Source organism: Nocardiopsis sp. iso_25, assembly GCF_056173305.1.
Window position 1 is genome coordinate 4115622 of the sequence record NZ_CM149667.1, and the last position, 461373, is coordinate 4576994.

General features: G+C 73.0%; 383 protein-coding genes, 1 tRNA gene, 3 rRNA genes, 1 other RNA gene, 1 pseudogene and 1 riboswitch (1 of these 390 cut by a window edge). Of the genes and pseudogenes, 143 read left to right on the forward strand and 246 right to left on the reverse strand.

Going from position 1 to position 461373, the window contains the following annotated elements:
* Both AC0VX6_RS17715 and AC0VX6_RS17720 read right to left on the reverse strand, forming a co-directional pair.
* Positions 1–1512, reverse strand: partial view of a DEAD/DEAH box helicase gene (locus AC0VX6_RS17715; protein WP_274973797.1) — the start only. Its footprint begins 1521 nt before the window's first position; the window shows 1512 of its 3033 coding nt (coding positions 1–1512); the start codon lies at positions 1510–1512; its stop codon lies beyond the left edge, outside the window.
* Positions 1513–1641: 129 nt separating this feature from the next.
* Positions 1642–7857 carry a protein kinase domain-containing protein gene (locus AC0VX6_RS17720; RefSeq protein ID WP_475465304.1) on the reverse strand — a complete coding sequence of 2072 codons (6216 nt, stop codon included), beginning with the start codon at positions 7855–7857 and terminating at the stop codon, positions 1642–1644.
* Between the two features lie 522 nt (positions 7858–8379).
* On the opposite strand from AC0VX6_RS17720, the gene AC0VX6_RS17725 reads away from it, so the two are divergent.
* The 4 genes from AC0VX6_RS17725 to AC0VX6_RS17740 all read left to right on the forward strand — a co-directional run bounded on the left by AC0VX6_RS17725 (position 8380) and on the right by AC0VX6_RS17740 (position 16033).
* Positions 8380–10065, forward strand: a complete 1686-nt coding sequence (locus AC0VX6_RS17725) for an HsdM family class I SAM-dependent methyltransferase (protein ID WP_475465305.1) — start codon at positions 8380–8382, stop codon at positions 10063–10065.
* Between the two features lie 319 nt (positions 10066–10384).
* Positions 10385–11317, forward strand: coding sequence for a serine/threonine-protein kinase (locus AC0VX6_RS17730; RefSeq protein ID WP_274973800.1), 933 nt, complete (start codon positions 10385–10387; stop codon positions 11315–11317).
* 291 nt (positions 11318–11608) lie between these two features.
* Positions 11609–13717, forward strand: coding sequence for a UvrD-helicase domain-containing protein (locus AC0VX6_RS17735; RefSeq protein ID WP_274973801.1), 2109 nt, complete (start codon positions 11609–11611; stop codon positions 13715–13717).
* Positions 13718–13759: 42 nt separating this feature from the next.
* Positions 13760–16033, forward strand: coding sequence for a GmrSD restriction endonuclease domain-containing protein (locus AC0VX6_RS17740; protein ID WP_274973802.1), 2274 nt, complete (start codon positions 13760–13762; stop codon positions 16031–16033).
* A 167-nt stretch (positions 16034–16200) separates the two neighbouring features.
* On the opposite strand, the gene AC0VX6_RS17745 is transcribed toward AC0VX6_RS17740, so the two are convergent.
* Entirely contained in the window at positions 16201–17745 is a 1545-nt protein-coding gene (locus AC0VX6_RS17745) for a DUF4241 domain-containing protein (protein ID WP_475465307.1), read from the reverse strand.
* Positions 17746–17907: 162 nt separating this feature from the next.
* On the opposite strand from AC0VX6_RS17745, the gene AC0VX6_RS17750 reads away from it, so the two are divergent.
* Positions 17908–18777 (forward strand): alpha/beta hydrolase, encoded by an 870-nt coding sequence (locus AC0VX6_RS17750; protein ID WP_274973804.1) that lies wholly within the window; start codon positions 17908–17910, stop codon positions 18775–18777.
* 220 nt (positions 18778–18997) lie between these two features.
* Positions 18998–19483, forward strand: a complete 486-nt coding sequence (locus AC0VX6_RS17755; protein WP_475465309.1) for a hypothetical protein — start codon at positions 18998–19000, stop codon at positions 19481–19483.
* A gap of 25 nt (positions 19484–19508) precedes the next feature.
* Here the strand turns inward: AC0VX6_RS17755 and AC0VX6_RS17760 are convergent, their stop codons facing one another.
* Together AC0VX6_RS17760 and AC0VX6_RS17765 are read right to left on the reverse strand one after the other, a co-directional pair.
* Positions 19509–19763 (reverse strand): hypothetical protein, encoded by a 255-nt coding sequence (locus AC0VX6_RS17760; protein WP_274973806.1) that lies wholly within the window; start codon positions 19761–19763, stop codon positions 19509–19511.
* A gap of 414 nt (positions 19764–20177) precedes the next feature.
* Positions 20178–21164 carry a bile acid:sodium symporter family protein gene (locus AC0VX6_RS17765; protein ID WP_274973807.1) on the reverse strand — a complete coding sequence of 329 codons (987 nt, stop codon included), beginning with the start codon at positions 21162–21164 and terminating at the stop codon, positions 20178–20180.
* Positions 21165–21695: 531 nt separating this feature from the next.
* Here AC0VX6_RS17765 and AC0VX6_RS17770 point away from each other — a divergent pair.
* Together AC0VX6_RS17770 and AC0VX6_RS17775 are read left to right on the forward strand one after the other, a co-directional pair.
* The gene (locus AC0VX6_RS17770) at positions 21696–22502 is read left to right on the forward strand and encodes a hypothetical protein (protein WP_475465311.1); all 807 of its coding nucleotides are present in this window, start codon (positions 21696–21698) and stop codon (positions 22500–22502) included.
* 200 nt (positions 22503–22702) lie between these two features.
* Positions 22703–23371, forward strand: a complete 669-nt coding sequence (locus tag AC0VX6_RS17775; protein WP_274973809.1) for a restriction endonuclease — start codon at positions 22703–22705, stop codon at positions 23369–23371.
* Between the two features lie 85 nt (positions 23372–23456).
* On the opposite strand, the gene AC0VX6_RS17780 is transcribed toward AC0VX6_RS17775, so the two are convergent.
* On the reverse strand, positions 23457–24422 hold the full coding sequence (locus tag AC0VX6_RS17780; protein WP_475465313.1) for a TIGR03557 family F420-dependent LLM class oxidoreductase: 966 nt from the start codon (positions 24420–24422) through the stop codon (positions 23457–23459).
* A 547-nt stretch (positions 24423–24969) separates the two neighbouring features.
* Between AC0VX6_RS17780 and rox the strand changes: the two genes are divergently transcribed.
* From rox to AC0VX6_RS17805, 5 genes are all read left to right on the forward strand, one after another.
* Positions 24970–26412 carry a rifampin monooxygenase gene (gene rox, locus AC0VX6_RS17785; RefSeq protein ID WP_475465314.1) on the forward strand — a complete coding sequence of 481 codons (1443 nt, stop codon included), beginning with the start codon at positions 24970–24972 and terminating at the stop codon, positions 26410–26412.
* Positions 26413–26564: 152 nt separating this feature from the next.
* On the forward strand, positions 26565–28265 hold the full coding sequence (locus AC0VX6_RS17790; protein ID WP_274973812.1) for an ATP-binding cassette domain-containing protein: 1701 nt from the start codon (positions 26565–26567) through the stop codon (positions 28263–28265).
* A 69-nt stretch (positions 28266–28334) separates the two neighbouring features.
* A complete protein-coding gene (locus AC0VX6_RS17795; RefSeq protein WP_274973813.1) occupies positions 28335–29078 on the forward strand; it encodes a hypothetical protein in 744 nt (247 codons plus the stop codon).
* On the forward strand, positions 29075–30397 hold the full coding sequence (locus tag AC0VX6_RS17800; protein ID WP_475465316.1) for a hypothetical protein: 1323 nt from the start codon (positions 29075–29077) through the stop codon (positions 30395–30397). The genes AC0VX6_RS17795 and AC0VX6_RS17800 overlap by 4 nt, the downstream gene beginning before the upstream one ends.
* A gap of 3 nt (positions 30398–30400) precedes the next feature.
* Entirely contained in the window at positions 30401–31570 is a 1170-nt protein-coding gene (locus AC0VX6_RS17805; RefSeq protein ID WP_475465317.1) for a hypothetical protein, read from the forward strand.
* A 102-nt stretch (positions 31571–31672) separates the two neighbouring features.
* On the opposite strand, the gene AC0VX6_RS17810 is transcribed toward AC0VX6_RS17805, so the two are convergent.
* The 7 genes from AC0VX6_RS17810 to AC0VX6_RS17840 form a co-directional block, all read right to left on the reverse strand.
* Entirely contained in the window at positions 31673–32617 is a 945-nt protein-coding gene (locus AC0VX6_RS17810) for a hypothetical protein (RefSeq protein WP_475465318.1), read from the reverse strand.
* Positions 32618–32900: 283 nt separating this feature from the next.
* Positions 32901–34151 carry a cytochrome P450 family protein gene (locus AC0VX6_RS17815; protein ID WP_274973817.1) on the reverse strand — a complete coding sequence of 417 codons (1251 nt, stop codon included), beginning with the start codon at positions 34149–34151 and terminating at the stop codon, positions 32901–32903.
* Complete coding sequence (locus tag AC0VX6_RS17820) at positions 34151–35365, reverse strand: cytochrome P450 (protein ID WP_475465320.1); 1215 nt, start codon at positions 35363–35365, stop codon at positions 34151–34153. Before AC0VX6_RS17820 ends, AC0VX6_RS17815 begins: the two co-directional genes overlap by 1 nt.
* 106 nt (positions 35366–35471) lie before the next feature.
* On the reverse strand, positions 35472–36128 hold the full coding sequence (locus tag AC0VX6_RS17825) for a GTP-binding protein (RefSeq protein WP_274973819.1): 657 nt from the start codon (positions 36126–36128) through the stop codon (positions 35472–35474).
* Positions 36109–36468: a DUF742 domain-containing protein gene (locus AC0VX6_RS17830; protein WP_274973820.1), complete on the reverse strand. Its 360-nt coding sequence runs from the start codon at positions 36466–36468 to the stop codon at positions 36109–36111. Before AC0VX6_RS17830 ends, AC0VX6_RS17825 begins: the two co-directional genes overlap by 20 nt.
* Positions 36465–36869 (reverse strand): roadblock/LC7 domain-containing protein, encoded by a 405-nt coding sequence (locus AC0VX6_RS17835; protein WP_013153774.1) that lies wholly within the window; start codon positions 36867–36869, stop codon positions 36465–36467. Before AC0VX6_RS17835 ends, AC0VX6_RS17830 begins: the two co-directional genes overlap by 4 nt.
* Positions 36869–38230 carry an ATP-binding protein gene (locus tag AC0VX6_RS17840; protein WP_475465321.1) on the reverse strand — a complete coding sequence of 454 codons (1362 nt, stop codon included), beginning with the start codon at positions 38228–38230 and terminating at the stop codon, positions 36869–36871. Before AC0VX6_RS17840 ends, AC0VX6_RS17835 begins: the two co-directional genes overlap by 1 nt.
* Positions 38231–39277: 1047 nt before the next feature.
* On the opposite strand from AC0VX6_RS17840, the gene AC0VX6_RS17845 reads away from it, so the two are divergent.
* A complete protein-coding gene (locus AC0VX6_RS17845) occupies positions 39278–39661 on the forward strand; it encodes an RNA polymerase-binding protein RbpA (protein ID WP_274973822.1) in 384 nt (127 codons plus the stop codon).
* Between the two features lie 216 nt (positions 39662–39877).
* On the opposite strand, the gene AC0VX6_RS17850 is transcribed toward AC0VX6_RS17845, so the two are convergent.
* From AC0VX6_RS17850 to AC0VX6_RS17865, 4 genes are all read right to left on the reverse strand, one after another.
* A complete protein-coding gene (locus AC0VX6_RS17850) occupies positions 39878–40669 on the reverse strand; it encodes an HAD-IIA family hydrolase (protein ID WP_235432201.1) in 792 nt (263 codons plus the stop codon).
* 351 nt (positions 40670–41020) lie between these two features.
* Entirely contained in the window at positions 41021–41773 is a 753-nt protein-coding gene (locus AC0VX6_RS17855) for an SCO1664 family protein (RefSeq protein ID WP_475465323.1), read from the reverse strand.
* Positions 41774–41831: 58 nt separating this feature from the next.
* Positions 41832–42413 (reverse strand): DUF3090 domain-containing protein, encoded by a 582-nt coding sequence (locus tag AC0VX6_RS17860; protein WP_274973824.1) that lies wholly within the window; start codon positions 42411–42413, stop codon positions 41832–41834.
* Positions 42414–42688: 275 nt separating this feature from the next.
* A complete protein-coding gene (locus AC0VX6_RS17865; RefSeq protein WP_475465325.1) occupies positions 42689–43483 on the reverse strand; it encodes an MSMEG_4193 family putative phosphomutase in 795 nt (264 codons plus the stop codon).
* A gap of 232 nt (positions 43484–43715) precedes the next feature.
* On the opposite strand from AC0VX6_RS17865, the gene AC0VX6_RS17870 reads away from it, so the two are divergent.
* Complete coding sequence (locus tag AC0VX6_RS17870; RefSeq protein ID WP_475465326.1) at positions 43716–44669, forward strand: aldo/keto reductase; 954 nt, start codon at positions 43716–43718, stop codon at positions 44667–44669.
* 408 nt (positions 44670–45077) lie between these two features.
* Here AC0VX6_RS17870 and AC0VX6_RS17875 read toward each other — a convergent pair whose 3' ends face one another.
* Positions 45078–47354: an LLM class flavin-dependent oxidoreductase gene (locus AC0VX6_RS17875; protein ID WP_475465328.1), complete on the reverse strand. Its 2277-nt coding sequence runs from the start codon at positions 47352–47354 to the stop codon at positions 45078–45080.
* Between the two features lie 100 nt (positions 47355–47454).
* Here AC0VX6_RS17875 and AC0VX6_RS17880 point away from each other — a divergent pair, with 100 nt between their 5' ends.
* Positions 47455–48120, forward strand: coding sequence for a MarR family winged helix-turn-helix transcriptional regulator (locus AC0VX6_RS17880; protein ID WP_475465330.1), 666 nt, complete (start codon positions 47455–47457; stop codon positions 48118–48120).
* A 387-nt stretch (positions 48121–48507) separates the two neighbouring features.
* A complete protein-coding gene (locus AC0VX6_RS17885) occupies positions 48508–50592 on the forward strand; it encodes a helix-hairpin-helix domain-containing protein (protein ID WP_475465332.1) in 2085 nt (694 codons plus the stop codon).
* Between the two features lie 329 nt (positions 50593–50921).
* Here AC0VX6_RS17885 and AC0VX6_RS17890 read toward each other — a convergent pair whose 3' ends face one another.
* From AC0VX6_RS17890 to AC0VX6_RS17905, 4 genes are all read right to left on the reverse strand, one after another.
* Positions 50922–51128 carry a hypothetical protein gene (locus AC0VX6_RS17890; protein ID WP_212643791.1) on the reverse strand — a complete coding sequence of 69 codons (207 nt, stop codon included), beginning with the start codon at positions 51126–51128 and terminating at the stop codon, positions 50922–50924.
* Between the two features lie 138 nt (positions 51129–51266).
* Positions 51267–51437, reverse strand: coding sequence for a DUF397 domain-containing protein (locus AC0VX6_RS17895; RefSeq protein WP_212643790.1), 171 nt, complete (start codon positions 51435–51437; stop codon positions 51267–51269).
* 3 nt (positions 51438–51440) lie between these two features.
* Positions 51441–51617, reverse strand: a complete 177-nt coding sequence (locus AC0VX6_RS17900) for a DUF397 domain-containing protein (protein ID WP_130394115.1) — start codon at positions 51615–51617, stop codon at positions 51441–51443.
* Positions 51614–52375, reverse strand: coding sequence for a Scr1 family TA system antitoxin-like transcriptional regulator (locus tag AC0VX6_RS17905; protein WP_475465334.1), 762 nt, complete (start codon positions 52373–52375; stop codon positions 51614–51616). The genes AC0VX6_RS17900 and AC0VX6_RS17905 overlap by 4 nt, the downstream gene beginning before the upstream one ends.
* A gap of 229 nt (positions 52376–52604) precedes the next feature.
* Here AC0VX6_RS17905 and AC0VX6_RS17910 point away from each other — a divergent pair, with 229 nt between their 5' ends.
* Both AC0VX6_RS17910 and AC0VX6_RS17915 read left to right on the forward strand, forming a co-directional pair.
* The gene (locus tag AC0VX6_RS17910; RefSeq protein WP_475465335.1) at positions 52605–53054 is read left to right on the forward strand and encodes an ATP-binding protein; all 450 of its coding nucleotides are present in this window, start codon (positions 52605–52607) and stop codon (positions 53052–53054) included.
* Between the two features lie 205 nt (positions 53055–53259).
* Positions 53260–53472 (forward strand): helix-turn-helix domain-containing protein, encoded by a 213-nt coding sequence (locus AC0VX6_RS17915; protein WP_019608368.1) that lies wholly within the window; start codon positions 53260–53262, stop codon positions 53470–53472.
* Positions 53473–53625: 153 nt separating this feature from the next.
* Here the strand turns inward: AC0VX6_RS17915 and AC0VX6_RS17920 are convergent, their stop codons facing one another.
* Entirely contained in the window at positions 53626–54252 is a 627-nt protein-coding gene (locus AC0VX6_RS17920; RefSeq protein ID WP_475465337.1) for a TetR/AcrR family transcriptional regulator, read from the reverse strand.
* Positions 54253–54315: 63 nt separating this feature from the next.
* Between AC0VX6_RS17920 and AC0VX6_RS17925 the strand changes: the two genes are divergently transcribed.
* Positions 54316–55734 (forward strand): serine hydrolase domain-containing protein, encoded by a 1419-nt coding sequence (locus AC0VX6_RS17925; RefSeq protein WP_475465339.1) that lies wholly within the window; start codon positions 54316–54318, stop codon positions 55732–55734.
* A gap of 112 nt (positions 55735–55846) precedes the next feature.
* On the opposite strand, the gene AC0VX6_RS17930 is transcribed toward AC0VX6_RS17925, so the two are convergent.
* From AC0VX6_RS17930 to AC0VX6_RS17965, 8 genes are all read right to left on the reverse strand, one after another.
* Positions 55847–56716, reverse strand: coding sequence for a carbohydrate ABC transporter permease (locus AC0VX6_RS17930; protein ID WP_274973837.1), 870 nt, complete (start codon positions 56714–56716; stop codon positions 55847–55849).
* Positions 56713–57708, reverse strand: coding sequence for a carbohydrate ABC transporter permease (locus tag AC0VX6_RS17935; RefSeq protein WP_274973838.1), 996 nt, complete (start codon positions 57706–57708; stop codon positions 56713–56715). The genes AC0VX6_RS17930 and AC0VX6_RS17935 overlap by 4 nt, the downstream gene beginning before the upstream one ends.
* Positions 57705–58964: an ABC transporter substrate-binding protein gene (locus AC0VX6_RS17940; protein ID WP_274978174.1), complete on the reverse strand. Its 1260-nt coding sequence runs from the start codon at positions 58962–58964 to the stop codon at positions 57705–57707. The genes AC0VX6_RS17935 and AC0VX6_RS17940 overlap by 4 nt, the downstream gene beginning before the upstream one ends.
* A gap of 253 nt (positions 58965–59217) precedes the next feature.
* Complete coding sequence (locus tag AC0VX6_RS17945) at positions 59218–59979, reverse strand: SDR family NAD(P)-dependent oxidoreductase (protein WP_475465340.1); 762 nt, start codon at positions 59977–59979, stop codon at positions 59218–59220.
* A gap of 202 nt (positions 59980–60181) precedes the next feature.
* Positions 60182–60946, reverse strand: coding sequence for an enoyl-ACP reductase FabI (gene fabI / locus AC0VX6_RS17950; protein WP_274973840.1), 765 nt, complete (start codon positions 60944–60946; stop codon positions 60182–60184).
* An 87-nt stretch (positions 60947–61033) separates the two neighbouring features.
* The gene (gene fabG, locus AC0VX6_RS17955) at positions 61034–61738 is read right to left on the reverse strand and encodes a 3-oxoacyl-ACP reductase FabG (protein ID WP_475465341.1); all 705 of its coding nucleotides are present in this window, start codon (positions 61736–61738) and stop codon (positions 61034–61036) included.
* Between the two features lie 828 nt (positions 61739–62566).
* Entirely contained in the window at positions 62567–63226 is a 660-nt protein-coding gene (locus AC0VX6_RS17960; protein WP_212643781.1) for a response regulator, read from the reverse strand.
* Entirely contained in the window at positions 63201–64493 is a 1293-nt protein-coding gene (locus AC0VX6_RS17965; RefSeq protein ID WP_475465342.1) for a sensor histidine kinase, read from the reverse strand. Before AC0VX6_RS17965 ends, AC0VX6_RS17960 begins: the two co-directional genes overlap by 26 nt.
* Positions 64494–64827: 334 nt before the next feature.
* Between AC0VX6_RS17965 and AC0VX6_RS17970 the strand changes: the two genes are divergently transcribed.
* Positions 64828–65595, forward strand: a complete 768-nt coding sequence (locus AC0VX6_RS17970; protein ID WP_475465343.1) for an ABC transporter ATP-binding protein — start codon at positions 64828–64830, stop codon at positions 65593–65595.
* A 5-nt stretch (positions 65596–65600) separates the two neighbouring features.
* Positions 65601–68330, forward strand: a complete 2730-nt coding sequence (locus tag AC0VX6_RS17975; RefSeq protein ID WP_475465345.1) for an ABC transporter permease — start codon at positions 65601–65603, stop codon at positions 68328–68330.
* A 209-nt stretch (positions 68331–68539) separates the two neighbouring features.
* On the opposite strand, the gene AC0VX6_RS17980 is transcribed toward AC0VX6_RS17975, so the two are convergent.
* From AC0VX6_RS17980 to AC0VX6_RS17995, 4 genes are all read right to left on the reverse strand, one after another.
* A complete protein-coding gene (locus AC0VX6_RS17980; protein WP_368045842.1) occupies positions 68540–68971 on the reverse strand; it encodes a hypothetical protein in 432 nt (143 codons plus the stop codon).
* Positions 68972–69102: 131 nt separating this feature from the next.
* Positions 69103–69921, reverse strand: a complete 819-nt coding sequence (locus tag AC0VX6_RS17985) for a polyprenol monophosphomannose synthase (RefSeq protein ID WP_475465347.1) — start codon at positions 69919–69921, stop codon at positions 69103–69105.
* A 128-nt stretch (positions 69922–70049) separates the two neighbouring features.
* Positions 70050–70856 carry a DeoR/GlpR family DNA-binding transcription regulator gene (locus tag AC0VX6_RS17990; protein ID WP_274973848.1) on the reverse strand — a complete coding sequence of 269 codons (807 nt, stop codon included), beginning with the start codon at positions 70854–70856 and terminating at the stop codon, positions 70050–70052.
* Positions 70857–70908: 52 nt separating this feature from the next.
* Entirely contained in the window at positions 70909–71136 is a 228-nt protein-coding gene (locus tag AC0VX6_RS17995) for a hypothetical protein (RefSeq protein ID WP_274973849.1), read from the reverse strand.
* Positions 71137–71230: 94 nt separating this feature from the next.
* On the opposite strand from AC0VX6_RS17995, the gene AC0VX6_RS18000 reads away from it, so the two are divergent.
* Positions 71231–72055, forward strand: coding sequence for a 4'-phosphopantetheinyl transferase family protein (locus AC0VX6_RS18000; protein ID WP_475465348.1), 825 nt, complete (start codon positions 71231–71233; stop codon positions 72053–72055).
* A 35-nt stretch (positions 72056–72090) separates the two neighbouring features.
* Here AC0VX6_RS18000 and AC0VX6_RS18005 read toward each other — a convergent pair whose 3' ends face one another.
* Complete coding sequence (locus AC0VX6_RS18005; protein ID WP_475465349.1) at positions 72091–73248, reverse strand: acyl-CoA dehydrogenase family protein; 1158 nt, start codon at positions 73246–73248, stop codon at positions 72091–72093.
* 220 nt (positions 73249–73468) lie between these two features.
* Here AC0VX6_RS18005 and AC0VX6_RS18010 point away from each other — a divergent pair, with 220 nt between their 5' ends.
* Together AC0VX6_RS18010 and AC0VX6_RS18015 are read left to right on the forward strand one after the other, a co-directional pair.
* Positions 73469–74479: a LysR family transcriptional regulator gene (locus AC0VX6_RS18010; protein ID WP_475465350.1), complete on the forward strand. Its 1011-nt coding sequence runs from the start codon at positions 73469–73471 to the stop codon at positions 74477–74479.
* Between the two features lie 213 nt (positions 74480–74692).
* A complete protein-coding gene (locus tag AC0VX6_RS18015; RefSeq protein WP_475465351.1) occupies positions 74693–76003 on the forward strand; it encodes an ABC transporter substrate-binding protein in 1311 nt (436 codons plus the stop codon).
* A 105-nt stretch (positions 76004–76108) separates the two neighbouring features.
* Here the strand turns inward: AC0VX6_RS18015 and AC0VX6_RS18020 are convergent, their stop codons facing one another.
* From AC0VX6_RS18020 to AC0VX6_RS18070, 11 genes are all read right to left on the reverse strand, one after another.
* Positions 76109–76765 (reverse strand): TVP38/TMEM64 family protein, encoded by a 657-nt coding sequence (locus tag AC0VX6_RS18020; protein ID WP_274973854.1) that lies wholly within the window; start codon positions 76763–76765, stop codon positions 76109–76111.
* 78 nt (positions 76766–76843) lie between these two features.
* Positions 76844–78253: a sensor histidine kinase gene (locus AC0VX6_RS18025; RefSeq protein WP_475469391.1), complete on the reverse strand. Its 1410-nt coding sequence runs from the start codon at positions 78251–78253 to the stop codon at positions 76844–76846.
* Positions 78254–78355: 102 nt separating this feature from the next.
* Positions 78356–79123 (reverse strand): TIGR03943 family putative permease subunit, encoded by a 768-nt coding sequence (locus AC0VX6_RS18030; RefSeq protein ID WP_475465352.1) that lies wholly within the window; start codon positions 79121–79123, stop codon positions 78356–78358.
* Positions 79120–80211 carry a permease gene (locus tag AC0VX6_RS18035; protein ID WP_274973856.1) on the reverse strand — a complete coding sequence of 364 codons (1092 nt, stop codon included), beginning with the start codon at positions 80209–80211 and terminating at the stop codon, positions 79120–79122. The genes AC0VX6_RS18030 and AC0VX6_RS18035 overlap by 4 nt, the downstream gene beginning before the upstream one ends.
* A gap of 156 nt (positions 80212–80367) precedes the next feature.
* Positions 80368–82029, reverse strand: a complete 1662-nt coding sequence (locus tag AC0VX6_RS18040; protein ID WP_274973857.1) for an amino acid carrier protein — start codon at positions 82027–82029, stop codon at positions 80368–80370.
* A 784-nt stretch (positions 82030–82813) separates the two neighbouring features.
* Positions 82814–84415, reverse strand: a complete 1602-nt coding sequence (locus tag AC0VX6_RS18045; RefSeq protein ID WP_475465354.1) for a DEAD/DEAH box helicase — start codon at positions 84413–84415, stop codon at positions 82814–82816.
* Positions 84416–84846: 431 nt separating this feature from the next.
* Positions 84847–85686 carry an enoyl-CoA hydratase/isomerase family protein gene (locus tag AC0VX6_RS18050; protein ID WP_274973859.1) on the reverse strand — a complete coding sequence of 280 codons (840 nt, stop codon included), beginning with the start codon at positions 85684–85686 and terminating at the stop codon, positions 84847–84849.
* Positions 85687–85769: 83 nt separating this feature from the next.
* Positions 85770–85976, reverse strand: a complete 207-nt coding sequence (locus AC0VX6_RS18055) for a helix-turn-helix domain-containing protein (RefSeq protein WP_274973860.1) — start codon at positions 85974–85976, stop codon at positions 85770–85772.
* Positions 85977–86186: 210 nt separating this feature from the next.
* Complete coding sequence (locus AC0VX6_RS18060) at positions 86187–87785, reverse strand: ABC-F family ATP-binding cassette domain-containing protein (RefSeq protein WP_047868313.1); 1599 nt, start codon at positions 87783–87785, stop codon at positions 86187–86189.
* A 274-nt stretch (positions 87786–88059) separates the two neighbouring features.
* Positions 88060–89382, reverse strand: a complete 1323-nt coding sequence (locus AC0VX6_RS18065; protein ID WP_475465356.1) for an AI-2E family transporter — start codon at positions 89380–89382, stop codon at positions 88060–88062.
* 127 nt (positions 89383–89509) lie between these two features.
* Positions 89510–89917, reverse strand: coding sequence for a YccF domain-containing protein (locus AC0VX6_RS18070; protein ID WP_047868315.1), 408 nt, complete (start codon positions 89915–89917; stop codon positions 89510–89512).
* Positions 89918–90720: 803 nt separating this feature from the next.
* Here AC0VX6_RS18070 and AC0VX6_RS18075 point away from each other — a divergent pair.
* Positions 90721–91020, forward strand: coding sequence for a WhiB family transcriptional regulator (locus AC0VX6_RS18075; RefSeq protein ID WP_013153824.1), 300 nt, complete (start codon positions 90721–90723; stop codon positions 91018–91020).
* A gap of 180 nt (positions 91021–91200) precedes the next feature.
* On the opposite strand, the gene AC0VX6_RS18080 is transcribed toward AC0VX6_RS18075, so the two are convergent.
* Together AC0VX6_RS18080 and AC0VX6_RS18085 are read right to left on the reverse strand one after the other, a co-directional pair.
* A complete protein-coding gene (locus tag AC0VX6_RS18080) occupies positions 91201–92556 on the reverse strand; it encodes a phosphoribosyltransferase family protein (protein ID WP_274973862.1) in 1356 nt (451 codons plus the stop codon).
* Between the two features lie 130 nt (positions 92557–92686).
* On the reverse strand, positions 92687–93247 hold the full coding sequence (locus tag AC0VX6_RS18085) for a GNAT family N-acetyltransferase (protein WP_212643762.1): 561 nt from the start codon (positions 93245–93247) through the stop codon (positions 92687–92689).
* Positions 93248–93693: 446 nt separating this feature from the next.
* Between AC0VX6_RS18085 and AC0VX6_RS18090 the strand changes: the two genes are divergently transcribed.
* Positions 93694–94890 (forward strand): MFS transporter, encoded by a 1197-nt coding sequence (locus AC0VX6_RS18090; protein ID WP_274973863.1) that lies wholly within the window; start codon positions 93694–93696, stop codon positions 94888–94890.
* Between the two features lie 136 nt (positions 94891–95026).
* Here AC0VX6_RS18090 and AC0VX6_RS18095 read toward each other — a convergent pair whose 3' ends face one another.
* The 5 genes from AC0VX6_RS18095 to AC0VX6_RS18115 all read right to left on the reverse strand — a co-directional run bounded on the left by AC0VX6_RS18095 (position 95027) and on the right by AC0VX6_RS18115 (position 100121).
* Complete coding sequence (locus tag AC0VX6_RS18095; RefSeq protein WP_475465358.1) at positions 95027–95824, reverse strand: hypothetical protein; 798 nt, start codon at positions 95822–95824, stop codon at positions 95027–95029.
* 30 nt (positions 95825–95854) lie between these two features.
* Positions 95855–97333, reverse strand: a complete 1479-nt coding sequence (locus tag AC0VX6_RS18100) for a hypothetical protein (RefSeq protein WP_475465360.1) — start codon at positions 97331–97333, stop codon at positions 95855–95857.
* Between the two features lie 393 nt (positions 97334–97726).
* Positions 97727–98500 carry a hypothetical protein gene (locus tag AC0VX6_RS18105; RefSeq protein ID WP_475465361.1) on the reverse strand — a complete coding sequence of 258 codons (774 nt, stop codon included), beginning with the start codon at positions 98498–98500 and terminating at the stop codon, positions 97727–97729.
* Positions 98497–98970, reverse strand: coding sequence for a hypothetical protein (locus AC0VX6_RS18110; protein WP_274973867.1), 474 nt, complete (start codon positions 98968–98970; stop codon positions 98497–98499). Before AC0VX6_RS18110 ends, AC0VX6_RS18105 begins: the two co-directional genes overlap by 4 nt.
* 140 nt (positions 98971–99110) lie before the next feature.
* Positions 99111–100121 carry a YihY/virulence factor BrkB family protein gene (locus AC0VX6_RS18115; protein ID WP_475465363.1) on the reverse strand — a complete coding sequence of 337 codons (1011 nt, stop codon included), beginning with the start codon at positions 100119–100121 and terminating at the stop codon, positions 99111–99113.
* Between the two features lie 128 nt (positions 100122–100249).
* Here AC0VX6_RS18115 and AC0VX6_RS18120 point away from each other — a divergent pair, with 128 nt between their 5' ends.
* From AC0VX6_RS18120 to AC0VX6_RS18165, 10 genes are all read left to right on the forward strand, one after another.
* Complete coding sequence (locus tag AC0VX6_RS18120) at positions 100250–100339, forward strand: putative leader peptide (protein ID WP_017564358.1); 90 nt, start codon at positions 100250–100252, stop codon at positions 100337–100339.
* A 179-nt stretch (positions 100340–100518) separates the two neighbouring features.
* Positions 100519–102216: a nitrite/sulfite reductase gene (locus AC0VX6_RS18125; RefSeq protein WP_274973869.1), complete on the forward strand. Its 1698-nt coding sequence runs from the start codon at positions 100519–100521 to the stop codon at positions 102214–102216.
* Between the two features lie 122 nt (positions 102217–102338).
* The gene (locus tag AC0VX6_RS18130) at positions 102339–102545 is read left to right on the forward strand and encodes a hypothetical protein (RefSeq protein ID WP_013153834.1); all 207 of its coding nucleotides are present in this window, start codon (positions 102339–102341) and stop codon (positions 102543–102545) included.
* Positions 102542–103246 carry a phosphoadenylyl-sulfate reductase gene (locus tag AC0VX6_RS18135; RefSeq protein ID WP_274973870.1) on the forward strand — a complete coding sequence of 235 codons (705 nt, stop codon included), beginning with the start codon at positions 102542–102544 and terminating at the stop codon, positions 103244–103246. Before AC0VX6_RS18130 ends, AC0VX6_RS18135 begins: the two co-directional genes overlap by 4 nt.
* A 100-nt stretch (positions 103247–103346) precedes the next feature.
* On the forward strand, positions 103347–104138 hold the full coding sequence (locus AC0VX6_RS18140) for a sirohydrochlorin chelatase (RefSeq protein ID WP_475465364.1): 792 nt from the start codon (positions 103347–103349) through the stop codon (positions 104136–104138).
* Between the two features lie 411 nt (positions 104139–104549).
* Entirely contained in the window at positions 104550–105239 is a 690-nt protein-coding gene (locus AC0VX6_RS18145; protein WP_475465365.1) for a pyridoxine/pyridoxamine 5'-phosphate oxidase, read from the forward strand.
* Between the two features lie 361 nt (positions 105240–105600).
* On the forward strand, positions 105601–107232 hold the full coding sequence (locus AC0VX6_RS18150) for an acyl-CoA dehydrogenase family protein (protein ID WP_475465366.1): 1632 nt from the start codon (positions 105601–105603) through the stop codon (positions 107230–107232).
* 436 nt (positions 107233–107668) lie between these two features.
* Positions 107669–109831: a glycogen debranching protein GlgX gene (gene glgX, locus AC0VX6_RS18155; protein ID WP_274973874.1), complete on the forward strand. Its 2163-nt coding sequence runs from the start codon at positions 107669–107671 to the stop codon at positions 109829–109831.
* 289 nt (positions 109832–110120) lie between these two features.
* Positions 110121–110930 (forward strand): dihydrofolate reductase family protein, encoded by an 810-nt coding sequence (locus AC0VX6_RS18160; RefSeq protein ID WP_475465367.1) that lies wholly within the window; start codon positions 110121–110123, stop codon positions 110928–110930.
* A gap of 174 nt (positions 110931–111104) precedes the next feature.
* Positions 111105–111890, forward strand: coding sequence for a GntR family transcriptional regulator (locus tag AC0VX6_RS18165; protein WP_274973876.1), 786 nt, complete (start codon positions 111105–111107; stop codon positions 111888–111890).
* A gap of 109 nt (positions 111891–111999) precedes the next feature.
* On the opposite strand, the gene AC0VX6_RS18170 is transcribed toward AC0VX6_RS18165, so the two are convergent.
* Entirely contained in the window at positions 112000–112431 is a 432-nt protein-coding gene (locus tag AC0VX6_RS18170; RefSeq protein ID WP_268742141.1) for a hypothetical protein, read from the reverse strand.
* Between the two features lie 205 nt (positions 112432–112636).
* Here AC0VX6_RS18170 and msrB point away from each other — a divergent pair, with 205 nt between their 5' ends.
* The 3 genes from msrB to AC0VX6_RS18185 all read left to right on the forward strand — a co-directional run bounded on the left by msrB (position 112637) and on the right by AC0VX6_RS18185 (position 114800).
* Complete coding sequence (gene msrB / locus AC0VX6_RS18175; RefSeq protein WP_248771118.1) at positions 112637–113080, forward strand: peptide-methionine (R)-S-oxide reductase MsrB; 444 nt, start codon at positions 112637–112639, stop codon at positions 113078–113080.
* A gap of 261 nt (positions 113081–113341) precedes the next feature.
* On the forward strand, positions 113342–114010 hold the full coding sequence (locus AC0VX6_RS18180; protein WP_274973877.1) for a phosphatidylserine decarboxylase: 669 nt from the start codon (positions 113342–113344) through the stop codon (positions 114008–114010).
* The gene (locus tag AC0VX6_RS18185) at positions 113997–114800 is read left to right on the forward strand and encodes a CDP-alcohol phosphatidyltransferase family protein (protein WP_248771119.1); all 804 of its coding nucleotides are present in this window, start codon (positions 113997–113999) and stop codon (positions 114798–114800) included. Before AC0VX6_RS18180 ends, AC0VX6_RS18185 begins: the two co-directional genes overlap by 14 nt.
* Positions 114801–115112: 312 nt before the next feature.
* Here AC0VX6_RS18185 and hemQ read toward each other — a convergent pair whose 3' ends face one another.
* Both hemQ and hemG read right to left on the reverse strand, forming a co-directional pair.
* Positions 115113–115823: a hydrogen peroxide-dependent heme synthase gene (gene hemQ, locus AC0VX6_RS18190; RefSeq protein WP_274973878.1), complete on the reverse strand. Its 711-nt coding sequence runs from the start codon at positions 115821–115823 to the stop codon at positions 115113–115115.
* Positions 115820–117286: a protoporphyrinogen oxidase gene (hemG, locus tag AC0VX6_RS18195; RefSeq protein ID WP_274973879.1), complete on the reverse strand. Its 1467-nt coding sequence runs from the start codon at positions 117284–117286 to the stop codon at positions 115820–115822. Before hemG ends, hemQ begins: the two co-directional genes overlap by 4 nt.
* 194 nt (positions 117287–117480) lie before the next feature.
* Between hemG and AC0VX6_RS18200 the strand changes: the two genes are divergently transcribed.
* The gene (locus AC0VX6_RS18200; protein ID WP_475465371.1) at positions 117481–118605 is read left to right on the forward strand and encodes a DUF4349 domain-containing protein; all 1125 of its coding nucleotides are present in this window, start codon (positions 117481–117483) and stop codon (positions 118603–118605) included.
* Between the two features lie 382 nt (positions 118606–118987).
* Here AC0VX6_RS18200 and hemE read toward each other — a convergent pair whose 3' ends face one another.
* On the reverse strand, positions 118988–120013 hold the full coding sequence (hemE, locus tag AC0VX6_RS18205) for a uroporphyrinogen decarboxylase (RefSeq protein ID WP_268742687.1): 1026 nt from the start codon (positions 120011–120013) through the stop codon (positions 118988–118990).
* A gap of 307 nt (positions 120014–120320) precedes the next feature.
* Here hemE and AC0VX6_RS18210 point away from each other — a divergent pair, with 307 nt between their 5' ends.
* From AC0VX6_RS18210 to AC0VX6_RS18220, 3 genes are all read left to right on the forward strand, one after another.
* Positions 120321–120896 carry a DUF3000 domain-containing protein gene (locus tag AC0VX6_RS18210; protein WP_047868339.1) on the forward strand — a complete coding sequence of 192 codons (576 nt, stop codon included), beginning with the start codon at positions 120321–120323 and terminating at the stop codon, positions 120894–120896.
* 89 nt (positions 120897–120985) lie between these two features.
* The gene (locus AC0VX6_RS18215; RefSeq protein WP_274978177.1) at positions 120986–122239 is read left to right on the forward strand and encodes a ribonuclease D; all 1254 of its coding nucleotides are present in this window, start codon (positions 120986–120988) and stop codon (positions 122237–122239) included.
* Between the two features lie 200 nt (positions 122240–122439).
* Positions 122440–123477 carry a tetratricopeptide repeat protein gene (locus tag AC0VX6_RS18220; protein WP_475469392.1) on the forward strand — a complete coding sequence of 346 codons (1038 nt, stop codon included), beginning with the start codon at positions 122440–122442 and terminating at the stop codon, positions 123475–123477.
* 193 nt (positions 123478–123670) lie between these two features.
* Here AC0VX6_RS18220 and AC0VX6_RS18225 read toward each other — a convergent pair whose 3' ends face one another.
* Positions 123671–125443 carry an ABC transporter ATP-binding protein gene (locus AC0VX6_RS18225; protein ID WP_475465372.1) on the reverse strand — a complete coding sequence of 591 codons (1773 nt, stop codon included), beginning with the start codon at positions 125441–125443 and terminating at the stop codon, positions 123671–123673.
* Between the two features lie 259 nt (positions 125444–125702).
* On the opposite strand from AC0VX6_RS18225, the gene AC0VX6_RS18230 reads away from it, so the two are divergent.
* Positions 125703–126902 (forward strand): thiolase family protein, encoded by a 1200-nt coding sequence (locus tag AC0VX6_RS18230; protein ID WP_475465373.1) that lies wholly within the window; start codon positions 125703–125705, stop codon positions 126900–126902.
* Positions 126899–128992, forward strand: a complete 2094-nt coding sequence (locus AC0VX6_RS18235; RefSeq protein WP_274973883.1) for a 3-hydroxyacyl-CoA dehydrogenase NAD-binding domain-containing protein — start codon at positions 126899–126901, stop codon at positions 128990–128992. The genes AC0VX6_RS18230 and AC0VX6_RS18235 overlap by 4 nt, the downstream gene beginning before the upstream one ends.
* Before the next feature lie 88 nt (positions 128993–129080).
* Here AC0VX6_RS18235 and AC0VX6_RS18240 read toward each other — a convergent pair whose 3' ends face one another.
* The gene (locus AC0VX6_RS18240; protein WP_019608311.1) at positions 129081–129380 is read right to left on the reverse strand and encodes a YrhK family protein; all 300 of its coding nucleotides are present in this window, start codon (positions 129378–129380) and stop codon (positions 129081–129083) included.
* Between the two features lie 128 nt (positions 129381–129508).
* Here AC0VX6_RS18240 and AC0VX6_RS18245 point away from each other — a divergent pair, with 128 nt between their 5' ends.
* Together AC0VX6_RS18245 and AC0VX6_RS18250 are read left to right on the forward strand one after the other, a co-directional pair.
* Positions 129509–130381: a hypothetical protein gene (locus AC0VX6_RS18245; protein WP_475465375.1), complete on the forward strand. Its 873-nt coding sequence runs from the start codon at positions 129509–129511 to the stop codon at positions 130379–130381.
* The gene (locus tag AC0VX6_RS18250; protein ID WP_475465376.1) at positions 130381–130596 is read left to right on the forward strand and encodes a hypothetical protein; all 216 of its coding nucleotides are present in this window, start codon (positions 130381–130383) and stop codon (positions 130594–130596) included. Before AC0VX6_RS18245 ends, AC0VX6_RS18250 begins: the two co-directional genes overlap by 1 nt.
* A gap of 110 nt (positions 130597–130706) precedes the next feature.
* Here the strand turns inward: AC0VX6_RS18250 and AC0VX6_RS18255 are convergent, their stop codons facing one another.
* Positions 130707–132923, reverse strand: coding sequence for an MMPL family transporter (locus tag AC0VX6_RS18255; RefSeq protein WP_274973886.1), 2217 nt, complete (start codon positions 132921–132923; stop codon positions 130707–130709).
* Between the two features lie 149 nt (positions 132924–133072).
* On the opposite strand from AC0VX6_RS18255, the gene AC0VX6_RS18260 reads away from it, so the two are divergent.
* Positions 133073–133855 carry a TetR/AcrR family transcriptional regulator gene (locus AC0VX6_RS18260; protein WP_274973887.1) on the forward strand — a complete coding sequence of 261 codons (783 nt, stop codon included), beginning with the start codon at positions 133073–133075 and terminating at the stop codon, positions 133853–133855.
* Positions 133856–133951: 96 nt separating this feature from the next.
* A complete protein-coding gene (locus tag AC0VX6_RS18265; protein ID WP_475465377.1) occupies positions 133952–135415 on the forward strand; it encodes a neutral zinc metallopeptidase in 1464 nt (487 codons plus the stop codon).
* Positions 135416–135442: 27 nt separating this feature from the next.
* Here AC0VX6_RS18265 and AC0VX6_RS18270 read toward each other — a convergent pair whose 3' ends face one another.
* The 8 genes from AC0VX6_RS18270 to AC0VX6_RS18305 all read right to left on the reverse strand — a co-directional run bounded on the left by AC0VX6_RS18270 (position 135443) and on the right by AC0VX6_RS18305 (position 145379).
* Entirely contained in the window at positions 135443–136843 is a 1401-nt protein-coding gene (locus tag AC0VX6_RS18270) for an FAD-dependent oxidoreductase (RefSeq protein ID WP_475465379.1), read from the reverse strand.
* A gap of 54 nt (positions 136844–136897) precedes the next feature.
* Positions 136898–138826: a 1-deoxy-D-xylulose-5-phosphate synthase gene (gene dxs / locus AC0VX6_RS18275; RefSeq protein ID WP_274973890.1), complete on the reverse strand. Its 1929-nt coding sequence runs from the start codon at positions 138824–138826 to the stop codon at positions 136898–136900.
* Positions 138827–139048: 222 nt separating this feature from the next.
* Positions 139049–139834 carry a TSUP family transporter gene (locus tag AC0VX6_RS18280; protein ID WP_416026503.1) on the reverse strand — a complete coding sequence of 262 codons (786 nt, stop codon included), beginning with the start codon at positions 139832–139834 and terminating at the stop codon, positions 139049–139051.
* 37 nt (positions 139835–139871) lie between these two features.
* Positions 139872–140279: a styrene monooxygenase/indole monooxygenase family protein gene (locus tag AC0VX6_RS18285; protein WP_475465380.1), complete on the reverse strand. Its 408-nt coding sequence runs from the start codon at positions 140277–140279 to the stop codon at positions 139872–139874.
* 202 nt (positions 140280–140481) lie between these two features.
* Complete coding sequence (locus tag AC0VX6_RS18290) at positions 140482–141762, reverse strand: sugar ABC transporter permease (protein ID WP_274973892.1); 1281 nt, start codon at positions 141760–141762, stop codon at positions 140482–140484.
* The gene (locus AC0VX6_RS18295) at positions 141762–142559 is read right to left on the reverse strand and encodes an ATP-binding cassette domain-containing protein (protein WP_061083475.1); all 798 of its coding nucleotides are present in this window, start codon (positions 142557–142559) and stop codon (positions 141762–141764) included. The genes AC0VX6_RS18290 and AC0VX6_RS18295 overlap by 1 nt, the downstream gene beginning before the upstream one ends.
* Positions 142560–142647: 88 nt before the next feature.
* A complete protein-coding gene (locus AC0VX6_RS18300) occupies positions 142648–143790 on the reverse strand; it encodes an ABC transporter substrate-binding protein (RefSeq protein WP_475465382.1) in 1143 nt (380 codons plus the stop codon).
* 413 nt (positions 143791–144203) lie between these two features.
* Positions 144204–145379 (reverse strand): ROK family transcriptional regulator, encoded by a 1176-nt coding sequence (locus AC0VX6_RS18305; protein ID WP_274973894.1) that lies wholly within the window; start codon positions 145377–145379, stop codon positions 144204–144206.
* A 110-nt stretch (positions 145380–145489) separates the two neighbouring features.
* Between AC0VX6_RS18305 and AC0VX6_RS18310 the strand changes: the two genes are divergently transcribed.
* Positions 145490–146098, forward strand: a complete 609-nt coding sequence (locus tag AC0VX6_RS18310; RefSeq protein ID WP_475465383.1) for a uridine kinase family protein — start codon at positions 145490–145492, stop codon at positions 146096–146098.
* 15 nt (positions 146099–146113) lie between these two features.
* Here the strand turns inward: AC0VX6_RS18310 and AC0VX6_RS18315 are convergent, their stop codons facing one another.
* The 4 genes from AC0VX6_RS18315 to AC0VX6_RS18330 all read right to left on the reverse strand — a co-directional run bounded on the left by AC0VX6_RS18315 (position 146114) and on the right by AC0VX6_RS18330 (position 152748).
* A complete protein-coding gene (locus AC0VX6_RS18315) occupies positions 146114–146530 on the reverse strand; it encodes a potassium channel family protein (RefSeq protein WP_475469394.1) in 417 nt (138 codons plus the stop codon).
* A gap of 307 nt (positions 146531–146837) precedes the next feature.
* Positions 146838–149189, reverse strand: a complete 2352-nt coding sequence (locus AC0VX6_RS18320; protein WP_274973897.1) for a serine/threonine protein kinase — start codon at positions 149187–149189, stop codon at positions 146838–146840.
* Positions 149190–149393: 204 nt separating this feature from the next.
* Positions 149394–150755, reverse strand: a complete 1362-nt coding sequence (locus AC0VX6_RS18325) for a hypothetical protein (protein ID WP_274973898.1) — start codon at positions 150753–150755, stop codon at positions 149394–149396.
* Entirely contained in the window at positions 150745–152748 is a 2004-nt protein-coding gene (locus tag AC0VX6_RS18330; RefSeq protein WP_274973899.1) for a hypothetical protein, read from the reverse strand. The genes AC0VX6_RS18325 and AC0VX6_RS18330 overlap by 11 nt, the downstream gene beginning before the upstream one ends.
* Positions 152749–153095: 347 nt before the next feature.
* On the opposite strand from AC0VX6_RS18330, the gene AC0VX6_RS18335 reads away from it, so the two are divergent.
* Both AC0VX6_RS18335 and AC0VX6_RS18340 read left to right on the forward strand, forming a co-directional pair.
* A complete protein-coding gene (locus AC0VX6_RS18335) occupies positions 153096–153347 on the forward strand; it encodes a hypothetical protein (RefSeq protein ID WP_248771146.1) in 252 nt (83 codons plus the stop codon).
* Between the two features lie 625 nt (positions 153348–153972).
* A complete protein-coding gene (locus AC0VX6_RS18340) occupies positions 153973–154236 on the forward strand; it encodes a hypothetical protein (RefSeq protein WP_274978179.1) in 264 nt (87 codons plus the stop codon).
* 170 nt (positions 154237–154406) lie between these two features.
* Here the strand turns inward: AC0VX6_RS18340 and AC0VX6_RS18345 are convergent, their stop codons facing one another.
* From AC0VX6_RS18345 to AC0VX6_RS18355, 3 genes are all read right to left on the reverse strand, one after another.
* Positions 154407–154838, reverse strand: a complete 432-nt coding sequence (locus AC0VX6_RS18345) for an SRPBCC family protein (protein WP_013153883.1) — start codon at positions 154836–154838, stop codon at positions 154407–154409.
* A gap of 210 nt (positions 154839–155048) precedes the next feature.
* A complete protein-coding gene (gene acnA, locus AC0VX6_RS18350) occupies positions 155049–157772 on the reverse strand; it encodes an aconitate hydratase AcnA (RefSeq protein WP_274973900.1) in 2724 nt (907 codons plus the stop codon).
* A 419-nt stretch (positions 157773–158191) separates the two neighbouring features.
* Positions 158192–159127, reverse strand: coding sequence for an LLM class F420-dependent oxidoreductase (locus AC0VX6_RS18355; protein WP_475465386.1), 936 nt, complete (start codon positions 159125–159127; stop codon positions 158192–158194).
* A gap of 112 nt (positions 159128–159239) precedes the next feature.
* Here AC0VX6_RS18355 and AC0VX6_RS18360 point away from each other — a divergent pair, with 112 nt between their 5' ends.
* From AC0VX6_RS18360 to AC0VX6_RS18370, 3 genes are all read left to right on the forward strand, one after another.
* The gene (locus tag AC0VX6_RS18360) at positions 159240–159815 is read left to right on the forward strand and encodes an RNA polymerase sigma factor (protein WP_475465387.1); all 576 of its coding nucleotides are present in this window, start codon (positions 159240–159242) and stop codon (positions 159813–159815) included.
* A gap of 898 nt (positions 159816–160713) precedes the next feature.
* A complete protein-coding gene (locus tag AC0VX6_RS18365; protein WP_475465388.1) occupies positions 160714–161136 on the forward strand; it encodes a hypothetical protein in 423 nt (140 codons plus the stop codon).
* Positions 161137–161240: 104 nt separating this feature from the next.
* On the forward strand, positions 161241–163598 hold the full coding sequence (locus tag AC0VX6_RS18370; protein ID WP_475465390.1) for a M64 family metallopeptidase: 2358 nt from the start codon (positions 161241–161243) through the stop codon (positions 163596–163598).
* Positions 163599–163743: 145 nt separating this feature from the next.
* On the opposite strand, the gene AC0VX6_RS18375 is transcribed toward AC0VX6_RS18370, so the two are convergent.
* Complete coding sequence (locus AC0VX6_RS18375) at positions 163744–165030, reverse strand: class I SAM-dependent RNA methyltransferase (protein WP_475465391.1); 1287 nt, start codon at positions 165028–165030, stop codon at positions 163744–163746.
* A 217-nt stretch (positions 165031–165247) separates the two neighbouring features.
* Here AC0VX6_RS18375 and AC0VX6_RS18380 point away from each other — a divergent pair, with 217 nt between their 5' ends.
* Together AC0VX6_RS18380 and AC0VX6_RS18385 are read left to right on the forward strand one after the other, a co-directional pair.
* Positions 165248–165919: a potassium channel family protein gene (locus AC0VX6_RS18380; protein WP_274978180.1), complete on the forward strand. Its 672-nt coding sequence runs from the start codon at positions 165248–165250 to the stop codon at positions 165917–165919.
* Entirely contained in the window at positions 165912–166601 is a 690-nt protein-coding gene (locus AC0VX6_RS18385; protein WP_274973907.1) for a potassium channel family protein, read from the forward strand. The genes AC0VX6_RS18380 and AC0VX6_RS18385 overlap by 8 nt, the downstream gene beginning before the upstream one ends.
* A gap of 48 nt (positions 166602–166649) precedes the next feature.
* On the opposite strand, the gene AC0VX6_RS18390 is transcribed toward AC0VX6_RS18385, so the two are convergent.
* Positions 166650–167489, reverse strand: coding sequence for a DUF3159 domain-containing protein (locus tag AC0VX6_RS18390; protein WP_274973908.1), 840 nt, complete (start codon positions 167487–167489; stop codon positions 166650–166652).
* 271 nt (positions 167490–167760) lie between these two features.
* Here AC0VX6_RS18390 and AC0VX6_RS18395 point away from each other — a divergent pair, with 271 nt between their 5' ends.
* A complete protein-coding gene (locus tag AC0VX6_RS18395) occupies positions 167761–168864 on the forward strand; it encodes a serpin family protein (RefSeq protein ID WP_475465393.1) in 1104 nt (367 codons plus the stop codon).
* Positions 168865–168907: 43 nt separating this feature from the next.
* Here AC0VX6_RS18395 and AC0VX6_RS18400 read toward each other — a convergent pair whose 3' ends face one another.
* From AC0VX6_RS18400 to valS, 4 genes are all read right to left on the reverse strand, one after another.
* Positions 168908–169648 carry a PIG-L deacetylase family protein gene (locus AC0VX6_RS18400; protein WP_274973910.1) on the reverse strand — a complete coding sequence of 247 codons (741 nt, stop codon included), beginning with the start codon at positions 169646–169648 and terminating at the stop codon, positions 168908–168910.
* A gap of 81 nt (positions 169649–169729) precedes the next feature.
* Complete coding sequence (locus AC0VX6_RS18405; protein WP_274973911.1) at positions 169730–170593, reverse strand: DUF3710 domain-containing protein; 864 nt, start codon at positions 170591–170593, stop codon at positions 169730–169732.
* Positions 170594–170649: 56 nt separating this feature from the next.
* Positions 170650–171126 carry a dUTP diphosphatase gene (dut, locus tag AC0VX6_RS18410; protein ID WP_475465395.1) on the reverse strand — a complete coding sequence of 159 codons (477 nt, stop codon included), beginning with the start codon at positions 171124–171126 and terminating at the stop codon, positions 170650–170652.
* A 109-nt stretch (positions 171127–171235) separates the two neighbouring features.
* Positions 171236–173812 (reverse strand): valine--tRNA ligase, encoded by a 2577-nt coding sequence (gene valS, locus AC0VX6_RS18415; protein WP_475465397.1) that lies wholly within the window; start codon positions 173810–173812, stop codon positions 171236–171238.
* Between the two features lie 203 nt (positions 173813–174015).
* Here valS and AC0VX6_RS18420 point away from each other — a divergent pair, with 203 nt between their 5' ends.
* Positions 174016–174294: a DUF4235 domain-containing protein gene (locus AC0VX6_RS18420; RefSeq protein WP_047869069.1), complete on the forward strand. Its 279-nt coding sequence runs from the start codon at positions 174016–174018 to the stop codon at positions 174292–174294.
* 183 nt (positions 174295–174477) lie between these two features.
* On the opposite strand, the gene AC0VX6_RS18425 is transcribed toward AC0VX6_RS18420, so the two are convergent.
* From AC0VX6_RS18425 to AC0VX6_RS18435, 3 genes are all read right to left on the reverse strand, one after another.
* Complete coding sequence (locus AC0VX6_RS18425; protein ID WP_013153901.1) at positions 174478–174774, reverse strand: DUF4193 domain-containing protein; 297 nt, start codon at positions 174772–174774, stop codon at positions 174478–174480.
* Positions 174775–175235: 461 nt separating this feature from the next.
* Positions 175236–176486 carry a sensor histidine kinase gene (locus AC0VX6_RS18430; protein WP_274973913.1) on the reverse strand — a complete coding sequence of 417 codons (1251 nt, stop codon included), beginning with the start codon at positions 176484–176486 and terminating at the stop codon, positions 175236–175238.
* On the reverse strand, positions 176483–177136 hold the full coding sequence (locus AC0VX6_RS18435; protein WP_026338173.1) for a response regulator transcription factor: 654 nt from the start codon (positions 177134–177136) through the stop codon (positions 176483–176485). Before AC0VX6_RS18435 ends, AC0VX6_RS18430 begins: the two co-directional genes overlap by 4 nt.
* Before the next feature lie 685 nt (positions 177137–177821).
* On the opposite strand from AC0VX6_RS18435, the gene AC0VX6_RS18440 reads away from it, so the two are divergent.
* Positions 177822–177986 carry a hypothetical protein gene (locus AC0VX6_RS18440; protein WP_200904074.1) on the forward strand — a complete coding sequence of 55 codons (165 nt, stop codon included), beginning with the start codon at positions 177822–177824 and terminating at the stop codon, positions 177984–177986.
* A 106-nt stretch (positions 177987–178092) separates the two neighbouring features.
* Here AC0VX6_RS18440 and AC0VX6_RS18445 read toward each other — a convergent pair whose 3' ends face one another.
* The 3 genes from AC0VX6_RS18445 to AC0VX6_RS18455 all read right to left on the reverse strand — a co-directional run bounded on the left by AC0VX6_RS18445 (position 178093) and on the right by AC0VX6_RS18455 (position 182366).
* A complete protein-coding gene (locus AC0VX6_RS18445; protein ID WP_274973914.1) occupies positions 178093–178905 on the reverse strand; it encodes an inositol monophosphatase family protein in 813 nt (270 codons plus the stop codon).
* A gap of 97 nt (positions 178906–179002) precedes the next feature.
* Entirely contained in the window at positions 179003–181039 is a 2037-nt protein-coding gene (locus tag AC0VX6_RS18450; RefSeq protein WP_274973915.1) for a S9 family peptidase, read from the reverse strand.
* A 307-nt stretch (positions 181040–181346) separates the two neighbouring features.
* On the reverse strand, positions 181347–182366 hold the full coding sequence (locus tag AC0VX6_RS18455) for a ferrochelatase (protein WP_274973916.1): 1020 nt from the start codon (positions 182364–182366) through the stop codon (positions 181347–181349).
* Between the two features lie 157 nt (positions 182367–182523).
* Between AC0VX6_RS18455 and AC0VX6_RS18460 the strand changes: the two genes are divergently transcribed.
* Both AC0VX6_RS18460 and sigJ read left to right on the forward strand, forming a co-directional pair.
* Entirely contained in the window at positions 182524–183810 is a 1287-nt protein-coding gene (locus AC0VX6_RS18460) for a D-arabinono-1,4-lactone oxidase (protein WP_475469396.1), read from the forward strand.
* A 143-nt stretch (positions 183811–183953) separates the two neighbouring features.
* On the forward strand, positions 183954–184838 hold the full coding sequence (gene sigJ, locus AC0VX6_RS18465; RefSeq protein ID WP_274973918.1) for an RNA polymerase sigma factor SigJ: 885 nt from the start codon (positions 183954–183956) through the stop codon (positions 184836–184838).
* Between the two features lie 23 nt (positions 184839–184861).
* On the opposite strand, the gene AC0VX6_RS18470 is transcribed toward sigJ, so the two are convergent.
* Complete coding sequence (locus tag AC0VX6_RS18470; RefSeq protein WP_475465398.1) at positions 184862–185983, reverse strand: hypothetical protein; 1122 nt, start codon at positions 185981–185983, stop codon at positions 184862–184864.
* Between the two features lie 572 nt (positions 185984–186555).
* On the opposite strand from AC0VX6_RS18470, the gene sepH reads away from it, so the two are divergent.
* Positions 186556–187995: a septation protein SepH gene (gene sepH / locus AC0VX6_RS18475; protein WP_475465400.1), complete on the forward strand. Its 1440-nt coding sequence runs from the start codon at positions 186556–186558 to the stop codon at positions 187993–187995.
* A gap of 55 nt (positions 187996–188050) precedes the next feature.
* Here sepH and AC0VX6_RS18480 read toward each other — a convergent pair whose 3' ends face one another.
* Entirely contained in the window at positions 188051–190006 is a 1956-nt protein-coding gene (locus tag AC0VX6_RS18480) for a PH domain-containing protein (protein WP_475465402.1), read from the reverse strand.
* Positions 190006–190578 (reverse strand): PH domain-containing protein, encoded by a 573-nt coding sequence (locus AC0VX6_RS18485; RefSeq protein ID WP_475465403.1) that lies wholly within the window; start codon positions 190576–190578, stop codon positions 190006–190008. The genes AC0VX6_RS18480 and AC0VX6_RS18485 overlap by 1 nt, the downstream gene beginning before the upstream one ends.
* A 227-nt stretch (positions 190579–190805) precedes the next feature.
* Between AC0VX6_RS18485 and AC0VX6_RS18490 the strand changes: the two genes are divergently transcribed.
* A complete protein-coding gene (locus AC0VX6_RS18490; RefSeq protein ID WP_248771170.1) occupies positions 190806–191780 on the forward strand; it encodes an ATP-binding cassette domain-containing protein in 975 nt (324 codons plus the stop codon).
* Positions 191777–192607 (forward strand): ABC transporter permease, encoded by an 831-nt coding sequence (locus AC0VX6_RS18495; RefSeq protein WP_475465405.1) that lies wholly within the window; start codon positions 191777–191779, stop codon positions 192605–192607. Before AC0VX6_RS18490 ends, AC0VX6_RS18495 begins: the two co-directional genes overlap by 4 nt.
* Before the next feature lie 175 nt (positions 192608–192782).
* Here AC0VX6_RS18495 and AC0VX6_RS18500 read toward each other — a convergent pair whose 3' ends face one another.
* Entirely contained in the window at positions 192783–196058 is a 3276-nt protein-coding gene (locus tag AC0VX6_RS18500; protein WP_475465406.1) for an AfsR/SARP family transcriptional regulator, read from the reverse strand.
* 351 nt (positions 196059–196409) lie between these two features.
* On the opposite strand from AC0VX6_RS18500, the gene AC0VX6_RS18505 reads away from it, so the two are divergent.
* From AC0VX6_RS18505 to AC0VX6_RS18515, 3 genes are all read left to right on the forward strand, one after another.
* Entirely contained in the window at positions 196410–197066 is a 657-nt protein-coding gene (locus tag AC0VX6_RS18505) for a YbhB/YbcL family Raf kinase inhibitor-like protein (RefSeq protein ID WP_274973924.1), read from the forward strand.
* 353 nt (positions 197067–197419) lie between these two features.
* A complete protein-coding gene (locus AC0VX6_RS18510) occupies positions 197420–199711 on the forward strand; it encodes a hypothetical protein (RefSeq protein ID WP_475465408.1) in 2292 nt (763 codons plus the stop codon).
* A gap of 340 nt (positions 199712–200051) precedes the next feature.
* A complete protein-coding gene (locus AC0VX6_RS18515; protein WP_475465410.1) occupies positions 200052–202418 on the forward strand; it encodes a SulP family inorganic anion transporter in 2367 nt (788 codons plus the stop codon).
* On the opposite strand, the gene AC0VX6_RS18520 is transcribed toward AC0VX6_RS18515, so the two are convergent.
* The 6 genes from AC0VX6_RS18520 to AC0VX6_RS18545 all read right to left on the reverse strand — a co-directional run bounded on the left by AC0VX6_RS18520 (position 202367) and on the right by AC0VX6_RS18545 (position 206720).
* On the reverse strand, positions 202367–202516 hold the full coding sequence (locus AC0VX6_RS18520) for a hypothetical protein (RefSeq protein ID WP_013153920.1): 150 nt from the start codon (positions 202514–202516) through the stop codon (positions 202367–202369). The genes AC0VX6_RS18515 and AC0VX6_RS18520 overlap by 52 nt on opposite strands.
* Positions 202517–202887: 371 nt before the next feature.
* An RNA gene (rnpB, locus tag AC0VX6_RS18525) (RNase P RNA component class A) lies at positions 202888–203273 on the reverse strand.
* A 52-nt stretch (positions 203274–203325) separates the two neighbouring features.
* Positions 203326–203967, reverse strand: a complete 642-nt coding sequence (locus AC0VX6_RS18530; protein WP_274973927.1) for a histidine phosphatase family protein — start codon at positions 203965–203967, stop codon at positions 203326–203328.
* Positions 203964–204725 (reverse strand): zinc ribbon domain-containing protein, encoded by a 762-nt coding sequence (locus AC0VX6_RS18535; RefSeq protein WP_274973928.1) that lies wholly within the window; start codon positions 204723–204725, stop codon positions 203964–203966. The genes AC0VX6_RS18530 and AC0VX6_RS18535 overlap by 4 nt, the downstream gene beginning before the upstream one ends.
* A 98-nt stretch (positions 204726–204823) precedes the next feature.
* Entirely contained in the window at positions 204824–205687 is an 864-nt protein-coding gene (locus AC0VX6_RS18540; protein ID WP_475465411.1) for a Nif3-like dinuclear metal center hexameric protein, read from the reverse strand.
* 70 nt (positions 205688–205757) lie between these two features.
* Positions 205758–206720, reverse strand: coding sequence for a helix-turn-helix transcriptional regulator (locus tag AC0VX6_RS18545; RefSeq protein ID WP_274973930.1), 963 nt, complete (start codon positions 206718–206720; stop codon positions 205758–205760).
* 62 nt (positions 206721–206782) lie between these two features.
* Here AC0VX6_RS18545 and AC0VX6_RS18550 point away from each other — a divergent pair, with 62 nt between their 5' ends.
* Together AC0VX6_RS18550 and AC0VX6_RS18555 are read left to right on the forward strand one after the other, a co-directional pair.
* Positions 206783–208186: an FAD-binding oxidoreductase gene (locus AC0VX6_RS18550; protein ID WP_475465413.1), complete on the forward strand. Its 1404-nt coding sequence runs from the start codon at positions 206783–206785 to the stop codon at positions 208184–208186.
* A 237-nt stretch (positions 208187–208423) separates the two neighbouring features.
* On the forward strand, positions 208424–209287 hold the full coding sequence (locus AC0VX6_RS18555) for a deoxyribonuclease IV (RefSeq protein WP_475465415.1): 864 nt from the start codon (positions 208424–208426) through the stop codon (positions 209285–209287).
* Positions 209288–209306: 19 nt separating this feature from the next.
* Here AC0VX6_RS18555 and AC0VX6_RS18560 read toward each other — a convergent pair whose 3' ends face one another.
* A complete protein-coding gene (locus AC0VX6_RS18560) occupies positions 209307–209969 on the reverse strand; it encodes a winged helix-turn-helix domain-containing protein (protein WP_274973933.1) in 663 nt (220 codons plus the stop codon).
* Between the two features lie 99 nt (positions 209970–210068).
* Positions 210069–211370, reverse strand: a complete 1302-nt coding sequence (locus tag AC0VX6_RS18565; protein WP_274973934.1) for an MFS transporter — start codon at positions 211368–211370, stop codon at positions 210069–210071.
* 230 nt (positions 211371–211600) lie between these two features.
* Here AC0VX6_RS18565 and AC0VX6_RS18570 point away from each other — a divergent pair, with 230 nt between their 5' ends.
* Together AC0VX6_RS18570 and AC0VX6_RS18575 are read left to right on the forward strand one after the other, a co-directional pair.
* Positions 211601–211951: a hypothetical protein gene (locus AC0VX6_RS18570; RefSeq protein WP_475465416.1), complete on the forward strand. Its 351-nt coding sequence runs from the start codon at positions 211601–211603 to the stop codon at positions 211949–211951.
* Positions 211952–212351: 400 nt separating this feature from the next.
* The gene (locus AC0VX6_RS18575) at positions 212352–214751 is read left to right on the forward strand and encodes a Tex family protein (protein WP_475465417.1); all 2400 of its coding nucleotides are present in this window, start codon (positions 212352–212354) and stop codon (positions 214749–214751) included.
* Between the two features lie 72 nt (positions 214752–214823).
* Here the strand turns inward: AC0VX6_RS18575 and AC0VX6_RS18580 are convergent, their stop codons facing one another.
* From AC0VX6_RS18580 to AC0VX6_RS18590, 3 genes are all read right to left on the reverse strand, one after another.
* Positions 214824–216857, reverse strand: a complete 2034-nt coding sequence (locus tag AC0VX6_RS18580) for a CocE/NonD family hydrolase (RefSeq protein WP_475465419.1) — start codon at positions 216855–216857, stop codon at positions 214824–214826.
* Positions 216854–218155, reverse strand: coding sequence for an ATP-grasp domain-containing protein (locus AC0VX6_RS18585; protein ID WP_475465420.1), 1302 nt, complete (start codon positions 218153–218155; stop codon positions 216854–216856). Before AC0VX6_RS18585 ends, AC0VX6_RS18580 begins: the two co-directional genes overlap by 4 nt.
* Positions 218156–218354: 199 nt before the next feature.
* Complete coding sequence (locus AC0VX6_RS18590; protein ID WP_475465421.1) at positions 218355–219860, reverse strand: carboxylesterase/lipase family protein; 1506 nt, start codon at positions 219858–219860, stop codon at positions 218355–218357.
* A gap of 198 nt (positions 219861–220058) precedes the next feature.
* Between AC0VX6_RS18590 and AC0VX6_RS18595 the strand changes: the two genes are divergently transcribed.
* A complete protein-coding gene (locus AC0VX6_RS18595; RefSeq protein ID WP_475465422.1) occupies positions 220059–221015 on the forward strand; it encodes a quinone oxidoreductase family protein in 957 nt (318 codons plus the stop codon).
* A 167-nt stretch (positions 221016–221182) separates the two neighbouring features.
* Here the strand turns inward: AC0VX6_RS18595 and AC0VX6_RS18600 are convergent, their stop codons facing one another.
* Positions 221183–221476: a GNAT family N-acetyltransferase gene (locus AC0VX6_RS18600; RefSeq protein WP_274973941.1), complete on the reverse strand. Its 294-nt coding sequence runs from the start codon at positions 221474–221476 to the stop codon at positions 221183–221185.
* 150 nt (positions 221477–221626) lie between these two features.
* On the opposite strand from AC0VX6_RS18600, the gene AC0VX6_RS18605 reads away from it, so the two are divergent.
* The 4 genes from AC0VX6_RS18605 to AC0VX6_RS18620 are packed head-to-tail and all read left to right on the forward strand — an operon-like array spanning position 221627 to position 225396.
* Positions 221627–222382 (forward strand): SDR family oxidoreductase, encoded by a 756-nt coding sequence (locus tag AC0VX6_RS18605; RefSeq protein WP_274973942.1) that lies wholly within the window; start codon positions 221627–221629, stop codon positions 222380–222382.
* Between the two features lies 1 nt (position 222383).
* Positions 222384–223160 (forward strand): SDR family oxidoreductase, encoded by a 777-nt coding sequence (locus AC0VX6_RS18610; protein ID WP_274973943.1) that lies wholly within the window; start codon positions 222384–222386, stop codon positions 223158–223160.
* The gene (locus AC0VX6_RS18615; RefSeq protein WP_274973944.1) at positions 223157–224182 is read left to right on the forward strand and encodes a phosphotransferase family protein; all 1026 of its coding nucleotides are present in this window, start codon (positions 223157–223159) and stop codon (positions 224180–224182) included. The genes AC0VX6_RS18610 and AC0VX6_RS18615 overlap by 4 nt, the downstream gene beginning before the upstream one ends.
* A gap of 2 nt (positions 224183–224184) precedes the next feature.
* Complete coding sequence (locus AC0VX6_RS18620) at positions 224185–225396, forward strand: acyl-CoA dehydrogenase family protein (protein ID WP_274973945.1); 1212 nt, start codon at positions 224185–224187, stop codon at positions 225394–225396.
* Between the two features lie 95 nt (positions 225397–225491).
* Here AC0VX6_RS18620 and AC0VX6_RS18625 read toward each other — a convergent pair whose 3' ends face one another.
* The 3 genes from AC0VX6_RS18625 to AC0VX6_RS18635 all read right to left on the reverse strand — a co-directional run bounded on the left by AC0VX6_RS18625 (position 225492) and on the right by AC0VX6_RS18635 (position 227445).
* Positions 225492–226106 (reverse strand): TetR/AcrR family transcriptional regulator, encoded by a 615-nt coding sequence (locus AC0VX6_RS18625; RefSeq protein WP_274973946.1) that lies wholly within the window; start codon positions 226104–226106, stop codon positions 225492–225494.
* Between the two features lie 98 nt (positions 226107–226204).
* A complete protein-coding gene (locus AC0VX6_RS18630; RefSeq protein WP_475465425.1) occupies positions 226205–226960 on the reverse strand; it encodes an HD domain-containing protein in 756 nt (251 codons plus the stop codon).
* A 68-nt stretch (positions 226961–227028) separates the two neighbouring features.
* The gene (locus AC0VX6_RS18635) at positions 227029–227445 is read right to left on the reverse strand and encodes a VOC family protein (RefSeq protein WP_274973947.1); all 417 of its coding nucleotides are present in this window, start codon (positions 227443–227445) and stop codon (positions 227029–227031) included.
* A gap of 81 nt (positions 227446–227526) precedes the next feature.
* Between AC0VX6_RS18635 and AC0VX6_RS18640 the strand changes: the two genes are divergently transcribed.
* Positions 227527–228123 carry a TetR/AcrR family transcriptional regulator gene (locus tag AC0VX6_RS18640; RefSeq protein WP_475465426.1) on the forward strand — a complete coding sequence of 199 codons (597 nt, stop codon included), beginning with the start codon at positions 227527–227529 and terminating at the stop codon, positions 228121–228123.
* Positions 228124–228225: 102 nt separating this feature from the next.
* Positions 228226–228717, forward strand: a complete 492-nt coding sequence (locus AC0VX6_RS18645; protein WP_274973949.1) for a GbsR/MarR family transcriptional regulator — start codon at positions 228226–228228, stop codon at positions 228715–228717.
* Between the two features lie 63 nt (positions 228718–228780).
* Here AC0VX6_RS18645 and AC0VX6_RS18650 read toward each other — a convergent pair whose 3' ends face one another.
* The 4 genes from AC0VX6_RS18650 to AC0VX6_RS18665 are packed head-to-tail and all read right to left on the reverse strand — an operon-like array spanning position 228781 to position 232748.
* The gene (locus tag AC0VX6_RS18650; protein ID WP_274973950.1) at positions 228781–229584 is read right to left on the reverse strand and encodes an ABC transporter ATP-binding protein; all 804 of its coding nucleotides are present in this window, start codon (positions 229582–229584) and stop codon (positions 228781–228783) included.
* Entirely contained in the window at positions 229581–230687 is a 1107-nt protein-coding gene (locus tag AC0VX6_RS18655) for a FecCD family ABC transporter permease (RefSeq protein WP_475465428.1), read from the reverse strand. The genes AC0VX6_RS18650 and AC0VX6_RS18655 overlap by 4 nt, the downstream gene beginning before the upstream one ends.
* Complete coding sequence (locus tag AC0VX6_RS18660) at positions 230684–231709, reverse strand: FecCD family ABC transporter permease (protein ID WP_274973951.1); 1026 nt, start codon at positions 231707–231709, stop codon at positions 230684–230686. The genes AC0VX6_RS18655 and AC0VX6_RS18660 overlap by 4 nt, the downstream gene beginning before the upstream one ends.
* A gap of 7 nt (positions 231710–231716) precedes the next feature.
* On the reverse strand, positions 231717–232748 hold the full coding sequence (locus AC0VX6_RS18665) for an iron-siderophore ABC transporter substrate-binding protein (protein WP_475465430.1): 1032 nt from the start codon (positions 232746–232748) through the stop codon (positions 231717–231719).
* A gap of 292 nt (positions 232749–233040) precedes the next feature.
* Between AC0VX6_RS18665 and AC0VX6_RS18670 the strand changes: the two genes are divergently transcribed.
* A complete protein-coding gene (locus tag AC0VX6_RS18670) occupies positions 233041–233262 on the forward strand; it encodes a hypothetical protein (RefSeq protein WP_274973953.1) in 222 nt (73 codons plus the stop codon).
* Between the two features lie 309 nt (positions 233263–233571).
* Here AC0VX6_RS18670 and AC0VX6_RS18675 read toward each other — a convergent pair whose 3' ends face one another.
* Complete coding sequence (locus tag AC0VX6_RS18675; protein WP_274973954.1) at positions 233572–233706, reverse strand: hypothetical protein; 135 nt, start codon at positions 233704–233706, stop codon at positions 233572–233574.
* Between the two features lie 128 nt (positions 233707–233834).
* On the opposite strand from AC0VX6_RS18675, the gene AC0VX6_RS18680 reads away from it, so the two are divergent.
* The gene (locus AC0VX6_RS18680; RefSeq protein ID WP_274973955.1) at positions 233835–234641 is read left to right on the forward strand and encodes a cyclase family protein; all 807 of its coding nucleotides are present in this window, start codon (positions 233835–233837) and stop codon (positions 234639–234641) included.
* A 60-nt stretch (positions 234642–234701) separates the two neighbouring features.
* Here AC0VX6_RS18680 and AC0VX6_RS18685 read toward each other — a convergent pair whose 3' ends face one another.
* Complete coding sequence (locus tag AC0VX6_RS18685) at positions 234702–235922, reverse strand: PP2C family protein-serine/threonine phosphatase (protein WP_274973956.1); 1221 nt, start codon at positions 235920–235922, stop codon at positions 234702–234704.
* A 95-nt stretch (positions 235923–236017) separates the two neighbouring features.
* Complete coding sequence (clpX, locus tag AC0VX6_RS18690; protein WP_475465431.1) at positions 236018–237304, reverse strand: ATP-dependent Clp protease ATP-binding subunit ClpX; 1287 nt, start codon at positions 237302–237304, stop codon at positions 236018–236020.
* A gap of 323 nt (positions 237305–237627) precedes the next feature.
* Between clpX and AC0VX6_RS18695 the strand changes: the two are divergent.
* The 4 genes and pseudogenes from AC0VX6_RS18695 to AC0VX6_RS18710 all read left to right on the forward strand — a co-directional run.
* Positions 237628–238011, forward strand: a pseudogene (locus AC0VX6_RS18695) (AAA family ATPase); the annotation flags it as partial.
* Positions 238012–238406: 395 nt separating this feature from the next.
* On the forward strand, positions 238407–238712 hold the full coding sequence (locus tag AC0VX6_RS18700) for a hypothetical protein (RefSeq protein ID WP_475483696.1): 306 nt from the start codon (positions 238407–238409) through the stop codon (positions 238710–238712).
* A complete protein-coding gene (locus tag AC0VX6_RS18705) occupies positions 238709–240133 on the forward strand; it encodes a vWA domain-containing protein (protein ID WP_475465434.1) in 1425 nt (474 codons plus the stop codon). Before AC0VX6_RS18700 ends, AC0VX6_RS18705 begins: the two co-directional genes overlap by 4 nt.
* Positions 240130–240969: a hypothetical protein gene (locus tag AC0VX6_RS18710; RefSeq protein WP_475465435.1), complete on the forward strand. Its 840-nt coding sequence runs from the start codon at positions 240130–240132 to the stop codon at positions 240967–240969. The genes AC0VX6_RS18705 and AC0VX6_RS18710 overlap by 4 nt, the downstream gene beginning before the upstream one ends.
* Positions 240970–241123: 154 nt before the next feature.
* Here the strand turns inward: AC0VX6_RS18710 and AC0VX6_RS18715 are convergent, their stop codons facing one another.
* The 3 genes from AC0VX6_RS18715 to AC0VX6_RS18725 all read right to left on the reverse strand — a co-directional run bounded on the left by AC0VX6_RS18715 (position 241124) and on the right by AC0VX6_RS18725 (position 243910).
* Positions 241124–242206: a TetR/AcrR family transcriptional regulator gene (locus tag AC0VX6_RS18715; RefSeq protein WP_274978184.1), complete on the reverse strand. Its 1083-nt coding sequence runs from the start codon at positions 242204–242206 to the stop codon at positions 241124–241126.
* 189 nt (positions 242207–242395) lie between these two features.
* Complete coding sequence (locus tag AC0VX6_RS18720; RefSeq protein WP_274973961.1) at positions 242396–242914, reverse strand: 3'-5' exoribonuclease; 519 nt, start codon at positions 242912–242914, stop codon at positions 242396–242398.
* Positions 242915–243169: 255 nt separating this feature from the next.
* Positions 243170–243910: a TetR/AcrR family transcriptional regulator gene (locus AC0VX6_RS18725; protein ID WP_475465438.1), complete on the reverse strand. Its 741-nt coding sequence runs from the start codon at positions 243908–243910 to the stop codon at positions 243170–243172.
* Between the two features lie 90 nt (positions 243911–244000).
* On the opposite strand from AC0VX6_RS18725, the gene AC0VX6_RS18730 reads away from it, so the two are divergent.
* A complete protein-coding gene (locus AC0VX6_RS18730) occupies positions 244001–244957 on the forward strand; it encodes an ATP-binding cassette domain-containing protein (RefSeq protein ID WP_475465439.1) in 957 nt (318 codons plus the stop codon).
* Entirely contained in the window at positions 244954–245826 is an 873-nt protein-coding gene (locus AC0VX6_RS18735; protein ID WP_475465441.1) for an ABC transporter permease, read from the forward strand. The genes AC0VX6_RS18730 and AC0VX6_RS18735 overlap by 4 nt, the downstream gene beginning before the upstream one ends.
* 135 nt (positions 245827–245961) lie before the next feature.
* On the opposite strand, the gene AC0VX6_RS18740 is transcribed toward AC0VX6_RS18735, so the two are convergent.
* A complete protein-coding gene (locus AC0VX6_RS18740; protein WP_475465442.1) occupies positions 245962–247518 on the reverse strand; it encodes a pectate lyase family protein in 1557 nt (518 codons plus the stop codon).
* 758 nt (positions 247519–248276) lie between these two features.
* Between AC0VX6_RS18740 and AC0VX6_RS18745 the strand changes: the two genes are divergently transcribed.
* Complete coding sequence (locus AC0VX6_RS18745) at positions 248277–249701, forward strand: non-reducing end alpha-L-arabinofuranosidase family hydrolase (protein WP_274978186.1); 1425 nt, start codon at positions 248277–248279, stop codon at positions 249699–249701.
* A 236-nt stretch (positions 249702–249937) separates the two neighbouring features.
* Here the strand turns inward: AC0VX6_RS18745 and AC0VX6_RS18750 are convergent.
* From AC0VX6_RS18750 to AC0VX6_RS18765, 4 genes are all read right to left on the reverse strand, one after another.
* A tRNA-Val gene (locus tag AC0VX6_RS18750) sits at positions 249938–250011 on the reverse strand.
* Between the two features lie 50 nt (positions 250012–250061).
* Positions 250062–250514 carry a peroxiredoxin gene (locus AC0VX6_RS18755; protein ID WP_248771214.1) on the reverse strand — a complete coding sequence of 151 codons (453 nt, stop codon included), beginning with the start codon at positions 250512–250514 and terminating at the stop codon, positions 250062–250064.
* A 93-nt stretch (positions 250515–250607) separates the two neighbouring features.
* Positions 250608–251033, reverse strand: a complete 426-nt coding sequence (locus AC0VX6_RS18760; RefSeq protein ID WP_013153961.1) for a DUF3052 domain-containing protein — start codon at positions 251031–251033, stop codon at positions 250608–250610.
* A gap of 169 nt (positions 251034–251202) precedes the next feature.
* Positions 251203–251610 carry a secondary thiamine-phosphate synthase enzyme YjbQ gene (locus AC0VX6_RS18765; protein WP_212643656.1) on the reverse strand — a complete coding sequence of 136 codons (408 nt, stop codon included), beginning with the start codon at positions 251608–251610 and terminating at the stop codon, positions 251203–251205.
* A 128-nt stretch (positions 251611–251738) separates the two neighbouring features.
* Here AC0VX6_RS18765 and AC0VX6_RS18770 point away from each other — a divergent pair, with 128 nt between their 5' ends.
* On the forward strand, positions 251739–253391 hold the full coding sequence (locus AC0VX6_RS18770) for an alkaline phosphatase D family protein (RefSeq protein ID WP_274973965.1): 1653 nt from the start codon (positions 251739–251741) through the stop codon (positions 253389–253391).
* 115 nt (positions 253392–253506) lie between these two features.
* Here the strand turns inward: AC0VX6_RS18770 and AC0VX6_RS18775 are convergent, their stop codons facing one another.
* Both AC0VX6_RS18775 and AC0VX6_RS18780 read right to left on the reverse strand, forming a co-directional pair.
* Positions 253507–254550: a hypothetical protein gene (locus AC0VX6_RS18775; RefSeq protein WP_475465444.1), complete on the reverse strand. Its 1044-nt coding sequence runs from the start codon at positions 254548–254550 to the stop codon at positions 253507–253509.
* A gap of 329 nt (positions 254551–254879) precedes the next feature.
* Complete coding sequence (locus tag AC0VX6_RS18780) at positions 254880–256142, reverse strand: PucR family transcriptional regulator (RefSeq protein ID WP_475465445.1); 1263 nt, start codon at positions 256140–256142, stop codon at positions 254880–254882.
* 242 nt (positions 256143–256384) lie between these two features.
* On the opposite strand from AC0VX6_RS18780, the gene AC0VX6_RS18785 reads away from it, so the two are divergent.
* The 5 genes from AC0VX6_RS18785 to AC0VX6_RS18805 all read left to right on the forward strand — a co-directional run bounded on the left by AC0VX6_RS18785 (position 256385) and on the right by AC0VX6_RS18805 (position 261517).
* Positions 256385–257362, forward strand: coding sequence for an ACP S-malonyltransferase (locus AC0VX6_RS18785; RefSeq protein ID WP_212643652.1), 978 nt, complete (start codon positions 256385–256387; stop codon positions 257360–257362).
* Positions 257363–257364: 2 nt separating this feature from the next.
* Positions 257365–258321, forward strand: coding sequence for a beta-ketoacyl-ACP synthase III (locus AC0VX6_RS18790; protein WP_274973968.1), 957 nt, complete (start codon positions 257365–257367; stop codon positions 258319–258321).
* A 107-nt stretch (positions 258322–258428) separates the two neighbouring features.
* The gene (locus AC0VX6_RS18795; protein WP_047871741.1) at positions 258429–258686 is read left to right on the forward strand and encodes an acyl carrier protein; all 258 of its coding nucleotides are present in this window, start codon (positions 258429–258431) and stop codon (positions 258684–258686) included.
* Between the two features lie 125 nt (positions 258687–258811).
* A complete protein-coding gene (gene fabF, locus AC0VX6_RS18800; protein WP_274973969.1) occupies positions 258812–260050 on the forward strand; it encodes a beta-ketoacyl-ACP synthase II in 1239 nt (412 codons plus the stop codon).
* Positions 260051–260335: 285 nt separating this feature from the next.
* Positions 260336–261517, forward strand: coding sequence for an EAL domain-containing protein (locus AC0VX6_RS18805; RefSeq protein WP_475465448.1), 1182 nt, complete (start codon positions 260336–260338; stop codon positions 261515–261517).
* Positions 261518–261581: 64 nt separating this feature from the next.
* Here the strand turns inward: AC0VX6_RS18805 and AC0VX6_RS18810 are convergent, their stop codons facing one another.
* Positions 261582–262472, reverse strand: coding sequence for an SGNH/GDSL hydrolase family protein (locus tag AC0VX6_RS18810; protein WP_475465450.1), 891 nt, complete (start codon positions 262470–262472; stop codon positions 261582–261584).
* A gap of 748 nt (positions 262473–263220) precedes the next feature.
* Here AC0VX6_RS18810 and AC0VX6_RS18815 point away from each other — a divergent pair.
* Together AC0VX6_RS18815 and AC0VX6_RS18820 are read left to right on the forward strand one after the other, a co-directional pair.
* Complete coding sequence (locus tag AC0VX6_RS18815) at positions 263221–265545, forward strand: hypothetical protein (RefSeq protein WP_274973972.1); 2325 nt, start codon at positions 263221–263223, stop codon at positions 265543–265545.
* Between the two features lie 252 nt (positions 265546–265797).
* A complete protein-coding gene (locus tag AC0VX6_RS18820) occupies positions 265798–266172 on the forward strand; it encodes a hypothetical protein (protein ID WP_274973973.1) in 375 nt (124 codons plus the stop codon).
* 206 nt (positions 266173–266378) lie between these two features.
* On the opposite strand, the gene AC0VX6_RS18825 is transcribed toward AC0VX6_RS18820, so the two are convergent.
* Genes AC0VX6_RS18825 through AC0VX6_RS18860 form a run of 8 tightly spaced genes read right to left on the reverse strand, consistent with a single transcriptional unit; the run spans position 266379 to position 273016 of the window.
* Positions 266379–266747: a metal-sulfur cluster assembly factor gene (locus AC0VX6_RS18825; RefSeq protein WP_212643647.1), complete on the reverse strand. Its 369-nt coding sequence runs from the start codon at positions 266745–266747 to the stop codon at positions 266379–266381.
* Positions 266747–267223 (reverse strand): Fe-S cluster assembly sulfur transfer protein SufU, encoded by a 477-nt coding sequence (sufU, locus tag AC0VX6_RS18830; protein ID WP_013153975.1) that lies wholly within the window; start codon positions 267221–267223, stop codon positions 266747–266749. The genes AC0VX6_RS18825 and sufU overlap by 1 nt, the downstream gene beginning before the upstream one ends.
* A 19-nt stretch (positions 267224–267242) precedes the next feature.
* The gene (locus tag AC0VX6_RS18835) at positions 267243–268544 is read right to left on the reverse strand and encodes a cysteine desulfurase (RefSeq protein ID WP_274973974.1); all 1302 of its coding nucleotides are present in this window, start codon (positions 268542–268544) and stop codon (positions 267243–267245) included.
* A 3-nt stretch (positions 268545–268547) separates the two neighbouring features.
* Positions 268548–269309 (reverse strand): Fe-S cluster assembly ATPase SufC, encoded by a 762-nt coding sequence (gene sufC / locus AC0VX6_RS18840; protein WP_013153977.1) that lies wholly within the window; start codon positions 269307–269309, stop codon positions 268548–268550.
* 8 nt (positions 269310–269317) lie between these two features.
* Positions 269318–269653 (reverse strand): non-heme iron oxygenase ferredoxin subunit, encoded by a 336-nt coding sequence (locus tag AC0VX6_RS18845; protein WP_274973975.1) that lies wholly within the window; start codon positions 269651–269653, stop codon positions 269318–269320.
* Positions 269646–270806, reverse strand: a complete 1161-nt coding sequence (gene sufD / locus AC0VX6_RS18850; RefSeq protein ID WP_047869920.1) for a Fe-S cluster assembly protein SufD — start codon at positions 270804–270806, stop codon at positions 269646–269648. The genes AC0VX6_RS18845 and sufD overlap by 8 nt, the downstream gene beginning before the upstream one ends.
* Before the next feature lies 1 nt (position 270807).
* Positions 270808–272220: a Fe-S cluster assembly protein SufB gene (gene sufB, locus AC0VX6_RS18855; RefSeq protein WP_013153980.1), complete on the reverse strand. Its 1413-nt coding sequence runs from the start codon at positions 272218–272220 to the stop codon at positions 270808–270810.
* Between the two features lie 19 nt (positions 272221–272239).
* Positions 272240–273016 (reverse strand): helix-turn-helix transcriptional regulator, encoded by a 777-nt coding sequence (locus AC0VX6_RS18860; RefSeq protein WP_274973976.1) that lies wholly within the window; start codon positions 273014–273016, stop codon positions 272240–272242.
* Positions 273017–273322: 306 nt separating this feature from the next.
* On the opposite strand from AC0VX6_RS18860, the gene AC0VX6_RS18865 reads away from it, so the two are divergent.
* Together AC0VX6_RS18865 and AC0VX6_RS18870 are read left to right on the forward strand one after the other, a co-directional pair.
* Complete coding sequence (locus AC0VX6_RS18865; RefSeq protein WP_475465452.1) at positions 273323–274264, forward strand: ABC transporter ATP-binding protein; 942 nt, start codon at positions 273323–273325, stop codon at positions 274262–274264.
* Complete coding sequence (locus tag AC0VX6_RS18870) at positions 274264–275103, forward strand: ABC transporter permease (RefSeq protein WP_274973978.1); 840 nt, start codon at positions 274264–274266, stop codon at positions 275101–275103. The genes AC0VX6_RS18865 and AC0VX6_RS18870 overlap by 1 nt, the downstream gene beginning before the upstream one ends.
* Before the next feature lie 18 nt (positions 275104–275121).
* Here the strand turns inward: AC0VX6_RS18870 and AC0VX6_RS18875 are convergent, their stop codons facing one another.
* Positions 275122–275814, reverse strand: a complete 693-nt coding sequence (locus tag AC0VX6_RS18875) for an RICIN domain-containing protein (protein ID WP_274973979.1) — start codon at positions 275812–275814, stop codon at positions 275122–275124.
* Positions 275815–275938: 124 nt separating this feature from the next.
* On the opposite strand from AC0VX6_RS18875, the gene AC0VX6_RS18880 reads away from it, so the two are divergent.
* The 4 genes from AC0VX6_RS18880 (at position 275939) to AC0VX6_RS18895 (ending at position 278990) form a co-directional block, all read left to right on the forward strand.
* Positions 275939–276340 carry a hypothetical protein gene (locus AC0VX6_RS18880; protein WP_475465454.1) on the forward strand — a complete coding sequence of 134 codons (402 nt, stop codon included), beginning with the start codon at positions 275939–275941 and terminating at the stop codon, positions 276338–276340.
* Positions 276341–276346: 6 nt separating this feature from the next.
* Positions 276347–277297: an EamA family transporter gene (locus tag AC0VX6_RS18885; RefSeq protein WP_274973981.1), complete on the forward strand. Its 951-nt coding sequence runs from the start codon at positions 276347–276349 to the stop codon at positions 277295–277297.
* Between the two features lie 169 nt (positions 277298–277466).
* Positions 277467–277661, forward strand: a complete 195-nt coding sequence (locus AC0VX6_RS18890; protein WP_274973982.1) for a hypothetical protein — start codon at positions 277467–277469, stop codon at positions 277659–277661.
* A 216-nt stretch (positions 277662–277877) separates the two neighbouring features.
* A complete protein-coding gene (locus tag AC0VX6_RS18895; RefSeq protein ID WP_274973983.1) occupies positions 277878–278990 on the forward strand; it encodes a COX15/CtaA family protein in 1113 nt (370 codons plus the stop codon).
* On the opposite strand, the gene AC0VX6_RS18900 is transcribed toward AC0VX6_RS18895, so the two are convergent.
* Both AC0VX6_RS18900 and AC0VX6_RS18905 read right to left on the reverse strand, forming a co-directional pair.
* Entirely contained in the window at positions 278926–280212 is a 1287-nt protein-coding gene (locus tag AC0VX6_RS18900; protein WP_274973984.1) for a PrsW family intramembrane metalloprotease, read from the reverse strand. The two genes, AC0VX6_RS18895 and AC0VX6_RS18900, sit on opposite strands and share 65 nt — an antisense overlap.
* A 148-nt stretch (positions 280213–280360) precedes the next feature.
* Complete coding sequence (locus AC0VX6_RS18905; RefSeq protein WP_274973985.1) at positions 280361–281326, reverse strand: heme o synthase; 966 nt, start codon at positions 281324–281326, stop codon at positions 280361–280363.
* A 669-nt stretch (positions 281327–281995) separates the two neighbouring features.
* Here AC0VX6_RS18905 and tkt point away from each other — a divergent pair.
* The 5 genes from tkt (at position 281996) to pgl (ending at position 288681) form a co-directional block, all read left to right on the forward strand.
* Positions 281996–284089: a transketolase gene (gene tkt, locus AC0VX6_RS18910; RefSeq protein ID WP_274973986.1), complete on the forward strand. Its 2094-nt coding sequence runs from the start codon at positions 281996–281998 to the stop codon at positions 284087–284089.
* 98 nt (positions 284090–284187) lie between these two features.
* Positions 284188–285294, forward strand: a complete 1107-nt coding sequence (tal, locus tag AC0VX6_RS18915) for a transaldolase (protein ID WP_274973987.1) — start codon at positions 284188–284190, stop codon at positions 285292–285294.
* A 135-nt stretch (positions 285295–285429) separates the two neighbouring features.
* Positions 285430–286983 (forward strand): glucose-6-phosphate dehydrogenase, encoded by a 1554-nt coding sequence (gene zwf / locus AC0VX6_RS18920; protein ID WP_274973988.1) that lies wholly within the window; start codon positions 285430–285432, stop codon positions 286981–286983.
* 28 nt (positions 286984–287011) lie between these two features.
* Positions 287012–287938, forward strand: coding sequence for a glucose-6-phosphate dehydrogenase assembly protein OpcA (locus tag AC0VX6_RS18925; protein ID WP_274973989.1), 927 nt, complete (start codon positions 287012–287014; stop codon positions 287936–287938).
* Complete coding sequence (pgl, locus tag AC0VX6_RS18930; protein ID WP_274973990.1) at positions 287935–288681, forward strand: 6-phosphogluconolactonase; 747 nt, start codon at positions 287935–287937, stop codon at positions 288679–288681. Before AC0VX6_RS18925 ends, pgl begins: the two co-directional genes overlap by 4 nt.
* A gap of 118 nt (positions 288682–288799) precedes the next feature.
* Here pgl and AC0VX6_RS18935 read toward each other — a convergent pair whose 3' ends face one another.
* Positions 288800–290413, reverse strand: a complete 1614-nt coding sequence (locus tag AC0VX6_RS18935) for an alpha/beta hydrolase (RefSeq protein ID WP_274973991.1) — start codon at positions 290411–290413, stop codon at positions 288800–288802.
* A gap of 176 nt (positions 290414–290589) precedes the next feature.
* Positions 290590–292842, reverse strand: a complete 2253-nt coding sequence (locus AC0VX6_RS18940) for a CRISPR-associated protein (RefSeq protein ID WP_475465457.1) — start codon at positions 292840–292842, stop codon at positions 290590–290592.
* A 201-nt stretch (positions 292843–293043) separates the two neighbouring features.
* On the opposite strand from AC0VX6_RS18940, the gene AC0VX6_RS18945 reads away from it, so the two are divergent.
* On the forward strand, positions 293044–293958 hold the full coding sequence (locus AC0VX6_RS18945; RefSeq protein ID WP_475465459.1) for an IS982 family transposase: 915 nt from the start codon (positions 293044–293046) through the stop codon (positions 293956–293958).
* Between the two features lie 18 nt (positions 293959–293976).
* On the opposite strand, the gene AC0VX6_RS18950 is transcribed toward AC0VX6_RS18945, so the two are convergent.
* Positions 293977–294369 (reverse strand): hypothetical protein, encoded by a 393-nt coding sequence (locus AC0VX6_RS18950; RefSeq protein WP_475465461.1) that lies wholly within the window; start codon positions 294367–294369, stop codon positions 293977–293979.
* A 358-nt stretch (positions 294370–294727) separates the two neighbouring features.
* Between AC0VX6_RS18950 and AC0VX6_RS18955 the strand changes: the two genes are divergently transcribed.
* Positions 294728–295876, forward strand: coding sequence for a hypothetical protein (locus AC0VX6_RS18955; RefSeq protein ID WP_475465463.1), 1149 nt, complete (start codon positions 294728–294730; stop codon positions 295874–295876).
* 74 nt (positions 295877–295950) lie between these two features.
* On the opposite strand, the gene AC0VX6_RS18960 is transcribed toward AC0VX6_RS18955, so the two are convergent.
* The 6 genes from AC0VX6_RS18960 to AC0VX6_RS18985 form a co-directional block, all read right to left on the reverse strand.
* On the reverse strand, positions 295951–298164 hold the full coding sequence (locus AC0VX6_RS18960) for a TIGR03986 family type III CRISPR-associated RAMP protein (RefSeq protein WP_475465464.1): 2214 nt from the start codon (positions 298162–298164) through the stop codon (positions 295951–295953).
* Complete coding sequence (locus AC0VX6_RS18965; RefSeq protein WP_475465466.1) at positions 298158–298913, reverse strand: hypothetical protein; 756 nt, start codon at positions 298911–298913, stop codon at positions 298158–298160. Before AC0VX6_RS18965 ends, AC0VX6_RS18960 begins: the two co-directional genes overlap by 7 nt.
* Positions 298910–300535: an RAMP superfamily CRISPR-associated protein gene (locus tag AC0VX6_RS18970; RefSeq protein ID WP_274973997.1), complete on the reverse strand. Its 1626-nt coding sequence runs from the start codon at positions 300533–300535 to the stop codon at positions 298910–298912. The genes AC0VX6_RS18965 and AC0VX6_RS18970 overlap by 4 nt, the downstream gene beginning before the upstream one ends.
* Positions 300532–302316 (reverse strand): hypothetical protein, encoded by a 1785-nt coding sequence (locus tag AC0VX6_RS18975; RefSeq protein ID WP_475465468.1) that lies wholly within the window; start codon positions 302314–302316, stop codon positions 300532–300534. The genes AC0VX6_RS18970 and AC0VX6_RS18975 overlap by 4 nt, the downstream gene beginning before the upstream one ends.
* Positions 302317–302452: 136 nt before the next feature.
* Positions 302453–303136, reverse strand: a complete 684-nt coding sequence (locus AC0VX6_RS18980; RefSeq protein WP_274973999.1) for a hypothetical protein — start codon at positions 303134–303136, stop codon at positions 302453–302455.
* A complete protein-coding gene (locus AC0VX6_RS18985) occupies positions 303133–305079 on the reverse strand; it encodes a hypothetical protein (protein WP_475465469.1) in 1947 nt (648 codons plus the stop codon). Before AC0VX6_RS18985 ends, AC0VX6_RS18980 begins: the two co-directional genes overlap by 4 nt.
* A 294-nt stretch (positions 305080–305373) precedes the next feature.
* Between AC0VX6_RS18985 and AC0VX6_RS18990 the strand changes: the two genes are divergently transcribed.
* Positions 305374–305553, forward strand: a complete 180-nt coding sequence (locus AC0VX6_RS18990) for a hypothetical protein (RefSeq protein ID WP_274974001.1) — start codon at positions 305374–305376, stop codon at positions 305551–305553.
* A 106-nt stretch (positions 305554–305659) separates the two neighbouring features.
* Here AC0VX6_RS18990 and AC0VX6_RS18995 read toward each other — a convergent pair whose 3' ends face one another.
* Both AC0VX6_RS18995 and AC0VX6_RS19000 read right to left on the reverse strand, forming a co-directional pair.
* Positions 305660–306595, reverse strand: a complete 936-nt coding sequence (locus AC0VX6_RS18995) for a CRISPR system precrRNA processing endoribonuclease RAMP protein Cas6 (RefSeq protein ID WP_274978187.1) — start codon at positions 306593–306595, stop codon at positions 305660–305662.
* Between the two features lie 257 nt (positions 306596–306852).
* On the reverse strand, positions 306853–307392 hold the full coding sequence (locus AC0VX6_RS19000) for a DUF1697 domain-containing protein (RefSeq protein WP_274974002.1): 540 nt from the start codon (positions 307390–307392) through the stop codon (positions 306853–306855).
* A gap of 231 nt (positions 307393–307623) precedes the next feature.
* Between AC0VX6_RS19000 and AC0VX6_RS19005 the strand changes: the two genes are divergently transcribed.
* On the forward strand, positions 307624–308640 hold the full coding sequence (locus AC0VX6_RS19005; protein ID WP_475465472.1) for a hypothetical protein: 1017 nt from the start codon (positions 307624–307626) through the stop codon (positions 308638–308640).
* A 42-nt stretch (positions 308641–308682) separates the two neighbouring features.
* Here AC0VX6_RS19005 and AC0VX6_RS19010 read toward each other — a convergent pair whose 3' ends face one another.
* The gene (locus AC0VX6_RS19010) at positions 308683–310527 is read right to left on the reverse strand and encodes a solute symporter family protein (protein ID WP_274974004.1); all 1845 of its coding nucleotides are present in this window, start codon (positions 310525–310527) and stop codon (positions 308683–308685) included.
* Positions 310524–310970 (reverse strand): DUF485 domain-containing protein, encoded by a 447-nt coding sequence (locus tag AC0VX6_RS19015; protein ID WP_274974005.1) that lies wholly within the window; start codon positions 310968–310970, stop codon positions 310524–310526. The genes AC0VX6_RS19010 and AC0VX6_RS19015 overlap by 4 nt, the downstream gene beginning before the upstream one ends.
* Before the next feature lie 520 nt (positions 310971–311490).
* Between AC0VX6_RS19015 and AC0VX6_RS19020 the strand changes: the two genes are divergently transcribed.
* A complete protein-coding gene (locus AC0VX6_RS19020) occupies positions 311491–311766 on the forward strand; it encodes an Lsr2 family protein (protein ID WP_013154013.1) in 276 nt (91 codons plus the stop codon).
* 360 nt (positions 311767–312126) lie between these two features.
* On the opposite strand, the gene hutI is transcribed toward AC0VX6_RS19020, so the two are convergent.
* The 6 genes from hutI to AC0VX6_RS19050 all read right to left on the reverse strand — a co-directional run bounded on the left by hutI (position 312127) and on the right by AC0VX6_RS19050 (position 319753).
* On the reverse strand, positions 312127–313332 hold the full coding sequence (hutI, locus tag AC0VX6_RS19025) for an imidazolonepropionase (protein WP_274974006.1): 1206 nt from the start codon (positions 313330–313332) through the stop codon (positions 312127–312129).
* On the reverse strand, positions 313329–314807 hold the full coding sequence (locus AC0VX6_RS19030; protein WP_475465474.1) for a formimidoylglutamate deiminase: 1479 nt from the start codon (positions 314805–314807) through the stop codon (positions 313329–313331). The genes hutI and AC0VX6_RS19030 overlap by 4 nt, the downstream gene beginning before the upstream one ends.
* Positions 314804–316090, reverse strand: coding sequence for an allantoate amidohydrolase (locus AC0VX6_RS19035; protein ID WP_475465475.1), 1287 nt, complete (start codon positions 316088–316090; stop codon positions 314804–314806). The genes AC0VX6_RS19030 and AC0VX6_RS19035 overlap by 4 nt, the downstream gene beginning before the upstream one ends.
* A 74-nt stretch (positions 316091–316164) precedes the next feature.
* Entirely contained in the window at positions 316165–317841 is a 1677-nt protein-coding gene (gene hutU / locus AC0VX6_RS19040; protein ID WP_274974009.1) for a urocanate hydratase, read from the reverse strand.
* 28 nt (positions 317842–317869) lie between these two features.
* Positions 317870–319417: a histidine ammonia-lyase gene (hutH, locus tag AC0VX6_RS19045; RefSeq protein WP_274974010.1), complete on the reverse strand. Its 1548-nt coding sequence runs from the start codon at positions 319415–319417 to the stop codon at positions 317870–317872.
* Positions 319418–319489: 72 nt separating this feature from the next.
* The gene (locus AC0VX6_RS19050; protein WP_475465476.1) at positions 319490–319753 is read right to left on the reverse strand and encodes a hypothetical protein; all 264 of its coding nucleotides are present in this window, start codon (positions 319751–319753) and stop codon (positions 319490–319492) included.
* A 170-nt stretch (positions 319754–319923) separates the two neighbouring features.
* Between AC0VX6_RS19050 and AC0VX6_RS19055 the strand changes: the two genes are divergently transcribed.
* The gene (locus AC0VX6_RS19055; protein ID WP_274974011.1) at positions 319924–320685 is read left to right on the forward strand and encodes an IclR family transcriptional regulator; all 762 of its coding nucleotides are present in this window, start codon (positions 319924–319926) and stop codon (positions 320683–320685) included.
* On the opposite strand, the gene AC0VX6_RS19060 is transcribed toward AC0VX6_RS19055, so the two are convergent.
* Positions 320677–321357, reverse strand: coding sequence for a hypothetical protein (locus AC0VX6_RS19060; protein ID WP_475465478.1), 681 nt, complete (start codon positions 321355–321357; stop codon positions 320677–320679). The two genes, AC0VX6_RS19055 and AC0VX6_RS19060, sit on opposite strands and share 9 nt — an antisense overlap.
* Positions 321358–321471: 114 nt before the next feature.
* Between AC0VX6_RS19060 and AC0VX6_RS19065 the strand changes: the two genes are divergently transcribed.
* Complete coding sequence (locus AC0VX6_RS19065) at positions 321472–321729, forward strand: hypothetical protein (protein ID WP_212643607.1); 258 nt, start codon at positions 321472–321474, stop codon at positions 321727–321729.
* Positions 321730–322013: 284 nt separating this feature from the next.
* On the opposite strand, the gene AC0VX6_RS19070 is transcribed toward AC0VX6_RS19065, so the two are convergent.
* The 9 genes from AC0VX6_RS19070 to uvrC all read right to left on the reverse strand — a co-directional run bounded on the left by AC0VX6_RS19070 (position 322014) and on the right by uvrC (position 331796).
* Positions 322014–322385, reverse strand: a complete 372-nt coding sequence (locus tag AC0VX6_RS19070; protein WP_013154023.1) for an RNA polymerase-binding protein RbpA — start codon at positions 322383–322385, stop codon at positions 322014–322016.
* A 79-nt stretch (positions 322386–322464) separates the two neighbouring features.
* On the reverse strand, positions 322465–322701 hold the full coding sequence (gene secG / locus AC0VX6_RS19075) for a preprotein translocase subunit SecG (RefSeq protein WP_013154024.1): 237 nt from the start codon (positions 322699–322701) through the stop codon (positions 322465–322467).
* 273 nt (positions 322702–322974) lie between these two features.
* Positions 322975–323751 carry a triose-phosphate isomerase gene (tpiA, locus tag AC0VX6_RS19080; RefSeq protein WP_274974013.1) on the reverse strand — a complete coding sequence of 259 codons (777 nt, stop codon included), beginning with the start codon at positions 323749–323751 and terminating at the stop codon, positions 322975–322977.
* Between the two features lie 176 nt (positions 323752–323927).
* Positions 323928–325112 carry a phosphoglycerate kinase gene (locus AC0VX6_RS19085; RefSeq protein ID WP_475465480.1) on the reverse strand — a complete coding sequence of 395 codons (1185 nt, stop codon included), beginning with the start codon at positions 325110–325112 and terminating at the stop codon, positions 323928–323930.
* A gap of 141 nt (positions 325113–325253) precedes the next feature.
* Positions 325254–326258, reverse strand: coding sequence for a type I glyceraldehyde-3-phosphate dehydrogenase (gene gap / locus AC0VX6_RS19090; protein WP_013154027.1), 1005 nt, complete (start codon positions 326256–326258; stop codon positions 325254–325256).
* 327 nt (positions 326259–326585) lie between these two features.
* Complete coding sequence (gene whiA / locus AC0VX6_RS19095; RefSeq protein WP_017567643.1) at positions 326586–327566, reverse strand: DNA-binding protein WhiA; 981 nt, start codon at positions 327564–327566, stop codon at positions 326586–326588.
* 247 nt (positions 327567–327813) lie between these two features.
* On the reverse strand, positions 327814–328788 hold the full coding sequence (locus AC0VX6_RS19100) for a gluconeogenesis factor YvcK family protein (protein ID WP_274974015.1): 975 nt from the start codon (positions 328786–328788) through the stop codon (positions 327814–327816).
* A 99-nt stretch (positions 328789–328887) separates the two neighbouring features.
* The gene (rapZ, locus tag AC0VX6_RS19105; protein WP_047871627.1) at positions 328888–329772 is read right to left on the reverse strand and encodes an RNase adapter RapZ; all 885 of its coding nucleotides are present in this window, start codon (positions 329770–329772) and stop codon (positions 328888–328890) included.
* Entirely contained in the window at positions 329769–331796 is a 2028-nt protein-coding gene (gene uvrC / locus AC0VX6_RS19110) for an excinuclease ABC subunit UvrC (protein ID WP_274974016.1), read from the reverse strand. The genes rapZ and uvrC overlap by 4 nt, the downstream gene beginning before the upstream one ends.
* Before the next feature lie 240 nt (positions 331797–332036).
* Here uvrC and AC0VX6_RS19115 point away from each other — a divergent pair, with 240 nt between their 5' ends.
* Positions 332037–333176, forward strand: coding sequence for a mechanosensitive ion channel family protein (locus AC0VX6_RS19115; protein ID WP_274974017.1), 1140 nt, complete (start codon positions 332037–332039; stop codon positions 333174–333176).
* A gap of 114 nt (positions 333177–333290) precedes the next feature.
* Here AC0VX6_RS19115 and AC0VX6_RS19120 read toward each other — a convergent pair whose 3' ends face one another.
* From AC0VX6_RS19120 to AC0VX6_RS19185, 14 genes are all read right to left on the reverse strand, one after another.
* Complete coding sequence (locus tag AC0VX6_RS19120; RefSeq protein WP_041552787.1) at positions 333291–333689, reverse strand: Rieske (2Fe-2S) protein; 399 nt, start codon at positions 333687–333689, stop codon at positions 333291–333293.
* Positions 333690–333810: 121 nt separating this feature from the next.
* The gene (locus tag AC0VX6_RS19125) at positions 333811–334524 is read right to left on the reverse strand and encodes an RDD family protein (RefSeq protein ID WP_274974018.1); all 714 of its coding nucleotides are present in this window, start codon (positions 334522–334524) and stop codon (positions 333811–333813) included.
* Between the two features lie 179 nt (positions 334525–334703).
* Positions 334704–337538: an excinuclease ABC subunit UvrA gene (gene uvrA, locus AC0VX6_RS19130; RefSeq protein WP_475465483.1), complete on the reverse strand. Its 2835-nt coding sequence runs from the start codon at positions 337536–337538 to the stop codon at positions 334704–334706.
* A gap of 329 nt (positions 337539–337867) precedes the next feature.
* Complete coding sequence (locus tag AC0VX6_RS19135; protein WP_274974020.1) at positions 337868–338899, reverse strand: TerC family protein; 1032 nt, start codon at positions 338897–338899, stop codon at positions 337868–337870.
* 340 nt (positions 338900–339239) lie between these two features.
* Positions 339240–340322 (reverse strand): glycosyltransferase family 4 protein, encoded by a 1083-nt coding sequence (locus AC0VX6_RS19140; protein ID WP_274974021.1) that lies wholly within the window; start codon positions 340320–340322, stop codon positions 339240–339242.
* Positions 340319–341941, reverse strand: a complete 1623-nt coding sequence (murJ, locus tag AC0VX6_RS19145; RefSeq protein WP_274974022.1) for a murein biosynthesis integral membrane protein MurJ — start codon at positions 341939–341941, stop codon at positions 340319–340321. Before murJ ends, AC0VX6_RS19140 begins: the two co-directional genes overlap by 4 nt.
* A 10-nt stretch (positions 341942–341951) precedes the next feature.
* Entirely contained in the window at positions 341952–342671 is a 720-nt protein-coding gene (locus AC0VX6_RS19150; protein ID WP_475469398.1) for a hypothetical protein, read from the reverse strand.
* Between the two features lie 359 nt (positions 342672–343030).
* Positions 343031–344152, reverse strand: a complete 1122-nt coding sequence (locus AC0VX6_RS19155) for a copper transporter (protein WP_274974023.1) — start codon at positions 344150–344152, stop codon at positions 343031–343033.
* Positions 344149–345321, reverse strand: a complete 1173-nt coding sequence (steA, locus tag AC0VX6_RS19160; protein ID WP_274978189.1) for a putative cytokinetic ring protein SteA — start codon at positions 345319–345321, stop codon at positions 344149–344151. Before steA ends, AC0VX6_RS19155 begins: the two co-directional genes overlap by 4 nt.
* 211 nt (positions 345322–345532) lie before the next feature.
* On the reverse strand, positions 345533–347242 hold the full coding sequence (gene recN / locus AC0VX6_RS19165) for a DNA repair protein RecN (protein ID WP_274974024.1): 1710 nt from the start codon (positions 347240–347242) through the stop codon (positions 345533–345535).
* A 68-nt stretch (positions 347243–347310) separates the two neighbouring features.
* Positions 347311–348237 carry an NAD kinase gene (locus AC0VX6_RS19170; RefSeq protein WP_013154043.1) on the reverse strand — a complete coding sequence of 309 codons (927 nt, stop codon included), beginning with the start codon at positions 348235–348237 and terminating at the stop codon, positions 347311–347313.
* Between the two features lie 112 nt (positions 348238–348349).
* Entirely contained in the window at positions 348350–349150 is an 801-nt protein-coding gene (locus tag AC0VX6_RS19175; RefSeq protein WP_475465484.1) for a TlyA family RNA methyltransferase, read from the reverse strand.
* A gap of 2 nt (positions 349151–349152) precedes the next feature.
* Positions 349153–349350 carry a hypothetical protein gene (locus tag AC0VX6_RS19180; RefSeq protein WP_274974026.1) on the reverse strand — a complete coding sequence of 66 codons (198 nt, stop codon included), beginning with the start codon at positions 349348–349350 and terminating at the stop codon, positions 349153–349155.
* A gap of 30 nt (positions 349351–349380) precedes the next feature.
* Complete coding sequence (locus AC0VX6_RS19185) at positions 349381–350121, reverse strand: coiled-coil domain-containing protein (RefSeq protein ID WP_475465485.1); 741 nt, start codon at positions 350119–350121, stop codon at positions 349381–349383.
* 194 nt (positions 350122–350315) lie between these two features.
* Between AC0VX6_RS19185 and AC0VX6_RS19190 the strand changes: the two genes are divergently transcribed.
* The gene (locus tag AC0VX6_RS19190) at positions 350316–350666 is read left to right on the forward strand and encodes an SCP2 sterol-binding domain-containing protein (RefSeq protein WP_274974028.1); all 351 of its coding nucleotides are present in this window, start codon (positions 350316–350318) and stop codon (positions 350664–350666) included.
* 39 nt (positions 350667–350705) lie between these two features.
* Positions 350706–351983, forward strand: coding sequence for a DUF1015 domain-containing protein (locus AC0VX6_RS19195; protein ID WP_274974029.1), 1278 nt, complete (start codon positions 350706–350708; stop codon positions 351981–351983).
* On the opposite strand, the gene AC0VX6_RS19200 is transcribed toward AC0VX6_RS19195, so the two are convergent.
* Complete coding sequence (locus AC0VX6_RS19200; protein ID WP_475465486.1) at positions 351964–353478, reverse strand: serine hydrolase domain-containing protein; 1515 nt, start codon at positions 353476–353478, stop codon at positions 351964–351966. The genes AC0VX6_RS19195 and AC0VX6_RS19200 overlap by 20 nt on opposite strands.
* Before the next feature lie 196 nt (positions 353479–353674).
* On the opposite strand from AC0VX6_RS19200, the gene AC0VX6_RS19205 reads away from it, so the two are divergent.
* Positions 353675–354481: an AAC(3) family N-acetyltransferase gene (locus tag AC0VX6_RS19205; protein ID WP_475465487.1), complete on the forward strand. Its 807-nt coding sequence runs from the start codon at positions 353675–353677 to the stop codon at positions 354479–354481.
* A 152-nt stretch (positions 354482–354633) separates the two neighbouring features.
* Positions 354634–355641: an HAD-IIA family hydrolase gene (locus AC0VX6_RS19210; protein ID WP_274974032.1), complete on the forward strand. Its 1008-nt coding sequence runs from the start codon at positions 354634–354636 to the stop codon at positions 355639–355641.
* Between the two features lie 17 nt (positions 355642–355658).
* Here the strand turns inward: AC0VX6_RS19210 and AC0VX6_RS19215 are convergent, their stop codons facing one another.
* Complete coding sequence (locus AC0VX6_RS19215; RefSeq protein WP_274974033.1) at positions 355659–356087, reverse strand: single-stranded DNA-binding protein; 429 nt, start codon at positions 356085–356087, stop codon at positions 355659–355661.
* A 324-nt stretch (positions 356088–356411) separates the two neighbouring features.
* Here AC0VX6_RS19215 and AC0VX6_RS19220 point away from each other — a divergent pair, with 324 nt between their 5' ends.
* Positions 356412–357410: an MBL fold metallo-hydrolase gene (locus tag AC0VX6_RS19220; RefSeq protein WP_274978190.1), complete on the forward strand. Its 999-nt coding sequence runs from the start codon at positions 356412–356414 to the stop codon at positions 357408–357410.
* Positions 357411–357565: 155 nt separating this feature from the next.
* The gene (locus tag AC0VX6_RS19225) at positions 357566–358501 is read left to right on the forward strand and encodes a GNAT family N-acetyltransferase (protein WP_274974034.1); all 936 of its coding nucleotides are present in this window, start codon (positions 357566–357568) and stop codon (positions 358499–358501) included.
* Here the strand turns inward: AC0VX6_RS19225 and AC0VX6_RS19230 are convergent.
* Together AC0VX6_RS19230 and AC0VX6_RS19235 are read right to left on the reverse strand one after the other, a co-directional pair.
* Positions 358491–358913 (reverse strand): NUDIX hydrolase, encoded by a 423-nt coding sequence (locus tag AC0VX6_RS19230; protein ID WP_475465489.1) that lies wholly within the window; start codon positions 358911–358913, stop codon positions 358491–358493. The two genes, AC0VX6_RS19225 and AC0VX6_RS19230, sit on opposite strands and share 11 nt — an antisense overlap.
* A 65-nt stretch (positions 358914–358978) precedes the next feature.
* Positions 358979–359662, reverse strand: coding sequence for a hypothetical protein (locus AC0VX6_RS19235; RefSeq protein WP_475465491.1), 684 nt, complete (start codon positions 359660–359662; stop codon positions 358979–358981).
* 15 nt (positions 359663–359677) lie between these two features.
* Between AC0VX6_RS19235 and AC0VX6_RS19240 the strand changes: the two genes are divergently transcribed.
* Positions 359678–360628 carry a hypothetical protein gene (locus AC0VX6_RS19240; protein WP_475465492.1) on the forward strand — a complete coding sequence of 317 codons (951 nt, stop codon included), beginning with the start codon at positions 359678–359680 and terminating at the stop codon, positions 360626–360628.
* Positions 360629–360966: 338 nt separating this feature from the next.
* On the opposite strand, the gene rrf is transcribed toward AC0VX6_RS19240, so the two are convergent.
* The 4 genes from rrf to tyrS all read right to left on the reverse strand — a co-directional run bounded on the left by rrf (position 360967) and on the right by tyrS (position 368206).
* A 5S ribosomal RNA gene (rrf, locus tag AC0VX6_RS19245) occupies positions 360967–361082 on the reverse strand.
* A gap of 104 nt (positions 361083–361186) precedes the next feature.
* Positions 361187–364284: ribosomal RNA gene (locus AC0VX6_RS19250) — 23S ribosomal RNA — on the reverse strand.
* A gap of 333 nt (positions 364285–364617) precedes the next feature.
* A 16S ribosomal RNA gene (locus tag AC0VX6_RS19255) occupies positions 364618–366150 on the reverse strand.
* The 16S, 23S and 5S rRNA genes sit together here, the layout of an rRNA operon.
* 757 nt (positions 366151–366907) lie before the next feature.
* Positions 366908–368206 carry a tyrosine--tRNA ligase gene (gene tyrS, locus AC0VX6_RS19260; protein ID WP_274974038.1) on the reverse strand — a complete coding sequence of 433 codons (1299 nt, stop codon included), beginning with the start codon at positions 368204–368206 and terminating at the stop codon, positions 366908–366910.
* A 255-nt stretch (positions 368207–368461) separates the two neighbouring features.
* Here tyrS and AC0VX6_RS19265 point away from each other — a divergent pair, with 255 nt between their 5' ends.
* The 3 genes from AC0VX6_RS19265 to AC0VX6_RS19275 all read left to right on the forward strand — a co-directional run bounded on the left by AC0VX6_RS19265 (position 368462) and on the right by AC0VX6_RS19275 (position 370946).
* Positions 368462–369271: an alpha/beta fold hydrolase gene (locus AC0VX6_RS19265; RefSeq protein ID WP_475465494.1), complete on the forward strand. Its 810-nt coding sequence runs from the start codon at positions 368462–368464 to the stop codon at positions 369269–369271.
* Positions 369264–369872, forward strand: coding sequence for a TetR/AcrR family transcriptional regulator (locus tag AC0VX6_RS19270; protein ID WP_475465496.1), 609 nt, complete (start codon positions 369264–369266; stop codon positions 369870–369872). Before AC0VX6_RS19265 ends, AC0VX6_RS19270 begins: the two co-directional genes overlap by 8 nt.
* 366 nt (positions 369873–370238) lie before the next feature.
* Positions 370239–370946 (forward strand): GmrSD restriction endonuclease domain-containing protein, encoded by a 708-nt coding sequence (locus tag AC0VX6_RS19275; protein ID WP_274974042.1) that lies wholly within the window; start codon positions 370239–370241, stop codon positions 370944–370946.
* Positions 370947–370953: 7 nt separating this feature from the next.
* On the opposite strand, the gene AC0VX6_RS19280 is transcribed toward AC0VX6_RS19275, so the two are convergent.
* From AC0VX6_RS19280 to AC0VX6_RS19445, 34 genes are all read right to left on the reverse strand, one after another.
* Positions 370954–371361 carry a hypothetical protein gene (locus AC0VX6_RS19280; protein ID WP_368045843.1) on the reverse strand — a complete coding sequence of 136 codons (408 nt, stop codon included), beginning with the start codon at positions 371359–371361 and terminating at the stop codon, positions 370954–370956.
* Between the two features lie 243 nt (positions 371362–371604).
* Complete coding sequence (lhgO, locus tag AC0VX6_RS19285) at positions 371605–372816, reverse strand: L-2-hydroxyglutarate oxidase (protein WP_248771286.1); 1212 nt, start codon at positions 372814–372816, stop codon at positions 371605–371607.
* 48 nt (positions 372817–372864) lie between these two features.
* On the reverse strand, positions 372865–373320 hold the full coding sequence (locus tag AC0VX6_RS19290; protein WP_274974044.1) for a DUF742 domain-containing protein: 456 nt from the start codon (positions 373318–373320) through the stop codon (positions 372865–372867).
* Complete coding sequence (locus AC0VX6_RS19295; RefSeq protein WP_274974045.1) at positions 373310–376021, reverse strand: nitrate- and nitrite sensing domain-containing protein; 2712 nt, start codon at positions 376019–376021, stop codon at positions 373310–373312. The genes AC0VX6_RS19290 and AC0VX6_RS19295 overlap by 11 nt, the downstream gene beginning before the upstream one ends.
* 322 nt (positions 376022–376343) lie before the next feature.
* Positions 376344–377261, reverse strand: coding sequence for a sirohydrochlorin chelatase (locus AC0VX6_RS19300; protein WP_274974046.1), 918 nt, complete (start codon positions 377259–377261; stop codon positions 376344–376346).
* Positions 377262–377417: 156 nt separating this feature from the next.
* Positions 377418–378014 (reverse strand): GTP-binding protein, encoded by a 597-nt coding sequence (locus AC0VX6_RS19305; protein ID WP_248771289.1) that lies wholly within the window; start codon positions 378012–378014, stop codon positions 377418–377420.
* Positions 377995–378489 (reverse strand): DUF742 domain-containing protein, encoded by a 495-nt coding sequence (locus tag AC0VX6_RS19310; RefSeq protein WP_248771290.1) that lies wholly within the window; start codon positions 378487–378489, stop codon positions 377995–377997. Before AC0VX6_RS19310 ends, AC0VX6_RS19305 begins: the two co-directional genes overlap by 20 nt.
* Positions 378486–378920 carry a roadblock/LC7 domain-containing protein gene (locus AC0VX6_RS19315; RefSeq protein ID WP_212643572.1) on the reverse strand — a complete coding sequence of 145 codons (435 nt, stop codon included), beginning with the start codon at positions 378918–378920 and terminating at the stop codon, positions 378486–378488. Before AC0VX6_RS19315 ends, AC0VX6_RS19310 begins: the two co-directional genes overlap by 4 nt.
* Position 378921: 1 nt before the next feature.
* Complete coding sequence (locus AC0VX6_RS19320; RefSeq protein WP_274974047.1) at positions 378922–381423, reverse strand: sensor histidine kinase; 2502 nt, start codon at positions 381421–381423, stop codon at positions 378922–378924.
* A 304-nt stretch (positions 381424–381727) separates the two neighbouring features.
* The gene (gene argH / locus AC0VX6_RS19325; RefSeq protein ID WP_274974048.1) at positions 381728–383146 is read right to left on the reverse strand and encodes an argininosuccinate lyase; all 1419 of its coding nucleotides are present in this window, start codon (positions 383144–383146) and stop codon (positions 381728–381730) included.
* Between the two features lie 131 nt (positions 383147–383277).
* Entirely contained in the window at positions 383278–383811 is a 534-nt protein-coding gene (locus tag AC0VX6_RS19330) for an arginine repressor (RefSeq protein ID WP_248771294.1), read from the reverse strand.
* Complete coding sequence (gene argF, locus AC0VX6_RS19335) at positions 383808–384755, reverse strand: ornithine carbamoyltransferase (RefSeq protein WP_274974049.1); 948 nt, start codon at positions 384753–384755, stop codon at positions 383808–383810. The genes AC0VX6_RS19330 and argF overlap by 4 nt, the downstream gene beginning before the upstream one ends.
* Before the next feature lie 2 nt (positions 384756–384757).
* Entirely contained in the window at positions 384758–385966 is a 1209-nt protein-coding gene (locus tag AC0VX6_RS19340) for an acetylornithine transaminase (protein WP_274974050.1), read from the reverse strand.
* Complete coding sequence (argB, locus tag AC0VX6_RS19345; protein ID WP_274974051.1) at positions 385963–386964, reverse strand: acetylglutamate kinase; 1002 nt, start codon at positions 386962–386964, stop codon at positions 385963–385965. The genes AC0VX6_RS19340 and argB overlap by 4 nt, the downstream gene beginning before the upstream one ends.
* A complete protein-coding gene (locus AC0VX6_RS19350) occupies positions 386961–387731 on the reverse strand; it encodes a bifunctional ornithine acetyltransferase/N-acetylglutamate synthase (protein WP_475465501.1) in 771 nt (256 codons plus the stop codon). The genes argB and AC0VX6_RS19350 overlap by 4 nt, the downstream gene beginning before the upstream one ends.
* A complete protein-coding gene (gene argC / locus AC0VX6_RS19355) occupies positions 387728–388756 on the reverse strand; it encodes an N-acetyl-gamma-glutamyl-phosphate reductase (RefSeq protein ID WP_475465503.1) in 1029 nt (342 codons plus the stop codon). Before argC ends, AC0VX6_RS19350 begins: the two co-directional genes overlap by 4 nt.
* Before the next feature lie 108 nt (positions 388757–388864).
* The gene (locus AC0VX6_RS19360) at positions 388865–389218 is read right to left on the reverse strand and encodes a hypothetical protein (protein WP_475465505.1); all 354 of its coding nucleotides are present in this window, start codon (positions 389216–389218) and stop codon (positions 388865–388867) included.
* Complete coding sequence (locus tag AC0VX6_RS19365; RefSeq protein WP_475465507.1) at positions 389208–389702, reverse strand: hypothetical protein; 495 nt, start codon at positions 389700–389702, stop codon at positions 389208–389210. Before AC0VX6_RS19365 ends, AC0VX6_RS19360 begins: the two co-directional genes overlap by 11 nt.
* 54 nt (positions 389703–389756) lie before the next feature.
* On the reverse strand, positions 389757–391178 hold the full coding sequence (locus AC0VX6_RS19370) for an NAD(P)/FAD-dependent oxidoreductase (RefSeq protein ID WP_274974056.1): 1422 nt from the start codon (positions 391176–391178) through the stop codon (positions 389757–389759).
* 197 nt (positions 391179–391375) lie between these two features.
* On the reverse strand, positions 391376–391882 hold the full coding sequence (locus AC0VX6_RS19375) for a MarR family winged helix-turn-helix transcriptional regulator (protein WP_475465509.1): 507 nt from the start codon (positions 391880–391882) through the stop codon (positions 391376–391378).
* Positions 391883–392128: 246 nt separating this feature from the next.
* On the reverse strand, positions 392129–393355 hold the full coding sequence (locus AC0VX6_RS19380; protein ID WP_248771304.1) for an aminotransferase family protein: 1227 nt from the start codon (positions 393353–393355) through the stop codon (positions 392129–392131).
* Between the two features lie 511 nt (positions 393356–393866).
* The gene (pheT, locus tag AC0VX6_RS19385) at positions 393867–396353 is read right to left on the reverse strand and encodes a phenylalanine--tRNA ligase subunit beta (protein ID WP_274974058.1); all 2487 of its coding nucleotides are present in this window, start codon (positions 396351–396353) and stop codon (positions 393867–393869) included.
* Positions 396353–397471, reverse strand: coding sequence for a phenylalanine--tRNA ligase subunit alpha (gene pheS / locus AC0VX6_RS19390; protein ID WP_248771305.1), 1119 nt, complete (start codon positions 397469–397471; stop codon positions 396353–396355). The genes pheT and pheS overlap by 1 nt, the downstream gene beginning before the upstream one ends.
* Before the next feature lie 186 nt (positions 397472–397657).
* Positions 397658–398881: a sensor histidine kinase gene (locus AC0VX6_RS19395; RefSeq protein WP_274974060.1), complete on the reverse strand. Its 1224-nt coding sequence runs from the start codon at positions 398879–398881 to the stop codon at positions 397658–397660.
* 536 nt (positions 398882–399417) lie between these two features.
* A complete protein-coding gene (locus tag AC0VX6_RS19400; RefSeq protein ID WP_212643557.1) occupies positions 399418–400269 on the reverse strand; it encodes a TrmH family RNA methyltransferase in 852 nt (283 codons plus the stop codon).
* Between the two features lie 10 nt (positions 400270–400279).
* Positions 400280–400651 carry a 50S ribosomal protein L20 gene (gene rplT / locus AC0VX6_RS19405; protein ID WP_274974061.1) on the reverse strand — a complete coding sequence of 124 codons (372 nt, stop codon included), beginning with the start codon at positions 400649–400651 and terminating at the stop codon, positions 400280–400282.
* 162 nt (positions 400652–400813) lie between these two features.
* Positions 400814–401008 carry a 50S ribosomal protein L35 gene (gene rpmI, locus AC0VX6_RS19410; RefSeq protein WP_013154086.1) on the reverse strand — a complete coding sequence of 65 codons (195 nt, stop codon included), beginning with the start codon at positions 401006–401008 and terminating at the stop codon, positions 400814–400816.
* A gap of 180 nt (positions 401009–401188) precedes the next feature.
* Complete coding sequence (gene infC / locus AC0VX6_RS19415) at positions 401189–401773, reverse strand: translation initiation factor IF-3 (protein ID WP_082166842.1); 585 nt, start codon at positions 401771–401773, stop codon at positions 401189–401191.
* A gap of 402 nt (positions 401774–402175) precedes the next feature.
* Entirely contained in the window at positions 402176–403012 is an 837-nt protein-coding gene (locus AC0VX6_RS19420; RefSeq protein ID WP_274974062.1) for a shikimate dehydrogenase, read from the reverse strand.
* 12 nt (positions 403013–403024) lie between these two features.
* Positions 403025–405544, reverse strand: a complete 2520-nt coding sequence (mltG, locus tag AC0VX6_RS19425) for an endolytic transglycosylase MltG (RefSeq protein WP_475465512.1) — start codon at positions 405542–405544, stop codon at positions 403025–403027.
* Positions 405544–406029 carry a Holliday junction resolvase RuvX gene (ruvX, locus tag AC0VX6_RS19430; protein ID WP_274974064.1) on the reverse strand — a complete coding sequence of 162 codons (486 nt, stop codon included), beginning with the start codon at positions 406027–406029 and terminating at the stop codon, positions 405544–405546. Before ruvX ends, mltG begins: the two co-directional genes overlap by 1 nt.
* Positions 406030–406620: 591 nt before the next feature.
* Complete coding sequence (gene alaS, locus AC0VX6_RS19435; RefSeq protein WP_274974065.1) at positions 406621–409287, reverse strand: alanine--tRNA ligase; 2667 nt, start codon at positions 409285–409287, stop codon at positions 406621–406623.
* A gap of 260 nt (positions 409288–409547) precedes the next feature.
* Positions 409548–409826: a hypothetical protein gene (locus AC0VX6_RS19440; RefSeq protein ID WP_475465515.1), complete on the reverse strand. Its 279-nt coding sequence runs from the start codon at positions 409824–409826 to the stop codon at positions 409548–409550.
* Complete coding sequence (locus AC0VX6_RS19445) at positions 409823–410215, reverse strand: DUF948 domain-containing protein (RefSeq protein WP_013154102.1); 393 nt, start codon at positions 410213–410215, stop codon at positions 409823–409825. Before AC0VX6_RS19445 ends, AC0VX6_RS19440 begins: the two co-directional genes overlap by 4 nt.
* 384 nt (positions 410216–410599) lie before the next feature.
* On the opposite strand from AC0VX6_RS19445, the gene AC0VX6_RS19450 reads away from it, so the two are divergent.
* Positions 410600–412183, forward strand: a complete 1584-nt coding sequence (locus tag AC0VX6_RS19450) for a serine/threonine-protein kinase (protein WP_475465517.1) — start codon at positions 410600–410602, stop codon at positions 412181–412183.
* A 105-nt stretch (positions 412184–412288) separates the two neighbouring features.
* Here the strand turns inward: AC0VX6_RS19450 and AC0VX6_RS19455 are convergent, their stop codons facing one another.
* From AC0VX6_RS19455 to AC0VX6_RS19470, 4 genes are all read right to left on the reverse strand, one after another.
* Entirely contained in the window at positions 412289–413632 is a 1344-nt protein-coding gene (locus tag AC0VX6_RS19455; RefSeq protein ID WP_019610761.1) for a replication-associated recombination protein A, read from the reverse strand.
* Between the two features lie 30 nt (positions 413633–413662).
* Entirely contained in the window at positions 413663–415693 is a 2031-nt protein-coding gene (locus AC0VX6_RS19460) for a SpoIIE family protein phosphatase (RefSeq protein WP_274974069.1), read from the reverse strand.
* A gap of 679 nt (positions 415694–416372) precedes the next feature.
* Positions 416373–418127 (reverse strand): aspartate--tRNA ligase, encoded by a 1755-nt coding sequence (aspS, locus tag AC0VX6_RS19465; RefSeq protein ID WP_475465519.1) that lies wholly within the window; start codon positions 418125–418127, stop codon positions 416373–416375.
* Between the two features lie 277 nt (positions 418128–418404).
* A complete protein-coding gene (locus AC0VX6_RS19470) occupies positions 418405–419082 on the reverse strand; it encodes an MBL fold metallo-hydrolase (RefSeq protein WP_274974070.1) in 678 nt (225 codons plus the stop codon).
* A 453-nt stretch (positions 419083–419535) separates the two neighbouring features.
* Between AC0VX6_RS19470 and AC0VX6_RS19475 the strand changes: the two genes are divergently transcribed.
* On the forward strand, positions 419536–420768 hold the full coding sequence (locus AC0VX6_RS19475) for a DUF349 domain-containing protein (protein WP_274974071.1): 1233 nt from the start codon (positions 419536–419538) through the stop codon (positions 420766–420768).
* A gap of 56 nt (positions 420769–420824) precedes the next feature.
* Here the strand turns inward: AC0VX6_RS19475 and AC0VX6_RS19480 are convergent, their stop codons facing one another.
* From AC0VX6_RS19480 to pyrR, 14 genes are all read right to left on the reverse strand, one after another.
* A complete protein-coding gene (locus AC0VX6_RS19480) occupies positions 420825–421808 on the reverse strand; it encodes a hypothetical protein (RefSeq protein ID WP_475465521.1) in 984 nt (327 codons plus the stop codon).
* A 178-nt stretch (positions 421809–421986) separates the two neighbouring features.
* Positions 421987–423180, reverse strand: a complete 1194-nt coding sequence (gene metK / locus AC0VX6_RS19485; protein WP_274974073.1) for a methionine adenosyltransferase — start codon at positions 423178–423180, stop codon at positions 421987–421989.
* Positions 423181–423436: 256 nt separating this feature from the next.
* Entirely contained in the window at positions 423437–424630 is a 1194-nt protein-coding gene (gene coaBC / locus AC0VX6_RS19490) for a bifunctional phosphopantothenoylcysteine decarboxylase/phosphopantothenate--cysteine ligase CoaBC (RefSeq protein WP_475469400.1), read from the reverse strand.
* Between the two features lie 125 nt (positions 424631–424755).
* The gene (gene rpoZ / locus AC0VX6_RS19495) at positions 424756–425022 is read right to left on the reverse strand and encodes a DNA-directed RNA polymerase subunit omega (RefSeq protein ID WP_013154112.1); all 267 of its coding nucleotides are present in this window, start codon (positions 425020–425022) and stop codon (positions 424756–424758) included.
* Between the two features lie 122 nt (positions 425023–425144).
* Complete coding sequence (gene gmk, locus AC0VX6_RS19500) at positions 425145–425732, reverse strand: guanylate kinase (RefSeq protein WP_047869676.1); 588 nt, start codon at positions 425730–425732, stop codon at positions 425145–425147.
* A gap of 664 nt (positions 425733–426396) precedes the next feature.
* On the reverse strand, positions 426397–426720 hold the full coding sequence (gene mihF, locus AC0VX6_RS19505) for an integration host factor, actinobacterial type (protein WP_017565056.1): 324 nt from the start codon (positions 426718–426720) through the stop codon (positions 426397–426399).
* A gap of 409 nt (positions 426721–427129) precedes the next feature.
* Positions 427130–427846: an orotidine-5'-phosphate decarboxylase gene (pyrF, locus tag AC0VX6_RS19510; protein WP_274974074.1), complete on the reverse strand. Its 717-nt coding sequence runs from the start codon at positions 427844–427846 to the stop codon at positions 427130–427132.
* Between the two features lie 317 nt (positions 427847–428163).
* A complete protein-coding gene (locus AC0VX6_RS19515; protein ID WP_248771318.1) occupies positions 428164–429105 on the reverse strand; it encodes a dihydroorotate dehydrogenase in 942 nt (313 codons plus the stop codon).
* A 53-nt stretch (positions 429106–429158) separates the two neighbouring features.
* Entirely contained in the window at positions 429159–430058 is a 900-nt protein-coding gene (locus tag AC0VX6_RS19520) for a dihydroorotate dehydrogenase electron transfer subunit (protein ID WP_212643541.1), read from the reverse strand.
* Between the two features lie 388 nt (positions 430059–430446).
* The gene (gene carB, locus AC0VX6_RS19525; RefSeq protein WP_475465523.1) at positions 430447–433749 is read right to left on the reverse strand and encodes a carbamoyl-phosphate synthase large subunit; all 3303 of its coding nucleotides are present in this window, start codon (positions 433747–433749) and stop codon (positions 430447–430449) included.
* Positions 433750–433765: 16 nt separating this feature from the next.
* Positions 433766–434902, reverse strand: a complete 1137-nt coding sequence (gene carA, locus AC0VX6_RS19530; protein WP_274978192.1) for a glutamine-hydrolyzing carbamoyl-phosphate synthase small subunit — start codon at positions 434900–434902, stop codon at positions 433766–433768.
* A gap of 53 nt (positions 434903–434955) precedes the next feature.
* Positions 434956–436257: a dihydroorotase gene (locus AC0VX6_RS19535; protein ID WP_274974076.1), complete on the reverse strand. Its 1302-nt coding sequence runs from the start codon at positions 436255–436257 to the stop codon at positions 434956–434958.
* A 149-nt stretch (positions 436258–436406) separates the two neighbouring features.
* Positions 436407–437315 carry an aspartate carbamoyltransferase catalytic subunit gene (locus AC0VX6_RS19540; protein WP_274974077.1) on the reverse strand — a complete coding sequence of 303 codons (909 nt, stop codon included), beginning with the start codon at positions 437313–437315 and terminating at the stop codon, positions 436407–436409.
* The gene (gene pyrR / locus AC0VX6_RS19545) at positions 437315–437944 is read right to left on the reverse strand and encodes a bifunctional pyr operon transcriptional regulator/uracil phosphoribosyltransferase PyrR (protein WP_274974078.1); all 630 of its coding nucleotides are present in this window, start codon (positions 437942–437944) and stop codon (positions 437315–437317) included. Before pyrR ends, AC0VX6_RS19540 begins: the two co-directional genes overlap by 1 nt.
* 499 nt (positions 437945–438443) lie before the next feature.
* On the opposite strand from pyrR, the gene bldD reads away from it, so the two are divergent.
* On the forward strand, positions 438444–438938 hold the full coding sequence (gene bldD / locus AC0VX6_RS19550; protein ID WP_013154123.1) for a transcriptional regulator BldD: 495 nt from the start codon (positions 438444–438446) through the stop codon (positions 438936–438938).
* Between the two features lie 341 nt (positions 438939–439279).
* Complete coding sequence (locus AC0VX6_RS19555; protein WP_274974079.1) at positions 439280–439894, forward strand: GNAT family N-acetyltransferase; 615 nt, start codon at positions 439280–439282, stop codon at positions 439892–439894.
* Here AC0VX6_RS19555 and metF read toward each other — a convergent pair.
* Positions 439806–440735 (reverse strand): methylenetetrahydrofolate reductase [NAD(P)H], encoded by a 930-nt coding sequence (metF, locus tag AC0VX6_RS19560; RefSeq protein ID WP_274978193.1) that lies wholly within the window; start codon positions 440733–440735, stop codon positions 439806–439808. The genes AC0VX6_RS19555 and metF overlap by 89 nt on opposite strands.
* 129 nt (positions 440736–440864) lie before the next feature.
* Here metF and AC0VX6_RS19565 point away from each other — a divergent pair, with 129 nt between their 5' ends.
* The 5 genes from AC0VX6_RS19565 (at position 440865) to AC0VX6_RS19585 (ending at position 446402) form a co-directional block, all read left to right on the forward strand.
* A complete protein-coding gene (locus AC0VX6_RS19565; RefSeq protein ID WP_475465525.1) occupies positions 440865–441704 on the forward strand; it encodes a DUF817 domain-containing protein in 840 nt (279 codons plus the stop codon).
* 10 nt (positions 441705–441714) lie between these two features.
* Positions 441715–442797 (forward strand): polyprenyl synthetase family protein, encoded by a 1083-nt coding sequence (locus AC0VX6_RS19570; protein WP_274974081.1) that lies wholly within the window; start codon positions 441715–441717, stop codon positions 442795–442797.
* Positions 442798–442912: 115 nt separating this feature from the next.
* Complete coding sequence (locus AC0VX6_RS19575; protein ID WP_475465527.1) at positions 442913–444241, forward strand: DUF418 domain-containing protein; 1329 nt, start codon at positions 442913–442915, stop codon at positions 444239–444241.
* 115 nt (positions 444242–444356) lie between these two features.
* A complete protein-coding gene (locus AC0VX6_RS19580; protein WP_274974083.1) occupies positions 444357–445247 on the forward strand; it encodes an SDR family oxidoreductase in 891 nt (296 codons plus the stop codon).
* Positions 445248–445397: 150 nt separating this feature from the next.
* Positions 445398–446402: a zinc-binding dehydrogenase gene (locus AC0VX6_RS19585; RefSeq protein WP_475465529.1), complete on the forward strand. Its 1005-nt coding sequence runs from the start codon at positions 445398–445400 to the stop codon at positions 446400–446402.
* A 50-nt stretch (positions 446403–446452) separates the two neighbouring features.
* On the opposite strand, the gene thiE is transcribed toward AC0VX6_RS19585, so the two are convergent.
* Positions 446453–447121, reverse strand: a complete 669-nt coding sequence (gene thiE / locus AC0VX6_RS19590) for a thiamine phosphate synthase (RefSeq protein WP_274974085.1) — start codon at positions 447119–447121, stop codon at positions 446453–446455.
* A gap of 107 nt (positions 447122–447228) precedes the next feature.
* Positions 447229–447582 carry an Rv2175c family DNA-binding protein gene (locus tag AC0VX6_RS19595; protein ID WP_019610781.1) on the reverse strand — a complete coding sequence of 118 codons (354 nt, stop codon included), beginning with the start codon at positions 447580–447582 and terminating at the stop codon, positions 447229–447231.
* Between the two features lie 82 nt (positions 447583–447664).
* Positions 447665–447776, forward strand: a riboswitch (TPP riboswitch).
* Here AC0VX6_RS19595 and thiO point away from each other — a divergent pair.
* The 7 genes from thiO (at position 447745) to thiI (ending at position 456026) form a co-directional block, all read left to right on the forward strand.
* On the forward strand, positions 447745–448941 hold the full coding sequence (gene thiO / locus AC0VX6_RS19600; protein ID WP_475465531.1) for a glycine oxidase ThiO: 1197 nt from the start codon (positions 447745–447747) through the stop codon (positions 448939–448941). (Overlaps the previous riboswitch by 32 nt.)
* 5 nt (positions 448942–448946) lie before the next feature.
* Positions 448947–449153: a sulfur carrier protein ThiS gene (gene thiS / locus AC0VX6_RS19605; protein ID WP_274974087.1), complete on the forward strand. Its 207-nt coding sequence runs from the start codon at positions 448947–448949 to the stop codon at positions 449151–449153.
* A gap of 2 nt (positions 449154–449155) precedes the next feature.
* The gene (locus tag AC0VX6_RS19610) at positions 449156–449914 is read left to right on the forward strand and encodes a thiazole synthase (RefSeq protein ID WP_274974088.1); all 759 of its coding nucleotides are present in this window, start codon (positions 449156–449158) and stop codon (positions 449912–449914) included.
* A 443-nt stretch (positions 449915–450357) separates the two neighbouring features.
* The gene (gene pknB, locus AC0VX6_RS19615; protein ID WP_475465533.1) at positions 450358–452400 is read left to right on the forward strand and encodes a Stk1 family PASTA domain-containing Ser/Thr kinase; all 2043 of its coding nucleotides are present in this window, start codon (positions 450358–450360) and stop codon (positions 452398–452400) included.
* Between the two features lie 195 nt (positions 452401–452595).
* Entirely contained in the window at positions 452596–453252 is a 657-nt protein-coding gene (locus AC0VX6_RS19620) for a response regulator (protein ID WP_274974090.1), read from the forward strand.
* A gap of 153 nt (positions 453253–453405) precedes the next feature.
* Complete coding sequence (locus tag AC0VX6_RS19625; protein WP_013154137.1) at positions 453406–454431, forward strand: 6-phosphofructokinase; 1026 nt, start codon at positions 453406–453408, stop codon at positions 454429–454431.
* 305 nt (positions 454432–454736) lie between these two features.
* Positions 454737–456026 carry a tRNA uracil 4-sulfurtransferase ThiI gene (thiI, locus tag AC0VX6_RS19630; protein ID WP_274974091.1) on the forward strand — a complete coding sequence of 430 codons (1290 nt, stop codon included), beginning with the start codon at positions 454737–454739 and terminating at the stop codon, positions 456024–456026.
* Positions 456027–456102: 76 nt separating this feature from the next.
* On the opposite strand, the gene aroF is transcribed toward thiI, so the two are convergent.
* Complete coding sequence (gene aroF / locus AC0VX6_RS19635; protein ID WP_274974092.1) at positions 456103–457149, reverse strand: 3-deoxy-7-phosphoheptulonate synthase; 1047 nt, start codon at positions 457147–457149, stop codon at positions 456103–456105.
* Positions 457150–457546: 397 nt separating this feature from the next.
* On the opposite strand from aroF, the gene AC0VX6_RS19640 reads away from it, so the two are divergent.
* The gene (locus AC0VX6_RS19640) at positions 457547–458140 is read left to right on the forward strand and encodes a molybdopterin-dependent oxidoreductase (RefSeq protein ID WP_274978194.1); all 594 of its coding nucleotides are present in this window, start codon (positions 457547–457549) and stop codon (positions 458138–458140) included.
* Positions 458141–458154: 14 nt separating this feature from the next.
* Here the strand turns inward: AC0VX6_RS19640 and macS are convergent, their stop codons facing one another.
* From macS to AC0VX6_RS19655, 3 genes are read right to left on the reverse strand one after another with little or no spacing between them, the layout of a single operon-like run.
* Positions 458155–459339 carry a MacS family sensor histidine kinase gene (macS, locus tag AC0VX6_RS19645; protein WP_302475404.1) on the reverse strand — a complete coding sequence of 395 codons (1185 nt, stop codon included), beginning with the start codon at positions 459337–459339 and terminating at the stop codon, positions 458155–458157.
* Positions 459340–459342: 3 nt separating this feature from the next.
* Positions 459343–460260 carry a hypothetical protein gene (locus tag AC0VX6_RS19650; protein ID WP_475465534.1) on the reverse strand — a complete coding sequence of 306 codons (918 nt, stop codon included), beginning with the start codon at positions 460258–460260 and terminating at the stop codon, positions 459343–459345.
* Positions 460257–461054, reverse strand: coding sequence for an alpha/beta hydrolase (locus AC0VX6_RS19655; RefSeq protein WP_475465536.1), 798 nt, complete (start codon positions 461052–461054; stop codon positions 460257–460259). Before AC0VX6_RS19655 ends, AC0VX6_RS19650 begins: the two co-directional genes overlap by 4 nt.
* Positions 461055–461373: the final 319 nt, after the last annotated feature.

A 461373-nucleotide genomic window follows, 5' to 3' on the forward strand; every position in this document is an offset into this window, starting at 1 on the left:
CTCGGCCACGTACTCGGCGGTGTCGATGTAGTGGCAGAACACGATGGGGTCGTAGCCTTCGGCCAGCAGGCCCTTGAGGTGTGTGACCAGGGCCTTGAGCTTGGTGTCCTTGACCGGACCCTCCAGCTCACGGGCCCGCTCGGCCAGGCGCAGCAGCGGGTGCCCGTCGCGCTCCTCGTCGGCCTTGGCGCCGGGGGCGGTGTCGATGCCCTCCAGCTGGTCGGAGTCGACGGCGTCGCGGGCCAGCGGCGCACCCAGTTCGTCGGCCTCCTCGGCGGACCTGGCCAGGGCGGTGGCCGAGCGGGTGGTGAGGGTCTTGGCGGCGGCGCGCGGCGAGGAGACCAGGGAGCGCAGCATGGCGATCGCCGACCACCAGGCCACCCGGTGCTCGCGCCCGCCTGGGGCGCCCGCCTGCTCCACGCGCTCTCCCGCGTAGGCGATGGCGTCGTCGAGCAGGGAGCGGTACTCGGGGGTGAGCTTGTACTTCTCGTCGCGGAAGAGACGGTCGGAGGGGAAGGCGGTGCGCTCCGCGAGGGAGTCGTCGGCCAGCCCGTCCTCGCTGGTCAGGTACTGGCGCACGTCGGCGCGCTTGCGCTGCACGAAGTGGCGGGCCAGCAGTTCGCGCCCGACCCTCGTGTCGAAGTCGGCGGTGGCCAGTTCGGGATTGACCAGGCCCAGCAGGTTGCGGAAGGCCGACTCCTTGCCGCTGTGCGGGGTGGCGGTGACCAGCAGCAGGTGGCGTTCGGTGTCCTTGGCGACCTTCTGGAGCAGTTCGTAGCGCAGCTGGCTCTGGTGGTTCCTGGCCTCGTCCGCGGACACGCAGGTGTGCGCCTCGTCGACGATGACCAGGTCCGGGCAGTGGCGGACGAAGTCGTCGCGGTGGCGGGTGGACTTGATGAAGTCGGTGGAGACGATGACGTGCTTGTGCTTGTCGAACAGCGACTGGCCCAGGTCCAGGCCGCGCTCCAGGCGGGAGACGGTGGAGGCCAGCACCAGTTCGGCGTCGATGTTGAACTTGGTGCGCAGTTCCTCCTGCCACTGCTCGGCCAGCGCCGGGGAGCACAGGACCGCCAGGCCGGTGGCGTCGCCCTGGGCGAGGAGTTCGGAGGCGACCAGCCCGGCCTCGACGGTCTTGCCGATGCCGACGTCGTCGCTGATGAGCATGCGCACGGTGGGCTGGCGCAGCGCCATGAGCAGCGGCACGAGCTGGTAGGCGCGCGGCTGCACGGCGATCCCGGCCAGGGAGCGGAAGGGGCCCGCACCGGCGCGGAAGCCGATGCGCAGGGCCGAGCGCAGCAGTCCGGCGGCCTCGGCGTTGCCCAGGTCGGTGGGGTCGGGCGGGTCGAAGGTGGCCGCGCGGACCTCCTCGAAGCCGGGGAAGAGGGCGGCCACGTCGTCGTCGCTGCCGCCCAGGGGGCGCAGCACCAGCATGTCGTCGGCGCTCTCGGGGAGCACCACCCATTCGCGGCCCCGGGCCGAGACCAGGGAACCGGGGGCGTACGCGGTGGTCATGTGGAGGAGTTCCTCACGTCGTGTCGTGGGGGGCGGTGAGAAGCTTGTCGCGGTCTTGCTTCGATGATCCCGCTCCCAGTGTCACCGTCGGCAGGCGGGAGCGGCACCGGGGGGCGGGATCACCGGGGGTCAGCGGCGGGATCCGGGGCCGAAGACGTACTCGTGCCGGGACACGGCCGTCTTCCAGTCGGCGTCGTGGGCGATGCGCACGACCTCCCATCCGGCGTCGTCGAGGCGTTCCTCGGCTTCCTCGTCGCGCTGGGCCACGTGCGGATCAGCGTGTACGGGGCCGTCGACGAACACCGCGATCTGGGCGCCGGGGAGCCGGTAGACGAAGTCGGGGCGTGCAGAGGCCTCCTTGATGAGGACCTGGGCCTGGTCGGGCATACGGTAGCCGTTCTCCTTGAGGAAGGAGACGAAGCGGCGTTCCAGTTCGGTCTGGGAGGAGAACGAGAGCGCCGTCATCTGGTCGGTGCGCGAGACACCCTGGCCGGTGGGAAGTGTCTGGGAGTCGGCCAGGCGCAACAACAGGTCGCGGATGCGGCGGCGGTCGATGTCGCGGTGGTCGAACTGGTTGCGATAGGTGAGCAGGCAGTCGTAGCAGCCGCGGGTGCAGGCCTTGTCGGTGTCGGCCCCGGTCTCGGGGTCGATGTGGCAGATGGCAAGAGCGGCTTTGGCGGCTCTTGCCACGCTCTCGGGCTCGGCCTGTAGTTGGCGCAGCACGCCAGCACCGCCCTCAGCGGCCTCGGTGAAGAGGATCCGGTCGCGGTCTCCGTGGTCGGGCGGCAGGAGTTCGCTGTCGAGTTCGACGTCCTCCAGCTCAAAGGCTGCCTCGATGCCGCGCTCCAGGGCGTACATCAGGCTGAGAGCGGTCTCCTTGGGCACCGCCTGGTCCAGGTGCAGTACGGCGATGTTACGGCGGTCGGCGACGTAGGGGATGACGAGCTTGCGCGTGCCGCGTTCGCGGCCGTCGTCTTCTACCAGGGGCAGTTCCATCTGGTCGCCCACCGCGTTCTTGGCCTGTTGCTGGTTGAGCCACTTGCCGGTGACCGGGTCGATCCAGAATCCGTCGGGTTCGTCGGGCTTGGCACGCAGACGCCCGAGGTTGATCCGGTGGACGTCGGCGGAGTCCCCGTAGTGCAGACGCGCGATGGCGCCGTCCCCGTCCTGGACCAACGCGTCCTGGCGGCCCATGCGGTCGCCCAGGTCCTGGAAGCGGTAGGAGGTGATGATGCGGAAGCCGGAGCGGCGTCGTTCCTCCTCGTCGGAGGAGATCTTCTCCCGTTTGGTCGTGTAGATGGTGTGCAGGTGCAGCAACCCGGTGATGGCGCCGCCGAGGGGGTGGTCGCACAGTTCGCAGCGGTCGGCGTTGCGCCGGGGCGGGTGGTGGTATCCGCAGTTCTGGCAGCGCACCTCCTTGCCGGTGGTGAGCTCTCCGCCGGCGTCTGGGGGCAGTTGCACCCGGGTGACCTGGTAGCGGGAGCCCTCGTGGTAGATGAGGGCTCCGGGGCCGAACTCGCGCACCGCCACGAAACGGGGTCGTTGGAGGAAGTCTCCCTCGTGGGAACGGCTGCGCCGTGTGGGGATGTAGGCGGACAGAGGAAGACGCGGGAAGGAGTAGCCGGGCAGGAAGCCCTGACTGGCCAGGTAGCGGTAGGGGTTGAAGTCGCTCATCACGGACCGGTTGTCCTGGCTCTCGTTCTTGAGCAGCAGGATCTGGGTCTCGGCCTCACGGCGGCGGTTGGTGGCCTGGGCCCGGTCGCGTTCGCTCAGGCTGTGGTCGAGCACCCGTCGGTTCTGTTCGGCCTGGTCGATTAGGGCCGCGCGGAAGAGTCCGCGCCAGCGGGAGAAGGCGGCGTCGAACCGTCGGGGAGCGCTGTGGATGACGCGTTCCAGCCAGTCCTCGTCCCACCAGGGCATCTCACTCAGCAGGGGCATGACGTCGCGGAAGACCGCGCGGGCCGCGACGATGGCCCTGTTCTGGGCTGCCTCGGCCGAGATGGCCGTATCGACGTGCTCGTGCAGGGGGAGGTCCGGGGCGGGGACCCGGTGCTCCTCGTCATAGCCGATGTCGATGACCTCGGGTACGGCTTGGCCCAGCAGCAGGTCGGTCTCGGCCAGCCAGATGGCCTGGAGGTGGGCGATGGCCAGGTCTTCGTTGGTCAGGTCCAGACGTGGAGCCTGTACCACGCCGGAGACCATCAGCTGGGAGCGGCGGAAGTAGTACTGGTCGTGGCTGTTACCGGTGGCGCAGTAGGTGACGACCAGAGCGGGTTGTCCACCGCGGCCTGCGCGACCACTGCGCTGGGCGTAGTTGGCCGGGGTGGGAGGCACGTTGCGCATCATCACCGCGTTGAGGTCCTTGATGTCCACCCCCAGTTCCATGGTCGGCGAGCAGTAGAGGAGTTTGAGTTCGGCGTCACGGAACTGTCGCTCGCGCTCCTGGCGGTCTTCGGGGATGACCTGAGCGGTGTGCTCCCGGGCGAACAGCCCGCTGAGGGTGTGGGACGTCCCTCGGTACAGGTCGCGGAAGAAACCGTTGACCTTGGCCCCTTCGCCCTTGGTGTAGGTCATGCGCACCGGGTCGGGCGCGCCCTGGCGGCCGTCTCCGGCACGCCAGATGATGCAGCCGGCGTCCACCTGATATCCGGTCTCGGCCTTGGTGTCACGGCGAAAGCGCGGCCCGCGGGGGGTTTCGGTGACCTCGTTGACCAGGCCGGCCTTGGTGAGCACCTTGAGCATGTCGGCGATGGCCTTCTCCAGGTCCGGCGGTTTCAGACCCTGGAACTCGGAGTGCCTGCGGGCGAGGTACTTGGCGTAGTTGCACCGCCCGGACAGGAACAGACCGTACCGGGAACCCCGCGAAGGACGGGGATAGGCGATCGTGTTCCCGGGGCGATCGTTCTTGGACAGCTGCCACCCCTCGACCAGCCTGCCCTCGCTGGCGGTCTGAAGGGACTCGAACACCTCGTCATGGAAGAGCGGGGTGTCGATGGCCAAGGACCAGCGCATCTCGTCCAGGAGGACCCGCAGGATCTCCTCCCGGGTGGTGGGCGAGGCGGCGCGGAGCTCGGGGGTGGCGCCGGTCCACAGGTGCTCCTGCCCGGCGACCCAGTCCAGATCGGCGTAACCCACGCGCAACAACCCGGCCTGTTCGAGGTTGGGCATGGTGACGCGCCAGCCGCGTTGCAGGTCCAGGAAGAGGCGGAAGGCGATCATCTCGCGCAGCGTGGTCGCGGCCAGTTTGGCCAGGCGAGGCGGAAGATCGGCGCCGTTCCTGGCGTAGTCCGCCGGTCGCAGCTCCATGGCGAGGGCGACCTCGGAGGCCAGGGACTCGTGGCTCAACCCTTCGCTGCCAGCCTCCGCCAAGGCCCGGTACAGACCACCACGCAACTGCACGACCTGCACGAAGTCGTTGAAGTGACCGGCCTGGAGCGAGGCGTCCTGCCGGTTGTCGACGAAGGTGAGGAGTTTACGGGCGTATTCGGACAGGGAATGGGCCGGAACCGCCTTGAGGGCACGGACGATGGTGCCCGAGATCAAAGAGGTGGCCGAGGACCTGCCCTCCTGACTGAGGCTCGCCAGCTGGGTGAAGTCCTTGGATCCGCGCTTGGTCTCGTAGCTGACCCCGCAGTGCAGGCAGAAGTAGAAGGCGCCGGGAACGAAAGCGGCGCTCAGCCCCCCTCGTCCCTCCACTCCGTGAACGTCGACGGTGATCGATCGCGGCACCCGGCCACGCCGGTTCTCACGCACCTGAGGCTGGTGGTGCTCGTCCGACTGGACCCAGGAGTCGGGCAGACGCCCCTCCTCCAGGACCTCCTCCAGAGTGCGGGGCCAGGGTTTGTCCTGGGAGACGAACAGGTAACCGGGCGTGGCCCTGTCCGCCCAGCTGTCGGTGTCGCGACGGGCCCGGTACACGACTCCATCCGGCTCCTCCTCACGCCACACGGTCATGTACTCCTGACCACAGTCCCGGCAGAAGGCCAGCGGCAGCAGGACGTGACCGTCATGGCCGGGCCGGTCGATCTGGTACTCCCGGGTCAGGTACCGGGTCTCAGGGTCCTCCAAGGTGGCGTGCATGGTGTCGCCCTTGGACAGGAACTGGTGCAGCCGGAAGGCGAAGAGCGGGCGTCCGTGTCCCGGGTGCTTGGCTTCCGCGCCAGCCTCCAGGGTGCGTCGGATCGTCTCGGCGCACCGGTCGGCGGGCACATCGGTGGCGCGGGCCAGCTCATCGGCGGCCGCCTCCACCGTGGTCGGACGTTGGCGGACCAGGCGACCGTCAGCGTCGGTGGTCAACCCGAACTTGGACTCGATCCAGCGGGCCAGGGGGTCCCGGTACAGGTCGTGATAGGCACGGGGTGCGTCCTGGCCGTGCAGGCGTTCGGCGGAGACGGTGGCCTCACCACCAGCGGTGGCGCGGACCAGCGTCTCGGTGATGACGTTGTCCGGGCTCACCGGGGTGCCGAAGAACTTGGTGGCGACGCGGGCGACGGTGTTGCGCTGGTCTTCGGCAGTGCCTTCGGAGGACATGGTGGCGGAGGTACCCACACATTGCAGATCCGGGGCCTTACAGGCCTCGCGGACGCGGCGGATGAGCATGGCCACGTCGGCGCCCTGGCGTCCCCGGTAGGTGTGCAGTTCATCGAAGACCAGGAAGTCCAGGCCGGTGGCCATCGTGATCAGTTCCTGGCGCTCGACCGGGCGGGTGAGCATCAGTTCCAGCATCACGTAGTTGGTGAGCAGGATGTCCGGGGGGTTTTCACGGATCCGACGACGTTCCTCGTCCCCCTCCTGACCGGTGTAGCGCTCGAAAGTCACCGGTTCGCGGCCCTTACCGTAACCGTGCACCAAGAACTTCTTTAGCTCTTCGAGCTGGCTGTTGGCCAGGGCGTTCATCGGGTAGACGATGATGGCTCGCACGCGCTTGCCGCTGCGGCCCTCGGCCTTCTCACGGTCACGTTCGCGCAGGACGCGATCAACGATCGGCACGATGTAGGACAGCGACTTACCGGAACCGGTGCCCGTGGTGAGCACGTACGACTGGCCAGTGCGTGCTCTTTCGATAGCCTCGCGCTGGTGGCGGTGGAAGGTCAGCCGCTCGCCCTGGCAGACGGTGCTCTCCTCGCCCTTGCCCTTCTGGAAGATGTGGGCGGTCTCAGGGTGGAGAAGGCCCTCGTGGACGAGTTCGTTGACCCCGCCGCCGGAATCGAAAAAGGGGTTGAGGGACAACCACGGGGCGGGCCACTGGACTTTGTCGTCCAAGTCCTCACGGAGGCGATCGGTGATCCTGTCATCGCGGATGACGACGCCGCCCTCGGTGAAGGCGCGGTATTCCGTGATGAGCTGGTCGTGCAGGGAGAACACATCCATGACGCCCAACGGAGCACCCTGGGGGCGCTGAACGGCGGTGTCCTCCAGCAGGGGGGCGGGTGTGAAGACCGGCAGTTTCGAGCGAGGGTCGAAGTCGTCCCAGCCGGAGACCTTACCCTCAACAGTGACCAAGGACATCAGGCTCTGGCGTACTTCGGCGGCGTTGGCCGGGCGTGCTTCGGGCTTCTTTTTCAGGAGCTGTTCGACGAGGCGGTTGAGTTCGGCGGGGATGTCATCGCGCAGTAGGGCCAGTGGCGGAATCTCCTGGTTGTTGTGCTTCTCCCCCAAAGCGAAGAAAGTGGCGCCTTCGAAGGGCGGGCCGCCGGTGAGAAGCTCATATAGGACACAACCCAGGGCGTACAGGTCGGCCGCACGCGTGACCTTGGCCCCCTCGAACTGTTCGGGAGCCATGTAGCGAGCAGTGCCGACGATGGTGTCAGTGCTGGTGAGTTTGGTGAGATGAGGGTCGTCCACGATCAGGCCCATGCCGAAGTCCAGGACCTTGACCAGGCCGCCGCGGGTGATCATCACGTTGGCGGGCTTGAGGTCGCGGTGAATGACGCCCTCGGCGTGCGCGGCGTAGAGCCCGTCGGCGATCTGGGCTCCGATCGCGGCCACCCAGGAGACCGGCAGTTGCGGGACGTCCTCACCGAGGCTGAGCAGGGTGTGGCCGTCCAGGTACTCCATCGCCAGGTAGGGCAGATGGTCGCCATCGGTGGTGTCGACCCCGCCGTCGACCACCCGGGGGATGCGCGGGTGGTCGAGGCGGCGCATGATCGCGACCTCTCGGGCGAAGCGGCGGACCGATTTGTCCTGGGGATCGACCGGAGCACCGGAGCGGCGGCGCAGGATGAGTTTGAGGGCGAGCTCATGTCCGGGCGCCTCGATGTCCTCCGCCCGGTGGACCTCCCCCATGTTGCCGCGGCCGATGGGACCCGTGATCCGGAACCGTCCCGCCACAATCTGCCGTTCCATCGCACTGCCCCCGCGCTCCGCTGTTCGCCGCCGTGCTCCTCCGTGTGTCCCGCCCACATGGCGAAGCGTCAACACCGAGTACACAGGTGTCGCCTTATCACACACTCAGACACTGTTTACAGAGCAAACATACAATCATGCGCAGACGAACGGCAACCCCACCCGCGACAGCCAGAGACACCGGTCGGCACAGCGGCCAGGGGGAGACGCACAGCTGAGAACCCCTACAGCCTCCCCGAGACAAGGACGCTCCGTCCAGGAAAAAGGATGACATCGAAGACCCGTTCCAGACGGAACCGAGCCCTGTTCCCTGCCGCAAGCGCTCCCACACGTGCCCTTGGCCCCGCGAAACCAGCCTCCCCGGCCCTGGAAGCCCGCGGCCGCGAACACGGCTGGCAGGGCAGTGGAAAACGCGCTCTGGACTCAGACACCCACGGCACGCACCGGCGGACACCGAACACCGTTAACGGGGCCAACAACCCCTACCCGGGGCCTGTGTACCACCCCGTGTACTGTGACCACATGGATTCCCGCGAGCAGGCCCCCGCAGAGGAACAGCAGGTCACCGCCGCCGACATCGCGCGCCTGGCCGGTGTGACCCGGGCCGCCGTCTCCAACTGGCGGCGGCGCCACGAGGACTTCCCCGCCCCCAGCGGCGGCACCGCCTCCAGTCCCCTGTTCGAACTGGCCGGGGTCCGCGGCTGGCTCGAACGCCAGAACAAGGTGGCCGAGGAGTCCCCGGAGGTGCGGCTGTGGCGCGCCCTGCGCGGCGACTACCCCGGAAGGATGCTCCAGGGCCTCGCCGACACCGCCGAGTACCTACGGGACGGGCGGCCGGGAGCGCTCAGCGCGACCGCGAGGGAACTGGCGGACGCGCTGTCGGGCGAGACCTCGCCCGGCCAGGTCAGCGCGGCCCTGGCGGCACGGTTCCTCGACTCCGGTGAGAGGTCGGGGACCCCCTTCGCCTCCACCGCCAGGCTGGTACGCGCGGTCTCCTCCCTGACCTCACGCGAGGCCGCCACCGTCTTCGACCCCGCCTGCGGCACCGGCGCACTGCTGCTGGCGGTGGGAGCTCCGGACGCCGGACGCACAGGCCAGGACGCGGATCCGGACGCGGCGCGCCTGTCACACGCACGGGCGGCCCTGGAACGGGGGAAACAGGCCGAGGTGCGCGTCGGCGACTCCCTGCGCTCGGACCGGTGGCCCGATCACCAGGCCGAACTGGTGGTGTGCGACCCACCGCCCGCCACGGCCGACTGGGGGCGCGAGGAACTGCTGATGGACCCCCGTTGGGAACTGGCCCTGCCGCCCAGGGCCGAGGGCGAACTGGCCTGGCTCCAGCACGCCTACGCCCACACCGCGCCCGGGGGACAGACCGCGGTGGTGCTCTCCACCTCCTGCGCCTACCGGCGCACCGGCAGGCGCATCCGCGCCGAACTCGTGCGCAGGGGCCTGCTCACCGATGTCGTGGCCCTGCCCGCGGGGCTGGCTGCCACGCATTCCCAGCCCGTCCATCTGTGGCTGTTGCGCCGCCCCCTGAAGGGGTCGGACAACGCATCCTCGGTGCGGATGTGGGACCTGACCTCGACGGACCCGGACGGCCCGTGGGTGCTGACGGAGGAGGCGGGCGCCGAGGTCCCCCTGATCAACCTGCTCGACGAGGAGGTCAACCTGAACCCGGCGCGGCACGTGGGCCCTGACCTCAGCGAGCTTCCCGAGGCCTTCGCGCGGACCCGAGCCGAACTGGAGCGCCTGGCCGAGGAGATGCGTGACGTCCTGCCCGCACTCGACGCCGGATCCGCGGAACCGATCGACGCCCGGGTGCGGGTCTCCGACCTTCTCGACGCGGGGATGGCGGAGGTGGACGGGGACACCCTGAGGTCGTCCAGTGAGCAGGTGGACACCGACTTCCTCAACGGGTTCCTGCGCAGCCCGTCCAACAACCGCCGCTCCACCAGCTCCAGCGGAACCTTCCGCACCGACGCACGTGCCGCGCGGGTGCCCAAGATGGGCGTGGGGGACCAGCGCCGCTACGGCGCGGCGTTCCGGGCCGTGGCCGGGTTCGAGCAACGGGCCAGGGAATTCGCCGCGCTCGCCGCCAAGGCCGCCGAACTCGCCCGGGAAGGGCTGACCAGCGGAGCGTTGAAACCCGAGACAACCGTGCCGGACGGCACGAGCGCCAGCGAGGCGGCCTCTCCGCACAGCTGACCCACGCCCCGCGCCCGCAACAATCCGACCGCGCACCGTCGGCGGACGCCGGGTTCAGGACACGTCTGCCCGGTCGGTGCCGGACCGGGCCCGCACCATTCCGGTGCGGACCACGGCCGCTTCCCTTCGGCACACACAACCTCCAACAGTTCCTGGCGCAGAGGGGAGCGGCACAAACACCCTGGGTTTCCTGGAGGATCTGCTCACCACCCGAGGGCTGAGCGCCGACCGTCTCCCGCCTCTGCCTCCGGATCGCCGCCCTGGAGCGGAGTGCGGTAGCGTCGGGCGAAAACCCCGGCGGGCGGGAGAGCTTGGAAGTATGACCGGCGCGGAACGCCTCCTGGACGGGCGCTACAGGCTGGGTCCGGCACCGCTCGCACGCGGCGGAATGGGCCAGGTCTGGGTGGGCCATGACACCCGCCTGGAGCGAGAGGTCGCGGTCAAGTTCCTCCACTTCCCCGACGGCGTCGAGGATGCCGACATGGTGCGCCGCTTCCGCCGGGAGGCGCGCATCACCGCCGGACTCCAGCACCCGGGGGTGCCCGCGGTGTTCGACACCGGCACCGAGGACGGACTGCCCTACCTGGTGATGCAGCGCGTCCACGGCATCGGCGTGCACGACCTGGTGGCCGAGCAGGAACGGCTCTCCGTGGGCTGGGCGGCGTGCGTGGCCGCGCAGGTGTGCTCGGTGCTCAGCGTCGCCCACCGGGCCCGCCTGGTGCACCGCGACCTCAAGCCCGCCAACCTGATCCTGGAGCCCGACGGCGGCGTCAAGGTGCTCGACTTCGGGCTGGCCGTGGCGCTGGGGCGTCCCGACATGTCGCAGATCACCCGGACCGGGCACACCCCCGGCACGCCCGCGTACATGGCTCCCGAGCAGCTGCTGGACGGGGAGAGCACGGCGCACAGCGACCTGTACGCGTTGGGGTGCGTGCTGTACGAGATGCTCACCGGACAGCGGCTCTTCTCCGCCTCCACCTCCTTCGGTCTGGCGTCCAAGCAGGTCAACGAAACGCCCCGCGACGTGCGATCGCTACGTCCGGACGTACCGCAGGAGGTCTGCGACGTCGTCACGGCGCTGCTGGAGAAGAAGCCGGAGGACCGTCCGCGCGACGCCACCGAGGTGTACGGGCGCCTGATCGGCTTCGTCACCGGCCTCGAACCGCTGCCCGGAGTCCTGCACCCGCCGTCGCTGCCCAGTCCACACCGGATGTACGGCACCGCGTTGGGACGCGTCTTCGGTCAGCCGTGACAACAGCTCTCCGATTCGGTGGGACCTGCCGATCCGTGTAACGACTGGACAACCGGAACTCGTGCCCACGCGTCTTCCGATGCGGGGGAAACTAGCGTAGGAAGCGCACAGCCCCAGCCCCTCCGCCCGTCCCGAGGATGTGCCGCCCCCGTGCACCGTTCCACCGCGACGCCACCGCCCGCTGCGGGCCGGGTGTGTCGGATGTGTGTGCCCGCGAGGTCTCCAGCATCCTCGAAGGCGGGCTCGTGACCCTCCCCGACCACACCCCCTGACGATGCTAGGAAAGCAGCAGTGGCACGACTCGCCCTCCACCGGGACTTCCTGCAGGAGTTCGCCGGACTCGAGAAGCCGGTCCGCGAACGCGTGGGGGAGGTGTTCGGCAAGTTCGAGAACGCCACCCACGCGGGTCTGCACCTGGAGAAGATCACCGGAGCCCGCGACGACCGTTTCCGCACCATCCGCATCGACCAGTTCTGGCGCGGGGTGGTGCTGGCACCGGAGAAGGGCGACACCTACACCCTTCTGCGCGTCCTCGGCCATGACGAGGCCTATGACTGGGCCAAGCGCCGCAAGGCGTCGGTGAACATGGCCACGGGCGGCATCGAGATCCGCGACGTGGCGGCGCTCGACGCCAGCATCCCGCACATGAAGCGCATGGCCGCGTCCGTGCCCGAGCGCCTCTTCGACCACGTCGGGGACGCCGACCTGCGCCGCCTGGGCATCGACGAGCACACCCTGCCCCTGGCGCGCGTGCTCACGGCCCCCTTCCAGCTCGACGCCGCCCGGGGCCTGCTTCCGCCGGTGCAGTGGGACGTGCTGTACGGCCTGGCGGCGGGGATGTCCCCCGAGGAGGTGTGGGCGGAGCTGGGCTCGGCGATCTCCGAGGAGATCGACCCCGACGACCTGGACGCGGCGGTCCGGCGCAGCTCCGACCGGGTGCTCCTGGTCGAGGGCCCGGACGAGCTGATGGCCGCCCTGGAGCACCCGTTCGACCTGTGGCGGATCTACCTGCACCCGGCGCAGCGGGCTGTGGTGGAGGCCTCGCACCGCGGACCGGCCAGGGTCAGCGGCGGCCCGGGCACGGGCAAGACCGTGGTGGCCCTGCACCGGGCGCACCGGCTGGCCCGCGGCGGGGGCCGGGTGCTGCTGACCACCTTCACCTCCACTCTGGCCGACTCGCTGGAGGGCTCCCTGCGGCTGCTCGCGGAGACCGACGGTACGGGAGACGCACCGACCGTGCTGGAGCGGGTGCGGGTGGAGCACGTGGACCGTCTGGCCAACCGTGTCTTCCGGGAAGAGCACGGCCTGCCCGAACTGCTGAGTCCACAGCGGGAGCGGCGGTTGTGGGAACAGGTGCTCGACGGTCTGGGTCTGGACCTGCCGCCCGCCTTCCTGGCCGAGGAGTGGCGGCAGGTGGTGCTGGCCCGCCGGGTGGAGACGGCCTCGGAGTACCTGGCGGCCAAGCGCACCGGGCGGGGCCGCGGGCTCTCGGCGGCGAAGAAGGCCCAGGTGTGGCAGGCGGTACAGGCCTTCCGGGAGCAGTTGGCCGCCCAGGGCCTGTGGACCTACGAGACGGTCGTCGAGGAGGCGGCTCGGCTGCTGGAACAGCGCGTGGACAAGCCCTTCGACCACGTGGTGGTGGACGAGGCCCAGGACCTCTACCCGGGGCAGTGGCGCCTGCTGCGCGCCTCGGCGGCGGAGGGGTCCGACGACCTGTTCATCGCCGGCGACACCCACCAGCGCATCTACGGCCCGCAGGTCAGCCTCGCCGAGGTCGGCGTCAACGTACGTGGACGGTCATCGAAACTGCGCGTCAACTACCGCACCACGGCCCAGATCCTCGGCTGGAGCCTGGGATTGATGCACGGGCAGGCCGTGGACGACATGGACGGCGGTCTGGACTCGGTGGCCGGTTGCCGTTCGGAGATGCGCGGCGCCGACCCCGTCCTCTCCGGCTTCGCGACGTGGGAGCGGGAGCTCCAGCACGTGGTGGAGGCCGTGCGCTCCTGGACCGAGGCAGGGGTCCTGCCCTCGGAGATCGGGGTGGCCGCCCGCTCCAACCGAAGCGTGGAGCAGGCCGTGGCGGCCCTGGCCGAGGCCGGTGTCACGGCACGCGCGCTGTCCAAGAACAGCAAGGCGGGTGACGCGGTCGCCGTGGGCACCATGCACCGGATGAAGGGGCTGGAGTTCCGCTGCCTGTCGGTGGTGGGCGTGGGCGGCGACCAGCTTCCGCTCATCAAGCACGTGACACCCGCGGAGGAGGACCCCGGGGCGCACGCCCGCGACCTGCTCCGCGAGCGCAGTCTGCTGTTCGTGGCGTGCACGCGCGCCAGGGAGCAGCTGCACGTGAGCTGGCACGGGACGCCCAGCCCCTTCGTCGAGGCACTCCTCACCCCCTGATTCCCGTTCCCCAGACCCCAGAGACGAGAAAGACGACCCTCCATGGCGAAACTGTCCACGCTCCTCGACCAGATCGACAACGGGACGATCCTGCTTCCGGAGTTCCAGCGCGGCTACGTGTGGAACCGCGACCAGGTACGCGGGCTGATGCGCTCGGTCTACCTCGGCCATCCGGTGGGCAGCCTGCTGATGTGGGAGACCACCAACGCCGAGGAGGCGGTGCAGGGTGTGGTGAACGGCGCCGGGGCCCACCTGCTGCTGTTGGACGGCCAGCAGCGGATGACCACCCTGTACGGCGTGACCAGGGGCAAGGCGCCGGCGTTCTTCCAGGGCAACACGCAGGCGTTCACGGACCTGTACTTCAACCTGGAGAGCCAGGCGTTCGAGTTCTACATGCCGAACAAGATGAAGAACGATCCGCTGTGGGTGGACGTCACCGGGCTGTTCCAGCAGGGCCTGGTGCCCTATCTGACGCGCTTCACCAGTGATCCGGAGAAGGCCAACCGGTACCTTCCCCGACTCAACGCGTTGAGCCAGATCGTGGACCGGGACTTCCACTACGAGAGCATCACCGACGCCAACCAGACGATCGACGACGTGGTGGAGATCTTCAACCGCGTGAACTCGGGCGGCACCAAGCTGTCCAAGGGCGACCTGGCACTGGCCCGGAGGTGCGCGGTACAGCCCGGTATCCGCGCGACCATGCGCCAGAGCATCACGGACTGGGAGGAGGCGGGGTTCTCTTTCAGCATGGACTGGCTGCTGCGCAACGCCACGGCGGTGGCCACCGGACGCGCGCTGTTCACCTCGCTGGAGAACGTGGAGCCCGACCGGTTCGCCACGGCGCTGAAGAGCTCGGTCGACCACGTGGGCACCTTCCTGGACGCGGTGTCGGGGCGGCTCGGGCTGGACCACGACCGGGTGCTCATGGGCCGGTACGCGGCACCGGTGGTCTCTCGGCTGCTGGAGCTCAACGGCGGCAGGTTCAGTGACGCGGCGCACCGCGACAAGGTGCTCTACTGGTACGTGCACAGCGCTCTGTGGGGCCGCTACGCCGGTTCGACGGAGACCTTCCTCCAACTCGACTACGACGCGGTGAACGAGTCGGGCGTGGAGGGCCTGTTGCAGCGCATGTCCCGGTGGCGCGGCGGGAACCTGGACGTGCGCCCGCACGACTTCGAGGGCGCAACCCGGGGATCGCGGTTCTATCCCCTGCTGTACATGCTCACCCGCGTGCACGGCGCCCGTGACTTCGGCAGCGGCCTGGAGCTGAAGGCGGAGATGCTGGGCAAGCTGTCCTCCCTCCAGGTGCACCACGTATTCCCCAAGAAGGTGCTGCGGGAGGCCCGCTACGACAACCGGCAGGTCAACGCCATCGCCAACTTCTGCTTCCTGACGCAGGACACGAACCTGGAGATCTCCGCGCGCACTCCGGAGGAGTACTTCCCCGAGGTGGAGGAGCGCCACCCCGGAGCGTTGGCCTCGCAGTGGATCCCGATGGACCCGGACCTGTGGAAGGTGGAGAACTACTCCGACTTCCTGGCGGCGCGGCGGGAGCTGTTGGCCGGGGCGGCTCAGGACTTCCTGGCGGGGCTGGCCTCGGGCACGGCGACGGCCGGGCCGGACGCGGGTCCGCTGCGGCCCATGACGGTGCTCAGCGCCGAACCCGACGACGCGCGGTCGGTTCAGGTGCAGGAGATGGTGGACGAGCTGCGGCGCCTGGGGTTCGCGGAGCCGGAGCTGGACGCGGTGATCAGCGACCCCGAGCGGGGCAGGGTGATCGCCGAGGCGGAGGCGTTCTGGCCGGACGGTCTCCAGCACGGGGTCGGCAAACCCGCGGTACTGGAGCTGGACCCCGACCAGGCCGACCTGCCGAGGTTGCAGGAGCTCGGCTACGAGGTGTTCACGTCGGCGGAGGCGCTGTTGGGCTTCGTGGACCGGCTCGGACAGGACGCGGCTGGGGAGAGCGATGAGGAACCGGTGGAGGAGGTTCCCGCTTCCGACCCGGTGACCGCCGACTTCGGCCGGGCGATGCTGTCGGTCTACGAACGGGCCAAGACCGAGGCCGACTACACCGCGGCCTTCTTCCTGGGCATGCTCTCGGAACTGGGCCCGCTGGGCACCGCGCGCAAGCTGCTCAACGCCCCGGCGGTCTCGGACGGGTTCGCGAATCTGTGGGAGCGGGGGCGCCTGGACCTGACGGTGGAGGCGCTGGTGCTGCGCCCGGAGTTCTCGCTGCTGTTCACCGATGAGGAGCTGACCCGGGCCCGGGCCCGGCTGGAGCAGTTCGGGTACCGCTTCCTCGACGCGGTCTGAGCCGGTCGGCACCGCGTGGAGACGACGGGTGCGCCGGACGGGAGGTTCCGTCCGACGCACCCGGTCGGTGCCCGTGCGCGGACCGTCGGCCCCGGTGAGGTCGCGGGAGACCGTAGCGGGCGGGGCGCGCCCGTGTCGGGGCACCTCCTCCTCGGTACTGACGGAGCTCACGGCGTGGTGGGTTCCCCGTCCGTGACCGGCTCGGCGCTCTCCAGGACGAGCATGTCGACCACCAGGGAGCGGACTCGGCCGTCCTCGGTGCGGCCGATCCAGACCGGATAGCTGCCGTCTCCCCAGCCGCTCGGGACGACGGTCAGGTCGCCTCCGGTCTTCGGGTCGGGGAGCCGCCGGGACCACGGGCTGGTGTCCCGCGCCTGCTGGACGGGGTCGTCGAGCGCCGCGAGGTCGGGGTCGGTGCTGTTGGCCACCGCGTGGGCCAGCCGGAGCAGATTGTGGTTACTCCGGTACTGGTCATAGCGCTCATCGTCGGGAGACAGGCCGATCGCCTCCATGAAGGCGTCGCGCACGGCGGGGCGGAACTCAGGCCGGGCGATCAGCGCACGCGCGGTCTCCTGCCACAGCCGCTCCCTGTCCCTGATCGCCTGGAGTTCCTCCTCGTGCAGCCCGTGGAAGATGCGCTCGTAGGCTCGGAAGTCGTCGAAGAGGCCGGTGAAGTAGGGCAGGCAGGCCGCGTCGGTGATACCGATCTGCCCACCGTCCACGCCGACGCCGTAGAAGTGGTCCTCGTCCAGGTCGTGCGGGTCCTGACCCGGACGCAGGGCCATCTCCCAGGAGGCGACCGGGAATGCTTCGAGGCTCCGGACGTCCACGCGCAGGGCCATGACGCACGTGGTCTCCTCGTCGCCGTCCTCCCCCAGGTGGAGCAGGGACAGGCGCGTCGGGTGCTCCCCCGGCGGGAGGGGCACGGTGAAGGCCTCGGTGTCCTTGGCGAAGGACAGGGAGCCGGGGTCGTAGACCATAACGCGCCCGGTGGGCAGGTTCACGGTGCCGATGTCGCGGACGGCCACCGTTCCCGTCCCGGGGTACCAGGAGCTCGTGAACCGGTTTCCGGGACGGAAGAGGTCGTCGACGCGCCGGGGTGCGAGGGGACGCGGCGGTGTCCAGGGGGCCGCCACGGGAGCGCCGCCCGGTTCCACCGCGGCCTCGCTGAGCCGGAGTTCCTCCTCGGCGAGGACGGGGTGCGCCCGTAGGAGGGCGACCCAGTCCCCGAACGGCGGGGCGGGCAGCGTGACCACGCGGGCCAGTTCCGGGTCCGGGGCGCGGTTGACCGACATCAGGCCGCCGCCGTGCTGCGTCTGGTACCGGTAGAGGCCGCGCTCGCGGTTGAGCGTCTCGACCTTGACGGTCCAGCCGTCGCGCCGGTCCGGCATCGCTCCCCGTGGGGGCTGGTTCCACTGGAAGCCGTGCGAGAGGAGGAGTTCTCCGTCTCCCTCCGCGCGGGTGTAGCGGTGGTGGGCGTGGCAGCGGCCCTCGGCGTCGAACAGCCAGATCCCGCAGTGCCGGTCGGCCCAGGAGATCTCCAGGAGGACGAGCGGTGCCGCGTCGGGGATGCGGACCAGGACGGCGTACTGTTCACCGGCCCCGTCCCGGGCGCGTGCCGTCGCCGTGTCCAGGAGGCCGACCGGCGCGGTGGTGGCGGGGTCCCAGCCCTCGCAGTAGACGACTTCGAGCGGGGTGGGGGTGGTCGGCATGGGGGCGTTCCTCGTGTTCGGGGGATGTGCACGAAGAACGTAACGGACACGGATGACGTTCTCTGCACATCTCATCCGCACCTGAACCCGGGCCGATGGGTTCTGTCACTCCGGACGGTCACTATGGGCAGGAGACGACAGCGTTCTCGGAGAGGACACCTGATGACAGAGACTAAGACGCACACCCTGGACGTGCCGGGCGCCGTTCTGCGCTACGACGTTCGGAGCGGCTCGTCAGCCGGATCGCCCGTCCTGCTGCTGATCGGCTCTCCGATGGACGCCAGCGGGTTCACCACCCTGGCCCGGCACTTCACCGACCGCACGGTCGTGACCTACGATCCCCGCGGGGTCGGGCGCAGTGAGCGCGCCGACGGCGGAGCCGGGGGCACACCCGAGGAGCACGCGGACGACCTGCACCGGCTGGTCTCGGCCCTCGGCGCCGGGCCGGTGGACCTCTTCGCCAGCAGCGGCGGCGCCGTCAACGCCCTGGCCCTGGTGGCCCGGTATCCGGAGCAGGTACGCACTCTCGTGGCGCACGAACCGCCCGCCGTCCAGGTGCTGCCGGACCGGGAACAGGCGCTGGCCGCGAGCGTGGACATCCGCCGAACGTACGAACGCGACGGCCTGGGACCCGCGATGGCGAAGTTCCTCGCGCTCATCAACCACAAGGGGCCGATTCCGGGCGACTTCACCGACCGGCCCGCTCCGAACCCCGCCGATTTCGGACTGCCCGCCGAGGACGACGGTTCCCGCGACGACCCGATGCTCGGGCAGCTCATCCCGTGCACCCACTTCCAGCACGACGTCGACCGGCTGCGCGCGGCGTCGACGCGCATCGTCGTCGGCGCCGGGGCCGAGAGCGGGGGTGAGCTGTGCAACCGGGCGGCCGAGGCCGTGGCCGAACGGCTCGGAACGGCGGTCGTCACCTTCCCCAGCCACCACGGCGGTTTCCTCGGCGGCGAGTTCGGCATGAAGGGTGACCCCGACGCCTTCGCCGCCGTCCTGCGCCGTGTCCTGACGGAGGGCGCCTGAGGCCCGGCGCCGGATCCGGTCCGGCGCGGGGCGGGGCGGCGTCGGGCCGTGCGGCGCGGGCGGAGAAGCCCTGCGGCGCGGGCGAACCCGCTGCCCGCCCCGCGCGTCCGAAGGGGTGGCCGTGTCCCGGCGGAGCGGAGGCGGCGGGGAGGGGCGCATGGGCTGGCGGAGGGCTTGGTCGGGAGACATCGGACTTCTGTCACCGGGGAAGGCGTTCGTCGTGTTCCTGGCCAGCGCGGCGCTGGCCTGCGCGTTGATCCCGGTGTCGGTGCGGTTCTCGGGTCATGAGCTGCGGGCTCTGGGAGCCGCCTACGGCTGGACCGGGCAGGAGGGCGTCCTTGAGGTCACCGAGTCGGTGCCCCTCTCGGATGGGGGCTCGCTGTGCCTGGGTGTCTTCCGTTCCGCGGACGACGGTCCCGGGCGGACCGGTGTCCACCTGTACCTGTCGGGGCCTTGTGAGCCCGGCCGTCTGGAGGCGGCCCGTCTCGTCCCCGGCGAGCCGTCCTGGATGGTGACCACGGAGCCGGACCGCGCCTACGCGGACGCGGGGTTCGGGAGCGGTGTCACCACGTCGATCCTCGGGTTCGTCCTCGTCAACCTCTTCTGCCTCGGATTCGGTCTGGTGTTCGCCCAGGCCGCGTTGGGCCTGGGCACCGCGCTCCTGAGGAGGGCGTGGTTGCGCCGGAGCGCGCCCCCGGAACCGTGAGGCCCCTGAGAAAGGGGCGCGTGCGTCAGTCGTAGGAGCAGCGGGGGTGCGGGATGATCCCGCGTTCGGGCCTGCGGGGGTGTGGGCAGCGGCCGCGCACACGGTCGCGGAGGGCCTTGCGGCGCGGGTCGGCCTCCGCGGCGGGTGCGGTGACGGGCGTGGTGTGCGCGGGAGGGGCGCACGGCGCGAGGAGGACGTGGGGGTTTCCCAGCGCGGCGGTGAGGGCGAGCGCGAGGAGTCCGGAGCAGGGGAGCAGGAACCGACGGTGTCGCTCGGGCATGGGCACCAGCCTGGCATCCGTCGCCTTGCGTGGTGTGATGATCACGTGAAGAGAGGTGTCCGGTTCAGGCCAGGGACTGCACGTGTGAACCGTGTTGTGCCCGGGTAACCGGTTCGGTCGGTGAGGTGGGGACACGCGTTCCGGGAACGAACCCGGGCGCCGCCCGCCGCGTCCCGCAGCGTGGCCGTTTCCCCCAGCGTGCCCGCGCCCGGAGCGGACGGCTGGAACGGGTGCGAGCGGCTGGAGCGGGTGCGGGTGGCAAGGGCCCGGGCGGCGAGGAGAACGGTACGGGCGGGAAGGGGCCCCGGCCGGGGGCTGGCGGCGACCCGTCCACCGGGATGGCGGCCCCGGCGCGAGGCGGCGTCCTCGGGCCGGGGCGGAAACAGGCGGAGCGGGAGCGGACGGGGTGCGGGGTCACGCCCCGGACGGGCCCTCCGTGCCGCTCCCGGCCGGCGCGGACTCGGCCGGGGCCTCCGCGGGCGGGCGGCGGGCCCAGTAGGTGGCCACGAGCGCGCCGGAGATGTTGTGCCAGACCGAGAACAGGGCGCCGGGCAGGGCGGCGAGCGGCGCGAAGTGGGCGGTCGCCAGGGCCGCGGCCAGACCGGAGTTCTGCATCCCCACCTCGACGCTGACCGCGCGGCGGGCGGCCTCGGGCAGCTTGGTGACCACGCCGACCAGATAGCCGAGGCCCAGGCCCAGGGAGTTGTGCAGCACCACGGCCAGGGCGACCAGGAGGCCGGAGGAGAGCACGGCGCCGGCGTTGGCTCCCACCACCGCGGCGACCACGACGACGATGCCGAGGACGGACACCAGCGGCAGGACGGGCAGGATCCTCTCCACGAACCGGCGCGCGGCCATGCGCAGCAGCAGTCCGGCCAGGACCGGGACCAGGACGACCTGGAGGATGGAGACGAACAGGTCGCCGGCGGCGACGGGCAGGGTGGAACCGGCCAGGGCCAGGACCAGGAGCGGGGTCAGCAGCGGGGCGAGCAGGGTGGAGATCGAGGTCATCGCCACCGACAGGGCCACGTCGCCGCGGGCGAGGTAGACGATGACGTTGGAGGCGGTGCCGCCGGGGGCGGATCCGACCAGGACCATGCCCACCACGAGCAGCGGCGGCAGACCGAGGGCCTGGGCGATCCCCCAGCCCAGGAGCGGCATGACCGTGTACTGGGCCAGGACGCCGAGGACGACGGCCTTGGGATGTCTGGCCACGATCGCGAAGTCCACGGGGCGCATGGTGAGCCCCATCCCGAACATGATCACCCCTAGCAGCAGGGAGATGTAGGGGGCGAGGAGGGCGGCCTGCCCGGGGGCGGCCAGGCCCACGATCCCTCCGGCGAGGACCAGCAGGGCGAACCACCTGCCGACGAGGTCGGCGACGCGCGTGAGAACTGACATCGAAGGACTACTTCCCGTGGGTACCCCGGGGCGGCGGGACACCGCTCCCCGGGCGGTCGCCGCCGCGAGGGTCGGCCGCCGCGCGGCCATGGTAGTCCCCGTGTCCCGGGCGGCTTCCGGCCGGGGAGCGGCGCGCCGCACCTCAGACCCCACCAAGACCGTTGGAAGGCGCGGCCGGAAGGGCGCGCACGGAAGCGGAGCCCTTCCCCGGCCCTGCTTGAGGCAGGGCCGGACCATGCCCGGGCGCGCGGCCAACCAAGCGGATATATCGGTCATCTAACCACAAAAGGCACATACAATCTTTTGACACCTTCCTGAGAAGTTTTTTTCACGCACCACAAGCATGAAAAAAGAATTCCATTCGCAAACAAACAGCTTATTGAATCGCTACAACCGCCCCCAGTGTTCACTCCGGCATTGATGTTGTGGCAGGATTTCCCCAACCACCACAGCTCACAACCCGGAGCAGCGATGCAAAGACGCTTCGTCTTCTCTCCCCTCTCCCTCACTCTGGGGACTCTGGGGCTGGTAGTGCTCCTGGGCACGGCCTTCTCTTCCCTGGTGTTCAGCGGACCCGAGTTCGCCAACCTGGTGAGTGGGTTCTTCGGTCTGGTTCTCGCAGCCCTCGGTACGTACGGCACTTTCTTCCAGAAGGCCGAACGACCTTCTCCGCCGGAAGGGGAACCCGAAAACGATTCGGGTGCACCCGAGGACACGCGATCGGACAGCCACGTGAACAACCACAGAAACAGCGCCGTAAGCACCAACAACAACTCACACAACACCACCAACTCCCACAACAACAACGGCAAGAACTCCGGCGGCGTGATTCTCGGAGCAGTGGCGATGGTGGCCATCGTGGCGATCATCGTCGCCTTGGTCCTGGTCTTCTCCGGGGTATTTCCCCTACCGGTCGAGGACGAGGCGACGGCGGACACCGACGAGGCCGTGGCGGCGAACACGGAGCAGTCCGCCTGCGACGCGCCGGTCCCTTTGGGCCCGGATCCACTGGAACTGCGGTCAGCGACCGTCGTCTACACCGAAGGGCTTGGGGTGAAGGCGCGCTGCGGCCCCCATGTCACCTACCCGGCGAGCGACCAGCAGAACCTGTTCGACCACGTGCACGTGAACGTCGTCTGCCAGATCCGCAACGGCTACCCCGTGAAGGATCCCCGGAACGAGGAGTTCCCCGCCGGATATCCGCGGGAGTCGACCGTGTGGGACCTGCTCCACGACGGCCGGTGGGTGTCCGACCTGTACGTGGACACGCCGAAGGTGGAGGGGAGTGACCCGCCGGACGGGTACGAGTCCTGCGACGGTCTCGTACGACCGGTGTAGACACGCGGGGGGAGGGCCGCACCCAGTACTGGGTGCGGCCCTCCCCCATGCATTCGGCTCCCGCTCCGGAGCCCCGTGTCCCGGGCGAGTGGTGGTCAGGGCGGGTCCCGGACCGGAAACGGCTCCGCGCCGTGGCGTTCCCCACAGGGCACCGGCGTCGGGGCGGGTGACGAACCGCCCGGACGGGGAAGGGGCAGTCCATGACCGACATCTCCCCGGACGAAGCGGCCGAAGACAGGACGTACCCCGACAGGACGTACCCCGGCGAGGGCCGGACCGGTCCCCGGGAGTGGCGGTTCGTGTGGCGCCACCGGTACGGCCTCTTCCTCGGTCTGGTCGTGGCGTTGATGCTCGGGGCGTGGGTCGTGCAGAGTTCGGCCCGGCCTCTGCTGTGGGTCGTGGCGGCGCTTGGCGCGGCGGCCCTGGTGTGGTGGTGCCGCATGCGGCTGCGCCTGGCCCGGGAGAAGCGGGCGGTCGCGCGCGTCGACCTGTCGGAGGTCGACCGGATGACCGGTGTGGAGTTCGAGGAGCACGTCGCTGGGCTGATGCGCACGCACGGCTACACCGCCGTGACGGTGGTCGGCGGGGCCGACGACGGAGGGGTGGACGTGCTGGGCCGGGCGCCGGACGGGCAGGCCGTGGTGGTGCAGTGCAAGCGGTGGAACAGTCCGGTGCCCCCGAACGAGGTCCGCGCCTTCCTCGGTGTCCTCGCCACCGGTTACGAGGGGTACCGGGGGGTGTTCGTGGCCTCGAACGGCTTCACCGAGGCCGCCGTCCGTGAGGGCGGGGATTACATGACCCTGGTGGACCGGGAGCGGCTGGCGCGGTGGATGGGCGGTTCGGGCGCGCCCGAACCGCCCCCGGCGTGAGTGCCCCCGGCCCGTTCCGGCCGACCGGTCGGGCGGCGCGGACGGGCCGGTAGGGCGAACCGGTCAGGTGGGCCGAGCGGACCGGTCAGGTGGCGAGGGCGCGCAGGGGTCCGTCCAGTTCGCGCCGGTAGAAGTCGACGAACCCGTCGGGGTCCGGCCCGGCGTTCTGCATGACCAGGCGGTCGAAGCCCGCGTCGACGTACTTGCGGACGGCCTCGACGTAGCGTTCGGGGTCGGGTCCGCAGGCGAAGTGCCCCAGCACGTCCTCCTCCCGGACCGTGGTGGTGGCGGCCGCGAAGTTGACCGGGTTGGGCAGCTCGCTCATGACCTTCCAGCCGGTCAGGGCCCAGCGGGAGGTCTCCAGGGCCGCCCGTGCGGCGGTGTGCTCGTCCTCGGCCCAGGCCATGGGCACCTCGGCGTAGCGGGGGCCGTCTCCACCGGCGTCGCGGTAGTCCCGCACGATCGCGGACTTGGGCTCGGTGGCGAACAGCCCGTCGCCGAGTTCGGCGGCGAGCTTGGCCGACTGCCCGCCGCTGGCGGCGACGGCGATCAGCGGCGCCTCCTCGGGCAGGTCGAACACCCGGGCGTCCTCCAGCCGCAGGTACTCGCCCTCGTAGGACTGGTAGCCGCCGCCCCACAGGAGGCGGATGATCTCCAGGGCCTCGCGCAGCATGTGGTGGCGCACCTGGACCGCGTCGGGGAACTCCTGGCCGACGACGTGTTCGTTGAGCCGCTCCCCGGAGCCGACGCCGAGGACGAAGCGGCCCTTCGAGAGCAGGGCCAGGGTCGCGGCGGCCTGGGCGATGATCGCCGGGTGGTAGCGCACGGTCGGGCAGGTCACCCCGGTGGCCAGGCCGATCCGCTCGGTCCTGGTCGCGATGGCGCCGAGCACGGTCCAGGCGAAGGGCGAGTGGCCCTGGTTGTCCAGCCAGGGGTGGTAGTGGTCGCTGATCTCCACGAAGTCGAACCCGGCGCGCTCGGCCAGCTCCGCCTGGCGGACGAGTTCCTCCGGGCCGAAGGCCTCGGCCGCCAGTTTGTACCCGATCTGCATGCGTCTCCCCCGTTCGGTGGTGTCGGGCGCCGACCCGCGCGCACCGGCGGGGCCCGCCCCCGGCCGGACCGGCGGGACAAGGCGGGCCCCGGACACCACTCACCGTTCACTCAGGGCACCCATACAACTACCGTTCGGGTTCGCCGGGAGGTTGCGACACACGCCCGCCGCCGGATCGGGGCTGCGCGACCAGGACCCCGGGCCGGGGCTCGGCCCGAAGCGACTCACAAAAGGGTGGTCTTTCAATAACAGAAAGTGACGGGAAGAGAAAAAACGCCTCCTGCCATTTCCAATCTATAGCGCACCCCGGGGCTTGCGGCAAGACCCGGGTCGTGCCGGACAATTTCCCTTCCAAGCCGGAATCCGCAGAAACCGGGGCCGCGCGAAAAGCGTGTGCCGTTGTCGGAGCACGGATCACGCACCGGTGCCGAACCGCTGGTGGGAAAGGTGATGTGCTCGCGGACGCCCGGTGCGGGGGCGCGGACGCGCAGCCCGCCGGAATACGCGGAACGGTCGGCGGAGAGAGATCTCGTTGAACGGGGAATCCATGATTGACGTGACCGTGGTCGGCGGCGGGCCGACCGGCCTGATGCTGGCCGGTGAGTTGCGGCTGCACGGCGTGCGCGTGGTGGTGCTGGAGAGGCTCACCGAGCCGACCCGGCAGACCCGCGCCCTGGGGCTGCACACGCGCAGCGTGGAGGTGATGGACCAGCGCGGTCTGCTGGAGCGGTTCCTCGCCGTCGGGGAGAAGTTCCGGGTCGGCGGCATCTTCGGCGGCATCACCAAGCCGTGGCCCGACGGGCTGGACACGGCCCACGGGTACGGCCTGGCCGTCGAGCAGCCGGTCACCGAGCGGCTGCTCAACGAGCGCGCCCTCGAACTGGGCGCCGACGTGCGACGCGGTGTCGAGCTGGTCGGGCTGAGCCAGGACGGGGACGGGGTCAGCGCCGAACTGGCGGACGGCACGCGCCTGCGCTCGCGCTACCTCGTCGGCTGCGACGGGGCCCGCAGCACGGTGCGCCGGCTGCTGGGGGTCGGCTTCCCCGGCGACCCCGCCAGGGTCGAGACGCTGCTGGGAGAGATGGAGGTGACCGAGGATCCGGAGGAGATCGCCGCCGTCGTCGCGCGGGTCCGCGGGACCCAGCTGCGGTTCGGCGCCGGACCCCTCGCGGACGGAAGCGGGGCGTACCGCGTCGTCGTGCCCGCCGACGGGGTGGCCGAGGACCGCACGAGCGCGCCGACCCTGGAGGAGTTCAGGCCGCAGCTGCGGGCCCACGCGGGCACCGACTTCGGTGTGCACTCGCCGCGCTGGCTGTCCCGGTTCGGCGACGCCACCCGGCTGGCCGAGCGCTACCGGGTCGGCCGGGTGCTGCTGGCCGGGGACGCGGCGCACGTGCACCCGCCGACCGGCGGCCAGGGGCTCAACCTCGGTGTCCAGGACGCGTTCAACCTCGGCTGGAAGCTGGCAGCCGAGGTCGCGGGCTGGGCGCCGGAGGGGTTGCTGGACAGCTACCACGCCGAACGGCACCCGGTGGCCGCCGCCGTGCTGGACAGCACCCGCGCGCAGATGGTGCTGCTGGGCGCCGAGCCGGGCGCGGTCGCACTGCGCGAGCTGCTCTCCACGCTGATGGACTTCGAGGAGGTGAACCGGTACGTGACCGGGCTTATCACCGCGACGGACGTCCGCTACGACTTCGGCGGGGGGCACGCGCTGCTCGGCAGGCGGATGCGCGACATCCCCCTGACGCGGGGGCGCCTCTACGAGCTGACGCACGGCGGGCGCGGGCTGCTGCTCGACCGGACCGGTCGGCTCTCGGTGGCGGGCTGGGCGGACCGGGTGGACCACGTCGTCGATGCCGGCGGGGCGAGCGGGGAGCTGGGCACGCCCGCCGTGCTGCTGCGGCCGGACGGCCACGTGGTGTGGGCCGGCGGCGACCAGCGGGAGCTGCTCGACCGGCTGCCGAGGTGGTTCGGCGCCGCCGCGGGCTGAGCGCGCCCCTCTGACCTGGGCCGTCCGCTGCCCGACTCCGCCGCCCGCACCCGGGAAAACCGGTTGCGGGCGCGCGCCGCGCCGTGGAAACCTGCCGGGGCGCTCGCGGCGGTGACCGGGCGCCTACGGCGAAACCCCTGTGGAGAGCGGTCTTGGGCTACATCGACGTCAACCAGGTCGGCCATACCCTGCCCGACGGCAGGGTCCTGTTGGACTCGGTGTCCTTCCGCGTCGGCGAGGGGTCCAAGACGGCGCTGGTCGGGGCCAACGGCGCGGGCAAGAGCACCCTGCTGCGGATCGTGCGCGGCGAGCAGCGCCCCCAGGGCGGCGCGGTCACCCTGGACGGCGAACTCGGCGTGATGCCGCAGTTCATCGGGCACGTGCGCGACGAGACCACCGTGCACGAACTGCTGGTGTCGGTCTCCCCCGCTCCGGTGCGCGAGGCGCACGCGGACCTGGAGGCGGCCGAGGCGGCCATGATGGTCGACGACGGCGAGAGGACGCAGATGCGCTACGCCGCGGCCATCGCCCGTTACGGGGACGCGGGCGGCTACGACGCCGAGGTCGTGTGGGACCAGTGCTGCACGGCGGCGCTGGGCGTCCCCTACGAGCGCTGCCGGTGGCGCGAGGTGCGCACGCTGTCGGGCGGGGAGCAGAAACGCCTGGTCGTCGAGGCCCTGCTGCGGGGCCCGGCGCCGGTGCTGCTGCTGGATGAACCGGACAACTACCTCGATGTTCCGGGCAAGCGCTGGCTGGAGGAGGCGCTGCTGGCCACCCCCAAGACGGTCCTGTTCGTCTCGCACGACCGGGAGCTGCTGAGCCGGGTGCCGGACCGGATCGTCACGGTCGAACTGGGCGCCGCGGGCAACACGGCGTGGGTGCACGGGGGCGCGTTCGACACCTACCACGACGCACGCAGGGAGCGGTTCGCGCGGCTGGACGAGCTGCGGCGGCGCTGGGACGAGGAGCACGCCAAGCTCAGGGCGCTGGTGGCCGTCTACAAGCAGAAGGCCGCCTACAACTCCGACATGGCCTCGCGCTACCAGTCGGCGCGGACCCGGCTGCGCAGGTTCGAGGAGGCGGGGCCGCCGCAGAAGCTGCCCCGGGAGCAGAACCTGCGGATGCGGCTGCGCGGCGGCCGGACGGGCAGGCGGGCGCTGGTGTGCGAGGGACTGGAGCTGACCGGGCTGATGCGCCCGTTCGACCTGGAGGTCTGGTACGGCGAGCGGGTGGCGGTGCTGGGCTCGAACGGGTCGGGCAAGTCGCACTTTTTGCGGCTGGCGGCCGGGGGCGGCAGTGATCCTCAGTCGTCGGTGCTTCCGGAGTCAGTGCTGTCGGAGGAGGGCAGGGCTGAGGTGCCGCCGGTGGAGCACGGCGGCACGGCCCGGTTGGGCGCGCGGGTGCTGCCGGGGTGGTTCGCGCAGACCCACGAGCACCCCGAGTTCGCGGGGCGCACGCTGCTGGACATCCTGCACCGGGGGCAGGGCACCCGCCGGGGCGTGCCCCGCGACGAGGCGGGGCGGGCGCTGGACCGCTACGAGTTGGCCCGGGCCGCGGAGCAGACCTTCGACACGCTCTCGGGCGGCCAGCAGGCGCGGTTCCAGATCCTGCTGCTGGAGCTGTCGGGGGCGACGATGCTGCTGCTGGACGAGCCCACGGACAACCTGGACGTGGTGTCGGCGGAGGCGCTGGAGTCGGCGCTGGAGGCCTACGACGGCACGATCCTGGCGGTGACGCACGACCGCTGGTTCGCGCGCGGGTTCGACCGGTTCGTGGTGTTCGGCGCCGACGGAGGCGTGTACGAGGCGCCGGAGCCGGTGTGGGACGAGGGGCGGGTGCGCCGTGAACGGTAGGGCTTCCTCCGCGCGGAAGGGGGGACGATAGGCTGATAAAAACTGCATAAGCCCCCCAGAAGGTCATCGATGCGCCCTCCCCCGCCGCTCACCCGTCTCCTGCTCCTGGTCGGGTTCCTCTGCGCTTTCCTGGCCGCGCTGCCGTGGATGCCCGCCCCGGCCCACGCCTCCCCCGACTACGGCACCTCCTCCGCCGAGGCCGGGGCGTTCCACGCCCGCATGCTGGAGGAGCACGGCGGCGTGTTCGTGGAGGAGGAACTCGCCGGTGTGCTGGACCGCCGCGAGACCGCCGAGGACCTGCGCGCCCTGCTGGAGGAGTACGGCGTCACCGTCGACGTGCTGGTCATGGCGGGCCGGGGCGAACACCTCGCCGCGTATGACCTGGCCTTCGCCATCAGCGTGCACAGCGGCCGTCCCCTCCTCGTCCTTTCCGTGGACAGCCTCCACATCGGCTACGCCAACCTGGGGAAGGCGGGTCTCCACCTGAGCGCCGTGGAGTACGCCATCACCACCGGTGCCTGGTCCGAGCGCCCCGCCGACAGGCTCGAACGCGTGCTGCGCGTGTCCGACCACCCCGACATGGACACGCTCGCGGAACAGGCCGAGGAGGAGTTTCTCTCCCGTTCCGACATCGCACTCGACGAGGGTGAGGAGCGGGACCCCGAAACCAGGGCCACGCTGTTCTGGCGTGAGTACCGGTGGGTGCCGTGGGCCGGCGGCGCCCTGGGCGCCGCCTTGACCTACACGGCGGTCGTCGCGGCCCTGCGGTGGCACCGGCACGTGCGTTCGTCCCGAGGGGAGGGCCTCACATGAACCGCACGCGTCCGCGATACGCCCTCCTGACCTGGGTACTGGCCGCTCTCGTCCTGTGCGCGCTCCCCTCTCCCGCGCTCGCGACGGAACCCGGCGCGTCCGTCGAGTCCGTCGCGGACGTCACCGACCGCTCCCGGGTCGAGCGGATCGCCGGGGAACTGGAGGACAACCCCCTGTACGTCCACCACGACCTTCGGGACCAGTGGTCGGAGCGCTCCCTGGAGGAGACGGAGGAGCGCCTGACCTCAGGACCGCTGGCGGACCTGTCGGTGCGCGTCGTGGTCTACCCGTCGGCCCCCGGGGACGAGACCGGGGGCCAGCCCACGCTGTTCCTGCACGCCCTGCACGAGGTGTCGGGTCAGGACGGGGTGTACGTGGCGGTCACCAGGGACCACCGGGTGGCGTTCGCGACCTTCGACAGCCCCCTGCGGGTTCCCGACGTCGACACCGAGGACCTCGGACTCGGCTACGGTGCTCGCACCCGCCAGGTCCTGGACCTACTGGAGGAGGCTCCGCGCGGGCCCGCTGCCTCCAGTGAGCTCACTCGAGATGCCCCGGCCGACGAGGACGAGGCGGTCCTGCGCCCGCGCGGCGATGCCGAGCGGTTCTGGTTCGCGGCGCTGTTTCCCGGCGCCCTCATCGGGTTAGCGCTGGTGGGCGTGCGCGTCCTCTTCAGCAGGCCCTCGAGCTGGCAGCCCCTGCGCTGGCCGCCCCAACCGCTACGGCCGCTCCGTGCTCGGATGGCGCGATTCCGGTCGCGAATCGCACGGCTGCGGGCCGCCGCCGAGGCCCCGTACAGGGCGAGGTGGGCGCCCAACCGGCCGTGGCGCTGGTGGCTGCGCCCGGTGCTGGGCCGTGAACTGCGCCGCCTTCGCCTGCTCATCGAGGAGGCCCCCGCCGACCACCCCGAACGCGCCCGGGCAGTGCAGGCCTACGACGCCGCCGGACTCATCGCCCGGTCCCCGGACCTGCCGCCGCAGGCCGTGGTCTGCGCGGTCGTCGTGGCCCGCAACGGCGTCCAACTGGTGCGGCACCCCGACCTTCCGCTCCTGGAGCCCTGCCAGTTCAACCCGCTGCACGGTGCGGGGAGCTTCCGCCTCCGCGAGTACAACCACCGGAGGCGCCTGACGTGGTGGCGGCTCTGTTCGCGCTGCTCCCGGCGACGACTCGATCCGCGGTTCGGCCCCTTCCGGCCCTCCCTGCCCCTGCCGATCGACGGGGAGCCCACGCACTACCGCCATGCCGAGGACGTCTGGGCCGAGGCCGTCACCGCTCCCGGCCACGCCTTCGCGCGTATCCGCACAGAACTGGAGGTGTGAGCGGTGCGAGCGCTCGCCCTGTCCCTGCTGGCCGTCATCGCCGCGCTGGCCGTCCCCGCCACGGCGGCCCCCGCCCCCGCCTCCGCCGACGGCGCCTGGCGCTACGCCGAGGCCGCCGTCTCGTCGGACGATCCCCTCCACGTCGGCCCCAGGCACCGGTCCGCCATGGACGCACTGGCTGAGGAAGCGCTGCGGGAGCGTCTGGAGGAGGCGGAGGTACCGGTCTACATCGTGATGGTCACCCAGAGGAGCAACCTGGAGGAGTACCCGGCCGCGATGGTGAGGGCCGCCGGTGCCCCCGGGTACTTCTTCGTCGTCGGCTGGGACGGGCAGGAGGTGCACGGAGGCCAGTACGGCATGGACGACACCCTCGTCGACGGGCTGGACAGGGCGCAGATGGCAGCGGCGGTGGTCAACGGCGATCCCGAGTGGGCGGAGGCCCCCACCGCCGAGCGGCTGCACCGGCTCGTGGACCTGGTCGAGAGCGGCGAGGCCCCCGCGGCCTACCGGAACCTCCGGGACGACCCCGGCCCCTCCGGGTGGACGCTGGTTCTGGGCGGCGCCGGTGCGGCGGGGGTCGCGGTGGCGCTCTGGTCCAGGATCAGCCGGTGGTGGCGCCGCCCGATCCGCGTGGTGCCGCTGACCGAGGTGGTCGCCGCCACCGTCGGCCAGGCGCAGCAGGACGAGTACCGTGCCCGGATCGCCGAACGCCTCACCGGCTGCGGGCAACGGGTGTCCGCGCGCGGGGACTCCTCGGATGAGGTCCGGCGGGCGCTGGAGGCCTACACCGCCGCGGCCAAGGTGTTCGACTCCGCCGACGACAAGTCCGACCTGGTGGGCGTGCAGGTCCTGCTGGACATGTGCGACGCGGCGCTGGACGGCGGGATCCGACCGGCGCACTGCTTCTTCGACCCGCGCCACACCAGCGGCAAGGCCATGGTCCGGTGGCGGGCTCCGGCCTCGTTCGACTCGGTGCGGGTCCTGGCGTGCCGCGAGTGCCGCAAGGCCATCAGGGCGCACCGCACTCCGCAGCCGGTCCTGGACTCCACCGGCGCACGCCCGCTGCCCTACTACTCCGTACTACCGGAGCGCAGCGTGTGGGCGGCGACCGGGTACGGAACCCTGGTCTCGGACCTGCCCGCGCGGATCATGCGCGGCGAGCACCGCGGGTAGGGCGGTGGCCGCGAAGGTTCGGCGCTCCATCCTCGCCATGGGTACAGGGTCGACGCAGGCCTGAGAGCCCGCCTCACGCTGGGGACGTTCTCGGTCGAGTCGCTATCCGACGGGCAGTTCGATGTCGATCACGGCCGAGCACTCCTCCAGGCAGCCGCCCACGGTGAGCGTGCCGCCGGGCTCGGCGCCGGGGAAGAGGAACGCGGCGTGGGTGCCCTCTCCGCCGTCGAGCGCGTAGCGCCCCGCCGCCTCGCCCGCCCGGAGTTCGCCGCCCCCGCCCTGTCCGCCCTCGTCTCCGCCGCCGACGTAGGAGGCCTGGAACAGGTCCAGACTGACCCTGTCGGCGGTGGTGAACTCCACCGTCACCTCCAGGGGTTCGTCGGAGGCGGCCCGGTAGGCGGTCAGCAGCCGGGCGCGCACCCCCCCGGACTCGTCCGTCACGTCCTCGGCGACCAGCAGGCCGGGGCCCGGATCGCGGCCGTCCACTAGAAGGTCGGCGAGCAGACCGTCCTCGGCGGTGAAGCTGCCGTAGGCGACGCAGACCGGTTCGGTGTCCGGGTCGCCGCCGGGGCACAGCTCGTAGCCGTCCTGGGTCTGCCCGACCTCGGCGTCCGGGGCGGGGCGGCCCCCGTCGGCCCGGGCCTGGGCGACGGCCGCCTGGTGGAGCAGGTGGGCGCGGGCGGCGGAGTCCTCGGCTGTCCGGGGCAGCCCCTCGCGCATCCGTCCGGGGTCCCCGGTCCGGGCCAGGGAGTCCATGTAGTCCGCGACGGTGCGGCCCGACGCCGCCACCGCGCGCGCACCCTCCGCACCGGTTCCGGCGAGGGGTCCGTGCGGGGAGGGCCTGCCCCGGGGCTCAGCGCTCGGGGCCGCGGACCGCTCGGGTCCGTGCGGCGCGCCGTCGGCGTCCGGCTGTCCGGGCCGGGGTCCGGGCAGGGCGGTGGGGTGGAGCGGCCACCCCTCCCCCGGGGCCGTGTCCCCCGGCGCCCCGCAGCCGGAGGCGACGAGCGTGGCCAGGGCCGCGGCGGCGGCCAGCCTGGTCGGCGTCATGTCCGTTCCCTTCCCCGTGAGGACCGGCGGCCAGCCGAGCCTACGGCCGGGAGGCGTCAACACGGGGGTCGCACAGCGTAAGGACTTCTTGACACGGGGCAGGGACAGGCCCGGGACCCCGCCGGGCCTCGGGACTGCGGGAAGGCCGCTCCCGGTACCGCCCGGGCCGCGACGCGAACCACCCCGGCCACGCGCGCCCCGGCCGGAACGCGACGGGGGTCGCACGGCGCGGTCCCCGCGCCCGGCCGGGGCGGCCCGGGGCGCGGGGACGGTCTCCCACCGGTCAGGGGCGCAGCACGACCGGGAACTCCCTCAGGCTGGTCACCGAGAGCGCGGACTGCACCCGCAGCTCCTCGTCGGGGACGGCCAGCCGCAGGTCGGGGAAGCGCTCGAAGAGCATCGGCAGGATGATCCCGGCCTCCAGGCGCGACAGCGGCGCCCCGGGGCAGATGTGCGGGCCGTACCCGAAGGTGATGTGGCGCCCCTTGTTGCGCTGCGGTTCGAAGACGGACGGGTCCGGGTCCTCGCCGAACTCCGCGCGGTCGCGGGTGGCCGCGCCGTAGTGCGTCATCAGCGCCTCGCCCTTGCGGATGGTCTGCCCGCCGACCTCCACGTCCTCGGTGGCGAAGCGGAACATCATGACGTTGTTGGGCGGGTCGTAGCGCAGCGTCTCCTCCACGACCTGCTCCCACGTGACCTTGTCCGCCTTGAGCAGGGCGAACTGGTCGGGGTGGGCGAGCAGGGCGCGCACCACGTTGTTGAGCAGGTTGACGGTGGTCTCGTGCCCGGCCGCCACCACCGTCAGCAGGGTGATGGTGACCTCGGTGTCGCTGAGGGAGTCGCCGTCCTCCCGGGCCCTGAGCAGGTCGGCGGTGAAGTCGTCGTGCTCGTCCAGGCTGGCGCGCTTGCGGGCGACCATCTCGGCGAAGAACTGGAACAGGGCGCCGTAGATCCGCAGGTGCTCGCCCTCCTCGGTGGTGCCGGAGAAGAGCTTGGCGTACATCTCGCCGAGCTGGGCGTACTCGGCCTCGGCCACCCCGTACAGTTCGCCGATCACCCCCATGGGAACCCGGAAGGTGAACTCCGACTTCAGGTCCAGGGGTTCGTGCGCGCGCGGCTCCAGGGCGTCCAGCGCCCGAGCGGTGATCTCCTCGATGCGCGGGCGCAGGCGCTCCACCCGGCGCGCCGAGAACGGGCTGGCGGTGAGTCTGCGCATGCGCCGGTGGGCGGCGCCGTCCTGGGCCAGCATGTTGGAGCCGTCGGTGGGGATCGTGCCCATCAGCGGCCAGCCCTCGGGGACCCGGCCGCTCCGGTAGTCGTCCCAGTGGTCGACGCTCTTGACGAACCGGGGGTCGTTGAGGGTGGCGCGGCTGACCTCGTGGTGGGTGGTGGCCCAGGCGCGGACCCCGCCGGGGAGCTCGACCCGGGTGACGGGTCCGGCCTGGTGGAGGCGTTCGCGGTCGGCCTGCACGTCGTCGGGGACGGCGTGCACCAGCGGGATTCCGTCGGGGGTGTGCTGGACGGGGCAGGGCATCACAGGACTCCTTGCGGGGGTGTGGGGGTGAAGGCGACCGGCAGCGAAACGACTCCCCGCACCCAAGGTGAGGGCCGCCAGCGGACCTCCTCGGCGGGGATGGCCAGTTCGACGTCGGGCAGGCGGTCCAGCAGCACCTCCACCGCTGTGACCGCCATGACCTCGGCGATCCCCTGCGCGGCGTGGGGGCAGCTGTGCTCGCCGTGGGAGAAGGACAGGTGGGCGTGGTTGCCCCGGAGGGCCGAGGAGCGCTCGCCGGCGTGCAGCCGCGGGTCCTTGTTGGCCGCGGCGTAGCCCAGCAGGAGCAGGTCGCCCCTGCGGATGACCCTGCCGTCCAGCTCGACGTCGCGGGCGGCGAAGCGCCCGGCGTTCATCTGGGACGGGGAGTCCTCCCACAGGACCTCGGCCAGGGCCTCGCGGACGCTGCTGCGGGCGCCCGCCATGGAGGCGGAGAAGCGGTCGTCGGTGAGCATCAGGCGCAGCGCGTTGCCGATCCACTCGGAGGTGGTCTGGTGGGCGCCGCCCAGGACGGCGACCAGTTCGGCGATCAGGTCCGCGTCGCCGTAGCCCGCCGGGTGGGCGATCATCCGGGACACCACGTCGGGTCCGGGTTCGGCGCGGCGGGAGGCGACGAGCCGGGTGAACTCGGCCACGATCTCGACGTGGGCCCCGACCGCGTCGGGACCGGCGTCGAACATGGTGCCCATCAGGGTGGTGACCGCCTCGCCGCGGTCGTCGTCGAGGCCGTACATCCAGCACAGGACCAGGGACGGGAGCCGCTGCGCGTAGTGCGTGCGCAGGTCGGTGCCGCTGGAGGCGCAGAACCCGTCGACGAGGCGGTCGGCCAGGCGTGCGGTGACCGCGCGCAGCTCGTGCGGGTCGGCCCCGTCCAGGGCGTCGTTGACCGCGCCGGTGCGGCGCCGGTGCTCCTCGCCCTCGGCGGACAGCAGGTTGGGCTGGGGCGCGAGCACCGGCAGCAGCGGCCAGTCCCGCGGCACCCGGTCCCAGGCGTTCCAGCGGCGGGGGTCGCGCGCGAACACCTCGGGGGTGTTGAGGACGTGGTGGAGCTCGTGGTAGCCGATGACCAGCCACGCGGGGACGTCGCCCTCCATGAGCACGGGCACCACGGAACCGTGTTCGGCGCGCATGGCCCGGTAGGAGCCCTGGGGGTCGGCGTTGAAGCTGGGGTCGTACAGCCGGACGGGGTCGGCCACTCTCGGTCCTTTGGGAGAAGGGGGCGGGCGGCCGCTCGGCTCGGCCGTCGGGGACGGGTTCGGAAGTCGGGGCCGTGGAGGCGGACCGGACAGGTCTGGGTACCGCTCACCGGGCGGCTTCCGTGACCAGGGCGCGGACGTGGCCGACCAGCGCGATGAGGACCTGCTTGGCCGAGTCGCGTGTGCGCGCGTCGCAGCGCAGCAGGGGGACCGAGGCGTCCAGGTCCAGGGCGGCGCGCACCTTCTCCAGACTGTGCTCGGCCTCGCCGAAGTCGTTGTGGGCCACGACGAAGGGGGTGCCTTGGGCCTCCAGGCGGTCGATGGCGTAGAAGGAGTCCTCCAGGCGCCGGGTGTCCACCAGGACCACCGCGCCCAGGGCTCCGGAGAAGAGGCGGTCCCACAGGAACCAGAAGCGCTCCTGGCCCGGGGCGCCGAAGACGTAGAGCACCGAGGCGGCGTCCAGGGTGATGCGGCCGAAGTCGAAGGCGACGGTGGTGGCGCGCTTGGACTCCACCCCGTCCACGTCGTCGACGCCGTGCCCCGCCCGGGTCATGGTCTCCTCGGTGCTGAGCGGGCGGATCTCGCTGACCGAGCGGACCAGGGTGGTCTTGCCGACCCCGAAGCCGCCCACGACCGCGATCTTGAGGGCGTACTCGGCGGTGTCGGGCAGCGGGACCCGGGCGGCCTCGCGGGCGCGGTCCGCCGGGGCGGGCGGGGAGTCCGGGGGCGGGGCCGAGGGGGGATCAGAGGTTGTGGAGTGCAACGAGCACCTTCTCCAACACGTCCGGGGAGGCGAGGGGGTGGGCCGGTGAGGGCGCGGGGCGGGGGTGGCGCGCGGTGGCCAGGCCGGTGTCGAGCAGGTCGGTGACCAGGATGCGCACGATCGCCACGGGCAGGCGCAGGTGGGCGGAGATCTCCACCACCGCCGTCGGGCCGCGGCACAGCCGCAGGATCCGGGCGTGCTCGGACTGCATGCCGGGGGTGGGCGCGCTCTCGGCCACGATGAGGGTCACCGCGTCCAGGGAGTCGTCGGCCCCGCTGCTGCGGCCCGAGGTGATGACGTAGAGGCGGTCCGGACCCTCCTGCTGGTGCGGTCGCGTCATACCGGTCCGGCTCCGGCGCGGGGCGGGGTGGTCAGGTGCTCACCCATCTGCTCGACCAGCTCGTTCATGTTGTGGCCGACCAGACCGGGTTCGGCCTCCTCGGAGGTGATGACGGCCAGGTGGGCGCCGTGTCCGGCCTCGACGATGAACAGCAGGCCGCCGTAGAACTCGGCCATGGCCTGGCGGACGCCGCCCGCCCCGTCGCCGAACTCCACCGAGGCGCTGTGCGCCAGGCTCTGCACCCCGGCGGCGATCGCGGCGAGGTGGTCGGCGCTGTCGGCGCGCAGGCCGGAGCTGTGGCAGAGCTTGAGCCCGTCGCGGGAGAGCACGAGGGCGTGGCGGGTGCCGGGCGTGCGTTCCAGGAGGCCTTCGAGGAGCCAGGTCAGCGTGTCGAGGTCCATCATGCGTCCTTGTCGTTCGGGCCGCGCACCGCGGAGCGGAACTCGCCGAAGCCCCTCGCCACGGCGGCGGGGTTGCTCCTGCGCGGTGCGGGCCTGGTGTTCTCGGCCGCCGTGAGCGTCCGGCCGCGGCGGCGCCGGGGCAGTCCGTCGACGTCCTCCGCGGCGGTCTCCGCCGCGGCCGGGGGGATCGCGGCGGGTGTGGGGGCGGTACCGGGTTCCCGTGCGGCCCCGGGCAGGGACGCCGGGGAGTCGGGGACCACGGGCTCGGGGAGGGGTTTGACGAGCTTGCGGGGCAGCAGGAGGACGACCGCCGTGCCGCCGCGCGAGGAGGAGCGGAAGGACACCGACAGGCCGTAGCGGTGGGCGATCTGGCCGACGACCGACAGGCCCAGGCGGGTTCCGGAGATGGCGGCCAGGTCCAGGCCGTTCTCGACGGTGCGGCGGGCGCGGCGCAGCGCCTCCTCCCCCATGACCAGGCCGCCGTCCTCGACCATGACCGCGATCCCGGCCTGGACCTCCTCGACGTGGACGTGGACCTCGGCGGTGGGCGGGGAGAACCTGGCGGCGTTGTCCAGGATCTCGGCCAGGGCGTGGATGACGCCCTCGGCGGCGAACCCGGCGACCGCCTGGGTGGAGGCGTTGTGCACGCGGACGCGCTGGTAGGCGCCGATGCGGGCCATGGCGCCGCGGACGACGCTCTCCATGCCGATGGCCCGGCCCCAGCGGCGGCCGGAGCGGGCCCCGGTGAGGACGGCGATGCTGTCGGCGACGCGTCCGACCTGTGCGGTGCTGTGGTCCAGGTGCATGAGGTCGCCGAGGACGTCGGTGCCGGTGTCCCCGTCGCCGTGGCGCTCCTGCATCCGGCGCAGGTCGGCGAGCATGGTGGTGCTCAGGGCCTGGACGCGTCCTGCGGCGGTGGCGCAGGCGGCCATGGCTGCCGAGCGGCGGCGTTCGGCGGCGGCGATCTCGGTGGCGGCGGTCCGCAGGACGGCGCGACCCCCGTGGTCGGCGGACAGGGGCAGGGCGCGCAGGGCGGTGTCGGCGGAGTCGCCCGCGCGCAGGCGCCGGGCCAGGAGGGGCAGGTGCTCGTCGGCCAGGGATGCGGTGTCGGCGCGCAGCGCGTCGAGCCGGGCGCCCAGGTCGCGAATCCGCCGGGCGCGCCGGTCGAGCAGCACCGCGAGGACCAGCAGGAGCAGGAGGGGGACCGCGGAGGCGGCCAGGACGGGCAGGGTCCGGGCCTCGGGCGCGGCCCACAGGGGCACGGCCCAGAAGGGCAGCGCCGCGAGCGGGAGGAGGAGCCAGCGCGGCGCGGACGGCGACGCGGGCACGGCTCCTCGGAGGTGGGGGGTCTCAGCAGTCATGGGGCTCCACGTCCGGCCGCGCCGTCGCTCCTGGTTCCGGCACGTGAGGACGCACCGAAGGGGACATTTCCGGCACGATGTGCACATCCAAAGGAAGGGGATTAATTTCCCCGCCCTACGCTTTTCGGTACACGGCGAGTCAACATACCACCAGACACCTCGGGCGGCCATGTCGGCACAATGGAATCTTTATCGCACATGAGGGACGGAGAGCCGGATTCCCTACCACAGCGCGGATTCCGGAGAGTGATAATCAGCGGTGCGGGAACGTCCGACCTTTTCCGGAAGCCATTGTCGGGCGCACGCCTTTTCCAGTCGTGAACTGCGGGAACCGCACGGCGGCGGGCGTGGAGGGAAGCGCGGTGAGGGTGGACGCAGTGTGACGGGCGGGGGCGGTGCGAGGCGGCCCCGCGGCCGCGGATGGCCGGGAGCGGCCGCGGGCGGCGGCGCGGAACTGGCCTGAGTCGGCCACGGATCCGGCCGGGGACGGACGCCGACCCTCCGGGGCGCGGCAAGCGGGGCGGACGCCGACTGGCGGGACCGCACAGCGGGTCGTGAACGGCGACCGGCGGGACCGCGCGGCGGCCGAGGGGACGAGAAGGATGCCGACCGACTGGCGGACGGCAAGGAGCACGCCCGGCCGCCGACGGACGGCGGCGGCCGGGCGGAGGTCCGGGCGCAGGGGCCGTACCCGATGACGACGGACGCGCTGCCGAGCGTCCGTCGGCGGGACCCCGCCGCTGTCGATTCGGCCCCGGGGGCGCGTTCCCGCCCCCACCAGGCAGGAGGATGCGCCGGAGGGCGAAAGCGGGGGATTTAGCGGATGTTTTTCGCCCCCGGCGGGCGTATATAGAGACACACCCGAAACAGGCAGCCTGGAGTGCCCCAGGTCACATGTGCCACACTCAGCGCACCGGACAATGTTTTGGGATCGGGGTGGCCCCCGGACGCCGGAGGTGGTTCGACCTCAGGTCAGCGGGGAATCTTGACGTGGACCGACGCGTTACACCCCGCGAGACCGCACAAGCGCCTGGAGGCACCCACACGATGGCCGAGCGAGCACTTCGCGGCACCCGGCTCGGGGCGACGAGCTACGAGAACGACCGCAACACCGACCTGGCTCCGCGGCAGGAAGTCACCTACGACTGCACCCGGGGCCACCGCTTCTCGGTCACCTTCGCGACCGAGGCAGAGATTCCCGCCGAGTGGGAGTGCCGTTTCTGCGGCGACCGCGCCCTGCGGCGGGACGGCTCCGGCGAGGAGCCCAAGAACACCAAGCCCACGCGCACCCACTGGGACATGCTGCTGGAGCGCCGGAGCATGGAGGACCTGGAAGAGGTCCTCGCCGAGCGCCTGGCCCTGCTCCGCGCCCGCCGCCGCGAGGAGGCGGCCAAGGTGGAGGAGATCGCCAGGCAGCGGCAGAGCGCCTGAGCACCCGCGACACACGGGGGCGGCGGACACGGTCCGCCGCCCCCGTCGTCGTGTCGGCCCCGAAAACACCCGGGCCGCGGGAGTGATCCTGATCGCAGTGCCGTCGTGGGCGCCCACGACGGCACTGCGATCAGGATCACCGAGGGAGAGCCGCGGGAGGGCGGCGTGCGCCCCTCCGCGGCGTCCCCGGCGCGGACACCGGTCCCGCTGGAAGCGCTAGTCCCGCTGGAAGGGGTCGCGGGTGATGCCCACCAGCTCTTTGACCGACCCGATCACACGGGTGGGGCGGTAGGGGAACTGCTCGGCGGTCTCGCGCTCGGAGATACCCGAGAGCACCAGCACGGTCTGCAGGCCCGCCTCCAGACCGCTGAGCACGTCGGTGTCCATCCGGTCGCCCACCATCAGGGTGTTCTCCGAGTGCGCGCCGATCCGGCGCAGCGCCGACCGCATCATCAGCGGGTTGGGCTTGCCCACGAAGTAGGGGCGGCGGCCGGTGGCCTTCTCGATCAGCGCGGCGACCGCACCCGTGGCGGGCAGCGGGCCCTCGGCGCTGGGACCGGTCTCGTCGGGGTTGGTGGCGATGAACCGCGCACCGCCGCGGACCAGCCGGATCGCGCGGGTTATGGCCTCGAAGCTGTAGGTGCGGGTCTCACCGAGCACCACGTAGTCGGGGTCGCGCTCGGTCATCACGTAGCCGACGTTGTGCAGGGCGGTGGTCAGGCCGGACTCGCCGACGACGTAGGCCGACCCGTTGGGGCGCTGGGTCTGGAGGAACTGGGCGGTGGCCAGGGCCGACGTCCAGATCGACTCCTCGGGGATGTCCAGGCCCGAGCTGAGCAGACGCGCGCGCAGATCGCGGGGGGTGTAGATGGAGTTGTTGGTCAACACCATGAACGGAATCCCGTTCTCGCGCAGCTCCGCGATGAGCTCGTCCGCGCCCGGGATGGGGTGCTGCTCGCGTACGAGCACGCCGTCCATGTCGAATAGGTAGTTCCACTCGTTGCTCACGTGCCCATTGTGCCGTCAGGGGCAAGGAGCACGCCATTCCCACCCCCTGGTAGGCGAGCACCCTCACACCGGTCCGGTCCCGGCCGCGGGCTCCTCCTCGGGGAAGCGCCCGTCCGGGCGCGGGGTGACCGGCCCTCCGGGCCCGGCCCGCAGGCGCTCGGACCCCGCCATGGGGTTCCCTCCCGCCGGTGCCGCCGGGTCCTACGATGTCCCCGGAACGGCTCGGGTTCGCGGCCGGGCGGGCGGGGTGCGGCCGTGGGAAGGCACGGCCGCGGGCGGTGGCAGGCCGGGGCCGCTCCTCCCGTGCGCGTCCCGCCGCGCACCGGGGCGGGCGGAAGGCCGCCACCGGACTCAGATCGGCGGCCAGGGCACCGCGGGCCAGTCCGGCGCCGGGTAGGGGTGGATGCCGTGCCGGATGAGCAGGTCCACCCGGCTGCGCACCGCGTAGGCCTCCGGTCCGGTCAGGTGCCGCTTCAACTCCTCGGACAGGGCGCTGTCCGCGTCGGCGAGCTGGTCGCGCGCCGACCCCAGGGCCTCCAGGGCGTCCTGGGGCAGCGGCTGGCCCTGCCACTGCCACAGCACGGTGCGCAGCTTGTAGTCCTCCGCGAGGGAGACCCCGTGGTCGCAGCCGTACAGGTGGCCGCCGGGGGTGGGCAGCAGGTGGCCGATCTTGCGGTCGGAGTTGTTGATGACCGCGTCGAACACCGCCATGCGGCGCAGGTCGGTGTTGTCGGTCTCCCGCGCCAGGGCGATCAGGTCCACGGTGGCGTCGCCGTGCACCCACAGCTGCACCATGCCCTCGCCGAACGGGCCGTCGCGGTGCACGGTGGGCGGGACGATCCCCCAGCCCAGGGCTTCGGAGACGGCGTGGGCGCTCACCTCGCGCCCGGCCAGGGTCCCGTCGGGGAAGTCCCACAGCGGCCGCTCCCCCGCCACCGGCTTGTACACGCAGGCGGCCGAGTGCACGCCGTCGGAGACGGTGCAGTACAGGGTGGCGTTGGAGGCGGCAGTCAGCCGCCCCTCCACAGTGATCTCGCCGGTGCGGAGCAGGTCGAGCCCGACGGCCGGGCTGAGGCCGTCGAAGGCGTCGGCGGTGTCCCTCATCGCGGGCCCCCGGGTCTGCGCGCCCGGCGGCCCGCCGGTGGTGTGCTCATCGGCGTGCTCAGACGAGGCTGTCCGGTCGGTAGCCGTTCTGGCGTACGCAGATGTGGCCGTTGGGGTCGAGCGGGCGTCCGCACAGCGGGCAGTCCGGGCGTCCGGCGGCGACCACCTTCAGCGCGCGTCCGGCGAAGGAGCGCGCGGCGCCGGGGGTGAGGTAGACGCGCAGGACGTCGCGGTGGGCGGGGGCCTCCTCGGCGAAGACCTCCAGCTCCTCCTCGTCGTCCTCCAGCAGGTCCTCACCGGCGGTCTCGTCGATCTCCTGGGCCTCGATGATGACGCGGGCGGCCTCGGCGTCCCAGGCCAGGGCCAGGGTGCCGACCCGGAAGTCCTGCTCGATGGGCTGCTCCAGGGGAGCGTCGTCCTCGGGCGGAGCGGTGTCCTCCGGCGGGGAGCCGAAGCGCCGGTGCACCTCTTCCAGTAGTTCCTCGATACGGGTGGCGAGCGCCTCGACCTGCGCCTTCTCCAGGACCACGCTGGTGATGCGCCCCTCGCCCACGGCTTGGAGGAAGAAGGTGCGGTCTCCCGGCTGGCCCACGGTCCCCGCGACGAACCGCTCCGGCGGATTGAACTGAAAGACGGGCATGCCAAGAACCTTACGGGATGCGGGCCTCCCGGTGCCAAACCTGCCGGACGCGCTGGTGGGCCCGGGTGGGGCCGAAGGGCCGGGCGCCGGGCGGGTGCGCGCCGCGCCGCGGTGCCGCGGCCTCGGCCGTCGAGACCGCCGGTCCGTCCCCGCGGAGCGGGCCACCGCACCGGCCCCCGTGGGCCGCCGATGTCTCCCGGCGGCCCGCCGGGGCCGGGCGGGGGGGGCAGGGTACCGGGAGATCCCTACGGCTCACCGGGCGGAAGGAGGAACCGTCAGGGGGCGTCGGCGGCGGCCTCCTGTGAGCCCGCGCCGCCTCCCACGGCCGCGTCGCCGCTGGCCTCGGCGGGGGTCGGCAGGCTCGCGGTCAGGCTTTCCCCCGTGTCATTGAGCTTGTTGAGGAAGGGACGGGTGCGCGTGTAGGTGATGGAGGTGACCGAACAGGGGTCCACCCGCAGCCGCTGGAACAGGTCCAGGTGCATGCCCAGGGCGTCGGCGACGACGGCCTTGATGATGTCGCCGTGGCTGCACACCACGTACACGGGCGGGTCCTGGGGCGCGGACGGGGCGCCCGGGGCCGGGTCCTGGGGCGGCGCCGTGAGCAGGCGGGCGTTCCAGTCGCGCACGGCCGCGACCGCGCGGGCCGAGGACTCGGTCAGGGCCTCCCCGCCGGGGAAGCGCGCGGCGCTGGGGTGGTCCTGCACCACGCGCCAGAGGGGTTCGTCGGACAGTTCGCCCAGGCCGCGGCCGGTCCAGGAGCCGTAGTCGCACTCCACGAAGCGCTCGTCGGTGGTGACGGGGACGCCGAGCTGCGCGGCGACGGCCTCGGCGGTCTCCTGGCAGCGTTCGAGCGGGCTGGAGACCAGGGCCGCCGGTCGCAGCCCTGTGAGCCGTCCGGCCAGGTGCGCGGCCTGGACCCGGCCGGTGTCGTTGAGGTGGACGCCCTCGGCGCGCCCCGCCAGGCGGGGGCCGGTGGCGTCGGTCATCCCGTGCCGGATGAGGAGGAGGGTGACCGCCTCGGGTGCGGGCGGTGGGGGCGGAGTGTCCTGGGGTGCTGCGGGTGTCGCCATGGTCACAGGGTAGGCCCGCGGCGGACGGGAGGGCAGGACCCCGGCCGCGGTCGCGGGAACGGTGTGCCGCGGCGGGCGCGGCGGATCCGGGCCACCAGGTTCGAGGAGCCCGTTCGCGGAGTCGGAACACGGGCGCGGGCGCGGCGAACGCGCCGGTCACGGCCGCGTCCGGGGGGAGCGGCGGAGGTGTGCCCGAAGGACGGCGTCGGACGGACGCGGTAATCTCCGCCGCATGGAACAGCGACAGGTGGGCAGATCAGGGCTCTGGGTCTCTCGTACCGCTCTCGGCACGATGACCTGGGGCAAGGACACCTCCGAGGAGGAGGCCGGGCAGCAGCTCACCGCGTTCGTCGACGCGGGCGGCACGCTCGTGGACACCGCGGACATCTACACCGGCGGCCAGAGCGAGCGGATCCTGGGACGCCTGCTGCGCGCCTCGGTGCGCCGCGAGGACGTGGTGGTGGCCACCAAGACCGGCCACACGCCCGACGGCTACCGGCCGGTGGACGCCTCCCGGCGGCACCTGCTGGCCTCCCTGGACGCCTCGCTGCGACGCCTGCAGACCGACTACGTGGACCTGTGGCAGCTCCACGTGTTCGACCCCTCCACGCCGCCCGAGGAGTCGCTGGCCGCGATGGAGACGGCGGTGGCGGCGGGCAAGGCGCGCTACGTGGGCACGGGGAACCTGGAGTCGTGGCAGTTCGCGACCCTGGCCACCTGGCAGCGCGCGCGGCCCGGGAGCGTGCCCCTGGTGAGCGTGGGTACCGAGTACTCGTTGCTCAACCGGGGCGCCGACCACGGCCTGCGACCCGCCGCGGCGCTGTCCGGAGCCCACCTCATCGCCTGGTCTCCGCTGGGCCGCGGTGTGCTCACCGCCAAGTACCGCAACGGGACTCCGCCGGACTCGCGGGCGGCCTTCCCCCACATGGCGCCGTACGTGGAGCCCTACCTGGACGACCGCAGCCGCCGGGTGGTGGAGTCGGTGTGCACGGCGGCCGAGGGGCTGGGCGTGTCGCCGCTGGCGGTGGCGCTGAGCTGGGCGCGTGACCAGGAGGGCGTGGCCGCGGCGGTGGTCGGTCCGCGCACCCTCGCGCAGTTGGAGGAGATCCTGGGCGTGGAGGGCGTGGAGCTGCCGCCCAAGATCCGCGACGCGCTCGACGACGCCACGGCGCGCCCCGAGCGCTGACGCCCCTCCCCGTCGTCGGCGCTCCCTCGGCCCCTCCCCCCGCCGGTGCTCCCCCGGGGTCCACGGAAACGGGGGCGCGACCGTCCCCGGCGGCTTCGGGGCGCTCTCTCCCCCGGGCCGCGCGAACCGGCGACGCCCGTGCGGTGACCGCGCCCGCCCCACCCGTGCGGTGCGCCCGCAAACGGTTTCACGGCGGGCAAGCCCACAGGCGGGCCCTCTCCACCCCGGATACCACGCGCGGGGAACGCGCGGAGCGGCACCGACCGGCGGCGACGCCCCGGCGCACGCGGACACGGGAGCCGCGCACATGGGGGACGCGATCCGGCGCCGAAGGGTCGGCCGTGGCCGCCCCCGGCGCACACGCGCGGGGGACGCCCCACCGGCCGTCCGGCTTCCGGCCGGGCCCGGTCAGCCCCGGGTCGCGGGCGGGATCGGGAAGTTCTTGTCGAACACGTTGCGCGGGTCGTACACGGCCTTGAGGGCCCGCAGCCTGTCCAGGGTGGGTTCGGGGAAGGCCTGCGCGAGCACCTCGGGCCCGGTACGGGTGTCGAAGCTCAGGTACATGCCCTCCAGGTGCTTGTCCAGGTCCGCCCACCACTGGTCCATGCGCGCGGCGCTCCGGGTCGCCGTCATGGCCGCCAGCACGAAGTTCTGCGACCGGTGGGCGTAGGCGGTGGCGTCGGCCGCCAGGTCGTTGACCGCGCCGCCCACCTGTCTGAGCTGCATGAACATGACGTCGCCCGAGGTGAGCAGCCCGGCCAGGCCCTCGGCCGCGTCCGGGGTGACGTGGTGCAGCAGACCCGAGCGCGCCTCGGGCAGGCCGTGGCCCTGGTGGGGCCCGTCGGGGCGGACCAGGATCGCGGAGTAGGGCGCGAGCTGGGCGCGCTGCTCCAGGACTGGGCCCACGGACAGGAAGGGCTCCAGCGCCCGCACGGCCAGGTCGGTGTCCTCCCCGGCGTAGACCACCATGGCCTGCGCCGCCGGGCCGCGCCCGCCGCGCGCGGGGCCGGTGGTGAGGAAGGCGGTGACCTCGCGCGGCGCGGCCTCGGCGACCTCGCCCCAGGCCCGCAGGAAGGCGGCGGTGTCGGTCGCGTCGTAGACGAACTGGCCGAGGACCACGTCGCGCACCGGGGCGGCCGTGGCCTCGACGGCGGTGAGCACGCCGAAGTTGGCGCCCGCGCCGCGCATGGCCCAGAACAGGTCGGGGTGGTGGTCGGCGTCGGCGCGCACGAGCGTTCCGTCCGCGGTGACCACCTCGACGGCGGTGACGTTGTCGATGGTCAGGCCGTGGGCGCGGGACATGTAGCCCACGCCGCCGGTGGTGGCCAGGCCCCCGACGCCCACTCCCCCGTGGTCGCCCGAGCTGAGCGCCAGGTCGTGGAGGGCGAGGGTGTCGGCGACATCGCCCCAGCGGGCGCCGGCGCCGAGCCGGACCAGGCCGGAGTCCGCGTCCAGCACCTCGGCGCCGTTCATCCGCGACAGGTCCACGACGACGCCGCCGTCGCCGCTGGAGCGTCCGCTGATGCCGTGGCCGCCGCTGCGCACGTGCAGGTCGGCGTCCTGGGCACGGGCGTGGGCGAGGGCCTCGGCGACCTCCTCGGCGCTGCCGGGGCGCAGGACCAGACCCGGTGAGCCCTTCTGCATGTAGCCGTGGCGGACGCGGGCGTAGGCGCGGTCGCCGGGTTCGACGGCGTGCTCGCGCAGGCTCTCGGGGACGCCGTCGTAGTCGATGCCCGAACGGCGCGCGGCCAGGGAGACTGCGGCGCGGGCCGGTCCGGTGTCGGTGCCCGCGTCGGCGCGTTCGCGGTCCACGGCCTCGCGCAGGGCGGGGGCGACCTCGGCGCCGAAGGTCTGGATGGTGCGCGGGTCGTCGGTGCCCACGATGAACGTGGAGTAGCCGTGGTCGAGGACCAGGGGCAGCAGGTCGTCCACCCACTGCTCGGGCGGGCCCTGGAGGAAGTCCTTCCCGGTGGGCAGGAACGCGATCTGGGCGAGGTTGAGCATGCGGCGGACCTGGCGGGGGTCGCGCCCGGCGGCATGCGCGGCCTCGTCGATGGTCCGATGGGCTCCGGCCATGTCCTCCAGCTTGAGGTAGCCCAGGCTGGGCAGCCAGCCGTCCGCCTTGGCGCCGACCAGGCGCAGCATGCGGGGCTTGTATGCGCCCAGGCTGATGCCGATCTCGTGGGCGGGGGCGGGGCCGCGCTTCATGCCGCGCACGCGGTGGTGCTCCCCGTCGACGCGGACGCCGCCGCGGGCGTCGGTGTCCCAGGCGGCGCGGATGACGTCGATGCCCTCGCTGAGCGCGTCGACGGCCTGGCGCGGGGTTAGGCGCTTGCCGCCCATGCCCTCGATGCCGTCCCAGAACGCTCCGGCGCCCAGGGCGAGTTCGAAGCGGCCGTGGGAGAGCAGGTCGAGGCTGGCGGCGGAACGGGCGAGCATCGCGGGCGGGCGCAGGGGCAGGTTGAGGACGTTGGCCGACACGCTCAGGCGCGTGGTGCGCGCGGCCACCCAGCTCAGCAGGGTCCAGGTGTCGAGGAAGCCGGGGTTGTAGGGGTGGTCCTGGAAGGTGGCCAGGTCGAGTCCGGCCGCCTCGGTGAGTTCGGCGAGCGCGACGGTGCGGTCGGGGTCCTGCGCCGCGGGTGTGATGAAGGTGCCGAACCTCAGGGGGTGTCCGTAGTCGGGCATTGGGTTCTCTCCTCGGGAGGAAGCCGGAACTAGTTTGTCGAATCAACGATATTGACAACAACTTATCTTGTGTGCCACCTATTCCTGGTAGCCTCGGAGCATGGCACTCCCCACTCCGAAGCCCGGCCGGACCCCGGCAGGAAACGCGGACCCGGACACGGGCACGGCCGCCGACACGGGCGCGGACCCGGACACGGGCACGGCCTCGGGCGCGGACCCGGTTCCGGGGCAGGACACCAACCTGGGGTGGTCGCTGGCCGTGCTCCTGCGCCGGTGGCACGAGCGGGTGGAGGCGGTCCTGGACGACGTTCCGCACGGCAGCCGCGGCTACCACGTGCTCACCGCGGTCTCACTCGACGAGCCCCCCACCCAGGCGGCCCTGGCCGAGCGGCTGCTCATCGACCGCAGCGTGATGACCTACCTCCTCGACGACCTGGAGGAGGCCGACCTCGTGCGGCGCCGGGTGGACCCCGGCGACCGGCGGGTGCGGCGGGTGTGCGCCACCGCCCACGGCCACGAGGTGCTGGCCTCGCTCAGCGAACGCGTGCGTGAGGCGGAGGAGCACATCCTGGCGGGACTCGACGCGCCCGCGCGCGAGCTGTTCCGCCGGATCGCCCAGCACGCGGCCGACGCCGTTCAGAAGTCCTCCCCCACGACCGACCCGTGCGCGGCCGTGCGCCAGGTCGCCGGTCCGGACGCCCCGGTCGGGAAGCAGGGGAAACGGGAGGGGCGGCGCGGGCGCGGGAACCGGGCGAAGCGGGAGTAGCGGGCGGGCCGGGGGCGCTCCCGGGCTCGGGGAGGCTCCGGAACGCGTCCGGAAGGTATGCCGGGTTCGGGCGACGGCGGGCGGACGGGGAGCGCGGCAACGGGCAACCGGGGCGGGCGGCGGCAGGCGACCGGGGTACGTGGTGGCGAGCAGTCAGGATGGGCGGCAGCAGGCGGCCGGTGTGGATGGTGGCGGGCAGCCGGAACGGGCCACGGCAGGCGTCAGGGTGCGTGGTAGCGGGTAGCCGGAGCGGGCGGCGGCGGGCGACCGGAGTGCATGGTGGCGGGCATCGGCGGGCAGACGGCCGGAAGCGGGAACCGAGCGTCGTCGCCAGTCGATAGGCTCCCCCAGAGTCCGTGAACCGTATGACGAGGGGAACCGCCCGAGGTGTCCGAGGCAGAACAGGTCAGTGCCGTCCTTGACCGGATGGGCGCGCCGGGCGCCCTGGCGCCCCGGCTGCTGGGCGTGCTGGGGCCGGGGGCCGCAGCCGCGCTGGACGCGAACCCGTGGCTGCTGCTGCGCCTGCCGCAGGTGACCCCGGAGCAGGCCGACTTCTGCGCCCGCAGGCACCTGGGCGAGGGCGCGCGGCCCGGCGACCCCCGGCGGCTGGCGGCGCTCACCGGGCACGTGCTGCGCATGTCCGCCGCGCGCGGGCACACCGTGGTCGAGGAGAAGAAGCTGGCCTCGGTCGTGGGCGGGTTCGGGGTGGCCGATCCGGCCGCCGCGCTGGAGGCGGCCGTGGCCGACGGGAGCGCGGTGGTGCTGGAGAGCACCGATGAGGACGACGATGAGGACTTCGACTTCAGCGAGGGCAAGGTCCCGGACCTGCCCGACACCGAACTGTTCTACGCGCTGCCCGAGGTGGGGCACGCCGAACAGCGGCTGGGCGAACAGCTGCTGCGGCTGATCGGCGGCAACGAGCCGATCATGGACTCGGTGACCGCGGGCGAGACGGTGGACGCGGCCGTGGAGCGGGGCGGGTTCACCATCTCGGAGCGCACGCGCGAGGCCCTGGTGACGGCGACCCTGCGTCCGGTGACGGTGCTGCGGCACGGCCCCGGCGACGGCGCGGAGATCGCGCGGGCGCTGGTGTGCCTGGAGGCGATCGCCACCGACAGCCAGGTGGGGATCGCGGTGGCGGCGCCGACCGCGCAGGCCGCGGCGGCCGTCAACGCCGACCTGGCGCGGGTCCGCGGGGAGCGGGCCGCGGCCGGGGGTACGGAGGGGACGCGGGCTTCCGGGGATGCCGGAGGGGCGCCGGAGGCCGGGGCCGGGAGCGGGGCCGCCGAGGAGACCCGGGGTGCTGAGGAGGCCGAAGCGGCGCAGGGGGCTGAGGGCGCTGAGGCGGCCTCGGACGCGCAGGGGACTCCGGAGACACAGGAGACTCCGGAGGCACAGGAGACCCCGGCGACGCAGGGGGCTCCGGACGCGCAGGGGTCCGAAGAGGCTGACGAAGCGCAGGAGGACCGGGAGCAGCCGGAACAGCGGAGCCAGCAGGTACAGCAGGGCCAGGCGGGACAGCAGGGCCAGCAGGGGCCCGGCGATGACGTTCAGTCCCCCGTACGGGCGGTGTCGCTGCCCGCGCTGCTGGCGCAGGCGCCGCTGAAGGCCGGTCTGGTCGTGCTGTGCGAGGCGATGTCGGTGGGCGCGGCCCGTGCCGCCGAACTGGCTTCGGTGTGCGCGGACGACGCCCACCTGGTGCTGCTGGCCGACCCGAACCAGGCGCCGTCGGCCACGCCGGGCCAGGTGGTGGTGGACATCGCCGCTTCGCGGACCGCGCACGTGGCCGAGGTGGCCGACGAGGACGCCCCGGGGCCGATCGCGGAGCTGGCGGCGGGCGTGGCCTCGGGCGGGGTTCCCGAGGTGGAGGCGCCCGGGCGCGAGGTGGTGCGGGTTCCGGCGGCGTCGGCCGAGGAGGCGGCGCACCGGGTGGTGCAGCTGGTGACGGACTCGATTCCGCGCGCGTTGGGGATCGGGGCCGAGCGCGTGCAGGTGGTGACCGCGCGGGAGGACGGCCCGGCCGGTGCGCGGGCGGTCAACGCCGCGTGCAAGGAGAGGCTGAACCCGGGGCCTGGTGCGCACGGCGGGTTCGACGTGGGCGACCGGGTGCTGTTCGCGGCGGAGGGTCCCGGCTACGGGCCCGGTGACACCGGTCATCTGCGCGGGGTGGACGGCGGTGCCGTGGTGGAGCTGGTCGGCGGCGGTCGGGTGAAGGTGACCGACCCGGCGGCGCTGCGCCCGGGCTGGGCGGTGACGGTGGCCGCCGCGCACGGGGGCCGGTGGCCCGCCGTGGTGGCGGTGTTCCCGCCGGAGGTGCCGGTGTCGCGGCCGCAGGTGTACACGGCGCTGACCCGCGCGACGCGGCACGTGTCGCTGGTGGACGCGACCGGCGGCGGGCTGGAGACCGGTGTGCGGGAGAACGCGGCGAAGGAGCGGACGACCCGCCTGGTGAGGATTCTGCGCGAGGGGTAGGCCCGCGGTTCGGGAAGCACGCGCCCCGCGCACGCGGGGATGGTTCCGATCGAGCCGGGTCGGAGTGCGGCGGTTTCCCAACGCTCCCCGGGCACGCGGAGGCGGTCGTCCACAGGCGGAAGCCGGGGGTTGGCGGCGGGTGGGAAGGCCAGCCAGACTGGATTCGGGGGCGCGTTACGCACCTGCGCGGAGCGAGCACTCCCCCGAATCGAGCGTAGCCCGCCCGTCCGGCACCGCACCAGACCGCTCTTCGCCCTGTGGACAACCTGCGGTCCCGCGCACGCGGGGGAGGGTCCCGATCAAGCCCAGTCCGTCGGCGCGGGGCGTCGTCATCCCATCTGGCCGGGGTACTTGACGGCTCGGGCGACGACCTTCGCGTACCGGTCGGCCTGCTCGTCGGTGTGCGCGTACATGATGATCGTGTCGGAGCCTCGGGACCGGACCTCCCAGACCGCACCCGTGCCGTGTGCGCCGGGCGGCAGGTTGGTGAAGAGGACGTCGGGATAGCGGGAGGACAGCTCCTCGTGAGTAGCCATGGTGGACACCGTAGCCAGGTGTGGCCGGTTACGGGTCCGGTTTGGCGGTGTATGCGTGGCTGGTGCGTAGCGGGTGACGGGTGGGAAACAGAAACCGGCCCTGCCCGGGCGCGGGCAGGGCCGGATCGAGGTACTTCGCTACCGGACGCGCACCGCAGCCAGTAGTGCCGTCCACTCCGAGGCCTCGGCCGACAGATGGCCCAGCTCCCGGTTCTGGGTGTCCCGAACCAGTGTCTCAGAGCCCTCGCTAACCTCGACGCAGCTTCCGCTACCACTGCTGTAGCTGGACTTGTGCCAGCCAGACTTCACGGCTCATCCCTTCGTGACAGCGAGAACGGCGGCCCACTCCTGACGAGCGAACGTCAGATGCCCCTGGTTCCGATTCTGAGTGTCACGCACGTCCGAACCAGCCTTGTGCTCACGGATCTCAACGCAGTTGCCCCCGTTGGCGCTGTAGCTGGACTTATGCCATTCGGTGGTGGTGTTCATGTGAGCTTCCTCAGTACATCGAGCGAGAGTGCAAGTGGCAGGGATGCTGCCAGCGCGGTGGTGGCTTGAGCGGACAGTCTGTCGTGCGTGCTGTCCTCGTGGATCACGTTACCGTCAGCATGATCACTGACGACCGCGAGTTCCCCTGTCTCCAGACGGAAGAGCATCAACGGAGCCGAAGGGCCGAGGAGCGTCGTTCCGTCAGGCACAAGGTGCACCGCGACCCGCCCTGTTTCAGCCCACTCGATGAGGTACGGCACCTGCGCCCGACGAAGGGGCTCAGGGAGGCCAGATACAGCCGCAACAGGAAATACAGCAGTCACTTCGAGGTCAGGCAACTCTTCCAACCTGCCTGTGCGCAGAGCCACCAAGCGATCAAGCTCCTTCGCGGTGGCAAGCGGCTGTGCTGTCCGAAACACACCACGGGCGACCTCCGGACACTGCAACAGCCCAGGAATAAGAGCAGGTGCCACAATGCTGAGCTGCCTTGCGGCACGCTCTATGGCTTGCAAATCTCGTGCCCACTCGGGCAGGGCATGTCCACTCGTAGCCTGACGCCACGCAGCGATCAGCTTCCCATCCGCGCGGAGCACCTTGTCCATTTTCTCCGCAAGAGGGAGGTGGGGAAGGGATTGTCCGTTCACCCACCGGGATACGGAAGCGGCAGAACAGCCCACGCGGGCAGCCAACTGCTCCTGAGTGAGGCCTTGCAAATCGCGGAAGGTCTTAATGAGTTCACGAAACGGAGGGTCGCTCATGCTCGGAATATCACGCCTAGCTTCCGAGGCCTGTCCGGCCTTTTCGCAAGTTCTTCAGGTAGTGGCGTGAGGAGAGCAAGAAACACCAAGGTTAGGGCTCGAAGGCCCGATGCAACCGCGAGGTAGCCAAGGCGCACAACTATGTGATGGCAGCAAAAAGCCCCGGAGACCGAAGTCGAAGGCGGCCTCCGAGGCAGAGCGCTCCACCCCGAAAGCCCCGAGGTGAAACATGCAAAAGTCTACCGTTCCGCCCATCCCGCTTCCACGCCGACTGTGCGGAACCGCCACCAACTCAGGCATTCTGCTCGGCCCCGAACTCGGCCACGTCAAGATCGCCCGCCGCTGGGCCGCCCAAGCTACCCGCTCCCGACCCAGCCTGGCCGAACCCGTCGGCATCGCCGTCTCCGAGATGACCACCAACGCCCTGCGCCACTCGGCGTCCGGGCTCCCCGGCGGCAGCATCCGCGTGGAGATCGAACGCACCCCGCGCCACCTCGAACTCCGCGTCACCGACAACGGCCCCCGCCCCGGAGAACAACCCAGCTTCCCGGCCGTGCCTGCGGCCGAACCTCTGCGCCCCAGCGGCAACGGCCTACGCCTGGTCGAAGCCCTGTGCTCCTACTGGGACTGGAAGCAGCACTCCTGCGGCGCGATCACCGTCCGTGTCGTCTTCCCCTAGTGACCCACGCGTCCCCGTGAGCGCTCAGCGCTCCATGCTCCGCACCACCCACCTGTCCCCCGGGCCGGTGCGGACGGGCCGATGCGGAGTGCACCGGCCCGAAGCCCCGCCCTCCCCTTCCCCGGGAGGACGGGGCCACCCCACCAGCCACCCGCACAACACTCAGCACCGAGTACCGACCCCCCGAAGACACGGAAAGCCCCTCATGCCCGACTACAGCTACCTCCTCGACGGCCGCCCCGACGTCCTCACACCCAGCGAAGTCGCCGCCCTCTTCAACATCCGCCCCCGCAGCCTCCACCGAGGCCAATGGGACAACGTCCTCAAACCCTTCCGCACCCCCGGCGGAGCACGCCGCTACCCCAAAGAACACATCGCCACCCTCCTGAACCAGCCAGACCCCCCGACCTCCCCCTGAACCCGCGCGAACACCTCCAGAGCCCACGCGAGGACATCGACAACGCGTCCGTGGGGAGGCGACCCGCGCACACGCCTGGGGCGTTCGGGCCGCTCCGACCCTCCCGGAGGCGACACCGCCACCGCGGCCGGGAACGCGGCCGAGGTCGGCGGTTCAGCGCGCGTACTGGCGGCACTCTCCCGTGAACACCGAGCCCAGTTCCGCGCGCAACGCCTCCCGGGCTCGCTCGGCGGCTCCCGACCCTCCCCGGTAGACCTGGGTGGCCAGCCCCTCGGCCAGGGCGGCGACGCGGGAGGCGGACGCGGCGGCGTCCACGTCCGCCTCCACCTCACCGCACTCCACACCGTTGCGCACCGCCCGGGCGATCTCGGCGTGCAGTGCGTCCGCGGTGCGCGCGTCCACCTCGGCCAGGGCCGGGTTCTCCAGGGCCCGTCCGGCGAAGACGCGGATCACCCGGAACTCCGCCCGGCGGGGCTCGTCCAGCGGCAGGTGCTCGGCCAGCGCGGCCAGCAGGATCTCGGCAATGGTCCTCTCGTGCCGGGCCCCCTCACCGACGACGTCCGCGACGCGGGTGGCGACGGCCGTGCTGACCCGCTCGAACGCGTGCAGCAGCATGTCGTCCTTGGACGGGAAGTAGTGCTGCACGAGCCCGACGGAGATCCCCGCGCGCGCGGCCGTGCGGGCCACGGTCACGGCGTCCAGCCCCCGTTCGGCGATCAGCTCGCACACGGCACCGGTGATCTGCGTGCGCCTCTGGGCGTGGTCTGCGGTTCTCGGCACCGGATAACCGTATCATGGTACGGTCATGATCGTATAGGCATACGGTTATCGAAAGGCCCCCTCATGCCCCTCCCCCTCACCCACGTCCCCCTCGCCCTGCTGCTCGCCCTGTCCCCCGTGGTCACGACCCCACCGGACGACCCGGCTCCCGCCGACCCCGCCGGGATGGACGCCTACGTCCAAGAACGCATGGCGGCCACCGACACCCCCGGGCTGGCCTACGCCGTGGTCGGCCCCGGGGGCGTCGAGCACCAGGGGACCTTCGGCGTGGACGGCGACGGCGCCCCGGTGGACGAGCACACCCCGTTCCTGTGGGGGTCGGTGGCCAAGCCCGTGACCGCCACCGCCGCACTGGTCCTGGCCCGGGAGGGTCGACTGGACCTGGACGCCCCGGTCGAGGAGTACCTGCCGGTCTTCGCGGAGTTCGGCGCCGACCCCACCGTGCGCGACCTGCTCACCCAGACCTCGGGGCTCACCGGGCGCACCGCCGCCGCCACCAGCGACCTGTACGGCGAGCGGGCCCCGGACCTGGACGCGCGGGTGGCACGCGCCTCCGTCTCGGAGCCGGGGACCCCGGGCACGCACGAGTACAGCAGCGCGAACTACCTCGTGCTGGGCGCCATCATGGAGGAGGTGACCGGCGACTTCCGCGGGTACCTGCGCGAGAGCGTCCTGGAGCCGGTGGGGATGGACGGCGTCTTCGCCAGCGCGGCCCAGGCGCGGGAGGCCGGGCTGAGCCCGGGGCACCGCACGCTGTGGGGCGTGCCGGTGGCCGACGCCGACGGTGTGGACGATGAGGGGGCCGCCTACGGCTACCTGGGCGGGGACGTCACCGACCTGGCCGCGTTCGCGCGGGCGCAGGTGGCGGCGGAGCCGCCCGTGCTGGACGCCGCCGCGCTGGAGCGGGCCCGCACGGGGCTGGTACCGGTCCCCGGTTCGGCGCAGGAGTACGGCCTGGGCTGGCGCGACACCGCCCTGTCCGACCCCGGTGAGCCGATCGTCTTCCACGGCGGTTCGACCCCGGGGTACGCGGCGATCCTGGTGGTGCTGCCCGAACGTGAGAGGGCGGTGGTGGTCCTGCAGAACACCTACGACATGCTGCGCGACAACGGGATCCAGGCGGTCGCCTTCGGGCTGGCCCACATGCTCGCGGGCGGGGACTCCCCCTCCTCCCCCGGCACCGACCCGCTGTACCTGGCGTCGGTGTGGACGCCCACGGCCGCCGCGGCGGCTCTGGGCGCGGGCGCCGTCGCGGCCGTGCGGGTCCGGCGACCCCGCCGGTGGGCGACCGCGCTGTGGTCGGCCCTAGGACTGGTCTCGGTGACCGCCGCGGTGGGGGTGGCGGCGAGCCACGGTCCGCGCCCGGCCCTGACGTGGCTTCCCGACGTGACGGCGGCGACGCTGGCGGCGGGTGCGCTCGGCGCGGCCGTGGTGGTCCTGCGCCTGCTGGCACACCGGCGCGGCGACCGCGCACGGGCCTGATCCCCGGGTCCACGGGCCGCGGCCGGGCCCCGGGCCCGACACCGGGGACGGGACCCGACACCGGGAACGGGACCCGACACCGGGAACGGGACCCGGCACCGGGACGGAGCGATCAGCCCTTGAGCGCGCCCGCCATCAGTCCGCGCATGAAGTAGCGCCCCAGCAGCAGGTAGATGACGAGCGTGGGCAGCGAGGCCAGCACCGCCGCCGCCATCTGCTGGTTGTAGGGCACCACCATCGACCCGGCCACGTTGTTGAGCTGCACCGTCACCGGCCAGCTCGCCGGGCCGGTCAGGAACACGGCGAACAGGAAGTCGTTCCAGGCGGAGGTGAACTGCCAGATCAGCGTCACGGCGAAGGCCGGGGCCGACACCGGCAGCACCACCAGGGCGTAGGTGCGCAGCAGCCCGGCCCCGTCCACGCGGGCGGCCTCGATCAGGGTCGGCGGGATGCTCGCGTAGTAGTTGCGGAAGATGAGCGTGCAGATCGGGATGCCGTAGACGGTGTGCGCCAGGATCAGCGGGAACACCCCGCCCATGAGCTGGGCGTTCACCAGCAACTGCTGCAACGGGATCATCACCGCCTGGTAGGGGATGAACATCCCGAACAGGAACAGGGTGAAGACGGTGTCGGCACCGGGGAAGCGCCACCGGGCCAGCACGTAGCCGTTGAGCGAGCCCAGCACCGCCGATATGACCGCGCTGGGCACCACCATCCGCACGCTGTTCCAGAGCCCGGGGGCCAGTTCGGTCCAGGCCGTCGTCCACCCCTCCAGGCTCCAGTTCCGCGGCAGCAGCCAGGCCTGCGCCGCGGAGGCCTCGTCGAAGGGCTTGAAGCCGGTGACCACCAGCACGTACATCGGCAGCAGGAAGAACGCGGCCAGCACCACCAGGACGGCGGCCTTGGCCGCCTGTCCGCTCCGGGTCGTCCCGGCCGCCCCGCCTCCGGGGGCGGTCACACGTTCGGGGGCGCTCGCGGTCATCGACCTTCGCTCCGTTCCTTGCGCACGGTCCACACCAGGTAGGGGATGACGAACACCGCCACCGCGATGAGCAGGTAGGCGGCGATGGTGGCGCCCTTGGCCGGGTCGCGCACCTCGAACACGGTCGTCCACATGTACACGGCGGGTACGTCGGCGACGATCTGCTGTCCGGCGATCGCGATGACCAGGTCGAACACCTTGAGGGACATGTGGCCCAGGATGATGACCGCGCTCAGCACGACCGGCCGCAGCTGGGGCATGACCACGCGCCAGTACACGCCCCACTCCGAGCAGCCGTCCACCCGGGCGGCCTCGCGCAGCTCCTCGGGCACGCCGCGGAACCCGGCCAGGAACAGGGCCATGATGTAGCCCGCGAGCTGCCAGACCGCGGGCAGGGCCATCGCCGCCATGCCGAGGTCGGGCGCGGTCCACCAGTCGTTGACCAGGAAATCCAGGTTGAGGTGGACGAACAGGGCGTTCAGGCCGGTGGCGCGCTCGGCCGGGGCCGGGTTCATCAGCCACCGCCACACCACGCCGGTGGCGATGAAGGACACCGCCATCGGCGCCAGGAACAGGGTGCGGAAGACGGCCTCGCCGCGGATGCCCTTGTCCAGCAGCAGGCCCAGGAGCCAGCCGAGCAGCAGGGCGCCGCCGACGAACACGACCGTGAACACGACCGCGTTGGCCACGGCGGCGGGCCAGCGCTCCTCCTGCCACAGGGCGACGAAGTTGGCCAGGCCGACGAACTCGCCGTCGTCGATGGGCCTGTGCTTGTCGCTGAGCGCCAACTGGGTGTTCCAGCCGATCATCCCGTAGACGAACACGCCGATGAGCAGGATGGAGGGGGATACCAGCAGCAGGCCGGGCAGCCAGGTCCGCGCCCGTGTCAGCAGGCGGCGCCCCCGGCTCGGGTGGCGGCGGTCGCCGCCGGGGCGGGCGCGCCCGGGGCCGCGGTCGGCCGCGGCCCCGGGTCGTGGGGAAAGGGTGCTCATTCGCTCTGCGCGGCCGCGTGCAGGGCGTCGTTGAGGGCGTCCAGGTCCTCGTTCTGGAGGTAGAGGCCGACCGCGGTGTCGACCTCGTTCTTCCACCGGTTGCCCACGGTCACCCCGTGCCAGAAGGACCCCGCCAGCTCGGGCCCGGACTGCCACTCCTCCAGCGCCGACTCCAGGTAGGGGCTGTCGGCGTAGTTGGCCGGGTCCGCGTCCCCGCGGGCCGGGATGGAGCCCTTGAGCGGGTTGAAGAGGTCCTGGCCCTCCTGGCTGGCCACCAGCTCAAGCCAGGCGCGGGCCTGCTCCTCGTGCGGGGCGCCCTGGGGCAGGGTGAAGCTGTCCGACAGCCACATGTAGGTGCCGTCCGTGCCGGGTGAGGCGGCCCAGTCGTAGTCCTGGCCCGGGACCGCTCCCAGTTCGTCGAAGTAGCCCGCGGCCCAGTCGCCCATGATGTTGAACGCGGCCTCGCCGTCGGAGACGCGGCGGGTGGCCTCCTGCCAGTCCTCGGCGGCCGACTCCTCCTGGGTGTAGGCCATGATCTCCTCGAAGGTGGCCAGCGCCTCGGCGACCTCGGGGGTGTCCCAGTCCGCGCCCGGCTCCCACAGGGCGTTGTAGGCGCCGGTGCCCAGCGAGCCGAGCAGCACCGACTCCAGGAGGTGGTCCACGGTCCACTGCGCGCCGACCGCCATGGGGATGGCGTCGGTCTCGGCCTCCACTGCCTCCAGCGCGTCCAGCAGTTCGTCCAGGGTCTGCGGGGGCTCCTCGACCCCGGCCTCCTCCAGCAGCGAGGGGTTGAACCACATGACGTTGGAGCGGTGGATGTTGACGGGGACGGAGTAGACGCTGCCGTCGTAGGAGATCTGTTCGACCAGTTGCTCGGGCAGGGCCTCGTGCAGGCCCTGTTCGTCGAAGAAGTCGTCGAGCGGCTGGAGGTAGCCCGCCTCGATGTAGTCCTGGAGCTCGGCCCCGGCGTGCCCTTGGAAGGAGTCGGGCGGGTCCTGGCTCTGGAGCCTGCCCTCCAGGACGGCCTGGGCGTTGGTGCCCGATCCCCCGGCGACCGCCGCGTTGACGAACTCGACGTCGGGGTGGTCCTGCTCGAACCGCTCGATGAGCGCGTTGAGCCCGGCCTCCTCGCCGCCGCCGGTCCACCAGGAGAAGACCTCGACCTGGGCGGCCCCGTCCTCCCCTCCCCCGCCGCAGGCCGAGGCGACCAGCACCAGCCCCAGAGCCGCCGGGATCGACCGCCAGCGTGACCGCATGAGCATCCTCTCCGGACGGTCCTCGTGCTCCACCGCACCGCCCTGGGTGTTGTAAGTCACATGATTAAAACCTTTGTCATCATTCACACCGGAAAAGGCCACCGTCAATACGAAAAGGACCACGACATGAAGTCGTGGTCCTCAGGGGCTGGTCACGCCAAGGGCATTAATTCCGGTCCGACAAAAAGCAAAGAAAACGGGGAACCGGAGTGTGCAGCCGCGGTGCGGTGGGCCCGGCCGCGGCGGGGCGCGCTCAGATCCGGTCGAGGAAACCGCCGTCCACCATCAGGTTCTGTCCGGTGACGTAGGCCGCGGCCGGGCTGGCCAGGAAGGCCACCGCGCGGGCGACCTCCTCGGGGTGGCCGAGGCGGCCGTAGGGGATGCGCTCGCGGATCGACTCGTAGAACCCCGGGTCGCTCTCGCGACGGCGCTCCCAGCCCCCGCCCGGGAACTCGATCGGTCCGGGCGAGACGGTGTTGACCCGCACCCCCTCCCCGGCCCAGGCGCGGGCCAGCGAGGACGCGTGGTGGTTGAGCGCGGCCTTGACCGCGCCGTAGGAGCGCGGTCCGGCGGGCACGGTGGTGTGCAGCGCCGAGGTGCTGGAGATCATCACCACCGAGCCGCCGCGCTCGGAGGCCAGCAGGTGGGGTTTGGCCGCCTCGGTCAGGCGCACGAAGGGCATCAGGTCGGCCGCGAAGCCGCGCTCCCACTGGTCGGGGGTGGGCGCGCTGCCGCCGGAGACGTTGGACACCAGCACGTCCAGGCCGCCGAGCTCGGCCGCTGCGTCGTCGACGAAGGAGGGCAGCGCGTCGTGGTCGGTGACGTCCAGGGCGCGAGAGAACACGCGGGCGCCGGTCTGTTCCAGCTCCCGTGCCGCCTCGGACAGCGGTTCGGGGGTGCGCGCGCAGATCGCGAGGTCGGCGCCCTCGGCGGCGAACAGCTGGGCGATGGCCCGGCCGATCCCCCTGCTGGCGCCGGTCACGGCGACCCGCGCCCCCTTCAGTCCCAGATCCATTGCCCCGTCCCCTTCGCTCTCGGCTCGCACGGCCGCCTGCCGGGGGCGCACGCGCCGCTTCGGGCACACGGCGGGCAGCCGCCGCAACCGCCCCGCGACGGCAGACGGGCGGGCCGCCCCTGTGGGGTGGCCCGCCCGCGTCAACCTATCGCACGCGTGTGCCGGGGCACCGGTTCCGGAGGGGCCGGTGCGTTGGGGGCGGTCAGGCCCCGGTGGAGTGGAAGCCGCCGTCGACGTGGACGATCTCGCCGGTGGTGGCGGGGAACCAGTCCGACAGCAGCGCCACGACCGCCTTGGCCGCGGGCTCGGGGTTGGTGACGTCCCAGCCCAGCGGGGCGCGCTCGGGCCAGTGCTTGGCCAGCTCGGAGAACCCGGGGATGCTGCGGGCGGCCATGGTGCTCAGCGGCCCGGCGGAGACCAGGTTGACCCGGATGTTCTGGCCGCCGACGTAGCGGGCCAGGTAGCGGGCGGTGGAGGTCAGCGCGGACTTGGCCACGCCCATCCAGTCGTAGATGGGGTAGGAGACGCTGTTGTCGAAGTCCAGGGCCACGACCGAGCCGCCGTCCTTCATCAGCGGCAGCAGCGAGGTGGTCAGCGACTTCAGGGAGAAGGTCGAGGTGTGCATGGCCGTGGCCACGTCCGACCACTCGGTGTTGAGGAAGTTGCCGCCCAGGGCGTCCTGCGGGGTGAAGCCGATGGAGTGCACGACGCCGTCGAGGCCGTCCACGTGCTCGCCGACGCGGGCGGCCAGGGTGGAGAGCTGCTCGTCGTCGGTGACGTCCAGCTCCAGGATCGGGGGCGTCTCGGGCAGGCGCTTGGCGATGCGCTCCACCAGGCTCAGGCGGCCGTAGCCGGTGAGCACGACCGTGGCGCCCTGCTCCTGGGCCAGGCGGGCCACGTGGAAGCCGATGGAGGAGTCGGTGAGCACCCCGGTGACGAGGATGCGCTTGCCTTCGAGGATTCCCATGTTCGGGTCGTCCGTCCTGTCTGTGGTCCGTTGCGGAAGGGGAGCCCTTCCGGTGGCTGGAGGGAAAAAAAGGGGGGGCGAACCCGGTCAGTGGCCCATGCCCAGGCCGCCGTCGACGGGGATCACGGCGCCGGAGATGTAGGCGCCGCCGGGCCCGGCGAGGAAGCCCACCGTCCTGGCGATGTCCGCGGAGGAGCCGAGACGGCCCAGCGGGACGTTCTTCTTGATCTCGGCCTGGCGCTCCTCGGACAGGGCCGCGGTCATGTCGGTCTCGATGAAGCCGGGGGCGACGACGTTGACCGTGATGTTGCGCGAACCCAGCTCGCGGGCCAGGGAGCGGCCGAAGCCGACGAGCCCGGCCTTGGAGGCGGCGTAGTTGGCCTGGCCGCCGGAGCCGAGGAGGCCCACGACGGAGGAGATGAGGACGATGCGGCCCGAGCGCTTGCGCATCATGCCGCGCACGGCGCGCTTGGCCACGCGGTAGGCGCCGGTGAGGTTGGTGTCCAGCACGGAGGAGAACTCGTCCTCGCTCATCAGTGCCAGCAGCTGGTCCTTGGTGATGCCGGCGTTGGCCACGAGCACCTCGACGGGACCCTGCGCCTCCTCGACCTCCTTGAAGGCGGCGTCGACCTGGGCGGAGTCGGTGATGTCGCAGCGGACACCCAGCAGGCCCTCCGGGGGCTCGCCGGAGCGGTAGGTCACCGCGACGTCGTCTCCGCCCGCGGCCAGCTCACGGGCGATGGCCAGGCCGATTCCGCGGCTGCCGCCGGTGACCAGTACCGAGCGCGACATAGGGGCTCCTCTTCTCCTGCGGCTGCTGTGATCAGCCACGACGTGGTGTTGCGGGGGGTGGGATCGCATTGCAGCGTACCGAGCTACCCGGCGGTAGACGCAACCGAGGCGGACAGGGGCACCGATCCGCCCATGTGCGGGGATTCCGGACACGCTGGGGGACGCCCCGAGCACGGCGGCCGGTGGTGAGGTGTGTCACCGCCACGCCGGTCGTGGTGGCCCGTTTCCAGGCGGCCTCAGCCAGGCACCCGTAGAGCGTGCGAGTTCCCCACCAGCCGAAGGGGGGTGGGCGGTCGTGGTGGGCACCGGCTTCAAGGTCCAGTGCTGGGGGCGGGGACCGACTGAGGGCAAGTTCGCCTAGCGAACTTGGCGAAGGAGATCCCTTCACTCCGGCCGCTTCAGGGGTCTGGTGGGCGTCGCTGAGGGGTCCGGGAGAACGCCGGGAGGAACGCCCCACGGGAGTGACCCCTCAGCCATCCGGAAACGGGGGTACAAGGTCCAGACCAACAGCAACCACCAAGCCCCGCGCGTGACCGCGCGTCGTAGGGGGTCCGCAAGTTGTAGAGCGTCGCTGCGTCAGCAACCACGCACCCGTAGAGCCCGGGCAGACGTCCAGCCCCAACAGGGTTGGCGAAGAGCGAACCAGCGTCCGTCACCACGCGCCCGTAGAGCTGACAGCGGCGGCGTGCGTTCTACCAGTGGAGTGGCTGGGCTTCGCTGAGGGCTCAGCCCCCTCTGGCGCACCGCCAGCCTGCGCTCCACGGGTGCACGGCCGAGGTTTCCCGCCCCGTCCCGGATACCGGCCCGCCGGCCACACCGGTCCGGGCCTCAGGCCCAGCCCGCGTCGTGGGCCAGGATGGCGGCCTGCACGCGGTTGGACATGTCCAGCTTGGCCAGGATGCGGCTGACGTGGGCCTTGACCGTGGCCTCGCGCATGCCCAGGTCGCGGCCCGCCTCGGCGTTGGACCGGCCCCGGGCCACCGCGAGGAGCACCGACCGCTCGCGCTCGCTGAGCACCGACAGGCGGCGCACCGCCTCGGCGCGGCCCGCCGCGGAGTCGGCGGGGGCGGGCGCGGCGAAGCGTTCGAGCATGCGCTTGGTGACGCTGGGCGCGAGCATCGCGTTGCCCTCGTGGACGGTGCGCACCGCGCCGATGAGGTCGCGCGGCGGGGTGTCCTTGAGCAGGAAGCCCACCGCACCGGCCCGCAGGGCGCTGTGCACGTACTCGTCGAGGTCGAAGGTGGTCAGCAGGACCACGCGGGGCGGCCGGGGCAGAGCGGTCAGGCGGGCGGCGGCGGTGATCCCGTCGGTGCCCGGCATGCGGATGTCGAGCAGCACCACGTCGGGGACGAGTTCCTCGGCCAGGCGCACGGCCTCGGCGCCGTCGCCGCCCTCGCCCACCACCTCGATGTCGGGGGCGGAGTCCAGGATCATCCGCAGGCCGGATCTGACCAGGAGTTCGTCATCGACCAGGAGCGTGCGGATCACCTTCGGAAACCTCTTCCTCTTCCTCCGTACCGGATGGATCGTCGGTTCGCACGATAGCGCGCAGACGCCACCCGCCGTCGGGGCACGCCCCCGCGCTGAGGCTTCCGCCGGAGAGCACGACGCGCTCGTGCAGCCCGGTCAGGCCGAAACCGCTGCGGGGCATGGGCGCGGCCGGGCCCCTCCCGGGCGCGTTGGCCACCTCCACCTCCAGCTGGCGGTCGGCGTAGTGAAGGAGCAGGGTGACGGCGGCGCCGGGCGCGTGCTTGGCGGCGTTGGTCAGCCCCTCCTGGACGATCCGGTAGGCGGTGCGCTGGACGCCCGTCGGCAGCGGGCGTGCCCGGCCGGTCTCCTCGCGGTCGATCGGCATCCCGGCGGCGCGCCACTCCTCGACCAGGCGGTCCAGATCGGACAGGACCGGTTGGGGCGCGGTGGGCGCGGCGGCGGTGTCGTCGCGCAGCACCCCGAGGATGCCGCGCAGTTCGGTGAGGGCCTCGCGTCCGGTGGTGCGGATGAGCCCGGCGGCCTCGACGGTGCGCGGGTCCTCGGCGGAGACCTCCAGCCCGCCCGCGTGCAGCACCATGAGGCTGACCCGGTGGGCGACCACGTCGTGCATCTCCCGGGCGATGCGGGTGCGCTCGGCGGTGATGGCCTGCTCGGCCATCATGTGCTGTTCGCGTTCGAGGCGTTCGGCGCGCTCGTGGAGGCGGTCGATGAGCTGGCGGCGGGTGCCCACCCACAGGCCGAAGACCATCGGTACGACCAGCAGCATGCCGATGAGGAAGATCTGTCCGAGGGGGTTGGCGTCGTAGGCGACGATCATGGCCAGGCTGTACACGGCGAACCAGCCCACCAGCAGGCGCCGGTTGGCGTGGTAGACCGAGTACGAGTACATGGCGATCGCGGCCGGGACGAAGTTGGCGAAGCACAGCAGCAGCACGGCCGCGGTCACGAGCATCCACTGCGGGAAACTCCGCCGCAGGAGCACCGTCGCCCCGGCGAACAGGACCGGGACCACGTAGAGGATCATCCCGACGGCCAGGGCGCCCCCGAGGTTCCAGGAGGCCAGGACCGCGGGAACGGCGGCGATGAGCCCGCCGAACATGCCGTGCTGCACGCTGCCCGCCAACTGGAAGAACCCGCTCAACGGCAGGGGCAGCACGGCGTAGAGCCAGTCGGCGATGGTCAGGCGGCGGGCCCACCACCACTCCCGGTTCTTGTTCAGCAGGGCGTTGGCGGCCCTGCCCCGATCGCTCAACCAGCTCCTCATGCTGCGGAGTCTACGGCGGCGCCCTTGGTCGGACCGTGCGCGCGCCGCGCCCGGTCGCGCGCGGTCCGATCGTCGGTCCGCCCGCGAAAGCCCAGGCGGACAAGGGTGCGTGGCGAACCCGCCACGGAGGGCGATCCACCGACCCCCGACGAAAGTCGGTGCGCCGGCCAGACGAAGGAGTCGCGAACCCGGCCGTCACCGTTCCTTTGGCCGAGTCGCGAATCGGCCCAGCGGGGGACGCCCCGGCCGGTCGCGCGGACCTAGCGTGGTGGGCAGCCGGGACGGAGAGCCCGCCCGGCCCGCACACCATCCCCGATTCCTGGAGCTGTCTGCCGTGACCGAGTTCACCGTGAAGCCCGACCCGACGGTCACCTCACCGCCGGTGGTGGTCGCCCGGGGCCTCACCAAGACCTACGACACCGGCGACAGCCAGGTCCACGCCCTGGCCGGGGTGGACGTGGAGTTCCACCGGGGCGCGTTCACCGCGATCATGGGCCCCTCGGGTTCGGGCAAGTCCACCCTGATGCACTGCCTGGCCGGGCTGGACGTGCCCACCTCGGGCACCGTGCACCTGGGCCGCACCCAGATCACCGGCCTGCGCGACGCCGAGCTGACCCTGCTGCGCCGCGACCGGATCGGGTTCATCTTCCAGTCGTTCAACCTGCTGCCGATGCTGACCGCCGAGCAGAACATCCTGCTGCCGTCGCAGATCGCCCGGCGCGGAGTCGACAAGCAGCGCTTCGACCACATCATCGACGTGGTGGGCCTGCGCGACCGGCTCAGCCACCTGCCCGCCAAGCTCTCCGGCGGCCAGCAGCAGCGCGTGGCCGTGGCCCGCGCCCTGCTCAACGCGCCCGAGGTCGTCTACGCCGACGAGCCCACCGGCAACCTGGACTCGCGCTCGGGCACCGAGGTGCTGGAGTTCCTGCGCGACTCGGCCCGCGACCTGAACCAGACCATCGTCATGGTCACCCACGACCCCGTGGCCGCCTCCTACGCCGACCGCGTGGTCTTCCTGCGCGACGGCCGCCTGGTGGACGAGGTCGTCGAGCCCACCGCCGAGCTGGTCTCGGCGCGGCTGCTGAAGCTGGAAGAGGCCTGAGGGACATGCTGCGCACCACACTCGCCGGGCTGCGGCTGCACAAGTCCCGGTACGTCACCACCGTGCTGGCGATCCTGCTGGGGGTCATGTTCGTGTCGGGGACCATGGTCTTCGCCGACACCCTCAACGCCAGCTACGAGAAGTCCGTCATGGGCTCGGCCACCAGCGTGGACTCCATCGCCGTCCCGGTCGAGCCCGAGTTCGACCCCGAGAGCACGGAACCGCCCGAGGAGCGGGTTCCCTTCACCGAAGAGCAGCTGGACGCGGTCCGGGCGCTGCCCGAGGTCGACGAAGCGGGCGGAACCCTGCGGGGCGAGGCCGTGCTCCTGGACGACGAGGGCCGGGCGACCGGCTTCCTGCCGCCCAGGGCGCTCGGGCTGAACGGGATCAGCCGGTTCTCCGCCGACGAGGGCTCGCTCCCCGCGAACGGGGACGAGATCGCCCTGGCCACCTCCACCTCGGAGCAGCTCGGTTTCACGATCGGCGACACGGTGACCGTGCTCGACCCCGAAGGGGAGAAGCGCGACTTCACCGTCACCGGGCTGGTCGACTTCGGTGTGGACCGGACCTACAGCGCCGCGGGCGCCGTCGTCTTCGCCCCGGACACGGCCCGGGAGATGACCGGCGTGACGGGCTACGCCGAGATCGACGTGCTCGCGGCCGAGGGCCACACCCCGCAGGAGGTGACCGACGCCGTCGCCGCCGAACTCGGGACGACGGCCGACGTGCGCACCGGTGAGGAGGTCGGCCTGGAGATAGCCGAGGCCTCGGGCGGCCAGACGGAGCTGATCCGCACCGCACTGCTGCTGTTCGCCTTCGTCGCGATGTTCGTCGCCGGGATCGTCATCTACAACACCTTCGCCATCCTCATCGCCCAGCGCCAGCGCGAGCTGGCCCTGCTTCGGTGCGTGGGCGCCAAGCGCGGCCAGGTCTTCCGGTCGGTGCTGGCCGAGTCGGCGGTCGTGGGCCTGGTCTCCTCCGCCCTGGGCGTGCTGGCCGGTGTGGGTGTCGGCATGGCCGGCGCGACCTACGGCGGCCCGCTCCTGGGCACGGGGGAGGCGGTGCCTGTGGTCGTCACTCCGACGGCGGTCCTGGTCGGCCTGGCCGTGGGCACCGTGGTGACCGTGTTCTCCGCCCTGGTCCCGGCCACGCGCGCCACCCGGGTGGCGCCGCTGGCCGCCCTGCGCACCAGCGCCACCGCCGCCGGTCTGGAGAAGGGCACCGGCTGGGTCCGCGTCGTCGTCGGTCTGCTGGCCTTCACGATCGCGGCCGCCCTGGTGGTCCTGACCCAGGTAGCGGACCTGAGCACGATGGGCCTGGTCGTCGTCACCGCCGCCGCCCTCATCGCGTTCGTGGGCGTGGTCGTGCTGGGGCCGCTGCTGGTGCGCGGCATCGTGCGCGTGGTCGGCATCCCCCTGCGGAAGGTGGGCGTGCCGAGCATGCTGGCGGTGGACAACTCCACCCGCAGCCCGCGCCGCGCGGCCACCGCGATGATCGCCCTGACCGTGGGCGCCACCCTCATCACCGGCTACTCGGTGATCAGCGCCTCCGTCGAGACCACCATGACTCGGCAGTTGGAGGAGCAGTTCCCGGTGGACTACCAGATCACCCCGCAGTTCTCCCTGCAGGAGCCGGGCACCGGCGCCGACACGGCCGGGGCTCCGGAGGGGACCGAGCAGTCCGGAGGCGAGGAGGACGCGCCCGTCGAGGGGCCCGCCGACGGCGCCGAGGGGCCCGCCGAACCCGTGGAGCCGACCGAGGGCGCGAGCACCAGCGAGGGCTCCGGAGCGGAGACCGGAACCGCCCAGGGACCGCAGTTCCCCACCATCCCGGACGAGGTCCGGGTGGCGTTGGAGGGCCAGCCCGCCCTGGGCGAGGTCTTCGGCCAGCGCAGCACCTACGTCGAGGCGTACGAGGACCAGGGCGTCAGCGTCTACACCTACCCGGGTGCCGAGATCGGCGTCGACCTCACCAGCGACACCGTCGAGGGCGACCTGGCCGACATGGGCCCTGGCAGGGCCACGGTGGCGGAGCGCAACGCCGAGGGCGCCGGGGTGGGCGACACCCTCACGCTCCCGGCTGAGGACGGCCAGGACCTGTCCGTGGAGATCGTCGCGGTCGTGGAGGACATGCAGACCCTGTCGGGCGTGACCCTGCACCCGGAGGACTTCGCTACGGCCTTCCCCTCGGTGGACGAGGACGAGATGCTGTTCGTCAGCGCCGCCGAGGGAGCCGACGCCGCCGAGGTGCGCGACGCGGTCAACGCCGCGGTCGAGGACCACCCCACCATGCAGGTCGGGTCGGCGGCCGAGATGAAGAACCAGTTCTCCGGCGTCCTGGACATCGCCTTCTACACCATCGCGGCGATGCTCGGCCTGGCGATCGTCATCGCGGTGTTCGGCATCTCCAACACCATGGCGCTGTCGGTGCTGGAGCGCACCCGCGAGTCCGCGCTGCTGCGGGCGCTGGGGCTGGCCCGGGGCCAGCTGCGCCGGATGCTGAGCGTGGAGGCCGTGCTGCTGTGCCTGATCGGCGCCGGTATCGGCATCGCGCTGGGCGTGGTGTTCGGCTGGGCGGCCGGGGCCTCGGTCCTGCCGGACATGGTCTTCTCGGTGCCCTTCGGCCAGATCGCGGTGTTCATCGTGATCGCCGTCCTGGCCGGGCTGCTGGCCTCGGTGCTGCCAGCCCGACGGGCGGCGGCCACCTCCATCACGGGGGCGCTGGCCAGCGAGTAGGCCGCCACGGCCCCGCGGGCGCACGCGCGGTCACAGCGGAAAACGCGCGGGCCCCCTTCCATCCGAAGACGGAAGGGGGCCCGCGCTTTCGGCGTTCTCCCCTGGTCGAAGCGGAGTTCCCCGACGGAGGCGGCGCCCCGCGCGGAATGCACCCGAGGCCGTGTCCCGAGCGCCGCGCCCCAGGCAGTACGCCTCAGACGGAGCGGTCCTCAGGTGTCCGGGGCGCCGGTGTCCCTGGGGTCCTCGGCGTCCGGAACGTAGTCCGCCGTGCCGGTGGTCCGGTCGCGCTCGTCGTCCCGGGCGCCGTGGGGCGTGTCCGCCGGATGCTCGTAGGGCCTGTCGGGGTGCTCGCTGCGCACGGCCGCGCCCTCGTCGACGTCGGGCGTGACGTCGTCGCTCTCCTCGTGCATGGCCTCCTGCTCGGCGCTGCGGGTCTCCCCTCCCCAGCTCTCGCGCGGGTAGAGGTCGCTGCGCTCGGAGCGCACCGCCTCGTCGATCCCCCGCGGCTCGGCCGAACTGTCGGTCCCCGGCATGTCGGGGTCCTCGAAGTCGTACTCCTGGATGTCGTAGTCGGCCTCGATCCGACGCTCCCGGGCGACGGCCTTGCTCAGCTCGGGGTCGTCCCCCATGTCGGTGTCCACGTCATAGGGCTCTTCAGTCATGTTCGCCCCCTTTCCCTCGTTAGTCCCGTGCCCCAAACCGGCGCACCTATGTCACCGGCGGGCGCACGGGAGGGCCGGGCGGGCCGGGGGCGGCCCCGCCGAACGCCCCGCTACCGGCGGCGGGCGCGCTCGGCACGGCGCAGCAGCAGCGGGCGCAGGGCGGCCTCCAGTGCGACGGAGGCGTCGAGCTTGCTCTGGCCCACGACGCGGTCCTCGAAGTGGATGGGGATCTCCACCATCTTCTGTCCGCGCCGGTAGGCCCGGTAGTGCATCTCCACCTGGAAGGCGTAGCCCGTGCTCTCGATGCCGGGCAGGTCCAGGACGCGCAGGGCCGAGGCCCGCCAGATCTTGAAGCCCGCGGTGACGTCGCGGACGGGGATGGACAGCACGGTCTTGACGTAGGCGTTGGCCCAGCCGCTCAGCAGGCGGCGGCTGAGGTTCCACCGCTCGGACAGGCTGCCGCCGGGGACGTAGCGGCTGCCGATCACCACGCCCGCGTTGGTGGCGTGCAGGGTGCCGAGCAGCTGGGGCACGTAGCCCACGGGGTGGCTGAGGTCGGCGTCCATCTGCACGACGTGGTCGGCGCCCTCCTCCAGGGCGCGGGTCATGCCCGCGACGTAGGCGCGGCCCAGACCGTCCTTGGCGGTGCGGTGGACGACGCCGACGCGCCCGGCGAACTCGACCGCGAGCTTGTCGGCGACCTCACCGGTGCCGTCGGGGGAGCCGTCGTCCACGACCACCACCCGCAGCCGCGGCAGGTCCAGGGCCATGAGCTGGCCCACCAGCACGGGGAGGTTGTCGGCCTCGTTGTAGGTGGGCACGACCACCGTCACCCGGGAGTCGGCCCACGGCGCCGGGAGCGCGACAGGTTCGGGGGTGACGCGCACGGGCGGGGAGGGCGGCTGCTGGGGAGGCGGCTGGGAGGACATGCGCGGCGGCTCCTGCGGATCGGACGGGTGGTGCGGGACGGGCGGAGCGTACGCGGGATACGCGTGTGAACGGTAGGGTACGCGGTCCCTTCCCCCGTTCGCAGAGGAGAAGTCCGTTTCTCCTCCCCTCACTGCCCCCGCTCCTGGGCGACCACCGCGACGTGGACGAGGGCGCCCGTCTCCTCCAGGGTCATCAGCACCTCGGGGTCGGCGCTGCTGTCGGTGACCAGGTGGGCGATCTCCTCGGGGGCGACGGTGGGCACCATGGTGTCGGCGCCGATCTTGGTGTGGTCGGCCAGGACGATGGTCTCCTCGGCGCAGGCGGCCAGGGCGCGGTCCACGCTGGCCACGGCCGGGTTGGGGGTGCTCAGGCCGCGGTCGGCGCTGACCCCGTTGCCGGAGAGGAAGGCGCGGTTGACCCGCAGTCCGGCCAGGCTCTCCTCCGCCGCGGCCCCGACCAGGGCCCGGATGGGGCCGTGCAGGGTGCCCCCGGTCACGACCACCTCCACTCCGGCGGCCCCGGCCAGGACGTCGGCGACGCGCAGGGAGTTGGTGACCACGGTCAGGTCGGTGCGGGTCAGGAGCGCGCGGGCGAAGGCCTCGGCGGTGCTGCCGGGGCCGATGGTGACGGCGTCGCCGGGGCGCACCAGGCGGGCGGCCGCGGCGGCGATGGCGGCCTTCTCGGCGGCGCACTGGCCGCTCTTGCCGGAGTAGCTCTGCTCGTGGCCGATCCTGCCGGGCAGGGCGACCCCGCCCCGGCGGCGGTCGACCAGCCCCTCGGTCTCCAGCGCGCGCACGTCGCGGCGGATGGTGACCTCCGAGGCGCGGACCCTGACGGCGATGTCGCGCAGGGACATGGTGCCGTTGGCGCGCACGAGTTCGAGAATGCGCTCGCGGCGCTCGGCGGCGAACGCCGGACGGTTCTCCTCGGCCATGGACCCACTTCCGTGCTCTGGTCGGGCACGGGCCACGGTCCCGCGCGACTCCCTAGACTACGGACCCGTCGGCGGTGGGGACGCGCCCGCTCCGGGCGGCGTCCTCGGGGGCCGACTGTTTCGGGACCCTTCCGGCCGCGGTCTCGGGCTCCCCGGCCTCCGCGGCGGCCTCCTCCCCGGTGGTCTGGGCCCCCTCTCTCAGGAGGGTGACGACGACGATCGCCGTGAGCGCCACCAGACCGACGAGCGCTCCCGCGCCGAGCAGTACCACGACAGACATCTGGGCCTCCCAGGGGACGGGCTGACCTGCCAATAACCGAATTCCCGGTTTGGGTTGACCTCACACCACCGAACGAGGTGGAGATCGGGACACAATGGGGGGCATGAAGCTCGATCCGGCACCCCTGTCCACCGAGGTGTGGTGGGTACGCACCTCAGCCGCCGACGACCGCCTGCTGCGCCTGTTGGACGAGGAGGAACGGTCACGCAACGCCCGCTTCCGGCTCCAGGCCGACCGTGACCGGCACCTGCTGGGCCGGGCGGTGTCCCGGCTGCTGCTGGCAGAGCGGGCCGACTGCCCGCCCGAGAAGGTGACCTTCGCTTTGCGCTGCCGTTCCTGTGAGGAGAAGGAGCGGACGGGCGCGAGCCGGGGCGGGGACTCAGCGCAGGGCCCGCACGGCAAGCCGCACCCCTCCGGTCCCGCCGAGGGGTGGGAGGTCTCCGTCAGCCACTCGGGCGAGTGGGTGGTGCTGGCCCTGGCCCGCGAGGTGCCCGTGGGCGTGGACGTGGAACGCGTGTCCCCTGGCCGCGACCTGGAGGGGCTGGCGGGCTACACGCTGGGCGGGCCCGAGCAGCAGGCCTGGGAGCGCCTCTCCCCCGCCGACCGGGTCAGCGCCTTCTTCCGCTACTGGGCCCGCAAGGAGGCGCTGCTGAAGGCGACCGGCCTGGGCCTGTCCGGCGGGATGCGGCGGGTGCTGCTGAGTCCGGCGGACGCCGCCCCGGAACTGCTGTCCTGGGAGGGCGGCGGGGCGCCGGGGGCGGTCGCGCTGGCGGACCTGGAGGTCGGTGCGGCCCCGGACCGGGACGGGGAGGAGTACCGCTCCGCGCTGGCGGCGCTGACCGACCGGCCGCTGGAGCTGGAGCCGCGCACCCACGAGGAGACCGTCCGGCTGCTGCGCTCCCGGCCGGGCGGCGGCTGAGCCCCGGGGCCGCGGGCGCGCCGCCCCCGGACCCCTCAGGCGCCCTCGCGGGCCAGGTGGCGGCTGATGACCATGCGCTGCACCTGGTTGGTGCCCTCCACGATCTGGAGCACCTTGGCCTCGCGCATGTAGCGCTCGACGGGGAAGTCGCGGGTGTAGCCGTAGCCGCCGAAGACCTGCACGGCGTCGGTGGTGACCCTCATGGCGGTGTCGGTGGCCAGGAGCTTGGCCATCGCGGCCTGCTTGCCGAAGGGGAGGCCGGCGTCGCGCAGGCGGGCGGCCGACAGGTAGAGCTCGCGGGAGGCGGCGACCTGGGTGGCCATGTCGGCGAGTATGAAGCCCACGCCCTGGAAGTCGCCGATGGCGGTGCCGAACTGGCGGCGTTCGCGGGAGTAGTCCACGGCGGCGTCGAGGGCGGCCTGGGCGAGGCCGACCGCGCAGGCGGCGATGCCCAGGCGCCCGGAGTCCAGAGCGGACAGGGCGATGCCGAAGCCCTTGTCCCGCTCGCCCACCAGGGCGTCGGCCCCGAGCCGGACGTCGTCGAGGAGGACCCCGGCGGTGGTCGATGAGTTCATGCCCATCTTGCGCTCGGGGGCCGCCGACCCCAGGCCGGGGGTGTCGGCGGGGACGTGGAAGCAGCTGATGCCGCGGGCGCCGGAGTCGGGGGCCCCGGTGCGGGCGAAGAGCGTGTAGTAGTCGGCCCGGCCGCCGTGGGTGATCCAGGCCTTGGCGCCGTTGACGCGGTAACCCTCCCCGTCGGCCTCGGCCCGGGTGGCCAGGGCGGAGGCGTCCGATCCCGAAGCGGCCTCGGACAGGCAGTAGGCGCCCAGGAGGTCGCCGCCGAGCATGCCGGGCAGGTGGGCGTCCTTCTGCGCGTCGGAGCCGAAGGCGGCCAGGGGGTAGCAGGACAGGGTGTGGACGCTCACGCCCAGGCCGACCGCGAGCCAGCCCCGGGCCAGCTCCTCCACCACCTGGAGGTAGACCTCGTAGGGCTGGTCCCCGCCGCCGTGGCGGCCGGGGTAGGGCAGGCCGAGCAGTCCGGCGCCGCCGAGCACGCGGAAGACCTCGCGCGGGAACAGGCCGCCCTCCTCGTCCCCGGCGGCTCGCGGGGTCAGCTCCTTGTCCACGATCTCCCGGGTCAGTTCCAGGAGCTGCTCCGCCTCGGGGGTGTGCAGAGTACGTGCGACCGTCATGAACCTCTCCCGCGCCTGTCCGTCATGTGGACACCTAGTAGGACGTCCAACTATATGGTGACGCACGGCACCCCCGCTCCACAAGCCGACGGGTCCGGGCGCTGCGATCCCTTGGACGGCGCACCGCTCCGGCGGCTGTCGCGTTAGACGGGGCGGCCCGCCGCGCCCGCGGCGACAGCACGTCTGTACACGAGCCCCCTCTTCGTCCTAGATTCCACGCATGGACCTCGAACTCCGCCACCTGCGCACCATCTGCCTCCTGGCCGACACCGGCAGCGTGACCAAGGCGGCCGCCGCGCTCTCCACCTCCCAGCCCGCGCTGACCACCCAGCTCCAGCGGATCGAGCGCGAGGTCGGCGGACCCCTGTTCCACCGGGGGCGTTCGGGGGTCCGCCCCACCGAACTGGGCGAGTTCGTGCTGGTGCGCGCCCGCTCGGTCCTGCTGTCCATGGACGACCTGCTGCACGACATCACCGCGCGCGGGGCCTCCCCCACCACCCTGCGTGTGGGCGGGGTCGGGCCGCTGACGCTGGAGCTGTCGGCCCGCATGCCCGAGGTCTTCCCGAACGTGCCCGTCCACGTGCGCACGGAGTACTCCCCCAAGCTGGTCACCGACCTGGTGCGCGCGGGCCGCCTGGACCTGGGGACCACGATCGACTACGTGGACCGCGACCTGTCCACCGACGGCCCCCTGTCCTGGGCGATGCTCTCGGTGGAGCCGCTGCACGTGGCGCTGTGGGCCGACCACCCCCAGGCGAAGCGGTCGCTGGTCAGGCTGGGCGACCTCGCCGGGTCGCCGTGGGCGCTGACCCCGCCGGACGGCACCGGCTGGCCCGAGTGCTTCTACCTGGCCTGCCAGCGGGCCGGGTTCACGCCCGAGGTCCCCTACCGGCTCTACGACCGCTCCGAGATCCGCGACCTCGTCGCCGACCGCCGGGCGGTCGCGCCGTGCCAGCCGGACTTCGACACCGGACCGGACGTGGTGGTACGCCCCCTGGAGGGCGAGCCCATACAGCTGCGCCACCTGCTGGTCTGGCGGCGCGACAGTCCGATCCAGCAGGCCTCCGACACGATCGCGCGGCTGGCCCGCGAGATCCTGGGCGGCCCGTCCCGCACGCCGGAACCCCCGGCCCCGGGCGCCGCCGGGTACGCCGACGGCGCCGCTTCCGCTCTCGGCCGGGCTCCGGGCGAGCGGTGCGACGGGCGCGCGACGGGGGCGCTCAAGGGCTGAGCCGACCGCATTCCACCCCCTCCCACCTGCACACACGTCACATGACGACCGGTCGGTTTGTGAGGTGGGGCGGCACGCGTAGAGTGTTTACCCGCAAGTAACGTACTCGTGAGTAGACATACCCCCGCCGTCCGCTCCACAGACACGTACCTCTCCCCCACGGGCCCCGCCCCGCCCGTTCCGCGAAGGCACGACCGAGTCCAGGACACCATCATGCGACCACTGAGCATCCTCTCCTCGACGCTGGCCGTCACGGTTCTCCTCACCTCCTGCTCCAGCGGCACGGACAACTCCGACCGGGCCGACACGCCCGGGGTGACGGACGACGCCGTCGTCATCGGCACGCACCAACCGCTCACCGGAGCGGCCTCCCCGGGGTTCCGGCACGTCTCCACCGGCGCCCGCGCCGTGTTCGACTACATCGACGACAACGGCGGCATCCACGGCCGCCGGATCGAGTACCAGGTCCAGGACGACGCGTTCGACCCCGCGCAGACGCTGGAGGCCACCCGCAGCCTCATCGACGACCAGGAGATCTTCGCCATGCTCGGCGGCCTGGGCACCCCCACCCACGAGGCCGTGATCGAGGAGCTCAACGAGGCGGGCGTCCCCGACCTGTTCGTCTCCTCCGGCGCCCTGGCCTGGGACCAGCCCGAGGTCTACCCCTACAGCTACGGCTTCCAGGTGGACTACACCCGGGAGGCCAAGATCCAGGGCCAGTACATCGCCGAGAACTTCCCCGGCGACAGTGTCGGCCTGCTCTACCAGAACGACGACGTGGGCCCCTCCTCGCACGCGGGGATCGAGCAGTACCTCACCGAGGAGATCGTGGCCTGGGAGTCCTACGACCCCGGCGTCCCCGAGCTCGCCGGACAGGTCCAGGAACTCAAGCGGTCCGGCGCCGAGATCGCCGTCTGCCACTGCATCCCCGCCTTCCTGGCCCTGGCCGTCCTGGAGGCCACCGCGATCGGCTACACCCCGCAGTGGGTGGCGCCCAGCTTCGGCGGCGACGTGGCGGTGGCCACCGGGCTGATCGAGGAGTACGCGCAGGGCACGGCGGCCGAGAACGTGCCGCTCGAGGCCTTCCTGGACGACCTGATCATCACCGCGTTCCTGCCGATGGCCGCCCAGCGCGAGGACCCGTGGACGGAGTTCTTCCTGGAGGTCCACGAGAGGTACAACGAGGGCACGCCCTTCACCGACACCACCGTCTACGGCATGGTCCAGGCGGTCCTGTTCGCCCAGGTGCTGATGGAGACCGGCCCCGACCTGACCCGGGAGAGCCTGCTCGCCACCCTCGACTCCCACGAGTGGACGGGGCCCGGCCTGGTGCCGTTCAACGCCACCGAGAACGACCACAGCGGTTACGCCGGGGTGATGGTGGTGCAGCACCACTCCGGTGAGGAGCCCGAGGTCCTCCAGGAGCCCATGGTCACCGACAGCGGCGGCGGGGAGATCCTGCCCTTCGAGCTGGACCGGCCCGCACCCGACGAGGTGGCCCTCTTCGGGGGGTCCGGCGGCTAGACCGGCGGACCGGCGGCGGTGCGCCGCCGGTCCGGGTACGGCGGACGGCCCGGGGGGCACACGGACGCGCGACCGCCTCGGGAACGCGCGTGTGCGGCCCGGTCCTCAGGACCGGGCCCGCCCGCGGCGCGAGCGCACCCACCAGACCGCGCCGATCACCACCGCGAGCGCCACCCCGCACACGGCCGCCGGCAGGCCCGGGTCCGTACCGCCGACGCCGACCAGCACCAGCGCCGCCGTACTCGGCACCCCGCCCAGGAGCGTGCCCAGCGCGAAGGGCCACATCCGCACCCGGGTCAGCCCGAAGCCGTAGTTGACCGCCTGGTAGGGGATGACCGGGATCAGGCGCAGTTGGAGCACCGCCAGCAGGGCGCGCCCGCCCGCCAGGGTCTCCAGCCGGGCGCGGACCCCTTCGGGCAGCCGCCGGGCCACCGCGTCGCCCGCCACGTGGCGGGCGACCCAGAACTGGGCCAGGGCGGCGCACACCCCGCCCGCCACGGCCAGGACCAGGCCCAGGGACATACCGAAGAGCAGTCCGGCGGCGGCGTTGAGGGCGGGCCGGGGCAGGAAGGCGAACACCCCCAGCAGGTACACGCCCAGGTAGGCCAGCGGAGCGGCCGCTCCGGCCTCCTCCACCCAGGTCTGGAGGGCGTCCAGGTCGGGACCCCACAGCAGCGCCGACACCAGCAGCGCCACCCAGAGCAGCAGCAGGGCGAGCCGCGACACGTCCGCGGCGCGCGAGCCGCGCGTGTCCTCACCCATGGCCACAGCGTACGCCCGGCGCCGGACTCACCCGGAACCGCGCATAGGCGCCGTCCGGTGCGAACGGGGCGGTCCGCGCTATTCCGGCCGGTCGGGGTGTCCGGGTTCCTCGGAGGCCTCGGGGAGGCGGAGGACGAACGCCGCCCCGCCGAGCAGCTCGCTGTGCGCGGCCAGCAGGCCGCCGCCGTGGGCCCGCGCGATCTCGCGGGAGATGGCCAGCCCCAGACCGCTGCCGCCGGGATCGCGCTCCCGCGACTCGCTCAACCGCGCGAAGCGCTCGAAGATCCGCTCCCGCTCCCCGGGCGGAATCCCCGACCCGTCGTCGTGCACCTCCACCACGGCGAAGCCGCCCTCCCGCCGGACGATGACGTCGACGCGGGACGTCGCGTGCCGGTCGGCGTTGGCGATCAGGTTCGTCAGGACCCGCACGAGGCGCAGGCGGTTGGCCTCGACGTGGACCGGACCGGAGGAGTGCAGCCGCAGTTCGGGGATACGGCGTTCGAACGCGAACTCCTCCGCGACCAGGGCGGACAGGTCCAACCGTTCCCGGACGGGTGCGGTGCCGGCGTCCAGGCGGGCGAGTTCGAGCAGGTCGGCGACGATGTTCTCCAGCCGCTCGGTGTCCGAGAGCAGGCCGGTGAGCAGCCGCTCGCGCGCGCGGGTGTCGGGTTCGGGGTCGGAGAGCTCCACCTCCAGCTTGGTCCGCATCCCGGCGATGGGGTTGCGCAGCTCGTGGGAGGCGTCGGAGACGAACCGCCGCTGCCGGGCCATCCCCTCCTCCATCCGTTCCAGGCTGTGGTTGGCGGTGCGGGCCAGGAGGGCGATCTCGTCGTCGCTGTCGGGCACCGGGAGCCTGAGGTGCAGGTCGCTGACGGAGAGGGTGTCGAGCTGGGCCCTGATCTCCTCCACCGGGCGCAGCGCCCGGCCGACCCCGTGCCAGATGACGAACCCGGTGGAGGCGAGCAGGACGCAGGACATCACCACCAGCGCGTCCTCCAGCACGTGGGTGGCCACGATCTGGGGCGTGCCCACGGCCGCCAGGACGACGACGTCGCCGTAGGCCGTGTCGTCGACGGCGTAGCCCGACACCAGCAGGCAGGTCCGGGGGTCGATGCCCGCGACCGGCCCGCAGACCGTGGTGTCCACCCGCGGGTCGGAGCCGGTGGGGCGTTCGGAGGTCAGCTGCGGCTGGCCCTCCATGGCGTCACTGGAGGCGAGCACCGCACCGGAGTCGCGCGCGACGACCTGGATGCGCAGGACGGACTCCCCGTCGGGGATCAGCTCCGGGTAGCGCTGGACCACGATGTGGTCCGCGACGTCGCGGGCCTCCTCCGCCGCCAGGTCGCGGACCTGTTCGACGATCGCCTCGCGGACGAGGAAGATGGTCAGGGCCACGCCCAGTCCGGTGACCACGGCCAGTGCCGCGACCGCGCCGAACGTGACCCGGGCCCGAATCGACCGGGGACGTATCCGCTCCCACACCCTCATGGGCCCGTCATCCCAACCTGGCACCGACCCATTGTCACCCAGGAGGCCGGACATCCGTCGAAGCGACGGCGGTGTGGCGGCGGTCGGCGAACGGACCGGCGGTTACTGCTCGTAGGGGGAGGGCGGGTCGCTGACCTCCTCCATCTCCAGGACCTCAAACTCGTGCTGGCTGACGTCGGCGATGTCGCCCTCGGGTTCGACCCAGGTGCCGCGCACCGTCCACCAGCTGTCGGTCTCCGGCGCGGGCTCGTTGGAGACGTGCACCTTGTTGACGATGGCGTCGGCGGCGCAGCAGGACATCTGGAGGCGGGCCAGGAACCAGCCCTCCCCCTCGGGGTCGGGCACCGCGAAGCCGGTCAGCTCGACCTCGCGCCCCGCCAGCTGGCGCTCCTCGTCCACCCAGGCGCGCATCACGAACTGGCGGATGTCCATCGCGACGACCTCGCCCGGCCCGGCCTCGGCCAGGCCGTCGTCGAAGCGGCCGGGGCGCGCCTGCTCGGGCGGCGGGGCGGAGGAGGCGGCGGTGGACTCCACGGTGTAGGCGCCCAGCGCGGGCGGTGCGACGACGAAGACCGCGACCACCGGCAGCAGGAGCAGCCAGGCCACTCTGGGCGCGCGGGAGTGGTCGTGGCCGTGGTCGTCGGCGGAGTGGTCGGAGTGCTCCTCGGGGGCGGTCGCGGCCGTCCTCTCCCCGCGCAGTTCGGCCACGATGATGAGCACGCCGAGCACGGCCATGACCACGCCCGCGGCGATGAGGAAGGGGCCGAAGCCCGCCTTGACCCAGTTGAGGTAGAGGTCGGTGGCCACCGTGCTGGTCAGCGCGGCGGCGCCGAGCAGGACGAGGGTGAGCCCCTGGGCGATGCGGTTCACAGGACGAGGCCTCCGATCAGGAAGGTGCTGAGCAGTCCGACCAGCAGGCACATCGGTGCGAAGCGCACGACGAAGCGCCAGCCGAACACGCCCGCCTGCATGGCGATGAGCTTGAGGTCGACCATCGGGCCGATCACCATGAACGCGAGCTTGGCGGTGGGCGAGAACTCGGTGAGGCTGACCGCGACGAACGCGTCGGCCTCGGAGCAGATGGACAGCAGGATGGCGAGCAGGGCGAGCACGAGCACCGAGACGACCGGGAGCCCGGCCACCGTGACCAGCCACTCGCGCGGGACCAGGACGTTGAGGGAGGCCGCGGCCAGGCCGCCGACCACGAGGTAGCCGCCCGCGTGCATCATGTCGTGCAGCATGGACTCGCGGAAGACGGTCCACCGGGACTCGCCGGGGGCGTGGGTGCGCGAGGGCAGGCGCAGCCAGTCGGTGCGGCCGAAGCGCACCCAGATCCACCCGATGACCACGGCGGCCAGCAGTGAGGCGACGAACCGGGCCAGCACCATCTCGGGCTGTCCGGCGAAGGCCACCGCGGTGGCGATCATGACGATCGGGTTGATGGCGGGCGCGGCCAGCAGGAAGGTCAGCGCGGCGGCGGGCGCGACCCCGCCCTTGATCAGGCTTCCGGCGATGGGGACCGAGGCGCACTCGCACCCGGGGAGCAGGGCGCCGGAGGCCCCGGCCACGGGTACGGCCCGCGCGGGGTTGGAGGGGATGAGGCGCTGGTAGACCGAGGTCGGGACGAACGCGGTGAGCGCCGCCGACAGCGCGACGCCGAAGACCAGGAAGGGCAGCGCCTGGAAGCTGATCGCGGTGAAGATGGTGGCCCAGGCCAGGAAGGCGTCGCTGGTCAGCCGGTCGGTGACCCAGGCGTGCCCCATCGCCATGGCGGTGATGAACAGGGCGAACAGCCAGACCGTCCCGGTCCTGCGCTGACCGCCCCTGCGCCCCCAGTCCTCGGGCGGCAGTTCGTCGCCGCGGTCGCTCCACCCTCCGGCGAGGGTGTCGCCGAGCGAGGCGGAGGCGTTGGGCGCGGCGGGGTCGGGTGCGGCGGCTGGCGTCGTCCGGTCGGACACGGTAGTACTCCGCGGTGGTCGGGTGGGAACTCCACGCATCGTACCGAAAATCGTTTTCGCCCGTCAGCGTCCCACTCCGGCCTGTGGACAACCGGGCACCGGGTTCAGCCGGGGAAGGGGGGACCCGGGGAGGGGGCCGTCTTCGACACACCCCGGTTATCGCTCGGTGCCGGAGTCCCGGTTCCCCTGCTCGGGGCCCTCGTCGCCGTCGTGAGTCGTCCCCGAGTCGCCGTCGGACCGGTCGGCGTCACCGGCCTCGTCCACGGCCGTCGCGCCGTGCGGCTCCGCCTCTGCCTCCGCCGGGCCGGGCTCGTCACCGTCGCGGCCGTGCTCCTCCGCGACCGCGCCCGGGTCCGGGGGCGCGTCGCCCTCGTCGCGGGGGACGTCCTCGGGCTGGGGCCCGGAGGCCGGACCCCAGCACTCCACGTTGGGCAGGCCGGGCATCTTGGCGAGCGTGAACTGGGGGTCCAGGCCGTTGCGCAGCTGGCGGCTGTAGTCGGCCAGCAGCCGGAAGGCGATCCCCGACAGCGGCGCCAGGGCCAGCAGGTTCACGGTGGCCATGACGCCCATGGAGATGTCGGCCAGACTCCACACCAGGGTCAGGGGAGCCACGGAGCCGAGGAAGACCGCCGCCAGGACCGCGTAGCGGAAGTAGGTCATGTGCTGGGGGCTGCTGTCCAGGAACTGGAGGTTGGTCTCCCCGTAGTAGTAGTTGCCCAGCACGGAGGTGAAGGCCAGCAGGAAGAGGATCACCGTGAGCGCGTGGACCGACCACTCGCCCAGGCTGGCCTCCAGCGCCCCCTGCGTGACCTGGATGCCCCGGTCGTCGCCGTACTCGGGACCGCTGACCAGCACGATGAAGGCCGTCACCGAGCACACCAGCCAGGTGTCGAAGTACACGCCCAGCGTCTGCACGAGCCCCTGCTTGACCGGGTGGGAGACCGAGGCGGTGGCGCCGGCATTGGGGGCCGATCCCAGACCCGCCTCGTTGGAGAACATGCCGCGCCGCATGCCCTGGACGATGGCCGTGCCCACGCCCCCGGCGACGAACTCGCGCGCGCCGAACGCCGACGCGAAGATGTCGCCGACGACCCGGGGCAGCTCCCCTATGTTGAGGGCGACCACCCACAGGCCGATCAGGATGTACAGGACGGCCATGAGCGGGACCAGCGCCTGGGCGGCGTGCGCGATGCGCCGGATCCCGCCGAAGATCACCAGCGCGGTCAGGCCCACGAGCACCAGCCCGATCACGGCCGACAGCAGCAGGCCGGGCGTCCCGCCCAGGGTCCCCACGGAGGTGGACACGGCGGCGGCGATGCTGTTGGCCTGCACCGTGTTGAACACGAGGCTGAAGGTCACGGTGATGATCACCGCGAACAGCACGCCCATCCACCGCCTGCCCAGCCCCTTCTCCATGTAGTAGGCCGGACCGCCCCGGAAGCCGGTGTCGGTGCGCACCTTGTACAGCTGGGCCAGGGTGGACTCCACGAACGCCGCGGCGCCCAGCACCGCGGCCATCGTCCACATCCAGAACACCGCGCCCGGGCCGCCCAGGATGATCGCCGTGGACACGCCGACGATGTTGCCCGTCCCCACCCGCGAGGCGGCCGAGATGGAGAAGGCCTGGAAGGAGGAGATCTCCCGTCGGCCGTCGGGGGCCACGCCCGGGGCGCTGCCCAGGACGCGGAACATCTCCGGCAGCAGGCGCAACTGCACGATCCCCGAGCGCACCGTGAAGTAGACGGCGAGGACGATCAGGAGCGGGATGAGGAAGTAGCTCCAGAAGAAGTCGTTGACGGCGACGACTGCGTTGTTCACGCGCTCCCCTTCAAGCGGTCCGGTCTTCGGCAAGTGTCCACGTCACCGGAGGTGGGGGCCCGTGCGGACACGCGAAGGGGCGGTAAAGGACCGTAACGGGTCAACAACCCGCCGCGGGCACATGATCGGGCCCCGGCCTGTGGTGGGAGCGCCCATGGTCAGCCGCGTCCGCGCTCCCCACGGTTCCGGACATGAGACAGAGAGCCTCCTTCGGGGCTCGTCGCCTCGGCGGTGCACCTGGTGACCATCCCCGCCCGGGGAGCCCCGTCGGACCGGATCGGCCGCAGGCCGGTGACCGCGCTGGGGGCCGCGGGAGCGGGGCTGTGGGTGTCCGCCTTCTTCCCGCTCGTGGACGCGGGGACCTTCTGGTCGGTGACCCTGGCCGTGACGGTCGGGCTGGTCCTGCACGGGGCCATGTACGGCCCGCAGGCGGCCTTCTTCTCCGAGCTGTTCAGCACCCGCGTGCCGCTACTCGGGAGCGTCGGTGGGCTACCGGCTGGCGTCGATCTTGGCGGGCGGGCTGGCCCCGCTGATCGCGACGGCCCTGCTGGCCTCGTTCGGCAGCAGCGTGCCGATCCCGCTGTACGTGGCCGCCATGGCCGCGGTCACCCTGGTCGCCGTCGCGGCCGCCCGCGGGAGCAGGGCCGCGACCCGCGGGAGGCGGCAGTGTCCGAGAGAAGAGGGTGACCCCGGTAAAAGGGCCCGGGCCCGGCAGGTGCCACCTGCCGGGCCCGGGTCTGTCATCGCACCGGATGCCGCTCCGGGTACGGGAGCGGCGACGGGATCAGTACTGCGGAGCGGAGTCGAAGCGCTCCTCGCGGCGCGGTCCGCGACGGTCGCCGCGGTAGCCGCCGCGGTTGTCGCCGCCGCCCCGGTAGCCGCCACCGCCGCCACGGCGGTCACCGCCGCGGTAGCCGCCCTCGCCGCGCGGGGAGAAGTCGCGACGGTCGCCGCCGGGACGGTCGCCCCGGTAGCCGCCGCGGCCCTCGTCCCCGCGGTAGCCGCCCTCGCCGCGCGGGGAGAAGTCGCGACGGTCGCCGCCGGGACGGTCGCCCCGGTAGCCGCCACCGCCGCCGCGGCGGTCACCGCCGCGGTAGCCGCCGCCACCCCGGTAACCGCCACCGCCACCGCGGGGGCCGCCCCGACGGGGGCCGCCGCGGCCGCGGCGCTCGCGCACGGGCTCCGGCGGCTCGATCCACGGCTCCCAGGAGGGCTCCTTGGCTCCGGTCACCTCGCTGAGCAGCTCGTCGCCCGGGTTGACCAGGTGCTGCTTGGCCTCGACACCGGCGTCGCTGAGCAGGCGGCGGGCCATGCGGCGCTGGTTGGGCGCCACCAGGGAGACCACCAGGCCGGAGGCGCCCGCGCGGGCGGTGCGGCCGCCGCGGTGCAGGTAGTCCTTGTGGCCGGTGGGCAGGTCGACGTTGACGACCATGTCGATGCCGTCGACGTGGATGCCGCGGGCGGCGACGTCGGTGGCGACCAGGGCCTGGATGCGGCCCTCACGGAACTTGGCCAGGGTGCGGGTGCGCACGCTCTGGGTCTTGCCGCCGTGCAGGGAGGCGCAGGGGACACCGGCTTGGGCCAGCTGCTCGCTGATGGTGTCGGCGCGGTACTTGCTGCGCACGAACAGGATCGTGCGGCCCTCGCGCGCGGCGATCTGGGTGACGATCGTGTTCTTGTCGCGGGGCAGCACCTTGAGCAGGTGGTGCTCCATCTTGGTGACCTGCGAGACCGGCGGGTCCACGGAGTGGGTGCGCGGCTCGTTCATGTACTTGCGGACCAGCTTGTCGACGTCGCCGTCGAGCGTGGCCGAGAACAGCAGGGTCTGGCCGTCGGGGCGGACCTGGTCCAGCAGCTCGCTGACCTGCGGCATGAAGCCCATGTCGCACATCTGGTCGGCCTCGTCCAGCACCGAGATCTCCACGTCGCCCAGGTCGCAGGCGCCCTGGTCGATCAGGTCGGACAGACGGCCCGGGGTGGCGACCAGGACCTCGACGCCGCGGCGCAGCTCGTTGATCTGGCGGGTGTAGGAGCTGCCGCCGACGACGTCGCCCACGCGAACGCCCACGACGCGGGCGTAGGTGCGCAGGGCGTCGCGGACCTGGTGGGCCAGCTCGCGGGTGGGCACCAGGATCAGGGCCCGGGGCCGGTTGGCGGCGGCGCGGCGCTCGGCGGCGCGCATCAGGACCGGCAGGCCGAAGGCCAGGGTCTTGCCCGATCCGGTGCGGCCGCAGCCGAGGACGTCGCGGCCCTCGATGGCGTCGGGAATGGTGGCGGCCTGGATCGGGAACGGGGTGGTCACACCGTTCTTGGCCAGTTCCTCGACGATGTCCTGGGGCAGTCCCAGGCTGTCGAAGGCAGGCGTTACGGCAGTGTCCGTCGTCAAGTGACGTGTACCTTCCTCATCGTTTGGCGGCGTTTCGAGGAAGGCTTCACACGGCCATGACCGACCCAGCGAAGAAATCACACAAACGCGCCTGATCACACGCGGAAGCGGGCCCCATCATGTGTGTGGGGCTCCTGAGCTCGTGAGATCCTCACTGGCGTGGGGGGACGAGCGACTCTTCGGGTCAAGAGTGGCGCCGACCGGGTCGGCACGCTCTCCGCGTCTTGCGCGGCCTCGGCGCGCTCGGATGCGCGCGGCATGTCACGACCGCTCGTAGAAGACTACTAGAGATCGTCCCGCAGCGGGGACCGGGTGGGGGTTTTCGACCGGTGACAAGGGTCTCCCCCTCCTGTCCACATCCTCGCGCAACCGCTGGGTACGCGGCTCCGCCCCCGGTCCGGAAGGCAGGGGGACGGGAGGCGGAGCGAGGGCTAACGCGCTCCGTCGGCCGCGGCTCGGGCCAAGGCGGCGAGCCGGGCGGCCTGCGCCGCGCGCTCGGCCTCGGCCTGCTGCCGGAGGGTGTTGCCCGCGGCCTGCTGGAGCAGGGCCTTGGTGGCGGTGGCGGCCGCGCGGTCGGTGGCGAGCAGTGCGGCCACGACGTCGTCCACCGCCGCGGAGAGCTCGTCCGCGGGGACCACGAGTTCGGCCAGGCCGAGGTCGCGCGCCTCCTGGGCGCCCACGCGGCGGGCGGTCAGGCAGATCTCGATCGCGCGGTTGACGCCGACGATGTCGACCAGGGGTTTGGTGCCCGTGAGGTCGGGGACCAGCCCCAGGGCGGGCTCCTTCATGCACAGCTGGGCGTCGTCGGCCAGGATGCGCAGGTCGCAGGACAGGGCGAGCTGGAAGCCCGCCCCGATGGCGTGGCCGCGCACGGCGGCGACGGTGACCAGGTCGGGGCGGCGCAGCCAGAGGAAGCCCTCCTGCAGACCGGCGATGTAGTCGCGCACCTCGGCGTCGGAGGCGGTGCCGTCGGCCAGGCCCGCGACCATGGAGCGCTCGCCGTCGACGCCCTCGGGGCTGAACATGCCGAGGTCGATCCCGGCGGAGAAGATGTCGCCGTCCCCGTCGACGACGACGATCCGGACGTCTTCGGGCAGGGTCCGGCCGATGCGGGCCAGCGTGGTCCAGGTGCGCCCGGTCATCGCGTTGCGGCGGTCGGGGCGGCTGATGGTGACGTGGGCGACCGGCCCCCGCACCACCAGCCTGAGCCGGGCCCGGGAGAGCTCCTCCTCGGTGGGCGCCGGTCCGGGCCCGTTCGTCGCCTGTGCCATGGGTTCCTCCGTCGTGTTCGGTGTCACCCCCGGATATTACCCATCAGTAACACAGGGCGGCGAGGGGGCCGGGGCCCGGCGCCTCACGCCTTGCGCGTGGGTCCCCCGCGGCCGCGCAGCTCCACCCCCGCCTCGCTCAGGAGCCGGTGGACGAAACCGTAGGACCGCCCGGTGGCCGCCGCCAGCATGCGGATGCTCTCCCCCGCGTCGTAGCGGCTCTTGAGCTGGTCGGCGAGCGCGGAACGGTCCTCCCCCGCCAGCCGTGGGCGCTTGATCTGCGCGTCGTTCACTCACTCGCTCCTCAGAGTCGTCGGATCACCCGTCGTGGGCCACCCTCATGATCCGGTATCGGGCCCGCGGACCGCCACACCACGCGGGCGCCCCGCCGAAGACGCCGTTTTCGGCGCGGGGCGGACACTGACCGAAAAGAGGGGGAGGTGAACCTCCCGGACCCGCCGGGCGTCCACCTCCCCTGTGCCTCTCCTCCGCCGCGGGCGGCCTCAGGCCAGCGCGATGAGGTCCTCGAACTCGGCGTTCCACACGTCCTCCACGCCGTCGGGCAGGAGGATGACCCGCTCGGGCTGGAGCGCCTCGACCGCGCCCTCGTCGTGGGTGACGAGCACGATCGCGCCCTTGTAGTTGCGCAGCGCCGCCAGGATCTCCTCGCGGCTGGCCGGGTCGAGGTTGTTGGTGGGCTCGTCCAGCAGCAGCACGTTGGCACTGGAGACCACCAGCGTGGCCAGCGCCAGCCGGGTCTTCTCACCGCCGGAGAGCACGCCCGCGGGCTTGTCCACGTCGTCGCCGGTGAACAGGAACGAGCCCAGCGTGCGCCGCGCCTCGACCTCCGGCAGGTCCGGGGCCGCGCTCATCATGTTCTCCAGCACGGACCGGTCCACGTCCAGGGTCTCGTGCTCCTGGGCGTAGTAGCCGAGCTTGAGCCCGTGGCCGGGCACGACCCGGCCCGTGTCGGGTTTCTCGACATCGCCGAGCAGGCGCAGCAGGGTGGTCTTGCCCGCGCCGTTGAGGCCCAGGATCACCACGCGGCTGCCCCGGTCGATGGCCAGGTCCACCCCGGCGAAGATCTCCAGGGACCCGTAGGACTTGGACAGGCCCTCGGCCATGAGCGGCGTGCGACCGCTGGGCGCCGGGTCGGGGAAGCGCAGCTTGGCCACCTTGTCGGACTTGCGCACGCCCTGCACGCCGTCCAGGAGCTTGTCGGCCCGGTTGAGCATCTGCTGCGCCGCGCGCGCCTTGGAGGCCTTGGCCCGGAACCGGTCGGCCTGCTTGCGCAGGGTGTCGGCCTGCTTCTCGGCGTTGGCCAGCTCGCGCCTGCGGCGGCGCTCGTCGGCCTCGCGCTGCTCCAGGTACAGCTTCCAGCCCATGTTGTAGACGTCGATGACACTGCGGTTGGCGTCGAGGTAGAACACCTTGTTCACCACGTGCTCGACCAGCTCCACGTCGTGGCTGATCACGATGAGCCCGCCCTGGTGGGACTTGAGGAAGTCGCGCAGCCAGGCGATGGAGTCGGCGTCCAGGTGGTTGGTGGGCTCGTCCAGGAGCAGGGTGTCGGCCCCGCTGAACAGGATGCGCGCCAGCTCGATCCGGCGGCGCTGACCACCCGAGAGCGTGTGCAGCGGCTGGCCGAGCACCTTGTCCGGCAGCCCCAGGCTGGAGGAGATGGCGGCGGCCTCGGACTCGGCGGAGTAGCCGCCCAGCACGTGCAGCCGCTCCTCCCAGCGCGAGTAGGCGCGCACGCCCTTGTTCCGGGTCTTGGTGTCGGTGCTGGCCATCTTCTTCTCGGCCTCGCGCATCCCGCGCAGGGCCTCGTCGATGCCGCGCGCCGACAGGATCCGGTCCCTGGCGATCACGTTCAGGTCGCCGGTGCGCGGGTCCTGGGGCAGGTAGCCGATGCTGCCGGAGGAGGTGACGGTACCGCCGGTGGGCAGGCCCTCGCCCGCCAGCACCTTGGTCATGGTGGTCTTGCCCGCACCGTTGCGGCCGACCAATCCGATCCGGTCCCCGGCGGCGACGCGGAAGGTGGTCGGCTCCAACAGGAGTCGAGGACCGACGCGCAGTTCGAGGTCGGTGGCGATCAGCATGGTGGGGCTTCCTACGAGGTGGTGGGACGTTGGTGTGCGGCCGGTCCGTGCGACTGTTCCCGGCGGCCGGGCAGGCGTGTGCGCCGCGGGGAGACGTGGTCTCCCTCGCGCGGCTGCGGGAGGGGCGACTCGGGGCCTACCGACCCAGACTAACGGCACCGGTGGGGGGCGGCGCGAGGGATTTGCGCGGAACGCGGACGCCCCCGCCCGGTCAACGGGGCGGGGGCGCCGGACATTCCCGGGGCGGCGCGGACGCGGCGGCGCCGCTCCGCGCCTACTTCTGCTCGGGGGGATCGACCGGGGTGGCTCCGCCCGCGCCCTCCTGGCCGGGCTCCCCGTCGGCCCTGACCACGACGGTGTCCGCCCTGACCTGGGCCACGTCCGCGTTCCCTCCGCCGGAGTCGTCACTGGTGGAGGGCGGGCGGTTGCGCAGCAGCGCGGCCAGCACCGCGACCACCGGGGTGGACAGGAACATGCCGGGGATGCCGCCGACGACCGCGCCGACGGAGATCCCGATGAGCACGATCGGCGAGGGCAGGTCGAGCGAGGCGCCGTAGATGCGCGGCGCGAAGACGTTGCTCTCCAGCTGCTGCACCAGGAGCACGGCGCCGACGATGATCAGGGCCACGACCCAGCCCTCGGTCACGAAGGCCACCAGGGCGGCGAGCAAGCCGGTGAGGAAGGCGCCGATGATCGGCAGGAAGGCCCCGACGAAGGTGAGCACGATCAGCGGGATGGCCAGGTTGATGTCGAGGAAGATGACCAGGGCGATACCGATGCCGACGGCGTCGAAGAAGCCGACCGCGGCCACACCCCGTACGTAGCGGCCCATGACCCCGTAGGCGACGTCGCCCGCGTGGCGCATGCCCGGGCGCGAGCGGGCCGGCAGCAGGGTGACCAGCCAGTCCATGAGCTGGTCGCCCGAGTGCACGAAGTACACGACCAGGGCGATGATCAGGACGATGCCGACCAGCACCGAGATCACCGCCGAGGTGGCGGTCCAGGCACCGCTGAGCAGCTGGTCCTGGTTCTCGGTGATCATGCTCTGGATCTGCGCCCAGGCGTCGTCGATCATGTCGGTGAACAGGGCCGGGTCGACGAAGGGCAGCCGGATGTCCTGGAGCTCGGTGATCGCGCTGGTGACGCTGTCCACGAGCGGGCCGAAGCCCTGGATCGCGGGCGTGACGATCAGCGAGATCACGCCGCCGAAGACGATGAGCCCGACCAGCAGGGCGATGGTGGTCGACAGCCCCCGGCCCAGCCCCCTGCGGCGCAGCCCGTTGGCGATCGGCATGAGCAGGGCGGTGATGAACACCGCCAGGATCACCGGCAGGGTGACGACCGACAGGTAGACGAGCACGTAGACGAGCAGGCCCGCCACCACGCCGATGAGCAGTACCCGCCAGGCGACGTCGCTGATGGAGCGAAGGAGGTTGTCGTCCCCCTGGTGCTGATCGGTCGGTCCCTCGTCCGCGGCCTGGGGTTCGGCGGCGCGCTGGTTCTCCGCCTCCAGCCTGGCGAGGCGCTCGGCGCGGGCTCTGCGGGCGGAGAGCCACTTGTTCAGGAGCGCCCACACTCCCGGCCGCTGGGCTTGCACATGGACTCCATTCTCTGGACGTTGCGCGGTGGAGGTCGGGGGACCGACGGCCGCATGGGGGTGCTCTCGCGGGGGGCGAGCGAGTGGGGCCCGTGTTTCCCACGGGCCCGGTGGGAGGTCAACGCTGTCAGAACTGCCAGGGTTCCCGCGGGCGGCCGCTCTCGACGATCTCGTTGCCGAAGGGCGCGAGGGCCACGGGGATCATCTTCAGCGAGGCCCAGGCCATGGGGATACCGATGATAGTGACGGCGAGGCCGATCGCGGTGGCGATGTGGCCGAGGGCCAGCCACCAACCGGCGACGATCACCCAGATGACGTTGAGGAAGGTGCTGCCCCCGCCCGCGCCGGGCCTGCGCACGAGATCGCGTCCGAAGGGCCAGATCGCGTATCTGGCCATGCGGAACGAGGCGACGCCGAAGGGGATCGTGACGATGAGGATGCAGCAGATGATGCCCGCGAAGACGTAGCCGACGGCCAGCCAGAACCCCGCGACGAAGATCCAGATGACGTTCAGGATGAACCGCAAGAGGCCCACGGTGTTCTCGTCCTCCTTTGTGTTGGTGTCCCGTTTACGGGGACGCGTGGCCGCGGAGCGGCCGTGTCCGTTGTTTCTACCGTCTGGGACGTCCGCGCACCACGACCCGTTCGGACGCCCCACCCTGGTACTTCCCCTAGGGGCGGCCTTCAGGCATGCGGGAGGCGTCGACGCGTGCGCCGCGGGACGGCGTGTCGTGTGGGGATCGCGCGTCATCGGGGTAGGGGCACGGGACGCGAGGGAGAGCACCCGGAAGCGGGCGCGGGAGGGACCGTCGGTCCTCCCCGACGGCGTCGACGGAGGGTGAGGACATACGGTCAGGCCCGAACCGGGAGCTCCGCGCAGACCGCAATGTGACCCGCACATCAGGAGGACCCCCTAGGCAGGAGGGACATCGCACCATACGATGTGCTGTGTCCTTCGCAAGGCCCCAGATCTTGCGATGCACAACAAACTCAGACAAAAGACCGCACACCGGTCAGTTGTCATCTGGTTTCGGTAACGGTTGTGCGAGTAATTTCCCTACCCCCCGTGCATGATCGGGATGAGGGATGGCATGATTACGTACCGGCTCGGACGGAGGCCGTCACCGCCTCCGCAGCCGTTCGCGTGAGAGCACTCCGCCCCTCGGCGGATCGGTGCCGCAGTACCTGTGCTTCTCGTGGTCTCAGCCACACCGGGGAACATCACTCGCACCGCTCGGCGTTTGCGTCGTGCGGGGTGACTCGCGCCGCATGACCAATTTTGGTGACTGAAGCTTTTTCCGACAGCTTACTAGTGATTTCAGTAGAGGTGGTTCAAGCATGTCTCAGGTACGTCGGCAGGCCGCGCTGCGCCCCCGCCCGCACTGGGGGTGGCAGGATGCCGCCGCGTGCCGGGGCGAGGACCTTGTGCTCTTCTTCGGTCCGGACGGCGAACGCCAGCCGGAGCGGGAGATCCGTGAGCGCAAGGCCAAGGAGATCTGTGCGGCCTGCCCGGTTCGAAACGACTGCCTGGACTATGCGATCTCGCGTCCGGAGAAGTACGGCACCTGGGGCGGGCTGAACGAGGACGAGCGCGCCTCCGAGCGCCGTCGCCGCATGCGTCGCGCGAACGCCGCGTAGTCCGGAAATTCCCGCAGGCGGATCTCCCCCGGTGGCCCCGGCCCCCGAACAACCCGCGGCGCCCCGACGAACAACGTCGAGGGCGCCGCGGGTTTTCTCATGCCCGGCGTTGTCTTCCGGGTCCGCTGAAAGGCCCCGCCTCCGCGGAGGGGACACGGCCGCGTCCGGCCCTGCTGCGCCTCACCCCCGGCCCGCGTCCAGGTGCCGGTCGAACCAGTCCAGGGCCTCGGCCGCCACCCTGCGCCACTCGCGGGAGTCGCGGAGCAGCCGCTCGGCCCCCGACACCACCCGCAGGTCCGTGGAACCGCCGATCCGGGCGCGCGTCCACTCGCCGAGCTCGCGCAGGAAGGAGTCGTCCCCCTCCAGCAGCACCAGGACCGACGCCCGCACGTCCGGCAGGCTCGCCTCGGCCACGTCGATCCGACCCCCGTGCGCCACCACCGCGGCCACGTCCCGCGGGTGCCTGGCCGCGGCGACCAGGGCCGAGGCCGCGGCGTCGCCCGAGGCCAGCAGGCCCAGGGGCTCGTCGGCGGTGTCCGCGGTCCGGCGCAGCCAGGCCGCCGCGGCGCCCAACCGCTCGCCGAGCTCGTCGGCGCCGACGCCGGAGGCGGCGTCGGGAGCGCTGTCGGGGCCGTTGTCGGGAGCGGTGCCGGAGGAGACGGACGAGCGCTCCCGCTCGGTCAGCAGATCCATGAGGAGGGTGGCGTACCCGGCCTGCCCCAGGACCGAGGCGACCGACCGCCACCGTTCGTCCGCGCGCCCCTCCCCCGCGGCCATCACCACCGCGCCGCGCGTCCGGGCGGGCACGGTGAGGTCGCCGTCGAGGTGGACCCCTCCCACGGGCACCCGCACGTGCCGTGTCCGGCCCGAGCGCGGCCGCGTGTGCTCGTTCTCGGCGAGGATGGCGGTGACGTGGTCGTCGGAGAGCTGGCCGAAGTCGCGGTACCACTCCCCCACCGCGCGGAAGTTGTCCGGCGCGCTGAGCACCACCAGGGCGTCGGCCTCCTCGCGCAGCAGCGCGACCGCCTCCGGCGAGGCGACCGGAACCGCCAGGACCAGCCGCGCCGGACCGGCCTGGCGGACCATGCGCAGCGCGGCGCGGGCGGTGCCCCCGGTGGCCACGCCGTCGTCCACCACCACGCAGTCGCGCCCGGCGATCCGCGGGGGCGGACGCTCCCCGCGGTAGACGCGGCGCCTGCGGTCGAGTTCGTCGCGTTCGGCCGCGACGGTGTCGGACAGTGCCTGGCGGGGCACGTGCAGCCGGGCCAGGGCGCGGTCGTCGTAGAGGACGCGCCCGTCCTCGGCGACGGCGCCGACCCCCATCTCGGGGTGTCCGGGCAGGCCGATCTTGCGGACCATGAGCACGTCGAAGTCGGCGCCCAGCCGCAGGGCGAGTTCCGCGCCGACCGGCACTCCCCCGCGGGGCAGGGCCAGCACGAGCGGTTCGTCGACGGCGAAGGGGCGCACCCGCTCCGCGAGTCGGCGTCCCGCCTCCGACCGGTCGGCGAAGGGCAGTGAAACGGGTACTGGGTTCATGGCCTCACCGGCGCCGGGGCACGGGCCCCGGTACCGCTCCTCTCGGCTGTGTGGACGAGCCGCTGGAAAGTGGTACCGAGATACCCCCCGACACGGCGGTTCCAACCCCGCGCCCGAGCAAAACCGTCCCTCAGGTGCGGCGGAAGCCGTTCCGGAAGACGGCCATCAGCAGCGCGTCGTAGCGGCGCCCGTCCCACAGCAGGGAGTCGCGCATCCGCCCCTCCACGGCGAAACCGCAGGAGCGGTAGACGGCGATCGCCCTCATGTTGAAGGCGTAGACGTACAGCCAGACGCGGTGCAGGCCGATGTGCTCGAAGGCGTACTCCAGCACGAGCTGGGTGGCCTCCCTGCCCAGCCCCCGGCCGGTGAACTCGATCGCGGACAGGGCGATGCGGTACCCGGCGCTCTCGTCGTCGGGCTCGACGGCGTAGAGCGACAGCTCACCCAGATAGCGCCCGTCCTTGGGCGCGGTGATGGCCAGGTCCAGGCGGTCGGTGCGGCCCGCGCGGGTCTCGCACCACTCCTTGGCCTGCGCGTAGGTGACGCGCCGGTGGGTGCCGGTGAGTCTGCGGACCTCCTCGTCGAGGCTGGCGGCGAAGTAGGCGTCGGTGTGCTCGGCCGACAGGGGCGCCAGGCGTACGCTCCTCCCGGTGAGTGTGGGCTTCTCTCGCAGCGCGCTCGTGTTGATCATGGGCTCTTCCGGTTCCGTCCGGGCCGTGCGGACACGGTTCCCGGCGTGGGGGAGGCGGCGGACAGCGGGCTGGACGCCCTGCGCGGGAGCGGGCCGCTGGGCGGGGGCTCGGGTCGGGGACCTGGAGGCGGTGGCGGACGGGGGCCGGGGGCGGAGGACGTCGGGCGGGGTGGAGGCGGGACCTGTCGGGGGTGGCCGGGGGCCTGCCCGGTGACGGAGCAGGACCTCTATTTGACTTCCTCTTCCACCCGAAGGCAAGAAGGGTCCGGCGGGACCCGCCGGGGCGGTGCCACCGCGGACGACGGCTCAGCGACGCGGGACGTCCGCACGGTCGGTGAGGCGGGGCGCCCCGGGACGAACCTGTTCGGAGCGGCCGAAAAGGCCTGCCATCCGATGACCGGACTCGATAACATCTGCACGCACCGACAGCCGTTCTGGGAGCCGCCGTGAACGTCCAGACCCGAACCGAGTCCCCTCCGCCGGAGGCCCGCAGGGCCAGAGTCGCGGTATCCACCCTCTTCTTCGTCAACGGCTTCACCTACACCAACGCCGTTCCGTGGCTGCCGGTGCTCAAGGCCCAGCTGGGGCTGAGCAACGCGGAACTGGGCATGGCGATCGCGGCGATGCCGACCGGCGCGATCCTGACCGGCATGCTGGCGGGCCCGCTGATCCACTGGTTCGGCAGCGGCCGGACCGCGGTGGGGACCAGCCTCATCTCTTTGGGAGCGCTCCCATTCATCGCGCTGGCACAGAACTGGTGGATGCTGGCGGCGGCGCTGTTCGTACTGGGCAGCGCGGACGCCTGGACCGACTCGGCGCAGAACTCGCACGGGCTGCGCGTCCAGCGGCGCTACAGACGCAGCATCATCAACACCTTCCACGCGCTGTGGAGCCTGGCCGCGGTGGCCGGAGGCCTCCTGGGCGCGGCCATGGCCGGTACCGGCGTGCCCATCCTGTGGCACCTGGGCGGCGTGACCGCGGTGCTGGTGTGCGTGAACCTGGCGGTGAGCCGGATGCTGCTGCCCGGCCCGGAGAGCAGCGAGCGCGAGGACGGCACCGACGCCGGGAGCGGGCGGCGCCTGCGCGTGCCCGGACGGGCCGTGCTGCTCCTGCTGGTGCTCGGCGTGCTGCTGATGTTCGCGGGCGGCATCGAGGATTCCGCCGCCTCCTGGGGCGCGGTGTACATGACCTCGGAGCTGGAGGCGTCGCTGTTCCTGGCGGCGATGCCGTTCGTGGCCTGCCAGGCGATGATGACGCTGGGGCGCCTGGCCGGCGACCGGGTGACCGACCGGTTCGGCGCGGCCAACGTGGGGCGCGCGTGCGGACTGCTGGCGGCCGGCGGGATCGCGTTCGCCCTGCTGGTGCCGCACCCGGTGGCCACGGTCATCGGCTTCGGGGTGATGGGGCTGGGCGTGTCCACGCTCTTCCCGCTGACCCTGGCGGCGGCGGGGAACGTGCCGGGCGTGCGCACCGGGGACGGGATCACCGTCGTCGGGTGGCTGGGCCGCGCGGGCTTCCTGGCCTTCCCGCCGCTGGTGGGCTTCCTCGCAGACTCCTCCAGCCTGGGGAACGCGCTGTGGGTGATCGCGGGGGCGGGCGTGGGCGCCTTCCTGCTCGCCTTCGCCCTGCGTCCGCGCACGTGAGGGCCGAAGGGCCGCAGCGCCGTTCCTCCCGGGGCGGCGCGGCCGCCTGCCCGCGCACGTGAGAGGGCCCCCGACCTGGCGGTCGGGGGCCCTCGTCGCCGTACGGCCTCAGGGACCGTGCGGCGGGGTGATGCCGTTAGGCGATCGGAGCCGGACGGCGGGCCCCGGCCCACAGGGCCAGAGCGCCGATGCCCGTCACCACGGCGCCGCCGAGCACGAAGCCCTGCATGTCGACGCCGGTGGTGGCGAGGGTCTCGTCACCGTCGTCGTCGCTGTCGCCGTTGCCCTCGCTCACCGGAGCGGCGGCCTCGGGGGCGCTACCACCGGGGGCGGTGGTACCGGGGGCCTGGATCTCGTCGCCGTCACCGGGAGCGGTGCCGCCGTCGCCGTCACCAGGGGGCGTGCCGCCGTCGTCGCCACCACCGTCACCGGGGGGGTTGCCGCCGTCGTCACCATCGTCACCGTCGCCAGGACCGGGCTCGGGCTCAGGCTCCGGCTCCGGCTCCGGCTCGGGCTCCGGCTCGGGCTCAGGTTCCGGCTCGGGCTCGGGCTCCGGCTCAGGTTCCGGCTCGGGCTCCGGCTCCGGCTCGGGGTCCGGGCCGGGACCGGGGTCGCCGCCGTCGTCGCCACCGCCGTCGTCGCCGCCACCGGGGTTGCCGGGGCCGGGGTCGCCGCCGTCGTCACCGCCGCCGGGGTTACCGGGGCCGGGGTCATCGGTACCGGGGTCGCTGCCTTCACCGCCGTCATCGGGGCCGGGAGGCGTAGCAACGCCGAAGGTGTCGTTCAGGACCTCGTCGGAAAGGACAGCACCCGCGTCACTGACAGTCTCGGTCGCGGTCGCGTCCAGGGTGTCGGCGAACGCCGGACCCGCGGAGAAACCGGCCATGAACAGGCCGGCCGCGGTCACGGTGAAAACACGCTTCTTGGGGGTCATCCCACTCCTTTCTTCTTCTCGTGTACTCATCTATTCAGAGGGGATGGCATAGAGGTGGTCCTCGTGGACCACGACGGCCCGCTCGCCGAGCAGGCCGATGGGCGGGACGGAATCGGCCACGGCCTCCTCGACCCTGCCCTCGGCGTCGACGGCCACCGAGGCTCCGTCGATCTGGCCGAAGACGAGGGAGCCGACCGCGATCTGGGGCTTGAGGCCGGGGACCACGGCGGTCCGGCCGTTCTCGGGGTTCATCACCGCGGGTCCGTAGGCGACCAGGCTGGTGCCGACGGCCTCCGAGCGGTGGCGCACGTCCTCCAGGTCAGCGGGGTCGATCTGGGCGCTGCCGACCACGCTGCCGTCCTGGGTGTCGTGGAAGGCCAGGACCGTGCCCTCGCCCCGCAGGGGCTCCCAGCGGATGATGACGTACTCGCGCAGCGCGGTGAGCACGGCCTCCATCTCGCCCGCGTTGTCGGGCCGCTGGGCGGTGACCTGCACGGGGTTGTCGCCGGGGCTGACCCAGGTCCAGGGTCCGTTGACCACGGCGGCGAGAACGTTGTGCCCGTCGGCGAGCATGGGCGCGGAGCCCTCGGGGACCGGGACCGGCTGGAGCTCCGCACCGACGGGCACGAAGGCCTCGCCCTCGGTGCGCACGAGCACGGAGCGGCCCACGTACTGGACGGAGGCGTTCTCGGGGAGGTCCACACCGGTGGGATCGCCGCCCGCCACGGGCCAGAACCACAGGGTTCCGGCGGTCTCCATGACGACGGCCTGCTCACCGCCGTACTCCAGGATCCGGAGTTCGCCGAGGGCCTCGGTGGCCTCCACGGGCAGGTCGGCCGTCCACAGGCGCTCACCGTCGGCGTCGAGCAGGTTGAGCCGCTGCTCGGGGTCGACGTAGGCGAGCAGGTCGCCCTTACGACCGACCCCCGGCTGGCTGCCCGGGGCGACCTGCGCGCTGAAGTCGACGGTCGTGGAGAAGTGGGGCGGCGCGGGGTGGTTGAGGGTGGTCACGTCCGCGGCGACATCGCCCCCGCCGAGGCCGGGCAGGAAGCGCCAGGCCGCGGCGCCCGCACCGGCGAGCAGCACCAGGGCGAGCACGGCGGCGCCCACGATGACGAGGGCCCGACCGCCCTTCTTCTCGGGCTTGGCCTCGGGCCGGGCGCCGGTCTCGGCACCGCTGGCGGGAGGGTCGGCCGGGGCGGGAGGAGGAGGCGGCGGCGTCGGCTCGTGGCCGGCCACGACCTGGTCGGCGGCCTGCACCACGCCCGTGGGCGTGGCGACCAGACGCCAGTAGCCGTTGGCGTCCCGGGCGTCGATGAGGACCGGCTGGCCGATCCTGGCGGCGTAGCCGGTGGCGACGTCCAGGGCGGCGCGCCGCGTCTCCTTGGGCGCCTGACCCGTGACGACCTGGCGGCGTCCCTCGACGAGGATCTCGGCGCTGCGTTCGTCGGGCGCGATGACGATGACGGCGGTGGGCCGGGACTGCCCCGGGCGGGACTCCCGGCTCATGGTGCCTCCGAAGGCATGGGGAACGTGGACCTGTTCGTGTACGGGGGTACGGGGACCTAGGTCAGCGATGACGGTGGTTCGCGGCCGGGGACTACCTGGAGACGGTGCCGACGCACGCGTAGTCAGTGCTGCACGAGATCATACTGATCGTCACTCGTCACGCCTATTCCGGCCATGCGCCGAGACTGCGCGCACGGACCGGCGTACCTGGGGCAGTTGTCCCGCCCTCCCCTCCGTGACCTGGAGAATCAACCGAACATGGGATGCGGCTGGTGCCGTGGGCATCACCGTCACCATGGAGTGGACACCTGGGGAAGATATTTAGTTCACACCGAAAATGGCCGGATCTGGCCACCTGGTTCCCACCGGACGCACGCGTAGCAGCTCAGGGCCTCACCGGGGCGGAACCCGGACGAGGCGGAAGTACTCGCCGGGGCGCGAGCGCCGGTCGGCGTTGGCCCGGCGGTCCGGACTGGCCGGTTCGACCGTGAAGTGGACCGCGGCACCGGGTTCGGCCGTGAAGGGGACGGGGGTGTTGGTGAGCCTGCCGAGGCCGCCCTGGACGCTGTGCGGCCCCGGAGGGAGGCCGAGCACGAGGGTCTGGCCGGGGCCGAGCGTGCCGACCCGGTCGCCGTCCACGAGGATCCGGTAGTCGACGAGCATGTCGAACCTCCCTCGGTCGATGCGGTGGACCAGCACCGGGCTCCAGCCCGGCGGCACCTGCTCCGGGCTCCGGATACCGATGACCTTGGGGCCGGTGAGTTCGGGCCGGGCGAGCGCCTCGCGCAGCTGTTGGCGTTCGCGTCTGCCGGCGGCGAGGGAGAGCGCGAAGGCCGCGTAGGAGACCAGCAACAACGGCACCAGTGTCCACACGGCGTTGGAGACGATCGAGAAGAGCGCGAACAGCCCGTGGAAGGCGATCAGAAGCCACCACAGACGCGTCACGCGGAAGGGGTGCCGCGAGTTGTGGATCCGGTGGAGTTCGCCGGAGGTCGGTTCCGCGTTGGTACCCGCCCAGAGCCCGACCGGGTAGAGCAGCAGGAACGCGAGGAAGATCCCGGCGGCCACCGGAACGGGGTTGCCGGTGATCCCCACCCATCCGGCGATCAGGGCGCACGCCACCAGGCCGATCCCCGCCTCCTGGACCAGCAGGAAGGACGCCCTCACGACCGCCACCGCCGTTCGCGCACGAAGGCCTCCGTGCCGAGGGCCGGTGGGACGAGGACGACCAGGTGGAGGGCCAGCAGTGGCAGCGGAAGGGCCCCGGCGCGGAGGTCCCAGACGCCGACGAGGAGGAAGAGCGCGCCAGCGACCCACAACATGCTCAGCATGATGATCTCCATCAGCGGCGACCCGGTCGGATGCCGCCGCCGTTCGATCATCCCCGGGAGGAAGCGCATGTACAGGAGGGGCATCAGGACCAGGACCGACAGCACCATGATGAAAATCCCGAAGTAGATCTCGCTGCCACTCCTCAGGTACATGCGCAGGGTGTGTGTGAGCATCAGCAGGGGCAGGCCGAACGAGGCGTAGAACATGGTCTTCGAGCCGCCGAGCACGGTCTCGACGGTGACGGGCACGGAGTCACCGTCGTCCTCGTCCGTTGGGGGGACGGCGTCCGGTGGGGGAACGGTCATGGGGGGACGGCCTCTCACGGGCGGCGCCGTCCGGGCTCGGGTGCGGCGGGATCGCGGCCTCCCGCCCGACGGCACGACAAAACTACCGGCGCGACAGGACTTTCCGGAATTTCCGGACACCGAAGTACGACCGGAACCGGTCAGTGCCCGTTGCTCTCCACGATCGCGTCGATGAACGCCTGCTCCCGCCGCTGGACGAGCCGGTTGGCCCGCTCGAAGTCCCGGTTGGCGATCTCCGCCCGGGCGGCGGCCGTGCGGGGCATGGGCCACATCGCGTCGATCTCGGCGTTGAAGGACGACCCCACCAGCACGGCGATCGCCATCACGAACAGCCAGGCCAGGATGGCGATCGGCGCCGCCAGGGAGCCGTAGATGGTCACCTGCCCGAAGGAGGCGTCCAGGTAGATCCGCAGCGCCACCGAGCCCGTGATCAGCACCAGCGCGGCCAGCAGTGCCCCCGGCAGGTGGCGCCACAACGGGGTGCGCACCGGCACGCTCAGGGCGTACAGCAGGGTGACCGCGGCGACGGCGAGCAGAGCGACGGTCGGCCAGTAGAACAGGTTGAGCCGCCCCACGGTCATCGGCAGCAACCGGTTGATCAGGTCCGGCCCGGCCACCAGGACCGGCAGCAGGAGGATCGCGAACAGCAGCCCGCCCAGGTAGGCGACGAAGGCCAGCACCCGCTGGCGCAGCCAGCCGCGCAGCTCGTCCAGGCCGTAGGAGATCGTGATCGAGCGGATGAAGACGTTCATCGCCCGCGACCCCGACCACAGCGACACCAGAAACGTCACCGACAGGACTCCGCCCGGCACTCCCCCGAGGAAGTCGTCCACGAGCGGCTCGACCACGCTGTCCACCGTGTCCGGGGTCAGCACCCGCGCGGTCAGGTCAAGGATCCACAGCCGGATCTCCTCGACGAAGTCCTCGCCGAGCACGACGGTCAGCGGGCCCAAAGCGCCCAGGAGGCCCAGCATGAGCGCGGGCAGGGAGATGAGGGTGAAGAAGGCCGACTCGGCGGCCAGCCCGACGACCCGGTCGCGGGCGAAGGCCCGGACCGTGCGCAGGACGAGGAGCATCCCGCTGCGCAGGCGGGCACGACGTCTCAGCCACCCGTCCACGGCGTACCACAGCCGCTCCCAGAAACCCGCCACGGAGGAAACGTTAGCGCTCCTCAGGGGCCGCCCGGCGCCACGGGCGCGCGTACCGAGTGACGTGACTCACTCCGGGGCGCTCAGACCCCGTCTGGACAAAGCGTCGACGCCCGTGACATTCTCATTACATGATCGCTGCTCTGGACCCCATGCTCTACGTGCGCCGTCACGTGGACTTCCTGCGGGTCGGCAGCGCCATCTGTTGCAGCGTCGGTTAATCTCACCGCCCTTTGACGCACCCCAGGGGTGCGCGCGGCACCGGCGCCCTGCCTTCTCTCCTCTTCCCACACGCGGATCCCACCCGATCGCCAGCACGACGATGTGCGCGCGACGCGGGCATGCGGTGCGGGCGCCGGGGCTGTGAGCACCCCGCGACACCTCATCGGAGACACCCGCGATGCCTCCCTCTTCCGCGCAGCCCGGCAGGACAGCGACCGCGGCCAAGCCGCGACGCCGCCGTGGTGAGGGCCAGTGGGCCCTCGGCTACCACGAGCCGCTGAACAAGAACGAGGAGAACAAGAAGAACGACGACGGGCTCAACGTCCGCGATCGGATCATCAACATCTACTCCAAGGGCGGGTTCGACTCGATCGACCCCGCCGACCTGCGCGGACGGTTCCGCTGGTTCGGCCTGTACACCCAGCGCGCGCCGGGCATCGACGGCGGCAAGACCGCCATCCTGGAGCCCGAGGAGCTCGACGACCGCTACTTCATGCTGCGGGTGCGCATCGACGGGGGCCAGCTGACGGTCGCCCAGCTGCGCGCCGTCGCCGAGATCTCCCGCGACTACGGGCGCGACACCGCCGACATCACCGACCGCCAGAACGTCCAGTACCACTGGATCCGGGTGGAGGACGTCCCGGCGATCTGGGAGAAGCTGGAGTCGGTGGGCCTGTCCACCATGGAGGCCTGCGGCGACACCCCGCGCGTCATCCTGGGCTGTCCGCTGGCCGGGGTCGCCGAGGAGGAGGTCATCGACGCGGGTCCCGCGATCCGCGAGATCTACGACGACCACATCGGCAGCGAGCTGTACTCCAACCTGCCGCGCAAGTTCAAGACCTCGGTGTCGGGGTGCACGGTGCACTGCGTCAACCACGAGATCAACGACGTGGCGTTCGCGGGCGTGCGCAACGAGGCGGGCGAGGCGGGCTACGACCTGTTCGTCGGCGGCGGCCTGTCCACGAACCCGATGTTCGCCCAGCGCCTGGGCGCGTTCGTGCGCCCGGACCAGGTGAGCGAGGTGTGGGCCGGGGTCTGCGGGATCTTCCGCGACTACGGCTACCGGCGCCTGCGCACCCGCGCCCGGATCAAGTTCCTCATCAAGGACTGGGGCGCGCAGAAGTTCCGCGACGTCCTGGAGAAGGAGTACCTGGGCTACGCCCTGCCCGACGGTCCCGCCGTCGAACTGGACTCGGGCCTGCGCCGCGACCACGTGGGCGTGCACCGCCAGAAGGACGGCAGGTTCTACGTGGGCTTCGCGCCCAAGGTGGGCCGGGTTTCGGGCACCGCGCTGCTGCGCGTCGCCGACATCGCCGAGGAGCACGGTTCGGACCGCGTCCGCACCACCGCCGACCAGAAGCTGGTCATCCTCGACGTGGAGGAGGACCGGGTCGCCTCGATCACCTCCGCCCTGGAGACGGAGGGGCTCCAGGTCAACCCGAGCGTGTTCCGCCGCCAGACGATGGCCTGCACCGGCATCGAGTTCTGCAAGCTGGCGATCGTGGAGACCAAGGACCGCGCGGCCACCCTGATCGACGAACTGGAGAAGCGGCTGCCCGACTTCGAGGAGCCGCTGACCATCAACGTCAACGGCTGCCCGAACTCGTGCGCGCGCATCCAGGTCGCCGACATCGGCCTCAAGGGACAGCTCGTCATGAACTCCGAGGGCGAGCAGGTCGAGGGCTACCAGATCCACCTGGGCGGCGGCATGGGGCTGACCCAGTCCTTCGGCAAGAAGATCCGCGGACTCAAGGCCACCGCCGACGAACTGCCCGACTACGTCGAGCGGGTCGTGCGCCGGTTCCAGGACCAGAAGGAGGATGGCGAGTCGTTCGCCTCCTGGGTCGGCCGGGCCGAGGACGCCGACCTGAAGTAGTCCGTCCGGGCGGTCGGGACCGCCGCGGCCCCCGGCCGCAGCACCGGGGCCGGTCCGCGTGCGGACCGGCCCACGGCCGCGAAACGACCTGGAAGACCCCGAGCGAGAGGAAGAGGTGCGCCGTGTCCGAGAGGGCCGCACCCCACTACTGCCCCTACTGCGGCGACGAGGACCTCGTGCCCGAGGAAGGCGCCGCCGTCAAGGGAGAGGGTTACCCCTGGGCCTGCCTGTCCTGTGCCCGGGTGTTTCGGGTCAAGTACGTCGGGTTGCGCTCCGCGTCCTTCTCCGCGGGAGGCGCCCCCTCCAGACCGACGGAAGGGAACTCATGAACTCCACCACCATCACCCCCGTGGGCGGTCCCGAGCTCGCCGAGCGGGCCGCACGTGAACTGGAGGAGGCCTCCGCCCCTGAGATCATCTCCTGGGCCTCCGAGACCTTCGGCGACCAGCTGTGCATGACCTCGTCCATGGCCGACGCGCTCATGGTCGACCTGGTCTCCAGGACGGTGCCGGGGATCGACGTCATCTTCCTCGACACCGGCTACCACTTCCCCGAGACCATCGGCACCCGTGACGCCGTGGCCTCCGTGTACGACATCAACCTCGTCAACGTCGAGCCCACCCGCACGGTGGCCGAGCAGGACCTGGCCCTGGGCCCGCGCCTGCACGGGCGCGACCCCGGCATCTGCTGCCACCTGCGCAAGGTCGAGCCGCTCCAGCGGGCCCTGGAGCCCTACGCCGCGTGGCTGACCGGCCTGCGCCGGGAGGACTCGGCGACCCGCCGCGACACCCCGGTCGTGCAGTGGGACCGGCGTCGGCGGATGACCAAGGTCAACCCGATCGCCCGGTGGACCCAGGACCGGGTGGACGCCTACATGGCCGAGAACGGGGTCATCGTGAACCCGCTCCAGTACGACGGCTACCCCTCGATCGGCTGCGAGCCGTGCACGCGGCGGGTGGCCCCGGGAGAGGACCCGCGCAGCGGCCGGTGGTCCGGCACGGGCAAGACCGAGTGCGGAATCCACGTTTGAGGGCGCAAGCGGCGGCCGGGCCGCGCGGCCCGGCTGCGGCTCCGCCGCGTTCCGGCGGTGCCGGGGGCGGCGGTGCTCGGAGGCGAGGAGGAGGACGGCCATGACGGTGGGCGGAACCGGAACGCGCGGCGGCGGAGGCCGGGACGGGGGCGTGCCCCTGCTGGCGGTGGCGCACGGCAGCGCGGACCCGAGGTCGGCGCGGGCCGTGTCGGCGGTGTTCGACCGGGTGCGGTCGCTGCGGCCGGAGCTCGACGTGCGCGTGTCCTACCTGGACCACGTGGCGCCCTCCGCGCGGGACGCTCTGGAGGAGCTGGCCGCGCGCGGGGCGGGTGAGGCGGTGGTGCTGCCGACGCTGCTGACGGCGGCCTACCACAGCAAGGTGGACCTGCCGAAGGTTCTGGCGGACGCGCGCGGGCGCAGCCCGTGGCTGCGGGTGCGCTACGCCGACACCCTGGGCCCGCACCCGATGCTGACGGAGGCGGTGGAGCGGCGTCTGGACGAGGCGGGGGTGCGCCCTGACCCCGGCACGGCGCTGGTGCTGGCCTCGGCCGGTTCCAGCGACCCCGGGGCGAACGCGACCGTGGCGGCGATGGCCGCCGAGCTGGCCGGGCGCGGCCCCTGGCGGGAGGTCGTGGCGGCCTACGCGTCCGCAGCCTCCCCCGGTCCGGGGGAGGCGGTGGCCGCCCTGCGCGAGCGGGGGGCGTCGCGGGTGGCCGTGGCCACCTACCTGCTGGCGCCGGGGTTCTTCGCCGACCGGGTGCGCGCCCGGTCGCTGGAGGCGGGTGCGTACGCGGTGTCCGAGGCGCTGGGGGACGTGCCCGAGATGGCAGGGGTGGTGCTGGACCGCTACGACGCCGCGGTGGCGTCGCGGCACGCGACCAGCTCCCGCTGAGGCGCGGGGCGCGGGTCGCCGTCCGGCCGTGGCGGGAAAGCCGTCGGCCGCGGTGTCCGGCGTCCGCGCCGTGGAGGTGCGCGTCCGGACGGAACGGAACAGGTCGGGCGGCGCGGAACAGGGCGCGCGGCGGGGAGCAGGGCGCGCGGGACGGAGGGGCGAACGGGCGGTCCGCTGGGCGGTCCGCCCGTTCGCGTTGCCACGGGCGGGATTGCCGCCAGGCGGGGCGAACGCGGGAACCGGCCAGACGACGGGAACCGGCCGCCTTCCGGCTCCTCCCCCTCCGCGCCCCGAGGGGGCCGCCCGCGGTTGTCCACAACCGCGGGAAGCGGCTTGTCCGCGCGGCCGCGGCCCAGAAGAATCGGAGGTGGGCGTCGCGAACGCGCGCCGGCCGACCGAGGGATCGTGGGGGTGTCCGTGTCAGAGGGGCGGAGTGTGGTGCGCGGCGGTGTCCGGGACCTGTTGCGGGGACTGCCGGTGTTCTCGGGGGCACTGCCGGAGTTCGACCCCGGAGCGGCGCCCGAGGACCCGGCGGAGCTGTTCCCGGAGTGGTTCTCCGGGGCGGTCGAGAGCGGTGTGGCCGAGCCGCACGCGATGACGGTCACGACCGTGGACGAGGCGGGGGCTCCGTCGGCCCGCGTGGTCATCATGAAGGACTTCACGCCCGAGGGCTGGTGGTTCGCCACCACGACCGGCTCGCGCAAGGGGCGGGAGCTGGCCCGCAACCCCGCGGTGGCGCTGCTGTTCCACTGGATCGGGCAGGGCCGTCAGGTGCGGGTGCGCGGGCGGGCGGAGCTGGCCTCCCCGGAGCGGTGCGCCGCCGACTACCTGGCGCGACCGCTGGAGTCGCGGGTGGCCGGTCTGCACGGCAGACAGAGCGAGCCCATGGACGACCTCGCGGACGTGGACCGCGTGGCGCGGGAGAGCCGGGAGCGGCTGGAGCGCGATCCGGAGCTGGTTCCCGGGGACTGGGGCCTGTACCTGGTCCGACCGGTCGAGGTGGAGTTCTGGCAGGCCGACCGGGACCGCCGCCACACGCGCCTGCGCTACGCCCGCCCGGGCGCGGACGCGTCCTGGGAACGCGGCCTGCTCTGGCCGTGACCGGGCGAAGGCGTCGCGGCGGGGAGGGAGAGCACCGTACCGCGACGCCGCCCGGAAGGACGGGCTCCGGAACGGGTCGCGGAGGGATCGCCGTGCTGGCTCCCGCCACAGTCGTAGTCGGAGCCCTTCTGGCGCCCGTGTCCGTCGTCTCCGGGAACAGACACGACCCCGGTCCCGTCCAGCGGTCACCGGGACGGGCACGGACCCACGGGCTGCCATGACCGCACCCGCCGTCCCCGGAACCGGCTCACCGGCCCGGGACCCAAGCGTGACCGAACCCGGTTCTGTTCGGTGTGCCGTCCGGGGATAGGATTCCCGCACTCCGACCGCCCACGACCAGCAACGAAAAGAGGTGGCCGCCGTGCCCCCCACACACGAGGTGTTCAACCAGGCGCCCCCGCTCGGCGACTACGCGGCGGCGGAGGACCCGGCGCTCGTGGAGGGCCTGCGGCGCGAGGGCGCCGGATGGGCCGAGGCCGAGGTGCGCGAGGTCGGCGACGCGGCCGGTTCGGAGCGGGTCCGCGCCTGGGGCGAGTCCGCCAACGCCTACCCGCCGGTGCTGCGCACCCACGACCGCTACGGCCACCGGGTGGACGAGGTCGACTACCAGCCCGCCTACCACGTGCTCATGGACCAGGCGGTGGAGCACGGCATGCACGCCGCGCCGTGGGCGGACGGGCGCCCGGGCGCGCACGTGGCCCGCGCCGCCAAGTTCTTCCTGTGGTCCCAGCCCGAGGCGGGCCACGGGTGCCCGGTGTCGATGACCTACGCAGCGGTCCCGGCCCTGCGCCACTCCCCCGAACTGGCGCGGCGGTACGAGCCGCTGCTCACCGCACCCGTCTACGACTTCGGGCTGCGGGCGCCGCACACCAAGCGCGGGCTCCTCGCCGGCATGTCGATGACCGAGAAGCAGGGCGGCTCGGACGTGCGCGCCAGCACCACCCGCGCGGTCCCCACCGCCGAGGGGCACCACGTGCTGACCGGGCACAAGTGGTTCACCTCGGCGCCGATGAGCGACTTCTTCCTCACGCTGGCGCAGGCGCCCGAGGGGCTGAGCTGCTTCCTGGTGCCCCGGGTGCTGGAGGACGGCGGCCGCAACGCGCTGCACATCCAGCGGCTCAAGGACAAGCTGGGCAACCGCTCCAACGCGTCGGCGGAGCTGGAGTACGACGGTGCCGTCGCCCATCTGGTCGGCGAGCCGGGCAGGGGCGTGCCCACCATCATCGAGATGGTCAACAGCACCCGGCTCGACTGCGTGATCGGCTCGGCCGCGGGCATGCGCGCCGCGGTGGTGCACGCCCTGCACCACGCCGAGCACCGCAGCGCCTTCGGCGGGGTGCTGGTCGAGCAGCCGCTGATGCGCAACGTGCTCGCCGACCTGGCGCTGGAGTCGGAGGCGGCGACGGCGCTGATGACCCGTCTGGCCGGTGCCGTGGACCGCGCGGTGCGCGGGGACGAGACCGAGGCGGCCTTCCGCCGCCTGGGGGTGGCCGTGGGCAAGTTCTGGGTGACCAAGCGCCAGCCCGCGCACGCCGCCGAGGCGCTGGAGTGCCTGGGCGGCAACGGGTACGTGGAGGAGTCGGGGATGCCCCGGCTGTTCCGGGACTCCCCGCTCAACTCCGTCTGGGAGGGCTCGGGCAACGTGGCCGCGCTGGACGTGCTGCGCGCGATGGGCCGCAGCCCCGAGTCGCTGGAGGCCTTCCTGTCGGAGCTGCGCGCGGCCGCGGGCGTGGACGACCACTACGACGCGGCGGTCAAGCGGTTGGAGCAGGCCCTGGGCGACCCGGAGGAGGCGCAGTACCGGGCGCGGACGGTGGTGGAGCTGATGGCGCTGGTCCTGCAGGCGTCGGTGCTGCTGCGCCACGCGCCCACCCCGGTCGCCGAGGCGTTCACCGCCTCGCGTCTGGGTGGCGAGTGGGGGCACGTGTTCGGCACCCTGCCCAGAGGGGTGGACACCGAGCTGATCCTGGACCGGGCCCGACCGAGCCGGTGAGGCCGGGGGCGCGCCCCCGCCGCGCGGAGAGGGCCGGGGGCGCTCTGTCGCGGGTACGGCGGGCACCGGTGGGGGGCCGGGTCCGTGCGCCCCTGTACGGCCCCGGTCGTACCGGCCCCGGAGCGCGCTGGACGCGAGGGGAAACCGAGGCGCGCTGAGAGCACACGGACACTATTTCTTAACCCCATAAATCCCGATTACCACCCTTAACCCTGATAATTCCCACAAAAACCCGCAAGAGGGACGGCCGATGAATGATCATCGGCCAGTTCGGCATACTTCGGCGTCCGGAGCGGAACAAAGAAGTCGTCACAGACCACGACCGCCTGCTTCCGGACGGGGAGCGGGCCCGCGCAGACCCTCCGGGAAGGCCGGAGGCACGCGGGTGCGAAGCGCCCCTTCCGAAAGCCCTGATACCAAGAGACTGACGACGCCTATGGTGGAAGTCTGGCCAGGTAGCTCCTATCCGCTCGGTGCGACCTACGACGGGTCCGGCACCAATTTCTCCCTGTTCTCCGAGGCCGCCGAACAGGTGGACCTGTGCCTGTTCGACGACGACGGCGAGGAGACGCGTATACCGCTGACCGAGTACGACGGTTTCGTCTGGCACGGTTACCTTCCCGGCGTCGGGCCGGGACAGCAGTACGGGTACCGCGTCCACGGGCCCTACGCCCCGGAGCAGGGGCTGCGGTGCAATCCGAACAAACTGCTCACCGACCCCTACGCGAAGGCGCTGAACGGCAACCTCACCTGGCACGAATCCCTGTTCAGCTACCACTTCGCCGCGCCGGAGCGCAGGAACACCAAGGACAGCGCGCCCTACGTGCCCAAGTGCGTGGTGGTCAGCCCGTTCTTCGACTGGGGCAACGAGTCCCGGCCCCGTACGCCCTACCACCGCACGGTGATCTACGAGGCGCACGTACGCGGGCTCACCATGCGCCACCCGGGCATCCCCGAACACCAGCGGGGCACCTACTCGGGGCTGGCGCACCCGGTGATGATCGACTACCTCACCTCGCTGGGGGTGACGGCGGTCGAACTCATGCCCGTGCACCACTTCGTGCCCGAGCACGCCATGGTGGCCCGGGGGCTGACCAACTACTGGGGGTACAACACCCTGGCCTTCCTGGCCCCGCACAGCGGGTACGCGGCGCGCGGCTCGCGCGGGCAGCAGGTCCAGGAGTTCAAGGCGATGGTCAAGTCGCTGCACGAGGCGGGCATCGAGGTGCTGCTCGACGTGGTGTACAACCACACCGCCGAGGGCGACCACATGGGGCCCACGCTGTCGCTGCGCGGCATCGACAACCTCAGCTACTACCGGGTCAGCGACGAGGACCAGCGCTACTACCTCGACTACACCGGCTGCGGCAACAGCCTGAACGTGCGCCATCCGCACTCGTTGCAGCTGATCATGGACTCGCTGCGGTACTGGGTCCTGGAGATGCACGTGGACGGGTTCCGCTTCGACCTCGCCTCGGCCCTGGCCCGCGAGTTCCACGACGTGGACCGGCTGAGCACGTTCTTCGACATCGTCCAGCAGGACCCGGTGATCTCGCAGGTCAAGCTGATCGCCGAACCCTGGGACGTGGGCCCGGGCGGCTACCAGGTGGGCAACTTCCCGCCGCTGTGGACCGAGTGGAACGGCAAGTACCGCGACACCGTGCGCGACTACTGGCGGGGCGAGCCCGTGGTGGGCGAGCTGGCCTCGCGCCTGGCCGGGTCCAGCGACCTGTACCAGGACGACGGCCGCCGTCCGGTGGCCTCCATCAACTTCATCACCTGCCACGACGGCTTCACTATGGCCGACCTGGTGTCCTACGACCGCAAGCACAACGAGGCCAACGGCGAGGACAACCGGGACGGCACCGACGACAACCGGTCCTGGAACCACGGTGTGGAGGGGCCCACCGAGGACCCCGAGATCATCACGCTGCGCCGCCGCCAGGTGCGCAACTTCCTCACCACCCTGTACCTGTCGCAGGGGGTGGTGATGCTCTCCCACGGTGACGAGGTGGGACGCACCCAGAACGGCAACAACAACGCCTACTGCCAGGACAACGAGATCGCCTGGATCGACTGGAAGGGCGCCGGGCTCGGTGAGGACGAGGAGCCCGACAACGACCTGCTGGACTACGTGCGCGGGCTGGCGCGGCTGCGCCGCGACCACCCGGTGTTCCGGCGCCGCCGGTTCTTCCGGGGCAGCCCGGTGGGCGGCGCCAAGGCAGGGAAGAGGGGGCTGCCCGACATCGTGTGGCTGCGCCCGAACGGAAAGAAGATGACCGGCGACGACTGGAACTCCACGGGCCAGGCCCTGGGCGTGTTCCTCAACGGGGACGCCATCACCGAGCCCGACCCGCGCGGTCGGCGGATCAGGGACAGTTCGTTCCTGCTGCTGCTCAACAGCGGCCCGGAGACGGTGGACTTCACCGTTCCGGGCACCGAGTACGGCACGGCCTGGGAGACCGTGCTGGACACCGCCGAGCCCGACGTGGAGGGACGGCCGTTCGTGGCGGCCTCCGGTCCGGTGCGGGTGATCGACCGGGCGCTGCTGCTGCTGCGCCGGGTGTCGCACAAGCACACGCCGTCCTCCCGGTTCTGAGGGGTTCGGGCACACGGGCCCCGGAAGCTCCCTGTCGGGAGCTGCCGGGGCCCGTCGGCGTGGACGGCCGGTGGAATACGAAGACGCACGAGGACACTAACGGGGGCCACGGAAAAGCCGGTTCGGCCGGGGCCCGTCGGCGTGCACGCCGCCTCCCTGTTGTCCACAGGAAAAGATCCGCTCTGGCGGCGGCACGGCGCGTTGGAGATGCTGGATGAAAAAGGCTGGGCAGGGGGGCTCGCGCCCCCCTCCTCGGGGTGCCCAGGACCACCGCCTACTCTGGGTGACCATGTCGAGTACACACACCGGCGCGGACGCCCCCGCCGCCCCCATCGCGTTCCGGCAACTGCTGCCCGTCCCCGGCGGCGCGGACGCGGACCCGGCCGCCGCCTACGCCTACCCCGCCGACCTGGACCGCCCCTGGGTGCGCGCCAACATGGTGGCCAGCGCCGACGGAGGCGCCGTGGGCCCCTCGGGGCGCAGCAGGGACCTGTCCTCGGCGCCCGACCGCAGGATCATGGGCGCGCTGCGCGCCCTGTGCGACGTGGTGCTGGTGGGCGCGGCCACGGCGCGCGTGGAGGGGTACGGACCGGTCCGCGTCCGCAGGGCGTGGGAGGGGCTGCGCGGGGGACGGGCGCGGACACCGGCCGTGGCGGTGGTCTCCCGTTCCCTCGACCTGCCCGCCGATCTGCTCACCGAGGCGCCGCCGCACGCGCGCACCCTGGTGTTCACCACGGGCGGCGCCCCCGCGGACCGGCGCCGCGAGGTGGCCGCACGCGCCGACCTGGTGGTGGTCGAGGGGGACTCGGTGACGCCCGCGCACATCGTGGACGCCCTGGCCGAGCGGGGGCTGCACCGCGTGCTGACCGAGGGCGGCCCGCACCTGCTGTCGGAGTTCGTGGCGGCGGGGCTGCTGGACGAGCTGTGCCTGACCCTGAGTCCGCACCTGCTGGGAGCGGGACCGCCGCGCATCGTGGCGGGAGGGCCGGGGGCTCCCGGAGCGCCGGAGCCCGCCACCGGCGCGCGGAGCACGCCCGTGCGGATGGCGCACCTGCTGGAGGCGGAGGGGAGCCTGTTCGCGCGTTACGTCAGGGAATAGGGCGTCCGCGGAGGACACACCGGTAACCGCTCGGTTTCGGTCGCCCCACAAACACGCATGAACCATCCCGCAACCGGACATACCCGAGGTGTGCCCTCCACTGGAAACACCGCTGCTGGACCCAGGACACACCGCATTGACGGGGCTTACCGGCTTGGCCCCCCGGCCGAGAGGATGAACGTGGTGCCGACGTCCGAAAACGGATCCCCTCCGGTCTATCGCGGGATAGCCGAGGAACTACGCGAACAGATCCGCTCCGGACGGTACGCCGACGGCGACCGCCTGCCCGGGGAGAACACCCTCATGGAACGCCACGGCGTCGCACGGGCCACCGCGAGGCAGGCGCTCTCCGTACTGATCAACGAGGGCCTGGCCGTGGCCGTGCGCGGCTCGGGCATCTACGTCCGCCTGTTCCGGCCCCTGCGAAGACACGGCGCCCGGCGGCTGTCCCATGACCTGTGGGGCAGCGGGCGCGCGATCTGGCAGGTCGACAGCGAGGACCGCGAGTACGAGGTGGACAGCCTGCGCGTGGACGAGTCGGCGCCCGCCGCGCACGTGGCGCGCGCGCTGGGTCTGGCCGAGGGGGCCGGGGTCGTGCGGCGCTCGCGCCGCTACCTCGTGGACGGGCGTCCGGTGCAGCAGGCCGTCTCGCACCTGCCCCTGGCTGTGCTGGGGGACGGCGGGGAGCCGTCGGCCCGGCGCGTGCGCGACTACGACAGCGGGCCCGGGGGCATCTACGCGCGCCTGGCCGAACTGGGGCACGCCCCGGCGCACTTCACCGAGGAGATCCGGGTGCGCATGCCCACCCCCGAGGAGAACGAGGTGCTGGAACTCGCCCCCGGGACCCCGGTGCTGGAGGTGGCGCGCACCGCGCTGACCGCCGACCACCGGCCGGTGGAGTTCAACGAGATCACCATGGACGGCTCCGCCTACGTGCTGCGGTACGACTTCGACGCCTGAGCCGGGTCCTCGTCCCAGCTCGCTCCCGGGGCCGCGCCGCGCGCCCCCGAGCCCGCGAAAACGGAGGGAGGGACGCCGCTCCGGCGCCCCTCCCCCTCTCGGACCGACTTCAGCGACCGCCTCGTCTGGAGGCGAACACCAGGTACGCCAACGGCAGGAGGACGAGTCCCACCGCCAGTGCACCGGCGGCGGCGAAGGGCAGGGAGTCCGACGCGGTCATGGCCCACCGCGCCATACCGAACCCCAGGACGAGCGCGACCGCCAGCGCGCACACGGCGACGGCCGCGGCGGCGAACAGCAGCGTGCGTTCGCTCCAGGGTTCGGGCCGGGCGCGGTCGGCCCGCACGACCGTGGAGCGGACGCTGAGCTCGGCGGCCCAGCGAAGCTCACGGCCGGTGGTGGCCGCTCCGTCTGCGACGGTCCTCACCAGGGACCGCGCTCCCGCGGTGTTCTGGTCGAGCCACCACAGTCCGTATCGAATCCTGCCCACGCGCAGCGGTCGCCTGCTTACTCCGAGTGCCTGATGCGTTGTAACGGTCATGTCACCTGCCTCAAGTGCACCGTTCGACCACTGACCCTGGCTACAGCCGTACCCTTACCTTTGGCTACCGAACGTCGCATAGGCGGAAGTTAGGAGGATCTGGCCTTTTGGGACGGTTTTCCTGTCCCAAATGTCATATGTGAGTGTTTGCGGCACGAAGGGTGCTGAGGCGGCATCCGCAGCCGATTCGGGGTAGCGTCGTCCCATGGCTGACTCAGCGGACCAGGCCCAGGACAACGGCAGCGGGCCCAAGGACATCCCCCGGACCGACCAGGAATGGCGCGAACGGCTCAACTCCCAGGAGTACGCGGTACTGCGCCAGGCCGCCACCGAACGCCCCTGGACCGGGGAGTACGTGGACACCAAGACCGCCGGGGTCTACCGCTGCCGCGGCTGCGGCGCCGAACTGTTCCGTTCCGGCGAGAAGTTCGAGTCCCACTGCGGATGGCCCAGCTTCTACGACCCGGCCGACTCCGACGCGGTGGTCCTGCACGAGGACCGCTCCCTGGGCATGGTGCGCACCGAGGTGCGGTGCGCCGCGTGCGACTCACACCTGGGCCACGTCTTCCACGGCGAGGGGTACGCCACCCCCACCGACGACCGGTACTGCATCAACTCCGTCGCCCTCACCCTGGAGCCGACCGAGTAGGTTGCCGTACGATCCTGGTGCCGGACGGCGGGACCGGGACCGCCCGAGGACGGCGGCGCGCACCCGCGACCCGTTCTCGGCGGAATCATGAATAATCGCATCCAGCGCACCAACGGCCGGACCCCCGCCGGCCCGCGGGGCGCGGCGCGCAGGGCCGGTCACATCCGAACCCTCCGCCAGCCGGCCCGGGAGCCCCGGGCCGACCCCCGCAGCGGCAACCGATGTGCGGGCGAACCGACAGACCCGCGACGAAAGCGCTCGATGACCGACGACTCACCATTCTCATCCGTCTCCCACCGCCCCGCGGCGCGCCCGCGCCTGGGCATGGCACAGGGGTCGGCCCCGTGGCTGCTGCCCGCGCTGGGAGCCGCCGGAGCCGCCGTCCTGGCCGCACGGGGCTCGCGGGCCCGCACGGCGCTCGCCGTCCCGGTGGTCGCGCTCGCGGCGGGGATGACCTGGTTCTTCCGCGACCCCGAGCGCGGCCCCGCGACCGGCCGGGTGCTGTCCGCGGCGGACGGCGTCGTGCAGAGCCTCGACCCCCAGCCCGACGGGCGGACCAGGGTCGCGGTGTTCATGAACCCCCTCAACGTGCACGTCAACCGTGCCCCCCTCGCCGGCGTGGTGACAGGCGTCGAGCACCGACCCGGCGGCTTCCGCCCCGCATTCGACAAGGACAGCGAGCGTAATGAGCGCGTCATCTGGACCCTTGAAACCGAGATCGGTGCGATCACGGTCGTTCAAATCGCCGGCGCGATGGTCAGGCGTATCGTCCCGTATCTCGCTGCGGGGCAGAAGGTCGAGCAAGGGGAGAGGATCGGTCTCATCCGGTTCGGGTCCAGGGTCGACGTCTACCTTCCGGCCGGGATCGCCCCGGCGGTGGAGGTCGGCCAGAAGGTCCGTGCCGGAGAAACCCGTCTTGACGCCGACTGAGAACGCACTGGCGGCCGACGGGGCCGCCTCCCCCGTTCCGCAGGAGGCTCCCAGGCTGCGCCTGGGCGTGGCCGACTACCTGACGCTCGGCAACGCCCTGTGCGGCTTCCTGGCGGTGTGGGCGCTGGTGGTGGCCCAGTCCGCGCAGGAGGCGGCCGGGATCGCCGGGCCGCTGCCGCGCACGGCCATGGCCACGGTCGTGGGCTTGATGCTGGTCGCGGCCGCCCTGGACGTGCTCGACGGCCGGGTCGCCCGCAAGCTGGGCGGCAGCGGCATGGGCGCGGAGCTGGACAACCTGGCCGACGTGATCAGCTTCGGGTTCGCGCCCGCGTTCTTCTTCGTCGTGTGGGGCATGCGGACCGAGGGCCCGGACCTGCTGCCGGTCGCGGCGGGCGGCGCCGTGCTGCTCGCGGTCATCGTGCGCCTGGCCCGGTTCTCCTGCCAGGCCCCGGGCTCCAGCTACTTCACCGGGCTGCCGTGCCCGTTCGGCGCCATGGCCGTGGTGACGGTGGTCCTGCTGGACCCGCCGCTGATGGCGGGGGTGACGGCGGTGCTGCTCATCTCCTGGCTGATGGTGAGCCGGATGGAGTACCCCAAGCCGCGCGGGCGCAAGGCCCACGCGGTGCTGGGCGTCCTGGCCGTCGGGGTCGCCCTCATGGCCGCGTGGGGCATGGGCCTGCCCGCGGGACAGACGCTCATCTACCTGATGAGCGCCGCCGTGCTGGGCTTCATCGTCACCATCCCGTTCTACGTCCTGGCCGTGCGGCGGGCCGCCGCGGCGCAGGACTGACGCACACGCGCGGGGGCGCCCCGGGGAAGGATCTCCTTCCCCGGGGCGCCCCCGTTCGCGCCGTGGCCGTGCCCCGCCAGCGACTGTTCTGGGCGGACCTCAGCCTGTGCGGGTCGGTCCGGGCGCCCACGGGGTTCTGGAGGGGCCGGAGGCGGGTTCCCGTGGGAGAACTGCGCCGTAGGCGTCCGTTGAGGGTGGTGGCGGGCGACGGGTGGGCACGGGCGAACCCGCCGGAGACACCACCGTGCCTGCTACAACCCCATTCCCGTTCTCCGGGCGCCCGGACACTGACCGGAGCGGAGGCCCGAAGGACTACGGCAGGGACTCGACCAGCTCGGCGACACTCTTGCGGCGGCCGGTGTAGAACGGCACCTCCTCGCGGGTGTGCAGGCGGGCCTTGGCGCCGCGCAGGTGGCGCATCAGGTCCACGATGCGGTGCAGGTCGTCGGCCTCGAAGGCGAGCAGCCACTCGTAGTCGTTGAGCCCGAACGAGGACACCGTGTTGGCGCGCACGTCCGGGTAGGGGGCGGCCATACGGCCGTGCTCGGCGAGCATCGCGCGGCGCTCGTCGTCGGGCAGCAGGTACCACTCGTAGGAGCGCACGAACGGGTACACGCACAGGTGCTCGCGCGGCTCCTCCCCCGCCAGGAAGGCGGGCACGTGGCCGCGGTTGAACTCGGCGGGGCGGTGCAGGCCCACGACCGACCACACCGGGGTGCTCACCCGGCCGATCCGCGTGCGGCGGAAGGCCGTGTAGATGCCCTGGACCTGCTCGGGGGAGTCGGCCACCCACCAGAACATGATGTCGGCGTCGGCGCGGAAGCCCTGGACGTCGTAGCTGCCGCGGGTGGTCACACCCTGCTCGGCGGCCTTGTCCAGGAGCGCGGCCAGTTCGTCGGCCGCGGCGGCGCGGTCGATCCCGTCCAGGGCCTCGACCTTGAAGACCGACCACATGGTGTAGCGGATGAGGGAGTTGAGGTCGCTGCCGTCCTGCTCGACGGCTTCGTTGTGCTGGCCCGTCACGGGTTGACTCCTTGCTGGTTCGTTCCGGCGGCCTCGTCGCCGCTGGTGGGACTGTTGGTCGTGAGGGCGCCCGCCAGGAGGTCGGCCTGTCGGCGGGCGTCGGCGACGCAGGCGGGGATGCCCACGCCGCCGTAGACCGCGCCGCACACCCCCAGGCCGGGGTTGCGGGCGACGTCGGCGCGCACGCGCTCGACGAGGGAGGCGTGGCCGACGGCGTACTGGGGCAGGCCGTCGATCCACCGGGTGACCCGGGTCTGCACCGGCGCCCCGGTCATGCCGGTGACCGTGGCCAGGTCGCGCACGGCGGCCGCGGCCAGCTCCTCGTCGGAGCGCTCCAGGACCCGCTCCTCGCCGAAGCGCCCGATGGAGCAGCGCAGCACCACCAGGTCGTCGCCGGGGTTGGCCGCGGCCAGCTCCTCGGCGATCCAGGGCCACTTGTTGCTGGAGAAGGTGGCGGCCTTGACGGTCAGCCCCTCCCCCGCCGGGACGAGGAAGCCCGTGCCGGTGAGCGGCTCGGGGAAGGCGGACGCTGGCAGGGCCATGGTCACCAGGGCCATGGTGGCGTACTCGACGCCGCCGAGGTCGCGGGAGGCGCCGGGGGCGTGCTCGGCGAGCAGGCGGGCCGCCTCGGGGGCGGGGCAGGCGAGCAGGACGCCGTCGCAGGCGATGCGTTCGTTGCTGTCCAGGCGCACCCGCCAGCCCTCGGGCAGGCGCTCCAGGGCGCGCACCCGCGAGCCCACGCGCAGGCTGTCGGCGTGGCGCTCGGCGAGCGCGCCGACGAGTCCGGCCACGCCGCCGCGCAGGGAGGCGAACACCGGCCCGGTCTTGGTGGGCGCCGCCCCCCGGCCGCGCAGGCTGGTGCGCACGGCGTGCATCAGGGAGCGGTCGCGGCGGGCCATGGGCGCGATCTGCGGCAGCGTGGACTCCAGGGAGAGCCGGTCGGCGCGGCCCGCGTACACGCCGCCCAGGAGGGGCTCGACGAGGCGGTCGACGACCTCCGGGCCCATGCGGGCCCCGACGTAGTCGGCGACGGACACGTCGCCGCGCACCGGTGTGCGCGGGAGCACGAGGTCGAGTCCGGCGCGCAGGGTCCCGGCCCGGGAGAGCACCCCGCTGCGGGCGAGCGCGCGCAGGTCGCCGGGCACGCCCATGAGCTGCCCCTTGGGCAGGGGGCGCACCCGTCCGCGGCTGTAGACGGCGGCGGCGCCGGGCCCGGGGTGCACCACCCGCTCGTCCAGGCCCAGCTCGGAGAACAGGTCCAGCGCCTCGGGTCGGCGGGCGAGCACCGCCTCGGCGCCCGCGTCCACGGACACCCCCGCCACCGGTGAGGCGCGCAGCTTGCCCCCGGGGGCGTCGGAGGCCTCCACCACGGTGACGGCGGCGCCCAGACCACGGAGGCGGTGCGCGGCGGTTAGTCCGGAGACCCCGCCCCCGACCACGACGACGTGCGGTGCTTCAGGCATACCCCCAGCTTCCCAGATGACCTGGGTCACCGTGATCCGCCTTCCCCCGCGACACCCCGTGATTCGCGTCGCGCCGCGGCGGGTCCGCGCGCGGCGCTCCGGGTTCCGGGGCGGCCCCGCCGCCGCACGCCGCCGTTGCGCGGTCGTTACCGCGGGGCCGCAACGGGCGCGCGGCGGAGTACGTCGAAGCGGGCATGGTTACCTCAGCCCTCCCCCCGGCCCGGCGTGTCGCCGGGACCGCGCTCTCCGTGGGCCTGGCGGCCCTGTTGGCCACGTCCTGCGCCTCCCCCATGTCCGACGGCGGCGCCGGGGCCGTCAACGAGTCCGCGGCCGTGGCCCCCGAGTCCGGTGACCGGGCCCTGCCCGAGGAGGGGGCGGGCCAGCAGGGGGCCGCCGAGGAGGGCGGCGGCTCGTCCGTCGGCTCCGAGGTGGAGATCGGCGACCGGGAGCTGGTCCACACCGCCGACCTGGCGGTACGGGTCGAGGACGTGTCCGAGGCGGTAGGGCTCGCCAAGGAGCTGACCCTCGACGCGGGCGGCTACGTCGCCTCGGAGCGGGTGTCCACCCCCCAGGGCGGCTCCCCCGAGGGGTCGCTGACGCTACGCATCCCGGGTGAGGACTACGAGGGCGCCCTGGAGGAGCTGTCGCGGTTGGGCGACCGCTCCAACCTGGAGCGGTCGGTGCAGGACGTCACCGAGGAGGTGGCCGACGTCGAGAGCCGCATCGAGTCCTCCGAGACCGCCCTGGAGACGCTGCGCGGCTACCTGGAGGAGGCCGAGAACGTCGACGAGCTGCTGCGGGTGGAGGGCGAGATCCAGGACCGCCAGGCGGAGCTGGAGGCCTTCCAGGCGCGGCTGGAGGCACTGCGCAACCAGACGGCGTACTCGACGGTGAACCTGACCCTGCAGCCGCCGGAGACCTACCTGGAGGAGCCCTCGGAGGACTCCATCGGGTTCCTCGGCGGTCTGGAGCGCGGCTGGCGCGCCCTGGTGACCTTCGGCCGGGGCGTGGCCGTGGTCGCGGGCTGGCTGCTGCCGTTCCTGGCGGTGGCCGCCGTGCTGGGCGCGTGGCCGCTGTGGTGGTACCGCTCGCGTCGGCGCGCGTCCGCCAAGGGCGCGAAGGACGCGAAGGACGCGAAGGGCGCGAAGGGCGCCTCCTCCGCGGGCGGGCCCGGGACCGGCTCCGCGGAGGGCGCCGCTCCGGTGGGCGCCGCGCCCGGCCGCCCGGCCTCCGGCGACGCCGCCGACGACAGCGCGAGGGGGCAGGACCCCGGCGCGTCCTCCGAGTCCGGCGGGAGGCCGCCCGGGGCCGGGGAGTGAACCCGCGCCGACGGAGCCCGGCCCCGCGCGTCGGGGCCGGGCGGGGACAGGGTCCGTCTTCGAATCGGCCTCAGCCTCTGGAGGGGCCGGTTCGGGTGCCCACGGGGTTCTGGAGGTGTCGCAGGTGAGACCGCGAGGAGGACTGCGCCGTAGGCGTCGGTTGAGGGTGGTGGCGGGCGACGGTGTGGGCACGAGCCGTCTCACCGGAGACACCGCTGTGCTCGCTTCAACCCGATTCCCGCACCGAAGGGCACCCGAACAGCGAAAGTGCTGCGCTTCGCGTCCGTTGAGGGCGGTAGCCCGCCCGCCGCGCAGCTCCCCAGCGAGCGGTGGCGGGCGACGGGCGGGCCGAAGCGAAGCGAAGGTCCCAAGAGAACACTGCTTAGACGGCGGTCTCCTCGTGCACGAACTCGGTGAGCCGCTGGAGCATGTCCGGGTCGGTGCTGGGCAGCACGCCGTGGCCCAGGTTGAAGACGTGGCCGTCGGCGGCGCGGCCCCGGGACAGGATGTCGCGGGTGCGCTCGGCGACGACCTCCCAGGGCGCGAACAGGGTGGCCGGGTCGAGGTTGCCCTGGAGGGCGGTGCCGGGCTGGACGCGCTGGACCGCCTTGTCCAGCGGCACGCGCCAGTCCACGCCCACGACGTCGGCCCCGGCCTCGCTGAGCAGGCTGAGCAGTTCGCCGGTGCCCACGCCGAAGTGGATGCGCGGCACCTCGTGCTGGGCGAGCTGGCCGAAGATCCACGAGGTGTAGGGCAGCACCGAGGCGCGGTAGTCCTCCGCGCTCAGGGCGCCCACCCAGGAGTCGAAGAGCTGGACGGCGCTGGCGCCCGCCTCGATCTGGGTGCGCAGGAAGCCCAGGGCGATCGTGGCCAGGCGGCGCATCAGCTCGTCCCACAGCTCGGGCTCGCCGTACATGAGCGCCTTGGTGTGCTCGTGGTTCTTGGAGGGGCCGCCCTCGATGAGGTACGAGGCCAGGGTGAACGGGGCGCCCGCGAAGCCGATGAGGGGCTTGTCGCCCAGCTCGCCGACCAGCTGGCCCACGGCCTCGGTGATGTAGGGCACGTCGCCGGGTTCGAGCTCGCGCAGCCGCTTGACGCCGGTCGCGTCGCGGATCGGGTCGGCGACCACGGGGCCGACCCCGGGCTTGATGTCGAGGTCGATTCCGATGGCCTTGAGCGGCACGACGATGTCGCTGAAGAAGATCGCGGCGTCGACGTCGTAGCGGCGCACCGGCTGCATCGTGATCTCGGTGATCATGTCGGGGCGCGCGCAGGCCTCAAGCATCGGCACGTCGGCGCGGACCCGTCGGTACTCGGGCAGGGAGCGCCCCGCCTGGCGCATGAACCACACCGGGGTGTGGGACACGGGAAGGCGCCGGCAGGCGCGGAGGAAAGGAGAATCTTGCAGGGTCACCCCTCGATCGTGCCATGCCCCGCCCGGTGCTCCCACTCGGATCGCCGAACCCGTACGCGCCCGTGCGCGCACCGGCGGCGGGGGCCGGGGAGGGCGCGAACCGGCACCGTCGGCGACCGGCCGGTCCCAAGATCATCACAAAACGCCGACACGCCGGGCGAACTCCGACTCGCGGCCCGTGACTCATGCCACGGTCTTTGACGTGCCCACCGTTCCGCCTCCGGCGGGGAGGCGGAGCACGTCCACACGCCCCCGCCCAGACGTGATCGATCACCCCAGAATGAAGGCTGACGTTCCCACCATGCCCGATGTCGGTAGCGCCGAGGACGCACACGAGACGTTCCGGCGAGCGGTCGAGGCCCTGCGCTCACCCCTCCTGCGACCCGAGATCACCGTCCGGGAGATCCCCGCCCCCCAGCGGTTGGCCCCCCACTCCGCCGCGGTCTCGGCCGAGGTGACCGTCCACGGGGAGGAGGTCGCCTGGGGCAGACTCATCGTCCTGTACGACCCCGAGGGCACCCGCGACTGGCCGGGGCCCTTCCGGGTGGTCTGCCAGGCCAACTCCGAACTGGAGTCGGAGATCGCGACCGACCCCCTGCTCGGACCGGTCGCCTGGAGCTGGCTGACCGACGCCCTGGACGCGTGCGGCGCCACGCACCACACGCTGAGCGGCACGGTCACCCGTGCCACCACCGAGGGCTTCGGCACCAAGGCGGACCAGGGCGCCACCACCGAGGTGGAGATGCGCGCCTCCTGGACTCCGGAGTCCGACGACCTGTCCGGGCACGTCCAGGCGTGGACGGCGCTGCTGGCCTCGGCCGCGGGGCTGCCGCCGCTGGACGTCACCGACATCACCGGAAAGCGCTCCCGGCCCTGACCGCCGGCCCCTGTGTCCCCGGGGCCCGCGGCCGGTCCGAATCCGCGTCCGGTGGCGACAGCGCATACCGTAGTGGTGTGGCGAACGCGTTGAACTCCAAGACAGAACCCCGCGAACCAGGCAACGACGACGACGCCGAGAGGGCCCCCCTTCTCCGGGAACCCCGCGAGGGCCTGCCCGAGGTCACCTCCGACGCCGACGCGCTGGCCGGTGTGGTCGCCGCGCTCTCCGCCGGGAGCGGCCCCGTCGCGGTGGACGCCGAACGCGCCTCCGGCTACCGGTACGGGCAGCGCGCCTACCTGGTCCAGCTGCGCCGCGAGGGAGCGGGGTCGGCGCTGATCGACCCCATCGCCTGCCCGGACCTGAGCACGCTCAACGACGCCGTGGGCGGGGCCGAGGTGGTGCTGCACGCCGCGCACCAGGACCTGCCCTGCCTGACCGAGGTCAACCTGCGCCCCCGGAGCCTGTTCGACACCGAACTGGCCGGGCGGCTGCTGGGCTACCAGCGGGTCGGCCTGGGGTTCATGGTGGAGCGGCTGCTCCACCTGCGGCTGGCCAAGGAGCACTCGGCCGTGGACTGGTCCCAGCGCCCGCTGCCGGAGGACTGGCTGCGCTACGCGGCGCTGGACGTGGAGATCCTCATCGACCTGCGGGACTCCCTGGAGGTCGAGCTGGAGGAGACCGGCAAGCTGGAGTGGGCGCGCGAGGAGTTCGCCGCGGTCCTGTCCGCGCCGCCCAAGGAACCGCGCGCCGATCCCTGGCGGCGCACCTCGGGCATCCACCGGGTGCGCAACCAGCGCGCCCTGGCCGCAGTGCGCGAGCTCTGGTACGAGCGCGACCGCATCGCCCAGGAGCGGGACATCTCGCCCGGCCGGGTGCTGCCGGACGCGGCGATCGTGGAGGCGGCCACCGCCATGCCGCGCACCACCACCGAGCTGGCCAAGATCCGGCAGTTCGGCATCAAGCTGGCGCGGCGCTACCTGACCACGTGGATCAAGGCGGTCAACCGGGCGCGCGACATGCCGCAGGCGGAGCTGCCCCGGCCCAACGCGCCGGGCGACGGCCCGCCGCCGGTGAACCGGTGGGGCGACCGGGCGCCGGAGGCGGCGCGGCGGCTGGAGGCGGCCCGGGCCACGGTCACGGGTATCGCCGAGGACGTCGTCATGCCGACCGAGAACCTGCTGCTGCCGGACACGGTGCGCCGTCTGGCGTGGGCGCCGCCGAGGGCGGTCGACCCCGACGCGGTGGGCGCGTTCCTGCGTGAGCGCGGAGCCCGTGAGTGGCAGGTCACCCTGACCGCGGAACCCCTGGCCACAGCGTTGCGGACAGCCGATCAGGCGTAGCGCTTTACCCCGTTCTGACACGATCAACCCAGGAGTGAGCGAACTCACCGTGCCCTCAGGGCGTTTGGTGCCTGTTCCGTAGCCCGGTGTCCGATTAAGTTATAGAAACGTGCCCTGGCGATTTCGGGGTACGGGTTGTCCAACGGGTGTTACGCCGCAGGCCTGGGGCCGCGGTGCGCGATCAGGGGAATGTGGTGATTGTGCTGTCGTTCTGGCGTGCGTTGCTGCGCGAGACCGGACTCAAGGGCGCGACCAGGACCCGGTCCGCCGATACCACCGTGCCCGCGCGTGCGGAGCAACCCGTGGAGAAGCCGACGGAGCGGCCGACCGAGCGCCCGACCGGGGTCTCCGTGCCGGGCCCCGCGCCGGCGAGCGGTGCGCCCACCGAGCCGCTGGCCCTGACCGGGGCGCGCGAGGAGGCGGCGCGGACGGCCTCCAGGGTGGTCCAGGCCCCCGCCCCCACCGCCGGGATGCGGGCCGCGTCCCTGGAGCGGACGCTGCGTTCGCTGGTGGAGCGGCTGGGCACCGAGCACCCGGACACGATCACCGCGCGCAACAACCTGGCGACCAAGTACGCGCAGATGGGGCGCCGTCAGGCCGCGGTGCAGCAGTTCGAGCTGACCCTGGCCGAGGCGGTGGCGGTCTTCGGCGAGGAGCACCCGCGCACCGAGATCATCCGCGAGAACCTGGCCTGGGCCTACGAGGACGCCGGCCGTCCGGCGGACGCCGCGGGGCAGTGGGAGATGCTGCTGCGCGAGCGCGAGCGCCAGTTCGGCTCGGCCGACGAGGACACCGTGGAGGCGCGCATGCGCCTGGCGGTCTGCTACCGGCGCAGCGGCCGCCTGGACGCGGCCGTGGTGCACTACGAGCGGGCCATCGAGGACGTGGCCTCGACCGAGCGCCGTGAGGAGCTGCGGCTGGGGCTGAGCGCGGCGCAGAGCATGTCCGGGCGCTACGAGGACGCGATCGGGCAGCTGCGGATGGTGCTGGCCGGGCGGCGGCGCCGCCTGGGCAAGGGGCACCTGGACACCCTGACGGTGCACCACCGCCTGGGCCGCGCCTACACGCAGGCGGGACGCTCCGACGAGGCGGTGGAGGTGCTGCGCGACGCCTACCGGGTGGCGCTGAACTCCTCCGGCGACCCGGAGGTGCGGCGGCTGACGCTGCGGCTGCGCCGCGACCTGGCGGGCGCCTACAACGCCGCGGGCCGGTACCGCGAGGCCAACGCGCTGCTGTGAGCGGGCGCGGCCTCGCGGGCGCGGCCTTCCTTCGGCGGGGACACCCCGCCGACGGGGACCGCCGGGGTGTCCCACTCCCGCGAAGCGGTCTGCGGGCGGTGGCGGTAGGGGCGGCGCGCGGAGCGCCTGATCCGGCGAGGCCTCATGAACGCTGCGGGGGCCGGGGTCGTGCGACCCCGGCCCCCCGGCGTGTTCAGGGGGCCTCGGCGGTGAGCAGCTGCCCGGCGGCGAGGTCGCGGTAGAGGTCGTCGGCGGCCACCAGCTCCTCGTGGGTGCCCACGGCGCGCACCCGTCCGGCGTCCATGACCACGATCCGGTCGGCGCTGGTGACCGTGGACAGCCGGTGCGCCACGACGATGACGTTGGTGTGGCGGGCCGCGTCCAGCATGACCTCCTTGAGGGCCCTCTCGTTGGCGGCGTCCAGTTGGGAGGTCGCCTCGTCCATGAGCAGCAGCCGGGGGCCGCGCAGCAGGGCGCGGGCGATGGCCACCCGCTGGCGCTCCCCTCCGGAGACCGTCACGCCCCGGTGGCCGATCGCGCTGTCCAGCCCGTCGGGCAGGCGGGCCACCAGGTCCCCCAGTCGGGCGCGGAGCACGGTCCGGGCCAGCTCCTCCTCGGTGGCCTCCGGGGCGGCCATGAGCAGGTTCTCGCGCAGGGTGCCGTCCAGGACCGGGGCGTCCTGCTCCACGTAGCCGATCTGGGCGCGCAGCGCCGCCAGCGGCCACGCGCGCACGTCGGTCCCGTCCAGGAGCACCCGGCCGGAGGTGGTGTCGTAGAACCGCTCCACCAGGGAGAACACCGTGGTCTTGCCCGCTCCGGAGGGGCCGACCAGGGCGGTCAGACCGGCCCCGGAGGCCTCGAAGCTCACGCCGTGGTGCACCGGAGCCAGGTCGGGGTGGTAGCGGAAGGCCACGTCCTCGAAGACGACCGAGGCGGGGCGGCCGGGGCCCGCCTCGGGAGCGGCGCCCTCCCCGAGGTCCTCCTGGGCCAGTTCGGCGACCTCGTCCACGCGCCGCACGGCCGCCAGGCCGGTCTGGAGTTCGGTGGCCGAGCTGACCAGGGTGCTGATCGGCTCCATGAGGTAGAAGAGCAGGAGCAGGAAGGCGATCAGGGAGGAGACGGGCAGCTCCCCGGCGGCCACGCGTCCCCCGCCGACGGCGAGGATGGCCAGGAAGGCGACGTTGACCGCCAGCGAGGCGGTGGTGCCCGACACGGCCGTCCACCCGGCCACCGCCACGCCCCTGCGCCAGGACTCGACCGCGGCGGCGTCCAGGCGGGCGGTCTCGGCCTCCTCCGCGGAGGAGGCCTTGACGGTGCGGAACGCGCCGAAGATCCGCTCCAGACGTGAACCCATCTCGCCGAGCGCGGCCTGGGCCGCCTGGGTGGCGGTGCCGATCCGGGGCAGGATCACGCCCATGACCAGGCCGACCATGACGATCATCGCGGCGGCCAGCAGGAACAGGAGGCCGTCGAGGACGGCCATGACCACGACGCCGCCCACCAGCAGTACCGAGCCGGTGAACAGGTTGGTGATGCCGCTGGTGGCGACCGTGCGCAGCAGGGTGGTGTCCGCGGTCAGGCGGGCCACCAGGTCGCCGGGCTTGAGGCGGTCGACCTCGGCCACGCGCAGCCGGACCAGTCGGCCGACCAGGCCCCGGCGCACGCCGAGCACGACGCTCTGGCCGGTGCGCTCCAGCAGGAAGGCGCCCAGGGCGCCGATGAGGGCGCCGGCGAGGATGACGGCGGTCAGGGCCAGGACCGGCCCGAGGATGGGTTCCCCCGCGCCGAGGGCGTCGATGACGTACTTGGCCAGGAGGGGCTGGGACAGGCTGGTGAGGCCGCCAAGGAAGGTGAGCGCCCCGCCCAGGACGAGCACCCGCCAGTGGGGGCGGGCGTACCCCCACAGGCGTCGCGGGGACGCCTTGGGCGCGGTCTCGGTGTTCGCGGCGCGGTCGGCGTCGCGCACGCCCGGATCTGACACGTGGGCCCCCGATGTCGTCGCACGGCGCCTTCGCGCCGTCCGCTGTGGTTCGCTGTGTTCGGCGATGGAACGTCCGGTCAGCCAACCGCGCGCCGGGCGCGCCGTGCCACCGCCGAAAGTCGGGGATCGCCCCTGACTTACGCCCCTGACCGAAGTCGGGGGGTCCACTGCTCGCAGAAGTTGTTACTGACGAGTAGCATGGTGGTCGACGAGTCCATCCACCCCTGGAGAAGGAGGGGCCATCGTGCCGCGAACTGCCCGCGATGTCGTGTTTGTCGACGGGGTCCGCACCCCGTTCGGCAAGTCAGGCAAGGGCCTCTACGCCGAGACGCGCGCCGACGACCTCGTCGTACGCGTGATCCGCGAACTGATGCGCCGCAACCCGGGACTGCCCCCCGAGCGCGTCGACGAGGTCGCCGTCGCCGCCACCACCCAGATCGGCGACCAGGGCCTGACGATCGGGCGCAGCGCCGCGATCCTCGCCGGACTGCCCCGCAGCGTTCCCGGCTACGCGATCGACCGCATGTGCGCCGGTGCGCTCACGGCCGTCACCACCTCCGGCGCGGGCATCGCCTTCGGCGCCTACGACGTGGTCATCGCGGGCGGCGTCGAGCACATGGGCCGCCACCCCATGGGCGAGGGCGTGGACCCCAACCCGCGCTTCCTCTCCGAGAAGCTCGTGGACCCGTCCGCGCTGGTCATGGGCAACACCGCCGAGAACCTGCACGACCGCTACCCCTCCATCACCAAGGAGCGGGCCGACGCCTACGCGGTGCGCAGCCAGGAGAAGGTCGCCAAGGCCTACGCCGACGGCCGGATCCAGCCCGACCTGGTCGAGGTCCTGGTCCGCTCCCTGGAGAAGGGCTACGGCCTGGCCACCCGGGACGAGCCGCCCCGGCCCGGTACCACGATGGAGTCGCTGGCCTCCCTCAAGACCCCGTTCCGCGCGCACGGCAACGTGACGCCCGGCAACGCCGCCGGTCTCAACGACGGCGCCACCGGCGCGATCCTGGCCGCCGAGGACGTGGCCGAGGAGCTGGGGCTGGGCGCCAGGATGCGCCTGGTGGACTTCTCCTTCGCCGGCGTGGAGCCCGAGGTCATGGGCGTGGGCCCGGTCCCGGCCACCGAGAAGCTGTTCGCCCGCCAGGGCATCTCGATGGACGACGTCGGCCTGATCGAGATCAACGAGGCCTTCGCCGTGCAGGTGCTGGCCTTCCTGGAGCACTTCGGCCTCGCCGACGACGACGCCCGCGTCAACCCCTGGGGCGGCGCGATCGCCCTCGGCCACCCGCTGGCCTCCTCGGGTGTGCGCCTGATGATGCAGCTCGCGCGCCAGTTCGCCGAGCGCCCCGACGTCCGCTACGGCCTGACCACCATGTGCGTCGGCATGGGCATGGGCGGGACCGTCCTGTGGGAGAACACCAACTACGAGGGGGGCAAGTGAGCACCGTCATCGACCAGGCACGGGAGCTGTTCAGCGACGAGGTCGTCACCAACGCCCTCTCCCGCGACATCGAACTCCCCTACGGCGCGGGCACCGCGGTCCTGATCACGCTGGACAACGGACACGACCACACCAAGCCCAACACCTTCGGCCCCGGCGGGCTGCTCAGCCTGGACGCGGCGATCGAGGCGGCCGGGGCGCGCACCGACATCGTCGCCGTGGCCGTCACCGGCAAGCCGTTCATCTTCGCCGTGGGCGCGGACCTGACCGGTGTGCCCGCCCTGCAGAACCGCGAGCAGGCGCACGCCATCGGCAAGCTGGGCCACGACGTGTTCCGCAAGCTCGGCGAGCTGGACGTGCCCACCTTCGCGCTGGTCAACGGCGCGGCGATGGGCGGCGGCGTCGAGGTGGCGCTGCACTGCACCTACCGCACCATCTCCTCGGGCGTCCCGGCGCTGTCGCTGCCGGAGACCTTCCTGGGCCTGGTGCCCGGCTGGGGCGGCACCTACCTGCTGCCGAACCTGATCGGCGCCGAGAAGGCCCTCAAGGTCATCATCGACAACCCGCTCGCCCAGAACAAGGTGCTCAAGGGCGCGCAGGCCTTCGAGATGGGCATCGCCGACGCGATGTTCGAGCCCGCCGACTTCGTCGAGGAGTCGCTGCGCTGGGCCGCCGGGGTCCTCAAGGGCGACGTCGTGGTCGAGCGCCCCGAGGTCGACAGGGGCGAGGCCTGGGACAACGCGGTCAACATGGCCCGGTTCACCGTCGAGGGCAAGCTGCACGGCGCCGCCCCGGCCCCGGCCCGCGCGGTCGAGCTGGTCGCACAGGCGAAGACCCGTACGCGCGACGAGGGCTTCGCGGCCGAGGACGACGCGCTGGCCGACCTGATCATGAGCGACGAGCTCAGGGCGGGCCTGTACGCGTTCGACCTGGTGCAGAAGCGCGCCAAGCGCCCCGCGGGAGCCCCGGACAAGTCGCTGGCCCGCAAGGTCACCAAGGTCGGCGTCGTCGGCGCCGGTCTGATGGCCGGGCAGCTGGCGCTGCTGTTCGCCCGCCGCCTGGACGTTCCGGTCGTCATGACCGACCTGGACCAGGAGCGCCTGGACAAGGGCGTGGCCTACGTGCACGGCGAGGTGGACAAGCTCCTGAGCAAGGGCCGGGTCAACAACGACAAGGCCAACCACCTCAAGGCCCTGGTGAGCGGTTCGCTGACCAAGGACGCCTTCTCCGACGCCGACTTCGTCATCGAGGCCGTGTTCGAGAAGATGGAGGTCAAGCAGCAGGTGTTCGCCGAGGTGGAGGCAGTGGTCTCCCCCGAGGCGATCCTGGCCACCAACACCTCCTCGCTGTCGATCACCGAGATGGCCTCCAAGCTCCGCCACCCCGAGCGGGTCGTGGGCTTCCACTTCTTCAACCCGGTCGCGGTCCTGCCGCTGCTGGAGATCGTCCGCGGCGAGGCGACCGACGAGGCCTCCCTGGCCACGGCCTTCGCCACCGCCAAGAAGCTGAAGAAGACCGCGGTGCTGTGCAAGGACGCCCCGGCGTTCGTGGTCAACCGCCTGCTCACCCTGTTCATGGGCGAGGTCCTGGGCGCCGTCGGCGAGGGCACCGAGCCCGAGACGGCCGACCGCGCGGTGGCGCCCCTGGGCCTGCCGATGTCGCCGCTGCTGCTGCTCCAGCTGGTGGGCCCGGCGGTCGCGCTGCACGTGTCCGAGACCCTGCACGAGGCCTTCCCCGAGCGCTTCGCGGTCTCCGCCGAGCTGGCCGAGATCGTCAAGGCGGGCAAGACGGCGATCTACGCCCCCGACTTCAGCATCGACCCCGAGGTCCGCGCGCTGCTCATGGGCGGCGACAAGCCGTCCGAGGAGAGCGAGATCCTGGACCGGGCGCTGCGCGCGCTGGCCCGGGAGATCCGGATCATGCTGGACGAGGGCGTCGTGGCCGAGGCCGCCGACATCGACCTGTGCCTGATCACCGGCGCGGGCTGGCCGTTCCACACCGGCGGCATCACCCCCTACCTGGACAAGGTCGGGGTGTCGGAGGCCGTGAACGGCAAGCGGTTCCACGAGGGAGACCCGAAGGCGTTCTAGCCTTCGCGAAACCCCGCGGCGGGCCCGGCAGCGGATGCCGGGCCCGCCGTCGCGTGTCCGGGAGGCCCCGCCCGTCCAGCTCGACCGGTCAGAAGTCCTGGGAGGACTCCTCCCCGGTCGAGCTGGGGCTGGAGGAGCGCACGCGCCGGATGTGCAGCTGCCTGCCCAGCCGGATCACCGGGCGGATCAGCAGCTCGACGCTGCCGACGAGGAAGCACCAGGTGCCCGCGGTGGTCCAGGCCTCGGAGAAGAACATGATGCTTCCGGCGATGAACCACAGGGCGATGAGGATGTCGTTGACGATGCTCGCGGTCTCGTAGCGGCGCCGGACGACGAGTTCGTCGTGCCCCACGTGCAGGACCAGCGGTCTGCTCTGCTTCTCGGACATGTCCGGCCCTCCCCGCGGGGTCGTCTCGGTACCGCGTCTTCCCCTGCCCGAAGTGGGCGAACACGAAAAGTCACCACATAACGACTACTCGTACATACTTGCTGGTAACCCTGTGTAACGTCTGCCTCGTGGCAATATCCGCTGAACACCAGATCTACTCCGAGTTGTTCGCCGACGCACCGGACACGGCCGTCGGCTTCCTGCGCGGCCTCGGCGTGGACGTACCCGACTACGACCGCAGCGAGGTCACCTCGTGCGACCTCGGCCACGTCGATCCCGTCGAACGCCGATCGGACGTCGCGATCATGCTGCGCGGCCCCGGCCCGAAGGACCCCTTCGACAAACTGATGGGCATCGTCGTGGAGGTCCAGCGCGACGAGAAGGAGCGCAAGCGCTTCACCTGGCCCGAGTACGTGGCCTCGCTGCGCTCACGGCACGAGTGCCCGGTCGTCCTGCTGACCATCTGCCCGAAGCAGTCCGTGGCGGACTGGTACGCCGAGCCGATCCACCTCGGCCATCCCGGTTTCGTCCTGCGTCCCCTGGCGGTGGGGCCGTCCGGGATCCCGGTCATCACCGATCCCGGGGAGGTGGAGCGGCACCCGTCCCTGGGCGTGCTGTCCGCCGCCGCGCACGGCGGTCAGGACATGGACGTGCTCAAAGCCCTGCACACCGGCCTCGATGCGATCGACCGGGAAAAGGCGACGAAGTACATTGGATTCACGTTGAACCTGCTGGCGAAGACCGAAGGCCAGGCCGCCCTGGAGGAACTCATGATGACGGACACGTACGAGTACAGCAGCGCCTGGACCGAGAGCCTCAAGGCCGAAGGACGGGCCGAAGGACGGGCCGAGGACATCCTCCGGATTCTCACCCGACGCGGCATTGATGTACCCGAAGAAGCACGCGAACGCATCAGCGAGTGCCGTGACCACGAAGTACTCGACACCTGGCTCGACCGGACCATCACCATCACCCACATCGATCAACTCTTCGACAAGTGATGGCCAAGGCCTACGAGTACAGCAGCGACTGGACCGAGAGCCTCAAGGCCGAGGGAGAAGCCAAGGCCATCCTCCGTTTCCTCTCCGCACGCGGTGTCGACGTACCCGAGGAAGCACGCGAGCGCATCAGCGCATGCCGCGACCACGAGGAGCTCGACACCTGGCTCGACCGAGCCGCCACCATCACCCACATCGACGAACTCTTCGCCGAGTGACCCGAGGACCGTGACGGGCCCCGCGACACGCACCCCGGCCGCGTCACGGCACCGCCGACAGCGAAAAGACCCCGCCCGGGAGCTCCCGGGCGGGATCGCGAGACGGTCGGTCACACCCCCGCGTGCACCCTCCTGCGCCCGTCCTGCTCCACGGCGGGTTCGGGCCCGTCCTCGTCGCCGCCCTCGGAGATCCCGATCCGGTCGTGCAGCCAGCGCAGCGGCCGGGGCAGCCACCAGTTGGCTCCGCCCAGCAGGCGCATCGTGGCGGGCACCATGACCGCGCGCACCAGGGTGGCGTCCACCAGGACCGCGATGGCCAGGCCGATGCCGATGATCTTCAGGAAGAGCAGGTCCGAGGTGCCCATGGCCAGGAGCACCACCATCAGCAGGATCGCGGCGCTGGTGATGATCTGGCCGGTGTGCTGGAGCCCCGCCGCCACCGAGCGCGTGTTGTCGCCGGTGCGCAGGTACTCCTCGCGCACCCGGCTGAGCAGGAACAGCTCGTAGTCCATCGCCAGGCCGAAGGCCACGACGATGATCAACACCAGGTAGGTGGGGTCGATGGTGCCCACCACCTCGAACCCGAGCAGCCCGGAGAAGGCGCCCTCCTGGAAGCCCCAGACCACCACGCCCAGGGAGGCGCCCAGGGACAGCGCCCCCATGAGCACCGCCTTGATCGGCAGGACGATCGATCCGAAGGCGAGGAAGAGCAGGAGCAGGGTGGCCGTGGCGACGAAGCCCACGGTCATGGGCGCGGCGTCGACGATCGCCGCCACGTTGTCCTGCTGCATCGCGGCCACGCCGCCGACCAGGGTCTCCTCCGCGCCCTCCGGAACCGGTTCGGCGCGCACGTCGCGCACCAGGTCGGCGACCTCCGGGGAGTCGGACGCGCCCTCGTAGGCGACCACGATGTGGGCGACCCCGTCGCCGGTGCGCTCCACCGTGGCGGACACGGCCTCCTCCAGGCCCGCCAGGCGCTCGGCGTACTCCTCCAGGGCCCCGTCGGAGGCGTCGCCGACCACCGCGACCTGGAGCGTGCCCAGGCCGCCCGCGGGGAAGTCGTCGGAGAGCGCCTCGGTGGCGATGCGGCTCCCGGAGTCGGCGGGCAGGTAGCGCTGGTCGGTGGAGCCGAGTTCGGTGGAGGCCAGGCCGGAGCTGAAGACCAGCAGGACACCGCCGACCGCGACCAGGGAGACGGCGGGGCCGCGCATGACGGTGCGGGCCAGGCGCGACCAGGCCCCCTCGTGCACGGCTCCGGTGACGGTGCGGCGGGGCAGCGGCAGCCGCAGGCGGTTGATCCGGTGGCCGACCACGGACATCAGCGCGGGCAGGAAGACCAGTGCGGCCAGCAGGTCGAACACCACGACCGCGATACCGCCCCAGCCGATCGACTGGAGGATGGGCTGGGGGAAGAAGAGCAGGCCGGCGAAGGCGATGCCGACGGTGATGCCGGAGAAGGCCACGGTGCGCCCGGCGGTGTCCACGGTGCGGCTCACCGCGTCGGCGATGCCGCGGCCACGCCCGAGTTCCTCGCGGAAGCGGCTGACCATGAACAGGCCGTAGTCGATGGCCAGCCCCAGACCCAGGATGGTGGCGACGTTGATCGCGAACACCGACACGTCGGTGACGTAGGTCAGGGCCCGCAGGAGGGTCAGCGAGCCCAGGATGGCCAGGCCGCCGACGGCGAGCGGGACCAGGCCCGCGACGAGGCCGCCGAAGATCAGGACCAGGAGGAACAGCAGGATCGGCAGGGTGATGAGCTCGGCGCGCACGACGTCGCTCTCGGCCTTCTCGGCCAGTTCGCTCTCGATCGCCACCGAGCCGCCCAGGTGGACCTCCAGGTTGCTGGAGGACAGGTGGTCGGCGACCTCCTCGTACTGGTGGAGGCGGTCGGCGTGGGTCTCCCCGTTGAGGGTCACGGGGATGTAGGTGGCGTCCATGTCCTCGGACACGAGCATGCCGCGCTCGGTCTCGCCGAGATCCTCGTCGAGGTAGGTGTCGAAGTCGGCGACCACGTCCTCGGGCATGCCGTCGGCGATACGCTGGATCGCAGCGGCGAAGGTGGGGTTGTCCACCTGGATCTCGTCGCTGCGGTAGACCGCGACGACGTCGACGCCGTCGTGGCCCAGCTCCTCCTCCAGCACGCGCGTGGCCCGTGCGGACTCCGAGCCGGGGTCCTCGAACCCGCTCTCGCTGACGTCGGAGAAGACCCCCGCGCCCCAGATCCCGGAGAAGAGCGCGAAGACCGCGGTGGCGGCGAGGACCACCCAGCGCCAGCGGTGGACTCCCCGCCCCAGCCGGCCGAAAAGCCCCGTGTGTGTCGGCATGCGCCGCCCTTTCAGGAAACATGATTCATGTCCGTTAACGGTGTTTGCTAACGGCGTTCACTAAAGCGTGCGGGCGTTACGATGTCAACGTCGTCGACGAGGACCACGGTGCCCCGACCGGGCGCCCGAGACGGGGTGTAGCGCAGCAGATGACGAAACCGCAGCTGGACCGGGGGGTCGGGAGGCCGAGCCGCCGCGAGCGTGTGCGCGAGGCCACAATGGCGGAGATCAAGGGGATCGCCCGCCGCCATCTGGTCGAGCAGGGGGCCGCGGGGGTGTCCCTGCGCGCCATCGCGCGGGAGATGGGCATGACCGCACCGGGGCTGTACCGCTACGTCTCGGGGATCGACTCGCTGCTGGTGCTGATCACCGCGGACATGTTCCAGGAGCTGGGCGACGCGGTGGCCGCGGCCGACGCGAGCGTGCCCGCCGAGGACACCGACCTGCGTATCCTCACCTCGCTGCGTGCCTTCCGGGCCTGGGCGGTCGGGCACCGGGCCGAGTTCGCCACGATGTTCGGTCCGCGCGTACGCCTGATCCCCAAGGAGGACATCGCACTCGCGATGGACACCAGTCGGCGCTTCGGCGCCACCTTCTACGCCCTCTTCGACCGCTTGCTGCTGGAGGAGCGGTTCGCGCTGCCCGACGGGGACCGCATCACCCCGGAGCTGGCCCGCGAGCTGCGCTCCTTCGCCGACACCTGCGGCTTCTCGGCCCCGCACATCCCGGTGGAGGCGGTCATGGTGCTCAGCACGTGCTGGGTACGCCTGTACGGGGTGGTGTGCATGGAGGTGTTCGAGCACCTCGACTTCGTGATGCGCGACATGGAACCGCTCTTCGAGTCCGAGCTCCAGAACATGCTGACGGGCCTGGGGGTTCGTTACCGGCCGCCGGAGAGCGGCACCCCCACGTCCGTGGGTACGTCCGGTTAAGCCTCATACTGGAGTTCTGCGACTCTTGCCGGATTCGCCCCCCAGGCGGAGACGACACCCCGGCACGCTGCGGCACGATAGCGAGGACTGAACCCCGTGGAGAACCCATCCGGCGGTGAGCGGCCCGGAGGCGAGACCCCCAGACCCGAGCGGTTCGGTACCGGAGGCGCCGACGGTGGCCCCGGCACCGAGGAGGACGCCGGACGCGGAGCGGACGGACGGGAACCCGGCGAGGCGGAGCAGGGGCGGGACGGAGCCGCCCGCACGCCCGCTCCCCCGCGCCCCGGACCGGCCGAGGACGCCTCCGGCCCGGTGGTCCCGCACCCGGAGTGGACGGGCAACCCCGTCCAGCACGCCGCTTCCCCCTCCCCCGGACCGGGCTCGGGTGCAGGCACGGGCGCCCTGCCGTACCGCCCCGTTCCCCCCTCCCCGGGGCTGGCACAGGCCGGTGCGCCGTACCGCCCCGTCCTCCCCGCCGCCCTCTACGGCCACCCCGTCCACCCGGGCGCCGGGTACGGCCCGCCCGCTACGGGCCCCGCCCCCGCGCCGCACCCCTGGCGGGCACCGGGCGCCCACACGCACCCCCACCCCTTCGCCCTCCCCCCCGGCGGACACCCCGCCGCCCACCCGGGGACCGCCTGGCAGCCGACCGCGCCGTCCTGGCCGCAGCCGCCGGAGCGGCCCTCGCGCCGCGGCGGTGCGAGCGTCCTGCTCGGTTCGGCGAGCGCGGCCGTGATCGCCCTCGTGGCGCTGGGCGCGAGCATCCTCATCGTCGCCACCACCCCCCAGGAGGAGCCCCAGCCCACCGGCGTCGACCTGTCCTCCCACTACGACGACCGCCTCAGGGCGCGGCCCAACCAGGTGGAGGTCGACGTCGTCGGCCACCCCCTCTACGACGTCGCCATGCCCGAGCCGGTCGACTGCGACGTCCCCGAGTTGGACATGGACTCCGACGAGTCCTGGGAGGAGTTCGCGGCCGTCTCCGGGAACTGCCTGAACACGCTGTGGGCGCCGGTGTTCGAGGACCTGGGCCTGTCCGTGGAGCTGCCCGAGTTCGCCGTCACCCGGACCTCGCCCGACCCCCCGGACGCCAGCCCGGAGGACGGGTACACGCTCGCCTACTACGAGAGCGACCTGAGCCGCATCACCGTCGTGCTGCCCAACGTGCGCCACCTGGGCGCCCTGCTCCCCCCGAGCGAGCGCGAGGAGGTCTGGCTCGCCCTGATGGGACACGAGTACGGCCACCACGTGCAGTACGCCACCGGCATCCTGGGCGTCGCGCACGGCATGACCTGGAAGGCCGAGAACGAGCAGGCCGAGCTGGAGGCGCTGCGCCGCACCGAGCTCCAGGCCGAGTGCATGGCCGGGGTTGGCCTGCGCGGGATCACCGGCGCCGACGAGGGGGCCCTGCGCACGGCCAACGAGCACTTCAACGGCGGCGGCGACCTCGACACGCACGGCACCGCCGGCAACCGGGCGCTCTGGCTGGAGCGGGGCTGGTCGCAGGAGACCGTGGAGGGCTGCAACACCTACGGCGCCGCCACCGACCAGGTCGCCTGAGCCTGCCCCGCGGGCGCGGGGCGGGGGTCAGCCGCCGACGACCCTGCGGTAGGCCTCCCAGCCGTGGAGCTTGACCCGTTCGCCCCGGTCCAGCTCCACGGCCTGGTCGGCCTCGGCGGTGTCGATGCGCAGCCAGTCCTCGTAGTCGCTGTGGGCCACCCCGCGCTCGTCCAGCACGGTCTCCAGCGGGACCAGTTCCGGGGCCGCCCCGCGCAGCGCCCCCGCGTCCTCCAGCAGGGCGCGCACGGTCGCGGCGGCGTCGGACTTGTTGGTGCCGATCACCCCGGTGGCGCCCCGTTTGATCCAACCGGCCACGTAGTCGCCGGGGACCGCGCCGCCGTCGGCGTCCAGGACGCGCCCGCCCTCCTGGGGCACGGTGCGCCCTTTCGCGTCGAAGGGCACCCCGGGCAGCGCGACGCCCGCGTACCCCACCGAGCGCAGCACCATCCCGGCGGGCAGGTCGGTGGTCCGGCCGGTCCCGGTCAGACGTCCGTCGGCGTCCAGGCGGGTCTCCTCCACCCGCACACCGCTCACGCGGCCCTCCTCCCGGCCGAGGACCTCCACGGGCCGGGCCCAGAAGTGCAGCCGCACGGTGCGCCCGCGCCCGCGTGACCCGCGGGAGGCGTGCTCGGCCAGGAGCCGCAGGTTGGTGCGGGCGGCCCGGGCGACGTCGCGCAGCTCGGGGGCGCCGGCGCCCACGGCGGTGGGGTCGATGTCGACCTGTTCGGGGCACACGACGACGTCGGCGCCGGGCAGCGCGAGCAGGTCGCGCAGCTCGGGCGCGGTGAACTTGGCCTGGAGGGGGCCGCGCCGCGACAGCAGGTGGACGGTGCGCACACGGCTGGCGGCGAGCACGTCCAGGACCGGCTGGGGGATGTCGGTGTGGCGGAGCTCGTCGGCGGTCTTGGCGAGGATGCGCACCACGTCCAGGGCGACGTTGCCCGCCCCGACAACGACGACCTCCTCGGCGTCGAGCACGAACCGCTCCAGGGCGGTGTCGGGGTGCCCGCAGTACCAGTTGACGAAGTCGGTGGCGGCGACGCTGCCGGGCAGGTCCTCCCCCGGCACGTCCATGCGGCGGTCGACGCTGGCGCCGGTGGCGTAGACGACGGCGTGGTGGGTGCGGGCCAGGTCGGCGCGGGTGAGGTCGGTGCCGAACTCGACCCCGCCGACGAAGCGCACGTCGGGGTGTTCCAGAACCCGGCGCAGCGCCCGGGCCACACCCTTGATCTTGGTGTGGTCGGGGGCCACCCCGTAGCGCACCAGCCCGTAGGGCGTGGGCAGGCGGTCCATGACGTCGACCCGCACGGGCACGCGCCGCTGCCGCGTCAGGGCGTCGGCAGCGTAGACGCCCGCCGGGCCGGAGCCGATCACGGCCACCCGGAGCGGTGCGGCGGTGCTGTGCTGCTCAGGTTCGGAGGAGCTCATGTGCCCATTCTGGCAGCCCGGGGGCGTCCCCCGGGCTGCCTGGGACGCGTGCGCTCAGGCGGTCTCGTCGGCCAGTTCGCCGGCGGACTTGGCGCCGTCGGTGTGCCGGGAGACCGTCTCGGTGAGACTGCGGGACAGCTCCTGGGGGGTCAGGCCCTGCTCGCGCAGGATGTCGTCGCGCTTGGCGTGGTCCAGGAACTCCTGCGCGATGCCGAACGTGCGCACCGGCACGTCCACGTCGTGGTCGCGCAGCAGGCGGGCCACGGCGTCGCCGACCGCGCCGGTGCGGCCGTTGTCCTCGATGACCGCGACGACGCTGTGCTCGGCGGCCTCGGCGACCAGGGCCTCGTCCAGCGGCTTGACCCACAGGGGGTCGACGACGGTGACGCCCAGCCCCTGGGCGGCCATCCGGTCGGCGACCTCGCAGGCGACCTGGGCCATGGTGCCCACGCCCACGATGAGCAGGTCCTTGGAGTTGCCGCCGTCGGCGGCGCGGCGGAGCAGGTCCATGGAGCCGACCTTGCCCACGGCGTCCAACTGCTCGGCGACCGCGCCCTTGGGGTAGCGCACGACGGTGGGCGCGTCCTCGACCGCGACGGCCTCGCGCACCAGGGCGCGCAGGCGCTCGGCGTCACGGGGCGCGGCCAGGCGCAGGCCCGGGACCACCTGGAGGATGGACATGTCCCACATGCCGTTGTGGCTGGCGCCGTCGTTGCCGGTGATCCCGGCGCGGTCCAGGCAGAAGGTGACGCCCTGGCGGTGCAGGGCGGCGTCCATGAGCACCTGGTCGAAACAGCGGTTGAGGAAGGTGGCGTAGACGGCCACGACCGGGTGCAGGCCGTTCATGGCCATGCCGGTGGCCGCGGTGGCGGCGTGCTGCTCGGCGATGCCCACGTCGAAGGTGCGCTCGGGGTAGGCCTCGGCGAACTTGTTGAGGCCGGTGGGGTGGAGCATGGCGGCGGTGATGGCCACCACGTCGGGGCGCTCGGCGCCGATCTCCACCATGGTGTCGGCGAAGACCGAGGTCCACTTGACGGCCTTGGGGCCGGGCTTGGCCTGGCCGGTGGCCACGTCGAAGGGGCCGGGGGCGTGGAACTGGTCCTCGTCGTGGTTCTCGGCCGGGGCGTAGCCCTTGCCCTTCTGGGTGATGCAGTGGACGATCGCCGGGCCGCCGAAGTCGCGGGCGCGGCGCAGCGCCTTCTCCAGGGCCTGCTCGTCGTGGCCGTCGATGGGACCGAGGTACTTCAGGCCCAGGTCCTCGAACATCATCTGCGGCTGGATGGCGTCCTTGAGGCCCTTCTTGATGCCGTGCAGCGCCTCGTAGAGGGGCTGGCCGACCACGGGCGTGCGGTTGAGGGTGGTCTTGGCCAGGTCCAGGGCCTGCTCGTAGCCGGGGGCCATGCGCAGGGAGGCGAGGTGGTCGGCCAGACCGCCCATGGTGGGCGAGTAGGAGCGGCCGTTGTCGTTGACCACGATGACCAGGCGCCGGTCCCGGCGCTCGGCGATGTTGTTGAGCGCCTCCCAGGCCATGCCGCCGGTGAGGGCGCCGTCGCCGATGACGGCGACCACGGTGCGGTCCCTGCGGCCCCGCACCTCGTTGGCCTTGGCCATGCCGTCGGCGTAGGACAGCGCGGTGGAGGCGTGGGAGTTCTCGACGAAGTCGTGCTCGGACTCGGCGCGGGAGGGGTACCCGGACAGGCCGCCCTCGGACTTGAGGTTGGTGAAGTCGTGGCGGCCGGTGAGCACCTTGTGCGCGTAGGCCTGGTGCCCGGTGTCGAAGATGATGGGGTCCTTCGGGGATTCGAAGACCCGGTGCAGCGCGATGGTCAGCTCGACGACGCCGAGGCTGGGGCCCAGGTGCCCGCCGGTCTGGGAGCAGGAGTCGACCAGGAAGTCCCGGATCTCCTGTGCCAGCGCAGGGAGCTGGTCGGCCGGAAGCCTCTTGAGCGCTTCCGGATTGTGTATCGACTCGAACAGTGCCACTGTCTCGTCAGTCCCCTCGTCCCGCGTGTCCGTTGAGTTTGCCGTTCCGTGCCCCTGACGTGGGCCGGGCCTGGCTACCGGCAGGTATGCATACCCGAGTTTATGGGCGTACGTCCACGGGTCCTACCCAACCCCGCGCGGGAGCGGCCCATGGAACGCCTACGCCGTCCGGTTACCGGGTTTTCGCGTACATTACCCGGCCCCCGGCGCGGTGTCCGCGAGTCATCCCAGGAAGGCCCGGGCGAGCAGTCCCAGCGCGGAGGCCGCCACGACCGCCAGCAGGGCCGCGCGCAGCCGCCCGGCGTCGACGCGGCGGCGCAGCGCGGTCCCGGCGAAGAAGCCCGCGACCACGAAGGGGACCGCGCAGGCCCCGACCGCGGCGGTCCGGGCGTCCATCTGGCCGCCCAGGGCCAGGGCCGCCAGCGAGACCGCGCCGCCCAGGAGGAAGAACGCGGCCAGGGTGGCGCGGACCCGGGCGGGCTCCTCGTACTGGTAGAGCAGCGCCATGGGCGGGCCGCCGATCGTGGTGGCGGTGCCGGTGAGGCCGGACAGGGTCCCGGCCGCCACGAGCGAGACGGGGGTGATGCGCACCCGCAGGGACCAGAGCGAGAGGGCGACGGCCACCAGCACCATCGCCCCGACCGCGCCCGCAAGCGCGCGGGGCTCCAGGGCGGCCACCACCCACACGCCCAGGGCGGTTCCGGGCAGGCGCGCGGGCAGCCCCCATGCGAGGCCGCGCCAGTCCACGTGCCGCCACTCCTGGAGGAGCGTGAGTCCGGGCAGGGCGATCACGGCGACCAGGAGCGCACCCGGCACGAGGGTGGGGTCCAGGAAGGACAGGACGGGCGCGGCGACCAGCCCGAGGCCGAGGCCGACGGTGCTCTGCACCGCGGCCCCGACGAAGACGGCGACCACCGCGGCGGCGACGAACGCCGCCACGTCGGTGGGGGCGAGCAGGCCGTGGCCGCTGGGGGCCAGGAAGGATGCGGCGGAGAGTTCTACGGGCACGGCGTGCGACGCTACATCCCCACCGTCCCGACCGGGTTCAGGAGGTAGGGAGATGGGACGACCGCGCGGGTTCGGCGCGCCGGACGCCGTCCACGTAGGCCAGGGCCCGTTCGGGGTGCAGGAACCACCCGATGAGGTCGCCGGGGTCGCTGAAGCAGTTGGCGAAGCGGTCGGCCGTCTCCTGGTGGCGCGCGGCGAGGCGGTACAGCTCCTCCAGATGCGGCGGGGCGGTGAGCAGGACCCCGCTCCACGCGGTCACCTGGCCGGCCAGGCGCTCGTACTCCCAGGGCGCCTCGCGGTACAGCACGTCCAGCAAGCCCGCGAGGACCTCCTCGCCGGAGGCGTCGGGGGGAAGCCGCCGGTCCAGGGGGCCGCCGGGCACCGCCTCGACCATGACGGCAAGGCACGGCGGACGCGCCCCGTGGCGCGGCTCGGTGGTCTTCACCGCGAAGCTAGCAGCGCCCCCGGGAGGCCGTTCAGCACCCTCGGTTCCGGGGCCCTCGCCCCGCGCGCGGGAACACCGGAGGAGGGGTCGGCACGAGGGCCCGGCCCGGCGCCTGGGGCGCCGGACCGGGCGGGAGGGGGCGGGGACGGCGGGGAGTGGGCGCCGTCCGCCGCCCGGGGATGGCTCGCGCGGCCGTGCCGGGTCAGGCGCCTCCCCTGGCGTGGGTCTTGCGTCCCCGGCGGGAGACGGAGTCCAGGATGACCGCGATCAGCAGGACGGCGGCGGTGATCATGAACCGGACCGAGGTGTCCATCTGGAGCAGCAGCAGGCCGGAGGTGATCGCGCCCAGGACCAGGCCGCCCAGCAGGGCGGAGTAGGCGTTGCCGCGCCCGCCGAAGAGGCTGGTGCCGCCGATGACCGCGGCGGCGATGGCCATCATCAGCTCCTCGCCGCCGCCGGTGGCCACGCTCGCCGCGAAGTTGCGCGAGGTCAGCATGATCCCGCCCAGGGCGGCCAGGGCGGAGGCGATCCCGAACACCGAGATGCGGATCATGTCCACGTTGATGCCGGCGCGGCGCGCCGCCTCGGCGTTGCCGCCGACGGCGTAGACCATGCGGCCGTAGCGGGTCTTGCGCAGGACCAGGTCGAGCACGACCACGAAGCCCACGAAGATCAGGAAGGCCAGCGGCACGCCCTTGTACTGGTTGAGCACCCACACGGCGACCAGGATCGGCACGAACAGCAGGGCCGCCCGGAAGAGGATCTCGGTCCAGGGCTTGTAGGGCAGGTTGGCCTGGCGCCTGCGCCGCTCCACCGCCGCCACGGAGACCACGTACAGGACGACGGCCAGGACGGCGAGCGCCCAGCCCACCACCGGGACGAAGAAGGTCTGCGTCAGCAGCGAGATCGGCCCGCTCGGGCTGGTGTTGATGGTGCCGTCGGCGCCCATCAGGTACAGGTGCAGGCCCTGCCAGCCCAGCAGTCCGGCGAGGGTGACCACGAAGGCCGGTACCCCGAGTTTGGCGAAGACGACGCCGTGGAGCAGGCCCACCACGAGGCCGACGGCCAGGGCCGCGCCGATCGCGATCCACTCCGAGACGCCCTGTTTGACGGCCAGCACGCCCAGGACCGCGGCGGCCAGTCCGGCGACCGAGCCGATGGACAGGTCGATCTCGCCGAGCAGCAGGACCATGATGACGCCGGTGGTCATCAGGCCGATGGCGGCGATCTGCACGGTCAGGTTGGACAGGTTCTGCGGCGACAGGAACCGGTCGTTGGCCGACTGGAAGACGACGGCGATGAGGATCAGGCCGACGACCACGGGGATCGGGCCCAGTTCGCCGCCGCGCAGGTTGCGGCGCAGGGCGTCGAGCCAGCCCTTGGGCGAGGCCGCCGTGGTCAGCAGGCGCGGGTCGCGCTTGGACTCGGCGGAGCCGCCCGCACCCGTGGCGGGCGCCTTGGAGACGGGGGTCTGCTGGGTCATCACTTGTCCTCCGTGGCCAGGGCCGAGGCGCCGGTGCGCTCGGAGCGGCGGCTGACCGGGTTGTCGGCGGCACCGGTGATGGCGGCCACGATCTCCTCGTAGCTGGTCTCGGCGACGGGGAAGTTCCCGGCGTTGCGGCCCAGGCGCAGGACCACGGCGCGGTCGGCCACCGCGCGTACGTCGGCCATGTTGTGGCTGATCAGCAGCACCCCCAGGCCCTGGTCGCGCAGGCGCTCGATGAGGTCGAGGACCTGGGCGGTCTGCGCGACGCCCAGGGCGGCGGTGGGCTCGTCGAGCATCACCACGCGCGGCTTGCCCAGCAGGGAGCGGGCGATGGCGATGATCTGGCGCTGGCCGCCGGAGAGGGAGGCCACCGGGACGCGCAGGCTGGGGATGCGCACGGACAGAGAGTCCAGCAGCTCCATGGCCCGGCCCTCCATCTCGACCTCGTCGAGGGTGCCCGGGAAGTGCAGTTTCTCGTTGCCCAGGAAGAGGTTGCCGACGATGTCCAGGTTGTCGCACAGGGCGAGGTCCTGGTAGATGGTGGCGATCCCCAGGCGCTGGGCGTCGGAGGGGGCGTTGATGCTGACCGGCTTGCCGTCCCAGGTGATGGCACCGCCGCTGTCGGCGGGGTGCGCTCCGGAGATGACCTTGACCAGCGTGGACTTGCCGGCGCCGTTGTCACCGAGCAGGGCGACGACCTCGCCCTCGCCGACGTGGAAGTCGACGTCGCTCAGGGCCCGGACGGCACCGAAGGTCTTGGAGATCCCGGACAGTTCCAGGACTGGTGTGCTCATGCGTTCGCTTCTCTTCTCTCGCCCTGGCCGGGGACGGCGGGGCGGCGGGGCGCCCCGCCGTTCCGGGCCCGGAACGTCCGCACCGGCTCTACAGGGCTTCCTGGCAGAAGTCCGTGTCGGCGTAGTCGTCGGTGCAGATCTCCTCGATGCTGTAGATCCCGTCCGAGACGACCGTGTCGCCGACGTTCTCCGCGGTGACCGCGATCGGCTCCAGCAGGACGGCGGGGACGGTCTCGCCGCCTCCGTCCTCGACCTCGGTGAGCGTGTGCTCGCCGAGCTCGGGGTCCTCGCCGGTGGCCAGGCCGACGGCCATGGCGGCGGCCACCTGGGCCTCGGGCTTGATCGCCTTGTAGACGGTCATGTACTGCTCACCGGCGATGATGCGCTGGATGCCCGCGAGCTCGGCGTCCTGGCCGGTCACCGGGGGCAGGTCCTCCACGCTCACGCCCGCGCTGCGCAGGGCGGAGATGACGCCGGAGGCGATGCCGTCGTTGGCGGCGTAGACGCCGGTGATCTCGTCCAGGCCCAGGGAGGTGATGGCGCCCTCCATCTGGGCGTTGGCCTCGTCCGGCGACCACTCGGGGGTGTCGAACTCCTGGCCGATCTCGATCTGGTCCTCCAGGACCCCCATGGCCCCGGCCTTGAAGCTGGCGGCGTTGGGGTCGGTGGGCGAGCCGTGCATGACGACGATCGAGCCGTCACCGGTGGTGCCCTCCTCCTCCAGGGCCTCCAGCAGCGACTCGGCCTGGACCTGGCCGACGCGGTTGTTGTCGAAGGAGACGTACATGTCCGCTCCGCCCTCGGCGAGGCGGTCGTAGGCGATCACGGGCACGCCCTGGGACTTGGCCTCGTTGACCGTCCCGGCCGCGGCCGCGGCGTCCACCGGGTCGAGGACGAGCACGTCCACACCGTCGGTCAGCATGGCCTGGGCCTGGGTCTGCTGCTCGCTCACGGACTGGTCCGCGTTGGCGTAGGAGATCTCGCAGTTGGGGCACAGCTCGCCCATCGCCTCCTCGAAGAAGGGGCGGTCGAAGGCCTCGTAGCGAGCCGTGTGGAGGTCGGGCAGGAGCAGTCCGACGTGGAAGCCCTCCTCCACGGTGTGGGTCTCCTGCTCGGCCTCGCCGCCGGTGGTCGTGAGCGAGCCACAACCGGAGACGAGGAGGGCGAGAGCGGCTCCCGCGGCGGCGAAGCCGGCGGACGTGTACCGCGGTGTGAAGCGTCGTGCGTTCAACGCTGGGTACCTCTCATGACGGGGGATACGGGTGGTGGAACTCGCGAGTGGTGGAGTGAAGTCAAACCCCGCCGCCACCTTGCCGTCAACTCCTGAACACATAACTGAAACATCACGGGCCTTGCGTTCAGAGCGTGAAATCACGGAAAACCCAGGCCAGAGCGGGGTTCTGGACGTGTGAGCTCACGTGAAGGAGTTTCGGTTTTTACCGAGCGGCGGCCCGTTCCGGCACTGACCTCGGTGTTCGCCGCCTCGTCAGCCTACGTGCGGACTCCGTTCAGCGAAGGACCCGCCCGCCGTCCGACCTGCTGCGGGCCGCTCCGGGGGCCCGCGCTCCCCCGTCACGTGAACGCGGCGCGATCGCGCGGCACCTCCGCGTCACCGGTGGTACGGGAAACCGGGTTTCGGACTGTTCAATTCGCCTGTTGGGCGGCCATGCGCAGCGCCCCGTACAGCGAGGCGTCCCTGCCCAGCGCGCTCGGCACCAGTTCGAGCCGCTCCAGGGCGCTGCTCAGCGAACCCAGCTCCATCGACCGGCGCATCGGGTCCAGCAGCAGGTCACCGGCCCGCGCCAGGTCCCCGCCCACGATGACCCGGTCCGGGTTGAACAGGTTGGCCACGATCGCGGTGCCCTGGCCCAGCGCGGTGCCCGCCTCGGCGATGATGCGGCGGCTGCCGGGGTCGCCCTCCAGCGCCGCGGCCACCATGTCCGGGATGCGGACGGGGTCGGGGCCGCGGGCCACGTCGGTGTTCTGCGGCAGCATGTCCAGCAGGTAGCCCGCGCCGACGAAGGTCTCCAGGCAGCCCCGGTTGCCGCAGCGGCACACGTGCCCGCGTGGGTCCAGCGCGATGTGCCCGATCTCCCCGGCCGTGCCGCCCGCGCCGCGGAAGAGCCGGCCCGACATCATGATGCCCGCGCCCACGCCGTCGTTGATGACCAGGTGGACCACGTGCTCGGCGCCCACGCCCGCTCCCCGGTGCTGTTCGGCCAGGACCGCGAGGTTGGCGTCGTTCTCGGCCAGCACCTCCAGGCCCAGCCGCTCGGTCAGCGCCTTGGCGGGGCGAAAACCCGCCCAGCGGGTCAGGCAGGAGATGCCGCCGACCTCGCCGGTGCCGGGGTCGATCGGCCCCGGGATGGAGGCCACCACCGAGGACACGGTGCCCCGGTCGACCCGGCTGCGCAGCAGGATGGTCTCGGCCAGCCAGGCGGCGCGGCGCACCCCGCGCTCGGCGTCGGAGGCCACGTCGTAGCCGATCTCCTCGCGGGCCAGCATGTTGCCGTCGCTGTCGCCCACCGCGACGCGGACGCTGTCGGCGCTGAAGTCCACGGCCACGACCGCGCCGGGCTGGCGCACGAGGGTGATCGCCTTGGCCCGGCGGCCGTTGGAGGAGGTGTCGCGCACCAGGACCGTCCCGGCGGCGCGCAGGCCGCGGACGATGTTGGAGACGCTGGCCGCGGACAGGCCGGTGGCGCGGGCCAGCTCCGCCTGGGTGCGGGTGCCCTCGCTGCGCAGCACGTCCACGACCCGCCGCTCGTTGGCCCGGCGCAGGGCCGACTGTGATCCCGGTGTCGCGGCGGCCTCGGTCACCAGGTGCCCCTCTCCCTGCTTTCGTGGCCGCGTTTCGGCGCTGTTGCGAGGAATGCTACAAGCAATGAACGCAAGCTGGAACTTCACATCCGCCGCGTTAGGGTCCGAAGGTGAGCAGAGCACGCATCAGCACCGCCGGGTCCGGGTGGGCCGACCTCCTGGCCGGGGCGGTGCCGCCGTCGGCCCGTGCCCCGGGCCGGACGCGCGCCGTGGCGGTCGAGGGCCGCTCGGGCGCGGGCAAGAGCACGGTGGCCGACGCGCTGCGCGCGGCCCTGGTCCGGCGGGGCGAGGCCGCCGCCGTGCTGACCATGGAGGACCTCTATCCGGGCTGGCGGGGCCTGGAGGAGGGCTCGGAGCTGCTGCGCGAGCGGGTCCTGGCCCCGCTCGCGCGCGGGGAGCGGGCGGCCTGGCGGCGCTACGACTGGGAGCGGGGGGCGTTCGCGCGGGAGTGGACGGAGCTGCCCGGCGGCGTGGCGGCGGGCGGGGTCCTCGTGGTGGAGGGCGGCGGCTCCGGGGCCGCCGCCGTGCGCGGCCTGCTGGACCTGCTGGTGTGGGTGGAGGCTCCCGACGACGAGCGCGCGCGGCGGTTGGACGGCCGGTGGGACGCGTCCGTCTACGCGCCGCACCGGCGGACGTGGGAGGAGCAGGAGGAGGCGTTCCACCGGCGCGACCGCCCCCGGGAGCACGCCGACGTGGTGGTCGCCAACCCCGCCCGGTGACCGGCGCCGGGCCGGTCAACCGGCGACCGCGCGGCCGTCCTCCCGGCGGATGCCGGCGAAGGCGCCGACGAGGCGGGCCACGACCGTGGTCAGGAACAGCGTGCCCACGACGCCCTCGGCCGCGGACAGCGAGCGCGCCCACGCCGAGACCGGCACGACGTCGCCGTAGCCCGTGGTGGCCAGCGTGACGTAGGAGAAGTAGACGAACTGCTGCCAGGTGACCCGGCCCCCGGGGTGCGCGGAGTCGGCGAAGCTCCCGGGCCACAGGCTCTCCAGGGCGCCGAACACCGTGGTGAACAGGCCGCCGAGCAGCAGGTAGACGCATACCGCCGCCAGGACGATCTCCAGCTCGTGGGTCCGGCTCCGGCGGTAGACGAACCGCAGCAGGGAGTACATGAGCGCGAGCTGGAAGGCCGCCCCCGCCGCGAACATCGACACCAGCGCAGCGCCGCGCCCGTGGCGGCGGTGGGGGCGATCCGGTCGTGCGCCCCGCGCACCAGCACGACGCCGGAAAGCACCACTCCCACGTAGGCGACCAGGTAGAGCCCCGTCCAGACGGGGCCGTGGAGGGTGACCGGGTATCCGAACTGGAGCAGGACCACGAACCCCAGGAACGCACCCAGGCGCACGGGACGCCCCGGACCGCCTCCTGCTCTGCGCACGGTCCCCACTCTGGCACGGCCGCTCCGCCGGGCGGCGGAGGCCGCGCCGGACCCGGGCGCGGTCCGCGCGGCGCGGGTCAGCCCCGCCCGCAGATCTCCCTGGCCCTGCGCAGGTCGCCCTGGATGCGGGCGACACCCGACGTCAGCTGCGGCAGCTGCGCCGCCGCGCCGTTGAGCTCCTGGGAGCGCTGGTTGCGCCGGGCCACGCCGCCGGAGACGACCCGCACGGTCACCTCCAGGGCGATCGCCCCGACCAGGCCGAGCAGGCCCACCGACATGAGCAGGCCCGCGGGCCCCTCCACCCCGTTGCCCGTCGCCAGCCCGGCGAGCAGAGCGGCGGGGATGGCGAAGATGGCGAACCGGCAGATCCGCAGGCCCAGGAGCAGGCGCTCCTGGAGCCTGACCCCGCGGCGCAGGTCGGCGTGGTCGGTGCTGACCTTGTTGTGCCGGGTCTCCCAGCTCCGGCGCTGCTCGGCCAGCGACCGCATGGTCGACAGGGCGCCGTAGACCACGGCCGCGTACCCGGCGCTGACGGGCACCGGCGCGCTCTCGACGCGGCTCCACAGGATCGACACCCACTCCCCCAGGCCCGTGTCCCCGCCGTCGCCGGGGGGCACCAGGCGCTCGGGGCGCAGCAGGAAGGCCAGGATGAGGGCGGCGCTCACGTTGACGCGGGCCGCGCGCCAGCCCTCCAGCTCGCCGGTGAGCTGTTCCTGGAAGGCGTTGGCGGCCCGCTCGGCCTCGTCGAGGTGGTCGGCGAGCCGCATGAGGTCGGCGGAGTCGGCGCCGTGATGGGCGCCCATGGTCCTGAGCACGCCCGGGCGGGCCATCAGGACCATCTCGTTGGCCTTGGGCGCGCCGGTGAGCAGGGGGCGCGGGTCGTCGAACATCTCGCCCAGTTCGGCCACGGTGGCGCCCCGGCCGCGGAAGATCGGCGGCAGGTCGGGGCGCAGCTGCGAGACGAACGAGGCCAGCGCCAGGTTGGCGTCGTTGTTGACGTGCCCCCGGAACAGGGACCGGTCCACCACGGTGTCGCCGAGGTCGTCGACGAGCCAGGCGCCCAGGGCCGCCCGTTCGGCCGGGTCACTGAAGACCTGGACGGCCGCGCTCCAGTTCTGCTGCATGGCCTCGGCCAGGTCGCCCGGGTCGGTGAAGCGGATGCCGTGGAAGTGGTACGGGGGCACGCCCGTCCGGTGGAGCGGGGTGTGGGGGCCGCTCACCGCACCCGTCTCGAACGCCCGGGAGTAGGACGGCGGGGTGTGGGGGCCGCTGGCCGTACCCGCTCCGGACGCCGGGGGGTGGGGCGGCGGGGTCGTGGAGTACGGCGGCGCGGACGGCGGCGCGGACGGCGGCGCCAGACCGGCCGAGGCGGCGCCCGACGCCGTCTGTGTGTAGGCGCGGGTCGCGTCCGCCCTCGGGGCGTCGCCGGGGGCGACCCGGGTGGGGTCCACCGGGGCCGGAGGGGCCACGCGCGCGGCGTGGGCCCGCGGGTGCTCGCCGGGGGCGACCCGGGTGGGGCCGCTCTCCCACGGGGTGCGCGCGTCGGCCGGGGGCAGGACCCGGGTGCCGCCGCCCGTCGCCGGGCGCGCGGCCGTGCCTTCGGCGGGCGCGGAGATCAGCAGGTTGAGCAGCGTGGTGGCGTCGGGGCGGCGGTCGGGGTCCTTGTCCAGGCAGGAGCGGACGATCCCGGCCAGAGGTTCGGTGAGGGGGCCGAGGTCGGGCTCGCCGCCCAGGATGCGGGCGATGCGGGAGGCCTGGGTCGGTCCGGGGAAGGCCTCGTGACCGGTGGCGGCGTAGACCATCACCGACCCCCAGGAGAAGATGTCCACCGCCGAGGTCAGCCGCATGCCCTCCAACTGCTCGGGCGCCATGTACCCGATCGTGCCCACCACACCGCTGGCGGTGACCGAGGTGGTCTCGACCGCGCGGGCGATGCCGAAGTCGATCACGCGCGGCCCGTCCGCGGCCAGCATGATGTTGTCGGGTTTGAGGTCGCGGTGCACGACCCCGGCCGCGTGGATCGCGGCCAGCGCGGTGGCCGTGGAGACGGCCAGGCGGTGCAACTCGACGCCGCTGCGCGGGCCCTCGGCGGCCACGGCCCGCTGAAGCGTGGGGCCGTCGATGAACTCGGTGGCGATCCACGGCTCGGCGGCCCCGGGGTCGGCGTCCAGGATCGGGGCGATGCAGAAGCCGCTCACCCGGCGGGCCTGCTCGACCTCGGTGCTGAAGCGGCGGCGCATCTCCGGATCCCCCGCCCAGCTGGCGTGCAGGATCTTGACCGCGGCGCGACCGCCGTCGGGGTCCTCCCCGAGGAAGACCTCGCCGAAGCCGCCGCGCCCCAGCGACCGCACCAGCCGGTAGTTCCCCGCCGTACGGCCGGAGGGCTGCCCCGCCCCGCCGTCACCCTTCTGGACGTGCTGGTCCTCCACCAGGCCACCCCGTATCCGTCGTCATCGCTTCCCCCGGCGGACCCATGACGGGCCCGTGGGAACTATAGCCACGTTTCGGTCGGCCCGGACCCGGGGACATGGGCGGGCACCGAACTGCCGTTCTCCGGAGTCGGATGCGGTACCCGAGCGAAACGTTCTCTCCCCGTGCCCGTCCGAATACCTTTCCGCGTCACGTCCGGATCGTCAGCGGGTCCGCCCCCGGGGCCGGTGGTCGCCGCGCTGGACGCGCTGGACGAGGTCGTCGGTGAGCGTGCCGTAGCCGGTGGCGGCCCACACGCTCTCCTCGGCGGGCACCTCGTAGTAGGGCACCTGCGCCCCCTCGTGCTCGGCGGGCAGGACCACGGGACGCGCCCGGTTGCGGACGGCCCTGGCGCAGTCGGCGCACAGCGGGACGCGGATGGTGCGCGTGCCGCCGAACTCCCGCCAGGGTGTCACCTTGGTGTTCGTGCCGTGCAGCGGGTTGGCGTAGCAGTGGCGGCGCCGGACGGCGGAGCGCGAGCCCTTGGCCGCGTTCTCCAGCGCGTCCTCGGCGATGTCGAGCAGTACGAGCACGCCCACGGCGTCAGGCAGGGCGGCGCCCTCCGCGGCCATCCGGTCGTGGACCGCCGCGGCGGCGGAGCGGGCGTCCAGGGCGCGCTGGAGGCTCTGGCCCGACCTGGTGCCGGTCCCCGGGTCCGCGTCCACGCGGCTCAGGCGTTCGCCCACTTCGATGAGGTCGCGCTCGCCCTGTTCGACCAGCGAGTCCAGCTGGGCGCGGTCGGCGTTGTCGAAGGCCGCGTGCTGGGTGATCGAGACCGCCCTGCGCCTGCCCCGGCGCGCGGTGAGGCGGTTGCGCACGAGGAGCGCCAGCACGAGCGCGAGCAGGACCGCGACCACCGACCCGACCGCGACCAGCGGTCCCGACCCCGTGTCCGAGGCCGGCTGAGACCCCGTGCCGGCCTCCTGGTCGGAATTCGCTTCCGGGTCGGTGGTCCGGGGATTGGCCTCCTCATAGGCCTGGAGGGCCGCCTCGTAGGCCGCGCGGGGGTCGTCGGACAGCGCGGCCTCCACGGCCGCGTCGGCCTGCTGGAGCATGGAGCCGTCGAAGTCCGTGGCGTAGGAGCCGGTCAGGGCCCCGTAGTGGGCGGGGGCCGCCTCCTGGGCGCCGGGGCCGAAGTCCGTCCCGTGGTACCCCGACACCTCGTCGTAGGCCAGGTAGTGCCCCTCGCCGCCTCCCCTGCGGTCGTGCACGACCGACACGAGCGTGGCCGGGTCCCCGCCCCAGGAGTCGCCGCCCGTCAGGGGCACCGCGATCACGTACAGGTCCAGGCCGGAGGACTCGATGGCCCCGGCGACGCGCTCCTGGTCCTCGGCCGGGAAGGCGGACTCGTAGGCGGGGTCGACGTAGACCGGCGACTCCTCCAGCGCGTCGGCGACCACCTGGGTGCGGTCCTGTGCGTCCAGGTCCCGGGCCAGGGCGGCGTTCGCGGGGCACAGGAGCAGCACGGCGCAGGACGCGGCCAGCACCCGCGCCGCGTACCGGGCCGGCGGGGAATCAGCGGGCATCGATCTCCTCCAGGAGCCTCTTGGCCATACGGGCGGGGTCCTTGGCCCCGAAGCGGTACTGGACCCACGCGCGTTCGTTCATCGACAGGTGGTCCCGCCGCGTCCCCGCGCCGTCGCGCACGCGCAGCACGGCCGCCGTGCGCTGCTGTTCGGTCAGGTCGGCGCACTTCCGGCACACCGGGAACAGGCCCCGCCGATCCCGTGGACCGGCGCGTTTGAACGCCTCGGCGGGGCCGTGCAGGGGGTTGAGCATGCACGGGGAGGTCTCGGCGGAGCCGGGGTCCTCCACGGCGGCGTGCGCCCTGCGGGAGACGACCGCCACGCCGACCAGGTCGAGGTCGTCGGGGTGGGCGTCCATGACCATCAGCGCCGCCTCGACGGGGGGCATCATCGAGACCGGGAGGCGCCCGGCCCGGTCGGAGGAGACCAGGGCGGCCAGCCGCGCGCGTTCGCGCTCGGCCGTGCGGCGCAGGGCGCGCGGGGAGGGCTGGCTCCGGCGCCGCCCGAGCACACCCCTTACCAGGGCCGCCGTTCCCAGCACCGCGCCCAGCAGGATCCCGCCGACGATGGGGCCCAGGAACAGCACCCCGGCCCAGAAGTCCTCCCAGAAGCGCGCCGACCGCGGTTCGGGAACGGTCGTGGAGGTCTCGGGGGGCAGCGGGTCAGCCGCCTGAGGGTCGCGCGGAGCCTCCTCGACCGCCTCCAGCAGCTGGGAGAGCTCCTGCGCCGGGGTTACGGCCGTGCCCTCGTCCAGCGCCCGGTTCAGGTGGTAGGTCTCCAGGTCGGCGCCGAAGGCGAGCACGGTCGTCTCGTGCGTCCCGTCATAGGGGTCCTGGGTGATGACCGCGTAGACGCCGTCCTCGCCCAGGACGTGGTGCAGCGCGTGCGCGAACCGGGCCGGTTCGCCCTCGCTCTCGTCGGTGTCGGCCATCGGCAGGAGGACCGCGTACACCGGGACGGAGGAGCGCTCCGCGCGCTCGGCGACGTCAGCGAGCCCTTCGCGGGACAGCTGGCTCAGGGGGTCCACGTAGAGGGAGCCGTCGCCGAGCCCGTCCGCCACCCGTTCCACGCGCACGGTGGAGGGCACGTAGGGCGGCTGCGACCGGACCCGCTCCAGGGCGTCGGGGCGTTCGTTCGCGTCCAGGGGCACGCTGTCCAGGTAGTACAGGGCACCGGCCACACCGGCGGCGGGCAGGGCCAGCCCGAACACCGCGGCGACGGTGACCGCGGCCGCCGTACCGCCGCCCCTGCGGAGCCTCCACCCCATGTGGAAGAGGGACAGCGTGAGCAGCGCACCGGTCGCGGTGCTGACCAGGAAGCCGAGGTTGCTCGGCCCGACCGACGTCGTCGGGTCCAGGTCGCCCAGGAACTCCTCCCAGGCCGTGGGTTCGCGGTAGGCGTCCTGCTCGGCGGAGTGCTCCTGCCGGAGCCGGTCGGCCGTGGCCTGCGCGTCCGGGTCGGCCAGGGCCGCCGCGAAGGCGTCGGCGACCTCGTCGAGCGGGTCGCCGTAGTAGTCCAGCCCGGGGGCGTAGCGCACCGCGTCGGCGGCGGCGTCCACCGGCAGGTCCACGCCCTCCGCCCGGGCCAGGGGAACGCCCTCGTGCTGGAGGAGGACGTAGAGGCCGTCCTCGCCGACCCGGTCGGCCAGGGCGGGCAGCATGTCCCCTCCCCACTGCGGTTCCGTGCCGGGGAAGGGGCTGGCGACGACGTGGTAGGGCACGCCCAGGGCGCCGAAGGATTCGTGGAGGTCGGCCTCCAGCTCCTCCGGGTCGTAGCGGCCGGCCAGGGCGTCGTCCACGACCACGGCCGCGCCCTCGGGCTGCTCGGCGAGCAGGGCGGCGTAGTGCTCCGCGGGGGTCACGCGCTCCTCGCGGGTCCCGGCCTCGGGCTGCGCCGAGGCGGGGGCGGCGCCGAGGACCGGGAGGAGGATCAGCAGCGCCGGGAGGACGACGGCCGACATGAGCCGGAGGAGGGGGCTGGTGGGGCCGGGCATGCGGTGAGCATAGCGGAGGTTTACGGACATCAGCCGGGGTGGGACCCGTCCCCGGAGGCGGACGCGGACGGCCCCGGAGGCCCGGGAGGGCCCGCCCTGCGGGGAATCCGGACGCCGCACCCGGCGGCTTCGGTACGCTCCGCACACGCTTTTTTGCTGAATGTCCCGATTTTGGAGTTTAGTCAGCTTTCTGGTGTTCCCCCTTGGCCTGTCCGGCCTCAGTCTGGAAAGCGGGGAAAACGCCCGGTGGTTCCACGCGCTCCCGCGCCTCGCGGACAGCGTCGACCCGCGACCGCCCGCACGGCGTCGGACTCCCCGAACCAAGCCACGAAGGGAAACCCACAGTCATGCAGAAGAAGACCCTGCGCCGCATCGCCATCACGGCCGTCGCCGCACCCGCCCTGGCGTTCGGGGCTCCGGCCCTGGCCTCGGCGGACGCGTACTACGAGGCGGAGTCCAGCGGCGCCAACTCCCACGGGGCCTACAACTACGAACTCGAGGCCTTCGCCGGTGACGGCAAGTCCTGGTTCGAGGAGTCCTTCAACGTCGCCGGCGAGGGCGGCGCCTACTCCTCCAGCACGGAGAGCGGCGCCGGCTAAGGGTCGCAGACTCCCACGAAGGCTCCCGGTGCCGCACGGCGGCGCCGGGAGTCCGCGTGTCCGGGGCGGGACGGTCGCCGCGGCGCCCCGGACGCCCCGCCTCCGCACATGCGGGGTCGCGGCCGCCCGGAATCCCGGCGGGTTCCAGGAGGCGGGCCCGCCTCCGCACACGCGGGGGTCGCGCGCCGGTGGTGCCCGGTCCCGCGGCGCCCGGGCGCCGGCCCCGGACACATGGGGGCCGACGTGGGGCCCCGGTGGGGGTGAGATGTCCGGGATTTACCCTCCGTGGCAGCCGCGAGCCCCCTCGCGGACGCACCCCGGGGACTCCCCCGCACGTCCGGCCGAGCGGAACCCGCGCCAGCGCGCGGATGCCGCCGCCGACCCGGCTCGCCTTCGGCGCCGCGCACGCGTCGGGGGCGCGACATCCCGATTTTGGTGTTTGCGCAGGTCCCCAGTGTTCCCTCTTGGGCTGCCCCGGCGTCAGGATGAACGAGGAAGACAAAAAGGACGAAAGGGACGTAGTCCGGTGGCGCCGGACGTCCGGCGCCGCGCCGACGGCGCGGCCGGAGACGACGGCACCCGCACGGGCGCTCCCCGCACCGAGCTTCGAAGGGAACCCACCGCCATGCAGAGGAAGACCCTGCGCCGCTTCGCGTTCACCGTCGTCGCCGCACCCGTCCTGGCCCTCGGGGCTCCGGCCCTGGCCTCGGCGGACAGCTACTACTCGTCCAGCTGGTCGGGGGCGGGTTCCGACGGGGCGTACAGCTACGTGGTCAAGTCCGGCAGCGGCCACGGCCACGGGCACGGCCACAGCTGGTACTACCACTCCTGGTCGCACGCCGGTCCCCACGGGGCCTACCACTCCAGTGTCAGCAGCGGCAGCCACTGACACACCGGACGCGAGGGACGACTCCCGGCGCCGCACGGCGGCACCGGGAGTCCGCGTGTGCGGGGCGGATCGCCCCGGGGTCCGGGACGGTCCGCCCCGGACACGGACCGGTCCCCCGCGGCCTCCTCGGCTGCGGGGGACCGGGACCAGCTCCGGACCAGGGCCCGGCGTCAGCCGGTCGGGTTCTCCCGGCCGGGCTCGACGAAGGCCTTGAAGCGCTTCATGTCGCCCTTGGCGCGGGTCTTGACCAGCCCGAGCTTGTCCCCGAGCTGCTCGACCACGCCCTCCGGGACGGTCTTGAGCTGGAGGGTGATCCTGCTGCTGGTGTCGGACAGGCGGTGGAAGGTCACCACCCCCGCGTGGGTCGTGCCGTCCGTGGTCTTCCAGGCGATCCGCTCCCCGGGGACCTGTTCGGTGACCACGGCCTCGAACTCCCTCTTCTGGCCGCCGATCTCGATGGTCCAGAGCATGTGCCCGTCACCGGTGCGGACGACCTTGTCGACCCCCTCCATGAAGGAGGGGAACTCCTCGAACCGCGTCCACTGGGCGTAGGCGGCGGTGACCGGGACGTCGACCTCCACCGTCTCGATGATCTCTGACATTGATCCGGTTCCTTCGCCGTAGGTTGCGTTCGTTCCCTACCCGTGCCGCTACCCGAGCCGACGCGGGCAAACCGCGATGGCTATACCTTTTCGTTACCTTCCGCGGCAGGGTGGGAACGCGAACGGGGCCGCCACCGTCGCTCGGACGGTGGCGGCCCCGCGAAGCCGCGTAGGGCGTCCGCGCACGGGTCCACCCGCGCGCGGACCCGCCTACTTGGCGATCAGCTGGCGCAGCACGTACTGCAGGATGCCGCCGTTGCGGTAGTAGTCGGCCTCACCGGGGGTGTCGATGCGCACCACGGCGTCGAACTCCACGCCGGTGTCGGTGCTGACCTTCACCGTGGCCGGGGTGGCGCCCTCGTTCAGCTCGGTCACGCCGGTGATGGAGAAGGTCTCCTCGCCGGTCAGGCCGAGGGAGTCGGCGGACTGGCCCTCGGGGAACTGGAGGGGCAGGACGCCCATCCCGATCAGGTTCGAGCGGTGGATGCGCTCGTAGGACTCGGTGATGACCGCGCGCACGCCCAGCAGGCTGGTGCCCTTGGCCGCCCAGTCGCGCGAGGAGCCGGAGCCGTACTCCTTGCCGCCCAGGACCACCAGCGGCGTGCCCTGCTCGGCGTAGTTGCGCGCGGCGTCGTAGATGAACGACACCGGGCCCTCGGGCTGGGTGAAGTCGCGGGTGTAGCCGCCCTCGGTGCCCGGCGCGATCTGGTTGCGCAGGCGGATGTTGGCGAACGTGCCCCGGATCATCACCTCGTGGTTGCCGCGGCGCGAACCGTAGGAGTTGAAGTCGCGGCGCTCCACACCGTTGGCCTTGAGGTACTCGGCCGCGGGGGTGCCCGGCTTGATGGCGCCGGCCGGGGAGATGTGGTCGGTGGTGACCGAGTCGCCCAGCTTGGCCAGCACCCGGGCGCCGGTGATGTCGGTGACCGGGGCCGGGGTGGTCTCCATGCCCTCGAAGTAGGGGGGCTTGCGGACGTAGGTCGACTCGCCCTCCCACTCGAAGGTGTTGCCCGTCGGGGTGGGCAGCGAGCGCCAGCGCTCGTCACCGGCGAACACGTCCGAGTACGCGGACTCGTACATGTCCGAGGCGATCGCGGAGTCCATGACCTGCTGGATCTCCTCGGCGCTGGGCCAGATGTCGGCCAGGAAGACGGGCTCGCCGTCCTTGTCGAGGCCCAGCGGCTCCGTGGTGATGTCCACGTCCAGCGATCCGGCCAGCGCGTAGGCGACCACCAGCGGCGGCGAGGCCAGGTAGTTCATCTTCACGTCCGGGTTGATCCGGCCCTCGAAGTTGCGGTTGCCGGACAGGACCGCGCTGACGGCCAGGTCGTTGTCCTGGACGGCCTGGGAGATCTCCTCCGGCAGCGGGCCGGAGTTGCCGATGCAGGTGGTGCAGCCGTAGCCGACCAGGTTGAAGCCCAGCTTGTCCAGGTACGGGGTCAGGCCGGAGCGCTCGTAGTAGTCGGTGACGACCTTGGAGCCCGGGGCCATGGAGGTCTTGACCCACGGCTTGCGGGTCAGGCCCTTCTCCACCGCCTTCTTGGCCAGCAGGGCGGCGCCCAGCATGACCGAGGGGTTGGAGGTGTTGGTGCAGGAGGTGATCGCGGCGATCACCACGGCGCCGTGGTCGATCTCGGTCTCGGTGCCGTCCGCCATGGTGACCTTGACGGCCTTGTGCGGACGGGCGCCGTTGGCGGTCTGGGACGGGGCGTCCGAGGCCGGGAAGGACTCCTCGCCCGCCTCGTCGGTGCTGTCCTCGACGTAGTTGCGCACGTCGTGGCGCCAGGTGCTCTTGGCCTCCGACAGCGCGATGCGGTCCTGCGGGCGCTTGGGCCCGGCGATGGAGGGGACCACCTCGGCCAGGTCGAGCTCCAGGTACTCGGAGAACTCGGGCTCGTTGGCCGGGTCGTGCCAGAAGCCGTTGGCCTTGGCGTAGGCCTCGGTCAGGGCCACCTGCTGCTCGGAGCGGCCGGTCAGCTTCATGTACCGGATGGTCTCGTCGTCGATCGGGAAGATCGCGGCGGTGGAGCCGAACTCCGGGCTCATGTTGCCGATGGTGGCGCGGTTGGCCAGCGGCACGGAGGCCACGCCCTCGCCGTAGAACTCGACGAACTTGCCGACCACGCCGTGCTGGCGCAGCATCTCGGTGATGGTGAGCACCAGGTCGGTGGCGGTGGTGCCGGGCTGGAGCTCACCGGTCAGCTTGAAGCCGACCACGCGCGGGATGAGCATGGAGATCGGCTGGCCGAGCATGGCGGCCTCGGCCTCGATGCCGCCCACGCCCCAGCCCAGGATGCCCAGGCCGTTCTGCATGGTGGTGTGCGAGTCGGTGCCGACGCAGGTGTCGGGGTAGGCCTGGCCGCCCCGGCTCATGGTGACGCGCGCCAGGTGCTCGATGTTGGCCTGGTGCACGATGCCGGTGCCGGGCGGGACGACCTTGAACTCGTCGAAGGCGGTCTGGCCCCAGCGCAGGAACTTGTAGCGCTCGTAGTTGCGCTCGTACTCGATCTCGACGTTGCGCTCGAAGGCGTCGGGGCGACCGAAGAGGTCGACGACGACGGAGTGGTCGATCACCAGCTCGGCGGGGGCGAGCGGGTTGATCTTGTCCGGGTCGCCGCCCATGTCGCGCACGGCCTCGCGCATGGTGGCGAGGTCGACGACGCAGGGGACGCCGGTGAAGTCCTGCATGATCACCCGCGCGGGGGTGAACTGGATCTCCTGGCTGGGCTGGGCCTTGGGGTCCCAGCCGCCCAGGGCCCGGATGTGGTCGGCGGTGACGTTCGCACCGTCCTCGGTGCGCAGGAGGTTCTCCAGCAGCACCTTCAGGCTGTAGGGAAGCCGCCTGGAACCCTCAACGGTCTCCAGACGGAAGATCTCGTACGACTCGTCGCCAACGCGCAACGTGTCACGGGCGCCGAAGCTGTTCGCGGACACGGTGTCTGCCTCCTGATCTCGCCACTTACGTTCCCAGCATCCTCCCCCATGGGGCGGACGCGGGACCTACTGAGGCCGCCCTGACCGGTTGCCGGGGGCGAAGGGCCGCGGGGGTGACCTCCGCCTGCCTCCCGGCCTCCGTCAGGCCCGCCGTGGCCTGCGGCGACACCACTCGCCACCGGCCGGGCGGCCCACTGGTAGCGGGCGCCCACGTTGTCCGGCCCGGGTGCGCTCAAGCGGTCAACTTCACACATCCGAACCGGGAGCGGGCCGAGGGGAACCCCGCTGTTATCTTGATGTCAAGGTATCTAACTTGTATCTCGATATCAAGTTATCGGGCGGTCGCCAACGGTCCGCGACCGCCCCCGACTGAACCTCTTCGGGGCTCCGCTCCGCTCCCGTGTTCAGTCGCCCGCGGATCAGTCCAGCTGCGGCGCGACCTGCGACGCCACCAGCTCCAGGTGGTCCAGGTCCGACATGTCCAGCATCTGGAGGTACATGCGCTCGGCGCCCGCCTCGGCGAAGCGGCCGATCCTGTCCACCAGCTCGCCGGGGGTGCCCGCCAGGCCGTTCTCCCGCAGCTCGGGGACCTCGCGGCCGATCCGCTCGGCCCGCCGGGCCACCTCCGCCTCGTCCCTGCCCACGCACAGGACCTGCGCGGCGGAGTAGACCATCGGCGCGCTGCGCCCCGAGGCCCGCACGGCGGCCCGGGTCCGCTCGAAGGCTGCCGAGGTGTCCTCGACCGAACTGAAGGGCACGTTGTACTCGTCGGCGTACTTGGCGGCCAGGCGCGGCGTGCGCTTGGGTCCGGTGCCGCCGATCAGCACCGGCGGACGCGGGCCCTGCTGAGGCTTGGGCAGGGCGGGCCCCTCCGCCAGGCGGTAGTGCTTGCCCTCGTAGCGGAAGGACTCCCCCACCGGGGTCGCCCACAGTCCGGTGATGATGTCCAGCTGCTCCTCGTAGCGGTCGAAGCGCTCGCGGGCGGTGGCGGGGAAGGGGATCCCGTAGACCGCGTGCTCCTCCTCGAACCAGCCCGAGCCGAAGCCGAACTCCACCCGGCCGTCGCTCATGCGGTCGACCTGGGCGACGGAGATCGCCAGGGGCGCGGGGTGGCGGAAGGTCGCCGCGGTCATCAGCGTGCCCAGGCGGATGCGGGAGGTGTCCCGGGCGAGCCCGGCGAGGGTGATCCAGGCGTCGGTGGGCCCGGGGAGGCCGCTGACGTGATCCCCCATGTGCAGATAGTGGTCGGACCGGAACAGAGCGTCGAAACCCAGGTCCTCGACGGCCCTGGCGACGGTGAGCTGGTCCTCGTAGGTGGCCCCCTGTTGGGGCTCAAGGAAGATCCTCAGACGCATAAGCCCCATTTTCTCCCACGCCGCGGACCAGACCGGAACCGCCGCGCGGTTACCGTGGAAAAGGCGCGTCCGCGCCCCGCCCGTCCGCCGAACCGAAACGCGCCCCCTCGACGTGAAACTGTTCCGCCGTGCGCCCTCCTACGACCCGGACAGCACCGACCCGGTGCTGCTGGCCGCCGTCGCCGCGGGCGAGACCCGCGCGCTGGAGTTCCTGCACCGCAGGCACGCCACCTGGCTGCGGGCCCGGCTGCGCTACCGGTGCTCCGATCCCGACCAGCTCGACGCCGCCCTCCAGGAGACCTTCCTGGCCGTGTGGAGGAACGCGGGCTCCTTCACCCCCCGCCCCGGCGACACCGACGCCGGGGCCTGGCTGTGGACCATCGCGATCCGCCAACTCATCTCCCAGCTGCGCAAGCGCGCCAACCGCTGGATCGCCGACAGCGACACCGAACCCTACGAGACCATCGGTGACGCCTCCGCCGAGGACACCGTGCTGCTCAACATCGAGCACGGCCCGCTGGGCGCCGCCCTGCACTCCCTCTCGCCGGAGCTGCGCTCGGCCATCCAGGCCACCGTGCTCGACGGGCTCACCGTCCGGGAGGCCGCGCAGATCCTCCAGATCCCTGATGGGACCGTCAAGACACGGGTCATGCGCGCCAAAGCGCGACTACGAAGAACATTGACATGAGAAGGAACGTGCGGCTTCCCACCTGTGGCGCCACTGGTCTGGGGTCAGCCAAGGCCCTGCCGTGCTGCTCCTCTAACGCAGCCAGACGTCGGGATTTGGCGAACCACTCCTGCCTCGTACGGTATCCGCCTGGGGCATGCCGGGTCCCTTTCTCACCAACCGACTGTGATAGTCGGTGCCGTAGGGTGTCGATGCTCGTTCGAAGGCGCTGCAGGTGGGCGAGGTGGCTGCGTCGGGCTAGCGCCCACTGCTCGTTGGAGGCCTTGGTGACAGCCCCAGCCCATCGCGACGACGAAGTAAGGGTCAGATCCCTTTTACGGGCGGCCCAGGAGTCCTTGCCGTGGCCAGTACCGTCAGCGCAGCGAATGGCCAGGTCCTTGGAGGCCAACGACCCCAGGTGCGTGCCAACAACGCGCAGCACGGCCTCGTCTTGGTGGGTGAGGTCTGTGAGTCGATCGCGAGTGGAGACCCCGGTCGGCGCAGGGGCGAGGCAAGGCTCCTGAATCAACCGTAGTCGTTGCGTGCTGGCCTGAGACACCTGTACTCACCACCTGCTGGCCGTCCGCGTTCCGTCACCGTGTTCGACACGACAACAACGAGGTCCGGAGACACGTGTGCGGAGAATCGGAGAACTTTTCGAGCCCGGCCTGGAGGACGCCTACCTGCTGCTCACCGGCGTGGAACAGGGCGACCGGGGAGCCCCGTCCGGCACGCGGTCGGCGCCGGACCGGCGGAAGGGGCGCCCGCAGGTCGGGAGGCCGCCGCCCCGGACCGGAACGCCGCCCGCACAGGCGCAGCGCGGAGGCGCGCCGCCCGGAACACGGCCACGTTCGCCCGCCTGACCTGGTTCAACACGCTCCGTCTGGCCCGCAACCCGGTCCTGGCCCCGGGCGTCCTCGTGGGCCTGTACCTGCTCGTGGCCCCGGACTGGGCTGGCCGGTCGGCCACCCTGGAGGGCTGGTACGACAACGCCAACTCCGCCGCGTCGGCCGTGGGCGCGATGCTGTTCGCCGTGGTCGCCTTCCCCGCCATGCGCGAGGCCCGCTACTCCCCCCGCCTGGTCTCCCCGGTGGACCTGGAGCTCTCCCTGGCCCTGGCCGACCTGCCCGAGGAACGGGTGAGCCGCGTCCTGGAGCGGAACTGGGAGAGGCTGACCGACCCGCGCACGACCAGCCCGGAGCTGGCCCGGCTGCTGGACACGCCGCTGCGGGAGAACTCGACCGAACCCGCCGACCCCGGGGACTGGCTGCGGCTCTACCCGCAGCACCAGTACCACACCTACGAGGACCCGGGGTGGTACGCCCAGCCCGTGTGCGGCTGAGCCCCGACCGGGTTATCGAATTACCTATGCCCCGCGCTCTGGTCCGGCCACGCCCTCCTCCCTAGGCTTCCGGGCACGCCGCACCAGAAACGAGGCCACTCCCCGTGCGCAGAATCCCGGCGGCACTCGCCGCCCTCCCCCTCCTGACCGCGGTCCTGACCCCCGCCGCACCCGCGGCGGCCGACACCTCCCCCTCCGAGGCGGAGGTGGTGCCGATCCAGGTCACCGGCGACCCCTCCGAACGCTTCAACCTGGTCATCCTCGGCGACGGCTACACCGCGGAGGAGATGCCGCTCTTCCGCGAGCAGCTCGACCAGCACCTCAACGTGCAGTGGAGCATCGAGCCCTTCCGCACCTACCGCAACTACCTGAACGTGTACGCGGTGCAGACGCCCTCGGCCGAGTCGGGCGTGGACTGCGACCCGGCACGTGAGGACCAGGAACGCGACACCGCCCTGGACATGGGCTTCTTCAACGGCTGCGACCCCGAAGCCCTGGAACGGCTGCTGACCGTGGACGAGGAGGCCGCCGGGGCCGCGGCCGACCTGGTGCCCGGGGTGAGCGCGGACAACCGGCAGATCCTGGCGCTGGCCAACAGCGGCACCTACGGGGGACGCGGCGGCGCCACCGCCACCGCCTCCTCGGGCAACGCCCTGTCCGCGCTGATCAGCCCGCACGAGCTCGGGCACTCCCTGGGAGGGCTCCAGGACGAGTACCCGTACTACTTCCGCGACACGAGCCTGGGCCGCTACACGGGAGGGGAACCCGACTCGGCCCACCACACCCTGATGTCGTCGCAGGAGATGCTCGACCGGCGGGAGAAGTGGTGGCGCTGGCTCGGCGAGGAGAGCGAGGCGGGCGGGACCATCGGCGCCGCCGACCCCGACGGCAACGAGGGCGGGCTGTACCACTCCGAGGGCGTGTGGCGCCCCAGTGAGCACTCCATGCTCAAGTCGCTGGGCTACTACTTCGACCAGGTCGCCCGGGAGGTCATGGTCCAGCGGATCTCCGGCCTGCGCGACCGGGGCGAGATGCCGGTGTCCTCCACGCCCGAGGGCGAGGTGGGGCCCGAGGACGCCGTGTGGGTGGAGGGCCCCCACCCCGTCTTCCACGAACTGGAGTACACCTGGTCGGTGGACGGCGAGGAACTGCCCGAGGCGGCGGGCTCGCGCGCCCTGGACCTGTCCGGGCTCGACCTCGACGAGGGGGCGAGGGTGGGCGTGCGCGTGAAGGACCCCACCGGCTTCGTCCGCGATCCGCTCATCCGAGAGTCCGCCGCCCTGACGCAGACGCGCTCCTGGACCGTCGGGGAACCGCTGCCCGCGGACGCGGGCGCCGTGGAGTTCACCCGCTTCCGCGACACCGCGCGCGCCGTCGGCGGCGACGAGGTGGTCTACGCCGAGACCTCCCGCCCCACCGACCGGGTGCTGGACGTGTCCTGGACCCTGGACGGTCGCGAGGTGTCCACCTCCGCCGACGGGCGCACCCTGGACCTGAGCGAGGTCGCCCCCGGCGCGGGCACGCACACGCTGACCGCCACGGTCACCGACCCGGCCGACCCTGGCGGGGACTCCCAGACCCTGGTCTGGGAGGTGGACAACACCGCACCCACCGCGCCGCGCGGGCTGTCCGAGCCCGCCGCCACCGCCGGGGAGGACCACCACATCCACCTCAACGCGTTCTCCATGCGGCTCTCGCCGAGCGACGACGGCGGGGGCCACGTCGTCGGGGAGTTCCGCGTCGACGGTGACGGCTGGCACCACTACTACGGCTGGCCCGACGACCCCGGGGCGCCGTTCAGGTTCACCCCGGACGGCACCGACGTCGACGACCTCGTCTACGGCAGCCTGGGCGGCGGCGGGCTGTCCACGGCGGTGTTCGAGGTCGACGGACACGAACCGGGCTGGGGGACGCACACGGTGGAGCACCGCGCCATCGACGCGGCGGGCAACACCGGCTCCCCCGACTCCTTCCGCGCGACCGTCGTCCCTGCGGCCGACCCCGAGTGCACCGAGACCGTCACCGGAACGGTGCGGGGCGGCCTGGACGTGGACTCGGGCGTGGTCTGCCTCGACGGGGCCGTGGTGAGCGGCGGCGTGGACGTGGCCGCGGGCGCCTCGCTCGTCGTGGACGGCGGGTCGCTGCGGGGCGGGCTGAACACCGACGGCGCCCACACCGTCCGGCTCATCGGCACCGAGGTCCGCGGCGCGGTGCGCGTCAGCGGGACCACCTCGGAGGTCATGGTCCTGGGATCGGAGCTGACGGGTTCGGTGAGCCTGCACGGCAACACCCAGGTCCCGTCCCCGACCTGGACCGGGGACGCCGGGGGCTACGGCCCGGTCCTGGCGGGCAACAGCGTCCGGGGCTCGCTGTCCTGCACCGGCAACAGCACGGCGATCGCCGACTTCGGCGCCGCCAACGACGTCACGGGCTCGGCCGCGGGGCAGTGCGCGCACCTGTGACCGGCCGTGCCGCGGGGGTGTGAGGCCCCGCCTCCCGCCCCGGCGGTCCCCCGCCGACTCCACCGGTGCGGTTCCGGGCCCGCGCGTCGGCGCTCGGGCCCGGGTCGGTCCGGCGGGGCCGGTGCGGCCCCGCCGGACCCCGGGGTCAGCCCTCCCGGTGGCGGCGGGCCGGGTGGACCGGCTCCAGCACCGCCAGGCACTCCACGTGGTGGGTCATCGGGAAGGCGTCGAACGCGCGAAGGTCCACCAGGCGGTAGTCGGCCCGCTCGAACGCGGCCAGGTCGCGGGCGAGCGTGGCGGGGTCGCACGAGACGTAGGCCACCCTGCGGGGACGCGTTCCGGTCAGGGAGCGCACCACCTCGGCGCCCGCACCGGCCCGGGGCGGGTCCAGCACGACCACGTCGGCGCGCACGTCCGCCCACTCGCGCAGCTGGGCGGCCACGTCGCCCTGCTCGATGCGGACCTGTTCCATGTCCTTGAGGTTGTACCGGGCGTCGCGCACGGCCTCGGCCCCGCTCTCCACGCCCATGGCGCGGCCCTCGGGGCCCACGGCGGCGGCCAGCGCGCCGGTGAACAGACCCGCCCCGCAGTACAGGTCCAGGGCGGTCTCGCCGGGCTTGGGCTCCAGGGCGTCCAGGACGGCGGCGGTGAGCACCTCGGCGGCGGCCGGGTGCACCTGCCAGAAGCCGCCCGCACTGACGCGGTACTCGCGGCCGTCGGCCCTCTCGCGCACGCCCCTGCGCCCGCGCACCTGCTGGACGCGGCCGCCCTTGAACCGGCGCAGCACCGCGCTGGAGGTGCCCAGCTCGGGCAGGGAGTCCAGCTTGGCCCCGGTCGGCGTGACGACGACGGCGCGGTCGGCGCAGGAGGCCGAGGCGACCGCCTCCACGTCGCGGACACCCTCCCAGCTGACGTCGGTCACGCCGAGCTCGGTCACGCCGGGGTGGGCGATGAGGCAGCGCTCGACGGGCTCGATGTCGTGGGAGCGGTGGCGGCGCAGTCCGGCGCGGCCGTCGGAGTCCACGGCGAAGCGCACGCGGGTGCGCCAGCCCAGGCCGTCGGGGGTGCCGGGCAGCTCCTCCACCTCGACCCGGCGGTCGATCCCGGCGATGCGCCGCAGCTGGTCGGCGACGACCTTGCCCTTGAGGGTCCGCTGGGCCCGCGGGGCGGCGTGCTGCCAGTCGCAGCCCCCGCACTTGCCGGGCCCTGCGGCCGGGCAGGGGGCCTGGACGCGGTCCGGGGAGGCCTGGAGGACCTCGACGGCGTCGCCTCTCAGGAAGCGGGAGGTCTGCTCGGTGACGCGGACGCGGACCCGCTCGCCGGGCAGGGCGTGGCGGACGAAGACCACCTGGTCCTCGTGGCGCCCCACGCACCAGCCCCCGTGCGCGACGTCGTCCACGGTCAGCTCGAAATCCTGTCCCACACGGTTCATGGCGGTCGTCCTCAGAGATGGTCGGGTCACATGACGGGTGACCCTGCGCGCACAGCCACCAACCGTTCCCAATCTACCTGGCGGAATCCGCCTCCCGGACGGGCCTGTGGACGGCCGGGGCGGCCGAGCGTGTCGGCCGCGTCTGTGCCAAGGTGTCACTGTGCGCACGCGTAACCACGGCGTGCGCGGCGGCTATCTCGACGGGAGTGCGGGCGAGGTGCACATCGTGATCATGGGGTGCGGCCGGGTGGGGTCCACCCTCGCGCACACCCTGGTTGACCTGGGGCACACGGTGGCGGTGATCGACCAGGACCCCGAGGCGTTCCGGCGTCTGCGCGGCTCCGTGGCCAAGCACGCGGTCCGGGGGCAGGGCCACGACCGGGAGGTCCTGCTCGCCGCCGGGATCGACCGCGCGGGGGCCTTCGCCGCGGTCAGCAACGGGGACAACTCCAACATCATCTCGGCGCGGGTGGCCCGTGAGGCCTTCGGCGTCGACAACGTGGTCGCGCGGATCTACGACCCCCGCCGGGCCGAGGTCTACCAGCGGCTGGGCATCCCCACGGTGGCGACGGTGCGCTGGACGGCCGACGCGGTCCTGCGCCGGATGGTGCCGGGCGACGGTCGGCTCACCACCGGGCCGGAGTGGCAGGACGCGTCCGGGACCCTGGCCATGAACGAGATGAACCTGCCGCCGGGGTGGGCGGGCCGCCGCGTCGCCGACCTGGAGGAGCGGGCGCCGGTGCGGGTGGTCTACCTGACCCGTGCGGGCCGGATCCTCCTGGCCGGTTCCGGTGAGCTTTTGGAGGAGGGCGACGTCCTGCACGTGGTCGCCCGCGGCCGCGACCTGGACGGGCTGCGGCTGGACGACGACGAGACGGGGCGTGGGTGAGATGCGGATCGCCATCGCGGGAGCCGGGAGCGTGGGGCGCTCCATCGCCACGGAGCTGGCGGGCAGCGGCCACGACGTGCTGCTGATCGACCGGGACACCCGCGCCATCGGCGTGGACGACCTGCCCCAGGTGGAGTGGCTGCTGGCCGACGCCTGCGAGCTGGCCACGCTGGAGGACGCCCGCCTGGAGGACTTCGACGTGGTGGTCGCGGCCAGCAGCGACGACAAGGTCAACCTGGTGGTGTCCCTGCTGTCCAAGACCGAGTTCGGGGTGGACCGGGTGATCGCCCGCATCAACGACCCCGACAACGAGTGGCTGTTCAACGAGTCCTGGGGTGTGGACCTGGCGGTCTCCCCGCCGCGGCTGATCGCCGACCTGGTCGAGGGGGTCCCCGAGGAGGAGCCGGGCGGGGAGGACTCCCTGCCGCCGCTGCCGGGGGCCGAGATCGCCGAGTCGGTGCTGCACGCCGCGAGCCCGTTCGCGGGCGGACCGGAGGGCGCGCTGGCGGAGTCGCTGCCGGAGGGGGTGGCGCTGGTGGCGGTGGTGGGCCCCGGCGGGGTGCGCCCGCCGGACCCCGACCGGACCCTGTCGGTGGGCGACACCGTGGTGTTCCTGGCCGAGCCCGAGGCCCTGGGCGCCCTGGAGTCCCTGCTGGGCTCGGCGGACGGCCCCGACCTCTAGGTCGTGTTCCCTGGAGCATTTCGGGCTCGCGTCCGCCGGGGCGCCGCCTCAGTCCGCCGTCTCCTCCCGGGCCGGGTGCCCCCGCTCCTCCAGCGGGGTGCGCCCCCGGGCCAGCACCCAGACCATGGCCGCGAACGCCGCGACCTGGAGCGGCCAGCCCATGGCGACCTTGGACAAGCCCAGCAGGGCGAAGGTGTCGGCCCAGCCGTAGTGGTCGGCCATCCACAGCGGGTACTGCACGAGCACGCGGATCACGCAGGGCAGGACCAGCAGCCAGGTCAGGCGTGAGGCCAGGGTGACCACGGCCGGGTTGGCGCGCCAGGAGGTGAAGTCCTCCTTGTCGCCGATGAACGGGCCGATCATCAGCCCGATCGCGGGCCAGCGCACCAGCACCGACAGGCTCAGCACCACGGCGTAGACGGCGTTGTAGATGATGCCCGGCAGGAAGGCGTCGGCGGCGTTGCCGCTGCGCATCGCGAAGACCGCGGCGATGCCGATGCCGAACAGGCTGGTGAGCACGTACTGCACCGAGGAGCGCTGCACGAGCCGGACCGCGCCCAGGACCAGGGCCGCGACCACGCCCAGGACGATCGAGAGCCGCAGTTCCGAGCTGACGATGTAGGAGACGGTGAAGGTCAGGGTGGGCACCGCCGCCTCGACCATGCCGCGCTTGCCGCCCAGCGCCTTGGCCAGCTGCGAGCGCACGAGCGCCTCGACCGTGTCCTCGGTGACCGCCGGGCGGTCCGCCGCCGTGGCGCCCCGGTCGGAGTCGCGCTCCCGGCTGGTGGCGTCCCCCGCGTCCGGGGTGTCCGCCGCGGCCGCCTCGGCCCTGTCGTCCGCCCCGGCGGCCGGGGCGGCCTCCTCGGCGGCCCGCTGGTGCTCAGTCATCCTGCTCCTGCTCGGGTTCGGTCGTGGGCGGTCGTCGCCGCGCGGGGCGTCCAACCCGGTTCCGCGCGCCGTGTCGGCCCAAGCCTATGTGACGTGCGACCGGTCGCGGGGTACGCGCGGTGGTCGCGCGGATGCGCTCCGCCCGCCTTTGTCCCCCTGGGTCCGGGCTTGTCGCGTGCGGCTTCTCACCCGGCGGCGCACCCTGGCGGCGGAGGAGGGCCGTTCCGTACGCTGGCGACCAGACACCGGAGCCGAGAGCGAGCAGGAGCCCATGCAGACGAGCACGTCCCCGCACCGGGACCATCTGGAGTTCGCCGCCGCGCTGGACCGGGTGCTGGCCCGGCCGGGGGAGTCGCACGTGTGGTCACCCCACTCGGTGGGCACGGTGCTGGCACTGCTGGCCACCGGCGCCCGGGAGCGCACCCTGGCCGAACTGGAGGCGCTGCTGGGCGCGGACGTGCGGGGCCAGCTGCAGGAGCTGGACGCGGCCGTGGCCGCCGAGCCCGGGCTCGACCTGGCCAGCCTCAACGGCCTGTACGTGCCCGCCGACCTGGAGGTCCTGCCGGGTTTCGCGTCCCGGGTGCGCGAGCGCGCCGGGGCCGAGGTGGAGAACGCCGACTTCGAGCACGACTCCGAGGGCGTGCGCTCACGGGTCAACGCCCGGGTGGCGGAGGTGACCCGCGGCCTGATCGAGGAGCTGCTCCCCGCGGGCAGCGTCCACCCGGGTGTGCGGCTGCTGCTGGTCAACGCGCTCTGGGTCAAGCTGGCCTGGCCCGACCCCTTCGACCCCGCCCGGACCCGGGACCGGGCCTTCCACACCCCGTCGGGCAGGCGGAAGGTGCCCACCATGCACCGTTCGGCCCGCCTGCCGCACGCGCGGGCCCGGGGGTGGGGCATGGTGAGCCTGGAGGGCGACCACGGCCTGACCCTGGACGTGCTGCTGCCCGACGAGCGCTCCGCCTCCCCCGCCCCGGTGACGGCCGACGCGCTCGCGGACCTGTACGGCCACCGCTCCTCCCAGCAGGTGGAACTGGCCCTGCCGCGCTTCAGGGTGGAGACCGACGCCTCCCTGCTCGAACCGCTGGCGGCCCTGGGCGTGCGCGACCTGGCCACGGACGAGGCCCGCTTCGACGGGATCAGCCCGGAACCGCTGCGCGCCGACGAGATCCTGCACCAGTCGGTGCTGCGGGTGGACGAGAAGGGCGCCGAGGGCGCCGCCGCGACCGCCGTGATGATGCTGCGGGCGGCCGCGGTCGCGCCGAGGCCGGTCCAGTTCACCGTGGACCGGCCGTTCGTGTTCGTGCTGCGCCGCGGCGGAGTGGTGCTGTTCCTGGGCCGCGTCACCGATCCCGTGGACCCGGGCCCCGCCTCCTGACCCCGCCGGGGCCGTACCGCCGCCCGCGCACGCGGGCGGCGGCTCAGACCTCGAACACCTCGAAGGCGGTGGCGAGGGGGACCCCGGCCCACTCCCCCGCCCGGGCGGCGGCCCGGGGCAGGAAGGACTTCTGGTCGAACCCCTCCAGGTCGGCCAGGTAGAGGGCGTGGGCGTCCAGCGACGCCACTCCCGCGGCCAGGTCGGCCTCGCCCAACTCGACGTAGTGGGCGGCCAGGGGCGAGGCGCCGAAGGCCACGAAGCGCACGCCCGACCACGGCTGGAGGCCCTCCTCCAGCTGCTCGCGGAACACCCACCGGTTGGCCGCGTCGCGGACCGCGTCCAGCAGGGCCGGGCCGAGCACCCGGTGGTCGGCGTGGTTGAGGGCGCTCGACCCCGCGAAGTGGTCGCGGAAGTTGATGGAGACGATCACGTCGGGGCGGTGGCGCCGGATCGCCCCGGCCAGCGCGGCGCGCAGCGGGATCCCGTACTCCAGGGTGCCGTCGGGGAAGTCGAGGAACTCCACGGTGCCCGCGCCGACCGCCGCCGCCGAGGCGCGCTGCTCAGCCATGCGCAGCGGCGCGCACTCCTCGGGGGCGATGGTGTCGATGCCCGCCTCGCCCCGGGTGACCAGCAGCTCCACCACGTCCTTGCCCTGGCCGGTCCAGCGGGCGATCGCGGAGGAGCTGCCGAACTCCAGGTCGTCGGGGTGGGCCACCACCGCCAGGGCCCGGTTCCAGTCCTCGGGGAGCGGGCGGGGCGCGCTGTTCTCCGTCGTCTGCGTCATGTGCCACAGACTACGGAAGACGGCGCGCCCCGCCCGGCGCCTCCCCGGTGACGCGGGTCCCGCTCCGTCCCGGAAGGGCCCCTACTCCCCCGAGCCGCCCGCGGCGCCGCCCGGCTGGCCGCCGTTCCCCCCGGACCCCGTGCCGGGCGCGGCGCCGTTGGGGGAGCGGCCCGCGTTGCCGCGCTGGGCCGCCTGCTGGGCGGCGCGCGCCTTGGCGGCCTCGGCCATCTTCTCCTGGATCTGCTTGGGCACGGTGATGGGCAGCAGCTCGCTGGGCGGCACAGGGTGGTCCCCGCGCACCACCACGATGTTGGCGAAGAGGTGCTCGACCTCGGCCATCACCTCGGGCTTGGAGGCGCCCTCGCCGCGGATCACGCCGCGCAGCACCCATCGCGGCCCGTCCACGCCGATGAAGCGCACCCGCTGGGCGAGCTGCTTGCCGTCCTCGGTCGTGCGGCCCTTGACCGGGACCAGGGCCTTGAGCTCGGGGCCGAAGGTGCCGTCGTGCTCCTCGGCCTTGCCGCCCTGCTTGACGACCTGCTCGCGCAGCTCCTCGCGCATCTCGGCCCACAGTCCGGAGGACTTGGGCGCGGCGAAGGGCTGCACCTGGAGGGCGCTCTTGCCGCGCACCAGGGTGACGCCGATGATCTTCTGCTTGCCCTGGGAGTCCTGGGCGACGTTGACCTGGATCTCGGTGCCCTGCTCCATGGGCAGCCGCATGCTGCCCAGGTCCATCCGCTCGGCCTCGGGAGCGTCCTCGGTGGAGTCCCACGGCCCGGAGGAGCGGTGGCGGTCCGCGTCCTTGGGCTGCTGCTCCCGGGAGCGCTCCGGCTCGATCTCGTTGCCGAAGGAGACCGCTCCGGCGGCGCCCTCGCGCCCGGGCTCGGCCCGCGTCCCCGTTCTCTCGGTCTCTTCGTCCCGCTTCTTGCGGCGGCGTCCGAACACGCCTTCACCTCTTCGCTTCCGTCGGTCCCGGATGACTCCGGGGATTCGGGGCGCCGTCACCGCTGTGCGGCGTGCCCCCCGGTCGAACCGAAACCACCCGTTCCCCGCACCGACTCCGGGAGGGAGTCGGCCTCGACGAACACCGCCCGTTCCACGCGCTGGACCACCAGCTGCGCGATCCGGTCTCCCCGGGTCAGCTTCACCGGGGTGTCCCTGTCGGTGTTGATCAGGGTCACCCTGATCTCGCCGCGGTACCCGGCGTCGACCGTGCCGGGCGCGTTGACGAGCGTGACCCCGCAGCGCGCCGCCAGGCCCGAGCGCGGGTGCACGAAGGCCGCGTACCCGTCGGGCAGGGCGATGGCCAGGCCGGTGGGGACCGTGGCCCGCTGCCCGGGCTCCAGGATGACGTCGACGGCGGTGTACAGGTCCGCGCCCGCGTCACCGGGATGGGCGTACTCGGGCAGGGGGAGGCCGGGGTCCAGGCGGTGGACCGTGACGGGGATCCGTCCGCCTTCCAGGGATGTGGTACTCACATCGGCCGAGCCTATCGCTCTCCGGGCGATGAACCGGTGTCCAGCACCGCCGGTACGCGAACGGGGGCGGCCCGTGCGGGCCGCCCCCGGTTCGTGCTCGTCCGTGGCCCTACTCGGCGGGGGCCTCGGGCAGGGTCACCTCGACGGTGAGCTCGGCGTCGTCGGTGGTGCGGAAGTCGATCCCGGCGGCGCGGCCCGCGGCGGCGATGTCGGCGCTGGCGGCGCGCGCGGCGTCGACCCGCTTGCCCGAGACGCTGACGTGCTCGACCTCGGCCCGCATGGACAGCTTGGCCTCGGACTTGGCCTTGCGCACGGCGCGCAGCACCTCGGCGGTGGCGGCCAGGACGGCGGGGTCGCCGTCGGCCGCCGCGGCGCGGTACTCGGCGGTGTCGGGCCAGCGCTGGGCGTGGACAGAGCCCTCCTGCCACCAGCTCCAGACCTCCTCGGCCACGAAGGGCACGAAGGGGGCGAAGAGCCTGTGCAGGGCGCCCAGGGCGACCAGCAGCGCGGCCCGGGCGGAGGCGCCCTCGGCCGACCCGGTGTCGTAGGCGCGGGCCTTGACCAGCTCCAGGTAGTCGTCGCAGAAGTCCCAGAAGAAGCGCTCGGTGCGCTCCAGGGCCCGGGTGTGGTCGTAGGCGCGGAAGGCGGAGGTGGCGTCCTCCACGACGTCGGCCAGCGCGGCCAGCATCGCCCGGTCCAGCGGCTGCGTCACCCGCGCGGGGTCGGCGGCGGCGCCCTCGCCGGCCACGGACATGACGAACTTGCTGGCGTTGAGGATCTTGATGGACAGCCTGCGGCCGACCTTCATCTGACCCTCGTCCATGGCGGTGTCGGTGCCCAGGCGACCGCTGGCCGCCCAGTACCGGACCGCGTCGGAGCTGTACTTCTCCAGCAGCGCCAACGGGGTGACGACGTTGCCCTTGGACTTGGACATCTTCTTGCGGTCGGGGTCCAGGATCCAGCCGGAGATGCCGGTGGTGTTCCAGGGCAGGGTGTCGTTCTCGAAGTGGGCCCGCACCACGGTGGAGAAGAGCCAGGTGCGGATGATGTCCTGGCCCTGGGGCCGGTAGTCCATGGGGAAGACGCGCCGGTACAGGTCCGGGTCGCGCTCCCAGCCGGAAGCGATCTGCGGGGACAGCGAGGAGGTCGCCCAGGTGTCCATGACGTCGGGGTCGCCCATGAACCCGCCCGCCCGCCCGCGCTGGTCCTCGGTGTAGCCCTCGGGCGCCTGCGAGCTGGGGTCGACGGGCAGCTGGGACTCGGCCGGGACGATGGGCTCGTCGTAGCGCGGGTTGCCGTCGGCGTCCAGCGGATACCAGACCGGGAAGGGCACGCCGAAGAAGCGCTGGCGGCTGATCAGCCAGTCGCCGTTGAGGCCCTCGACCCAGTTCTCGTAGCGGGCGCGCATGTGCTCGGGGTACCAGGTGAGCTCGCGCCCGCGCCGCAGGAGCTGCTGGCGCAGGTCCTCGTCCCGCCCGCCGTTGCGGATGTACCACTGGCGGGTGGTGACGATCTCCAGGGGCTTGTCGCCCTTCTCGTAGAACTTCACCGGGTGGGTGATGGGCGCCGGCTCGCCGACCAGGTCGCCGCTCTCGCGCAGCAGGGCGACGGTGCGCTCGCGCGCGGTGTGGACGGTGGCGCCCACGAGCGTGTCGTAGGCCTCGCGGGCGGGGCCGCTCTCCAGGCCCTTGGGCGGGTCGGCCATGATGCGGCCGTCCCAGCCGATGACGGGCCGGGTCTCCAGCTGGAGCTCGCGCCACCAGGTGACGTCGGTGGTGTCGCCGAAGGTGCAGATCATGGCGATGCCGGACCCCTTCTCGGGGTCGGCGAGGCGGTGGGCCCGCACCGGGACCTCCACGCCGAAGACGGGGGTGCGCACGGTGGTGCCGAACAGGTCCTGGTAGCGCTCGTCGTCGGGGTGGGCGACCAGGGCGACGCAGGCGGCCAGCAGCTCGGGGCGGGTGGTCTCGATGTGGACCGGGGTGCCGTCGGGCCTGTGGAAGGCGATCTTGTGGTAGGCGCTGGGGCGCTCGCGGTCCTCCAGCTCGGCCTGGGCGACCGCGGTGCGGAACGTGACGTCCCACAGGGTGGGCGCCTCGGACATGTAGGCCTCGCCGCGGGCCAGGTTGCGCAGGAAGGCGCGCTGGGCGGCGGCGCGGGAGTTGTCGTCGATGGTGGCGTAGGTGTGGCGCCAGTCGACGCTCAGCCCGAGGCGGCGCCAGATCGACTCGAAGACCTTCTCGTCCTCGGCGGTGAGCCGGTCGCACAGCTCGATGAAGTTGCGCCGGGAGACGGGGACCTGCCGCTTGGGGTCGGGCTTGGCGGGCGGCTGGAAGTCCGGGTCGTAGGGGATCGACGGGTCGCAGCGCACGCCGTAGTAGTTCTGGACGCGCCGCTCGGTGGGCAGGCCGTTGTCGTCCCAGCCCATGGGGTAGAAGACGGCCTTGCCGTTCATGCGCTGGAAGCGCGCGACGGTGTCGGTGTGCGTGTAGGAGAACACGTGGCCGATGTGCAGCGAGCCGGACACCGTGGGCGGCGGGGTGTCGATGGAGTAGACGTCCGCGCGCTCGGCCGTGCGGTCGAAGTGGTAGACGCCGGACTCATCCCATACGTCGACCCACTTCGCCTCGATACCGTCCAGCGAGGGCTTGTCGGGCATGCGGAAGGAATGAGAGCCGTTGGTCATGGGGCAATGGTAGTGCGCTCGGGGCCGTGGTCGCTCCGGGTTTCGGGCCGTCACAGCGGGGGTCGGCGCACCCCGGGCGCGCTGGCGCGGGGTTGGCCCCTGACTCCCGGGAAAGGACGTGAAAGGATCGCCCCGTACGCACGGGAGGGTGTGCGCGGGCCGCGCATCCTCCGTACACCCAACGGAAAACGGTGAAGGATTCGATGGCTAAGAAGGACGGCGGTGACCTCGGCCCCGCCCTCGTGGGCTTCGCGGCCGGGTTCGCCGCGCAGTACGTCATGCGCAAGGCCCTGAACTTTGCCTGGACCCGCGTGACCGGCGAGGAGCCGCCCACGGACGTGGACTCCCCCGACATCAGCCTGGGCACGGCGCTGAGCTGGGCCGTGATGGCCGGTGTCGGCACCGAGGTGGCCAGGGTGCTGGCCGTGCGCGCCGCCCGCGCCAGGATGTTCGGCGCCGGCCCCGGCGAGCTGGAGGTCTGACGCCGCGAAGGCGACGACGGCGGGCGGCCGACCGCACCGCAGTGTGGTCGGCCGTCCGCCGTCGTGTTCCACCGCGCTCCCCGGAAGGCCTGACACGCTCCCTCCGGACGGCGGCGGGGTGGTTTCCGACCGCGCGGTCGGGAGCCGCCGGGGACGGGACGGTTCAGGGGCCGTCCCGTCCGGTCAGGCGCACTCCTTGCAGACCAGCTGACCGGCGCGCTGCTCGGCGAGCTGGCTGCGGTGGTGCACCAGGAAGCAGCGCGAGCAGGTGAACTCGTCGGCCTGGCGCGGGAGCACGCGCACCGCGAGTTCCTCGCCCGACAGGTCGGCACCGGGCAGTTCCATGCCCTCGGCGACCTCGTCGGGGTCGACGTCGATCGTGCCGGTGCCCTTGTCCACGCGCCGCGCCTGCAGCTCCTGGAGGCTGTCCTCGTTGATGTCCTCGTCAGTCTTGCGCGGGCTGTCGTAGTCGGTGGCCATCTCTGCTAACTCCCATCCCCCTCGTTCAGTGCCTCGTCGCGCGGGTGTAACGCTTGAGAGACCTTGGTTGTGCCCGGTTCGGCCGATGAGTTTTCCCGACGTCGGCGGACCGTGTCCCCTCCCGGGCCACTGTCCACAGGTCAGCAGCACTTTCGCCGCTTCGTGACCGAAGGCGGCCACGTGTGGCTGCGCCGGGGCCGTACCCCTGTGTACTACCCAACGTCGGCTGCCTCGTAGACCTGGGAAATCCGTTTTCGCCCACTCCGGACAAAGCGCGGGACACTCCCCCAAGGGCGGACGAAAAGCAGGACATGCCCACGTCAGGAGGGATTCCCTCCGTGTCCACGCCCGGGGAAGCATACCCACCCGGGGTCGGCACCCGTGACACGGGCCGGCGTGTCATCGGACACGTATAGATACCACGAAGACCGGCCAAACGCAGCTCGGCCCGGTGGGCGGGTTCAGCGCCGCTCCGCGCCCTCTCCCGGAGGAAGGGGAAGGCGGACGGTGACGACCAGTCCTCCCCCGGCGCGCGGCCACGCGGTCACCGCGCCCTCGTGCGCGCGCACCACGGACCGGACGATGGACAGGCCCAGCCCCGCGCTGCGGCCCGAGCCGACCCGGTCGCCGGAGCCGCGGCGGAACGGCTCGAACAGGCCCTCGATCTCGTAGGCGGGGATGACCTTGCCGGAGTTCTCCACCTGGACGGCGGGCGTGCCCTCGTACATGCCGCTGCGCACGGTGATCTCGCCCTCCTCGACGTTGTACTTGAGGGCGTTCTCCACCAGGTTGCCCACGAGCCGCTCCAGCAGCACGGGGTCGCCGACCACCGTCGCGGGGCGCAGGTCCCGGCGCAGGCTCAGGCCGGAGTCGGCCACCGTCGCGCTGAGCTGGCTGAGCACCGTCCCGGCCACCTCGCCCAGGTCGACCTTGGCGCGGACCTCCAGCTCGCGGTCGCTCTTGGCGAGCAGGAGCAGCCCCTCGATGAGGCGTTCGTGGCGGGCGTTGGTCTCCAGCAGGGTCTGTCCGACGCTCTTGAGGTCGGCCGAGACGTCGGGGGCGCTGAGCGCCACCTCCAGCAGGGTGCGGTTGATCGCCAGCGGTGTGCGCAGCTCGTGCGAGGCGTTGGCGACGAAGCGGCGCTGGCCGTCGAAGGCGCGGTCCAGGCGCTCCAGCATGCCGTCGAAGGTGTCGGCCAGCTCGCGGATCTCGTCGTCGGGCCCGGACAGGGCGATGCGCTCGTGCAGGGAGCGCTCCGACAGGCGGCGGGCGATGCGGGTGATCTTCTGGAGCGGGGACAGCGCCCTTCCGGCCACCGCGTAGCCCAGGGCGACCGCGAGCAGGCCCACCAGGAACAGCGCGAGCAGCGAGAACCGGGTGACGTGGGTGAGCACCTGCTCGATGAGGTCCCTGTGCGCCCGCAGCTCGGCGAAGCTCTGCTCGACCAGGAGCGCGTTGAGCAGGACCGCGACGATCAGGTAGTTGACCAGGACCAGCACGGACCCCGCGGCGAAGAACAGCATCCCGTAGATGAGGGTGAGCCGCGCGCGCAGGCTGAGGTTGTCGGTGAAGTGGTGCACACGGGCGGCGGCCGCGGAGCGCTCGGCGCCCCCGCCCTCGGGCGTGAGGGTGTTGAGGCGTCGCCACGTACCGGTGTCGCCGGGGCGGGTGGGCTCGACCTGCCCCGGTTCGGTCCGCTCCGCCGGTCTCACAGCCGGTACCCGGCGCCGGGGACGGTCTGGATGACGGGCGGGTCGCCGAGCTTCTTGCGCAGGGTCATGACGGTGACGCGGACGACGTTGGTGAAGGGGTCGGCGTTCTCGTCCCAGGCCTTCTCCAGCAGCCCCTCGGCGCTGACCACGGTCCCCTGGGCGCGCATGAGCACCTGGAGGACGGCGAACTCCTTGGGGGTGAGGGTGACCTCGCGGCCGTCGCGGTGGACGCGGTGGTTGGCCGGGTCGAGCGTGATGCCGTGGCGCTCCAGGACCGGGGGCAGCGGGGGCGCCGAGCGGCGGCCGAGGGCGTGGACCCGGGCGATGAGCTCGGCGAAGGCGAAGGGCTTGGCCAGGTAGTCGTCGGCGCCGATGGTGAGGCCCTCGACCTTGTCCTGGACGCCGTCGGAGGCGGTGAGCATCAGGATGCGGCCGTTGTAGCTCTCCTGGACCAGGGCGCGGGCCACGTCGTCGCCGTGGGTGCCCGGCAGGTCGCGGTCCAGCACGACGACGTCGTAGTCGTTGACCGCGGTGTACTCCAGGGCGGCGTCGCCGTCGTAGACCACGTCCACGGCCATCGCCTCGCGCCGCAGTCCGACGGCCACTGTGTCGGCCAGGACCCGTTCGTCTTCGACCACGAGTACGCGCACGTTGTCCTTCTCGAGCGTTGGTCCGCAAAGAAAGGGGGCCGCTGCCGGCGCATCCCCCAACACACCGGCAGCGGCGTTCTTGGTCCCGGCCGCGTCATCCGTTCTTTCACAGTCGGGGTAAGGAGACGGTAAACCCGTCGGGGCGGTTTCGCGAACCGCCCGCTTTCCTCGCCCCGCGTGAACGCGGGCGCTGGGCCGGGAGCTTCACGCTCCCCTGGGCACGGGGAGCCGCCGCCGGCGAATCCCCCAACCGCCGGCAGCGACTTAACCCCGCACATCTCAAATCTGACACATCAAGAATAAGAAACAAGTAAGCACCAGCCCTCCCGGGAAAATGTGTCATGGGACACCCTTGTCCGACACATGGTGTAATCCGCACCCAGGGGCCCGGCTCCGGGGCTTCCGGCGCGCCCCGGCCCGACGCGGCGGCACCCGGCCCCCGGAGGGCGGGGGCGGCCGCGGTGGATCACGAAAGCATCACACCGGTTTCCGGTGGTTTGGGCGAAGGTGCGGCGGGGGTACAGGAGGAGGACGCACGCGTGGACACCGGCCCCCGGCCGGACCGCGACGCGCACGCATGTCACAGGGACGTGACACTTCGACCGTGCGCACGCCATGGCGTGCGCCAACGGATTCCGCGCCGGAGCACCGTCGTGCCCCGGCGCTTACCCCTGGAAGAGGTGCAATGGGCGAGTTCCTCGCGGAGATCAAGGTCCGTATCAACGAGACCTACCGGTCGTTCCAGGCTGCTCAGGCCGCCGGAGACGAATTCCTCGCCGACACGCATGCGTCGGAGCTTGAGGACCTGTACCGCATCGCGGCTCGCAACGGCGTCGACACCTGCGCCTGAGAAGCACGAGAAGCGCTGAGGGGCGCGGTGGGCACACGGCCCGCCGCGCCCCTCGTGCGTTCCGGGGGACCCTGGGCCCCCGGGCGTCACGGGGACCGGGTTCCCGTCAGCCGTCGGTGTCGGCGCCCAACGGGGCCAGGAGGGCCTCCAGGGCTTCGTAGAGCCCGGGGCGGGCGGCGATGACCAGGTCGTTGCTGGGCGGCCCCGAGCGCGCTCCTCCCAGCCGCAGGCCCGCCTCGCTCGCCACCAGGCCCGGGGCGCACCAGTCCCAGGGGTGGAGGCCGCGCTCGTAGTAGGCGTTGCAGCGGCCCACGGCGAGCCCGGTCAGGTCCACCGCGGCCGACCCGCCGCGGCGGATGTCGCGGATGCGCGGGACCACCTCCAGCAGGACCCTGGCCTGCTGGACGCGGCGCTCGGGGAAGTACCCGAAGCCGGTGGCCACCAGGGCCTGCTCCAGCGGCACGGCGGGCGGGGCCTCCAGGACGCGGCCGTTCAGGCGCGCGCCGCCGCCGAGCACCGCCTCGTAGGACTCACCGAGCCGGGGGACGTTCACGGCGGCGGCCACCACCACGCCGTCGACCTCCGCGGCGACGGACACGGCCCAGTCGGACCGGCCGTACAGGTAGTTGACGGTGCCGTCGATGGGGTCCACGACCCAGCGCACACCGCTGGTGCCGCCCTCGCCGCCGCCCTCCTCCCCCAGGAAGGCGTCGTCGGGGCGCGCGGCGAGCAGGCGGGTGCGGACGAGCTCCTCGGCGGCCCGGTCCATCTCGGTGACGACGTCGGTGGGGCTGGACTTGGTGTCGAGCACGGTGATGCCCGCCTGCCCCTTGGCGGCGAGCTCTCCCGCCTCCGCGGCCACGCTCACGGCGAGGTCGCGCAGGCTCTCGCGGTCGGGTGCGGCGTGGGTGGTACTCACTGGCTGTCCTCCGTGGCGTGGTGTCGCGCGCCGGGGTGCGTCCCGGACGCGGGTCCGGCCGGGGCCGCGGTCGCGGCCCCGGCCGGTCGTGGGCGGATCAGAGCAGTTCGGGCCTGCTCCACTCCTTGCCGTGCACGTGGTGGTCGAGGAAGGCGAAGATCGTCTCGTACCAGATCCGGGCGTTCCCGGGGGTGAGGATCCAGTGGTTCTCGTCCGGGAAGTACAGGAACTTGGCGTCCACCTCGTGCAGCAGCAGGTCGCGCCACAGGCGCAGGCCCTCGGAGATGGGCACCCGGTAGTCCTTGTCGCCGTGGATGACGAGCATCGGGGTGCGGATGCGGTCCGCGTGCAGGTGCGGGGAGTTGAGGGTGTAGCGCTCGGGGCGCTCCAGCGGGGTGCCGAACTCGCGCTCCCACACCGGCGGGTAGTCGGTGGTGCCGTTGAAGCCGTCCAGGCCCCACAGGGAGGCGTGGGAGACGATGGCCCTGAACCGGTCGGTGTGCCCGGCGATCCAGTTGGCCATGTAGCCGCCGAAGGAGCCGCCCATCATGGCGGTGCGCTCGGCGTCGACGTCCTCGCGCGCCTCGGCGGCGTCGGTGACGGCCATGACGTCGGCGAAGGTGCGCGGCCCCCACTGTCCCCAGGCGCGGCGGAGCATGTCCTGGCCGTAGCCGGTGGACAGGGCGGGGTCGGGCAGCAGGACGGCGTAGCCGCGCGCGGCGAGCAGCCACGGGTTCCAGCGCCAGGACCAGCCGTTGAAGCTCATGTAGGGGCCGCCGTGGACCCAGAGCATGAGCGGGGCGGGCGAGTCGGCCGAGGCCTCCTCGGGCAGCACCAGCCAGGAGCGGATCACGGTGCCGTCGTCGGCGGTGGTCTCGATCTCGGTGAGGGTGCCGGGCATGGTCAGCTCGGAGCCGGGGGTGCGCAGGTGCACGGGTCGGCCGTCGGCGGCGTCGGCGGCCAGGCGTACGGGCGCGGGCGGGGCGTCCCAGGCGTCGCGCAGGGCGTAGACGTGGCGGCCGTCGGGAGACGGGTTGAGGTTGCTGTAGGCGCCGTGGTCGCCGGTGAGGCGGGTGAGCGCGCCGCTGGCCAGGTCGATCCGGAAGACGGGCCGGCGGCCGCCGTGGTCGGCGACGAGGAAGACCGCGCCCGAGTCGGCGGCCCAGGCGAGTTCGCGGGGCCACAGCTCGTGGTCGGCGAGCAGGTCGCGGCCCTGTCCGGTGGCCAGGTCGACCAGCCAGGCGGTCTCGTTCCGGGGTTCGCCGTCGTAGTCGCCCTGGGAGCTGCGCACGAGCAGGACGTGGCGGCCGTCGGGGGAGACGAGCGGGTTGTCGAAGTCGTGGTCGGGGTCGGTGGCCAGGGTGCGGCGCTGTCCCGTGGCCGTGTCGATGGCGACGACGTCGCGGCGCCGGGCGCCCCGGCCGACGGGGACCTGCCACTCGGTGACCAGGGTGGCTCCGTCGGGGGTGAGGTCGCCGATCGCGCCCAGGAGCGCCATCCCGGCGTCGGGGGTCAGGTCGCGCGGGTCGCCGAGCCGGGAGTCCTCGTCCGCGGGCGGTTCGGCGACCAGGTAGCGGGGGTGTCCGGGGCCGATGTCACTGTCCCAGGAGCGCACGGGCAGCGCCTCGTGCAGGATGGCGGTGACCCCGGCCTCCTCGCGGGCCTTGCGCGCCTCCCTGTCGGACTCCTCGTCCTCGCTGCGGGGGAGGGTGTCGGAGGTGAGGGCGACCAGGCCGGAGTCGCGGGCGACCGTGAAGGAGCCGATGCCGCCGGGCCGGGAGGCGACCTGGCGGGCCTCGCCGCCGTCGGCGGGCAGGAGCCACAGGGCGGTGCGGGCCTTGGCGTCGGCGTCGGCCTCGGGGTCGGGGCGGCCGGTGGTGAACAGGACCGAGCCGTCGGGGAGGAAGCCGACGCCGCTCTCGCCCTTGGCCGAGCGGGTGAGGCGTCTGGGGGCGCGCCCGCCCTCGGACTCGGGGGCGGTGTCGATCTCCCACAGGGCGCTGCGGAAGGACTTGGCGTCGGGGGCGAGGCCGCTGACGGGCGCGACCAGACGGGTTCCGTCCGGTGAGAGGCGCAGCCCGTTGACGCGGCGAAGTCGGACGTACTCCGGCAGTTCATACCAGGAACGGACCAAGACACATACTCCCTGAACGTCGACGTGGGGTCGGGGCGGACACCGTCGAGCGGGCCGTGGGGCGACTGTGGTCCCCCGCCCTCCCGCGGGCGGTGTCAGCAGCGTTTACTCACCTTCCCACACGTCCGGGACGGCGGGTCGGGTCGGGGCGCGGATCCCCGTGGGGACCGCGGGAGGCCCGTCACTCCAGGATGACCCGCCCGGGGCCGTCGTACGAAGCCCTTTCGCGGACCTGTGGACGGCCCCGCGCCGACCCGCGCCGGGCGCCGGCCGACGGCGGGCCCCGTCGGCCGCGCGGTTCAGCGGCTCAGACCGGGCACGAGCAGTCGGTGCAGCGCGCGAGCGAGCTCAGGCGCCGGGGCTCGGCCCGTTCGGCGTACTCGCGGACCAGGTCGGTCACCATGGACACGAACGCGGGGTGCGTGCCGGGGCTGAGCGCGCGCTCGTAGCCGATGCCGAGCTTCTTGGCGGTGTCGCGGGCCTCCACGTCGAGGTCGAACTTGACCTCCATGTGGTCGGAGACGAAGCCGTGCGGGACCACGACCACGGCGGGCACGCCCTCGGCGGCCAGCTCCTCCATGCGGTCGTTGACGTCGGGCTCCAGCCAGGGCTGGCTGGGCGGGCCGCTGCGGCTCTGGTAGACGACCTCGTGCGGGTAGTCGCGGTCGAGCCGCCCGACCACCAGGCGCGCCACCTCGGCCAGCTGGGCGCCGTAGGCCCCCTCGGGGCCGAAGGCCTGTCCGGGGCCGCCGCTGGCCTCGGCCATCGTCGTGGGGATGGAGTGCGCGGAGAAGAGCAGGTGCGCGCCCTCGCGCTGCTCGTCGGGCAGGGCGTCCAGGGCGGCGCGGGTGTGCTCGACCAGCGGTTCGACGAACCCCGGGTGGTCGTAGAAGGGCCGGATGAGGTCCACCTCGGGGGCGTCCTCGCCCAGCGCGGCGCGGGCGCGGGCGATGTCCTCCTCGTAGGCGGTGCGGCTGGACCAGTTGCAGTACGCGGAGGTGGGCAGCGCCAGGATGCGGCGCACGCCGTCCTCCTTCATCCGGGCGAGGGTGTCGGTGAGCATCGGGGCCCAGAACCGGTTGCCCCAGTAGACGGGCAGGTCGACCCCGTTGGCGGCGAAGTCGGCGGTGACCGCGGCGAGCAGGTCGCGGCACTGCTGGTTGATCGGACTGACACCGCCGAAGAGGAAGTAGTGCTCGCCGACCTCGGCGAGGCGCTCACGGGGGATGTTGCGGCCCCGGGTGACGTTCTCCAGGAACGGGATGACCTCGTCCTCCCCCTCCGGGCCGCCGAAGGAGATCAGCAAAAACGCGTCGTAGTAGCTCACAGCTCTTATGAAACCAGCTCCGCCGGACCGGCTCGCGCGACCCCCCGGATGCGTGTCCTGTGGTCTTGGCCTCCCCTCCCCCGGGCGCCCCGTCCGGGGGCGTCCGGCTCTGGCCGCGCGGGTGACCGGCCGGTAATGTCGCCGCATGACAGATGTGATGTGGAACACATGGGCGGGTACCCACCAGGCCCGGCCCAGGCGCACGGCGGCTCCGGGGAGCACCGCGGAGGTCGCCGCGGCGGTCTCCTCGGCCACCGCGGAGGACCTGCGCGTCCGCATGGTCGGCACGGGCCACTCCTTCACCGACGTGGCCGTCACCGACGGACTCCTCCTCTCCCCCACCTCCCTGACCCGGGTGCGCTCGGTCGACCCGGCCGCGGGCACGGCCACCGTCGAGGCGGGCCTGCCCCTGTGCGACTTCAACGACGTGCTGGCCGGGCACGGGGCGGCCCTGGCCAACATGGGCGACATCGCCGTGCAGACCGTGGCGGGCGCGGTGCAGACCGGCACCCACGGCACCGGCCGGGACGCGGGCGGGCTGGCCGCGCAGGTGGTCGGCATGGAGATGGTGCTCGCCGACGGTTCGGTGGCCGAGTGCTCGGCCGAGCGGGAGCCGGAGCTGTTCCAGGCGGCCCGGGTGGGCCTGGGCGCGTTCGGCGTGGTCACCGCGCTGACCATGGCGGTGCGCCCGGCCTTCCTGCTGCACGCGCGCGAGGAGCCGATGCGGTTGGAGGAGGTGCTGGAGCGCCTGCCGGAGCTGCGCGCCGACAACGACCACTTCGAGTTCTACTGGTTTCCGCACACCGGTAACACCAACACCAAGCGCAACAACATCAGCTCGGGTCCGGCCCGGCCGCTCTCGCCCTTCCGCGCCTGGCTGGACGACGAGTTCCTGTCCAACACGCTCTTCGAGGGCGTCAACCGGGTGTGCCGCCGCTTCCCCCGCGCGGTGCCCGCGGTGAACCGGGTCAGCTCGCGCGCGCTGACGGCGCGCAGCTACACCGACGCCTCGTACCGGGTGTTCGCCTCGGTGCGCGACGTGCGGTTCGTGGAGATGGAGTACGCGGTCCCCGCGGAGCACCTGGCCGACGTGCTGCGCGAGGCGGGGTCGATCGTGGACCGGGGCGGCCACCGGGTGAGCTTCCCGGTGGAGGTGCGCTTCGCCCCGGCCGACGACGTGTGGCTGTCCACCGCCTACGGGCGCGACACCGCCTACGTGGCGGTGCACATGTACCAGGGCACCCCCTACGACGCCTACTTCGCCGACCTGGAGGCGCTGTTCACCTCCGTGGGCGGGCGCCCCCACTGGGGCAAGATGCACACCCGAGACCGCGCCTACCTGGAGGGCGTCTACCCGATGCTGGGCCGGGCCCTGGAGGTGCGGGACCGCGTGGACCCCGGGCGCCGGTTCGGCAACGCCTACCTGGAGCGGGTGCTGGAGTAGGCGCGCGGCACGATCGGCACGGGCCCCGCGTCCGCGCGGGCCGGTGGCGGCACCGGCTCCCGGGGTCCCCGTCCGGAGCCGGTCACACCGGCCGCGTGGGCGGGGTCGTGCCTGTGACGCCGCTCCGAGGGGGGTGTTGGGGGATGGACGAGGACGCACGGCTGGCCGGACGCTTCGAGGAGCACCGGCCCCGCCTGCGCGCGGTGGCCTACCGGATCCTGGGTTCGGCGGGCGAGGCCGACGACGCCGTGCAGGAGGCCTGGCTGCGCCTGAACCGCGGCGGTGCCGAGGAGATCGACAACCTGGCCGGGTGGCTGACCACCGTGGTGGCGCGGGTGTGCCTGAACACGCTGCGCTCGCGGGAGCGGCGGCGCGAGGACCCCCTCGACGTGCGCGTGCCCGACCCCGTCGTCAGCCCCGAGGAGGGCGGCGACCCCGAGCGGGAGGCGGTGCTGGCCGACACCGTGGGACTGGCGCTGCTGGTGGTGCTGGAGGCTCTCAAGCCCGCCGAGCGGCTCGCGTTCGTGCTGCACGACATGTTCGCGGTGCCCTTCGAGGAGATCGCCCCGATGATCGACCGCTCCCCGGCCGCGGCGAGGCAGCTCGCGAGCCGGGCGCGCAGGCGGGTGCGCGGCCGGGCCCCGGTCCCCGACCGCGACCCGGCCCTGCAGCGCCGGGTCGTCGACGCGTTCTTCGCCGCGGCCCGCGACGGCGACATCGACGGCCTGGTGAGCGTGCTGGACGCCGACGCCGTGCTGCGCTCGGACGGCGGCGCCGCGCGTGCCGGGCACACCCGGGTGATCACCGGCGCGCGGGCCGTGGCCGGTCAGGCCGTCACCTTCGGGGGCCTGTCGCCGTTCGTCCGGCCCGTGCTGGTCAACGGGGCGGCCGGGGTGGTCGTGGTCGTGCGGGGGCGGGCGGTGTCCGTCATGGGGTTCACCGTCACGGGCGGCAGGATCGCCGCCATCGACGTGCTGGCCGACCCCGAGCGCCTGCGGCGGCTGGACCCGGCCGTCCTCGACGGCTGAGGACCCGGCCGCCCCGGGCGCGCTCAGCCGGTCTGGGGCGCGGCGGGCGGGGGCGCGGGGACGGCCTCCTCGCCGCCCTGTCCGCCGGTCCCGGGTCCGGGCGTCTGCCCGCCCGGGTCCTGGGTCCCGCCGTCGCCCTCCGGCGGTTCGGTGGGCTCGGTGGTCCCGCCGGTGCCGTCGGGGACCTCCTCCTCCGTGCCGCCGCCGTCGCCGGTCCCGTCGTCCTCGGGTGCTCCGGTCCCGGGGGCGGGCTCGGTCGGCTGCCCGGTGCCCGGGACCTGCTCCTGCCCCCCGGGCGAGGGGTCGGGGGCGTCGTCTCCGGTCGCGGGTGCCTCGGGCTCCTCCTCCTGGGCCGGGGGCGCGGAGGTGGTGCCGCCGAACAGCGTGGGCGCGCTGGGCTCCTGCGAGCCCTGGGTCCAGGAGGTCAGCGAGCGCCCGGTGAACAGCTCGAATACCAGGATGACCAGCATGACCAGGACGAAGACCGCGGTGGCCGGGATGACCAGGGCACGCCAGCCGCGCCGCCGACCGCCCTCACGCTCGCCGGTGCCGCCGGTTCCGCCGTAGGAGCCGCTGTCGGAGCCGCCGTGGTCACCGGGGTCGTCCGCGGGCCACGGGCCGACGGCGGGCCACGGGCCGACGGCGGGCCACGGGCCGACGGCGGGCATCCGCGCGGTGGCGCCGGGGTCGGCCGGGGTCCGGCCGTCCAGTGCGGGCAGGGCCATGGTGCGGGTGGCGTCGGCGTCCTCCTCGCCCCGGGGCGGGGGCGCGGTCCCGGTTCCGGAGACCTGGCGCAGCAGGGCGGTCTCGGAGATGCCCTCGGGCGGCGGCGCCACCGGAGCCCCCGGGGCGTCCGGCACCGCCGTGGCGCCCCGGGGACCGGAGGCCCGCCCGGCCAGCTGCCTGGCCTGTTCGCCCCCGCGCGAGAACCAGTGCTGCAGCAGCGGGCTGACGAGTGTGCTGAGCGCGGCCATCCCGGCGGCGCCGATGACCGTGCCGTACACGTTCAGGTAGGAGGCCGCGGTGGCCGCGGCCAGTGTCGCGGCTCCGGCACCGGCGACCTGGGAGACGCTCAGGTCGAACTTCTTCCCCTTGGCGCCCTCCTCCCCTTCTTCCCGGTCGTCGTGGTGTGCGGTCCGACCCATCCGGTCGTCCCCCCTTCGTCGGCCGCGCGCGGGCGCGACGGGACTGTCAGCGCGGGATGGGCGTGTGGTGGGGCATACAACCCCACAGACCCCGAACTTCACATTTCGCCCATAGCTTGATAACTCAGGCTAAGGGCGACAAGTTTCCGATAACGCCATGAAATAAGAAGCATCACTCTCTGGTACACATCGGCGTGTCGAGTTGCGTCCCGGAGGGTCCGTGTACCCGTGGAACGGTCCGGGATCGGAGTTTTTCCCAGACCTGGGGGGATTCGGGGGACGCGGGATACCATCACGGCTGAGCCCTCGTGCGGGATCGGCGACATTCCCCCGCGATCGCTCCCGGTCGCGGAAGGGTCAGCGTGCCAAGATTGGCACCGAAGCGACCGTGAGGGCCCCGGGTACCCCCGGGGCGGCTCCCAACCGCGGCGGCAGCCGCGGATCGGGAGGCGGGCACACAGTTCGGACATGCCGGGCGCGGTACTGGCCGAACAGTTGTCGGCCGACCAGACTTGGAGAACGCGGGGGTGGGTCGCGGGACCTGCCCTCGACGGGACGCGAAAGGGAGGGCGATGCACGAGCTTCGCCTCGTGGCCGTGAGCGAGGACGGCACCTACCTGGTGCTCGCCAGCGCCGGCCGTGGAACCCGTTTCACGCTGCCCGTCGACGACCGCCTCCGCGCCGCAGTACGCGGCCAGTTCTCCCGGCTCGGCCAGTACGAGATCGAAGTGGAGAATCCGTTGCGCCCCAAGGAAATCCAGGCCCGTATCCGGTCCGGCGAGACCGCGGAGGCCATCTCCGAGATCTCCGGTATCCCCATCGAGCGGGTCCGCTGGTTCGAGGGCCCCGTCCTCCAGGAACGCGAGTACATCGCCCAGCAGGCCCAGCGCGCCAGCGTGCGCGCGCACGGCGACGCCGCCCCGGGCCCCTCCCTGGAGGAGTTGGTCACCAAGCGGATCGGCGCGCACCAGTTGGAGACCGGTGACGCGGCGTGGGACTCGTGGAAGCGCGAGGACCGGTCCTGGCAGCTCAAGCTCGTGTTCCTGCACGGCGGCGAGGAGCGCGTCGCCCACTGGCTGTACGAGCCCAGACACAACAGCGTGGCCCCCGCCGACGAGGAGGCCGCCCGGTTCTCCTCACCCGACCCCGAACCCGTGCCCTCCCCCGGGGCGACCGTGACGCCCTTCGCGCCGCGCCGCACCGAGACCGCCCCGGACCTGCCCCGGTCCGAGCCCCAGCCGTTCTCCGAGCGCGAACGCCCCGCGCCCCTGCGCCCCTCCTCCGCCGCGTACCGGGACGAGCAGCCGCGCCCGGCGCCGCCCGCGCGTCCGGCCGCCGCCGAGCGCCACCCCGCCGAGCGCCGTCCCGTCGAGCGCGAGCGGGTCCCGGAGCGTCCCGCCGAGCGCGAGCGGCCCGCCGGGCGCCGGCCACTGGAGTGGGACCAGTACCCGGAGCCGCAGGCGGAGCGGTACGAGCGTCCGCGCAGGGAACAGCCCGTCGAACGCCCCGCCGCGCGCACCGAGTCCGAGCGCTGGCCCGCCTACGAGCGCGGGCCCGAGCCCGAGCGGCGGCCGCGGAGCGAACACTGGTCCGAGTCCGAGCGCTGGCCCGAGACCGCCGCCCGCGACGAGCCCCCGGCACGGGAGCGCCACCGCCCCGAGCCGCGGACCGAACCGGCCGCCTACGACGAGCCCGAGGTCGAGGAGCGGCGCCGCCCCGAACGGCGTGCGGACTGGATGGACGCCCGGCCCGGCGAGCCGGTCGAGCCCGAGGCGGCCCCGCCCGCCGCGGAGGGCCCCGCCCAGCAGCGTCCGGCCCCGCGCCGCCGCCGCGCCACCATCGACCTCAACGACAACGGCGTCCCGCGCCGCGCCGCCGAGCAGCCGCCCGCGGCCGCGGTCCCGGCCGCCGCCAACAGCGGCTCTTCCGCGGCCAAGCGCAAGGGACGCGGCCGACGCGCATCGGTCCCGTCCTGGGACGAGATCATGTTCGGCTCCAAGAAGGACGAGTAGGGCGCGCCCGCGCCCGCGGGGAGGGGTCGGCCGCACTGTGCGGCCGACCCCTCCCTCACGTGTGCTCCGGGCCGCGCGGGTCCCGCGGCGCGGCCCCGTCCTCCGGCTCGGTCCCCTGCGGGCCGACCAGGAAGGGGCGCACCATCTCGGGGGTGACCCGGGCGGCGAAGGCCACCGACTCCTCGAACGAGGCGTCCTGCGCGGTGTAGCCGCCCGCGCCCGCGCCGACCGTGACTTTGAGGTCGGCCAGCGAGGACGGGCGCTGGAAGAGGGTCTGGGTCCAGGACCAGCCGATCACCGCCGAGTGCTCCACCGTCGCCTGGGAGCGGCGCAGCGACCCCCAGCGCACGCTCACCCGCTCCCCGTCGTGGCCGTGGCCCAGGGAGCGGTACCGGTCCACGCCCAGGGGCACGCCCAGCACCGCCAGGGCCGCGGCCGCCCAGGCCAGCCACGCCGCGTCCACGGCCAGGGCGACCGCCAGGAGCAGCACGAACGGCCCCGAGGAGCGGGTCAGACGACGGTAGAGTGCGGCGCGCGGATGCCGGTCGAGGCCGCCCCGGTACCGGGCCAGCGCGCGGTCCACGACGTCATCGACCACCGCGCGGGGCCCGATCGGCAGCAGCACCGCGCGGTTGGCGGTGTCGCCCAGTCCGGTGACGATGGCGCGCAGGCGCACCGCCCCGCGCAGGCGTTCGAGGGGGTTGTCCAGGAGCTCGTACCCGCGGATGCGGCGCTTCTCCAGCGTCACGCTGCGCCGGGTGAGCAGCCCCCGCTCGGCGACCAGGGAGCCGTCGCGCTCCCTGAGGGTGAAGCCCCAGTGGGTGAGCGCGTAGGAGACCACGGCGAACACCGGCATCAGCAGCACCAGCGCGCCGGCGAAGAGGGCCGCGGACAGCAGGATCAGGCTGTGGTCGGACGTGGTCACCCAGTCCACGACGTAGTCGGTGGCCAGTTCCCCGGCGGTCTGCTGGACCATCCCGAACAGGGTGGCCAGGACCGCGAACGGGGTGAGCAGGTACCCCAGGCTCAGCGTCCCGTACAGGTACCACGAGCGGGGCATGGCGAAGTGGGTGACGGTGTCGTCCTCCCCGGGGGGCCCGGTCGCCTCCCCGGGTTCCGGGGCGCCCTCCCCCGCGCCGGGCCCGCCCGGCGCGGCGGGCGGGGCGGCGGCCCCGACCGCGTGTCCGGTGAGCACCGCCCTGCGGTGCAGCAGCACCCGGCGCAGGCGGTCGGCCTCACCCGCCGAGACGGCGTCGAGCTTGCCGTCCTCGGTGGCGCCCGCGGAACCCGCGGCGGCCTCGACGCGGACCACGGCAACGCCCAGCATCCGGTGCAGCAGGGTGCTGGTGACGTCCACGCCGCGCACCCGCTCCAGCGGGATGGTGCGCTGGGAGCGGCGGAGCAGGCCCCGGCGGATCTCCAGCCGGTCCCCGGCGACCTCGTAGCGGGTGGTGCGCCAGGTGACGATCCCGCCGACGAGCAGGGCCACGACGGTCGCTCCCGTGGCGGCGAGCACCCAGGCGTTGAACCCGCCGAGCACCAGCCCGGCGACGATCGGCACCAGGAGACCCCGGAGCTGGTTGATGGGACCCACGACCACGCTGCGGGGGCTGAGGCGGCGGGCGCGCTCGGCGCCGAAGGCCTCCGCGCCCCCGCCGTCCTGCCCGCCCCACCAGTCGCGGGGGCCGTCCGAAGGCTCCGGGCCCGGTTCCCGGGGCGCCTCGGCGCCGGGGCCCGGAAGCGGGTGGGCGCCGGGGTCCTGGAACGCATGCGCGCCGGAGCCGGGGGGCGTGTGGACGCCGGGGCTCCAGGGCGCTCCGGCCCCGGGGATCCGCGGCGCGTGGGCGTCAGGGCTCCAGGGCGGCCGGGGATCGACGGCCGGGCCGTGGTCGGCGGTCTCCCCCGTGCCCCGGCCCGAGGGCGCGGGACCGCTTCCGGGGGCGACCCAGCCGCCCCGGTCGTCGGGGTCGGCCGGGTCCGGCGGGCCGTGGTGTCCGGCGTGTCCGTCCATCAGGTCGCGTCGTCCCGCAGCGCGCCGGCGCGCACGGCCAGTTCCTCGCTCAGCAGGCGCGCCTCCTCGGCGTCCAGCCCCTCGATCGTGGACGACCCGGCGTAGGAGGCGGTCTGCACCTCCAGCGTCGCCACGCCGAACAGGCGCTCCAGCCACCCCTGCGTGTGGTCGACCGTCTGCAGGCGGTTGACCGGGACCAGCTGCCAGGAGCGGCTGACCCAGCCCGCCCGGGTGTAGATGACGTCCCCCGCCACCTCCCAGCGGTGCACCCGGTACCTCCACGAGGGGACGACGGCGATCTCGACCAGGGCGTAGAGCGCGTAGACCCCCGGCAGCAGCCAGGCGTTGTCCCGCGCCCACGGCGGTATCCACGTCCAGCCCAGCGACGAGACCGCCCAGGCGACCGCCGACAGCAGGAGCAGGAGGAAGACGCTGGCGAACAGCAGGCGCAGGGTCCACACGCCGATCGCCCGGCCGCTCACGCGGCGCAGCGGCGGGCGCAGCCGCACGGGCGCCTCGGGTCCGGGCGTTCGCGGCGGCTCCTGGGGGCCGGGGGTTGCGGGGGTGTCCATCACGCGCACGAGTCTAGGGCCTCGCACCGCGCCCGCCCCTTCCGCCGCGGGTCGCGGACCCGACGGCGGCGACCGCCTCCGCGCGGGCCGCTGGCGGAAGGAACCCGCCGCCTGACACGCGCTGACACCGGCGCCCGTTTCCTGGGGATTTCCCCGTCCTGCGCTGTCAGCGTTCTGTCAGACCGGTTGGTCAGACTTGACAGCAGACGTTGACATCTGGAGGAGCGATGACTGACGCCATCCGCGCGGAGGGCCTGGTCAAGCAGTTCAAGGGCAAACGGGCCCTGGACGGCGTGGACCTGAGGGCCAGGACGGGGGCCGTGCTGGGCGTCCTGGGACCCAACGGCTCCGGGAAGACCACGACGGTGCGCATCCTGGCGACCCTGCTGCGCCCCGACGAGGGGCACGCCGAGGTGGGCGGCTTCGACGTGGCGCGCCAGCCCCACGAGGTGCGCCGCCTGATCGGGCTGACCGGCCAGTACGCGGCGGTCGACGCCGACCTGACCGGAACCCAGAACCTCGTGCTCATCGCCCGGCTGCTGGGCTTCGACCGGGCCGGGGCGCGGGCGCGCTCGGCGGAGCTGATGGAGCGCTTCGAGCTCTCCGACGCCGCCGACCGCCCCGCCAAGACCTACTCGGGCGGCATGCGCCGACGGCTGGACCTGGCCGCGAGCCTGGTCGGCCGCCCGTCGCTGCTGTACCTGGACGAGCCGACCACCGGCCTGGACCCGCACAGCCGCAACGGGCTGTGGGACGTGGTGCGCGGGCTGGTCGACGACGGTGTGACCGTCCTGCTCACCACCCAGTACCTGGAGGAGGCCGACCAGCTGGCCGACGACCTCATGGTGCTCGACCACGGCCGGGTGATCAGCGAGGGCACGCCCGAGGAGCTCAAGAGCCGGGCGGGCAACCAGGTGCTGGAGGTGCGCACCGTCGAGACCGGGCAGCTGTCCCTGGCCACCAGGATCATCGAGGCGGTCACCAGCACCCCGGTGTCCTCCGACGGGCTGCTGGCCAGCGTCCCGGTCACCGACTCGGCGGTCCTGCCCGAGGTGGTGCGCCGCCTGGACGAGCAGGGCGTGGCCGTAGCCGAGCTGTCACTGCGCAAGCCCAGCCTGGACGAGGTCTTCCTCGCCCTGACCGGGCACGCCGCCGAGGAGGAGGCCCCCCGGGGGGCCGTTGACGAAGGGACCAGAGCATGAGCGCCGTGACGACCCGGACGCCGTCGTCGCGGGAGGACACGCCGACCACCCCGGAGCGGATCAGTCCGCTGATCACCGTGCGCAACGGCCTGCAGCTGGCCACGCGCAGCGTGCTGAAGATCAAGGCCAACCCCGAAGAGGTCTTCGGGCTGATGCTGCAGCCGGTCATGTTCGTGACCCTGTTCGTCTTCGTCTTCGGACAGGCGATGATGGGCGACTGGCAGACCTACCGCGACTTCCTGATGCCCGGCATCATCGCCCAGTCGGTCATCTTCGCCACGCTGGGCACCGGCTTCTCGCTGAGCGAGGACGTGGAGAAGGGCATCTTCGACCGGTTCCGGTCGCTGCCCATCGCCCGCTCGGCCCCGCTGACGGGCGCCATCCTCGGCGACCTGGTCCGGTACTCGATCACCGTGGTGATGGTGCTGGTGGTGGGCCTGGCCATCGGCTTCCGCCCCGAGGGCGGCGTGGTGGGCGTGGTCGTGGCGGCCGCCCTGGTGCTGCTGTTCGCGTTCGCCCTGTGCTGGATGTCGGCCTTCATCGGCATGATCGTGCGCACCCCCATGGCGGTGCAGGCGTTCGGGATGATCCTGATGTTCCCGCTGACCTTCAGCAGCTCGGCCTTCGTCAGCCCCGACAACATGCCCAGCTGGCTGCGGGTGGTGGCCGCCAACAACCCGGTCACCCACGTCGTGGACGCCATGCGCGCCCTGATGCTGGGCTCGGGCGATGCCACCGGCCCGGTGCTGTGGACCGTGGTGTGGGCCGCGATCATCACCGCGGTCTTCTTCCCGCTGGCCGTGTGGGCCTACCGGCGCCGCACCTGACCCGCTCCCGGTGAGAACCCCTCGCGCGGCCGCCCCGGGGTGCCCGGGGCGGCCGCGCGCCGTCCGGCGGCGCCCCCTTCGTGCGGGGGACGGTCTCCGAACGGCCTACCCGCACCCCGCCGGAGCGCGAACGCCCCGCCGGAAGCCGAACGCCGCGGGCACGGCGGGCGAGGGGTCAGGGGCGCTCCGCGCCACCGGGCGCGTCCCCGGCCAGCCAGGCGTCCACGAGCCCGTGGACCCTGTCGGCGCTCATGCCCCGGACCCCGGCGAGGACGAGGCCGTACTCCCGCTCGCCCAGCTCCCGGCGCGCGCTCTCGCGGGCCCGCACCACCAGGGGCGTGGCGGTGTCGGGCATGCCGCGCAGCACCTCGGCGCAGGCCAGCAGCCAGGCGCCGCGCCGCGGGTCGTCTCCGACGGCCAGCACGGCGAAGGTGTCCAGGATCTCCGCGCACACCGGGCCCAGGCCGTGGTCGGCCAGCCGCCACGCGAGCCGGGCCTGCTCCCAGGCCTCCCCGGTGTCACCGGCCTTCCAGGCGACGGTGGTGTACAGGGTCCGCCAGCCCGCCTCCACGTAGACGGGCGAGAACCCGCCCAGGCCCTTGAGGTCCTCGCCCGCCCGGTCCAGGACCGCGCGGGCCGCGTCCGGTTCCCCCGCGTCCCGCAGCCACTGGCCCTCGGCCAGGCGCAGCAGCACCATCTGTTCCCTCTCCACGGGCCGCTCGGAGCCGAGGAGCTCCCGCAGGTCCGCGCGCGCGGCCTCCAGGTCGCCGATGTCGGTGAGGACCTGGGCCCGGCGGACTCGGAACATCCAGTCCAGCGCCTCCAGCCCCGCCTCCTCGGCCCTGCGCACGCCCAGGGTGAGCAGGTCGCGGCAGCGGTCGAGGTCCTCGAACCGGTACAGGTCCACGGCCTGGACGAGCGCCTGGCACTCGCCCCAGGTGTCGCCGCACGCGCGGAACTGCTCCAGGGCGGCGTTCGCGCGTTCCATGGACGGCCCGGTGCGCCCGTTGACCGCGTCGAACAAGGACAGCAGCACCCCCACGAGGGCCCGCATCCACGGGTCGGCCTGGTCGGCCGCGGCGGCGAGGCGTTCGTGGGCGGCACCGGTCGTCCCCTCCAGCAGCGCCCTGTAGACCAGGCCGTAGACGAGCATGTGGTGCTCCTCCGGCCGCTGACCCGCCTGTTCCAGGACGGCCTCGACCCCGCGTATGCGCTCCAGCACCGTCTCGTGGTCGGTGGTCGTGTCGGCCCGCTGGAACAGGCAGCTGGCGTAGGCCACGGCGCGCCCCTCGGGCACCCGGTCGCCGACCATGTCCAGGACGTCCACGGCCCAGTGGTGGAGCTGGCGCCAGGAGCCGCACAGGGTCCAGTACCACTGGGTGCACTCGACCAGGTCCAGTGCCAGCGCGCGGTCCCGGCGCTCCACGGCCCAGCGCACGGCGGCGCCGCAGTTGTCGGCCTCGGCGGCCAGGCGGGCGAGCAGCTCCCCCTGGCGCGGGCCGCGCAGCAGCGGGTCGGCCCAGCACCACAGGTCGCGGACGTGGCGGGCGTGCGCGTCGCGCACGCGCTCCTCCTCTCCGCTCCGCGCCAGGCGTTCGGCGGCGTAGGCGCGCACGGTCTCCAGCTGCCGGTAGCGGGGCGGTGTGTCGTCGCGGTCGGGGTTGTCGGCGATCACCAGGGACTTGTCGACCAGGGCGAACAGGACGGTCCACGCGTCGTGGCCGCCGATCTCCCCCTCGGTGCCGGGGTCGGCGCAGACCCGCTGGACGGCCTCCAGGGTGGCTCCCCCGGCGAAGATCGACAGGCGGCGCAGCAGGCGGCGCTCGGGTTCGTCGAGCAGCTCCCAGCTCCAGTCGACGACGGCGCGCAGGGTGCGGTGGCGCGGCAGAGCCGACCGGGCGCCCCCGGTGAGGAGCCGGAAGCGGTCGCGGAGCCGGTCTGCGAGCTGGGCGGTGCTCATGGAGCGCAGGCGCGCGGCGGCCAGCTCCAGGGCCAGCGGCAGGCCGTCCAGCTCGCGGACGACCCGGACGACGTGGGCGACGTTGTCGGGGGTGACCCGAAAGCCGGGGCGTACGGCGGCGGCGCGTTCGGCGAACAGGACGACCGAGGAGCAGGCGGCGGCCCGGTCGGCGGAGGCCCCCTCGGGCGGCATGTCCAGGGAGGGAACGGTCAGGAGCTGTTCGCCGGGCACGCCCAGGGGTTCGCGGGAGGTGGCCAGGATCCGCAGGCCGGGGCAGCGGGCCAGCAGCGTCGCCACGGCGGGGGCGACCTCCTCGACGATGTGCTCGCAGTTGTCCAGGACGAGGAGGACGGGGCGGTCGCCGACGAAGGAGACCACCCGTTCCAGGAGCGGGACGAGTGCGGCGGGCCCGGCGGGGGACGCGGAGCGCGCCTGGAGCACGGCGTGCTCGCGCAGTTCCAGCGCGGAGGCCAGGGTCTGGGGCACGTCCGCGGCCGTCCTGGAGGCGAGTTCGACGAACCAGCCGCCGCGGGAGAGCAGGGAGGGCGCCCGCGCGGCCAGCGCGGAGGCGCTCTCGATCGCCAGGCGGGTCTTGCCCGCGCCGCCGGGGCCCAGCAGGGTGACCAGGCGCTCGCGGGTGAGCAGGTCGACGGCGGTGTCCACCTCGGCGTCGCGCGGCACGAAGCTGGTCAGGGCGGCGGGCAGGCGCAGGGGCGGGGCCGGAAGCGGGGAGGGCTCGGCGGAGGGGGCCGCGTCGAGTTCGCCGCGCAGCAGCCTCAGGTGCAGGTCGCGCAGTTGGGGCGAGGGGTCGAGGCCCAGCTCGTCGGCCAGATGGGAGCGGAAGCGCTCGTAGGCGGCCAGGGCGTCGGCGGTGCGGCCGGTGGCGGCCAGCGCGCGCACGAGGAGCGCGAGGGGGCCCTCGCGGTGCGGTTCGCGTCGGCACAGGGCCTCCGCCTCGGGCAGGACTTCGGCGTGCAGTCCCAGGTCAGCCAGGGCGCTCAGCCGGTCCTCCAGGGCCGCGCGGCGGGTCTCGGCCAGGCGCAGCGCCGTGTCCTCGGCCAGGCCGTGCGCGGTCAGGTCCGAAAGGGCCGGTCCGCGCCACAGGGCGAGGGCATCGCCCAGGTCGCGGGCGGCGTCGGCGGCCCTGCCCGCGGCGAGCCCGGCCCGCCCCCGTCTGACCAGGGACTCGAACTCGGTCAGGTCCACCTGTCCGGGTTCGACCGCCAACCGGTACCCCGAGGCGTCCCCGTCGATGCGCGCGCCCTCGCCCAGCGCGCGGCGCAGGCGGGAGACCAGGGCCTGGAGGGCGTTGCCCGCCGACGCGGGCGGGCTGCCCGCCCAGACCGCGTCGGTGAGCTCGTCGTTGGCGATCCGCTGGCCGGGCCGGAGCAGGAGGAGGGTGAGCAGCGTGCGCAGGCGCGCGCCGCCGATGGCGACGGGCCGCCCGGTCGCGTCGTGGACCGCCAGGGGCCCGAGGATGGAGAACCGCACCGACCCATGATCACCGATCGTACGGACGAACGCTCTCCGTGAGGGTTCGCCCCCGTCCCGTTCCCGCCGGACCGCGACCGGCGGGGCGCGGTCGGCGGGGCGCGGTCGGCGGGGCTCGGCCGCGACAGCGGGGCCCGTACGCGGGCCGCGGCGTCCCGCGCGGGAGCGCGCGAACGCGGACGGGAGACCGAACGCCCGCCCGACCGCAGTAGGGTTCGCTGGGGAACGTGTCGTCGGCGCCCGCCCTGCGGAGCCGCCGTTCCCCCGCCGGTCCGGCGCCGGGTCTCCTCCGAGCGCCGCACCCGCGTCACCGAGATGTTCGCCTCCACGGCCCGAAAAGCAGGAGTCCCATTGTTCCCGGCCCTCCCCTTCCCCCGGACCACCGGTGCGCCGCGTGCGGCCCGCCCGTCCCCCGGTACGCGCGCCGGCGCGGTGGCGGCCGGGGCCGTCGTGGTACTGACCACGGGCTGCGGGATCCTCTCGCCCGCGCAGAACGGCGACATGCCCGACGACATCAACGTCACGAGCCCGCTGATGCAGGAGGGGGAGCCGCTTCCGGCGGCCTACTCCTGCGAGGGCGAGGCCGAGACCACCGCGGAGGGCGAGGGCGACACGGGCGGCTCCGAGGACCCCGAGGAGGCCCAGCAGGCGTACTCGCCGCCGCTGAGCTGGTCGGGGCTTCCCGACGAGGCCGGGTCGATCGCCCTGGTGATGGACGACCCGCAGGTGGCGCAGGTGTTCTGGGTGGTCTACGACCTGGACCCCGAACTGGTCGAGCTGCGCCAGAACACCGTTCCGGCCGACGCCAAGCAGGGCCAGAACAGCATCGGCGAGTCCGCCTACGACCCGCCCTGCCCCGAGCCCGACGAGGCCTACGAGTACCGGTTCACCGTGTACGCCCTCCAGGGCCCGCTGGACCTGCCCGAGGGCGCGACGCTGAGCGCCTCGCTGGAGGCGATCGCGGACCAGGCCGTCGCGCGCGGTTCGCTGGTCACGCGCAGCGAGTGACATAGTTCACCGCGGGCGCTGCCTCCGGAACGGCCCCGGACGACCCGACGGAACCGGGGCCACGGTGATTCCTGGAGGAAGCTCCCGTAGCCCTCTGCACACGGAGCACGACAACGCATACAGTGGGTCTGTGCCCCCCGCCCCATTTCAGATGACCGATACTCGTCCACTCGCCGCGCGGCGCCCTGACCCGAAACCGCACCGGACCGCCTGCGTCCCCCCGCGAGCGCAGGCCGAACCCACCGGATCACCGCGGTCCCCGGAGGTCACCGCCTCCCCTCGACCGGCCTCCTCTCGGCCGGTCACCGGTGCGACCCGGGCGCGGCCGACCTCCCCAAGGTAGTGCGTACACCATGACCGTCACCGTCATCATCATCATCGCCGTCATCGTCGTGCTCGCCGTGCTCGTGCTCCTGCTGCTGGGCATGCGCGCGCTGAGCTCCGGCTCCCGCGAGGACGACTACGACGACGAGTACGAGCACGAGGACGCCGAGGGCGACGACCGCGACGAGGAGCGGCCGCGCGGTCGCGGGCGCGGTCGGGAGCGGGCCCGCGGCGGGGATCGCGGACGCGGCGGGGGCCGGGGTCGCGACCTCGACGAGGACGAGGACGACGAGGAGCCGGAGTCGCGCGGACGCGGCCGCAGGTCCCGTCCGGGCGGCGGCGCCAAGGCGGAGCGGCGGCCGCGGGGCAGGCGCAAGCTCGACGCGGACTGGGACGACGATGACGACTCCCTGTCCGACAACGACTTCTGGTCGAGCCTGGGCGAGGACGGCCCGGCGCAGCGGCCCTCCGGTGCTCGGGACGGGCGCGGGGACCGGGACTCCGCCGTCACCGTGACCGCCCACGAGTACGAGGACGACGACTACGACGACGGGTACGGGGACTACGAGGGCGAGGAGGCGTCCGGGCCCCCCGGAGCCACCACGGTCATGCCCGCCGCGGGAGGCCGCGGGAGCGGCGACCCCTCCGCCGACCTGGCCGTGCTGGCCAGCCTGGGCCAGGGCAGCGGACCCCGGCCGGCGGAGGACGACGCGGAGGAGCCGTCGCGGGGCCGGGGCCGCAGGCGGCGCGGGGCCGAACCGGCCGGCGAGGACGAGCGCGCCCTGCCGCCGGGGGCTCCGCCGCGTTCCGCGCTCCCCCCCGCGCGGGAGTCCACGCCCCCGCAGGGCGTCCCCCAGCCCTCCCAGCCGGCCGCACCGGCCGCCTCGGCCCCGGACGACCCCCTGGGCACCGGTTCGTGGTCGCCCCGTTCCTCCTACTCGCCCTCCTCCACCGATCCGTTGGGCTCCACCACCGGCGCGCACGACCCGCTGGGGGCTTCGTCCGGCACGCGCGACCCGCTGGGGTCCTCCCCGGGGCGCGACCCTCTCGGCGGGTCCGGTTCCGTTCCGTCGACGGGGGACCCGTTCCAGGGCCGCTCGTCCTACGACAGCGGGTCGATGAGCCGCTCGGACTACCCGGGGACCGCCGGTGCGCGGAGCGCGCCCCCCGCCGATCCGCTCGACCCGGCGTTCCGGCCCCCGGCCCAGGACGCGGGCACGATCTCGCCGATATGGTCCAGCATGGACACCGGCGCGCACCAGCGCTCCGAGCTCGGCTTCGGCGGCGGACAGGGCGGCGCGGGCACGGGCCAGACCCCTCCGGGCGGCGCGGGCGATCCCGCCGACCCGCTGAGCGGCGGTTACCGGCCGCGGCCGGAGTCGTCCCACACCACCGGCACGCACCAGCGCCCGGCCTACGACACGGGGTCCCACCAGCGTTCGGCCTACGACACCGGCGCCCACCAGAGGTCCTCCTACGACACCGGAGCGCATCAGCACTCGTCCTACGACACGGGCGCCCACAGCCACGCCGACTACGGCGTCCCCGGCACCGGACGACCCGAGTACGACACCGGCAACCACACCCGCCCCTCCTACGACACCGACTCCTTCAACCGCAACGACTACGACACCGGAACCCACCACCGCTCCCCCTACGACAGCGGGACGCACCAGAGGTCCTCCTACGACACCGGGGCACACCAGCACTCGTCCTACGACACGGGCGCCCACAGCCACGCCGACTACGGCGTCCCCGGCACCGGACGACCCGAGTACGACACCGGCAACCACACCCGCCCCTCCTACGACACCGACTCCTTCAACCGCAACGACTACGACACCGGAACCCACCACCGCTCCCCCTACGACACCGGCGCCCACAGCCGCCCGGTCCAGCCGGACCCCAACCCCCCGCTGTGGGGCGGGCAGCCCGCCTACCCGTCCGCGTTCCCCGGTGAGGCTCCCGGGTACCCGCAGGGCGGTTACCCGACGGGCGGCTACCCGGTGGACCAGGTGCGCGAGGACGCCCCGGCGGGCTACGGCGAACAGGCCCCGTTCGGCTACCCGGCCGCGGACACCGGCGGCTACCCCGGCGCCCCGGGCGGCTACCCGTCCGGCGGCCAGCCCCAGCAGCCGCAGCAGCCCGGCTACGGCGGCTTCCCGCCCGCTCCGGGCTGGCAGTCCGGTGAGGAGGAGCGGCACCCCGGCGGGCCGCAGGCGCCGGGGCCGTACCCGGCCGACCCGCACGACCCGCACGACCCGCACGGCCACGGCCGCAACCGTTACGAGGGCGGGTACGAGGACGGCCGCTTCATCTGATCTTCCGGACGTCCGCAACACGCGGTAGCGACCCTTTTCCGGCCCCCTGGTCGCACGAGAGGTACATCACTTCACACCCCGAGGCGGTGGGCGAATCCACCACCTCGGGGTTTTCTCTGTCCGGATTTGTCCACAGGACATGTGAAGACAGGAAAATGGTTACCGAACGAACAACAGACCGTAACACTCCGTGGCGAAAAATGGCTACAGTTGGTGATTGTCAGGGCACTCTTAGGGACGTCCTCTCATCCCGCGTTTGCACGCGCACCCCCCGGACCGGACACCGCAGTCCCCGTGCGCCCACGCATCACTTGCCTGGTCCAACCCGAACGGAGTAACCATGCGCAACGACGCCCAGGGGGTAAAGCCCGAGAAGCCGCCCGCGGCCTCATCCGGGTCCCACGCCGACCGCCGGAAGGGGATCGCCGCCGACGTCGGCGCCTCGCTGGTGGTCTTCCTGGTCGCCGTCCCCCTGTCCCTGGGGATCGCCGTCGCCTCCGGCGCCCCCCTCATCGCCGGGATCATCGCCGCCGTGGTCGGCGGGATCGTCGCCGGACTCGTCGGCGGGTCCGTGGTCCAGGTCAGCGGCCCCGCCGCCGGTCTGACCATCATCGTCGCCGACCTGATCATGACCTACGGCTGGCGGGTGACCTGCCTGATCACTCTGCTGGCCGGGCTGGTCCAGCTCGCCCTCGGCGCCTTCCGCATCGCCCGGGCCGCCCTGGCCGTCTCCCCCGCCGTGGTGCACGGCATGCTCGCCGGAGTCGGCGTCACCATCGCCCTGGCCCAGCTGCACGTGGTCCTGGGCGGGGAGCCGCAGAGCTCGGCGGTGGCCAACATCGCCGACCTGCCCCACCAGATCGCCAACAACCACACCCCGGCCGTCGCGGTCGGCGTCATCACCATCGCGATCATGTTCACCTGGAACAAGCTGCCCTCCCTCGGGCGGCTGCGGCCCGCCGTGGTGCCCGCCGCGCTGGTCGCCGTGGGCACCGCGACCCTCATCTCCACCACGAGCGGCTGGCAGGTGCAGACCGTCGTCCTGCCCGGCTCCTTCGCCGACGCCTGGAACGGCCCGATGCTGCCCGAGGCCGGGCAGTGGGACGGCATCGCCCTGAGCGTGGCCGCCGTGGCCATGGTAGCCAGCGTCGAGTCCCTGCTCGCCGCGATCGCCGTGGACCGCATGCACAGCGGCCGCCGGGTGATGCTCAACCGCGAGCTGTGCGGCCAGGGTGCGGCCAACACCATCAGCGGCGCCCTGGGCGGGCTGCCGGTGGCCGGTGTGATCGTGCGCAGCACCACCAACGTGCGCGCCGGGGCGCGCAGCCCGCTCTCGACCATCCTGCACGGCGTGTGGATCCTGCTGTTCGTCGCCCTGTTCGCGCACGTGGTCGAGCTGATCCCGATGCCCGCGCTCGCGGCGCTGCTGGTGTTCATCGGCGTGCAGATGGTCTCGGTCGCCCACCTGCGGGACCTGCGCCGCCACCACGAGGCCAGCGTCTACCTGGTGACCCTGTTCGGCGTGGTGTTCCTGGGACTCCTGGAAGGCGTGTTCATCGGCTTCGGGCTGGCCCTGATCGTCTCCCTGCGCAGGCTCACCAAGCTGACCGTGACCACCGAGGAACGCGACGGCCGGGTGCACATCACCGTGCACGGCTCGCTCACCTTCCTGGGCGTGCCCCGGCTCGCGCACGTGCTGCGCACCGTCCCTGCGGGCTCACGGGTCGACCTGGACCTGCACGTGGACTTCATGGACCACGCCGCCTTCGAGTCCATCCACGCCTGGCGGGTGGACCACGAGCGCACCGGCGGCAGCGTCGACATCGACGAGGTGCACGAGAAGTGGTACACGCACAGCTCCAACCAGTCCGCGCCCGCCGCCAAGACCGCGCCCGGCGGCCTGGCCCGCTGGTGGGCGCCCTGGGGCATGCGCGGTGACGGCGAGCGCGAGGTGAACGCGCTGGGCCTGCTGGCGGCCGGCGCCCGCGAGTACCACTCCAGCACGGCCGACCGGATGCGGTCGGTGATGAGCCGCCTCTCGCACGGCCAGAACCCGACCGCGCTGTTCATCACCTGCGCCGACTCGCGCGTGGTGCCCAACCTCATCACCGCCAGCGGGCCCGGCGACCTGTTCACCGTCCGCAACATCGGCAACCTGGTGCCGCCGCGTGAGGCCACCGACGACCAGTCGGTGGGCGCGGCGATCGAGTACGCGGTGAACGTGCTGCGGGTGCCCTCGATCGTGGTGTGCGGCCACTCGCACTGCGGCGCGATGCAGGCGCTGATGGACAAGGCGCACCTCGAACCCGGTGAGGTCCAGACCTCGCACCTGCGCGGCTGGCTGTCCAACGGCTCGGAGAGCCTGGCGCGGGCGGGCGGGGAGTCCGGCGCCCTGACGGGCCTGCCCGTCGCGGAGGCGCTGCGCCGCCTGTCGCAGGCCAACGTGGAGGAGCAGATCGGCAACCTCATGAGCTACCCGGTGGTCCGCGAACGGGTGGAGGCGGGAGAGCTGACCCTGACGGGGATGTACTACGACCTGGAGACGGCGAGGGTGCACCTCCTGGACGCCGGAACGGGGGAGTTCGTCCCCGTGCAGGACGTCCAGGACGTGAACGACCCCGTGCCCCACCCGAGGACGGATGCGGACCACGGGGATCAGCTGGTGGAGGAGTCCTCGTCGGGCGCGTCGTCGCGTCCGTCCTGCTGAACGCCTGAGGCCTGGTAGGAGGCGAGCAGGACGATCACCACGATGGCCACGACCGGCAGACCGAAGAGAGCCACCCAGAAGGCGGTGGAGTCGAACAAGAGTCACCCATTCCCGTGAACGCGGATGCCCGCTGGGTCCGACCCCGGACGTCGGCCCACGGGCGTACGCGCTCCGGAGCTCGCCCGGGGTAGGGAGCGCAGGGGCCAATCTATCGGTGCCCGCGGGCACGGGGCCATCACCGGCGGGCTGTAGGACTGTACCCGTGCCCCAGGAGGGGCCCCTGGGCTCCGGGCCGAGCCGCCGACGAACAGAGGCGCGGCCTCCGGCACCGCGCCCGGGGCCACGCCGCCGGAACACCACGGGTGGGGCCCACCGTTCCGCTCCTGGGCTCCGGTTGATCCGCCGTCCGGGACAGAACCGGAGCACGGCCGTCTCACCCGCGCGAAGCGCCCGGTCAGAAGGGTGTGTGAGGGGGAGTCGGCCGGTAAGCCGGATTCTGTCGGTTCCGAGGAACCGGGCGGCCATCCATCTGGGACCGCCGTTGCCGACGGCCTCGGTGCGGTCTACCCGCGGACTCGGGCGGGCCGCCCTCGAACATCCGCGCGGGAACCCGAAGGCTCCCTTTTTGACCTTGCTCCGGGTGGGGTTTACCGAGCCGACCGGATCACTCCGGCCGCTGGTGGTCTCTTACACCACCGTTTCACCCTTACCACCGCGAGCGGTGGCGGTCTGCTTTCTGTGGCACTGTCCCGCGGGTCGCCCCGGGTCGGTGTTGCCGACCACCCTGCCCTGTGGAGTCCGGACTTTCCTCGAACACGCGCACCAGGCGCGGTCCGCGACCGCCTGGCCGACTCCCCTCGCGGCCCATTCTACGCCCGCCGCGGCGGCCCCGCTCCCCCTCGGGAGCTCACTCCAGGTGGGCGGTGTCGTTGAGGGAGCGCACCACCATGGGCCCGTCGGCGAACACGTCCACCTCGGTCAGGCACGCGGTGTCCAGGTGCATCCTGTACAGCGCCTCCAGCGGGGCGAGCAGGGCCTGCTGCACCAGCGCCTTGATGGGGGTCACGTGGGTGACCACCAGGACGGTGCGCCCCCGGTGCCGCTCGACCAGGGCCCGGCGGGCGGCGGCCACCCTGCGCGAGGCCGCCGCGAAGCTCTCCCCGCCGGGCGGCGCCGTCTCCGGGTCGGCCAGCCAACCGTCCACCGCGGCCGGGGCCTGCGCCCGCGCCTCGGCGAACGTCATCCCCTCCCAGTCGCCGAAGTCGGTCTCGACGAACCCCTCGTCGATCTCCACCGCCAGCCCGAGCGCCTCTGCCGCGTACGCCGCGGTGTCCCTGGTGCGGCGCAGCGGGGAGGACACCACCGCGTCGAAGGGCCGCGGGGCCAGGCGGCGCGCCGCCGCCCTGGCCTGCGCGTGCCCGTCCTCGGTCAGCGGGATGTCGCCCCGGCCCGCGAAACGGCGCTCCACCGACAGCGGCGTCTGCCCGTGCCGCAGCAGGACGAGCCGGGTCGGCGCGGTGTCGGGCGGCGCCCCCCAGCCGGTGCTCACTGCTCGGTCCGGCCGCCCAGCCCCGACTCCTCGGTGCGGACCAGGATGCGGCGGCAGTCCTCGCAGCGCACGACCTCGTCGGCGGCCTGGGCGCGGATCTCGTTGAGCTCGACGGTGCTCAGCGCGAGCTTGCAGCCCCCGCAGCGGCCGTAGCGCAGCGGCGCCGCGCCCACACCGCCGTACTGGGCGCGCATCTTGTCGTAGAGGGCGAGCAGGTCGGCGGGGATCTCCTCGGCCACGCGCTCGCGGTCCTGGGTGGCCCGGGTGCGGTCCCACTGGATCTCGGCGGCGGCGGTGTCGCGGCGGGCCACGACCTCGGTGTGCTCGGCCACGACGCGCTCGCGCTCGGCGGTCAGGCGGGCCACCGCGGTGTTGAGCTCCTCGGCGCGCTCCATCACCTCCAGGACGATCTCCTCCAGCTCGGCCTGGCGGCGGCCCAGCGAGGTGATCTCCGACTGGAGGTTCTGGAGTTCCTTGGCGTTGGTGATCTGCCCCGACTCCAGGCGCTTGGCGTCCCGGTCGGCGCGCGTGCGCACCTGGTCGACGTCGCTCTCGGCCTTGCGCTGCTGGCGTTCGACGTCGGAGACACCGGTCTGCGCGGTGATCAGCTCGCTGTCGATCTGGTCCACCCGCTCCTTGAGCCGGGCCGCCTCGGCGACCTCGGGCAGGGTGCGCGCCCGGTGGTCCAGGCGCTGGAGGTCGGTGTCCAGGTCCTGGAGGGTGAGGAGTCTGGCCTGTGCGGCGGGTTCGGCTTTCACGTGTGACGTCTCCTGTGATGGCTGGGGAGGGCGAGTACGCCGCCCGCGCTCTACTCTGTGCAGTTTGGTCGGCGGTCCCGCGGGGCCCGTGGTCTCTCTCAGACGTGTGAGACGGCCTGTGACCAGGCGTCCGTGACCGTCGTCGAGACGCGGACCTCCACGTTAGCCCCATCCGGGCCGCCCGCGCGCCCGAGTGCGTCGACCAGGTGGCGCGCACCGTCGGCCAGCCAGGGCCACTCGCTGGCGAAGTGGGCGGTGTCGACCAGGGCGGGACCGCCCGGGTTCTCCACGAACTCCGAGGCGGGGTGGTGGCGCAGGTCGGAGGTGACGAACACGTCCACGTCGGCGGCCCGGGCCGCGCCGAGCAGGGAGTCCCCCGCTCCCCCGGACACCGCGACGGTGCTCACGAGGCGGTCCGGGTGCCCCGCGACGCGGATCCCGGCGGCGGTGGCGGGCAGTCCGCGGGCCACCTGCTCGGCGAACTCGCGCAGGAGCACCGGCCGGTCCAGGGCGCCGATCCGGCCGATGCCGCGGCGCCCCTCGGGGTCGGTGGCGTCGGGGTCCAGGGGCCGCAGCGGCCCGGTGACGCCGACCGCGCGGGCCAGCGCGTCGGACACGCCGGGCGAGGCGGTGTCGGCGTTGGTGTGCGCGGTGTACAGGGCGGTCCCCGACCGGATGAGCCGGTGCACGATCCGCCCTTTGGGGGTGTCGGCGGCCACGCTGGTGACACCGCGCAGCATCAGCGGGTGGTGGGTGATGATCAGGTCGGCGCCCCAGGTCAGGGCCTCGTCGACGACCGCGTCGACCGGGTCGACGGCGAACAGCACCCGCGCGACCGGCTGCGCGGGGTCGCCCGCCACCAGCCCGACCGCGTCCCAGGAGGCGGCCCACGCGGGCGGGTAGACCCGCTCGAAGGCGGCGGTCACGTCGGACAGGGTCAGGTGCGCGGAATCGGTGTTCACGGCCCCGACCCTAGCGCTCCCGCGACCGCCGGTGGGCCGCGGCCGGTCGCGGTTCACCGGCGGTCGCGGTTCACGGGCGGGACAGGCGCGCGCCGACGTCGCGCAGGCGCTCGGCGACCCCGGGCGGGGCGTCCAGCGTGAAGGGGACGCCCAGGGCCAGGGCCGCCGCCGTGTACTGGCACACCAGGTCGAGGGAGTCGGCGCTGATCCGGATCCGGCAGCGGTGGTCGTCCAGCGGCTCGACCCGGCCGGGCAGGGGGCCGTGGAAGCGGCTGAGGAAGGCCTCGGGGGACAGCTCCAGGGTCAGGTGCGCGGTGTGGCTGTAGACGCCCGCGGCGAACAGGCGGGTGAGGAAGGCCGCCGGGTCGGGCGCGGGCAGCGGTCTCGGCTCGAACCGCCGGTGCGTGGGGCGCGGGCCGCTGGCCCGGTCCACCCGGAAGGTGCGCCAGTCGTCGCGGTCGGTGTCGTGCGCGATCAGGTACCAGTGCCCGCCGTGGGAGACCAGGTGGTGCGGCTCGACCCGGCGCGCTCGGACGTTGCCCTCCCGGTCCCGGTAGTCGAAGTCGGTGACGGCGAGGTCGCGGCAGGAGGAGGCCAGCACCCCCAGGACGGAGGGGTCCACACCGGGGACGTCGGGGTGGGGCACCGCGCTGGTGGCGCCGCCCACGGCGGCCAGCCGGGGGCGCAGGCGGGCGGGCAGGACGCGTTCGAGCTTGGCCAGGGCGCTCAGCGCGCTGTCCTGGAACCCGGTGGCGGTGGCCAGGCCCAGGGCGATGGCGACGGCCTCGTCGTCGTCCAGCAGCAGCGGGGGCAGGTCCCGCCCGGAGGCCAGACGGTAGCCGCCCGCCACCCCGGGCGTGCCCTCCACCTGGTAGTCGAGCCCGCGGAGCCGTTCGACGTCGCGGCGCAGGGTGCGGGCGCTGACGCCGAGCCGCTCGGTGAGCTCCGCGCCGCTCCACTCGCGCCGGACCTGGAGCAGGGACAGCAGCCGCAGCAGCCGCTGCGGCATCTCCCGGCGTACGGATTCGCCCATGAACGCAGACTGCCAGAGATCGCGGCCACGTTGTGACCGCATGGGTTCCTACGGTGGTCGGCATGAACGAGAACACGGGCACCACGAGCACGACGAGCGACACGGACACGCCGAGGGACCTGGCCCGGCGGGTGAGCGGACCGGTGCACGCGCCCGGGACCGACGCCTACGACGGGGCCCGCACGGGAACGCAGCTGCTGGACCGGCACCGGCCCGACGCCGTGGTGGAGCCGGTCGACGCCCGGGACGTGCGCGCCGCCGTCACCTGGGCCTCGCAGCGGGGCCTGCGGGTGACGGCCCAGCTGACCGGGCACGGGCTCGGCGCTGGCATGGCGGGCGGCGTCCTGCTCGCCACCCACCGCATGGACAGGGTCCGGGTGGACCCCGACCGCGGCACGGCGTGGGTGGAGGCCGGGGCCACCTGGCAGACGGTGCTCGACGCGGCCGCCGAGCACGGGTTGGCGCCCCTGTCGGGCAGTTCCCCCGCCGTGGGCGCGGTCTCCTACACGCTCGGCGGCGGCGTGGGGCTGCTGGCCCGCCGGTACGGGTTCGCTGCCGACCACGTGCGGCGCGTGGACCTGGTCACCGCCGACGGCCGCCTGCGGCAGGTCACCGAGGAGGGCGAACCGGACCTGTTCTGGGCGCTGCGCGGCGGCGGCGCGGGCGCGTTCGGCGTGGTCACCGGCATGGAGATCGACCTGTTCCCGGTCCCGCGGATCTACGGCGGGAGCCTGCTGCTGGACGCCGGAGCGGAACCGGGGGCGCTGGAGGCCTGGCGGCGGTGGGCCGAGTCGGCGCCCGAGGAGATGACCTCGGGGGCCTCCGTGATGGTCTACCCGGACATGGAGGGCGTGCCCGAACCGGTGCGCGGCCGCCAGGTGGCACAGGTGTCGGTGGCCTGGTCGGGTTCCCCGGAGGAGGGGGAGAAGGTGGTGGAGCCGCTGCGCTCGGCCGCCCCGGTACTGGCGGACACCCTGCGCGAGATGCCCTACGGCGAGTCGGGCGCGGTCTTCGACGAGCACCAGGACCGGGCGGGGTTCCGCGGCCGCAGCGTGCTGGTGGACCGGCTGGACGCGGAGGCGCTGGCCGAACTGATCCGGATGACGGGCGGGGCGCCGTTCTTCTGCGTGGTCTGGCTGCGCCACCTGGGCGGGGCGCTGGCCCGGGAGCCGCGGGTCGCCAACGCCGTCGGGCACCGGGACGCCGCCTACGCGCTGACGGTGCTGACCTTCGCCGAGACCGGGGACACCGAGGGGATGCGCGACCTGCGCGAGCGGGCCGCGGCGCTGTTCGGGCCGCACGCGGTGGGCCGCTCGTCCACGCTGGGATTCGGGCCGATGGAGGAGGACGAGGTCCGCGAGGTCTTCGACGAGGACGACCGTGCGCGGCTCGCCCGGGTCAAGGCCGAGTACGACCCGCGCGCGGTGTTCCACTCCAACCGGCCGATCCCGCCCGGAGGCTGGTGACCGGGGCGCGACCCGCACCGGAACCGCCGCCGGGAGCGGTGAACGCTCCCGGCGGCGGCCGCGCAGGACCGCGGTCCACCTGCCGGGCGACGCTCCACCGGAGCGGCGGCACCGGCCGCGCACGCGGACCCGCGAAGCGCGGACGGACAGCTCGGGGGCGCCCAGCCGTCCCGGGCGGGCCGGTGTGAGCACCGGCACGGACCGACGGCTCCGACCGGCCTCTAGGCTGGTTGGGCTATGGAGAACAGCGAGCAGCAGCGGCCCACGTCCCCGGTCGGCGCACACGTCCCGGTCGCGGGCGGCATGGCCGACAAGGGCCTGGCCTACGCCGAGGAGATCGGCGCGGAGGCGGTCCAGGTCTTCGTGTCCAACCCGCGCGGGTGGGCGACCAACGGGGGCGACCCCGCGCAGGACGCGCGGATGCGCGAGCGCGTCGACCTGCCCCTGTTCGTGCACGCCCCCTACCTGATCAATCTGGGCACCCCCGGTGAGGAGACCGCCGAGAAGTCGGTGCGCTCCCTGGAGCACGCGCTGCGCCGCTCGGCCCGGATCGACGCGCTGGGGGTGGTCGTGCACACCGGTTCGGCCGTCTCCGGCGGGCGCGAGGCGGGTCTGGCGCGCACCCGCGAACGGCTGATGCCGCTGCTGGAGAGGCTGGGCGAGGACGTCCCGCCGGTGCTGCTGGAGCCGATGGCCGGTCAGGGCCAGGTGCTGTGCGCGACCATCGACGACCTGGCCGCCTACCTGGAGGTGCTGGAGTGGCACCCGCGGGTGGGCGTGTGCCTGGACACCGCGCACATGTTCGCCGCCGGGCACGACATCTCCACGGTGGAGGGCATGCGCGCGGCCCTGGACCGCTTCGGCGAGGCGGTCGGCGCCGACCGGCTGAGGGTCGTGCACTGCAACGACTCCAAGGCCGCGTGCGGCAGCTGCAAGGACCGGCACGAGAACATCGGCGCCGGGCACATCGGCGCGGAGCCGTTCGGCGAGCTGTTCCGCCACCCGGTGAGCGCCGGTGTGCCGCTGATCCTGGAGACCCCGGGACCGGCCGGTCCGCACGCCGCCGACGTGGCGACGCTCAAGAAGCTGCGCGGGGCCTGAGGGACGATCGTCGGGGCGGTCAGTCCCGCTCGGCCGCGCTCCCGTCCGACCTGCCCTCGGCCTCGGGCAGGACCGGGAAGAGGGCGGTGTCCACCTGGACGACGTCGGTGTCGGGATGGCTCTCGGGGGTCCGCCCCTGGAAGCGTCTCCCCCAGGAGCCGAGGAAGTCGTTGAGCGCGTCGGCGAACTCGGCCGCCTCCTCCGGGGTCATCCGGGCGTGGCTGGTGGAGTCGTTGGCGGCGTCCTTCCACCTGCGCACCGCGGGCAGGTCGGGACTGTCGGAGACCAGCGTGGTCCAGTCCGCGAACCGCCTCTGCTTCTGCTGGTAGAGACGGCCGAGGACGGCCTGGGCGGCGACCCGGGTCTCGGGGTTGCTCAGGAACTCGTGCCCGGACATGCTCCAGCCGCCGGGCCGCATCCGCCACCAGCGCTCGCGTCCGCCCGTGCGTCCCGGTTCGTTGTCGATGAACCCGTAGCGCGAGAGCTGGCGCAGGTGGTAGCTGGTGGCGCCGCTGCTCTCCCCCAGGCGCTGGCCCAGGATGGTGGCGGTGGCCGGGCCGTTCAGCCTGAGCTCGTCCAACAGGCGGGCGCGCAGGGGGTGGGCCAGGCCCCGCAGGGCCCGGGCGCTGACCCGCATCTGCTGATGGGAGTCGGCGGGGACGTCGGCGTCGTCGTCGGTCATGGCCCTCACCGTACTGGGGGATCCCCTTCGCAAACAGTTCGCCGCAAAGCCCTCTCGGCGCTGCTGACACACGTGTGGCCCTCCTGAGGTGCGGCGGGGTCAGCGCCCGTCGGCGGCGGACGCCACGGCCTCGTCGCACAGCCGCGCGCACTCGGCGACGGACCCGCGGAAGACCAGGGGCGTGACCACCATGACCAGCCCGCCGACCAGGAAGGGCAGGGCGAGGTCGACCCGGCCCAGCAGACCGCCCAGCAGCGCGCCGACCGGGGACAGCCCCCACCCGACCATGCGGAAGGCCGCGGCCGCCCGACCGCGCACGTGGGAGGGGACCACGGCCTGGAAGAACAGGGAACCGGACACGTTGGTCACCGTCATACACAGACCCAGCACGCCCCAGGCGAGGGCGGCGGACCAGGCGTTGGGCACCAGGCCCACCGCCAACAGGCACGCCCCCATCCCCAGGTAGCCGCACATCATGGCCGTCCTGCGGCCGAGGCCCGCGACGAGCCGGGAGGCCAGCACCGCCCCCAGAACGCCTCCGACCGCGATCGACGCCAGGAAGAGCCCGTACAGGGCCTCGGGAACGCCCAACACCTTCTGGGCGTAGAGGACCAGCACCGAGGTGGCCATCTGGGTACCGATCATCATTCCGGCGTTGTTGAACGCCAGGCCCCGCGTCGGCGACTGCCCGAAGACGTAGGAGAAGCCCTCCCGCAGGGAGCGCAGGACGCCCCGGCCGGACTCCGTGCCCTCGCCGCTGTCCGCGGCGTCGGTGGACCCGGCGAGGTCGGGAACCCGCCGCAGCATGAGGGCGACGGTCGCCACCAGCACGGCGCACAGGGCGTAGGACAGGGCCGTCCCGGCCACGGGCAGGGCGGCGGCGACCGCGAAGAGCACACCGGCGACGGGGGTGGCCACACAGTCCTGGGCGACCAGGCGGCCGCCCTCCAGCCTGCTGTTGGCGCGGTCCAGCAGGCGGCCGGGCACGATCCGCGACACGGTGATCCGGGTGACGGGGTCGGTGACCGTCTCGCAGCAGATCACTACGAAGATCGTGGCGTACAGGGCCCACAGGGTGGCGCCGCCGGTGGCGATCAGCACGGCCAGGGCGGTGACGGCGATCGCGGCGACCGTGCTGGAGACCGTCATGGCGCGGAGGCGGTCGACCCGGTCCAGCAGCACGCCCGCGAACGGCGCGACGAGCAGCCAGGGCAGGAAGCGCGCCACCACCAGCCCGGAGACGGCGAGCGGGTCGTGGGTGAGGGTGGCGGCGATCAGCGGCAGGGCGGTGGCGAGCATGCCGTCGCCGAGGTTGGTGAGGGTTCCGGCCGCCCAGAAGCGGTGGAAGAGTCCGCCGAGGCGTTCGGTGCGCGGCGGTGCGGCGGAGGGTTCGGTGGTCATGGGGGTTCTCCTGTGTTCGGGGGTGCCACCACCGTAAGACAAAGCTTTCTTTGCAAAGAGATACGTGCAGAGCTTTCTTTGCATTACTTTCGGGCGCGCCGCCGTCACCCCTTGACAGGAGCGCGGCAAAGGAACCTCCCCGCCACGGGAAGCCCTTCATGGGCGACAATGGAGGTCGTACGCCCCGGGCTCCGGGGCGGGTCCCGGCTCAAGGAATGAGGTGTCGCCGGATGGACCCGGTCTCCATGGTCTTCGGAGCCACGATCGCTCTCGGCGGGTTCCTGTTCGGCCGCCTGCTGACCAAACGCCAGACGCGGGCGGCGCTCGACCAGCAGCGCAGGCAGGAGCAGTCCCGGGCCCTGGGCACACCGCAGAACCCCCAGCCCCTCTGCGGCTGCGGCCACCACCTGGTCTTCCACGACCAGCAGAACAAGAGGTGCCAGACCCAGGTGGTCATCCCCGGCCGCTGGACCGGGCAGGCCAGCTCCACCTACCGCCAGTGCATGTGCCAGGGCTACCGGGGTCCGCTCCCCCTCGACGAGTACTACGCCCCCGACTACCTCAACGAGACCGACGGCTGACCGGGCGCGGGAGCGTCCCGTGCCCGTCGGCGGGGGCGCGGCGAGGTTGTCCACAGGCGGTGACGGGGGCTGGCGCGGACCGGCCCCTTCCGCTTTCCTGGAAACAGGGAGCCCGGGCGCCGCCACCCCCGGGTTCCCTCCCTCCCGACCGCCTCCGACCGCCGCCCCCGCCTTCGACCGCAGAGACCGGCCCCGCGCGCGGGGACCGCTCCGCCCCGTTCTTTGCGGAACCGCCCCGTCGAGGCCCCCGCGCCGCGTCCGCCGCTCCCCGCGCGGGAACCCCGGCGAGACCACCGCCACAGTGCGCGAACCTGGGACACGGGGCCGACGGGATGACAATGTCCTTCCCCGCCACCAGAATGTCCCCGCACCGAACAGCCAGAGAGTGGACGTTTAACCAGTGACGACGCCTGTGACACCCACGATCGACCAGCGCATCGCCGAGGAACTCGGAGTGGGCGCGCACCAGGTCACCGCCGCCGTCGACCTGCTCGACAGCGGATCGACCGTGCCCTTCATCGCCCGCTACCGCAAGGAGGTCACCGGAGCGCTGGACGACGCCCAGCTGCGCGCCCTGGAGGAGCGCCTGCGCTACCTGCGCGAGCTGGCCGAGCGCCGGACCGCGATCCTGGAGTCCATCCGCTCCCAGGGCAAGCTGGACGAGGCGCTGGAGGCCAGCATCCACGCGGCCGACTCCAAGGCCCGGCTGGAGGACATCTACCTCCCCTACAAGCCCAAGCGGCGCACCAAGGCCCAGATCGCCCGTGAGGCGGGGCTCGAACCGCTGGCCGAGGGGCTGCTGGCCGACCCCGGCCGGGACCCCCGGGAGGCCGCCGCGGCCTACGTCGACCCCGACAAGGAGGTGGCCGACGTCAAGGCCGCCCTGGACGGGGCCCGCGCCATCCTGGTGGAGCGCTTCGCCGAGGACGCCGACCTCACCGGCCTCCTGCGCGAGCGGCTGTGGGAGAGGGGCCGGCTCGGCTCGGCCGTGCGCGAGGGCAAGGAGGAGGCGGGCGCCAAGTTCGCCGACTACTTCGCGTTCTCCGAACCGCTCACCGAACTGCCCTCCCACCGCGTACTGGCCATGTACCGGGGCGAGAAGGAGGAGATCCTCACCCTCACCCTGGAGCCGGAGGACGCCCCGGCCGAGAACGCCGACGGCACCACGCCCCGCAGCACCTACGAGAACGCCATCGCCCACCACTTCGGGATCGTGGACCGCGGCCGCCCCGCCGACCGCTGGCTCCAGGACACCGTGCGCTGGGGCTGGCGCACCCGCATCCTGGTGCGGCTGGACATCGACGTGCGCATGCGGCTGTGGCAGCGGGCCGAGGACGACGGCGTGAACGTGTTCGCCGCCAACCTGCGCGACCTGCTGCTGGCGGCCCCCGCCGGAAGCCGCGCCACCCTGGGCCTGGACCCGGGCCTGCGCACCGGAGTCAAGGTCGCGGTCACCGACGCCACCGGCAAGGTCGTGGCCACCGACACGGTCTTCCCGCACGCCCCCCGCCGCGACTGGGACGGCGCCGTCCACAGCCTGGCCAGGCTGTGCGCCGCCCACGCCGTGGAACTGGTCGCGATCGGCAACGGCACCGCCTCCCGCGAGACCGACAAGCTCGCCGCCGACCTGATCAAACGCCACCCCGAACTCAAGCTCACCAAGGTGATGGTGTCGGAGGCGGGCGCGTCGGTGTACTCGGCCTCGGCCTACGCCTCCGAGGAGCTGCCGGACCTGGACGTGTCGCTGCGCGGCGCCGCCTCCATCGCCCGCCGCCTCCAGGACCCGCTGGCCGAGCTGGTCAAGATCGACCCCAAGTCGATCGGGGTCGGCCAGTACCAGCACGACCTGGCCGAGACCAAGCTGTCTCGCTCCCTGGACGCGGTGGTCGAGGACTGCGTGAACGGTGTGGGCGTGGACGTCAACACCGCCTCGGTGCCGCTGCTGACCCGGGTGTCGGGCGTGACCTCCACCCTGGCGCGCAACATTGTCGCGCACCGCGACGCCAACGGCCCCTTCCGCACCCGCGAGGCGCTGCGCTCGGTGCCGCGCCTGGGCCCCAAGGCCTTCGAGCAGTGCGCGGGCTTCCTGCGCGTGCCCGGCGGCGACGACCCGCTGGACGCCTCGGCAGTGCACCCCGAGGCCTACCCGGTGGTGCGGCGCATCCTGGACCGGGTGGAGACGGACCTGCCCTCGCTCATCGGCGACAAGGACATGCTGTCGCGGGTGCGCCCCCAGGACTTCGTGGACGACACCTTCGGTCTGCCCACGGTCACCGACATCCTGGCCGAGCTGGACAAGCCCGGCCGGGACCCGCGCCCGGCCTTCACCACCGCCACCTTCAAGGAGGGCGTGGAGAAGCTCCAGGACCTGGCCCCGGGCATGCTCCTGGAGGGCGTGGTCACCAACGTGGCGGCGTTCGGCGCGTTCGTGGACGTGGGCGTGCACCAGGACGGCCTGGTCCACGTGTCGGCGCTGTCGTACAAGTTCGTGGAGGACCCGCGCGACGTGGTCAAGCCGGGCGACATCGTGAAGGTCAAGGTCCAGGACGTCGACATCCCGCGCAAGCGTATCTCCCTGACCATGCGCCTGGACGACGAGGCGCCCGCACGCGGCGGCCGGGGCGGCCGCGAGGAGCGCGGCGACCGCGGCGGCAACGGCGGCAACGACCGCCGCCGGGGCAACAACGGCGGCGGCGGCCGTCGCAACAACGGCGGCGGACGCGGCCGCGACAACCGCGAGGGCGCCGCCCCGCAGGGCGCGATGGCCGAGGCGCTGCGCCGCGCCGGCCTGGGCAAGTAACGCCCCTCGCCGCCGACGGGTGCGGGGAGGGGGCGAACGCCCCTCCCCGCACCCGACCGGTCCCCGCCCGGGTCAGACGTGGTCCCGCGGGATCACCGAGGTGTAGATCTTGGTGGCTACGCGCCGCGTGCCCTCGTAGGCGTCCAATGTCGCGTGCAGGTGGAAGTCGGTCGCCGTGGACGTGAGCACCGTGTGGGTCCTAGTCCGCACGGACCAGTCGCCGCGGGCGAAGCCCATCGTCCACACCGCCTCGCCACGGACCGAGTCGTGGTCGTCACCGACCCTGCTGTAGCGCTCCTCCGCTCGACGGGTCACCTCCAGGTCGATGTCGTCGAAGCGCACCGTCCCCAGATCCTTGACCACCTCCAGCGCGGCCCCGTAGCGCACGAGGTCCTGGGTCAGGTCCCACCGCTCCTCGCCCGGAGCGATCCGGCTCGTCGCGATCGGTGCGGTGCCCTCGGGCTCACCGAAGGCGGCCACGCCCCGCCCCTCACCACCGCCCCCGACCGGACGCACCGGCAGCAGCACACGGGTGTGCTCCCCCTGGAACACCGAGAGGGTCACCGGCTCGGGCGATGGCCACACCAGCGGCCAGTAGGAGGTGGAGACCGAGACCCGCACCCGGTGCCCGGCCGGGAAGGCCTGGGCCACACCGTTGAGGGGGACCGACACGCGGTAACGGCGCCCCGGCACGAGCTTGCGCGGCCTCTCGTGGCCGTCGGCGTGGGTGAGGTTGAGCAGCCCGTAGGTCACCCGCGTGGCCTGCCCCTTGGGCGTGACGTCGCACAACCGCACCGCGACCATCGCGTCGGGCCGGTCCACCGCCAGTTCGAGTTCGACCACCGCCGAGCCCAGGATCTCCAACCGCTGCGGAAGCGGCACGCTGTCGAAGACGATGGACCCGCCGTCGTCCTCGCGCTGGTCGTAGGGCAGGTCCGGAGGGGCGTTGTACGAACACCACTTGCCCGCGTGCTGTCCGGTGGACAGCGGGGAGGACAGGGTCAGCACGTCCTCACGGCCCGAGGGCTCCCCCTCCGCGAGCACCCGGCCCGCGCCCAGGTCGCGCGGTACCAGCACGACCTCCGGCGAGGGCCACTCCCGCTCACCGACCCAGCGCCCCGGCCGGGCCTCGTAGGCGGTGGAGGGCGCCACGCTCTCCTGCATCCAGGCCCGCAGGACGGGCGCCTCCATCACGTCGTTGTCCACACCCTTGAGCCAGCGGTCCCACCAGCGCACCAGCTCCTGGAGGAAGCCGATGGCGGGGCCCGGCTGACCCAGGTGCGGGTACTTGTGCGACCAGGGGCCCAGCAGCCCCAGGCGGGGGACGCTCAGCCCCTCCAGCAGCCGGAAGACCGAGTTGGAGTAGCCGTCGGCCCACCCGCTGACGGCCATGACGGGCACCCGGATCGCGTCCAGGTCCTCGGCCACCGAACCGTGCCTCCAGTACGCGTCCCGGTGCTGGTGGCGCAGCCAGGTGTCGAGCCACAGGCCGCTGTGGTCCAGCCGCTCGTGCCACATGTCGCGCCAGCGCTCACCGACCAGCTCCGGATCGGGCGGGCAGGAGTTGTAGGCGAACATCGTGGAGGCCCACGACAGGTTGTCCCCCAGCAGGCACCCGCCCATGTAGTGCACGTCGTCGGAGTAGCGGTCGTCGGTGGAGCAGGCCGTCACGATCGCCCGCAGGCTCTCCGGCCGCCGCGCGGCGACCTGGAGGGCGTTGAACCCGCCCCAGGAGATGCCCATCATCCCGGTGCGGCCGTCGCACCAGGGCTGCCCGGCCAGCCAGGCCAGCACCTCCTCCGCGTCCAGGAGCTCGCGTTCCAGGTACTCGTCGGTGAGCACCCCCTCGGAGTCGCCGCTGCCGCGCAGGTCCACCCGGGCGCACGCGTACCCGTGCCCGGCCATGTAGGGGTGGTGCACCGAGTCGCGCTGCGCGGTCAGGTCGCGCCTGCGGTACGGGATGAACTCCAGGACCGCCGGCACCGGGGCCTCCTCGCTCCCCACCGGACGCCAGATCCGCGCGGCGAGCCGGACCCCGTCGCTGATCGGGATCAGGACGTACTCGTCCTCGCGGACCTGGTGGGGCAGTTCACTGACGGTCCTCATCCGCGGTCCCCCTCCTGTCGGACGCCGTCGGTGTCATGGATCGTGAAGGGCAGCTCCGCCACGCAGGCCCGGTACCTGCGCTCGCACTCCGCACTGTCCCCGCCGCCCACGAACACGTGGGCCAGCTCGAAGCTGTAGCTGTCCTGGAGGGGCAGGTCGGAGAGCCACTGGCCCTGGCGCGCGACGATCTCCACCTTCGTACCCGGCGCCGTCTTCTCCGCACGCGCGACGTCCTCGGCGGTGGGCACCGCCGCGACGAAGCCGTCGCGGAAGCGGCGCAGGAGCCACTTGGCGGCCACCGCGTACCGCCCGCCGCGCTCCAGCTCGGGCTCCTCCCCCAACGCGACCCTCAGGCAGATCTCGTGGTTGGACACCCCGCGCACCAGCTCGAACAGCCGGGCGTGCGACTGGGAGTGGCGCGGGTTGATCTCCAGGAGCCGCACGTCGCCGCTGCGCGGGTCGTGGAAGTACTCGATGTTGAAGGTGACGTCGTCCAGGCCGATCCGGGAGACCACCCGTTCGGACAGCTCGGTCAGGCGTGCGCCGACCTCTTCCGGCACCGTGGACGGGTACTCGTAGCGCAGGAAACTGGACGTGCCCGGATAGCGGTGGGAGTCGACGATCCCGTAGACGTGGGGGACGCCCCGGCGGACGTAGCCCTCGACGGTGAGCTGGTCACCCGTGGCCTCCTCCTCGGCCAGCGCGGCCGTGCCCCCGCACCCGGCCACCTCCGGGGGCAGCCGCAGCAGGTCCATCACCCACTGGAAGGACGTGCCGAAGCGCCCGGCGCCCGCCCTGATCCGGTCCATCGCCGCGCGGAACTCGTCGTCGTCGGCGGCGCGGAAGGCCAGCTCGGAGGAGCACGACTTCACCGGCTTGACCCACAGCGGGTAGGACAGCCCCTCCGGTTTGGCCGTGGCGTCGAGGCCGACCTCGGCGAAGCGGGGAACGGCCTCGGGGATGACGGCGCGCTGCTCCAGACGGCTCCAGTACTTGTGCTCGCACCGGACGACGGCTTCCAGGGGTGCGCACGACAGCCCCCGGTCCCGGCACAGCAGCGGCACCAGCGAGCTGACCGGGAAGTCCCAGAACCCGATGACCGCGTCGACCCCCTCCCCGAAGGAGTCGAGCCTGCCGGCCGCCAGGGCCAGGACCGCGGGCATGTCCACCGGCCGGTCCTGGCCGATCTCGTCGAGGTCGAGCAGTTGGAGGAAGCGGTAGCCGCGTTCGGCGGGCAGCGAGAGCAGAACCTCCCGGTTCTGGTCGTCGAGCCCCAGGACGAAGACGTTCGTGGTCATCGGGCACCTCCGGCGGGGTGGTGCCAGCCGGCGGCCACGCCCCCGCACCGAAGACCCGATGCGCCCCGGCCGCCGGCGCCACCCACTCCTACCTGTGAGGATGCCCCTCTCCCCCACCTGCCCCGACCGGACCGCGAGGCGTTTTCCGAACCTTTACCGGCCGCGGGTCCAAGCGGGACGGGCCGCGCGGGGAGCCCGCCTACCGGGGGGCGAGGGCCACCCCGGCCCACAGCTCGCGCACCGGCGAGGCGTCGCTGGCGTGCAGCAGGTCCTCGGCGTCCCACACCTTGACCGCGGTGGCCTCGGCCGTCACCGCGGGCCAGCCCGGGTCCCCCGTGGCGGCGAAGTCGCGCCAGGCCGCGACCATCCGCCCCGACAGCGCCCGGTGGGCCTCACCGGGCTCGCCGTCGAGCAGGAACCGCCCGAAGTCGGTGTCCAGGTTGCCGAACGCGAACGGCAGGTCGAAGGCGTGGCAGGCCCCCAGGCGCCCCTCCATGGCGGGGCTCTCCGCGGCCAGCCGGAAGAAGTGGGCACGGCCCCCGGCCGCGGCGTGCGCCTCGGCGAAGCGCACCGTGTACTCGCAGAACAGCGCGTCGCCCTGGATCGCGGCGAACAGCTCGCGCAGCGTGGCCCCGGGGTGCACCGACCGGTAGGCGGCCACCGCGCCCTCGCCCAGCCCCAGGCGGGAGGCGGTCACCGCCAGCGAGGACTCGCCGTCGATCTCCACGCTCTGCCCCAGCTCGGTGAACAGCCGGTACTCGTGGGCGTTGTGGCCGACCAGCAGGTCCACCCCCGAGGCGGCGCCGCGCGCGACCGCCTCCAGCGGGGCCTCGGGCAGTTCGGGGCCGCCGACCACGGGCGCGAAGCAGGTGAGGGGCCTGGTGCGCACTCCTGCCGAGCCCCCGGCGGGGGCGGAGGCGAGCACCTCGTCGGTGGCCTCCAGCAGCTTCTCCGGCGCCAGCGCGGCCAGGGCCCCGGCCTCCAGCGGCACGCCCGCGGCGGCGGCGATCCGCCCGGAGACCGCCCGCGCCGTGTCGGCGGTGAGCATGTCCCCCGGAACGCTGTGCGCGATCGCGCGCCGGAAGAGCCCCCGGGCGGACGGCGAGGCCATCAGGCACGCGACCGAACCGGCCCCGGCGGACTCCCCCGCCACCGTCACGTTGTCGGGGTCTCCCCCGAAGGCGGAGACGTTCTCCCGCACCCACCGCAGGGCGGCGGCCTGGTCGAGCAGGCCGCGGTTGTCGGGGCGGCCGGGCACGTGGCCGAAGCCCTCGAAGCCCAGCCGGTAGTTGACCCCCACCACGACCAGGCCGCTCTCGGCGAGCCGGGTGCCGTCGTAGGTGGCCTCGGAGGCCGCTCCGACAATGTAGGCGCCCCCGTGGATCCACACCAGCACGGGGGCGCGGTCGCCCTCGCGGGCGGCGGTCCACACGTTGAGCGACAGGCAGTCCAGGGACGTGTGCGGGGTCCAGGGCGCCGCGCCCAGGAGCTGGTTCCCCTGCGGGGGCGGGGGACCGAAGGAGGTGCAGTCGCGGACGCCGTCCCAGGGGGCGGCGGGCGCGGGGGCGGCGAAGCGGTACTCCCCGAAGGGGGCGGCGGCGTAGGGCACGCCCCGGTAGACGGCGACCCCGCCGCTCTCGGAGCGCGGCGAGGCGGTGCCCCGGACCCGCCCGCCCGCTGTCGTCACTGTGTGCTCGGCGTCCACGTGCGTCCTCCCCATCGGTGCGCGACACCCCACACCTAACAACGTTAGGCAGACCGGCGCAAGACCCCGGGAACGGCCCCGCTGCGACGCACCCGCCCGCGACACCCGTCCGATCAGCCGGGACGCGGAGGGCGCCCGAACCGACCGACCGGTAACATACCACCTGGTCGGTATGAACAGACGAAGGAGAGGTCGCCCATGCGCGCCATCCAGATCACCGAGTTCGGCGGACCCGAGGTCCTGCACCTCACCGAACTGCCCGATCCCCAGGCGGGCCCCGGCGAGGTGCTCGTCGACGTCACCCGCGCCGGGGTCAACTTCGCCGACACCCACCAGGCCGAGAACAGCTACCTGTCCCCCGCCGCGCTTCCGCTGGTCCCGGGCATGGAGATCGCCGGACGCACCGCCGACGGCCGCCGCGTGGTCGCCCTGACCACCAGCGGCGGCTACGCCGAGAAGGCCACCACCGACACCGCCACGGCCTTCGACATCCCCGACGGCGTCTCGGACGAGGACGCGCTCGCCCTGGTCGTGCAGGGCGCCACCGCCTGGGTGCTGCTGCGCAGGTCCGTACGGATGGACCCGGGCGAGACGGTCGTGGTGCACGCGGCGGCGGGCGGCGTGGGCACGCTCGCCGTCCAGCTGGCCAAGCGGTTCGGCGCCGGGCGGGTCGTCGCCGTGGCCAGCAGCGAGGACAAGCGCGCGCTGGCCGCGGAGCTGGGCGCGGACGCCGTCGTGGACTCGGCCGCGCCCGACATGACCGAGGCGCTGATCGGGGCCAACGGCGGGCGGCGCGTGGACGCCGTCCTGGACATGGTGGGCGGCCGGGTCACCGACCAGAGCGTGCGGGCACTGGCCCCGTTCGGACGCCTGGCCTTCTACGGAATGGCCTCGCGCGAGCTGCCCAGCCCGGTGCAGCCCGCCAACCTCATGCGCTTCTCCACCAGCGTGAGCGGCATGTGGCTGCCGCACGTGTGGACGCTGCCGGGCGAGGTGATGGGCCGGGCGATGGCCGAGCTGTTCACGCTGGTGGCCGAGGGGCACCTGAGGCCCGTCCTGGGCGGCTCCTACCCCCTGGGCGAGGCCGCGCGGGCGCACGAGGCGCTGCGTTCCCGGGGCACCTTCGGCAAACTCACCCTCGACACCACTGCCTGAGGCAGCACCACCTTTACCACGTAGATCACCAAATGTCCGGCGTGTCGGATTTCGGTGACCCGGAGGTGTACCGGCGCGGACCCGGTGAGCGCCGCGCCGGTACGCCGCGCCGGACGGGCACCGCTCCGCCGCGAGGAGCCCGGGGGGAGCCCTCCGCGCGGGCGGCCCTACTCGGCGGCGGTGCGGTAGACCAGGTCGGCGTAGTCGGGGTGGCGCTGGATCCACCCCTTGACGAAGGGGCACAGGGGCAGCACCGCCAGTTTCCGCGGGCGCACGTCGTCCAGGGCCCCTCTGACCAGGGCCCCGCCCAGGCCCTGCCCCTCGTGGGCGGGGTCGATCTCGGTGTGGGTGAAGGTCACCATGTCGTCGGTGAGGATGTACTCGGCGAACCCGGCCACCTCCCCGTCGACCCTGATCTCGTAGCGTTTCCGGTCCCGTACGTCGACCACGTCGGTCGTCATGGAAGCCCTCACTTTCCGGTCCGCGGGGGGACGTCGTCGGCCCGCGCCGCCATTGTCCCGCTTCGGCGCACCTTTCGCCCCTTGCGGCACGCACCTCCCCCGACATAGAGTCGCCATGACATACCGACCAGTCGGTCTAAGGAGAGCGGAATGACATCCCGGTTCGGCGGGCGGACCGCCATCGTCACCGGCGCGAGCCGGGGCATCGGCCTGGCCGTCGCCCAGCGGCTCGTCGACGAGGGCGCGCGCGTGTGCGTCACGGCGCGCAGGCCCGAGCCCCTGGAGGAGGCCGTCAAGGCCCTGGGCGGACCCGAGCACGCCATCGGGGTCCCCGGCCGGGCCGACGACCCCGAACACCAGGACGCGGCCGTGGCCGCCACCCTGGAGGCCTTCGGCAGTATCGACATGTTCGTCAACAACACCGGCATCAATCCGGTCTACGGGCGGATGGTCGACCTGAACCTGGACGCGGCCCGCAAGATCTTCGAGGTCAACGTGCTGTCCGCGATCTCGTGGACGCAGAGGGCCTACCACGCCTGGATGGCCGAGCACGGCGGCTCCGTCGTCAACGTCTCCTCCGTGGCCGGGGTCAAGCCCGCCCCCGGCATCGGCTTCTACGGCGCCACCAAGGCGACGCTCATCCACGTCACCGAGGAGCTGGCCGTCGAGCTGGGCCCGGGGGTCCGCGTGAACGGCGTCGCCCCGGCCGTGGTCAAGACCCGGTTCGCCTCCGCCCTCTACGAGGGGCGCGAGGAGGAGGTCTCCGCCCAGTACCCCCTGGGGCGCCTGGGCGAACCCGGGGACGTGGCGGGCGCGGTGGCCTTCCTGCTCTCCGACGACGCCTCCTGGATCACCGGCCGCACCCTCGTCCTCGACGGCGGCCTCACCCTCACCGGAGGTGTGTGACATGGACCTGACCGACACCGGGGCCGTGGTCACCGGCGCGGGCAACGGCATCGGCGCCGCGATCGCGCGCAGGCTCGCCGGAGCCGGGGCGCGCGTGGTGGTCAACGACCTGGACGCGGGCGCGGCCGAGGCCGTGGCCGCCGAGATCGGCGGGGTGGCCGTCCCCGGCGACGCCGCGAGCGAGGCGGGCGTCACCGCGCTCGTGGCCGAGGCCGGGGCGCACCTGGGCGGCATCGACCTGTACGCGGCCAACGCGGGCGTGGGCGTGGGCGGCGGCCCCGAGGCCCCCGAGGCCGACTGGGACCTGGCCTGGCAGGTCAACGTGATGGCCCACGTGCGCGCCGCCCGCGAGCTGGTGCCCGGTTGGCTGGAGCGCGGACAGGGCCGCTTCCTGACCACGGTGTCGGCCGCGGGCCTGCTCACGATGCTGGGCAGCGCGCCGTACTCGGTGACCAAGCACGCCGCGCTGGCCTTCGGCGAGTGGATGTCGGCCACCTACGGCGACCGCGGGATCACCGTGCAGTGCGTGTGCCCGATGGGCGTGCGCACCAACCTGCTGGAGAGCAGCGGCGACACCGGCAGGGCCATCCTGTCCCCGGAGGCGATCACCCCCGAGGAGGTCGCCGACGCGGTGATGGTCGGCCTGGCCGACGGGCGCTTCCTGATCCTTCCGCACCCCCAGGTCGCCGACCACTACGCGGCCCGGGCCGACGACACCGACCGCTGGCTCGCGGGGATGCGCCGCCTCCAGGCCAGGGTCTTCGAGGGGCGGACGTGAGCGGCGAACACGCGGACGCGCTCCCGGGCCTGGACCTGACCGGCCTGCGCGCCTACCTGGACGCGGCCGTGCCCGGCCTGGTCTCGGGCCCCCTGGAGGGCCGGATGGTCGCGGGCGGCAAGTCCAACCTGACCTACGTGGTCACCGACGGCGCCGGCAGCTGGGTGGTGCGCCGTCCGCCGCTGGGCCACGTGCTGGCCACCGCGCACGACATGCCCCGCGAGTACCGGGTGATGAGCGCGCTGCGCGACACCGCCGTGCCCGTCCCGCGCACGCACGTGCTGTGCGAGGACTCCGAGGTTCTGGGCGCGCCGTTCTACGTCATGGAACACGTGGCGGGCACCCCCTTCCGCACCCGCGACGAGATCGCCCCGCTGGGCGCCGAGGCCGTCCGCGGCGTGGCCGAGGCGCTGATCGCCACCCTGGGCGAGCTGCACGCGGTGGAGCCCGAGGAGGTCGGGCTGGGCGACTTCGGCCGCCCGCGGGGGTTCCTGGAGCGCCAGGTGCGCCGCTGGGGCAAACAGCTGGAGGCCTCCCGCAGCCGGGACATCCCCGGTATCGACGAGCTGCGCGACAGGCTCGCCGCGACGCTGCCCGAGCAGTCTGCGCCCGCGATCGTGCACGGCGACTACCGCCTGGACAACGTGCTGGTCACCTCCGCGGGGCGCGTCAACGCGGTCCTGGACTGGGAGATGGCCACGCTCGGCGACCCGCTCGTGGACCTGGGCCTGATGCTCGTCTACCAGGCGCAGCCCGTGGGTGTGGACGCCGTGCCCGCCACCTCCGCCGAGGGCTACCCCTCCCCCGAGGAGCTGGTGGGCATGTACGCCGCCGCGACCGGCCGCGACGTGTCCCGGCTGGGCTGGTACGTGGCCCTGGGCTGCTTCAAGCTCGCGGTGATCGCCGAGGGCATCCACTTCCGCCACGGTCGGGGGCTGACCGTCGGGGCGGGCTTCGACGGGATCGGAGAGGTGGTCGCGCCCCTGGTGGAGCGCGCCCACACCATGCTGGAGGAGGACTGAACATGGACTTCGCCCACGACAGGGAGACCGAGGAGCTGCGCGAACGGCTGCTCGCCTTCATGGACGAGCGCGTCTACCCGGCCGAGGCCGTGCTGGAGGAGCAACTGGCCGCGCGCCAGGACCGCTGGTCCACCGCGCCGGTGGTGCGCGAACTCCAGGCCGAGGCGCGCGAGCGCGGGCTGTGGAACCTGTTCCTGGCGGGCCACCCCGAGCACGGCGGCCTGCCCAACCTGCGGTACGCGCCGCTGGCGGAGATCACCGGGCGCAGTCCGCGACTGGCCCCGATCGCGCTCAACTGCGCCGCGCCCGACACCGGGAACATGGAGGTGCTGACGATGTTCGGCACCCCGGAGCAGCGTGAGCGCTGGTTGGAACCCCTGCTCGACGCCAGGATCCGGTCGGCGTTCGCGATGACCGAGCCCGCGGTGGCCTCCTCCGACGCCACCAACATCACCACCAGCATCGTCCGCGACGGCGACGATTACGTGGTCAACGGGCGCAAGTGGTACATCACCGGGGCCCTCAACCCCGAGTGCGCCGTGTTCATCGTGATGGGCAAGACGGACCCCGACGCCGAGCGGCACAGGCAGCAGAGCATGGTGCTGGTGCCGCGCGACACCCCCGGGCTGACGGTCAGGCGGGGCATGACGGTGTACGGCTACGACGACAGCGATCACGGCGGCCACGCCGAGGTGGTGTTCGAGGACGTGCGGGTGCCCGCCTCGAACCTGGTCGGCGACGAGGGCGAGGGGTTCGCCATCGCCCAGGCCCGGTTGGGGCCGGGCCGCATCCACCACTGCATGCGCGGTATCGGCATGGCCGAGCGGGCCCTGGAGCTCACCTGCCGCCGGGTGCTGGACCGCGTGGCCTTCGGGCGGCCGCTGGCCGAGCAGGGCGTGGTCCGCGAGTGGATCGCCGAGGCGCGCGTGGCCATCGAGCAGCTGCGGCTGCTGGTGCTCAAGACCGCCTACCTGATGGACACGGTGGGCAACAGGGGCGCGCACACCGAGATCCAGGCGATCAAGATCGCCACCCCGCGCACGGTGGAGTGGATCCTGGACAAGGCGATCCAGGCGCACGGCGCGGCCGGGGTCAGCCAGGACCTGCCCCTGGCCGGATGGCTGGCGGGGGTGCGGTCGCTGCGGCTGGCAGACGGTCCCGACGAGGTGCACCTGCGCTCGCTGGGCCGCGCGGAGCTGCGCAAGTACCGCTAGCGGCGCTCCGCGCGCCGCGGGAGAGCGTGAGGGGGCCGGACGCGGCGCGTCCGGCCCCCTCGCCGCCGGTTCCCCTCACCGCCGGTTCCCCTCGCTCAGGCCCCGGGGCGCAGCCCCGCCACGAGCAGGTCGGCGAAGTGGCGCCCCACGTCCTCGCCGCCGAGTGCGCCGCCCGGGTGGTACCAGGTGCTCAGGTGGTGCACCGAGCCGAAGAAGTAGTTCACCACCAGGTCGGCGGAGACGTCGGTGCGAAAGACCCCCTCGTCCTGCCCCTGGGCGACCATGTCCCGGAAGGTCTCGTGGTAGCGGCGGCGCTCGGCGCGCACGGCGCGCTGCTTGTCCTCGCTCAGCTGGTGCATGGAGCGGAAGAAGATGACGGTGTCGTCGAGGTTGGCGACGCTGGTGACGATGACGTCGGCCGCGGCGGCGTGCACGCGGTCGGCCACCGGCTCCTCCCGCGAGGCGATCCGCACCAGGTGCTCGGTCTGCATGCGCAGCACGCGCGCGTAGACCTCGTAGAGCAGGTCGTCCTTGGAGCCGAAGTAGTGGTACATGGCGCCCTTGGTGACGCCCGCGGCGGCCACGACCTCCTGTACGGAGGTGCCCTCGTAGCCGTTGGAGGCGAACAGGCGCGTCGCCGCCCCCAGGAGGCGCTCGGGTACCGACCCGGTCGGTGTGTCGGCCTCGGCCGTCCGCTGTCCTCGCGCCATGTGCTGCCCCACCTCGTGCCCCGTCAGTCCCGGAAATACCGGCCGGGACAGCATACCGACCGGCTGGTACCCGACGCCACGCACACGGGTGCCGCTGCTCACACCACCCGCAGGTCGACCTTGCGCCCGTCGGGATCGGTGAGCACGCGGCGCCCCGGCTCCAGCGGTGGGACGGCGCGGTCTCCGCGCACGGTGAACCCCAGGCGCGCCGCGCCCGTGGAGCGTTCGGCCGTGGCCGGGTAGATCTCGACGACCATGCCGTCGGCCAGTTCGGCCGCGTGGTGCTCGGGCCCCGAACCGTGCCGCTCGCGGACGAAGCGCAGACCGAGCCCGGTGTAGAAGGCGCGGCACTCCTCGACCCGGTCGGTGTAGAGGACCAGGAGCGTGGCGCGCGGGAGCGCCGCCCCGGGGAGCCCGTCCGCCTCCGGACCCTCCTCCAGGATCCGCCGGGCGCGGGCGTACTTGGCGCGCAGCCGCCGCGCCTGTTCGTCGGGCAGCAGGGCCAGGCGGCGCTCGTCGGAGTTGTGGGCGTTGTCGGCGAGCTTGACCAGCCTGCCCAGCGGGTCGGCGGCGGCGCGGCGCACCGCCTCCTCGTAGGGCTCCCCCGGGCGCCGGGTCACCGACTCCACCGCGCGCACGACCTCCTCCGGGCATCCCCGCGCGCGCAGGTCGTCGGCGGTGAGCGGGGTGTCCTCCAGCACGTCGTGCAGCACCCCGGCCGTCTGGGCGCGCTCGCCGTGCCCGGCGAGCAGGTCGCGCACCGCGAACACGTGCTCGGCGTAGGGCCGCCCGGCCCGGTCGGCCTGCCCGGCGTGGGCCTCCTCCGCCAGGCGCGAAGCCTGTTCCAGCGTCATCGCCACCGTCCTGCCACCCCTTCCCCGTCACGCCGACCGTACCGGGCGCGCGGGGACGGGGCAGGCCCTCAGTCCCCCACGAAGTTGTCCCCGTACTCCTCCGAGGGCGCCACGGGCGTGATGACGTCGACCAGCACCCCGCCGGGGTCGGCCACGATGAAGTGCCGCTGGCCGAACGGCTCGGTGCGGATCTCCAGTTCGGGACGCAGGCCGCCGCGCACCACCAGGCGCTCCCACTCGGCGTCCACGTCCTCCACCTCGAAGTTGAGCAGCAGGCCCTGGACGGGCCTGCGGTAACCCTCGGGGACGGTGGGGTGCCCGGGGTCGAGCAGGGCCAGCTCGTACTCGGGCGGGCCGGGCCTGCGCAGGCTCACGTACCAGTCGGCGGCGAAGGTCTCCTCGAAGCCGAACAGGCCGACGTAGAAGTCGCGGCACTCGGCCAGACGGGGCGTGCCGAGCACCGGATAGAAGCTGCTGAGCCGCATGGACTCCACCTTTCACGTACCTTCGGTATGTGAAGGTACGCTATTGGCATACCTTCGGTATGTCAACAAGGGGGGTCGGACATGGCCGCTGGACCGGGCAGCCGCGCGCGGCAGCGCGAACGCACCAGGCGCGTCCTGCTGGGCGAGGCCCGCAGGCTGTTCGCCGCGCACGGGTACGGCGGGGTGGGGCTGGCCCGGATCGTGGCGGACTCCGCGGTCACCAAGGGCGCCCTGTACCACCACTTCGAGGGCAAGCCGGACCTGTTCCGCGCGGTCCTGGAGGAGGTGCAGTCCGAGGTCGGCGACGCCGTGGCGCGGGCGGCGGACGCGCACGCCGACCCGTGGGACCGGCTGACCGCCGGGTGCCGGGCCTTCCTCACCGCCAGCACCGCGCCGGACGTGCGGCGGATCATGCTGGTGGACGGGCCCGCCGTGCTGGGCTGGAGCACCTGGCGGGCCCTGGACGAGGCCGCCTCGGCCCGCCACCTGGCCGAGGCGCTCTCCGCACTGGTCGGGGCGGGCGTCCTGGAGCCGCGGCCGGTCGCGCCCGTGGCCCACCTGCTCTCGGGGGCGATGAACGAGGCCGCGCTGTGGCTGGCCGACAGCGACGACCCCGAGGACCTGGAGCAGGTGTGGGAGGCGCTGTCGCGCATGTTGGAGTCCCTGCGCCGCACCTGAGCCGGGTCCGCCCCGGTCCGGTGCCGGGCGGGGCGGACGGGGGCGGGCGGAGCCCTCGGTCAGGACCCGGAACGCCCCGGTTCGGGCGCTATCGTGGCCCCCATGGCGGAGAGCACGCAGACGGACGAGGACACGCAGTTCCGCGACGACTTCGTCGGGCGCTTCTCCGAGTACTGGCAGTCGCAGGGCCGCCCCCGCGCCGAGGGCCGCATCGTGGGCTACCTGCTCGTGGCCGACCGCGAGGCGGTGAGCGCCGAGGAGATCGCCGACGGCGCCCGGGTCAGCCGGGGGACGGTGTCGCAGTCGGTGCGGCGCCTGCGCGAGATGGGCTTCGTGGAGCTGGTCCCCTCCCCCGGGAGCCGATCGCGGCTGGTCGCCATGGACGAGGACGTCTGGGGCGGGTTCCTGCGCAACGAGCGCTCCTACCTGCGGCGGCAGAGGGAGCTCGCGGCGTCGGCGCTGGAGCGCCTGCCCGGCCTGAGCCCGCCCGCGCGCACCCGGCTGCGCAACATGCACGACTACATGACCTGGCTGGACGACTACCACGACACCCTGCTCTCCTCCTGGGAGGAGTACAAGGCCCGGCGGGACTGACGGCTCAGTCCCGCCCGTCGCCCGCCACCGCCCGGGAGCCGCTCCGCGGAGGGCGGCACACCCTCAACCGACGGTTCCGGCGCGGGACTCCCTCTCGTGCGGGATGACCAGCGGCGTGCGGGTGCGCGGGTCGGGCACCACGTCGCAGGGCAGCCCGAACACCTCCTCCACCAGGCGGGCGGTCACGACCTCCTCCGGGGGGCCGTCGGCGACCACCCTGCCCGCGTCCATCAGCACCAGGCGGGTGGCGAACCGGGCGGCCTGGGCCAGGTCGTGCAGGACCGCGACCACCGTGCGCCCCCGGCGGTGCAGGTCGGCGAACAGCTCCAGCAGGTCGTACTGGTGGGCGATGTCCAGGTAGGTGGTGGGCTCGTCCAGCAGCAGGACGCCGGTGTCCTGCGCCAGGACCATCGCCACCCAGGCGCGCTGGCGCTGGCCGCCCGAGAGTGAGCCCACCTGGGTGTCGGCCAGGTCGGTCAGCCCGGTCAGCTCCAGCGCGCGGCCGATCGCCGTCTCGTCCTGGGGGCTCCACTGGCGCACCAGCGTGTGGTGCGGGAAGCGGCCGCGGGCGGCCAGGGCCCGCACGGTGATGCCCTCGGGGGCGGTCGGGCTCTGCGGCAGCAGCGCCATCTGGCGCGCGACCGCCTTGGCGCGCTGGCCGCGCACGTCCCTGCCGTGCAGCAGCACCCGCCCCGACATCGGCTTGTTCACCCGCCCCAAAGCCTTGAGCAGCGTGGACTTGCCGCAGCCGTTGGGGCCGACGATAACGGTGAACTCGCCCTCGGCCACACCCAGGTCGAGGTCGCGCACGACCGGTTCGGCCCCGTACCCCAGGGTCAGGCCCTCCGCGGACAGCACCAGACTCACAGCACACCCTTTCGCCATTCACGAATCAGCAGGTAGCCCAGGTAGACGCCGCCGAGGCCCATGGTGAAGACGCCGACCGGCAGCCCGTCTCCGACCGGGGACTGCTGGACGGCCAGGTCCGCCGCCACCAGCAGCAGGGCCCCGACCAGGGCCGACAGCACCATGTTGGGGCCCGGCACGGCGGAGAGGCGGCGCGCGATCTGCGGCGCGGTCAGCGACACGAACGCGATCGGACCGGCCACGCTCACCGCGGCCGCGGACAGCACCACCGACAGGCAGACGGCGGCGGTGCGGGTGCGGGCGGCCCGCGCACCGAGTGCGTCGGCGAGTTCGTCGCCCATCTCGTTGAGGGAGACCGGTCCGGCCAGCGCCGCCACGAACGGCAGCGCCAGCAGCAGGACCGCCCAGATGGTGGTGGCGTGCTCCCATGAGCGGGCGCCCAGGCTGCCGTTGACGTAGGCGGACAGGACGCTGGCCTGGTCGCGGGCCATCACGGACACCACGAAGTGGGTGAAGGCCTGCGCCATGGCGGCCACCCCGATGCCCGCCACGATCAGGCGGCCGGGATGGCGCAGCCCCGTCCCGGTCACCGAGGCCACGACGACCATGGCCAGGGCGGCACCGGCCAGGGCGCCCAGCGGCACGGGGAGCACACCGGGCAGGACCAGGGCGGCGAAGGCCGCGCCCGCCCCGGCTCCGGCGCCGAGTCCGATGACGTCGGGGCTGCCCAGGGGGTTGCGGGTGACGGACTGGAAGAGCGCGCCCGCCAGGCCCAGGGCCGCGCCCGTGCCCGCGGCCACCGCCAGGCGGGGACCGCGCAGCCGTTCGAGCACGAAGGTCTCGGTGGCCTCGCCCCCGCCCGCCAGGACGGTGGGCAGGCGGGTCAGGGGCACGCCGAGCCGGCCGAGGGCGAGCGTGGCGGCCGCGGCGGCGACCATCAGGAGCAGGAGTCCGGCCGCCCACAGCAGCGAGCGCCGGTGGACGGGCAGCGCGACCGGGCCCAGCCTCAGCACGGGAGGGGAGGCCCCCAGGGGTCGGGCGCGCCCGTGCTCCGGCCGGGCCGGGCTCACCGGAGGCGGGGACGTGCGGGTGGTGCGGGTCATGGGGTACTCCGCATCCTGCGGACCGCGTACAGCAGGACGGGCGCACCGACGAACGCGGTGACGACGCCGACCATGAGTTCGGTGGGACGCACGATGGTACGGCCGACGACGTCGGCGAGCAGCAGCAGGGTCGGGCCCACCAGCAGCGCGAAGGGAACCTGCGCGCGGAAGTCGACGCCGACCAGGGCGCGCACCACGTGCGGCACGGCCAGGCCGACGAAGGCGATGGGCCCGGCGGCCGCGGTGGCCCCGGCGGCGAGCAGGGTTCCCGCCACGAGCCCGGCCGAGCGGGTCCACACCGTGTTGGCGCCGGTGGCGATCGCGGCCTCCTCCCCCAGGGCCAGGGCGTTGAGGCCGCCGCAGACCACGAGGGCGAGCAGGACACCGACGCCGATGACCGGCAGCACGGACGCGATGACGTCGTAGCCGCGCCCGGCCAGGGAGCCGACCACCCAGTAGCGGTAGCTGTCGAAGGTCTCGGGCAGGCTCAGGGCCACCGCCTGGACGTAGGCGGTGAGCACGGCGGAGACCACCGCGCCCGCCAGGACCAGGCGGACCATGCCGCCGTCACCGCCGCGGCTGCCCACCGTGTAGGCGGCCAGCCCCGCGACCAGGGCCCCGGGCAGCGCCCACCAGACCGTCGCGGTGACCGAGGTGGGGCCGAACAGCGCGGTGGCCGTGACCACCGCGGCGGCGGCCCCGGCGTTGACGCCCAGCAGACCGGGGTCGGCGAGGGGGTTGCGGGTGACGCCCTGCATGAGGGTGCCCGCCAGGGCCAGGGCGGCCCCGGCCACCACCCCCAAAACAGTGCGCGGGTAGCGGCTCTCCACCACCGTGGTGGTGAAGGAGTCCGCCCCGCCGGTGATCGCCGCCCACACGTCGGCGACCGGTGTGGGCCTGCTGCCCATGACGAGGCTGAGCAGGACCGCACCCGCCAGCGCGGCGACGCCCGCACCGAGCATGAGCGCGGTGCGGGCGGGACGCGTGCGGGGCGCGGCCGCGGTTGTCTTCGCGCTGACCATGGAGAAGCTAGTTCCCGATGTTCTGGGCGGCCTCTTCGATCATGGGCACGTAGCGGTCGATGACCCAGGGGACGGTCAGCGGGTTGATGATCGAGGAGGCGGTGACGAAGGAGTTGTCCTCGGAGGCGACCACGGCGCCGCTCTCGACGGCGGGGATGGCCGCGTACAGCTCCTGGGCCTCGATCTCGGCGCGGGTCTCGGGGTCGCTGTAGAACGTGAAGAGCAGGTCGCTCTCGGAGAGCTGGTCGGCGTTCTCCAGGCCGATGAGGGCCGAGTCGGTGCCCTCGGTCTCGGGGAGGGTCTCCACGACCGGGTCGACGGTCAGGCCCATCCCGCGGACCATGGCCACGCGCTGCTCGTCGGGCAGGAACACGCCGAGGGTGCCGGGGCCGTCGGTGTAGACGTAGGAGAAGGTCAGGTCGGCGAACTGCTCGTTTGCCGCCGCGGCCTCGTCGAACTGCGTCTCGATGTCCTGGATGAGGCCCTGGGCCTCCTCGGGCTGGCCGAGTGCCTCCCCGACGATCTCGATCTGCTGGTCCCAGTCGGTGCTCCAGGGCAGCTCGGGGTAGGCGACCGTGGGGGCGATGTCGCTCAGGATGTCGTACTGCTCCTGGGTGACGCCGGACCAGGGGGCGAGGATGACGTCGGGCGCCAGCTCGATGATCGCCTCGAAGTCGATGTCGTCGGCGCCGGCGAACTGGGCGGGCAGTTCCTCTCCCGCCTCGGTGACCGCCTCGTGGATCCACGGCAGGTAGCCGGTGTCGTCGCTGCCCCACTCGTAGCTCTCGACGCCCACGGGCACGACGCCGAGGGCGATGGCGGTCTCGGCGGAGCCCTGGCCGAGGGTGACCACGCGCTCGGGCTGCTCGGGGATCTCGGCGGTGCCCAAGGCGCTGTCGATGCTGACCGGGAACTGGCCGCCGGCGGTGTCGCCGCCGCTCTCACCGGTGCTCTCCTCCGCGCTGCCGCACGAGGTGAGGCCGAGGGCGAGGAGGGCGGTGAAGGCGATGCCGCTGACACGGCGAAGGGTGGAGGCCATGCTCACACTGCTTTCTTCGTCATGGGGAGTGGCCGCGCCGTGTGCGGGCGGGCCGTTTCCGCGCATGGGGGCGTCCCGAGGGGGAAACACGGAGGACAGAACGGGAGGATCCCGGCGAAACCAAGGTTAGTCTAACCTCACTCGGTTTGGATTTCAAAAGTTCTGAACTCCGGGCACCGGCCCCGGCCGCCTCTCCCTGCCCCCGCCTGACACAGCCTTGACCTGCCATGGAGCTTGTCCGAGATCTCCTCGGGAAGTGCCTCTAGAGGCAACCACCAACGCGAGGAGCACCATGATCGCCAAACTGTCCGAGATGGGCGTCACGTCCGAGATGGCCTACGGGGCCGGTTTCGTCTCCGTGGGCCTCTCCTTCGCCGCCTGGGTCGCCTCCAAGAAGGGGGAGGATTCCGGGCTGGACCGCGCCGACCGGTGGGGAATCTTCATCGGTGAGTGGGCACCCACCTTCTTCGCGATCGGCGTCGCGCTTCGGCTGGAGGAGTCCACGAAGAAGTAGGTCCGCGCCGCGGCGTCCGGCACACGGGCGCGACGCGGACGGACGCACCCCGCGCCCGGTCGGAGCCGTTCCGGCCGGGCGCGACGCGTGTGCGGCGCCGACGGGAACCGCGAGCGCACCCGCGCCGGTGGGGACGGGCCGCCCGCAGCTCCCCCGTGCGGCGCGGCCGGGCCCGGCTCCGGCGCCCCGGAGGACTAGGCCGAGCGCCCTCCCCCGCTCAGCCGACCATTCCTCCCAGGTGGACGCGGGCCCCCGGGGCCGCAGCGGCGCGAAGGCGCCCTCGTCGGGGTGGTTGCCGCGTGACGCCGCTCAGGGTCGGCCGTGGTTACTCCGGTACAGGCTGCTCCACCCGCGGTCACCCATGCCGACGGTGTGCAGGTCCTCGACCCCCGTCACACCGAGCTGTTCGGCCAGGGCGTGCGTGACCTTGTGCTGCCGGTCCAAGGCGCGGCGCTCGACTTTCGCGCGGACCGCGGCCGCGGCGCGGAGCCGTCCACAGGGGGCCGGTGACAGGTTGGCGGGCGCCGTCGGCCGGGCATACGGGAAGCGACGCACACGACGAGGGAGAGCCTATGTGCCTGCACGGAACCGGTGAGACCGTCCGCTCGCGGAGCGGCGAGGCCGGGTCGGGACCCGCCGGACCACCCGGCTCGCCGGGCCGCCCGCGCCCGTGGCCCACGGGCTTTCGCAGGGTGGCCGACCTCAGCCACGTGCTCTCGCCGACGATGCCCTCGTGGGGGGAGGACAAGCCCCGGCGCGAGAGCCTGGGCGACCCGGTGCCCGAGGGCGGGTTCGGCTTCTACCTGCAGCAGTGGACCCTGACCGAGCACTCGGGCACGCACCTGGACGCGCCGGGGCACGTGATCGGCGGCGGGCGGCTGGTCCCCGACATCCGGCCGGACGAACTCCTCGCCCCGGCGGCGGTGATCGACATCCGCGCCCGGGCGGCCGAGGACCCCGACACCACGGTGACGGTGGACGACGTGCTGGCCTTCGAGCGCGCGCACGGACGGATCCCGGCGGGGGCGGCGGTGCTGATGCACTCGGGGTGGAGCACCCGGTGGGCGCTGGGCGACGAGGCGGTGCGCGGGGTGGCCGCGGACGGCTCCTGGCACTTCCCGGGGTTCGGTCCCGAGGCCTGCGAGTTCCTGATCGAGCGGCGCGGGGTGGTCGGGGTGGGCGTGGACACGCTGAGCACCGACCCGGGCGAGTCCACCGGCTTCCCCGCGCACGAGGTGGTGGGCAGAGCCGACCGCTGGGGGCTGGAGTCGCTGACCGGGCTGGAGCAGCTGCCGCCGAGCGGGGCGCTGATCAGCGTGGGGGTCATGCCCGGCCTGGACGCCTCCGGAGGACCCAGCCGGGTTCTGGCCATGTGGTGAGGCGGCGCTGTGGTGAGACGGCGCCTGTGGTGAGGCGGCGCTGTGGTGGGGCCGCGCTGTTCAGCAGCCCTCGACCCGGGGCATCGCCCCGCCGTCGGGGTGCCACTCCAGCAGCATGATGGTGGCGTCGTCGGTGAAGCTGCCGCGCTGGTGGTCGTGGATGGCGTGGACCAGGCGCCGCAGCGTCTCCGGGGCGGGTTCGTCGGCGGCGGTGGCGCGGATGATGAAGTCGGCGAACCGTTCGAGGCCGAACATCCGCCCCTGGCTGTCGTGCGCCTCGGTCACCCCGTCGGTGTAGAGCAGGATCCGGTCGCCGGGTTCGAGCTGGACCCGGTGCACGGCGCGCGGCTCCGCCTCGCCGAGCACGGCGCCGAGCCCGAGCGGCACCTCGGGGGTCCGCTCCAGGGCGTCGTCCAGCAGCACTCCGCGCCGCAGGAGCAGGGGCGCGGGGTGGGCGCAGTTGACCCAGGCGAACTCCCCGGTGGACAGGTTCAGGGAGGTGAAGACGGCGGTGCAGAAGCGGTCGGGGAGCCAGGAGGTGAGCGCGCCCTCCACGCTGTCGGTGAGTTCGGCCAGGTCGGCGCCGTTGCGCCGGGCGTTGCGGATCCCGGCCATGGCCACGGACGCGGTCAGCCCGGAGGCCAGGTCGTGCCCCATCGCGTCGAGGATGGCGGCGTGCAGTGTGTCCTTGGTGATCGAGTGGTCGAAGGCGTCGCCGCCCAGCTGGTAGGCGGGTTCGAGGACGGCGGTGGACACGCCCCGCGAGGTGCCCAGGGTGCGGGGCGGCAGGAAGGCCCGCAGCATCTCGGTGCGCAGGTCCATCGACTGGGTGCGGGTGTGGCGGACGTAGGTGTCGCTGTAGGCGCGTTTGGAGGTGATGACCAGGGCCAGCAGCGAGGCGAGCGCGTGGCAGCGGCGCAGGGTGGACTCGTCGAGCACGGGAGCGCTGATGTGCACGGCCCCCATGCGGTCGGCGCCGTCGCGCAGGGGCAGCCACAGGCTCAGCTCGCCGTCGCCGCCCTCGACCAGCCTCAGCGTCTCGGAGCGGTAGGCCTCCCCGGCCACGCTGGAGTCGATCTTGAGCGTCCGGCCGCCGAGCAGCGGGACGAGGAGGCGCTGTTGCAGGTCGACCAGGTACACACAGATGCCGCTGAGTCCGATCCGCTCGCCGTAGCGGCCCGCTGCTTCGAGGACCTCGATCGGGGCGCAACCGTGCACGGACCGGACCAGTTCCTCGAACAGCTGCGCGGCCTCGGCGGCCGGGGCGGTCGTGTCGTCCATGTGCCCACCTCCCCCAGCAGTCTCACACCGCGGGCTCGGACGCGGGGGTTGCGGAGGGCCGCGTGTCCCGCGGCGGGGCCGGTCTCCACCCGGGTTCAGGCCGAGCGGTCGCGGCGTTGGCCGTCCCGGTCGGAGCGGATGCGGGGGACGATGGTGGGGTTGACGTTGTCGATCACGGTCTCCCGCGTAATGATCACCTGACCCACATCCTCACGACTGGGCACCTCATACATCACCGACAACAACACCTCCTCAATAATCGCCCGCAACCCACGCGCACCCGTACCCCGAATAATCCCCTGCTCAGCAATCGCGTTCAAAGCATCCGGCGTGAACTCCAACTCCACACCATCCAACTCGAACAACCGCTGATACTGCTTCACCAACGCATTCCGCGGCTCCGTCAAAATCCGGATCAACGCCTCACGACCCAGATCATGCACACTCGTGATCACCGGCAACCGACCCACGAACTCCGGAATCATCCCGAACTTCAACAGATCCTCCGGCATCACCTCACCGAACAACGCCGAACCACCCAGCTCACCCTTGGGACGCAACACCGCGTTGAACCCCATCCCCTGCTGACCCGTCCGCGACTCGATCAACTTCTCCAACCCCGCGAACGCACCACCACAGATGAACAACACATTCGTCGTATCGATCTGAATGAACTCCTGATGCGGATGCTTCCGCCCACCCTGCGGAGGCACACTCGCCGTCGTCCCCTCCAAGATCTTCAACAACGCCTGCTGCACCCCCTCACCCGACACATCCCGAGTGATCGAGGGATTCTCACTCTTACGCGCGACCTTGTCGACCTCGTCGATGTAGATGATCCCCGTCTCGGCCTTCTTCACGTCATAGTCAGCCGCCTGGATCAACTTGAGCAGGATGTTCTCCACATCCTCGCCCACATACCCCGCCTCCGTCAGCGCCGTCGCGTCCGCGATCGCGAACGGCACGTTCAGGATCCGCGCCAACGTCTGCGCCAACAACGTCTTGCCCGACCCCGTCGGCCCCAACAGCAAGATGTTGGACTTGGCGATCTCCACATCCTCCTCGCCCGGACGGTCCCCCTCCGAGCGCACCCGCTTGTAGTGGTTGTACACCGCCACCGACAACGCCTTCTTGGCCTGCTCCTGACCGATCACATACGAGTCCAGGAACTCGTAGATCTCCCGGGGCTTGGGCAGAGAGCCCCAGTCGGCCTCCGAGGGGAGGACGCCCTCCTCCTCTTCCATGATCTCGTTGCACAGGCCGACGCACTCGTCACAGATACAGATGTGGCCGGGCCCGGCGATGAGGCGGCGGACCTGGCCCTGGTCCTTACCGCAGAACGAGCACTTGAGCAGGGGCCCACTGGCACCGGTGCGTGTCACTAGAAACGTTCTCCTCACGCGGGCAGCGCCCGGGCGGTTCGGCGGGGTCGCCCCCCGAAGCCAGATGATCTCAACATCCGGATTCTCACGGTAACCCCTGCCGGGACGGGCCGCAAAGCAGGACAGCTCGACATCCGCGCCCGCACCCGCAGCCGGGGGCGGACCGCGACCCTCCACCCCGCCCCGCCACCCACCCGTCAACCGCAATTGACTTTTTCCATGAGTCAACCTACGTTGACTTACGGAGGGAGCACACCCTCGCCGTCAGCGGGGACGCGCGCCACACGCCGCCGCACCCCGCCCGCACACCCCGGGAGGACCAGATGACATCCCACTCCGCCGTCCGCACGGCGCTCGCCCTCGCCGTCCGCGCCGACCTGCCCGTCCTGCTGTGGGGCGCGCCGGGGACCGGCAAGACCTCCGCGGTGACGGCGCTGGGCCGCGCGCTGGAGCTGCCCGTGGAGGTGGTGGTGGGCTCCATCCGCGAGCCCAGCGACTTCTCCGGGCTGCCCGTCGTCCGCGACGACGGCACCTGGTTCGCTCCCCCGCGCTGGGCCGAGCGCCTGGCCGCGCGGGGTTCGGGCCTGCTCTTCCTCGACGAGCTGACCACCGCGCCCCCGGCCGTCCAGGCGGCCATGCTGCGCGTGGTGCTCGAACGCGCCGTGGGGGACCTCGCCCTGCCCGAGGGGGTGCGCGTGGTCGCCGCGGCCAACCCGCCCGGGCTGGCCGCCGACGGCTGGGAGCTGTCCGCTCCCCTGGCCAACCGGCTCGTCCACCTGGACTGGGAGGTCGGCGCCGCCGACGTGGCCGAGGGGTTCGTCCACGGCTTCGCCTCCGGGCCGCACCGACCCGAACCGCCCGGCCCCGCGCGGGTGGCCGCCGCCCGGGCGACCGTGGGCGCGTTCCTGCGGGTGCGCCCCGAACTCGTGCTGTCGGTCCCCGACTCCCCCGAGCGCTCCGGGCGCGGCTGGCCGAGCCCGCGCAGCTGGGAGATGGCGGCGGTGGCCCTCGCGGCGGGGCGGGCCAACCCCGGCATGCAGGAGGCCGTGGCCGCCCTGGTGACCGGGGCGGTGGGCGGGGCCGCGGGCTTCGAGGCGCTGTCGTGGCTGCGCACCCTGGACCTGCCCTCCCCGAGGAACTGCTCGACGACCCCTCCGCCGCACTGCCCGACCGCGCGGACCGGCTGTACGCCCTGCTCGGCGCGCTGGCCGCGCACGTGGTCGCCGACGGGGGCACCGAGGTCTGGGAACGGTCCTGGGAGGTCGTGGCCCGGGTGGCGCGGACCGTCCCGGACGTGGCGGCGACCGCCGCGCGCACCCTGGCGGCCGGGCGGCCGGAGGGGGCGGCCACGCCCCGGGCCCTGCTCGACCTGGCCCCGGCCCTGCGTTCGGCGGGGATGCTGCCGTGAGCGCGCGGGATCGGCGGGACCCGACCCTGGACCGGTTCGCGTCGGCGCGGCTGTGGGCGGCGGCCCGCGCCCCGTACCTGGCGCACGCGCTGTTCGCGCTCACCCCGGTGGTCCTGGAGCCTCGTCTGGACGGGGCGGGCGGCGAGCCGGTGGCCGACCCGGACTTTCGGGCCCTGCCCGCCGACACCCGGTGGAACGTGCACCTGGACCCCGGCACGGTGGCCGCGACCCCGGTGGAGGAGTCGGGCTGGTGGCTGCTGCACGGGATCGGACACCTGGTCCGCCGCCACGCCGAGCGCTCACCGGATTCGGAGGGGACCGCGGGGACGGCCGGGCCGGGGCGGGACTCCGGTCCGGCTTCCGGCGGGGGCGGGGACCGCGACCGGGAAGCGCGCCTGTGGAACCGGGCCGCGGACGCCGAGGTCAACGACGACCTGGAGGCCGAGGGGCTGCCCGTCCCGGACGGGGTGCTCTCGCCGCGCGCGCTGGGCCTGCCGGAGGGTCGGATGGCCGAGGAGTACGTGTCCCTGATCGAGGTGCTGGAGGAGGCCCACTCCCGGGGCGGGCGGAGCGTCGCCGACCCGGTGGACTGCGGCGGCGCCGTCCACGGGACGCGGGGGCCGGCGGCGTCGGCGGGGGCCTCCGGCGGCCTGGACCCCCTGGAGCGGGACCTGCTGGAGCTGGCGCTGGCCAGGGAGATCACCGCGCGGGCCGCCGCGCGGACCGGGGTTCCGGGCGGGTGGCTGCGGTGGGCGCGGGAGCGGCTGCGCCCGTCGGTGGACTGGCGGGCCAGGCTGGGCGCGGTCGTGCGGCGGGGCGCGCACCGGGCCGCGGGCCGGACGGACTTCTCCTACCGGCGCCCCTCGCGCCGTCCCGGTCCCCGGGTGCGCGGCGGGACGGCGGTGCTGCCGTCCATGGTCGCCCCGGCGCCGGAGGTGGCCGTGGTGGTGGACACCTCCGGCAGCATCCCGGACCCGGTGCTGGAGGTCTTCCTGGCCGAGACCGCCGCCGTGCTCGCCCGGGTCTGCGGGCCCGGCCGACGGCTGCGGGTGGTCTGCTGCGACCTGCGCGCCCACCCCGTGCAGACGGTGCGCCGGGCCGCGGAGATCCGGCTGGTCGGGGGCGGGGGCACCGATCTGCGCGAGGGGATCGCGGCGGCGGTGGCGACCCGCCCCCGCCCGGACCTGCTGCTGGTGCTCACCGACGGGCACACGCCCTGGCCGGACCGGCCTCCGGCGGTACCGGTGGCGGTCGGCCTGGTCGGCGGCCCGGCCGCGCCGCCGCCACCGCCGGACTGGGCGCACGTGGTGCCCCTGCCCGCCGACCCCCGACACGGACGGACGGGTGCCGGTGCCCACGGCACGGCGCCACCCGCGAACCCGGGTCCCGCCGAGGGCCCCGACGGACGGAGGAGACCATGAACGTCGCGTTCGACGACCACGAACCCGGCCCCGAGGACCTGCACCTGTGGACCGCGCGCGGTTTCACCGTGGCGGACGCCCGCCGCTGGATCGACGCAGGGTTCGTGCTGGACTCCGCCGAGCGCTGGCGCGGCAGCGGCGTGTACCGGCCCGGCCCCGCCCTGGAGTGGGGCGCGGCCGGGATGACCCCGTACACGGTCCGGCCCATGCTCCGCGCGGGGATGACCCCGGGGGACGCCGTGCGCTGGCACGAACTGGGCTACTCCCCCGCCGAGGCGGCCGAACGGCACCTGGCGGGCGAGCGCCCCCGGCCCCGTCGGCTGCTGCGGGCCCTGTTGCCGGTGCGGCGGGCCCCCGGGCTGGACCTGAGCGAGGGGCAGGCCCGAACCCTGGACGCCCTGCTGTCGGCGGGGGTGCCCGCGGCGACCGCGCGCGCCTACCTGGACACGGGCTGGGACGGCGCCGAAGCCGTTCCGTGGGCCCGCGCGGGGGCGGACCCCGCGCAGGCCCGGGTGTACCGGGCGATCGGGTTCTCCCCTCGGGAAGGTGCGGCGCTGGCCGGGGAGGGCCGCGACGCGCTGGCGCTCATGTGCGCGTGGTGGGACGCGGGCGTGCCCCGCGGGGAGGTCGCGGCCTGGGCTGTGGCGGGGTTCGGCTCGGCCGAGGCGGCGCGGGCCCGCGCCTCGGGCACGGGACCGGAGGGGGCGCGGGTGCTGCGCGCCCTGGGCGGTCGGCCCCCGGCAGCGGAACCGGGCACGGAGGAGGAGCCGGGCACGGAGGAGGGGACGGGCACGGAGGAGGGGACGGGCACGGAGGAGGGGACGGAGCCCTCCTGAAACGGTCGGCTGCCGCGGTTCCCGAGGGGGACCGGCGTCACCGGACAGGCCGGGACCGCCGGTCAGGCCTCTGTGGACGAGACCACGGGGCGGGCCTTCCGGTTCGCGGACCGCCTCTCGGGAAGGGCCGACCGGCCCCCTGCCCGGGGGACGTCTACCGGCGGCCCGCCCGCTCGCCGAGGAACGCGGAGACTGCGTGGCCCGCGCCGCGGGCGTCGGAGCGGGCGGTGATCCGTCCGCCGACGACGCGGACGGCGCTCTCGGTGGCGTCGCCGACCACGGGCACGCCCGCGGCCGCGGCGATCTCACCGGAGGGGTCGAACACCACGCGCAGGCGCGGCCAGGCCCGTTCGGGGAAGGCCTGGCGCAGGCAGCCGCACAGGTCGGCCACGGCCAACCGCGCGAGCGGGGTCAGCTCGTCGGGGTCCCCGGTGACCACCACGGCGGTCACCGGGGACCCCGCGGGCGCGGAGCGCAGTGCCTCCTCCGCCGCTTCGAGGCGGCGCGTGCCCAGGACCGCCACGATCCCGTCCCCGGCCAGGGACACGGCGCGCCTGCGGACCGCGTCGAAGGCCTGCGGCGGCGACCACTCCTCGTCGGCGGGCACCGCCCGGCGCACGTGCTCCAGGTGGGGCGGCGGCCAGGCGTCCTCCAGGTCCAGGTCTGCCAGGCGCTCGCAGGCGCGCACCACCGCGAAGGGATCAGCGAAGCCGGGCGCGACCCCGACCAGCTGGCCGGTCCCGTACAGGGTGGTGAGCACGGTCCCGGCCACGCGCACCCGGCGCCCGCCGGGGTCGGACGGGAGCGCCAACGCCTCCAGGGACAGGCCGAGCAGGAGCGCGTTCAACCGCATGAGCTGGGCGAAGGCGCTCCGGACCGGCTCGTCGGAGAGGACCTCGGGTGGAAGCGCGGTCCCGGTCAGCGGGGGCTCGCCGGTGGTGGGGAGCCGGGAGGCCCAGGCGCGGGCGAGCGCGCCCAGCGCCGCGCGGGCGGTGTGCCCGGGTTCGGGGCGGGCGGCGTCGGCGGAGCGCTCGGCGGCGTCGGCCAGCACCGACAGGTACAGGGCGCGCTTGCCGGGGAAGTTGGAGTAGACCGCGCCCCGGGTGAGGTCGACCCGTTCGGCGATACGGTCGACCTTGGCGTCGCGGAAACCGTGCTCGGCGAACTCGTCCCCGGCCGCGGACAGCACGCGCGCCCGGTTACGGGCCTGGCGCTGCGCCCTGGTGAGCCGGACCATCGTGCTTCCCCTCGCTTCGGCGTCCACCCATCCTAGGGTGGGATGCCCGGAGTACCCGGATACCCGGAAAATTCCGATGCCCGGCGTATCCGGACACGGGCGCGGGCCGCCCCGGGTGCTCGGACGGCCACCGCGGACCGGGCCCGCGCCGACCGGAGCCGGAAGGGCCCTCGACGACAGGGGCCCGGGTCAGGAGTGCTCCCGCAGCCACCGCGCGCGCCGCATCAGGTGCCGGGCGTCGGCGAGGGCGTGGTGCTGCCCCGACCTCTGGGGCGGAAGCCGCGGGTCGCCCAGCCGGACCGCCTCCTGCTTGAGGTCGTGGGTGAGGAAGGGCACCTCGCGCGGCATCTCCCGGGGCGTTCCCCACAGCTGGCACAGCAGCACGTGGTCGTACGAGCCGTACCACGCCCACAGCTGCGGTTCGGGGGTGTCGCGCAGGAACTCGTGCACCATGCGCGCGATCTCCCCGCGGGTGCGCACATGCGGGTGGCCGGTGTCCAGGACGGCGTCCTCCGGCCCGCCGCGCAGGGGCAGCTGCGGCCAGACGTGCTCGGACAGCCACGGGTGCGAGCGCACGAGGTCCTGGTCGAACTCGGAGCTGACCGCGTACAGCTCGCGGCCGTCCTCGGCCACCATGCCGATGCTGACCAGAACCAGGGGGTGGTCCGGTCCCCGTTCGACGAACTCGGTGTCGTAGTACACGCGCATGTGCGCTCCCCTCCGGGCGGCCGGACGGGCCGGTGCGCCCGTGCCGCGTGGAGTCCGGCCCGTCGGCCACGGTCGCACACGTGCGGGCCCCGCGTCAGCGGGTTCGCCGCCTCCGCCGGACGAAGTCGCACCCGTCGGCACGCGACGGCCGGTCCGTCCGAGCGAATCGGGCGGACCGGCCGAGTCGCCGTCGGCAGTCCGCGGAGGCAGCCGTCCGGAGCCCCGGTCCCCCCTCCGCCCCGCGCCGACGCCCGCTCAACGGGCGGCCCGGCGCACCGCCTCCCGTTCGATTCCGTCCAGCATCGACCTCAGTCCCAGGGCGAAGGTCTCCTCCCAGTCCGTGTCGAGGGCGTCGTCGTCCATGGCCGCCATCGTGGGGAAGCCGCCGGACTCCATGGCCCTGACCAGTACCGAGAGCTGGTTGCCCCAGAACTCCTCGTCCGTCATGCCGCTCTCGGCCGTGGCGTTCTCGTACAGGATCCTCTGGCGCGCAGAACCGGTGACGTAGGAGTCCAGAGCGGAGATCACCATGAACTTCTCCCGGTCGCCGAAGGGCAGGTCCGCCAGGCCGGACATGGTCTCCTCCATCTCCGCGACGCTGTTGGGGCCCAGCACCGGCCGACTCCAGTTGACCTGGAGAAGCCACCGGTGCCTCAGGTACAGCTCCCGGCCCCGCCACGCGGCGGTGGTGAGCGTGTCACGCCAGCCGCCGTCCGGGTCGAGGCGGCCGAGCTGGGTGCCGCTGACGTGGTCGAGCATGAGGTTGAGCAGCTCGGACTTGTTCGGAACATAGCGGTACAGGGACATCGTGCCCATCCCGAGCGCAGCGGCCAGTTTGCGCATGGACAGGGCCTCGATGCCCTCGGCATCGGCGATGGCGATACCGGCGTTCACGATCCGCTCCAGGGACAGGGTGGGCCTGGGACCCTTCCGGGACTCGGGGAGGCCCTCCCAGAGCAGTCGTTGGCTCCGGGCGAGCGGGTTCTCCTCGGTCATGCCCTCTCCCTCTGCGCGGAGGCGGTTGCGTACTGCGGACAGCGTACGCTACCGTGCTGCGTACAACGTACCCAGAACCGGGAGGCTCCCGTGAGGCCATCGGAACCAGCGGTCCTGACCAGTGGTCTGACCAAGCGGCACGGAGAGAGACCGGCCCTCGACGGAGTGGACCTCACGGTGCCCCGCGGTTCGGTCCACGGTCTGCTCGGTCCCAACGGCGCGGGGAAGACGACGGCGGTGCGCGTCCTCGCCACGCTCACCAGAGGCGACGCGGGGAAGGCGGCGGTCGCCGGTTACGACGTGCGCACCCAACCGCGGGAGGTCCGCGCGAGCATCGGCCTGGTCGGGCAGCGGACGGCCGTCGACGACCTCCTCAGCGCCCGGCAGAACCTCACCACCTTCGGACGGCTCTTCCGGCTGGACAAGGCGGCGGCCCGCCGCCGCGCCGACGAACTGCTGGACCTCTTCGGACTGGCGGAGGCCGCCAAGGACTCGCCCGGGACCTTCTCCGGCGGGATGCGTCGCAGACTGGACCTCGCCGCCGGCATGATCCTCGCCCCGGATGTGCTCTTCCTGGACGAGCCGACCACCGGTCTGGACCCGGCGGGGCGGCGCGAGGTCTGGCACGCGGTGCGCGGGCTCTCCGAACAGGGCACCACGGTGCTGCTGACCACCCACTACCTCGACGAGGCCGACCAGCTCTGCGACCGGATCAGCGTCATCCACGAGGGCAGGAACTTCGTCGACGACACCCCGGCCGGACTGAAGCGGCGGATCGGTGACGAGCGGCTGGATGTCGCCGTCGCGAACCCCGACGCGCTGCCCCGGGTCGCCGAGGTCGTCGGCCGGGTGGTCGGCGTCAACGTGGCGCTCACCGGGGGAAGCATCAGCGTCCCCGTGGCCGACAGCGTCCGCGCGCTGACCGAGGTCGCCGCCGAGATCCGCCGACGGGGTCTGGAGATCGCGGACATAGGGCTGCGTCGGCCCACCCTGGACGAGGCCTTCCTCCACCTGACCGCACGGCTCGCCGAGGAGGCCGCCCGATGAGCGCCCCCGACCGGACGCACCCTTCCCCCACGGCCTCCCGGGTCCTGCCCTCGGGCCCCGTCTCCCGCCTCGTCTGGGCGGTCAGGGACTGCTGGACGATCGTCGTGCAGGAGTTCACCCACCTGGCACGACAGCCCTCCACGTTCGCCTGGCAGCTCGGCATGCCGGTGGTGATGGTGCTCATGTTCGTCTACGTCTTCGGCTCGGCCATGGACGTCACCGGACAGGGCGCGGGCGAGGGGTACGTCGACTACGCCATGCCCGGCATGTTCGCGATGATCATGGCCTTCGGGTTCATGAACACGGCGTTCTCCGTGACCCTCAACAAGGAGAAGGGGTTCATGGACCGTTTCCGGTCCATGCCCATGTCCCCGTCGGTCGTGGTGACCGGCCGAGGGGTCGCCGACATCATCCAGGCGGCGATCGACCTCGCGGTCATCGCGGGGCTGGCGCTGGTCATCGGCTGGCGCGCGGGCGGGAGCCCGGTCGAGACACTGTCCGCTTTCGCACTGCTGCTGTGGCTGCGGCTCGCCCTGATCTTCGTGGGCGTCTACCTGGGCCTGGTGATCAGGAACACCGAGGTGGCGGGCTCCCTCTTCGCCGTCGCCTTCCCGCTCGGTTTCATCTCCTCGGTCTTCGCCCCGCCGGAGATGATGCCGGGCTGGCTCGGGGCCATCGCGGCGTGGAACCCGGTGTCCTCGACGGCGAACGCCATCCGCGAACTCTTCGCGACCCCAGGCGCGGGCACGGGCGGGGCGAGCTACTGGATCGACGGGCACGCGATCGGCGGTGCTCTCGTCTGGCCGGTCGTGATCATGCTGGTCTTCGTCCCGCTGGCGGTGCGGCGGTTCCGGAACCTGGGCGGGTAGTACCGCCGAGGCGGCACCCACGGCCCGGCCCCGGCGTCGACGCCGGAACGGCCGGTCCGTCCGAACGAATCGGGCGGACCGGCCGGTGTCCGGTCGGCTCAGGTGCTCCGGGCCGGATCGGTCACGGGTGAGCTGTTAGCCGGCGTAGGTCTCGAACTCGGCGACGCGCGGCGTGCCGTTCGAGCCGGTGATCTCGAAGTTGATCTTGCGCAGCGTCGTCGGGTCGATGTCGATGACGCCCGCTCCGCTTCCGGTGGCCAGGACGTCACCGCTGTCGTGGTCGACGACCCGCCAGGAGCCGATGTTGCCCTCGGCCCCGGCCGCCTCGCGGATGTTGACCGTGGACACCGTGACGTCGGAGTCCCACTTGACCGAGATGCGGCCGGTCGAGCCGCTCGGCGACCAGTAGGTGCCCATGTCGCCGTCGACGACGTTGCCGTAGCTGGTGCCGCTGGCCTTGCCGGAGCCGTCGGCTCCGGCGCCGCTGCTGAGGTTGGTCCCCTCGGGCGGGTCGGTGGGGTCAGGGTCCGGCGGGTCGGTCGGGTCCGGGTCCGGGGGGTCGGTCGGGTCGGGGTCCGGCGGGTTCTCCGCCTCGCAGTTGCCGTCCGAGACCTGGTTGCCCTTGTTCGCGCCCGAGATCTGGCCCAGCATCCCCGGCACGCACCCGGCGTCGTCGAGCTCGTAGGAGTAGGGGATGCTCACCGACGTGGTGGACTCGGGGTTGGGCCCGGCGGGGTAGTTCTCGTCGCCCTGGCTGGACCAGGTCACGTTGTCGAAGATGTTGCCGCCGACCTCCCAGGTGCCCCTCTCGTCGGTGTAGAAGGTGCCTAGGACGTCCTTGGAGTCCTCGAAGTAGTTGTTCTCCACCTTCGCTCTGGCGCCGGCCCGGGAGTTGATGCCGGACTCGTGCAGCTGCGTGTAGTGGTTGTTGTACATGTGGCCTATGCCGCCGCGCAGCAGGGGCGCGCGCGAGTCCAGGTTCTCGAACCGGTTGTGGTGGTACGTGACGTAGCCGTTCGAGCGGTCGCTCTCGCTGGACCCGACCAGGCCGCCGCGACCGGAGTTGCGCAGGATGCTGTAGGAGAGGGTGACGTACTGGGTGTTGTTCTTCATGTCGAAGAGGCCGTCGTAGCCCTCCGACTCACCGCCCGACGCCTCCAGGGTGACGTGGTCGACCCAGACGTTGCGGACACCGCTCTCCATGCCGATGGCGTCGCCGCCGTTGGACGTGGGCGAGCCGGACTTCTTGACGTTCCGGACGGTCACGTTCTGGATGATGATGTTGCTGGACTCACGGATGTGGATGCCCAGCTGGTCGAACACGGCTCCGCTGCCGGTGCCGACGATCGTGACGTTGCTGATGTTCTTGAGCTCGATCACGTCGTCGGCGGTGTCGCAGCTGTCGCCCGACACCTTGGAGGTGTTGCCGTGGTTGATGGTCCCCTGGACCTCGATGATGACCGGGGTGCTGGCGCTGGACCGGTTGCACAGGGCCTCGTGGATCTGGGTTCCGGTCGTGGCCCGCACCGTCTGCCCGCCCGCGCCGCCGGTGGTCCCGCCGTTCTGGGTCGCGTAACCCGTGGCGCTACCGGTCTGCGCGGCCGCCGAGGACATCGGCATGGCCAGACCGGCTGCCACCACCGCCGAGGCGGCCAACGTCGACAGGAGTCGACGCGTGGTTGTTCTTCTCACCGCTTGCCTTTCCAGTAGGGATGAGTACTGGGGTGTTCCAACTCACATTAGAGAAAGCGCTTTCCATGTCAAGAGGGTTAATGCAAACGCTTGCAAGAGGGACAAGTGTTGCGACAGTGTTGCATGCCCGTGAACTGCGCATTTACTGACGGCGGCGAAAAAACTGGGATCGAGTCCCTCAAAGTATGCAACCGGTTGATGCGCCCCACCGGCGACGCCACGGAACGGGGAGACCGTCTCCAGCCGACGCCGGACCGCCGCCCGGCGTTCGGAGACGACGAGCCGAAGAAACGGACACTCTCCGGCAATCCAGACACAGGCGAGCAGGCGGAGATGCGGAGCGCACAGGCCCCGCAAGCGCACACCCGGACGCGTCGCATCAGTGCTTCCACGGACCCGCCGGGAGCTTCGACGTGCGCCCAGTGGCGAACCCCGCAAATTCCGGAAGATTAATGAAATTTACGGCTTGACTTCCGGAGTGTTCTCGCTCAGATTCAACGGCAAGGCCAACGACGCCCCCTGGCTTTCCGGGCAGGCCTGCACACCGGATCCCGGTTCAAGCGTGCGCCAGGACACCCGAAAAAATGTTAACGCTAACATCACAGATGAAGGCCCAGGACTCGTGGTGTACCCCCCTCGTGCGGATAACGCGGCTCCAGGTCCTTGGAGGAAGAACGATGTCTACGTTGAGCAGGTCTTCGATCTCGCCGCCCCCACGACCGCGAGGGTGGTTACTGCGGGCCCTCGTCGTCGGCGTGATGGCCATGGTCGTCGGTGGTGCCGGTGCCGTGACGGTGCCGACGCCCGCCGCGGCGGCGACGGTGGACACCGACGCGTGGTACGTGCTGGTGAACCGCGACAGCGGCAAGGCGTTGGACGTGTACAACCAGGCCACCGGCGACGGCGCGCGGATCACCCAGTGGACACGTAACGACCAGCACCAGCAGCAGTGGCAGTTCGTCGACTCCGGCGACGGCTACTACCGGTTGCGGTCACGGCATTCGGGCAAGGTGCTGGACGTCCACAACTGGTCGACCGCCAATGGCGGCGGCATCGTCCAGTGGACCGACCACGACCAGGCCAACCAGCAGTTCCGGTTGGAGGACTCACCCGGCGGACACATCCGACTGGTCAACCGGCACAGCGCCAAGGTCGTGGAGGTCCAGGGCGCCTCGGCCGCGGACGGTGCCAGCATCGTGCAGTACGACGACTGGGGCGGCGGCAACCAGCAGTGGCGACTCGTCCGCGTCGACGGTTCGGGGCCCGGCGAAACGTGCGCCCTTCCGTCGAGTTACACCTGGACGTCGACCGGACCGCTGGCACAGCCGAGGCCGGGCTGGGCCTCGCTCAAGGACTTCACCCACGCCCCCTACAACGGTCAGCACCTCGTCTACGCGACGACCCATGACACCGGGACGTCATGGGGCTCGATGAACTTCGGCCTCTTCTCGGACTGGTCCCGGATGGGATCGGCCAACCAGAACCCGATGCCCTTCTCAGCCGTCGCGCCGACACTCCTCCACTTCGCCCCCAAAGACGTCTGGGTGCTCGCCTACCAGTGGGGCGGGCCCGCGTTCTCCTATCGGACGTCGACCGACCCCGCCGACGTGAACAGCTGGTCGGCTCCGCGGACGCTCTTCTCCGGAAGTATCGGTGACTCCCCCACGGGGCCCATCGACCAGGCGCTCATCGGCGACAGCACGGACATGTACCTGTTCTTCGCCGGGGACAACGGCCGCATCTACCGGGCGGACATGCCCATCGGCGACTTCCCGGGCAGCTTCGGCTCGACCTCGACGGTCGTCATGTCCGACAGCACCAACAACCTGTTCGAAGCGGTTCAGGTCTACAGGCTGGAAGGCGAGAACCGGTACCTCATGATCGTCGAGGCCATCGGCGCGCAGGGGCACCGCTACTTCCGCTCGTTCACGGCCACCAGTCTGGACGGCACGTGGACACCGCAGGCCGCGACCGAGGGCAACCCCTTCGCGGGCCGGGCCAACAGCGGCGCCACCTGGACCAACGACATCAGTCACGGCGAACTGATCCGGACCAACCCCGACCAGACCATGACCGTCGACGCCTGCGACATGCGGTTCCTCTACCAGGGGCGCTCCCCCGGTTCCGGCGGCGACTACGGCCTCCTGCCCTACCGGCCCGCGGTGCTGACGCTGCAGCGCTGAGCCCCCGGAGCAGGGCCGTCCCGAAGTCGAGTGGGCCCTGGGCAAACCAACTACAACCCGCCCCCGTGGGGCGAAGCCCCACGTCGCAAAAGAGCGCTCTGTCCACCCCGCCGACCACCGCGGCCCCGGCCGCAGGGGGGTTACCTCGGGGGGTTCGGGGGGTCTCCCCCCGGAAAACACGAAGGACGACCCGGCGAGGCGGCCGAAGGCCCCCGAGCAGGGTCGTCCTGAGTCCGTGGGCGCGAAGGGACTCGAACCCCTGACCTATTGCTTGTAAGGCAATTGCTCTAACCAACTGAGCTACGCGCCCGTGCGTCGGACGAGATCATACCGCTTCGCCGGAATCACCGCGTCCGGGTCTCAGACCAGCTCGCGCAGCTCCCGCAGGTACTCGTCCACGTCGCGCGGCTCGGAGAACCCCGTGAGGGTGGACCAGCGCACGACTCCCCCGGCGTCGATCAGGAAGGTCCCCCGCCGCGCGGTGCCCCGCCGGGGGTCGAACACCCCGTAGGCCCGGGCCACGCCGCCGTGCGGCCAGAAGTCCGACAGCAGGGGGAACGGGAAGCCCTCCCGGTCGGACCAGGTGCGCAGGGCGAAAACGGAGTCCACCGACACCGCCATGACCTCGGCGCCGAGGTCGGCGAACTCGGGGTGGCGCGCGCTCAGCTCGGCGAGCTCTCCCGAGCACACGCCTGAGAAGGCCAGCGGGTAGAAGACCAGCAGGACGGGGCGGCCCGGCACCGGGGAGGTGTCCTGGCCGTACTGGTCCTGGAGGGTGAAGTCGGGCGCGGGGGCGCCCACGGGGGCGGTCATGGATCCCTTTCGTCGGCGGGCACTCCTCAGCGCCGCGCGCCCGCCTCGGGGACGCGCGGCACCGGATGCCTCACCCTTGGCGGGTGACGTCCGTCACCGCTTGGGAACGACCAGACGCGTACCCGACCAGTCCGCGCCGATGCTGACCGCGCTGGTCTGGGAGAGGCCCGACGTCGTCGCGGCCTCGGCGACCTCGTTGGGCGACACGTGCAGGTCACGGCCCGCCTTGGGCGTGAGCACCAGGATGGTTCCGCCGTCGGCGATGGTGGTCACGGTGTCCATCAGCGCGTCGGTGAGGTCCTCCTCCTCGTCGGACCGCCACCACAGCAGTGCCGCGTCGACGTCGCCGTCGTAGTCCTCGTCGACCAGCTCCTCACCGGTGAGTTCGGTGATGGATGCGCGCAGGTTCTCGTCGACGTCGTCGTCGAAGCCGAATTCCTGCACCACCTGACCCGGCTTGAATCCGAGTCGGTCAGCCAAGCCGCGTTCGCTCTGTGCCTGGCCCGCGGTCGCGCTCACGAAAGTTCTCCTCCACAGATGGTTTTTCTCAATCTTGCCTGCACGAAGCAGTTGTCACAACGACGCCGGGCTGTTTGCGCGCCCGGCACGTGGGTCCGCTGACCATCGCTGATGGCCTAGTTCACACGCTAGCGGCATGTTCCGTCAACGCGCTGCCAAACCTTGCCCGTCAGGACGAGAGGTAGGACAGGCGCACCCGCCGGTCGGGGTTGTCCACGTTGAGGTCCACCACGGCGATGGACTGCCACGTGCCCAGTTCGAGTCTGCCGCCGACGACGGGGACGGTGGTCTGGGGTGCGACGAAGGCGGGCATCACGTGCGACCTGCCGTGACCCCGCGAGCCGTGCTTGTGCCGCCACCGGTCGTCGGCGGGCAGCAGGTCGGCCAGGGAGGCGAGGAGGTCGTCGTCGGACCCCGCCCCGAGCTCGATGATCGCCACACCCGCCGTGGCGTGCGGGACGAAGACGTTGAGCAGTCCGTCCCCTCCGGCCCCGGCGACGAAGTCGCCGCACTGGCGGGTGATGTCGGTGATGCTCTCCGATCCACCGGTGTGCAGCTCCAGGATCTGTGTCCTCATAGCGCCACCTTCGCGCAGGCGCGGCGCTCGTGCAACCATCCCGGTCCCGGCTGTGGATGGCGCTCGGCCCCGCGAGGGGCCATACTCGTCCCCCACATGTGCGAACCTGGTCGAAAGGAGGCGAAACGGTGACTGCTTCTTTACTTCTGGGGCCCCTGCTCAGGCACCCGGGGGAGACCACCGCCACGGTGTGGGTGGAGACGGACGCCCCCTGCGCGGTGCGCGTCGTGGTCGACGGCGCCGCCGAGGCGACCGCGCGGACCTTCACCGTGCACGGCCACCACTACGCCGTCTGCACGGTGGCGGGGCTGGCCCCGGGCGCCCGCCTGCCCTACGAGGTCTTCCTGGACGAGGACCGGGTCTGGCCGGAGCCGGACAGCCCCTTCCCGCCCAGCACGGTGCGCACCGTGGACCCGGAGGCGCCCACGCGGCTGCTGTACGGGTCCTGCCACACGCCCACCCACGACTCGCCCGAGGGCGTGGTCCGCTACGGTCCCGACATGCTGCGCGCCACGGCCAGGGGGCTGGCCCGCGAACCGGTCGAGGGCAACCTGGCGCTGCTGCTCATCGGCGACCAGGTCTACGCCGACGAGGTGCGGGAGTCGATGCTCGCGTTCCTGCGCGAGCGGCGCGCCCGCGGGGGCGCCCGCGACGACCCCGACGACGAGGTCGTGTACTACGACGAGTACGCCGAGCTGTACCGGCAGGCCTGGAGCGACCCGCAGGTGCGGTGGCTGCTGTCCACCGTGCCGACCCTGATGGTCTTCGACGACCACGACGTCCGCGACGACTGGAACACCTCCGCCGCCTGGCGGCGCGCCATGGACCGGCGACCCTGGTGGCGCAGGCGCATCACCAGCGGCCTGGGCTCCTACTGGGTGTACCAGCACCTGGGCAACCTCTCCGAGCAGGAGAGGGACCGCGACCGGCTGTGGAAGCGGGTGCGCGACGCCGACGGCGACGCCGAGGAGCTGGTCGACGCCTTCGCCTGGCAGGCCCACAGCGAGCCGTCGAGCTACCAGTGGGGGCACCACCACGACTTCGGCGGGGTGCGGCTCGTGATGGCCGACACCCGCTGCTCCCGCGCCCTGGGCGAGGGCGACCCCTCCGACGGGTCCAGGTCGATCCTGGGACCCCAGGGCCACGACTGGCTGGACGGGCACCTGACCGGCGGGCCGGACCACGTCGTGGTCGCCTCGACCGTCCCGGTGCTGCTGCCCCCGGCCGTGCACCGGCTGGAGGCGTGGAACGAGGCGGTGTGCGCGGGCGCCTGGGGGCGGTGGCTGACGGGGCCCGCCGAACGGCTGCGCCAGGACATCGACCTGGAGCACTGGGCGGCCTTCCAGTACTCCTTCCGCCGCCTGTCCGACGCCGTGGGCGAGCTGGCGCGGGGCGAACGGGGACCGGCACCGGCCACCGTGCTGTTCCTGGGCGGGGACGTGCACTTCTCCTACCTGGCGCGCGCCCGCCACCGCGGGGGCGGCGCGAGCCGGGTGACCCAGCTGGTCTCCTCCCCGCTGTGCAACCAGGCCCCGACGAGCATGCGCCGCATGGTCCGGCTGTCGGTGAGCCGCCCGCTGCGCGCGATCGGGTGGCTGCTGACGCGGCTGGCGGGGGTCCCCGAGCCCGATCTGAGCTGGGACCTGGGGTCGGCCCCCTACTTCGGCAACACCCTGGGCCAAGTGGACTTCGCCGGGCGCGGGGCCCGGGCCTCCTGGTACCACTGCGCCCGGGGCGGGGGCGACGCGCTGCCCGACGTGCGCATGACCGCGGACCTCTGACGGTCGCCGCACCGGCGCGCGGCCCCCGCCCGCGGAGCGGGCGCGAAACGCCGCCGGGGGCGCCGCGGGCCGGGACCGGCCGACGGCGCCCCCGGACGGGGCAGGGCTTGTCAGGTCAGGGCTTGTTGGGCGTGGGGCGCCGACTGGACTGGGCGCCGCGCCGCGGCTTGCGCACCGAGAGCCCGAGGGCGCCGCTGCCCTGCTCCAGGATGTGCCGGGCCCGGTTCACCGTGCCGCGGGGCGTGCGGGCGGGGGCGGTCTCCGCCCCGGCGCCGTCCTCCGCGTCGTCCCCGGCCTCGGCGTCCCCGTCCAGGTGGGGCATCGCCCGGGTCGGCCGGACCTCCCGGCCGGGCTCCCCGTCCCCCGACGCGGCGCCCAGGTGCGGCAGGACCTCGGTCGGCTTCTCCTCGTCGGCGGCCGGGGACGCCTTCGGGCGGCCGGGCTCCAGGTGCGGGAGCACGTCGGTGGCCTCCTGGTCCACCGGCCGGATGGGCCGGGTGCGCTCCGCGGCGGCCGGGTCGGCGGCGGTGTCGCCCACCTGCTCGCTCTCCTCGCGCACGGCCTCCTTCCAGGCCTTCTCCTCCTCCGACTTGCGCCGGTCCTGCCGGGCGTTCTCGGCCCGCCAGGCGCGCCAGCCGCGCACCGCGGGGGTGATGACCGGCCAGGTCACCTTCGCCGGGCGCGACAGCGCGTGCCACAGGTAGGCGGTGGTGCCCCACGCCTCCATGGCCCGGCGCGCCCTGGTGATGGTGAAGAAGGTGGGCAGGGCCAGCAGCAGCTGCGGCCAGGCCAGCGCCAGCGCGGCGAACAGCGGGTACAGGCCCCCGCCGATCACCGACGCGGCCGCGCCGATCACCACCGGCACCAGGGCAAGCGTGATGCGCAGCCCGGTGAACTGGCGGAAGCGGTGCAGCGAGCGGCGCGCGGAGACCTGCGGCACCAGCCCCTCGGGGAGGGGCGTGGGCTGCACGACCAGCGCGAGCAGCATCGTTCCGACGCCCACACTGGCGGCCAGCAGTATCGTCCACCCCGCGGCGGCCAGTCCGCCGCCGACCAGCAGGTAGACCACGCCCAGCACGGGCAGCGGCGCGGGGAGCCAGAACAGCGCCCGTCTGCGCAGCTCACCCTCCTGAGTGGGCGCGAGAACGTAATCGATCATCGGACGGAAGAGCCGGGACCCTATCCTCGGTCGCTCGACCACAGCGTTGACCCCCCAAGAACGTCGTGACGGGGCGGTGCGGGGACCTTCGCCCGAGGATGACGCAGCCTCAACGGTCCCGTCGGCAACCCGCCCACCACAAAGCTATCCCTTTTCATGTGGTCCCCGGGCATACACAACCAGTTACCGACATACCCGGCTCTGGTGAAACTTCCATAAGGGGACGGACATGACAGGCAACGATCAGGTTACGCGGCGGGTTCCCCTCCGCGGGGCCGCGGCCGGAACCGGCCGACCCCGGAGGCGCCGGAGGCTGCCGACCCCGGAGGTCAGGCGTCGTCGGTCCGCGCGAGCCGCCCGAGGGCGACCGCCACCCGCAGGACGAAGGAGCCGCGCCCGTCCGACGGCGTGCGCCCGGTGAGCTCGGCGATACGGCTGAGCCGGTAGCGGACCGTGTTGGGGTGCACGAACAGCATCCGCGCGGTGGCCTCCAGCGACGAGGCGTGCTCCAGGTACACCGAGAGCGTGTCCAGCAGGGGCGACCCCGCGCCCAGCAGGGGCACGTACACCTCCTCGACCAGCTGCCCGCGCGCCTCGGCCTCGCCCTGGAGCGCGCGCTCGGGCAGCAGGTCGTCGGCGAGCACCGGGCGCGGCGCGTCCGGCCAGGCCACGGCGGCCCGCAGCCCGTTGACCGCGGCGCGCAGCGAGGCCCCCGCGGACCGCAGGTCGGGGACGGCGGGCCCCACCACCACCGGGCCGGAGCCGAAGAGCCCGGCCAGCGGCTCGGCGGCGGCCGCGGGCAGGTCCTCCGCCGGGTAGCGGTCCCCCACGCCGATGACCACGACCACGCGGCGGCCCTGCATCCCGGCCAGCACGTCGTGGCCGAGGCGGCGCGCGGCCGAGCGCAGGTCGTCCAGGACCTTGCCGCCGTCGTCGTCGCCGACCTCCCCGGCCACCGCGACGACCGGGGTGTGCGACCAGCTCAGCGCCGAACCCCAGGTCTGGAGGCCGTCCTCATGGTCGCCGTGCAGCAGGGCGTCCACGATCAGGGCCTCCAGGCGCGCGTCCCACGCGCCCCGCGCCTCCGCGGCGCGCGCGTAGACCTTCGCGGAGCTGAAGGCCACCTCGCGCGTGTAGCGCAGCACGGCCTCGCGCAGCTGCTGGGCTCCGCCGGGGGCGGCCAGCTCCTCCACCTGGCCCTCGACCACGTCGATGACCACGCGGATCATGTCGACGGTCTGCTGGAGGGAGACCGAGCGCGTGAGCTCGCGCGGCGCGGTGCCGAAGACCTCGACGGTGATGGCCGGGCGTCCGCGCACCGGGTTGCGGAACCAGTCGACGAAGGCGGCCACCCCGGACTGGGCGACCAGGCCGATCCACGAGCGGTCCTCGGCCGACATCCGGCGGAACCAGCCCAGGCGCTGTTCCATGCGGGCCACGGCGGCCGTGCCGAGCGCGCCCATGGAGCGCTCCAGGCGACGCACGGTCTCGGCGCGCACGCGTTCCTGCTCCGTGGGGACGGAGGTGTGCGCGCCCTCCGGGGCCGCCGTGGCGCCCTGGTCGTCCGGGGTCTGGTGGGGTTCGGTGTTCACCTCTCCAGGTTCGCATCCCGCGGCACCCGGCCGGCGGGCCGCCCCGTGTCCCCGGCGGGCGCGAACCGCTGGCGTGACCGGGCGCGCGCGCAGCGTACCGTCGGAGGGTGACCTCTCCCACCGGTTCCGGGTCCGAGGGAGCACGTTCAGCACCGTTTTGTGGAGTCCCAACAAACGGTGTCGAGTAAGTTCGTGCTCCTCCCCCTCTGACCGGTGATCTCCTACAGGGCAAGGTTGATGTCGTGCTTGTAATCGTTGCTCCCGGCCAAGGCGCCCAGGTTCCCGGCTTCCTCTCCCCGTGGCTCGAACTGCCCGGTGTCTCCGCGCAGGTCGAGGCGTGGTCCGAGGTCGCCGGGCTGGACCTGGTGCGCTACGGCACCACCGCGGACGCGGACGAGATCCGCGACACAGCGGTCGCCCAGCCCCTGCTGGTCGGGGCCGGCCTCGTCGCGGCCTCCGCCGTGCTCGGCCCCCTGGCCGCCCCCTCCCCCGCGCTGCCCGCCGAGGGCGCCCTGCTGGACGCCGTCGCGGGTCACAGCGTCGGTGAGTTCACGGCCGCCGCCATCGCCGGCGTCCTGTCCCCCAAGGACGCGATGGCCCTGGTGGCCGAGCGCGGCCGGGGCATGGCCGACGCCGCGGCGCGGACCGAGACCGGCATGACCGCCGTGCTCGGCGGCGACCGCGAGCAGGTGCTGGCGGCGATCGCCGCCGCCGGGCTGACCGCGGCCAACGACAACGGTTCCGGCCAGATCGTGGCCGCCGGTACCACCGCGCAGCTCGCGGCCTTCGCCGAGAACCCGCCCGAGCGGGCGCGGCTGCGCTCCCTGTCGGTCGCGGGCGCCTTCCACACCGAGCACATGGCCCCGGCCGTGGAGCGGGTGCGGGCGGCAGCGGCCCCCCTGTCCCCCTCCGACCCCACGGTGCGCCTGCTCTCCAACGCCGACGGCGCCGTGGTCGAGAGCGGACCCGAGTACCTGGAGCGCCTCATCACCCAGGTCTCCTCCCCGGTCCGCTGGGACGCGTGCACGCAGACCCTGGCCGACCTGGGCGTGACCGCGATGATCGAACTCACACCGGCGGGCACGCTCACCGGCCTGGCCAAGCGCGCCCTGCGCGGGGTCGAACTCCTCGCGGTCAAGACCCCCGACGACCTCGACCGCGCCGGCGCCCTCGTCAAGGAGCACGCCGGGAACCCCGCGGCCACCGACCAGGAAGGCTAACCATGTTCAGCTCCCCGAGAGCTCCCGGAGGCGCGGCGATCACCGCCTTCGGCGAGTACCAGCCCTCCCGGGTCGTGACCAACGCCGACCTCGAAGAGCGCGTCGACACCAGCGACGAGTGGATCCAGAGCCGGGTGGGCATCCGGGAGCGGCGCATCGCGGGCCCCGAGGACACCGTGACCAGCATGGCCGTGGCGGCGGGCGGCAAGGCACTGGCCGCCGGCGGCCTGTCCCCCGAGGACATCGACCTGGTGATCGTGGCCACCTGCACCGTGCAGGACCAGATCCCCAACACCGCCGCCACCGTCGCCGCCAAGCTGGGCATCACCGCCCCGGGCGCCTTCGACCTCAACGCCGCCTGCGCGGGCTTCTGCTACGCCCTGGGCGTGGCCTCGGACATGGTCCGCGGCGGCAGCTCCCGCAACGTGCTGGTGATCGGCTCGGAGAAGCTCAGCGACTGGGTGGACTGGGACGACCGCGGCACCTGTGTGATCTTCGCCGACGGCGCCGGGGCCGCGGTCGTCACCGCCTCCGAGGAGCAGGGCATCGGTCCGGTGGTGTGGGGCTCCTCCGGAGAGCGGGCCGCCAAGATCCACCTGCGCGAGGGCAAGTACCTTTGGCAGGAGGGCCAGGCGGTCTTCCGCTGGACCACCACCGAGCTGTACAAGGTCGCCCTGGAGGCGATGGAGAGGGCGGGTGTGGAGCCCTCGGAGCTGACCGCCTTCGTCCCCCACCAGGCCAACCTGCGCATCGTGGAGGCCATCGCCAAGAAGCTGGGCGCGCCCCAGGCACTCGTGGCCCGCGATATCGTCACCGCTGGCAACACCTCCTCCGCGTCCATCCCTCTCGCTCTCTCGCGAATGATCGGACGCGGGGAGCTGCCGTCGGGGAGCACCGTACTCACCCTGGGCTTCGGGGCGGGGCTGGTCTACGCCGCCCAGGTGATCCGCATCCCCTGAGCACCCGCCCGAACCCGCGGTCACACCACGCCGGCAGGGTCCGCGAGCCCGCGGCTCACGTGGTGTCCCCGAGCCGACACGAATCACCGAGCAAGGAGAAAGACGACATGTCCCAGCAGAGCCAGTCCCAGCAGAGCGAGCAGGAGATCCTCAAGGGCCTCGGCGAGATCATCGAGGAGATCGTCGGGACCGAGCCCTCCGAGGTCACCCCGGACAAGAGCTTCGTCGACGACCTGGACATCGACTCGCTGTCCATGGTGGAGATCGCCGTCGCCGCCCAGGACAAGTTCGGCGTGGAGATCCCGGACGACCAGCTCAAGGACCTCAAGACGGTCCAGGACGTCATCAACTTCATCCAGAAGTAGGCCGTTCGGGGCGGCGGGACCCACCCCGTCCCGCCGCCCGACCGCCGCCACGACCGGCTTTCCCACATCCGCCAACGCCCCCGGCCCCGCAGCCGGGAACGACCCACGAGAAGGGCGATCGGATCATGTCCAAGACCGATGTCGTCGTCACCGGCCTCGGCGCCACCACCCCCCTCGGGGGTGACGTCGCGACCACATGGTCCGCGCTCCTCGACGGCCGCTCCGGCATCAGCATGCTGCCGGAGGAGTGGCACGAGAAGCTCCCGGTGCACTTCGCCGGACAGATCGCGCAGGAACCCTCCGAGAAGATCCCCAGGCCGCGCATGCGCCGCCTGGACCGCACCCAGCAGTTCGCACTGATCGCCGCGCAGGAGGCCTGGCAGGACGCCGGTTCCCCCGAGGTGGACCCGATCCGCCTGGGCGTGGTGGTCTCCAGCGGGATCGGCGGCATCCTCACCGTCCTGGAGCAGTACGACACCTTCCGCGAGAAGGGCTGGAAGCGGGTCTCCCCCTTCACCGTGCCCATGCTCATGCCCAACAGCCCCGCCGCCGCGATCAGCCTGGAGTACACCGCCCGGGCCGGTTCGCACGTGCCGGTGAGCGCCTGCGCCTCCAGCGCCGAGGCCGTCGCCAACGGTGTGGACATGATCCGCTCCGGGCGCGCCGACGTGGTGATCGCGGGCGGCACCGAGGCCGCGATCCACCCGCTCAACATCGCCTCGTTCGCGTCCATGCGCGCGCTGTCCACGCGCAACGACGACCCGCAGCACGCCTCCCGCCCCTGGGACAAGGACCGCGACGGCTTCGTCATGGGCGAGGGCGCGGGCATCCTCATCCTGGAGTCGGCCGAGCACGCCGCCCGCCGGGGGGCCCGCGTGTACGCGCACGCCTCGGGCGTGGGCTACACCAACGACGCCTACGACATCGTCCAGCCCGAGCCGGAGGGCACCGGCCAGGCCCGTGCCATCACCCAGGCCCTGGCCGACGCCGACCTCACCCCCGAGGACATCGTGCACGTCAACGCGCACGCCACCTCCACCCCGGCCGGGGACGTGGGCGAGACGCGGGCGATCCGCACCGCGCTGGGCGACTCCGTCGCCGACCGCGTCGCGGTGACCTCCACCAAGTCCATGACCGGCCACCTGCTGGGCGGCGCGGGCGCCGTGGAGTCGATCGCGACCATCCTGGCGCTGCACGACGGGCGCATCCCGCCGACCATCAACATCGAGGAGCTCGACCCGGGCGTGACCGTGGACATCGTCCGCGACAAGCCCCGGGACATGCCCGCGGGCGACGTGGCGGCGATCAACGAGTCCTTCGGGTTCGGCGGCCACAACATCGCGGTGGTCTTCCGCCGCGCCTGACCCCCGCCGGACGCGGCCTTTCCGCGTCCGCGCGCACGACACCGCCCGCCGGGACGAACCCGGCGGGCGGTGTCGTGCGCGCCCCGGGCGGCGCCGCGGACGCGGGGGCCGGGACGGCGGGAAGGGCCACGGGCGGACCCGCACACGTCCGGGAGGGCGCCCCTCACCGTCGGTACGCGATTGCCTCCGGACGTGAACGCCGTCGAACCGCCCTCCCCACACCCCGGTGAAGGTGAGGGGAACAGCCGGGGACAAGTCTTCAGGTGGGACCGTTTCGGGGTCACCATGAGAACTGTGACTGCGCTGCATCCCCAACACACTCCCACGGCGCATCCGGACGGGCCGGGTGCGGTGGCCCGCCGCGCCCCGGGCGCTCCCGGCTACCAGCCCGTCGTCGACCTGGACTCGGGGACCGTGGTGGCCGTCGAGGTCACCGCCTCACCGCCGCCCTCCGCGCGGGGCTCCTACGCGGAGGTGACACCCCAGGAGGAGGCGGCCGTCGCCGAGTGGCTCCTGGCCCTGGTCCGCGAGACCTCCGTGTCCGAGAGCCTGCTGCCGATGGTCCTGCCGCTGCCCGCGCGGATCCTGGCCGGGGAGGGGTTCGCCCCCCTGGTGGAGAGCCTGTTGCGCCGTGCGGGCCGCCGACCGCGCGACATCACCTTCATGCTCAGCCCGGACATGGCCGAGCTGGCGCGCAGGACCGTGGTGTCGGGGGTCTCCCGGCTGCGCGCGGCGGGTTTCCGGTGCGGGTTCGGGACGGCGATGGTGCGCCCGGACCTGGTGGTGGAGGCCGCGCCGTTCCTGATGCGGATCGACCCGGCGATCGTCTCCGGTGTGGCCGGGGACCAGCGGCACGCCACCGTGGTGGAGGGCTTGGCGCGGATCGGCCGGGGCAGCGGCGTGTACGCGCTGGCCTCGGGCGTGGGCAGCGCCGAGGACGTGGTGCGGCTGCGCCGCTGCGGGATACGCGTGGGCACGGGGCCGTTCTTCGCCGACAGCGCGTGGCGGCCCGGCGAGCGGGTGACCCCCGTTCCCGAGCCGAGCGCCGGGCAGGGCGGGGAGGAGGACTCCGGCCCCCGGGTCACCGAGTTCATGGTGCCGCCCGTGGGACTGGACTCCGACGCCACCGCGGAGCAGGTGCTGGAGTCCTTCACCGGGGACCCGGCGCTGAACAGCGTCATCCTCATCGACCACCGGGACCGCCCGGTCGGGGTCGTGGACCGGACGCGGTTCCTGCTGTCGGTGACGGGCCGCTACGGGCACGCACTGCACGCCAAGCGTCCGGCGCTGCGGCTGGCCGAGTCCCCGCGCACGGTCCCGGCGTGGATGTCGGCGCTGGCGGCGCTGCGGGTGGCGGGCCAGGACAACGAGCGGGTCTACGACGACCTGATCGCCATCAACTCCTACGGCCAGTGCCTGGGCGTGGTGCACATCAGCGACCTTATCCAGTCCCTGTCGCGCAGCTGAGCGCCGGATCGGACGGCGCCCGCACCGGGTCCGGCACGGGCGCCGCCGCGCGCGGGCGGAGCGCTCAGTCCACGGGGTCGGGTCCCTTGGTGCCCGAGGGGCTGCTGGTGGGGGAGCTCTCGGCGGGGTCGAAGCCGTTGTAGGTGCCCTCCCAGGCCTTGCCCTCCTCGATGCTCCTGGCGATCCGGGACCGGGTGTCCTCGTCGTGCAGGTAGTCCAGCTCGGGGCGCTTGGGCAGGCGGCCGTCCCCGGAGGAGCGGCCCATGGCGCGGCGGCGCAGCCACGGCACCAGGTACTGGCGGGCCCAGCGGCGGTTCTCGCGGCGGCGCAGGATGCGGGGCAGCTGGCGGGGCGGGGTGGTCCACGGGTCGGTCCAGGACTCGGGCGGGCCCATGGGGAAGCCGAGCAGGTCGGCGACGCGCGCGGCGACGATCTGGTGGCCCGCGCCGTTGAGGTGCAGGCGGTCCTCGCTCCAGGCGCGGGAGTCGGTCAGCGCGTTGAGCGCCCACAGGTCGACGATCTCGGTGCCGGTGCGCTCGGCGACGGCGCGCATGTGCATGCTGAACACGGCGATGCGGCCGCGGTAGTAGCGCAGGACCGGGATCCACCCGGTGTCGTGGCCGGACAGGATCACCACGCGGATTCCGGCGTCGCGCAGCTGACGGATGCCCCACTCGAAGTGCTCGGCCAGCCGGTCCAGGTCCCCTCCCGGACGCAGGACGTCGTTGCCCCCGGCCAGGACGGTGACCAGGTCGGGCTTCCAGGCCAGCGTCTGGTCGAGCTGCTCGCCGAAGATGTGGCGCATCCGACGCCCGCGCACGCCCAGGTTGGCGTAGCGGAAGTCGGGGGTTACCGTGGCCAGGTGCTCCGCCAGTCGGTCGGCGAAGCCCCGGTACTCGCCGTCGGGGCCGCTGTCGTCTTCCATCCCCTCGGTGATGCTGTCGCCGATCGCCACGTAGGACCGGATGGGAACCGGTCTGTGGGGGCGAGCGGCCGCTGGGGGATTCGTCTCAAGGTCTGTCACATCAACCAATCATCCGGCTCGACCGTCCCACGCCTGCGCGCGCCGAGGGTGCGCGGGTACGGCAATCGTGGTGTCGGGTCGCGGTCCGGCCACCACCCGTGTCCGAACACCGTCGACCCCTGTCGGCCACCGGGCGCGGCCGTCCGGCCGGAAAGGTCGCCCGGGCGAAGGACAGTGCCCTTCCAGCATACCCGCGGCCGACGACGGAGTGCCTGGGACGGAGTGTGTCGGCACACCCCGCCGGGCTCCATGCTTCCCGGACCGGTCGTGCGCGCCCGTTGCGCGCGGGGGGCGCCCGTGTGAAGGCGCCGTGAACACCAACGAGCGGCCGCCCCGGGAGGAACCCGGGATCGGCTATGAGGTAGCTCACACGTCCGTGCAGGCCCGGGGGCCGGAACGCCCTTGTCACGGTCATCACACAACGCAGTCACGGTCCGGTCGCGGCGGACCCGGCACGCCCGGGGGTACCCATGCGGCGTCAGGGGACGTACGATCTCGGGGGAGTGCTCACGGCACCCCTGTCCCCCGGCTCGCCGTGCCCGCCCTTGGCGCACGGACCGGCCTCCCGTCCGGTCCGCCCCGCGGGCGAGGGACGCGTACTGTGGTGCATCGAACCGAAGGCCCGTGCGGTTCCTCCCCAATTCACGTGCAGACACCAGGAGGTCGAGGTCCCCAGCGGATGAACGCCGTCTCTCCGATCTGCCTCGTCGACCTCGCACCCGCACTGCGGTGGTCGAGGTCGCCGGACGTGGCTCCCCTGCTCCACCACGACCGTCTGATCGACGGCTGGTGGCACTCGCTGCCCGTCGCACGCGTCCTGGACATCGCGGGACCGCCCTGGCTCGCGCACGGCATCGCCCGTCTGGCGCTGGAGCAGTGGGCGCACCTGCCGCTGGCCGAGTTCCTGCCGAGCCTGCGCACCCAGCTGGTGGACTGCTCCGACCTCTCCGAGCCCGTGCGCGGCGCGGTCGTGGCCACCGCCGGGGACTGGGAACGCCTCATCTCCACGAGCCCGCAGGAGATCGGCGCGTGGGCGCTCGCCGACTGCGACCCCATGGACATCCTGAGCACGGTGGCCTGGCGGGCGCTACAGCCCTGCTGTGAGCTTCCCGGGGGCCCCACCCCCTCCCCCGCCCTGATGATGGAGGCCGTGCGCACCATCGCCCACTGGCTGCCCGACTCCGCGCCCGAGCACGTGCACAGCGCGCTGGAGTACCTCACCGCCGCCACGGGTTCCGGGACGGGGGCCGAGGGCCCCGGGCACGCGGCCCCGCCGCAGACCCCGGCGACGCGCGCGATCCGCACCCTGCGGGCCCTGCGCGCCCAGCGCGGCGAGGAGGCCGAGTCCTCCGGCGCCGCGGTTCCGGAGCAGGCGGCCACGGCCATGGTCAGCTCGGCCGCGATGATCCCCGGTTCAGCCCTGCGCACCGAGGCCGTGGACGCCGACGGCGCCCGCGGCGAGGGCGCGGGCGACCTGCGCTCGCAGTTCCGCAGCTCCCTGCTGGGCCCCGGGCGCACCCTGCGCCGCCCCAGCTTCGGTCCGCCCAAGGCCATGCGGCCCGACCACGCCCAGGAGCGCCCCCCGGCCCCGGCGCTGGGCCAGCACCCCCTGGTGGACCTGGTCGAGGAGATGTTCCGCTCCTGGCCCGAACTGGAGCGCACGGTGGCCGCCGAGCGCCTGTTCGCCACCGACCCCATCAGCATCCGCGTGCTCTCGGAGCAGATCGCGGTGGACGTCACCGAGATCCGCTCCGCCCAGCGCAAGGTGGAGGAGCGCCTGCTGCGCTGGCTCAACGCACCCGAGGGCGCCGCGATCACCAAGCACCTGCGCGAGCTGTCCGAGCAGCTGGGCGCGGCGACCACCATCGACCGCCTGATCAACGCCCACCCCGACCACCCGGTGGACGTGCCCACCCTCAACACGCCGCTGTGGCGGGTGATCATCACCCTGTTCACCGACCGGCGCATGCACAACGGCTGGCTGATCGCCGACGACCCCAACCGGCTGCGCTGGCAGACCCGGGAACTGCTGGGCGACGCCCCCAGCATGACCGAGGCCGGGATCCGGCTCAGCCGCATCGGCATCCGCCAGCAGGAGCTGCGCGCCTGGCTGCTGAGCACCCCCGGGGTGAGCCTGCGGGACGGGCACGTGTTCACGGACCCGTCGGTGCCCATGGAGATGCCCGCCAACCACCCGGGCCACACCGCCCCGGAGGACTCGGGGGCCACCACCGAGAACGGGCTGCCCATACGGCGGCGCGTGGACGCGCAGCCGTCCGCGGCCCCGGCCGAGCCCGCCCCCTCCCAACAGCACGGAACCGGCCCCGAACGGGCTCCCGCGGCCTTCGGCGCCGCCGCCCTGGACCCGCACCGCGTCGTGCCGCTGGGCCCGGCCCCCGGACAGGCCCACGGCCTGCCGCCCACGTCCCCGGTCGCGCAGCCCGCACCGCCCTCGCGGCCGGGTGCGAGCGACCCGGCCATGGCGGCCCGCTGCTTCCGCGCCCCGGACGGGCGCTGGTGGCACCGCATCGACATCACCGCCGACCACCTCAACGGCGCCCCCGTGGCCGTGCCCACCGGGTACGCCACCCACCTGGGCCTCCAGCCCGGGAGGCTGCTGTGCCTGACCGCTCCGGGCGCGGACCTGCTGGTGCTGGTCTGGCGCGACCAGCCGGCGTTCGACTCCCTGCGCCCCCTGCTGCGCCGCCAGGCCGCCCAGCCCGGCGACCGCGTGTTCATCACCGTGGCAGGGGACCGGCTGGACGCGCGCAAGCTGCCCGCCACCGACCTGAGCGGTTACTCCCCCACGGCCCGGGCGCTGCACCTGAGCGGCTACACCGCGCCCGCCTCCACCGAGGACGCCCTGAAGATCCTCTCCCGCCGGATCACCGACAGCGACGACGAGGCGTTCGCCGACCCCCAGTCGCTGGTGGACCTGCTGTCCCTGCGCGGTGACAACGACATCGCCGCGGAGCTGCGCGCGGGCATGTTCGCCGCGCACTAGCACGTCGCCACGAGCGCCCGTCGCCCCCGGCGGCGGGCGCTCTTCGTGTGCCCGGGGCCGCCGAGAGGTCCGGCGGCCCCAGCGAACGGGGCGTTACGACCCGCTGAAGACACACGAAGTCCACATGAACGCACACAAAGACAGGAACAAAAACACACAAACCCTAGAAGTGGCCTTGCGCGTGTGGTTGACTACTCAGCGCCCCCTTCCGGGTGGGGTCCCCCCTGATCCACGACCACAATGAGGAGTTCCATGTCCGCCGTGCTCTCACGAGGCAAGTCGCTCGCCCTCACCATGGCCCTGGGCCTACTGCTGTCCCTGGGCCTGGCGGTGGGCACCGCCGCCCCCGCCGCGGCCGCGGGCACCTTCCGCCTGTGCAACGTGTCCTCCAACTACACGGCCTACGCCGACTTCGGCAACTTCACCACCTTCGTGGTCAACCCCGGCCAGTGCACCAGCACCGGCATCAGCTCCTCCGGCGTCTCCTACTCCGTGACGATCCGGGGCACCTGGGCCAACTCCCCGTCCAAGACCACCACCCAGTACCGGGTCCCCGCCGGTCGCAGCGTCGACTTCCACGCCGGCGGCACCTTCGCCGCTCCCCAGTTCAACCCCCTCGTCTACTGACGGCCCCGGGCGCCCGCGCCCGAAGGCCCTGACACCGCACGGCCCCCGCGCACGACCGCGCGGGGGCCGCTCCGTCCCCGCGACGCGGACCGCCACCGACCGCCGCGGCACCGGAAGGGACCCCGGAGCCCCGCGGCGGCGGCCCCGGGCACGCGAAACGGGCCGGCCCCCGAGGGGACCGGCCCGTTTCGCGCGTGCGGCGCGTGTCAGACGTTGAAGCCCAGCATGCGCAGCTGGTCGCGCCCGTCGTCAGTGATCTTGTCCGGACCCCACGGCGGCATCCAGACCCAATTAATTTTGACTTCGCGCTCGAACTCGTCCAGGGCGCTGGTGGCCTGGTCCTCGATCACGTCGGTCAGGGGGCACGCCGCGCTGGTCAGGGTCATGTCCAGCGTGATGGTGCTGTCGTCGGCGTTCACCCCGTACAGCAGGCCCAGGTCGACGACGTTCACGCCCAGCTCGGGGTCGATCACGTCCTTGAGCGCCTCGCTGATCTCCTCGACCAGCGCCTCCGCCTCCGGGGAGAGGGGGGCGCCCTCGGCGGCCTCGGTCGTTGTCGTCTCGTTCTCGCTCATCAGACGGCTTCCTTCTCCAGGGACTGCGACACGGCGTCCTTCCAGGCCATCCACCCCAGCAGGGCGCACTTGATCCGCGCGGGGTACTTGGACACGCCGACGAACGCCACGGCGTCCTCCAGCACGTCCTCGTCGGGCTCGCCCTTGCCCTTGGACTGCATCAGCTCGGTGAAGGCGTCCAGGGTGGTCATGCCCTCGGCGACGGTGCGGCCGATGAGCAGGTCGGTCAGCACCGAGGTGCTGGCCTGGCTGATCGAGCAGCCCATCCCCTCGTAGGAGACGTCGCTGACCACGGCCTCGCGGTCGAGGCCGCCGGAGCCCTCGGCGGGGGTCAGCGCCACCCGGAGCGTCACCTCGTCCCCGCAGGTGGGGTTGATGTGGTGCGCCTCCGCGTTGTGCGGATCGCGCAGACCCTTGTGGTGCGGGTTGCGGTAGTGGTCCAGGATGATCTCCTGGTACATCGCGTCCAACTGCATGGTCAGGCTGTTCCTCGCTCTAGGGCCGGGTTCCGAAGAACTTCTGCGCGGCCCTGATGGCCTCCACGAGCGCGTCCACGTCCTCCGGCGTGTTGTAGAGGTAGAAGGACGCGCGCGTGGTCGCGACGACGCCGAGCCTGCGGTGCAGCGGCCAGGCGCAGTGGTGGCCCACCCGGACCTCCACGCCCAGGTCGTCCAGGACCTGGCCCACGTCGTGCGGGTGGATGTCGTCCACGGCGAAGGACACTGCGCCGCCGCGGTCCACCGCATCGGTGGGGCCGACGATCCGCACGCCCTCCAGGGCGCCGATCCGCTCCAGCGCGTACTCGGTGAGCGCGTGCTCGTGCTCGGCGACCCTCTCCATGCCCACGCGGGACAGGTAGTCGCAGGCCGCGGCCAGGCCGACGGCCTGCGGGGCCATCGGCACACCGGCCTCGAAGCGCTGGGGCGGGTCGGCCCAGGTGGAGTACTCCATGTGGACCACGCCGATCATGGAGCCGCCGGTGATGAACGGCGGGATGGCCTCCAGCAGCTCCCGGCGCCCCCACAGCACCCCGATCCCGTTGGGACCGAGCATCTTGTGCCCGGAGAAGACCAGGAAGTCCACGCCCAGCGCGGCCACGTCGACCGGCATGTGCGGAACCGACTGGCAGGCGTCCAGCACGGTCAGCGCGCCGACCTCGCGGGCCCGGGCGACGATCTCCCCGACCGGGTTGACGGTGCCCAGCACGTTGGACTGGTGGCTGAACGCCACCACCTTGGTGCGCTCGTTGACCAGGTCGGCGATCCCCGACAGGTCCAGGCGCCCCTCGTCGGTCACCGGGAACCAGCGCAGCGTCGCCCCGGTGCGCTGGCACAGCTGCTGCCAGGGCACCAGGTTGGCGTGGTGCTCCATCTCGGTCACCACGACCTCGTCGCCGGGCCCCACCTGGAAGCGGCGCAGCTCCTCGTCGGCGGTCGCGGAGTTGCTCAGCGCGTAGGCCACCAGGTTGACGCCCTCGGTGGCGTTCTTGGTGAACACCACCTCCCCGGCGTCGGCCCCGATGAACCGGGCGATGGTCTCCCGGGCCGCCTCGTAGGCGTCGGTCGCCTCCTCCGCGAGCTGGTGCGCGCCACGGTGCACCGCCGCGTTGTGGCGTTCGTAGAACTCACGTTCGGCGTCGAGCACCTGACGGGGCTTCTGCGAGGTCGCCCCGGAGTCGAGGTACACCAGCGGCCGCCCGTCGCGGACGGTCCGGGAGAGGATCGGGAAGTCCTCCCGGATCGCCGCGACGTCGAGCGGGGCCGCCCCGGCCCGACCGGACTCGCGGACTGTGGTCATCGGTTACGCGCCCGCCTTCACGAAACGCTCGTAGCCCTCGGCCTCCAGCACGTCGGCCAGCTCCGGGCCGCCGGACTCGGCGACGCGGCCGCCCGCGAAGACGTGCACGAAGTCGGGCTTCACGTAGTTGAGGATCCGGGTGTAGTGCGTGATGAGCATGACGCCCATCTCACCGCTCGCCTTGGCGCGGTTGACGCCCTCGGAGACGACCTTGAGCGCGTCGACGTCCAGGCCGGAGTCGGTCTCGTCCAGGATGGCGACCTTGGGCTTGAGCAGCTCCAGCTGGAGGATCTCGTGGCGCTTCTTCTCACCGCCGGAGAAACCCTCGTTGACGCCGCGGGCGGCGAAGGCCGGGTCGATGGACAGGTCCTTCATCGCTCCCTGGAGCTCCTTGGAGAACTGGCGGAGCTTGGGGGCCTCGCCGCGCACCGCGGTGACGGAGCTGCGCAGGAAGTTGGACATGGACACGCCGGGGACCTCGACCGGGTACTGCATGGCCAGGAACACGCCGGCGCGGGCGCGCTCGTCGACGCTCATCTCCAGGATGTTCTCGCCGTCGACGAGGACCTCGCCCTCGGTGATCTCGTAGCGCGGGTGGCCCGCGATCGCGTAGGCGAGGGTGGACTTGCCCGAGCCGTTGGGGCCCATGATGGCGTGGGTCTCACCGGAGTTGACGGTCAGGTCAACGCCCTTGAGGATCTCCTGCCGCTCGTCCTCGCCGATGAGGACGTCGGCGCGCAGGCCGCGGATTTCGAACTTGGTCATTTCAGGCCTCAGGAATTCTTCTCATCCAGCGAGACGAGCACGTCTTCGCCGTCGATCTTCACGTCGTAGGTGGGGACCGCCTGGGTCGCGGGCGGGTTGATCGGCGCCCCCGAGCGCAGGTCGAAGCAGGAGCCGTGCAGCCAGCACTCGATGGTGCCGTCCTCGACCTCGCCCTCGGACAGGCGGACCTCGGCGTGCGAGCACACGTCCCGCACGGCGTACACCTCGCCCTCGCTGCGGACCAGGGCGATGGGTGTCTCGTCGTCGGTCTCGACCCCGAGGGCCCCCTCATCGGGGATCTCGGAGAGCTCGGCGACCTTCACCCAGCGTCCGGCCTCACTCATGGGCGGCCAGCTTGCGCTCGACCTTGGCCATGATCTCCTCGCGCAGCTCCTCGACCGGGATCCGGTTGATGAGCTCCAGGAAGTAGCCGCGGATGACCAGGCGCCGGGCCTCGTCCTCCGGGATGCCCCGGGAGCGCAGGTAGAACAGGTGGATGTCGTCGAGGCGGCCGCTGGCGGCGGCGTGCCCGGCGCCCTCCACCTCACCGGTGAAGATCTCCAGGTTGGGCACCGAGTCCACGCGGGTGTCGTCGGTGAGCTGGAGGTTGCGGTTGTGCTCGTAGGAGTCGGTGCCGGTGGTGCCCTCACCGATGATCACGTCGCCGATCCACACACCGTGGGCGTCCTTGCCGCTCAGCGCGCCCTTGTACTCCACCCGCGAGCGGGTGTTGGACATGTTGTGGTCGATGAGCGAGCGGTGCTCGTGGTGCTGGCCGTCGCCGGTGAAGTACAGCCCGTGGAGCTCGGCGTTGGCGCCGCGCCCCTTGTAGGCCACCTTCGGGGAGAGCCGGACCAGGTCGCCGCCCAGGGTGATCACGATCGACTTGAACGTGGCGTCCTTTGCCACCTGGGCGTTGTGCTGCGAGACGTCGACGGCGTCGCCGTCCCAGTCCTGGAGGCTGATCAGCGTCAGGCGCGCGCCCTCGCCGACGTGGATGTCCACGCTGCCCGCGCGCACGCCCGTGCCGGTCTGGTTGAGGACCACGACCGCCTCGGCCAGCGGCTTGACGTCCAGGACGAACTGGTCGTAGCGCGTGCCGCCCTGGGCCTGGCGGTTGACGGTGATCGGCCGCTCCAGGGCCGCGCCCTGCGCGACCGTGATGACCGTGGCCTCCTCGAAGGAGGTGTAGGCCTGGGCGGTGACGCGGTCGGCGGGGAACCCGGCGGTGCCGAGCCGCGCGTCGCCGCGGCCGACCGTCTCGACGGTGGCGCCCTCGGGGGCGTCCACGTCGAGCTTGTCGGTGCCGTCGGCGACGGCGCTGCCGTCGTGCAGGCCCTTGAGGCGGCGGATCGGAGTGAAGCGCCACTCCTCCTCGCGGCCGCCAGGGACGGGGAAGTCGTTCACGTCGAAGGACCCGTGGGTGGCCAACTTGGAGAACGGGATCTCCCCCAGGCCGTGGCTGTGGGCCTTGGGTTCGGTGCTCGGGCTGGTCAACTTAACCAACCGCTCCTTCCATCTGAAGCTCGATCAGCCGGTTCAGTTCCAGCGCGTACTCCATGGGCAGCTCGCGCGCGATGGGCTCGACGAACCCGCGCACGATCATGGCCATGGCCTCGTCCTCGTCCATGCCCCGGCTCATCAGGTAGAAGAGCTGGTCCTCGCTGACCTTGGAGACGGTCGCCTCGTGCGCGAGCTCGGCGTCGTCCTCGCGCAGGTCGTTGTAGGGGTAGGTGTCGGAACGGCTGATGGTGTCGATCAGCAGCGCGTCGCACTTGACCGAGGACTTGGCGTGGTCGGCGCCCTCCTGCACCTGCACCAGACCCCGGTAGGAGGCGCGGCCCCCGCCGCGTGCCACCGACTTGGAGATGATGGTGGAGGAGGTGTTGGGCGCGCAGTGCACCATCTTGGACCCGGTGTCCTGGTGCTGGCCCTCGCCCGCGAAGGCGATCGACAGGGTCTCGCCCTTGGCGTGCTCGCCCATCAGGTAGACGGCCGGGTACTTCATGGTGACCTGGGAGCCGATGTTGCCGTCGATCCACTCCATGGTCGCGCCCTCTTCGGCCACGGCGCGCTTGGTGACCAGGTTGAAGACGTTGTTGGACCAGTTCTGGATGGTCGTGTAACGGCAGCGGGCGTTCTTCTTGACGATGATCTCCACGACCGCGGAGTGCAGCGAGTCCGACTTGTAGATCGGCGCGGTGCAGCCCTCGACGTAGTGGACGTAGGCGCCCTCGTCGACGATGATCAGCGTCCGCTCGAACTGGCCCATGTTCTCGGTGTTGATCCGGAAGTAGGCCTGGAGCGGGATCTCCACGTGCACGTTCTTGGGCACGTAGATGAACGACCCGCCGCTCCACACGGCGGTGTTGAGCGCGGCGAACTTGTTGTCGCCGGCCGGGATCACGGAGCCGAAGTACTCCTCGAAGATCTCCGGGTGCTCCTTGAGGGCGGTGTCGGTGTCCAGGAAGATGACACCCTGCTCCTCCAGGTCCTCGCGGATCTGGTGGTAGACGACCTCGGACTCGTACTGCGCGGCGACACCGGCGACCAGGCGCTGCTTCTCCGCCTCGGGGATGCCCAGCCTGTCGTAGGTGTTCTTGATGTCCTCGGGCAGGTCCTCCCAGGAGGTGGCCTGCTTCTCCGTGGACCGCACGAAGTACTTGATGTTGTCGAAGTCGATCTTGGACAGGTCCGCGCCCCAGTTGGGCATGGGCTTCTTGTCGAAGAGCCGCAGGGACTTGAGGCGGAGCTTGGTCATCCACTCCGGCTCGTCCTTCTTGGCGGAGATGTCGCGGACGACCTCTTCGTTCAGACCGCGGCGGGCCGAGGCCCCGGCCGCGTCGGAGTCGGCCCAGCCGTACTCGTATGTTCCGATCCCCTCGAGCTCGGGATGCGCGATAGACGTCATGCGCGGACTCCTCCTGGACTCAGACGTCCTTGTGGTGAACTGAGCCGTCCGCCGCCTGGCGGATGGCCTTGGACGCGGGGGTGCCGTCCTCCCCGCTCTCCGCGTCGCCCCGGGGGGTGACGTGGGTGGTGCACACACCGTCGCCGTGGGCGATGGTGGCCAGCCTGCGCACCGGGGTGCCCAGCAGCCGCGCGAAGGCCTCGATCTCGGCCTCACAGAGTTGCGGGAACTCGGCGGCCACGTGCGCGACGGGGCAGTGGTGCTGGCACAACTGGTCGCCGCCGCCGGGTGCGGGCGCCTGGCCCGCGGTGGCGGCGTAGCCGTCGTTGGAGAGGGCCTCGGCCAGCAGCCGGACGCGTTGCTCGGCGGGAACCGCGTCCAGCAGGGGCCTGTAGCGCCGCTCCAGGTCGGCGACCTGACTGCGGGCGAACTCGCCGACGGCTCCGGGACCGGCCGTGTCGGCCAGGAAGCGGAGCGCGCTGGTGGCGAGGTCGTCGTAGGCGTGGACGAAGGCGTCGCGTCCGGCCTCGGTGATGGCGAAGACGCGCGCCGGGCGGCCCCGGCGGCGTCGCCCGCCGTGGGGCCGGGCGTCGCGGGCCTCGACCATGCCCTCGCTGGTCAGGTTGTCGAGGTGGCGGCGGATGGCCGCCGGGGTGAGCCCGAGCCGCTCCCCCAGCGCGGAGGCGGTGATCGGGCCCTTCTCCAGGATGAGCCGCGCGACCCGTGCGCGGGTGCCGGTCTCGGCCCCGCGCTCCGTTCCAGCGAGGGGACGGGACACACTGGACGTCTCGGACACGGTCTTCCCCTCCCTCTCTGACGCGGCTCCTGGTTTTGACAACATCAGTGTGGCGTAAATAAGTCCGCCGAGGCAAACCCGACCCCATGGACTTGATCACCAAGGACAGGCTTGCCTAACAGGGGGTTCACGCACCGGCAACCCAGTGGACACGAACGGGAACGGGCCCGAGATCCTTCCCGACGACCATATGCCGAGACCGCCGTATCGGGATGCGGACAGGAGTGTTCGGCGCGCCGCCGGTCCCCGGGCGCCCCGGCCGGGGCGGTGAAGCCCTCCGCCGGGCCGCACGTAGACTCAGGCCCCATGGACACAGCCGCGGTCGAGGTCGTCGACCTGGTCAAGCGCTACGGCGCCACCACCGCAGTCACCGGCCTCACCTTCAGCGCGCGCCGGGGCGCGGTGACGGCGCTGCTCGGTCCCAACGGAGCGGGCAAGACCAGCACCATCGAGATCTGCGAGGGCTTCCGCCGCGCCGACGGCGGGCGGGTGCGGGTGCTGGGCCTGGACCCCGTGGCCGACTCCGGCGCCCTCAAACCCCGTGTCGGGGTGATGCCCCAGTCCGGGGGCGTGCCCACCGGCGCCCGCGCCGCCGAGTGGCTGCGGCTGATGGCCTCCTTCCACGCCCGGCCGATCGAGCCCCGCCTGCTGCTGGAGCGGCTGGGCCTGACCTCGGTGGCCGCGACGCCCTTCCGCCGCCTGTCCGGCGGCCAGCAGCAGCGCCTGTCCCTGGCCTGCGCCGTGGTCGGCCGCCCCGAACTGGTCTTCCTGGACGAGCCGACCGCGGGCCTGGACCCGCAGGCGCGCATGGCCACCTGGGACCTGGTGGCGGCCCTGCGCGAGGCGGGTGTGGCGGTGATCCTGACCACGCACTACATGGAGGAGGCCGAGCGGCTGGCCGACCACGTGGTCATCATCGACCGCGGCGCCGTGGTCGCCGAGGGCACCCCCGCCGAGCTGACCGGGGAGCGCCGCGAGGTCTGCTTCTCCGCGGAGGCCCCGCTGGACACGGCCCTGCTGGAGGCCGCCCTGCCCGAGGGCAGCCGGGTGGAGGCCCACGGCCCCGCCGACGGCCGCCGCGAGTACGCGGTCGTCCCCGGCGGCGCGGGGACTCCCGGCCCGGAGTTCCTGGCCACGGTCACCGCCTGGTGCGCCTCGGCCGGAGTCCTGGCCGAGGACCTGCGCGTGCGGCGGCGTACCCTCGAAGACGTCTTCCTCGAACTCACCGGCAGGGAACTGCGCGACTGATGCACGAGCACACCTCCACCGCCTCCGCACGGGCGGCCGCCGACGCTCCCGCCCACGGAGGCGGCGACGCCTCGCTGTTCACCCCCGCGCCCGGGGCCGCGCCGATGTGGCGGATGGTCGCCGCGCAGGCCGGGATGGAGCTGCGGGTCATGCTGCGCCACGGCGAGCAGTTCCTGCTCACCATGGTGATCCCCGTGCTGCTGCTGGTGGGCTTCAGCCTCACCTCGGTGCTGGACGTGGGCGAGGGGGCGCGGGTGGACGCGCTCACGCCCGGCGTGCTGGCGCTGGCGGTGATGTCCACGTCGTTCACGGGCCTGGCCATCGGCACCGGCTTCGAACGCCGCTACGGGGTGCTCAAGCGGCTGGGGGCGACCCCGCTGTCGCGCTTCGGCCTGCTGGCCGCCAAGACCCTGGCCGTTCTGGGCGTGCAGGCGATCCAGACGGTGGTGCTGTGCGCGGTGGCGCTGGCGCTGGGCTGGTCGCCCGCGGCGAGCCCGGCGGGCGTGCTGGCGGCCGTGGCCCTGGTGCTGCTGGCCACCGCCGCGTTCAGCTCGCTGGCCCTGCTGATGGCGGGCACGCTGCGGGCCGAGGCGACCCTGGCCGGGGCCAACCTGGTGTACGTGCTGCTGCTGGGCCTGGGCGGGGTGCTCTTCCCGGTCAGCAGCTTCCCCGGCCCCCTGGAGCAGGCGGCGTCGGCGCTGCCGATCACCGCGCTCAGCTCGGGGCTGCGGACGGTCCTGGCCGACGGCTCCCTGCCCGGCCCGGGCGCGTTCGCGGTGCTGGCCGTGTGGGCGCTGGTCTGCGGCGTGCTGGCCAGCCGCCTCTTCCGCTGGGAGTAGCCCGGGCCCCGGGCCGGGTCAGCTCAGGGGCAGCAGGCGCCACTGCTGGTGGGCGTGGCCGCCGTCGGGCGCCTGGGCGACCCTGGTGCCGTTGTCGGGGGCGCCGCCCTGCGCCTCCAGCGCCTGGCCGGTGGCCCGGTTGACCAGGCGGACCACACCCGGCCCCACCTCGACGAGCGACCAGTGCTGGTTGGGCGAGCCGGTGCGGGTGAGCAGCGCCGCGCCGGGCTGCGCGGCCGGGTCGGCGGGGATCTCCAGGAGCTTGCCGCTGCCCACGCCCTCGATCTCGTAGAAGCCCCCGTCCACGGGGATGAAGCGCCACTGCTGGTTGGTCTGGTCGTGGCGGTCCCACAGGTGGACGGGCGCGCCGTTGGCGGTGGACGTGCCCGCGACGTCCATGACGCGGCCGCCGTGGACGCTCTGGACCGCGTAGACGAGCGCGGGGTCCAGGCCCGCCGGGTGGACGACCTCCTCCTCCGACGGCTCCTCGCTGGGCTCCTCGGCCTCGGGGGCGCCGGGCGGCTGGACCAGGATGCCCGAGGCCGTGGTCATCTCCGGCTCCTCGGGCCGGTCCCCGCCGGACACGAGCAGGCCCCCGGTGTAGCCGCCGACGAGGGCCACCAGCAGCAGCGCCAGGGCTCCGGCCAGGAGCGGCCAGTGGGGGACGTACCGTTCGTGGTCGCGGGGGGAACGGGCGCGGCGTCGGGACATTGAGGACACTCCAGCGGGGTGCGGGCGGGGGCCGCGTCGTTCCACGGCCCGGACCATTTCACACCACTTCGCCGGTTTGATGCACGTTCGCCCTTCAGTGGTGGGGACTCGATAGGGTCCGGGCATGGAAGCGCTCGGAGTCCCCTGGTTCATCGCGGTCCGCTACCTCGGCCCGCCGTTGCTCCTGCTCTCCGCGGGCGGCGCGCTGACGCTGTGGCGGCGGCCCGCCCGGCCCGGACTGGTGTGGGCCGCGCTGCTGGTGAACCTGCTCGCGGCGGCGCTGCCGTTCCTGTGGATCGGGGTGCAGCTCCTGACCGGCCGGGCGGACCAGACGGTGCACGGGCTGGTCATGACGCTGGCGCAGCCCGCGGTGGCCACGGCGGCCTGGGGACTGCTGCTGGCCGCGGTCGTGGCCCGGCCCCGGGGGCCGGACCCCGCCGGGTCCGCCCGGGCCGCGAGGGACCGGGCCCGGACGCGGACCGGGGACGGCGGGGAGACGGAGAGGACCCCCGAAAACGTAGGATGACTTGCCATGAGCACTCCGTCCCGGCCCCAGGCAGCGTTCTCCCCGCTCCGAGCGGTGGAGGCGGTGCCCCCGGTCTGGCTGGTGACGGTCGGCATCGTCTCGGTGCAGACCGGCGCAGGGGTGGCCAAGAACCTCTTCGACGTGCTGCCCCCGGCCGCGGTCGTGTGGCTGCGGCTGCTGACCTCGGCGGTGCTCCTGGTCCTGGTGGCGCGGCCGGTGCTCAGGGCGCGCTCGCGCGGGGACTGGTGGGTGGTGATCGGCTACGGCGTCGCGCTGGCGATGATGAACTTCCTCATCTACCAGGCCTTCGCGCGCATCCCGCTGGGGATCGCGGTCACCATCGAATACCTGGGGCCGCTGGCCATCGCGATCCTGGGGTCGCGCCGCCGGATCGACCTGGTGTGGGCGGGCCTGGCCGGGCTGGGCGTGGTCGCGCTGGGGCTGGAGGCGGGCTCGATGGACCCGCTGGGCATCCTGTTCGCCGTGCTGGCGGCGGTGGCCTGGGCGGGCTACATCCTGCTCAGCGCGTCGACGGGCCAGCGGTTCAGCGGCGCGTCCGGCCTGGCGATCGCCAGCGTGGTCGGCGTGGTCGTCATGGCACCGATCGGGGTGTACGAGGGGGGTGCGGCCCTGCTCGACTGGCGCCTGCTGCTGTTCGGCCTGGTGGTCGGCGTGCTGTCCTCGGTGGTGCCCTACACGCTGGAGCTGACCGCGCTCCGCCGGATGCCGCCGCGCGTGTTCGGGGTGCTGATGAGCCTCCAGCCCGCCGCCGCGGCGCTGGTGGGCCTGGTGGTGCTGGGCGAGCTGCTGACCGTGTGGCAGTGGTTCGCGGTGGCCTGCGTGATCGTGGCCAGCGCGGGTTCCACGCGCACCTCGGCCCGCGACGCCGGGGACCGCGGCCCCGAGGCCGACGGCGCGTCCGCCCGGTCGTCCCGGGAGGGCCCCGGAGAGCGGTAGGCGGGCCCGGTCCGCGGCCGCCGTGTCCGCGGCTCGCCCGTCGGGGCGGCCAGTCCGGGAAGACGGGGACAGGAGTTTTGCTACTCAGTGTTTCCGAATGGACACAAATGGTTATCTGTCCTGGTGGGTCGGCCAAACGGCACGATCACACGCAGTCGAAGGGAAAGCCATGCGCACCAGCGCCAAGATGATGATGACCGCCCTGTTCACCGCCGGCCTGCTCGGCATGGGGTTCGGGACCGCCTCCGCGGGCGAGAACGACACCGACGTCTACCAGGCGTGCGTGCAGGAACAGGGCTTCCTCGGCCTGATCAACCTGGACCTGGACCTGCTCAACCAGTGCATCTCCAACCACGTCGGCTAGGAACGCGCTGACCGGTCGAGGGCGGCGGGCCCTCCCGAACGAACCGACGAGCCCCCGGAACGGGTCCGATCGGGCGGTACGGACCCCGCCGTCGCGGAGGGGGCGTCCACACGCGGGCGCCCCCTCCCCCTGTGTCGGACGACGGCGTCGGCGCAGGTGGGAGACTGCGCGGGGGGCGGACACCGGCCCCCGCGACGATGTACTACAGTCTGTCGTATGTCTGATTCCCCGGCCTCCGCGGTGCTGGCCGCGAACTCGGTCCCCCCGCTCGCGGCGGAGGACATCTCCCTTCTCGGATTCCCCCTGTGGGGCTGGCAGATCGCCGTCGCGACCGCCGGAGTGCTCGCTCTGGTACTGCTCGCGCGCACGATCTGGACGCCCACGCAGCGGTCGCTGCGGGCCTGGGCGCTGGGCAACATCGTCGTCAACGCGGGGATCGCCGTCACCGGCGCCACCGTGCGCGTCACCTCCTCGGGCCTGGGCTGCTCGGAGTGGCCCAAGTGCACGCCGGAGAGCTTCGTGCCCATCGACACCGGGCACGCCGCGCTCAACGCCGCCATCGAGTTCGGCAACCGGACGCTCACCTTCGTCGTGCTCGCGGTCGCCGTCATCACCTTCGTCGCGGTCATGCGGATGAGCCCGCGCCGCCCCGACCTGGTCCGGCTGGCCGTCATCGTGCCGTTCGGCGTCCTGGGCCAGGGCGTGGTCGGCGGCATCACCGTGTGGACCGACCTGCACCCCGCCTCGGTGGCGGCGCACTTCCTGCTGTCCATGGTGATGGTCTTCATCACGGTCGCCCTGTACGTGCGCTGTCAGGAGCCCGAGGGCAAGCCCCAGGTGTCCGTGGGACCCATGCTGCACGCCCTGAGCATCGGCCTGGTCGTGGTCGGCTTCGTCCTGCTGGTCGCCGGGACCATCGTCACCGGCACCGGCCCGCACGGCGGTGACGCCGCGGCCCCCCGGTGGGGGTTCGACCTGGCGGCGGTCACCCGCCTGCACTCCGCGCTGGCCTGGCTCACCACGGCCGGGGCCGTGCTGGCCACCGTCATCGCCTTCCGCGGCGGCGCCCGGCGGCCGGTCCGCGTGAGCAGCGTGTTCCTGCTGGTCACCGTCGTCCTCCAGGGCGTCGTGGGCTACACCCAGTACGCCCTGGAACTGCCCGAGGCCCTGGTGGTCCTGCACGTCCTGGGCTCGGCCCTGACCTGGGTCGCGATCTGCCGCCTGTACTTCTCCACCACGCGCCTGGTCCCGCCGGGCCAGGAGCTCAGCGAGGACCCTGCTGACCGTGACGGGGAACGTAGTCCTGTTGCGCCCGCGCCTGGGCGATGACGTGCGCGAAGTCGGCCCGGCGCAGGAAGCCGGAGTCGGTGGGGCTCTCCGCCCAGCCCGGGGCGACCGGCTGGGGCATCCGCCCCAGGAAGGTGTCCCGGGCCACGTGCATCAGCGCCAGGAACGAGTCCCGGTGGACCTTCCAGTCGGGCGCGGGGAGCCCGGCGTCCAGCCTGCGGTGCAGCAGCGCGAGCTCGGTGGCGGCGAGCTGGTACTCGCGCATCGCCTCGCGGCCCCTGCGGCCGGCGTTGCGCGCCGCCCACTCCCGGGCCCGGCGGCGCCCCTGCAGTGAGCTGAGCATGGCGATGTCGGCCGGGCTGACCAGGCCGGTGGAGACGTAGGGCGGCAGGTACCGGGCGATCGCGCCGATCTGCCGGTGGCGGTCGCGGGCGGCCAGCGCCAGGATCGCCATGAGCACGCCGAAGAGCACCATGTAGGCGACGGCCAGTCCGGACCAGCCGAAGTAGGTGGACCCGTTCCACATGCCGTGCAGCAGCACCGCCGCGGCCCACCCGGCGACGGGGGCCAGCAGGCGCAGGGCTCCGGAGCGCATGGCGGCGTAGGCCACGCCGATGCCGATCATCGCGGTGTAGACCGGGTGCCCGAACGGGGCGATCAGCCCCCGGATGGCGAAGGTGGCCACCAGGGTGCCGTCGAAGAACGCGCTGAGGAAGTACAGGATGTTCTCGGTGAAGGCGAAGCCGGTGGCGACCATCCCCGCGTAGATCACCCCGTCGGTGAAGGTGTCCAGCTCGTGGCGGCGCCGCCAGAGCAGGATCAGCAGCACCACGCCCTTGGCGCTCTCCTCCACCAGCGGCGCCACCGCCGACGTGCCCAGGAAGTCGCCCAGGTCTCGGCCGAACAGCGGCACCGTGACGTGGGCCAGGCCCCAGCTGTTGAGCAGCAGGGATACCACCACGGCCACGCCCGCGCCCCAGGCGAAGGCGAAGAACAGCACCCATCCGGGCTCGGGCTCGATCCGGTCCAGCATGAGGATGAGCGGCACGAGGATGCACACGGGGATGACCGCGGCGACGAGGCTGACGGCGAAGCCGAGCCCTCCGTCGATCCCGGCGGCTGCTCCCCCGGCCAGGGCGAGCAGCCACAGGTAGACCAGCATCCCGATCATGCAGACCACGCTGACGGTGGTGCCCAGGATGAGGGTCATCGAGTAGCGCGAGCGTCGGCCCTGGAGGATGGCCTTGCTGTCGAGACGGGGCATGGGCACCGATCGTAGCGGGAACCGGGCCGACCACGGCTTTCGCCCCCGGCCGACCGCGGGGAGGGGCGCACGGGCCCCGACCGGCGGCGGCCCGGACGCCCGTGGGCGGCACCCGCGCAGGGGTGCCGCCCACGGAAGGCCGGCGGCCTCAGCCCAGGACGCCCGCGATCAGGGGGTCGACGGTGACCGCCACGAACAGCAGCGCCAGGTAGGCGTTGGACAGGTGGAAGAAGCCCATCGTCTTGAGCTGCGCGCCGGTCACGCCCGCGCGGGAGCGGTTGAGCAGGCGGTGCGCCTGGACGATCAGCAGCGCGCCCAGGGCGACGGCGACCGCGCCGTAGAACCAGGTGGTGCCCGCCACCGGCCAGAACAGCACCGACACGACCGCGGTGGCCCAGCTGTAGAGCACGCACTCCAGCAGCACCCGGCGGTCGGTGGCGACCACGGGCAGCATCGGCACCTTGGCCTGCGCGTAGTCCTCCTTGTAGCGCATGGCCAGCGTCCAGGTGTGCGGCGGCGTCCAGAAGAACACCACCAGGAACAGCACGAACGGGGCCCAGTCCAGGCTGTTGGTCACCGCGGCCCAGCCGATGAGCACCGGCATGCACCCGGCGATGCCGCCCCACACCACGTTCTGCGCGGTGCGCCGCTTGAGCAGCAGCGTGTACACGAAGATGTAGAACAGGATCGCGAAGACCGACAGCACGGCCGAGAGCACGTTCACCAGGAGGGCGAACCCGACGGTGGAGCCGACGGCCAGCACCAGGCCGTAGACGAGGGCTCCGCGCGGGGTGACCAGGTCCATCGCGCCGGGGCGCTGGCGGGTGCGACGCATCTCACGGTCGATGTCGCGGTCGATGTAGCAGTTCATCGCGTTCGCGCTGGCCGCCGACATGGTGCCGAACACCAGGGTGGCGACCGCGGTCCACAGCGGCGGCACTCCCCCGGCCGCGACGAACATCACCGGGATGGTGGTGATGAGCAGCAGCTCGATGACGCGGGGCTTGGAAAGGGCGACGTAGGCGCGGACGTGGGCGCCCAGCGAGGCCCCGCCGGGGGCCTGGGGCTGGTCGCCGTGCGGGTTCGTCCGCGGGGCGCGGTTGGTGAGGGCCATCAGTACCCGGTCCTCACGGCCGGACGGTTCTCTCGCGTCCCCCCGGGGGCCACCGGCTCGGTTTCAGACACGCGGATACCTCGACAACTCTAGGGGTTTCGACACTGCTCGCCACGCGGGGGCCGGCGGACCGACAAAGCGTCTGGATCGGCGGAAACCCCGTCAACGACATACTGTAGTACTTCCTCGCGCGCGTCTGAGACCAGCCCCCTCACAAGGAAAACCGCTGGTCCTCGGGCCCGGATGCGCGCGGTGGTCCGCCGGGTGTACTGAAGGGTCGCACAGGCTCCGACGCGCTTCCAGCCCGCCACGCACCGCCCGCGGCCCCCGCCACGCGGCCCGGCCGCCGGTGGCCGCGCCGCCCGGGAGGCGGTTCCCACACCCCTACCAGCCGGTAATCAGAGGTGTCGGGCAACGACATCCCGGGTAGCGGACGATAGGCTCGATCGTGGCCGAATCCGTCGTGGTCTCCAGCCCGCGGCGACCGTCACCCGGGGACGCCGCGTCCGCGCCCTGAACAGCAGCGGGTGCGCGTTCCCGCCGTACTCGGCCCCGCCCGCACGGCGGGCCGCCCCGGTTCCGGCGGCGGTTCGAGAACGAACGCAACCGACACACCCCGCGCTCCGGCCGCCGGGCGCGGGGGGTGCCCGAGAAGGAGAACGAAAGTCCGTGAACGCCCACACCCCGCAAACCCTGGAGTGGTCGGACCTCGACCTCCGCGCCGTCAACACGGTCCGGGCCCTGGCGATGGACGCGGTCGAGAAGTCGGGTAACGGACACCCCGGCACCGCGATGAGCCTGGCGCCAGCCGCCTACCTGCTCTTCCAGAAGATCATGCGCCACGACCCCTCGGACCCGGAGTGGACGGGCCGGGACCGCTTCGTGCTGTCGATCGGCCACTCCAGCCTCACCCTGTACATCCAGCTCTACCTGGCCGGATACGGGCTCGAACTGGACGACCTCAAGAGCCTGCGCCAGTGGGGCAGCCGCACGCCCGGCCACCCCGAGTTCAGCCACACGCCGGGGGTGGAGACCACCACCGGTCCGCTGGGCCAGGGCGTGGGCAACGCGGTCGGCATGGCCATGGCCGCCCGCCGCGAGCGCGGCCTGTTCAACCCCGAGGCGGGTCCGGGCGCCAGCCCCTTCGACCACCACATCTACGCGTTCTGCTCCGACGGCGACGTCCAGGAGGGCGTGAGCCACGAGGCCAGCGCCCTGGCCGGGACCCAGCAGCTGGGCAACCTCATCATGATCTGGGACGACAACCGGATCTCCATCGAGGACGACACCCGCATCGCGCACTCCGAGGACGTGGCCGAGCGCTACCGCGCCTACGGCTGGCACGTGGAGGAGGTCGACTGGAGCGCGACCGGCGAGTACGTCGAGGACGTCGAGGCGCTGTACCAGGCGATCGTGCGCGGCAAGGCCGAGACCGAGCGCCCGACCTTCATCCGCCTGCGCACCGTCATCGGGTGGCCCGCGCCCAACAAGCAGAACACCGGCGCCATCCACGGCGCGGCCATCGGCGCCGACGAAATCTCCGCCACCAAGGCGATCCTCGGCCTGCCCGACGAGCCCTTCGGCGTCGAGGACGCGGTGATCGAGCACACCCGCCGCGCCGTGGACCGGGGCCGCGAGGCCCGCGCCGCCTGGGAGGTGGAGTTCAGGGCCTGGCACGACAGCGCCGGGGAGCACGCCGAACTGTTCGACCGCCTGGTCGAGAAGAGGCTGCCCGAGGGCTGGAAGAAGGCCCTGCCGACCTTCGAGGCCAGCGAGAAGGGCGTGGCCACCCGCAAGGCCAGCGGCGAGGTGCTCTCGGCCCTGGCGCCGCTGCTGCCCGAGCTGTGGGGCGGCTCGGCCGACCTGGCCGGGTCCAACAACACCACGCCCAAGGGCGAGCCGTCGTTCCTGCCATTCGACCGCGCCAGCGAGATGTTCCCGGGCAGCCCCTACGGGCGCGTGCTGCACTTCGGCGTGCGCGAGCACGGCATGGGCTCCATCCTCAACGGCATGGCCCTGCACGGCCCGACCCGGCCCTACGGCGGCACCTTCCTCGTCTTCAGCGACTACATGCGCCCCGCGGTCCGGCTGGCCGCCATCATGCAGCTGCCGGTCACCTACGTGTGGACGCACGACTCCATCGGCCTGGGCGAGGACGGCCCCACCCACCAGCCGGTCGAGCACCTGTGGGCGCTGCGCGCCATCTACGGCCTGGACGTGATCCGCCCGGCCGACGCCAACGAGACCGCCGTGGTGTGGCGCGAGGTCGTCGAGCGGGGCGACCGCCCGTCCGCGCTGGCGCTGACCCGCCAGAACCTGCCCGTCCTGGACCGCGAGGAGTACGCCTCGGCCGAGGGCGCGGCCAAGGGCGGCTACGTGCTGGCCGAGGCCGACGGGGACGCCCCCGAGGTGATCATCATGGCCACCGGCAGCGAGGTGCAGATCGCCCTGGACGCCCGCAAGGCGCTCCAGGAGGCCGGCACGCCCACCCGCGTGGTGTCCATGACGTGCGTGGAGTGGTTCGAGCGCCAGAGCGGGGAGTACCGCGAGCAGGTGCTGCCCTCCTCCGTGCGCGCCCGCGTGTCGGTGGAGGCCGGGATCGCCCTGGGCTGGCGCGAGTACGTCGGCGACGCCGGCGAGTCGGTGAGCCTGGAGCACTACGGCGCCTCCGCCCCGTACCAGGTCCTGTACGAGAAGTTCGGCTTCACGACCGAGGCGGTCGTCGAGGCGGCCCGCAAGAGCATCGCCAAGGCCGGCAGCTGACCCCGGCGGGCCCCGCCGGAGGATCCCGGCGGGGCCCGCCCTCCTCTGACGTGTGTGACCGGGGGCGGTGCTCCGTCCCCAGGAAGGCGGAAGAACCCATGAGCAACGCACTCCGCGACCTGTCCCAGGCGGGCGTGGCCGTCTGGATCGACGACATCAGCCGTGAGCGGCTGCGCTCGGGCAACCTGTCCGAGCTGATGTCGACCCGCCACGTGGTCGGCGTCACCTCCAACCCCACCATCTTCGACAAAGCGCTCGCCGAGGGCGACGCCTACGACCAGCAGGTCCACGAGCTGGCCGTGCGGGGCGTGTCGGTGGAGGAGGCGGTGCGCATGATCACCACCTACGACATCCGCTGGGCCGCGGACACCCTGCGCCCGGTCTACGACTCCACCGACCGCGTGGACGGGCGCGTCTCCCTGGAGGTGGACCCGCGCCTGGCCAACGACACCGAGCGCACGGCCGCCGAGGCCAAGGCGCTGTGGTGGATGGTGGACCGGCCCAACCTGATGGTCAAGATCCCGGCCACGGCCGCGGGCCTGCCCGCGATCACGCGGGTGCTGGGCGAGGGCATCAGCGTCAACGTCACGCTGATCTTCTCCCTGGAGCGCTACCGCCAGGTGATGGACGCCTTCCTGGAGGGCATGGAGCTGGCCCGCGCCAACGGCCACGACCTGTCCCGCATCCAGTCGGTGGCCTCGTTCTTCGTCAGCCGCGTGGACACCGAGGTGGACAAGCGCCTGAAGGAGATCGGCACCGACGAGGCGCTGTCCCTGCTGGGCCGCGCCGCCCTGGCCAACGCCCGCCTGGCCTACGAGGCCCACCAGGAGGTCTTCTCCTCCCCCGAGTGGAAGGCCCTGGAGGAGCACGGCGCCACGCCGCAGCGGCCGCTGTGGGCCTCCACCGGCGTGAAGGACCCCTCCTACGAGGACACCCTCTACGTCGCGCAGCTGGTGGCGCGCGACACCGTCAACACGATGCCGGAGGCCACGCTGGAGGCCACCGCCGACCACGGCGAGATCACCGGCAACACCGTGCTGGGCACCTACGAGCAGGCCCGCGCCGACTTCGCGGCGCTGGAGAACGCCGGGGTCAACCTGACCGACGTGTTCGCCGTGCTGGAGGACGAGGGCGTGGACAAGTTCGTCAAGTCCTGGGAGAGCCTGCTGAGCGCGCTCTCGGCCAAGCTCGACAAGCTGTCCTGAGCCGCGCGGCCGTCCCGGCGACGGGACGGCCGCGCCTTTCGCGCCCGTCCCCACCCGCCTGCCCCCGGCGGGGGCGGCGCCCAGCGTCCCACCGGCCACTCTCGACAGGAAGACGGGAACTTGAAAGAACCGGTGATGCCGGGAGCGGTACCCAACCCGCTCCGCAACGCCCTGGACCGCAGACTGCCCCGTATCGCCGGACCCAGCGTGCTGGTGCTCTTCGGCGTCACGGGCGACCTGGCCCGCAAGAAGCTCCTGCCGGCCATCTACGACCTGGCCAACCGGGGGCTGCTGCCGCCGGGCTTCGGCCTGGTGGGGTTCGCCCGCCGGGACTGGGAGGACCAGGACTTCGCCGACGAGGCCTACCAGGCGGTGCGCGAGCACGCGCGCACCCCGTTCCGCGAGGACGTGTGGCGCCAGCTCAGCGAGGGCGTCCGGTTCGTCCAGGGCGAGCTGAACGACGACGACGCGTTCGACCGCCTGGCCGACTGCGTGCGCACCCTGGACTCCGAGCGCGGCACCGGCGGCAACTACGCGTTCTACCTGTCGCTGCCGCCCAAGCTGTTCCCCACCGTGGTCAAGCAGCTCAAGCGGAGCGGCCTGGCCGAACCCGAGGAGGACCAGGTCTCCGAGGGCGGGGTCCGCCCGTGGCGGCGGGTGGTGATCGAGAAGCCCTTCGGCCACGACCTGGAGAGCGCCCGGGACCTCAACGCGGTGGTGGACGACGTGTTCCCGCCCTCGTCGGTGTTCCGCATCGACCACTACCTGGGCAAGGAGACGGTCCAGAACATCCTGGCCCTGCGCTTCGCCAACACCCTCTTCGAGCCGCTGTGGAACCGCAGCTACGTGGACCACGTGCAGATCACCATGGCCGAGGACATCGGCGTGGGCGGCCGGGCGGGCTACTACGACGGGATCGGCGCGGCCCGCGACGTCATCCAGAACCACCTCCTCCAGCTGCTGGCCCTGGTAGCGATGGAGGAGCCCATCTCCTACAGCGCGGACGCGCTGCGCGCGGAGAAGGAGAAGGTGCTGGCGTCGGTGTCGCTGCCAGAGGACCTGTCCACGGGCACCGCGCGCGGCCAGTACGCGGCGGGCTGGCAGGGCGGCGCGGCGGTGCGCGGCTACCTGGAGGAGGAGGGCATCCCCTCCGACTCGGTGACCGAGACCTACGCGGCGCTGAAGCTGTCGGTGGACACCCGGCGCTGGTCGGGCGTGCCCTTCTACCTGCGCACCGGCAAGCGGCTGGGCCGCAGGGTGACGGAGGTCGCGCTGGTGTTCCAGGCCGCTCCGCAGCAGCTGTTCCCGCGCACCGACGTCAGCGAGGTGGGGCAGAACGCCCTGGTGCTGCGCATCCAGCCGGACGAGGGCGTGACGCTGCGCTTCGGCTCCAAGGTGCCCGGGGCCAGCATGGAGGTCCGCGACGTGAGCATGGACTTCGCCTACGGGCAGTCCTTCACCGAGGCCAGCCCCGAGGCCTACGAGCGGCTCATCCTGGACGTGCTCATCGGCGACCCGCCGCTGTTCCCGCGCCAGGAGGAGGTCGAGCTGTCCTGGCGGATCCTGGACCCGGTCGAGGAGTACTGGGCCAAGGCGGGCCAGCCGGAGCAGTACGGCTCGGGCACCTGGGGCCCGGAGTCGGCCGAGCAGCTGCTCTCCAGGGACGGACGCCAGTGGCGGCGCCCGTGACCAGCCACGACCCCGCCGGGAGGAACCGATGACGCTCTACCTGCCGCGCACCACGACCTCGAAGATCGCCGAGGCGCTCATGGCCGAGCGGCTCAGCGTGGGCGGCGGTGCCATGAACATGGTCCTGACCCTGGTCATCGTCACCGACGAGGCCGACCACTACGACGCGGTGCGCGCCGCGACCGAGGCGGGCCGCGAGCACCCCTCGCGCGTGGTGGCGCTGGTGCGGCGCGACCCCGACGCCGAACCGGCCATCGACGCCGAGATCCGCCGCCCCGGCACCTCGGGCCCCGGCGAGGCGGTGCTGCTGCGGCTGTACGGTCCGCTGGGCGAGCACGCGGACTCGGTGGTCACCCCGCTGCTGGTGCCCGAGGCGCCGGTGGTGGTGTGGTGGCCGGGCGTGGGCCCGGCCGACCCGGCGGCCGACCCCGTCGGCCGCCTGGCCCAGCGCCGGATCACCGACGCGCTGCGCGCACCGGACCCGGTGAGCGACCTGCTGGAGCGGGTGTCCCACTACAGCCCGGGCGACACCGACCTGACCTGGACCCGGCTGACGCCGTGGCGCTCGCTGCTGGCCAGCGCCATGGACCAGCCCTGCGGGTGGGTGACCTCGGCCAGTGTGACGGCCGAGTCGCACTACCCGAGCGCCGAACTGCTGGCCGCGTGGCTGTCGGACCGGCTGGACGTGCCGGTGGCCCGCGAGACCTCGCACGGCCCCGGCCTGACCGAGGTCCGCCTGACCACCGACCAGGGGGACATCACGCTCTCCCGGGTGGACGGCCGGGTGGCCACGCTGTCGCGGTTCGGCCAGCCCGACCAGACGGTGGCCCTGTCGCGGCGCGCCGCCTCCGGGGCCTTGGCCGAGGAGCTGCGCCGTCTGGACCCCGACGAGATCTACGAGAGCGCGGCCCGGCACCTGGAGCCGCTGCTCTCCGGAAGCGGAGCACGAGGATGAGCGAACCGGAGATCGTCCGCCACTCCGACGCGGGGGCGCTGGCCGACAGCGTCGCGTTGAAGCTGGTGAACATGATCGTCCAGGCCGAGGCGGACAAGCGCGACTTCCACCTGGTGCTGACCGGCGGCGGGATCGGCATCCGCACCCTGGAGGCGGTGCGCGACCACGCCCTGGAGGCCGGGATCAGCTGGTCGCACGTGCACCTGTGGTGGGGTGACGAGCGCTTCCTGCCGGACAAGGACCCCGAGCGCAACGAGACCCAGGCGTGCGCGGCGCTGATCGACGCGGTTCCGGTGCCCGCGCACAACGTGCACCCGATGCCCGCCTCCGACGGGATGGACGGCGACCACGTCGAGCACGCCGCCACCCGCTACGGCCGGGAGCTGGCGGTGGCCGCGCGGGCCCGGGGGCCGGTACCCGTGTTCGACGTGTGCCTGCTGGGCGTGGGCCCGGACGCGCACGTGGCCTCGCTCTTCCCGGGTCTGCCGGGGGTGCGCGAGGACGAGGCGTCGGTGGCCGCGGTGCACGACTCGCCCAAGCCCCCGCCGCAGCGGATCACCCTGACGCTGCCGTCGATCCGCACGGCACGAGAGGTGTGGGTGCTGGCCTCGGGCGAGGGCAAGGCCGGGGCCGTGCGGCTGGGCCTGGCCGGGGGCAGCGTGGACGAGGCCCCTGTGGCCGGTGCGCGCGGCGCGGAGCGGACCGTGTTCTGGGTGGACGAGGCGGCGGCCGCCGAGCTCTGACCGGGACGGACGGGCGTACGGGCCCCGGGGGACGCGTCGTCCCCCGGGGCCCTCGCGTGTTCTCGGGTGCGCGGCGGGGTCGCGGACGGGGCGCGGGCCGGGCCCGGGTCCGCGCGCCTCAGTCCGGGGGGCCGGGGCAGGTGAGCCCGGGTTCGGGGACCCGGCCGGTGAGCAGGTAGGCGTCCACCGCCTCGTCCACGCACGGGCTGCGGCCCGTGCCGTAGACGGTGTGTCCGGCCCCCTCGTAGGTGACCAGGGTGGCGGTCTCCATCCGTTCGGCCAGGTCCTCGGCCCAGGCGTAGGGGGTGGCGGGGTCGCCGACGGCGCCCACGACCACGATCGGGGGCGCGTCCGGGGCGGTCGCCGCGGGGGCCTCTTCCGTCTCGGGCCAGTATGCGCAGGGCAGGTGGTCCCACACCGGGTCGGGGCCGAAGAGCGGGGCGCGGTCGGCCGCCTCGGCGGCGGCGTCGCGGTAGGCCTCCACGGTCACCGGGTCGGCGCGGTCGGCGCAGTTCACGGCGGTGAACACCGCGCCGGGGTCCTGGTGCTCCGTTCCCGGTACGGCCTCGCCGGAGCCCGCCCGCGCGTACGCGCCGAAGGTGCGGTCGTAGAGCCGCCCGAGGTGGAGTCCGGTCCCCTCGGCGTCGTCCCAGGCGAGGGCGGTGAACACGTCGGCGAGCAGGTCCCAGCCGTCCTCGCGGTACAGCTCCATGACGACCATGGCCGTCAGTGTGCGCCCGTCCACCGGGATCCCCTCGGCCTCGGCGGGGACGCGGTCGAGGCCGCGCAGGAGCGCGGCCGCCCGGACGTCGGCCTCGCTGAGGGCTCCGGAACCGCCGGAGCCGGGCGCGCGGTCCGCTCCGGCGAACGGGCAGGCCGCGTCGCGGGCGCAGTGGGCCACGAACGCGTTCCAGGTGTTCTGGAGGGCGGCGACCTGCTCGACGGCGGCCCGCGCGTTGGAGGTGCCCGGCGCCGCGGCGCCGTCCAGGACCGCCGCCCGGACGCGGTCGGGGTACAGGTGGGCGTAGAGGGCGCCGAGGTGGGCGCCGTAGGAGCGGCCGACGAAGTTGAGCCGTTCCTCGCCCAGGGCGTCGCGGACAATGTCGAGGTCGCGGGCGACGTGGACGGTGCCGAGGCGGGCCAGGAACTCCTCCCCCACTGTCCGCGCGCAATCCTGGGCGTACCTGCGGGCGGCGTCCTCCATGGGTTGGAGTTCGGCGGCGCCCAGGTCTCCGGGGTCGGTCCCGGCCACGTCCTGGCGCGCCTCGACCAGGGCGTACCGGTCCCCGCAGGCGAAGCCGCCGCTGTCCCCGACGCCGCGCGGGTCGAAGGAGACGATGTCGAAGGCGGCGCGGACGTCGTCGCCGAACAGGGGCGAGTCCAGGGCCCGGACCCCGGAGGCGCCGGGGCCGCCCGGGTTGACGACCAGGGAGCCCAGGCGCTCCTGCGGCGGGCCGCTGGCGGGCGCGCGGACCAGGGCGATGTCGAGGGTCCCGCCGCCGGGCTCGTCGTGGTCCAGGGGGACCGTGACCGTGCCGCACTCCAGGCTCTCCAGCCACTCCGCTTCGGTGTCGCGGTCGGCGGGGCCGGTGGCGCGTGCGGTGGGCGCGGTTCGCCGCTCGGAGGGTTCGGTGGTCCGCCCGCTCTCGTGGCAGGGCCGCCAGGCGACGTCCTGGCCGGGGAAGGGGTCGTGGGCGGCAGGAGAGCAGGCCGCGGCCAGCACCACCGCCATGAGCCCACCGAGCCCGGGGGCACCCACCCCGCACCGCACCGCCGACTCCGTTCCCGCGTCCCGGTCCGCCTGCCCTCCCATCCTGCCCGGCGAGGGTGCGCGCAACCTCCGGTACGGGTCCGCCGACGTGCAAAAAGACGGTCAGGACGAGTGGCCGGGACGGTGTCCGGGGCGGGTCAGAGCAGGCTGACGTCGGTGTCGAGCAGCGCGGGCAGGGCGTCGGGGGAGGCGACCGCCACGAGGGGGCGCAGGGGGTCGCCGAAGGCGATCCACCCGGGCCCGCCGTGCGGTGACGGGTCGGCGTGGGTGATCCAGTCCACGAGTTCGACCGCGCGGCTGACGTCGCCTCCCGGCCGGGTCAGGGCGACCACCGTTCCGGCCACGTCGCAGCGGGTGCCGAGGTGGGCGGTGGCGGCGAACACGCTCTGCGCCCACGCGCCCCGGCCCACCTCGCGCGCCTGCCCGCCGGGGCCGCGTCGCCGCAGCCAGCCGGGCGCGGTCAGGCCCACCGCGCGGTCGTCGAAGGTGAGCACCAGGCTGGGCCGCTCCTGGGCGGTCAGGCACTCCTCGGGGTCGGTGAGGGAGGCGTCCATCCACACCCGGACCGGGCCGCTGGCCGCGCGCACGAGGGCGGCGCGGGCGGCGTCGAGCAGGACGGTGTCCACCTGGGTGCGGGCCGCCCGGCAGGCGTTCCCGGTCAGGGAGCCGTCCCCGTCCTCCGCGCCGGGCAGCGGCGTGTACCCGGGCAGGACCAGGTGCCAGTCGACGCTGGCGCGGCCCCGCAGTGGCAGTTCGCCGTGGGTCAGGCAGACCACGGTCCGCCTGCGCGCCAGCTGGTAGGCGGCGCAGGCGCCCGTGCGGCGGGCGGCCAGGGCCAGTCCCAGGCTCATCGCCTTGGTTCCGGTCGTGATGTCGGCGACGACCGGGGGCGGCGGGTCGGCCCGCTGTTCGCGGACGATCCAGTCCTGGGCGACGGCGGCGACCGCGTCGGCGTCGGAACCGTCCACGGGGTCGGAGGTGAAGCGGACCCGGTCGCGGTACCCGGCCTCCCTGAGCAGGGCGGCGTCTGCGGGCGGGGCCCCGGGGTGCTCGACGGCGTGCAAGGTCCGGGCGGCGGAGTCGCGCATCCGGTCGCGCACGCTCTGCCTGGAGGGCAGGACCAGGGTGCGGGCGGGGCGGTGGGCGTGCACCGCGGTGAGGGTGCCCAGGCGGCTGCCGCCCAGGGAGGTGACCAGGACGGGTCCGTCCTTCGGCCCGGGGTGGGACCCGGGCGGCGGGGGCCCGGGGGCCTCCGGCGGCGCGGGGCGGCGGCCGGGGCCCGGGGCTCGGTTCGGACCGGCTCCCGGCGTCGGGCCGGTTCCCCGGTCCGGGTCGGACGCGCGGACCGGCCTCGGGGCCGCGTCCGTGTCGGAGGAGGCCAGCCCCGGGAAGAACGCGCCGCGGATGTCCTCGAACGACGTCAGCCGGGACAGCAGGTCCTCCAGGCTCCACACGTGCACGCTGCGGGCGGCCAGGGCGGGGTTGTAGGCGGTGACGCGTTCGCGCAGCCCGGGGACCGCGGGCCCGGAGTGGACGAACAGCACCTGGACAGCGGTGCCGAAGACCCGGCGGGCCTTGGCCACCGTCCACCCGGCCCGGGCGACGACGTCCTCGGGGCGGGTCTTGGCCTCCACGCACAGCACGCGGTGGCGGTGGCGCAGGACGGCGTCGAAGTCGGCGACCGAACCCCCGGGGTGGCGGGGGTCGGCGACCTGGCGGGCCCCGACGACCTCGGTGTCGGACCGGCGGCGCGTGTGGCGCAGCAGGTGGGACAGGACCCGGCCCTCGGCGACGACGCCGCGCCGCACGGCCGGGGACAGGTCGGGGAAGCGCGCCTGGAGGGCCTGGCGTCCGCCCTGGACGAAGAGGCGCACGGGTTCGGGGTCGCGGTCCTCCAGCCAGTGGGCGCCGTGGATCGCGGCGAGGGTGCGCAGGTCGACGCCGTCGCTGACCAGCGGGCGCCCCGGGTGGGAGCCGTCGGCGGTGCGCAGCCGGTCGTTGACCGCGTCCAGGTAGTGGCGCCAGCGGCGGGAGCCGGGGTGCCGGTCCGTCGGCAGGACCCGCTCGTGCAGCAGGGCCGCGGCCACGCTCATCACCTTGGTGCCGCCGGTGTAGTCCAGGTACCAGGGCTGGCCGCCGTTGGCGCGGTGCAGGGCGGCCAGGGTGTCGGTGACCGGGCCGAAGTCGTGCGGGTCGGGCCCCACGCTCACCACGCTCACCGACTCGGGGCGGGCCAGGCGCTCCACGGCGGCGGCGACGCGCCGGGCCAGCGGCCGGGTCCCGTCGCTGGCGACCAGGGCCAGGTGGTCGGCGCGCAGGGTGAGCGAGGACAGCAGCGCGGGGGTGGGGTTCTGTCCGACGAGCACGACGGCGGCACGGGGGCTGTCCACGGCGTCCTGTTTTCCGGAAGGGGGCGTCGGACGACCACGCTATGCGGTGGGACCCCGTTTCTCCAGCGCCAGGGGCCGGCGGCGCCGCTTCGCGCCGGTCGCGGGTCAGGGGCCCTCGCGTCACACCGGTGACGCTCCTAGATGAGTAATTCCAAGGGGTGCGTGGTCTGAGCATGAGGCGAGGGAGCCCATGGTCATGTTGTGACGCAAAACCTGAACTCCCTCGCCCGAGCACTCTACGCCAGGACCGAACGCCTCCTGAAACACCGCCCGGACCTGGCCCCCTGGCGACCCGAGACCGGCTTCCAACCCCACCTGTCCGACGCCGACCTCATCACCCTGGCCCTGATGCAGGCCATGCTCGGATACACCAGCGAGACCCGCTGGCTGCGCTACGCCCGCGCTCACTTGTCCGAGCAGTTCCCCTACCTGCCCCAACAAAGCGGCTACAACAAACGCCTACGCAAGGCCTCCGCGCTGATCCGCGCCCTCATCCGCCACCTGGCCACCGACACCAGCGTCTGGACCGATGACGTGTGGGTGGTGGACTCCACCCCCGTGGAGTGCGCGCGTTCTCGCGAGACTGTCAAACGCTCCGACCTGGCCGGATGGGCCCAATACGGGTACTGCGCCTCCCATTCCCGGTTCTTTTGGGGGCTGCGCCTGCACCTGGTGTGCACCCTGAGCGGGCTTCCCCTCGCCTTCGCCCTCACCGGAGCCAAAGCCGACGAGCGCACGACCCTGATGGGGATGCTCGCCGACGATCCCGACCTGGTCGCCCAACGCCCGGGCCAGACGCTGGTCGCGGACAAGAACTACTACGGGCGCGACTTCGAACGCTCGTTGGCCCAAGCAGGTCTGTCCTTGCTACGTCCGGCACGCAAGGGAGAGCGCCCGCGGTCCGGGGCGGAGCTGTTTCGGCCGTTGCGGCAGGTCATCGAGTCCATCAACCAGACCTTCAAGGGCCAACTGGACCTGGAACGGCACGGCGGGCGCACCCCGGGCGGGGTGATCGCCCGGGTACTCCAGCGGATCCTGGCGCTGACCGCCGCGGTCTGGCACAACGACCGCACCGGCCAGCCGACCCTACGTTCGTTGACGGCCTACGATCACTGACCCCTTGGAATTACTCATCTAGGCGCCCACCGCCTCCTCGGGCACCGCCCCCGTGTCCCGTGGACGGGGGCCGAGCCGCACCGGGGCGCCGCTGACGACGAAGGACCGGCAGGCGGTGACCACGCCGCTGCCGTCGCGCACGAGGTCGGAGGGGACCAGAAGGTCGCGGCGTTCGGGGTGCGCGGAGACGACCACGGAGGAGACGATGAACCACACGCCCTCCTGCGGTTCGGGGAGGTCGGCCCGGGTGCGCTCCTCGGCCATCAGCGGGACCCCGGCGACCTCCAGGCCCACGGGGACGCGGACCGCCTCCACCCGGGCCGGTCGGGCGCACCTGGGCCAGCGCCGGATGACGCGCGACCCCTCGTCCACGACTGTCACCACATGCGGCGTCAGGTTGACCACCCGCATCCGGCGACCTCCGTTCCTCTCGCTTCCCCGTCGGCCGGACTGACCGCCGGGTCCGGCGGCGCCGCGCCCTCACCGCAGTCTCTCGGACACAGCGCGGACCCTCCGGAGAAGGCTCCGGACCGAAAAACCCGTGAATACTGAGCCCATTGTTACTGGTATCCATTTTGTACACGTTTATAGGAATTCACACTGCTTGGCACAGGGGCCCGACAATTGACATTTCCCTCTCGGCGGGCCTAATTTGGTAGGTGACCTCCCGTTGACGCGGGGGTGTCACCTGAGGTCTCGCGTTCTCTCACGCGCTTTCCCGGAGGGCTGGGGAAGCGTCCCGGCCCCGGACCACCGGGGAGAAGAGTTCGTGAGCACGCACCACTGCTCCGCCTGGGAGTTGTTCGGCTCCGCCGCCTTCCTGCGCGCCTTCACGCGCGTCCTGGGGTGCGGGCCGTGCTCCGCGGACGGAACCGCGCAGGGCTGCTCGGGTCACTCCGAACAGTTCGGCGACTATGTCGACCTGTGCGCCGAGCACTGCCCGTGCCCGGTGCACGGAGGCGACCCCGAGGGCGTCGTCGCCGTGCGCATGCGCCGCGCCGTGCCCGACGGCACCGCCGTCGACCGCACCGCCGCGCACCGGCTGCGCGACGCCCTGGACGACGTGCGCCGCGACCGCTCCTACAAGAACCTGCGCCGCGTATACCCGCAGGCCTCCTCCGACGGCCGGGTGCGCTGCGCGTTCTCCGAGCGCCCGCGCCGCTGGGCGCAGCGCCGCGACGTGGCCCGGGTCGCCGCGGACGTGGTCGACCAGGAGGCGTTGGCCATGCTGGTGCTCACCGCGGGCTGGGGCAACCCCGCCGCCGACCTGCCCGAGGACGTGCACCCGGGCGAGGCGGTCTCCTTCACCGAGGACGGCAGCGCCGTGCCCGTCGCCGACCTGCGCGGACGCGCGCTGACCGCGTCCGGGGAACCGCCCATGGTCTCCACCGGCACCGGCGACTACCTGCTGCGCAAGCTGGCCGAACTGGCCTCCGGGCGCGACGCGGACGCGGGACGCACCCCCGACCAGCGGCGCCGCCTGCTGCTGCGCGGCCTGCTGCCCGGCATGAGCGGCGAGGACGTCGCCCGCAGGCTCACCGGCGTGCTGGGCCGGATGGCGGTGGACATGCCCCTCCACTTCCGGCTGGTGCAGCGGGCGCGGGGGCGGGCGCGCAGCGCGCCCTACTCCCCCGTCCCCGACGCCCCCGAACCCGAGGGGGACGCCTCGTGCCGCCGCGAGGTGCTGGACGCGTCGGAGCGCGCCTGGCTGGAGCGCACCGCCCGGGAGCTGACGGCGCGGGCCCAGGAGGCACGGGAGGAGTTCGAGGCCGACCCCCCGGGCGCGCTCGACGCCCTGCTGTGCGCGCTGCTGGAGCAGGAGCCCGCCCCGGCGCTGTGGTCGGGGGCCCAGGAGGACCCCGACCTGCGCGCGGACCTGCTGGAGGCGCTGGCCGACGCCGTCGACGGAAGCCCGTGAGGGGACGCGCTCACCCGGCGGCCCCCGCGAAGAGGACGGACGGGGCGGCCACGGGCGCGCCTCCGCGCGGTGCCTCACCCGGCTCCGGGCCTTTCTGCGCCGCGGAACCGCCGGGTGAGCGGGGGCAGCACCGGGTACTCGGCGAACTCGCGCAGCGACATCACCGCGGTCGCCTCCCAGGGCAGGCGGCCGCGCCACCGGCTGGCCAGGCACACGTCCACCGCCTGGTCCACCTCCCGCCAGCGCCCGGGCGCCGGCTCGCCCGGCAGGCGCCTGGCCGCCAGGGCGGCGCCGAACGCGTCCAGGAACCCCCGGACCCGCTCCCGCCCGGCGCGCACGACCCCGGCGCCCGGGTCCAGGGACAGCGCGCGGGCGCGCCGGTCCACCAGGTACAGCTCCGGGCGCAGGTGGACGCTGCCCATGCCCAGCGACTTGCCCATGCCGATCTTGTGCGCGTGCTCGGGGTCGGCGGGGTCGCCCCCGTCCACGGGGTTGTCCAGCAGCAGGGCGCGCAGTAGCGCACCGAGTTCGCCGTCGGTGAGGTTGGTGAAGGTGATGCGTGAACGAAAGGTGAGACCGTCGCGGAGGGGGACGACGTCGCGCTGGGTGTCGCGGGGCGGTTCGGGCCGGGACCCCGGCGCCAGCACCGTCAGCCCCAGCTCCTCCTGGGTTCGGGCGTCGTAGCGCACCGGTCCACCCGGGGCGGCGCGGTGCCGGTGCAGGTACACCTTGTACCCGCCCAGCCGCACCAGGCCCTCGTGCGACCACGTGATGATGTCGGGCCGGTCCCCCGAGGCGGCGTCGGGCCCCTGGAGCAGGTAGTTGGCGAAGCAGCCGCGCTGGGGCGAGAGCAGTTGCACGCGCAGGGCCGCGCCGTCGGGGTAGTCCGGGTCGGGGTCGGTGCTCAGCGCGCTGCCGAAGGACACCCGGCCCTTGGACGCCCCCGCCTCGCCCGCGAAGGTGTCGGTGTCGCCGAACAGGGCCCGGCACACGTCCACCGTGCGTCCCGCCCGGGCGGCCCTCTCCGGGTCGCCGTGCTGGGGGCCCAGGACGGGCGCGGGCAGGGCCCGGCGGACCGGGTTGTCGTCGCTGACGGCGATGCGGTAGCCGCCGGAGCGGCCGAAGGAGACCACCGCCCCGGACGCGTCGAGGTCGAACCAGACCGGTTCGAGCCCGCGCCGGGGCAGGCCCCCTCCGCCGGTCCCGGCGACCGGTTCGCGCACGGGGTCGGCCGCGCCCGTGCCCAGGGTGTCGGGGAAGGCGGCGCGCTGGTAGCCGGTGACCTGCTCGGCCGACTCGAACAGCTCCACCATGGCGTCCGGGACGGGCAGTCGTGCGCCCAGGTCGGCGGGCCGGGGGAAGAGGTAGGCGTTGCGGCGCTCGCCCGCGGCGACCCCGGTCAGGACCACCAGGGCCCGTACCACCCCTCCCCCGCCCGGGCCGCGGGTGCCCCCGGCGCGGGCGTCCAGGTAGGCGCGGGCCTCCTCCCCGGTGGGTGCGACGGCGGCCACGCGCCGTTCCCCGGGCAGGTGGACGGCGTGCACCCACCGGTACTGGAGGCGTCCGTGCTGTTCGTGGGTGGTGGGGACGTAGGCGTTGCTCCTGGGCGGGTCGGGGAAGTCGTCCACGCCGAAGTCCCAGGTGCGCAGGCTCTCGCGCAGGACCGTGAAGGGCACCTTGAGCGCCTGGCCGGGCTCGCCCGACAGGGCGGTGGCGGGGACCTCGACCACGTACCAGCGCCCGTCGGGCGGCGAGTGGAACAGGAACCCCTGCTTGGTGCGCAGCCCGGACCGGCGCCTGCGGTACTGGGAGTGCTGGTGGGCCATGACCCTGCGGGCGCGCGCGGACAGGGCGCTGTCGGCGCTGTCGGGGTCGATGCGCACGGGCGCGCGGAAGAACAGCATCGGGGTGTTGACCGGGCCGGTCTCGCCGCTGGTGAGCATGCGCACGGTGTTGCGGACCAGGCCGCGCAGGGTCGAGCCGGGAACGGCGGGCAGGTGGCGGTCGCCGTGCGGGAAGCGGGTGGAGGCGTTCACGCGTCCGCGTTCGAGGGTCTGGCCCACGAAGGTGGGGGTGAGCGTGGTCAGGGTCAGGTCGATCCACCCCGAGTGGGTGCCCGCCACGGTGCGGTCGTGGCTGCGCAGCAGATCGTCGGTGGGGAGACCGCCGTGCAGGTCGGCGGCGGGCACGGGGGTGTCGGCGATCCTGACCAGGCCGTAGGGCGCGGTGGCGTGGAACCGTCCCGCCCGCGGGCGCGGTGCGCCGCCGCACGCACCGGGGCTCACCACGGCCGTCCCCCGCGCCGGATCTCGTCGCCGGTGCCCGCGTCGAACTCGGGTCCGGTCGGCTTGACCCCCGACCGCATCCCGGTGAGCCGGTGGAAGGCCACGCCCACCGCGCCGGTGGCGGGGTCCTGCGCCCAGTACTCGCGCACCGTCAGCCAGGTGCCCGTGCTCTCCAGGGCGGTCCCGGCGCCGGGCACGGGGCGCAGGCGGCCGGAGAAGTCGGTCCACGCCACCGGGAGCACCGCCTGTGTGCCGGAGGGCTCCCGCGTCACCGATAGGGGACCCGCACCGTCCGGGACGCGGCTGGAGGGGGGGCCGTTCCAGCCCTGGAGGAGGAGGGAGCGCTCACGCGGGCGCAGCTCCTCGGGGAGGTCGCCGGGGGCGTCCGCGCTGATCCACCCGGCCTCGGCGCCCTCCCCGAGCCGGATCTGCGCGTGCGCACCGAACACCAGGACCTCCAGGACGCGCCAGCGGTCGGCGGGGCCCGGGGGCGCGGCCGACAGGTGGGCGGTGGGCGGCTGGTCCGAGCGGTGCCACCGCGCTCCCGGGCAGGCGCCGGTGACGCGGCCGTCGCCGAGTTCGGCGAGCAGCCACTGCGGCCGGTCCGGTGCGCCGGGCACGCCCGGAACGCCGGTGTCGAGCAGGCGGCAGCGGAGACCGCGGACGAAGACGTCGTCGAGGACTCCGTCGACCTGCGCGGCGGTCAGGCGGCGCACGGCCAGGCCGTGCGGGCGCGGGGGCTCGTGGTTCACCGGGGCTCCTCCGTCGTGGGCGCGGGGGCGAGCGCGGCGCGCAGGGCGGCCAGCCAGCCGCGGGCGGTGGCCGCGTCGTCGCTGTCGGGTGTGAACAGGGCGGTGATCAGGTCCACCGTGTCCGGCGGCCCCCCGCCCGGGGGGTGGGTGGTCAGGAGGGCGCGGGTGGCGGTCAGGCGCCCGTTCCCGGTTCCGGCGCCCGCGCCGAGGGTGTCGAAGGGTACCGTGGCCAGCTCCCGCACGAGGAGGGCGAGCAGGCCGCGGACGGCGTCGTCGGGCTCGCGCACGTCCAGGACCGCCTCGGCGCTGCCGCCGCAGTGCAGGTCGGTGGTGAACAGGCGGCCGTCCACGGCGTCGCCGAAGAGGGAGTCCACGGTCAGCCGGGTGGCGGTCAGGGGTGCTCCGCCGGTGAGCACGGGGACGGTGCGCAGCCGGATCCGGGCGGGGCGCGGGAGGCCGCGCCGGTCGGTGTCGGCGCCCCACCAGTGGTCGTGCCAGTCGCGCCACCGGTCCGGCCCGGCGCCCAGGTGTTCGGCCGCGTCCCGGACCAGTCGGCCGCCGACCCTCTTGAACAGGGCGAACAGCGCGGTGTCGCCCAGGACCGGGGCGGGCTGGACGGCGGCCTTGTCCGGATCGGTGACGGCGGGGCGGTGGCGGTGCGCCCGGTCCGCCTCGCCCAGGCGTTCGGGGGCGGGGACGTCGCCGACCATGAGCAGGCCGGGCCTGGGTTCGCGCGGCGGCGGGGCGGTGGGGTCGGGCTGCTCGGCGACGGCCAGGGTCAGGTGGAGTTCGGTGCGGTGGCGGCGGTCGGGCCGGTGCGCACGGGCGAGCGCGTGCGCGGCGGTGGCCCCGCGCCCGCAGGCGCGCAGGGCCTCGGTCAGGGCGGTGGCCAGGTCGGCGGGGGCGTCGGCGAGCGCGTCGGCGCCCTCCTCCCAGCGCCGGGCCCAGGAGCGCGCGTGGTAGGCGAACCAGCCGCGCTCGTCGGTGAGGTCGTGGCGGCGCGCCGACCAGTGGGTGGCGCGGACAGCGCCGTAGCCGCGGCCGGTGCGCGCGCCCACGCGGACGCCGGGCCCGGACCCGTCGGGGCCGGAGAGCCCGTCGCAGGCCAGGAGCAGCAGGGTGAGCAGGCGGGCCTCGTCGGCCGGCGCGGGGACGTGCAGGCGCAGGTGGGCGGTGAAAACGGTGCCCGCGGGCAGGATCTCCCATCGCCATGTTCGGCCCGGCCGGACGGTGCTTGCGGCCGGGTCCACCCGGGTGCCGGTGCGGACCGCGACGGCGGTGTCCTCGGGGAGTTCGGCGCGGGCGTCGTCCACGTCCAGCGCGCTCGCGGCGGCCCCCTCCCCGCCCGGCGCGGCCTCGGACTCCGCCGATCCGGTGAGGGCGCGGACGTCGTCGGGGTCGCCCGTGCGGGCCGCGAGTTCGTGGCGCAGCAGCCCGGCCAGGGTGGTGGCGCGCAGGCGGGGCGCGCCGGTGAGCGGATCGCGGTCCACGTGCAGGTCCACGTCGTTTCCGGTGGCGTGGCGGGGCCTGGCCCGGGCCGCCCCGACGTGGGTGTCGGAGAGCAGGCACAGCCGCAGGGTGACCTCCCACAGCAGCCCGGGCGGGGCTGGCTCGCCGCTCACCCGGGGCCTCCCCCGCCGGGTCGTCCCCCGTCCTGCTCGGCGCGCGGCGGGCGGGCGGCCTCGGCCAGCCAGGAGGAGACCAGGACCAGGGAGAGGCGTGCGGCGGCTCGGCGCTCCCAGTCGCGGGCGCGGGCGGACAGGCCTTGGCCGCCGGGGGGCAGGCCGTCGGGCAGGGAGAGGTCCACGGCGGAGACGGCCCGGGTGTAGGCGGGGCTGTGCACGGGGTGGGGCCGGTTGTCCCTCCACCATGCCTCGGCTCCGCCGGACAGGTCCGCCAGCCAGGACCGGACGCTGACGGGGTGGTCGTGGCCCGGACGGACCAGGCGGGCCCGGTCCAGGGCGCGGGCGGCCCGGTCGTGCAGGACCTTGTGGGCGCCCGCCGTGCCCGTGTGGCCGGGGGCGCGGCCGCGGACGGTGCGTTCGAGGGCGGCCAGGGCGTCCTCGGGGGTGGAGTGGGGGTGGGCGGCGACCTCGCGCAGGCGGCCCGACAGGCCGGGGGTGAGCGGGGCTAGCAGGCGGGCGGAGCCGCGGGCCAGGGCACGGGCGTGGTCGCGGACGGGCTGGACGGCGGCGTTCCACAGGAGCGCGTCGTACAGGGCGCGCAGCTGGTCGTCCTCCTCGGGGAGGGGCGCCGCGGCGGGGACGGCGCGGCCGTCGGGGAGGGCGACGGTGCCCGGCGGGCGGCACGCGAGGGGTTCGGCCAGCGGGGCGAGGGGTTCGGGGCCGGGAGGGGGCGGGTGGAGCAGGGTGAACTGGCCGTGGCCGTCCACGACCCGTTCGCCCAGGGGGTGCGCCTCCAGGTCGCGGACCCGCTCGGTGTCCAGGTCGCGGTCCAGGACCAGGCGGACCACAGCACCGGGGCGGGCGGCCCAGCGCTGGGCCATGGGGCCGTGGTAGCCGCGGTGGTAGGCGCCGACGAGCCCGGCCTCGGCGTGGTCGGCGAGGACGCGCGCCCGGGCGCCGGGCAGGCGCCGGGCCAGGAGGTCGAGCACGGCGGGCACCAGGTGCGCCGGGCGGTACTGGCCGTCGTCGCCCACCAGCAGCGCCGGGGAGAGCAGGAGCAGGTCGAAGGGGGACCCGGCGGCCCAGGAGCGGGGGCCCGAGGGTTCGACGCGGTCGGGTGACAGGAGGCGGTCGGGGTCGGCGGGTGCCACGCGGACGCCGCCGTGGGCCCGGGTGCCCCCGGAGCCGAGGGTGAGGGTGCCGTCGGCCCGGGCCAGGAAGGCGACGAGGCGTTCGGCGAGCTCGCGCAGGGCGGCGCGGTCGGGGGCGCGCAGCTGCCAGCGGGCCTCGAAGACCTGGCCGGGGTCGATGCTGGTGGTGAGGAAGGGCACGCCCCGGGGCGCGTCGCCGGTGCGGGGGCGGCCGAGGTACTGCTCGGCGGTGGTGCGTACGGCGGCGCGCAGGGAGCGGTCCGGGGTGAGGGGGTCGCGGACCGCGCGGTAGGGCGTGGCCGGGTCGGTGGGGCCGAAGGCGTCGACGGTGGTGTCGCCGTCCTTGCCCGGCGTGTACAGGTGGGCGGGGGCGGGGTGGGCGGCCCCGGTTTCCAGAAGGGGGTGGGCGGGGGCGAAGCGGACCTGTTCGCCGCGGACCACCCAGTCGTGGAGTTCGCGGTCGAGGCCGGCGCGCCGCAGCGCGGCGGCGAGCATGCCGCGCTGGGCGCGGCCGCTGACGGAGTGCTCGGAGTCCACGCGCAGCGGGTCGAAGGAGGTGCGCACGGCGAGGGTGCCGGTCAGGACGTAGCGCAGCGGAAGGTAGCCGCTCACCGCGAGCCCGCTCACGTGCCCGCCTCCGTGTCCCGGTGCGGTCCGGTGCCGCGCCGTGGCGTCCGCGCCGGCACCGGATCCGCGCCCGCGACGGTGTTCCCCGCCGGAGGGGCGGTGGGGCCGGGCGTCGCCGTGCCGGGGGAACGGAGTCTCATGGGGGTGTACCTTCCCGTTCCCGGCCGCCGTTCACGGGCGCGGCCAGGCCCAGGGTCACCTCGTGCGGGTCGCCTCCCCCGGCCCCGGCCAGGCGCACGTCCACCCGGCCCCGGCCGCGCGTGCCCCTGGACCCGATGCGGGTGGTGGCCAGGCAGGAGCGGGCCAGCAGCCGCCAGTGCTCCTCCCCCGGCGGGGAGGCCCAGGTCAGCGCGGCGGTGAGGGTCAGGCCCGGCAGGAGCGCCCGGTGCGTGCGCAGGCGGCCCGGCTCGGGCGCGCCGTCCGGACCCACCGCGATGCCCGACTCCAGGGTCGTGTAGGCGTCGGTGACCGCGCGGCGCAGGGTGGAGCGCAACGGCTCGGCCCGACCGGCGAGCGCGCGGGCGACCGCGGCGCGCACCCCGTCGCCCAGGACGGCGTGTCCCAGCCGCAGCATCCGGTCCGCGCCGTGCGAACCCCCGCGGCCGAAGACCTCGTCGCAGGCCCCGGCCAGGCCGGGCGCCACCGCCAGGGCGCTGACCGCGCCGGCGCGCAGCCGCGCGGCGAGGCGGTGGCGGGGCAGGTAGGGCAGGCCGTGCTCGTCGGTGACCACGTCGGTGTCGGCGCCCGTGCCGTCCGCGCTGGCGCCGGCGAACAGGGCGGGGGAGGCCAGGTGCACGGTGAGGCGGTCCGGGAGGCTCACCGGAACGCGCCCCGCGGACGGGCCGCCCCGGTACGCGGGCCCTGGCTCCCCGCCCGCCGCTGGGGGCGGTGGGGGTCGAGGACCGCCGCCAGCCCGGGGTCCAGGTGCAGGTCCATCACCTCGACCGCGTCGAGCAGGCCGCCGGGCGTCCAGTCGCGGGGCAGGTCGACGGGCCCGCCCTTCGCGTGGGCGCGGCGGGCGAGTTCGGGCCCCGGGTCGGCGCCCGACTCCAGCAGGGGGGCCAGCGAGGAGACCAGCCAGCCCCGCTGTCGGGTGTCCCCGTCGGCGAGCAGGCTGCCCGGGGCGGTCGCGGACAGGTACCGGTCCAGGAAGCGGGCGAACCCGGTTCCGGTCAGGGGCTGGGCGGTGCGCGGCACGGGCGCCCCGCGGGCCCGGTCCAGGCGGCGCAGCACCCGTCCGACGCCGTCGAGGCGCGTCGTCCAGGCCACGGCGTGCTCGTCGCCCGCTCCGGGGTCGGCTTCTGCGGCCTGGAGGCGGTGCTGTTTGGCGCGGCGGCACATCGCCTCGCACAGGTCGTAGCCCAGCGACAGCGGGGCGCCCACCGGCTGCACGGCCACGCCCACCCCGACCGTGGGCACGAACGTGGTGTGCGCCGCGCCGCCCGGCGCGACCACGGTGCGTCCGCCGCCGGGGCGGTCGCCGTGGGCCTCGGCGAGCGCGCGGTGCAGTCCCACCCGGGGGTCGCGGTCGTCGCCGACGCGCTCGGGGTCGGCGTCCAGCCAGTCGAGGGCGTAGCGCACCAGGCTGAGGGCGAGCCGGGCGTCGCACAGCACGGTCAGGTCGTCTCCGGCGACCACGACGGGGCGGACCGGCAGGGACACGGGTCCGGGCGGCTCGTGGTGCAGGGTGATCGGCGCGGCGGCGCCGGTGCCCGGGATGAGGGGGCGCCGGCCGGGTCCGGCGTGGACGGTGGCCGCCACCGCGCGCACCAGGACGCGGGCCAGCCCCTCGGTGAGTCCGGCGATGCGGGTGGACAGGCGGCGCTGGGCGAAGGCGCCCGAACCGGGCACGGCAGGGTCACCCGCGCGTTCGCGGTACTCGCCCAGGAGCGCGCCCAGGCCGTTGACGTCGATGTGGACGACCGCGACGCGGCTGAGGCCGCCGTGGTCGCGGCCCAGGCGGTCCACCTCCATCGGCAGCGTCAGGGCGGGGGCTCCGTCGGCGGTGACGGCGTCGGCCAGCCAGTCGCGGCTGTGGGCGCGGTGCCAGCGGCGGCCGATCCCCCGGGCCCGGGCGACGTCGGCGGCCACCCTCTCGTGCACGTCGGGGTGGTCGTCCTGGGCGCGGCTGCTGTCCACCGACTCGGCGGGGCCGCCGCTGACCGAGCACACGGCGGTGATCCCGTACCCGTGGGCGGGGGTGTGCAGGGCCGACATGTGCCGCCGCGCCTCCCGCAGCCGTGCCGGGAGCAGGGCCAGCGCCTCGTCCACCCCGGCGGCCGCCGCCGTGTCGGCGTCCGGCGCGCGGTCGGCCCCCGGGGCCCCGGTCGCGTTCGTGCGCTCCGGCGCGGCGCCGCCCGGGCCCCCGGCCCCGGGACCGTAGGCCACGTGCGCCACCACGGGGGTCAGTTCACCGGCGCGGTCGCGCAGCCTGCGGGTGTAGCGGGCGGTGAACCCGCGCGCCGAGGCCGTGTCGGGGAAGACCGCGGTGAGCGCCCCTCCGGCGTCGCGCAGCACCGCGCAGTCCGGCGGCACGAGGTCGGCGATCCCGTGCTCGGTGTCGGAGGTGTCGGTCAGCTCCGCGACGAGGGCGGCGCGCCCCACCGCGTCCAGGATGCGCCGACCGCTGTAGACGTAGGCCTGGATGCCGCGCAGGTCGACACCGACCACCACACCGCTGGACGGCGTTCCCCCCGGGCGCGTCGGGGCACCGGGGGGCCGGTGCTGCTCGGGGGCGAAGGTCACCGTGTCGGGCTCCTCCATCGGCGGGACGTGCGGGAACGCGGCGCCGCCGTGCGGCGCCTGCTCACCTCTCTCGGACGGTGCCGCACGACGCACCGGATACCAAGCGATACCAGTCCGGGTCCGCGGGGCCGCGCCCCGCCCCGGCACGACGCACCCGCTCCCGGGACGCCGCGCCGTCCGGCCCGGGCCCGGGGGCCTCCTCCCGCGGGTCCCTCCGCCCGGGCGCGCGGCGCTGTCCGAGAGAGCACCCCGGGAACGCGGCGCTGTCCGAGAGAGCTGAGTGCACACCGCCCCGGTACGGAAGGTTCCCCGATGGCACCGCACACGTCCGAGACGATCGCGCCGCCAGGGCGCGACGCGTCCGTCCCCGCCGCCGCGAGCGGCGCGCCGCTCACCCCCCAGGACCTCGTGCCGCACCTGCGCGGCCTGGCCCGCGCCCTGCGCGACCGGGGCGCGGACCGGGCCGGGCGGGAGCGCGCCCCCTCGCCGTGAGCGCACGCCGCCAGCTCCCGCCCCCGTCCACGGGGCGGGAGCCGGCGACCGGACCGGGCGCCGGTGCGGTCACCGGCCCCGACCGGCGGGGATGCTCCTGTGGACGTCAGTCGAACAGGGCGCCCCCGAACTCCTCCTCGGCGACGGCGTGCGCCCGGGGCTCACCCAGGCGGGCGCGCCTGGGCACCCGGTGCGGGGTCCGCCGGGGGCGCTGGGCGGGCACCCGGGCGGACGGCTGGTCGCTGGTCACCGTGTCCACCCGCACGGAGCCGAAGCCCTGGGCGGTGTACTTGCCCGCTCCGGTCAGCTCCAGCAGTTCCAGGAGGGTGGCGAAGGCGTCGGCGTGGCGGCGCTCGCCCCCGGCCAGGTCCAGCCGCAGCCCTCCGTGCCAGCCGAGCACGGTGCGGTTGTCGGCGTGCTGGTGCTCGGCCAGCCGCACCTCCTCGCCGGGCAGGGGCTCGCGGCGCACCCGGGCCAGTCCGCCGAACACCAGCTCCAGCCAGGGCTCGGCCAGGGCGGGCGGCGCGAACCGGGCCACCGCGCCCACGGCCCCGCTGCCGCCGACGATCCCGCCTCCCGAACGGTGCACCGCGCCGAAGAGGCGCCGCGGGGTGGGCCAGATGTGCGGAATACGCTCACCGGCGGCGTCCCGCGTGGTCATGACGACGGGGGTGCGGCTGCGCACCTCGGCCGAGCGCACCGCGGACGGGCCGCGCGGCTCGGTGAGCATCTGGCCGTAGGTGCGGTCGAAGGTGCGGGTGACCGAGAGGGGCACCAGCAGGTGGTCGCCGATGCGCTGGGGGTCGCCGACCAGCTCCTCCGGTGCGAGCGGGGGCGGGATGTCGTCGTCCAGCCAGGTGAGCGTCCAGTGGTGCAGACGGTCGCCCAGGGGCGAGGGCCACCCGTTCATGGCCCACCGCTTGGCGGCGGCGTGCTCCTCCGGGGACTGGGGCCACCAGCGGTTGAGCAGTCCGTGGCAGTCCTCGGGCCGGATCGGCCGCGCCGTGTCCGCCAGATCTCGCAGGATCACGGTCCACCGCATCGGCACGGGCACCACCCCTTCACTCGGTCGCGGCGGCGGGCACACGCCGCCGAGGACTCCTCTCGGACAGTGCCGGGCCCTGTCCACGGCCTCGCGTTCCCACGGGCACCGCCCTCCGTACCGGGACCGGGGCCGCCCGTGGACAACCGCTTCCGACCACCGGACGCGTACACGGTCCCCGCGGACGGGGTCACGGCCCTGCGTGCGGGCGCCGAGTGCGCCGGGTCTTCGGACGCGCACGGCCGTGGGTCCCCGGTTCAGCCCTCGGCCATCTCCAGCAGGCGCAGCACCGTGCGCCAGTTGCGGCCCGTCACCGTCCCGTCGACGTGCCGGGCCACGAGGTCGGGGAGTCTGGCGTGTCTGAGCCCCAGCTCGTGGTGGGTGTAGACCTGCTCGCCCACCACCGCCAGGCGCTCGCGCGGGTGGGCGGACGGGTCGAGCGCGGCCAGTGCGGCGGCGTCCACGGCGCCGGAGCAGAACAGGACGAGGAACTTGGCGGGGTCGGGGACGGGGAGGGGATTGGCCTGCACCGCGGCGCGCATCTGCCCGGCGGTGCGCACCACGGTCGGCACGTCGAGCCCGAGTTCGGCGTCGACGGCCTCCCGCACCCGCCGGGCCACGGCGTCGGGTCGCGTCCCCTCGGCGCTGAACACCGCGTTGCCGCTCCGGAGGTGGGTGGCCACGTCGCCGTAGCCGAGCCCGGCGAGCAGGGAGCGCAGGTCGGCCATGGCGACGCGGCGGTGCGCGCCGAGATTGATTCCGCGCAGCAGCGCGACGTACCTGGTCATGCCCGCCATTGTGCCGAGACGGCGAAGGGGCGCACAAGCGTTCGATCGCGGTTGTGGACAACCCGCGGCGACGCGTCCGACGACCGGTCTCCGCTCCGGGGAGCCGGCGCGCGGGCCCCGCGGCCTTCCGGACCGGTCCGCGGGCCCCGGCGGGCGCCGCGGGTGCGTACGCTGGCACGCGTAGGCGCGGCTCCCTGGCCGCCGCGCAGACGTGAACCGCACCACGACCCCGGAGACGCCGTGCCGCGCCTGAGCCACACCTTCGACATCACCGCAGTGGACAGGGAGGTGGTCGAGCGCATCGTCGCCGCCCTGCACGAGGTCGCGCGCAGCTGCCGTTTCGACGGCCGGGGCTGGCTGCTGACCCCCGACGCGCCGACCCGGGCCCGCCTGGACCGGCGGGCCGACGAACTCGGGCTGCTCGACGGCGAGGAGGCCGAGCGGTTGCGCGAGGAGCAGCGCCGCGCCGCCGAGGAGCTGCGCGGGGGCGGCGCCGACACACCGGCCGAGGCCGACGAGCTGGCCGTGGCCGCCAGCGAACCCTCCCTCCAGCTGCAGCGGGGGCGCCACCTCGCCCCCCGCAGCCACTACCTCATCGCCGAACTGTCCCCCGAGGGCGTCCCCGTGGACCCCGCCGACGACGAGGAGAAGGGCTGGAGCGGCACGGGCGTGACCCTCACCTCCTGGGACGAGGCGGGCACCGCCTCGGCCGAGTTCGCGATGCCCGACACCGTCGGCACGCAGGAGGCCCCCGTGACGTGGGGGACCGTCACCCACGACGCCCCCGCCGGGCTGCTCACCTGGAACGCGCGGGTGCGGCTGCCCGGACGCGGCGCCTGGCTGCGGTCGGCCGAGGGCACCCTGGAGGTGGACACGGGCGCCTGGTACGAGGCCCTCGCGCGGGGCCGGGACACCCCTCCCGCCCGGGTGCGGGCCACCCACTCCCTGGCCCGGGTCAGCGCCTGGCTGTCCCCTTCGGTCTCCGCCGACGGCCGCTGGGCGGTGGAGGCCGTGCTCGACGTGCGCGGCCGGGGCGTGTTCCGCCCGGTGGTGGCGGCGGCCTTCTGGGCGGTCACCGCCTCCTTCCGCAGGGAGGACCGGCGCACGGCCCGTCAGGGAGGCGGCGAGCCGACCACGCGGGAGCGCCTGGACCAGACCGCCCGCGCCTGGGACCGCGTCGCCCGCAACGCGCCCCGAATCCCGGAGCTGCTGCGCGAGGTGGCCCGGGCCATGGCCGAGGCGCCCGCCAGAGACTGACTCCCCCGCCCTCCCCCGGCGCTCCCGGCCCCGGCCCGCTGGTCAGTCCCGCTCGGCGCCCCACCCGGTCAGGGAGCGCACCCGCAGCTCGGTGAAGCGCGCGGTGTCGCGCTCCGGCGAGAGCAGGCTGCCCACGACCGCGCACGCGAAGCCGAACGGCACCGCCAGCAGCGCCGGGTTCTCCATCGGGAAGAGCTGGATGTCGATCCAGGCGGGCAGCACCGACAGGTTCTCCCCCGTGACGGGGTCGGTCCTGCCCGACATCACCGGCGACAGCAGCATGAGCAGCAGGGTGGCGGACAGCCCGCCGTAGACGCCCCACTCCACGCCCCTGGTGTTGAAGCGGCGCCAGAACATGGTGAGCACGATGACCGGCAGGTTGGCCGCGGCCGCGATGGCGAAGGCCAGCCCCACCAGGAAGGCCACGTTCATGTCCTGGGCCCGCACGGCCAGCACGATGGCCACGGCGCCGACCAGGCAGGCGGAGAGGCGCGCCACACCCACCTCCTGCGACTCCCGGGGCCTGCCCCACATGAGGATGTGGCCGAACAGGTCGTGCGCGATCGAGGAGGACGAGGCCAGGGTGAGACTGGCGATGACTGCGAGGATGGTGGCCAGCGCGACCGCCGAGATCAGCGCGAGCAGCACGGCCGCGCCCGCCGGACCGGCGGTCAGCCGCCCCACCTCCTCGGCGAGCATCGGCACCGCGGTGTTGCCCGAGGGGTCCGCGGCCGCGATGCGCTCGGAGCCGACCAGCGCCGCGGCGCCGAAGCCCAGGGCCAGCGTCATGAGGTAGAAGGCCCCGACCATGACGATCGTGCGGTTGACCGACGAGCGCGCCGCCCGACCGTCGGGCACGGTGTAGAAGCGGACGAGGATGTGCGGCAGCGCGACCGTGCCCAGCACCAGGGCCAGCCCGAGGCTGATGAGGTCGAGTTTGTTGAACAGGGTCCGGGCGGGGTCGCCGGAGATCTCCACCCCGAAGCGCAGCCCCGGTTCGAGGAAGGCCTGCCCGTGCCCGCTGGCCTCGGCGGCCCCGTCGAGCAGGGCGCGCGGGTCGAAGGCGAACAGGGCCAGCACCAGGGCGGTGAGCAGTCCGGTGGCGGCCAGCAGCGCGACCGCCTTGATGATCTGGAGCCAGGTGGCCGCCTTCATGCCGCCGTACATGACGTAGACGATCATGAGCACGCCCACGAGCACGATCACGCCCGTGCGGGCCTGCTCGGCGCCCATCCCCAGGAAGGTCCCGCCGTCGTGCAGGCCCAGCAGGACCGCGACCAGGGCTCCGGCGCCGACCATCTGCGCGACCAGGTAGAACACGCACACGGTGACGGTGGAGACGGTGCAGGCCAGGCGCACCCGCATCCGGCGCATGCGGAAGGCGGGCAGGTCGGCCATGGTGAAGCGACCGGTGTTGCGCACCAGCTGGGCCATCGGCAGCACCAGCAGCCAGGCGACCAGGAAGCCGATGGAGTACAGGAAGCCGTCGTAGCCCTGGAGGGAGATCATCCCGGCGATGCCCAGGAAGGAGGCCGCAGACAGGTAGTCGCCGGTCAGGGCGAGCCCGTTCTGGGTGCTGGAGAAGCCGCGCCCGCCCGCGTAGAAGTCGACCGCGCCGCGGGTGGTGCGCCCGGCGCGGAAGGTGACGGCGAGGGTGACCAGGACGAACAGGGCGCACAGGCCCACCGTCCAGGCGTGCGCGACGCCGAACTCGCCCCCCAGCGCGCCGCCCAGGGCGTCCAGGGGGTCGGCGGCCACGGACGGCCCGGTGGACGCGGAAAGTGCTTCGGCGGCGGGCGTTTCGGTGACCGCTGCCACTCCTGCGGCCACCGCGGCGGTGCCGTTCCCCGTGACGGCACCGCCCGCGGCCGCTGCGGCGGCGCTCATCGGCCCGCCGCCGTCCCGTCGGCGGCCTCCCCGCCGCGGGCCTCCTCGCGGATCTCCTGCGTGAGGGGGTCGATGGAGCACTCGGAGAAACGGCCGAACGCCCAGGCGAGGGCGAACACCCACAGGAACTGTCCGATTCCCATGGCCAGTGCCACGTTCACCGAATCCGTGAGCGGCCTGCTCATGAAATCGCGCGCGTAGGCGGAGAGCAGAAGATAGGACAGGTAACCGAGCAGGAATGCCGATACCAGCAGCCCCGACTGGAGCGCGAACCGCCTTCGGAGTTTCACGAAACGCGGATCGACCGACACGCGTTCGCAGGTACGCGTGCGTTCGGCCCTCGCGCGCCGCCGCTCCGCCGCGGACGCGGTTCCCCCCGGTCGCGGCGCCTGCCCCCGGACACCGACACGCCCTCTGTGGACACCCTCCATGTACTCGACCACGGCCCTCCCCCTGCTCCCTCTCTCCGGACGCCGCTCCCCCACGGCGTCCGCCGTTCCCCGTGTACGCGACGCGGGCGCCGCCACGGGTCCGCCCGGAGGGAACGGCCGAACACGGCGCTTTCCCCCGGATGGGGCAATACCCTAGCGATGCGCCCGGCGCCGTGTTCGCCAAACGCACAAATCGGTTTCCGGCAATGGCGCGAAAGCGTTTCGAGAAACGGACAAAGAGCTGGAAGACAAACACGCGGTGCCATAACGTCCGCCCCGCCGCGGCCTCCGCTCCGCCGCGCGCACGGCGGAGGGCACGCCCGCGGACGCCGCGCCCGCCCGCGCGGACCCCCTGGTCACCCCGGGCACGCCCGCCGGACACGGGCGCACGCGCCCCCGAATCTTCGCTAGGCTTCGGGGCGACCCCGAACCCGTGACGGCACATCCGGCGTGCAGCCGGCTTGCGCTTTCGTACAGGTGTATGATTAATGGGTCCGCTCTGTTCACGCGATACCGAAGGGAAATCCCCGCCGTGGTCACCGAGGTCTTCACGCTCAAGTACTGCGATCCCCACGCCGTCAGCGAGGAGAAGGTCGAGGCGACTGAGGTCATCCAGTTCGCCTGGGAGGGTGTCGTCCGCGAGGTCGACGCGTGCGCCGACTGCTTCAAGGAGCACGAGGCCCGTCTGGAGCCCCTCGTCGACTACTCGCGTCCGGTGAAGAAGCGCCGCGTCACCAAGAAGGCCGCGTCCTCCTCCTCCGCGCCCGCCGAGGGCTCCGACGACTCCGCGGACGACGAGTCGAACTAGCCAGCGTCCCCGGGCGCGGGTCCGCGCCCTCGGGAACGGCCTCATCGCGTCAACCGCGAGCGGGGGCCGACGACACCCCCCAGTGATCGTCGGCCCCCGCGTTCTGTGTGCGGCCCCGGGCGGGAGCCGCGTGCCCGGTCCCGGCCCGTGGGCCGCCCCGGCACGCCCCGGGTTCACCGCGGACTTCCTCGAAGGGAGCGTGGGCCGGTGCCCCACCGCCGCGGAACGACGCTGTACCGCGGCGGCGGACACGCACCGACGTGCATCCAGGTTCGGCGCCGCGGGTTTCGGGGAGGTTAGCCGTTCGTTGAGTTCGCAAAGACGTTGGATGACCCGCTCGTCACACCGTGCACTTCACGCTCAGGGGCGGCCCGAGACCAGCTCCCCGTCCTTCCAGACCGCCGCGACCTGGGGGACCCCCGGCCGGTAGGCGAGGTAGAGGTGGTTGGGCGCGTCCAGCAGCACCAGGTCGGCGCGCGCGCCGGGGGCCAGGTGGCCGACGTCGGTGCGGCGCAGCGCCCGCGCCCCTCCCGCGGTGGCCGCCCACACCGCCTCGTCGGGGGTCATGCCCATGTCGCGGACGGCGACCGCGACGCAGAAGGCCAGGCTGGAGGTGAAGCACGAACCCGGGTTGCAGTCGCTGGCCAGGGCGACCATGGCCCCGGCGTCGATGAGCGCGCGGGCGTCCGGGTAGGGCTGGCGGGTGGAGAAGTCCACCCCGGGCAGCAGGGTGGCGACCGTGGGCTCGGGGCGCGCGGCCGCCTGGACCAGGGCGTCCACGTCCCCGGGCTCCAGGTGGGTGCAGTGGTCGACCGAGGCGGCGCCCAGTTCGACCGCCAGGCGCACGCCCGGCCCCGGCCCGAGCTGGTTGCCGTGCACGCGGGGCAGCAGCCCGCGCTCCATCCCGGCGGTCAGGACCCGGCGGGAGGCGTCCTCGTCGAAGGCACCGCGCTCGCAGAAGACGTCGATCCACCGGGCGTGCGGCGCGCAGGCGTCCAGCATGGGGCCCGTGACCAGGTCGACGTAGCCCCGGGGATCGTCGGCGTACTCGGGGGCGACCACGTGCGCGCCCAGGAAGGTGACCTCGTCGGTGACGCGGGCGGCCGCGGCCAGGCAGCGTTCCTCGTCGGCGACGGTGAGCCCGTACCCGGACTTGACCTCCAGGGTGGTGGTGCCCTGGTCACGGGCTTCGCGGAGCAGGCGCCGGGCGCCCGCGAGCAGGTCGGCGTCGGAGGCCTCGCGCGTGGCGGCCACGGTGGTGCGGATGCCGCCCGCCGAGTAGGGCCGACCGCTCATCCGGGCGGCGAACTCGCGGCTGCGGTCGCCCGCGAAGACGATGTGGGAGTGGCTGTCGACGAACCCGGGGATGACGCAGCGCCCGGCGGCGTCGATCCGCGCGTCGGCGGCGGGCGCCTGGGCGCGCGGGCCCGACCAGGCCACCCGGCCGTCCTCGACGACCAGGGCGGCGTCGGTGACCTCCCCCACGGCGCCTCTGCCGCGGGAGGGGTCGTTGGTGACGAGGGTGGCGATGCCGTCGATGACGATGCTGCGGGGCACGTCGCTCACGTGAGGACCTCCTTGATGACGGTGTCGAGTTCGCGCGCGGTGTCGGGGACCAGGGTGTGGACGCCGTCGCGGACGGTCCAGCGCCCGTCGGCCATCACGTGCCGCACGTCGGCGGCGGTGGCGGCGAAGACGACGGCGTCGGCGGCCCGGGCGGGGTCGGCCCCGGCCAGGCGGGTCCCGTCCAGGGGGACGTTGACCAGGTCGGCCCGCGCCCCCGGGGCCAGGACACCGGCGTCGGGCGCCTCCCGCTGGGGTTCCTGTGGTCGGCCTCCGCGAAGTACAGGATCTTCGGAACCGCCCGGGGTCGCTGAACCGGACATCATGGAGGGGACGACGGCCCCGAGTTCGCGGGTCCAGCCGAGGCTGGCGTGTCCGTGCGCGGTGGCGGCGCGCAGCAGCGCCCCGGCGCCCAGGGTGCCCCGGCGGTGGGTGCGCAGGCGCTCGTGGAGTTCGACCGCCCGGGCCTCCTCGAACACGTCCGTCATCACGTGCTGGTCGGTGCCCAGGCTGAGCGGGGCGGGCAGCAGGTCGCCGGTGCGCGGCAGGCCGTCGGCCAGGTCGCGTTCGGTCGTGGGACACAGGCACACCGTGGACCCGGCCGCGCGGACGGCCGCCACGTCGGCGTCGTCCAGGTGGGTGGCGTGCACCAGGCTCGTGCGCGCGGTGAGCGCGCCCGCGTCGGCGAGCACCGCCGTGGGGGTGCGGCCGTAGGCGGCCAGACAGGCGGCGTTCTCGGCGGGCTGCTCGGAGACGTGGACGTGCAGCACGGCGTCGCGCCTGGCGGCGAACGCGGCGACCCCGGACAGCTGCGCGGCGGGGACGGCGCGCACCGAGTGGGCGGCCGCTCCCGTGCGCGCGTGCCCGCTCCCGGGGCGGAACGCGGCGGCGCGCTCGGCCCACCCGTCCGCGTCCCCGTCGCCGAAGCGCAACTGGGGGCCGGTGAGCGGCTGGTGGACGCCGTTCCCGTCCAGCCCGCCGGACAGGTAGCACACGTCCAACAGGGTGATCCGGATCCCCGCGTCGGCCGCGGCGGCGGCCAGGGCGTGGCCCATGGCGTTGGGGTCGGCGTAGCGGACCCCGCCGGGTGCGTGGTGCAGGTAGTGGAACTCGCCCACGCAGGTGATCCCGGCCAGGGCCATCTCGGCGTAGACCGCCCGGGCGAGGCGGTGGTAGGTGTCGGGGTCCAGCCGCTCCGCCACGCGGTACATCGTCTCGCGCCAGGTCCAGAAGGAGCCGCCACCGGCGTGGGTGCGCCCCCGCAGCGCCCGGTGGAAGGCGTGCGAGTGGGCGTTGGCGAGCCCGGGCAGGGTGAGGCCGGTGAGGGTCTCGGCGTCCCCGGGGCGCGGCGTCGCGGCCGTCACCGAGGTGATCCGGCCGTCGGCCACCTCCACGAGCACGCCGTGCTCGGGGGCGCCGTCCTCGGCGCCGGTCCACGCCCACTCGCACCACAGGCGGTGGTCGCGCGGCGGCCTCACCGCTCCCCTTCCCGGACGGGGCGGGCGAGCAGGTCCTGGAGCACGTCGGCCAGGGCGAGCACCCCGGCGTGGCAGTCCTCGGGGCGGACCCACTCCTCGGGTGAGTGCGACACCCCGGTCGGGTTGCGCACGTACAGCATCGCGGTGGGCACGTGCGCGGCGAGCACCCCGGCGTCGTGCCCGGCCCCGGTCGGCAGCACCGGGACCCGGGGGTCGGGGGCGCGGTCGGCGACCACCGCGGCCAGGCGGTCGCGCAGGCCGTGCGCGAACGACACCAGCGGGGTCAGCGACTCGTTGGCGGTCGCGCAGTCCACCCCGTGCTCGCGCGAGGCCCGCTCGGCGGCCCCGCGCACCCCGGCCACGACCGCGCCGAGCGCGGCCTCGTCGGCGGCGCGGGCGTCCAGCCAGGCGCTGACCCGGGACGGGATCGCGTTCGTGCCGTTGGGGTCGACCAGGGCCCTGGCCACGGTGGCGCGGGCGTCGTGCTCCTCGGCCAGCGCGCGGGCCGCCAGGATCGTGTGCGCGAAGGGAAGCATGGGGTCGCTGCGGTCGTCCAGGCGGGTGGTGCCCGCGTGGTCGGCGCGGCCGGTGAAGTCCATCCGCCAGCGTCCGTGCGGCCAGATCGCGCTTGCCACGCCCACCGGGTGGGCGGTCTGCTCCAGGGCGCGGCCCTGCTCCACGTGCAGTTCCACGAACACGTCCAGGTCCGCCAGGGCCCCGGGGTCGGCGCCGATCGCGTCGGGGTCGTGCCCGGCGGCCTCCATGGCCCGGGCCCAGGTGGTCCCGGAGGCGTCGGTGAGGCCGCGCGCCCGCTCGGGGGAGATCTCCCCGGCCGTCAGGCGGCTGCCCAGGCAGGGGACGCCGAACCGGCCGCCCTCCTCCTCGGCGAACACCGTGACGGCCAGCGGGCGGGCCGGGGCCAGTCCGCGCTCGCGCAGCACGTCCACGGCGGCTAGGGCGCTGGCCACGCCGAGGGGCCCGTCGAAGGCCCCGCCGTCGGGGACCGAGTCCAGGTGGGAGCCGGTGGCCACCGCGCCCGGGCCGGGCTCGCCCCACCAGGCCCACAGGTTGCCGTTGCGGTCGGTGCGCACGTCCAGGTTCCGGGCTGCGGCGGCCTCGGTGAACCAGGCGCGGGCGTCGGCGTCGGCGCTGTTCCAGGCGTGGCGGCGGTAGCCGCCGCTGCCCGGGTCGCGGCCCACGGATACCAGGTCGGCCCACAGGAGGTCGAAGGCCCCGGGGTCGGGGTCGGGGTCGGGGTCGGGGTCGGTGGAATGGTCGCTCACAGGGCGTTTCCCCACGTCGGAACGGATGGTCGTACGCGCGGCCGGGGCGCCCTCGGCGGGCGCCCCGGCGCGGTTCAGTCCCCTTCGCGCATCGGAACGCGGATGCCGTGCTCACGGGCGACGCGCCCGGCCTCGTCGTACCCGGCGTCCACGTGGCGGATGACGCCCGTGGCGGGGTCGTTGGTGAGCACCCGTTCCAGCTTGGCGGCGGCCAGGTCGGTGCCGTCGGCGACGCTGACCTGCCCGGCGTGCAGCGAGCGGCCCATGCCCACTCCCCCGCCGTGGTGGATGGACACCCACGAGGCGCCGGAGGAGGTGTTGACCAGGGCGTTGAGCAGCGGCCAGTCGGCGATGGCGTCGGAGCCGTCCAGCATCCCCTCGGTCTCGCGGTAGGGGGAGGCCACCGAGCCGGTGTCCAGGTGGTCGCGGCCGATGGCCAGCGGCGCGCGGACCTCGCCGGAGGACACCAGTTCGTTGAAGCGCGCCCCTGCGGCGGCCCGCTCGCCCTGGCCGAGCCAGCAGATGCGGGCGGGCAGCCCCTGGAAGGCGACCCGCTCCCCCGCCATGCGGATCCACCGGGCCAGGTGCTCGTTGTCGGGGAACAGGTCCAGGACGGCCCGGTCGGTGCGGGCGATGTCGGCGGGGTCGCCCGACAGCGCCGCCCATCGGAACGGCCCCTTCCCCTCGCAGAACAGGGGCCGGATGTAGGCGGGGACGAACCCGGGGAAGTCGAAGGCGCGGGCGAAGCCGCCGCTGCGGGCCTCGTCGCGGATGGAGTTACCGTAGTCGAAGACCTCGGCGCCCGCGTCCTGGAAGCCCACCATGGCCTCCACGTGCGCGGCCATGGACTCGCGGGCCCGGTCGGTGAACTCCTCGGGCCCGGCGGCGGCCAGGTCCCTCCAGTCCTCGAAGGCCACCCCGGCGGGCAGGTAGGCGAGGGGGTCGTGGGCGGAGGTCTGGTCGGTGACCACGTCGATCGGGGCGCCGCGCGAGAGCAGTTCGGGCAGGACCTCGGCGGCGTTGCCGAGCACCCCGACCGACAGCGGGCGGCGCTCGTCGCGCGCCCGCACGGCCAGTTCCAGGGCGTGGTCGAGGCTGTCGGCGCGCACGTCCAGGTAGCGGTGCCTGATGCGGCGTTCGATGCGTCCGGGGTCGCACTCGACCACGATCGCGACGCCGTCGTTCATGGTCACGGCCAGCGGCTGGGCGCCGCCCATGCCGCCGAGTCCGGCGGTGAGGGTGATGGTTCCGGCCAGGGTTCCGCCACTGTGCCTGCCCGAACCGCTCAGCTTGGCGGCCACGGCGGCGAAGGTCTCGTAGGTGCCCTGGAGGATGCCCTGGGTGCCGATGTAGATCCACGAACCGGCGGTCATCTGCCCGTACATGGTCAGGCCCTGCGCCTCCAGGCGGCGGAACTCGGGCCAGTTCGCCCAGTCCCCCACCAGGTTGCTGTTGGCGATGAGCACGCGGGGCGCCCACTCGTGGGTGCGCATGACGCCGACCGGACGGCCGGACTGCACGAGCAGGGTCTCGTCGCCCTCCAGGTCGCGCAGGGCGGCGGTGATGCGGTCGAAGCTGCGCCAGTCGCGCGCCGCCCTGCCCGTGCCGCCGTAGACCACCAGCTCCTCGGGGCGTTCGGCGACCTCGGGGTCGAGGTTGTTGTGGAACATGCGCAGGGCGGCCTCCTGCTGCCACCCCTTCGCGGACAGGGTGGTGCCGCGCGCGGCACGGACGGTACGTGGACTGCTCACACGGTCTCCTCGCGGTGTTCGGGTCGGTTCAGGCCAGGGGGACGACGGACTCGGCGGCCCCGACCACGGAGCCGTCGGTGATCAGGTCGGCGACGGCGGCGATCTCGGGGGCCAGGTGGCGGTCGGGGCCGGGGCCGGAGACCCTCTCCCGTACGGTGCGCAGCACGGCGCCGGTGGCGGGGCCGGGCTCCAGCGGCGAGCGCAGGTCCAGGGCGCGGGCGGCGGTGAGCAGCTCCACCGCGAGCACGCTGGTCAGCCCGTCCACGGCGCGGCGCAGCTTGCGGGCGGCCGACCAGCCCATGGACACGTGGTCCTCCTGCATGGCCGAACTGGGGATGGAGTCGACGCTGGCGGGCACGGCCAGGCGCTTGAGTTCGGAGACGACGGCCGCCTGCGTGTACTGGGCGATCATGTGCCCGGAGTCCACGCCGGGGTCGTCGGCCAGGAAGGCGGGCAGACCGTGCGAGCGGGACACGTCGAGCATGCGGTCGGTGCGCCGCTCGGCGATGGAGGCGGTGTCGGCGACGGCGATGGCCAGGAAGTCGAGCACGTAGGCCACGGGTGCGCCGTGGAAGTTGCCGTTGGACTCCACCCGCCCGTCGTCCAGGACCACGGGGTTGTCGATGACGCTGTCGAGTTCGCGCTCGGCCACCAGCAGCGCGTGGGCCAGGGTGTCGCGGGCGGCGCCGGCCACCTGCGGCGCGCAGCGCAGCGAGTAGGCGTCCTGGACCCGGCTGCAGTCGGGTCCGCGGTGGGAGGCGACGATGGGCGAGGAGTCGAGCAGGGCGCGCAGGTTGGCCGCGGAGGCGGCCTGGCCGGGGTGGGGGCGCAGGCGCTGGAGCTCCTCGGCGAAGACGCGGTCGGTGCCCAGCAGCGCCTCGACGCTCATGGCGGCGGTGATGTCGGCGACCTTGAGCAGGCGCTCCAGGTCCATGCAGGCCAGCACGAGCATGCCGAGCATGCCGTCGGTGCCGTTGATCAGCGCCAGGCCCTCCTTGGCGCCCAGTTCGACCGGCCGGATCCCGGCCCCGTGCAGGGCGGTGTAGGCGGACACGTCCCGCCCGGCGGCGTCGCGGACCCGGCCCTCGCCCATCAGGGCCAGCGCCACGTGCGACAGGGGCGCCAGGTCCCCTGAGCAGCCCAGGCTGCCGTACTCGTGCACGACCGGGGTGATGCGGGCGTTGAGCAGCGCTGCGAGGGTCTCGGCGGTGGCGACCTCCACGCCGGTGTTGCCCGAGGCCAGGGTGCGCAGGCGCAGCAGCATGAGGGCGCGCACGACCTCGTCCTCCACCTCGGGCCCGGTCCCGGCGGCGTGCGAGCGGATGAGTGAGCGCTGGAGGCGGGCCCGCAGGTCGGGGGCGATGTGGCGGGTGGCGAGAGCGCCGAAGCCGGTGCTGACCCCGTAGGCGGGCACCTCGCCGCGGGCGAGCGACTCGACCCGTTCGCGGCCGTGGTGGAGGGCCTTGCGGGCCTGCTCGGACAGGGTGACACGGGCGCCGTGGCGGGCCACGTCGAGGATCTGGGCCGGGGTGAGCGGCGCATCGCCGACGACGACGGAAGGAACTGCTGTGGACATGCTCCCCATTTGACCCCCCGCGTGCCCCTTGGCGAAGGGCTGACACGAGGGTTCCGTCTGGGATCTCAGACGTCAGGGGCGCCGGTCCGCGACTCCAGCACGGCTGACGGATCCCACGGTGTCGGTCTCGCTCTCACCGGCGGGGTCTCTGACGCCCCGGGACGCACGGACTGCTGCGACGATCTCGTCCATGCTCAGACCGACATCGGGGACCGGCGTTTCCGCCACGACCCGTCGGTTGCGCACGGAGCGCGCTTCCCTCTCCAGCACTCCGAGCAGATATGCCTGGAGGGACTGGTCGGCCTTCTTGGCCTCGGCTGCGAGAACGTCCCGCACTCCTTCCGGAACACCTTTGACCTGTAGGGCTACCGTGGCGTCATTATTCGCCAGCGTGGCGCCCCTTCCCCCTGTTCCCACGAAAACGGGCGAGCGCGCGTCGCAAGGTCGCCTGCACCCGGGCTCCCATGTCCGAGGCCCGTAAGCCGCACCGTGGGACAATCGCAGGTATGAGCCTCGTTCCGGCGGCCACACGCGCGCTGCGGCTGCTGCGCTTCCTGGCGACCCGCCCCGGGCCGGTGTCGGCCTCGGCGATCGCCGCCGAGCTGGACATGCCCCGTTCCAGCGTGTACCAGCTGCTGGAGGCCATGGCGCGGGAGGGCTTCGTGACCCACCTGCCCGAGGAGCGCCGCTGGGGCCTGGGCGTGGCGGCCTTCGAGATCGGCTCGGCCTACCTGCGCCACGACGGCGTCGAACGCCTGGCCCGTCCGCTGCTGCACCAGCTCACCGAGGCCACCGGCGCCACCGCGCACCTGGGCGTTCTGCACGGGGCCGACACCCTGTACCTGCTCAAGGAGCAGCCGCCGCACGCCCCGTCGCTGATCACCGGGGTGGGGGTGCGCCTGCCCGCGCACCTGACCGCGTCGGGGCGGGCCATGCTGGCCCGGCTGCCGCGCGCCCAGGTGCGCGCCCTGTACCCGGACGCGGCGGCCTTCACCACCCGCACCGGCCGGGGCCCGGCCTCGCCCGGCGAGCTGCGCCGGGTGTTGGCCGAGGAGCGGCGCCAGGGCTGGTCCATCGAGGATGGGCAGGTCACCGAGGGCTTCGTGTCGGTGGCCGCGGCCGCCTGCGACCACAACGGCCGCCCCGCCGCGGCGATCAGCCTGACGGTGCCCAGCGCACGGCCGGTCACCCCGCAGGCGCTGGCCGGGCGGGTCCGCGACGCGGCGGCCGACCTGACCCGGCGCCTGGACGGCCGCGCCTCACCGTAGCGGCGGGGTCCGCTCCACGACCGAGGGCAGCGGGGCCGTGCGCTCCACCATCCGCAGGATCTTCTCCTTGAGGTCGGCGGGCACCTGCACGTAGAACTGCGTCGGCGCGTCCACCGCCTCCAGGTCCAGGCTCTCGGCGGTCTCGGCCCAGCCGGGCAGCTCGGCGTCGGTGCGGTGGGTGTCCAGCACGAACTCGATGAAGTAGGTGAGCCGGCGTCCGCCGGTGTGCACCTCGCGGATGCGCCGGATCTCCGTCCAGGCGATGAACGTGCCCTCGCCGGGGAACCACCACTTGCGCTCCTGCAGGACCGTGACGCCGTCGCTGTCGGCGCTGATGCCCTGCCGGGTGATGCGCTGGGGCAGACCCCGCAGCACGAACACGCTGCTCCCCGGGCCGACGAAGAGCATGGCCAGGCCCGCGAAGGCCCACAGCGTCACCGAGCCGACGGTGGTCTCCTGCCGCAGCACGTGCCAGAGCATCGACCCCAGCACCAACACGAACCCCGCGGTGAGGGCGGCGGAGAAGTAGGCCACGGCCATCCACATGCGCGTGTTGGGACCGCGCAGGCTGACGTACCTGCGCAGGTGGGAGACGCTCTCGGGCGTCCGGGTCAGGTCTGAGGGAACACCTCGGGGGGCGGCGGGGGCGTCCGCGGGTTCGGGGGAGGCCATACCCACCATTGTCCCCACTCCGGCGGGTGCTCCGTGCGCCGGACACCGCGCGGCCGCGGGGATGATGGGCCAAAGCACGGGTGGACGCGGCCTGGGAGCGCTAGAGTCCGGTCCATGAGGCCGAACACGAGCGAGTACGACACCGAGCTGAGGCTGAACGGCGAGGTGATCGTCCTGGAGGGGGTGTCCTACCAGGGGCGCACCGTGCTTCCGGAGGGGCCGGACAGGTTCGCCTGCCTGGAGCGCTGGGCCAAGGGGGTGGCCGAGACCCTGGGGGAACCGGTCACCTGGCGCGCCGAGGAGAACGGGCGGCTGGCCGGGCGCGGGACGGTCCAGCCCGGTCCCGGGGCTCAGAACCGCCGGGCGCTCTGAGCTCCGCACTTGGCGCACTGGAACTTGCGGTCGTCGCCGAGTATCCAGTCGTGGTCCCCGCCGGTGGGGCACGTAGACATCGACACCATCTCCTCACAGGGGCTGTCGGGGTGCGTGCCGATCACTCTATTTCCCAAGAACCACATCAGTCCCGTGAATGAGAAGTTCGCCCTCGTATTCACGTATGGACGGGACATCGTCCCCGGTCACCGGGCACGGACACACGCGTGGGGCCCGCCGCGGTCGCGACGGGCCCCACCGAAAGCCTGTGGGGGAGGGAGCGGCTAGTTCTGCCTGGCCCTCATGTGGGCCTCGACGGCGGCGCGGTCGGCGCGCAGCTTGGCAAGGGCCTCGTCGAGGATGAGCTTGCCCTCCTCCTCGCTGCGGCGCTCCTTCACGTACGCCAGGTGGGTCTTGTACGGCTCGGTGCGCGGCGGCGACGGGGGGTTCGCCTTGTCCTTGCCCGCGGGGAAGCCGCAGCGCGGGCAGTCCCACTCGTCGGGGACCAGTGCCTCGCTCGCGAAGCTGGGCACGACCTCGTGCAGGTTCGCGCAGTAGAACGGAACCCGGACGCGCGGGGCGGCCTCGCCCCGCTCGGCCTCGCCCATGGGACCGGCTCCGACACGGCTGCCACGAATGGCACTGCCACTACCCACGAAAAACTCCTTCGGCGAACTCGCTCACCGGTTCTCGGGCGAGCTTGACGGTGGACGGGGTGTGCCCGCGGGTCGCGGGCTACATGCCCCGGTTGATCAGCAGGCCGAGGATGACGATGGCGATGATCCACACGACCCCGATCGCGATGGTCATCCGGTCGAGGTTGCGCTCGACCACCGACGATCCGCCGAGCGAGGACGTGACGCCACCGCCGAACATGTCGGAGAGACCGCCGCCCTTGCCCTTGTGCATGAGCACCAGGAGGACCAGCAGCACGCTGAGAAGCATCACGAGGATGGACAGACCGAGGATCACACGCTCACCCGTAGCTCGACCCCGAAGCGGGGGGTTATGGACCGACCCCGTTTCCCGTGCGCACCAGCGGTGACACCGGACCGGCGCGGACACCCGGGAAGCAGGGGACCGGGGACAATTTCGGATTTTACCGTGCCCTTGGCAGCACGGGCGGGGAAACCGCGAGGCACGGAGAACCCCACAGCGAAGTCTAGCCCGACCCGGCGACCTGTCGGGCACCCCGCCCGTCACCATCGGGCATCGAAGCGTGACGGGCGGGGGTTCGCGCGGCGGCTAGTTCTCGCCGAAGCGGATGATCTTCACGAACTCGTCGGCCTTGAGGCAGGCGCCGCCGACCAGGGCCCCGTCCACGTCGTCCTTGGCCATGATGCCGGGGGCGTTGTCGCCCTTGACCGAACCGCCGTAGAGGACGCGCACCGCGCCCGCGACCTCGGGCGAGTACAGCTCCGCCAGGCGCGCGCGGACGGCCGAGCACACCTCCTGGGCGTCCTCGGGGGTGGCGACCTCGCCGGTGCCGATGGCCCACACGGGCTCGTAGGCCACGACGATCCTCTCGGCCTGCTCGGCCGGGACCTCCTTGAGGGCGCCGTCCAGCTGGGCCAGGACGTGCTCGACCTGCTGGCCCGCCTTGCGGACCTCCAGGCCCTCGCCCACGCACAGGATCGGGACGATGCCGTTGGCGAACGCCGCCTTGACCTTGGTGTTGACCAGGGCGTCGTCCTCGCGGTGGTACTCGCGGCGCTCGGAGTGGCCCACCAGGACGTAGGAGCAGTCCAACTTGGCCAGCATGGACCCGGAGATCTCGCCGGTGTAGGCGCCCTTCTCGTGCGCGGAGACGTCCTGGGCGCCGTAGACGATCTTGAGCTTGTCGCCGTCGACCAGGGTCTGGACGCTGCGCAGGTCGGTGAACGGCGGCAGGACGACGACCTCGGCGTTGTCGTAGTCCTTGTCGTTGAGCGCGAACGCCAGCTTCTGGACGAGCGCGATCGCCTCCAGGTGGTTGTTGTTCATCTTCCAGTTGCCCGCGATGAGCGGCAGGCGCTGGGACATGTCGGCACTTCCTTACGCAGTGGACTGATGATGTGTTCGGGCGCCGCCGGGGTTCTGGAGGTGGCGGAGGTGGGACCGCGAGGAACGAGCCGTCACACCGAAGGCACCGAAGGTTCCCGGCTTCCGGGCGCCTGAACAGGGGGCGAAGCGGAGCGGAGCCCCAAGGGGGCACGGGCTTAGTTCAGGGCGTCGATACCGGGCAGGTCCTTGCCCTCCAGGTACTCCAGGCTGGCGCCGCCGCCGGTGGAGATGTGGCCGAAGGCCGCCTCGTCGAAGCCCAGCGCGCGCACGGCCGCGGCGGAGTCGCCGCCGCCGACCACGGTGAAGGCGTCGGAGTCGACCAGGGCCCGGGCCAGCGCGCGGGTGCCCTCGGCGTAGGGCTCCATCTCGAACACGCCCATCGGGCCGTTCCAGAACACGGTCCGGGCGTCGGCCAGCTTCCGCGCGAAGAGCTCCTGGCTGCGGGGGCCGATGTCCAGGCCCATCCGGTCGGCCGGGATCGACTCGACGCCGACCGCGTCGTGCGCGGCGTCGGCGGAGAACTTCTCGGCGGCCACCACGTCCACCGGCAGGACGATCTCCACGCCCTCGCGCTCGGCGCGCTCCAGGTAGCCCTTGACGGTGTCGATCTGGTCGGCCTCCAGCAGGCTGGAGCCGACCTCGTGGCCCTGGGCCTTGAGGAAGGTGAAGACCATGCCGCCGCCGATGAGCAGGCGGTCGGCGGTCCCCAGCAGGTTGTCGATGACGCCGAGCTTGTCGGAGACCTTGGAGCCGCCCAGGACCACGACGTAGGGCCGCTGGGGGTCGCCGGTGAGCCTGCGCAGCACCTCGACCTCGTTGAGCACCAGGCCGCCGACGGCGTGCGGCAGCCTGCCGGGCAGGTCGTAGACGCTGGCGTGCTTGCGGTGCACGGCGCCGAAGGCGTCGCCCACGTACAGGTCGGCGAGCCGGGCGAAGCGGTCGGCGAGCTCCCCGCGCTCGGCGTCGTCCTTGCTGGTCTCCCCCGGCTCGAAGCGCACGTTCTCCAGCAGGGCGACCTGGCCGTCGGTGAGGGCCTCGGAGGTGGCGCGGGCCGACTCCCCGGCGGTGTCGGAGGCGAAGGCCACCTCGGTGCCGAGCAGTTCGCCCAGGCGTGCGGCGACCGGGCGCAGCGAGTAGCGGGGGTCCGGGGCGCCCTTGGGACGGCCCAGGTGGGCGGCGACGATGACGCGGGCGCCGCGCTCGCGCAGCGCGGAGATGGTGGGCACGGCCGCGCGGATGCGCCCGTCGTCGGTGATCCGGTCGCCGTCCAGTGGCACGTTCAGGTCGGCCCGGACGAACACGCGCCTGCCGGAGACGTCGAGGTCGTCGATCGTCCGCATGCTGGGTCTCCTCTTGGAATGTGGGATGTGGCGGTCCCGGGCGGTGGGGCCGGGAGGTGCGCGCACGACGGCACCCCTCCGCGCGCACTGCGGGCGAAGGGGTGCCGTCTCACGCGCCGGTGGCCATAGGGGCCGTGGACGCTACAGGCCGGAGCCGACCAGCTTGGCCAGGTCGACCAGGCGGTTGGAGTAGCCCCACTCGTTGTCGTACCAGCCGACGATCTTGACCTGGTTGCCGAAGGCCATGGTCAGCTTGGAGTCGAAGGTGCACGAGGGCGAGGTGCCGACGATGTCGGAGGAGACGATCTCGTCCTCGGTGTAGACGAGCACGTCCTTGAGCGGGCCCTCGGCGGCGGCCTTGAACGCGGCGTTGACCTCGTCCTTGGTGACCTCGCGCTCCAGGGTGACGACCAGGTCGGTCACGGAGCCGTCGGGCACGGGGACGCGCATGGCCATGCCGTCCAGCTTGCCCTGGAGCTCGGGGATGACCAGCGCGGTGGCCTTGGCGGCACCGGTGGTGGTCGGGATGATGTTCTGCGCGGCCGCGCGGGCGCGACGCAGGTCCTTGTGCGGGAAGTCCAGGATGACCTGGTCGTTGGTGTAGGCGTGGACCGTGGTCATCAGGCCCTGCTTGACGCCGAAGTTGTCCAGGAGGACCTTGGCCATCGGCGCGACGCAGTTGGTGGTGCAGGAGGCGTTGGAGATGACGTGGTGGTTGGCCGCGTCGTACTTGTCGTCGTTGACGCCCATGACGACGGTGATGTCCTCGCCCTTGGCCGGGGCGGAGATGATGACCTTCTTGGCGCCGGCCTCGATGTGCTTCTTGGCGTCCTCGGCCTTGGTGAAGATGCCGGTGGACTCGACCACCACGTCCACGTTCAGGTCCGACCAGGGCAGCTGGGCCGGGTCGCGCTGGGCCAGGACCTTGATGGTCTTGTCGCCCACGCGGATGAAGTCGTCGCCGACCTCGACGTCGCCCTCCAGGGTGCCGAGCACGGTGTCGTACTTGAGCAGGTGCGCGAGCGTCTTGGTGTCGGTGAGGTCGTTGACCGCGACGATTTCGATGTCGCTGCCACCAGCGGCGACCGCGCGCCAGAAATTGCGGCCGATCCTGCCGAAGCCGTTGACGCCTACACGGATGGTCACGGAACCAATCTCCTCATATATCGCACATCATTTCCACCCGGGCATCAGCCCCCGCCCCGAACGCCGTGTTCCGGGGTCAACCGGTCGACCGCCATGAGCAGGTTCAACGCACACAGGGTGTTCACCACGAGCCTAGCGGAGCACCGGCGAAGAGCCGCTGCTGGGCCACGGCCGAGCCTGCGGGCCCGGTGGATTCGCGACCATCCTGGCACTGCGAGCCGGAGAGGTCTATACCATTTTCCGAAGTTATCCCGGAGTTTTCGCAGTTAACAAAGCCGAACATCGGTGTTACGGCGCAAGCGCCCGGGGACCGCGGCGGGCTCCGGGTCAGGGCACCAGCATGTCCGGGGTCAGGTTGGCCTCGGTGCCCTCGATGCCCAGGTCGCTCGCGCGCTTGTCGGCCATCGCCAGCAGCCTGCGGATACGCCCGGCGATGGCGTCCTTGGTCAGCGGCGGGACGGACAGCTGCCCCAGCTCCTCCAGGGAGGCCTGCTTGTGCGCCAGGCGCAGCTGGCCCGCGGCCACCAGGTGCTTGGGCGCGTCCTCGCCCAGGATCTCCAGGGCCCGCTCCACGCGCGCGCCCGCCGCCACCGCCGCCCGCGCGCTGCGCCGCAGGTTCGCGTCGTCGAAGTTGGCCAGCCGGTTGGCGGTGGCGCGCACCTCCCGGCGCATCCGCCGCTCCTCCCACGCCAGCACGCTCTGGTGGGCGCCCAGCAGGGTCAGCAGCGCACCGATGGAGTCGCCGTCGCGGACCACCACCCGGTCCACGCCGCGCACCTCGCGCGCCTTGGCGTGCACCTTGAGCCGGCGCGCGGAGCCCACCAGCGCCAGCGCGGCCTCCGGCCCGGGGCAGGTCACCTCCAGCGACATCGACCGGCCCGGCTCGGTCAGGGAGCCGTGCGCGATGAACGCGCCCCGCCAGGCCGACTCGGCGTCGCAGGCCCCGCCGGCCACCACGTGCCGGGGCAGGCCGCGCACCGGGCGGCCGTTGTTGTCCACCAGCCCCGTCTGCCGGGCCAGCGACTCGCCGTCCTTGATCACCCGGACCACGTACCGGTTGCCCTTGCGCAGGCCGCTCGGGGACAGCACGACCACCTCGGACTCGTGCCCGAAGACCTCGGAGATGTCCTTGCGCAGGCGGCGCGCGGCCGCGCCCGTGTCGAGCTCGGCCTCGATCACGATGCGCCCGCCCACCAGGTGCAGGCCCCCGGTGAACCGCAGGATGGTGGACACCTCGGCCTTGCGGCAGCATGGCTTGAGAATGGTCAGCCGGCTCAACTCATCCTTCACCACGCCGGTCATCGCCATCGCTGAGGTCCTCCCCGTCACACAACCCGACCCGGCGCCACGCGCTCGGCACCGGGGATGCGCCGCCGCGGCCCTGCCACGAGCGGCTTACTCCGTGGCAGACTACGTGACCGGGCGCTGGCTGCCGACCCCCGCACGGCGTGTTGCCCATCCGCCGACCAGCGGCGCCGCGCACCCTGGGGGCCTTCGTTCCGGTGTGCGGCCAATTGCCCCCGACCTGCGGGGACCGCGGACCGCCACCGGCCCCTCAGCCCTCCAGGATCCTCTCGAAGGCCGCCGCGAGCCGGTCGGGGTCGTGGCGCGGTGTGCCGTCGTCGCGGGACAGCTCCTCGAGCTCCAGACGCCCGCCCAACTCGCCAACCACCCGCACCAGGGGCTCGGGCTCCTCCACGGTCCCCCGGTCGGCGAGCACCACGTCCACCCCCAGCTTGGGCGCGTGCTCGCGCAGCACCTCCAGGTAGGTCTCGGGGCGGAAGCCGTCGGTCTCGCCCAGCTGCGGGGACAGGTTCAGCGCCACCATGCGCTTGGCGCGGGTGGTGACCAGGGCGTGCGCCAGGTCCGGGACCAGCAGGTGGGGCAGCACGCTGGTGAACCACGACCCGGGGCCGAACACCACCCAGTCGGCCTCGCGCACCGCCTTGACCGCCTGCGGGCTGGCGGGCGGGTCCTCGGGGATCAGTGAGATGGAGCGCACCTTGCCGCTGGTGCTGGCGCACGCCACCTGGCCGCGCACCGTGGTCAGCTCCTCGGGCCGCGCCGGGTCGATCCCCGACACCTCGGCGGCGATGTCCAGCGGCACCGACGACATCGGCAGCACCCTGCCGTGCGCGCCCAGCAGCTGGCCCACCCAGTCCAGGCCCGCCACGGAGTCGCCGAGCAGCTCCCACAGGGCCACGATCAGCAGGTTGCCGACCGCGTGGCCGTGCAGTTCGCCCTCGGAGCGGAAGCGGTGCTGGATCACCTCGCTCCAGGTGTGGCCCCACTCGTCGTCGCCGCACAGCGCGGCCAGCGCCATGCGCAGGTCGCCGGGGGGCAGGACGCCCAGCTCCCGGCGCAGGCGGCCGCTGGAGCCGCCGTCGTCGGCGACGGTGACGACCGCCGTCACGTCGGTGGTCACCCTGCGCAGGGCCGACAGGGAGGCGTGCAGGCCGTGCCCGCCCCCCAGCGCGACCACCCGGGGCGGACGCCGCCCGTCACCGTCGGGTGCTGTGCTCTTCGCCATGGCTGTGGTCTGCCCCTCGTCCCATGTCCACCGGACGAATCGGACCGTACCACCGAGAACGGTGCACCGCGGGCAGGGCGCGTGTCATGCGCCCGCGGGTCACTCCCGTCCGACGTCCCGGTGGACCACGTGCACGTCCACACCCTGGCCGCGCAGCCGGTCGGCGAACTGCTCGGCCATGGCCACGCTGCGGTGCTTGCCCCCGGTGCAGCCCACCGCCAGCGTCATGTAGTGCTTGCCCTCGCGCTGGTAACCGGCGATGGTCAGCTTGAGGACGTCGGAGTAGGCCTCCAGCATCTCCTTGGCCCCGTCCTGGGCCAGGACGTAGTCGCGCACCGCCTCGTCACGGCCGTTCATCGGCCGCAGCTCGGGCACCCAGTGGGGGTTGGGCAGGAAACGGCAGTCCAGCACCAGGTCCGCGTCCACCGGCAGGCCGTGCTTGAACCCGAAGGAGACCACGTTGGCGCGGGGGCGCGCCTCGTCGCTCTCCCCGAAGAAGCCGATCACCCGGGCCTTGAGCTGGTGCACGTTGAGCTGGGAGGTGTCGATGACCAGGTCGGCCTCGCCGCGCACCGCCCGCAGCGTCTCGCGCTCGCGGTCGATGCCGTCGGTCAGGCGCCCGTCGCCCTGGAGGGGGTGGGGCCTGCGCACGCCCTCGAACCGGCGGACCAGGGCGTCGTCGCCGGCCTCCAGGTAGAGCACGCGCGCGGTGATGTCGCGCTTGCGCAGCTCCTCCACCGTGGACAGCAGGTCCTCGGTGAAAGCCAGCGAGCGCACGTCCACGACCACGGCGACCCGCGGCACCGCCCCGTGCGTGCGGCCGGCCAGCTCGATCATCGTCGGCAGCAGGCCGGGCGGCAGGTTGTCCACCACGAACCAGTCCAGGTCCTCCAGGGCCCTGGCCGCCGTGCTGCGGCCCGCACCGGACATGCCGGTGACGATGACCACCTCGGGTGGCAGTTCCCCACCCAGTTCGACCGTCATACGTCTCCTCCCCCGTCAGTGATGTGCTGTGCTGGTGCCCCGTCGCCCCGCCCCTCCGTCGCGGCGGGTCCGCCGGAAAGGTGCGCGTGCACGGCCTCGGCCAGCTTGGGGCCGATCCCGGGCACCGCCGCGATCTCCTCGGCCGTGGCCGAGGCGAGCCTGCGCACCGAGCCGAACGCCTTGATCAGGGCCGTCCTGCGGGACGGCCCCAGACCGGGCAGCTCGTCCAGGCTGCTGCCGGTCAGCGCCTTGGCGCGCTTGTGCCTGTGGTACTGGATGGCGAAGCGGTGGGCCTCATCGCGCACCCGTTGGAGCAGGTAGAGCCCCTCGCCCGCGCGGGGCAGGATCACCGGGTCCTCGTCGCCGGGCAACCACACCTCCTCCAGGCGCTTGGCCAGACCGCACACCGCGACGTCCTCGATCCCGAGTTCGTCCAGGGCGCGGCGCGCCGCCTCGGCCTGGGGCCGGGCGCCGTCCACCACCACCAGGTTAGGCGGATAGGCGAACTTCCCGGGTGACGGCTCGTCGTCGCTTTGGTGACCACCGTGGTCGCCGGTCTCGCCCATACGGGCGACCTCGCCGCTGCGGGCGCTCTCCTCCAGGTAGCGGCGGAAGCGACGGTGGACGACCTCGTACATGGCCGCGACGTCGTGCTGCTCCCGGCCGCCCTCGCCGCTGCCGCGGACGGAGAAGCGGCGGTACTCGGACTTGCGGGCCAGGCCGTCCTCGAAGACGACCATGGACGCCACCACGTGCTCGCCCTGGAGGTTGGAGATGTCGAAGCACTCGATGCGCAGCGGCGCCTCGGGCAGCTCCAGGGCCTCCTGGATCTCCTGGAGGGCGCGGCCGCGGGTGCTCAGGTCACCGGCGCGGTGGGTCTTGTGCCGGGCCAGCGACTCGGCCGCGTTCTTGGCGACGGTCTCCATGAGGGACTTCTTGTCGCCGCGCTGCGGCACCCGCAGATCGACCGAGGAGCCGCGGTGCTCCGACAGCCAGGCGGCCATGGCGTCGGGGTCGGCGGGCTCGTGGGAGACCAGGACCTCGCGGGGGACGGCGGTGCCGGTTCCCCCGCTCTCGTCCTCGCCCCGGGTGGGGCCGTAGATCTGGCCGAGGAAGGTCGCGATCAGCTCGCCGGGGCCATCGTCGGCCATCTTGTCCACCACGTAGCCGCGCTGGCCGCGGATGCGCCCGCCGCGCACGTGGAAGATCTGCACGGCCGCCTCCAACTGGTCGTCGGCCACGGCGATGACGTCGCAGTCGGTGGAGTCGGGCAGGACGACGGCCTGCTTCTCCAGGGCGGCGCGCAGGGCCTCGATGTCGTCGCGGATGCGGGCGGCCCGCTCGTACTCCATCTCCCCGGCGGCCTCGCGCATCCGCCCCTCCAGCTCGCGCAGGAACCGGCCGGTGTCGCCCGCCAGGAAGGAGCAGAAGTCCTCGGCCAGGGCCCGGTGCTCCTCGGGTGAGGCCTTGCCCACGCAGGGGGCCACGCACTTGCCGATGTAGCCGAGCAGGCAGGGGCGGCCGCTGTTGCGGGCGCCGCGGAACACCCCCGGGGAGCAGGTGCGCACGGGGAAGACCCGCAGCAGCAGGTCCACGGTCTCGCGGATGGCCCAGGCGTGGGAGTAGGGGCCGAAGTAGCGCACCCCCCTGCGCTTGGCGCCGCGCATGACCTGCACCCGGGGGAACTCCTCGTTGAGGGTGACCGCCAGGTAGGGATAGCTCTTGTCGTCGCGGTACTTGACGTTGAACCGGGGGTCGTACTGCTTGATCCAGGAGTACTCCAGCTGGAGGGCCTCCACCTCGGTGCCCACGATCGTCCAGTCGACGTCGGCGGCGGTGGAGACCATCTGCTGCGTGCGCGGGTGCAGTCCGGCGAAGTCGCGGAAGTAGGAGGAGAGCCGGGACCGCAGGTTCTTGGCCTTGCCCACGTAGATGACGCGTCCGGAGGAGTCCCGGAACCGGTACACGCCCGGGTCGGTGGGGATCGATCCGGGCGCGGGGCGCAGGTGAGGAGTCGCAGCCATGGTCCCATTGTGGTAGGTCGGGGGGACATACGGCCAACCGAGCCCCGTACCCTCCGCGCGTGGCGCGTCTCACTCCCGCGGGCCCCTCCCCCGCGCCGCACCCGTCCTGCCCGGCGACGCACGCGCCCGCGTCCCTCGGGCGCGGGTAAGCGAAACGTCACGATTGGGTATCCGCATGCTCTAGGTTGGGCGGGTACACAGGAACTTCCCGACATCGACGACAAGAGGGGGCCCTTCGTCGTGAGCCTGCCCCAATGGATCACGGTCGGCGTCACCGTCATGGTCGCGGTGCTGCTCGTCTTCGCCGTGCGCTGGGTGCTCAAGCACAAGCTGGGCAAAGCCTGGCGGGTGTCCCAGCACGTGGTCCACCGCACGACCTACACCAGTTACGGCGCGGCCGCGGTGGTCGGCGCGAACCTGTCACTGCCCAGCCCCGCCAACGTGGACTGGGGCACGTACCAGGCCATCGACCACGCGATGAGCATCCTCATGATCGCGACCCTGACGGGCCTGGGCGTCAGCCTGGCCTACGCGGTCACGGACATGGTGCTGGCCCGGCTGTCGGTCGCCAACGGCGACGCCGACCGCAAGGCGCGGCGCATCCAGACCCAGGTGCGGCTGCTGCGCCGGGTGATCACCTCGATCATCGTGGTGCTGGCGGTCGCCGCCATCCTGTTCACCTTCGACGAGGTCCGCGCGCTCGGCGCCGGGCTGCTGGCCTCCGCGGGCATCATCGGCATCGTGGCCGGTGTTGCGGCCCAGTCCACACTGGCCAACCTGTTCGCCGGGCTCCAGCTGGCCTTCAGCGACGCCCTGCGCATCGGCGACGTGGTCGTGGTCGAGGGCGAGTGGGGCCGGGTCGAGGAGCTGAGCCTGGTCAACGTCACCATCAAGATCTGGGACGAGCGCCGCCTGGTGGTCCCGGTCGCCAACTTCACCACGACCAGCTTCGAGAACTGGACCAAGCAGGGCACGGCGATCACCGCCAAGGTGGTGTTCCCGCTGGACTGGGAGGTGCCGATCGAGGAGATGCGCGAGGAGACCGGGCGCCTGATCACCCGCAGCGACCACTGGGACGGGCGCAGCTGGTCCTGCCAGGTCGTGGACATCGCCCCGAGCGGCGAGGTGCTGGTGCGGGTGGTGGCCACCGCCGCCGACACCGGGCACCAGTGGGACATCGCCTGCGAGATCCGCGAGCACCTCATCGGCTGGCTGGTCGCGAACTACCCCGAGTCCCTGCCGCGCCACCGCGCCCAGTTCCTGGCCTCCGAGGACGCGGACGAGGCCGCCTACGCCGCCCAGTTCCCCACCTCGGCGTTCCGGCGCCAGGAGCCCAACGGCGTCAGCGGCCCGCCCGGGGGCGACCCCGGCGAGGCCTGAGCCCGACCGGGTCACACACGTGACGGCGCCCGGAGCGGATCTCCGCTCCGGGCGCCGTGGTGTCCTGGGGGGCGGGTCCGCGGGGCCCCCGCTCCGGCCCGCCCTCGGTTCCCCTCAGGAGGAGGGGCCCTGGAGGATGATGTCGGTGCCCTCGACGGTGACCTCGAACGGCTCCAGCGGCTCCTGGGCCGGGCCCGTCAGCGCCTCCCCGGTGGAGATGTCGAACTCGCTGCCGTGGCACAGGCACCGGATGACCTCGTCCACCTCCTGGACGGTGCAGCCCGCGTGCGTGCACGAGGCGCCGAAGGCCCGGTACCGGCCCGCCTCGGGCTGGGTCACGACCAGTTTGCTGTTGCTGAAGACCGCTCCCGCGCCCTCGGGGACGTCGGTGGTCTGGCCGACCACCTGGCCGTAACGGACCTCCTGCGGCTTGGGCTCCTGTCCGCCGCAGGCGCTCACGGCCGTGACGGCCGCGGCCGTCCCCGCCGTCCCGAGCAGTCGGCGCCTGCTCATCCCGCATCCGCACGTCCTCTTACCGGCCACGACGAAACGCTCCTCACCTGCGCCGAAATATCACTACACAATGTAGTAGGTACGGCGGGGTGCCCGGGTTCCGGGGTGTGCGCGAGAGCCGTCAGGCCCGCGGCGGATACGGGGGCGCCGCCGGGGTCCGCGGGTCCGCCGCGGCCACGTCCAGCACCACGGTGCCGGCGATCCGGTCGTGCAGCCCCTGCCGGTTGGGCCGGTTCCAGGCAGCCATCCCGCCGGTGAGCAGCGCCGTCACGGCCACCACGAACCACCAGAACCAGACGGCGCTGAAGAACAGGAAGAACAGCAGGAAGGGCAGGGCCAGCAGCGCGGCGCGCACCGTCAGGGCGGCCAGCGGCGGCGCGCCCAGACCGCCGTTCCCGGCCTGGGGGGCGACCCTGAGCCCGACGCGGCGCTTGCCCAGTGTCTGCTGCCAGCGGGAGAGGGCGAGGGTCTCGTAGCCCGCGTGGAGCAGGAAGAAGGTCACCGACAGGAAGAGCGGGTACCGGTCGCCGATACCGGTGGTGTCGCCGGAGCCGACCGCCTGGACGCCCACCCAGGCCAGGGAGAGCACGAGGGCCAGCAGCAGCGCGGGCAGGGCGACCAGGAGCAGGTCGATGCCGCGCGCGTACACCCGCGTCCGCCAGGCGGCCAGCGGGTAGAGCCGCTCCACGGGTTCGGGGCCCGGGGCGGCGCCCGGTGCGCCGGAGCGGTCGCCGTCGTGGAAACCGGGGGGCTCCCCGTGCCCGGGGACGGATGGGGGCTGCTGGACGCCCTGAGGCGTCGGCCCGCCGCGGTCCGGTCGGGGAGGGACGTTCATGGGCGGGCCAACCTCCAGGGCGGTTCGTCGGAGTCGCGCGGGGGCCGGGCGCGGACACGTTCGACTCTACTGAGGTGGGACATGCGTCGCGAACCGCCGACCCGCTGCGGCAGCGGGCGGCGCCGCGCCCCGTCCCGCGAGGACCGGGACGGGGCGCGGCGCAGGCGCGGAGCGCGGGCTCAGAGCATCTTGGCCAGGAAGCCCCCGGTGTAGGACTCGGCCACCGCGGCGACCTCCTCCGGGGTCCCCTGCGCGACCACGGTGCCGCCGCCGGAGCCGCCCTCCGGGCCCATGTCGATGACGTGGTCGGCCGTCTTGATCACGTCGAGGTTGTGCTCGATGACGATCACCGTGTTGCCGGTGTCGGCCAGCCGGTTGAGCACGCCCAGCAGCTTGCGGATGTCCTCGAAGTGCAGGCCGGTCGTGGGCTCGTCGAGCACGTACACCGTCCGTCCGGTGGAGCGGCGCTGGAGCTCGGCGGCGAGCTTGACCCGCTGCGCCTCGCCGCCCGACAGCGTCGTGGCGGGCTGGCCCAGCCGCACGTAACCCAGGCCGACGTCGGCCAGGGTCTGCAGGTGGCGGCGGATGGCGTTGATCGGCTCGAAGAACTCCAGGGCCTCCGAGATCGGCATGTTGAGGACCTCGGAGATGTTCTTGCCCTTGTAGCGGACCTGGAGGGTCTCCCGGTTGTACCGGGCGCCGTGGCACACCTCGCAGGGCACGTAGACGTCGGGCAGGAACTGCATCTCGATCTTGAGCGTGCCGTCGCCGGAGCAGGCCTCGCAGCGGCCGCCCTTGACGTTGAAGGAGAACCGGCCCGGCTGGTAGCCGCGCGTCTTGGCGTCGGTGGTCTGCGCGAACAGCTTGCGGATGTGGTCGAAGACCCCCGAGTAGGTGGCCGGGTTGGAGCGCGGGGTCCGCCCGATGGGGCTCTGGTCCACGTGCACGACCTTGTCGACCTTGTTCGTGCCGTTGACCCGCAGGTGGCGGCCGGGCACGTCGCGCGCCCCGTTGAGCTCCTTGGCCAGGGCCTTGTAGAGGATCTCGTTGACCAGGGTGGACTTGCCCGAGCCGGACACGCCGGTGACGGCGGTGAACACGCCCAGCGGGAAGGCGACGTCGATGCCGTGGAGGTTGTTCTCGCGCGCCCCCCGGACCACCAGCTCGTGCCCCCGGGTGAGGGGGCGGCGCTCCACGGGCACCTCGATGCCGCGCTTGCCGGACAGGTACTCGCCGGTGAGCGAGTCCTGCGAGGTGAGCAGCTCGTCCACGATCCCCGAGACCACGACGTGGCCGCCGTGCTCGCCCGCGCCGGGGCCGATGTCCACGACCCAGTCGGCGGCGCGGATGGTGTCCTCGTCGTGTTCGACGACGATGAGCGTGTTGCCGATGTCGCGCAGGCGCTGGAGGGTCTCCAGCAGGCGCGCGTTGTCGCGCTGGTGCAGGCCGATGGAGGGCTCGTCCAGCACGTACAGCACGCCCACCAGGCCGGAGCCGATCTGGGTGGCCAGGCGGATGCGCTGGGCCTCCCCGCCCGAGAGCGAGCCCGAGGAGCGCGCCAGGCTCAGGTAGTCCAGGCCGACGTCGAGCAGGAAGCCGAGCCGGGCGTTGATCTCCTTGAGCACCTGGGCGGCGATGACCGCGTCGCGCTCGGAGAGCGTGAGCCCGGCCAGGAAGGCCGCGCTGTCGCTGAGCGGCATCTGGGCGACCTCGGCGATGGACCTGCCGCCCACGGTCACCGCGAGCACGACCGGCTTGAGGCGCGTGCCCTCGCAGGTCGGGCAGGGCACGGTGCGCATGTACCCCTCCAGCCGTTCGCGGCCGTAGTCGCTCTCGGTCTCGGAGTGGCGGCGCTTGACCCAGGGGATGACGCCCTCGAACTCGGTGTAGTAGGAGCGGTTGCGCCCGTACCTGTTGCGGTAGCTGACGTGGACCTGGGTGTCGTGCCCCTCCAGCAGGGCCTTGCGCGCGCGGCGCGGCAGCCGCTCCCAGGGGGTGTCCAGGTCGAAGCCGATCGCCTCGCCCACCGCCTTGAGGATGCGCTCCCAGTAACCGCTGTTGGGCCCGCCCGACCAGGGGCCGATGGCGCCCTCGGCCAGCGTCTTCTCGGGGTCGGGGACCAGGAGTTCGGGGTCGACCTCCATGCGGGTGCCCAGGCCCGAGCACTCGGCGCAGGCGCCGTAGGGGGCGTTGAAGGAGAAGGAGCGCGGTTCGAGCTGTTCGAAGGACAGGTCGTCGTAGGGGCAGTACAGGTGCTCGGAGAAGACCTTCTCGCGGTCGGGGTCCCCGGCCTCCACGTCCACGAAGTCCAGGACGATGGTGCCCCCGGCCAGCTTGAGCGCCGTCTCCACCGAGTCGGTCAGCCGCCCGCGGGAGGAGGGCTTGACGCTGAGGCGGTCCACGACCACGGCGATGTCGTGCTTGTCGTAGCGGCCCAGCTTGGGCGCCTCGTCCAGGCGCACGGCCTGCCCGTCCACCACCGCGCGGGTGTAGCCCTTGGACTGCAGGTCCTTGAACAGCTCGACGTACTCGCCCTTGCGTCCGCGCACGACGGGGGCGAGCACCTGGAAGCGGGTGCCCTCCTCCATCTCCAGGACGCGGTCCACGATCTGCTGCGGGGTCTGGCGGGCGATCTCGCGGTGGCACTCGGGGCAGTGCGGGACGCCGATGCGCGCCCACAGCAGCCGCAGGTAGTCGTAGACCTCGGTGATGGTGCCGACGGTGGAGCGGGGGTTGCGGCTGGTGGACTTCTGGTCGATGGACACCGCCGGGGACAGGCCCTCGATGAAGTCCACGTCCGGCTTGTCCATCTGCCCCAGGAACTGGCGGGCGTAGGCCGACAGCGACTCCACGTAGCGCCGCTGGCCCTCGGCGAAGATCGTGTCGAAGGCCAGCGACGACTTGCCCGAACCGGACAGGCCGGTGAACACGATCATGGAGTCGCGCGGCAGGTCCAGCGAGACGTCCTTGAGGTTGTGCTCCCGGGCTCCCCGGACTACCAGTTGTTCGACCATCGAGTGAGACATCCTTCGGCTCTGGCGCACAGGACGCGGACCCCGTCGCGTGACGTCGGCTGACCCGTGTGGAACTTCGCGTGCGGCGGTCGGGATCTCCCGGAGACCGCCCGGGCCCCGGAGACGGGCCGCTGAGGAGAGGGGGGAGGACGCTCGCCTCTCCCGCCCGTCCAGCCTAACGACCGCCGACGACGGTTTCTTCCACCTCGCAAAACAAGGCGGCACCCCGGCGCCGGAGCGCTCAGGGTGCCACCACTATAGACGAACGGCTGTTCGAATCCGGCCGTTTCCCGGAATGTCCTCGGCGCGCCCGCGGGCCCGCCGTCCGCTCAGGAGCGGTCCGCCGGGGAGTCGACCGAGGGGTCGCGCTCGGTCTTGAGCTCGGGGTTCTTGCGCTCGTCGGCGCGGGACTTGACCAGGCTGCCGACGATGGTGATGGTCATGATGCCCAGGATGACGGTCAGGGACAGGCCGATGCCGACCTCGGGCACGTGCACGCCGTTCTCGTGCAGGGCGTGCAGGATCATCTTGACGCCGATGAAGACCATGATCGCCGACAGGCCCCAGCTGATGTAGGCCAGGCGGTCCATCAGACCGGCCAGCAGGAAGTACAGCTGGCGCAGGCCCAGCAGGGCGAAGGCGTTGGCGGTGAAGACGATGTAGGCGTCCTGGGTCAGACCGAAGATCGCCGGGATGGAGTCGACGGCGAAGACCAGGTCGATCATGCCGATCGCGACGATGACCATCAGCATCGGCGTGATGTGGCGGCGGCCGTCGAGCTTCACGGTGAGCTTGGCGCCGTGGTAGTCGTCGGTCACCGGCCAGAAGCGCTTGAGGAGGCGGACCACCGGGGTCTGGGTGAAGTCCTTCTCCTCCTCGTCGCCCTTCATGTGGTCGCGGACGATCTTGTAACCGGTGTAGATCAGGAAGGCGCCGAAGAGGTAGAAGACCTCACTCCAGGCGTTGATGACCTGGGCGCCCAGGACGATGAAGATACCGCGCATGACCAGCGCGATGACGATGCCGACGAGCAGGACCTCGTGCTGGTACTTCTTGGGCACCGCGAAGGAGCCCATCAGAAGGTAGAACACGAAGAGGTTGTCGATGCTCAGGCTCTTCTCGGTGACGAACCCGGCGAAGTACTCGGCGCCCGCGGCGCCTCCGCCGAAGTACCAGACACCGAAGCCGAAGATGATGGCGATGCCGATGTAGAAGGCCGCCCACCAGGCGGCCTGCTTCATGCCGAACTCCTGGGGGCCCTTCGTCTTGCTCCAGGGATGGTCGACGATGATGAGGTCGATCACCAGGATGGCGACCATGGCGCCGATCGTGGCAGCCCACAACCACAAGGGAACGTTCACGGACGGTCTCTCCTCCGGTCAGTGCGCGCGAGCGGTGTGCACGCACGTCGAACCACCGGAGGTCTCTCCCGCTCGCAGCGAAGCGCTGCGAACCGGCGGCACCGGGAGGACGACATTGTCCGCCGTGATGACGACACCGCCGCGACAGGGATACTCCCCTCACGTGTCAGGCCAGGATACCGGTACCGCACAGTGGGCGGCACACACCGGACCGTAGTCCAGGATGACATCTACACCCCCGCGAGGTGAAGCCCCGGCGAAGGTGGCATCGACCGCACCCCGGGGACAGGTCCACCCGACCCCGGGGCCACCCCGCCCCCGTATTCACACGCGTCCCGCCTCACCTGCGCAGCACCGCCTTGTACACGCCCGCGGCGGCCTCCACCGCGTCCTCCTCGCTCGGCAGCGCCTTGGCCGCCTCGCGCGAGCGCGCCCGCAGGTCCTCGGCCAGCGCCGGATCGTCCAGCACCCGGCCCACGGCGGCGGCGAAGGCCGCGGGATCCCCCGGCGGCACCATCAGCACCGTCCCCGAGTACAGGTCCGGGATGCCGCCGACCCGGGTGGAGACCACCGGCAGCCCCGCGCGCAGCGCCTCCATGATCACCAGCGAGGGCCCCTCCCACTGGCTGGTCAGGCAGAACACGTCCGCCGCCGCCAACAGGTCGGCCACGTCCGCGCGGTGCCCCAGCATGCGCACGTCCGCGCGCATCTCCGCGGCCGTGTCGTGCAGCTCCCCCCACAGGGGACCGTCCCCGGCGATCGCCACCACCGGTTCGGGGCGGCGGTCGGCGATGGCCGGCGCCGCCGCCAGGAGCATGTCCAGCCCCTTCTGCTCGGCCAGGCGGGCGACGGTCAGCAGCAGCGGCCGCTCCGGCAGCACCGCCAGATCGTCCCGGGTGGCCTCGCGCCCGTTCACCGGAGCGCCGGTCTCGGGAGCGGCCACCACCGCCAGCCGCGCGTCGCGCGCCCCGACCGAGCGCAGCCTGCGCACCAGGTCGCCCGACACCCCCAGCACCACGTCCGCGCGGTGCGCCACGATCCGCTCCAGCACCGGGTAGGCCGCCGACAGCGCCCCCCGCACCAGCGGCGGCGCGTTGTGCGCGGTCACCACCAGCGGAGAGGCGCCGGCCAGCGCGCACAGGGCCCCGGCCCGCAGCCCGTGCGCGTGCACCACGTCCGCGCCCCGGGTCAGGGCGCGCAGGCGCAGCACGGCGCCGGGATCGCCCGCTGAGGGCGCCGCTCCGATGCCGACCGGGGAGAAGCGCATGCCCTCCGAGGTGAAGCTGAACTCGCGCTCGGCGGAGGCCGGGCCCAGCACCGCCACCCGGTGGCCGCGCGCGGCCAGGCCCGCGCCCAGCGAGCGCACGTGGCGGCCCACCCCTCCACTGCTGGTACCGATGACCAGCGCGATCCTGGCGTTCAACGCCTCTCCCTCCTGCGTTCGAGTACGGTCCCGACCCGGTCGGCGACGGCGCGCACCGCCGGACGGTCCACCACCGCCGCGACGGCCGCGTAGGCGGCCAGCGCCGCCGTCGCCGACACCGCGGCCGCCGCCACCGTCTGCCACACGCCGTCCGCGGGCAGGGCCGCGGCCACCGCGCGCCCCGCGCTCCACCCGACCACACCGCCCAGCGCCGCGGCCAGTACCGAGCGCGCCAGTCCCGTCAGGGTCTGCCGACCGTGCGTGCGCGCCACCGCAGCGCACAACAGGGCCGCGGCCAGGCTCAGCCCGACCGTGCTGGCCGCGCCCAGACCGGCGATGGACCAGTCCGGCGGCAACGTCCACACCAACACCACAGCACACAACATCACCACCAGCCACCCCACCACCTGGGCCGTGGCGGCAAGACGCCCGTGGTGCGAGGCGTACAGGGCCCGGCTGAGCAGGGCCACCAGCCCGAAGCCCACCACCCCGGGTGCGTAGGCGAGCAGGGCGCGCTCCAGGGTGACGGGGTCGTGCTGGGCGAAGACCAGGGCCACCGGGGCCGCGGCGGCGGCCAGGGCGGCGCCCACCCCGGCGGTGACCACCACGCAGGCGCGGGCGCCGCCCGCCACCAGGGAGGCGTACCCCCGCCGGTCGTGTTCGGCGTGCGCGACCGCCAGGGCGGTGAACGCGCTGGTGGCGATGGGCACCGCGATCACCCCGTAGGGCAGGGTGAACAGGGCCCAGGCGTAGGTGTGGAGCACGGCCGCGCCCGCGCCGCCGCCCCGGTTGGCCAGGGCCACGAACAGCAGCAGGCACAGCTGCATGGCCGCCAGCGGCAGCAGGGAGGCCAGTGCCAGGGAGCGCACGCGCCCGCCCACCCCGGGCGGGAAGGTCAGACGCGGCCGGGGCCGCACCCGCAGCCGCCGGGCGGGCCCCACGACCGTGAGGAAGAGCGCCGCCGCCCCGGCGGTGGTGCCCAGGGACAGGGCCAGCTCGGCCGCCAGCGGCAGGCCCGCCACGTCCTGGCGGTGGTCGGCTCCCAGCGGCACGAAGGCCACGTAGGCGGCGATGACCACCAGGCTGGACACCAGCGGGGCCAGGGCCGGGGCCAGGAAGCGGCGGTGGGACTGCAGGACGCCGTAGAGCACCGAGGCCAGGCCGTAGAGGACGATCTGCGGGGCGAAGACCGCGAGCATGCGGGCGGCCAGCCCGAGCAGCGCGCCCCGGTCGCAGCCCTCGCCCGCGCCCAGCATGAGCGACATCGCCGGGACCGAGACCAGGGCGAGCAGCGCCGACAGCGGCACGGCCAGCAGCAGGACCCAGGTGATGAGCGCCGAGGCGGTGTGGCGCACCTGCTCGCGGTCGCCGCGCTCGGCGGCGGCGGCCAGCACCGGGACGACCACCGCGGTGAGCGCCCCGCCGATGACGATCTCGAACAGGACGGCGGGCAGCTGGTTGGCGGTGACGTAGGCGGTGCCCAGACAGGTGTCGCCGACGGTCTGGGAGAAGACCACGGTGCGCCCGAACCCCGCCAGTCTGGCCCCCACCGTGACCACCGCGATGAGCGCCGCCGCCGTGCCTACTCCGCGCGTCACCCCCTGGATGGTACGGGACACCGTGGCCGTCTCACTCGTGCCTGCCCCAGCGGTCGAGGCGGCGCAGGGCCGGGACGCGGTCGATGACGCGGGAGAAGCTGACGCGCTCGCTGGCCAGGGTCAGGGCGGCGACCCCCGCGAGCAGCGCCACGCGCACGGGGCGGGGCGCCCGGGCCGCGGCGGCCGCGCCCAGGGCGGCGCCCAGGGCGTTGGCCCCGGCGTCGCCGAGCATGGACCGCTCTGCCAGCTCGTCGGGCAGCAGCGCGGCCGAGGCGCCCACGACGGGTCCCAGCAGCGGCGCGGCCGGGGAGGCCAGGGCGGGGGCGGCGGCGAACAGCGCGACCTTGGCCGCGCGTCCGGGGCGCAGGTCGAACAGGTTGAGCAGGTTGGCGCTGGCGGCGATGAGCGCCCCGTCGAGCACGGTGTCCAGCGGCGAGCGGCGCAGCAGGCGGGCGGCGGCGACCCCGGTGGCCCCGATGCCCGCCATCTTGACCATGCCGGTGGTGACCCGGCCGCCCGCCAGGGCGCCCAGGTGCCCGCGCAGGCCGCGGGCCCGGGACGAGCCCGCCAGGTCGTCGTAGACCCCGAAGGCGGCGGCGCCCGCCGCGGCCAGCACGGAGGCGGCGCGCACGCGCGGGCCGGGGCCGGGCACGAGCAGGACGGCCGCGCACACGCCGCAGGCCAGCGCGGGCCCCTGGCGCAGGGTGACGCGGCGGCCGCGGAAGTTGGTGCGCAGCCAGAGGTCCGGCACTTCGGGTGTGCCGGACGAGCCCGGTGCGCCGTGTGCGTACGGTGCGCCCGACGGGCCCGGTGCGGCCGGTGTACGCGGTACCGGCACGGCAGGCGCACCGGCGGTGGCCGCCGTGCGCGCCGCCCCTGCGGTGACCGGCGTCGCGGAGGCGTCGGACGGACTCGGCGTGCCGCACGCGTCGGGTGCGCCGGGGACGACCACACGGACGGCTCCGGGCCGGGCGCGGCGGCCCCGGGTGAGCACGGAGTAGGCCGTGGAGGCCGCGGCGGCTCCGAGCAGGGCACCGGTCAGGCCCTGGGCCAGGAACCGCGCGGCTGCGGACCCGGGGTCCGCGAGGGGGACGGGGGCGGTCAACGGTGTCACTCCCCGTCCCGGACCGTGCGGCGGGCCTCTTCGGTGCCGCCGCCCGCGTCGCGGGCGGCCTCGCTCCCGGTGGGCTCCGCGGAGGCCTCGGAGGAGTCCTCGGAGACCTCGCGCGGCTCGGGCAGCGGGTCGGGGAGGAAGCCCGCCACCCCCTCGCCTATGCCGTAGGCTCCCCCGGCCTCCTCCAGGTTCTCGGCCAGGGCCAGGACCGTGATGACCTCGCCCATCGGACGGCTGGCCACGTCCACGGTGGCGAAGGCCGCCTCCGCTGCGCGCGCCTGCGCGAGCATCCCCTCGCCCCGGGCGGAGGGACCGTCACCGGCCACGACGGTGGCGCCGACCTCCTGGTGCAGGGCCGTGGTGATCGTGTTCAGCACCGCGTTGGCGGTCTGCGGGTCCTGACCCTCGGGAGAGGACCCGCCCGAGGGCGCGAGGACGACCACAGCGTCGGAGGACTCGGCGGGGTCCCCCTCCACCGTGATCAGCCCGCCCTCGGTGAAGGCCTCCAGGACGGCCGACGGGTCGTAGCCGCCGTCACCGCCCTCCCCCTCCCGGGCGGACGGGTCGTCGGACGGGGAGGCCTCCTCGTCACCGGGGTCCCCCTCCCCGGAGGGCTCCTCCTCCGCGGCGGCCAGGGCACGGCCGATCTCGGCGCCCGCCTTCTCGTGGGGGCTGCCGGACAGGTCCTGGGGGTCCTGGGTGATCTGCAGGGCCAACTCGTCGACGAAGGTGGCGTTGCCGCCGTCCAGGAACGCGTCGCTGATCTGGACCCGGCCGACGATCTCCCCGCCCGCCTGCTCCACGCGCCCGGCCAGGGCGTCGGCCGTCTCGGTGTCGGCTCCGGGAGCGCTCACGACCACCACGCCCAGGTCGGTGAGCAGACCGGCGAGCGTGTCGTCGGACACGGCCTCGGCCATCCGGTCGGCCCCGGCGTTGACCTGGTCGGCGGCGTCGCGCTCGGCGCGCAGTTCCTCGCTCTGGCTGCGCAGGTCGGCGGTCTCGGACTGGAGCGTGTTGAGCAGCGGGTCCTGGAGCATGGTGGTCCCCAGGACGAGCCCCACGGTGAGCGCGAGGAACACCGCGACGATGGACACCAGGTGGTAGCGGAAATCGATCACGTCAACAGCCCTGTCAACCAGTAGGAGAACGCGTCCCAGCGCGCCGCGAGAAAGGTGAGGTAGACCTGGCCCGCCGGTGAGCTGTAGGCGGCGACCACGATGGTGAGCAGGCAGGCCGCGACCAGCCCGAGCAGGGCCCAGGGGGAGATGCGCGAGCGGTACAGGCGGCTGACGCCCTTGGCGTCGACGAGCTTGCCGCCCACCCGCAGCCGGGTCAGGAAGGTGCTGGCCATCCCCGCCCTGCCCTTGTCGAGGAACTCCTCCAGGGTGGCGTGGGTGCCCACGGCGACGATGAGCGCGGCGCCCGCGCCGTCGGCGAGCATCATCGCCACGTCCTCGCTGGTGCCCGTGGCGGGGAAGACCACCGCGCCGTGCCCCAGGTCGGTGAGCCTGGGCAGGCCCGGGGCCCTGCCGTCGCGGTAGGCGTGCACGACCAGCTCGGCCCCGCTGGCCAGCGCCCGGTCCGAGACCGAGTCGAAGTCGCCGACGATGATGTCGGGCTTGTACCCCGCCTCCATGACCGCGTCCGCCCCGCCGTCCACGGCGATGATGACCGGCCGGAACTCGCGGATGTAGGGCCGCAGCGCCGCGATGTCCTCCCGGTAGTGGTAACCGCGGACCACGATGAGGACGTGGCGGCCCTCGATGTCGGTCTCGATGGTGGGGATGCCGATGCCGTCCAGAAGCAGGTCGCGCTCGTGCTGGAGGTAGGCCATGGTGTTGGCCGCGAAGGCTTCCAGCTGTGTGGCCAGGCCCGCGCGGGCCTCCTCCATCGCCGCGCTGACGGTCCCCTGGTCCTGGAGGGTGCCGCGCGCGACGACCTCGTCGCCGCGGTACAGGGTGGCGCCCTCCAGGCGGAGCCGCTCACCGTCGCGGACGCGGGTGAACACCTCGGGGTCGACGTCGTCGACCAGGGGGATCCCCGCGTCCACGATCATCTCCGGCCCCTGGTTGGGGTAGCGGCCGCTGATGCTCGTGGCGACGTTGAGGACCGCCGACACACCGCAGCCCACCAGGGCCTCGGCACTGACGCGGTCCAGGTCGACGTGGTCGATGACCGCGATGTCGCCCGGTCGCAGACGTTTGGTCAGGTTCTTGGTGCGCCGGTCCGAGCGGACGGGCGCGATCAGCCCTGTGGGAGCGTCCGCCCGGGTGCGGCGGAACCGCATGACTGTGGCGCTGAGCGCATCCGATACCTTCATCGCTGGCATACTGTCAGAACTCACCTACGGAGAGTCATCACAGCTGTGAGATCGGCGTGTTCTGGTCGAGACCGCCGACCCCACCCCGTTCCGGGACGACCGCGGCGACCTGCCCGCCCACTACCCCGAAACGCCGGAAGGTCACACATCCGTTCCGAACGTGTACACAACGCCCAGGTCAGGCCGCCGGATAGGCACGCTCCGGATCGGCGTTGGTGAGCAGCTCCTCGGCGTGAGCACGGCCCAGCTCGGAGTCCTCCAGCCCCGCCAGCATCCGCGACAGCTCCCGGACCCGGCCCCCGCGGTCCAGCCGCACCACACCACTCTCGGTGACCAGGCCCTCGGTGGACTTCTCCACCACCAGGTGGGCGTCGGCGAACGCCGCGACCTGCGGCAGGTGCGTGACCACGATGACCTGGGCGCGCCGGGCCAGCCGGGCCAGCCGGCGGCCGATCTCCACCGCGGCCTTGCCGCCCACACCCGCGTCCACCTCGTCGAAGACGAACGTGGGCACCGGGTCGGCGCCGGCGAAGACCACCTCGATGGCCAGCATCACGCGCGAGAGCTCACCGCCCGAGGCGCCCTTGTGCAGGGCCAGGGGCGGGGAACTGGGGTGCGGGGCCAGCAGGACCTCGACCTCGTCGCGCCCGTGCTGGCCGAACTCCTCACCCGTGGTGATGCGCACGCTCACGCGGGCGTGCGGCATGGCCAGCGCGGTCAGCTCCTCGGTCACGGCCTCCCCGAACCGGTCGGCGGCCTCGGTGCGCACACGGGTCAGCTCGGCCGCGAACCGGTCCATGCGCTCGTGCAGCTCGTCGGCCTCGGCGCGCAGCGCGTCGATGCGCTCGTCGTCGCCCTCCAGGTCGGCCAGGCGCTTGGCCGCGTTCTCGGCCCAGGCCAGCACCTCGTCCGTGGTCGCGCCGTACTTGCGCGAGAGCGAGGTGAGCAGCGCGCGGCGCTCCTGCACCAGGGCCAGACGTGCGGGGTCGGCGTCCACCGACTCGGCGTAGGAGGCCAGCTCGGTGGCGGCGTCGGTGAGGATGTAGGAGGCCTCGTCCAACCGCTCGCCGATCGCGGCCAGCTCGGCGTCGTGCTCACGCACCGCCGTCACGGCCTGCCGGGCCGCTGAGAGCAGCGCGGCCACGTCCACCTCCACGTCGGAGGCCGGGTCCCCGGCCAGCGCCTCGTGGGCGGTGGTGGCCGCCACGCGCAGGCTGTCGGCGTGCGCCAGCCGCGTCTCCTCCGCGAGCAGCTCGGCGTCCTCACCGGCCTGGGGCTCGGCGGCGGCGATCTCCTCCGCGCCGAAGCGGAGCATGTCGGCCTCCTGGGCGCGCTCGCGCGCCTGCTCCACCAGCTCCTCCAGCTCCGCCGTCACCTCCCGGTGGCGCCGGTAGGCCATGGTGTACTGCTTGAGCGCCTTGGTCAGCGGCTCGCCCGCGAAGCGGTCCAGGGAGGAGCGCTGCCGGTCCGAGCGCAGCAGGCGCTGCTGGTCGGACTGGCCGTGCACGGCGACCAGGTCGTCGGCGAGGTAGGCGAGCAGGCTCACCGGGGCGGACCGGCCGCCCATGGTGGCGCGGGAGCGGCCCTCGGCCGACACCGCGCGGGTGAGGATGAGGACGTCGTCGTCGATGTCGCCCCCCGCCTCCAGCACCCGGGCGGCCACCCGGCCGCCCGAGGGGACGGTCAGGCGCCCCTCCACCACGGCCCGGTCCGCACCCGGACGTACGCGCTGGGGGTCGGCCCGCCCGCCGAAGAGCAGCCCGAGCCCGGTGACGACCATGGTCTTTCCCGCACCGGTCTCGCCGGTGACGACGGTCAGCCCCGGTGACAACTCCAAAACGGCGTCGTCAATGACTCCGAGTCCCTGGATACGGACTTCTTCGAGCACCGATCCCTCTCCTGTAGTTGACGCCACTGCCCACACACGCGCACCGAGCACCGGGCCGCGCGGCCCGGTCAGCGACCGTGCTCGCTACGGCCCCGCCATCCGGCGACCGACAGTCCGAACTTGGCCACCAGCCGGTCGGTGAACGGCGCCCGGTGCAGCCGGGCCAGCCGAACCGGCGTGTCGGCACGGGTGATCTCGATTCGTGCCCCCGCGGGCAATTCGACCATACGCCGTCCGTCGCACCAGAGCACGCCCGGCGCCGTGGCCGGAACCACCTCCAGGGCCACCGTCGCGTTGGGCCCCACCACCAGCGGCCGCGCGAACAGGGCGTGCGCGCTGAGCGGCACGACCATCAGGGCGTCCACGTCCGGCCACACCACCGGGCCGCCCGCGGAGAAGGCGTGCGCGGTGGAACCCGTGGGGGTGGCGCACACCACACCGTCGCAGGCCCAGCGCGAGAGCGGACGACCGTCGATCTCCAGGACGGTCTCCAGGATGCGGCGCGCCTCGCCCTTCTCCAGGGTCGCGTCGTTGAGCGCCCAGTTGCGCACGGGCGGGCTCCCGTCACCCCGGCCCCCGTTGAAGACCGCCACGTCCAGGGTCATGCGCTCCTCGACGTCGTAGTCGCGGTTGACGACACTGCGCACGGTCGCGCCCAGGTCCTCGCGCTCGGCCTCGGCCAGGAACCCCACGTGGCCCAGGTTCACCCCCAACAGGGGCGCCCCGGCCGGGCGGGCGATCTCCGCGGCGCGCAGCAGGGTGCCGTCGCCGCCGAGCACCATGACCAGCTCGACGCCCCGGGCCGCCTCCCCCGGCTCCACGACCTCGACCGGGGAGAGCACGCAGTCCTCCGCGGCCAGTTCCTCGATCTCGTTCTTGAGCATGCGCACGGTCAGCCCGGCCCTGCTCAGGCTCTCGTGGACCAGTTGGGCGCTGCGTACCGCGGCGGGCCGACCGGTGTGGGCCAGCAGGAGAACACTGCGTCCGCTGGTCATCGCCGTCCCCTTACGTTCACTCCCCCGCGGGGAGCCTGAAGTGCTGGCCGGGGTGTTCGCCGACCCGGCCGGGTCACGTTACCGGACTCCTGAGACACGCTCACCACGGTCGCTAACGCGGCCCCTCCTCCACGGCCCGGGCCAACGCGTCCGGGTCCAGGGGCGCGGCCCCCGCGCGCATCCACAGGAAGTACTCGACGTTGCCGGAGGGGCCCGGCAGGGGGCTGGCGGTGACGCCGACGGTGCCCAGCCCCAGGGTGAGGGCGTGCGCGGCCACGTCGGAGACGGCCTCGGCGCGCAGCTCCGGCTCGCGGACCACTCCCCCGGCGCCGACCTTGTCCTTGCCCACCTCGAACTGGGGCTTGACCATGAGCACGAAGTCGGCGTCGGCGGCCGCGCAGTCCCGCAGCGCCCCCAGCACCAGGCGCAACGAGATGAACGACAGGTCGCCCACGACCAGGTCGGGGCGGGGCTCACCGATCTGCTCGGGGGTGAGCTCGCGGACGTTGACCCGCTCCATCACGCGCACGCGGTCGTTGCTGCGCAGCGACCAGGCCAACTGGCCGTAGCCCACGTCCACGGCGGTGACGTGGGCAGCCCTGCGGCGCAGCAGCACGTCGGTGAACCCGCCGGTGGAGGCGCCCGCGTCCAGGGCCCGACGGTCGGTGACGTCGAACTCGAAGGCGTCGAGGGCCCCGATGAGCTTGTGGGCGCCGCGGGAGACGTAGGGGGGTTCGTCGGAGGGCGGGCGAACCACGATGGGCTGGTCCTGGCCGACCTGGGTCGCTGCCTTGGAGGCCACGATCCCCGCGACCTTGACGAATCCGCCCTCGATGATCTCGGCGGCGTGTCCACGGGACCGTGCGTGCCCGCGGCGGACCAGTTCCGCGTCGAGCCGGGTGCGTTTTGCCATGGTTACCGAGGATACCGGGGCTGTTCGGGGGCGCCGACGCCCTGGTCGAGCGCGCCGAGCACCCCGGACAGCTCCTGGTGCAGGGTGTCGAAGACCGCGACGTGCTCGGCGGTGGGCAGGGACTCCAGCGACTCCAGCCGCTCCCTGGTACTGCGCAGGGTCTGCTCGGCCAGTGCCTGGGCCTGCTCGTTGGGGTCCATGCCTCTCCCGGTGTTCGCGCTGGTCCGACTCTACTTCTTCGTGGTGCCCCTGCTCTTGGTGGTGCGCTTGGCGGCGGTGCGCGCGCGGGCCGTCTTGGCCGCGGTACGGGGCTTCCCGGCCGCGGGCTTGTCGGCGTCCCGGGCCTCGGCCCCCTCGTCGGCCGCGGCACCGGCCCCGTCCGCGGAGGCGTCCGCGCCGTCGTCGTCGGCCTCCCGCGCGTCCCGGACCCCGGCGGCCTTCGCGGCGCCTTCGGTCGCGACCGCGCCGGACTCGGCACCCGCCCCGGCACCGTCCTCGTCGGACCCGGCCGCGGCACCGTCCCCGGCGGGCACCCCGGTTCCGGAACCGTCGGCCTCCGCGGCGGCCGCGGGACGCACCGGCGAGGACGCGCCCGCCTCGACGGGGGCCAGAACGCGCTCGACCGCGTGGCGGGCGGCCAGACGGCGTTCGAGTTCGGCGACCCGGCGCACCAGCCGCTCGTGGTCGGCGCGCGGCACCACGTCCATCCGCTCCAGTTGGCGCCCGACCTCGGAGCGGACCAGGTCGGCGATGGCCGCGCGGTTGGCCTGGCTGGTCTCGATGAGCTCCCCGGCCAGGTTCTGGATGCTCTGCCCCACCCGCGGCGGCAGGCTCTCCCCCTCCGCCGCGGCCGGCGCGGCGGGACCGTCCGCCCTGAGCAGGGCCTTGGCCGCGGCGACGGCCTGCTTGCGCGAGAGTTCGGTGAGGCCACTGGCGGCATCGAGGTAGGTGCGTACCGCGTCGACGACCATGATGACAAGTGCTCCTTGGTGGGACCGCGAAAGGGGAAGGGGCGCGGGCAGGGCGAGCCGCTGCGCGACGGGGGGCCGTGGCCAACGCTACCGGGACCGAACCGCCGTTGACACGCGAACTCCCAAGACCGCCCCATTCGTCCCGATGGCACCACAAGGACGCGAACACCCGGCGCCTGGGGCATGATGTGGCCATGAGCAGCATCGACACGTGTCTCGCCGGCATCGAGAAGGTGAACCAGCGCATCCTCGCCCAACCCGACGAGAAGCGCCGCAAGTACATCCGCGAACGCTCCCTGAGCGTGGAGGTCCCCGACCTGGAGGCCGTCTTCGACATGCGTCTCACCCTTGACGGCCTGGTCGACGTCACCCACCGCCCCGCGGACCGGCCCGCGCCCCGGGCACAGGTGCGGATCACCGTGAGCAGCGAGGACCTCGTGGCCCTGGCCGAGGACCGCCTGGACGTGGCCAAGGCCGTGCTCGGCCGCCGGGTCAGGATCGACGCCAGCGTCGGCGACATGCTGCGCGTGCGAAAACTCCTCTGAACCGGCCGCACGGCGAGCGGTGACGGGTACCGTGCTGGGATGCCTCGCCAACCTCTCGAACTGGCGCCCTTCCGCGGTCTGCGCTACACCGACCCCGACGCGGACCGCTTCGTCGACGGGGAGTTCGACCTCGCACGGCTCCTGGCCCCTCCCTACGACATCCCCGACGCCGACGAGGCGCGTGCGCTCCAGCGCTCCGACCCGCACAACGCGGCGCGGGTCACCCTGCCCTTCGAACTGAGCCGCCAGAGCCCCGCCGGGACGGGGACGGCCGTGCCGCGCCGCTACCGCACGGCCGCCGACCTGCTGCGCAGCTGGATCGACGACGGGGTGCTCGCGCTGGATCCGCGACCGGCGCTGTACGTGTACGAGCAGGTCACGGCCGACGGGCGGCGCCAGCGCGGACTGGTGGGCAACCTGCGCCTGCCCGAGGAGGGCGCCGAACCCGCTGTGCGCCCGCACGAGGACGTGGCAGACCCGCCGGTGCGCGACCGGTTCCACCTGATGGGCCTGGCCCGGGCCAACCTCGAACCGATCTTCCTGGTCTACCGGGGCGGCGACGGGTACGCGTCGGCCGCCACCGAGGCGGTCGCGGGCACCCCGCTGACGCACGCGCGCACCCGCGACGGAGCCGAGCACCGGCTGTGGGCGGTCACCGACCCCGCCGTGCTGCGACGCGTCGGCGCCGACCTGGCGGGCCGGTCCGCGCTGATCGCCGACGGACACCACCGCTACGCCGCCTACCGGCGCCTGCGCGCCGCCCACGACGACCCGGGCTGGCGCTACGGGCTGGCCCTGCTCGTGGACAGCGACACCCACCCGCCCCGGCTGGGCGCCATCCACCGGGTGCTGCCCGGCCTGGACACCGACGCCGCGGTCGAGGCCGCCCGCGCGGTGGCCTCCGTGGAAAGGATCGCGGACCCCCGCGCACACGCCCTGGACCGGGTGGAGGCGCCCGCCCTGCTGCTGGTCTCCGCCGAGGGCGACGCCCACCTGGTGCACAGCTTCGACGAGCGGGCGCTGGAGCGGGCCATGCCCGACCGCTCCCCGCAGTGGCGGCACCTGTCCACGGCCGCCCTGCACCAGGTGCTGCTTCCGCTGTGGGAGGTACCGGAGGAGCGGGTGCGGATGGTGCACGACGACCCGGCCGAGGCGGTCGCCGCCGCCCGCGACGAGAAGGGCACCGCCGTCATCGTGCCCCCGCTGCGCGTGGAACAGGTGTACGCGGTGGCCGACCGCGGGGAGCTGACCCCCCGCAAGTCCACCTCGTTCGGCCCCAAACCGCGCACGGGTCTGGTCATGCGCCTCCTGGACTGAGGGAGCGGCCCCGGGCCGACCGCCGCGCTCCGACGAGGCGGGCGGCCCGGGCCGCGTACACCACGGCGAAGGCGAGCGCGGCGGCCACCAGCAGGATCAGGGGGGCGGGGGCCAGGTAGAAGGTCTGCCCCCAGGTCATGTCGCGGCCCTGGGCCAGCAGCGCCGCCAACCGGTTCGGGAACACGGCCGCGACCATGACGGCCAGCCCCGGCAGCAGGCGCACCGCGCCGCGCCACCGGGGACGCACACGGACGGCCTCCGCCCAGACGCCGGCGCGCCGCACACCCCGCTGGGCGAGGTAGCCGGTCAGCCCGACCAGGGCGACCGACACCAGGTCGAGCGCCAACAGCGCCGGAGCGCTCGACGCGGCGGGCTCCCCGCCCTCGGCCAGGGCCACCAGCCCGTGCAGCAGCGCGGAGGCGTCGGCGCTGCCCAGCCCGGTGTTGGCCATCACCGCGATGCCGTACCCGCTCGCGGGCAGCAGCGCCTGGTGCGCGGTGTAGGTGAACTGGATGCCCCCGTGCGAGACCATCGGATCGCCCGCCGGGCTCTCCCCGGCGTTCCAGCCCAGCGCGGTGTCGCCGCCCGCGCCGCCGACCGGGGTGCGGGTGGCGGTGATCCCCTCCTCCGACAGGACGCGGGCGCCGTCGGCTCCCCGTCCCCCGTTGTTCTGCGCGACCAGCCAGCGGGCCATGTCGTGCGCGGTGGTGACCATGCCGCCCGCGCCGTTGAAGTAGCTCTGCGGCTCGGGCGCCGCGACGGCCCCGCCCAGGACGGCGACGTGCCCGGGCGCCACCCCCGCCGCGAAGACCTCCTCCGCGGTGTCGACGGTGACCGTGTCGTCCATGCCCAGCGGCGTGAACACGCGCTCGTCCATGTACTCGCCGAAGGCGCGGCCGCCGAGGACCTCCACCAGCCGGGCCGCGACGTGGTAGTTGGGGTTGTGGTAGTGGAACTCGGTGCCCGGGTCGGCGGCCAGCCCGGCGTCGGCCATCCTGGCGAGCGCCTCCTCCAGCTCCTCGGCGGCGGGGGCGCTCTTCTCCCGGAAGGCGGTGTCGGACATCCCCGAGGTGTGGGTGAGCAGTTGGCGGACGGTGACGCGGTCGGCGCGCGGGTCGTCGAGGGCGAACCCCGGCAGGTGCCGCGCCACCCGGTCGTCGAGCGTGAGCGCGCCGTCCTCCACGAGCTGCATGACGGCAAGGGCGGTGAAGGCCTTGCTGACCGAGGCCACACCCATGGGGGTGTCGGCGGTGATCGCCCCGCCCTCGGAGTCGGTGCCGTAACCCGCCGCGCGCACCACCTCGGTGCCCCGGGTCACGGCGACGGCGGCCCCCGGAAGGGGTGAGGCGTCCAGGTAGTCGGACACGTAGGCGTCCACGGCCTCGGGAGTCAGCGCGTCAGGGGCCGTGTCGGGGACCTCGGCCCGGGCGGGTGCGGCGGTGAGCAGCAGGAGGGCGGCGGCCAGGCCCGCCGCCGCGATTCTGGTCAGGGACATGCGGACCATCGTGCTCGGCTCGGCCCGTCCGCGACCACGGTGCCGACCGCACGAGCGTCCTGGGGTTCTCCCCACCCCCCGCCCCCGGCGCGCCTCCCCCCGGCCCCGACCGCCCGATATCCACTGGCCCGGCACCGACCGCCTGCTGTACCCATGGTGATCTGCTCCGTTCCCTTCCAGCCGAGGAGTGCCCAGCGTGCCCGCCCGAGCGCAGAACCCCGGCCGACCGCAGACCCGGGCCTCCCTGGCCCTCGACCTGACCGCGCTGGGGGTAGCGCCCGCCGACACCCTCCTGGTGCACTCCTCCCTCAGCGCGCTGGGCTGGGTGTGCGGTGGTGAGCAGGCCCTCGTGCAGGCCCTCATGGACGCCGTCGGCTCCGGGGGAACGCTCGTCGTGCCCACCCAGACCATGGACAACACCGACCCCGCCGGGTGGCGCGGCCCCCCGGTCCCCGAGGACTGGTGGCCGGTCATCCGCGCGCAGGCGCCCGGGTTCGACCCGCGCCTGACACCGAGCAGGTACATGGGCCGCGTCCCGGAGATGGTGCGCACCTGGCCGGGAGCGGTTCGCAGCGCGAACCCGCAGACCTCCTTCGCCGCCCTGGGCCCCCTCGCCCGCGACCTCATGGCGCACCACCCGGTCGGCTGCCGCCTGGGCGAGGACTCCCCGCTCGCCGCACTGGAACGCGTCCGGGCCAAGGTCCTGCTGCTGGGCACGGGGTTCGACTCCTGCACCGCCTTCCACCTGGCCGAGTACCGCGTCCCGCGGCCCCGCCCGGAGCGCTCCGGATGCGCGGTCCTGACCCCGGACGGCGGCCGGGAGTGGGTGGCCTTCACCGACGTGCTCTCGGACGAGGGGGACTTCGCACGGCTGGGCGCCGACTTCGAGAGCACCGGGGCCGTGACCTCGGGCCGCGTGGGCGAGGCCACCGCACGGCTGTTCTCCCTCCCCGGGGCGGTGGCCTTCGCGTCCAGCTGGATGACCGTGAACCGGGACAGGTGATCCCCGTCCCGGGGCGCCCGGCGCCCGCGGCCGTACCGGCGGGCCAGCGACGCAGCGCACACCCCGGCCCCGGGCGGACGGTCCCGGCCGAGCGGGCCCGCGCCATAGCCTGGGAGACGACCACCGCCATCACACGGAACGGGTTCTCCGCCATGTCCCTGCTCGCCGCAGCCCGCCCCCTGAACGAGATCCACGACGCGATGCTCCTGGACCTGGACGGGGTGGTCTACATCGGCCCGCGGGCCGTACCGGCGGCACCGGAGGCGGTGGGCAAGGCGCGGGCCGCCGGAGCCCGGGTGGCGTTCGTGACCAACAACGCCGGGCGCACCCCGGCGCGCATCGCCGAGCACCTGACCGAACTGGGCGTGGGCGCCGCCCCCGAGGACGTGGTGACCTCCGCCGAGGCCGCCGCCCGCCTGGTGGGCGAACGCCACCCCGCGGGCTCGGACGTACTGGTGGTGGGCGACACCGCGCTGCGCCAGGCGGTGCGCAGGATGGGGCTGCGCCCGGTGTCGGTGGACAGCCCCTCGGTGGTGGCCGTGGTGCAGGGCTACTCCCGGCACATGACCCGCGACCTGCTCGACCAGGGCACGGTCGCGGTCCGGCGCGGCGCGTTCTACGTGGCCAGCAACAACGACGCCACCGCGCCCAGCGAGTGGGGTCTGACGCCCGGCAACGGGTCCTTCGTCCGGGTCATCGCCAACGCCACCGGGGTCGAACCCGTCGTCGCCGGAAAGCCCATGCGTCCGCTGCACGAGGAGGGCATCCTGCGCACCGGAGCGCGCAACCCCCTCATCGTGGGCGACCGGCTGGACACCGACATCGAGGGCGCGACCGCGCACGGCGCGGCCGGGATGCTCGTGCTGACGGGGGTGGCCACCCCGATGGACGCCCTCGCCGCACCCGAGCACCAGCGCCCCAGCTACCTGGCGTGGGACCTGTCGGGCATGAACCACACGCACCCGGCCGTCGTCCGCGAGGGCGACCGCACCCGCTGCGCGGGGTGGACGGTGACCGTCACCGGCGGCGCACCGCGTATCGAGGGGGCAGGGGACCGGCTGGACGGGCTGCGCGCACTGTGCGCGGCGGTCTGGGCGGACCGTGCGGCGGACCCGTCCGGCCCCGCCGCACGCGAGGCGCTGTCCCGCCTGGGCTGGTGAGCCCACGCGGCGGGCCCTCACCGCCGCACCGCCCCGGGCTCCGGGCCGTCGGCAGCCCGGACCAGGGTGGCGGCCCTGACCTCCACCTCGCACACGCTGCGTACGCCCTCCCGGCCCCTCCAGGTGCGGCGGCGCAGCTCCCCGGTCATCCGGACCACGTCGCCCAGCCGCCAGGCGCGGATCCCCTCGTGCAGGTCGCGGTCGAAACTGGTGCAGGTGATCGAGTCGGACCGGCGTCCGCGGTAGCGGCTGTCGTGGGTGCGGGCCACACAGACCCGCCACGTGGCCAACCGGTCGCCGCTGGGCAGCTCGCGGATGAGGGGACGGGCGGTGATCCGCCCGGCCACGAGGATCTCGTTGCGGTGCTCGGACTCACACGGGTCCTGCCGCGGGGACGGGGTGTCGGGGGCGGTCCGGCTCGGGGCGACCGCGGACTCCTGCTGCATGTGGACGTCCTCCCATGGGTGGAGAGTGAGGAGACGGGCGCGACGCGAAGCAGGGTCGCGGGGCCGGGAACCGACGGTCCGGCCATCCGCGTGCGGTGGGGGCGTGCGCTCTCCCACCAGGATCCCCCGGCGAAGGTCCCGGCGAAAGGCCCGCTGTGAGGCTGTGGACAACCCGCCCCGGCGCCGGCCGCGCGCCGCGCCCCCTCCGGCGGGGACCGGGCCGGCCCCGCCCCGACCAGCCGTGACACCCTTGTCCTAGAGTCGGGTCCTGTCCGGTTCGGCCCCGCCGAACCCCACGACAACCGAGGAACAGGGGTGCTTGCAGTGCACGACGACGTGGACGTGAGCGGTCTGCCCGAGGGGATCACCCCGCTGGGCGACGACATCTTCGCCATCGACACGATGCTCGCCGGATACCCGGGGATCGTGTCGAGCTACCTCATCCGCTCCCAACGGCCCTGCGTCGTCGAGGTCGGCACCGCCGGTTCCGCGCGGGTCCTGCACGAGGCCGTCACCCGCCTCGGACTGGCCCCCGCGGACCTGGCCACCATCGTGGTCACCCACATCCACCTCGACCACGCGGGCGGTACCGGCGACATGGCCGCCCTGTTCCCCAACGCCGAGATCGTCGTGCACGAGCGCGGCGCCCGCCACCTGGCCGACCCGAGCAGGCTGATGCGCAGCGCCGAGATGGTGTGGGGCGACCGTCTGGACAGCCTGTTCGGACGGATGAACCCCACCGAGGCGTCCCGTATCCGTTCGGTGGCCGAGACGGGGGAGATCGACCTGGGCGGCGGACGCCGACTGGTGACCCACTACGCCCCCGGCCACGCCAAGCACCACATGGGCCTGGTCGACACCCTCACCGGCGACCTGTACGTCGGCGACGCACTGGGCGTGTACAAGCCCCTCACCGGAGAGGTCAGCCCGGCCACGCCACCGCCGGACTTCGACATGGAGGCGTGCCTGCGCACCCTGCGGCTGTTCGGGGACATCGACGCCCAGCGGCTGATGTTCTCCCACTTCGGCGCGGTCACCTCGGTCCCCGAGACCCTCGACCGGGCCGAGTCCGAGCTGCGGCTGTGGGTGGAGACGGTGCGCGAGTCCCACGGCAGCACCGGCGACCTGGACCACGCGATCGCCATGGTGCGCGACAAGGTGGTCTCGCGCTACGCGCCGATGCCGCCGGAGGTGCCCGCGGAGTCAGCCGCGATCCTGGACACCCTCAGCGGCGCGGAGGCCAACGTGTCCGGCATCGTGCACTGGCTGGACCGGCTCGCCCGGGAGCAGGCCGAGGCCCGGACGGAGGAGGAGCGCTCCTGAACGGTCCCGGACGGCCCTCGCGGTCCCCGGCGTCGGAGCGCGGACGTCCGCGCTCCGACGCCGAGGCGCGGAGCGGACTCGCGGCCGCCGGACGCGGCGCTCGGCCCGCGGGAAAACCGGGTGCACCCGCCGGACCCCGGACCTAGTCTCACCCCATGACGACTCAGATCCGCCCCATGGAGCGGGCCGACATCCCCCTGGTCCTCGCCCTCCTGCGCGCCGTCCACCCCTGCCGCGTGCTGACCGCGGAAGCGATGCGCTGGCGGGCGGAGAACCCCCGGCCCGGCATGCGCGAGACCACTCTGCTGGCGGTGGAGGACGGGGTCCCGGTGGGCTTCCTGCGCTCCGCGCTGCGCCGCGACGGCGAGGGCCCCCGCAGCGGTCGGTCCCTCCTCGCCACGGTCGCCGCCTCCCACCGGGACACGGACGTGGGCGCGCGCCTGCTGGACGCCTCGGAGCGCCACCTCGTCGAGGGCGGGGCCGAGGTGCTGCGGGCCGAGGCCGCCGAGGAGGACGTCCAGGCCGGAGGTGAGGCCTTCCGGCGGACGGTGCTGGAACGGGGATACACCCCGGAGGACACCAACCTCGTCCTGGGCCTGGACCTGGCCGCGCTCACCGACCCGCCGAGAGCACCCGAGGGCGTCGAACTGCGGCCGTTCAGCGACTACGCCGACGACCCGCGCGAGATCTACGAGGTCGACAGGCTGGCCAGCCTGGACGAGCCGGGCGCGGACTCCTGGTTCCCCTCCTACGAGGGGTGGCGCAAGGACGTGTGGCAGCATCCGCTCCGCGCACCGGACCTGTCCCTGTTGGCGCTGGTCGAGGGCGTACCGGCCGCCATCACCTGCTACGTCAGCGACGGGGAGACCCGGATGGAGTCGTCCATGACCGGCGCCCTGCGCGAGTTCCGGGGGCGCGGTCTGGCCGGGTACGCCAAGGCCGCGGCACTGCACCGGGCGCGTGAACGGGGCATGCGCTACGCCTACACCGGCAACCACGAGGACAACGCGCCGATGCTGGCCGCGAACCGGCGGCTCGGCTACGCCCCGGTCGGTTCCGAGACCGTCTACGTCCGGCGGCTCAGGGGTTAGCGGAGAGCCTCGGCGGCGCTCCGGGCAGCCCCAGCTCCCGGAGCAGGTGGGCGTAGAGTCCGTCCGCCCAGGAGAGTTCGTCGTCGGAGGGCAGGACGTCGAAGGCCCGCACCTCCACGGTCTCGAACTCCCCGGTCAGCGGGTCCAGCGCGGTCACCCGCGCGTGGGTGACCACCGTGACGTGACCACCGGAGAGCACGTAGTGACCGACGGCGCTGATGTCGCCGAGGGTGGCGCCGGCCTCCTCCCGGGCCTCACGGCGCGCGGTGTCCTGGAGGGTCTCCCCCGGTTCGGCGTGCCCGCCGGGAAACTCCCAGGCCCGGCGCCGGTTGCGCACCAGCAGGGGCCGGTCACCGGTGTAGGTCAGGCACACCACGGAGTCGTGGGCCTCGGGGAGGGCCCCCAGGCGCACGACGGCACCGCCGAGCGGAGCGTCTCCGCCCGGCGGTGCGGTACCGCCGGCTCCGTGGAAGGGGCTCAGTCCCGGTCCTCACGGCCGCGGTACCGTTCGCCGCGGTCGCGGTCGCGCGGGGACGCGTCCTCCTCCGGCTCCTCCAGGAGTTCCTGCTCCTCGGCGTCGGTCCAGACGATGCCGTCCTCGGCGTCGTAGTCGACCAGCTCCATACCCTCCAGGGCGGCCAGCCGCTCGTCGGCGTCGGTGACGCCGTCGCTGTCCACGGCCGAGGCGCGCGAGAAGTACTCGCGGGCGTCGTCCTCGCGGCCCAGTTCCTCCAGGACGTCGGCGTAGGCGTAGAAGAGGCGGGCGACCCACGGACGGGCGCGCCGCTCCTTGAGCTCGGGCACCTGGAGTTCGGCCAGGGCTGCCTTGGCGTCGCCCATGTCCCGGCGGGCCCCGGAGGCGACGATGCGCAACTCGATACGCTCGGCGGAGTCCAGGTCCTTGGCGGCCGGGTCGTTGGTGATCTCCAGCGCCCGCTCGGGACGGCCCAGACCGCGCTCGCTGTCGGCCATGATCGCGAGGAAGTTGTCGCGTCCGCTCATCCGGCGTGCGGCGCGCAGGTCGGACAGGGCCTCCTGCCACTTGCCCACGGTGTAGGCCGCCACGCCGGAGGCCTCGCGGACGCCGGGAACCCGCGACGCCTTGCGGCGCGCGTAGGCCGCGTGGGCGTAGGCCCGCTCGGGGTCCTCGTCCAGGAGCATGCCGGCGGCGACGATGTGCTTGCCGACGAGTTCGGCCAGCGACTTGGGCAGCGAGTGCAGGTCACGCCTGGTCTCGGGGTCCAGCTGGGAGTAGCTGACCTCCTCCGGGAGCTGGGGCGCGATGTCGGCCGGGTCGCGGTCCTCACGAGGCGGACGGCGGTCGTCGCGCCGGTCGTCACGGCCGCGGAACCCGCCACCCCTGTTGTCGTCACGACCGCGGAACCCGCCGCCACGGCGGTCGTCCCTACGCCCGCCGTCCCGGAAGCCGCCGCCCCGACGGTCGTCACGGCGCTCTCCGCCGCGGAAACCACCACGGTCGTCACGGCGGTCGTCACGGCCCCGGGAACCAGCGCGGTCGCGGTCGCCGCCACGGAAGCCGCCCCGATCATCCGGCCGGTCGTCGCGGCGGTCATCCCTGCGGTCGTCCCGGCCGCGGTAGCCGCCCCTGTCGTCGCGGCGGTCCCCACCACGGAACCCGCCACGGTCATCGCGGCGGTCCCCACCACGGAACCCGCCACGGTCATCGCGGCGGTCCCCACCACGGAACCCGCCACGGTCGTCACGGCGGTCCCCACCACGGAAACCACCACGGTCGTCACGGCGGTCGCGGCGCTCTCCGCCGCCTTCACCACGGAAGCCGCCGCGGTCGTCCCGACGGTCCCCGCCGCGGAAACCGCCACCGCCGCGACGCTCGTCGCGACCCTGGTAACCCCCGCGGTCACGGTCGTCCCGGCGGTATCCTCCGCGCCGGTCGTCACGACCTCTGTCATCTCTGGAACCGCTGTAGCCGGACCGGGCGCGGGGTCCGTCACCGCGTCCCCGACCACCAGGTCCACCGGAGCGATAACCGCCGCGCTCGTTGGCTCCGGAGTCCTCGCGGTCTCCCGATCGGCTGTCCTCAGTCATCCAACCCGTCCGTCAACAATCAAAAGCGCTGCCACCTTGAGCAGTAGCAGCGCGTCATAGTACTCGTGCCTTCCAGCTTACGACATGGTGTCGCCGCTCATCACCAGAGCGCAGGTGCCCAAGGTCCTACTTTCCCAGCAGCGTCTGCGCACACCGGATCGGGTTGTCCACAGCACGCAACAGGCCCTGGCACCGACACGCCCGCATCCGGTTGACTGGAAACAGGGGGGCCCACCCAGGCACCCACACCCCCGCACACCCACCCCAACGTTCACAAACGCACAAACCCCCACACAAAAAAAGGGGCGGACCCGCCCTAACAGGCACCCCACCCCCACACAAAAAAAGAGAGGCAGGGCCACCCCTAACAGGCAACCCCACCCCTCCTTCAAGAAAAACCGTGGCAGCGACCTACTCTCCCACCCCACCACAGGGCAGTACCATCAGCGCAAAGAGACTTAACGACCGGGTTCGGAAAGAGACCGGGTGTGACCCTCCAGCAATAACCACCACGGAAACCACACACCACCCACCCAACTCCACCCACCCCCACAGGGCAGGGAATCACAGTGAGCAGTAAACTCCGTGAAAAGTGTGCGCGAACATCCAATTATCTGCAGCGGACAAGCCCTCGGCCTATTAGTACCGGTCAGCTCCACCCCTCACAAGGCTTCCACACCCGGCCTATCAACCCCATCGTCTATAGGGAGCCTTACCCCCTCAAGGAGGCAGGAGACCTCATCTCGAAGCAAGCTTCCCGCTTAGATGCTTTCAGCGGTTATCCCTCCCGAACGTAGCCAACCAGCCATGCCCTTGGCAGGACAACTGGCACACCAGAGGTTCGTCCGTCCCGGTCCTCTCGTACTAGGGACAGCCCTTCTCAAGTCTCCAACGCGCACAGCGGATAGGGACCGAACTGTCTCACGACGTTCTAAACCCAGCTCGCGTGCCGCTTTAATGGGCGAACAGCCCAACCCTTGGGACCAACTCCAGCCCCAGGATGCGACGAGCCGACATCGAGGTGCCAAACCATCCCGTCGATATGGACTCTTGGGGAAGATCAGCCTGTTATCCCCGGGGTACCTTTTAGCCGTTGAGCGACACCGCTTCCACACGCCGGTGCCGGATCACTAGTCCCAGCTTTCGCTCCTGCTCGACACGTCCGTCTCACAGTCAAGCTCCCTTGTGCACTTACACTCAACACCTGATTACCAACCAGGCTGAGGGAACCTTTGGGCGCCTCCGTTACTCTTTGGGAGGCAACCGCCCCAGTTAAACTACCCACCAGACACTGTCCCCGAACCGGATCACGGTCCAAAGTTAGATGCCCGAAACAGTCAGAGTGGTATTTCACCAACGCCTCCACCGCCACTAGCGTGACAGCTTCACCGGCTCCCACCTATCCTACACAAACCATCCCAAACACCAATGTCAAGCTATAGTGAAGGTCCCGGGGTCTTTCCGTCCTGCTGCGCGAAACGAGCATCTTTACTCGTAGTGCAATTTCACCGGGCCCATGGTTGAGACAGTGGGGAAGTCGTTACGCCATTCGTGCAGGTCGGAACTTACCCGACAAGGAATTTCGCTACCTTAGGATGGTTATAGTTACCACCGCCGTTTACTGGCGCTTAGATTCCCAGCTTCGCAAGGGCGAACCCCCACTAACCAGTCCTCTTAACGTTCCAGCACCGGGCAGGCGTCAGTCCGTATACAGCGTCTTACGACTTCGCACGGACCTGTGTTTTTAATAAACAGTCGCTTCCCCCCGCTATCTGCGACCCCACCCAGCTCAGGATGCAAGATCCGTCACCAGACAGGGCTCCCCTTCTCCCAAAGTTACGGGGACAATTTGCCGAGTTCCTTAACCATGGTTCACCCGAACGCCTCGGTATTCTCTACCTGACCACCTGCGTCGGTTTAGGGTACTGGCCACACACGAACTCGCTAGAGGCTTTTCTCGACAGCATGGGATCACTCACTTCACCAAAAACGGCTCGGCATCACGTCTCAGCTCACATGAGAGGCGGATTTGCCAACCTCTCAGCCTACACGCTTACCCCCGGACAACCACCGCCGGGTAGAGCTACCCTCCTGCGTCACCCCATCACTTACCTACTACAAGCTCGGTTCCCAGACCAGTAAGTCAAAGCTCCCCGAAGGGACCCAAGACCACCAGCGTGGTTAGCATCACCTGATTCAGTACTGGACGCTCGTGCACGGGTACGGGAATATCAACCCGTTATCCATCGACTACGCCTGTCGGCCTCGCCTTAGGTCCAGACTCACCCTGGGCGGATTAACCTGCCCCAGGAACCCTTAGTCAATCGGCGGCAACGTTTCTCACGTTGCTTTCGCTACTCATGCCTGCATTCTCACTCGCACGCCCTCCACCACACGATCACTCGGCAGCTTCACCGGACGCACGACGCTCCCCTACCAACCCAAGAAACTAGTCTTGAGCTTCACAGCTTCGGCGGTGTGCTTTAGCCCCGCTACATTATCGGCGCAGAACCACTTGACCAGTGAGCTATTACGCACTCTTTAAAGGATGGCTGCTTCTAAGCCAACCTCCTGGTTGTCTCAGCAACTCCACAACCTTTCCCACTTAGCACACGCTTAGGGGCCTTAGCTGATGATCTGGGCTGTTTCCCTCTCGACTACGAAGCTTATCCCCCGCAGTCTCACTGCCACGCTTCACTTAACCGGCATTCGGAGTTTGTCTGACGTCAGTAACCTTGTCGGGCCCATCAGCCAAACAGTAGCTCTACCTCCAGCAAGAAACACGCGACGCTGCACCTAAATGCATTTCGGGGAGAACCAGCTATCACGGAGTTTGATTGGCCTTTCACCCCTACCCACACCTCATCCCCCAGGTTTTCAACCCTGGTGGGTTCGGGCCTCCACGAGGTCTTACCCCCGCTTCACCCTGGACATGGGTAGATCACTCCGCTTCGGGTCCACAGCATGCGACTCAAATCGCCCTATTCAGACTCGGTTTCCCTACGGCTACCCCACCCGGGTTAACCTCGCCACACACCATGACTCGCAGGCTCATTCTTCAAAAGGCACGCCATCACCAAACACGAAGTTCAGCTCTGACGGCTTGACAGCACACGGTTTCAGGTACTATTTCACGACCCCTCACCGGGGCACTTTTCACCTTTCCCTCACGGTACTAGTGCACTATCGGTCACCAGGACGTATTTTGGCTTAGCAGGTGGTCCTGCCAGATTCACACGGACTTTCACGGGCTCCGCGCTACTCGGGAATACATCCAACACCTAGGTTCTTCCTACACCTACGGGACTCTCACCCACTCCGGTACCGCTTCCCAACGGCTTCAGCTACAAGAACCACTCAGCGCTCCAGGTCGGCAGACCCAGACAGACGCATCCCACAACCCCGCAAACGCAACGACTGCCGTCTATCACACGCCTACGGTTTAGCCTCTTCCCCGTTCGCTCACCACTACTAGGAGAATCACTGTTGTTTACTCTTCCTACGGGTACTGAGATGTTTCACTTCCCCGCGTCACCACCAACCACCCTATACATTCAGATGGCGGCAACCCGACACAACTCGGGCTAGGTTTCCCCATTCGGACACCCACGGATCACAGCTCGGTTGACAGCTCCCCGTGGCCTATCGCGGCCTCCCACGTCCTTCATCGGCGCCTGGTGCCAAGGCATCCACCGTGTGCCACTATCACTTGGCCACTACAGATAATAAGATGCTCGCGCACACTATTCACAAATCAAAACACCAACCGCATACCCCAACACCACTCACATCCTCAGCCACAACGGCAAGGAACCGAGAGTTCTCAGAGGCGGTCCGCGGGAACCAACACCCACTCCACAACGGAGCAGAGGTTGTTTCCTCAGACACCCAACAGCGCGCCCCCGGACGCTTCTAGTCGCCCGAGGTCAAGTTCGATTCATCTTCAGCCACTCCCGAACAGCCCACACCCGAAGATGTGTCATGCTGCCGGGTCCACTTTCGAGTCCGGCCGGCTGTAGAAGTAATGCCGACCTGTAAAGACTCCTTAGAAAGGAGGTGATCCAGCCGCACCTTCCGGTACGGCTACCTTGTTACGACTTCGTCCCAATCGCCAGCCCCACCTTCACTCACTCCCTCCCACAAGGGGTTAGGCCGCAAGTTTCGGGTGTTGCCGACTTTCATGACGTGACGGGCGGTGTGTACAAGGCCCGGGAACGTATTCACCGCGGCGTTGCTGATCCGCGATTACTAGCGACTCCACCTTCATGGGGTCGAGTTGCAGACCCCAATCCGAACTGAGACCGGCTTTTAGGGATTCGCTCCACCTTACGGTATCGCACGCCCATTGTACCGGCCATTGTAGCATGTTTGCAGCCCAAGACATAAGGGGCATGATGACTTGACGTCATCCCCACCTTCCTCCGAGTTGACCCCGGCAGTCTCCCATGAGTCCCCACCATTACGTGCTGGCAACATGGAACAAGGGTTGCGCTCGTTGCGGGACTTAACCCAACATCTCACGACACGAGCTGACGACAGCCATGCACCACCTGTCACCCGCCAACTAAATGACCTCACATCTCTGCGAGTCCACGGGTGATGTCAAACCTTGGTAAGGTTCTTCGCGTTGCGTCGAATTAAGCAACATGCTCCGCCGCTTGTGCGGGCCCCCGTCAATTCCTTTGAGTTTTAGCCTTGCGGCCGTACTCCCCAGGCGGGGCGCTTAATGCGTTAGCTACGGCGCGGAAACCGTGGAAAGTCCCCACACCTAGCGCCCAACGTTTACGGCATGGACTACCAGGGTATCTAATCCTGTTCGCTCCCCATGCTTTCGCTCCTCAGCGTCAGGTAAGGCCCAGAGACCCGCCTTCGCCACCGGTGTTCCTCCTGATATCTGCGCATTTCACCGCTACACCAGGAATTCCAGTCTCCCCTACCTACCTCTAGCATGCCCGTATCCACTGCAGAACCGGAGTTAAGCCCCGGTCTTTCACAGCAGACGCGACACGCCGCCTACGAGCTCTTTACGCCCAATAATTCCGGACAACGCTCGGACCCTACGTATTACCGCGGCTGCTGGCACGTAGTTAGCCGGTCCTTATTCCCCACCTACCGTCAACCCGAAGAGAACTTCGAGCCTGCGTTGGTGGTAAAAGAGGTTTACAACCCGAAGGCCGTCATCCCCCACGCGGCGTCGCTGCGTCAGGCTTTCGCCCATTGCGCAATATTCCCCACTGCTGCCTCCCGCAGGAGTCTGGGCCGTGTCTCAGTCCCAGTGTGGCCGGTCGCCCTCTCAGGCCGGCTACCCGTAATCGCCTTGGTAGGCCGTTACCCCACCAACAAGCTGATAGGCCGCGAGCCCATCCCTGACCGAAAAACTTTCCACCCTCCACCATGAGGTGGCGGGTCGTATCCGGTATTAGACGGCGTTTCCACCGCTTATCCCGGAGTCAGGGGCAGGTTGCTCACGTGTTACTCACCCGTTCGCCGCTCGTGTACCCCGAAGGGCCTTACCGCTCGACTTGCATGTGTTAAGCACGCCGCCAGCGTTCGTCCTGAGCCAGGATCAAACTCTCCATAAAGGTCACTCAACCCGACCCGGCCGTGAGGCCTGGGCGGGTAAACCTAGAAGTAATCCTGACCAACCGGGTTACCCCGGCTAATCAAAGGAACCTCCGCACACGAACCGGAATGGTTCTGTGTGACGGGGCCAAAACAAACATGGCTTAAAGAAAATCAAACACGCGCTGTTGAGTTCTCAAGAAACAACCGCTCTTCGTGTACAAGCTGCTGTGAGCTTTTCCGCCGAAGGCGTTGTGCGTTTCCGCTTTGTTGTGTCTTTACTTTATCAGGTGTTCCGCGCCCCGCCAAATCGGCGGTTTGTGGTGTTTCTGATCGGGGTAAAGCCCGTTTCCTGTTTCGCTTCCGTGTTTCCTTGGAAGCGCCTCCCGAAGCCTAGCCGATGAAGAGCAGTGCTCGAACCGGTTCGTTTGAGAGGAGGAGGGGTGTCGCCGGACCCGGTCCGGTTCCGAGTCGGCCCGAAGGCCTCTCACCGTCCCGCAGCGACTCGTTCGAGTATAGGGAGGGCGGGGGCAGACGTCAAGCCGGAGCCCGGTACGCGCATCAACCGCGCTCCGGGGCTCTGTCGCCCCTGTCGGACGGCTTGTTCGGGCCCCTGTGACGTGCGCGGTGCTCACACCGGGTCCGCGCTGTTACGTCGGCTTTTGTTCAGACAACGGGCATCCTGCCCGGAAGATTCCCGCTCGAAACCCGTCGGTGCCCGTCGGACTCCGGCTGCTCCGCGGGCCGGTGGCGGACACCGGCCCGCGGAGCGGCCCGTCAGCCGTTGAGGACCAGGCCGCCGATGTTGCGCTTGCCCTTGCGCAGCACGACGAAGCGTCCCTGGAGCACGTCCTCGGGGCGGAGCACGGCCTCCACGTCGGTGACCTTGACGTTGTTCACGTAGGCCCCGCCCTCCTGGATAGCGCGGCGGGCCGCGGACTTGCTCGGCGTCAGGCCGCTCTGCGCGAACGCGTCGGTCACGAGCAGCCCGTCGACGGGACCGTCGACCTCGGCCCGGGGCACCTCGGCCAGGGCGGCGTCGAGCGTGCGGGAGTCCAGGTCGGACAGGTCCGCGCGGCCGAACAGCGCCAGGCTGGCCTCCTTGACCTTGCGGCACTCCTCCTCGCCGTGCACGAGGACGGTGAGGTCCTCGGCAAGGACGCGCTGGGCGGCGCGGGCCTGCGGACGCTCCTCGGTCTGGCGCTCCAGTTCCTCGATCTCGTCGCGGTCGCGGAAGCTGAAGGTCTTCAGGTAGCGGACCACGTCGCGGTCGTCGGCGTTGAACCAGAACTGGTAGAAGGCGTACGGCGAGGTCAGCTCGGGGTCGAGCCAGACACTGCCGGACTCCGTCTTGCCGAACTTGGTGCCGTCGGCCTTGGTGAGCAGGTTGGTGGTCAGCCCGTGCGCCTGGCCGTGCGGCTCGTTTCCGTCCATCCTGCGGACCAGGTCCAGGCCCGCGGTGATGTTGCCCCACTGGTCGGAACCGCCGGTCTGCAACGTGCAGCCGAAGCGGCGGTAGAGCTGGACGTAGTCGTAGGACTGAAGGAGCACGTAGCTGAACTCGGTGTAGCTCATGCCCTCGCCGTCGAGCCGGCTCCGCACCGTCTCCCTGGCGAGCATCTGGTTGACGCTGAAGTGCTTGCCGACGTCGCGCAGCAGCTCGATGGCGTTGATCTCCCCGAGCCAGTCGGCGTTGTTGGCCAGGACGGCGTCGGTCGGCTCCGGCTGCTCGCCCTCGGGGGTGAAGCGCAGGAACGCGGACAGCTGCCCGCCCAGGTTGTCGACCCAGCCCCGCACGGTCTCCAGCGAGTTGAGCTGGCGCTCGGCGTTGGGCTTGGGGTCGCCGATGAGACCGGTGCCGCCGCCGACCAGCGCGATCGGGCGGTGCCCCGCCTGCTGGAAGCGGGCCAGGGTCAGGATCTGGGTGAGGTGGCCCACGTGCAGGCTGCCCGCCGTCGGGTCGAATCCGCAATACAGGGTGATCGGACCATCGGCGAGCGCCTTGCGCAGTGCGTCAAGGTCGGTCGTCTGCGCGAGCAGGCCGCGCCACTGGAGTTCGTCGATGATGTCGGTCACTGTGTTGCTCTCTGTTGTGTAGGCGGGCCCCACGGGGCTCGATCTGCCTTGGAGTGTAGGTCGGACGTGGCGGAAAGCCATCCGGTTTTCCGGCCTTCCCACGCTATCGGCTGTGGTGAGGGCATAGATCGCGCGGCCTCGGCCCGCCGCGGCCACCGCCTCCTCCGAAGAACCCGGCCCGGGCCCCTTGACCTGTTTGGCTAATGACATTAGCTTTCTGGTTATCAGGGAAAGCTGATCGGCAGGGAGAACACGATGCACCACCTCACACGTCCACAGGGACGGATCGCCTACGACCTCTACGGAGCCGACAACACCGGCCCGCTCGTAGTCTGCGTACCCGGCATGTTCGACCACCGCCACTCCTTCCGCTTCGTCGGCGCGGGCCTGGCCGAGGGCGGGTACCGGGTCGCCGCCATGGACCTGCGCGGCCACGGCGACAGCGACACCACCTTCGACGACCACACCAGCCGCGCGGCGGCCACCGACGCCCTCGCCCTCGCCGAGGAGCTGGGCGGAGAAGACGTGGTCATCGTGGGCAACTCCCTCGGCGCGGGTGCCGCCGCCATCGCGGCCAAGGAGCGGCCCGACCTGGTGGCCGGCGTCGCCCTGCTCGGCCCGGCCCTGGGCCCGCCCTCCCTCGGCCCGTTCGCCCGTCTCGGCCTGCGACTCCTTCTGCTGCGGCCCTGGGGTCCCCGCGCCCTGACCGCCGTCTACGACCGCTTGCACACCGGCCGCAGGCCCGAGGGGCACCGGCGCCAGCTGGAACTCGTCCTGGGAATGCTGCGTCCGGCCGACCGCTACCACGCCGTGTACCGGACGATCCACGCGCCCAACGAGACCGTCGCCGACACCGAGGGGATGCGGGCCCGGGCCGTGGTGGTCATGGGTGAGCAGGACCCCGATTGGAAGGACCCGCGCGCCCATGCCGACCACGTGGCCTCCGTGGTCGGGGGCTCGGTGCTGATGGTGCCCGAGTGCGGCCACTACGCCCAGGCGCAGCGGCCCGACGTGGTCGTGCCCGCCGTTCAGGCACTGCTCCGGGAGGTGGTGGCCGGTGCCTAGGGCGGGGCTGTCCCCGGCGGTGGTGGCGGAGGAGGCGGCGCGGTTCTGCGACGAGGAGGCGTTCGACTCCCTGTCCCTGGCCGCGGTCGCCAAACGGCTCGGAGTGGCCACGCCCAGTCTGTACAAGCACGTCGACGGACTGGTGGGGCTGCGCCGGGAAGTGGCGCTGCTGGGCGCGAACGGGATCGGTGAGCAGGTGCAGCGCGCCGCCGTGGGCCGTTCCGGTCCAGAGGCGCTGCGCGCGACGGCCGACGCCTACCGCCGCTACGCGCACGCCCATCCGGGACGCTACGCGGCCCTGCAGCAGCTGCCGGTGCTGGCCGGGGCCGAGGCCGAGCTGGTCACCGACCCGGTACGGGTCCTGGCCGCCGTCCTGCGCGGGTTCGGCATCGCCGATGAGCAGGCCGTGCACGCGATCCGGGCGCTGCGCAGTTCGCTGCACGGGTTCGTGGACCTGGAGACGCGCGGCGGCTTCGGCCTGCCCGAGGACGTGGACCAGTCCTACGGGCTGCTGGTGGAGGGGTTCGTGCGCGCCTTCCAGGAGTGGCCGGACACGGTGCCCGGCGCGGCTGCGGCGCACGGGGACACGGGGAAGGGGTAGGCGGTGCCGGGCCCGGGGTTGTGGGAGACGCCGGTGGCGGCGGCCGTGGTGGAGGGCGCGCCGGTGTCGGCGGGCACGGTCCTGTACGCCTGGCGAACGCTCAGGGTCCAGCCGGACCGCGTGCGGGCACGGCACCACACCACAGCGCGGTTGGAGGACTGCTGCTGGTGGGCTCCTTCGTGTCCGACCTCCTCGCGTCCTGATGTTTCCCTCTCCCCTCTCGGTTGCTCCTCCCCTCTCGGTGCGGCTCCTGGTGAGCAACACCTGGCTCGGAGCGGTGTTACGGCCCTGCCCGGCATGGGCCAAGCTGGTGGGGACGACCGCGCGCCGTCCGCGCGTGGCGCCCGACCCGTTGTGGAGCCCCTGATGCCCAAGAAGGCCGCGTCGAAGATCGGTGGTCTGGTGACCGCCGTTGTCGGCGTCCTCGCCGTCGCCGCGTTCGTGCTGTACCAGCTGGGAGTGATCGAACCGGACCCCGAGCGCACCGCCGAACCCCGGGACGACGGTTCGTCCGCGCCCGGGGACGGCGGCGCCTCCTCGTCGGTGGAGCAGGCCCGGCAGTGGATGGAGGAGTTGCGGGTGGAGGAGGAGAGCGACCCGCCGGGGTACGACAGGGCGCTCTTCCCCCACTGGGACAGCGGTGTACAGGACAACTGCACCACCCGTCAGGTGGTCCTGCTGCGCGACGGAGAGGACGTGCGGGTCGACGACGACTGCCAACCGGTGTCGGGTTCCTGGTACAGCCCCTATGACGGGGAGACCCTGACCGAGGCGGAGGACCTGGACATCGACCACATGGTGGCCCTGAAGGAGGGCTGGCGCTCGGGCGCCCACGCGTGGACGACCGAGGAGCGCGGGCACTTCGCCAACGACCTGGACTCCTCCCAGCTGTGGGCGGTGAGCGCTTCGACCAACCGGTCCAAGGGCGACGCCGATCCGGCGGACTGGCTGCCGCCGTTGGAGTCCTCGCACTGCGACTACGTGGTCTCGTGGATCGAGGTCAAGCACGTGTGGGACCTGACCGTGGACCCGGACGAGGAGGCGGCGCTGCGCGAGGTGCTCTCGGGCTGCTGAGGCCGGTTCAGGCGGGGTTGGCGGCTCTGACGCCCCGTGCGGTGGTCAGGAGTTCCTTCTGGCCGACGAGGCCGAAGGCGTCGCGGACCTCCACCGCCACCCCCCTGAAGGGCGTCCAGAACGCCTCGGTCTCGCCGTGCAGGGCGGTGTGGCCGTTGTTGTCGAACTCGGTGAGCTCCCAGTCGGGTGAGCGCTCGTGGTACTCGGTCAGGAAGCCGCGGACGGCGGACAGGTCGGTGAGCCTGTCGCCGCGCATGACCAGGACCTGGAGGACCACCCTGGCCCCTCCCCCCTCCAGGGTCGTCTCCCACACCCGGCTGGAGAAGGACACGCCGCCCCACTCGTAGTCGAAGTCGGAGACCGAGGTCTGGTCGTCGATCTGGTCGGGCAGGTGCCCGATGGTGAATCCGTCCAACTCTCCCCCTCGTGGGCTGGCTGCGGCCGGGGCCGCGACGAGTGCGAGCGCGGCGGCGAGGACCGCCGCGACCCACCGGAGAACACGCATGGTCACCTCCGGCGGCGGTAGCGGGACCCTCCCGCACCGCCGCCACTTCTTATGGTGGGACGCCGCGGAGGCCCCTACCAGAGTGTCCTCGAACCTGTGGAAAACCCCCGTCGACACGCGCGGGGGCCGCGTCGGAGCCCCCTACCCCGGCGGTCAGGGGACGAACGTGTCGGTGAGGAACTCCGCGATCGCCAGGGAAGACGTGGCCGCGGGCGAGGGCGCGTTGCGCACGCACACCACCCGCCCGTGGGTGTCCACGTGGAAGTCGTCAAGCAGGGAGCCGTCCCGGGCCAGTGCCTGGGCGCGCACCCCGGACGGGGCCGGGCGCAGGTCGGCGGCGGCCAGTTCGGGCAGCAGCCGCCGGGCCTGGGCGGCGAACGCGGCCCGCGAGGCGGACACGAGGGTCTCCCGGGCGCCCACGGTCCAGTGGCGGCGGGCCAGGCGCCAGAACCCGGGCCAGGACAGGGTCCGCGCGAGTTCGCGGGTGCGCACGTCGCGTGCCCGGTAGCCCTCCAGAGCGGTGGCGAGGATGGCGTTGGGCCCGGCCATGACCTCGCCGTGAACGTGGCGGGTCAGGTGCACCCCGAGGAAGGGGTAACGCGGGTCGGGGACGGGGTAGAGCAGGCCGTTCACCAGGTGTCGGCGCTCGGGGACGAGTTCGTGGTACTGGCCGCGGAAGGGCACCACCCGGGGGTCCTCCGCGGCGCCCGCCATGCGGGCGAGGCGGTCGCTGTGCAGGCCGCCGCAGACCACCAGCCGGTCGAAGCGGTGGACGAGCCGCTCGCCCCGGGGGTCGCCGGTGAGGACGCGGACGCCGTCGTGCTCCTGGCGCAGGTCCAGCACGGGTGTGTTGAGCAGGACCCGGCCGCCGGACCGGCGCACGTCGTCGGCGAACTGCTCTGCGACGGCGACGAAGTCGGTGACGGCGGTGGTCGGTGAGTGCAGGGCGGCGACGCCCGCCGCGTGGGGTTCGATCTCGCGCAGGCCCTCGGGGCCCAGCCGGGTGACGCCGGGGACGCCGTTCTCCCGCGCACGGCGTTCGACGTCGTCCAGGCGTGCCTCGTCCTCGGCGTCGGCGGCCACGAGGACCTTGCCGACCTCGTGGTAGGGCAGCCCGTGTTCGGCGCAGTAGTCCCTGAGCAGGCCGACGCCGCGCCGGCACAGCGTGGCCTTGAGGGATCCGGGCCTGTAGTAGAGCCCGGCGTGGACGACGCCGCTGTTGTGGCCCGTCTGGTGCGCGGCGACCCGGTCCTCCTTCTCCAGGACGGTGACGCGGGTGCCGGGGCGGTGGAGGGTGAGGCGGCGGGCGAGGGCCAGGCCGACGATGCCCGCTCCGATGACGCCGATGTGTTCGGTGCTGCGCATGAGCGGCACGCTAGCAATCCGGGTCCGGGCGGGAGGAGGGCGGACCGGTCACAGCGCGCGCAGGCCGACGAGGACGGCGTGCAGCAGGTCCTCCCGGCCCAGCGGGCGTGAGGGGCCGCAGCGCTGGAGCGAGCCGTCGGCGACCATGTCGGAGACGATGGCCCTGACCTGGCCGACCGGCAGGCGCACCTCGGCGGCGAGCTCGACGACGGTACGCGCGCGCAGTGCGTGGCGGAGGAGGGCCTCGCGTTCGGGCCGCAGCAGTTCGTGGCGGCCCGGGACGCGGGCGGCGACGACGAGGCTGAGCAGGTCGGGCTCGTCCGGGCCGCTGCGGGGGACACCGAAGGCGTGGGCGTCGGGATCTCCCGCGGCCACGGCGAAGGGGCGCAGGAAGCGCTCCTGGCCGGGTTCCTCCTCGGGGACGGGGAGGGCCGGAGGCGGGTCGGAGTGGGTTCTGGGAGCGTGCGCGGCCGCTCTGCGACCGGGGCTGCCGTCAGCTCTCACCGTTCCCCCTCGGCTGCGTGGGGGCGGGTGCGCGCACCGCGCCGTCGGGCCACGGTCCGGGGACGGTTTCCTGTCCGAGCGGGTGTCCGTACGAGTCCGGGAGGGGGTGTTCCCCCGTCTCCCCCGGCGCAGCGGGGCCGCCGGACGCGGGAACGGAACCCTGCGGTCCGGTGTGTGCGAGGACGACGCCGTACGGGCCGGTCGGGTCCGGCTGCGGGGCGAAGGGCTGAGGGCCCGTCTGCCCGGAAGGCGGCACGGGGACCTGCGGACCGCTCTGTCCGGCGGGGGCGGCGGAAGGCCGCGGACCTGTCTGTCCTCCGCGCGCGGGAACCTGCGGGCCGGTCCGGTCCGGCCTCGGTACCGAGGGCTGCGGACCGCTCTGTCCGAGAGGCGGCACGGGGACCCGCGGTCCGGTCGGGTCCGGTCGCGGCACGAAGAGCTGTGGGCCGGTCTGTCCCGGAGGCGTGGCGGGAGCCTGCGGGCCGGTTCGGTACTGCGTCGCCAGGGGCTGAGGACCGCTCTGCGCCGAGGGCGGCGCGGGAGTCTGCGGGCCGGTACGCCCGTGGACGGCGCCGTCCGCGCCGCCCGCACCGTGGCCGCGCGTGGTGAGGGCCGCCCGCGCGGGGGGCGCACCCCACCCGGCCGCAACGCGCGCCTCCCGTCCGTGCGCCGCCGGGCGGCCCGTGGGCGTGCCCGCGACCGTCAGGAGGTTGTCGACCGGTTCCAGCAGCGAGGCGGGGATGAGCACGGTGGCCCGGGTGCCTCCGTAGGGCGAGGGCCGCAGCCAGACCCGGACCCCGTGCCGACCGGCCAGGCGGGACACCACGAACAGTCCCAGCCGGGGGTCCTCGGGCAGGGCCATGACGTCGAACTCGGGAGGCTGGGTGAGCGTGCGCTCGGCCTCCGCGTAGCCGCGCTCGGACATGCCCAACCCCCGGTCCTCGATCTCCACCACCAGCCCCTCCGCGGCCGGGGTGCAGCCGACGTCCACGGGCGTGCCCGCAGGGGAGAACTGCGTGGCGTTCTCGACGAGCTCGGCGAGCAGGTGCACCACGTCGGCGACCACCTGCCCGTGCATGAGCACGCGGGGCGCCGAGGTCAGGCGGACGCGCTCGAAGTCCTCGGTCTCGGCGATGGCGGCGCGCAGCACGTCCACGAGCGGGCGGGGCTGGCGCCAGCGGCGGGCCGACTGCCCCCCGCCGAGGATGATGAGATTGTCGGAGTAGCGGCGCGCGCGGGTGGCCAGGTGGTCCAGGCGGAAGAGGCGGCGCAGCGCCTCGGGGTCCTGTTCGTGGTACTCGATCTCGTCGAGCAGGCGGAGCTGGCGCTGGACCAGGGCCTGGTTGCGGAAGGCGATGCCCAGGAAGGCGCGGTTGGCCCCCCGGCGGATCTCGGCCTGGAGCACGGCCGACTCCACTGCGGTGAGCTGGGCGGCGTCGAAGGCCTCGGCGACCTGGCCGATCTCGTCGTCGCCCCACTCGTCCAGCGGAGGCAGCTCCTCCTGGACGTCGACCTTCTCGCCGCGCTGGGCGCGGTCGACGATGTCGGGCAGGTCGCCGTCGCGGTCCAGGATCTGTTCGCGCAGGTGGGTCAGGCGATCGGTGAGGCGGCGCGAGGAGCGGCCGACCACGGCGATGGCCACCGCGCCGCCCGCCAGGGTGAGCGCGGCCGCCGCCACGCCCAGGAAGACGCGCAGCAGCGCGGCGCTCCAGGCCAGGTCGATGGTGCGCCTGGCCTGGTCCCCCGCCAGGTCCTGTAGCGCCAGGGCCGCCTCGGCGGAGGAGCCGTCCCAGGCCTGCGCCCTGATGTCGACGTCGGCGTTCCAGCCCGAGCCCGTGGCCCCCTGGACGGATTCGTCCGTTGCAGATGGTTCGTCAGGTTCTGCGAGCGGCTGCCGGGTGACCACCCGGCGGCTCAGCTCCTCCGCCCGGGACCAGGCGGGCAGCGAGACCATCTCCTCGTAGCGGGCGGCCACGCTCGGGTGCATGGCGGTGCTGGCCGGCTCCAGGGTGTCGCGGTAGGAGGCGGTGAGGTAGGTGAAGTGCGCCGTCTCCTCGTAGCTCATCTCACCCCGGGCGATGGCTCCCGCGAGCAGCGCGTCGGCGGTGGAGTAGGCGGAGGACGCGCTCATGAGTTCGCTGGTCAGGACGGCGTCGGTGAGGTTCTCCCCGCCGTCGGTGGTGTGCACGAGCGCGGTGATGGCGCCGGTGGTGCCCGCCAGGGCCTCGCCGTAGCGCAGGATGGTCTCCTCCTGCCCGGCGTCGTGCGCGTCCACGTCCGCGCGGACCTCGTCGAGGACCCCGGCGCTGTCCACCAGGTCGGTCGCGCTGCGTTCGACCTCGTCGTCGCGGGTCCCGCGCAGCCGCTCGGCGAACGCGACGGCCTCGGCCACGGCGGTGTCTGTGCGCTCGCGCTGCTCGTCGAGGGCCGCGCCGACCCCGTCGTCGCGGGCGCCGGTGCTCTCGAAGCGGCCCAGGTGGACCAGGGAGAGGCGGCGTTCGGCCTTCACCTCCTCCGCCGCGGCGGAGAAGACCTGTGTTCCCTCACGGGCCTGGACGACGGCTCCCATGAACTGGACGGCGCGGATGGTGCCGATGGCGGCCACGACGAGCCAGAGCGCGAGGAAGCACAGGCTCGGGATCAGCACGATGCGGGTGAGCTGTCTCCGGATCGTGGGCGCGTTGTCGCGGATTCTGCGCATGGCCCCCTCCGGCCTGTGCGGTTGCCGGGCGGCGAGAGGGCGCCCCGGCGGCTTTCGGTCAAGCCGAGGCTATCGAAGAATCCTTGCTTTATGCTGTCAAACGATCACTATCAGTTGCCTTTTCTTGGGGCGGTTCCCGCCCGTGGATGTGTTAACGGCCGCTCTCGGGGCGAGAAACCGCAGGTCCGGAGGCCGGGCGCACGCGACGGGGGCCGCCCGCTGTGCGGACGGCCCCCGGGAGGCACACCGTCGTGTGCCGGGTTACGGCGTGTCGCGCCCTCGGGGCGCTGTCGGAAAGGTCGCGTTCGTGGCGGCCGCGCCGTCAGGATTCCGGACGGTGCCGGGATCCCACCGGGGCGGGCAGTTCCTCGACCGTGGGCGGCTGCTCCACGCCCAGGGAGTTGAGGACCTCGGCGTAGCGCAGGGCGGCGATCTTGCCCAGCAGGCTGTCCGCGCCCAGGGGCGCGCCGAGCCTGGCTCCGAAGCGCGCGGCGAGCGCCTCCAGCTCCTCGCGGGGCAACTCCGGCCCCAGGGCGCTGGGCGCGATCACCGGGCGCTTGCAGCCGCCCTGTCTCAGCTGGCCCACGACCTGCTCGACCGCGGCCTCGTTCTCCAGGTCGGCGGGGAGCACGGTCAGGCCCAGGCGCGCGGCGAGCAGCACGGCGCTCACCCCCGCGGCCCCGGCCGCGGCCTCGCCGCCCACGGCGCCCACGATGATGCCGTCCGCCATGGTGGTGTCACGGGCGACGACGCTGATCAGGCGCATGCGGTCCGCGCGGACGTATCCGGACTCGGCCAGGCGCAGGTGCAGCACCTCGGCGAGCATGGGGTGCGGCCCCAGGCCCTCGGTGATGCGCGCCTCGGCGCCCGTCCGGGCGACGGCCGCCTCGATCGCCGCGGACGTGTCCGCGTGCGGTGCCGTGACCAGCGGGACGACGACGGCGGACAGGGGGCTGCCCTGGTCGTCCTTGAGATCGGTGAGGGCCTCGGTGAGGCTCTGTTCGTCGCCCTCGGTGTGGCCGTAGCGGATGGTGACCTCGGGGCGGTAGGCGCGCACGAGGTCGGCCATCCGGGCACCGATCGACCCACCGTCGGCGCCCCTGGCCCGGTCGGCCGTGCCCGGGACCGCCATGATCAGGGCGGGGGTGCCGAACCAGTTGTCGAAGGACAGCGGGTTGCGGTGGCGGCCGGAGCGCCGCTTGGGCAGTTCGCGTGGGGGAAGTCGGTCAGAGTTTCGCATACCAGGATTCAGATGAGAGGCGGATGGGGTGCCCGGTGGGGCCGGTGGTCACTGCCGCGACATTGTAGCGTTCGGCACCTTGTTGCACGGGCGTGTCCTCCGAACGTATACCGGATCGAATCCACAGGGATTGTCCGGGTCCGCGACCCGGACGTGTCACCCGCTCATGACGGGGCTCCGGCCCCGGATCACGTGGGTGACCAGCTCCACCAGCACCTCCTTGCAGGACTCGCGCTCGCGGGCGTCGGCCATGATGACCGGCACCTCGGCGGAGATGTCCAGCGCCTCGCGGACCTCCTCACGCCGGTAGGTGGTGGAGCCCTCGAAGCGGTTCACCGCGACCACGAAGGGCAGTCCGCGGCGCTCGAAGAAGTCCACGGCGTGGAAACAGGTGTTCAGGCGGCGGGTGTCGGCCAGCACGACCGCGCCCAGCGCCCCCTGGGAGAGTTCGTTCCACATGAACCAGAACCTGTCCTGTCCGGGGGTGCCGAACATGTACAGGACGATGTCGGGGTTGATGGTGATGCGGCCGAAGTCCAGGGCGACCGTGGTGGTGGTCTTGTCCTCCACTCCCCCGAGGTCGTCCACGCCGTAGCTGGCCTCGGTCATCACCTCCTCCGTGCTGAGCGGGGTGATCTCGCTGACGGAGCCGACCAGTGTGGTCTTGCCCGCGCCGAAACCGCCCGCGACGATGATCTTGACCGCCTGGGGGATCGCTTCCTGCGGCCTGGTGTCAGAGTCTGCGGATGCCATCGAGTACCGCCTGAAGTACTTTCTTCTCGGGAAGCTGGGTCATGGGCGCCCGGGTGCGCACGTCGCCGTCGGCGAGGAGGTCTCCCAGGAGCACCCTGACGACGGTCAGGGGGATGTCGAGCCGGGCGGAGATCTCGGCCACCGATATGGGTCTGCGGCACAGGCTCAGGATGGCCTGCTGTTCGGGCTCTCCCTCCCGGTCCCCGCGGTCTGCGGCGGCGACGACGATGGTGACCAGGTCCAGGCGCGGACCGGTCCGGGGCCGGGTGCGGCCCCCGGTCATGGTGTACGGGCGCACGAGCTGACCCGAGGGGGCGTCGCCGAGCACGACACCCGCCGCGGGCCCCTCCGAGGTCGGGTGCCCCCTGCCCCTGTACCAGGCCAGTGCCTGGCTGCCGGACAGCGGCTGCGCCGCCTCGTCCGGAGCCGGTGGCACGGCCGGCGGCGCTCCGCGCCGCTCTCCGGGCGTGCTCATGAACCGGCGCTCCCGGTGACGGTGAGGTGGTCCGGCCTGCGCGGCGCGGCGGTGAGGAACTGGCCCACCCGTTTGACCCGCAGGTTCATCTCGTAGGCGACCAGGCCGACGTCGGCGTCCTCGCTGGCCAGCACCGCCAGGCACGCTCCGGCGCCAGCGGCGGTGACGAAGAGGTAGGAGTGCTCCATCTCCACCACGGTCTGGCGGACGTCGCCGCCGCCGAAGTGTCGGCCCGTCCCGCGTGCCAGGCTCTGGAACGCCGACGCCAGGGCCGACAGGTGCTCGGCGTCCTCGGAGGCCAGTCCCCGCGAGCCTCCGAGCAGCAGTCCGTCGGCCGACAGCACGATCGCGTTCTCGGCACCGACGACGCGGTCGACCAGGTCGTCCAGGAGCCAGTCCAGGTTGTCAGCGGCCTTGCTCTTGCCCACCATGTCAGTCGCTTTCTCCCGTGTGATCGTCGGCGCTCGCACCGACCTGACCGTCACTGCTGTGTTCACGTTCGTCGGCGTCGGCCCCGATGTCCGCGGCCCGACCCCGCCGGGTCCCGGCGCTGAAGGCGTCCATCATCCGCCGTGCCTGTTCGGGGGTGCGCCGGGAGGAGCCCGGAGGGTCGGCTTCGTCCCACTCCGGCGGGTCCGCGGCTCTGAGCTGGGGTGCGAGGCTGGCCTGGCGCCTGCGCCGGGGAAGCCCGGGGCGGCCGGGTGCGGCCCCGACCCGGCCGGGCCCGTGTTCGGTCCCGGGAGCCGCGTCCGCGTTCCCGGGGTCGGAGGCGGGCGCGGGTACCCGGCGCAGCAGGGGCGTGCCCCGGGCCGGGCGCGCGCCGTCGCCGTCGCCGTCGCCGTCGCGGGGGACCGGGCGCAGCAGGGGCCGGGTCCGGTGGGGGGCGTCCTGCGCGGTGAGCGTGTCGCCGTGCTGCCCCGACGGCTCGCTCAGTACCGAGTGGGCGCCCTGGCGGATGGCCGCGCGGGGCAGGTCCGGGGCGTTGGAGGAGGAGGCGACCAGGGCGCCGGGGATGAGCACCACCGCCCGGGTGCCTCCGTAGGGCGAGTGCCGCAGCTGCACCCGGATGTCGTGTTTGGCGGCGAGGCGGGCGACGACGAACAGGCCCAGGCGCGAGTCCCCGCCGGAGGTCATGACGTCGAACTCGGGCGCCTCGCTGAGGGTGCGGTTGGAGCTGGTCAGGACCTCCTCGGTCATGCCGAGGCCCCGGTCCTCGATCTCCACGGCCACGCCCTTGGGCACGGACTCGGTGGCGATGGTGACCTGGGTGTGCGGCGGCGAGTAGGCGGTGGCGTTCTCGACCAGCTCGGCGAGCATGTGGATGACGTCGGCCACCGCGGCGCCGGCCAGCGACAGGTCGGGGACGGAGGTCAGGCGGACCCTGGTGTACTCCTCGGTCTCGGAGATCGCGCCGCGCAGGATGTCCACGAGCGGGACGGGGTGGCGCCAGCGGCGTCCGGGCTGGGCGCCGCCCAGGATGATGAGGTTCTCGGCGTGGCGGCGGCCCCGGGTGGCCAGGTGGTCGAGTTGGAAGAGGCTCTCCAGCAGGTCGGGGTCCTCCTCCTCGCGCTCGACGCGGTCCAGCAGCTGGAGCTGGCGCTGGAGGAGGGACTGGTGGCGGTGGGCGATGCCGAGGAAGACCCGGTTGACGCCCGCGCGGATGTCGGCCTGTTTGACGGCGGCGGCGACGGCGGTGCGCTGGGCGATGTTGAAGGCGTCGGCGACCTGTCCGACCTCGTCGTCGCCGTGGTCGAGCTGTTTCATCTCGGTGTCGAGGTCGACCTGCTCCCCCGACTCCAGGCGGCGGACAATGCGGGGCAGGTCGCTGCGCGCGCTGCCCAGGGTGTCGGCGCGCAGCTGGGCGAGCCGGTGGGTGAGGCGCCCGGCGGAGCGGGCGGCCACACCGTAGGCGAGGGTGCCCGCGAAAAGGGAGGTGATGCTGCCGCCCAGGGCGAGGGTGAGCATCCAGGAGCTGGCCTGCTCGGTGGCGGTGACGACGGAGACGGAGCGCGTGGCGGTGATGTCGGCCAGCTCGGCGTTGACCTGGTCGGCGGCCTCGCGCCAGCCCCCGAGCCCCTCGGGCGGCGCGGGGTCGCGGGTCTGCTCGCCGGTGAGGGCGTCCACGACGAGAGGGGCCTCGTACGTGGCGAGGGTGTCCGCGACGGAGAGGGCGTCCTGCCAGGAGCGGCTCTCGGCGAGGGCGGTCAGGGCGGGGGGTTCGCCGTCGTCGGCGGCGGGGCCGGGAGGGGCCATGTCGACGCGGTGGCGGGCGTCGGCGGTGAGCGCGGCGACCTGTGCCTGCTGGAAGCGGTCGAGGGAGTCCTCGGCGAGCACGGCCGCGATGAGGGCGTCGGCGTGGCTGAAGCTCTCCTGGGCCCACATCAGGTCGGTGACGGCGGCGGCCTCGGCGGCGGCGGGCCCGCTGTCGAGGGAGCGGGCGGTACCGGCGTAGAGGCGAATGCCCTGCCCGATCGCGGTGGTGTAGACGGTGAGGGCGTCCTCGGCGGGGCCGGGTTCGGCGAGGTTCCGGGCGCGCAGCTCCGTTACCTCGGTCAGGGAGGTGAAGAAGTCCTCGGAGAGGGGTTCGGTGTCCGGGTCGTCCCGGTCTCCGATGGTGCCGCGCAGGTCGTGGACGGGGGCGAGCGCCTCGTCGGTGCGCGAGGCCGCGTCGGACAGGGCGGCGCGGCCGTCCTCGGCGGGGTCGGCGAGGTAGGCGGCGCTCAGGCGGCGTTCCTCCTGGAGGAGGGTGAGCGCCGCGGCGAGCCGGATCCCGGCGCGGCCGTCGCCGACCGAGGAGCGCAGCGACACGGCCTGGACGAGTGTGGCCGTGCTGAGGACGACGAACAGCGCCAGGAAGGTGATGCTGGGGATCAGTACGATCCTGTTGATCTGAGCCCTGATGGCGCTGCGGCCGGTGCCTCCCGTGTTCCCCATTGCCTTCCTCCCACGGACTGGTCGCGGGCGCCTGTCGGACGTGGGTCGCACCGCACGACGCGCGGATGCGCCGAAAGTGCCGTGCGCCGAGGGGGCGTCACGGTTCGCACAGGGCAGACCACGCCTGGTGCCCGCAGAATCAGGACGCTACCGCACTCTCACGGCGGGTGCCGGGCGAATTCCAAAATGGGTGTGACGTGGGCGCGGGGACCGTGGACGCGGACGCCGTGGGGTGCCCCGCGAACGCGTACGGGCGCGCCGCCCCCGGCGGGGTCGGCGCGCCCGTACGTGGCTGCGGCGGGGCTCAGGCGGTGAAGGCCTTGCGGTGCTGCTCGATGTCCGAGCGCAGTTTCTCCAGCTGCTCGGCCACGCGTACGGGGGCGGTGCCGCCCTTGTCGGAGCGCGAGGCCAGCGATCCGGACACGCTGAGGACCTCGCGCACGGCGGGGGTCAGGTGCTCGGACACGGCGGCGAGGTCGTCGTCGCCCAGGTCGGGCAGGTCGATGCCGCGCTCCTCGCACACGCGCACGCAGGCGCCCGCGATCTCGTGCGCCTCCCGGAAGGGCACGCGCTCGCGCACCAGCCACTCGGCGATGTCGGTGGCCAGGGAGAAGCCCTGCGGGGCGAGCTCGGCCATCCGGTCGGTGTGGAAGGTGAGGGTGGCGACCATCCCGGTCATCGCGGGCAGCAGCAGGTGGAGGGTGTCCACCGCGTCGAAGACCGGCTCCTTGTCCTCCTGCAGGTCCCGGTTGTAGGCCAGCGGGAGCCCCTTGAGGGTGGTGAGCAGCCCGGTGAGGTCGCCGACGAGGCGCCCGGCCTTGCCGCGGGCGAGTTCGGCGACGTCGGGGTTCTTCTTCTGGGGCATGATCGAGGAGCCGGTGGAGAAGGCGTCGTCGAGCGTGACGAAGGAGAACTCCTTCGTCGCCCACAGGATGACCTCCTCCGAGAGCCGGGACAGGTCCACGCCGATCATGGCGGTGACGAAGGCGAACTCGGCGACGACGTCGCGGGAGGCGGTGCCGTCGATGGAGTTGTCCACCGAGTCGGGAAAGCCCAGCTCGGCGGCGACCGCGCGGGGGTCCAGCCCCAGGGAGGACCCGGCCAGCGCGCCGGAGCCGTAGGCGGACACCGCGGCGCGGCGGTCCCAGTCGCGCAGCCGTTCGACGTCGCGCACCAGGGGCCAGGCGTGTGCCATGAGCTGGTGGGCGAGCAGCACGGGCTGGGCGTGCTGGAGGTGGGTGCGGCCGGGCATGGCGGCCTCCGGGTGGGCCGCGGCCTGGTCGGCCAGGGCCCGCACCAGGTTCAGGAGCTGGTCGGCGATCTGCCGGGCCTCCTCGCGCAGGTACATGCGCACGAGGGTGGCGATCTGGTCGTTGCGGGAGCGCCCGGCGCGCAGCCTCCCGCCCAGTTCGGTGCCGACCCGCTCGATGAAGCCGCGCTCCAGGGCGGTGTGCACGTCCTCGTCCTCCAGGACGGGGGTGAACGCCCCGGAGGCCACGTCGGCCTCCAGCCGGTCCAGGCCCTCGATCATGCGGTCCAGCTCGTCGGCGGTGAGCAGGCCCGCCCGGTGCAGGGCGCGGGCGTGGGCGCGCGATCCGGCGATGTCGTGGCGGGCCAGGCGCCAGTCGAAGTGGGTGCTCAGCGACAGGCGCGCCAGGGCCTGGTCGGGGCCGCCCTCGAAACGGCCTCCCCACAGGCGCAGCGCCTCGGGCTGGTCGGCCATGGTGGTCTCTCCTTGACGTGTGGTGCGGCGGTGCGGGGCCGCTGCCCCGCACCGCTCGGGTGCTACGTGCGCGGGCGCCGGTCGCGGGGCCCTGCGGTCCCGGCGGGGGCCCGGGACGTCCTCGTACGAGGTTACGGTCTGCGGTCGGCCAGTCGCAGGAGGGCGGCGGCCAGGTCCTCGCCGCCCTGGGGGTCGCGGGAGATGACCAGGATGGTGTCGTCCCCCGCGATGGTGCCCAGGATGGCGTGGAAGTCGGTGTGGTCGATGGCGGAGGCCAGGTACTGGGCCGCGCCGGGCGGGGTGCGGACGATGACCATGTTGGCGGAGGCCTCGGCTGAGACCAGCAGGTCCTCGGCGAGCCGGGTCAGGCGCGCGCCGGAGACCTGTTCCAGGTCCAGGCTGTCGGGGCGGGTGCGCTGGAGGCGTTCGCCCCCCTCCCCCGGCAGCACGTAGACCAGGTGGCCGTCGGCGGTGCGGAGCTTGACGGCGCCCAGTTCGTCCAGGTCCCGGGAGAGGGTGGCCTGGGTGACCTGGACGCCGGCCTCGGACAGGCGCCTGGCCAGCTCGCCCTGGGACCTGACGTCCTCCCGGGTGAGGACGTCGGTGATCCGGGCGTGTCTGGCCGCCTTGGTCATCGGTGCCGTGCCGCCGTTCTCCGCCGTCATGGGCGGAGGGCCCCGGGGTTGTCGCTGGCCTCCAGCAGGAAGGCGAGCAGGGCCTTCTGGGCGTGGCGGCGGTTCTCGGCCTCGTCCCAGACCACGCTCTGCGGCCCGTCGATGACCTCGGCGGAGACCTCCTTGCCGCGGTAGGCGGGCAGGCAGTGCAGGACGATCGCCCCGGGGTGGGCGGTGGCGAGCAGGTCGGCGTCGATCGCGTAGGGGAGGAAGGGCGCCTCGCGGTCGGCGGCCTCGTCCTCCTGGCCCATGGACACCCAGGTGTCGGTGGCCAGGACGTCGGCCCCCCGGGCGGCCTCGCGGGCGTCGGCGGTGACCGTGACCGACCCGCCGGTGGTGGCGGCGATCTCGGCGGCGCGCGCGACCACCGCGGGGTCGGGCTGGTGTCCCTCGGGTGCGCCGACGCGCACGTGGAGTCCGGCGGTGGCGCCGCCGAGCAGGTAGGAGTGGGCCATGTTGTTGGCGCCGTCGCCCAGGTAGGCGAGGGTGAGTCCGGGCAGGTCGCCCTTGTGCTCGCGGACGGTCTGGAGGTCGGCCAGGATCTGGCAGGGGTGGAACTCGTCGGTGAGTGAGTTGACCACCGGGACGGAGATGTGGGCGGCCAGGGTCTCCAGGTCGCTCTGGGCGAAGGTGCGCCACACGACGGCGGCGACCTGGCGTTCCAGGACGCGGGCGGTGTCCTCCAGGGGTTCGCCGCGGCCCATCTGGGTGCTGGCGGTGTCCAGGACCAGGGCGCTGCCGCCCAGGTCGGCCACGCCCACGGCGAAGGACAGCCGGGTCCGGGTGGAGGGCTTGTCGAAGATCAGGGCGACGGTGCGCGGACCGGCGAGCGGCCGGTGGCCGAAGCGGTCCTTCTTCATGTCGTCGGCGAGGTCGAGGACCCGGGCCTGTTCGTCCGGGGTCAGGTCGTCGTCGCGCAGGAAGTGGCGGGTCACGGCTACTGCTGCTCCTTCGTGGCTGCGGCCTCGGCGGCGTCCAGGATGGTGGGCAGCGCCTCGATGAACAGGCCGATCTGTTCGGGTGTGATGACCAGGGGCGGGGCGATCCGGACCGCGTCGGGCGCCACGGCGTTGACGAGGAAGCCGCGGACGGCCGCCTGTTCCTGCACGTGGGCGGCGTGCGGCGCGGTGAGCTCCAGGGCCCGCCACAGTCCGCTGCCGCGCTGTCCGGCCAGCAGGGTGTGGTCGATGGAGTCGATCTGCTCGGCGAGCAGGTCGCCCATGACGGCGGTGTGGGCGAGCAGGTTCTCGCTCTCGATGGTGTCGAGGACGGCGAGGGCCGCAGCGCAGGCGACCGGGTTGCCGCCGAAGGTGGAGCCGTGGTCGCCCTTGGCGAAGGCGTCGGCGTAGCGGCCGAAGCCGACGCAGGCGCCGATGGGCAGGCCGCCGCCCAGGCCCTTGGCGAGGGTGAGCACGTCGGGGCGCACGTCCTCGGCCTGGTGGGCGAACCAGCGGCCGGTGCGGCCGATGCCGCTCTGGATCTCGTCGAGGACGAAGGCGGCGCCGGTGTCGTCGCAGATCCGCCGGACCCCGGCGAGGTAGCCCTCGGGGGCGGGGACGACCCCGGCCTCGCCCTGGGTGGGTTCGGTGAACACCGCGACGCAGTGCTCGTCGACGGCTTCGGCGAGGGCGTCCAGGTCGCCGTGGGGGACGAAGCGCACGTCCATGCCGAAGGGGCCGAAGGGCTCGCGGATGGCGTCCTTGCCGGTGAGGGCGAGGGCGCCGGAGGTGCGGCCGTGGAAGCCGTGGGACGCGGCGACGAAGTAGTGGCGGCCGGGCCCGGCGGCGCGCTTGACCAGTTTGAGCGCGGCCTCGTTGGCCTCGGTGCCGGAGTTGGCGAAGAAGACCTTGGCGTCGCCGCCCACCAGGGCGATCAGGCGCTCGGCGAGTTGGACCTCGCGTTCGTGGACGAACAGGTTGCTGGTGTGGGCGAGCGTGGCCGCCTGGTGGGCGACCGCCTTGACCAGGGCGGGGTGCCCGTGTCCGAGGCTGGAGACGGCGATTCCGGCGATGAGGTCGAGGTACTGGCGGCCGTCGGCGTCGTAGACCTCGCAGCCGCGCCCGAGGGTGAGGGCGACGGGCGGGACGCCGTAGTTGGGCATGAGCGAGGCCGCGAAGCGCTCGCGCAGGTGGGAACCGCTGGTCACTGTGCGCCTCCTGCGTTGGTGACGGTGCTGTGGTCGCCGCGCCAGGGGCGCGGGGTGTGGCCGTTGCCCGCGAGCAGGGCGGCCTCCAGTTCCTCGTCGGCGACCATGGTGCCCACGCCCTGGTCGGTGAAGACCTCCAGGAGCAGGGAGTGGGGCACGCGGCCGTCGATGATGTGGGCCTGGGGGACGCCGCCCTCCACGGCGTGCAGGCACGCCTCCATCTTGGGGAGCATCCCCGAGGACAGGGAGGGCAGCAGCGCGCGCAGCTCGTCGGCGGTCAGACGGCTGATGAGCTCGGTATTGCTGGGGTAGTCGGCGAACAGGCCCTCGACGTCGGTGAGCACGATGAGCTTGCTGGCGCCCAGGGCCACCGCGAGGGCGGAGGCCGCGGTGTCGGCGTTGACGTTGTAGACGCCGCCGTCGTCGGCGCGGGCGACGCTGGAGACCACGGGGATGCGGCCGTCGTCCAGGAGCGCGGCGACGGCTCCGGGGTCGACCCCGGTGATCTCTCCGACGCGGCCGATGTCGACGGTCTCGCCGTCCACCTCGACGGTCTTGCGCACGGCGGACAGCAGGTTGGCGTCCTCGCCGGACATGCCGACGGCGAAGGGGCCGTGCTGGTTGACCAGGCCGACGATCTCGCGGTTGACCTGGCCGGTGAGGACCATGCGGACGATGTCCATGGCCTCGTCGGTGGTCACGCGCAGCCCTGCGGTGAAGGTGGACTCCACTCCGGCGCGTTCGAGCTGGGCGCTGATCTGGGGGCCGCCGCCGTGCACGACGACGGGGCGCAGGCCCGCGTAGCGCAGGAAGACGACGGACTCGGCGAAGCGGGCCCGCAGTTCCTCGCTGATCATGGCATTGCCGCCGTACTTGACCACGACGGTGCGGCCGTGGAAGCGGGAGAGCCAGGGCAGCGCCTCGATGAGGTGGGCCGCCTTGTCCAGGGCGTGGGCCCTGGCCGGGTCGTCGGTGGTGTGGGGTGAGCGCGCGATCATGAGTTCTGGGCCCGGTCGTGGTCGGTGGCGGGGGTGTCGGCGCGCAGCTGGGTGCCCAGCTCGGCCAGCACCTCGGTGAGCAGTGCGGCGAGGTCGTCCTCGCGGGGGGACGTGCCGCTGGCTCCGCTGGCCATGAGCAGCACGGTGTCGTTGGCGGCGGTCAGGGGGGCGAGGGAGGCGGCGACGGCGTCGGCGAGCAGGCGTCGGCACTGGTCGGCGGTGACGTCGGCGTCGGTGGTGAGCACGCACAGCGCGGTGGACAGGGAGGCGTCCGGGCCCTTGGCCATGGCGCCGACGGTGTAGCCGTCGCCGCGCCGGAAGGCGATCTTGGCGACGGTGTCGGTGGTGCGGATCGCGTCGGCGGCGTCCAGCCCGCCGCCGCGCGAGGCCTGGGCCAGGGCGGCGGTGACGCCCCGGAGCAGGGCGTCGGAGCCGGTGCGCCCACCCGCGGGTCCGGCGGAGCAGAGCACGACCTCGGCGGCGGAGTCGTCGAGCAGGTCCGCGGTGTGCTCGGCCGCGGCGTGGACGTCCTGGAAGCCCGTGTCGCCCCCGCCGGAGTCGATGACGGCGGCGCGCACGCGTTCGCCGGAGAGGACCTGCTGGGACCACAGGACGGGGGCGGCCCTGTCCTCGGCGGCGGTGAAGACGGCTCCGGCGGCGCGGGAGGGGCCGTCGTTGACGACCACGGCGACGTCCCGGGCGCCGCCGTCCCCGAGCCCGGCTGCGACCCCGGCCGCGCGGAAGCCCCGGGGCGCGGTGACGCTCACGGGGCGACCGCCGCGAGCGGGAGGCCGGTGTCCTCGGGCAGGCCGAGGGCGAGGTTGGTGCTCTGGACGGCGCCGCCCGCGGTGCCCTTGGTGAGGTTGTCCAGGGCGGCGACGGCGACCATGCGGCCCGCGTCGGGGTCGACGGTGACCTGCACGAGGGTGGTGTTGGCGGCCAGCGTCATGGCGGTGCTGGGCCAGGTGCCCTCGGGGAGCAGGTGGACGAAGGGCTCGTCGGCGTAGGCGGTCTGGTAGGCCGCGCGGATCCGCTCGGCGGTGACGCCCTCCTTCAGGGGGGCGGTGCAGGTGGCCAGGATGCCGCGGGGCAGCGGGGCCAGGACCGGGGTGAAGGAGAGCCTGACAGGTTCGCCGGTGACCGCGGTGAGGTTCTGGACAATCTCGGGGTTGTGCCGGTGGGCGCCGCCGACCCCGTAGGGGCTGAGGGCGCCCATGACCTCGCTGCCGACGAGGTTGGGCTTGGGGGCCTTGCCCGCGCCGGAGGTGCCGGTGACGGCGACGACGGTCAGGTCGGGTTCGACGAGCTGCTCGGCCAGCCCCGGGAAGAGGGCCAGCGTGGCGACGGTGACGTGGCAGCCGGGGACGGCGACGCGGCGGGCGCCGGTGAGTCGCTCGCGCTGTCCGGGGAGTTCGGGGAGACCATAGGGCCAGGTCCCGGCGTGCGGGGTGCCGTAGAAGCGTTCCCAGGCGGCGGCGTCGTTGAGGCGGAAGTCGGCGCCGCAGTCGACCACGAGGGTGTCGTCGCCGAGCTGCTGGGCGATGTCGGCGGACTGGCCGTGCGGGAGGGCCAGGTAGACGACGTCGTGTCCGCGCAGCTCCTCGACGGTGGTGGGCGCCAGGATCCGGTCGGCCAGCGGCAGCAGGTGCGGCTGGTGCTGGATGAGGGGGGTTCCGGCGTTGCCTCCGGCGGTGACCGCGCCGATGGAGATCTCGGGGTGCCCCAGGAGCAGGCGCAGCAGCTCGCCTCCCGCGTAACCGCTGGCTCCGGCGATGGCCGCTGTGTGTCCCATGGTGGTGCCCCCTGATCAGTTCGACTGAACTATCATGCACTCACATGCAAATGTATGCAACCAGATTCCCGCCCAGTGTGTGCGGAGTCTCGCCAGGGGACCGCCCGACTACTCGGTGCGCTTGGGATGGCGCGGACTGGCGCGTTCGATCCACACCGTCCGGCGCTCCTCATCGACGAAGAACCAGATACGTCCAGCAGCCGTTACTTCGATCTGCCAGCGCGCAACCGGTTCGCCTCTGAAGAGTTCCGTCGAGAGGGTGCCCTTCATCTGATGGTGCCGGTCCGGGTTGCGGGTCTCCTGAGGGTGACTGCGCATGATGGACCAGGCGTCATACGTGTTGCCCGGCACCTGGTTGCAGAGTTCGTCCCAGCCCTTGGCCGCCTCCGTGTTCTGGAAGCGGATCTCGTATTCGCCCTTCTTTGGAGGGGGTGCGGCCCGGGCTCCGCGCTTAGGACTCATCCCACCCCCCTGGAGGCGAAACCGGCCCGAAGTCGGCGTCAGGATCACGCTCACGCGTCAGTGCTTCCAGCGTCTCGGGGTCCGCGTAGACCTCAGCGGTGTGCTTCCACTGGGTCACCAGCGTCAGCACCGGGGCGTTGGTGACCAACTCCTCGATGGCGTGCAGCAGTTCGGCGAGCTCGGCGAGAAACATCTCGGCATCCTGCTCCGGCAGAAATCTCATCCACGGGAACACCTCAGGAGCTACTTCGAGCGCCATGCGGCGTTTCTCCTCACCACCCGAGATCAAGGCACGCAGAAAGCGCACCGCAGCGTTCACCAGCGCGTTGTGCTCGCGATCAGCGTCGGCGTCGCGCAGCACGAGGTCCACGTCATCCCTCCGGCGCAGGCGCAGCTCATGCGCACGGGACTCGGCGAGCTTGGCCGTGGTCGCCTTGGGTCTGTTGATGAGCTCGGAGAAGGGCACCTCAGGAATCATGGTCATGACATTGAATGTACTTCAAATGTCACACGCTGACAGGAGAATCCGCAGAACGCGTCAGCGGCCCGAGATGCGGGTGGCGATCCCGGCCAGGCGCGAGGTGTGCGCCTTGTCCTCGGTCCGCGACTCGCGGCGGTCGGCGCTCCGGTACAGCCCGTGGATGACCTGCGTGCCCACCCAGCGCAGCGGCTCGGGCTCCCAGCCGCGGTCGCGGTGGCCCACCCACGGCAGGCGGGTCAGGTCGGTCTCGCGGCGCAGGACCAGGTCGCGCAGGGTGCGCCCGGCCAGGTTGCTGGCGGCCACACCGCTGCCCGCGTAGCCGCCCGCCCAGCCCAGGCCGGTCTCGGTGTCCAGGTGCACGGTGGGGCGCCAGTCGCGCGGTACCCCCAGCACACCGGACCAGGCGTGCTCCACCGGCACGTCGGCCACGTCGGGGAACATGCGGGTGAGCGCCCGCCACAGTTCGGCGATGGCCTGCGGCTGGGTGGCGCCCTCCTCCTCCTGGGCCGAGCCGAAACGGTGCGGGACGCCGCGCCCGCCGATCGCGATGCGGTCGTCGGCCGTGCGCTGGGCGTAGACGTGGGAGTGGGCGGTGTCACCCAGCAGCTCCCGGCCCTCCCAGCCGATCTTCTCCCACAGTTCGGCGGGAACGGGCTCGGTGACGATCATCGAGGAGTTCACCGGCTGCCAGTCGCGGCGCTGGCCGCGCAGGGTGGAGGTGAAGCCCTCGGTGGCGCGCACGACGTGGTCGGCGTAGACGGTGCCGTGCGCGGTGACGACCGCCGGGCGGGCCGCGCCCCGGCGGGGGCGGATCTCCTCCACCTCGGTGCCCTCGAAGACGGCCACGCCCAGGTCCTCCACCACCCGGGCCAGCCCCGTGACCAGCTTGGCGGGCTGCACGCGGGCGGCGTGCGGGGAGTAGGCGCAGGCCACGGCCCCCGACACCGACAGCCGGGGCTCGCGCTCGCCGTCGAGCAGGTGGATGTCGTCGGGCCAGTAGCCCCACTCCTGGAGGTACTCGATGTCCTCGGCCAGGCGCTGGCGCTGGGCGGCGTTGGTGGCCACCAGGCGCATGCCGCCGCGGACGACGTCGGCGTCGACGCCCTCGGCCTCGGCGACCGCGACCACCTCGGTGACGGTGTCCATCATCGCCCGCTGCAGGGCGACCATCGCGGCCTTGCCGTGTGACTGCGCGTAACGCTCGCGGGAGCCCGCGAACTCCGCGGACAGCCACCCTCCGTTGCGGCCCGAGGCGCCGAAACCGGCGAACTCGCGTTCGACCACCGCCACGCGCAGGTCCGGCTGCTCCTTCTTGAGGTAGTAGGCGGTCCACAGGCCCGTGTACCCGGCTCCGACCACGCAGACGTCGTAGTCGGCGGTGCCGGGCAGGGGTGCGCGGCGCTCCGGGAGCCCGGTCTCGCGGAACCAGAAGGAGACGCCTCCGTTGGCGAAGCGCGAGGACCGTGGAATCGCTCTCATCTGCGCTGCAGTGGTGAACAGTCCCATGATTCCCCCCGAAAAACTGTGCGCTCACGGTCCACCCCGCGGGACCCACGAACTCCCGCCAACCTACACGGGAACGGCGGCCGGTGGGATCTCCTCCCCCGCCTTCGGGGCCGGTGGCACACCGGCGGAGCGCGGTTTCGGCTACCGAGAGTTCCGACCCGAACGCGCCGTCAGCAACAGGAGCTGTCACGGAGCGTACGCGCGATGGCGGCGAGCCGGCGCACCCCGTCCTCGCCGAGCGGGCCCAGGACGTGTTCGCGCAGCCGCTCGACGTGTCTGGTGCGGGCCTGACCGATGAAGTCCAGGCCCCTGTCGGTGAGGACGGCGTAGACGACCCGGCGGTCCGAGGCGCAGTTCTCCCGTTCCAGGTAGCCCTCGCGCTCCAGGCGGTCCGCGAGCTTGGTGAATCCGCCCGTGCTCAGGCTGACCTCACGGGCCAGGCGGCTCATGGGCAGCCGGTGGCCGGGCGTGCGCTGGAGACGTATGAGCACCTCGAACCACGGCCCGGCCATGTCCTTGCCGTCCGGGGTGATGCCGCCCAGGAGCTTGGGCTGGACGACGTTCATGGCCTCGTGGACCAGCCCCCACGCGGTGATGAGGTCGTCGTCGCTGGTCGCGCCGCCCGCGTCGCCCGCCCCGCTCGCTCTGCCCGCGGCCTCGATCGGCTCTGTGGTCATGTCCGCTCCCTGTCCCTGCCCGGGCGGACGCCGACGCGCATCCCACCCACAAGAAATATCTTCCCAGTAAATTTTACTCGACGCGGGACGTTTCGCCCAGTGGATTTGTCCCGAACACGTCACACCCGGCGCGCGGAGTCACGCACCGGGTCGGGAAGGCGGCTGTGGGAGGCGGTCGGAGGAGGGCGGTCGCGGGAGGAGGTTTCCTCCACGGGGCCCCGCCGGGGACACGGCGGGGCCCCGTGGTCAGTGCCGGGCCGCGACCGCGTCCAGCGCGGCCGCCAGGGTGGACACCATGTGGTCGATCTGCTCCCAGGTGATGATGAGCGGCGGAGAGACGAGCAGCGCCGTGGGAATCGGCCGTACGATCACGCCGCGTGCCCGCGCCTCGGCGAACACTTCCTGGGTGGTGATCCCCCGGCCGCTCAGCGCCTCCTCGGTGAGCTCCACCGCGCCCATGACGCCCAGGCCAGAGCGGACCTCGGCCACCATCGGGTGGTCGGCCAGACCGCGCAGGGCGCCGTCCAGCTGGCGCTCGATCTCCAGCGACACCGTGAACAGGTCCTCGCGCTCCAGGATGTCCAGGTTGGCCATCGCCGCCGCACACGCCGTCGGGTGCCCGGCGTAGGTGGTCCCGTGCAGGAACGGATTGCCCTCGCCGTTGTAGAAGGGGTCGGCCACGCGTCCGCTGACCACGACGCCGCCCAGCGGCAGGTACCCGCTGGAGACGCCCTTGGCGAAGACGATCATGTCCGGGTCGACACCGAAGCGCTCGATGCCGAACCAGTTCCCCATCCGGGCGAAACCGCAGATGACGCTGTCCACGACGAACAGCACGCCGTACTTGTGGCAGATCCGCGACACCTCGGCGAAGTAGTTCTCCTCCGGAAGGAAGACCCCGCCCGCGCCGACCACCGGCTCGGCGAAGAAGGCGGCGACCCGCTCGGGGCCGACCCTGAGGATCTCCGCCTCCAGGGCCTCGGCCGAGTCGTGGGGCACCACGGAGGTGTCCTCGACCAGCCTGCCGTAGCCGCTGCGGAACCGGTCCATGCCCGAGATGCTCGTGCCGAACCCGTGCAGACCGTGGTAACCGCCGGTCCGGCTGATCAGGTGGGTGCGCGCGGGCTGGCCGGTCACCGCCCAGTACCGCCGCGCCAGCTTGGCGGCCGTGTCGATGGACTCCCCTCCCCCACAGGTCAGGATCACCCGCGGGTCGGCCACCGGGGCGTGCGAGGCCAGGCGCTCGCACAGTTCCACCGCGGGCCCGTTGGCGAAGTCCCCGTAGACCGTGTAGGCGTCCAGGGTGCTGATCTGGCGGTGGACCGCGTCCGCGATCTCGGTACGGCCGTGGCCGACGTTGCAGTACCAGAGGCTGGCCGTACCGTCCAGGTAGCGGTCGCCGGAGCTGTCCCAGAGCCATACGCCCTCGGCGCGGGCCACCATGAACTCCGGACCCCTGACCACCGTGTTCATATCGCAGAAGGTGTGCCAGAGGCGACTGGGCTCCCGCTGTTGCGTGGGAGCGAGTGCGGACGAGACAACCGTTTCGGTCATATGGCGACCTCCGAGCCGTGTCATGCGCGAGAGCGCAGTGGAAAACTCAGGTTGATCCAGCCTGCACACGGGCGCCCGTTGGTGGCAGGTGCTTGCAGGCTAAGCGTGCGACCCGCCTCACAGCAAGAGCCAAAACGAAGATCCATGCCCCGAAACACAAACTTCATGCCGGTTACCCTCGGGGGTCGGCACCAAAACCCTTGCTGGGCTGGAAGAACTCGCCGAAAAACAATCTGGGATCCGGGCCCGACGACGGAGCTTTCACCGACACGTCTGGCGTGGCGTGACGGTGTGCGGCCTCCGCGCCACACGCGGCGCGCGGTCCCGCGTACACACGCGGGCGGGGCCGGTCACCCCCGTACTCGGCAAGTGACCGGCCCCGCCCCGGCCCAAACACGCGCGGCTCGGCCGCGCGGAACGGTTCTCCGCGTCAGCCGCGCAGGACGGCCCCCGTGCGCTCGGTCGCCAGGGCGACGGCCGCGTCGCGCGCCGCTCCGGCCTCCTCCGCCGTCAGCGTCCGGTCGGCGGCCCGGAAACGCAGGGCGAAGGCCACCGACTTGCTGCCCTCGCCGACCTGGTCGCCGGTGTAGACGTCGAACAGGCGCACGCTCTCCAGCAGTTCGCCGGCGCCCTCGGCCAGCGCGTCGCTGACCCGGCCGACCGGAACCGAGGAGTCCACGACCAGGGCCACGTCCTGCGTGGCCACCGGGTACGTGGAGATCTCCGGCGCGGTGACCGGGGTGCGGGCCCGCTCGATCCGGTCGAGTTCGACCTCCACCGCGGCCGTGCGCTCGGGCAGCCCGAACGCCTGGACGGTGCGCGGGTGCAGCTCTCCGGCGTGGCCCACGAGCAGGCGCTCGCCGTCCACGCGCACGTACAGCGCGGCGCAGCGGCCCGGGTGCCACGGGGCGTGCTGGTCGGCCTCGACCTCCAGTTCGACCCCGGCGACGCGGGCGACGTCGCGCGCGGTCTGGATCGCGTCGGCCCAGCCGGCCTCCCGGCCCGGGCCCCACCATCCGGCGCGTTCGGCGTGGCCGGAGATCACCGCGCCCACCCTGCGCGGCTGGTCCGGCAGGGCGGCCTCGATCCGGGCCAGCTCCTCGGCGTCGGGCCCGCGGTCCACGGCGAGCATGGGCGCGCGGGGGGCGCCGGGCCTGGGCCGGTAGACCAGGCCCGTCTCGTACAGGGCCGCGTCGGTGAACCCCCGGCCCGCGTTGCGGGCCAGCGCCTTGAACAGGCCCGGCAGCAGCGTGGTGCGCAGCAGCGGCTCGCCCTCGTTGAGCGGGTTGGCCAGGCGCAGGGCGGCGCGGCGGTCGTCGTCGGCCGCCAGCTGGAGGCCGTCGAGGTCGCGCTCGCCGACGAAGGGGTAGTTCAGCACCTCGTGGAAGCCGGTCCCGGCCAGGGTGCGGCCGACCGCGCGGCGCAGGCGCTGGCTCGCGGTCAGGCCTCGACCCGAGGCGCGCGGGCGGATCGAGGGGATGTTCTCGTAGCCCTCGAAGCGGATGACCTCCTCGGCGAGGTCGTTGGGGTCGGTGATGTCGGGTCGCCAGCTGGGCGGAACGACCTTCAGGAGGTCCCCGTCGGCCTCCACCTCGCAGCCGACGGCGCGCAGCCAGCGCCGCGTGGTGCCCTCGGGGTAGTCCACCCCGGCGACGGCGCCCGCGTGGGATGCCCGCACCGTGATCGGCTCGCGCGCTGCGGTGCGGTCCAGGTGGGTGTAGGCGGTCTCGACGGCGGCCCCGCCCAGCTCCGCGAGCAGCTCGACCGCGCGGGTGGCGGCGGCCAGCTGCACGGCCGAGTCCACGCCCCGCTCGAAGCGGCGGGAGGACTCAGAGGACAGCTGGTGGCGCCGCGAGGCGCGGGCGATGTGCATGGCGTCGAAGTGCGCGGCCTCGACCAGCACCTCGGTGCTGGTCAGGGAGATCTCCGTGGTCAGGCCGCCCATGACCCCGGCGATGTTGACCGGGCCGCTGTCGTCGGCGATGACGATGTCGTCGGTGTCCAGGGAGCGCTGGACGTGGTCCAGGGTCTCCAGCTTCTCCCCCGCCTCGGCGGCGCGCACCCGCAGGGCGCCCCGCAGCCGGGCGCGGTCCCAGGCGTGCAGCGGCTGGCCGAGTTCGAGCATCACGTAGTTGGTGACGTCGACGGCCAGGGAGATGGGACGCACACCGCACTGGTGCAGGCGGCGCTTCATCCACAGCGGGCTGGGCGCGTCGGGGTCGAACCCGGTGGCGCCGCGCAGGACGTAGCGGTCGCACAGAGCCGGGTCGATCTCGGCGGGGTGGCCCTCGCCGCCGGACTCGGCGACGGCGACGTCGGCCGGGTCGTGGAAGTCGACCCCGTACAGCGCGGCGGCGTCGCGGGCCACGCCGCGCAGGGACAGCGCGTAGCCGCGGTCGGGCGTGACGGCGATGTCCAGCACGTCCTCGCGCAGGCCGAGCGGCCCGATGGCGTCCTCGCCCACCGCGCCGAATCCCTCGGGCAGCACGATGATGCCGCTGTGGTCCTCCCACAGGCCCAGCTCGCTGGCCGAGCAGATCATGCCGGCCGACATCCGGCCGTAGGTCTTGCGGGCGCCGATCCGGAAGCCGCCGGGCAGTTCGGCGCCGGGCAGGCAGACCACGACCAGGTCGCCCTCGGAGAAGTTGCGGGCGCCGCAGACGATCTCCTGCGGCTCACCGGTGCCGTTGGCCCCGCCCACGTCCACCCGGCAGTAGCGGATGGGCTTCTTGAACCCGGTCAGCTCCTCGATCTCCAGCACGCGGCCGTACACGATGGGGCCGGTGACGTCGGAGCCGAGCTCGTCGACGGTCTCGACCTCCAGGCCCGCCAGCGTGAGGCGGCCGGCGAGTTCGCGGGCGGTGGTGCCGACCGGGAGGTCGACGTACTCCCGCAGCCAGCTCAGGGGGACGCGCATCAGTTCTCACTCCCGAACGCCGAGGTGAAGCGGATGTCGCCCTCGACCATGTCGTGCATGTCGCGCACCCCGTGCGCGAACATCAGTGTCCGTTCGATTCCCAGGCCGAAGGCCCAGCCCGTGTAGACCTCGGGGTCCACGCCCGCGGCGGTGAGCACGCGGGGGTTGACCACGCCGCAGCCGCCGATCTCGATCCAGCCCTCGCTGGAGCAGGTGCGGCAGGGCGCGTCCGGGTTGCCCACGGAGGCGCCCCGGCACACGAAGCACTCCATGTCGACCTCGGCGGAGGGCTCGGTGAAGGGGAAGTAGGAGGCGCGGAAGCGCGTGCGCAGTCCCTCGCCGAACACGCCCTCGACGTAGGCGTCGATGGCCCCGCGCAGGTGGGCCAGGGTGACGCCCCGGTCCACGACCAGGCCCTCAAGCTGGTGGAAGACGGGGCTGTGGGTGGCGTCGAGCTCGTCGGTGCGGAAGGTCTTGCCGGGCGCGACCACGTACACCGGCAGCTCCCGCGAGAGCAGGGCGCGGATCTGCACCGGCGAGGTGTGGGTGCGCATGACCAGGCCGGACTCGCCCCCGTCGGGGCCCTGCACGAAGAAGGTGTCCTGCATGGTGCGGGCGGGGTGGTCGGGCTTGAAGTTGAGGGCGTCGAAGTTGAACCACTCGGCCTCGACCTCGGGGCCCTCGGCGATCTCGAAGCCCATGCCGACGAAGATGTCGGCCACGCGCTCGGCGACGGTGGTCAGCGGGTGGCGGGAGCCGCGCGGCGCCCGGTCCCAGGGCAGGGTGACGTCGACGCGCTCCTCGATGAGCACGCGCTCGTCGCGCTCGGCCTCCAGGACGGCCTGGCGGGCCTTGAGGGCCTGGCCGACGTCACGGCGGGCGCCGCCCACGCGCTTGCCCGCGTCGGCCTTGGCCGCGGGGGGAAGGGCGCCGATCTCCCGGTTGGCCAGGGCCAGCGGAGAGCGGTCCGAGGCGTGCGCGAGCCGGACCTCCTTGAGTTCGGCGAGGTCGGCGGCGGCCTCGACGGCGGCCAGCGCCTCCTCGCGCATGCGGGCGACCTCGTCGGGGTGCAGGGAGGTCACCTCGACGGGGTCGAAGGAATTGTTCGGTGCAGACATGGTTGGTTGCCTCGCCGCCGACGTCCCCGGCTTGGAGGACGGGCGGCAGTCACGGTCCGCGGCGGGGCGGACGAAGCCGACAGGAAGAGCACAGGCGGATTTCGGGCGTGCCCGGCAGAGGACGTGTGTCGCGGAGCCCGGGGCACGCCGTTGCGCCCACCGGGGAGGCTGGAGGGTCTGAGTGCCTCAGACGAACTCGGGTGCCCCGGCGGGCATGGTAAATCGGAACTCCGCGCCGCCGCTGGGGGCGCGTCCGACGGTGATCGTGCCGCCGTGGGCCTCGACGAGGCCCTTGACGATGAACAGTCCGAGGCCGGTCCCGCCCCGGCGCTTGCTGCGCCAGAACTGGCGGAAGACGCGCGGAATGGTCTCGGGCGCTATGCCCTGGCCCTCGTCGCGCACCGACACCGCTGTTCCTCCCTCGCAGGGCTCGATCACCACACTGACAGTACCAGCGCCGTGCCGCACCCCGTTTTCCACGAGGTTGGACAGGATCTGCTCGATCTTGTCGGCGTCGAGCCACATGCGCGGCAGCTCCCCGCGGGTCTCGACCCGGAAGCGCTCCTCCGGCTCCCCGGAGGCGACGCGGCCGGCCACGACCCGGCGCACGGCGTCGGGCAGGTCCACCACCTGGCGGCGCACCTCCAACCGGCCCGACTCTATGCGGGAGACGTCGAGCAGATCGTGGATGAGGCGGGTGACGCGGTCGGCGTCGGCGTTGACCGTCTCCAGCATGAACAGCTTCTGCTTGTCGGTGAGCCGTTCCCACTTGGCGAGCAGGGTGGAGGTGAAGCCCTTGACGCTGGTCAGGGGCGAACGCAGCTCGTGGGCGACCTCGGAGACCAGGTCGGCGCGGGAGCGCTCGGCGTGCGCGGAGGCGTCCCGGAGGGTGACGACCAGGCGGACGAGCTCTCCCCCGGGGCGGGCGCGCACGTAGCGCGCGGCGACGAGCACCTCGCGGTCGTCGGGCAGCAGGAGGGCGCGCTCGGCCTGGCGGACGCGGTCGCGCGCGCCGCCGTAGGGGTCGCTGGCCTGCCACCAGTCGTTGCCGTCGATGCCCACGAGGGGCAGGACGGCGCGGTAGTCGCGGCCCAGGGCGGACTCGGCGGGGACGCCCAGGACGTGGGCCGCCTGGGTGTTGAAGAGCACGACGCGTCCACGGGAGTCGGCCACCACGACGCCGTCGGGCAGGTCGTCGGCGTGCAGCGGGGTGCCGCCCGGTCCGGCGGGCGAGCCGCCGTCCACCTCCCACAGGGCCGCGGGGACGCGATCGCCCGTACGGGGTCCGGGAGCGTTCTCGGCGGAGACGCCCGCGACCGGTCCGGCTCCGTGCCCGGGGTCGTCCGGGGAGTGAGCGGTCCCGCTGCCCGAGTCCTCCGCCGGGTGGTCCACCTGCCGGCCGCTGCCCACGCCTCTCCCCGCTCCCCTTGAAGGTCCACGACCACAGGCTCCTGGGCCGAGGACCGCTGACCGGTCGTGCCCGCAACGCCCGTGGACACCACCGCAGGTTGTCTACCCTGCACTTCCACCTGGTACGCCTCGCGGCCCGGGACCGGGCGCCCGACGACAGACGAGCGTACAAGCCCCCTTCGGACGACCCGCCTCCCGGGAACGGGGATCACGGGCCCCGGCGCGCGGCGCGTGCTCACACCATGTCGTCAAGCCTGCCGGGTGGGACAGGAAGGACACGGCGTCGCACCCGCGACACGGGTAGGCCGGTCGGGCCCTACGCGCGACGCGCATGGACCCTCCGCGATCCCCAGGCCCCGACCCTATAGGCACGCGGTGCCGGTGCACGTGCACTTCGGACGAACGCGGTACCCGGAATCCGCACGGGCACCGACGGCGGGACCCGCGCGCGGGAGCGGCGCGAACGCAGCCGCTCCATCACGCACGGTAACCACCGGTGTCGTGAGCTGGGCCGATCCGAACCCGTCCGCTCCGGCTCAGGAACGCCGCTGCTGCCGCGCGGTGGTGTAGAGGCAGACCGCGGCGGCCGTGGCCAGATTCAGGCTTTCGGCCCCGCCGTAGATCGGGACGCTGACCGCGCCGTCGGTCAGGGCGACGGTCTCCTCGGGCAGTCCCCAGGCCTCGTTGCCGAACACCCAGCCGACCGGGCCGTCCAGGTCGCCGCTGTCGGCGACGGCGTGCAGGTCGCGCCGACCGCTGCCGTCCGCGGCCCACACCCGCGCGCCCACGCCGCGCAGGAAGTCGACGGCGCGGGCCACGGGGACGCCAACGACCACGGGCAGGTGGAACAGGCTTCCGGCGGAGGCCCGCACGCACTTGCCGTTGTAGGGGTCGACGGAGGCGTCGGTGAAGATGACGACGTCGGCGCCGGCCGCGTCGGCGGTGCGCAGCACCGTGCCGGCGTTGCCCGGGTCGCGGACGTGGGAGAGCACCGCCGCGAGGCGGACGTCGCCGACACGCTCCAGCGGGACGTCGACGAACTCGCAGACGGCGATGACCCCCTGCGGGGTGACCGTCTGGGCCAGCTCCGACATCACGTCCAGGCTGACCCTGTGGGTGGGCACGTCCACCGCGCGGGCGGCGTCCACCAGGTCGATGTGGCGCTGCATGGCCTCCGCGGTGGCGTAGACCTCGACCACGCCGGGGGCGGCCCCTCCGTGGGGGGACCGCCCCTGGGCACCGTCGACCGCGGCGGCCAGGGCCTCGCGCACAGCCTGCGGGCCCTCGGCGAGGAAGCGCCGCTCGCGTTGGCGGAAGGTGCGCTTGGCGAGCCGCCGAACCCCCTTGATCCTGGGTGAGCGGATGCTCGTGAACTCGTGGCTCGCCATCACCGCTCGCCTAGGCCGCGGCCTCGGCGGGGAGGGCCTTCTTGGCCGTCTCCACCAGGCTGGCGAAGGCGGCCCCGTCGTTGACCGCCAGCTCGGCGAGCATACGGCGGTCGACCTCGATGCCGGCCAGCTTCAGACCCTGCATGAAGCGGTTGTAGGTCAGACCCTGGGCGCGGGCGGCGGCGTTGATGCGCTGGATCCACAGGCGACGGAACTGCCCCTTGCGGTCCTTGCGGTCCCGGTAGGAGTAGGTCATCGAGTGGAGCATCTGCTCCTTGGCCTTGCGGTACAGGCGCGAGCGCTGCCCGCGGTAGCCGCTGGCCCGGTCGAGGACGACCTTGCGCTTCTTCTTGGCGTTGAGAGCCCGCTTCACGCGTGCCACTGGAACTCCCTAGTTGTCTCTTCCGGCGCGCGCGGCGCGCCGACCGGCCCGGCTGCGTCGAACCCGGCGGCCGTGTTGCTTCGGTGGTTCCCTCCCGGGGGCCGTCACCGCACCGGCCGTGGCCGGCGGGCGGGCGCTTCCGCGGAGGTGAGGGGCCCGGGACTACTTGCCGAGCAGCTTGCGCATGTTCTTGGCGTCCGCGGGGGAGAGCACGGCCTCGTTGCCCAGCTTGCGCTTGCGCTTGGAGGTCTTGTGCTCAAGGATGTGGTTCTTGTTGGCACGGCGGCGCATGATCTTGCCGGAGCCGGTGACCTTGAAGCGGTCCTTGGCCCCACTGTGGGTCTTGTTCTTCGGCATGTCGCCGTCGTCTCCTACTCCGTCGGAGTGCCACCCGCCCCCAGGGGGCGGAGGACACGGTTCTTCCGCTGCTGTGTCGGGGACACCGCGCGCCGGTGCACCGCACCCGGGCCGTGCGCGCGCAACCCTTCCCACCACCCGGTCCCTGTCGGCGACCGGGCGGTGGGGGAATTCCCGTCGCTAGGCGTCCGTGCTCTGCTCGCGGCGGGACTTGTCCCCCGCCGCCGCACGGGCCTCGGCCTTGTGCTCGGACCGCCGCTTGTGCGGGCCGATCACCATGACCATGTTGCGACCGTCCTGCTTGGGCTGCGACTCCACGGTGCCAAGGTCCTGGACGTCCTCGGCCAGGCGCGCCAGCAGTCGGCGGCCCAGCTCGGGCCGGGACTGCTCACGGCCGCGGAACATGATCGTCACCTTGACCTTGTCCCCGCTCTTGAGGAACCGCACCACGTGACCCTTCTTGGTCTCGTAGTCGTGCGGGTCGATCTTCGGGCGGAGCTTGATCTCCTTGATGATCGTGTTCGACTGGTTCTTGCGCGACTCGCGGGCCTTGACCGCGGACTCGTACTTGAACTTGCCGTAGTCCATCAGCTTGGCGACCGGCGGACGCGCGGTCGGTGCGACCTCGACGAGGTCGAGGTCGGCCTCCTGGGCCAGACGCAGGGCGTCCTGCACGGAGACGATGCCGACCTGCTCGCCGTTGGGTCCGACGAGACGGACCTCGGGAACCCGGATGCGGTCATTGATGCGGGGCTCGGCGCTGATGAGACCCCTCCCTAGCTATGTCGGATTACCTGGGACCGGTCGCCCGCCTGGTGGTGGACGGCCGTGTGGACCGGGCCGCCCTCGTCCGTCGGGCCGCCGGTCGCGTCGGGGTCCGCATACAGCGAAAACCCCGCCAGCGTTTGCAAGCGGGGTGATCCGACCGGTTATTCCCAGCGAGGTCGCGCGCGCGGACCGGGCACCCCGGACACGGGTGCTCGGTCGACAGAACGCGGCGCGATCGATCGCCGGGCCGGAACCCGCGCGGGCGGTACCCGGCAGGTGGGAGGATCATCTCCGCTTGCGGCTCCGGTGTGGGACACACCGGACCAAGTCGATACCTCATCGTACCAGTGCCCGGAGCCGGTTCGTCCCACCCGGGCGGTCACCCTCCCCCGACAGCGCTCAGGCGGAGACGGAGCGGCGGGCCAGCTCGGCCTCACCGGCCGCGCGCATGGCCTCCACGGGCACCTCGCCGGCGCCGGTCATCAGGCGGACCTGCTCGACGGCCTGGTGCAGGAGCATGGGGAAGCCGCCGACCACACGGCCGCCGCGCGCGGCGACGGCCGCCGCGGCGCGGGTGGGCCAGGGCGAGTAGACGACGTCGAACAGGTCGGCGCGCGAGGCGGCGAGCAGGTCGGCGTGGAGGTCCGCCGCGCCCGAGGGCAGGGAGGACACGACCAGGTCCACGTCCAGGTGCTCGTGCACCTCGGCGAGCGGGGCCACCTCCAGCGGGTGGCCCGTGCGGCGGGCCGCGGCGGCCACCTGTCCGGCCCTGGCCGGATCGCGGGCCAGCACGGTGACCGGCGCGGTCAGGCCGAGCTGGCGCAGCGCGACGAGGGCGGAGGCCGCCGTGGCCCCGGCCCCCAGGACGACCGCGCTGCGGGGGGCGTCGGCCCCGGCCTCGGCCAGGGCCGCGGTGATCCCGGCGACATCGGTGTTGTGGGCGTGCCACTCCCGCCCGCGGCGGACCAGGGTGTTGGCGCCGCCCGCCTGGAGGGCCAGGTCGGAGACGGTGCCGGCCAGTTCCAGGGCGCGGCGCTTGAGCGGCATGGTCAGGGACAGCCCGGCCCACTCCCCGCCGAGTCCGGCGAGGAAGGGCGCGAGCTCCTCCTCACCGCACTCGTGCAGGCCGTAGGACCACTCGTCCAGGCCCATCGCCGCGTAGGCGGCGGTGTGCAGCACCGGTGAGAGCGAGTGGGCCACCGGCGAGCCCAGGACGGCGGCGCGCACCGGTCCCATGTCAGCGTCCCCCTACCATTCGGCCTGGTTCTCGGCCACCATCTGGTTGTGCTCCTCCAGGGTGGTGGAGAAGCCGGTGTGGCCGTTCTCGGGGTCGACGAGCGCGAAGTAGAGGTAGTCCTCGTCGGCCGGTGCCAGGGCCGCCTCGATGGCGTCCACCCCGGGGGCCACGAACGGCCCGGCGGGCAGTCCGGTCATGCCGTAGGTGCTGTAGCCGCGCGGGTCGGCCTCGCAGGAGGCGCGCTGCTCGTTGTCGAGGAAGGTGCCCTCCTCGCCCAGGACGTAGAAGCACGTGCTGTCCATCTGGAGCTGCATGCCCTCCTCCAGGCGGTTGTGCACGACCGCGGAGATGAGGGGCATGTCCTCCTTGGTGCCGGTCTCGGCCTGGACGATGGCCGCGATCGCCATGACCTCGTTGGCGTCGTAGCCCAGCGCCTCGGACCTGCCCTCCAGGTCGATCTCCTCGGCGACCTGGTTGTGCTGGGTGACCATCGTCTTGAGCACCGAGAGCGCGTCGGAGCCCGGGTCGAACCGGTAGGTGGACGGGAACAGGTAGCCCTCGGGCCCCTCGGTGGCGTAGTCGGGCAGGCCGAGTTCGTCCGTCTGGGCGTAGGCCGCGTCCAGTTCCTCCACACTCAGGTCGGTGGCCTCGGAGATCCTCTCGAAGATGCCGTCGGTGCGCAGACCCTCGGGGATGGTGACGCGCCCGCCGACACGGCTGGCCGGGTCGAGCAGGGCGGCCACGGCGGCCTCGCCGCTCATGCCCTGGGCCAGGGAGTAGGTGCCGGGGGCCAGCCCGGAGCCGAGCTCCTCCTCGGGGACGGCGTCCAGCGCGTTGAGGAACGCCCGGGGACTGGCCACGACCCCGGCGTCGGCGAGGTTCTCGCCCACGACCGAGCCCGCGTCGCCCTGCTCGATGACGAACACGGTCTCGCCGCTGCCCTGGCCGTCGAAGTCGGCGGGCAGGACGTAGGTGCGGATGACGGCGTAGCCGCCGCCCGCCACGACCAGGAGCAGGACCAGGGCGAGCACGATCGTCAGGGCCCGGCTCCTGCGGCGGCGCTTCTTGCCGCCCTTGCCCGCGTTGGCGCGGGCCCTCTTGAGCTCCTTGGCCTTCTTGCGGCTGCTGCGGCCGCCCCCGTAGGCCTCGGCGATGTCGGCGAGGTTGGGCTCCTCGTACTCGTCCTCCTCCTCGGGCTCCTCCTCCGGCTCCTCGCGGCGGCCGCGCCTGCGGCGGCCTCCGCGCCGACCGCCGTCGTCGGCCGCGGACGCGCGGCGGGAGCGGCGGGGACGGGGTTCGGGCTCCTCCTCGGAGGCCTCCTCGGCGAAGGACTCGGCGGGCTCCTCCTCGGGCTCCTCGTCCTCCCGGGGGGCCTCGTCCTCCACGGGGGCGCCGCGCCTGCGGCGCCCGCCGCCGCGGCGGCGGCCTCCCCGGTCCTCCTCCGCCTGCCTGCGGCGGGAGCGGCGCGAACGCGGCTCGGGGTCCTCCTGCGGCTCCTCGTCGAAGTCCTGGGCCTCGAACGCGCCGGAGTCGGGCTCCGGGGACGCGGCGAAGGCGTCGGTGCCGGGGAAGGCGCCGCTGTCGGCGGGGGCGTCGGAACGCTCGTCCCACGCGTCGCGGTCGGCGCGCGCGCGGCGGCTGCGGCGGCCGCGGGGCTCCTCCTCGACCGCGGCGAACGCGCCGGTGTCGGCGGAGCCGCTGACGCCGGGGAAGGTCCCGGAGTCGAAGGCGCCGCTGTCCTCGGGGGCGTCGTCCAGGAAGCCCCCCGTGGGCTCGTCGTCGCGTCGGCCGCGCCTGCGGCGCGCGCGACGGCCGCGGGGCTCCTCCTCCGGGGGCGGAGCCGCGGCGGGGGCCTCGTCGGCCGGGGCGCCGCGCCTGCGGCGCCCGCCGCCGCGGCGGGGCTCCTCGGGCTGGGGTTCGGGCTCGGGTTCGGGTTCGGGTTCGGGGCGGGCGCGGCGGCCGCGACGGGGCGGCTCGTCCTCCCCGGAGGACGCGGCCGCGGGGCCCTGCGCGGGCCGGGCGGGTGCGGCGGCCTCGCCCAGGTTGGCCAGGGCGGCCAGGGCGTCCTGGGTCGGGTCGCCCGCCGGACCGGTCTCACGCGGGCGCGCGGGGCCCTGGGAGCGGGGCGGCGCGGGTTCCTGGGACCGGGGCGCCTCCTGGGCCTGACGGCGGGGGGCGCTGGAGCGGGCGGCGCGTCCGCCGCGCAGGGCGTCGGCCGCGCCGCCGCGCCGGGCGGGGCCCGAGGGGCTGGCAGGGTCTTCCGCGGGCGGCTCGGCGCGGTGGCGGCGCCCGGAGGGCTGTCCTTCGGGACTCAACGAGTCGTACCCGCCGCTGCGGGAGGCGTTCCGGGACGGGCGGAACTCACCCGTGCCGGAGTCCTCGTTCCAGTCCGCCGGTTCGGGGCGCGCCCTGCGGCCGCGCGAGGGCGGCTGCGCGGGCGGGGGGCCGCTGAGCGGGTCGTGGTCGTAACCGCGCTCGCGGTCGGCTCGCCCACGATAGGGAGTGTCGGGGTAGTCATCCCTGTCGTTCATCATTCTCCCTGGCTGGAGCGGACGATCTCGCCCGGGGGATGGCCTGTTGACCGTTCCTGGTCCAAGGCGCTCTGGAGGAGCACGGTGGCGGCGGCCTGGTCGATGACCGACCTGCGGGCCCGCCCGCCCCTGGCTCCCTTGGCGGCGAAGGAGGCGCCGGAGAGCAGCTGGCTCTGGGCGGTCACCGTGGTGAGGCGTTCGTCGACCAGACGGACGGGGACGGGGTGCAGGAGAGCGGCGAGCGTGCGCGCGAACTCCCTCGCGGAGCGGGCCGCCGGGCCCTCCTCCCCCGACAGCGAGGCGGGGTAGCCCACCACGACCTCCCGTGCCTGCCTTTCCAGGACCAGCAGGGCGATGCGCTGTGTGTCGCCCTTTCCCCTCCGGACGGTCTCGACCGGGCTGGCGAGCATGCCGCCGGGGTCGCTCGCGGCGACTCCGATGCGTGCGTTGCCGGGGTCTACGGCCAGGCGCACACCGTGCCTCACGAGGACCTCTTCCCGGAACCGGAAGCGGTGCTCGGGCGGGCCGTGCCGTTGCGGACACGGCACCGCGGCTGGGAAATCCTCAACACGGTGGTCCTGTTCGTCAGCTGGATCGCGGGAATCTCCGCACAGACAGCCGTGTGATCGGCTGTGACGCGCCACAGTATGCCCGATTCGATGACAGCACGCAGCCTCAACGGTGTTGGGCGCCGTGCGGGGCCGCGGGCCGCGTCGGCCGCCTCGTACGGGGCGGTTCCGGCGGGGTCCGGGTCGGACGCGCTCCGTCAGAGTGTAAAACACCCGGGAGCCGCCGCTGCGCGCGCGAACGCCGCCGCGGTGCCCGGGAACCGGGCCCGGGGCGGTTCCCCCGCAGGTGGCGGCGGGTCCGGACCCCGTGGGGACCAGCGTGCCCGAGCGCCGTGGAATCCTCCACATGATCACTCTTGGTTATGTTACATATTCATTTCGTGTCCATGCGGGGTTGGGCTGGCGCGCCCGGGGAAACGGCCGGGTCCGGTGGTCCTCGTCACGCCCGCGCACACGCGTCGGGCGTGCGCGGCACAGGTGCCGCACACGCCCGTCGAAACCGTCGGTCTACCCCCGGGCGACGCGCTCCTCCACGGCGCGCAGGGCCTCGTCCACCTTGCCGGGGTCGCTTCCGCCGCCCTGGGCGATGTCGGGCTTGCCGCCGCCACCGCCGCCGAGCGCGCGGGCCGCGATGCCCACCAGCTCGCCCGCCTTGATCCCGGCCTTCTGCGCGGCCTTGTTGGTCGCGATCACCACGACCGGACGGTCCTTGGGCACGGCGGTCATCGCCACGACCGCGGGCTCGTCCTCGCCGAGGCGGTCGCGCACGTCCAGCACCAGCTTGCGCAGGTCGTCGCCGCCGGCGCCCTCCGGCGCCGGGGCGGCCACGACCAGCGCGGAGCCGTGGCGGCGGGCGCCCTCAGCGATCGAACCGGCCGCCTGGAGCACCTGGGCGGCGCGCAGCTTCTCGATCTCCCGCTCGGCGGCGCGCAGCCGGGAGACCATGGAGTCGATGCGCTCGGGCAGTTCCTCGCGCGGGGTCTTGAGCTGCTCGGACAGCTGCCCGACCAGGGTCGACTCCTTGGACAGGCGCCGGAAGGCGTCCACGCCCACCGCCGCCTCCACGCGGCGCACGCCCGAGCCGATGGAGGACTCGCCGAGCAGCTTGACGATGCCCAGCCTCGCGGTGGAGGGCACGTGGGTCCCGCCGCACAGCTCGACGGAGTAGTCGCTCATCTCCACGACGCGTACGCGGTCGCCGTACTTCTCGCCGAACATGGCCATGGCGCCCATCTTCAGCGCCTCGTCCAGGCTCTTCTCCTCGGTCTGGACCGGGATGTCGCCCGCCAGGACGGTGTTGACCTCCTCCTCGACCTCGGCCAGGCGCTCGCCGCCCAGCGCGCTGTCGGCGGTGAAGTCGAAACGCAGCTGGCCGGGGCGGTTCTCCGAACCGGCCTGGCCGGCGGACGGGCCCAGCGCGTTGCGCAGCGCCGAGTGGATGAGGTGGGTCGCCGAGTGCGAGCGCTCGATGGCGTGGCGGCGGCCGGTGTCGATGCCCGCGTGCACGGTGTCGTCCAGGACGACCTCCCCGGAGCGGACGGTGCCGCGGTGCACGAACAGGCCGGGCAGGGGCTTCTGCACGTCCTCCACGTCCACCACGCCGCGGCCGTCCACGGTCAGCGTGCCGGTGTCGGCGAGCTGGCCGCCGCTCTCGGCGTAGAACGGAGTGCTGTCCAGGACGATCTCGACCTTGTCCCCCGCGCGGGCCGCGGGCGCCGAGACGCCGTCCACGACGATGCCCTTGACGCGCGACTCGCTCTCGGACTCGGTGTAGCCGAGGAAGTCGGTCTCCCCCGCGCCCTCCAGCATCCGCGCGTACAGGGAGATGTCGGCGTTGCCGAGCTTCTTGGACCTGGCGTCGGCCTTGGCGGTGTCCTTCTGGCGCTGCATGAGCTCGCGGAAGGAGGACTCGTCCACGGACAGGCCCTGCTCGGCCGCCATCTCCAGGGTGAGGTCGATGGGGAAGCCGTAGGTGTCGTGGAGCTGGAAGGCGTCCGACCCGGAGAAGACGGTGCCGCCCCCGGCGCGCGTGCGCTCGGCGGCGCGGCCGAACAGCGCGGTGCCCGCGCGCAGGGTCTCGGCGAAGTTGCGCTCCTCGGTGTCGATCACACCGTGGATGACGTCGGCCCGGTCCAGCAGGTCGGGGTAGATGTCCTTCATCGCGTCGATGCTGACCTCGGTCAGCTCGTGCATGAAGGCGGTGTCGGTGCCCGAGAGCAGGCGCAGGTTGCGGATGGAGCGGCGCAGGATGCGGCGCAGGACGTACCCGGCCTTCTCGTTGCCGGGCCGCACGCCGTCGCCGACGAGCATGACGGCGCTGCGCACGTGGTCGGCGACCACGCGGAGCATGACGTCCTGCTCCTGGCCGTCGCCGTAGCGGGTGCCGGTGAGCTCGGCGGCGCGGTGCAGGACGCGGCCGATGATGTCGGTCTCGTAGATGTTGTCGACGCCCTGCAGGACCGCCGCGAGGCGCTCCAGGCCCAGGCCGGTGTCGATGTTCTTCTTGGGCAGCTCCCCGAGGATGGGGTACTCCTTGCCGCTGCCCTCACCCCGCTCGTACTGCATGAAGACGAGGTTCCAGATCTCGATGTAGCGGTCCTCGTCGGCCTCGGGGCCGCCGTCGACGCCGTACTCGGGACCGCGGTCGTAGAAGATCTCGGAGCAGGGGCCGCAGGGACCGGGCACGCCCATGTCCCAGTAGTTCTCCTCCTTGCCCATGCGCTGGATGCGCTCGGGCCGCACGCCCACCTTGTCGCGCCAGATCGCCTCGGCCTCGTCGTCGTCGAGGTAGACGGTGACCCACAGCTTCTCGGGGTCGATGCCGAAGCCGCCCTCCTCCACGGGCGTGGTGACCAGCTCCCAGGCCAGCGGGATCGCCCGCTCCTTGAAGTAGTCGCCGAAGGAGAAGTTGCCCAGCATCTGGAAGAACGTGGCGTGCCGGGAGGTCTTGCCGACCTCCTCGATGTCCTTGGTGCGGATGCACTTCTGCACGCTGGTGGCGGTGTCGTGGGGGGGCGTGCGCTGACCCAGGAAGTAGGGCTTGAACGGAACCATGCCTGCGGGCACCAGCAGCAGCGTGGGGTCCTCGGCGATGAGGCTTGCCGAGGGCACGACGGTGTGTCCGTTCTTCTCGAAGAAACTGAGGAAGCGGCGCGCGATCTCTGCCGTCTCCATTGATGCCCTCCTGCTGCTCGGCTCCGCCGCCCTGGGCGACGTGGCTGTCCCTGCCGGGACCGTGGTCACGCGTGGTCGGTAGGCGCCCATCGTAGAGGGAACCGCGCTACCGGCGCGCGTGGTTTGCGGGTGGCCGCCGGGGCCGTCCTGATCAGGACAACGGCGGCGGTCCGGTTGTTCCCAGGCTATCGCCGCCGACCACCGCCGGGCCCCGTCGTCCACAGGCGCTCGCGGCGCAGCGGCAGCCGCGCGGGGGCGGGCTAGCCGGACCCGGGCAGCCCGCGGTCGTCGGCCCCGGGCAGGGGCCGGCGCTCCTTCCTCGGGGCGTACCGGCGCAGGAGTTCCTCCTCCTGCTCGCGCACGGCGTCGGCGAGGTCCTCGTTGAGTTCGCGCAGGGCGCCCCGGTACTCGCTGACCTGGCCCTCCACCCGCTCGGCGATACCGCCCGGGGTGAGGGAGCGCCGGGCGCGGTGGACGCGGTGGACCGCGTAGCCGCCGAGGGCGGCCCCCGCGGCGAGGTAGAACAGTCTGCCGATCACCGGTTCGCCTTCCTCCGGCGGGTGCGCACGACCGCCAGGGCCCTGCGCTGGCCGAGGACGCGGCGCACCCCGTAGGACAGCGAGGCCGCCTTCACCAGCGGGCCGGTGAGCACCGAGCGGGTCAGCGCGGTCATCGTGGAGACGTCCTCGGAACTGGCCTGCACGTTGGCGGTGATCTCCTCGACCCGTTCCAGCGAGGTGTTGGTGCGCTCCACCGTGGACGCGACGTCGTCCAGCAGGGGCGGGGTGCGGTCCCCCAGTTCCGACACGACCTTGGTCGCCTCGTTGATGAGCTTGATGAGCTTGACGAGCGCCACGCACATGAACGTGGCCAGCACCGCCCAGACCACCGCGGCGACGAGCGCGGCGACCTCTCCTCCGGTAAGCATGCGGGCTCCGTGGGCAGATAGAGGGTGACTTCGAGGGTGTGCGGCGGCCCCTCGGGCACGCGCCGGGACCGGGGGCCGGGGGACGCCGGCGACCGCGCCGGGCCGGGCGCCGCGGACGGGCGTTCCTCGGCTCGGCGGATCCTCCCCTTTGGTCCGCGCGGGACGGGCCGGTTTCGGCCGACCCTATCGCGTCCCGCCTCCGGGCGGGCGAGGGCGCCACGGCGCGTCCGAACCCTTCGCGGGACGTCCGCTCCGGGCCGCGGGGATCGACGCCGCGCCCGTCCTGGGGGACAATCGGCCGCAAGCCCGGTCCTTCCGAAAAGCTGACTACGATGTGCGGACACTCAGCCGCCCCTCGGCCCCAGAAGCATCGACAGGACGCTCATGAGCCCTCGTTCTCCCCGAGAGATCTCCGTACTGGTACCGCCGGACCTGGCCCCCCTCTATCCGGACGACCCGTCGCGGATCGGTCCCTACCTCGTCCTCGGACGGCTGGGACAGGGGGGCAGCGGCACCGTCTACGCGGCCGTGGACACCGCCTCCGCGAGCGCGGGCGACCGCCTGGTGGCAGTGAAGGTCCTCACATCCGCCGAACTGGAGTCCGCTGACGCCTACCCCGCGCTGGAGCGGCGGTTGCGGGCCCTGTCCAACGTCGACTCCGCGCGCGTGGTCGTCCCCTTGGCCTTCGACAGCGACGCCAACCCCCCGTGGCTGTCCATGCCCTACATGGCGGGCGAGCGGCTGTCCCACTTCGTCACCAAGCGCGGCGGGCTGGGCACCGGCAAGCTCATCGCGCTGGCCACCGGCCTGGCCGAGGGGCTGTCCGCGCTGCACGCGCGCGGCGTGGCGCACGGGTCGCTGCGCCCCAGCGAGATCCTGCTGGAGTCGCACGGCCCGCACATCATGGAGTGCGCGGTCGTGGCCTCCCCCGAGCGCATGCGCGGGTCGGGGGCGACCTGGCTGAGCCCCGAGCGCTTCCGAGGCGGGACGGCCACGCCCGCCGCCGACGTGTTCGCCTGGGGCGCCGTGGTCGCCTTCGCCGGGACCGGGCGCCTGCCCTTCGGTCCCGGGGAGCCCGAGGAGATCGCCGAGCGCGCCGCGCGGGGCTCCTTCGACCTGACCGGTCTGGCCAAGGGGCTGCAGCCGGTGGTCGGGCGTTCCCTGGACCCCGACCCGGACGGCCGCCCCAGCCTGCGCGAGGTGATCGGCGCGGTCATCGCGGTGTGGCAGGCGCAGAACGCCGCGGAGGGCGGCGGGGCCTCCCCCGCCGGAGGCGCGTCCGCCGCACCGGACCGCGACGAGCTGGCGCGCATCCTGGAGCGCGAGTGGCACGCCGTGGAGCCCCCCGCGCGGGTGCCCGAGGTGATCCGGCTGGAGGGGCGCATGTCCAACCGGCGCCCCGCACGGGCCGTGTTCCTGGCCGCGAGCGCGGTGCTCGCGCTGACACTGGTCGGCGGCGGCGTGTGGGGCGTCTCGCGGCTGCTGGCCCCCGAGCAGGGGGACGCCCTGGTCGCGGGCGCCGACGGTGGGGGGTCCGCGTCGCCGAGCCCCGTCGCCGAGGAGGACCCGCTGACCCTGGTGGTGCGGTTCGACCCCGCCGAGCAGGAGTCCCCCGAGACGGGTCCGTGGGTCTACACCCCCGTCGACCGCGAGGACGAGCCGGTCCGCGGCCGGGGCATCCCCAGCCACGCGGCCTGGGCCGAGCAGTGGGACGTGGCCGGGGAGCCGGGCGAGGCCGTGGTCGCCCCCGACGCCGAGGTGCTCTGCGCCAAGTTCTGCGCCGCGCCCGAGCACCTGTTCATCGACGAGGAGGGCCGCGGCACCTGGGAGCTGACCGGGAGCGACTTCGTCGACTACCTGTCGTGGGGCCCGGTGGTCGTCGTGGAGGTGACCTTCGCCGAACCCGTCGGGGAGGGGGGCGAGGGGCCCCGCGAGATCGTGCGGGTGACGGAGCTGTTCACCGACTGACCTCCGCGGCGCGGGCGCCCGTCCCTGATTCCCCTCCCGGGCGCGTGCGGCGGCCGGGCGCCGTCCGCCGCACGCGCGCCGGTACCGCGGGCCGCTCCCCGGCGTTCAGCCGCGCTGGCCGCCGCCCCGCAGGACCTCCTTGATGCGCTGGAGGACCTCGCCGAAGCGCCGTTCGGCGCCGTGCTGGGTGGGCCGGTAGTACTCGCGGTCGGCGAGCCCGTCGGGGGCGTGCCGCTGGGGGGCGACTCCGCCGGGGAAGTCGTGGGCGTAGCGGTAGCCCTTGCCGTGGCCGAGTTCGGCGGCGCCCCGGTAGTGGCCGTCGCGCAGGTGGGCGGGGACGGGTCCGGCCAGGCCCGCGCGCACGTCGGCCGCGGCGGCGTCGATGGCCGAGACGACCGCGTTGGACTTGGGGGCCAGGCTGATGTGGATGACGGCCTGGGCGAGGTTGATGCGGGCCTCGGGCATGCCGATGAGCTCCACGGCCTGGGCGGCGGCCACTGCGGTCTGCAGGGCGGTGGGGTCGGCCATGCCGACGTCCTCGCTGGCGTGCACGACCACGCGGCGGGCGATGAAGCGGGGGTCCTCACCCGCCTCGATCATGCGGGCGAGGTAGTGCAGGGCGGCGTCGGGGTCGGAGCCTCGCATGCTCTTGATGAAGGCGCTGACGACGTCGTAGTGCTGGTCGCCGGAGCGGTCGTAGCGCACGGCGTGCCGGTCCACGGCGCGTTCGACGTGTTCGGCCGTGATGGTGACCGGCTCCGCGCCGGGGGCGCCCGCGACGAGCGCGGCGGCCTCCAGGTAGGTCAGGGAGCGGCGGCCGTCGCCGCCCGCGAGGCGCACGAGGTGGTCCGCGCCCTCGTCGGAGAGCGTGTAGCGCCCGTCCAGCCCGCGCTCGTCGGCCAGCGCCCGGTCCACCAGGGCGCGGACGTCGGCGTCCTCCAGCGACTCCAGGGACAGCAGGAGCGAACGCGACAGCAGGGGGCTGACCACGGAGAAGAAGGGGTTCTCGGTGGTGGCGCCGATGAAGCTGACCCAGCGGTTCTCCACGGCGGGCAGCAGCGCGTCCTGCTGGGTCTTGTTGAAGCGGTGGACCTCGTCCACGAAGAGCAGGGTGCGGGTGCCGTGCATGCCCATGCGGCGCCGGGCGTCGTCGATGACGGCGCGCACGTCCTTGACCCCGGCGTTGACGGCGGACAGCTCCACGAAGCGGCGCTTGGTGACGCGGCTGACCACGGTGGCCAGGGTGGTCTTGCCGGTGCCGGGCGGGCCCCACAGGAACACGGACATGGGCGCGTCGTCCTCGACCAGGCGGCGCAGCGGGCTGCCCTCCCCGAGCAGGTGGCGCTGGCCCACGACCTCGTCGAGGGTGCGGGGGCGCATGCGCACGGCGAGCGGTTCCTGGCCCCTGGCGGCCTCCGCGCCGGCGTCGTCGAAGAGCGTGTCGGACACCTGTCCAGGGTAGGCCGCCGAGGGCACCGGTCAGGTCGTCGTCGCCACGGCGGCGCGGTCCCGCGCGGGCTCGGCGGAGGGGATCATGCGGGTGATGAGCAGGGCGATGTCGTCGCCGCGCCCGGCCGGGGCCATCTCGGCGATGACGTGCGCGGCGGCCTCGGGGTTCTCGTGGTGCTCGGAGAGCGCCGCGCCGACCCTGGCCAGCCCCTGCCCCATGGGCACCTCGGAGCTCTCCACGAGTCCGTCGGAGCACAGCAGCAGGGCGGTGCCGGGCGGGAGCATGCGGGTGGTGACGGTGTACTCGGGGTCGGGGAGCACGCCCAGCGGCGGTCCGGTCTCGGGCTCCCAGAGCTCGTAGCCGTCGCGGGTGGCCAGGACGACCGGCGGCTGTCCGGCCCAGGCCGCCTGCATGACGCCGCTCTCGCGGTCCACGACGAGGTAGCCGCAGGTGGCGAAGACGATCTCGCCGGTCTCGGTGAGCAGGCGGTTGGTCTCGCCCAGGACGACGCCGGGGTCGGACTGGTTGGTGGCGTAGGCGCGGAAGGCCACGCGGATCTGGCCCATGGCGGCCGCCGCCTCGACGCCGTGCCCCTGGACGTCGCCGACCAGGAGGCCGACCTTGTTCTCGGGGAGTTCGATGACGTCGTAGAAGTCGCCGCAGATGCGCCAGTCTGCGCGGGAGGGGAGGTACTTGGTGGCGATGTCCATGTCGGGGAAGCTGGCCACCTGGCGGGGCAGCATGCGGCGCTGAACCGCGTCGGCCAGTTCCAGTTCGGCCTGCTGCGCCTTGATGCGCTGGAGGGCCTGCCCGGCGAGTCCGGCGAAGGTGAGCATGAGGGCCCGCTCGTCGCGGCTGGCGTGGTGCGGGCGGTCCCAGACCATCTGCCACACGCCCAGTGCGACCTTGCCGTCGCCGAAGATGGGCACGGTGGCCCAGGCCTGGCCGCGCACCTGGCGCATGAGTTCGACGGCGGCGGGGAAGCGGCTGATGATCTCGGCGCGGCTCTCGAAGAAGCGGGGCTGGCGGTCCTGGATGACCGCGCCCATGGGGAAGTCGGTGTCGTCGGCGCGGCGGCCGTCTATGCGGTCGATGTTGCTGGTGGCGCTCTTGGCGTGGGCGCTGGGCGAACTGCGCAGCAGCCCGTTCTCGACGTAGAGGGCGACGGCCTGGACTCCGCCGAAGATGGGCAGGAACTCCTCGCTGAGCAGGTCCATGACCTTGTCGACGGTGGTGGCCGAGACGAGTTTGGAGGACAGCTCGGTGACCAGGCGGCCGTGTTCGGCCTCGGTGCGGCGGCGGTCGGCGAGGCGGCGCACGAGCTGGACGTGCTCGGTGACGTCGTCGACGATGCCCACGAGGCGGTCGGGTTCGCCGGGCACGTAGCGGGCGCGCACGTGCAGGGAGCGCTCGTCGCCGAGGCGGTCGAAGACGCGGAAGCGCTGCTCGTAGTCGCGTCCGGCGAAGGAGGCGGAGATGGCGTCGCGCACGCGGGCGATGTCGTCGGGGTGGACGCGCTCCAGGATGCGTTCGAGTTCGCGGTCGTTCCCGGCCAGCAGCGCGCCGAGCGGGGTGGGGCCGAACATCTCGCGCAGGCGTCCGCTGACCGGGTCCAGGCTCCACAGCACGGAGTCGGAGTTGTCGGTGCGCAGCTCGCCGATCACGCGCAGGTCGGCCTCCTCGGTGGAGAGCACGTGCAGCAGGACGACCGCGCGGGCGCCCTCCGGCCCGTCCCCGGGCAGGGGGCGCAGCTCGGCCTCCACCAGGCGGGCGGCCTTGTGCGCGATGTCCAGGCGCAGGCGGGACCGGCGGCCCCAGTTCCCGGCGAGGGCCTCGTCGTGGGCGCGGGCGCCGCGCTGGGCGTCGTCACCGTCGAGGAGGTCGAACCAGGCCCCTCCGGCGAGATCGGAGGCCTCGCGGCCGAAGAGTTCGGTGAAGGCCAGGTTGGCGTGCACGATCGCGCCGTCGGCCAGGGCGAGCGCCATGGGCTCGGGGGCGTGGGAGAACGCCTCCGCGAGAGCGCTCTCGGAACCATCGCCTGAAGCGCGTTTTCCGTTCACGTATGACTCATCCTCATGTCGTCTCGGACGTCACACCCGCGCGCAGGCGCGGTCACCCTTGAAACGTTCCGACCGGCTCATTCTAGTGTCCGGGGCTGGGCCGGATCTGGTGCCGGAACGGGGGCAGGGCCGACGCACGCGTCGTCCGGCGTCCGTGTGACCTGGCTGGACGCGGACCCGCGTACTCCATCGGCGCGACGGGAGGGCGGCCGATTCCGCACCCGGGGTCGCACCCGAGCGACCACAGGATGGAAATCGTTACGCCCGTGTGACTCAACAGCGCAGAATGCACTCCGCCACCACTTCCGCCCGTGATCGGGGGTGTCCCCGTGAGGTACGTGTCCACTCCACAACACGTTCTCATCGCGGCTCGGAAGGGGTGATTCGCCCTCAACGGTAGGGGATGACGGCTGCCCGCGCATCCGTACCGGGGCACCGAGTCCGCGTCCGGCCACGCGGGCACCCCTCCATGACGCCCGATAACCGACCGTTTTCGCCGAGTGACCGAATGAGACAGGTTCAAAATGGGATGAATTCGGGCACCTGGCGGGGGCCGCGAAATTCTTCGGTCCCGGGACGGCCGGAGGGCGGGCCCGGGGGTCGCGGCGCCTCCCCCGGTACACGGGTCGGGGGCGGCGCGCGCCGTGCGCGCACCGCCCCCGACGGGACCGGCGGCCCCCTACTTCCGCTTCTCCCGCTCCTCGGCCTCGGGGTCGGCGTCCACCCCGGCCTCGGACCGCTGCTCAGCGGTGATCGGCGTGGGCGCGCCCGTCAGCGGGTCGCCGCCCGAGGCGGTCTTGGGGAAGGCGATGACCTCGCGGATGGTCGGCTGACCGGCCAGCAGCATGACGATGCGGTCCCAGCCCACGGCCAGGCCGCCGTGCGGCGGCGGGCCGAACTTGAACGCCTCCAGCAGGAACCCGAACTTCGACTCGGCCTCGGCCTTGCTCAGGCCGATGACGTCGAAGATCCGCTGCTGCATCTCGGCCCGGTGGATACGGATGGAGCCCGAGACCAGCTCGTAGCCGTTGAGCACCAGGTCGAAGGCGCGGGAGTCGGTGCTGCCCGGGTGGTCCTGGAAGTCGGCCTCGTCCTGCACCGCCGGGGCGGTGAAGGGGTGGTGCACCGGCTTCCAGGAGCCCTCCTCGTCGGCCTCCTCGAACAGGGGCATGTCGGTGATCCACAGGATCTCCCACCGGGAGGTGTCGATCAGGTCGCAGCGCCTGCCGATCTCCAGACGGGCCGCGCCCAGCAGCTCCTGGCTCGCGGTCCGGGCGCCCGCGGCGAAGAACACCGCGTCGCCCGGCGCGGCGCCGACCTGGGCGCCCAGGCCCTCGCGCTCGGCCTCGGAGAGGTTCTTGGCCACCGGGCCGCCCAGGGAGCCGTCCTCCTGGACGAGCACGTAGGCCAGGCCCTTCGCGCCGCGCGAGCGCGCCCACTCCTGCCAGGCGTCCAGCTCCTTGCGGGTCTGGGAGGCGCCGCCCGGCATGACCACGGCACCCACGTAGGGGGCCTTGAAGACCCGGAAGGGGGTGTCGGCGAAGTAGGCGGTGACCTCGACCAGCTCCTGACCGAAGCGCAGGTCGGGCTTGTCGGAGCCGAAGCGGTCCATGGCCTCGGCGTAGCGCATGCGCGGGAAGCTCGCGGGCAGCTCGACCCCGCGCACCTCGCGCAGCAGGCGGGTGAACAGCTTCTCGCCGACGGCGAAGAGGTCCTCCTCGTCGACGAAGCTCATCTCCAGGTCGATCTGGGTGAACTCCGGCTGGCGGTCCGCGCGCAGGTCCTCGTCGCGGAAGCAGCGGGTGAGCTGGTAGTAGCGCTCCATGCCGCCGACCATGAGCAGCTGCTTGAACAGCTGCGGGGACTGCGGCAGCGCGTACCAGTGGCCCGGCTGGAGGCGGACCGGGACGAGGAAGTCGCGGGCGCCCTCGGGCGTGGAGCGGGTCATGTAGGGGGTCTCCACGTAGGTGAACCCCAGGTCGCGCATGACCTCGTGGGCGACGTAGGTCGCCTTGGAGCGCAGGCGCAGGTTGTCGGCCATCTCCTGGCGGCGGATGTCCAGGTAGCGGTAGCGCAGCCGGGTCTCCTCGGCCACGTCGGCGGCGCTGTCGAGCTGGAAGGGCAGCGGCGCGGCCTCGCTGAGCACCTCGATCTCGTCGGCGACGACCTCGACGGCGCCGGTGGGGATCTCGGGGTTCTCGTTGCCCTCGGGGCGGACCCGGACCGAGCCGGTGACCTTGATGCAGTACTCGGCGCGCAGGTCGTGGGCGAGGTCGTCCTCGCGGACGACGACCTGGACCACCCCGGAGGCCTCGCGCAGGTCGAGGAAGACCACCCCGCCGTGGTCGCGGCGGCGTGCCACCCATCCGGCGAGGACGACGGTCGCGCCTGCGTGCTCGGCGCGCAACGCACCTGCCTCATGCGTGCGTATCAACGGACTACTCCTTCAGCGTCTCTGTTCGTGTCAAGTGTGCCCGACCTGCGCTCGGGTACGGGCCAGATCCTGCGCACACGGCCTTCGGGCACCCGGTGGGGGGAGGGCCGGGGGAAGGGCGTGCGAAGCCACCGGCCGACCGCCCTCAGGCGGCGCCGGTGCGGGTATCTCGTCCGCCGTGCGGCCGCGCGGGCGCGCTCGGGCGGCGGGCGCCTCGGTGGTGTGGGGTGGTCATACGTCGTTCCCGCGGGACGGAGAGGGCGGCCTGGACACGGGGTCAGCCGGTGATGTCGCGCAGGTAGGGGTTGGTGGCGCGCTCGCGCTCGACGGTGGTGGCCGGGCCGTGGCCCGGCAGGATCTGGGTGGTGTCGGGACGGCCCAGCACGGCGCTGGCGAGGCTGCGCAGCATGGCGGCGTGGTCGCCGCCGGGGAAGTCGGTGCGGCCGATGGAACCGGCGAAGACCAGGTCCCCGGCGAACATCACCGGGACGCCGTCCTCGGTGGTCACCGTGTACACGACCGATCCGGGGGTGTGGCCGGGGGTGTGCTCGACCCCGAACTCCAGTCCGGCCAGGGTGAGGGTGTCGCCGCCGCCGACCTCGACCAGGTGCTCGGGCTCGGTGTGGGGGCCCGGGCCCAGCAGGGCGGACAGCTGCGCGGCGAAGCCGGGGTCCACCCCCGCGGCGGGCTCGGTGAGCAGACCGCGGTCCGCGGCGTGCAGGTGGACGGGGACGCCGTGGCGCGCGCACAGGTCGGCGGCCGACCACACGTGGTCGAAGTGGCCGTGGGTGAGCAGCACCGCGACGGGGGCCAGCCCGTGCTCGGCCAGGACCTTGTCGACCTGCTCGGTGGCCTCCTGGCCGGGGTCGACGATGACGCAGTCGCCGCCCGGGGCCGGTGCGAGCACGTAGCAGTTCGCGGCGAGGGGCCCGGTGGGAAGTGCGGCGATGAGCACGGCGGATGTCGTCCTGTCCTCGGTCGGGTGCGCGGTCGCGGGGCGGCGGGTCCCGGTCCGGACGCAGCGTCCCCCGGGTGCAGCCTATCGAGGCGGGGCGGGGGCGGCGACCCGGTCGTCGTGCCCGGGTACGCGTTTGATCACCATTCGATCACCGCGCGCGGCTGGCCTCTTTGCCAAACCGCGTGGTAATGCCATATTGGTCACCGTCCTTGGTGCACGCCGGGGCCCCGACCTGCGCCAGCGCTGGGCGGGAGGGCGGCCCGGCCCCATACCCGAGGGCGCGCGGACCCGCGTGATCTGCGCAGACGTGAATTCACGGCGCGGCGCCTCCCACCGGATCGCGGGGATATCGTGCTCAGCACGGTGGTTCCCATCGCGAACCGGCGAGGAGTTGCGACGCGACGACCCGAACCCGCCCCACGGCCGGGTTCATGACAGCAGGAGGACACGGTGACCACGGACCCTTGGGGCCGCGTAGACGACGAAGGCACGGTCTACGTGCGCACGAGCGAAGGCGAGCGGGTCGTCGGATCGTGGCAGGCGGGGGCGCCGGAGGAGGCTCTGACCTTCTTCCGGCGCAAGTACGACTCCCTGGTCACCGAGGTGGAGCTGCTGGAGAACCGGCTCCGCAACACCGACCTGTCCGCCTCCGCCGCGATGTCGAACATCGACAAGCTGCGCGACGCGGTCCGGGAGGCCAACGCGGTCGGCGACCTGGAGTCGCTGATGGGGCGCCTGGACGCGCTGGCGGGCCGCGCCGAGGAGCGCAAGGTCGAGCAGAAGCAGGCCCAGGAGCAGGCGCGCGGCCAGGCCCGGGAGGTCAAGGAGCGCATCGTCGCCGAGGCCGAGCGGGTCGCGGTGGAGACGACGCACTGGAAGTCCGGCGGCGAGCGGATGCTCCAGCTCATCGAGGAGTGGAAGAAGGCCCCGCGGGCCGACCGGCCCACCGAGCAGGCGCTGTGGAAGCGCATGTCGGCGGCGCGCAACTCCTTCTCCAAGCGGCGCAAGGCCTACTTCGCCAACCTGGACCAGGAGCGCGAGTCGGTGCGCGTGGAGAAGGAGCGCATCGTGGTGGAGGCCGAGGCCCTGTCGGGCTCCACCGACTGGGGTGCCACGGCCCGCGCCTACCGCGACCTGATGCAGCGCTGGAAGCGCAGCGGCCGGGCGGACCGGGCGAGCGAGGACAAGCTGTGGACGCGCTTCAAGGCCGCGCAGGACACCTTCTTCGACGCGCGCAACGCGACCTTCGCCGAGCGCGACGCCGAACTGCGGGTCAACGCCGAGGCCAAGGAGCGGATCCTGGCCGAGGCCCAGGCGGAGATCCCGAAGATCTCCGACCCGCGCCGGGCGCGTGCGCGGCTGCGCGACTTCCAGGACGCCTGGGAGGAGGCCGGTGAGCTGCCGCGCGACGTGCGCGACCAGTTGGAGGGCGCCTTCCGCCAGATCGAGGACGGCGTGCGCCGGGCCGAGGACGCCGAGTGGGAGCGCAGCAACCCCGAGGCGCGGGCCCGCGCCAGGGACACGGCCGCGCAGTTGGCGGCGGCGATCGCCGACCTGGAGGTCAAGCTCGGCAAGGCCAGGGACAGGGGCGACGAGCGCCGGGTCAGGGAGTACGAGGACGCGCTGGAGGCCCGCCGCTCGTGGCTGGCCGAGGCGGAGAAGGCCCTCGACGAGCTGAGCTGAGCCCGCCGGAAGGGCCGCGCCCCGGGGCGCGGCCCTTCCGCTTGTGCGGCCCCGGGTCAGCCGCGCGGCCCGGCGACCGGTTCGGGCTCCTCCGCGGGCGCGTGCGCGGTCTCGGCGGGTGCGGTCTCGGCGGACACGGGCTCCGGCTCGGACCGGGGACCGGCCTCGGGCCGCGCCCCGGTGCCGGGCACGCGTGCGGTCCCGTGCTCCCCTCCCGGTTCGCTCTCCCCCGCGTCCGGGCCTGGCGCCTGAGCGCCGCCCGCGGTGGCGGGGACGGGGTCGGGCGCCGCCCTGTGGACGATCAGCGTCTCCAGTACGATCCGCGGCCGGTCGGCGGTCCCCTCCGCCGCCGCGTCGGGTCCGGCCCCGACGGACTCCCGGGCCGCGCCCACGGCGGCCTCCTCCGCTCCGTCGGCGTTCACGGGGACGGGCGCCGTCGGCGCCTCGGGCTCCCCCTCCCGGAGGTCCCGGGTGTTGCGGTGGCGCGCCAGGCCGCCGACGCACAGCGCCACCGAGGCCGCGAAGGCCAGCCCCGTGACCACCCACACCGGCGGCACCACCCCATGGACGCGGTGTACGGCCGCGTCACAGGAGACCAGCACCGCTCCCGGCTCCGGGCGCGCGCAGACCGTGGCGACCGGGTGCTCTCCCCCGCCGCGGACCCCGGTGACCTCGCCGGTGAACCGCATGCTCGCGCGGTCCCCGGGCTCCAGGGACCGCGACCAGGTCACCCGCCCCTCCCCCGGCTCGGCCCCGGACGTCCCCGAGACGTAGCGCACGGTCGGGGGGAGGAACTGCACGATCTCGGCCCCGGGCACCGCCTCGTCACCGTCGTTGCGCACGTCGACCGTGTAGTGGATCCGGTCGCCCGGGCCCAGCCGCTGCGCTTCGGAGCGGGACTCCAGGGCCACGTGCAGGCTGTCCGCGCCGGGCACGACCTCCCCTCCGCCGCCTCCCGACCCGTCGGGTGCGTGGTGGGTGCCGGGCAGGGCGAGCAGGGCCACCAGCCCCACCGCAGACACCGCCGTTGCTACGGCCATGGTCTCCTCCGCGTACGAGCACAGAAATGACATTACGTCTATACGGAATAACACGGAGTAGTCACTTCGATCGTGCGCCATGCGGAGGAACCCGGAACACGCGAAAGGGCGCGCACGGCCGGTGACGGCCGTGCGCGCCCACGAGGCCCCTCGCGGGAACCGGTGCCGCGGGTGCGGGTCAGGCGCCCACGAAGGAGCGCAGCGCGGCGGCGCGCTCGGTGCTCTCCCACGTGAACTCGGGCAGCTCACGGCCGAAGTGGCCGTAGGCGGCGGTGCGGGAGTAGATCGGGCGCAGCAGGTCCAGGTCGCGCACGATGGCGGCCGGACGCAGGTCGAAGACCTCCTTGACGGCCTTCTCGATCAGCTCCGGGGCGACCTTCTCGGTGCCGAAGGTCTCGATGAACACGCCGACCGGGTGCGCCTTGCCGATGGCGTAGGCCACCTGGACCTCGGCGCGCTCGGCGAGCTCGGCCGCGACGATGTTCTTGGCGACCCAGCGGGTGGCGTAGGCGGCCGAGCGGTCCACCTTCGACGGGTCCTTGCCGGAGAAGGCGCCGCCGCCGTGGCGGGCGTAGCCTCCGTAGGTGTCCACGATGATCTTGCGGCCCGTGAGGCCGGCGTCGCCCATGGGGCCGCCGATCTCGAACCGGCCGGTCGGGTTGACCAGGAGCCGGTAGTCGTCGGACTCCAGGCCGTAGGCGGCCACGACCGGCTCGATCACGTGCTCGCGGATGTCGGGGGCGAGCATCTCGTCGAGGTTGATGTCGGCCGAGTGCTGGCTGGAGACCACGACGGTGTCCAGGCGGACCGGGGTCTGGCCGTCGTACTCGACCGTGACCTGGGTCTTGCCGTCCGGGCGCAGGTAGGGCACCGTGCCGTTGCGGCGGACCCCGGACAGGCGCTCGGAGAGGGAGTGCGCCAGCTTGATCGGCAGCGGCATGAGTTCGGGGGTCTCGCGGTTGGCGTAGCCGAACATCAGGCCCTGGTCGCCCGCGCCCTGCCGGTTGAGGACGTCGTCCTCGTTGTCGACGCGCGCCTCGTAGGCGGTGTCGACGCCCTGGGCGATGTCGGGGGACTGCGCGTCGATGGAGACGTTGACCCCGCAGGAGTCACCGTCGAACCCCTTGGCGGAGGAGTCGTAGCCGATCTCGAGGATCTTTCCGCGCACGATGGCGGGGATGTCGACGTAGGTCTGGGTGGTGACCTCTCCCGCGATGTGGACCTGACCGGTGGTGATCAGCGTCTCGACCGCGACCCGGCTGCGCGGGTCGTGGGTGAGCATCGCGTCGAGGATCGCGTCACTGATCTGGTCGGCCATCTTGTCGGGATGGCCTTCGGTGACCGACTCGGAGGTGAAAAGGCGGCGGGACACGTTGCGTGACTCCTTGCAGCGGCTGCTGGCTGACATGTGCCGGTGCGGCACGGGCGCCCCCCGGCTGCCTGCCGGGGCGGCCAATACCGACCGACGGGGTTGGTTATCGGTCCACTGTAACGGGACTGCTGGGGGCGGGCACCCCGCGGACGACCTCCCCGGTCGTCACGGGTGCACGTTGAAGTGTGACGTACTCCGCGGTGGGAATCCAGTCCTGGGCACCCGCGGTTCGGCCGGGCCCCGCCGGGCGGGCGCTTCAGCCCAGGCGCGGCAGGACCAGGTCCCAGACGCGGTCGGCGAGATCCTCCTTGGGCCCGGTGGGCACGTCCACCGCGCTGCCGTCCGAGCCCAGGATGACGGCCTGGTTGTCCTCGGTGCCGAACGCGCGCCCGCCGCCGACCTGGTTGACCACGAGCAGGTCGCAGCCCTTGCGCGCCAGTTTGGCGCGGCCGTTGGCGATCACGTCGTCGGTCTCGGCGGCGAAGCCCACGACGGTCTGCGCCAGCCCCTCGGCGTCGCGGGAGGCGACCAGCCCGGCGAGGACGTCGGGGTTCTCGGCCAGCTCGATGGGCGCGGGGGCAGCGCCGGGCCTCTTCTTGATCTTGGAGGCGGCGCTGGCGACCGGCCGGAAGTCGGCCACCGCGGCGCTCATCACGATCGCGTCCGCGCCGACGCGTTCGGTCTCCATGGCCTCGGCCAGCTCCACGGCCGAGCCCGCCCGCACGACGCGCACCCCGGCCGGGTCGGGCAGGGAGACGTTGGCGGCGACCAGGGTCACGTCGGCGCCGCGGGCGGCGGCGGTGCGCGCCAGGGCGTACCCCTGCTTGCCCGAGGAGTGGTTGCCCAGGAAGCGGACCGGGTCGACGGCCTCGCGGGTGCCGCCGGCGGAGACGACCACGCGACGTCCGGCCAGGTCGGGGGCGGCGGTGCCGCGGCGCAGCACGAGGCGGGCGGCCTCGAACAGCTCGGAGGGCTCGGGCAGACGGCCGCGTCCGGTGTCGGCGCCGGTCAGGCGGCCCACGGCCGGATCGAGGACGACGGCGCCGCGCGAGCGCAGGGTGGCCACGTTGGCCTGCGTGGCGGGGTGCTCCCACATCTCGGTGTGCATCGCGGGCGCGAACACCACGGGACAGCGCGCGGTGAGCAGGGTGTTGGTGAGGAGGTCGTCGGCCAGGCCCGCGGCGGCCCTGGCCAGGATGTTGGCGGTGGCCGGGGCCACGAACACCAGGTCGGCCTCCTGGCCGATGCGCACGTGCGGGACCTCGTGGACCCCGTCCCACACACCGGTGGCGACGGGCTGGCCGGACAGGGCGGCCCAGGTGGGCTCACCGACGAAGCGCAGGGCCTCGGCGGTGGGCACGACCCGGACCCGGTGGCCGGACTCGGTCAGGCGGCGCAGCAGTTCGCAGACCTTGTAGGCGGCGATGCCGCCGCCGACGCCGAGGACCACGCGGGGAACGTTTGTGTCACTCACAGAAAGGAGTTCTACCAGCCCCCGGCCGCCCCGCGCGCGCCAGGGGCGCGGCGGGCGGTCGCGAGCCCCGTGCGGGCTCGCGAGCACGCGGAGAAGGCGGGTCAGGAACCCTCGTAGGGCTCCGCGGTGAGCAGTCCGGACCTGACCTCGCGCAGCGCGATGGACAGCGACTTCTCCTGGACCTGGGTCTCCACCAGCGGGCCGACGTACTCCAGCAGGCCCTCGCCCAGCTGGGCGTAGTAGGCGTTGATCTGGCGGGCCCGCTTGGAGGCCATGGTGACCAGGCTGTACTTGCTGTCCACCAGCTCCAGCAGATCGTCGATCGGCGGGTTGGTGATGCCTTCGGCGACGGGCTCGGTACCAGCCACTTCATTACCCCCAGGAATGGTCCGCGGCTCGTCGCGGAGCCGCGGTGGACGGACGTTGGGGCGCCGTCGGGACGGTTCCCGGCGCGGCGCGGACGGCGCGGACCCTGCGGGCCCGGCCGCTATCACACCTTGGGCGCGGTGATCAACGCTAGCAGCTCGTCGCCCACTTCCCGCACGGACGTGTTGACGAGGGTGGTGTCGAACTCCTTCTCAGCGGCCAGCTCGACCCTGGCCACGTCCAGGCGGCGCTGGATCACCTCGTCGGACTCGGTGCCGCGCCCGGTGAGGCGGCGCACCAACTCCTCCCAGGAGGGAGGGGCGAGGAAGACGTGCAGGGCGTCGGGCATGGACTCGCGCACCTGGCGGGCGCCCTGGAGCTCGATCTCCAGCAGGACGGGCACTCCGGCGCGCAGGCGCTCCTCGACGGGACGGCGCGGGGTGCCGTAGCGGTTGCCCGCGAACTGGGCCCACTCCAGGAGCTGGTCCTCGGCGACGAGGCGGTCGAACTCTTCGTCGGTGACGAAGTGGTACTGGACGCCGTCCTGTTCGCCCGGGCGGGGGCGGCGCGTGGTGACCGAGACCGAGAGCCACACGTCGGGGTTCTCACGGCGCAGGTGGGCCACCACCGTGCTCTTGCCCACACCCGAGGGTCCGGACAGCACGGTCAGCCGCTTCTGCGCCGGGCGGGACTGGGATCCGGGATCGGGCATGTGTGTTCGAGGCTTCCCTTCGGGCCCGCCCGCCACGGGCGGGGCCGTGGCCCTCGCGTCGCGCTCCGGCGGGCCGAAGCCGATCCGGGCGCCGTCACCGTGCGGGCGGTCTGGTGTGCGGGGTGTCCGCGTACGGTCGCGGGAAGCTTCCTTTATACCACCGGGCTGCGGCGCGGCCGACAGTCGCGACCCGCCCCGAAACGCACCGCGCCCGGGGTGGGTGCAGGGCCGCAGCGCGGCCGACAGTCGCGAACCGCCTCGAAAGGCACCGCGCCCGGGGTGGGTGCAGGGCCGCGGCGCGGCCGACAGTCGCGACCCGCCCCGAAACGCACCGCGCCCGGGGTGGGTGCAGGGCCGCGGCGCGGCCGACAGTCGCGACCCGCCCCGAAACGCACCGCGCCCGGGGTGGGTGCAGGGCCGCGGCGCGGCCGACAGTCGCGACCCGCCCCGAAACGCACCGCGCCCGGGATAAGCGCAGGGCCGCGGTCGGCGGACGGTCGTGGCCTGGGGCCACCCGCCCGCCGACCGCGGCCCGGCCTGGCTCACCGGGGGTCGGCCGCTGTCGCGGCGTGGTGTGCGCCGCGACTGTGGGGGACGCGGCGGACCGGTGCACTGCGTTCAGGTGCTGCTCGGTACTGCTGGGTGTTGCGGGTACTGCCTGGTGCTACTTGGTGAGGTCGCCGAACTCGGCCTCGAGGGCGGCGCGCTGGTTGGTTCCCAGACCGCGGACACGGCGCGACTCGGCGATGTTGAGCCGCTCCATGATCTGCTTGGCCCGGACCTTGCCGACGCCGGGAAGGGATTCGAGCAGAGCCGAAACCTTCATCTTGCCGATGACGTCGTCCTTGAGGCCGTTGGAAAGGACCTCGGACAGCGAGATGCCGCCGTTCTTCAGCTTGTTCTTGACCTCCGCGCGCTCTTTTCTGGCCTTGGCGGCCTTGGCCAGAGCCGCGGTGCGCTGTTCGGGTGTCAGGGGAGGAAGGGCCACGCCGGGTCACCTCGGTTTTCTACTCGTTTGTAGAGGGCGGACGCCTGCGCAAGTTAGTAGGTCTGACCCCTGTTAGGCAACGCAAAGTGCCCTTTCAGCGGCTATTTCGTCGAACTAACTACTGAGAGTTGTTATTCGACTTCACTGCGAGACGAAAACCAGGACTTTAGTCCCGATTGAAGGAAGTGCGAAGGGTGCCACCAGCGCAGGTCACGTAGGGGTGACGCGGGTCACTCTCGGCAGTGCTCAGCGAGTTTCGGACACGCCAAATTAGTGACCGACAGCGACACATAATCGGCCCTGTCGAACCCCTGTGCACCGGTTCGTCTCCCCGTTCCGTCGATCCCTTGGCCCAGCACCTCCGGACACCGTCGAAGGGCGCCCGCACGGCGCCCCCTCCCTTCGCTCCCTAGACGCGCACCCCCGCCCGTCGCACGGCCGCCGCGAGGGAGGCCGCCGCCGCCCCCGGGTCCGGCGCGCGGGTGATGGGGCGGCCGATGACCAACAGGTCCGCGCCCGCCGCCACGGCCTCCTCCGGGGTCGCCACGCGCGACTGGTCGCCCCTGTCCGCCCCCGCCGGGCGCACGCCCGGCGTGATGAGGGTGACGTCCGGCCCGACCTCGGAGCGGAGCAGGGCCACCTCCTGGGGCGAGCAGACCAGCGCGCGGGCCCCGGCGCCCACCGCCAGGGCGGCCAGGCGCCGCACCGCGTCGCGGGCAGGACCGAGCAGCCCCACCTGCTCCAGGTCGCCCTCGTCCATGGAGGTGAGCACCGTCACGGCGGCGATCCTGGTCTCCGGCGCGGCCTCCACGGCGGCCCGGACCATGTCCGCCCCTCCCCCGGCGTGGACCGTCAGGATCGAGGGGCGCAGGCCGGCGACGCTGCGCGCGGCGCCGGCGACCGTGGCCGGGATGTCGTGCAGCTTCAGGTCGAGGAAGACCCCCAACCGGCTGGCTCCGCGCACCGCGCCGACCACGTCGGGCCCGTAGCGCAGGTACAGCTCCAGGCCCACCTTGACCGTGCTCACGTGCGGCGCGACCGCGGAGGCCCAGGTGGCCGCGGTCTCCAGGTCCCTGGCGTCGAGCGCCACGGCGATGGGCGCGGAGGGCGCGGTGGTCTCGGTCATGTCGGTATCTCCCATCGTGTGCCGCCGACCTGGGTCGGCGCGTGCAAGGCACGGACGTACTTGCGGACGTGCTTACCGCGGCACCTGAGAATGCACGTTCGCTGTCATGTGCACACCATCAAGTGTGCGATTCCCCGGATGGGCCGCTTCATGCGCCCCACCCGTGTCACTTCCCCGTAACGGCCTCCCAGACGGCCGCAGACGGGACGTAGCGGTCAGGACAGTGGTAGAGACCAATTGCGCGTGTTTGGTCGCACAGCGCCATCTGAACGCCGTTCAGGCCGGTCAGGGCCCTTGTGCGCCGCGTGCCCGGCCTGTCACGCCCCAACACCCGTCCGGTGCGCGGCGCCCACCAGGTCGGCGGCCCGCCTCAGCCCGCGTGCCTCCAGCAGCTCGGTGAACTCGCGGAGCACCCGGGCGCACGCCGAGGGGTCGGAGAAGTTGACCGTGCCGACCGCCACCGCGGAGGCCCCGGCCGCCATGAACTCCATCACGTCGGCGCCCGTGCGGACCCCGCCCATCCCGATGATGGGCACGTCCGGGAGCGCCTCGTGCACCCGGTAGACGCACCCCACCGCCAGCGGGCGGATCGCCGGCCCCGACAGTCCGCCCATCCCCCCGGCCACCGCCGGGCGCAGCGTGCGGGTGTCCACGGCCATGCCGCGCACGGTGTTGACCATGGACAGCCCGTCCGCGCGCGCCTCCACGCACGCGGCGGCCAGCTCCACCACGTCGGGGACGTCGGCGGCGAGCTTGGCCAGCACCGGCAGCCCCGAACGGGTGTGGGAGCGCACCGTGCGCACCACCGCAGCGGCCTGGGCCGCGTCGTCCACGTAGCGGCGCCCGGCGGGGTCGGACGGGTCCGGGCTGGAGAGGTTGACCTCGATCGCGCTCACCCCGTCGGCGGCGGAGACGCGTCTGGCGAGTTCGCCGAACTCGGCCATGCCGGTGCCCGCCACGGAGACGATCGCCCGTCCGCCGCGGGAGAGCAGCCAGGGCAGGTCCCGTTGGAGGAACACGTCCACGCCCGGGCCCTGCATGCCCGTCGTGCTGAGCATCCCGCTGGGCGTCTCGGCCATGCGCGGGGACGGGCGCCCGGCGTGGGGTTCCAGCATCACCGACTTGGTGGTGACGGCGCCGATCGAGGCGATGTCGAAGAACTGGGCCAGCTCGCGGCCCGATCCGGCGCACCCGGCGGCGGTGACCACGGGGTTGGGCAGCTCCCAGCCGCCCAGCCGGGTCCTGAGGTCTGCGTTCAACTCTCTCACCCACTGTCTGGTGGTGGTCGGTCCCGGGGGCGGGGCCGGGCCCCTCAGGCGATGTCGCGGGCCGTCTCCGCGGCGCGGGCCGCGCTGGAGCCCTTCCATCCGGGGGCGCCCAGGGCGTCGAAGGGGATCGTGCCCACGTCGTCGAAGCGCACCTGCTCGCCCCGGAAGACCGGGCCGTCCACGCAGGAGCGCACCATGCGGGTGATCCCGTCCTCGCCCACCACCGGGATGACGCAGGTCATGCAGATCCCGGTGCCGCAGGCCATGGTCTCCTCCACCGCCACCTGGACGGGGATGCCGTGGCCGGCCGCCACGGAGGTGACCGCGCGCAGCATCGGCATGGGGCCGCAGGCGTAGACGGCGTCGGACCGGCACTCCTCGATCACCCTGCCCAGGACGTCGGTGACGCGGCCGCGGGTGCCGAAGGAGCCGTCGTCGGTGGTGAAGGCGGCCGTCTCGGCGATGCGGCGGGCGGTGATGGCGCTGAACACCCGGTCGGCGGAGGCGGCGCCCAGCACGAAGTCCACCCGGCAGCCGCGCCTGCGCAGCGACTGGGCCAGCGGGAACAGCGGGGCGCTGCCCGAGCCGCCGCCCACCAGCACGCAGTTGACCGGCTCGCGGGGCAGCGGGAAGGGGCGGCCCAGGGGGCCGACCACGTCCAGCAGGTCGCGCGAGCGCCGCTCGGAGAGCCAGGCGGTGCCGGTGCCGCGCACCGAGAACAGGAACTCGACGGTGCCGCCGTAGTCGGGTTTGACGTCGTGGATCGCGAAGGGGCGGCGCAGCAGGGTGCTGGAGTGGTCGCCGCCGACGGCCACCGACACGAACTGCCCGGAGCGGAACCGCTCGGCTATGCCCGGGGCGACCACGGTGATGGCGTAGTAGGCGTCCACCCTGCGTACGTTCAGCACGGGGCACCTGGTCTGCACCGGTCCGTTGTCGCTCATCAGGTCGTGGCGCTCGAGCCCGGTGTCGCGGACACCGGGGCGTCGGCGCCGCCCTCCCCCCTCTGGGATTCCTGCGTCGTCCTGTGCGCCAACCGTATAGGCGGGGCGCCGTGGACACACCGTCCACGGCGCCCCCGGAGCCCCTCGGGTGTTGGTTCGGGCGCCCGCGGGGTTCTGGAGGTGGCGGAGGCGGGTTCGCGAGGAACGAGCGAACCCGCCGGAGACACCACCGTGCCTGCTACAACCCGGTTCCCGCTCTTCGGGCGCCCGAACAAGGAAAGTACTGCGCGTAGCGTCCGTTGAGGGCGGTAGCCCGCCCGGCGCGAAGCACCCCCGCGGGCGGTGGCGGGCGACGGGCGGGCGGAGCGGAGGCCCAAAGTTGAACAGCCTAGGCCCGGCTGGCGGTGAGGGTGCTCGCGTGCTCCTGGAGGGAGCGCACGCCGAGGTCGCCGCGCACCCGCGCCTCGATGGCCTGGACCGCGGCGGCCAGGCCCTGCACGGTGGTCACGCTGGGCACGCGGCGCACCACCGCGGCGGTGCGGATCTCGTAGCCGTCCAGGCGCGGTCCGGCCTGCCCCGCGCTGCCGAAGGGCGTGTTGACGATGAGGTCCACGCCCCCCGAGTGGATGAGCTGCACGATGGTGGGCTCGCCCGCCGGGCCGCTGCCCTCGCTGTGCTTGCGCACCACGGTGGCGTGCACGCCGTTGCGGCGCAGGACCACGGCGGTGCCCTCGGTGGCCAGGATCTCGAAGCCGAGGTCGGCCAGGCGCTTGACCGGGAAGATCATCGAGCGCTTGTCGCGGTTGGCCACCGAGACGAACACCCGGCCCCGCTCGGGCAGGGAGTCGTTGAGGGCCAGCTGCGACTTGGCGTAGGCGGAGCCGAACTCGGTGTCCAGGCCCATGACCTCGCCGGTGGAGCGCATCTCGGGGCCGAGGATGGTGTCGACCCCCTCGCCCTCCTTGTCGATGAAGCGGTTGAAGGGCAGCACCGCCTCCTTCACCGACACCGGGGCGTCCGCGGGCAGGTCACCGCCGTCGCCGTGCGCGGGCAGCATGCCCTCCTCGCGCAGTTCGGCGATGGTGGCCCCGGCCATGACGCGGGCGGCGGCCTTGGCCAGCGGCACCGCGGTGGCCTTGGACACGAACGGCACGGTGCGCGAGGCGCGCGGGTTGGCCTCCAGGACGTTGAGCACGCCGGAGGCGAGCGCGTACTGGACGTTGATCAGCCCGCGCACGCCCGTGCCTCGGGCGATGGCCTCGGTCGAGTAGCGGATGCGCTCGATGTCCTCGCGGCCCAGGGTGATGGAGGGCAGGGTGCACGCCGAGTCACCGGAGTGGATACCGGCCTCCTCGATGTGCTCCATGACCCCGCCCAGGTACAGGTCGCGACCGTCGTAGAGGGCGTCGACGTCGATCTCGATGGCGTCGTCGAGGAAGCGGTCGATGAGCACCGGGTGCTCGGGGCTGACCTCGGCGTTGCGCTCGATGTAGTCGGCGAGCATCGTCTCGCTGTAGACGATCTCCATGCCGCGGCCGCCCAGCACGTAGGAGGGGCGGACCATGACGGGGTAGCCGATCTCGTCCGCGGCGGCCTTGGCCTCGGCGAAGGAGTGGGCGGTGCCGTACTTGGGCGCGGGCAGCCCGGCGTCGGCCAGGACCTTGCCGAACGCTCCGCGGTCCTCGGCCAGGTCGATGGCCTCGGGGCTGGTGCCGATGATGGGCACCCCGGCGTCCTTGAGGCGGCGGGCCAGGCCGAGCGGGGTCTGGCCGCCCAGCTGGACGATGACCCCGACGACCGGTCCGGCGGCCTGCTCGGCGCGCACGACCTCCAGCACGTCCTCCAGGGTGAGCGGCTCGAAGTAGAGCCGGTCGCTGGTGTCGTAGTCGGTGGAGACCGTCTCGGGGTTGCAGTTGACCATCACGGTCTCGTACCCGGCGTCGGAGAGGGCGAAGGAGGCGTGGACGCAGGAGTAGTCGAACTCCACGCCCTGGCCGATCCGGTTGGGCCCCGACCCCAGGATGATGATCTTGGGCCGGTCGCCCGTGGGGACCTCGGTCTCCTCGTCGTAGCTGGAGTACAGGTAGGGCGTGCGGGCCTCGAACTCGGCGGCGCAGGTGTCCACGGTCAGGTAGACGGGGTGGACGCCCAGGGCGTGGCGCAGCTCGCGGACCACGTCCTCACTGCGGCCGGTGATCTGGCCGATCTGGAGGTCGGAGAAGCCCAGCCCCTTGACCTCGCGCAGCAGGTCGGCGTCGAGCTTGGGGGCCTCGGCCAGGACGCGGGCCGCCTCCTCCAGGCGCAGCATCTGGTCCACGAACCAGGGGTCGATGCGGGTGGCCTCGTGGACCTCCTCGACGGTGGCCCCGGCGCGCAGGGCCTGCTGGACCTGGCGCAGGCGGTGCTCGGTGGGGGTGGCGGCCAGGCGCAGCAGCTCGTCCTTGTCGCCGGGCTCGCCCTCCCAGGTCAGGCCGACGCCCTTCTTCTCCAGGGAGCGCATGGCCTTCTGGAGGGCCTCGGGGAAGGAGCGGCCGATGGCCATGGCCTCGCCCACCGACTTCATGGTGGTGGTCAGGCCGGGGTCGGCGCCGGGGAACTTCTCGAAGGCGAAGCGGGGCACCTTGACGACGACGTAGTCGAGCGTGGGCTCGAAGCTGGCCGGGGTCTCCCGGGTGATGTCGTTGGGGATCTCGTCCAGGGTGTAGCCGACGGCGAGCTTGGCGGCGATCTTGGCGATCGGGAAGCCGGTGGCCTTGGAGGCCAGCGCCGATGAGCGCGACACGCGCGGGTTCATCTCGATGACGATGACCCGGCCGGTGGTGGGGTGGACGGCGAACTGGATGTTGCAGCCGCCGGTGTCCACGCCGACCTCGCGGATGACGGCGATGCCGATGTCGCGCAGCTTCTGGTACTCGCGGTCGGTGAGGGTCATGGCGGGGGCGACGGTGATGGAGTCGCCGGTGTGCACGCCCATGGGGTCGAGGTTCTCGATGGAGCACACGACCACGACGTTGTCGTTGGTGTCGCGCATCAGCTCCAGCTCGTACTCCTTCCAACCGAGGATGGACTCCTCCAGGAGCACCTCGGTGGTCGGGGAGAGCGCCAGGCCCTGTCCGGCGATGCGGCGCAGCTCGGCCGCGTCGTGGGCGAAGCCCGAGCCGGCGCCGCCCATGGTGAAGGAGGGGCGCACGACGACGGGGTAGGAGAGCTCCTCGGCCGCGGCCAGGCACTCCTCCAGGGTGTGGCAGATGCGCGAGCGGGCGGACTCGCCGCCGATGCGCTCGACGATGCCCTTGAAGCTCTCGCGGTCCTCGCCGGACTGGATGGCCTCGATGTTGGCGCCGATGAGCTCGACGCCGTACTTGGCGAGGACGCCCGCCTCGTCCAGGGCGACGGCGGCGTTGAGGGCGGTCTGCCCGCCCAGGGTGGGCAGGAGCGCGTCGGGGCGCTCCTTGGCGATGATCTTCTCGATCATCTCGGTGGTGATCGGCTCGACGTAGGTGGCGTCGGCGATCTCCGGGTCGGTCATGATCGTGGCCGGGTTGGAGTTGACCAGGATGACCCGCAGGCCCTCGGCCCGCAGAACCCGGCAGGCCTGGGTGCCCGAGTAGTCGAACTCGGCCGCCTGTCCGATCACGATCGGGCCGGAGCCGATCACGAGGACGGATGAAAGGTCACTACGGCGCGGCATGCTCTGCTTCCTCTTGCTACTTGGCAGCCGGAGCGGGCTGGGCGGACATCAGGTCGACGAACGCGTCGAAGAGTTCGGCGGCGTCGTGGGGGCCGGCGGCGGCCTCCGGGTGGAACTGGACGCTGAACGCGGGGCGGTCCAGCAGCCGCAGGCCCTCGACGACGCGGTCGTTGAGGCCGATGTGGCTGACCTCGGCCCGGCCGTAGGGGGTGTCGAAGGGCTCGTCGAGGGGGGCGTCGACGGCGAAGCCGTGGTTCTGGCTGGTGATGGCGACCCTGCCGGAGCGGGTGTCGATCACCGGCTGGTTGACGCCCCGGTGCCCGAAGGGCAGCTTGTAGGTGCCCAGGTCCAGGGCGCGGCCCAGGATCTGGTTGCCGAAGCAGATGCCGAAGAGCGGCCTGCCCGCGTCCAGGACGCCGCGCATGGCGGTGACGGGCGCGTCGGCGGTGGCGGGGTCGCCGGGGCCGTTGCTGAAGAACACCCCGTCCGGGTCCAGGGCGAGGATGTCCTCGGCGGTGGCGGTGGCGGGCAGCACGGTGACCCGGCAGCCCCGCTCGGCCAGGCGCTGGGGGGTCATGGCCTTGATGCCCAGGTCCACGGCGGCGACGTGGAAGCGGGCGGGGACGCCCTCGGGCGGCAGGACCTCGTAGGGCTCGCCGGTGCTGACCTCGGCGGCCAGGTCGGCCCCGGCCATGGCGGGCTGCTGGCGCACGCGCTCCAGCAGGGCCCCCGGGTCGGTCTCGGTGGTGCTGATGGCGGCGCGCATGACGCCCTTGTCGCGCAGGTGGCGGGTGAGGGCGCGGGTGCCGGTGAGGGCGATGCCGACCACGCCCTGGCGGCGCAGCTCCTCGTCCAGGGTGCGCTCGGCCCGCCAGTTGGAGGTGATGCGGGCGGGCTCGCGCACGACGTACCCGGCGACCCAGACGCGGCCGGACTCGGGGTCGTCGTCGTTGACGCCGGTGTTGCCGATGTGGGGGGCGGTCATCACCACGATCTGGCGGTGGTAGGAGGGGTCGGTGAGGGTCTCCTGGTAGCCGGTCATGCCGGTGTTGAAGACCGCCTCGCCGAAGGTCTCCCCGGTGGCGCCGAAGGATCGGCCGTGGAAGACCCGGCCGTCCTCGAGTACCAGAATCGCGGGTCCGCTCTCGGACACGTTCGCCCCCTCCTCCGCCGGGCCGTCGGCGGCCCGGGTGTTCTGTTCTGTGCTCACTGGATCTTCCCCTCCAGGACGGTCGGGGCGCCGCGCAGGAACGTGGCGCGCACCCGGCCGGGCAGGGTCATGCCCCGGAAGGGGGTGTTGCCGCTCTTGCTGACCATGGCCGCGCCGTCCACGTCGACGGCGGCGGCCGGGTCGTACAGGACCACGTTGGCGGGCTGGCCGACCGCCAGGTCACGCCCGTGGTCGTGGACGCGGCCGATGCGGGCCGGCGCCGCGGACATGCGGTCGGCGACGCCGGCCCAGGTCAGCAGACCGGTGTCGACCATCGTGCGCTGCACGACCGCCAACGCCGTCTCCAGTCCGACCATTCCCATGGCGGCGGTGGACCACTCGGTCTCCTTGGCCTCCGCGGGGTGGGGGGCGTGGTCGGTGGCGACGATGTCGATCGTGCCGTCGGCCAGGCCCTCGCGCAGCGCCTGGACGTCGTCGGCGGTGCGCAGGGGCGGGTTGACCTTGTAGACGGGATCGTAGCCCTCCACCAGCTCCTCTGTCAGCAGGAGGTGGTGGGGTGTGACCTCGGCGGTGACGTCGCAGCCGCGGGCCTTGGCCCAGCGGATGATGTCGACCGAGCCCTTGGTCGAGACGTGGCACACGTGCAGGCGCGAGCCCACGTGCTGGGCGAGCAGGCAGTCGCGGGCGATGATCGCCTCCTCGGCGACCGCGGGCCAGCCGGGCAGGCCGAGGCGGTCGGAGACGCAGCCCTCGTTCATCTGGGCGCCCTGGGTCAGGCGCGGCTCCTGGGCGTGCTGGGCGATGACGCCGTCGAAGGCCTTGACGTACTCCAGGGCGCGGCGCATGAGCAGGGCGTCGGAGACGCAGATGCCGTCGTCGGAGAAGACGCGCACGCCGGCGGCGGAGTCGGCCATCGCGCCGATCTCGGAGAGGCGCTCCCCGGCCAGGCCGACGGTGACGGCGCCGACGGGGCGCACGTCGCAGTACCCGGCCTCGCGGCCCAGGCGCCAGACCTGTTCGACGACGCCGGCGGTGTCGGCGACGGGGTCGGTGTTGGCCATGGCGTGGACGGCGGTGTAGCCGCCCATGGCGGCGGAGCGGGATCCGGTGGCGACGGTCTCGGCGTCCTCGCGGCCGGGCTCGCGCAGGTGGGTGTGCAGGTCCACCAGGCCGGGCAGGGCGATCAGGCCGGTGGCGTCGACGGTCCGGGCGTCCTCGGGGGCGTCCAGGTCCCGGCCGGTCGCGGCGATCCGGCCGTCGGCCAGGAGCAGGTCGACGGGGTCGCCGCCGAGGGGGCGGGCGCCGCGGATCAGGTGCGGTCCGTGGGTGTCGGGCATCGCGGTGTTGGCTTCCTCGTGTTCTGGGTCGGGGAGGGGCGGCGCGGGGCGCCGGGGCGCGCCGGTGGGCCGGGCGCCCGGGCCCGTGGCGGGGGCCTCGCGTCCCTCAGGTGCGGTGGTACGGGCCGAGGGGGCCCGCGGCAGGGCTGTCAGGAGCCGCCGAGCAGCAGGTAGAGCACGGCCATGCGCAGGCTGACGCCGTTGGCGACCTGCTCGGTGACGGTGCAGCGGGGCGAGTCGGCGACCTCCGCGGAGATCTCCATGCCGCGGACCATCGGGCCGGGGTGCATGACGATCGCGTCCTCGGGCATGCGGGACAGGCGCTCGCCGTCCAGGCCGTAGTTGCGGCTGTACTCGCGCGTGGACGGGAAGAACGACTCGTGCATGCGCTCGGCCTGTACGCGCAGCATCATGACGACGTCGGACTTGGGCAGGACGTCGTCGAGGTCGTAGGAGACCTCGCACGGCCAGGTGTGCACCGAGACCGGCAGCAGGGTGGGCGGCGCGACCAGGGTGACGTGCGCGCCCAGGGTGGTGAGCAGCAGCACGTTGGAGCGGGCGACCCGGCTGTGCAGGATGTCGCCGACGACGGCCACCCGCAGCCCCTCCAGGCGCCCCAGGCGCGAGCGCACGGTGAAGGCGTCCAGCAGGGCCTGGGTGGGGTGTTCGTGGGTGCCGTCGCCCGCGTTGAGGACGGACCCGTCCACCCAGTTGGCGAGGCGGTGGGCGGCGCCGGAGGCGCTGTGCCGGATGACGACGCCGTCGGCGCCCATGGCCTGGAGGGTCAGCGCGGTGTCCTTGAGGCTCTCGCCCTTGGAGACGCTGGAGCCCTTGGCGGAGAAGTTGATGACGTCCGCGGAAAGGCGCTTGGCGGCCAGCTCGAAGGAGGTGCGGGTGCGGGTGGAGTCCTCGTAGAAGAGGTTGACCACGGTGCGCCCGCGCAGGGTGGGCAGCTTCTTGACGGAGCGGTCGCCGACCTGGGCGAGTTCGGCGGCGGTGTCCAGGACGAGGGTGGCCTCGTCGCGGGAGAGGTCGCCGGCGGAGAGAAGGTGGCGCATCAGTCGTTCCCCTCGGTGGCTCCTGGGCGGGGGCGGGACGGGCCGAGCAGCACCGCGTCGTGTCCGTCGGTCTCCTCCAGGCGCACGGTGACGCTCTCGCGCAGCGAGGTGGGCAGGTTCTTGCCCACGTAGTCGGCGCGGATGGGCAGTTCGCGGTGGCCCCGGTCGACCAGGACGGCGAGCTGGACGGCGCGGGGGCGCCCCAGGTCGCCGAGGGCGTCCAGGGCGGCGCGGACGGTGCGGCCGGAGAAGAGGACGTCGTCGACGAGGACGACGACGCGGTCGTCGAGTCCGCCCCGGGGGATCTCGGTCCGGCCGAGGGCGCGGACGGGGGCGGAGCGCAGGTCGTCGCGGTACATGGTGATGTCGAGCGAGCCGGCGGGGACGGTGAGGTCCTCAACCCGTTCGATGCGCCCTGCCAGGCGCTGGGCGAGCGGGACACCGCGCGAGGGGATGCCCAGGAGGGTGACGCCCCGGCCCCCCTTGGTGCGTTCGAGCACCTCGTGGGCGATGCGGGTCAGCGCCCGGTTGATCTCGCTGCCGTCGAGGACGGCGCGGGTGCCCTCGGGCACCTCGGGTGCGGGGGAACCGCCACCGGCGTCACCGGTCGTCGGTTTTTGCGCACGCAAAGTAGTGACTCCCTTCCCTGCCTCACTGAACAGGTCGTTAAAGGATGTCGATCGGAGCCACGCTACCAGCGGCGCTCGCGACCCCCGCGAGGCGGTCGATGACCCGAGGTCACCAATGTGACTCTGGTCACACCACAAGCGAACATGTACCCCCTGAAATGTGGTCATGTCGTCACCCAGTGGATACGGCAACGAAGGGGCCGAAACCTGAAATACCCAGGAGGAATGGGCTTTTCATGCCATCGTGACGTACGACTCGTCCTGATCGGTCCTGACATGAGAGGTGTCTCACTTACGCACGGTTTGGCCACCGATTAGTCGCGTTTCACACCAACGGCTTGACCTGGAAGGCAGACCCCCTTACCGTCACTGTCTGTAACCACTGCCGGGTGGGGTTGCATCCCGTGACCATCCGCTGGACCGCCCAGGCGGCCCGCCGAGTACGAGCGGACGCCCCCCCACCACGCCAGCCACTGTCACGGCCGGGAGCGACAAGAAGATGCCATCCGAATACGCGAAGTCCCTCGGTGCGCGACTGCGTGCCATCCGCACCCAGCAGGGCCTGTCCCTGCACGGGGTGGAAGAGAAGTCCCACGGCCGCTGGAAGGCCGTCGTGGTGGGCTCCTACGAGCGCGGCGACCGCGCCGTCACCGTCCAGAAGCTCGCCGAGCTGGCGGACTTCTACGGCGTGCCGATGTCGGAGCTGCTGCCGGGCGGCGCGGCTCCCACCCCGCTGGGCCCCACGCCCAAGCTGGTCATCGACCTGGAGCGCATGCAGCAGCTGCCGCAGGAGAAGGCCGGGCCGCTGTCCCGCTACGTCGCCACGATCCAGAGCCAGCGGGGTGACTACAACGGGCGGGTGCTCTCCATCCGCCAGGAGGACCTGCGCTCACTCGCGGTCATCTACGACAAGTCGCCCGGGGACCTGACCGAGGAGCTCATCAACTGGGGCGTCCTCGACCCCGAGGCGCGCCGCGCGGTCGACGCCTTCTGACCGGTACCCGAACACCGGGACAACCGAACAGATTCGCACCCGCTCGACGAGAACCGGCGGCCCCGACGGGGGCGCCGGTTCTCGTCGTGTCCACCGGCCGGGGACTGGCCGGCGGACGGGGCCGGAGCGGCGCGGCCGGACGTGGGGCTTCCCCTCCCCAACCCGGCCGCGCCGCCCTCCCGCCGGAGGGGGTCCGACGGGGTGTGTCGAACTCCTGTTCGACACGATCCAGTTAACCCCAGGCCGCCGGGCCCGTCAAGGACCCCGCCCGGCGCCGCGCGCACCCCGCCCGCGCGCGAATCCGCAGGACCGCGGAAGGTCCGGGGAACTACCCTTGGCCCGTGGCAGCCGATACCGAGTTGCGCGAGCTGGGCCCGCCCGCCTTCACGCACGCCGTCCCCGCGCTGCTCCAGGTGTACGAGGCCGCCATGCGCCCGCCCGCGGAGCAGTTGCCCGGGCGCGCCTCCGTCATGAGGGGCCACGCCCGCAACCCGGGCTTTCGCGCGGTGGTGGCCGTGCGCGGCGGCCTCCCGGTCGGCTTCGCCTACGGCTTCCACGGACGCGGCGGCCAGTGGTGGCACGACACGGTGGCGGAGGGGCTGCGCGCGGGCGCCGGGGCCCGCCGGGCGCGCCGCTGCCTGTCCGACGCGCTGGAGGTCGCCGAGGTGCACGTCCACCCGGACGCGCAGAACCGGGGCGTGGGCCGCGCCCTGCTCCACGCCCTGTGCCGGGACAGGCCGGAGCGCACCGCGGTGCTGTCCACGCGTTCGGGACCCTCCGCGGCGCGCCACCTGTACCGCTCGTGCGGGTTCACCGAGGTGCTGGAGGACTTCCGCTTCCCCGGCAGCCCCGGTCAGCCCTTCTCGATCATGGCCGCCCGGCTCCCTCTGACGGGCTCCGGTGACCGGAGATCTCCCGGTAGATCTGCCTGGTGGCCGTGGACCGGTTCGAGGTGATGAAGTGGATGCCCGGCGCGCCCTCGGCCAGCAGCCGCTCGCACATGCGCTGGGCGTGCTCGATGCCGAAGGCCCGCACGGACTCGGCGTCGTCGCCGAAGGAGGCGAACCTCTCGGCCAGGTCGGCCGGGAAGGGGGCGCCGGAGAGCTGCTCCGAGCGCGGGATGAACGAGGTGCGCACCACCGGGAAGACCTCGGGGATGATCGGCACCTCGCAGCCGCGCGCGGCCACCCGGTCGCGCAGGCGCAGGTAGTCCTCGGGGTCGAAGAACATCTGGGTGATGGCGTAGTCGGCGCCCGCCTCGCACTTGCGCACGAAGTGGTCGGTGTCGGTCTCGACGTCGTCCGAACGCGGGTGCTTGTAGGGGAAGGCGGCCACGCCCACGCAGAAGTCGCCGCTGTCCTTGATCAGGCGCACCAGCTCCTCGGCGTAGGTCAGCCCCTGGGGGTGGCGGATCCACTCCCCGTCCGGGTCGCCGGGCGGGTCGCCCCGCACGGCGAGCATGTTGGACACGCCCGCGTCGGCGAGGCGGCCGACGAGGTGGCGCAGCTCCGCCACGGAGTGGTCGACCAGGGTCATGTGCGCGACCGGCAGCAGTGTGGTGTCGGTCGCGATGCGCTCGGTGGTCTCCACGGTCAGCCCGCGCGTGCTGCCGCCCGCGCCGTAGGTGACCGAGACGAAGGCGGGGCCGAGGGCCTCGATCTCCCTGATCGCGCGCCACAGGCGCTCCTGCGCCTGGGGCGTGCGGGGCGGGAAGAACTCGAAGGAGAACATCGGCTCGCCCGCGTCGAGGAGTTCGCGGATGTGACGCGGCCTGGGGGCCGGGCCTCGGGGCGCCACAGGAAGTGTCGGTGCAGCCAGCATGCGCACCAGCTTAGGTCAGAGACCCCCGCGGCGGAGGAGCCGTCCCACCCTGTGAGACCCGTGGCACGCGCCACTCCCGTGCGGCACGACGTGCGAGGATACGGCATGACCCCTCCACCTCCCCCTTCCACCGTCCCTGTTCCCGGACCCGGGTCGCGTCCGCTGTTCTGGGCCTCCCAGCTGCTGCGCTTCGGCTGGCTCCAGGCCCGGGCCTGCGCGTTCGCGGTGTGCATGTTCGCCGGGTTCGCGCTCTCGGCGGTGGTGCCGCTGCCCCTGCCCCGCTACGACGCCCTGCTCGTCTACGCCGTGGCGCTCACCGCCCTGTTCTGGGGCCTGCGCCTGGAGAGCGGCCGGGAGATCGCCGCGATCGCCGGCTTCCACGTGGTGGGGCTGGCCTTCGAGCTGTTCAAGGTGCGGATGGGCTCGTGGTCCTACCCCGAGCCCGCCTGGACCGTGGTGTGGGGCGTACCGCTCTACAGCGGGTTCATGTACGCGGCGGTGGGCTCCTACATCGTGCGCGCCTGGCGGCTGCTGGACCTGGAGCTGGTGCGCTACCGCGCCGCGGCGACCACCGCGGTCGCGGTCGCGGTCTACCTCAACTTCCTCACCCACCACTGGCTGCCGGACCTGCGGGTGCCCTTGGCGGTGCTGCTGGTGGCGGTGACGTGGGGCACGTGGGTTCGCTTCACCGTGGGCGCGCAGCGCCTGCGGATGCCGCTGTCGCTGTCGTTCCTGCTCATCGGGGTGTTCCTGTGGATCGCGGAGAACGTCTCGACCCTGCTGGACGCCTGGCGCTACCCGCACCAGGAGCAGGTGTGGGCGCTGGTGCACCCGGCCAAGCTGGGCGCGTGGGCGCTGCTGGTGACGGTGTCGTTCGTGCTGGTGGCCAGTTGGACGCGGCCCGGACGGGCGGAACCGGACCGGGCCGCGTCCGACAGCCGATAACCTGCGGTTCATGGTGCCTTCCTCTTCCCCGTCCGCCTCCGCCGTCTTCGCTGTCCGCTCCGGCGTGGACCGCGAACTGACCTCCTTCTGCGCCGACCACAGGGCCCAGCTGATGGAGATCGGGGAGGATCTGGCTCCGGCCATGGACGCGCTGGAGACGATGGTCTCCGGCGGCAAGCGCCTGCGGCCGACCTTCTGCTACTGGGGGTGGCGGGGCGCGGGCGGCGCGGCCGACGACGAGCGCGTGGTGCGGGCGGCGGCCTCCCTGGAGTTCCTCCAGGCGTGCGCGCTCGTCCACGACGACGTGATCGACAACAGCGACACCCGGCGCGGTCTGCCCGCTACGCACAAGCGGCTGGCCAAGCTGCACGCCGACCAGGGGTGGAGCGGCGACAGCGAGGGCTTCGGCCAGGGCGCGGCCATCCTGATCGGCGACCTGTGCCTGGCCTGGTCGGACGAGATGTACCAGGCCAGCGGCTTCCCGACGGAGGTGCTGGGCCGGGGGCGGCGCCCCTTCGACGCGATGCGCACCGAGGTCATGGCCGGGCAGTACCTGGACACCCTGGAGCAGGTGCGGGGCACCGGTACACGCGAGGCGGCGCTGCGCGTGATGCGCTACAAGTCCGCCAAGTACACGGTAGAGCGCCCGCTGCACCTGGGCGCGGCGCTGGCGGGCCGCCACGAGGAGCTGGCCGGGGTCTACACCGGCTACGGCATCCCGCTGGGGATCGCCTTCCAGTTGCGCGACGACGTACTGGGCGTGTTCGGCGACCCGTCCACCACCGGCAAGCCCGCCGGGGACGACCTGCGCGAGGGCAAGCGGACGCTGGTGGTGGCCGAGACCCTGGCGCGCGCCGGGGCGGCCGACGCCGAGCGGTTCCGCTCGCTGCTGGGGGCGCCGGACCTGTCGGTGTCCTCGGTGGAGTGGATGTGCTCCCTGATCGAGGGCTCGGGCGCGCTGGCCGTGTGCGAGGAGATGATCGCGGAGTACGCCGACCGGGCCGTCGCGGCCCTGGACAGCCCCGAGCTGGACGAATCCGCCCGCGAGCCGCTGCGCCAGCTGGTCGTGGCCGCCACCTCGCGCTCCTCCTGAGGGTGCTTCCCTAGGGGACTTTCCCGGGTCCGCGCCCGCCCGGGGCCTGTTGTGCCCGTCCGCCCGCTCCGGTTGAATCGCTGACACGACATATCGCGAAATCGGGGAGTCTCCCATGTCTGGGCACACCGTTTCCCGCGGTCCGGTCGGCGCGGGCGAGAGAGCCCTCGCGCCGGACCTGGCGCGCGGGTTCATGCTCCTGTTCATCGCGCTCGCCAACACGGCCTGGTACCTGTGGGCGCTCCCGTCCAGCGGGGGCGGCGTCCACCCGGAGCCCGGCGGCGCGCTGGACCGGATCGCGCAGTTCGCCATCGTCATGGCGGTGGACATGCGCAGCTATCCGATGTTCGCCTTCCTGTTCGGGTACGGCATGGTGCAGCTGGCCCGGCGCCAGGAGGCGGCGGGCTCGTCCGCGCGGGAGGTGAACGCGCTGCTGCGCCGCCGCAACCTGTGGCTGCTCGCGTTCGGCTTCGTCCACGCCCTGCTGCTGTGGATGGGCGACATCCTGGGCGCCTACGGCCTGGCCGGGCTGCTCCTGGGCTGGCTGTTCCTGCGGCGCAGGGACGCCACGCTGCTGGTGTGGGCGGGGGTGTTCACCGGTCTGGCCGCCCTGCTCGCGGCGTTCAGCCTGCTGGGCCTGGCCTTCATGCCCGCGGACGCCCCCTCCTCCGCCGCGTTCGGCATGGACCAGACGGCCGCCAACATCGGCGACGCCTCGACCCTGGGCGCCGCGCTGGGCCGCGTCGTGGCCTGGCCGCTGGTCACGCTGGGCCAGGGACTGCTGGGCATGGTCGTGCCCGCGGCGATCCTGCTCGGCTACTGGGCCGCGCGCCGCAGGATCCTCGAGGAGCCGGGCGCGCACCTGGGCCTGCTGCGCTGGACCGCGGCCCTGGGCGTCGGCGTGGGCTGGCTGGGCGGGCTGCCCATGGCCCTGGCCCAGATCGGGGTCTGGGACCTGTCCCCGGCACAGGCGGGCATGCTGGCCATGCCGCACATGGTGACCGGGCTGGCCGGCGGCCTGGGCTACGTGGCGCTGATCGCGCTGACGGCGCACCGGATCCGGGGGCGCGGTCGCGCGCCGGGCGCGGTGGTCGGCGCGCTGTCGGCGACCGGCAAGCGCTCGCTGTCGGCCTACCTGGCCCAGTCGGTGCTGTGCGCACCGATCCTGGCGGCCTGGGGCCTGGGGCTGGGCGGCGAACTCGCCTCGTGGTCGATGGCCCTGTTCGCGGTGGGCGTGTGGCTGGTGACGGTGGCGGCGTCCTACGCCCTGGAGCGCGCGGGCAGGCGCGGACCGGCCGAGGCGCTGCTGCGCCGCCTGGCCTACCGCCGCCCGGTCGCGCGGGGCGCCCGGCAGGCGGAGGAGCCCGGGAACGCGTCGGGTCGGACGGCGGTCGGACACGGACCGGCCCGGGGCCCGGCGGACGGCGGGCGTCCCGCGCCCTGACCCCGGCGGCCCCGGAGCGCGGGGAGTGCCGACCTCGCCACACCCGGCCCCGCGGCGCAAAAAGGCGCGTGCCGCTCAGCGTCCGGCACGCCCTCGTAACGCAGGATGGGGTGTCATGGGCGACGATCACACGACAAACCACACCATAGGGGTGACGGGGGCGACGGGGGCGCTGGGCGGGCGGGTCGCCGCGCGGATCGCGCGGCTGGGCAGGCCCCAGCGGCTCATCGTACGCGACATCAACCGCGCTCCCGAGTACCCCGGCAGCAGCGCGGCGATGGCGGCCTACGAGGACTCCACGGGCTTCGAGCGGGCGTGCCGGGGGGTGGACACGCTGTTCCTGGTCTCGGCCACCGAGTCCGAGGACCGGATCGACGTCCACGTGAGCGCGGTGGACGCCGCGGTCAAGGCAGGGGTGTCCTGGATCGTCTACCTGTCCTTCCTGCGCGCGGGCCCGGCCTCCACCTTCACGTTCGCGCGCACGCACTTCTTCACCGAGGCGCACATCCGGTCCACGGGGGTGCGCTACACCTTCCTCAGACCCAGCCTGTACCTGGACCTGCTGCCCGACTGGGTGGACGGCGGGGGTGCGGTGCGGGGCCCGGCCGGTGACGGCCGGATCGCGTGGGTCTCGCGCGACGACGTGGCGGACGTGGCCGCGGCCGTGCTGACCGACCCCGCGGCCGCGCGCGCCTCGCACGACACCAGCCACGACGTCACCGGCCCGGAGGCGCTGTCCCTGGGCGCGACGGCGGAGAGGCTGAGCGTGCTCACCGGGCGCTCGGTGCACTACGTGCCCCAGACGCGGGAGGAGGCGCTGGAGTCGCGCCGCGGCGGCGCCCCCGACTGGGCGGTCGAGGGCTGGGTGACCTCCTACGCCGCGATCGCCGCAGGGGAGCTCGACGTGGTCTCGCCCGCCGTCCCCGACCTGACCGGCCATCCCGCCCAGTCCATCGAGGGCTTCCTGCGGCGCCACCCCAGCGCGCTGTCGCACGTCGCGGTCTGACCGCGGCCCGCCCTCCGCGCCGTACGCCCGCGCGGGGCGGCCCCCTGTGCCGTGGATCTCCCCCGACACCCGGCCCTTGACCTCAACAAATATTGAGGTAAGAGGCTGAGCGGTGTCGGAGACAGGCGGTGCGCACCGAGGGAGAGCGACATGCGAGCGGTACAGGTCCGTGAGTTCGGCGGCCCGGAGGTCCTGGTGGTCCGGGACGTGCCCGAGCCCGAGGCGGGACCGGGGCAGGCGCTGGTGGAGGTCGCCGCGGCGAACGTGATGTACCTGGACACCCTGGTCCGCGGCGGCTGGGGGCTGGACCACTTCCCCGTGACTCCCCCCTACGTCCCCGGCGCGGGCGTGGCAGGGCGGGTGGTCCGGATCGGCCCGGGCGTGGACCCGGGCTGGGAGGGGGTCGCGGTGGTCGCCGACACCGGGCACACGGACGGAACGCCGGAAAGACCCGCCCTGCCCGTGGACGGTTACGCCGAGCGGGCCGTGGTCCCGGAGTCGGCTCTGGTCAGGGTGCCCGAGGAGGTGGACCCCCGGGCGGCGCTGGCCCTGCTGCACGACGGGCCGACCGCGCTGGCGCTCGAGCGGGCGGCGGGCTTCGGGCCCAGCACCACGGTCCTGGTCGCCGCGGCCGCCGGAGGGGCGGGCACCCTGGCCGTCCAGTTGGCCCGCAGGGCCGGGGCACGGGTCATCGGCGCGGCCGGGGGCGGGGCCAAACTGGCCCTGGTCCGCGAACTGGGCGCGCAGGAGACCGTGGACTACTCCGAGCCGGACTGGCCGGAGCGGGTGCGCGCGCTGACCGGCGGCGCCGGGGTCGACGTGGTCCTGGACGGCGCCGGGGGCGCGCTGGGCGCGGCGGCCTTCGCGACCCTGGCCGACGGCGGCCGGTTCGTCGGCTACGGCTCGGCGGGCGGAAGCTTCACGGAGGTGGACGCGCGGGAGGCCGCGAGCCGCGGGATCGGGGTCCTGGGGCTGTCCGACCTCAAACAGGCCGGGGACGACCGGCGGGACGCCCTGCGGCTGGTGCTGGAGATGGCCCGTATGGGCAGGATCACCCCGCACGTGGGCCTGACCCTGCCGTTGGAGCGGGCCGCCGAGGCGCACGCCGCCCTGGAGGGGCGCACGGTGCTCGGCAAGGTCCTGCTGGTCCCCTAGAACCGGGCGGCGCTGACCGCTCGGACGCCGGAGGCGGCTCCGGGCGCCGGTCAGCCCCCGGCGCGGGCCGCCAGGCGCTGGCGCAGAGCGGCGGCGGCGGCCCGGGGGTCCTCCGCCTCCGTGATCGCGCGCACGACCACGACCCGGCGGGCCCCGGCGTCCAGCACGCGGTCGATGTTGTCGGCGTCGATCCCGCCGATGGCGAACCAGGGGCGGTCGGTGCCCAGCGCGGCCGCCTCCTCCACCAGCTCCAGCCCGGCGGCCGGGCGGCCCGGCTTGGTGGGGGTCGCCCAAGTCGGTCCGACGCAGAAGTAGTCGCTGCCGGGCTCCTCGGCGGAGGCGGCCGCGGCGGCGACGTCGTTGTTGGAGCGGCCGATCAGGGGGTCGGCGCCGATGATGTCGCGGGCCATGGGCACGGGCAGGTCCCGCTGGCCCAGGTGGAGGACGTCGGCGCGCACGGCGCGGGCGATGTCGGCGCGGTCGTTGACCGCAAGCAGGGCGCCGTACCGCTCGCACGCCTCCTTCATCACCTCCAGGGCCGCGATCTCCTCGCGCGCCTCCAGGCCCTTGTCCCGGAGCTGGATGATGTCCACTCCCCCGGCAAGGGCCGCGTCGGCGAACTCGGCCAGGTCTCCCCGGCTGGTCCGGGCGTCGGTGCACAGGTACAGAAGCGATGCGTCCAGGCGCTTGCGCAGGCTGGTTCCGTGGCTGGTCCTCACACGCTCCACCCTAGGCCCTGGTGCGTTCGGACCCAAGGGGGAGGAGCGCGGCGGCGCGCCCCTCCCCTCTCCCCCACGGGTCGCGAACGGGCCCGTGGGGCCGCGGACTAGAAGGCCAGGCTCTGGGCCCGGCGGCGCACCTCGGTGCCCCGGTTCTCGCGCATGGCCTGGATCGGCGTGCCCGGCAGGGAGTCGTCGGGGGTGAACAGCCAGCGCAGGGCCTCCTCGGAGGAGAAGCCCGCGTCGGTGAGCAGCAGCAGCGTCCCCGGCAGACCCTTGACCAGGTCGTCGCCGTCGATGAAGGCCGCGGGAATGGAGAGTTCGCCGTCGCGGACCACACCCATCATGCGGTTCTCGCGGATCAGCGTCTTGATCCGGTTCGGGCTCACGCCCAGCGGAGCGGCGGCTTCCTTGAGGGTCAGCCAGTCGCCGATCAGCGTGTCGATGTCGCGTTGTGTCACACCACCAATCTGCCACATCCGCGCACCTCCTTCCCCCCGGCACGGCGCACGTCGGCCACGGGTCCTAGAATGGGGACAGACCCCTACATCCCGCGGGAGCCGGGTGGGACCCGGCTGAGAGGGAGGCTGTGAGCCTCCGACCGCACGAACCTGATCCGGATCATGCCGGCGAAGGGAGTGGAAGCCACAGCCGTGCGCACCTCCGACGATTTCCACCGCGACCGCGTCGTCGTGGTCGGCGGCGGCCTGGTCGGGCGGGTCACCGCCTGGCGGGCCGCCCAACGCGGACTGAGCGTCACCCTGGTCGAGTCCGACCCCGCCCGCGCGGCCTCCACCGTGGCCGCGGGCATGCTGACCCCCGCCACCGAGGCGGCGTTCGGCGAGGAGCCCCTCATGGAGCTGGGCATCCGCTCGGCCCGCATGTACGCGGACTTCGTCGCCGAACTGGAGGAGGCCAGCGGCCTGGACGTGGGCCACCGCGCCACCGGCACGCTGCTGGTCGCCTTCGACCGCGACGACCTGGCCGTCCTCACCGAACTGCACGCGCTCCAGCGGAGGCTGGGCATCGCAGCCGAGCGCCTGACCGGCCGCGAGTGCCGCCGCCTGGAGCCCATGCTCGCCCCGTCCGTGCGCGGCGGCGTCCTGGCCCCCGACGACCACTCCGTGGACCCGCGGCGGCTGCTGCGCGCCCTGGCCGCGGCGGGCGGGCGCGCGGGCGTGACCGAGGTCCGCGGGCTGGTCGGGGAGGTCCTCTCCCCCGGCCCCGGGGGCGCCCGGCTGGGCGTGCGCCTGACCGGGGAGGCCGCGGCGGGCCAGACCCTGCCCGCGCACCAGGTGGTGCTGGCCGCGGGCTGCTGGGGCAACGGCATCGCGGTCCCCGAACCCGTGGTCCCGCCGCTGCGCCCGGTCAAGGGGCAACTGCTGCGCGCCCGGGTGCCCGACGGGGAACCGCCGCTCGTCGGCCGGACCGTCCGCGGCCTGGTCCGGGGATTCCCGACCTACCTGGTGCCGCGCGCCGACGGCGAGGTCGTCATCGGCGCCACCCAGGAGGAGCTGGGCCACGACACCTCGCTCACCGCCGGGGGGCTCTGGCAGGTGCTGAGGGACGCGCGCGAACTCGTCCCCGGGGTGAGCGAACTGGAGGTCACCGAGACCTGCGTCGGGCTGCGCCCCGGCTCCCCCGACAACGAACCCCTCCTGGGACCCACCCGGGTCCCGGGGCTGCACCTGGCCGCCGGGCACTTCCGGCACGGGGTCCTGCTGACCCCGGTGACCGGTGAGGCCATGGCCCGGGCCCTGACCGACGGAGACCTGCCCGAGTACGCCCGCCGTTTCACGGCACGACGCGCAAGTAGGTAGTAGCAGTGGAACTGATCATCAACGGCGACCGCCGCGAGTTCGCCGACGAGACGACCGTGGAAGCGGTCGTGCGCGACCTGACCGGCGCCGAGGCCCCCGGCGGTGTCGCCGTGGCCGTCAACGACGAGGTGGTGCGCCGGACCGCGTGGGCCGCGAGCCCGCTCAACCAGGGCGACCGCGTGGACGTCCTCACCGCGGTGCAGGGAGGCTGAGGATGAACGACGACCTCGTGATCGCGGGAACCTCCTTCGGGTCCCGGCTCATCACCGGAACCGGCGGAGCCCCCTCCCTGGAGGTCCTGGAGGAGGCCCTGATCGCCTCCGGCACCGAGCTGACCACCGTGGCGATGCGCCGGGTCTCCCCCGGCACGCGGGGGTCGGTGTGGGACGTCCTGACCCGCAACAGCATCCGGGCGCTGCCCAACACCGCCGGGTGCTTCACCGCCGTCGACGCGGTGCGCACCGCGCGCCTGGGCCGCGAGGCGCTGGAGACCGACTGGGTCAAGCTGGAGGTGGTCGCGGACGAGCACACGCTGCTGCCCGACCCCGTCGAGCTGCTGGAGGCCGCCGAACAGCTGGTGGACGAGGGCTTCACCGTGCTGCCCTACACCAACGACGACCCCGTGCTGGCCCGGCGCCTGGAGCAGGTGGGCTGCGCCGCGGTGATGCCCCTGGCCGCCCCGATCGGCTCCGGGCTGGGCATCCGCAACCCGCACAACCTGGAGCTGATCGTCGAGCAGGCCGGTGTGCCGGTCATCGTGGACGCGGGGATCGGCACCGCCAGCGACGCCGCACTGGCCATGGAGCTGGGCTGCGACGCGGTCCTGCTGGCCACGGCCGTGACCCGCGCCCAGGACCCGGTGCGCATGGCCGCCGCGATGCGCGACGCCGTACGCGCGGGCCGCGGCGCGCGCCTGGCCGGCCGCATCCCCGTGCGGCGCTACGCCCAGGCCTCCTCGCCCTCCGTGAGTTAGGCCACCGGGCCCCGCGCCCCGCCCCGGCCCGCCGCCGACCGGTGCGTTCCGGCCGGGGAGTTTGGCGGTGTCCTCTACCGTGGAACGAGTGCGCGGCCCCGCAAGGGCGCATCCCGCACACCACGACAACCCAGGCGCGAGCGTCCCCACCGCCGACGGAGCGGGCCTCACCGGGAACGGGGAGACCCGGCGACCGGCGGGGCACACACCACCGGAACCGGGAGGGCCCCGGCCGGGGCCGGGGCCCGTCCTCCGGGGAGACCGAACAGTCCTCCCCGGGGTCCCACCGGCCCCGCCGACACCGGAACGGGACGGCGCGACCGCGAACCGCGGGGCAGACCTGGCGTGGGCTTCCGCTATCGTGTCGGTTCGACACCCGGTGTCGGGTACGCGCCACCGGCCGCGACAGCCCGCGCTCCCCGCAGCAAGGACACTACTCCGCCGTGGACATGACGACTTCCGACCCGCTCGTAGGCGCCACCCTGGACCGACGTTACTTCGTGGAGTCCAGGATCGCCGGAGGCGGGATGGCGACCGTCTACGTCGCCCACGACCTGAGGTTGGACCGACGGCTGGCCCTGAAGGTGATGCACCCTTCGCTGGCCCAGGACCCGACCTTCGTGCAGCGCTTCATCAACGAGGCGCACTCCGTCGCCAAGCTCTCCCACCCCAACGTCGTGCAGGTCTTCGACCAGGGTGAGGACCAGGGGCACGTGTTCCTGGCCATGGAGTACGTACCCGGGCGCACCCTGCGCGACCTGCTCAAGTCCCGGGGCAGGCTCGGCGCCCACGACGCCCTGAACGCCATGGCCCCGGTGCTGGCCGCGCTCGGCGCCGCCCACCAGGCGGGCATGGTCCACCGCGACGTCAAGCCCGAGAACGTCCTCATCACCGAGGACGGCCGGGTCAAGGTCGCCGACTTCGGACTGGCCCGCGCCGTGGAGCAGTCCAACCAGGGGCTGACCCGCACGGGCACCCTCATGGGCACGGCGGCCTACCTGGCCCCCGAGCAGATCGAGAAGGGCGTCGCCGACGCCCGCAGCGACGTGTACGCGGCGGGCATCATGCTCTACGAGCTGCTCACCGGCAGCCAGCCGCACACCGGCGAGACGCCCATCGCGATCGCCTACCAGCACGTCAACGAGGACGTCCCGCGCCCCTCGCACTTCCTGCCCGGCCTGCCCGCGGAGGTCGACGCGCTGGTCACCAAGGCCACCGAGCGCGACCCCAGGTACCGTCCCAGCAACGCGGGCCAGTACCTGGCCAAGGTCCTGGCGGTGCTCAACGGCCTGCCCGCGTCTCCCCCCGCCTCCGCTGCCGACCAGGCCCCGCTGACACCCGTCGCCCCGGCGGCGGCGACCACGGCCTCGGTGACCGCGCCCCAGCTCATCGCCGGGGGCGCCGGTCCGGGCACCGAGAACGCGACCATGGTCGTGGACATGGCCTCGGCCGGGCTCGACGACGGCCGCTACGACGACTACGACCGCGGCAAGGACGGGTACGGCGACGACGACGGGTACGACGACTACCGTGACGGCCCCGGCGACCGGCGCCGCCGCAACCTGCTGATCGGGATCGGCGCGGCGGTCCTGGCGATCGTCCTGCTCGGCGCGGGCTGGTGGTTCCTCGTCGGCCAGTACGAGAACGTCCCCGACGTGGTGGGCAGCGACCCCGAGGCCGCGAGCCAGATGATCCGCGACGAGGGACTGCGCTACGACCTGTCCTCCGATGCCGTCTACAGCGACGCCGAACCGGGCACGGTCGGCGAGACCGACCCCGAGGTGGGCACCCGCCTGTCCCCCGACGACGTGGTCACCGTGTACCTGTCCAAGGGCCCGCAGACGGTGGAGATGCCCGACCTGGTCGAGATGGACGCCGCCGACGCCCTCAAGGAGCTGGAGGACCTCGGCTTCGCCCCGGACAACATCGTGCAGGAGGACGTGAGCTCCACCGAGATCGAGCCCGGCGCGGTGGTCTCCACCTCCCCCGAGGCGGGCGCGGAGGCCGACCGGGAGGAGCCGGTCACCGTCACCGTCAGCCAGGGCATCCCGGTGCCCGCGGTGGTCGGCGAGGACCTGGACACCGCCCGCCAGATGCTGGAGGGCGAGGGCCTGTCCGTCGAGGTGGTCGAGGAGGAGAGCGCGGACGTCGAGGAGGGCAAGGTCATCCAGCAGAGCCCCGACAGCGGCTCCAGCATCGGCTCCGGCGGCACCGTCACCCTCACCGTCTCCACCGGCCCGCCCGGCGTGGACGTCCCCGACGTGGTCGGCATGCGGGTCAACGACGCGCGCGAGGCGCTGGAGGAGGCCGGTTTCAAGGTCAAGGTCGAGCGCGTCTTCGGCGGCCGCGAGGTGGCGCACCAGTCGCACACCGGCAGGGCGCCCGAGGACACCGAGATCACGATCACCGCGACTCCGGGCGGCATCGACCTGGGCGACTTCGGCGAGGGCGGCGGCAACGGCCGCGGCGACGACGATGACGACTGACCGGCCCGGGCGCGCGGCCTGAGCCGGAAGCGAGGGGGCGGGACCGGTCGGTCCCGCCCCCTCGCCGTGTGCGGCCGACCCCGCGAGGGGGTACGGCCGCCGCCCCGGCTGGGTCGGCGCGGCCCCCGCCCCTTGCACCGCCCCGGTCGTCGGCCCGTACCGTGGGCGCCGCCCGCCCGGGATAGGGTCGCCTGCATGGCGAGCGAGGCGATCCGGGTACTGGTGGTGGACGACCACCCCATGTGGCGCGACGCGGTCGCGCGCGACCTCGGCGAGGCCGGTATCGAGGTCGTGGGCACCGCGGGGGACGGCGCCAAGGCGCTGCGCATCGCCCCGGCCGCACGCCCCACCCTGGCCGTCGTGGACCTGCACCTGCCCGACATGAGCGGGGTCGAGCTGACCGCGGGCCTGGTGGCGCTGTCCCCGCCGCCGCGGGTGCTGGTGCTGTCGGCCAGCGGGGCCAGCGACGACGTACTGGCCGCGGTGAAGGCCGGGGCCACCGGTTACCTGGTCAAGTCGGCGGGGCGGGAGGAACTGCTGGACGCGGTGCGCCGGGTGCACGAGGGCGTGGCCGTGTACACACCGGGCCTGGCCGGACTGGTGCTGGGCGAGTACCGCAGGCTCTCGTCGGCGGATCGCTCCCGGGAGCCGGAGGCGCCGGAGCTGACCCCCCGCGAGACCGAGGTGCTGCGCCTGGTCGCCAAGGGGCTGGCCTACAAGCAGATCGCGCAGCGGCTGGGCATCTCCCACCGCACCGTGCAGAACCACGTGCAGAACACCCTCACCAAGCTGCACCTGCACAACAGGGTGGAGCTGGTGCGCTACGCCATCGACCGGGGCCTGGACGACTGACGCTGGGCGCGTCCGCGCCCTCCGCCCCCTCCGGGCCGGGCGCGTTCACCGCGTATTCTCCTCCCCGGGTTGGCCCCGGATCACCGCTCCCACTATGGTCTAGACCATATGGCGCCATGCGTCGTAAAACACACAACGTCGAGGAGAATTCGTATGCGAGTCGGGGTGCTGACCGGCGGTGGGGACTGCCCTGGTCTGAACGCGGTCATCCGCGCAGTGGTCCGCAAGGGCATCAAGGACTACGGCTACGAGTTCATCGGCTTCCGGGACGGTTGGCGCGGTCCGCTGGAGGGCGACACCATGCCGCTGGACGTGACGGCCGTGCGCGGCATCCTGCCCCGGGGCGGCACGATCCTGGGCTCCTCGCGCACCAACCTCATGAAGATCGAGGGCGGTGTCGAGCGGGTCAAGGACAACATGGCCGGACTGGGCGTCGACGCCCTGGTCGCCATCGGCGGCGAGGACACCCTCGGCGTGGCCCGCCAGCTGCACGACCGCGGCGTCAACGTCGTCGGCGTGCCCAAGACCATCGACAACGACCTCAACGCGACCGACTACACCTTCGGTTTCGACACGGCCGTGAACATCGCCATGGAGGCGATCGACCGCCTGCACACCACCGCCGAGTCGCACCACCGGGCGCTGGTGGTGGAGGTCATGGGCCGCCACGCCGGGTGGATCGCGCTGCACTCGGGCATGGCCGCGGGCGCCAACGTCATCCTCATCCCCGAGCGGCCCTTCGACATCGACGAGGTCGTCAAGCACGTCGAGAGCCGCTTCGAGACCCAGTACGCGCCGATCATCGTGGTCGCCGAGGGCGCGCACCCCAAGGAGGGCCAGATGGAGCTGGCCACCGGGGAGACCGACTCCTTCGGCCACGTGCGCCTGGGCGGCATCGGCCAGCGGCTGGCCGACGAGATCGAGCAGCGCACCGGCAAGGAGGCCCGCTCGGTGGTCCTGGGCCACGTGCAGCGCGGCGGCACGCCCACCGCGTTCGACCGCGTGCTGGCCACCCGCCTGGGCGTGAACGCCATCGAGGCCGTGCACGACAAGGCCTTCGGCAAGATGGTCGGCCTCCAGGGCACGGACATCGTCCGCGTGAACCTGGCCGAGGCGACCGACACCCTCAAGACCGTGCCCTCCTCGCGCTACGAGGAGGCCGAGGTCTTCTTCGGCTAGGCACACCCACGGCCCGGAGCCCGGGAACCGGATTGTCCCGGGGCTCCCCCGGAGGGACCGGCCGCCGGCCACGCGCGCCGGCCCCTCCGGAACGGCCCGCGCCCCCTCCCAGCTCCCAGGGAGGGGGCGCGCCGCGTCCGGGGGCGGCGGCCGTGTGCCCGCCGCCTCCCGCCCGTCCCGACCGAAAACGGACGGAGCGGTGGACGGGATGTTCGATACTGGAGGATGGCGATGGACGCTCCCGGCCCCGTCCCGCCGCTCCCACCTCACACCGGGACACGAAGGCATCCACCGGAGGTAGCACCATGTCCGCGTCGCTTGAGTCCGCGCCGCTCCCCGCAGCCCTGGCCGGGTCCGACGCCGGGCTCGGCGAGCTCTGCGTGCTCATGAAGCTCGGCGAGATCGTCCTCAAGGGCTCCAACCGCAGGCTGTTCGAGCGGCGGCTGCACAACAACATCCGCGCCTCCGTGCGCGACCTGGGCGAGATCCGCCTCTCCCAGCGCGGCGCGGGCGTGATCATCGTGCGCAAGCCCGAGGCCTCCGACCTGGAGGTCGCCGAGATCGCCGACCGCATGGCCAACGTCATGGGCGTGGTCCGGGTGCACCTGGTCCGCCGCGTGCCCAAGGACCTGGACGCCGTCACCGACATCGGCGTGCGCGTCATGGAGGGCCGCCAGGGCACCTTCGCCGTGCGCGCCCGGCGCCGCGACAAGCGCTTCGAGATGACCTCGTCGGAGCTGGCCGGGTACCTGGGCTCGAAGATCATCGAGGCGCACGGCTACCAGGTCAACCTCAAGCGCCCCGACAACACCCTGTTCGTCGAGGTGGACAAGGACGAGGCGTTCGTGTTCACCGACGGCGTGCCCGGCCAGGGCGGCCTGCCCGCCGGGATGAGCGGCCGCGGCCTGGTGCTGATGTCGGGCGGGATCGACTCCCCCGTCGCCGCGCACCGGATGATCCGGCGCGGGCTCAAGGTCGACTTCCTGCACTTCTCCGGCATGCCGTTCACCGGCCCGGAGTCGATCTACAAGGCCTACAGCCTCGTCCGCCAGCTGGACCGCTACCAGGTGGGCTCGCGGCTGTTCGTCATCCCCTTCGGCAAGGCCCAGCAGCAGCTGAAGAGCTCGGGGATCGAACGCCTCCAGATCGTCGCCCAGCGCCGCCTCATGCTCAAGACCGCCGAGGCCCTGGCCGACGACCTGAACGCGGAGTGCCTGATCACCGGGGACGCGCTGGGCCAGGTGTCCAGCCAGACCATGACCAACCTGACCGCCCTGGACGACGCGGTGGACCTGCCGATCCTGCGTCCGCTCATCGGCATGGACAAGACCGAGATCATGGACCAGGCCCGCCGGATCGGGACGCTGGCCATCTCGGAGCTGCCCGACGAGGACTGCTGCACCATGCTGACCCCGCGCCAGGTGGAGACCGCGGCCAAAATCCCGGACCTGCGCCAGATCGAGAAGCGCCTGGACGCCGAGGAGCTGGCCGAGCACCTGGTCACTACCGCGCAGGTGCACAAGCCCAGCTTCCTGGGCGACGCCGCGCCCAAGCGCGTGGCGCCCGCGTCCGCTTCGGTGGCCGCCACCGCCTAGCGCGCGACGACGGCGCCCCGGCCCCGCCCCGCGTGCGGGGAACGGCCGGGGCGCCGCCGTGTTCAGCCCCCGGGTCTCACAGGCCGGCCAGTTCTCGGCCCGGCGCCGGGGTCAGGGTGCGGCCCGTCAGGGCGGCCAGGGTGCCCGCCAGGTCGCGCAGCTCGGCCAGGTCCTCGTGCAGGAGGGCCTGCGGGCCGTCGCACAGGGCGTTCTCCGGGTGGGGGTGCACGTCGACGATGACGCCGTCCGCGCCGACCGCCACGGCCGCGCGCGAGAGCGGCAGCACCAGCTCGCGCTTGCCGCCCGAGTGGGACGGGTCGACGATCACCGGAAGGTGGGACAGGTTCTGGGCGACCGGGACGGCGCTGATGTCCAGGGTGTTGCGGGTGGCCTTCTCGAAGGTGCGGATGCCGCGCTCGCACAGGACGATGTCGAGGTTGCCGCGCTGGGCGATGTACTCGGCGGCCATCAGCCACTCCTCGATGGTCGCGCTCATGCCGCGCTTGAGCAGGACCGGCTTGCCCGCGTCTCCCACCGCCTGGAGGAGGGCGAAGTTCTGCATGTTGCGGGTGCCGACCTGGAGCATGTCGGCGTAGGAGGCGACCAGCTCCACGTCGGCGGCGTCCACGACCTCGGTGACGATGGGCAGGCCGGTCTCCTCGCGCACGTCGGCGAGGATCCGCAGGCCCTCCTCACCCAGACCCTGGAAGGCGTAGGGGGAGGTGCGGGGCTTGTAGGCGCCGCCGCGCAGCAGGGACGCCCCCGCCTCCATCGCCATCCGGGCCGCGGCCAGGGTCTGCTCGGGGGTCTCGACGGCGCAGGGCCCGGCGATGACCGTGACGTTGTCGCCGCCGATCGGCACTCCGCGCACGCTGACGACGGTGCGGCTGTCGTGGTTCTCCCGGCTGACGAGCTTGTAGGGGGCGGAGATGCGCAGGACGTCGCTGACGCCCGGCTTGGCGGCCAGGCCCAGGTCCTGGAAGCGCTCGACGTCGCCGACGAGGCCGATGATCGTGCGGCTCACGCCGCGCGTCACGTAGGCCTCGCCTCCCGCGGAGGAGACCAGCTCGACCAGATCGTCGATGTTCTCGGGGGTGGCGTCCGGCGCCATCACGATGACCATGTGCGTTGTCCCTAGCTGCTTGTCGGTTGGGTGAACGAGCCGACCGGCGCCCGGAACGAGAAAAGCCCCGGGCTCTACCGGCCCGGGGCTCAAGTCGTCTGTGTCAGCGCAGCGCTCTACAGGCGACCGGGGTGTCGGGCCGGTAGCCATAAAAGCGCCAGAAGTTCCGCTGCATGGCTGGAACTATAGCGCACGGTCACCGCATGTCCGCACACCCGGGGCGAGTGACCTGTCTCTCGTCGGCGCCTGACAGGATGGCCGCACGCACGTTCTCCCCACGGGGAAGGCGTTCGCGCGGCCGACCGGCCGGGCGCGCCGCGGGAGCCCACAGACGAGCAGGGGGACGGAAGTGTCCGAGGGAACGGACGAGGACGACACGGACGGGGCCCGGTCCCGGATGCCTCCCGGGCAGGCGGTGCGCCACGAGCACAAGCCGCTGCACTACGGGCCGGTGCCCGCCTTCCGCCCTCAGCGGTGGGACCTGCGGGTCACGGGGGCGACCGAGGACCTGGGGGCGTACCGCTGGACGTGGGAGGAGTTCGCGCGGCTGCCGCGCACGGACTCGGTGAGCGACTTCCACTGCGTGATGCGGTTCAGCGCCCCGGACGTGCCCTGGCGCGGGGTGCGCGCCGCGGACCTGGTGGCCGCGGCCCCGCCCGCGCCGGAGGCCACGCACGTGATGGCGTGGGGCGAGTACGGGTACGGCGCGAACCTGCGCATGGACGACTTCCTCGCGGAGGGGGTGCTGCTGGCGACCCACCGCGACGGCGAGCCCCTGGCCCCCGACCACGGCGCGCCGCTGCGCCTGGTGGTGCCGCACCTGTACGGGTGGAAGAGCGTGAAGTGGCTGCGCGCGGTGGAGTACATGACCGCGGACCGCCGCGGTTTCTGGGAGGAGCGCGGCTACCACAACCGGGGTGACCCGTGGCGGGAGCAGCGGTTCTCCCACCAGGAGGAGGAGCAGGAGCCGGGCCGGGCTCCGCGGCGGTGAGCCGTGCGGGGCCCTCAGCCGCGCGGGACGCGCATCTCCACCTCGGTGCCCTGGCCGGGGACCGACACGTACTCGACGGTGCCGCCCAGGTCGCGGACCCGGCCCAGCACGGACTGGGCCACGCCGATGCGGCCCTCGGAACGGGCCCGCTCCAGGCGTCCGGGCTCGATGCCGGGGCCCTCGTCGCGCACGGACACGGTCACCGCGTCGTCCTCGTCCTCCACCAGCACCCAGGCGCGCGTGCCCTCGGGGCAGTGCCGCTCCACGTTGTCCAGGGCGGCGAGCACGGCGGCGGCCAGTTCGGCGGCGGTGTGCGCGGGCAGGACGACGGGCGTGGCGGGCGCGGACACCGACACGTGGGCCGACTCGGCGCGTCGCAGCGGCTCGCGCAGGTCCACCGCGGGCCCGGACGCGGCCGCGCGCCCCGCGGGAGGCGGCGCCGCCCCGCCGGTTGCGTCCGCCCCGTCCGTCCCGCCGGAGGCGTCCTCCGACGATCCGATCGCGACCAGCGCGCGCAGGCGCGCCTCCTGCTCACCGGCCATCCGGCCCAGTTCGGCGGCCTCTCCCCCGGCCTCGGCGCCGCGCCTGCTCACCAGGGACAGCACCTGGAGCACCGAGTCGTGGATCGAGCGGGCCAGCTGCTCGCGCTCGCGGGTGCGCGCCTCCAGCGCGACCGCCTGGGCGAACCGCCGTTCGGCACGCTCCGACATCCAGGACATGTACCCGACCGCCAGTCCGGCCAGGAGCAGCAGAACCACGCCGCGGGCGGTCGCGGCGGTCACGGCGGCGTCCATGACCGTGCGCAGGGTGAGGTCGGCGAGGCCGTAGAGCACGGCGACGGCCGCGGCGGCGCGCCCGCCCCAGATGACGCTGGCCGCCAGGGCGGTGCCCGCGAACCAGTAGCCGCTCAGCGGCGGGGCCTGGGTGAGGTAGAACGGCGTGGCCGCCGGGGCGGTGGCGAACAGGCACGCGAAGGCCACCGCGAGGTCGGCGGTGAGCACGCGCCAGTCGCGCAGGTGCGGGCGGGCGTAGGCGCGGGTGGTGAACGCCGTCCACACGACCATGACCGCCAGCACCGTCCAGGCCAGCCAGGGCCGGGTCAGGTGCTCGTGGTGCTGGATGAGGAGGAACAGGGCGTAGACCAGGGACGCTGCGCGGAAGACGGCGAAGGCGCGCCAGAGGGGGAAGTCGAAGCCCAGGGGTCAGACCACCGCCCCGTTGTCGGGCCCGCCGTCTCCGGGCGGCCGGGAGTCGGTCATGCGCAGGATGAGCACGACGAAGCTGACGAGGAAGGCCAGCACCGCGACGAACATCAGCCAGTTGGGCAGGGAGACGCCGACGAACGCGGCCCCGAACACCAGCACCGGCGCGCCCAGCAGGCACAGCCAGGCCGCGATGCCCACCCGGTCGCCCTGGAGCAGGGGCGGCGGTGGCGGGGGCTCGTAGTGGCCCTCCAGGTCGGCCTCGGCCCGGCGCCGGGCCTCCTCTTCCGCCGTCTCGCGTTCCTCCCCGTCCCCGGCTCCAACGGTCCCGCCGGCCAGGATGTCGCCGGCGGAGGAGGCCTCCCCCGCCGGGGCGCTGAGGTTCTCGGCGTCGGGCCAGGCTGCGCGGCGGCGCTGCCCCCGGGTGTCGGCGTCGTCGTAGAAGCGGGCGACCAGGTCATTCCAGACCTCGTCCTCGTCCGCGGTCCGGGCGGGCGCGGCGTCGGGGTCGACGTTGGCGGGCGGGCCGTCCAGCAGGTCGCCGCCGACCGTCGCGTCGGGGGCCTCGTGGGGGGCGGTCTCCCCGCCCTCCTCGGCGTCGGCGTCGGAACGGGGCTCGCCGCGCGGAGCCAGCAGGTCGGGGGCCGTCCCGGGCTGCCCGTCCAGGTCGGGCAGCTCGGTGCCCAGGACCCTCTCGGCCGCGGCCCGCTCCTCGGCGTCCACGTACAGGTGGTCGGTGGGCGGGTCGTCGGCCTGGCTGCCCGCGGGTTCCAGGACGTCCTCGTCCAGGGGCACGGCGTAGGCGGCGATGCCGCTGCGCCGGAGCGCCTCCAGCATGAGGTCGGCGTGCGAGGGCGCGAGCAGGATCAGCGGAACGTAGGCGTCGGCGAGCAGGCCGTTTCCCCGACGTTGCGTCATCGGTCGGCTCCTTCCCCGCTTCTACTGTGCTCTCGCACGAAGGCGAGGCTCCCGTCGAAGACGACGGCGGCGTCATGGTCGAGGGTCGCCACGTGGTAGCTGTCGTGGAGCAGGTGGATCGTCAGCCCGGTGTTGACCGCTCTCCTAGCGAGGATACGCAGACTGCGCGGTCCGACGACGTGGTCCTGGGTGCTCCGGTAGGCCAGGATCGGCGCTCGCAAACCGGACATGCCCTCCTGAACCCCGCGCCACAGCTTCGGGAGTGTCGCCGCGGCCGCGGTGGGGACGCGGTCGTACCCGCCCTCGGTGGTGTCGTCCTTGGAGACGTCGCAGCCCAGACCGGGCGTGGAGGGCATGATCCGCGAGACCAGGCGGCGGACGGGGGCGATGACAGGCAGGCGCCGGTCCTCCACCGCCAGGGAGGGGTTGACTAGCACGACCCCGCGTACGAGGCCGGGGTGCCTCTGGGCCAGGCGCAGGCTGAGGGCGCCGCCCATGGACAGCCCCATGACGAACACCTCCTCACAGCGCGAGGCCAGGTCCAGCAGGGCCCGTTCGGCCTCGGCGAGCCAGTCGTCGCTGGTGGTGAGGTTCATGTCGTGCCAGACCGTGCCGTGCCCGGGCAGCAGGGGCGCCTCGACGCTGAGTCCGGCGGCGGCCAGGTGCTCGGCCCAGGGGCGCATCGAGTACGGGGAGCCGGTGAAACCGTGGCAGAGCAGGACGCCCGTGCCCGATCCGCGGTGACTGAACGGCTCAGCGCCCGGGATCAGGAGAGGGGCGTCGGTCGGTCTCACGGAGCGGCTCCAGGGATCGTGCGGTGCGCGGGGGACGGGGGTCTGCGGCGACCGGAGCGGAGGCACGGGAAACCCTGGCTCCTGCCGTGAGGCTAACCGTTCGGCGGTCCGTTCGCCATGAGTGCACACTAACGTTCCCGCCCCCGGGGACCGGAGGCAGGCACCCGCCACGCGGGCCGACTGAGTATCCTCTTCTGCGTCGGGCCGACGGCCCGTTCGGGGGCGCTTTGGCACTCGCGCTCACACGGTGGGAGGATGGCGCACGTCAGGCGGCGGCTCCTCCCCCACTCTCCGGGCGCGAGCCCTCCTGACAATGTCG

Bases quoted from the DNA above. Each gene is read 5' to 3' on its own strand.
- AC0VX6_RS17720 (WP_475465304.1), bottom strand. From the start codon at position 7,857: ATGGAACGGCAGATTGTGGCGGGACGGTTCCGGATCACGGGTCCCATC.
- AC0VX6_RS17725 (WP_475465305.1), top strand. From the start codon at position 8,380: ATGGATTCCCGCGAGCAGGCCCCCGCAGAGGAACAGCAGGTCACCGCC.
- AC0VX6_RS17730 (WP_274973800.1), top strand. From the start codon at position 10,385: ATGACCGGCGCGGAACGCCTCCTGGACGGGCGCTACAGGCTGGGTCCG.
- AC0VX6_RS17740 (WP_274973802.1), top strand. From the start codon at position 13,760: ATGGCGAAACTGTCCACGCTCCTCGACCAGATCGACAACGGGACGATC.
- AC0VX6_RS17745 (WP_475465307.1), bottom strand. From the start codon at position 17,745: ATGCCGACCACCCCCACCCCGCTCGAAGTCGTCTACTGCGAGGGCTGG.
- AC0VX6_RS17750 (WP_274973804.1), top strand. From the start codon at position 17,908: ATGACAGAGACTAAGACGCACACCCTGGACGTGCCGGGCGCCGTTCTG.
- AC0VX6_RS17760 (WP_274973806.1), bottom strand. From the start codon at position 19,763: ATGCCCGAGCGACACCGTCGGTTCCTGCTCCCCTGCTCCGGACTCCTC.
- AC0VX6_RS17765 (WP_274973807.1), bottom strand. From the start codon at position 21,164: ATGTCAGTTCTCACGCGCGTCGCCGACCTCGTCGGCAGGTGGTTCGCC.
- AC0VX6_RS17775 (WP_274973809.1), top strand. From the start codon at position 22,703: ATGACCGACATCTCCCCGGACGAAGCGGCCGAAGACAGGACGTACCCC.
- AC0VX6_RS17780 (WP_475465313.1), bottom strand. From the start codon at position 24,422: ATGCAGATCGGGTACAAACTGGCGGCCGAGGCCTTCGGCCCGGAGGAA.
- rox (WP_475465314.1), top strand. From the start codon at position 24,970: ATGATTGACGTGACCGTGGTCGGCGGCGGGCCGACCGGCCTGATGCTG.
- AC0VX6_RS17795 (WP_274973813.1), top strand. From the start codon at position 28,335: ATGCGCCCTCCCCCGCCGCTCACCCGTCTCCTGCTCCTGGTCGGGTTC.
- AC0VX6_RS17800 (WP_475465316.1), top strand. From the start codon at position 29,075: ATGAACCGCACGCGTCCGCGATACGCCCTCCTGACCTGGGTACTGGCC.
- AC0VX6_RS17810 (WP_475465318.1), bottom strand. From the start codon at position 32,617: ATGACGCCGACCAGGCTGGCCGCCGCCGCGGCCCTGGCCACGCTCGTC.
- AC0VX6_RS17815 (WP_274973817.1), bottom strand. From the start codon at position 34,151: ATGCCCTGCCCCGTCCAGCACACCCCCGACGGAATCCCGCTGGTGCAC.
- AC0VX6_RS17830 (WP_274973820.1), bottom strand. From the start codon at position 36,468: ATGACGCGACCGCACCAGCAGGAGGGTCCGGACCGCCTCTACGTCATC.
- AC0VX6_RS17835 (WP_013153774.1), bottom strand. From the start codon at position 36,869: ATGGACCTCGACACGCTGACCTGGCTCCTCGAAGGCCTCCTGGAACGC.
- AC0VX6_RS17840 (WP_475465321.1), bottom strand. From the start codon at position 38,230: ATGACTGCTGAGACCCCCCACCTCCGAGGAGCCGTGCCCGCGTCGCCG.
- AC0VX6_RS17845 (WP_274973822.1), top strand. From the start codon at position 39,278: ATGGCCGAGCGAGCACTTCGCGGCACCCGGCTCGGGGCGACGAGCTAC.
- AC0VX6_RS17855 (WP_475465323.1), bottom strand. From the start codon at position 41,773: ATGAGGGACACCGCCGACGCCTTCGACGGCCTCAGCCCGGCCGTCGGG.
- AC0VX6_RS17860 (WP_274973824.1), bottom strand. From the start codon at position 42,413: ATGCCCGTCTTTCAGTTCAATCCGCCGGAGCGGTTCGTCGCGGGGACC.
- AC0VX6_RS17865 (WP_475465325.1), bottom strand. From the start codon at position 43,483: ATGGCGACACCCGCAGCACCCCAGGACACTCCGCCCCCACCGCCCGCA.
- AC0VX6_RS17870 (WP_475465326.1), top strand. From the start codon at position 43,716: ATGGAACAGCGACAGGTGGGCAGATCAGGGCTCTGGGTCTCTCGTACC.
- AC0VX6_RS17875 (WP_475465328.1), bottom strand. From the start codon at position 47,354: ATGCCCGACTACGGACACCCCCTGAGGTTCGGCACCTTCATCACACCC.
- AC0VX6_RS17880 (WP_475465330.1), top strand. From the start codon at position 47,455: ATGGCACTCCCCACTCCGAAGCCCGGCCGGACCCCGGCAGGAAACGCG.
- AC0VX6_RS17890 (WP_212643791.1), bottom strand. From the start codon at position 51,128: ATGGCTACTCACGAGGAGCTGTCCTCCCGCTATCCCGACGTCCTCTTC.
- AC0VX6_RS17900 (WP_130394115.1), bottom strand. From the start codon at position 51,617: ATGAACACCACCACCGAATGGCATAAGTCCAGCTACAGCGCCAACGGG.
- AC0VX6_RS17905 (WP_475465334.1), bottom strand. From the start codon at position 52,375: ATGAGCGACCCTCCGTTTCGTGAACTCATTAAGACCTTCCGCGATTTG.
- AC0VX6_RS17910 (WP_475465335.1), top strand. From the start codon at position 52,605: ATGCAAAAGTCTACCGTTCCGCCCATCCCGCTTCCACGCCGACTGTGC.
- AC0VX6_RS17915 (WP_019608368.1), top strand. From the start codon at position 53,260: ATGCCCGACTACAGCTACCTCCTCGACGGCCGCCCCGACGTCCTCACA.
- AC0VX6_RS17925 (WP_475465339.1), top strand. From the start codon at position 54,316: ATGCCCCTCCCCCTCACCCACGTCCCCCTCGCCCTGCTGCTCGCCCTG.
- AC0VX6_RS17930 (WP_274973837.1), bottom strand. From the start codon at position 56,716: ATGACCGCGAGCGCCCCCGAACGTGTGACCGCCCCCGGAGGCGGGGCG.
- AC0VX6_RS17935 (WP_274973838.1), bottom strand. From the start codon at position 57,708: ATGAGCACCCTTTCCCCACGACCCGGGGCCGCGGCCGACCGCGGCCCC.
- AC0VX6_RS17940 (WP_274978174.1), bottom strand. From the start codon at position 58,964: ATGCGGTCACGCTGGCGGTCGATCCCGGCGGCTCTGGGGCTGGTGCTG.
- AC0VX6_RS17945 (WP_475465340.1), bottom strand. From the start codon at position 59,979: ATGGATCTGGGACTGAAGGGGGCGCGGGTCGCCGTGACCGGCGCCAGC.
- fabI (WP_274973840.1), bottom strand. From the start codon at position 60,946: ATGGGAATCCTCGAAGGCAAGCGCATCCTCGTCACCGGGGTGCTCACC.
- fabG (WP_475465341.1), bottom strand. From the start codon at position 61,738: ATGTCGCGCTCGGTACTGGTCACCGGCGGCAGCCGCGGAATCGGCCTG.
- AC0VX6_RS17965 (WP_475465342.1), bottom strand. From the start codon at position 64,493: ATGAGGAGCTGGTTGAGCGATCGGGGCAGGGCCGCCAACGCCCTGCTG.
- AC0VX6_RS17975 (WP_475465345.1), top strand. From the start codon at position 65,601: ATGCTGCGCACCACACTCGCCGGGCTGCGGCTGCACAAGTCCCGGTAC.
- AC0VX6_RS17985 (WP_475465347.1), bottom strand. From the start codon at position 69,921: ATGTCCTCCCAGCCGCCTCCCCAGCAGCCGCCCTCCCCGCCCGTGCGC.
- AC0VX6_RS17990 (WP_274973848.1), bottom strand. From the start codon at position 70,856: ATGGCCGAGGAGAACCGTCCGGCGTTCGCCGCCGAGCGCCGCGAGCGC.
- AC0VX6_RS17995 (WP_274973849.1), bottom strand. From the start codon at position 71,136: ATGTCTGTCGTGGTACTGCTCGGCGCGGGAGCGCTCGTCGGTCTGGTG.
- AC0VX6_RS18000 (WP_475465348.1), top strand. From the start codon at position 71,231: ATGGGGGGCATGAAGCTCGATCCGGCACCCCTGTCCACCGAGGTGTGG.
- AC0VX6_RS18005 (WP_475465349.1), bottom strand. From the start codon at position 73,248: ATGACGGTCGCACGTACTCTGCACACCCCCGAGGCGGAGCAGCTCCTG.
- AC0VX6_RS18010 (WP_475465350.1), top strand. From the start codon at position 73,469: ATGGACCTCGAACTCCGCCACCTGCGCACCATCTGCCTCCTGGCCGAC.
- AC0VX6_RS18015 (WP_475465351.1), top strand. From the start codon at position 74,693: ATGCGACCACTGAGCATCCTCTCCTCGACGCTGGCCGTCACGGTTCTC.
- AC0VX6_RS18020 (WP_274973854.1), bottom strand. From the start codon at position 76,765: ATGGGTGAGGACACGCGCGGCTCGCGCGCCGCGGACGTGTCGCGGCTC.
- AC0VX6_RS18025 (WP_475469391.1), bottom strand. From the start codon at position 78,253: ATGAGGGTGTGGGAGCGGATACGTCCCCGGTCGATTCGGGCCCGGGTC.
- AC0VX6_RS18050 (WP_274973859.1), bottom strand. From the start codon at position 85,686: ATGGCACAGGCGACGAACGGGCCCGGACCGGCGCCCACCGAGGAGGAG.
- AC0VX6_RS18060 (WP_047868313.1), bottom strand. From the start codon at position 87,785: ATGCTGATCGCCACCGACCTCGAACTGCGCGTCGGTCCTCGACTCCTG.
- AC0VX6_RS18075 (WP_013153824.1), top strand. From the start codon at position 90,721: ATGTCTCAGGTACGTCGGCAGGCCGCGCTGCGCCCCCGCCCGCACTGG.
- AC0VX6_RS18080 (WP_274973862.1), bottom strand. From the start codon at position 92,556: ATGAACCCAGTACCCGTTTCACTGCCCTTCGCCGACCGGTCGGAGGCG.
- AC0VX6_RS18085 (WP_212643762.1), bottom strand. From the start codon at position 93,247: ATGATCAACACGAGCGCGCTGCGAGAGAAGCCCACACTCACCGGGAGG.
- AC0VX6_RS18095 (WP_475465358.1), bottom strand. From the start codon at position 95,824: ATGACCCCCAAGAAGCGTGTTTTCACCGTGACCGCGGCCGGCCTGTTC.
- AC0VX6_RS18100 (WP_475465360.1), bottom strand. From the start codon at position 97,333: ATGAGCCGGGAGTCCCGCCCGGGGCAGTCCCGGCCCACCGCCGTCATC.
- AC0VX6_RS18110 (WP_274973867.1), bottom strand. From the start codon at position 98,970: ATGACCGTTCCCCCACCGGACGCCGTCCCCCCAACGGACGAGGACGAC.
- AC0VX6_RS18120 (WP_017564358.1), top strand. From the start codon at position 100,250: ATGATCGCTGCTCTGGACCCCATGCTCTACGTGCGCCGTCACGTGGAC.
- AC0VX6_RS18125 (WP_274973869.1), top strand. From the start codon at position 100,519: ATGCCTCCCTCTTCCGCGCAGCCCGGCAGGACAGCGACCGCGGCCAAG.
- AC0VX6_RS18135 (WP_274973870.1), top strand. From the start codon at position 102,542: ATGAACTCCACCACCATCACCCCCGTGGGCGGTCCCGAGCTCGCCGAG.
- AC0VX6_RS18140 (WP_475465364.1), top strand. From the start codon at position 103,347: ATGACGGTGGGCGGAACCGGAACGCGCGGCGGCGGAGGCCGGGACGGG.
- glgX (WP_274973874.1), top strand. From the start codon at position 107,669: ATGGTGGAAGTCTGGCCAGGTAGCTCCTATCCGCTCGGTGCGACCTAC.
- AC0VX6_RS18160 (WP_475465367.1), top strand. From the start codon at position 110,121: ATGTCGAGTACACACACCGGCGCGGACGCCCCCGCCGCCCCCATCGCG.
- AC0VX6_RS18165 (WP_274973876.1), top strand. From the start codon at position 111,105: ATGAACGTGGTGCCGACGTCCGAAAACGGATCCCCTCCGGTCTATCGC.
- AC0VX6_RS18170 (WP_268742141.1), bottom strand. From the start codon at position 112,431: ATGACCGTTACAACGCATCAGGCACTCGGAGTAAGCAGGCGACCGCTG.
- msrB (WP_248771118.1), top strand. From the start codon at position 112,637: ATGGCTGACTCAGCGGACCAGGCCCAGGACAACGGCAGCGGGCCCAAG.
- AC0VX6_RS18180 (WP_274973877.1), top strand. From the start codon at position 113,342: ATGACCGACGACTCACCATTCTCATCCGTCTCCCACCGCCCCGCGGCG.
- hemG (WP_274973879.1), bottom strand. From the start codon at position 117,286: ATGCCTGAAGCACCGCACGTCGTCGTGGTCGGGGGCGGGGTCTCCGGA.
- AC0VX6_RS18200 (WP_475465371.1), top strand. From the start codon at position 117,481: ATGGTTACCTCAGCCCTCCCCCCGGCCCGGCGTGTCGCCGGGACCGCG.
- AC0VX6_RS18210 (WP_047868339.1), top strand. From the start codon at position 120,321: ATGCCCGATGTCGGTAGCGCCGAGGACGCACACGAGACGTTCCGGCGA.
- AC0VX6_RS18240 (WP_019608311.1), bottom strand. From the start codon at position 129,380: ATGTCCGAGAAGCAGAGCAGACCGCTGGTCCTGCACGTGGGGCACGAC.
- AC0VX6_RS18250 (WP_475465376.1), top strand. From the start codon at position 130,381: ATGGCCAAGGCCTACGAGTACAGCAGCGACTGGACCGAGAGCCTCAAG.
- AC0VX6_RS18255 (WP_274973886.1), bottom strand. From the start codon at position 132,923: ATGCCGACACACACGGGGCTTTTCGGCCGGCTGGGGCGGGGAGTCCAC.
- AC0VX6_RS18260 (WP_274973887.1), top strand. From the start codon at position 133,073: ATGACGAAACCGCAGCTGGACCGGGGGGTCGGGAGGCCGAGCCGCCGC.
- AC0VX6_RS18270 (WP_475465379.1), bottom strand. From the start codon at position 136,843: ATGAGCTCCTCCGAACCTGAGCAGCACAGCACCGCCGCACCGCTCCGG.
- AC0VX6_RS18290 (WP_274973892.1), bottom strand. From the start codon at position 141,762: ATGACCCAGCAGACCCCCGTCTCCAAGGCGCCCGCCACGGGTGCGGGC.
- AC0VX6_RS18295 (WP_061083475.1), bottom strand. From the start codon at position 142,559: ATGAGCACACCAGTCCTGGAACTGTCCGGGATCTCCAAGACCTTCGGT.
- AC0VX6_RS18315 (WP_475469394.1), bottom strand. From the start codon at position 146,530: ATGTTCGCGGCGGGGGCGGCCTTCCAGCTCGCGCTCATGTACTCCCTG.
- AC0VX6_RS18325 (WP_274973898.1), bottom strand. From the start codon at position 150,755: ATGCCCGCTGATTCCCCGCCGGCCCGGTACGCGGCGCGGGTGCTGGCC.
- AC0VX6_RS18330 (WP_274973899.1), bottom strand. From the start codon at position 152,748: ATGCCCGGCCCCACCAGCCCCCTCCTCCGGCTCATGTCGGCCGTCGTC.
- AC0VX6_RS18335 (WP_248771146.1), top strand. From the start codon at position 153,096: ATGCAGAAGAAGACCCTGCGCCGCATCGCCATCACGGCCGTCGCCGCA.
- AC0VX6_RS18340 (WP_274978179.1), top strand. From the start codon at position 153,973: ATGCAGAGGAAGACCCTGCGCCGCTTCGCGTTCACCGTCGTCGCCGCA.
- AC0VX6_RS18345 (WP_013153883.1), bottom strand. From the start codon at position 154,838: ATGTCAGAGATCATCGAGACGGTGGAGGTCGACGTCCCGGTCACCGCC.
- AC0VX6_RS18355 (WP_475465386.1), bottom strand. From the start codon at position 159,127: ATGCGTCTGAGGATCTTCCTTGAGCCCCAACAGGGGGCCACCTACGAG.
- AC0VX6_RS18375 (WP_475465391.1), bottom strand. From the start codon at position 165,030: ATGAACCGTGTGGGACAGGATTTCGAGCTGACCGTGGACGACGTCGCG.
- AC0VX6_RS18390 (WP_274973908.1), bottom strand. From the start codon at position 167,489: ATGACTGAGCACCAGCGGGCCGCCGAGGAGGCCGCCCCGGCCGCCGGG.
- AC0VX6_RS18395 (WP_475465393.1), top strand. From the start codon at position 167,761: ATGCAGACGAGCACGTCCCCGCACCGGGACCATCTGGAGTTCGCCGCC.
- AC0VX6_RS18400 (WP_274973910.1), bottom strand. From the start codon at position 169,648: ATGACGCAGACGACGGAGAACAGCGCGCCCCGCCCGCTCCCCGAGGAC.
- valS (WP_475465397.1), bottom strand. From the start codon at position 173,812: ATGACCAACGGCTCTCATTCCTTCCGCATGCCCGACAAGCCCTCGCTG.
- AC0VX6_RS18420 (WP_047869069.1), top strand. From the start codon at position 174,016: ATGGCTAAGAAGGACGGCGGTGACCTCGGCCCCGCCCTCGTGGGCTTC.
- AC0VX6_RS18425 (WP_013153901.1), bottom strand. From the start codon at position 174,774: ATGGCCACCGACTACGACAGCCCGCGCAAGACTGACGAGGACATCAAC.
- AC0VX6_RS18440 (WP_200904074.1), top strand. From the start codon at position 177,822: ATGGGCGAGTTCCTCGCGGAGATCAAGGTCCGTATCAACGAGACCTAC.
- AC0VX6_RS18460 (WP_475469396.1), top strand. From the start codon at position 182,524: ATGTGGAACACATGGGCGGGTACCCACCAGGCCCGGCCCAGGCGCACG.
- sigJ (WP_274973918.1), top strand. From the start codon at position 183,954: ATGGACGAGGACGCACGGCTGGCCGGACGCTTCGAGGAGCACCGGCCC.
- AC0VX6_RS18470 (WP_475465398.1), bottom strand. From the start codon at position 185,983: ATGGGTCGGACCGCACACCACGACGACCGGGAAGAAGGGGAGGAGGGC.
- sepH (WP_475465400.1), top strand. From the start codon at position 186,556: ATGCACGAGCTTCGCCTCGTGGCCGTGAGCGAGGACGGCACCTACCTG.
- AC0VX6_RS18480 (WP_475465402.1), bottom strand. From the start codon at position 190,006: ATGGACGGACACGCCGGACACCACGGCCCGCCGGACCCGGCCGACCCC.
- AC0VX6_RS18485 (WP_475465403.1), bottom strand. From the start codon at position 190,578: ATGGACACCCCCGCAACCCCCGGCCCCCAGGAGCCGCCGCGAACGCCC.
- AC0VX6_RS18490 (WP_248771170.1), top strand. From the start codon at position 190,806: ATGACTGACGCCATCCGCGCGGAGGGCCTGGTCAAGCAGTTCAAGGGC.
- AC0VX6_RS18495 (WP_475465405.1), top strand. From the start codon at position 191,777: ATGAGCGCCGTGACGACCCGGACGCCGTCGTCGCGGGAGGACACGCCG.
- AC0VX6_RS18510 (WP_475465408.1), top strand. From the start codon at position 197,420: ATGACCGTCACCGTCATCATCATCATCGCCGTCATCGTCGTGCTCGCC.
- AC0VX6_RS18515 (WP_475465410.1), top strand. From the start codon at position 200,052: ATGCGCAACGACGCCCAGGGGGTAAAGCCCGAGAAGCCGCCCGCGGCC.
- AC0VX6_RS18545 (WP_274973930.1), bottom strand. From the start codon at position 206,720: ATGGGCGAATCCGTACGCCGGGAGATGCCGCAGCGGCTGCTGCGGCTG.
- AC0VX6_RS18550 (WP_475465413.1), top strand. From the start codon at position 206,783: ATGAACGAGAACACGGGCACCACGAGCACGACGAGCGACACGGACACG.
- AC0VX6_RS18555 (WP_475465415.1), top strand. From the start codon at position 208,424: ATGGAGAACAGCGAGCAGCAGCGGCCCACGTCCCCGGTCGGCGCACAC.
- AC0VX6_RS18560 (WP_274973933.1), bottom strand. From the start codon at position 209,969: ATGACCGACGACGACGCCGACGTCCCCGCCGACTCCCATCAGCAGATG.
- AC0VX6_RS18565 (WP_274973934.1), bottom strand. From the start codon at position 211,370: ATGACCACCGAACCCTCCGCCGCACCGCCGCGCACCGAACGCCTCGGC.
- AC0VX6_RS18570 (WP_475465416.1), top strand. From the start codon at position 211,601: ATGGACCCGGTCTCCATGGTCTTCGGAGCCACGATCGCTCTCGGCGGG.
- AC0VX6_RS18580 (WP_475465419.1), bottom strand. From the start codon at position 216,857: ATGAGGACCGTCAGTGAACTGCCCCACCAGGTCCGCGAGGACGAGTAC.
- AC0VX6_RS18585 (WP_475465420.1), bottom strand. From the start codon at position 218,155: ATGACCACGAACGTCTTCGTCCTGGGGCTCGACGACCAGAACCGGGAG.
- AC0VX6_RS18595 (WP_475465422.1), top strand. From the start codon at position 220,059: ATGCGCGCCATCCAGATCACCGAGTTCGGCGGACCCGAGGTCCTGCAC.
- AC0VX6_RS18600 (WP_274973941.1), bottom strand. From the start codon at position 221,476: ATGACGACCGACGTGGTCGACGTACGGGACCGGAAACGCTACGAGATC.
- AC0VX6_RS18605 (WP_274973942.1), top strand. From the start codon at position 221,627: ATGACATCCCGGTTCGGCGGGCGGACCGCCATCGTCACCGGCGCGAGC.
- AC0VX6_RS18610 (WP_274973943.1), top strand. From the start codon at position 222,384: ATGGACCTGACCGACACCGGGGCCGTGGTCACCGGCGCGGGCAACGGC.
- AC0VX6_RS18620 (WP_274973945.1), top strand. From the start codon at position 224,185: ATGGACTTCGCCCACGACAGGGAGACCGAGGAGCTGCGCGAACGGCTG.
- AC0VX6_RS18625 (WP_274973946.1), bottom strand. From the start codon at position 226,106: ATGGCGCGAGGACAGCGGACGGCCGAGGCCGACACACCGACCGGGTCG.
- AC0VX6_RS18630 (WP_475465425.1), bottom strand. From the start codon at position 226,960: ATGACGCTGGAACAGGCTTCGCGCCTGGCGGAGGAGGCCCACGCCGGG.
- AC0VX6_RS18635 (WP_274973947.1), bottom strand. From the start codon at position 227,445: ATGCGGCTCAGCAGCTTCTATCCGGTGCTCGGCACGCCCCGTCTGGCC.
- AC0VX6_RS18640 (WP_475465426.1), top strand. From the start codon at position 227,527: ATGGCCGCTGGACCGGGCAGCCGCGCGCGGCAGCGCGAACGCACCAGG.
- AC0VX6_RS18645 (WP_274973949.1), top strand. From the start codon at position 228,226: ATGGCGGAGAGCACGCAGACGGACGAGGACACGCAGTTCCGCGACGAC.
- AC0VX6_RS18655 (WP_475465428.1), bottom strand. From the start codon at position 230,687: ATGACCCGCACCACCCGCACGTCCCCGCCTCCGGTGAGCCCGGCCCGG.
- AC0VX6_RS18660 (WP_274973951.1), bottom strand. From the start codon at position 231,709: ATGGTCAGCGCGAAGACAACCGCGGCCGCGCCCCGCACGCGTCCCGCC.
- AC0VX6_RS18665 (WP_475465430.1), bottom strand. From the start codon at position 232,748: ATGGCCTCCACCCTTCGCCGTGTCAGCGGCATCGCCTTCACCGCCCTC.
- AC0VX6_RS18670 (WP_274973953.1), top strand. From the start codon at position 233,041: ATGATCGCCAAACTGTCCGAGATGGGCGTCACGTCCGAGATGGCCTAC.
- AC0VX6_RS18680 (WP_274973955.1), top strand. From the start codon at position 233,835: ATGTGCCTGCACGGAACCGGTGAGACCGTCCGCTCGCGGAGCGGCGAG.
- AC0VX6_RS18685 (WP_274973956.1), bottom strand. From the start codon at position 235,922: ATGGACGACACGACCGCCCCGGCCGCCGAGGCCGCGCAGCTGTTCGAG.
- AC0VX6_RS18710 (WP_475465435.1), top strand. From the start codon at position 240,130: ATGAACGTCGCGTTCGACGACCACGAACCCGGCCCCGAGGACCTGCAC.
- AC0VX6_RS18715 (WP_274978184.1), bottom strand. From the start codon at position 242,206: ATGGTCCGGCTCACCAGGGCGCAGCGCCAGGCCCGTAACCGGGCGCGC.
- AC0VX6_RS18720 (WP_274973961.1), bottom strand. From the start codon at position 242,914: ATGCGCGTGTACTACGACACCGAGTTCGTCGAACGGGGACCGGACCAC.
- AC0VX6_RS18725 (WP_475465438.1), bottom strand. From the start codon at position 243,910: ATGACCGAGGAGAACCCGCTCGCCCGGAGCCAACGACTGCTCTGGGAG.
- AC0VX6_RS18735 (WP_475465441.1), top strand. From the start codon at position 244,954: ATGAGCGCCCCCGACCGGACGCACCCTTCCCCCACGGCCTCCCGGGTC.
- AC0VX6_RS18745 (WP_274978186.1), top strand. From the start codon at position 248,277: ATGGCCATGGTCGTCGGTGGTGCCGGTGCCGTGACGGTGCCGACGCCC.
- AC0VX6_RS18755 (WP_248771214.1), bottom strand. From the start codon at position 250,514: ATGACCGCCCCCGTGGGCGCCCCCGCGCCCGACTTCACCCTCCAGGAC.
- AC0VX6_RS18765 (WP_212643656.1), bottom strand. From the start codon at position 251,610: ATGAGGACACAGATCCTGGAGCTGCACACCGGTGGATCGGAGAGCATC.
- AC0VX6_RS18775 (WP_475465444.1), bottom strand. From the start codon at position 254,550: ATGATCGATTACGTTCTCGCGCCCACTCAGGAGGGTGAGCTGCGCAGA.
- AC0VX6_RS18790 (WP_274973968.1), top strand. From the start codon at position 257,365: ATGTTCAGCTCCCCGAGAGCTCCCGGAGGCGCGGCGATCACCGCCTTC.
- AC0VX6_RS18795 (WP_047871741.1), top strand. From the start codon at position 258,429: ATGTCCCAGCAGAGCCAGTCCCAGCAGAGCGAGCAGGAGATCCTCAAG.
- fabF (WP_274973969.1), top strand. From the start codon at position 258,812: ATGTCCAAGACCGATGTCGTCGTCACCGGCCTCGGCGCCACCACCCCC.
- AC0VX6_RS18805 (WP_475465448.1), top strand. From the start codon at position 260,336: ATGAGAACTGTGACTGCGCTGCATCCCCAACACACTCCCACGGCGCAT.
- AC0VX6_RS18815 (WP_274973972.1), top strand. From the start codon at position 263,221: ATGAACGCCGTCTCTCCGATCTGCCTCGTCGACCTCGCACCCGCACTG.
- AC0VX6_RS18820 (WP_274973973.1), top strand. From the start codon at position 265,798: ATGTCCGCCGTGCTCTCACGAGGCAAGTCGCTCGCCCTCACCATGGCC.
- AC0VX6_RS18825 (WP_212643647.1), bottom strand. From the start codon at position 266,747: ATGAGCGAGAACGAGACGACAACGACCGAGGCCGCCGAGGGCGCCCCC.
- sufU (WP_013153975.1), bottom strand. From the start codon at position 267,223: ATGCAGTTGGACGCGATGTACCAGGAGATCATCCTGGACCACTACCGC.
- AC0VX6_RS18835 (WP_274973974.1), bottom strand. From the start codon at position 268,544: ATGACCACAGTCCGCGAGTCCGGTCGGGCCGGGGCGGCCCCGCTCGAC.
- sufC (WP_013153977.1), bottom strand. From the start codon at position 269,309: ATGACCAAGTTCGAAATCCGCGGCCTGCGCGCCGACGTCCTCATCGGC.
- AC0VX6_RS18845 (WP_274973975.1), bottom strand. From the start codon at position 269,653: ATGAGTGAGGCCGGACGCTGGGTGAAGGTCGCCGAGCTCTCCGAGATC.
- sufB (WP_013153980.1), bottom strand. From the start codon at position 272,220: ATGACGTCTATCGCGCATCCCGAGCTCGAGGGGATCGGAACATACGAG.
- AC0VX6_RS18865 (WP_475465452.1), top strand. From the start codon at position 273,323: ATGGACACAGCCGCGGTCGAGGTCGTCGACCTGGTCAAGCGCTACGGC.
- AC0VX6_RS18870 (WP_274973978.1), top strand. From the start codon at position 274,264: ATGCACGAGCACACCTCCACCGCCTCCGCACGGGCGGCCGCCGACGCT.
- AC0VX6_RS18875 (WP_274973979.1), bottom strand. From the start codon at position 275,814: ATGTCCCGACGCCGCGCCCGTTCCCCCCGCGACCACGAACGGTACGTC.
- AC0VX6_RS18880 (WP_475465454.1), top strand. From the start codon at position 275,939: ATGGAAGCGCTCGGAGTCCCCTGGTTCATCGCGGTCCGCTACCTCGGC.
- AC0VX6_RS18885 (WP_274973981.1), top strand. From the start codon at position 276,347: ATGAGCACTCCGTCCCGGCCCCAGGCAGCGTTCTCCCCGCTCCGAGCG.
- AC0VX6_RS18890 (WP_274973982.1), top strand. From the start codon at position 277,467: ATGCGCACCAGCGCCAAGATGATGATGACCGCCCTGTTCACCGCCGGC.
- AC0VX6_RS18895 (WP_274973983.1), top strand. From the start codon at position 277,878: ATGTCTGATTCCCCGGCCTCCGCGGTGCTGGCCGCGAACTCGGTCCCC.
- AC0VX6_RS18900 (WP_274973984.1), bottom strand. From the start codon at position 280,212: ATGCCCCGTCTCGACAGCAAGGCCATCCTCCAGGGCCGACGCTCGCGC.
- AC0VX6_RS18905 (WP_274973985.1), bottom strand. From the start codon at position 281,326: ATGGCCCTCACCAACCGCGCCCCGCGGACGAACCCGCACGGCGACCAG.
- tal (WP_274973987.1), top strand. From the start codon at position 284,188: ATGAGCAACGCACTCCGCGACCTGTCCCAGGCGGGCGTGGCCGTCTGG.
- zwf (WP_274973988.1), top strand. From the start codon at position 285,430: ATGCCGGGAGCGGTACCCAACCCGCTCCGCAACGCCCTGGACCGCAGA.
- AC0VX6_RS18925 (WP_274973989.1), top strand. From the start codon at position 287,012: ATGACGCTCTACCTGCCGCGCACCACGACCTCGAAGATCGCCGAGGCG.
- pgl (WP_274973990.1), top strand. From the start codon at position 287,935: ATGAGCGAACCGGAGATCGTCCGCCACTCCGACGCGGGGGCGCTGGCC.
- AC0VX6_RS18935 (WP_274973991.1), bottom strand. From the start codon at position 290,413: ATGGCGGTGGTGCTGGCCGCGGCCTGCTCTCCTGCCGCCCACGACCCC.
- AC0VX6_RS18950 (WP_475465461.1), bottom strand. From the start codon at position 294,369: ATGCGGGTGGTCAACCTGACGCCGCATGTGGTGACAGTCGTGGACGAG.
- AC0VX6_RS18985 (WP_475465469.1), bottom strand. From the start codon at position 305,079: ATGGAGGAGCCCGACACGGTGACCTTCGCCCCCGAGCAGCACCGGCCC.
- AC0VX6_RS18990 (WP_274974001.1), top strand. From the start codon at position 305,374: ATGGCACCGCACACGTCCGAGACGATCGCGCCGCCAGGGCGCGACGCG.
- AC0VX6_RS18995 (WP_274978187.1), bottom strand. From the start codon at position 306,595: ATGCGGTGGACCGTGATCCTGCGAGATCTGGCGGACACGGCGCGGCCG.
- AC0VX6_RS19000 (WP_274974002.1), bottom strand. From the start codon at position 307,392: ATGGCGGGCATGACCAGGTACGTCGCGCTGCTGCGCGGAATCAATCTC.
- AC0VX6_RS19010 (WP_274974004.1), bottom strand. From the start codon at position 310,527: ATGAGCGCCGCCGCAGCGGCCGCGGGCGGTGCCGTCACGGGGAACGGC.
- hutH (WP_274974010.1), bottom strand. From the start codon at position 319,417: ATGTCCACAGCAGTTCCTTCCGTCGTCGTCGGCGATGCGCCGCTCACC.
- AC0VX6_RS19055 (WP_274974011.1), top strand. From the start codon at position 319,924: ATGAGCCTCGTTCCGGCGGCCACACGCGCGCTGCGGCTGCTGCGCTTC.
- AC0VX6_RS19060 (WP_475465478.1), bottom strand. From the start codon at position 321,357: ATGGCCTCCCCCGAACCCGCGGACGCCCCCGCCGCCCCCCGAGGTGTT.
- AC0VX6_RS19065 (WP_212643607.1), top strand. From the start codon at position 321,472: ATGAGGCCGAACACGAGCGAGTACGACACCGAGCTGAGGCTGAACGGC.
- tpiA (WP_274974013.1), bottom strand. From the start codon at position 323,751: ATGTCCCAGCGCCTGCCGCTCATCGCGGGCAACTGGAAGATGAACAAC.
- AC0VX6_RS19085 (WP_475465480.1), bottom strand. From the start codon at position 325,112: ATGCGGACGATCGACGACCTCGACGTCTCCGGCAGGCGCGTGTTCGTC.
- whiA (WP_017567643.1), bottom strand. From the start codon at position 327,566: ATGGCGATGACCGGCGTGGTGAAGGATGAGTTGAGCCGGCTGACCATT.
- AC0VX6_RS19100 (WP_274974015.1), bottom strand. From the start codon at position 328,788: ATGGCGAAGAGCACAGCACCCGACGGTGACGGGCGGCGTCCGCCCCGG.
- rapZ (WP_047871627.1), bottom strand. From the start codon at position 329,772: ATGACGGTCGAACTGGGTGGGGAACTGCCACCCGAGGTGGTCATCGTC.
- uvrC (WP_274974016.1), bottom strand. From the start codon at position 331,796: ATGGCTGCGACTCCTCACCTGCGCCCCGCGCCCGGATCGATCCCCACC.
- AC0VX6_RS19120 (WP_041552787.1), bottom strand. From the start codon at position 333,689: ATGAGCAGGCGCCGACTGCTCGGGACGGCGGGGACGGCCGCGGCCGTC.
- AC0VX6_RS19125 (WP_274974018.1), bottom strand. From the start codon at position 334,524: ATGAACGTCCCTCCCCGACCGGACCGCGGCGGGCCGACGCCTCAGGGC.
- uvrA (WP_475465483.1), bottom strand. From the start codon at position 337,538: ATGGTCGAACAACTGGTAGTCCGGGGAGCCCGGGAGCACAACCTCAAG.
- steA (WP_274978189.1), bottom strand. From the start codon at position 345,321: ATGCGGTTCCGCCGCACCCGGGCGGACGCTCCCACAGGGCTGATCGCG.
- AC0VX6_RS19170 (WP_013154043.1), bottom strand. From the start codon at position 348,237: ATGACCAGCGGACGCAGTGTTCTCCTGCTGGCCCACACCGGTCGGCCC.
- AC0VX6_RS19175 (WP_475465484.1), bottom strand. From the start codon at position 349,150: ATGGCAAAACGCACCCGGCTCGACGCGGAACTGGTCCGCCGCGGGCAC.
- AC0VX6_RS19180 (WP_274974026.1), bottom strand. From the start codon at position 349,350: ATGGACCCCAACGAGCAGGCCCAGGCACTGGCCGAGCAGACCCTGCGC.
- AC0VX6_RS19185 (WP_475465485.1), bottom strand. From the start codon at position 350,121: ATGGTCGTCGACGCGGTACGCACCTACCTCGATGCCGCCAGTGGCCTC.
- AC0VX6_RS19190 (WP_274974028.1), top strand. From the start codon at position 350,316: ATGAGCAGCATCGACACGTGTCTCGCCGGCATCGAGAAGGTGAACCAG.
- AC0VX6_RS19195 (WP_274974029.1), top strand. From the start codon at position 350,706: ATGCCTCGCCAACCTCTCGAACTGGCGCCCTTCCGCGGTCTGCGCTAC.
- AC0VX6_RS19200 (WP_475465486.1), bottom strand. From the start codon at position 353,478: ATGTCCCTGACCAGAATCGCGGCGGCGGGCCTGGCCGCCGCCCTCCTG.
- AC0VX6_RS19210 (WP_274974032.1), top strand. From the start codon at position 354,634: ATGTCCCTGCTCGCCGCAGCCCGCCCCCTGAACGAGATCCACGACGCG.
- AC0VX6_RS19215 (WP_274974033.1), bottom strand. From the start codon at position 356,087: ATGCAGCAGGAGTCCGCGGTCGCCCCGAGCCGGACCGCCCCCGACACC.
- AC0VX6_RS19225 (WP_274974034.1), top strand. From the start codon at position 357,566: ATGACGACTCAGATCCGCCCCATGGAGCGGGCCGACATCCCCCTGGTC.
- AC0VX6_RS19235 (WP_475465491.1), bottom strand. From the start codon at position 359,662: ATGCTCCTGGACGAGGACCCCGAGCGGGCCTACGCCCACGCGGCCTAC.
- AC0VX6_RS19265 (WP_475465494.1), top strand. From the start codon at position 368,462: ATGCACCACCTCACACGTCCACAGGGACGGATCGCCTACGACCTCTAC.
- AC0VX6_RS19275 (WP_274974042.1), top strand. From the start codon at position 370,239: ATGCCCAAGAAGGCCGCGTCGAAGATCGGTGGTCTGGTGACCGCCGTT.
- lhgO (WP_248771286.1), bottom strand. From the start codon at position 372,816: ATGCGCAGCACCGAACACATCGGCGTCATCGGAGCGGGCATCGTCGGC.
- AC0VX6_RS19295 (WP_274974045.1), bottom strand. From the start codon at position 376,021: ATGCGCAGAATCCGCGACAACGCGCCCACGATCCGGAGACAGCTCACC.
- AC0VX6_RS19300 (WP_274974046.1), bottom strand. From the start codon at position 377,261: ATGCGAAACTCTGACCGACTTCCCCCACGCGAACTGCCCAAGCGGCGC.
- AC0VX6_RS19305 (WP_248771289.1), bottom strand. From the start codon at position 378,014: ATGGCATCCGCAGACTCTGACACCAGGCCGCAGGAAGCGATCCCCCAG.
- AC0VX6_RS19310 (WP_248771290.1), bottom strand. From the start codon at position 378,489: ATGAGCACGCCCGGAGAGCGGCGCGGAGCGCCGCCGGCCGTGCCACCG.
- AC0VX6_RS19315 (WP_212643572.1), bottom strand. From the start codon at position 378,920: ATGGTGGGCAAGAGCAAGGCCGCTGACAACCTGGACTGGCTCCTGGAC.
- AC0VX6_RS19320 (WP_274974047.1), bottom strand. From the start codon at position 381,423: ATGGGGAACACGGGAGGCACCGGCCGCAGCGCCATCAGGGCTCAGATC.
- argH (WP_274974048.1), bottom strand. From the start codon at position 383,146: ATGGCCGACCAGCCCGAGGCGCTGCGCCTGTGGGGAGGCCGTTTCGAG.
- AC0VX6_RS19330 (WP_248771294.1), bottom strand. From the start codon at position 383,811: ATGACGGCGGAGAACGGCGGCACGGCACCGATGACCAAGGCGGCCAGA.
- argB (WP_274974051.1), bottom strand. From the start codon at position 386,964: ATGATCGCGCGCTCACCCCACACCACCGACGACCCGGCCAGGGCCCAC.
- argC (WP_475465503.1), bottom strand. From the start codon at position 388,756: ATGGGACACACAGCGGCCATCGCCGGAGCCAGCGGTTACGCGGGAGGC.
- AC0VX6_RS19360 (WP_475465505.1), bottom strand. From the start codon at position 389,218: ATGAGTCCTAAGCGCGGAGCCCGGGCCGCACCCCCTCCAAAGAAGGGC.
- AC0VX6_RS19365 (WP_475465507.1), bottom strand. From the start codon at position 389,702: ATGACCATGATTCCTGAGGTGCCCTTCTCCGAGCTCATCAACAGACCC.
- AC0VX6_RS19370 (WP_274974056.1), bottom strand. From the start codon at position 391,178: ATGAGAGCGATTCCACGGTCCTCGCGCTTCGCCAACGGAGGCGTCTCC.
- AC0VX6_RS19375 (WP_475465509.1), bottom strand. From the start codon at position 391,882: ATGACCACAGAGCCGATCGAGGCCGCGGGCAGAGCGAGCGGGGCGGGC.
- AC0VX6_RS19380 (WP_248771304.1), bottom strand. From the start codon at position 393,355: ATGAACACGGTGGTCAGGGGTCCGGAGTTCATGGTGGCCCGCGCCGAG.
- pheT (WP_274974058.1), bottom strand. From the start codon at position 396,353: ATGCGCGTCCCCCTGAGCTGGCTGCGGGAGTACGTCGACCTCCCGGTC.
- pheS (WP_248771305.1), bottom strand. From the start codon at position 397,471: ATGTCTGCACCGAACAATTCCTTCGACCCCGTCGAGGTGACCTCCCTG.
- AC0VX6_RS19400 (WP_212643557.1), bottom strand. From the start codon at position 400,269: ATGGCGAGCCACGAGTTCACGAGCATCCGCTCACCCAGGATCAAGGGG.
- rpmI (WP_013154086.1), bottom strand. From the start codon at position 401,008: ATGCCGAAGAACAAGACCCACAGTGGGGCCAAGGACCGCTTCAAGGTC.
- AC0VX6_RS19420 (WP_274974062.1), bottom strand. From the start codon at position 403,012: ATGGGACCGGTGCGCGCCGCCGTCCTGGGCTCGCCGGTGGCCCACTCG.
- mltG (WP_475465512.1), bottom strand. From the start codon at position 405,544: ATGAACGACAGGGATGACTACCCCGACACTCCCTATCGTGGGCGAGCC.
- alaS (WP_274974065.1), bottom strand. From the start codon at position 409,287: ATGGAGACGGCAGAGATCGCGCGCCGCTTCCTCAGTTTCTTCGAGAAG.
- AC0VX6_RS19445 (WP_013154102.1), bottom strand. From the start codon at position 410,215: ATGCTTACCGGAGGAGAGGTCGCCGCGCTCGTCGCCGCGGTGGTCTGG.
- AC0VX6_RS19450 (WP_475465517.1), top strand. From the start codon at position 410,600: ATGAGCCCTCGTTCTCCCCGAGAGATCTCCGTACTGGTACCGCCGGAC.
- AC0VX6_RS19480 (WP_475465521.1), bottom strand. From the start codon at position 421,808: ATGGCCGTAGCAACGGCGGTGTCTGCGGTGGGGCTGGTGGCCCTGCTC.
- gmk (WP_047869676.1), bottom strand. From the start codon at position 425,732: ATGCCCGATCCCGGATCCCAGTCCCGCCCGGCGCAGAAGCGGCTGACC.
- pyrF (WP_274974074.1), bottom strand. From the start codon at position 427,846: ATGACCGAGACCACCGCGCCCTCCGCGCCCATCGCCGTGGCGCTCGAC.
- AC0VX6_RS19520 (WP_212643541.1), bottom strand. From the start codon at position 430,058: ATGAGCGACAACGGACCGGTGCAGACCAGGTGCCCCGTGCTGAACGTA.
- carB (WP_475465523.1), bottom strand. From the start codon at position 433,749: ATGCCGCGCCGTAGTGACCTTTCATCCGTCCTCGTGATCGGCTCCGGC.
- AC0VX6_RS19535 (WP_274974076.1), bottom strand. From the start codon at position 436,257: ATGCCCGACACCCACGGACCGCACCTGATCCGCGGCGCCCGCCCCCTC.
- AC0VX6_RS19540 (WP_274974077.1), bottom strand. From the start codon at position 437,315: ATGCGCCACCTTCTCTCCGCCGGCGACCTCTCCCGCGACGAGGCCACC.
- bldD (WP_013154123.1), top strand. From the start codon at position 438,444: ATGCCATCCGAATACGCGAAGTCCCTCGGTGCGCGACTGCGTGCCATC.
- AC0VX6_RS19565 (WP_475465525.1), top strand. From the start codon at position 440,865: ATGACCCCTCCACCTCCCCCTTCCACCGTCCCTGTTCCCGGACCCGGG.
- AC0VX6_RS19570 (WP_274974081.1), top strand. From the start codon at position 441,715: ATGGTGCCTTCCTCTTCCCCGTCCGCCTCCGCCGTCTTCGCTGTCCGC.
- AC0VX6_RS19575 (WP_475465527.1), top strand. From the start codon at position 442,913: ATGTCTGGGCACACCGTTTCCCGCGGTCCGGTCGGCGCGGGCGAGAGA.
- AC0VX6_RS19580 (WP_274974083.1), top strand. From the start codon at position 444,357: ATGGGCGACGATCACACGACAAACCACACCATAGGGGTGACGGGGGCG.
- AC0VX6_RS19585 (WP_475465529.1), top strand. From the start codon at position 445,398: ATGCGAGCGGTACAGGTCCGTGAGTTCGGCGGCCCGGAGGTCCTGGTG.
- thiO (WP_475465531.1), top strand. From the start codon at position 447,745: ATGCCGGCGAAGGGAGTGGAAGCCACAGCCGTGCGCACCTCCGACGAT.
- AC0VX6_RS19610 (WP_274974088.1), top strand. From the start codon at position 449,156: ATGAACGACGACCTCGTGATCGCGGGAACCTCCTTCGGGTCCCGGCTC.
- AC0VX6_RS19620 (WP_274974090.1), top strand. From the start codon at position 452,596: ATGGCGAGCGAGGCGATCCGGGTACTGGTGGTGGACGACCACCCCATG.
- AC0VX6_RS19625 (WP_013154137.1), top strand. From the start codon at position 453,406: ATGCGAGTCGGGGTGCTGACCGGCGGTGGGGACTGCCCTGGTCTGAAC.
- thiI (WP_274974091.1), top strand. From the start codon at position 454,737: ATGTCCGCGTCGCTTGAGTCCGCGCCGCTCCCCGCAGCCCTGGCCGGG.
- aroF (WP_274974092.1), bottom strand. From the start codon at position 457,149: ATGGTCATCGTGATGGCGCCGGACGCCACCCCCGAGAACATCGACGAT.
- AC0VX6_RS19640 (WP_274978194.1), top strand. From the start codon at position 457,547: ATGCCTCCCGGGCAGGCGGTGCGCCACGAGCACAAGCCGCTGCACTAC.
- AC0VX6_RS19650 (WP_475465534.1), bottom strand. From the start codon at position 460,260: ATGACGCAACGTCGGGGAAACGGCCTGCTCGCCGACGCCTACGTTCCG.